This window comes from Streptomyces sp. NBC_01176 (genome assembly GCF_045039825.1).
GTDB lineage: Bacteria > Actinomycetota > Actinomycetes > Streptomycetales > Streptomycetaceae > Streptomyces.
Genome location: NZ_CP108600.1, coordinates 800,482 through 1,261,854, shown reverse-complemented (window position 1 = coordinate 1,261,854; position 461,373 = coordinate 800,482). Strand labels below are relative to the sequence as shown.

Annotated in this window: 366 protein-coding genes and 46 pseudogenes (2 of these 412 cut by a window edge); 200 read left to right on the top strand and 212 right to left on the bottom strand. The window is 68.7% G+C overall.

Annotated elements, in window-relative coordinates:
- The 7 genes from OG199_RS05215 to OG199_RS05185 form a co-directional block, all read right to left on the bottom strand.
- Nucleotides 1-1,298: the 5' portion of an ATP-binding protein gene (locus OG199_RS05215; RefSeq protein ID WP_356802317.1), read on the bottom strand. The gene continues 151 nt to the left of window position 1, outside the view; the window shows 1,298 of its 1,449 coding nt (coding positions 1-1,298); it begins with the start codon at nt 1,296-1,298; the stop codon falls past the left edge of the window.
- Nucleotides 1,295-2,971, bottom strand: coding sequence for an FAD-dependent oxidoreductase (locus tag OG199_RS05210; RefSeq protein WP_356802319.1), 1,677 nt, complete (start codon nt 2,969-2,971; stop codon nt 1,295-1,297). The genes OG199_RS05215 and OG199_RS05210 overlap by 4 nt, the downstream gene beginning before the upstream one ends.
- Nucleotides 2,972-3,089: 118 nt before the next feature.
- Nucleotides 3,090-4,379 (bottom strand): DUF4032 domain-containing protein, encoded by a 1,290-nt coding sequence (locus OG199_RS05205; RefSeq protein WP_356802321.1) that lies wholly within the window; start codon nt 4,377-4,379, stop codon nt 3,090-3,092.
- Between the two features lie 49 nt (nt 4,380-4,428).
- Nucleotides 4,429-4,590 carry an amidohydrolase family protein gene (locus OG199_RS05200; RefSeq protein ID WP_405834441.1) on the bottom strand — a complete coding sequence of 54 codons (162 nt, stop codon included), beginning with the start codon at nt 4,588-4,590 and terminating at the stop codon, nt 4,429-4,431.
- Between the two features lie 511 nt (nt 4,591-5,101).
- Complete coding sequence (locus OG199_RS05195) at nt 5,102-5,872, bottom strand: N-formylglutamate amidohydrolase (RefSeq protein WP_405834439.1); 771 nt, start codon at nt 5,870-5,872, stop codon at nt 5,102-5,104.
- A gap of 151 nt (nt 5,873-6,023) precedes the next feature.
- On the bottom strand, nt 6,024-6,482 hold the full coding sequence (locus tag OG199_RS05190) for a cyclic nucleotide-binding domain-containing protein (RefSeq protein ID WP_356802323.1): 459 nt from the start codon (nt 6,480-6,482) through the stop codon (nt 6,024-6,026).
- Between the two features lie 194 nt (nt 6,483-6,676).
- Nucleotides 6,677-9,385, bottom strand: coding sequence for a SpoIIE family protein phosphatase (locus OG199_RS05185; protein WP_405828242.1), 2,709 nt, complete (start codon nt 9,383-9,385; stop codon nt 6,677-6,679).
- A 175-nt stretch (nt 9,386-9,560) separates the two neighbouring features.
- Here OG199_RS05185 and OG199_RS05180 point away from each other — a divergent pair, with 175 nt between their 5' ends.
- Nucleotides 9,561-9,797 carry a DUF6296 family protein gene (locus tag OG199_RS05180; RefSeq protein ID WP_228120348.1) on the top strand — a complete coding sequence of 79 codons (237 nt, stop codon included), beginning with the start codon at nt 9,561-9,563 and terminating at the stop codon, nt 9,795-9,797.
- A gap of 348 nt (nt 9,798-10,145) precedes the next feature.
- Here OG199_RS05180 and OG199_RS05175 read toward each other — a convergent pair whose 3' ends face one another.
- A complete protein-coding gene (locus OG199_RS05175; RefSeq protein ID WP_351721786.1) occupies nt 10,146-10,946 on the bottom strand; it encodes a VOC family protein in 801 nt (266 codons plus the stop codon).
- Nucleotides 10,947-11,189: 243 nt separating this feature from the next.
- Nucleotides 11,190-11,405, bottom strand: a complete 216-nt coding sequence (locus OG199_RS05170; protein ID WP_356802327.1) for a DUF4177 domain-containing protein — start codon at nt 11,403-11,405, stop codon at nt 11,190-11,192.
- A gap of 165 nt (nt 11,406-11,570) precedes the next feature.
- Between OG199_RS05170 and OG199_RS05165 the strand changes: the two genes are divergently transcribed.
- Nucleotides 11,571-13,076, top strand: a complete 1,506-nt coding sequence (locus tag OG199_RS05165) for an aminotransferase class V-fold PLP-dependent enzyme (RefSeq protein ID WP_405828239.1) — start codon at nt 11,571-11,573, stop codon at nt 13,074-13,076.
- Nucleotides 13,077-13,182: 106 nt separating this feature from the next.
- On the opposite strand, the gene OG199_RS05160 is transcribed toward OG199_RS05165, so the two are convergent.
- Together OG199_RS05160 and OG199_RS05155 are read right to left on the bottom strand one after the other, a co-directional pair.
- The gene (locus tag OG199_RS05160; RefSeq protein WP_405828237.1) at nt 13,183-14,907 is read right to left on the bottom strand and encodes an ATP-binding cassette domain-containing protein; all 1,725 of its coding nucleotides are present in this window, start codon (nt 14,905-14,907) and stop codon (nt 13,183-13,185) included.
- Between the two features lie 181 nt (nt 14,908-15,088).
- Nucleotides 15,089-16,027, bottom strand: a complete 939-nt coding sequence (locus OG199_RS05155; protein WP_405834437.1) for a tetratricopeptide repeat protein — start codon at nt 16,025-16,027, stop codon at nt 15,089-15,091.
- A gap of 253 nt (nt 16,028-16,280) precedes the next feature.
- Here OG199_RS05155 and OG199_RS05150 point away from each other — a divergent pair, with 253 nt between their 5' ends.
- Both OG199_RS05150 and OG199_RS05145 read left to right on the top strand, forming a co-directional pair.
- A complete protein-coding gene (locus OG199_RS05150) occupies nt 16,281-17,024 on the top strand; it encodes an aminoglycoside phosphotransferase family protein (RefSeq protein WP_356802333.1) in 744 nt (247 codons plus the stop codon).
- 187 nt (nt 17,025-17,211) lie between these two features.
- On the top strand, nt 17,212-17,841 hold the full coding sequence (locus OG199_RS05145) for a DUF6629 family protein (protein ID WP_405828235.1): 630 nt from the start codon (nt 17,212-17,214) through the stop codon (nt 17,839-17,841).
- 172 nt (nt 17,842-18,013) lie between these two features.
- Here the strand turns inward: OG199_RS05145 and OG199_RS05140 are convergent, their stop codons facing one another.
- From OG199_RS05140 to OG199_RS05125, 4 genes are all read right to left on the bottom strand, one after another.
- Nucleotides 18,014-20,074, bottom strand: coding sequence for a beta-galactosidase (locus tag OG199_RS05140; protein WP_405828233.1), 2,061 nt, complete (start codon nt 20,072-20,074; stop codon nt 18,014-18,016).
- 112 nt (nt 20,075-20,186) lie between these two features.
- Nucleotides 20,187-21,527, bottom strand: coding sequence for an ABC transporter substrate-binding protein (locus OG199_RS05135; protein WP_401809351.1), 1,341 nt, complete (start codon nt 21,525-21,527; stop codon nt 20,187-20,189).
- A gap of 106 nt (nt 21,528-21,633) precedes the next feature.
- On the bottom strand, nt 21,634-22,590 hold the full coding sequence (locus OG199_RS05130) for a carbohydrate ABC transporter permease (RefSeq protein WP_405828231.1): 957 nt from the start codon (nt 22,588-22,590) through the stop codon (nt 21,634-21,636).
- Between the two features lie 4 nt (nt 22,591-22,594).
- Nucleotides 22,595-23,521, bottom strand: coding sequence for a sugar ABC transporter permease (locus OG199_RS05125; RefSeq protein ID WP_356802343.1), 927 nt, complete (start codon nt 23,519-23,521; stop codon nt 22,595-22,597).
- Nucleotides 23,522-23,711: 190 nt separating this feature from the next.
- On the opposite strand from OG199_RS05125, the gene OG199_RS05120 reads away from it, so the two are divergent.
- Nucleotides 23,712-24,833, top strand: a complete 1,122-nt coding sequence (locus OG199_RS05120) for a LacI family DNA-binding transcriptional regulator (RefSeq protein ID WP_405828229.1) — start codon at nt 23,712-23,714, stop codon at nt 24,831-24,833.
- 237 nt (nt 24,834-25,070) lie between these two features.
- Nucleotides 25,071-25,532, top strand: a pseudogene (locus OG199_RS05115) (transposase); the annotation flags it as partial.
- A gap of 69 nt (nt 25,533-25,601) precedes the next feature.
- On the opposite strand, the gene OG199_RS05110 reads toward OG199_RS05115, so the two are convergent.
- The 4 genes and pseudogenes from OG199_RS05110 to OG199_RS05095 form a co-directional block, all read right to left on the bottom strand.
- A complete protein-coding gene (locus OG199_RS05110; RefSeq protein WP_405828228.1) occupies nt 25,602-25,919 on the bottom strand; it encodes a hypothetical protein in 318 nt (105 codons plus the stop codon).
- Nucleotides 25,907-26,194 (bottom strand): hypothetical protein, encoded by a 288-nt coding sequence (locus OG199_RS05105; protein ID WP_405828226.1) that lies wholly within the window; start codon nt 26,192-26,194, stop codon nt 25,907-25,909. Before OG199_RS05105 ends, OG199_RS05110 begins: the two co-directional genes overlap by 13 nt.
- 362 nt (nt 26,195-26,556) lie before the next feature.
- Nucleotides 26,557-26,751 carry a hypothetical protein gene (locus OG199_RS05100; protein WP_356807498.1) on the bottom strand — a complete coding sequence of 65 codons (195 nt, stop codon included), beginning with the start codon at nt 26,749-26,751 and terminating at the stop codon, nt 26,557-26,559.
- 619 nt (nt 26,752-27,370) lie between these two features.
- A pseudogene (locus tag OG199_RS05095) lies at nt 27,371-27,957 on the bottom strand (IS5 family transposase); the annotation flags it as partial.
- 272 nt (nt 27,958-28,229) lie between these two features.
- Here OG199_RS05095 and OG199_RS05090 point away from each other — a divergent pair.
- The 7 genes and pseudogenes from OG199_RS05090 to OG199_RS05060 form a co-directional block, all read left to right on the top strand.
- Entirely contained in the window at nt 28,230-31,913 is a 3,684-nt protein-coding gene (locus tag OG199_RS05090; RefSeq protein WP_405834435.1) for a LamG domain-containing protein, read from the top strand.
- 135 nt (nt 31,914-32,048) lie between these two features.
- Nucleotides 32,049-38,582 (top strand): RHS repeat-associated core domain-containing protein, encoded by a 6,534-nt coding sequence (locus OG199_RS05085; protein WP_405828224.1) that lies wholly within the window; start codon nt 32,049-32,051, stop codon nt 38,580-38,582.
- Nucleotides 38,583-38,688: 106 nt separating this feature from the next.
- Nucleotides 38,689-39,468 (top strand): tetratricopeptide repeat protein, encoded by a 780-nt coding sequence (locus OG199_RS05080; protein WP_356809752.1) that lies wholly within the window; start codon nt 38,689-38,691, stop codon nt 39,466-39,468.
- Nucleotides 39,468-40,253: a tetratricopeptide repeat protein gene (locus OG199_RS05075; protein WP_356809754.1), complete on the top strand. Its 786-nt coding sequence runs from the start codon at nt 39,468-39,470 to the stop codon at nt 40,251-40,253. Before OG199_RS05080 ends, OG199_RS05075 begins: the two co-directional genes overlap by 1 nt.
- A 455-nt stretch (nt 40,254-40,708) precedes the next feature.
- A pseudogene (locus OG199_RS05070) lies at nt 40,709-41,567 on the top strand (IS5 family transposase).
- 42 nt (nt 41,568-41,609) lie between these two features.
- Nucleotides 41,610-42,605: a hypothetical protein gene (locus tag OG199_RS05065; protein ID WP_405828221.1), complete on the top strand. Its 996-nt coding sequence runs from the start codon at nt 41,610-41,612 to the stop codon at nt 42,603-42,605.
- A 262-nt stretch (nt 42,606-42,867) separates the two neighbouring features.
- A pseudogene (locus OG199_RS05060) lies at nt 42,868-43,011 on the top strand (ATP-binding protein); the annotation flags it as partial.
- Here OG199_RS05060 and OG199_RS05055 read toward each other — a convergent pair.
- A complete protein-coding gene (locus tag OG199_RS05055) occupies nt 43,008-43,514 on the bottom strand; it encodes a hypothetical protein (RefSeq protein WP_356808550.1) in 507 nt (168 codons plus the stop codon). The pseudogene OG199_RS05060 and the gene OG199_RS05055 overlap by 4 nt on opposite strands.
- A gap of 141 nt (nt 43,515-43,655) precedes the next feature.
- Here OG199_RS05055 and OG199_RS05050 point away from each other — a divergent pair, with 141 nt between their 5' ends.
- A complete protein-coding gene (locus OG199_RS05050; protein WP_356808546.1) occupies nt 43,656-45,326 on the top strand; it encodes an ISL3 family transposase in 1,671 nt (556 codons plus the stop codon).
- A 51-nt stretch (nt 45,327-45,377) separates the two neighbouring features.
- Nucleotides 45,378-45,773 carry a hypothetical protein gene (locus tag OG199_RS05045; protein WP_405828219.1) on the top strand — a complete coding sequence of 132 codons (396 nt, stop codon included), beginning with the start codon at nt 45,378-45,380 and terminating at the stop codon, nt 45,771-45,773.
- Between the two features lie 104 nt (nt 45,774-45,877).
- On the opposite strand, the gene OG199_RS05040 is transcribed toward OG199_RS05045, so the two are convergent.
- Nucleotides 45,878-47,173, bottom strand: a complete 1,296-nt coding sequence (locus OG199_RS05040; protein ID WP_405828217.1) for an amidohydrolase family protein — start codon at nt 47,171-47,173, stop codon at nt 45,878-45,880.
- Nucleotides 47,174-47,244: 71 nt separating this feature from the next.
- The gene (locus OG199_RS05035) at nt 47,245-48,414 is read right to left on the bottom strand and encodes a trans-sulfuration enzyme family protein (RefSeq protein WP_405828215.1); all 1,170 of its coding nucleotides are present in this window, start codon (nt 48,412-48,414) and stop codon (nt 47,245-47,247) included.
- Nucleotides 48,415-48,568: 154 nt separating this feature from the next.
- Here OG199_RS05035 and OG199_RS05030 point away from each other — a divergent pair, with 154 nt between their 5' ends.
- A complete protein-coding gene (locus OG199_RS05030; protein WP_402053005.1) occupies nt 48,569-49,006 on the top strand; it encodes an Lrp/AsnC family transcriptional regulator in 438 nt (145 codons plus the stop codon).
- A gap of 96 nt (nt 49,007-49,102) precedes the next feature.
- Here OG199_RS05030 and OG199_RS05025 read toward each other — a convergent pair whose 3' ends face one another.
- The 5 genes from OG199_RS05025 to OG199_RS05005 all read right to left on the bottom strand — a co-directional run bounded on the left by OG199_RS05025 (nt 49,103) and on the right by OG199_RS05005 (nt 51,953).
- Nucleotides 49,103-49,951 carry a PhzF family phenazine biosynthesis protein gene (locus tag OG199_RS05025; protein ID WP_405828213.1) on the bottom strand — a complete coding sequence of 283 codons (849 nt, stop codon included), beginning with the start codon at nt 49,949-49,951 and terminating at the stop codon, nt 49,103-49,105.
- Nucleotides 49,952-50,367: 416 nt separating this feature from the next.
- Nucleotides 50,368-50,661 carry a DUF1330 domain-containing protein gene (locus OG199_RS05020; protein ID WP_401809330.1) on the bottom strand — a complete coding sequence of 98 codons (294 nt, stop codon included), beginning with the start codon at nt 50,659-50,661 and terminating at the stop codon, nt 50,368-50,370.
- Between the two features lie 34 nt (nt 50,662-50,695).
- Nucleotides 50,696-51,148: an MFS transporter gene (locus OG199_RS05015; RefSeq protein WP_405834433.1), complete on the bottom strand. Its 453-nt coding sequence runs from the start codon at nt 51,146-51,148 to the stop codon at nt 50,696-50,698.
- A 65-nt stretch (nt 51,149-51,213) separates the two neighbouring features.
- A complete protein-coding gene (locus OG199_RS05010) occupies nt 51,214-51,372 on the bottom strand; it encodes a hypothetical protein (RefSeq protein WP_405834858.1) in 159 nt (52 codons plus the stop codon).
- A complete protein-coding gene (locus OG199_RS05005; protein ID WP_405828211.1) occupies nt 51,369-51,953 on the bottom strand; it encodes a carboxymuconolactone decarboxylase family protein in 585 nt (194 codons plus the stop codon). The genes OG199_RS05010 and OG199_RS05005 overlap by 4 nt, the downstream gene beginning before the upstream one ends.
- Before the next feature lie 139 nt (nt 51,954-52,092).
- Between OG199_RS05005 and OG199_RS05000 the strand changes: the two genes are divergently transcribed.
- From OG199_RS05000 to OG199_RS04975, 6 genes and pseudogenes are all read left to right on the top strand, one after another.
- A complete protein-coding gene (locus OG199_RS05000; RefSeq protein WP_401809383.1) occupies nt 52,093-52,389 on the top strand; it encodes a winged helix-turn-helix transcriptional regulator in 297 nt (98 codons plus the stop codon).
- Nucleotides 52,390-52,453: 64 nt separating this feature from the next.
- Nucleotides 52,454-53,323: a PhzF family phenazine biosynthesis protein gene (locus tag OG199_RS04995; RefSeq protein ID WP_405828209.1), complete on the top strand. Its 870-nt coding sequence runs from the start codon at nt 52,454-52,456 to the stop codon at nt 53,321-53,323.
- Between the two features lie 199 nt (nt 53,324-53,522).
- Nucleotides 53,523-53,744, top strand: a pseudogene (locus tag OG199_RS04990) (response regulator transcription factor); the annotation flags it as partial.
- Nucleotides 53,745-53,931: 187 nt separating this feature from the next.
- Entirely contained in the window at nt 53,932-55,419 is a 1,488-nt protein-coding gene (locus OG199_RS04985) for a hypothetical protein (RefSeq protein WP_405834431.1), read from the top strand.
- Between the two features lie 577 nt (nt 55,420-55,996).
- Entirely contained in the window at nt 55,997-56,632 is a 636-nt protein-coding gene (locus OG199_RS04980; protein ID WP_356806456.1) for a DUF7019 family protein, read from the top strand.
- Nucleotides 56,633-56,673: 41 nt separating this feature from the next.
- The gene (locus OG199_RS04975; protein WP_405828206.1) at nt 56,674-57,378 is read left to right on the top strand and encodes a hypothetical protein; all 705 of its coding nucleotides are present in this window, start codon (nt 56,674-56,676) and stop codon (nt 57,376-57,378) included.
- 54 nt (nt 57,379-57,432) lie between these two features.
- Here the strand turns inward: OG199_RS04975 and OG199_RS04970 are convergent, their stop codons facing one another.
- Complete coding sequence (locus OG199_RS04970) at nt 57,433-58,683, bottom strand: protein kinase domain-containing protein (RefSeq protein ID WP_405828204.1); 1,251 nt, start codon at nt 58,681-58,683, stop codon at nt 57,433-57,435.
- Nucleotides 58,680-62,273 carry a WD40 repeat domain-containing serine/threonine protein kinase gene (locus OG199_RS04965; protein WP_405828202.1) on the bottom strand — a complete coding sequence of 1,198 codons (3,594 nt, stop codon included), beginning with the start codon at nt 62,271-62,273 and terminating at the stop codon, nt 58,680-58,682. Before OG199_RS04965 ends, OG199_RS04970 begins: the two co-directional genes overlap by 4 nt.
- Before the next feature lie 367 nt (nt 62,274-62,640).
- Here OG199_RS04965 and OG199_RS04960 point away from each other — a divergent pair, with 367 nt between their 5' ends.
- A complete protein-coding gene (locus OG199_RS04960; RefSeq protein ID WP_405828201.1) occupies nt 62,641-64,272 on the top strand; it encodes an alpha/beta hydrolase in 1,632 nt (543 codons plus the stop codon).
- 211 nt (nt 64,273-64,483) lie between these two features.
- Here the strand turns inward: OG199_RS04960 and OG199_RS04955 are convergent, their stop codons facing one another.
- Nucleotides 64,484-67,474, bottom strand: coding sequence for a glycosyl hydrolase (locus tag OG199_RS04955; RefSeq protein ID WP_405828199.1), 2,991 nt, complete (start codon nt 67,472-67,474; stop codon nt 64,484-64,486).
- Between the two features lie 337 nt (nt 67,475-67,811).
- Between OG199_RS04955 and OG199_RS04950 the strand changes: the two genes are divergently transcribed.
- Together OG199_RS04950 and OG199_RS04945 are read left to right on the top strand one after the other, a co-directional pair.
- On the top strand, nt 67,812-68,504 hold the full coding sequence (locus OG199_RS04950) for a response regulator transcription factor (RefSeq protein ID WP_405828197.1): 693 nt from the start codon (nt 67,812-67,814) through the stop codon (nt 68,502-68,504).
- Nucleotides 68,501-70,339 (top strand): sensor histidine kinase, encoded by a 1,839-nt coding sequence (locus tag OG199_RS04945; protein WP_405828196.1) that lies wholly within the window; start codon nt 68,501-68,503, stop codon nt 70,337-70,339. Before OG199_RS04950 ends, OG199_RS04945 begins: the two co-directional genes overlap by 4 nt.
- A 496-nt stretch (nt 70,340-70,835) precedes the next feature.
- Here OG199_RS04945 and OG199_RS04940 read toward each other — a convergent pair whose 3' ends face one another.
- A complete protein-coding gene (locus tag OG199_RS04940) occupies nt 70,836-71,039 on the bottom strand; it encodes a hypothetical protein (RefSeq protein WP_405828194.1) in 204 nt (67 codons plus the stop codon).
- 68 nt (nt 71,040-71,107) lie between these two features.
- Nucleotides 71,108-71,449: an ATP-binding protein gene (locus OG199_RS04935; protein WP_405828192.1), complete on the bottom strand. Its 342-nt coding sequence runs from the start codon at nt 71,447-71,449 to the stop codon at nt 71,108-71,110.
- Between the two features lie 581 nt (nt 71,450-72,030).
- Between OG199_RS04935 and OG199_RS04930 the strand changes: the two genes are divergently transcribed.
- Nucleotides 72,031-72,528, top strand: coding sequence for a hypothetical protein (locus tag OG199_RS04930; RefSeq protein ID WP_356808231.1), 498 nt, complete (start codon nt 72,031-72,033; stop codon nt 72,526-72,528).
- Nucleotides 72,529-72,532: 4 nt separating this feature from the next.
- Complete coding sequence (locus OG199_RS04925) at nt 72,533-73,063, top strand: hypothetical protein (RefSeq protein ID WP_405828191.1); 531 nt, start codon at nt 72,533-72,535, stop codon at nt 73,061-73,063.
- A 4-nt stretch (nt 73,064-73,067) separates the two neighbouring features.
- Here the strand turns inward: OG199_RS04925 and OG199_RS04920 are convergent.
- A pseudogene (locus OG199_RS04920) lies at nt 73,068-73,321 on the bottom strand (IS630 family transposase); the annotation flags it as partial.
- Between the two features lie 9 nt (nt 73,322-73,330).
- On the opposite strand from OG199_RS04920, the pseudogene OG199_RS04915 reads away from it, so the two are divergent.
- A pseudogene (locus OG199_RS04915) lies at nt 73,331-73,477 on the top strand (IS5/IS1182 family transposase); the annotation flags it as partial.
- A 457-nt stretch (nt 73,478-73,934) separates the two neighbouring features.
- Here the strand turns inward: OG199_RS04915 and OG199_RS04910 are convergent.
- Nucleotides 73,935-75,137, bottom strand: a complete 1,203-nt coding sequence (locus tag OG199_RS04910; RefSeq protein ID WP_405828189.1) for a PP2C family protein-serine/threonine phosphatase — start codon at nt 75,135-75,137, stop codon at nt 73,935-73,937.
- A 289-nt stretch (nt 75,138-75,426) separates the two neighbouring features.
- On the opposite strand from OG199_RS04910, the gene OG199_RS04905 reads away from it, so the two are divergent.
- The gene (locus OG199_RS04905) at nt 75,427-75,558 is read left to right on the top strand and encodes a hypothetical protein (protein ID WP_356808941.1); all 132 of its coding nucleotides are present in this window, start codon (nt 75,427-75,429) and stop codon (nt 75,556-75,558) included.
- Nucleotides 75,559-76,906: 1,348 nt separating this feature from the next.
- Nucleotides 76,907-77,884, top strand: coding sequence for an L-threonylcarbamoyladenylate synthase (locus tag OG199_RS04900; protein WP_405828187.1), 978 nt, complete (start codon nt 76,907-76,909; stop codon nt 77,882-77,884).
- Nucleotides 77,885-78,062: 178 nt separating this feature from the next.
- Here the strand turns inward: OG199_RS04900 and OG199_RS04895 are convergent, their stop codons facing one another.
- Nucleotides 78,063-78,704 (bottom strand): carbonic anhydrase, encoded by a 642-nt coding sequence (locus tag OG199_RS04895; protein WP_401810267.1) that lies wholly within the window; start codon nt 78,702-78,704, stop codon nt 78,063-78,065.
- Nucleotides 78,705-79,262: 558 nt separating this feature from the next.
- On the opposite strand from OG199_RS04895, the gene OG199_RS04890 reads away from it, so the two are divergent.
- Nucleotides 79,263-79,841, top strand: a complete 579-nt coding sequence (locus tag OG199_RS04890; protein WP_405828185.1) for a hypothetical protein — start codon at nt 79,263-79,265, stop codon at nt 79,839-79,841.
- Between the two features lie 676 nt (nt 79,842-80,517).
- Here OG199_RS04890 and OG199_RS04885 read toward each other — a convergent pair.
- Nucleotides 80,518-80,865 (bottom strand): annotated as a pseudogene (locus OG199_RS04885) (transposase); the annotation flags it as partial.
- 159 nt (nt 80,866-81,024) lie between these two features.
- A complete protein-coding gene (locus OG199_RS04880) occupies nt 81,025-81,414 on the bottom strand; it encodes a VOC family protein (RefSeq protein WP_405828183.1) in 390 nt (129 codons plus the stop codon).
- Nucleotides 81,415-81,864: 450 nt separating this feature from the next.
- Between OG199_RS04880 and OG199_RS04875 the strand changes: the two genes are divergently transcribed.
- On the top strand, nt 81,865-82,185 hold the full coding sequence (locus OG199_RS04875; RefSeq protein WP_405834429.1) for an NUDIX domain-containing protein: 321 nt from the start codon (nt 81,865-81,867) through the stop codon (nt 82,183-82,185).
- A 1,439-nt stretch (nt 82,186-83,624) separates the two neighbouring features.
- Here OG199_RS04875 and OG199_RS04870 read toward each other — a convergent pair.
- Complete coding sequence (locus OG199_RS04870; protein WP_405828182.1) at nt 83,625-83,963, bottom strand: hypothetical protein; 339 nt, start codon at nt 83,961-83,963, stop codon at nt 83,625-83,627.
- 110 nt (nt 83,964-84,073) lie between these two features.
- On the opposite strand from OG199_RS04870, the pseudogene OG199_RS04865 reads away from it, so the two are divergent.
- A pseudogene (locus OG199_RS04865) lies at nt 84,074-84,864 on the top strand (IS5 family transposase); the annotation flags it as partial.
- Nucleotides 84,783-85,716, top strand: a pseudogene (locus OG199_RS04860) (IS630 family transposase). The pseudogenes OG199_RS04865 and OG199_RS04860, both read left to right, overlap by 82 nt.
- 30 nt (nt 85,717-85,746) lie before the next feature.
- On the opposite strand, the gene OG199_RS04855 reads toward OG199_RS04860, so the two are convergent.
- Nucleotides 85,747-85,938, bottom strand: coding sequence for an Imm51 family immunity protein (locus OG199_RS04855; protein ID WP_405828180.1), 192 nt, complete (start codon nt 85,936-85,938; stop codon nt 85,747-85,749).
- Nucleotides 85,939-86,520: 582 nt separating this feature from the next.
- Here OG199_RS04855 and OG199_RS04850 point away from each other — a divergent pair.
- On the top strand, nt 86,521-87,048 hold the full coding sequence (locus tag OG199_RS04850) for a hypothetical protein (RefSeq protein ID WP_405828178.1): 528 nt from the start codon (nt 86,521-86,523) through the stop codon (nt 87,046-87,048).
- 650 nt (nt 87,049-87,698) lie between these two features.
- Here OG199_RS04850 and OG199_RS04845 read toward each other — a convergent pair.
- Nucleotides 87,699-88,640 carry an SDR family NAD(P)-dependent oxidoreductase gene (locus tag OG199_RS04845; RefSeq protein ID WP_405828177.1) on the bottom strand — a complete coding sequence of 314 codons (942 nt, stop codon included), beginning with the start codon at nt 88,638-88,640 and terminating at the stop codon, nt 87,699-87,701.
- A 170-nt stretch (nt 88,641-88,810) separates the two neighbouring features.
- On the opposite strand from OG199_RS04845, the gene OG199_RS04840 reads away from it, so the two are divergent.
- The gene (locus OG199_RS04840) at nt 88,811-89,395 is read left to right on the top strand and encodes a helix-turn-helix domain-containing protein (RefSeq protein ID WP_356807909.1); all 585 of its coding nucleotides are present in this window, start codon (nt 88,811-88,813) and stop codon (nt 89,393-89,395) included.
- Between the two features lie 693 nt (nt 89,396-90,088).
- On the opposite strand, the gene OG199_RS04835 is transcribed toward OG199_RS04840, so the two are convergent.
- Both OG199_RS04835 and OG199_RS04830 read right to left on the bottom strand, forming a co-directional pair.
- Nucleotides 90,089-90,952 carry a ribosome-inactivating family protein gene (locus tag OG199_RS04835; protein ID WP_356807908.1) on the bottom strand — a complete coding sequence of 288 codons (864 nt, stop codon included), beginning with the start codon at nt 90,950-90,952 and terminating at the stop codon, nt 90,089-90,091.
- Between the two features lie 242 nt (nt 90,953-91,194).
- A complete protein-coding gene (locus tag OG199_RS04830; RefSeq protein WP_356807907.1) occupies nt 91,195-92,073 on the bottom strand; it encodes a helix-turn-helix transcriptional regulator in 879 nt (292 codons plus the stop codon).
- Between the two features lie 188 nt (nt 92,074-92,261).
- Between OG199_RS04830 and OG199_RS04825 the strand changes: the two genes are divergently transcribed.
- From OG199_RS04825 to OG199_RS04810, 4 genes and pseudogenes are all read left to right on the top strand, one after another.
- A complete protein-coding gene (locus tag OG199_RS04825) occupies nt 92,262-93,050 on the top strand; it encodes an SDR family oxidoreductase (RefSeq protein ID WP_356807905.1) in 789 nt (262 codons plus the stop codon).
- 297 nt (nt 93,051-93,347) lie between these two features.
- Nucleotides 93,348-94,375, top strand: a pseudogene (locus OG199_RS04820) (zinc-binding dehydrogenase).
- A gap of 95 nt (nt 94,376-94,470) precedes the next feature.
- Nucleotides 94,471-95,356, top strand: a pseudogene (locus tag OG199_RS04815) (LLM class flavin-dependent oxidoreductase); the annotation flags it as partial.
- 675 nt (nt 95,357-96,031) lie between these two features.
- On the top strand, nt 96,032-96,454 hold the full coding sequence (locus OG199_RS04810; protein WP_405828174.1) for an adenylyltransferase/cytidyltransferase family protein: 423 nt from the start codon (nt 96,032-96,034) through the stop codon (nt 96,452-96,454).
- A gap of 25 nt (nt 96,455-96,479) precedes the next feature.
- On the opposite strand, the pseudogene OG199_RS04805 reads toward OG199_RS04810, so the two are convergent.
- The 6 genes and pseudogenes from OG199_RS04805 to OG199_RS04780 all read right to left on the bottom strand — a co-directional run.
- Nucleotides 96,480-97,280, bottom strand: a pseudogene (locus OG199_RS04805) (IS5 family transposase).
- Between the two features lie 156 nt (nt 97,281-97,436).
- Nucleotides 97,437-97,526: pseudogene (locus OG199_RS04800) on the bottom strand (IS5/IS1182 family transposase); the annotation flags it as partial.
- A gap of 287 nt (nt 97,527-97,813) precedes the next feature.
- Nucleotides 97,814-98,719: a S41 family peptidase gene (locus OG199_RS04795; RefSeq protein WP_405828172.1), complete on the bottom strand. Its 906-nt coding sequence runs from the start codon at nt 98,717-98,719 to the stop codon at nt 97,814-97,816.
- A gap of 162 nt (nt 98,720-98,881) precedes the next feature.
- Nucleotides 98,882-99,757 (bottom strand): DUF2690 domain-containing protein, encoded by an 876-nt coding sequence (locus OG199_RS04790; RefSeq protein ID WP_405828170.1) that lies wholly within the window; start codon nt 99,755-99,757, stop codon nt 98,882-98,884.
- Nucleotides 99,754-99,903, bottom strand: a complete 150-nt coding sequence (locus OG199_RS04785; protein ID WP_405828169.1) for a peptidoglycan-binding protein — start codon at nt 99,901-99,903, stop codon at nt 99,754-99,756. The genes OG199_RS04790 and OG199_RS04785 overlap by 4 nt, the downstream gene beginning before the upstream one ends.
- Before the next feature lie 443 nt (nt 99,904-100,346).
- Nucleotides 100,347-100,502: pseudogene (locus tag OG199_RS04780) on the bottom strand (peptidoglycan-binding protein); the annotation flags it as partial.
- Between the two features lie 331 nt (nt 100,503-100,833).
- On the opposite strand from OG199_RS04780, the gene OG199_RS04775 reads away from it, so the two are divergent.
- On the top strand, nt 100,834-101,277 hold the full coding sequence (locus OG199_RS04775) for a DUF4279 domain-containing protein (protein WP_405828167.1): 444 nt from the start codon (nt 100,834-100,836) through the stop codon (nt 101,275-101,277).
- A 24-nt stretch (nt 101,278-101,301) separates the two neighbouring features.
- Here the strand turns inward: OG199_RS04775 and OG199_RS04770 are convergent, their stop codons facing one another.
- Both OG199_RS04770 and OG199_RS04765 read right to left on the bottom strand, forming a co-directional pair.
- Nucleotides 101,302-101,913, bottom strand: a complete 612-nt coding sequence (locus OG199_RS04770; RefSeq protein WP_405828166.1) for a transposase — start codon at nt 101,911-101,913, stop codon at nt 101,302-101,304.
- Nucleotides 101,823-102,359 (bottom strand): winged helix-turn-helix domain-containing protein, encoded by a 537-nt coding sequence (locus OG199_RS04765; RefSeq protein ID WP_405828164.1) that lies wholly within the window; start codon nt 102,357-102,359, stop codon nt 101,823-101,825. The genes OG199_RS04770 and OG199_RS04765 overlap by 91 nt, the downstream gene beginning before the upstream one ends.
- Nucleotides 102,360-102,539: 180 nt before the next feature.
- Here OG199_RS04765 and OG199_RS04760 point away from each other — a divergent pair, with 180 nt between their 5' ends.
- A complete protein-coding gene (locus OG199_RS04760; protein WP_405828162.1) occupies nt 102,540-102,833 on the top strand; it encodes a hypothetical protein in 294 nt (97 codons plus the stop codon).
- A 1,124-nt stretch (nt 102,834-103,957) separates the two neighbouring features.
- On the opposite strand, the gene OG199_RS04755 is transcribed toward OG199_RS04760, so the two are convergent.
- A complete protein-coding gene (locus tag OG199_RS04755) occupies nt 103,958-105,670 on the bottom strand; it encodes an enoyl-CoA hydratase-related protein (RefSeq protein WP_405828160.1) in 1,713 nt (570 codons plus the stop codon).
- A 594-nt stretch (nt 105,671-106,264) separates the two neighbouring features.
- Nucleotides 106,265-106,651, bottom strand: a complete 387-nt coding sequence (locus OG199_RS04750; RefSeq protein WP_356809148.1) for a fic family toxin-antitoxin system, toxin component — start codon at nt 106,649-106,651, stop codon at nt 106,265-106,267.
- Nucleotides 106,652-106,855: 204 nt separating this feature from the next.
- Between OG199_RS04750 and OG199_RS04745 the strand changes: the two are divergent.
- The 3 genes and pseudogenes from OG199_RS04745 to OG199_RS04735 form a co-directional block, all read left to right on the top strand.
- Nucleotides 106,856-106,936, top strand: a pseudogene (locus OG199_RS04745) (ISAzo13-like element transposase-related protein); the annotation flags it as partial.
- Nucleotides 106,906-107,406 (top strand): annotated as a pseudogene (locus OG199_RS04740) (transposase); the annotation flags it as partial. The pseudogenes OG199_RS04745 and OG199_RS04740, both read left to right, overlap by 31 nt.
- 247 nt (nt 107,407-107,653) lie before the next feature.
- Nucleotides 107,654-108,934, top strand: coding sequence for an MFS transporter (locus OG199_RS04735; RefSeq protein WP_405828158.1), 1,281 nt, complete (start codon nt 107,654-107,656; stop codon nt 108,932-108,934).
- A gap of 3 nt (nt 108,935-108,937) precedes the next feature.
- Here the strand turns inward: OG199_RS04735 and OG199_RS04730 are convergent.
- Nucleotides 108,938-109,085 (bottom strand): annotated as a pseudogene (locus OG199_RS04730) (IS256 family transposase); the annotation flags it as partial.
- A gap of 164 nt (nt 109,086-109,249) precedes the next feature.
- Between OG199_RS04730 and OG199_RS04725 the strand changes: the two are divergent.
- The 4 genes and pseudogenes from OG199_RS04725 to OG199_RS04710 form a co-directional block, all read left to right on the top strand.
- A complete protein-coding gene (locus OG199_RS04725; protein ID WP_405828156.1) occupies nt 109,250-109,690 on the top strand; it encodes a hypothetical protein in 441 nt (146 codons plus the stop codon).
- A 609-nt stretch (nt 109,691-110,299) separates the two neighbouring features.
- Nucleotides 110,300-111,625, top strand: coding sequence for an MFS transporter (locus tag OG199_RS04720; RefSeq protein WP_405828154.1), 1,326 nt, complete (start codon nt 110,300-110,302; stop codon nt 111,623-111,625).
- Between the two features lie 142 nt (nt 111,626-111,767).
- Nucleotides 111,768-111,938 carry a hypothetical protein gene (locus tag OG199_RS04715; protein ID WP_405828153.1) on the top strand — a complete coding sequence of 57 codons (171 nt, stop codon included), beginning with the start codon at nt 111,768-111,770 and terminating at the stop codon, nt 111,936-111,938.
- A 47-nt stretch (nt 111,939-111,985) separates the two neighbouring features.
- Nucleotides 111,986-112,353: pseudogene (locus OG199_RS04710) on the top strand (transposase); the annotation flags it as partial.
- A 300-nt stretch (nt 112,354-112,653) separates the two neighbouring features.
- On the opposite strand, the gene OG199_RS04705 reads toward OG199_RS04710, so the two are convergent.
- On the bottom strand, nt 112,654-112,791 hold the full coding sequence (locus OG199_RS04705) for a hypothetical protein (RefSeq protein ID WP_405828151.1): 138 nt from the start codon (nt 112,789-112,791) through the stop codon (nt 112,654-112,656).
- A gap of 154 nt (nt 112,792-112,945) precedes the next feature.
- Nucleotides 112,946-113,602 (bottom strand): hypothetical protein, encoded by a 657-nt coding sequence (locus OG199_RS04700; protein ID WP_405828150.1) that lies wholly within the window; start codon nt 113,600-113,602, stop codon nt 112,946-112,948.
- 368 nt (nt 113,603-113,970) lie between these two features.
- Here OG199_RS04700 and OG199_RS04695 point away from each other — a divergent pair.
- Nucleotides 113,971-114,706: pseudogene (locus OG199_RS04695) on the top strand (IS3 family transposase); the annotation flags it as partial.
- Between the two features lie 310 nt (nt 114,707-115,016).
- On the top strand, nt 115,017-115,205 hold the full coding sequence (locus OG199_RS04690; protein ID WP_405828148.1) for a hypothetical protein: 189 nt from the start codon (nt 115,017-115,019) through the stop codon (nt 115,203-115,205).
- 525 nt (nt 115,206-115,730) lie between these two features.
- On the opposite strand, the gene OG199_RS04685 is transcribed toward OG199_RS04690, so the two are convergent.
- Nucleotides 115,731-116,195, bottom strand: a complete 465-nt coding sequence (locus OG199_RS04685) for a hypothetical protein (protein WP_405828146.1) — start codon at nt 116,193-116,195, stop codon at nt 115,731-115,733.
- Between the two features lie 353 nt (nt 116,196-116,548).
- On the opposite strand from OG199_RS04685, the gene OG199_RS04680 reads away from it, so the two are divergent.
- A complete protein-coding gene (locus OG199_RS04680; RefSeq protein ID WP_405828145.1) occupies nt 116,549-116,911 on the top strand; it encodes a peptidoglycan-binding protein in 363 nt (120 codons plus the stop codon).
- A gap of 624 nt (nt 116,912-117,535) precedes the next feature.
- On the top strand, nt 117,536-117,982 hold the full coding sequence (locus tag OG199_RS04675; protein ID WP_405828143.1) for a hypothetical protein: 447 nt from the start codon (nt 117,536-117,538) through the stop codon (nt 117,980-117,982).
- A gap of 404 nt (nt 117,983-118,386) precedes the next feature.
- Here OG199_RS04675 and OG199_RS04670 read toward each other — a convergent pair whose 3' ends face one another.
- Nucleotides 118,387-118,830, bottom strand: a complete 444-nt coding sequence (locus OG199_RS04670) for an SRPBCC domain-containing protein (protein WP_405828142.1) — start codon at nt 118,828-118,830, stop codon at nt 118,387-118,389.
- Between the two features lie 998 nt (nt 118,831-119,828).
- Here OG199_RS04670 and OG199_RS04665 point away from each other — a divergent pair.
- Both OG199_RS04665 and OG199_RS04660 read left to right on the top strand, forming a co-directional pair.
- On the top strand, nt 119,829-120,131 hold the full coding sequence (locus OG199_RS04665; RefSeq protein WP_405828140.1) for a hypothetical protein: 303 nt from the start codon (nt 119,829-119,831) through the stop codon (nt 120,129-120,131).
- A 935-nt stretch (nt 120,132-121,066) separates the two neighbouring features.
- Nucleotides 121,067-122,122, top strand: a complete 1,056-nt coding sequence (locus OG199_RS04660) for an LLM class oxidoreductase (RefSeq protein ID WP_401810524.1) — start codon at nt 121,067-121,069, stop codon at nt 122,120-122,122.
- 40 nt (nt 122,123-122,162) lie between these two features.
- On the opposite strand, the gene OG199_RS04655 is transcribed toward OG199_RS04660, so the two are convergent.
- The 4 genes from OG199_RS04655 to OG199_RS04640 form a co-directional block, all read right to left on the bottom strand.
- Nucleotides 122,163-122,774 carry an NADPH-dependent FMN reductase gene (locus OG199_RS04655; protein WP_401810525.1) on the bottom strand — a complete coding sequence of 204 codons (612 nt, stop codon included), beginning with the start codon at nt 122,772-122,774 and terminating at the stop codon, nt 122,163-122,165.
- A 13-nt stretch (nt 122,775-122,787) separates the two neighbouring features.
- Nucleotides 122,788-123,372: an aldo/keto reductase gene (locus OG199_RS04650; protein WP_405834428.1), complete on the bottom strand. Its 585-nt coding sequence runs from the start codon at nt 123,370-123,372 to the stop codon at nt 122,788-122,790.
- 127 nt (nt 123,373-123,499) lie between these two features.
- Nucleotides 123,500-123,886 (bottom strand): TraR/DksA family transcriptional regulator, encoded by a 387-nt coding sequence (locus tag OG199_RS04645; RefSeq protein WP_405834426.1) that lies wholly within the window; start codon nt 123,884-123,886, stop codon nt 123,500-123,502.
- A 58-nt stretch (nt 123,887-123,944) separates the two neighbouring features.
- Nucleotides 123,945-125,015 carry an NADH:flavin oxidoreductase/NADH oxidase gene (locus tag OG199_RS04640; protein ID WP_401810526.1) on the bottom strand — a complete coding sequence of 357 codons (1,071 nt, stop codon included), beginning with the start codon at nt 125,013-125,015 and terminating at the stop codon, nt 123,945-123,947.
- Nucleotides 125,016-125,701: 686 nt separating this feature from the next.
- On the opposite strand from OG199_RS04640, the gene OG199_RS04635 reads away from it, so the two are divergent.
- From OG199_RS04635 to OG199_RS04620, 4 genes and pseudogenes are all read left to right on the top strand, one after another.
- Nucleotides 125,702-126,154 carry a hypothetical protein gene (locus OG199_RS04635; protein ID WP_405828137.1) on the top strand — a complete coding sequence of 151 codons (453 nt, stop codon included), beginning with the start codon at nt 125,702-125,704 and terminating at the stop codon, nt 126,152-126,154.
- Nucleotides 126,155-126,374: 220 nt separating this feature from the next.
- Entirely contained in the window at nt 126,375-126,617 is a 243-nt protein-coding gene (locus OG199_RS04630; RefSeq protein ID WP_405834424.1) for a transposase family protein, read from the top strand.
- A 144-nt stretch (nt 126,618-126,761) separates the two neighbouring features.
- A pseudogene (locus tag OG199_RS04625) lies at nt 126,762-126,851 on the top strand (hypothetical protein); the annotation flags it as partial.
- Nucleotides 126,852-127,338: 487 nt separating this feature from the next.
- A complete protein-coding gene (locus tag OG199_RS04620; protein ID WP_405828135.1) occupies nt 127,339-128,883 on the top strand; it encodes an SMI1/KNR4 family protein in 1,545 nt (514 codons plus the stop codon).
- Between the two features lie 306 nt (nt 128,884-129,189).
- Here OG199_RS04620 and OG199_RS04615 read toward each other — a convergent pair.
- From OG199_RS04615 to OG199_RS04605, 3 genes and pseudogenes are all read right to left on the bottom strand, one after another.
- Nucleotides 129,190-129,375: pseudogene (locus tag OG199_RS04615) on the bottom strand (transposase); the annotation flags it as partial.
- A gap of 491 nt (nt 129,376-129,866) precedes the next feature.
- Nucleotides 129,867-130,282 (bottom strand): annotated as a pseudogene (locus tag OG199_RS04610) (winged helix-turn-helix domain-containing protein).
- Between the two features lie 334 nt (nt 130,283-130,616).
- The gene (locus OG199_RS04605; protein ID WP_405828133.1) at nt 130,617-134,471 is read right to left on the bottom strand and encodes a hypothetical protein; all 3,855 of its coding nucleotides are present in this window, start codon (nt 134,469-134,471) and stop codon (nt 130,617-130,619) included.
- Between the two features lie 529 nt (nt 134,472-135,000).
- Here OG199_RS04605 and OG199_RS04600 point away from each other — a divergent pair.
- From OG199_RS04600 to OG199_RS04590, 3 genes are all read left to right on the top strand, one after another.
- On the top strand, nt 135,001-135,414 hold the full coding sequence (locus OG199_RS04600) for a peptidase inhibitor family I36 protein (protein ID WP_356808621.1): 414 nt from the start codon (nt 135,001-135,003) through the stop codon (nt 135,412-135,414).
- Nucleotides 135,415-135,425: 11 nt separating this feature from the next.
- Nucleotides 135,426-136,415, top strand: a complete 990-nt coding sequence (locus tag OG199_RS04595; protein ID WP_405828131.1) for a hypothetical protein — start codon at nt 135,426-135,428, stop codon at nt 136,413-136,415.
- Nucleotides 136,416-136,937: 522 nt separating this feature from the next.
- Complete coding sequence (locus tag OG199_RS04590; protein WP_401808576.1) at nt 136,938-137,159, top strand: hypothetical protein; 222 nt, start codon at nt 136,938-136,940, stop codon at nt 137,157-137,159.
- Nucleotides 137,160-137,498: 339 nt separating this feature from the next.
- Here the strand turns inward: OG199_RS04590 and OG199_RS04585 are convergent, their stop codons facing one another.
- Complete coding sequence (locus OG199_RS04585; protein ID WP_405828129.1) at nt 137,499-137,996, bottom strand: hypothetical protein; 498 nt, start codon at nt 137,994-137,996, stop codon at nt 137,499-137,501.
- Between the two features lie 433 nt (nt 137,997-138,429).
- Here OG199_RS04585 and OG199_RS04580 point away from each other — a divergent pair, with 433 nt between their 5' ends.
- The 6 genes from OG199_RS04580 to OG199_RS04555 all read left to right on the top strand — a co-directional run bounded on the left by OG199_RS04580 (nt 138,430) and on the right by OG199_RS04555 (nt 142,967).
- On the top strand, nt 138,430-139,788 hold the full coding sequence (locus OG199_RS04580) for an SMI1/KNR4 family protein (protein ID WP_405828127.1): 1,359 nt from the start codon (nt 138,430-138,432) through the stop codon (nt 139,786-139,788).
- Nucleotides 139,789-139,837: 49 nt separating this feature from the next.
- Nucleotides 139,838-140,110, top strand: a complete 273-nt coding sequence (locus tag OG199_RS04575; protein ID WP_405828125.1) for a glutaredoxin domain-containing protein — start codon at nt 139,838-139,840, stop codon at nt 140,108-140,110.
- A 650-nt stretch (nt 140,111-140,760) separates the two neighbouring features.
- On the top strand, nt 140,761-141,069 hold the full coding sequence (locus OG199_RS04570; RefSeq protein ID WP_401808569.1) for a hypothetical protein: 309 nt from the start codon (nt 140,761-140,763) through the stop codon (nt 141,067-141,069).
- Between the two features lie 661 nt (nt 141,070-141,730).
- Nucleotides 141,731-142,153, top strand: a complete 423-nt coding sequence (locus OG199_RS04565) for a hypothetical protein (protein ID WP_356808609.1) — start codon at nt 141,731-141,733, stop codon at nt 142,151-142,153.
- Between the two features lie 125 nt (nt 142,154-142,278).
- Nucleotides 142,279-142,560: an HU family DNA-binding protein gene (locus OG199_RS04560; protein ID WP_054230207.1), complete on the top strand. Its 282-nt coding sequence runs from the start codon at nt 142,279-142,281 to the stop codon at nt 142,558-142,560.
- A 203-nt stretch (nt 142,561-142,763) separates the two neighbouring features.
- The gene (locus OG199_RS04555) at nt 142,764-142,967 is read left to right on the top strand and encodes a cold-shock protein (protein ID WP_405828122.1); all 204 of its coding nucleotides are present in this window, start codon (nt 142,764-142,766) and stop codon (nt 142,965-142,967) included.
- Nucleotides 142,968-143,209: 242 nt separating this feature from the next.
- On the opposite strand, the gene OG199_RS04550 is transcribed toward OG199_RS04555, so the two are convergent.
- Both OG199_RS04550 and OG199_RS04545 read right to left on the bottom strand, forming a co-directional pair.
- Complete coding sequence (locus OG199_RS04550) at nt 143,210-143,350, bottom strand: hypothetical protein (RefSeq protein ID WP_405834856.1); 141 nt, start codon at nt 143,348-143,350, stop codon at nt 143,210-143,212.
- A 94-nt stretch (nt 143,351-143,444) separates the two neighbouring features.
- Nucleotides 143,445-143,771 (bottom strand): annotated as a pseudogene (locus OG199_RS04545) (recombinase family protein); the annotation flags it as partial.
- On the opposite strand from OG199_RS04545, the pseudogene OG199_RS04540 reads away from it, so the two are divergent.
- A pseudogene (locus tag OG199_RS04540) lies at nt 143,752-144,002 on the top strand (hypothetical protein); the annotation flags it as partial. The pseudogenes OG199_RS04545 and OG199_RS04540 overlap by 20 nt on opposite strands.
- 317 nt (nt 144,003-144,319) lie before the next feature.
- Here OG199_RS04540 and OG199_RS04535 read toward each other — a convergent pair.
- Complete coding sequence (locus OG199_RS04535; RefSeq protein WP_405828120.1) at nt 144,320-145,549, bottom strand: hypothetical protein; 1,230 nt, start codon at nt 145,547-145,549, stop codon at nt 144,320-144,322.
- A gap of 215 nt (nt 145,550-145,764) precedes the next feature.
- Here OG199_RS04535 and OG199_RS04530 point away from each other — a divergent pair, with 215 nt between their 5' ends.
- Nucleotides 145,765-145,965, top strand: a complete 201-nt coding sequence (locus OG199_RS04530) for a hypothetical protein (protein WP_356809069.1) — start codon at nt 145,765-145,767, stop codon at nt 145,963-145,965.
- Nucleotides 145,966-145,978: 13 nt separating this feature from the next.
- On the opposite strand, the gene OG199_RS04525 is transcribed toward OG199_RS04530, so the two are convergent.
- Together OG199_RS04525 and OG199_RS04520 are read right to left on the bottom strand one after the other, a co-directional pair.
- Complete coding sequence (locus OG199_RS04525) at nt 145,979-146,458, bottom strand: hypothetical protein (RefSeq protein ID WP_356809070.1); 480 nt, start codon at nt 146,456-146,458, stop codon at nt 145,979-145,981.
- 741 nt (nt 146,459-147,199) lie between these two features.
- Nucleotides 147,200-147,502: a hypothetical protein gene (locus tag OG199_RS04520; protein ID WP_405828118.1), complete on the bottom strand. Its 303-nt coding sequence runs from the start codon at nt 147,500-147,502 to the stop codon at nt 147,200-147,202.
- 553 nt (nt 147,503-148,055) lie between these two features.
- On the opposite strand from OG199_RS04520, the pseudogene OG199_RS04515 reads away from it, so the two are divergent.
- Nucleotides 148,056-148,154: pseudogene (locus OG199_RS04515) on the top strand (SpoIIE family protein phosphatase); the annotation flags it as partial.
- A 765-nt stretch (nt 148,155-148,919) separates the two neighbouring features.
- Here the strand turns inward: OG199_RS04515 and OG199_RS04510 are convergent.
- The gene (locus OG199_RS04510) at nt 148,920-149,789 is read right to left on the bottom strand and encodes a helix-turn-helix transcriptional regulator (RefSeq protein ID WP_405828116.1); all 870 of its coding nucleotides are present in this window, start codon (nt 149,787-149,789) and stop codon (nt 148,920-148,922) included.
- 302 nt (nt 149,790-150,091) lie between these two features.
- Here OG199_RS04510 and OG199_RS04505 point away from each other — a divergent pair, with 302 nt between their 5' ends.
- The 4 genes and pseudogenes from OG199_RS04505 to OG199_RS04490 all read left to right on the top strand — a co-directional run bounded on the left by OG199_RS04505 (nt 150,092) and on the right by OG199_RS04490 (nt 153,550).
- Nucleotides 150,092-151,021 carry an SDR family NAD(P)-dependent oxidoreductase gene (locus OG199_RS04505; RefSeq protein ID WP_405828114.1) on the top strand — a complete coding sequence of 310 codons (930 nt, stop codon included), beginning with the start codon at nt 150,092-150,094 and terminating at the stop codon, nt 151,019-151,021.
- 259 nt (nt 151,022-151,280) lie between these two features.
- A pseudogene (locus OG199_RS04500) lies at nt 151,281-151,805 on the top strand (NAD(P)-dependent oxidoreductase); the annotation flags it as partial.
- A 6-nt stretch (nt 151,806-151,811) separates the two neighbouring features.
- Complete coding sequence (locus tag OG199_RS04495; RefSeq protein WP_405834422.1) at nt 151,812-152,189, top strand: NAD-binding protein; 378 nt, start codon at nt 151,812-151,814, stop codon at nt 152,187-152,189.
- A 527-nt stretch (nt 152,190-152,716) separates the two neighbouring features.
- Nucleotides 152,717-153,550 carry a helix-turn-helix transcriptional regulator gene (locus tag OG199_RS04490; RefSeq protein WP_405828112.1) on the top strand — a complete coding sequence of 278 codons (834 nt, stop codon included), beginning with the start codon at nt 152,717-152,719 and terminating at the stop codon, nt 153,548-153,550.
- 143 nt (nt 153,551-153,693) lie between these two features.
- Here OG199_RS04490 and OG199_RS04485 read toward each other — a convergent pair whose 3' ends face one another.
- From OG199_RS04485 to OG199_RS04475, 3 genes and pseudogenes are all read right to left on the bottom strand, one after another.
- Nucleotides 153,694-154,560, bottom strand: coding sequence for an alpha/beta fold hydrolase (locus OG199_RS04485; protein WP_405828110.1), 867 nt, complete (start codon nt 154,558-154,560; stop codon nt 153,694-153,696).
- Nucleotides 154,561-154,854: 294 nt separating this feature from the next.
- Nucleotides 154,855-155,078, bottom strand: a pseudogene (locus OG199_RS04480) (IS630 family transposase); the annotation flags it as partial.
- A 130-nt stretch (nt 155,079-155,208) separates the two neighbouring features.
- Nucleotides 155,209-155,265: pseudogene (locus OG199_RS04475) on the bottom strand (hypothetical protein); the annotation flags it as partial.
- Nucleotides 155,266-155,674: 409 nt separating this feature from the next.
- Here OG199_RS04475 and OG199_RS04470 point away from each other — a divergent pair.
- Nucleotides 155,675-156,377, top strand: a pseudogene (locus tag OG199_RS04470) (transposase); the annotation flags it as partial.
- Between the two features lie 21 nt (nt 156,378-156,398).
- Entirely contained in the window at nt 156,399-156,812 is a 414-nt protein-coding gene (locus OG199_RS04465) for a cytidine deaminase (protein WP_356803954.1), read from the top strand.
- Nucleotides 156,813-157,048: 236 nt separating this feature from the next.
- On the opposite strand, the gene OG199_RS04460 is transcribed toward OG199_RS04465, so the two are convergent.
- Together OG199_RS04460 and OG199_RS04455 are read right to left on the bottom strand one after the other, a co-directional pair.
- Nucleotides 157,049-158,005 (bottom strand): IS481 family transposase, encoded by a 957-nt coding sequence (locus tag OG199_RS04460; protein ID WP_405828108.1) that lies wholly within the window; start codon nt 158,003-158,005, stop codon nt 157,049-157,051.
- Between the two features lie 101 nt (nt 158,006-158,106).
- Nucleotides 158,107-158,775, bottom strand: coding sequence for an HSP18 transcriptional regulator (locus OG199_RS04455; RefSeq protein WP_401808537.1), 669 nt, complete (start codon nt 158,773-158,775; stop codon nt 158,107-158,109).
- Nucleotides 158,776-158,903: 128 nt separating this feature from the next.
- On the opposite strand from OG199_RS04455, the gene OG199_RS04450 reads away from it, so the two are divergent.
- From OG199_RS04450 to OG199_RS04435, 4 genes are all read left to right on the top strand, one after another.
- Nucleotides 158,904-159,338 (top strand): Hsp20/alpha crystallin family protein, encoded by a 435-nt coding sequence (locus tag OG199_RS04450; protein WP_356804355.1) that lies wholly within the window; start codon nt 158,904-158,906, stop codon nt 159,336-159,338.
- 104 nt (nt 159,339-159,442) lie between these two features.
- Entirely contained in the window at nt 159,443-159,838 is a 396-nt protein-coding gene (locus tag OG199_RS04445) for a DUF2267 domain-containing protein (RefSeq protein WP_401808534.1), read from the top strand.
- 51 nt (nt 159,839-159,889) lie between these two features.
- Nucleotides 159,890-160,336: a DUF2267 domain-containing protein gene (locus OG199_RS04440; RefSeq protein WP_405828106.1), complete on the top strand. Its 447-nt coding sequence runs from the start codon at nt 159,890-159,892 to the stop codon at nt 160,334-160,336.
- A 109-nt stretch (nt 160,337-160,445) separates the two neighbouring features.
- Nucleotides 160,446-160,805, top strand: coding sequence for a hypothetical protein (locus OG199_RS04435; protein ID WP_401808530.1), 360 nt, complete (start codon nt 160,446-160,448; stop codon nt 160,803-160,805).
- Between the two features lie 28 nt (nt 160,806-160,833).
- Here OG199_RS04435 and OG199_RS04430 read toward each other — a convergent pair.
- A pseudogene (locus tag OG199_RS04430) lies at nt 160,834-161,300 on the bottom strand (transposase); the annotation flags it as partial.
- 290 nt (nt 161,301-161,590) lie between these two features.
- On the opposite strand from OG199_RS04430, the gene OG199_RS04425 reads away from it, so the two are divergent.
- Both OG199_RS04425 and OG199_RS04420 read left to right on the top strand, forming a co-directional pair.
- Entirely contained in the window at nt 161,591-161,752 is a 162-nt protein-coding gene (locus OG199_RS04425; RefSeq protein ID WP_405828104.1) for a hypothetical protein, read from the top strand.
- A gap of 12 nt (nt 161,753-161,764) precedes the next feature.
- Complete coding sequence (locus OG199_RS04420; protein ID WP_405828102.1) at nt 161,765-162,661, top strand: alpha/beta hydrolase; 897 nt, start codon at nt 161,765-161,767, stop codon at nt 162,659-162,661.
- A 619-nt stretch (nt 162,662-163,280) separates the two neighbouring features.
- On the opposite strand, the gene OG199_RS04415 is transcribed toward OG199_RS04420, so the two are convergent.
- The 7 genes from OG199_RS04415 to OG199_RS04385 form a co-directional block, all read right to left on the bottom strand.
- A complete protein-coding gene (locus OG199_RS04415) occupies nt 163,281-163,631 on the bottom strand; it encodes an STAS domain-containing protein (RefSeq protein ID WP_405828100.1) in 351 nt (116 codons plus the stop codon).
- Nucleotides 163,628-164,926 (bottom strand): PP2C family protein-serine/threonine phosphatase, encoded by a 1,299-nt coding sequence (locus OG199_RS04410; RefSeq protein WP_405828098.1) that lies wholly within the window; start codon nt 164,924-164,926, stop codon nt 163,628-163,630. The genes OG199_RS04415 and OG199_RS04410 overlap by 4 nt, the downstream gene beginning before the upstream one ends.
- Nucleotides 164,926-165,729, bottom strand: coding sequence for an alpha/beta hydrolase (locus tag OG199_RS04405; protein WP_356804342.1), 804 nt, complete (start codon nt 165,727-165,729; stop codon nt 164,926-164,928). Before OG199_RS04405 ends, OG199_RS04410 begins: the two co-directional genes overlap by 1 nt.
- Before the next feature lie 235 nt (nt 165,730-165,964).
- A complete protein-coding gene (locus OG199_RS04400) occupies nt 165,965-166,984 on the bottom strand; it encodes a DUF5914 domain-containing protein (RefSeq protein ID WP_405828095.1) in 1,020 nt (339 codons plus the stop codon).
- Nucleotides 166,981-168,009: a phytoene/squalene synthase family protein gene (locus tag OG199_RS04395; RefSeq protein WP_405828094.1), complete on the bottom strand. Its 1,029-nt coding sequence runs from the start codon at nt 168,007-168,009 to the stop codon at nt 166,981-166,983. The genes OG199_RS04400 and OG199_RS04395 overlap by 4 nt, the downstream gene beginning before the upstream one ends.
- Complete coding sequence (locus OG199_RS04390) at nt 168,006-169,547, bottom strand: phytoene desaturase (protein WP_405828092.1); 1,542 nt, start codon at nt 169,545-169,547, stop codon at nt 168,006-168,008. The genes OG199_RS04395 and OG199_RS04390 overlap by 4 nt, the downstream gene beginning before the upstream one ends.
- Nucleotides 169,544-170,671: a polyprenyl synthetase family protein gene (locus OG199_RS04385; RefSeq protein ID WP_405828090.1), complete on the bottom strand. Its 1,128-nt coding sequence runs from the start codon at nt 170,669-170,671 to the stop codon at nt 169,544-169,546. The genes OG199_RS04390 and OG199_RS04385 overlap by 4 nt, the downstream gene beginning before the upstream one ends.
- Nucleotides 170,672-171,421: 750 nt before the next feature.
- Here OG199_RS04385 and OG199_RS04380 point away from each other — a divergent pair.
- From OG199_RS04380 to OG199_RS04370, 3 genes are read left to right on the top strand one after another with little or no spacing between them, the layout of a single operon-like run.
- A complete protein-coding gene (locus OG199_RS04380) occupies nt 171,422-172,615 on the top strand; it encodes a lycopene cyclase family protein (protein WP_405828088.1) in 1,194 nt (397 codons plus the stop codon).
- A gap of 44 nt (nt 172,616-172,659) precedes the next feature.
- Nucleotides 172,660-173,391, top strand: coding sequence for a class I SAM-dependent methyltransferase (locus tag OG199_RS04375; protein ID WP_356804333.1), 732 nt, complete (start codon nt 172,660-172,662; stop codon nt 173,389-173,391).
- A 53-nt stretch (nt 173,392-173,444) separates the two neighbouring features.
- The gene (locus tag OG199_RS04370) at nt 173,445-174,986 is read left to right on the top strand and encodes an FAD-dependent oxidoreductase (protein ID WP_405828086.1); all 1,542 of its coding nucleotides are present in this window, start codon (nt 173,445-173,447) and stop codon (nt 174,984-174,986) included.
- Between the two features lie 1,781 nt (nt 174,987-176,767).
- On the opposite strand, the gene OG199_RS04365 is transcribed toward OG199_RS04370, so the two are convergent.
- The 3 genes from OG199_RS04365 to OG199_RS04355 all read right to left on the bottom strand — a co-directional run bounded on the left by OG199_RS04365 (nt 176,768) and on the right by OG199_RS04355 (nt 181,696).
- Nucleotides 176,768-178,912, bottom strand: a complete 2,145-nt coding sequence (locus OG199_RS04365; protein WP_405828084.1) for a DPP IV N-terminal domain-containing protein — start codon at nt 178,910-178,912, stop codon at nt 176,768-176,770.
- Nucleotides 178,913-179,444: 532 nt separating this feature from the next.
- On the bottom strand, nt 179,445-180,170 hold the full coding sequence (locus OG199_RS04360) for a class I SAM-dependent methyltransferase (RefSeq protein WP_405828082.1): 726 nt from the start codon (nt 180,168-180,170) through the stop codon (nt 179,445-179,447).
- Between the two features lie 827 nt (nt 180,171-180,997).
- Nucleotides 180,998-181,696 (bottom strand): TetR/AcrR family transcriptional regulator, encoded by a 699-nt coding sequence (locus OG199_RS04355; RefSeq protein WP_401808496.1) that lies wholly within the window; start codon nt 181,694-181,696, stop codon nt 180,998-181,000.
- A 261-nt stretch (nt 181,697-181,957) separates the two neighbouring features.
- On the opposite strand from OG199_RS04355, the gene OG199_RS04350 reads away from it, so the two are divergent.
- Nucleotides 181,958-182,404, top strand: a complete 447-nt coding sequence (locus OG199_RS04350; protein ID WP_405828080.1) for a hypothetical protein — start codon at nt 181,958-181,960, stop codon at nt 182,402-182,404.
- Nucleotides 182,405-182,608: 204 nt separating this feature from the next.
- On the opposite strand, the gene OG199_RS04345 is transcribed toward OG199_RS04350, so the two are convergent.
- Both OG199_RS04345 and OG199_RS04340 read right to left on the bottom strand, forming a co-directional pair.
- Nucleotides 182,609-183,013: an ATP-binding protein gene (locus OG199_RS04345; RefSeq protein ID WP_405828078.1), complete on the bottom strand. Its 405-nt coding sequence runs from the start codon at nt 183,011-183,013 to the stop codon at nt 182,609-182,611.
- Between the two features lie 261 nt (nt 183,014-183,274).
- Nucleotides 183,275-185,002 carry a SpoIIE family protein phosphatase gene (locus OG199_RS04340; protein WP_405828076.1) on the bottom strand — a complete coding sequence of 576 codons (1,728 nt, stop codon included), beginning with the start codon at nt 185,000-185,002 and terminating at the stop codon, nt 183,275-183,277.
- A gap of 414 nt (nt 185,003-185,416) precedes the next feature.
- Here OG199_RS04340 and OG199_RS04335 point away from each other — a divergent pair, with 414 nt between their 5' ends.
- Nucleotides 185,417-185,671 (top strand): DUF6479 family protein, encoded by a 255-nt coding sequence (locus OG199_RS04335; protein ID WP_356803015.1) that lies wholly within the window; start codon nt 185,417-185,419, stop codon nt 185,669-185,671.
- A gap of 521 nt (nt 185,672-186,192) precedes the next feature.
- Here the strand turns inward: OG199_RS04335 and OG199_RS04330 are convergent.
- The 8 genes from OG199_RS04330 to OG199_RS04295 form a co-directional block, all read right to left on the bottom strand.
- Complete coding sequence (locus tag OG199_RS04330) at nt 186,193-186,549, bottom strand: hypothetical protein (RefSeq protein WP_356803013.1); 357 nt, start codon at nt 186,547-186,549, stop codon at nt 186,193-186,195.
- Between the two features lie 478 nt (nt 186,550-187,027).
- Entirely contained in the window at nt 187,028-188,290 is a 1,263-nt protein-coding gene (locus OG199_RS04325; protein ID WP_405828073.1) for a M20 family metallopeptidase, read from the bottom strand.
- The gene (locus OG199_RS04320; RefSeq protein WP_405828071.1) at nt 188,287-189,042 is read right to left on the bottom strand and encodes a trimeric intracellular cation channel family protein; all 756 of its coding nucleotides are present in this window, start codon (nt 189,040-189,042) and stop codon (nt 188,287-188,289) included. The genes OG199_RS04325 and OG199_RS04320 overlap by 4 nt, the downstream gene beginning before the upstream one ends.
- Nucleotides 189,043-189,649: 607 nt before the next feature.
- Nucleotides 189,650-190,651: a hypothetical protein gene (locus OG199_RS04315; protein WP_405828069.1), complete on the bottom strand. Its 1,002-nt coding sequence runs from the start codon at nt 190,649-190,651 to the stop codon at nt 189,650-189,652.
- A gap of 635 nt (nt 190,652-191,286) precedes the next feature.
- Nucleotides 191,287-192,153 carry a hypothetical protein gene (locus OG199_RS04310; RefSeq protein WP_405828067.1) on the bottom strand — a complete coding sequence of 289 codons (867 nt, stop codon included), beginning with the start codon at nt 192,151-192,153 and terminating at the stop codon, nt 191,287-191,289.
- 839 nt (nt 192,154-192,992) lie between these two features.
- Entirely contained in the window at nt 192,993-194,081 is a 1,089-nt protein-coding gene (locus tag OG199_RS04305; protein ID WP_356803001.1) for an alkene reductase, read from the bottom strand.
- A 61-nt stretch (nt 194,082-194,142) separates the two neighbouring features.
- Complete coding sequence (locus OG199_RS04300; protein ID WP_405828065.1) at nt 194,143-194,745, bottom strand: NADPH-dependent F420 reductase; 603 nt, start codon at nt 194,743-194,745, stop codon at nt 194,143-194,145.
- A 20-nt stretch (nt 194,746-194,765) separates the two neighbouring features.
- On the bottom strand, nt 194,766-195,776 hold the full coding sequence (locus tag OG199_RS04295; protein ID WP_405828063.1) for an alcohol dehydrogenase catalytic domain-containing protein: 1,011 nt from the start codon (nt 195,774-195,776) through the stop codon (nt 194,766-194,768).
- 106 nt (nt 195,777-195,882) lie between these two features.
- On the opposite strand from OG199_RS04295, the gene OG199_RS04290 reads away from it, so the two are divergent.
- On the top strand, nt 195,883-196,491 hold the full coding sequence (locus tag OG199_RS04290) for a TetR/AcrR family transcriptional regulator (protein ID WP_405828061.1): 609 nt from the start codon (nt 195,883-195,885) through the stop codon (nt 196,489-196,491).
- A gap of 339 nt (nt 196,492-196,830) precedes the next feature.
- On the opposite strand, the gene OG199_RS04285 is transcribed toward OG199_RS04290, so the two are convergent.
- Nucleotides 196,831-197,034: a hypothetical protein gene (locus OG199_RS04285; protein WP_405828059.1), complete on the bottom strand. Its 204-nt coding sequence runs from the start codon at nt 197,032-197,034 to the stop codon at nt 196,831-196,833.
- Here OG199_RS04285 and OG199_RS04280 point away from each other — a divergent pair.
- A complete protein-coding gene (locus OG199_RS04280; protein WP_405834420.1) occupies nt 196,960-197,595 on the top strand; it encodes a hypothetical protein in 636 nt (211 codons plus the stop codon). The two genes, OG199_RS04285 and OG199_RS04280, sit on opposite strands and share 75 nt — an antisense overlap.
- Before the next feature lie 1,435 nt (nt 197,596-199,030).
- On the opposite strand, the pseudogene OG199_RS04275 reads toward OG199_RS04280, so the two are convergent.
- Nucleotides 199,031-199,780, bottom strand: a pseudogene (locus OG199_RS04275) (NACHT domain-containing protein); the annotation flags it as partial.
- 396 nt (nt 199,781-200,176) lie between these two features.
- Here OG199_RS04275 and OG199_RS04270 point away from each other — a divergent pair.
- Nucleotides 200,177-200,593 carry a hypothetical protein gene (locus tag OG199_RS04270; protein WP_405828057.1) on the top strand — a complete coding sequence of 139 codons (417 nt, stop codon included), beginning with the start codon at nt 200,177-200,179 and terminating at the stop codon, nt 200,591-200,593.
- A 365-nt stretch (nt 200,594-200,958) separates the two neighbouring features.
- Here the strand turns inward: OG199_RS04270 and OG199_RS04265 are convergent, their stop codons facing one another.
- The gene (locus OG199_RS04265; RefSeq protein WP_405828055.1) at nt 200,959-201,270 is read right to left on the bottom strand and encodes a hypothetical protein; all 312 of its coding nucleotides are present in this window, start codon (nt 201,268-201,270) and stop codon (nt 200,959-200,961) included.
- Nucleotides 201,271-201,532: 262 nt separating this feature from the next.
- Nucleotides 201,533-201,706, bottom strand: a complete 174-nt coding sequence (locus OG199_RS04260; protein WP_405828053.1) for a hypothetical protein — start codon at nt 201,704-201,706, stop codon at nt 201,533-201,535.
- A gap of 30 nt (nt 201,707-201,736) precedes the next feature.
- Between OG199_RS04260 and OG199_RS04255 the strand changes: the two genes are divergently transcribed.
- Complete coding sequence (locus OG199_RS04255) at nt 201,737-203,422, top strand: ribonuclease J (RefSeq protein WP_356798706.1); 1,686 nt, start codon at nt 201,737-201,739, stop codon at nt 203,420-203,422.
- 680 nt (nt 203,423-204,102) lie between these two features.
- Here OG199_RS04255 and OG199_RS04250 read toward each other — a convergent pair.
- Nucleotides 204,103-204,540: a winged helix-turn-helix transcriptional regulator gene (locus OG199_RS04250; RefSeq protein WP_405828050.1), complete on the bottom strand. Its 438-nt coding sequence runs from the start codon at nt 204,538-204,540 to the stop codon at nt 204,103-204,105.
- A gap of 256 nt (nt 204,541-204,796) precedes the next feature.
- Here OG199_RS04250 and OG199_RS04245 point away from each other — a divergent pair, with 256 nt between their 5' ends.
- The gene (locus OG199_RS04245; protein ID WP_356798710.1) at nt 204,797-205,777 is read left to right on the top strand and encodes a nitrilase-related carbon-nitrogen hydrolase; all 981 of its coding nucleotides are present in this window, start codon (nt 204,797-204,799) and stop codon (nt 205,775-205,777) included.
- A 162-nt stretch (nt 205,778-205,939) separates the two neighbouring features.
- Here the strand turns inward: OG199_RS04245 and OG199_RS04240 are convergent, their stop codons facing one another.
- Nucleotides 205,940-206,821 (bottom strand): PIG-L deacetylase family protein, encoded by an 882-nt coding sequence (locus OG199_RS04240; RefSeq protein ID WP_405828048.1) that lies wholly within the window; start codon nt 206,819-206,821, stop codon nt 205,940-205,942.
- Nucleotides 206,822-207,139: 318 nt separating this feature from the next.
- Between OG199_RS04240 and OG199_RS04235 the strand changes: the two genes are divergently transcribed.
- A complete protein-coding gene (locus OG199_RS04235; protein ID WP_405828047.1) occupies nt 207,140-208,594 on the top strand; it encodes an MFS transporter in 1,455 nt (484 codons plus the stop codon).
- 104 nt (nt 208,595-208,698) lie between these two features.
- On the opposite strand, the gene OG199_RS04230 is transcribed toward OG199_RS04235, so the two are convergent.
- Entirely contained in the window at nt 208,699-209,115 is a 417-nt protein-coding gene (locus tag OG199_RS04230) for a VOC family protein (protein ID WP_356798714.1), read from the bottom strand.
- 186 nt (nt 209,116-209,301) lie between these two features.
- On the opposite strand from OG199_RS04230, the gene OG199_RS04225 reads away from it, so the two are divergent.
- Nucleotides 209,302-209,760, top strand: a complete 459-nt coding sequence (locus OG199_RS04225) for a helix-turn-helix domain-containing protein (RefSeq protein WP_356798716.1) — start codon at nt 209,302-209,304, stop codon at nt 209,758-209,760.
- A gap of 254 nt (nt 209,761-210,014) precedes the next feature.
- Here the strand turns inward: OG199_RS04225 and OG199_RS04220 are convergent, their stop codons facing one another.
- The 4 genes from OG199_RS04220 to OG199_RS04205 form a co-directional block, all read right to left on the bottom strand.
- A complete protein-coding gene (locus OG199_RS04220) occupies nt 210,015-210,887 on the bottom strand; it encodes an NAD(P)H-binding protein (RefSeq protein ID WP_405828044.1) in 873 nt (290 codons plus the stop codon).
- A gap of 64 nt (nt 210,888-210,951) precedes the next feature.
- Nucleotides 210,952-211,620 carry a winged helix-turn-helix transcriptional regulator gene (locus OG199_RS04215; protein ID WP_405828042.1) on the bottom strand — a complete coding sequence of 223 codons (669 nt, stop codon included), beginning with the start codon at nt 211,618-211,620 and terminating at the stop codon, nt 210,952-210,954.
- On the bottom strand, nt 211,617-211,913 hold the full coding sequence (locus OG199_RS04210; RefSeq protein WP_405828041.1) for a hypothetical protein: 297 nt from the start codon (nt 211,911-211,913) through the stop codon (nt 211,617-211,619). Before OG199_RS04210 ends, OG199_RS04215 begins: the two co-directional genes overlap by 4 nt.
- Nucleotides 211,914-212,669: 756 nt before the next feature.
- Entirely contained in the window at nt 212,670-213,332 is a 663-nt protein-coding gene (locus OG199_RS04205) for a TetR/AcrR family transcriptional regulator (RefSeq protein ID WP_405828040.1), read from the bottom strand.
- A gap of 201 nt (nt 213,333-213,533) precedes the next feature.
- On the opposite strand from OG199_RS04205, the gene OG199_RS04200 reads away from it, so the two are divergent.
- A complete protein-coding gene (locus OG199_RS04200) occupies nt 213,534-216,755 on the top strand; it encodes a cytochrome P450 (RefSeq protein WP_405828038.1) in 3,222 nt (1,073 codons plus the stop codon).
- 132 nt (nt 216,756-216,887) lie between these two features.
- Complete coding sequence (locus OG199_RS04195; RefSeq protein ID WP_405828036.1) at nt 216,888-217,934, top strand: zinc-binding dehydrogenase; 1,047 nt, start codon at nt 216,888-216,890, stop codon at nt 217,932-217,934.
- 261 nt (nt 217,935-218,195) lie between these two features.
- Here the strand turns inward: OG199_RS04195 and OG199_RS04190 are convergent, their stop codons facing one another.
- Nucleotides 218,196-220,382 (bottom strand): SpoIIE family protein phosphatase, encoded by a 2,187-nt coding sequence (locus OG199_RS04190; protein ID WP_405828034.1) that lies wholly within the window; start codon nt 220,380-220,382, stop codon nt 218,196-218,198.
- Nucleotides 220,383-220,563: 181 nt separating this feature from the next.
- A complete protein-coding gene (locus tag OG199_RS04185; protein WP_356798732.1) occupies nt 220,564-221,199 on the bottom strand; it encodes a TetR/AcrR family transcriptional regulator in 636 nt (211 codons plus the stop codon).
- A gap of 136 nt (nt 221,200-221,335) precedes the next feature.
- Here OG199_RS04185 and OG199_RS04180 point away from each other — a divergent pair, with 136 nt between their 5' ends.
- The 7 genes from OG199_RS04180 to OG199_RS04150 all read left to right on the top strand — a co-directional run bounded on the left by OG199_RS04180 (nt 221,336) and on the right by OG199_RS04150 (nt 229,836).
- The gene (locus OG199_RS04180) at nt 221,336-222,481 is read left to right on the top strand and encodes a VOC family protein (protein ID WP_405828032.1); all 1,146 of its coding nucleotides are present in this window, start codon (nt 221,336-221,338) and stop codon (nt 222,479-222,481) included.
- Nucleotides 222,478-223,452 (top strand): fumarylacetoacetate hydrolase family protein, encoded by a 975-nt coding sequence (locus OG199_RS04175; RefSeq protein ID WP_405828030.1) that lies wholly within the window; start codon nt 222,478-222,480, stop codon nt 223,450-223,452. Before OG199_RS04180 ends, OG199_RS04175 begins: the two co-directional genes overlap by 4 nt.
- On the top strand, nt 223,449-225,059 hold the full coding sequence (locus OG199_RS04170; protein WP_405828028.1) for a bifunctional 3-(3-hydroxy-phenyl)propionate/3-hydroxycinnamic acid hydroxylase: 1,611 nt from the start codon (nt 223,449-223,451) through the stop codon (nt 225,057-225,059). The genes OG199_RS04175 and OG199_RS04170 overlap by 4 nt, the downstream gene beginning before the upstream one ends.
- Nucleotides 225,060-225,075: 16 nt before the next feature.
- The gene (locus OG199_RS04165; protein WP_405828026.1) at nt 225,076-227,082 is read left to right on the top strand and encodes an acetoacetate--CoA ligase; all 2,007 of its coding nucleotides are present in this window, start codon (nt 225,076-225,078) and stop codon (nt 227,080-227,082) included.
- Nucleotides 227,083-227,257: 175 nt separating this feature from the next.
- Nucleotides 227,258-227,875, top strand: coding sequence for a malonic semialdehyde reductase (locus tag OG199_RS04160; protein WP_405834418.1), 618 nt, complete (start codon nt 227,258-227,260; stop codon nt 227,873-227,875).
- 458 nt (nt 227,876-228,333) lie between these two features.
- On the top strand, nt 228,334-229,038 hold the full coding sequence (locus OG199_RS04155; RefSeq protein WP_405828025.1) for a hypothetical protein: 705 nt from the start codon (nt 228,334-228,336) through the stop codon (nt 229,036-229,038).
- Nucleotides 229,039-229,206: 168 nt separating this feature from the next.
- Entirely contained in the window at nt 229,207-229,836 is a 630-nt protein-coding gene (locus OG199_RS04150; protein WP_405828023.1) for a TetR/AcrR family transcriptional regulator, read from the top strand.
- Between the two features lie 174 nt (nt 229,837-230,010).
- Here OG199_RS04150 and OG199_RS04145 read toward each other — a convergent pair whose 3' ends face one another.
- Together OG199_RS04145 and OG199_RS04140 are read right to left on the bottom strand one after the other, a co-directional pair.
- On the bottom strand, nt 230,011-230,430 hold the full coding sequence (locus OG199_RS04145; RefSeq protein WP_356798748.1) for an SRPBCC family protein: 420 nt from the start codon (nt 230,428-230,430) through the stop codon (nt 230,011-230,013).
- A 67-nt stretch (nt 230,431-230,497) separates the two neighbouring features.
- Nucleotides 230,498-231,148 carry a hypothetical protein gene (locus tag OG199_RS04140; RefSeq protein ID WP_405828020.1) on the bottom strand — a complete coding sequence of 217 codons (651 nt, stop codon included), beginning with the start codon at nt 231,146-231,148 and terminating at the stop codon, nt 230,498-230,500.
- 445 nt (nt 231,149-231,593) lie between these two features.
- Here OG199_RS04140 and OG199_RS04135 point away from each other — a divergent pair, with 445 nt between their 5' ends.
- Nucleotides 231,594-232,190 (top strand): DUF4352 domain-containing protein, encoded by a 597-nt coding sequence (locus OG199_RS04135; RefSeq protein ID WP_356798752.1) that lies wholly within the window; start codon nt 231,594-231,596, stop codon nt 232,188-232,190.
- Between the two features lie 467 nt (nt 232,191-232,657).
- Nucleotides 232,658-233,617, top strand: a complete 960-nt coding sequence (locus OG199_RS04130) for a DUF1152 domain-containing protein (RefSeq protein ID WP_405828018.1) — start codon at nt 232,658-232,660, stop codon at nt 233,615-233,617.
- A 15-nt stretch (nt 233,618-233,632) separates the two neighbouring features.
- Here the strand turns inward: OG199_RS04130 and OG199_RS04125 are convergent.
- The 3 genes from OG199_RS04125 to OG199_RS04115 form a co-directional block, all read right to left on the bottom strand.
- Nucleotides 233,633-234,564, bottom strand: a protein-coding gene (locus OG199_RS04125) for an IS5 family transposase (protein ID WP_405828016.1) whose coding sequence is annotated in 2 segments (ribosomal slippage) — nt 233,633-234,163 and nt 234,166-234,564 — 930 coding nt in all. Because the reading frame shifts where the segments join, the coding sequence is not laid out codon by codon here.
- Nucleotides 234,565-234,940: 376 nt separating this feature from the next.
- Nucleotides 234,941-235,342, bottom strand: a complete 402-nt coding sequence (locus tag OG199_RS04120) for a PPOX class F420-dependent oxidoreductase (RefSeq protein WP_405828014.1) — start codon at nt 235,340-235,342, stop codon at nt 234,941-234,943.
- A complete protein-coding gene (locus OG199_RS04115; RefSeq protein WP_405828012.1) occupies nt 235,323-235,964 on the bottom strand; it encodes a TetR/AcrR family transcriptional regulator in 642 nt (213 codons plus the stop codon). The genes OG199_RS04120 and OG199_RS04115 overlap by 20 nt, the downstream gene beginning before the upstream one ends.
- Nucleotides 235,965-236,061: 97 nt before the next feature.
- Between OG199_RS04115 and OG199_RS04110 the strand changes: the two genes are divergently transcribed.
- Nucleotides 236,062-237,003, top strand: a complete 942-nt coding sequence (locus OG199_RS04110) for an oxidoreductase (protein WP_405828010.1) — start codon at nt 236,062-236,064, stop codon at nt 237,001-237,003.
- Between the two features lie 83 nt (nt 237,004-237,086).
- On the opposite strand, the gene OG199_RS04105 is transcribed toward OG199_RS04110, so the two are convergent.
- The 3 genes and pseudogenes from OG199_RS04105 to OG199_RS04095 all read right to left on the bottom strand — a co-directional run.
- Nucleotides 237,087-238,112 carry a zinc-binding alcohol dehydrogenase family protein gene (locus OG199_RS04105; protein WP_405834417.1) on the bottom strand — a complete coding sequence of 342 codons (1,026 nt, stop codon included), beginning with the start codon at nt 238,110-238,112 and terminating at the stop codon, nt 237,087-237,089.
- 104 nt (nt 238,113-238,216) lie between these two features.
- Entirely contained in the window at nt 238,217-238,345 is a 129-nt protein-coding gene (locus OG199_RS04100) for a hypothetical protein (RefSeq protein ID WP_405834855.1), read from the bottom strand.
- Nucleotides 238,346-238,451: 106 nt separating this feature from the next.
- Nucleotides 238,452-238,496 (bottom strand): annotated as a pseudogene (locus OG199_RS04095) (hypothetical protein); the annotation flags it as partial.
- Between the two features lie 316 nt (nt 238,497-238,812).
- On the opposite strand from OG199_RS04095, the gene OG199_RS04090 reads away from it, so the two are divergent.
- From OG199_RS04090 to OG199_RS04080, 3 genes and pseudogenes are all read left to right on the top strand, one after another.
- A complete protein-coding gene (locus OG199_RS04090) occupies nt 238,813-239,304 on the top strand; it encodes a LysR family transcriptional regulator (RefSeq protein WP_405828009.1) in 492 nt (163 codons plus the stop codon).
- A gap of 41 nt (nt 239,305-239,345) precedes the next feature.
- Nucleotides 239,346-240,608: an L-dopachrome tautomerase-related protein gene (locus tag OG199_RS04085; RefSeq protein WP_405828008.1), complete on the top strand. Its 1,263-nt coding sequence runs from the start codon at nt 239,346-239,348 to the stop codon at nt 240,606-240,608.
- 313 nt (nt 240,609-240,921) lie between these two features.
- Nucleotides 240,922-241,412: pseudogene (locus OG199_RS04080) on the top strand (hypothetical protein).
- Between the two features lie 258 nt (nt 241,413-241,670).
- Here OG199_RS04080 and OG199_RS04075 read toward each other — a convergent pair.
- Nucleotides 241,671-242,606: a helix-turn-helix domain-containing protein gene (locus OG199_RS04075; protein WP_405828006.1), complete on the bottom strand. Its 936-nt coding sequence runs from the start codon at nt 242,604-242,606 to the stop codon at nt 241,671-241,673.
- A gap of 128 nt (nt 242,607-242,734) precedes the next feature.
- Here OG199_RS04075 and OG199_RS04070 point away from each other — a divergent pair, with 128 nt between their 5' ends.
- The 3 genes from OG199_RS04070 (at nt 242,735) to OG199_RS04060 (ending at nt 245,049) form a co-directional block, all read left to right on the top strand.
- Nucleotides 242,735-243,778, top strand: a complete 1,044-nt coding sequence (locus OG199_RS04070) for a saccharopine dehydrogenase family protein (protein WP_405828004.1) — start codon at nt 242,735-242,737, stop codon at nt 243,776-243,778.
- 419 nt (nt 243,779-244,197) lie between these two features.
- Nucleotides 244,198-244,776 carry a hypothetical protein gene (locus tag OG199_RS04065; protein ID WP_405828002.1) on the top strand — a complete coding sequence of 193 codons (579 nt, stop codon included), beginning with the start codon at nt 244,198-244,200 and terminating at the stop codon, nt 244,774-244,776.
- A gap of 123 nt (nt 244,777-244,899) precedes the next feature.
- The gene (locus OG199_RS04060; RefSeq protein ID WP_405828000.1) at nt 244,900-245,049 is read left to right on the top strand and encodes a hypothetical protein; all 150 of its coding nucleotides are present in this window, start codon (nt 244,900-244,902) and stop codon (nt 245,047-245,049) included.
- Nucleotides 245,050-245,585: 536 nt separating this feature from the next.
- On the opposite strand, the gene OG199_RS04055 is transcribed toward OG199_RS04060, so the two are convergent.
- Both OG199_RS04055 and OG199_RS04050 read right to left on the bottom strand, forming a co-directional pair.
- Nucleotides 245,586-246,185, bottom strand: a complete 600-nt coding sequence (locus OG199_RS04055; protein ID WP_405827998.1) for a hypothetical protein — start codon at nt 246,183-246,185, stop codon at nt 245,586-245,588.
- Nucleotides 246,186-246,634: 449 nt separating this feature from the next.
- Entirely contained in the window at nt 246,635-247,099 is a 465-nt protein-coding gene (locus OG199_RS04050; RefSeq protein WP_405827996.1) for a DUF4259 domain-containing protein, read from the bottom strand.
- Nucleotides 247,100-247,731: 632 nt separating this feature from the next.
- On the opposite strand from OG199_RS04050, the gene OG199_RS04045 reads away from it, so the two are divergent.
- The 7 genes from OG199_RS04045 to OG199_RS04015 all read left to right on the top strand — a co-directional run bounded on the left by OG199_RS04045 (nt 247,732) and on the right by OG199_RS04015 (nt 252,432).
- Entirely contained in the window at nt 247,732-248,001 is a 270-nt protein-coding gene (locus tag OG199_RS04045; protein WP_405827994.1) for a transposase family protein, read from the top strand.
- Nucleotides 248,002-248,265: 264 nt separating this feature from the next.
- Nucleotides 248,266-248,682, top strand: coding sequence for a transposase (locus tag OG199_RS04040; protein WP_405827993.1), 417 nt, complete (start codon nt 248,266-248,268; stop codon nt 248,680-248,682).
- A gap of 372 nt (nt 248,683-249,054) precedes the next feature.
- A complete protein-coding gene (locus tag OG199_RS04035; RefSeq protein WP_405827991.1) occupies nt 249,055-249,372 on the top strand; it encodes a hypothetical protein in 318 nt (105 codons plus the stop codon).
- 187 nt (nt 249,373-249,559) lie between these two features.
- Nucleotides 249,560-249,841: a hypothetical protein gene (locus OG199_RS04030; RefSeq protein WP_405827989.1), complete on the top strand. Its 282-nt coding sequence runs from the start codon at nt 249,560-249,562 to the stop codon at nt 249,839-249,841.
- A 194-nt stretch (nt 249,842-250,035) separates the two neighbouring features.
- Nucleotides 250,036-250,350: a discoidin domain-containing protein gene (locus tag OG199_RS04025; RefSeq protein WP_405827987.1), complete on the top strand. Its 315-nt coding sequence runs from the start codon at nt 250,036-250,038 to the stop codon at nt 250,348-250,350.
- 135 nt (nt 250,351-250,485) lie between these two features.
- The gene (locus OG199_RS04020) at nt 250,486-250,905 is read left to right on the top strand and encodes a PPOX class F420-dependent oxidoreductase (RefSeq protein ID WP_266708683.1); all 420 of its coding nucleotides are present in this window, start codon (nt 250,486-250,488) and stop codon (nt 250,903-250,905) included.
- 756 nt (nt 250,906-251,661) lie between these two features.
- A complete protein-coding gene (locus tag OG199_RS04015; protein WP_356798789.1) occupies nt 251,662-252,432 on the top strand; it encodes a HEAT repeat domain-containing protein in 771 nt (256 codons plus the stop codon).
- A 317-nt stretch (nt 252,433-252,749) separates the two neighbouring features.
- Here OG199_RS04015 and OG199_RS04010 read toward each other — a convergent pair whose 3' ends face one another.
- Nucleotides 252,750-252,932 (bottom strand): hypothetical protein, encoded by a 183-nt coding sequence (locus tag OG199_RS04010; protein ID WP_405827984.1) that lies wholly within the window; start codon nt 252,930-252,932, stop codon nt 252,750-252,752.
- Nucleotides 252,933-253,465: 533 nt separating this feature from the next.
- Between OG199_RS04010 and OG199_RS04005 the strand changes: the two genes are divergently transcribed.
- A complete protein-coding gene (locus tag OG199_RS04005; protein WP_405827982.1) occupies nt 253,466-254,476 on the top strand; it encodes a YdcF family protein in 1,011 nt (336 codons plus the stop codon).
- A 165-nt stretch (nt 254,477-254,641) separates the two neighbouring features.
- On the opposite strand, the gene OG199_RS04000 is transcribed toward OG199_RS04005, so the two are convergent.
- The 3 genes from OG199_RS04000 to OG199_RS03990 form a co-directional block, all read right to left on the bottom strand.
- Nucleotides 254,642-255,004 carry a hypothetical protein gene (locus tag OG199_RS04000; protein ID WP_405827980.1) on the bottom strand — a complete coding sequence of 121 codons (363 nt, stop codon included), beginning with the start codon at nt 255,002-255,004 and terminating at the stop codon, nt 254,642-254,644.
- A gap of 39 nt (nt 255,005-255,043) precedes the next feature.
- Nucleotides 255,044-255,328, bottom strand: a complete 285-nt coding sequence (locus OG199_RS03995; RefSeq protein ID WP_405827978.1) for a hypothetical protein — start codon at nt 255,326-255,328, stop codon at nt 255,044-255,046.
- A 188-nt stretch (nt 255,329-255,516) separates the two neighbouring features.
- On the bottom strand, nt 255,517-256,425 hold the full coding sequence (locus OG199_RS03990; RefSeq protein ID WP_405827976.1) for a hypothetical protein: 909 nt from the start codon (nt 256,423-256,425) through the stop codon (nt 255,517-255,519).
- Nucleotides 256,426-257,102: 677 nt separating this feature from the next.
- Here OG199_RS03990 and OG199_RS03985 point away from each other — a divergent pair.
- A complete protein-coding gene (locus OG199_RS03985) occupies nt 257,103-258,656 on the top strand; it encodes an alpha/beta hydrolase (RefSeq protein WP_356798801.1) in 1,554 nt (517 codons plus the stop codon).
- Between the two features lie 620 nt (nt 258,657-259,276).
- Here OG199_RS03985 and OG199_RS03980 read toward each other — a convergent pair.
- Nucleotides 259,277-259,840 carry a dihydrofolate reductase family protein gene (locus OG199_RS03980; protein WP_405827974.1) on the bottom strand — a complete coding sequence of 188 codons (564 nt, stop codon included), beginning with the start codon at nt 259,838-259,840 and terminating at the stop codon, nt 259,277-259,279.
- A gap of 70 nt (nt 259,841-259,910) precedes the next feature.
- On the opposite strand from OG199_RS03980, the pseudogene OG199_RS03975 reads away from it, so the two are divergent.
- From OG199_RS03975 to OG199_RS03960, 4 genes and pseudogenes are all read left to right on the top strand, one after another.
- Nucleotides 259,911-260,439 (top strand): annotated as a pseudogene (locus OG199_RS03975) (LysR substrate-binding domain-containing protein); the annotation flags it as partial.
- Nucleotides 260,440-260,899: 460 nt separating this feature from the next.
- Nucleotides 260,900-262,966, top strand: coding sequence for a SpoIIE family protein phosphatase (locus tag OG199_RS03970; protein WP_405827972.1), 2,067 nt, complete (start codon nt 260,900-260,902; stop codon nt 262,964-262,966).
- Nucleotides 262,967-263,410: 444 nt separating this feature from the next.
- Nucleotides 263,411-263,602, top strand: coding sequence for a hypothetical protein (locus tag OG199_RS03965; RefSeq protein ID WP_405827970.1), 192 nt, complete (start codon nt 263,411-263,413; stop codon nt 263,600-263,602).
- 370 nt (nt 263,603-263,972) lie between these two features.
- A complete protein-coding gene (locus tag OG199_RS03960; RefSeq protein ID WP_405827968.1) occupies nt 263,973-264,710 on the top strand; it encodes a hypothetical protein in 738 nt (245 codons plus the stop codon).
- Nucleotides 264,711-264,796: 86 nt separating this feature from the next.
- On the opposite strand, the pseudogene OG199_RS03955 reads toward OG199_RS03960, so the two are convergent.
- Nucleotides 264,797-264,950 (bottom strand): annotated as a pseudogene (locus tag OG199_RS03955) (IS5/IS1182 family transposase); the annotation flags it as partial.
- Nucleotides 264,951-264,990: 40 nt separating this feature from the next.
- A complete protein-coding gene (locus tag OG199_RS03950) occupies nt 264,991-266,370 on the bottom strand; it encodes a HEAT repeat domain-containing protein (RefSeq protein WP_405827967.1) in 1,380 nt (459 codons plus the stop codon).
- A gap of 260 nt (nt 266,371-266,630) precedes the next feature.
- Between OG199_RS03950 and OG199_RS03945 the strand changes: the two genes are divergently transcribed.
- Nucleotides 266,631-267,140: a hypothetical protein gene (locus OG199_RS03945; protein WP_405827965.1), complete on the top strand. Its 510-nt coding sequence runs from the start codon at nt 266,631-266,633 to the stop codon at nt 267,138-267,140.
- Nucleotides 267,141-267,781: 641 nt separating this feature from the next.
- Nucleotides 267,782-268,899 (top strand): annotated as a pseudogene (locus OG199_RS03940) (SpoIIE family protein phosphatase); the annotation flags it as partial.
- A 124-nt stretch (nt 268,900-269,023) separates the two neighbouring features.
- Here OG199_RS03940 and OG199_RS03935 read toward each other — a convergent pair.
- The 3 genes from OG199_RS03935 to OG199_RS03925 form a co-directional block, all read right to left on the bottom strand.
- Complete coding sequence (locus OG199_RS03935) at nt 269,024-269,686, bottom strand: Type 1 glutamine amidotransferase-like domain-containing protein (protein ID WP_356808589.1); 663 nt, start codon at nt 269,684-269,686, stop codon at nt 269,024-269,026.
- Nucleotides 269,687-269,809: 123 nt separating this feature from the next.
- Nucleotides 269,810-269,992, bottom strand: coding sequence for a hypothetical protein (locus OG199_RS03930; RefSeq protein WP_405827963.1), 183 nt, complete (start codon nt 269,990-269,992; stop codon nt 269,810-269,812).
- A 144-nt stretch (nt 269,993-270,136) separates the two neighbouring features.
- Nucleotides 270,137-272,128: a heavy metal translocating P-type ATPase gene (locus OG199_RS03925; RefSeq protein ID WP_405827961.1), complete on the bottom strand. Its 1,992-nt coding sequence runs from the start codon at nt 272,126-272,128 to the stop codon at nt 270,137-270,139.
- 95 nt (nt 272,129-272,223) lie between these two features.
- On the opposite strand from OG199_RS03925, the gene OG199_RS03920 reads away from it, so the two are divergent.
- Together OG199_RS03920 and OG199_RS03915 are read left to right on the top strand one after the other, a co-directional pair.
- Nucleotides 272,224-272,613 (top strand): metalloregulator ArsR/SmtB family transcription factor, encoded by a 390-nt coding sequence (locus OG199_RS03920; RefSeq protein ID WP_356808593.1) that lies wholly within the window; start codon nt 272,224-272,226, stop codon nt 272,611-272,613.
- A gap of 514 nt (nt 272,614-273,127) precedes the next feature.
- Nucleotides 273,128-275,041, top strand: a complete 1,914-nt coding sequence (locus OG199_RS03915) for a hypothetical protein (protein ID WP_405827959.1) — start codon at nt 273,128-273,130, stop codon at nt 275,039-275,041.
- A gap of 115 nt (nt 275,042-275,156) precedes the next feature.
- On the opposite strand, the gene OG199_RS03910 is transcribed toward OG199_RS03915, so the two are convergent.
- A complete protein-coding gene (locus OG199_RS03910) occupies nt 275,157-276,389 on the bottom strand; it encodes a Cmx/CmrA family chloramphenicol efflux MFS transporter (protein ID WP_405827957.1) in 1,233 nt (410 codons plus the stop codon).
- Between the two features lie 245 nt (nt 276,390-276,634).
- On the opposite strand from OG199_RS03910, the gene OG199_RS03905 reads away from it, so the two are divergent.
- A complete protein-coding gene (locus OG199_RS03905; protein WP_405827955.1) occupies nt 276,635-277,636 on the top strand; it encodes a helix-turn-helix transcriptional regulator in 1,002 nt (333 codons plus the stop codon).
- Nucleotides 277,637-277,876: 240 nt separating this feature from the next.
- Here the strand turns inward: OG199_RS03905 and OG199_RS03900 are convergent, their stop codons facing one another.
- Nucleotides 277,877-278,764, bottom strand: coding sequence for a helix-turn-helix transcriptional regulator (locus tag OG199_RS03900; protein ID WP_405827953.1), 888 nt, complete (start codon nt 278,762-278,764; stop codon nt 277,877-277,879).
- A gap of 342 nt (nt 278,765-279,106) precedes the next feature.
- Between OG199_RS03900 and OG199_RS03895 the strand changes: the two genes are divergently transcribed.
- Both OG199_RS03895 and OG199_RS03890 read left to right on the top strand, forming a co-directional pair.
- Entirely contained in the window at nt 279,107-280,015 is a 909-nt protein-coding gene (locus OG199_RS03895) for an MBL fold metallo-hydrolase (protein ID WP_405827951.1), read from the top strand.
- A 75-nt stretch (nt 280,016-280,090) separates the two neighbouring features.
- Entirely contained in the window at nt 280,091-280,699 is a 609-nt protein-coding gene (locus tag OG199_RS03890) for a TIGR03086 family metal-binding protein (RefSeq protein WP_405827950.1), read from the top strand.
- A gap of 168 nt (nt 280,700-280,867) precedes the next feature.
- On the opposite strand, the gene OG199_RS03885 is transcribed toward OG199_RS03890, so the two are convergent.
- Nucleotides 280,868-281,275, bottom strand: coding sequence for an FKBP-type peptidyl-prolyl cis-trans isomerase (locus tag OG199_RS03885; RefSeq protein WP_405827948.1), 408 nt, complete (start codon nt 281,273-281,275; stop codon nt 280,868-280,870).
- Nucleotides 281,276-282,602: 1,327 nt separating this feature from the next.
- On the bottom strand, nt 282,603-283,160 hold the full coding sequence (locus OG199_RS03880) for a hypothetical protein (protein WP_356807836.1): 558 nt from the start codon (nt 283,158-283,160) through the stop codon (nt 282,603-282,605).
- Nucleotides 283,161-283,261: 101 nt separating this feature from the next.
- On the opposite strand from OG199_RS03880, the gene OG199_RS03875 reads away from it, so the two are divergent.
- Entirely contained in the window at nt 283,262-283,960 is a 699-nt protein-coding gene (locus OG199_RS03875; protein ID WP_356807838.1) for a TetR/AcrR family transcriptional regulator, read from the top strand.
- Between the two features lie 679 nt (nt 283,961-284,639).
- Here the strand turns inward: OG199_RS03875 and OG199_RS03870 are convergent.
- Entirely contained in the window at nt 284,640-285,608 is a 969-nt protein-coding gene (locus OG199_RS03870; RefSeq protein ID WP_405827946.1) for a winged helix-turn-helix transcriptional regulator, read from the bottom strand.
- A gap of 246 nt (nt 285,609-285,854) precedes the next feature.
- Here OG199_RS03870 and OG199_RS03865 point away from each other — a divergent pair, with 246 nt between their 5' ends.
- On the top strand, nt 285,855-289,604 hold the full coding sequence (locus tag OG199_RS03865) for a S8 family serine peptidase (RefSeq protein ID WP_405827944.1): 3,750 nt from the start codon (nt 285,855-285,857) through the stop codon (nt 289,602-289,604).
- A 353-nt stretch (nt 289,605-289,957) separates the two neighbouring features.
- Here OG199_RS03865 and OG199_RS03860 read toward each other — a convergent pair.
- Nucleotides 289,958-291,450 (bottom strand): annotated as a pseudogene (locus OG199_RS03860) (metallophosphoesterase family protein); the annotation flags it as partial.
- Between the two features lie 697 nt (nt 291,451-292,147).
- On the opposite strand from OG199_RS03860, the gene OG199_RS03855 reads away from it, so the two are divergent.
- Entirely contained in the window at nt 292,148-292,993 is an 846-nt protein-coding gene (locus OG199_RS03855) for an inositol monophosphatase family protein (protein WP_405827942.1), read from the top strand.
- 328 nt (nt 292,994-293,321) lie between these two features.
- Here OG199_RS03855 and OG199_RS03850 read toward each other — a convergent pair whose 3' ends face one another.
- Entirely contained in the window at nt 293,322-293,723 is a 402-nt protein-coding gene (locus tag OG199_RS03850; protein ID WP_356805518.1) for a PPOX class F420-dependent oxidoreductase, read from the bottom strand.
- Between the two features lie 722 nt (nt 293,724-294,445).
- Between OG199_RS03850 and OG199_RS03845 the strand changes: the two genes are divergently transcribed.
- On the top strand, nt 294,446-295,420 hold the full coding sequence (locus OG199_RS03845; protein WP_405834415.1) for a phosphotransferase family protein: 975 nt from the start codon (nt 294,446-294,448) through the stop codon (nt 295,418-295,420).
- Between the two features lie 120 nt (nt 295,421-295,540).
- Here the strand turns inward: OG199_RS03845 and OG199_RS03840 are convergent, their stop codons facing one another.
- Nucleotides 295,541-296,209 carry a Type 1 glutamine amidotransferase-like domain-containing protein gene (locus OG199_RS03840; protein WP_405827940.1) on the bottom strand — a complete coding sequence of 223 codons (669 nt, stop codon included), beginning with the start codon at nt 296,207-296,209 and terminating at the stop codon, nt 295,541-295,543.
- Between the two features lie 655 nt (nt 296,210-296,864).
- On the opposite strand from OG199_RS03840, the gene OG199_RS03835 reads away from it, so the two are divergent.
- Together OG199_RS03835 and OG199_RS03830 are read left to right on the top strand one after the other, a co-directional pair.
- Nucleotides 296,865-297,308, top strand: coding sequence for a hypothetical protein (locus OG199_RS03835; RefSeq protein WP_405827938.1), 444 nt, complete (start codon nt 296,865-296,867; stop codon nt 297,306-297,308).
- 675 nt (nt 297,309-297,983) lie between these two features.
- On the top strand, nt 297,984-298,262 hold the full coding sequence (locus tag OG199_RS03830) for a GlsB/YeaQ/YmgE family stress response membrane protein (protein WP_405827936.1): 279 nt from the start codon (nt 297,984-297,986) through the stop codon (nt 298,260-298,262).
- Between the two features lie 380 nt (nt 298,263-298,642).
- On the opposite strand, the gene OG199_RS03825 is transcribed toward OG199_RS03830, so the two are convergent.
- The 3 genes from OG199_RS03825 to OG199_RS03815 all read right to left on the bottom strand — a co-directional run bounded on the left by OG199_RS03825 (nt 298,643) and on the right by OG199_RS03815 (nt 302,273).
- Nucleotides 298,643-299,521: a geranyl diphosphate 2-C-methyltransferase gene (locus OG199_RS03825; protein ID WP_405827934.1), complete on the bottom strand. Its 879-nt coding sequence runs from the start codon at nt 299,519-299,521 to the stop codon at nt 298,643-298,645.
- A gap of 15 nt (nt 299,522-299,536) precedes the next feature.
- Nucleotides 299,537-300,790: a family 2 encapsulin nanocompartment cargo protein terpene cyclase gene (locus tag OG199_RS03820; RefSeq protein ID WP_401809826.1), complete on the bottom strand. Its 1,254-nt coding sequence runs from the start codon at nt 300,788-300,790 to the stop codon at nt 299,537-299,539.
- A gap of 70 nt (nt 300,791-300,860) precedes the next feature.
- Nucleotides 300,861-302,273, bottom strand: coding sequence for a family 2B encapsulin nanocompartment shell protein (locus tag OG199_RS03815; RefSeq protein WP_356805507.1), 1,413 nt, complete (start codon nt 302,271-302,273; stop codon nt 300,861-300,863).
- A 289-nt stretch (nt 302,274-302,562) separates the two neighbouring features.
- Here OG199_RS03815 and OG199_RS03810 point away from each other — a divergent pair, with 289 nt between their 5' ends.
- The 3 genes from OG199_RS03810 to OG199_RS03800 all read left to right on the top strand — a co-directional run bounded on the left by OG199_RS03810 (nt 302,563) and on the right by OG199_RS03800 (nt 305,229).
- Nucleotides 302,563-302,784: a hypothetical protein gene (locus OG199_RS03810; RefSeq protein ID WP_356805506.1), complete on the top strand. Its 222-nt coding sequence runs from the start codon at nt 302,563-302,565 to the stop codon at nt 302,782-302,784.
- 56 nt (nt 302,785-302,840) lie between these two features.
- Nucleotides 302,841-303,209, top strand: coding sequence for a VOC family protein (locus OG199_RS03805; RefSeq protein ID WP_356805504.1), 369 nt, complete (start codon nt 302,841-302,843; stop codon nt 303,207-303,209).
- Nucleotides 303,210-303,678: 469 nt separating this feature from the next.
- Nucleotides 303,679-305,229 (top strand): M1 family metallopeptidase, encoded by a 1,551-nt coding sequence (locus OG199_RS03800; RefSeq protein WP_405827931.1) that lies wholly within the window; start codon nt 303,679-303,681, stop codon nt 305,227-305,229.
- Between the two features lie 116 nt (nt 305,230-305,345).
- Here OG199_RS03800 and OG199_RS03795 read toward each other — a convergent pair whose 3' ends face one another.
- Nucleotides 305,346-305,588 carry a hypothetical protein gene (locus OG199_RS03795; RefSeq protein WP_356805500.1) on the bottom strand — a complete coding sequence of 81 codons (243 nt, stop codon included), beginning with the start codon at nt 305,586-305,588 and terminating at the stop codon, nt 305,346-305,348.
- A 1,161-nt stretch (nt 305,589-306,749) separates the two neighbouring features.
- On the opposite strand from OG199_RS03795, the gene OG199_RS03790 reads away from it, so the two are divergent.
- Nucleotides 306,750-307,991: an aldehyde dehydrogenase family protein gene (locus OG199_RS03790; RefSeq protein ID WP_405827929.1), complete on the top strand. Its 1,242-nt coding sequence runs from the start codon at nt 306,750-306,752 to the stop codon at nt 307,989-307,991.
- 73 nt (nt 307,992-308,064) lie between these two features.
- Here OG199_RS03790 and OG199_RS03785 read toward each other — a convergent pair.
- Nucleotides 308,065-308,233, bottom strand: a pseudogene (locus OG199_RS03785) (IS5/IS1182 family transposase); the annotation flags it as partial.
- Nucleotides 308,234-308,466: 233 nt separating this feature from the next.
- Here OG199_RS03785 and OG199_RS03780 point away from each other — a divergent pair.
- Together OG199_RS03780 and OG199_RS03775 are read left to right on the top strand one after the other, a co-directional pair.
- Nucleotides 308,467-308,561: pseudogene (locus OG199_RS03780) on the top strand (IS5/IS1182 family transposase); the annotation flags it as partial.
- A gap of 540 nt (nt 308,562-309,101) precedes the next feature.
- A pseudogene (locus OG199_RS03775) lies at nt 309,102-310,353 on the top strand (IS256 family transposase).
- Nucleotides 310,354-310,359: 6 nt separating this feature from the next.
- On the opposite strand, the gene OG199_RS03770 reads toward OG199_RS03775, so the two are convergent.
- The 3 genes and pseudogenes from OG199_RS03770 to OG199_RS03760 form a co-directional block, all read right to left on the bottom strand.
- The gene (locus OG199_RS03770; RefSeq protein ID WP_405827927.1) at nt 310,360-310,818 is read right to left on the bottom strand and encodes a hypothetical protein; all 459 of its coding nucleotides are present in this window, start codon (nt 310,816-310,818) and stop codon (nt 310,360-310,362) included.
- Between the two features lie 281 nt (nt 310,819-311,099).
- Nucleotides 311,100-311,453 carry an ANTAR domain-containing protein gene (locus OG199_RS03765; protein WP_405827925.1) on the bottom strand — a complete coding sequence of 118 codons (354 nt, stop codon included), beginning with the start codon at nt 311,451-311,453 and terminating at the stop codon, nt 311,100-311,102.
- 383 nt (nt 311,454-311,836) lie between these two features.
- Nucleotides 311,837-311,979, bottom strand: a pseudogene (locus tag OG199_RS03760) (aminoglycoside phosphotransferase family protein); the annotation flags it as partial.
- 223 nt (nt 311,980-312,202) lie between these two features.
- Between OG199_RS03760 and OG199_RS03755 the strand changes: the two are divergent.
- Nucleotides 312,203-312,469 (top strand): GlsB/YeaQ/YmgE family stress response membrane protein, encoded by a 267-nt coding sequence (locus OG199_RS03755; RefSeq protein WP_356809456.1) that lies wholly within the window; start codon nt 312,203-312,205, stop codon nt 312,467-312,469.
- Nucleotides 312,470-312,542: 73 nt separating this feature from the next.
- On the opposite strand, the gene OG199_RS03750 is transcribed toward OG199_RS03755, so the two are convergent.
- Nucleotides 312,543-312,767: a hypothetical protein gene (locus OG199_RS03750; protein ID WP_405827923.1), complete on the bottom strand. Its 225-nt coding sequence runs from the start codon at nt 312,765-312,767 to the stop codon at nt 312,543-312,545.
- Between the two features lie 433 nt (nt 312,768-313,200).
- Nucleotides 313,201-313,863 carry a nitroreductase gene (locus tag OG199_RS03745; protein WP_405827921.1) on the bottom strand — a complete coding sequence of 221 codons (663 nt, stop codon included), beginning with the start codon at nt 313,861-313,863 and terminating at the stop codon, nt 313,201-313,203.
- Nucleotides 313,864-314,199: 336 nt separating this feature from the next.
- Between OG199_RS03745 and OG199_RS03740 the strand changes: the two genes are divergently transcribed.
- Nucleotides 314,200-314,802: a TetR/AcrR family transcriptional regulator gene (locus OG199_RS03740; RefSeq protein ID WP_356809455.1), complete on the top strand. Its 603-nt coding sequence runs from the start codon at nt 314,200-314,202 to the stop codon at nt 314,800-314,802.
- A gap of 428 nt (nt 314,803-315,230) precedes the next feature.
- On the opposite strand, the gene OG199_RS03735 is transcribed toward OG199_RS03740, so the two are convergent.
- The 5 genes from OG199_RS03735 to OG199_RS03715 all read right to left on the bottom strand — a co-directional run bounded on the left by OG199_RS03735 (nt 315,231) and on the right by OG199_RS03715 (nt 320,064).
- Nucleotides 315,231-316,427, bottom strand: a complete 1,197-nt coding sequence (locus OG199_RS03735; protein ID WP_405827919.1) for an ABC transporter permease — start codon at nt 316,425-316,427, stop codon at nt 315,231-315,233.
- 155 nt (nt 316,428-316,582) lie between these two features.
- On the bottom strand, nt 316,583-317,626 hold the full coding sequence (locus tag OG199_RS03730; RefSeq protein WP_405827917.1) for a YbhN family protein: 1,044 nt from the start codon (nt 317,624-317,626) through the stop codon (nt 316,583-316,585).
- A 131-nt stretch (nt 317,627-317,757) separates the two neighbouring features.
- The gene (locus tag OG199_RS03725) at nt 317,758-318,195 is read right to left on the bottom strand and encodes a hypothetical protein (protein ID WP_401809804.1); all 438 of its coding nucleotides are present in this window, start codon (nt 318,193-318,195) and stop codon (nt 317,758-317,760) included.
- 146 nt (nt 318,196-318,341) lie between these two features.
- A complete protein-coding gene (locus OG199_RS03720) occupies nt 318,342-318,839 on the bottom strand; it encodes a patatin-like phospholipase family protein (protein WP_405827915.1) in 498 nt (165 codons plus the stop codon).
- Nucleotides 318,840-319,230: 391 nt separating this feature from the next.
- Nucleotides 319,231-320,064 (bottom strand): alpha/beta fold hydrolase, encoded by an 834-nt coding sequence (locus OG199_RS03715; RefSeq protein ID WP_405827913.1) that lies wholly within the window; start codon nt 320,062-320,064, stop codon nt 319,231-319,233.
- Between the two features lie 112 nt (nt 320,065-320,176).
- Here OG199_RS03715 and OG199_RS03710 point away from each other — a divergent pair, with 112 nt between their 5' ends.
- The 3 genes from OG199_RS03710 (at nt 320,177) to OG199_RS03700 (ending at nt 321,951) form a co-directional block, all read left to right on the top strand.
- Nucleotides 320,177-320,617, top strand: a complete 441-nt coding sequence (locus OG199_RS03710) for a MarR family transcriptional regulator (protein WP_356801412.1) — start codon at nt 320,177-320,179, stop codon at nt 320,615-320,617.
- Nucleotides 320,618-320,956: 339 nt separating this feature from the next.
- On the top strand, nt 320,957-321,541 hold the full coding sequence (locus OG199_RS03705) for a dihydrofolate reductase family protein (RefSeq protein WP_401809798.1): 585 nt from the start codon (nt 320,957-320,959) through the stop codon (nt 321,539-321,541).
- Nucleotides 321,538-321,951: a VOC family protein gene (locus OG199_RS03700; RefSeq protein WP_401809795.1), complete on the top strand. Its 414-nt coding sequence runs from the start codon at nt 321,538-321,540 to the stop codon at nt 321,949-321,951. The genes OG199_RS03705 and OG199_RS03700 overlap by 4 nt, the downstream gene beginning before the upstream one ends.
- A 303-nt stretch (nt 321,952-322,254) precedes the next feature.
- Here the strand turns inward: OG199_RS03700 and OG199_RS03695 are convergent, their stop codons facing one another.
- Both OG199_RS03695 and OG199_RS03690 read right to left on the bottom strand, forming a co-directional pair.
- Nucleotides 322,255-323,187, bottom strand: coding sequence for an aldo/keto reductase family oxidoreductase (locus tag OG199_RS03695; protein WP_405827910.1), 933 nt, complete (start codon nt 323,185-323,187; stop codon nt 322,255-322,257).
- A 48-nt stretch (nt 323,188-323,235) separates the two neighbouring features.
- Nucleotides 323,236-324,096 carry an aldo/keto reductase gene (locus OG199_RS03690; RefSeq protein ID WP_356801406.1) on the bottom strand — a complete coding sequence of 287 codons (861 nt, stop codon included), beginning with the start codon at nt 324,094-324,096 and terminating at the stop codon, nt 323,236-323,238.
- A gap of 422 nt (nt 324,097-324,518) precedes the next feature.
- Between OG199_RS03690 and OG199_RS03685 the strand changes: the two genes are divergently transcribed.
- Together OG199_RS03685 and OG199_RS03680 are read left to right on the top strand one after the other, a co-directional pair.
- Entirely contained in the window at nt 324,519-325,769 is a 1,251-nt protein-coding gene (locus OG199_RS03685; RefSeq protein ID WP_405827908.1) for a hypothetical protein, read from the top strand.
- 572 nt (nt 325,770-326,341) lie between these two features.
- Nucleotides 326,342-326,632 carry a WhiB family transcriptional regulator gene (locus OG199_RS03680; protein ID WP_402178215.1) on the top strand — a complete coding sequence of 97 codons (291 nt, stop codon included), beginning with the start codon at nt 326,342-326,344 and terminating at the stop codon, nt 326,630-326,632.
- Nucleotides 326,633-326,890: 258 nt separating this feature from the next.
- Here the strand turns inward: OG199_RS03680 and OG199_RS03675 are convergent, their stop codons facing one another.
- A complete protein-coding gene (locus tag OG199_RS03675) occupies nt 326,891-327,559 on the bottom strand; it encodes a hypothetical protein (RefSeq protein ID WP_405827906.1) in 669 nt (222 codons plus the stop codon).
- A gap of 189 nt (nt 327,560-327,748) precedes the next feature.
- A complete protein-coding gene (locus OG199_RS03670) occupies nt 327,749-328,225 on the bottom strand; it encodes a hypothetical protein (protein ID WP_356801399.1) in 477 nt (158 codons plus the stop codon).
- A gap of 424 nt (nt 328,226-328,649) precedes the next feature.
- Between OG199_RS03670 and OG199_RS03665 the strand changes: the two genes are divergently transcribed.
- Entirely contained in the window at nt 328,650-329,465 is an 816-nt protein-coding gene (locus tag OG199_RS03665; RefSeq protein ID WP_405827904.1) for a hypothetical protein, read from the top strand.
- A gap of 57 nt (nt 329,466-329,522) precedes the next feature.
- A pseudogene (locus tag OG199_RS03660) lies at nt 329,523-330,184 on the top strand (IS701 family transposase); the annotation flags it as partial.
- Between the two features lie 334 nt (nt 330,185-330,518).
- On the opposite strand, the gene OG199_RS03655 reads toward OG199_RS03660, so the two are convergent.
- Entirely contained in the window at nt 330,519-331,757 is a 1,239-nt protein-coding gene (locus OG199_RS03655) for an Ig-like domain-containing protein (protein WP_405827902.1), read from the bottom strand.
- 555 nt (nt 331,758-332,312) lie between these two features.
- Here OG199_RS03655 and OG199_RS03650 point away from each other — a divergent pair.
- Entirely contained in the window at nt 332,313-332,588 is a 276-nt protein-coding gene (locus OG199_RS03650) for a hypothetical protein (protein WP_405827900.1), read from the top strand.
- A 53-nt stretch (nt 332,589-332,641) separates the two neighbouring features.
- Here OG199_RS03650 and OG199_RS03645 read toward each other — a convergent pair whose 3' ends face one another.
- Nucleotides 332,642-332,851, bottom strand: a complete 210-nt coding sequence (locus OG199_RS03645) for a hypothetical protein (RefSeq protein WP_356801393.1) — start codon at nt 332,849-332,851, stop codon at nt 332,642-332,644.
- A 404-nt stretch (nt 332,852-333,255) separates the two neighbouring features.
- On the opposite strand from OG199_RS03645, the gene OG199_RS03640 reads away from it, so the two are divergent.
- Nucleotides 333,256-333,828: an SMI1/KNR4 family protein gene (locus tag OG199_RS03640; protein ID WP_405827898.1), complete on the top strand. Its 573-nt coding sequence runs from the start codon at nt 333,256-333,258 to the stop codon at nt 333,826-333,828.
- 186 nt (nt 333,829-334,014) lie between these two features.
- Nucleotides 334,015-334,965 (top strand): RNA-binding protein, encoded by a 951-nt coding sequence (locus OG199_RS03635; protein ID WP_405827896.1) that lies wholly within the window; start codon nt 334,015-334,017, stop codon nt 334,963-334,965.
- Between the two features lie 143 nt (nt 334,966-335,108).
- Here OG199_RS03635 and OG199_RS03630 read toward each other — a convergent pair whose 3' ends face one another.
- Nucleotides 335,109-335,387 carry a hypothetical protein gene (locus OG199_RS03630; RefSeq protein ID WP_405827894.1) on the bottom strand — a complete coding sequence of 93 codons (279 nt, stop codon included), beginning with the start codon at nt 335,385-335,387 and terminating at the stop codon, nt 335,109-335,111.
- Between the two features lie 218 nt (nt 335,388-335,605).
- Nucleotides 335,606-335,932, bottom strand: a complete 327-nt coding sequence (locus OG199_RS03625; RefSeq protein ID WP_356801387.1) for a hypothetical protein — start codon at nt 335,930-335,932, stop codon at nt 335,606-335,608.
- 303 nt (nt 335,933-336,235) lie between these two features.
- Here OG199_RS03625 and OG199_RS03620 point away from each other — a divergent pair, with 303 nt between their 5' ends.
- Nucleotides 336,236-336,751 carry a hypothetical protein gene (locus tag OG199_RS03620; RefSeq protein ID WP_356801386.1) on the top strand — a complete coding sequence of 172 codons (516 nt, stop codon included), beginning with the start codon at nt 336,236-336,238 and terminating at the stop codon, nt 336,749-336,751.
- 482 nt (nt 336,752-337,233) lie between these two features.
- Here OG199_RS03620 and OG199_RS03615 read toward each other — a convergent pair whose 3' ends face one another.
- Nucleotides 337,234-337,833 carry a TetR/AcrR family transcriptional regulator gene (locus OG199_RS03615; protein ID WP_405834414.1) on the bottom strand — a complete coding sequence of 200 codons (600 nt, stop codon included), beginning with the start codon at nt 337,831-337,833 and terminating at the stop codon, nt 337,234-337,236.
- Nucleotides 337,834-337,888: 55 nt separating this feature from the next.
- On the opposite strand from OG199_RS03615, the gene OG199_RS03610 reads away from it, so the two are divergent.
- Nucleotides 337,889-338,353, top strand: coding sequence for an SRPBCC family protein (locus OG199_RS03610; RefSeq protein WP_405827891.1), 465 nt, complete (start codon nt 337,889-337,891; stop codon nt 338,351-338,353).
- Between the two features lie 342 nt (nt 338,354-338,695).
- Entirely contained in the window at nt 338,696-339,052 is a 357-nt protein-coding gene (locus tag OG199_RS03605) for a hypothetical protein (protein WP_405827889.1), read from the top strand.
- A gap of 196 nt (nt 339,053-339,248) precedes the next feature.
- Here OG199_RS03605 and OG199_RS03600 read toward each other — a convergent pair whose 3' ends face one another.
- The gene (locus OG199_RS03600) at nt 339,249-340,952 is read right to left on the bottom strand and encodes a hypothetical protein (protein ID WP_405827887.1); all 1,704 of its coding nucleotides are present in this window, start codon (nt 340,950-340,952) and stop codon (nt 339,249-339,251) included.
- Nucleotides 340,953-341,153: 201 nt separating this feature from the next.
- On the opposite strand from OG199_RS03600, the gene OG199_RS03595 reads away from it, so the two are divergent.
- Nucleotides 341,154-341,531, top strand: a complete 378-nt coding sequence (locus tag OG199_RS03595) for a hypothetical protein (RefSeq protein WP_401809766.1) — start codon at nt 341,154-341,156, stop codon at nt 341,529-341,531.
- Between the two features lie 290 nt (nt 341,532-341,821).
- On the opposite strand, the gene OG199_RS03590 is transcribed toward OG199_RS03595, so the two are convergent.
- The 4 genes from OG199_RS03590 to OG199_RS03575 form a co-directional block, all read right to left on the bottom strand.
- Nucleotides 341,822-344,062 (bottom strand): PQQ-binding-like beta-propeller repeat protein, encoded by a 2,241-nt coding sequence (locus tag OG199_RS03590; RefSeq protein WP_405827884.1) that lies wholly within the window; start codon nt 344,060-344,062, stop codon nt 341,822-341,824.
- A gap of 291 nt (nt 344,063-344,353) precedes the next feature.
- Nucleotides 344,354-347,950, bottom strand: a complete 3,597-nt coding sequence (locus OG199_RS03585) for a phosphodiester glycosidase family protein (protein ID WP_405827882.1) — start codon at nt 347,948-347,950, stop codon at nt 344,354-344,356.
- Nucleotides 347,951-348,171: 221 nt separating this feature from the next.
- Nucleotides 348,172-349,071 (bottom strand): MBL fold metallo-hydrolase, encoded by a 900-nt coding sequence (locus OG199_RS03580; RefSeq protein ID WP_405827880.1) that lies wholly within the window; start codon nt 349,069-349,071, stop codon nt 348,172-348,174.
- Between the two features lie 171 nt (nt 349,072-349,242).
- Nucleotides 349,243-350,142 (bottom strand): LysR family transcriptional regulator, encoded by a 900-nt coding sequence (locus tag OG199_RS03575; protein ID WP_356801374.1) that lies wholly within the window; start codon nt 350,140-350,142, stop codon nt 349,243-349,245.
- A 136-nt stretch (nt 350,143-350,278) separates the two neighbouring features.
- Between OG199_RS03575 and OG199_RS03570 the strand changes: the two genes are divergently transcribed.
- The 3 genes from OG199_RS03570 (at nt 350,279) to OG199_RS03560 (ending at nt 352,341) form a co-directional block, all read left to right on the top strand.
- Nucleotides 350,279-351,097, top strand: coding sequence for a 3'(2'),5'-bisphosphate nucleotidase CysQ (locus OG199_RS03570; RefSeq protein ID WP_401809758.1), 819 nt, complete (start codon nt 350,279-350,281; stop codon nt 351,095-351,097).
- Between the two features lie 41 nt (nt 351,098-351,138).
- The gene (locus OG199_RS03565) at nt 351,139-351,735 is read left to right on the top strand and encodes an NADPH-dependent F420 reductase (RefSeq protein ID WP_401809756.1); all 597 of its coding nucleotides are present in this window, start codon (nt 351,139-351,141) and stop codon (nt 351,733-351,735) included.
- Nucleotides 351,736-351,969: 234 nt separating this feature from the next.
- Complete coding sequence (locus OG199_RS03560; protein ID WP_356801370.1) at nt 351,970-352,341, top strand: hypothetical protein; 372 nt, start codon at nt 351,970-351,972, stop codon at nt 352,339-352,341.
- Nucleotides 352,342-352,422: 81 nt separating this feature from the next.
- Here the strand turns inward: OG199_RS03560 and OG199_RS03555 are convergent.
- Both OG199_RS03555 and OG199_RS03550 read right to left on the bottom strand, forming a co-directional pair.
- Nucleotides 352,423-353,650 (bottom strand): annotated as a pseudogene (locus tag OG199_RS03555) (IS701 family transposase).
- Nucleotides 353,651-353,941: 291 nt separating this feature from the next.
- Nucleotides 353,942-355,891, bottom strand: a complete 1,950-nt coding sequence (locus OG199_RS03550) for an N-acetylmuramoyl-L-alanine amidase (protein ID WP_405827877.1) — start codon at nt 355,889-355,891, stop codon at nt 353,942-353,944.
- 386 nt (nt 355,892-356,277) lie between these two features.
- Here OG199_RS03550 and OG199_RS03545 point away from each other — a divergent pair, with 386 nt between their 5' ends.
- The 3 genes from OG199_RS03545 (at nt 356,278) to OG199_RS03535 (ending at nt 357,524) form a co-directional block, all read left to right on the top strand.
- Nucleotides 356,278-356,472: a 2'-5' RNA ligase family protein gene (locus OG199_RS03545; protein WP_405834412.1), complete on the top strand. Its 195-nt coding sequence runs from the start codon at nt 356,278-356,280 to the stop codon at nt 356,470-356,472.
- A 273-nt stretch (nt 356,473-356,745) separates the two neighbouring features.
- Nucleotides 356,746-357,210, top strand: coding sequence for a hypothetical protein (locus OG199_RS03540; RefSeq protein ID WP_356809899.1), 465 nt, complete (start codon nt 356,746-356,748; stop codon nt 357,208-357,210).
- Nucleotides 357,207-357,524: a transcriptional regulator gene (locus OG199_RS03535; protein WP_356809901.1), complete on the top strand. Its 318-nt coding sequence runs from the start codon at nt 357,207-357,209 to the stop codon at nt 357,522-357,524. The genes OG199_RS03540 and OG199_RS03535 overlap by 4 nt, the downstream gene beginning before the upstream one ends.
- Before the next feature lie 427 nt (nt 357,525-357,951).
- Here OG199_RS03535 and OG199_RS03530 read toward each other — a convergent pair whose 3' ends face one another.
- Entirely contained in the window at nt 357,952-359,613 is a 1,662-nt protein-coding gene (locus OG199_RS03530; RefSeq protein ID WP_356807722.1) for an MDR family MFS transporter, read from the bottom strand.
- Nucleotides 359,610-360,215 carry a MarR family winged helix-turn-helix transcriptional regulator gene (locus OG199_RS03525; protein ID WP_405827874.1) on the bottom strand — a complete coding sequence of 202 codons (606 nt, stop codon included), beginning with the start codon at nt 360,213-360,215 and terminating at the stop codon, nt 359,610-359,612. The genes OG199_RS03530 and OG199_RS03525 overlap by 4 nt, the downstream gene beginning before the upstream one ends.
- 498 nt (nt 360,216-360,713) lie before the next feature.
- Here OG199_RS03525 and OG199_RS03520 point away from each other — a divergent pair, with 498 nt between their 5' ends.
- Nucleotides 360,714-361,382 carry a hypothetical protein gene (locus tag OG199_RS03520; protein WP_356807726.1) on the top strand — a complete coding sequence of 223 codons (669 nt, stop codon included), beginning with the start codon at nt 360,714-360,716 and terminating at the stop codon, nt 361,380-361,382.
- A 162-nt stretch (nt 361,383-361,544) separates the two neighbouring features.
- On the opposite strand, the gene OG199_RS03515 is transcribed toward OG199_RS03520, so the two are convergent.
- From OG199_RS03515 to OG199_RS03495, 5 genes are all read right to left on the bottom strand, one after another.
- Nucleotides 361,545-361,976 carry a hypothetical protein gene (locus tag OG199_RS03515; protein ID WP_405827872.1) on the bottom strand — a complete coding sequence of 144 codons (432 nt, stop codon included), beginning with the start codon at nt 361,974-361,976 and terminating at the stop codon, nt 361,545-361,547.
- Nucleotides 361,977-362,584: 608 nt separating this feature from the next.
- The gene (locus OG199_RS03510; protein ID WP_405827870.1) at nt 362,585-363,520 is read right to left on the bottom strand and encodes a GNAT family N-acetyltransferase; all 936 of its coding nucleotides are present in this window, start codon (nt 363,518-363,520) and stop codon (nt 362,585-362,587) included.
- 113 nt (nt 363,521-363,633) lie between these two features.
- A complete protein-coding gene (locus OG199_RS03505) occupies nt 363,634-363,981 on the bottom strand; it encodes a YciI family protein (RefSeq protein WP_405827868.1) in 348 nt (115 codons plus the stop codon).
- Nucleotides 363,978-364,946: a virginiamycin B lyase gene (locus OG199_RS03500; protein ID WP_405827867.1), complete on the bottom strand. Its 969-nt coding sequence runs from the start codon at nt 364,944-364,946 to the stop codon at nt 363,978-363,980. Before OG199_RS03500 ends, OG199_RS03505 begins: the two co-directional genes overlap by 4 nt.
- Nucleotides 364,943-365,620, bottom strand: a complete 678-nt coding sequence (locus OG199_RS03495; RefSeq protein ID WP_405827865.1) for a CatB-related O-acetyltransferase — start codon at nt 365,618-365,620, stop codon at nt 364,943-364,945. The genes OG199_RS03500 and OG199_RS03495 overlap by 4 nt, the downstream gene beginning before the upstream one ends.
- A gap of 290 nt (nt 365,621-365,910) precedes the next feature.
- Here OG199_RS03495 and OG199_RS03490 point away from each other — a divergent pair, with 290 nt between their 5' ends.
- A complete protein-coding gene (locus tag OG199_RS03490; RefSeq protein ID WP_401809099.1) occupies nt 365,911-366,804 on the top strand; it encodes a LysR family transcriptional regulator in 894 nt (297 codons plus the stop codon).
- Between the two features lie 47 nt (nt 366,805-366,851).
- Here OG199_RS03490 and OG199_RS03485 read toward each other — a convergent pair whose 3' ends face one another.
- Together OG199_RS03485 and OG199_RS03480 are read right to left on the bottom strand one after the other, a co-directional pair.
- Nucleotides 366,852-366,980 (bottom strand): hypothetical protein, encoded by a 129-nt coding sequence (locus OG199_RS03485; RefSeq protein WP_405827863.1) that lies wholly within the window; start codon nt 366,978-366,980, stop codon nt 366,852-366,854.
- Between the two features lie 122 nt (nt 366,981-367,102).
- On the bottom strand, nt 367,103-368,272 hold the full coding sequence (locus OG199_RS03480; protein ID WP_356807736.1) for an epoxide hydrolase family protein: 1,170 nt from the start codon (nt 368,270-368,272) through the stop codon (nt 367,103-367,105).
- 192 nt (nt 368,273-368,464) lie between these two features.
- Here OG199_RS03480 and OG199_RS03475 point away from each other — a divergent pair, with 192 nt between their 5' ends.
- Complete coding sequence (locus tag OG199_RS03475) at nt 368,465-369,040, top strand: CGNR zinc finger domain-containing protein (protein ID WP_405827861.1); 576 nt, start codon at nt 368,465-368,467, stop codon at nt 369,038-369,040.
- Nucleotides 369,041-369,242: 202 nt separating this feature from the next.
- Here OG199_RS03475 and OG199_RS03470 read toward each other — a convergent pair.
- Nucleotides 369,243-369,870 (bottom strand): annotated as a pseudogene (locus OG199_RS03470) (DUF6461 domain-containing protein).
- 382 nt (nt 369,871-370,252) lie between these two features.
- On the opposite strand from OG199_RS03470, the gene OG199_RS03465 reads away from it, so the two are divergent.
- The gene (locus tag OG199_RS03465; protein ID WP_405827859.1) at nt 370,253-370,516 is read left to right on the top strand and encodes a hypothetical protein; all 264 of its coding nucleotides are present in this window, start codon (nt 370,253-370,255) and stop codon (nt 370,514-370,516) included.
- Between the two features lie 287 nt (nt 370,517-370,803).
- Here the strand turns inward: OG199_RS03465 and OG199_RS03460 are convergent, their stop codons facing one another.
- Nucleotides 370,804-371,562, bottom strand: a complete 759-nt coding sequence (locus OG199_RS03460; protein ID WP_356808793.1) for an IclR family transcriptional regulator — start codon at nt 371,560-371,562, stop codon at nt 370,804-370,806.
- Between the two features lie 443 nt (nt 371,563-372,005).
- Here OG199_RS03460 and OG199_RS03455 point away from each other — a divergent pair, with 443 nt between their 5' ends.
- From OG199_RS03455 to OG199_RS03445, 3 genes are all read left to right on the top strand, one after another.
- A complete protein-coding gene (locus OG199_RS03455) occupies nt 372,006-372,866 on the top strand; it encodes an alpha/beta fold hydrolase (protein ID WP_405827857.1) in 861 nt (286 codons plus the stop codon).
- Complete coding sequence (locus OG199_RS03450) at nt 372,863-373,627, top strand: SDR family oxidoreductase (protein ID WP_356808795.1); 765 nt, start codon at nt 372,863-372,865, stop codon at nt 373,625-373,627. The genes OG199_RS03455 and OG199_RS03450 overlap by 4 nt, the downstream gene beginning before the upstream one ends.
- A 182-nt stretch (nt 373,628-373,809) precedes the next feature.
- Entirely contained in the window at nt 373,810-375,273 is a 1,464-nt protein-coding gene (locus tag OG199_RS03445) for a CoA transferase (RefSeq protein ID WP_405827855.1), read from the top strand.
- Between the two features lie 364 nt (nt 375,274-375,637).
- On the opposite strand, the gene OG199_RS03440 is transcribed toward OG199_RS03445, so the two are convergent.
- Entirely contained in the window at nt 375,638-376,660 is a 1,023-nt protein-coding gene (locus OG199_RS03440) for an NADP-dependent oxidoreductase (RefSeq protein ID WP_405827853.1), read from the bottom strand.
- A gap of 101 nt (nt 376,661-376,761) precedes the next feature.
- On the opposite strand from OG199_RS03440, the gene OG199_RS03435 reads away from it, so the two are divergent.
- A complete protein-coding gene (locus tag OG199_RS03435) occupies nt 376,762-377,676 on the top strand; it encodes a LysR family transcriptional regulator (protein ID WP_405827851.1) in 915 nt (304 codons plus the stop codon).
- Nucleotides 377,677-377,708: 32 nt separating this feature from the next.
- Here the strand turns inward: OG199_RS03435 and OG199_RS03430 are convergent, their stop codons facing one another.
- From OG199_RS03430 to OG199_RS03410, 5 genes are all read right to left on the bottom strand, one after another.
- The gene (locus OG199_RS03430; RefSeq protein WP_356804516.1) at nt 377,709-378,071 is read right to left on the bottom strand and encodes a hypothetical protein; all 363 of its coding nucleotides are present in this window, start codon (nt 378,069-378,071) and stop codon (nt 377,709-377,711) included.
- Nucleotides 378,072-378,346: 275 nt separating this feature from the next.
- Nucleotides 378,347-381,619, bottom strand: a complete 3,273-nt coding sequence (locus OG199_RS03425) for a family 78 glycoside hydrolase catalytic domain (protein WP_405827849.1) — start codon at nt 381,617-381,619, stop codon at nt 378,347-378,349.
- 27 nt (nt 381,620-381,646) lie between these two features.
- Nucleotides 381,647-385,063: a glycosyl hydrolase gene (locus tag OG199_RS03420; protein ID WP_405827847.1), complete on the bottom strand. Its 3,417-nt coding sequence runs from the start codon at nt 385,061-385,063 to the stop codon at nt 381,647-381,649.
- A gap of 51 nt (nt 385,064-385,114) precedes the next feature.
- On the bottom strand, nt 385,115-387,679 hold the full coding sequence (locus OG199_RS03415; protein ID WP_405827845.1) for a beta-L-arabinofuranosidase domain-containing protein: 2,565 nt from the start codon (nt 387,677-387,679) through the stop codon (nt 385,115-385,117).
- A 610-nt stretch (nt 387,680-388,289) separates the two neighbouring features.
- The gene (locus OG199_RS03410) at nt 388,290-391,640 is read right to left on the bottom strand and encodes a lectin (RefSeq protein ID WP_405827844.1); all 3,351 of its coding nucleotides are present in this window, start codon (nt 391,638-391,640) and stop codon (nt 388,290-388,292) included.
- Between the two features lie 1,215 nt (nt 391,641-392,855).
- Between OG199_RS03410 and OG199_RS03405 the strand changes: the two genes are divergently transcribed.
- The 3 genes from OG199_RS03405 (at nt 392,856) to OG199_RS03395 (ending at nt 395,361) form a co-directional block, all read left to right on the top strand.
- Nucleotides 392,856-393,419: a YdeI family protein gene (locus tag OG199_RS03405; RefSeq protein ID WP_405827842.1), complete on the top strand. Its 564-nt coding sequence runs from the start codon at nt 392,856-392,858 to the stop codon at nt 393,417-393,419.
- A gap of 397 nt (nt 393,420-393,816) precedes the next feature.
- On the top strand, nt 393,817-394,104 hold the full coding sequence (locus OG199_RS03400; protein WP_401809133.1) for a lysine transporter LysE: 288 nt from the start codon (nt 393,817-393,819) through the stop codon (nt 394,102-394,104).
- A gap of 354 nt (nt 394,105-394,458) precedes the next feature.
- The gene (locus OG199_RS03395; protein ID WP_401809135.1) at nt 394,459-395,361 is read left to right on the top strand and encodes a neutral zinc metallopeptidase; all 903 of its coding nucleotides are present in this window, start codon (nt 394,459-394,461) and stop codon (nt 395,359-395,361) included.
- Between the two features lie 109 nt (nt 395,362-395,470).
- Here OG199_RS03395 and OG199_RS03390 read toward each other — a convergent pair whose 3' ends face one another.
- A complete protein-coding gene (locus OG199_RS03390; protein ID WP_405827839.1) occupies nt 395,471-395,995 on the bottom strand; it encodes a hypothetical protein in 525 nt (174 codons plus the stop codon).
- 131 nt (nt 395,996-396,126) lie between these two features.
- On the bottom strand, nt 396,127-396,495 hold the full coding sequence (locus tag OG199_RS03385; RefSeq protein WP_401809140.1) for a hypothetical protein: 369 nt from the start codon (nt 396,493-396,495) through the stop codon (nt 396,127-396,129).
- 326 nt (nt 396,496-396,821) lie between these two features.
- Here OG199_RS03385 and OG199_RS03380 point away from each other — a divergent pair, with 326 nt between their 5' ends.
- On the top strand, nt 396,822-398,216 hold the full coding sequence (locus OG199_RS03380; protein WP_405827837.1) for a helix-turn-helix domain-containing protein: 1,395 nt from the start codon (nt 396,822-396,824) through the stop codon (nt 398,214-398,216).
- 262 nt (nt 398,217-398,478) lie between these two features.
- On the opposite strand, the gene OG199_RS03375 is transcribed toward OG199_RS03380, so the two are convergent.
- From OG199_RS03375 to OG199_RS03360, 4 genes are all read right to left on the bottom strand, one after another.
- Nucleotides 398,479-402,357 carry a S8 family serine peptidase gene (locus OG199_RS03375; RefSeq protein ID WP_405827835.1) on the bottom strand — a complete coding sequence of 1,293 codons (3,879 nt, stop codon included), beginning with the start codon at nt 402,355-402,357 and terminating at the stop codon, nt 398,479-398,481.
- Nucleotides 402,358-402,434: 77 nt separating this feature from the next.
- Nucleotides 402,435-404,693 carry a M4 family metallopeptidase gene (locus OG199_RS03370; RefSeq protein WP_405827833.1) on the bottom strand — a complete coding sequence of 753 codons (2,259 nt, stop codon included), beginning with the start codon at nt 404,691-404,693 and terminating at the stop codon, nt 402,435-402,437.
- Nucleotides 404,694-405,481: 788 nt separating this feature from the next.
- A complete protein-coding gene (locus tag OG199_RS03365; RefSeq protein WP_405827832.1) occupies nt 405,482-406,015 on the bottom strand; it encodes an NUDIX domain-containing protein in 534 nt (177 codons plus the stop codon).
- Nucleotides 405,961-406,986 carry a methyltransferase domain-containing protein gene (locus tag OG199_RS03360; protein ID WP_405827830.1) on the bottom strand — a complete coding sequence of 342 codons (1,026 nt, stop codon included), beginning with the start codon at nt 406,984-406,986 and terminating at the stop codon, nt 405,961-405,963. Before OG199_RS03360 ends, OG199_RS03365 begins: the two co-directional genes overlap by 55 nt.
- 711 nt (nt 406,987-407,697) lie before the next feature.
- On the opposite strand from OG199_RS03360, the gene OG199_RS03355 reads away from it, so the two are divergent.
- Both OG199_RS03355 and OG199_RS03350 read left to right on the top strand, forming a co-directional pair.
- Entirely contained in the window at nt 407,698-409,812 is a 2,115-nt protein-coding gene (locus OG199_RS03355) for a discoidin domain-containing protein (RefSeq protein WP_405827828.1), read from the top strand.
- Between the two features lie 235 nt (nt 409,813-410,047).
- Complete coding sequence (locus tag OG199_RS03350; RefSeq protein ID WP_405827826.1) at nt 410,048-410,794, top strand: ALF repeat-containing protein; 747 nt, start codon at nt 410,048-410,050, stop codon at nt 410,792-410,794.
- 9 nt (nt 410,795-410,803) lie between these two features.
- Here OG199_RS03350 and OG199_RS03345 read toward each other — a convergent pair.
- A pseudogene (locus tag OG199_RS03345) lies at nt 410,804-411,130 on the bottom strand (transposase); the annotation flags it as partial.
- Between the two features lie 214 nt (nt 411,131-411,344).
- Here OG199_RS03345 and OG199_RS03340 point away from each other — a divergent pair.
- Nucleotides 411,345-411,683, top strand: a complete 339-nt coding sequence (locus OG199_RS03340; protein WP_405827824.1) for a hypothetical protein — start codon at nt 411,345-411,347, stop codon at nt 411,681-411,683.
- A gap of 221 nt (nt 411,684-411,904) precedes the next feature.
- Nucleotides 411,905-412,234 (top strand): hypothetical protein, encoded by a 330-nt coding sequence (locus OG199_RS03335; protein WP_405827822.1) that lies wholly within the window; start codon nt 411,905-411,907, stop codon nt 412,232-412,234.
- A gap of 40 nt (nt 412,235-412,274) precedes the next feature.
- On the opposite strand, the gene OG199_RS03330 is transcribed toward OG199_RS03335, so the two are convergent.
- Together OG199_RS03330 and OG199_RS03325 are read right to left on the bottom strand one after the other, a co-directional pair.
- Nucleotides 412,275-412,802, bottom strand: a complete 528-nt coding sequence (locus tag OG199_RS03330) for a hypothetical protein (protein WP_405827820.1) — start codon at nt 412,800-412,802, stop codon at nt 412,275-412,277.
- 374 nt (nt 412,803-413,176) lie between these two features.
- Complete coding sequence (locus tag OG199_RS03325) at nt 413,177-413,824, bottom strand: TetR family transcriptional regulator (RefSeq protein ID WP_356804958.1); 648 nt, start codon at nt 413,822-413,824, stop codon at nt 413,177-413,179.
- A gap of 156 nt (nt 413,825-413,980) precedes the next feature.
- Between OG199_RS03325 and OG199_RS03320 the strand changes: the two genes are divergently transcribed.
- Complete coding sequence (locus tag OG199_RS03320; RefSeq protein ID WP_405827817.1) at nt 413,981-415,468, top strand: MFS transporter; 1,488 nt, start codon at nt 413,981-413,983, stop codon at nt 415,466-415,468.
- Between the two features lie 196 nt (nt 415,469-415,664).
- Complete coding sequence (ltaE, locus tag OG199_RS03315; RefSeq protein ID WP_405827815.1) at nt 415,665-416,804, top strand: low-specificity L-threonine aldolase; 1,140 nt, start codon at nt 415,665-415,667, stop codon at nt 416,802-416,804.
- A 280-nt stretch (nt 416,805-417,084) separates the two neighbouring features.
- Here the strand turns inward: ltaE and OG199_RS03310 are convergent, their stop codons facing one another.
- Together OG199_RS03310 and OG199_RS03305 are read right to left on the bottom strand one after the other, a co-directional pair.
- Nucleotides 417,085-418,092, bottom strand: a complete 1,008-nt coding sequence (locus OG199_RS03310) for an NAD(P)H-dependent glycerol-3-phosphate dehydrogenase (protein ID WP_405827813.1) — start codon at nt 418,090-418,092, stop codon at nt 417,085-417,087.
- A gap of 134 nt (nt 418,093-418,226) precedes the next feature.
- Nucleotides 418,227-418,622, bottom strand: a complete 396-nt coding sequence (locus OG199_RS03305) for a MerR family transcriptional regulator (protein ID WP_356804966.1) — start codon at nt 418,620-418,622, stop codon at nt 418,227-418,229.
- Nucleotides 418,623-418,701: 79 nt separating this feature from the next.
- Between OG199_RS03305 and OG199_RS03300 the strand changes: the two genes are divergently transcribed.
- On the top strand, nt 418,702-419,916 hold the full coding sequence (locus OG199_RS03300) for an MFS transporter (protein WP_401809168.1): 1,215 nt from the start codon (nt 418,702-418,704) through the stop codon (nt 419,914-419,916).
- A gap of 249 nt (nt 419,917-420,165) precedes the next feature.
- Here the strand turns inward: OG199_RS03300 and OG199_RS03295 are convergent, their stop codons facing one another.
- The 5 genes from OG199_RS03295 to OG199_RS03275 all read right to left on the bottom strand — a co-directional run bounded on the left by OG199_RS03295 (nt 420,166) and on the right by OG199_RS03275 (nt 426,755).
- The gene (locus OG199_RS03295) at nt 420,166-421,107 is read right to left on the bottom strand and encodes an ROK family protein (RefSeq protein ID WP_356804968.1); all 942 of its coding nucleotides are present in this window, start codon (nt 421,105-421,107) and stop codon (nt 420,166-420,168) included.
- A gap of 41 nt (nt 421,108-421,148) precedes the next feature.
- Complete coding sequence (locus OG199_RS03290; RefSeq protein ID WP_405827811.1) at nt 421,149-422,921, bottom strand: dipeptide ABC transporter ATP-binding protein; 1,773 nt, start codon at nt 422,919-422,921, stop codon at nt 421,149-421,151.
- On the bottom strand, nt 422,918-423,817 hold the full coding sequence (locus OG199_RS03285; RefSeq protein ID WP_356804971.1) for an ABC transporter permease: 900 nt from the start codon (nt 423,815-423,817) through the stop codon (nt 422,918-422,920). Before OG199_RS03285 ends, OG199_RS03290 begins: the two co-directional genes overlap by 4 nt.
- On the bottom strand, nt 423,814-424,773 hold the full coding sequence (locus tag OG199_RS03280; RefSeq protein WP_356804972.1) for an ABC transporter permease: 960 nt from the start codon (nt 424,771-424,773) through the stop codon (nt 423,814-423,816). The genes OG199_RS03285 and OG199_RS03280 overlap by 4 nt, the downstream gene beginning before the upstream one ends.
- 167 nt (nt 424,774-424,940) lie before the next feature.
- Nucleotides 424,941-426,755: a peptide ABC transporter substrate-binding protein gene (locus OG199_RS03275; protein WP_401809172.1), complete on the bottom strand. Its 1,815-nt coding sequence runs from the start codon at nt 426,753-426,755 to the stop codon at nt 424,941-424,943.
- A gap of 320 nt (nt 426,756-427,075) precedes the next feature.
- Here OG199_RS03275 and OG199_RS03270 point away from each other — a divergent pair, with 320 nt between their 5' ends.
- The 3 genes from OG199_RS03270 (at nt 427,076) to OG199_RS03260 (ending at nt 430,990) form a co-directional block, all read left to right on the top strand.
- A complete protein-coding gene (locus OG199_RS03270) occupies nt 427,076-428,332 on the top strand; it encodes an ROK family protein (RefSeq protein ID WP_405827809.1) in 1,257 nt (418 codons plus the stop codon).
- Nucleotides 428,333-428,591: 259 nt separating this feature from the next.
- Nucleotides 428,592-430,115, top strand: coding sequence for a M81 family metallopeptidase (locus tag OG199_RS03265; RefSeq protein ID WP_405827807.1), 1,524 nt, complete (start codon nt 428,592-428,594; stop codon nt 430,113-430,115).
- Between the two features lie 80 nt (nt 430,116-430,195).
- Nucleotides 430,196-430,990 carry a copper homeostasis protein CutC gene (locus OG199_RS03260; RefSeq protein ID WP_401809227.1) on the top strand — a complete coding sequence of 265 codons (795 nt, stop codon included), beginning with the start codon at nt 430,196-430,198 and terminating at the stop codon, nt 430,988-430,990.
- Nucleotides 430,991-431,192: 202 nt separating this feature from the next.
- Here OG199_RS03260 and OG199_RS03255 read toward each other — a convergent pair whose 3' ends face one another.
- Nucleotides 431,193-432,104 (bottom strand): CU044_5270 family protein, encoded by a 912-nt coding sequence (locus OG199_RS03255; protein ID WP_405827805.1) that lies wholly within the window; start codon nt 432,102-432,104, stop codon nt 431,193-431,195.
- 90 nt (nt 432,105-432,194) lie between these two features.
- Between OG199_RS03255 and OG199_RS03250 the strand changes: the two genes are divergently transcribed.
- Complete coding sequence (locus OG199_RS03250) at nt 432,195-435,026, top strand: fascin domain-containing protein (protein WP_405827803.1); 2,832 nt, start codon at nt 432,195-432,197, stop codon at nt 435,024-435,026.
- A 275-nt stretch (nt 435,027-435,301) separates the two neighbouring features.
- Here the strand turns inward: OG199_RS03250 and OG199_RS03245 are convergent, their stop codons facing one another.
- Entirely contained in the window at nt 435,302-436,411 is a 1,110-nt protein-coding gene (locus OG199_RS03245) for an FAD-dependent oxidoreductase (protein WP_401809179.1), read from the bottom strand.
- A 70-nt stretch (nt 436,412-436,481) separates the two neighbouring features.
- On the opposite strand from OG199_RS03245, the gene OG199_RS03240 reads away from it, so the two are divergent.
- Both OG199_RS03240 and OG199_RS03235 read left to right on the top strand, forming a co-directional pair.
- The gene (locus tag OG199_RS03240) at nt 436,482-437,162 is read left to right on the top strand and encodes a TetR/AcrR family transcriptional regulator C-terminal domain-containing protein (protein WP_356803325.1); all 681 of its coding nucleotides are present in this window, start codon (nt 436,482-436,484) and stop codon (nt 437,160-437,162) included.
- A gap of 177 nt (nt 437,163-437,339) precedes the next feature.
- On the top strand, nt 437,340-438,173 hold the full coding sequence (locus OG199_RS03235; RefSeq protein ID WP_405827800.1) for a PIG-L family deacetylase: 834 nt from the start codon (nt 437,340-437,342) through the stop codon (nt 438,171-438,173).
- Between the two features lie 350 nt (nt 438,174-438,523).
- Here OG199_RS03235 and OG199_RS03230 read toward each other — a convergent pair whose 3' ends face one another.
- Complete coding sequence (locus OG199_RS03230) at nt 438,524-439,516, bottom strand: helix-turn-helix domain-containing protein (RefSeq protein ID WP_356803322.1); 993 nt, start codon at nt 439,514-439,516, stop codon at nt 438,524-438,526.
- A 137-nt stretch (nt 439,517-439,653) separates the two neighbouring features.
- On the bottom strand, nt 439,654-443,388 hold the full coding sequence (locus OG199_RS03225) for a S8 family serine peptidase (protein WP_405827798.1): 3,735 nt from the start codon (nt 443,386-443,388) through the stop codon (nt 439,654-439,656).
- A 310-nt stretch (nt 443,389-443,698) separates the two neighbouring features.
- Here OG199_RS03225 and OG199_RS03220 point away from each other — a divergent pair, with 310 nt between their 5' ends.
- A complete protein-coding gene (locus OG199_RS03220; RefSeq protein ID WP_405827796.1) occupies nt 443,699-444,127 on the top strand; it encodes a pyridoxamine 5'-phosphate oxidase family protein in 429 nt (142 codons plus the stop codon).
- Between the two features lie 592 nt (nt 444,128-444,719).
- Nucleotides 444,720-445,712, top strand: a complete 993-nt coding sequence (gene galE / locus OG199_RS03215; protein WP_405827794.1) for a UDP-glucose 4-epimerase GalE — start codon at nt 444,720-444,722, stop codon at nt 445,710-445,712.
- A 609-nt stretch (nt 445,713-446,321) separates the two neighbouring features.
- Here the strand turns inward: galE and OG199_RS03210 are convergent.
- A complete protein-coding gene (locus OG199_RS03210) occupies nt 446,322-446,861 on the bottom strand; it encodes a GNAT family N-acetyltransferase (protein WP_401809190.1) in 540 nt (179 codons plus the stop codon).
- Nucleotides 446,862-448,115: 1,254 nt separating this feature from the next.
- On the opposite strand from OG199_RS03210, the gene OG199_RS03205 reads away from it, so the two are divergent.
- From OG199_RS03205 to OG199_RS03195, 3 genes are all read left to right on the top strand, one after another.
- Entirely contained in the window at nt 448,116-448,535 is a 420-nt protein-coding gene (locus OG199_RS03205; protein WP_401809191.1) for a DUF3761 domain-containing protein, read from the top strand.
- A 498-nt stretch (nt 448,536-449,033) separates the two neighbouring features.
- Nucleotides 449,034-449,402: a hypothetical protein gene (locus OG199_RS03200; protein ID WP_401809230.1), complete on the top strand. Its 369-nt coding sequence runs from the start codon at nt 449,034-449,036 to the stop codon at nt 449,400-449,402.
- A gap of 321 nt (nt 449,403-449,723) precedes the next feature.
- Complete coding sequence (locus OG199_RS03195; protein WP_405827791.1) at nt 449,724-452,849, top strand: discoidin domain-containing protein; 3,126 nt, start codon at nt 449,724-449,726, stop codon at nt 452,847-452,849.
- A gap of 369 nt (nt 452,850-453,218) precedes the next feature.
- Here the strand turns inward: OG199_RS03195 and OG199_RS03190 are convergent, their stop codons facing one another.
- The 4 genes from OG199_RS03190 to OG199_RS03175 form a co-directional block, all read right to left on the bottom strand.
- A complete protein-coding gene (locus OG199_RS03190; protein ID WP_356803313.1) occupies nt 453,219-454,085 on the bottom strand; it encodes a carbohydrate ABC transporter permease in 867 nt (288 codons plus the stop codon).
- An 11-nt stretch (nt 454,086-454,096) separates the two neighbouring features.
- On the bottom strand, nt 454,097-455,044 hold the full coding sequence (locus OG199_RS03185) for a sugar ABC transporter permease (protein ID WP_356803312.1): 948 nt from the start codon (nt 455,042-455,044) through the stop codon (nt 454,097-454,099).
- A 12-nt stretch (nt 455,045-455,056) separates the two neighbouring features.
- Complete coding sequence (locus tag OG199_RS03180) at nt 455,057-456,400, bottom strand: extracellular solute-binding protein (protein WP_356803311.1); 1,344 nt, start codon at nt 456,398-456,400, stop codon at nt 455,057-455,059.
- Between the two features lie 396 nt (nt 456,401-456,796).
- Nucleotides 456,797-457,846, bottom strand: a complete 1,050-nt coding sequence (locus tag OG199_RS03175) for a LacI family DNA-binding transcriptional regulator (RefSeq protein ID WP_401809232.1) — start codon at nt 457,844-457,846, stop codon at nt 456,797-456,799.
- Nucleotides 457,847-458,078: 232 nt separating this feature from the next.
- Here OG199_RS03175 and OG199_RS03170 point away from each other — a divergent pair, with 232 nt between their 5' ends.
- The 3 genes from OG199_RS03170 to OG199_RS03160 form a co-directional block, all read left to right on the top strand.
- On the top strand, nt 458,079-459,929 hold the full coding sequence (locus OG199_RS03170; RefSeq protein ID WP_405827788.1) for a glycoside hydrolase family 2 protein: 1,851 nt from the start codon (nt 458,079-458,081) through the stop codon (nt 459,927-459,929).
- Between the two features lie 251 nt (nt 459,930-460,180).
- Nucleotides 460,181-460,669: a DUF4265 domain-containing protein gene (locus OG199_RS03165; protein ID WP_331727750.1), complete on the top strand. Its 489-nt coding sequence runs from the start codon at nt 460,181-460,183 to the stop codon at nt 460,667-460,669.
- A gap of 162 nt (nt 460,670-460,831) precedes the next feature.
- Nucleotides 460,832-461,373, top strand: partial view of an NF041680 family putative transposase gene (locus OG199_RS03160; RefSeq protein WP_331727747.1) — the 5' portion only. The gene runs 901 nt beyond the window's last position; the window shows 542 of its 1,443 coding nt (coding positions 1-542); it begins with the start codon at nt 460,832-460,834; its stop codon lies off the right edge, out of view.

Below are 461,373 nucleotides of genomic sequence, written 5' to 3'. Positions count from 1 at the left end.
CCCTCACCCACCGGTTTGGTGGTGAAGAACGGGTCGAAGATGCGGTCGCGGATCTCGGCCGGCACCCCGGGCCCGGTGTCCCGGAACTCGACGAGCAACTGGTCGTGATCGTGCGCGGTGCGCACCGTCAGCGTGCCCTCGCCCTCCATCGCCGAGGCGGCGTTGTCGATGAGGTTCGTCCACACCTGGTTCAACTCGCCCGGATAGGCGGGGATCCTGGGCGCCGAGCGGTCGTAGTCCTTGGTCACCTTGATGCCGGAACCCATCTTTCCGGCGAGCATCAGCAGTGTGCTGTCCAGGAGTTCGTGCACGTCGACGACCTGGTACGGCGCGCGGTCGATCTGCGAGTACTGCTTGGCCGCGTCCACCAGGTGCGAGATCCGGGTGGTGGAGTCCTCGATCTCGTTCATGAGGAGCTCGGTCTCCACGGTGTAGTTCAGCCACCGCACGGCGCCTTCGAGGGTCTCCTCGTCCACGGTCGCCGCGACCTGGTCCAGCCAGTCCGTGTCGAGCCCGGCCTGCACGAACGCCGGCGCGAGCTGCCACCCGCCGGCGATGTCGTGGTCCTCGAGCCAGTCACCGAGCGCGTCCTCCCGGTCGGAGGCCTCGAGGGGACTCAACGGTGTGGCCTTGGCGACCCGTTCGGCGGTGCGCTCCTGGATCTCGATGAGCGTCTCCAGGGTGTCGCGGGCGTACGGGCCCGAGGCGATGGCGCCGAGCTTGTGCCGCATGTGGGCCACGCGGTCCCGCAGGGTGGAAGTGGCCCGTACCGCCGCCGCGGCCGGATTGTTCAGCTCGTGCGTCAGTCCGGCCGACAGCGAGCCGAGCGCGAGCAGCCGTTCGCGCTGGCCGATGGTCCGCTGGGTGTTCTGGCTGCCGAAGAACAGCCCTTCGAGCAGGTGGACGGCCATCGGGAACCAGTCCCGCAGGACCGCGGCGAAGGTCTCGGCGGGCAGGACGAAGAAACGGGAGGGCTCGGTGACCCTCATCGACCCCTTGTAGAACGTCTGGTCCGGTCCGTTCAGATAGGCCTGCATGGCCCCGGCGTACACCCCGCGCTGGGAGCTGCGGCTGATCTCCACGTCGTCGCCGCCGACCCGGCGCGACATCACGACGGTCCCTTCGAGCAGCACGTAGAAGCAGGTGGCCGCGTCACCCTCGGTGTAGACCGGGCCGGCGTCGAACTGCTCCACCCGGCCTTCGCGGCACAGTCGCTCCAACTGGTCCTGGTCCAGCTTCTCGAAGAGGAACAGCGTGCCGAGCTCGCTCTTGTCGCACGGCAACGGCCGCCCGCTCACGACTGCTCCAGATAACGGTGGACGAGCATGACGGCCATGGCTCCCTCTCCGACCGCGGAAGCGACCCGCTTCGCGGACTCGGCACGCGCGTCCCCGGCCACGAACACGCCGGGCACATTGGTCTCCAGGTGGTACGGCGGCCGGTCCAGCTCCCAGCCCTTGGGCGGCTGCCCGTCGACGGTCATGTCGGGCCCCGCCATGATGAATCCGCGTGTGTCCCTCTGCACCGTACCCTCGAGCCAGTCGGTGAGGGGGGCCGCGCCGATGAACACGAACATCCACTGGGCGTCGACGAGTTCGGTGTGCCCGCTCGTCACGTCCCGCACGGTGAGCTGCTCCAGATGGTCCGTGCCGTGCGCGGCCTCGACGACCGTGCCGGTACGCACCGAGATGTTGGGGGCCTCCTCGATCTGCTGGACCAGGTAGTGCGACATCGACGCGATCAGCGAAGGGCCCCGGACGAGCAGGGTGACCGACTTGGCGCCACGCGACAGGTACATCGCGGCCTGTCCGGCCGAGTTCGCCCCGCCCACGATGTACACGTCGTGGCCCTGGCAGGAGGCCGCCTCGGTCAGCGCCGAGCCGTAGAAGACCCCGCAGCCCGTCAGGTCCGCCAGACCGGGCGCCTCCAACTGCCGGTACGTGACGCCGGTCGCCAGGATCACCGCGTGCGCGGCGATCGCGGAGCCGTCGGAGAACCGGATGATTCGCGAGGCGCCGGTGACCTCGAGGCCCGTCACCTCCCGCGCGGTCAGGATCTCGGCGCCGAACTTCGCCGCCTGCCGGCGCGCCCGCCCGGTGAGCTGGGAGCCGGACACCCCGTCGGGGAAGCCGAGATAGTTCTCGATGCGCGAGCTCTGCCCGGCCTGGCCGCCGGTCGCCGACCGTTCCACGAGGACGGTCCGCAGCCCCTCGGACGCGCCGTACACGGCGGCCCCCAGGCCGGCCGGACCACCGCCGATGACGACCAGGTCGTAGAACTCCTCCGTCGGGGTCGTGGCCAGCCCGACCTGCGCCGCGAGGTCCGTGTCCTCCGGTTCCACGAGCGGTGTGCCGTCCGGCGTGATCACCAGCGGCAGGCGCTCCCCGTCCTGGCCGGCCGCGGACAGCAACCGCTGCCCCTCCGGCGTGTCCGACGAGTACCAGCGGTACGGCACCTGGTTGCGGGCCAGGAACTCCCGTACGTCCGAGGAACGCGCCGACCAACGGTGCCCGACCACCTTGCAGGTCGGCACGGGCCGGAAGTCGCTGGCCCGCCACGCGTCCAGCAGATCGTCCAGCACCGGATAGAGCTTCTCCTCCGGTGGGTCCCACGGTTTGAGGAGATAGTGGTCGAGATCGATCACGTTGATCGCGTCGATCGCCGCGTTGGTGTCCGCGTAGGCGGTCAGCAGCACCCGGCGCGCACCGGGGTACACGTCGAGCGCCTGCTCCAGGAACTCGATGCCGTTCATCTGCGGCATCCGGTAGTCGGCCAGGATCACCGCCACCTGGTCGCCGCGCAGCTTCAGCTCCCGAAGCGCCTCCAGGGCGGTGTCCCCGGACTCCGCCCGCACGATCCGGTGCGACTCGCCGTAGCGGCGCCTGAGGTCGCGCGCCACGGCGCGCGAGACCCCGGGATCGTCATCCACGGTCAGAATGACGGTCCGCGCTGTACCGGCGGCCTGTGCCATACGTCTCCCACCCCGAGCAGGTCGATGTCGTCCCGGCCGCGCGCACGCGGTACGAGCCCGAACGGCCGGTCCTTGCTCAATCGTATGTATGAACGGTCGCCTTCGCTCTGCAACCGCCTCACGCGGACCCGGTGGAGCCCTCCGGCGGTGGCAGCAGGGACTCCCGGACCTTGGGGAGGATGCTGGTGACGTAGTCCTCGACGGCCGTGTCCAGGCCGATGTCGTGCTGGGCGCGCTCGGACAGGTACCAACGGTGTTCGAGCAGCTCGTGGTAGATCTCCGCGGGGTCCATGGAGCCGCGCAGGTCCGGCGGAACGGCGCGGACGGTGGGCCGGAAGACGTCGCGCACCCAGCGGTGGGCGAGGACCTCGGGGCGGGCCGCCCGCGGGTACCCATCGCCCGGGCGGGGCGACGAGCTCGCGGAATTGTCACCGGGGGCGTAGTCGTCCTGGGTGGCCATCCAGCTCTCCAGGTCGTTCAGCAGCCGGCGCGCCTGGTTCTCCTCCGCGTCGAGCCCGGTCAGCCGCAGCAGCTGGCGCTGGTGGTGGCCCGCGTCGACGACCTTGGGGACGAAGGTGACCGTGTCCCCGTTCGAGGAGTGCGCTATCTGCATCTCGGCGACGTCGAAACCGAGGTCGTTCAGGCGTCGGATGCGGCGGTCGATGTAGTGGTGCTTGCCCGCCGGGTACACGGACGTCCGGGTCAGCTCCTCCCACAGGCTCCGGTAGCGCGCGCAGATCTCCCTGCCGAAGTCGATCGGGTCGACGGAGGGGTGCAGCGCCCCGGCCGCCTCCAGGTCCAGCAGCTCACCGCTGATGTTGACGCGGGCGAGATCGAGGTCGTACTCCCGCTGTCCGTCGCTCAGCCGGGGGTGCAGCTCGCCGGTCTCGGCGTCCACCAGATAGGCCGCGTACGCTCCGGCGTCACGGCGGAAGAGCGTGTTGGACAGCGAGCAGTCGCCCCACGCGAACCCGGCCAGATGCAGCCGCACCAGGAGAACCGCCAGCGCGTCCATCAGCCGGTGCATGGTCGCGGGCCGCATGGTCGTCTCGAACATCGACCGGTAGGGCATCGAGCCGCCCAGGTGCCGGGTGATGAGGACGGACTCCAGCGGCCCGCCGTCGGCGTCGGTGCGCCCCGTGACCACGGCGAGCGGGTCCACCGCCGGTATGGAGAGCCGGTCCAGGCCGCGCAGCATCTCGTACTCGCGCAGGGCGGGCCGCTCCGCGAGCTCCTTGACCGCCACCACCTCGCTCCCGGCGCGCGCGTAGCGCACCACGTGCCGCGAGATGCCGCGCGGCAGCGGCACCAGGTGGTGCTCGGGCCATTCCTCCAGCGGCAGGTCCCAGGGCAGTTCGAGCAGGAGCGCGGGGTGCTCCGGGTTGGTGGCGCTGATCTGCAAAGCCATCGGCGGACTGCCCTCACCTCGGAGTCGAACGTGCACCTGCTTCCAGCATCTACGAATGATCGCCGAGGCGGAAGACGCGCCGGGCGTTGCCCGAGAGGAACAGCTCGGTGGTCTCCTCGTCGAGGCCCGGTTCGGAGAGGTGCTCCAGCGCCCGACTCGGCGTGATCATGGGGTAGTTGCTGCCGAAGAGGACCTTCCGCCGCCCCCGCAGGTAGCCGACAGGGTGAGGGCTTCGCTCGAGGTCAGCGGCAGTCGTGGTCGGTGTCGAGGTTCGCGATGTGCCCCATTTGGCCGTATTGACGTGTCGGACGGCGCGGTGCGGCGTTAGTCGTGCATGAGCAGAAGTCGCAGGTTGCGGGATCTGTCAGGGCCTCAGGCGTTCGACCAGTTGCGTTCGCAGTTGGCTCGTGCCGCTGCCGGGGTGGCCAGGGAGAAGGTGCCTCGGCCGATGGCAGTCGAGCCGGCGGTTCGTCCGACGGGTGCGGAGCCGGATGACATTGGCGGTGAGGCGGCTCCGCCATGTTCGAGCTGAGGCCATCACGTCGTCCGCCGGGTGGGCGAGCCGCCTGTCGCGGAGGTTTTGGACGCGGGTGATGGCGGCTGCGGTGCGCTCGGCCCGCTCCGGTTCACGGATGCCGCGTTCGCGGCCGCAGCCGCCTTCAGCAGGAGTCCAGGCTAAGCGATCGCTTATCGCGGCCCTGGTGGGGTGGCCCGCCGCACGGCTACCTCGATACGGCGTCGACCAGGGCCGCGAGCGCGGCGGCGAGGCGCCCGAGCCCCGGGCCGGCCGGGCCGCCGGGCTCGCTCATGTACGCGTCCCGCCGGATCTCCACCATCAGGGAGGTGACCCGCGGATCCTCGCCGTGGAAGCGCAACGGCACGTAGGCGCCGGAGAACGGGCTGTCGATCCCCACGGTCCCGACGCCCTTGAACGCCTTCCTGGCGTGCTCCACCAGCCCGGCGGGTGTGTGGAAGCCGTCGGTGCCCAGGCAGACCGGTGGACGCGGTCCCTCGCCGTGCAGTTCGTACGGCAGCCGGGCCGTCGGATACGAATGGACGTCGATCACCACGGCCCGCCCGGTGACGGCCAGCCGGTCGGCCACGGCGGCGGTCATCGCCTCCGCGTACGGCCGGAAGTAGCGCTCGATCAGCGGCGCCGGGTCGACGTCGGCGGGGCGCAGCGGAGCGCCGTGTGTCGTGCGGGTGTAGACCGCGCCCATGCCGACGGCCCGCATCTCCTCGCGCTCGTCGGGAAAACGCTCGGGGTCGACCACCAGACGGGACAGGCGGTTCACGAACCGCCACGGAGTGACGCCGGCCGCCCGCGCCGCCTCCTCGGCGAGTTCCGCGGTGTGCGCGTCCGTGATGTGGTCCAACTCGCCTTCCAGCGCCGGGTCGTCGAGGGTGATGCCGGCGCGCACCGGCAACGGTATGCGCCGTGACGAGTGCGGGACGTGCAGGACGACGGGGGAGGTGCCGGCGCCGGGCAGCAGCTCGAAGGAGTCGGCGTTCGCGGCAGGGGCGTCCCCGGAAGTGGCGTTCGCGGCAACGGCGTTCGTGGCGGAAGGGTTCGCGGGGGCGCGGTTGGTGGAGGCGGGGTTCTCGTTCACCCCTGATTCCTATCGCAGCCCGGGGGATCCCGTCTCAGCGCAGTCCGCCGCCTCCGTGGCGCGCGTAGTGCTCGATCAGGGCCGCCCGCGTCGTTTCGAGTCGGTGGGCGAGGATCGCCGCGATCGTCCGGGTCAGCGACAGTTCCAGCGCCGGATCCTTCGCGCAGAGTCCGCGTACCTCCCCGGCGTCGAACTCGTAGGCGCGCACCGGGCTGAACGCCTCGGCGCCGAAGTCCCAGTGGTGCGGTGGGAACAGCCAGGACCAGCCGAGCAGGTCGCCCGGTCCCAGCGTGGCCACGGAGATGCGCCGCTCCCCGACGACCTGTTGGTACAGCGAGACGGTTCCCGAGCGGACCACCCAGAAACGGTCCGCGGTTCCCCCCGCCTCGAAGATCTTTCCGTCCGCGGGGAAGGAGACTTCCTCGGCCACGGTCATCAGCCGTTCACGGTGTTCGGCGGAGAGGGCGGGCAGCAGCCGCAGAGCAGTGGGCATCGCGGACCTCCATCGCACCGCCCCAGGACCACGCGGGCTCGGCGGCGCTGTCGTGCCGGTGGTATGCCGTCACCCTCCATTGGAGCCGGATCCGCCGCATTCGTCTCGTCGGGGGACTCCGGTGACCGACAGGCGGCGCCGCGGCACCCGGAGCAGGGGCCGTCCTCCGGCCCGTCCGCCCACTCGTCGCGAGGTCAGGGCAGGGGTTGCTCGGCCCAGATCACCTTGCCGGCGAGCGTATAGCGCGTTCCCCAGCGCTCGGCGAGCTGGGCCACCAGGAACAGGCCGCGCCCGCCCTCGTCCGTGCCCGCCGCGTAGCGCAGCCGGGGCGAGGTGCTGCTGCCGTCGAAGACCTCGCAGATCAGGCTGTGGTCGCGCAGCACGCGGACCTGGATGGGGCCGCTGCCGTAGCGGAGCGCGTTGGTGACCAGCTCGCTCAGGATCAGCTCCGTGCTGAACGCCAGCTCGTCGAGATCCCACTCCGCGAGCTGACGGGTGACCGCGGCGCGCACCTCTCCGACGGCCACCGGATCGGACGGGACCTGCCATTCGGCGATGTGGTCGGCGTCGAGCACCCGTGTGTCGGCGACGATCAGGGCGATGTCGTCGCTGGGCCGGGCGGGCAGCAGGGCGTCGAGCACGGCCCGGCAGGTGTCCTCCGGGGAGCGGCGGCCCGTCGCGGTGAGGGCGGTGCGCAGCAGTTCCAGGCCGGCGTCGATGTCCCGGTCGCGGTCCTCGACGAGCCCGTCCGTGTAGAGCACCAGACGGCTGCCCTCCTCCAGCTTGAGCTCGGCCGTGTCGAACGGCAGGCCGCCCACCCCCAGCGGGGGACCGGCCGGCACCTCGGGGAACTCGACGCTGCCGTCGGGCCGGACCAGCGCGGGCGGCGGATGCCCGGCCCGGGCCACGGTGCAGAGCCGGGAGGACGGGTCGTAGATGGCGTACAGGCAGGTGGCGCCCGTGATCGCGGCGCTGCTCTCCTCCGTCGCCTCGTCCAGGTCGATGCGGGCGACCAGCTCGTCGAGGAGACCGAGGATCTCGTCGGGCGGCAGGTCCAGGGAGGAGAAGTTGTGGACCGCGGTACGCAGCCGGCCCATCGTGGCCGCGGCGTGCAGCCCGTGGCCCACGACGTCACCCACGACCACGGCGACACGGGCGCCGGACAGCGGCAGGACGTCGAACCAGTCGCCGCCCACCCCGGCCTGCGCCGGGAGGTAGCGGTAGGCGATGTCCAGGGCGCTCTGCGCGGGCAGGCTGCGCGGCAGCAGGCTGCGCTGGAGTGTCACGGCCATGTTGTGCTCGCGGGTGTAGCGGCGCGCGTTGTCGATGGAGACGGCGGCGCGCGCGACCAGTTCCTCGGCGAGGGCGAGCTCCTCCTCGTCGAACGGTTCCGGCTTCTCGGAGCGCCAGAAGTTGACCACGCCCATCGCCAGCGGGCCCACCCGCAGCGGAACGGTGATCAGCGAGTGGATGCCGTACTCCACGACCTGGGTGGTGCGCCGGAGGTCCTGGGCGAGCCAGCCGGGAGCCTCGTCCAGCTCGGGCTCGACGACGGCCTCACCGGTGCGCAGACTGTGGGCCTGTGGCGAGGTGGCGACGAACCGGATGTGCTCGCCCACCGGGTACAGGGGGGCGTTGTCGCGGATGCCGCAGAACGCCGTACGGCGCACGTCGGTGCCCGCTTCCGGATCCTCACCGTTCAGCACCGAGTCGGCCAGGTCCACCGTGACGAAGTCCGCGAACCGCGGCACGGCCACCTCGGCCAGCGCCTCGGCGGTGCGGGTCACGTCCAGGCTCGTACCGATGCCCACCCCGATGTCGTACAGCAGCTTCAGCCGCTCCCGTGCCACCTCGGCCCTGCCGGACAGCGCGCTCAGCTCGGTCGAGTCGCGCAGTGTCGCGACGCTGCCGGGCGGGCCGCCCTGGAGGTCCGTGGGCCGCTGGTTGATGGCCAGCAGCCGGTCCCCGACCAGGTGCACCTCGTCCGTGACGACGCGTCCCGACGACAGCAGCGCGGCGGTGTCCGGGTCGAGACCGAGCTCGAGGACGTGCCGTCCCTCGGCGTCGTGGGGCAGATCCAGCAGCCGTTGTGCCTCGTCGTTGGCGAGCAGCAGCCGGCCCTCTCCGCCGGCGATGATCACTCCCTCCCGGACGGCGTGCAGCACTGCGTCGTGGTGCTCGTACATCCGGGTCATCTCGTACGGGCCGAGGCCACGCGTCTGGCGCAGGAGCCGTCTGCTCACGAGGGCCGTCCCCGCCGTGGCCAGGGCGAGCGCGGCGGCCGCGGCGGCCAGGACGAGGGGCAGCTGCCGGTTGGCGACACCGCCCACGTTCGCCGTCGTGATGCCGGCCGACACCAGCCCCACGACCTTGCCGCCGGGTTCCTTGATGGGAACCACGGCCTGCACCAGCTGTCCGATGGTGCCGTTGATCTCCTCGACGCTGGTGCGGCCCTGCTGGGCGGGGGCGAGGTTCCCGACGAAGTTCTTGCCGATCCGGTCCGGCTTGGGGTGCGTGTAGCGGATCCCCTCGGTGTTCATCACGACGATGAAGTCCACGCCGGACGCCCTGCGGGCGGCCTCGGCCCGCGTCTGCAGCGCCGCCGTGGGGTCGGCGCTGTTCAGTGCCTCGCGGGTACCGGGCGAGTTGGCGAAGGTCTCGGCGACGGCCAGTGAACGGTTGCGGGCCTCCTGCGTGCTGTCGTGCCGTACCTGCAGCACCAGCGCGACCACCGCGGAGACGACCAGCAGCAGCACGATCACCACTTGCAGGAGGAACACCTGGCCCGCGACGCTGCGTCCGCCCAGCGCCGACCGCAGCATCGCCACACGCCCGGTCCGCTTGCGCGGCCCTTCGGGGCGAGGGGTCGACCGAGACCGGGATCGACCCAATAGTCGGACCATGTGCCTATGTCTACACTGCCCGGCGCCCTGAGGCGAGAGACGTCGCACGGTGCGCGGGTGCTGATACGGGCCGCACGGCCGGGACCTTTGGCGCGTGGTGCCGGGGGGAGCATCTGGCCGCATCATGGAGGGAAGTCATTTGCCCGCATTTGTATCTCGGGCGCGGGAGGCCACGATGCATACCCCGGACCGCTACCGGTTGAGCTTCACCCACCAGGAATCAGGTGTCGGCGTCATCACGGACGAGGTGGTCGTCGAACGCACCGCCACCCTCGGGCCGGGCGGAAACCCGGTGTACTCCGATCCCACCGGCATACTCCGCGCCGAGATCAGCTCGGCGGGAGAAGTGCGGATGCTGGCCAGTGGCGGCTACCAGTCGCCGGTGTCACCCACCGCCGAACCGCTTCCCTGAGCGACGCTCCCGGACCGCCCGCCCCGCCCCGGCCCACGGGCGCGGGGCGCGAGCGCGCCGGTCAGTGAGCTGACCCCGTGGGCACACCGCCGCGCGCCGGGCTGACGGCCTGACGGGGCTGACGGGGCTGACGGGGCTGACGGCTGACCGTGGTGCCCCCGCACGCGGTCTGACGGCTGACTGTGTGCGCGCCCCACGCCGCTCGCGGCACCGGGTGCCGGCCATGTCACGGTGCAGGTTGCTACCGAGGCGCCCGCGGCCCCCGCCGCCCTCCGCCGCCCCGAATCGTGAACACCGGCGACGGACGGGCGGCCCCACGGCCCCGCGTCCATCCGGGCGTTCGGGTGTCTATTCGGCGTCCTGGGAGCTCACGCTGAAGTGCGCCCCGTCGGGGTCGCTGAGGATCGCCTCCGTGGAGCCGGCCCCTTGCTGGTGGGCCGTGCCCCCGTGGGCGCGCGCGGCGCGGGCGCAGGCCTCCACGTCGTCGACCGTGAAATGGATCCGCCAGTGGGGCCTGATCGTGGGGTCGGGCGCCGCCCCGACCGCTCCCGAGTGGATCCGGGCCACGACGTCGCCCTGGCTGCGCAGGACGACCTCGTTGTCCTCGTAGTCGACCTGGCAGGAGGCGGGGTCCGAGGTAGCCCACTGCAGGACCTCCGCGTAGAAGATGGCGGCGTCGAAGGCGTCGCGGGTGTGCAGTCGCACGAAGACGGGTGCCGCCCGGCGCCACGCCTCCCACCCGGCCACCAGCCGGCCCTCCCAGATGCCGAAGACCGCTCCGTCCCGGTCGGCCAGCAGCGCGGCCCGCCCCGGGGGGAAGGAGATGGGGCCCACCGCGGTCGTACCACCGCGTTCCTGGCTGCGTGCCACGGTCTCGTCCGCCGAGGCGACGGCGAAGTAGGCCGTCCAGGTGGCCATCTTCGCCCCGATCCCGGACATCCCCGAGACGCCGGCGACCGGCACCCCGTTGACCCGGGCGAACCGGTACTGGTCACCCAGCGTGCCCGAATGCCACTCCCAGCCCAGAACGGCGTGGTAGAAATCCTCGGCGGCGCGCAGATCACGTGTGGTCAGACTGACCCAGCACGGCGCGCCGAACACCGTGTGACTGGAGACGACCCCACGGTCGAGTGTCCTGTCGCTCATCATCGCCGCACCGTCCTGACATCACTGGCCGGGCTGCGGTCGGGCACATGTGCCCGTGGGGGTGTCCGCGGCCTGCAGCTCGCCTCCGGTATCCGCACAGCCGACAGGGGCCTTCCGGTCCGGAAGGCCTCCGGCGGCGTCAGTGCACTCGCGGATCCGCTGTCCCATCAGTAACAGCATCCCCCGGTGCGGCGTCCCGCGCACTCCAACGAGGTCATAAGCGGGCATAAAAAGACGTAAACGGACTTATCCGCGAGGCCGCTCGAGGGTCAGGAGAAGCCCCTCGACGGCGCCCGGCCCGATGCGGCCCTTGACGTCCGCGGAGGTGATCGCCTTCAGCGCCCAGCCGTCCTCGGCGTGCTTGTTCAGCACCTTCTCCAGCTTGTCGCTGTCCAGCGCGTCGCCGATGAGCGACTCGCGGAAGGTGACGACCTTGTATTCGTACGTGTAGGCGCTGCTCATGGTGGTGAGGTTCTCCTGTGGATCGGTAGGTCTGGCCGGGCCCACCCAATCACCCTTCGTCGCTGCGGCACAGGGGGGAACACACCTGTAGCGATACCTTTGTTGAAGCTTCATGAAGGGCCGGTCCCGGGGCTCGGGAGAGGACCGGCCGTGCGGAGGGGACTCATGGACAGGGCACGGATCGACGGACGCGTGGGCGAGGGCGCCGAGGACGACGGCTTCGCCGACGAGGGCTTCGCGGACGAGGGCTTCGCGGACGACGGCTTCGCGGAACTGCGGACACGCGAGTTCGGCTACCTCGACGAGGGCGGCCACACCTACCTCGACCACACGGGCGCGGGGCTGCCGCCCAGGTCGCTGGTCACCGCGAGCGCGGAGCGCATCACCGGCGGGGTGTTCGGCAACCCGCACTCCGAGAGCCCGGCCTCCCGCGCTTCGGGGCTGCTGCTGGCCGAGGCCCGCACGGCCGTCCTCGCACACTTCAACGCCGATCCCGCCGAGTACGCCGTGATCTTCACGCCCAACGCGACGGGCGCCCTGCGCCTGGTCGGAGAGGCCTATCCGTTCCGGCGCGGCAGCAGGCTCGTCATGTCGCTCGACAACCACAACTCCGTGAACGGACTGCGGGAGTACGCGCGGGCGGCCGGCGCCGCCACGGCCTACGTACCGGTGAGCGGGCCCGGTCTGCGGATCGACGAGGAGCGGTTGAGCCAAGCCCTCTCCGTACGGCGCCGACGGCCCGGTCCGGCGCGCGGGCGGGGCGCGCCGGGCGGGCGCGGGCTGCTGGCCTACCCGGCGCAGAGCAACTTCACCGGCGTCCGGCATCCGCTCGAATGGATCGCACGGGCCCAGGAACACGGTTACGACGTCCTGCTGGACGCGGCCGCGTTCGTGCCGGCCAGTCCCCTCGACCTCAGCCAATTCCACCCCGACTTCACCGTGGTCAGCTGGTACAAGGTCTTCGGCCACCCCACCGGTATAGGCAGTCTGATAGCCCGCCGGTCGGCCCTCGCCAAGCTGCGCCGCCCCTGGTTCTCCGGCGGCACCATCTTCGCGGTCAGCGCCCAGGCCCAGTGGCACGTCCTCGCGGACGACGAGGCGGCCTTCGAGGACGGCACGGTGAACTTCCTGTCCATCCCGGACGTCACCGCGGGTCTCCGGTGGATCGACCGCCTGGGCATGGACCGGGTGCACGCCCACGTCGCCGACCTGACCGGCCGACTGCTCGACGGGCTGCGCACGTTACGCCACAGCGACGGCTCCCCGATGGTCAGGATCTACGGTCCCGAACAGGCCGGGGCGGCCCGTGGCGGCACGGTCGCGCTGAACCTGCTCGGAGCCGACGGCCGGATCGTCGACGAACGGATCGTCACCCGTGACAGCGCCGCCCACGGCATCTCGCTGCGCACCGGATGCTTCTGCAACCCGGGCGCCGGCGAAGCGGCGTTCTCCCTCCCGCTGCGCCGGCTGCGCTCGGCGGCGCGCCGGCGGGTCGGTTCGCTGGAGGACTACCTGGAACTGCTGCGGCTACCCTCGGCGGGCGCCGTGCGCATCTCGCTGGGCGTCTCGTCGCAACCCAGGGACATCGAGACGTTCCTGACGTTCGTGACCCGGACCTACCGCGACCGGATACCCGGAGCGGCGGGACTGGCGGCCCGGGTGGGCTGCTGAGCGACGGCGCGTGGGGCGGGGGAGCCGGGCACGCGCCTTCCCGGTGACGAGCGACCGATCTCATCCCGGTGCCGAGCGACCCATCATCCCGGTGCCGAGCGACCGATCACCGCCCCGCCCGGCTCCGCACCACGCCTTCCCGGCACTTGCGTACCAGGATCACCCACGTCACCGCCAGGAACAGCACCGCGAACCCCGCCAGGACCAGCCAGCCCCGGCCCGCCGGATGACCGAACGAGTCCCCGTACGACGCCAGCAGCGGGCGGCCCAGCGGCGAGGCGCCCGCGCGCCACAACGACTCCAGGCCGACCCCGCTGCCCAGCGCCTCGAACGCCCACCGGTTGGTCATCGCCCAGCTGATCGCCTCCCCGGCCCCGGTCATCCGCGGCACCGGCACGAACGCCCCCGAGAACAGCACCTGTGGGAAACAGAGCAGCGGCAGCATCAGAGTCGCCTGCGCCGGCTCCGTCACCGCGGCCGAGGCCAGCAGCCCCAGCGCCAGCGCGGCGGCCGAGGCCAGCACGCTCGACACGAACAGGGACCCGTACGTCGTCCACCCCGCCGCCGGTAGCCGGTCCAGCGCCCGCAGCACCACCAGCAGCAGCGCGTCCGCGACCGCGAGCACCGGCAGCATGGTGGTCAGCTTCGACGCGAGGTACGGACCGATCCGCAGGCCGGCCAGCCACTCGCGACGCAACACGGGCAACTCCGTGCAGATCTGGAGCAGTCCGTAGGTCAGCCCGAAGAAGAACGCGCCGAAGGCGATCCAGAACATGATCATCGCTGTCGACCCGGGATCCGGCGCCGCGGGGTCGAACGCGCCCGCGCGGAACAGCACCGCGAACATCGCCACGATCATCACCGGCGAACCGGCCAGAACCGCGGCCGAGAGACGGTTGTGCAGGAGCAGCGCGGTACCGCGGCGGGTGAGCAGTGACCACTGCCGCACGGCGCCAACGCGCCGCGCAGGTACGGGAGACGGTGCGCCGGTCCGCTCGACGTCCGGCGGAGCGGTCTCCTTGACGTCTGCCGGGACGGCCCGCTCGACGCGCGCCCCACCCGCCACCGCCTCGTAGACCTCCTCGACCGTGCCGACACCGAACGCACCGCACAGCGCGCCCGGTTCACCGGCGTACGCCACCTCGCCGCCGGGCGCGAGGAACACGACCTGGTCACCGCGGAGCAGATCGGCGAGGGTGTGCGTGGTGAGTACGACGGTGGTGCCCTCCTCGGCCAGCGCGCTCAGGGTCCGCAGCAGAGCGGCCCCGGTCACCGGGTCGAGTCCGGAGGTGGGCTCGTCGAGGAACAGAACTCGCGGCCGGGTGAGCAACTCCACGGCGATACAGGCTCGTTTGCGCTCCCCACCACTGAGCGCGCGCACGGGCGTCGAGGCCCGAGCGGAGAGGCCGAGCGTCTCCAGGACCCCGTCCACGCGCACGGTGACCGCCTCGGCGGGCGTGCCGGCGGGCATCCGCAGCCCCGCCGCGTACACCAGCGTCCGGTGCAGCGGCAGCTCGTGGTGGATGATGTCCTCCTGCGGCACGAACGCGAACTCAGGGCCGGGCGGCCCGGGTCGGGCCCCGTCGTGCAGGACCGCCCCCTCCGTCGGGGCGCGCAGCCCGGCCAGCGTCTGCAACAGGACGGTCTTGCCCGCCCCGCTGCTGCCGGCGATCACGGTGACCTGCCCGGGGGCGAGGTCGAGGGACACGTCGTCCAGGACACGCCCCGCGCCGCGCACCCGCTGACTCACCGAACGCGCCTGTATGTGCGTGCCGTTGAGCGGGACCACGGGGACTTCGGCGGACGGGCGTGGCTGCATGGGCGTCGGCATGGATGCAGCATGCCAGGGGCGACCCCGACACGCGGCCCACCCGGGTGTCGCGAACCCCACCGGTCGGGCCGGTTCCGGACGAAGGACCCCTGCCCGGCCGGTACTCGGACCGGCCGGGCGTCCCCGCCTGCTCCCGCCGTGCGGTGGCGGCGGGCCGAGCGTCTCGCGAGAGGGCGCGTGTTCAGATCTCGCAAGTACGGCGGGCCTCGGCCACGAGTTCCCGGGGCAGCCCCGGTCCTGCGCATGCGTAGCCGACCAGCAGCTTCCGGTAGGAGACGTTCGCGAGCTCCGGCGCCAGGACGACGAGGGCCCGCAGGTCGTCGGACGAGCCGGACAGGCGGGTGCGGTAGGCGACACCTGCCGCACGCAGGGAGACTTCGTGCGGTGCGTACGCCAGGCCCCGTTCGACGAGGCTCACGGCCGTGGCGAAGTCGCCCTGTTCGGCACGCACGTCGGCGAGGTCCAGGTGGAGGGACCAGTTGTCAGGGTCCAGGAGGAGGGCGTCCTCGAAGGCTGCCACGGCCTGGTCCAGGTCGCCCACCACGCGCCAGGTGGCCGCTCGGGCGACCGCGGTCCACATGACCCGGTCAGTGGCATCGGCGCGGTCGCACAGGGCGAAGGACAGCTCGTATCGGCCGCACGCCCGAGGCAGCCGGGCCATGGCGGCCAGCGACTCCGGCGCGGGACTCCGTTCGGACACCACGTCGATGGCGTGGAACCAGGGCGCGAATCGCTCACGCATGTCGTCGGTGTCCAGGTCGTGGCCGTGGTCCAGCGTCCGCAGACACGCCTCGGCCAGGGCCTCGGGGCTCACCGCGTGGAGAAAGCGCGCATCGCCGAACCAGGGGGCAGCGCCCCACGCCACGTCGGGCCGTACCCCCGTCACCGAACCCAGGGTCATCACCGCGTCGTCCATGTTTCCTTCGAGGAACAGGAAGTACGCCTGCGCCAACACAGCGCGCAAGGAGCCGTTCCCTTCGAGCCCCTCCTCCAGTTCCGCGCGCCGGTCTCGCCACAACTCGGCGAGGTTCGAATAGGGCTCCGGGGCCGCCGGTGCTGAGGCTATCGCCCCTACCAGAAGCTCCACGGCGCGGATCGGGCTTCCGCCGCAGTGCGCCATCACACGAGCGAGACCGACTCCCGCCGCAACTGACCGGTTCGACATTGCTGAAGAATATCGTGAGCCATGCTCATGACCGGTGGGTCGGCCTCTGGTTGAACGCCGAGGACTCCTCACAGAAGTGGTGGGCCCGACCTGGTCAGCGGTCGGTGCCGGGCACGAGGCCGCCGGGTGGCAGTACGCGGGTCGGCCGCGCCGTCGCACGCGATAAACCCGGCGACGCGGACGGTCGTTCCCGGGATACTGGTCGCCCATGGATGAGGTCGAAGTTGTCGTCGCCCATTCCGAGCGCGCGACCCTGCGCGTCGGCGATGTGTTCCTGAAGGTCGACGCCGATCAGTCGCGCATCGACGTCGAGGTCGAGGCGATGGCCCTGGTGCCGGTCCCGACCCCGAAGGTCCTGTGGCGCAAGCCGCCCGTGCTCGCGATCGCCGCGGTCCCGGGGACGGCACTGGGCCGCCTCGGCGAGCCGTCGACCGCGTCCCCGGCGGCGTGGGCCGCGACGGGCGCCGCCATCCGGAAGTTGCACGACGCGCCGTTGCCGCCCTGGTCCGGCCGGGGAAGGGGCCTCGACGAGCTGGCGGCGGATCTCGACGGCGAGTGCGAGTGGCTCGTGTCGAACGGCGTGCTGCCCGCCGACCTGGTCACCCGCAACCGCCAGGTCGCCGAGGCCGCGCTCCGTCCGTGGACTCCGATGTTCACGCACGGCGACCTGCAGATCACCCACGTGTTCGTCGACGATGACGAGGTCACCGGCATCATCGACTGGTCCGAGGCGGGCCAGGGTGATCCCCTTTTCGACCTCGCCATCTTGACGCTCGGACACGAGGAGCACCTCGGTGACGTCGTCGCCGGCTATGGCACCGACGTCGACCTCGACGTGATCCGCGCGTGGTGGTCGTTGCGCAGCCTGCTGGTGATTCGCTGGCTGACCGAGCACGGCTTCGACCCGTTCATGGCGGGCTGTGAGGTCGACGTGCTGAGATCCCGGATGTGAGGCTGCGCGGGCCCACTGCCATGAGCGCGTTCTGGCACGCCGAGCAGGGCCGTCTCCTGGGATGCTGACATGCTGCAGCAACGACCTGACATGCTGCGGCAAGGGGATCCGAAAGGAGCGCCCTGGTCCCGGTAGCGTGGGGCGGCGTGAGCTGGAAAACCGTGACGGCCGACCCCCTGGTGACGCGATGTGTTGGAGTGCGACGGCCGACCTGGCAGCCGGTGCCGGTATCGCCGCTGTCGGAGTGGCCTGTGTGACGCGTGCGCGGCGGGCCCGGGATCTTCCGCTGGCCGCGCTGCCGCTGCTGCTGGGCGCCCATCAGATCGTCGAGTCCCTGGTCTGGCACTCCGGCGGGGGAACGGGCCCCGCCACCGTCGCCTGGGCCGCCATCGCCCTTCCGCTGCTGCCCGTGTGGGTGTCGGCGGGCGTGCTGTGCGCGGCGCCCCGGCACGCCCGTCGCCGGCTCGCGGTCCCTCTCGTGATCGGCGTCGCCACCGCCGCAGCCCTCGTGTTCGCTCTCGTGACCCGTCCGGTCCGGGCCGAGATCCGCGGCCACACGCTCGGCTACGTGGTCGATCTGACCCACCCGGAACTGCTCGTCGGTGGCTACCTCCTGGCCACCGTCGGCTCGCTGCTGCTCTCCGGCGACCGGCTGCTCCGACTGCTCGGGCTGCTCGTCGGCGCGGGTGCGCTGATCTGCTGGGCGCTGTGGGAGCTGGAGTTCGTGTCCACCTGGTGCGCGTTCGCCGCGGTGTGTTCGGTGGCGCTGTACGGGTGGGTGCGGCGCCGGCCGGACACCCCGGGCCAGGGAGGCTGACGCCGCTCGCGGTACCCGCCCGGCGCAACCGGAACCGGGCGTCCCCACGCGTGTGCGCGATTTGCGCGGACCGCCGTGCCCCCACGCGGGAGACACGGCGGTGGGACCCTCGAACCGCCGCGGTGCACGGCGTTCGTGGATGCCAGGGGGCGTCGGTGGGTGTCGGGCGGCGTCAGGTGGCGGGCCGGCGCAGCACGGCGACGTCCCGGGGAGGGAGGACGACGGTGCCGTCGTCGTCCGTCCGGCCGATCAGCAGTTCTCCGGTGACCCCGGGCAGCGGCACCGTCTCGTCCGTCCGGTTGACCAGGAAGAGATAGCGGCCGCCGTCGCCGCGGCGCACGATCAGCTCGACGCTCCCGCGTGCCGCGTCCGGCAGTTCACTGCCGACACCGGCGGTCGCGAGCAGGTGCGGAAGCAGACCGGTGAGGCCGTCGGCGCCGAGCCTGGTGGAGACGTACGCGGCCGAACCCTGGCCCACCGTACGGCGGGTGACCGCGGGCCGGTCGGCGTACGTGCCGCTGCGGTAGTGGGCCAGCACCTCCACCGCCGGGTCGGTGACGGTGATCCGGTCGGTCCACACGACACCGGTCGCCCCACCGGTCACGCCGGTCACGTCGACGTCGACCGTCTCCGTGCCGAGCAGCGGGCCGAACTCCTCGATGCGGATGCCGAGCAGTTCACGCAGGGCTCCCGGGTGACCGCCGAGCCAGATGTGGTCGTTCTCGTCGACGACGCCGGAGAAGTACGTCGTGACCAGGTGGCCGCCGTTCTCCACGTACCGGGTGAGTTCCTTGGCCAGGGGAGCCGGGACGACGTGCAGCACCGGCGCGATCAGGACCTGGTACCGGTCGAGTTCGCCGTGCGGGGTGACGACGTCGGCGCGGACACCGAGGGAAAGGAGGGCGGAGTACCAGTTCAGCGCCTCCTTCCGGTAGTCGAGGAGGGAGGTCGGGTGGGAGTCCTGCTCGCTCGCCCACCAGGAGTCCCAGTCGAAGACGATGCCGACCCGGGCCGGCTCACGCTCGGTCCCGGCGACCGGGGCCAGCGCCCTGAGAGTCCGCCCGAGGTCGGTCACCGCACGGAAGACCTCGCTGTCGGCACCGGCGTGCGGGAGCATCGCCGAGTGGTACTTCTCGGCACCGGCCGCCGACTGGCGCCACTGGAAGAAGCACACCGCGTCCGCGCCGTGCGCCACATGGACCAGCGAGTCGCGGGCGAGGTCGCCCGGCCGCTTGGCCACGTTCACGGGCTGCCAGTTGACGGCACTGGTGGAGTGCTCCATGAGGAACCACGGACGGCCGCCGGAGATCCCGCTGACGAGGTTGGCGGAGAAGGACAGCTCGTCCCGGTCCTGCGGACCCGGCACCACGTAGTGGTCATTGGAGACGAAGTCGATCTCGGCGGCCCAGTCCGTGTAGTTCATGCCCTTGGTGCCGCCCATCACCATGAAGTTCGTGGTGACCGGCACGGCGGGCGTGAGCTCGCGCAGCACGTCGCGCTCCGCGCGCAGGTAGTCCTTGAGCGCGTCGGAGGAGAAGCGCTTGAAGTCCAGCTGCTGGGTGGGGTTCGGGTGGGAGGCGGCCAGCCGGGGCGGCAGGATCTGCTCCCAGTCGCTGTAGCGCTGCGACCAGAACGCGGTGCCCCAGGCGTGGTTGAGGGCGTCGAGTGTCGTGTAGCGCACGCGCAGCCAGTCGCGGAACGCGCGGGCGGCGTCGTCGGAGTAGTCGTAGACGTTGTGGCAGCCCAGCTCGTTGGAGACGTGCCAGGCCACCAGCGCGGGGTGGTTCGCGTACCGTTCGGCCATCGCCCGTACCAGGCGCAGCGCGTGCGCGCGGAAGACGGGTGAGGTGGGACGCCAGTGCTGCCGTGCCCCGGGCCACAGCGTCTCGCCGGAGGCGGTCACGGGGAGGATCTCCGGGTGCGCGGTGGTGAGCCAGGGCGGCGGGGACGCGGTGGCGGTGGCCAGGTCGACGCCGATGCCGCCCGCGTGCAGCAGGTCCATGATCTCGTCGAGCCAGGCGAAGTCCCAGTCGCTCTCGGCCGGCTGGATGCGGGCCCAGGAGAAGATCCCGACGGAGACGATGTTGACGCCGGCCTCCCGCATCAGCCGTACGTCCTCCTCCCACACCTCGCGCGGCCACTGCTCCGGGTTGTAGTCGGCGCCGTAGGCGAGTCGGGGAGTGGGGTCACCGTCCGGCCCGTGCCGCAACTGGGACAGGAGGGTGGAGATCATGGTGGTCCTTCCGGTGTGCCGCACGGGGTGGTGCGAGGTGCGTGATTGCTTCCGGGCGGCCGCCGCCGAGCAACTGCTGCTGCTCAGCGGCGGATCCGGAGAGGAATGCCGGTCACTTCGAGACGGTGAAGCCCTGCTCGTTGCCGTACTTGACGGAGGCGTCCTGCCAGGACTTCAGACCATCGGCCAGCTTGGTGCCGGAGATGTAGGCCTTGCCGACGGTGTCGTTGAAGATCGAGTTGGCGTACTGCTGGAAGGGCAGGTACGACCAGTCGCTGCCGACGTTGGCGGCGGACTCGGCGAAGATCTTGTTGGCCTGCTGGCCGCCGAAGTAGTCGAACTTGATGTTCTGGAAGTCGGTGGACTGGAGTTCGGCCTTGGTCGCCGGGAACGCGCCCTCCTTGATGCGGCTCTGCACGCCGGCTCCGGAGTTGGCGTACTCGACGAACGCGTACGCGAGTTCCTTGTTCTTGCCCAGCGCGGGCAGGGCGAGGGAGCTGCCGCCGTTCTCCGCGGTCGTCTTGTCGCCCTTGGCCCACTGCGGCATCGGGGCCGCGCGCCAGTCACCCGAGGCGTTCGGCACACCGGAGACGAAGTTGGCGGGCATCCAGGCGCCGGTGGTCAGAGTGGCTATGGTGCCGTCGCCGAGGCCCTTGTACCAGTCGTCGGTCCAGCCGTTGATGGGCGCGAGGAGCTTCTCGTCGATGAGCTTCTGCCAGGTGTCGGTGTACTTCTGGGCGCCCGCGTCCTCGAAGTTGACCGTCACCTTGGTGCCGTCGACCTTGTAGGGGCGCGAACCGGCCTGCCACAGCATGCTGGTGGTGAAGCCCGCGTCACCGGCGTCGTTGGCGATGTACGCCTTGGGGTCGGCCTTGTGCAGCTTGCGAGCCGCGTCGACGTACTCGTCCCAGGTGGTCGGGACAGCGATCTTGTACTTGTCGAAGACCTTCTTGTTGTAGAACATCGCCATGGGGCCGGAGTCCATCGGCAGGCCGTAGACCTTGTCACCCTCGCTGACGGCGTTCCACGGACCCGGGGTGTACTTGGCGGCGAGCTTGTCGGCGCCGTAGGGGGCCAGGTCGCTGAGGCCCTTGGTGAGGGAGTACTGACTCAGCGCGAAGTACTCGACCTGGGCGACGTCGGGGACGCCCTTCCCGGCCGCGATGGCGTTCGACAGAGCGGTGTAGTGCTTGTCACCGGACCGGTCACCGACGAGGTTGACCTTGACCTTGGGGTACTTCTTCTCGAAGTCGGCGACGACCGTCTTCAGCGTGGGCTCCCAGGCCCAGACCGTGACCGAGCCGCCCTTCTTGAGGGCCGCCTGGATGTCCGTGGCGGAGACCGCCTTCTGTCCTGAGCTGCTGTCGTCGGAGCCTCCGCAGGCGGTCGCCCCGAGGGCGAGGACGGACAGGAGGGTGAAGCCGCGCAGCAGGCGGCCGGTGGTTCTGCGCATGGAGGTGCTTCCACTTCTTCGTGGGCGGGACTTCTTCATGGGTGGGACAGGGAGAGAAGGAAGAGGTGAGGCTGCGGGAGGTGGGGGCCTGAGGCCGGGCTATTCCTTATTCCTTGACGCTTCCGGCGGCGAGCCCGGACTGCCAGTACTTCTGCAGCAGGAGGAACGCGGCGATCAGCGGCACGATGGTGAGCAGCGAACCGGTGATCACCAGATTGAAGATCACGTCCCCACCGATCGTCTGGGCCTGGGAGTTCCACGCGTCCAGGCCCAGCGTCAGGGGGTACCAGTTCGGGTCCTTGAGCATGATCAGCGGCAGGAAGTAGTTGTTCCAGGTCGCGACCGTGGTGAACAGCAGGACCGTCACGGTGCCGGGGGCGAGCAGCGGCAGGACCACCTGGAAGAAGGTGCGGATCTCGCCGGCTCCGTCGATGCGGGCGGCCTCCATCAGCTCGGTGGGGATGGCCTCACTGGCGAAGACCCACATCAGATACAGACCGAAGGGCGACACGAGCGAGGGGATGATCACCGCCCAGGGCGTGTCGGTCAGCCCCATCTTGCTGAACATCAGGAAGGTCGGTACCGCCAGGGCGGTGCCGGGGACGGCGACGGCCCCGATGACCACCGCGAACACGGCGCGCTTTCCGGGGAACGTGAACTTCGCCAGCGCGTAGCCGCCCAGGATCGCCAGGAGGGTGGCGCCGCCGGCGCCGAGCACGACGTACAGCAGGGTGTTCAGCAGCCATCGGACGAAGATGCCGTCGTGGTACGTGAACGTGTCGTGGATGTTGCTCCACAGGGCGAACTTGTGGCTGAACCACAGCCCGGACGAGTGGGCGAGTCCGTCCTGGGTCTTGGTGGCGCTGATGACCAGCCACAGCAGGGGCACCACCGTGTAGACCAGGATCAAGCCGGTGAGCACGGTCAGGAGAATGCTGCGCTTGGGGCGCCTGGGCGCCTTCTCGCGGAGGGTGCGCAGTCGGGGTGTGCCCTTGGAGGCGCCGCCGACCTCGGCGGGTGCGGGATGGGACCCGGCGGTGACGGGGCTGCTCGTGCTGCTCATCGGGTCACGCTCCCTTGCGCATGCCGCGGAGCTGCACGACATAGGCGATGACCATGGTGATCAGCCCCATGATGATGGCGACCGCCGCGGAGTAGTTGTGCTGCTGCCCGTTGAAGGACAGCGAGTACGTGTAGAAGTTCGGGGTGTAGTCCGTCGTGATGGCGTTGCGCGCCAGCGGCCGCAGGATGCTCGGCTCGTTGAACAGCTGGAAGCTGCCGATGATCGAGAAGATCGTCGCGATGACCAGGGCGCCGCGGATCGCGGGGAGCTTGATGGCCGTGATGACGCGGATCTGCCCGGCGCCGTCGATCTCCGCCGCCTCGTACAGGGATTGCGGGATGACCCGCAGCGCCGAGTAGAAGATCAGCATGTTGTAGCCGACGAACTCCCAGGTGACGATGTTGCCGATCGACGCCAGGATCAGGTTCGAGGAGAGCGGGTCGGGCAGGGTGACGTCGAAGGCGCTGTTGATGTCGCCGACCAGGCCGAACCGGGTTCCGTACATGAAGCCCCACATCAGGGTGGCGACCACGGCGGGCACCGCGTACGGCAGGAAGATCGATATCCGGAAGAAGTCCCGGCCGTACAGGCGGCCGCTGTCCAGCGTGAGCGCCACGAACAGGGCGATGCCGAGCATGATCGGCACCTGGATCGCCAGGAACAGCGCGACGCGGGCCAGGGAGTCCCAGAACTGCTGGTCCTGGAGGGCCTGTTGGTAGTTGTCGAGGCCGACGAAGGACGTGCCGCCGATGAGCTTGTCGCGGAAGAGGCTGAGATAGATCGAATAGGCGATCGGAGCCAGGAAGACGAAGGCGAAGACCACCGCGAACGGGCCGATGAACCCCCAGCCTGTCCAGGAGCGGCGGTCCCGTTTCCCCGGAGGCCTCTCCGGACGCCGTGTCACGGCCGCGGGGGGTTGAAGCGTCGTCATGTCGTTCCTCGCTCGTCCATCTCGGAACCGGCGGAGCACGCCGTCGCGATGTTTGCGTAAACATCAGCCGCGGAAAGCGCCGTGGCCTGTTATGTTTACGTAAACATCTGATGGCGGCATGTCTACACTGCGCCAATGTCGGTGGTCAAGAGTCGCCGGAGGAACGGTGACTTGGGAGCAGGGGAGACGGGTGGACACTGCGGACAGCGGGTCGACGGACCTGGATCGGGCCCCTTCGCCCAGGGGAAAGCGGGCGGGGCGTCGTGCGCAGGGCGCGTCCATGGCGGACGTCGCGCGGCTGGCCGGCGTGTCCTCGCAGACGGTCTCGCGCGTGTCCAATGGATACGACGGTGTCAACGAGGAGACCCGGCAGCAGGTACTGGCGGCCATGAAGGAGCTGGGATACCGGCCCAACAGCGCGGCCCGGGCCCTGAAGCGCGGTGAGTTCCGCACCATCGGCGTCATCACCTTCAACCTCTCCACCACGGGCAACATGCGCACGCTGGAGGCGATCGCCACGTCCGCGGCGCAGGAGGGCTACGCCGTCACGCTCCTGCCCGTCGCCGTGCCCACCCAGGACGAGGTGCGGGGCGCCTTCTCCCGGCTGGGCGAGCTCGCCGTCGACGCCGTCATCGCCATCATGGAAGTGCACCTGCTCGACGCGGCGACCATCTCCCTGCCTCCCCATGTCCAGGTCGTCGTCGCCGACTCCGACGCCGGTGACCGCTACGCCGTGGTCGACACCGACCAGGCGGGAGGAGCCCGCGCCGCCGTACGGCACCTGCTGGACCTCGGCCATCGCACCGTCTGGCACCTCGCGGGTCCGGAGGAGTCGTTCGCGGCACAGCGCCGCGCCGACGCCTGGAACGCCGCGCTGACCGAGGAGGGGCGCGTCGCACCGCCCCTCGTGCGGGGCGACTGGTCGGCGGAGTCCGGCTACCGCGCGGGTCTGCGGCTCGCGGACGAGCGGGACTGCACGGCGGTGTTCGCCGCGAACGACCAGATGGCCCTGGGGCTCCTGCGGGCCCTGCACGAGCGGGGCCGGAGGATTCCCGAGGACGTCAGTGTCATCGGCTTCGACGACATCCCGGAGGCCGGCTCCTTCCTGCCGCCCCTGACCACGGTGCACCAGGACTTCGCCGAGGTGGGACGCCTCTGCGTGGAGGGTGTCCTGCGGCGGATGCATCTGGACGGGACGGAACACGGCACCACCCTCGTCCCCACGAAGCTCGTGGTGCGCGCCAGCACCGGGCCGCCTGCGAGCGGGCAGCGGCGTGACGGCGGCGCGAGGGTGGCACTCGACGCCGGGTGAGACCTGTCGTGGGGAGGGGGCCGCGCCGCGGGGGTCCCCGCGGCGTGTGCGGGCGGGTGCGTGCGCGGCGGGTACGCGTGCGTGCAGGGCGGGTGCCGAGCGCGTCACCCGGCCCCACTGATGCTGGGGGCTCCCCCAAGGTGAAGGTCAACCCAGGGTTCTTGGCGCCGTCCGATGGTCTCCCACTCAGCTGGCCTGGACTTGCTCGGACCAGTCCAACGCCCGCGAGGTCCCCGACGCTGCCGGCCGGGTTCCAAGATGCACATCCTGTCGGACGCGCACGGACTGCCCCTGGTCGTCGGCATCTCGGCCGCCAACGTCCACGACAGCGAAGGCCTGAAGCCCATGGTGGAGGGTCACCAAACGAAACACGACCCCTACCGCGGCCGCCACTTCAAACCCTGGCGCCTCTACGCCGACAAGGCCTACGACATCCCCCACCTGCGAAAATGGCTTCGCGGCAAGCGGATCGGAGTACGTATCGCCCGCAAGGGCATCGAGTCCAGCGAACGATTGGGCCGTCGCCGACGGGTCATGGACCGGACCATGTCCTGGCTGTCCGGCTACAGCAGACTCAGCCCCCGCTACGAACGGCATCCCCGCAACTACCTGGCTTTCCTCGGACTCGCCGCTGCCCTCTGCTGCTACATACGACTCCTTAAACTGACCATGTCGGAAAGGGACTTAGTGCGTCGTTAGGTCTTTTCGTCTGCGCTGATCAAGAGCCTCACTCGCCCGCTTCTGCCAACGGATCTCGGACGCGAGACACTAGCGTGCGGCCGGGCATCCTGGATCGTCGACGACGACGGCGTTCGACGGGATGACCACCGTTTCGTCGTCCTCCTGGTGCACTGACTTGGTGGTGACGTAGCCGCGCCGACCGGGGCCGATGCACTTGGTCGCGAGATTGCCGAACCCGTCCGGGAAGTTGTAGACCTCGGCCGGAGTGTCCTCGCCCGCTCGCCCGGTCACGGGCGCGTCCGCCTTGCCCCGCTTGTCCTGGTACTCCCGTGAGCATCCGGCGACCATGGCAAGGAGCAGTACCGCGAGCAGAGCGGCCATCGCCCCCCGTCTCAACTCGCGCATGCCTTGTCCGGCACGATCTCGACATTGGACGGCCCGCTGGCGTTGGTCGTCACGTAGGCGCGGAACCCGTGGCCCACGCACTTCGTGGCCAAGTTGCCGAATCCGTCCGGCATGTTGAAAACCTCGGCGGCTGTGTTGTCCCCCATGCGCCCCCGCACGGGTGCGTCGCCCTTACCCCGCTTGTCCTTGTACTCCTTGGAGCACCCGCCCATGAGCCCCCCGACTATCAGCACGGCGATCAGTGACGCGACCGCGCGTCCCTTTCTTCCCGCCATTGAGACACCCTTCACAGCAACAGATGGACGTCGGGGAGGACTGCAGGACTGCCGTCGCCGGTTCCACGCTCTGCGCCCCAGCGCGGATGTTCTCGAACAGGTCCGCCCGCTCGGCATACATCGGCAGCAGGGCAGGCGTTCCCGACACCGTGCCGCCCAACACCGCTTCCTGTACCTGACGTTGATCCCGCGCACCACCTTCCGCGCGGGATGGCCTGTGGCGCCGATCCTCTCTCCGCGCGAGCGGAGGTGCCCCGCGATGAACCGGAACGGCTCCCGACGCTGCTGGACCCTCTCCGCTCGAGCGGAGGTATCCCGGAGTATCCGGTTTCATCGAGAGGGGTGCGGAGCGTGTGCTCCGCTCACGTGGCTGTTGCGCTCAGGAACTGCGTCTGGATCTGGGCGGACAGGTCGGTCATGGGCAGTTCGAAGTGGTTGACCGCCACCACCTCGGCCGCGTCGTGCACCTGCCAGCCGTGCTGGTCGAGCAGGTTCAGCCAGGCGTCGCGGGACTTGATGGTGTGCAGGGGGCTGGCTCCGGCGAACATATCGTCCACCGCCGAGATCACCGTGGCCGAGTCGAGGCCCTCGATAGGGCAAGTGGCCCTTTTCGTACATGCCTTATGGGTATTCGAGGGATCGTCAGGCACGTATGGCGTACGGCACGTGCGTAAGAGTCGTGGGTGCGCCGCCCTGCGCCGGATCAACGAATCCCTGAGCGATCCTTCTGCCGAGTGGTTGTCGGCGGAGGGTGCCCCTCCCGGCCCGTCGTGCTCACCGCGCCTGGGTCCGGTCGCCCGCCTCCGTGCCCCGGATCCGCCGGTTCGGTCGCGGCACAGGACCGGGTGCGGTCTCGGTGGGGCACACGACCGTCCAGGCGACCGCCCCGGTCCATAGCCGGGGCGGTCGCGCGTTTCCGCCGTACCGAATTATTGTCAACTGTCATAATGTGCCCGATTATGTCAGCCTGATCGAGAGAATTGCTGTGACTATCTGTCAAACCGTGAGGGGGTGGGCGCGTCGGAGACCCTCCCGTCGTCGGTGCCGCCTGATCTTCGAGTGCGTCGCTCGCGGTGGGACAGGTTGCTGCGCGCGCCGATGACACGGTGTCCGTGATCACCATGAACACCAACACCGTCGTGGCCACCGTCCTCGTCGCGGGCCTCCCGTTCAGACGGAGTAGGCGAGATCCGCAAGGACCGCCGCAGGGCGTGTTCTGGGCCTTCCCGGTCCGTCTCGCACAAGCCGAATCCTGGCCATGACCGCTTCGAAGGCAAGTGCGTCACCGGCTTGGCCCGCAGTGACATAGAGGGCCAGAGGCCGTGCCTGGCTGTCACCGGCCAGATGGACTTTCGTACTCCGGCCACCGCGGGAGCGTCCGAGTGTGTGATCTTCAGGTCAGGGCCGACCGGGCTCCCCCTTTTCCTGGCTCCGGCAGATGCTGGTGAGCCCGGCAGGCGGTGGAGTCCACCGACACGGTCCAACCCACATCGTCACCTGCGTCATCGGCGACCAGAACAGCCGCGAAGATCCGTTCCTAAGTGCCGTCCACGTCCCACCTGATCAAGTGCTTGTGCGCGGTCTGGAAACGACCCGAGCTCGCTGGGCATGTCCCGGCAGGACGAGCAGGTGCGGTACTTCCAGGCGATGGCCTCAAGCGTCCGGCGGTGCTCGGCCCACCGTCGTCCACGGACCGGATGGGCCGGCATCAGGGGCTCGATCCGATCCCACATCGCATCAGTGATCACCAACCGGACAGACACATCCGATCAACTGGCCTACCGACCAAAGAGACACGCTCCAGCTCGTTCCAGTAGGGGCTTTTCGGGCAGGTCAGGGCGCATGTGGCGCAACTTATGTGAGCTGCGTCACGACTCATTGACGATAGAAAGTGACGGCACGTTAACTCGGCTCATCCTGTGGGAATCTTGTGAGTGGAGTGAACGGCGTGAAGTTGATACGGGGGACCGTGGCGCCTATGCGGGGGCCACGAAGAGGTCGTTGTCTGTTTCTGGGGGGTGTGATCGCGTCGTTGATGTGGTCGGCGCTGCCCGTGTTGCCGGCGGCGTCGGCGATTGCAGCAGCAGCCGAGACGGATGTGGTGTCTGAGTCCACGGCGCTGGCTCAGGCACAGTCATCGGGTGATTCGGTGGAGGTGACGGAGGATCGCACGGAGTACTCGACCACGCGCGCCAATCCCGATGGCTCTTTCACGCTCACACAGTCGACCACGCCGCAGCGTGTGAAGCGTGATGACGGCAGTTGGGGTTCCGTCGATGCCGCACTGGAGCGAAGGCCTGATGGACGGATTGCCCCCAAGGGGGCGGTCGTTGACCTGTCCTTCTCTGGAGGCGGTTCGGGCGCGGGCCTGCTTCGCTTGGCCAAGGACGGCCGCTCGGTCACGTTGGGGTGGCCCAACTCGTTGCCCGAGCCGACTGTGGACGGCGCAACCGCCATCTATGCGAATGTGTTCGACGGGGTGGACCTGCAGCTGACTGCCCTGGCTGAGGGGTATCGAGAAGTGCTGGTCGTCAAGACGCCTGAGGCAGCCCAGAATCCAGAGCTGGAGCAGGTCAGACTCACGGCTATGGGTGAGGGGCTGACCGTTCAGTCGGGTATCGGTGGTGGCCTGCGCGCGGTCGACGAAGATGGCAACGCGGTCTTTCGGGGACCTGCGGGACAGATGTGGGACTCGGCTGGCGACTCTGAGGCCGACCCGCAAACCCAGCTGCTGACAACCAAACTTGATGTGTCGGTTCAAGGTGAACCTCAGGACGATCTCGCTCAGCCTGGTACAGGCGACGCGAGTGCGATGCTGCCGGTCACGGTAAACGGCGGCACCGTGGCCGTACATCCTGATCTGGGTCTGCTTCGTGGCAAGGACACGGTCTATCCGGTCTACATCGACCCGTCGATCGGGCTCGGCGTGTCGGAGCGCACGAAGATCTCATCCGATGGTGACAAGTTCTGGATGTTCGACGGCGACAAAGGCGTCGGCAAGTGCGGCAACGCGGACGGCTACTACTGCGGTGGCGGCTATGTCGACCGTATGTACTTCGAGTTCGCGCCGACCAAACTTGCCGGCAAGTACGTGTTGGATGCCACCTTCAGGGCGCACGAGACATGGTCCTTCAACTGTGATCCGCACTGGGTGGACCTGGAGCGCACCGACAATATTTCTGAAGGCACAACCTGGCCAGGGCCCAAGCAGCTTGACCAGATGGGCGATCGGTATGTCTCGGCAGGCCGCGGAGGGCTGTGCAGCCCTGACCAGCCGGATCAATGGGTCGAGTTCAACGACAACCCTGACGAGTCGGACGAGAACCTGAAGAGCACGGTCCGTTCCTTCGCTGACGGTAAGATCAGTCGGCTTACCCTGATGCTGAGGGCAAAGGACGAGTCGGACACGCGCGCCTGGAAGCGGTTCGACGACAACGCCGAGCTGCAGGTCACCTTCGCTTACAAGCCCGGTGTCCCAACGGATGTGGGCCTCATCCCGGGCGATGGCACCACTGCGTATTGCAAGAAGTCCTCGTCCGACCCGCTCATCATTACGCGCACCGACCCCATGGTGCAGGCCCGGGTTCAGACGCAAGTCGAGTCACACAAGGGAGACGAAGAAGGGTCCCTGCAGGCTGAGTACGTCGTGGAGCGCGGTGACGACGACCCTTGGCATCAGGTGTGGACTGGGCACATGCCCGACACTGGCTGGCATCCGGACGGCTCGCTGGAGAAGATGCGCACCAGCAATCGTGCCGATGGAGGCCTTTACCGCTACAAGGCCCGGACTCAGTCGCACTGGTCCTACAGCGGCAAAATGGGTGATCTGTGGTCGTCGTACACCTCTTGGTGTTACTTTAAGATCGACTCTTCGGCGCCGAAGGCACCCCGCATCACCGCTGGCGCTCCGTATTCCGAATGCACGGCGACGGTCTGCGAAGGAAAGGGCGGGCCGGGCATACCCGGCAGCTTCACCTTCCAGCCGAACACCGCAGACGTCGACAGCAGCGGCCACACCGACGTCACGGGCTATGAATGGCAGCTGCTGTCCACTCCCGCCAAATCAGTCGCCGGAAGCACCAAAGCCACCGTCACGGATGTGACCCCGCCCCTGTCCGGCACCCAGGTTTTGTCGGTCAGGGCCAAGGACGTCTACAAGCGGTGGGGTGCCTACAAGGAATTCACCTTCAAGGTGGAACCCGCCCAGGGGGAGGTGGGCCGCTGGCACCTGAACGACGGTGCGCCCGGCTCCGGGGTAATGACCGCCAAGGACACCGCCAGTGTCGGGACGCGACACGATGCGGCCCTGGTTGGCGCGGAGGGAACCGGCTGGTCGACTCGGGCTCGACGGGGTGACGCCGATTACTCGCTGCGTCTCAACGACGACACCACGGTGCCTGCCCAGCAGACCGGGTACGCCGCGACCGCTACTCCTGCGGTCAACACACAAAGCTCCTTCACTGTCTCTGCCTGGGTGCAGTTGTCCGATGCCTCGGCGAACAGGGTTGTGTTGTCCGAACCAGGAGCCAATGGCAGCTCGTTCGCCCTGTACTACTCGGCCTCCTACCACAAGTGGGTCTTCAACCGCACCGACAAGGACCAGGCCAGCCCCGTCTACATCCGTTCCCTGGCAGACAGCGAGAACCCAGCCCTGAACGTGTGGACACACCTGGCAGGCGTGTTCAAGACGGAGGGCGACGACAACCTCCCAGACTCCGATCCGGCCAACGACACCATCCAGTTGTTCGTCAACGGCCGACCCCAAGGACAGCCAGTCATCCTGTCGAAAGCAGCGTCGACGTACACGCCATGGGCCGCGAGCGGTGGACTACAGTTCGGCCGTTCTAAGGCTGGCGGCACATACGGCGACTACCACTTCGGTCTGCTTGATGAAGTCGCGGTGTGGGGTCGATTCCTGGGGCCGTCAGAGGTAGCTGATGAGGCCAGCTTGAGAGAGAACGACGTTCCGGGCAACGAACTTGTGGCGCAATGGGATGCCAGTTCCGCCAAGGGGACCGAAATCTCCGAGAGCACTGCCTACCCCCTTCCCGCGATGAAACTGTCGGCCGCTGGCGCCACGCTGAACGCGGAAGACAACGCTCTGTTCCTCGACGGTGCCGCCGGCTATGCCGCTGCCACAGGTCCCGTCATCGATGAGAGCGGGTCGTTCACAGTGTCGGCCAGTGTTCGTATTGATTCGCAGGCGCTAGCGACCAAGCCTGTGGGCTATCAAGCTCAGGTCGCAGCGCAGCGCCTGGGAGGGGAGTCCTCTTGGGCTCTGTGGGTGATGAAGCCCGCGGAAGGCATTTACCAGTGGAAATTCACCCGCACCGCGGTGGGTTCTGACGGGAAGGTGACCCAGAGTGCACAGGTCCCGGCGGCAGAAGCGGCTGCGACCGATACGTGGGTGCAGATCACTGGCACCTTCGACGCTCAGGAGTCCTGGGAGTGGACGGATCCCGCCGATGGATCCAAGACCGAATCGCGTTACGGCAAGCTCCACTTGTACGTCGGAGAATACGATCAGCCGTCCGAGGGTGCTGCGGGCTTCACGAACCCTCAGCAGGGGAGCGGTGAACTAAGCCTGGGGCGCGGAACCACATCTGGCAGCCCGGCCAACTACCTGCTCGGCGGTCTACAGGACCTAAGGATCTGGACCGGGGCTATGACCTCTGACCAAGTACGCTCGCAGGTCTTGGCCACCCCCGACAACATTTGACGCCACGTCATGACTGGTGGGCGGCCCGCTCTATGAGTGAGGCCGCCCACGCCTGATGCGTCCGTGCACGTTCCTTCATTCACGATGACATGCACCTGACTGGGCATGACCCAGCACAGTGCAGGAAGCAGCCCCATGAATCCCTTTGGCATACGACGGTCCCGAGCGGCCCGCGGAGGCAGGACCAAGAGACGCTGGTCTCGCCACATAGCCGCTGCCACCGGCCTTGTGCTGATCCCCAGCCTTGTCAGCCCCGTCACCTTCGCTGCGGACACACAGCCGCTTGGCCGACCAACGTTGAGGGCTCCGCACGCCGCGAAGGTCAGTCTGTTCACTGCCGGAGCGAACGCGCAGGCTGCCGCCATGGTGACAAAGTCGGGCAAGGTGGATCGGGCTGCAGCCGCGAGGGCCCGCCATGATCAACAGAGGTCGACCACCTGGCCCAAAGCCGGCAGCGCATCCCTGACGATTCCGCCGAAGGGCACGGCAAAGGCAACCGCGGGCTCCCTGCCGGTGTCGGCCGCCGCTTCAGACAAGGGCAAGACGGCGAAGGCCGTGGTTGTTCAGGTCCTGGATCAATCAACGGCCGCCAAGCTCGGCGTCAAGGGCGTGGTCCTGAAAATCACCAGCCCAACAGGCGGCGGTAGAACCCAACTTGGCGTCAATTACTCGGCTTTCGCATCGGCCTACGGTGGCGACTGGGCGGGCCGTCTGCGGCTGTTCCAGCTCCCGTCCTGCGCCCGAACGCACCCCACTGAGGCGAAGTGCCGCACCCGCCACAACCTTGCCTCAGTCAATGACCGTGCAAAGGACCGCATCTCCGCGCCTCTCAGTCTGGCGTCGACCGGTACGCCGATGATGGTGGCGCTCGCGGCCGGTACGAGCTCGGGTTCCGGTGAATACAAGGCGACCCCGCTGTCGTCGTCCTCGACGTGGGAAGCCGGAGGTTCGTCAGGGTCGTTCACGTGGTCCTACCCCTTGCGTGTGCCGCTGTCCGCCGGCGGAACCCAGCCTGACCTGTCGATAACCTACGACTCCAGTGCTGTGGACGGCCGCACCTCCACCACCAACAATCAGGGCACCCAAATCGGTGAAGGTTTCGACCTCACCTCGTCGTATATCGAGCGCAAATACGGGTCCTGCGACGACGACGGCCAGGACGAGAAGTACGACCTGTGCTGGAAGTACGACAACGCCTCGCTCGTTCTCAACGGCAGTGCCACCGAACTGGTCAAGGACGACACCAGCGGCACATGGCGGCTGAAGAACGACAATGGCTCCACCGTGACGCACTCCACGGGTGCCGAGAACGACGACGACAACGGTGAGTACTGGACCGTCACAACCGGCAACGGCACCAAATACGTCTTCGGCCTCGACAAGCTCGAGGGCGCAGGCGTCGACGACCGCACCAACTCGGTCTGGACCGCACCTGTCTTCGGTGACGACGCGGGCGAGCCGGGTTACGCAGACGGCAGCTCCTTCTCCGGCCGCGACAAGAAGCAGGCTTGGCGATGGAACCTCGACTACGTCCAGGACACCCACGGCAATGCGATGTCGTACTGGTACACCGCTGAACACAACAACTACGACAAGCTCGGCGACGACACGACCGGCACCGACTATGTACGCGGCGGGTATCTGAAGGAGATCCGCTATGGCCAGCGCGCTGGGTCCCTCTTCTCAGGTTCCCCAGCAGCCTCGGACAAGGTCGCGTTCAGCTACGACGAGCGGTGTTTGGCCTCCGGTGCCGGCTGTGACTCGCTGACTGAAGACACGCGTGACAACTGGCCGGACGTTCCGTTCGACGCTGTGTGCAAGGACGGCGACAAGTGCACAGGCAACGTCGGTCCGACGTTCTTCTCTCGTAAGCGGCTCACCACCGTTACCACCTATGCCTGGAATGCGGCAGCGTCGACCCCGGCCTTCGAAGCGGTGGATGCCTGGGCGCTCAAGCAGCTCTACCTCGACCCGGGCGACACGGGAGACTCCAGCGACCAGACCCTGTGGCTGGATCAGATCAAGCACACGGGTAAACACGGCACCGACCTGTCGCTAGACCCGGTCACGTTCACGCCTGAATTTCGGCCCAACCGCGTCGATGGCGCAGCCGACGACATCCTGCCGCTGAACAGACCACGCGTTAAGAGCATCACGTCCGAAACTGGCGCGCAGACGATCGTCACCTATCTGGATGCCGACTGCACTGCTGGCGGCACCAAGCCAAAGTTGGATCAGAACACCAAGCGCTGCTACCCGGTGTACTGGTCGCCCAACGGCGAGAAGACTCCGATCCTCGACTGGTTCCAGAAGTACCCGGTCAGTTCGGTCTCCACCATTGACACACGCGGTGGCTCGGAAGCGGTCCAGCACAGCTACCAGTACACCGGCGGCGGTGCCTGGCACTACAACGACGATCCGATGACCGCGGCCAAGGAGCGTACGTGGTCCAACTGGCGAGGCTATGAGAAGGTCACCCACCTTGTAGGCATATCAACGGGCACTCAATCCAAGACCGTCACTGTGTACCTGCGGGGCATGGACGGTGACCGAGTGCTGGGCTCGGACGGTAAGACCCCTGATGCGGATGCCCGTAAGGCGGTGAAGGTATCTGGCATCAAGGCACCCGAGGTCACCGACTCAGACCCCTACGCAGGCTTCACCCGCGAGAGCGTCACGTACGACGGTGACACCGAGATTGGGGGTGCGGTCAACGACCCCTGGAAACAGAAGACAGCCACCCAGCACAAGTCGTACGCGGACACTGAGGCGTACTACGTCCGCACCGCCGCCACCCATAGCCGGACTCGCATTACGACGGGAATCACCCCAACCGATCGAGTCCACACCGTCACGACCACCTATGACGACTACGGAATGCCCTCCAAGGTCGACGACCAGGGCGACGACGCAGTCACCAAGGACGAGAAGTGCACCCGTAACACCTATGCACGCAACGACTCGGTCGGCATCAACTCTTTGATCTCCCGCGTGCGCGTAGTGGCCAAACCATGCGCGACGTTGAACGCCGACCTCGACCTGCCTGCTGACGCAACCAAGCCTGGCGACGTCATCTCCGACACTGCCGTCGCCTACGACTCCAAGACCTACACCAGCACCCAGACCCCCACCAAGGGCGAGGTTCAGTGGAGAGGCCGGGCCAAGAGCTACGCTGTCGACGGGACCCCCAGCTGGCAGAAGATCTCCACCACTGACTACGACACTCTGGGCCGGCCCACACTCGTCAAGGACGCCAATGGCTTGACCACCGCCTCGACCACCTACACCCCGGCAGCAGCTGGCCCCCTCACCTCGACGACGGTGAGCAACGCCAAGGCCTACAAGACCAGCACGACGCTGGACTTCGCAACCGGTGCCGCACTCAAGGTCATCGACCCCAACAACAAGGTCGGTGAAAGCGAGTACGACAGCCTCGGCCGCGTCACCAAGGTGTGGTTGCCCAACCGGTCCAAAGCGCTGAACAAAACGCCCAACACCGTCTACGACTACAACGTCACCAATGCGGGCATGTCGTGGGTCTCTACCGGGGCTCTCAAGGGTGACGGCTCCGGCTACAACACCACCTACGTCTTCTACGACTCACTGCTACGTACCCGGCAGACCCAAGCCCCGACCCCGCGAGGCGGCCGGCTCATCTCATTGAGCCAATACGACGCCAGGGGCCATGCAGTCAGCGAGCAATCCAACATCTGGGACAGCACCGCAACTCCCACCACAACACCCGTAGAGGTCTCCGGGAGCCAGGCGCCTTTCCAGACGGACACGACCTACGACGGCGCGGACCGCGCAACCACGGTCGTGACCAAGGTCCACGGCGTCACACAGTGGACCACCAACACCACCTACACCGGCGACACGGTCGCGACCACCGCACCGGCCGGAGGCCAGGCGACCGCCGTCGTCACCAATGCTCTGGGACAAACGACCCAGCGCCGCGAATACGCCGGCCCGACGCCGACGGGCACCAACTACACCACGACCGACTACACCTACACCCCCGCTGGCCAGCAGGAGACAGTCAAGGGCCCAGACCAGACCCAGTGGTCTTACACCTACGACCTCTTCGGCCACCAGGTCACCGCGAGCGACCCTGACAAGGGCAAGAGCACCACCGAGTACAACGCCCTCGACCAGATCATCAGCACCACTTCTAACGACGACCCGACCAAAAAGCTGCTCTACGAGTACGACGACCTCGGCCGCAAGACGGGCATGTGGCAAGCCAACAAGACCGATGCCAACAAGCTCACCGCATGGACCTTCGACACCCTCGCCAAGGGACAGCTGGACACGGCCGTGCGCTACGACGGCGGACTGACCGGCAAGGCCTACACCCAGAAGGTCACTACCTACGACAGCCTCTACCGTGCCACCGCCAACCAGCTGATTCTCCCCGATACCGACCCGCTGGTCGTCGCCGGCGTACCCAAGATCCTGTCCTTCACCACCGGCTACAACGTGGACGGCACGGTCGACCAGGCCAGTGCACCCGCAGTGGCCGGACTTGCCAGCGAGACCGTCTCCTACACCTACAACGCACTCGGGCAGCAGGTCACATCTAAGGGCACCACGGGCTACCTACAGGGCGCCGCCTTCTCCCCGCAGGGTGACCTACGCCAACTCGCACTGGGCACGGACAGCACCAGCTCAGCGAAAAAGGCGTACCTGAACTGGGACTATGAGGAGGGCACCCGCCGTCTCACCCGCTCCTATGTCACCGACGATGTCCACGGCTACATGCCGCAAGATCTGAAGTTCACTCAGGACGACGCCGGCAATGTCACCTCGATCTTGGACGCCACCACCCTGGGCGGCACCACCAAGACCGACAACCAGTGCTTCGCCTACGACGGCTACAGCCGCCTGACGGAGGCATGGACTCCGAAGACCGAAGACTGCGCTACCTCAGGCCGCACCACTGCCAACATCGACGGAGCTGCGCCCTACTGGACGTCCTACACCTACACCGACGCCGGGCAACGTAAAACGGAGACCCAGCACGCAACATCGGGTGACAAGACGACCACCTACACGTACAACGACACCGCCGACACCAAGCCGCACACTCTGGACAAGACCACCGGCTCCCGCGCCGCAACCTACGGCTACGACGCGAGCGGCAACACCACCTCTCGCCCCGGTCCCACAGCGCAGCAGACACTGGCCTGGAGCACCGAAGGCGACCTCGCCACACTCACCGAAGGCACCAAGGAAACCAACTACCTCTACGGCGCCGACGGCGACCTGATGATCCGCCGTGCCAAGGGCGACGGCGACACCGTTCTCTACCTGGGCGGCGGGACAGAGGTCCGTCTGACCGTCAAGGGGACGACGAAGACCCTGACCGGCACCCGCTACTACTCCGTGAACGGCCTGACCGTCGCTATCCGCACGGCAACGCTCGGAGTATCTGGAACGAAGCTCAACTTCCTGGCCGCTGACCATCACGGAACGTCGAGCATCTTGCTTGACGCGTCGACGTACGCCATCACCAAGCGCTACAGCACTCCATTTGGTGCCTCCCGGGGAAGCAAGCCCACCAGTTGGCCCGACGATAAGGGCTTCCTCGGCAAGCCGGCCGACGACACCACCGGCCTGACGCACATTGGGGCGCGCGAATACGACCCGGTCACCGGCCAGTTCATCAGCGTCGACCCAGTCCTCTCCGTCGACCAGCACCAATCCCTCAACGGCTATAGCTACGGGGGCAACAGCCCCATCACCAACGCTGACCCGACCGGTAAGCAGTACCCGGGAGAGGCAGAGGGCAGCCGGGGCACTCCAACGAACAACGGCACATCGACGAGCTGTTCGGGAAAGGGTTGTAGCAATAAGGACAGGTGGGTCGACGCCTACGCCGCCCCAGACTTCTCCTCCGGGGATACCTGGGAAGACACCTACCCAATCGCGGCAGCCACGAACTGGGACCCAGTCGGTTTCAGCCTCAAGGTCCTCGCCGATGACGAGAAACTACCACCGGTCCATGACGCGGCCTGTGACTTTATAGCCTGCGGCCCGGACGGCAAGCTCCCGGAATGGACTCAGTCCTGCGGATCTACTACCGGCGGGAGCACGTGCCCTGACGAGCCCACAGCCGACCGGTTGCGCGCCCAGCAAACCCTGGCGGGTCTCGACCCCTCCGGCGTTCTGTCTGTGCTGCTGTGCATGCAAAGTGATGGCGCGTCCGGATGCGGGCAGGCGCTCGCCACCGCCGTGCCAATTGTAGGACTTAAGGGATTCAAGGGCGGGAAGATTCTCCTCGAAGGAATCGAGGGACTCCCGAAGGGGACTCCCTCGGCTATAGATGTCCCGAATTTCGCCAAGACCAAGACGGGCAGCTATTCCAACGGTGACTTCTTCATAAGCGGCTACTCCACGAAATTCCCCAAGAAGTTCGAGCGCGAGTTCCCCGCCTCGGTCCGTAACGAGTTCCCCAACATCGTCCCCCATCACTGGGATAATAATGGCGGAATTGGGGCCTATTACCTGAGCCACGCCGAAAAGCAAGCCTATACGCACAATCCTGGGGAGCTGATCGTGGTGACAAGACCCATGTGTCAAATATGCTACCAAGACTTCATGGATAAACAATTTAATACACCCCAATTGGTTATAGATCCGAACGGCCTGCATGTATTCGGCCAGTAGAGGTAGCGTGTAATCGGAAGGTGTGCTCGTGGTACAATCCACGAGCACACCTTCTGTTTTTCCGGCGAAATCTTACGCAGTACTAATGAGATGGGATGGGGCGGCGATGATTGATGCCGAGCTGCAAGAACTTCTCGAAAGGGCTCATTCGGCCATCCAGGAGGAGGAGGCTGATCTGTTGAATGTGATGCTCCCTCAGATTCAGGAGCTTGCGGATTCCGGAAACCCTTATTTTCAGGAAGTGATCGGGGCTGCAGCTCTTGAAATTGAAAAGGATTATGCGAAAGCGTATCGGTACCTCAAACTCGCGGCAGATGCCAGAATCTCATCCGCTCAGCGAGGTCTGGGGCACATGTTGGCCCTAGGCCTGGGGGTCGCGAAGGATCTTGAGATGGCTGCAGGGCTTTTCCGCAAGGCCGCGGACGCCGGTGACCCATTCGCGAAATATAATCTGGCTAACATGTATCTGCAAGGCATGGGGGTTCCAAAGTCTGAAGAAAAAGGAACTCGGTTGCTGGAAGAAGCATCGGCTGTCGGCCTGCCGGCTGCATCGGCGCAGCTGGCAGACATGAAAGGTGCGATCGACGACTACGAGGGCGCCCGGGGAATCCTCGAAAAGATTGTGCCCGATGGGGAAATTCCCCCCTTGTCGGCAAAGAATTTCTCCGCCATGTGCTATCACGGGATTGGCGGTCCAGTTGACAAAATCAAGGCTCTGGGGGGCGCCTTGAAAACTGCAGAACTCGGTGATCGTGGAGGGCTTGACAGCAGTCGCACCATCGCGGGTGAACTGACCATGGCCGAGATCAAGGAATCTATTGCCTGGTCGAAGGTTGACGATTGGGCTGAAGCATTTCTTGGTTACGCCCGCGATCGGGGCAATTGATGATCGACGAGGCTGGCAGGTCCGAGCTTCTCGAAGTGGCGAATCTGGCTCTCAGGGATGGATTGCGCGGAATTCCTGAAGGTGTCAATCGGATAAATTTGATAATCTCTCAGGTCCAAAAGGTGGCAGACTCGGGAGATCCACATTTTCAGGAAATAGTAGGCGCCGTTGCCCTTGAATTTCAGAGGGACTACGAGAAGGCCCATAAATACCTCGGCCTAGCTGCCGAGGCTGGTATTCCATCTGCTCAGCGCCGTCTCGGATTCATGTTCTCCCTGAGCTTGGGCATCGATAAAGACCTTGAGGCGGCAGCGGAATTCTATCGCCGGGCCGCCGAAGCGGGCGACGCCGTCGCAAAGCACAACCTGGGGTGCATGTACCTACTTGGCGACGGAGTCCCAAAATCTCCAGAGCAGGCGATCAAGCTGCTTGAACTAGCAATGGGGGAGGGCCTCAGTCAGTCAGCCAACTGCCTCGCCGACGTTAAAAGACAGATGAAAGACTATGCCGGAGCGAGGGAGATCCTTGAAAGGATCGTTCCTGAAGGTGACGCGACCGTAGCTTCATTGCAGAGCCTTGCGACCATGCACTACTACGGTCTGGGAGGGCCCTCGGACAAGGTCAAGGAACTGGGCTGCTACATGAAACTGCTTGATCTTGGCGACGGCGACGCTATGCACTACGGACACACCACCGCAAGCGAGATGACCATCGACGAAATAAGGGAAGCTGCCGCCTGGGCCAGGTCGAACGCATGGGTCGAAATATTCGCCATCCGTGACTGACGCACATGAACCGGTCCTTGAGTCAGTGGTAGCCACTACTCACAAGTGCCCTTCGGGAGGCCGCTCCACGTGCGCGACGACGTAACGAGGCCCCCGAAGTTGGCACGGTCAAATCTTGATATGTCGTTCGGCTACCCATCGCATGGGGCCTGGCAGCCGTCGCAGCAGCCGAACGCTCAGCTCTGACCTCCAACGCCTCCCACCTACAGGATGTGTCCCGCAGACAGAACGGGTTCACCCACCAAGACAGCCTCGCCCAGGCAGACGATTACGATGGCAATGTCCTCGCGGACGTCAGCCCAGCGCATCAGCTCCTCGACCTCGTGGACGCAGCCGGGAAGTAGATCCCCTTCTCGCAGCACCGTTCGATGATGGTCCCCTCTCGCGTTCAGGGAGCGCAGTGCGAATTAGGGTCCGTCTTCAAAGATCATCGGATGGTGGATCATGGTGGGGTGATACGTCGCCATGAACTCACCGATCAGGAGTGGGAGTTACTCGCTCCGTTGATACCGCGGGCCGCGACGGGCCGTCCGCGTGTGGAGGATCGACAGGTCATCAACGGGATGGTCCACAAGATCCGGACCGGGATCTCCTGGCGTGACCTGCCGGATCGCTACGGGCCATGGAAGACGGTCTACACCCGCTTCCGCCGCTATGCGCTGGACGGCGTATTCACCCGGGTCCTCCAGCAGATCCAGGCACACGCGGACGCGGCCGGCGACATCGACTGGCTCGTCCAGATCGACTCCACCATCGTCCGCGCCCACCAGCACGCCGCCGCCACCGGCCGAAAAGGGGGAACCACCCACCGGACGAACCGGACGATCACGCCCTCGGCCGATCGCAGGAGGCCTGACCACCAAAATCCATCTCGCCTGCGACGGCAAGGGCCGCCCGCTCGCGATCCTGCTGACACCCGGCCAACGCCACGACAGCATCTGCGCGCGTCCCCTCCTGGAACGCATCCGCGTCCCGCGGACCGGCCTTGGCCGGCCCCGCTCCAAACCCGACCAGGTCATCGCCGACAAGGCCTACAGCTCCCGAGGATTCCGCGCCTACCTGCGCAAACGCGGCATCGCGTGCACCATCCCGGAGAAAGCCGACCAGCAGCGACACCGGCTGGGCCGCGGCCGTCGCGGCGGCCGGCCACCGGCATTCGACCGACAGATCTATCGCCGTCGCAACGTAGTTGAGCGCTGCTTCAACCGTCTCAAAGGCTTCCGCGGCATCGCTACCAGATACGACAAGACCGCCACCTCCTACGAGGCAGCGGTCAGTCTCGCGTCATTCCTGCTCTGGGCAAGATCAGTTTGAAGACGGACCCTGGTGCTGGTGCTGTGTGAGAAGAGGAGAAGAGTGACGTCCGAGGAGCTTGTGTTCGATCACGAGCAGGTACGTGTCCACGGGTTCGAGTTGTACGAGGGAACTCCTCTCGACGTGCGCACGGTCGTCGCGGGGATGTCGCAGGACGTCAAGGACAAGTTCCGTTTCGAGGAGGTGCCCTGGAGTCGCTTCGGGCACGCATATGGCTCCGGACACGACGTACCCGGCCTCCTGACCGAACTGCGTTCCCCGGATGCCGAGTCGGTCGGGCAGGCGCTGAGCCGGCTGTGGGGCAGCGTCGTCCACCAGGGAACGGTCGGCTCCGTGGCGCCTTTGACCGTGCCGTTCCTCCTTCGCGTCGCCGCCGACGCGACCGCGCATCACCGTGCGGGCGTACTCGGCCTGGCCGCCGCGGCGGCCCGACGAGCGCACTGGGGATTCGGGACACGCGACACCTTCCTCAATGTGTCCACGCAGGAGCTGCTCTGCGACTGCGGCGGCTACGCGATGAACTGGTCGATCGAAGCGTCACGCGACGCCGTCGCCGCCGACGCCGACCTGCTCCTCCACCTTCTCCACGACTCGGACACCGAGGTCCGCGCCTCCGCCTGCTACACACTGGCCACGGCCTCAGGAGAGGCCGACCGCATCACCCGAGCCCTCCGTGCTCGACTGACAACCGAGCAGATCCCCGTCGTCCGCGCCAGCCTCGTGCTGGCCGTCGCGGAACTCGGCCGCGAACATGCTGACCCCCGCACCGCCTCCTGGACTCACAGCCTCTGGTCAGACCACACGCAGCCCGCCGAGGTCCGCATTGCCGCCGCGCTCTCCTGGCTCTGCCTCGTGGACGACTCCGTCCCGGACGATCTGCGCACGGCACTCGGTGCTTTGGCCACAGCCGACCTGACCGACATCCTCGACAGCGTGCCGTGGATCGCGCACGTCGACGAGAAAGGCCTCGCTCGCACCCTCGACCAGATGCTGAACAACACGCAACCGGGCGCAGCCTGGGAGGACCCCTGGTCCTGACCCGGATGTTGCAGGTGCAGGCCGAGGCCCTGACGTGGTCGGCCGGCACGACCGGTCGTCGGCAGTGCCGCCCGCTGGGCGGTGCGAGTCCACTGTCGGTGTTCGAGGCGGTGGAGGCCAAGGCCCTGCTGCCGTTGCCGGACAAGCCGTTCGTGCTGGCCCGCTGGTCCACCGCGAGACGGTCGCCTTCCAACGGCGCTTGTAGAAGGCGTAGTTCGAGCAGCAGGTCACTCTGGAGGAGTTCGACTTCGCCGCTGACTGATATCCCCTCTTTCCCAACCCCGTCGTCGCCGAGTCGCTGCTGGACCGGCTGATCAACACCAGCCATCAGGTGATCATGAACGGTCCCAGTTACCGGCCGAACAAGCGGCCCAAGAGCCCTGTCGACAAGCCGCCGATGACCTAGCGATCCAGCTCGGCGACGTTCCACTCCCGAGGCAGGTCCTCGCCGCAGAAGACACAGACGAAGTCCTCCTCCCGCACGATGTTGAGCTCCCGGCAGGGTCGGCAGCGGCGGAAGACCACCTCATGCGTGAAGCCGGACGGGTGACGGATCCCGATCCGGTCCAGGGCCTCGGCCACGGCTGGCCATGAGATGACGTCCGGGCAGTAGCCGGTCGACTGGTTGCTGACCTCCTCGACCGCCCACCGCCCGGACTCCTCGCGGAAGCTCATCTCACCGGCGCTCAGGACCTCTTCGCCGCCGGCGCACACCACGTGCTCACTGCGGCGCGGGGCCAGTCGCAGCAGCCCGGCGGAATCGACGACGAACGTGAACGGCTCGGCCAACTCACCCGGGGTCAGCGCTGAGGCCCACTCGCTGAAGTCCATCGACGAGCGCATGCTCCGGCCCTCACCACCCGCCCGGACGAGCTTCTTCAACTCAACCGGACCCACATACCGATACATCCGCCCCCGCGTCTTCACGCCTACCAACCTAGCCCCTTACACGGCCAGGACCTGGGGAATTGCGTGACCACAGTCGTTGGGGAATTACGGGCTCTGTCGACGATCTTGTGATGGCGCCCGGCTGAGCTGGGCAGTCTTCGGGTGTGCGGTTCAGGAGATTTGGGGCGGTTGCTGCCGCATTTGGCTGGTGTAGTCGTAGAGTCGATCGAGCGGGCAGCCGGGGGGATCACGTTTCGTACGTCGTGCCGGACGCTCCCGGCGAGATGCCCGGCGTGCATGATGCCGTCGTGGCGAGTGCACGGCCGGTACTTGAGGCGACTTGCTGACGCTCCCGTCGGCGGTGCCCCGGTCGCGATCGAGCTGACGGTGCGCCGTTTCAAATGCTTCACCGCCCGTTGTTCTGCGGTGACGTTCGCCGAGCAGATCCCCGGGCTGACCAGACCGCACGCCCGCTACACGCCCTTGCTTCGCGCCGTGCTCACCTCGATCGCGTTGACGCTGGCGGGACGACCAGGGGCACGGTTGGCGGCCGCGCTGAGCATCCGCGTTGCGAAGGACACCCTCCTGCAGCTCCTGCGTGCCGTTCCCGAACCGTCTCCGGCCCTGGTCAGAGTGCTTGGAGTGGATGATTTTGCGCTCCGCAAAGGCGATTCGTACGCCACCATCCTGGTCGACCTGGAGGCCCGGAGGCCGCTCGACGTGTTGCCCGGGCGGGACGCCGCGCCGCTGGCGGCCTGGCTGCGCGGCCACCCCGAAGTGGAGGTCATCTGCCGGGACCGGGCCGGCGCCTACGCGGAGGGCGCTCGGGCCGGAGCCCCACAGGCCATGCAGGTCGCGGACGGGTGGCATCTGTGGCGGAACCTCGCCGAGGCAGTGGAGAAGACGGTCGGCGCCCATCACGGCTGCATCCGGGCCGCGTTCGCAATACCCCCAGTCGCGAGGGAGCCCGCCGCGGGGGACCCGGTCACGAAGGAGCCGTCCTCCTTCGAGACCGCCCCGTTCGTTCCTCCGGACGGGACACTCGACGTCGGTGGGCGCCCACGGCGCCTGGTGGCTCGCACCATCGAGCGTTACGAGGCAGTGCAGCAGCGGCTGGCCGAGGGGATGACGCTGGCCGCGATACGCCGTGAGCTACGGCTCGACCACTCCACCGTGCGCCGCTTCGCCCGCGCCCGCAGCCTCGACGAACTCTTGGTCAAGGCCACCAACCGGGCGACCATCCTGGACGAGTACAAGTCCTACCTGCACCAGCGGTGGAACGCCGGCTGTCACGACATTCCCCAGCTCCACCGTGAACTGCGCGAACAGGGCTTCACCGGAGATGTCCAGTGCGTCCGTCGCTACTTCCGCCCTTTCAAGAACCCCCACAGCCCTCGGCCAAATCAGCCGCCCGCGCCCCTTCCCGAGCCCCGGCCGGCACCGAAGCCCCGCCGTGTCGTCCGCTGGATCATGACGAACCCAGGGCATCTCACCGAGACCGATGCGGCTGAACTCAAGGAGATCCGGACCGCCTGCTCCGAACTTGACGCCGTCGCACGGCACGTCCGCGACTTCGCCGACATGATGCGTGACCTCCGCGGCGAGCTACTGCCTTCCTGGATGGAACGCGTCCTCGCGGATGACCTGCCCGCCCTTCATAGCCTGGTCAACGGCCTGCGCCGCGACCACGACGCCGTCACCGCCGCCCTGACCACCGCATGGAGCTCAGGCCAGGTCGAAGGCCACGTCACACGCGTCAAGCTCCTCAAACGCATGGGCTTCGGAGGAGCCAACCTCGGCCTCCTCCGACAACGGGTACTCCATAGTCCGTGATCCTTCCGAGGCCACTCTCAGCCGCCTGGAGGAACCGTGGATGATGGAGCAATGTTGGTCCGCACGGAGAGGACGCCGCAGATTCCGCAGCGGCCCATGGCAGTTCGGGTTCACACACCCATTGGATCCGCCGTGGTCCTCTGGCGTGGTGATCCGCAAAAAGCAGACGGCCACCACCTCGTCGAATGGACCATCGACGACGACATTCACTGGGGGCAGAACACGCGTTCAGCCTCTTGCGCCGAGCCAGTGATCCGGCAGGACGGGGACCGGCTGGTCCTGCGCGGTCGCCTCCAGTTCACGGAAGATGGTGCGGCCTATCTACAGATGGGCTACTGGCCAGTCCTGTTCGATGTCGCATCACCGATTCCCGACAGCGCCGATGGCAGCTGGGTGGAGATCAGCGTCGACGCGGGCAGCATCGCCCTCTATCCCTATCAGACCTGACATCACAAGATCGTCGACAGAGCCGAATTACGTGACCGTCGACACCTCATGCCGTGGTCGAGCAGGGCGGCGGGCGATCTCTTGCTGCGGCCGCTCGGATGCGGCTACTTCGCGGGCTGCGGGCGCCAAGTGCCGTCGACCGGTACGCCGGCGGCGGCGGCGATGCGGTCGCGGGACGCGATCAGCCGGGTCTTGAGCGTGGGCAGGTCGACGTCCAGCAGGGTCCCGTCTCGTTTGACCACGCGGCCGGCGACGAGCACGGTGTCGACCAGTCCGGGGTGCCCGGCGGAGACGATGGTGCCGGCCGGGTCGGTGACCGGGAAAACGGTGATGTCGTCGGTGCGCAGCAGGATGATGTCGGCGTCCTTGCCGGGGGTGAGGCTGCCGGTGCGGGCGTCGAGTCCGCATGAGGCGGCGGCGTCGATGGTGGTGAACTCCAGCAGGTCGCGGGAGTTCAGGCCGCCGTCCAGGCCGCGCTGCACCGCGAAGGCGGTGCGCATGGTGGAGAACATGTCGCCGCCGACCGAGGGGACGTCGTCGACGGACAGCGTCGGGCGCAGGCCGGCGGCGCGTGCCCGGCCGGTCAGCGGGTTGCCGAAGCCCATCTTCAGTTCGACGTCCGGGCTGATGGAGAGCCAGCTGCCCGCGTCGGCGAGCATGAGCAGTTCTGCGTCGCTGATGCCGTTGCCGTGCACGAACGTGGTGGTATCCCGCAGCAGGCCGTGCTCGTGCAGGTCGGCGATGGGGCGTTGGGTGCCGTCGGAGCCCGTGTGCAGGCTGGTGCGCAGGCCGAGTTCTTCGGCCAGCTTCAGCTCCCGGGCGAGAGTGTCCGTGCCGGTGTCCTCGGGGCCGCGCAGTCCCCACACCGGGCTGACCAGTTGGTCTCCGGCCAGGTCGGCGTGGACGCGGCGGATCGCGTCGTCCACGGAGTCGGCGGAGCCCCAGCCGGCGCCCAGGCAGAAGATGGACCGGGCCGGTACGTCGCGCACTGCGGCGATGGCGGCGTCCTCGTGCTCCGGGCCCTGCGCGACGTGGTACCAGTCCAGCATCGTGGTCACGCCGGAGTGCAGGGCCTCAAGGCGGCCGAGCAGGGTGCCCAGGTAGACGTCTTCGGGCTGGTAGTGCGGCTTGACGGTGCTGTGCATGGCCACCGTCCACTCAGGGAACGTCCAGTCCGCGCCGGCGCCACGGAACGCGGTCTGCCAGCCGTGGCGGTGGTTGTCGACGAAGCCGGGCATGACGATCCGGTCGGACGCGTCGATCACCTCGGCGTCCGGCGCGTCGATCCGCTCGGCCACATGGCTGATCTTTCCGTTCTCGATGAGCACGTCGCCGCGCTCAAGGTCCCCGATGGCCGGGTCCATGCTGACGACGGCGCCGCCAGAGAGCAGGGTCTTCATGACAGGAGTCCTTTGCTTCGGTGGTTCACGTCGACCCGCGGCAGGCGGGCGGAGGCCGGGGGCAGGGGCGCTCAGTGGTGCAGGGCGTCGGCTGCGGCGAGGGCGTCGGCGACCAGGTCGGCGGTGTCCTCGGTGCCGGCCGCCAGCCGCACCAGGCCCGCCGGGACGGCGTCGGTGATCTGGTCGTCGCTGAGCATTCCGGCCCACATGGAGGCCGGTTGCACGGCGAGGGACTCGACACCGCCCAGGCTGGCCGAGCGGCGTGGATAGCGCAGGTGGGACAGGAAGGCGTCGGCCATCTCGTATCCGCCGGTGAATTCGACGCTCAGCACCCCGCCGAATCCCTTCATCTGGTCGGCGGCCAGCTCGTGCTGCGGGTGGGTCGCCAGGCCGGGGTAGTGCACGCGCGCCACTGCCGGGTGGCTGTTCAGTGCCTCGGCGAGGGCGAGGCCGTTGTCGTTGTGCCGCGGCACGCGCAGCGGCAGGGTGCGTATGCCCCGCAGCAGCAGCCAGGCGTCGATGGGGCCGAGGGTGGCGCCGGTGAGCAGGCTGGTGTCCCAGATCCGGTCCAGGATCTCCGCCGGACCGGCCAGCACCCCGGCGGAGACGTCGGAGTGGCCGTTGAGGTACTTCGTCGCACTGTGCCAGACCACGTCGATGCCGACGTCAGTCGGACGCTGGTTCAGCGGGGTGGCGAAGGTGTTGTCCGCCAGGGTCAGCACACCGTGGGCATGGGCCAGGTCGGCGACGGCGCGCAGATCGGTGATCTGCAGCAGCGGGTTGCTCGGTGTCTCCACCAGGATCAGCCGCGTCTTGGGAGTGAGGGCCTTCTCGAACTCCTCGGCACTCGTCTGGTCGACCAGCGTGGTGGACACGCCCAGGCGCGGCAGCAGATTGAGCAGGACCGACGCAGTGCCGCCGTAGGTGGACTTCTGCCCGATGACATGGTCACCGGCGGACACCAGAGCGAGTACCGCCGTGGTGATCGCAGCCATGCCGGACGCGGTGACCATCGCGGCCTCGGTGCGCTCCAGCTCCGCGACCACGGCCGCGACCTGGGCATGGTTGGGGTTGCCGAAGCGGGTATAGAAGTCGGCGCCCCGCGGCTCGACAGCGCCGGCGGCGAAGGTGGCGGCGTCCTCGGCCGAGAACGCCGCCGTCTGGTAGATGGGCGGCGCAACAGCGCGGCTGGAGTGGATCCCACGGTCGGCGTGAACGGTGACGGTGCTCTTGCCCGGCATGGCTGCCCTTCCGGAATTCGACGCTATGTCCATATCCAGCATGGCCGCCGGAAAAGCTGACGTGACCCGGTTGTCGGCAATCTTGGCAAGATCTTGCGCTCAAGCACGGTATTCATTTGTGCTAGGTAAGCCTTTCAAGCAATATCCTGCTGTCATGGATGAAGTGGACCGGTCGATCCTGGCCGTACTCGAACGGGACGGCCGTATCAGCAACAACGAGCTCGCCGCCCGCGTCGGACTGACGCCCTCACCGTGCCTGCGGCGCGTACGGCAGCTGGAGGAGACCGGCGTCATCCGCGGCTACCGGGCGCTGATCGACCCGGCGGCGGTCGGCCGAGGGCTGCGCGTCTTCGCTGGGGTGCGGCTGATGCGGCACACCCGCGCGGCCGTGGTCGCCTTCGAACAGCAGGTGATGGAGCTGCCGGAGGTGACCGCCTGCCACCACATCACCGGCAACTTCGACTACCTGCTGCAGGTGGAAGTCGCCGATCTGCCCGCCTACGAGGATTTCCACGCCAACCAGCTCGCTGCCCTGCCCGGCGTTGGCACGGTCAACAGCTTCGTCATCATGAAGACACTCGACACCCCATGACAACCAGCTGCCCGCGGCCCGGGCGGCCCACGGGGACGGTCGGGCGTCCCATGACCGGAGCCGGCGGGTGCCGCGCGGGCGCGGGCAGCGGGAATGTCACGCGGTGATGGAGCCGCGGATGCACACCGTCGTGGCGCCACTGACCCAGACGGTGCCGTCCGGATCGGCGGTGATTTCGATGCTGGCGGCCCGCCCCAGCCGGGTGCCCTGGGAGACCCGGTAGGCGGAGGGTGCCCCGCCGATGGCGGTGAGCCACTGCCCGACACCGGCATTCATGCTGCCACACGCCGGGTCCTCGGGAACGCCTGCCCCCGGGGCGAAGGTGCGCATCTCGAAGTGGTGCGAGGATCCCTCGGGGTGGGCCCCGATCGCGCCGACCATCGCGGTCGGGATGAGAGACAGGTCGGGCTCGAGGGCGAGGACGTCCTGGGCGGTGGCCAGCTGGACCACCGCCCAGCCGGGCCCGTTGTCAACCCACTGGTGGGCAAGCACCCGCTCCCGGGTGATACCGAACGCGGCGACGATCTGATCCAGATAGGCGTCGTCGAGGGCGCCTTCGCGCACCCTGGGCGGGCCCGCGAAGGACAGCGAGCCGTCCCCGCGACGCACGGTGACCAGGCCCGCCGCGCACTCCTGCACGATCCGGTCGGCGTGCTGCGGCGTGCCGCCGCCCTCCAGCCAGGCCCGCGCAGAACCCAGGGTGGGATGCCCCGCGAACGGCAACTCGCCCCCGGGCGTGTAGATCCGCAGCCGGTAGTCCGCCTCCGCGGCAGTGGGGGGCAGCACGAATGTGGTCTCGGACAGATTCGTCCAGCGCGCCAGACGCTGCATCTCCTCATCCGCCAGGTCCGTGCCGTCCAGCACGACCGCGACCGGATTGCCACCGTAGGGCTGTGCGGAGAACACATCGACCTGCATGAACGAACGGGTTCGCGGCATGGTCATCGAGCCTTTCGCATGGTGCCGGCGGGGTCGGTGTCCATCCGAGCTGGCGCCCGCGGGTTGGTACAGGGCCACTCGCACTGCAGTGGACTGCATACTGACCCGGCATGGGAAGTAGGCAGTCACTCTCCACCGGCCGACGCCCCCGTACCCTCCTGGTAGGCAGTGGCCCGCTCCGCGTCTTCGGTACCAACATCCACTACCCAGCCCGCTCACCGTGTGCAGCCGGCTGACCCGAGTCGACTGGGGCGGATGTCAACGAATCTGCTGGTGCGCCGCCGTACGGGGTCGTGTGTATCTGATGTAGTGACGAATGCTGTCGTAGGTGACCAAGTAGTCGTGGTGGTCCAGGAGCGCCGTCCAGTCGGGCGCAGGATGCTGACCTGCGGCGACTAAGTTGAGTGTCCGACTGGACCTCGTCAGTCGATGCCTTCGACGATGCGGAAGTCGCGCTCGACGCCGTCGGAGAGGGCGACCAGCGCCTCCTGGTAGGCCGCACTCTCGTGCGCCGCGACGGCCTGCTCGAAGCTGTCGAACTCGATCAGGACGGTGCGCTCGGCGATTCCGGCGTCATGTGCGACGACCCGACCGCCACGGGCGAGGGTTCGACCGCCCCCGGCCTTGACGGCCGGACCGGCCAGCTTGTTGTAAGCAGCCAGCTTCTCAGGGTCTGAAATGGTGCGGTACGCGCTGACCCAGTAGCCCTTGGGCATGGAACCTCCAGTGTTGGGATGAAGTGCATCTGACTTACGGGGTGGTCTCGGACGAGCGTCGGCGGGCGAGAGCGAGGCTTGTCAGCGTCGTGATCGCCATGGCGCCGATGCCGGCCGGCGCCGCGGTGGTGGAGGCGCTGTCGTCGGGGAAGGGGTGGCCGGGGCGAGTGCCCGCGGTGAGGATCAGGCCGCCGATGGCGCTGCCCAGGGAGTACCCGACGCTGCGGACGACGTAGTTGAAGCTCATGGCGCTCGACGTCTGGCTCTTGGGGGTGACGGCCAGGATGACGCCGGGCATCGCGGCCGAGAAGCCGCCGACGCCGAAGCCGAGCACGCCCATCGCCGCGAACAGTTCGGCCAGGTCCGACCGGGCCGCCGCGAACAGGGCGAATCCGCCGCCGACCACGACGGCGCTGCCGGCCAGGAGCAGGGGGTCGGCGATCCGCGTCCGGACCCGCGGCGTGAGCTTGCCGGCGACGAACCCCAGCAGCGAGAACGGCTCCGAGCCGGCCCAGGACCGGCGTGGCGACGGCGCCGCTGAGCACGCGACGGTCAGCGTCCATTGCGCGTGCCGAGCGAGACGTGGAACGAGGTCGCCACGCTGGTGATGAGCGGCGTCCCGGGGCTGGCGACCGCCGCCACGACCAGAGCGGTGAACATCAGGGCGGGGACCAGCAGCCGCGCCCTGGAACGCTCCCGGGTAGTGGTCACCGGTTGGTCGCGGTCGTGGTGGGGAGGAAGTCGGCGAAGCGAGGCGCGCCGGGCTCGTGCGGCATGCGCGTGGCGCGCGCGGCGAAGCTGACGGCGTGGTACCACCCGCACAGCAGAAGCAGATCGAGCAGCTGGAGCTCGTCGAAGACCGACACGAGTCGTCTCCACAGCGCGTCATCGATGTCGGAACGCTCGTGGAGCGCGTCGACGGCGAGGATGAGCAGCCTTTCCCGCTCGGACGTCCAGCACGTATCAGCGGGGCCGCCGTGCACCAGGGATGCCGCCTGCTCGCGGGTGAGCTCGACCCGCTCGGCGAACGCCATCATGTGCACGCCCCATTCGTACTCGCAGCCGCACTGCGCGCATGTCCGGTCGATGGCGATCTCGCGCTCCCTCATGGTCAGGGTCAGCTGTCGGCCCAGCTCATAGCGCCCCCATCCGTGCATGGCGCCGGCCATCGGGAGGTTTCTGGCGAACATCCGGAACAGCCCGATCGGCGGCACGTCCCCGGGCATCATGCGCGCGAGCAGCGCGTCGGCCTCGTCGGTGTACGGCGGTTCCAGCAGGGCTATTCGCGACATCGGCGCTCCCGTTGAGGTTGTTTCGAAATCCGAAACACGGCACGGATGCTAGTGTTTCGAATAACGAAACACAAGGAGGGTCATGCCGACACCGCGCCCAGGAACACCGGTTCGTGGATCGACGACCGGCCGTCCGATCATGGCCGCGATGGACCTCTTCGGCCGTCGGTGGGCGCTGCGCATTCTCTGGGAGTTGCGTGCGGGTCCGCTCGGCGCCCGCACGCTGCTGGCACGGTGCGAAGGACTGTCATCCAGCGTCCTCTACCAGCGGCTTCGCGAACTCACGTCAAGCGGGATCATCGCCCCCTCGGCCGACGGCTACGAGCTCACTCGCCTGGGGGCAGCGCTCGGTCACGCCCTACAACCGCTCAACGAATGGGCGATCACCTGGATGCAGGTGCAAGAGCAGAACGATCAGAATCCTGCGGAGGCATGAAGGTGGAGCCGGCGGTGGGCGAGGGAAGCGGACGCCGGTCCGGCACAAGGGTCACGGCACTGCGGTGAGCAGGCACGGTCTGCCCGTCACGATCGTCCGCGCGTGTCTGCGCGAAGGCCAAGGCGGTAGTCCCACCGCGGTGCTGGACGAGGCGCGGTTGAGTAACGATGAGCGCCGTCGTGTGCCGGTTCGGATGGGAACGTCGCACGCCGTTTTCGTGTCGGTGCATGACAGCCGACGAGGCGGTCCGGTCGTATCCCTCCGCTTCTTCACCGCCGAGGGAGAACTGCCCGCGTGCGGTCATGGGACGGTTGCCGCTCTGGCCTTCCTGGCCGAGCGCGCCGGGGGTCAGGAATACCGAGCCACCATCCATGCGGCAGGGCGCGTCTTCCCTGGTTGGTCCGTACGGGAGAACAGACAGGTCAATGCCGCCTTCGATCCCGGTCCCGTAGATCTCCGCAGGCCCACGGCGACCGAGTGCGACCTCGTCCTGCCCGCACTCGGTGTCACCTCGGGCACACTCGCTCCTGGTATCCGCGTCGCCTCAGTGGGGCGGTCGCGGTTGCTGGTTCCCCTTACTACCCGGTCCGCTCTCACCGCCCTCAGCCCGGACTTCGAACGGCTCCGTGCCGCCTGTGACCGTCTCGGTTTCCTGGGCTGCTACGCCTACTCGGTGCCGACGTCCACCGGCCGCGTCGCGGCCCGCATGTTCGCCCCGTCGATCGGTGTCGCGGAAGACATCGCCAACGCCAACAGCACCGCCTGCCTTGCTGCACACCTGGCCGGCCAGGGCATCAGCGACATCGCCGTCGACATGGGCGACTCCCTCGGCAGTCCCTCCACGATCACCGCCACCGCACAGCACGACGCGCCGGGGCTGCTGGTCCACTTGGGCGGCGCCGCGGAAGTCACACGCAGCACCCGCATGCCATAACCGGTCCGTAGCTCATCAGCGGCCGGCACGATAGGCGATCGTCGCCCGCCCTGTCCTCCCGCAGCAACGAGCGACGAAAGCGGCTCCTGCCACCAAGTCCCCTGCTCCGCAGCCCCCTTCGTCGCCCGCCGCTTCCACAGCTCGTCTCCGCGCCCGGCCGCCGACCTGAAGGTGAGCCTGTCGCACGCCGGCCAAGGGCGAGGACCCGCGACTGGCCTCCCTCACCGAACGCGAGCGCGAGATCCTCGTCGCCGTCGGCAAGGGCTGGACCAACGGCGAGATCGCTGCCCGCTTCGTCGTGACCGAGTCCACCGTGAAGACACACGTCGGCCGCGTCCTGGCCAAGAACGGCGCCCGCGACCGCATCCAAGCGGTGATCTTCGCCTACGACCAGGGACTCGCCTACCCCGGTGCCGGCTGAACCGAAGGCCGAGGTGAGATCGCCTGCTCCGACGCCTTGCAGCGGCATGACCGCCGTGCCGGGCGCTCTGCGGAGAAGCGCGGAGGCGTCTTCTCACTCGCCTCTAACCCTACAAGCCGTAGTGTGGGGTTTCTCCTACGGGCTAGGAGGATCCGGCTCCGTGGCGTGCGACGACGAGAGGTGCAAGATGGCCGACGGCTCGAATGCCACGAAGTCCAGTGCTCCACACACCAGTCTTCCGGCGCAGTCCGCCGAGCCTCGTCGCCTGCGCGGGGACCATTGGCTCGGGGCGGTCGCGATCGTCTTCACGCTCGCCCAACTCTTCCTCGTAGGACCGGGTTTCGGTCTCGGCTGGGACGAGACCGTCTACGTCAGCCAGGTCAGCGGTCACGTTCCCGCCGCCTACTTCAGCGCGCCCCGCTCCCGCGGCATCTCGCTCCTCGCCGCCCCGATCGCGTCGTGGTCCGACTCCACCGTCCTGCTCCGGATCTACCTGGCCGTCCTGTCCGGCCTGGCCCTCTACTTGGCCCTGCGGGTCTGGCGAGGCCACCTTGGGCCCGCCGTCCTGGCCTTGGCCGGCGGCCTGTTCGCCTCGTTGTGGGTGACGCTGTTCTACGGCCCCCAGGCCATGCCCAATTACTGGGTCGCCATCGGCGCCCTGGCCTGCGTCGGCTGCTTCCTGCGCGCCCGCGCGAACGCACGCGACCGGGCGGCATGGTGGGGTGTGTTCGCGGGCGCGGCGCTGATGGCGTGGATGCGCCCCATGGACGCGGTCTACGTCGCGCTGCCCCTGCTCGCTCTCTCCCTGCGCCGCCCGCGGATTCTCGCCGTGCTGGTCGTGGGGCTGGTGGCGGGTGCCGGCGAGTGGATTGTCGAGGCGTATACGAGCTATGGCGGCCTCGCGCAGCGCCTGTCCGCCGCCTCCGCCATTCAGGGCGGCCTCGGCTGGCACCTCGCTGCGGTCGACCAGTTGCGCAGTCTCGGCGGACGTACCCTGTGCCGGCCCTGCACCGGATCGGCCCCCAGCCCGGTGGTGACCCTGTGGTGGTTCGCGCTGCCGCTCCTCGCCGTCCTGGGAGCTGTGGTCGCCGTCCGAGCCCGGCGCGCGCTGCCCCTCCTGCTTCCGCTGGCCTGCGCCGTCACGGCCGCAGTCCCCTACCTGTTCCTCATCGGCTACGCGGCCCCTCGCTTCCTGCTGCCCGCCTACGCCCTGCTCGCCCTCCCTGTCGCCCATGGCCTCGTCCACCTGGTCACCGCCCCGGCCCACAGGGCCAGCCGCACCCTGGCCGTCAGCCTGGCGGCGCTCGGCCTGGCAGGCCATCTGGGCGTGCAGTACGTCGTCCTGGAGCACACCGTGCACAGCTCCGCCGTCTCCCGCGCCGACTGGGCCCGCACCGCCGCAGCCCTCCACACCCTCGGTGTACGGCCGCCGTGCCTGCTCAGCGGCTACGAAGCCGTCCCCGTCGCCTTCTATACCGGCTGTGACTCCGCCCAGACGTCGGGGCACGACGCCAGCATGACCGTGGCTGAACTGACGCGCGCCGCACACCGCACCCCCTTCGCGGTGCTCGCTCCGCCGGGGGGTCGTCCGCCCGCGTACGCACGCGCCTGGCCCGAGGAGCAGGTGGGCGTTCTTCGGGCGTACCTGGCACCCGAGGTACGGCAGGGGAGGTGACCGTCGTGGCCGCGGCCGATCGCCGTCGGCAGGCGCCTGCACATCCAGCTGGGAATCACCCCGATGGTGCTCGCCGCCGCCGGCGGGATGCTTGCGGCGCACCGGGCCACGCTGGACAGCGGCTGGCCGCCGCCGACGGGGAGTGGCGCGAGACGGCGCGTCAAGGAGGGCAAGACCCGTTGCGAAATCGGCCGTTGCCTCAAACGCTGTTCGGCCCGAGAGGTCTTCCACCTCGTCAGACAGTTGCAGTCAGGACCCCACCCATAGGGGCTGCGACATGTGACGCAGCATGAGCAGCCATCCTCTCGTCGTCGGTCGGCGCCGGCGGTGTCCGCGCCGTCGACCCGCTGCGCGTCCATGACCGCGGCCGTCGGTTCCGCCTCCCGGCCCTGCCGCTTGTGTTCGAGGCGTCCCAGCCGCTGGTAGAGCTCGCGCGCACGCAGCCGTGGCGGCACCAGCTCCGGAAGAAGTCGTACACCGCCCGCCACCAGGGGAAGTCCAACTCGGTGCTTCCCTGGAACCGTGCCGATGCCGGGGAGTAGAGTCGGAGGCCTGTGACTTGGGGGAAGGGGCGCGGGTGCCGTTCCGCTATTACCTGTACATCAGTGACGCCAAGGTCGACATGATGCTGGCCCAGATCGACCCGGGGTGGGGGCGCAAGCGGGTCACCGAGTTCAGTTTCGGGCTGAAGATGCTGGGTGCCCGGCACAGTGTCGAGAGCGCGGGCACGGAGCGTGTGGCCCGTCTCGAGCGGGTGGTGCGCCATCTGGAGGACCACGGCGATCTGGGGGACGTGGACGAAGCCAGGCAGTACGTGTACGGGGTGCTGCCGATGCAGTGGGGCCCCGTCGGCAACAGCGGCACCGTGTACTTCGGAGGGCGCAGCGACCGGACAATCGTGGGCCTCGGCGGCTCGACGGGGCACGTGCTGGGCGCCCAGCAGGCCGAGAACCCCGCGTGGCACCCGATGAGCGGTTCCATGACGCCGATGATGCTGGCCCAGCTGGCCGCCCTGGCAGTCGGGGACACCGTGCTGCCCGACGCCCTGACCACCGTCGTCCAGGCCAATGCCGTCCTCCGAGGGCCCGTCCAGAACGTCGAGTTCGTGGCCAAGCGGCTGGTGTGCGGACCCTGCCCCTACCCGGAGCTGTACCCGGCGGGGGACATGGCGGTCCTGCTCGGCAGCCCCCTGTACGTGGCATTGGCCGAATGAGGTGGCGGGGCGAGCGCGCACCGGATCCCCGGGGGGCGGTCGTGTCGTCGCGGATCGATGCGGCACAGGGCATCATGCTGACGTTCGGCATCCATCCGCTGGGCCTCGACATCGACGCCGGCGGTGCGCGGATGTCGGCCACGATGAACGACAGCGCCCTGCTGACCCGCAGCCGGGGGCCGTACAGCCCGGACAACCTGCCGCCCGAGGCCCTGGAGATGGTGGATCTCGTGCTGCTGCGCTGGTCGCCTCGGCCGCAGCCCGAGTTCACCGTCGAGGGCGGTGGAAGATGGCCGGGACTGCTGGTGCAGTTCCACGCCGAGCAGGTCGCCGTGCGCTATGTGGTGCCGGAGGCCGTGCCACCGGAGCTGTTCGTGCCGCCGCGCGGCCAGGTGACGCTCAGCAGCGACATCCGCCTGGCCCTGCAGCAGCTGTCGGAGTCGCTGCGCACCGCGGGTCGGCGCCTCGGCGCGGAGCCGCCCGTCACCCTGTCACTGAGCTACCCCGACGACCCGGACTACGACGAGGCACGCGCGGATTCCCTTCCCGAGGAGTTCCGGGCCGCCGTCCCACCGGTCGTCGCCACCCTCGACATCGACCGGAGCGGATGCACCCGTAAGCAGCGGGCGGTGCACGACGAGGCCCTGCGCCAGGCCCTGTACGGCGGACAGCACTGGGAGCAGACGGGCCGAACGGGGTTTCACGTCCGCACCGGGTATGCCTGTCTGCGTGACGGCGGAACCTGAGCAGACCGTTCTCCCGTCCGGCAGGCACGGCCACCGGCACGGCCTGCGCGATCGTCAGAAGTCCGCCAGCGCCGCGGTCAGTTCGTCCGCCGTACGGACCGTGATGGCCGGGTTGTCGTTCAGCGCCTCGTCGATGACCTTCGCCAGCCGGGGCGGCAGGGACGGATCGCGCTCCCTGACCGGGACCACGGGCTCGCGCAGCGCCACCGCGACGGGGTCCTTGTACTGCGGGAAGTCGCGCGGCGTGGCGCCGGTGAGCATCCAGTACAGACAGGCAGCGCTCGCCCACACGTCCACCTCCGGCCCGGCGTACTTGTAGCCGATCAGCTGGGTGCGCGCCATGAACGGGATCGTGCCGCCCATCGCCCCCGTCCTGGTGTGGCCGGACAGACCCGCCCGCTCGAAGGCCTTGGCCAGACCGAAGTCGGCGAGCTTGACCACGGGCCGGCCCTCCGATCCGGAACCGGACAGCAGGATGTTGGCGGGCTTCACATCGCGGTGCACCAGACCGTGCACCAAGGTGGCCGCACCGTCCTGCTGCCGCAGCGCGGGCAGCTCCGCCCGGTGGGCATGGGACAGCCCCGCCAGCACCTGCCGGACGACGCAAAGCGCCTCGGCCACCGGCACCCTCCCCCCGTGCCGCTCGGAGAACTCTTCGAGGCTGCCGCCGGGACAGTACTCGCTTGCGAAGTAGAAGGCGCGGTGGTCGTCGCCGCTGTCGCGGAACTCCACGATGTTCCGGTGGCGCAGCGCGCGAACGCTCTCCAGCTCGCGCCGCAGGGCGAAGCGGGCATGGTCGTCGGCGTGGCGGGTGACCGGCACCTGTTTGAGCGCGACGAGATCGCCCGTCGCCAGACTGCGGGCCAGCTGGACGACCCCCTGGGATCCGCGGCCCAGTTCGCGCACGAGGCGGTAACCGGGCACCTCCGGAGGCACGAAGGAAGCGAGGGGGTCGAACGGTGCGCGGCCCCGGTCCGGTTCCCGATCGGGCGACAGGGTCACCGTGATCCGCAGCCGTACGTCGCCGATGCGGATCTCGTCCCCGTCGGCCAGGGGCTGCTCGGTGAGCCGGCCAAGACGGCCGTCGTTGACGAAAGTGCCGTAACTGCTGCCCAGGTCCCGCACCCGCAGCCGCGGCGGGTCGATGTCCAGTCGGCAGTGCCGCCTGGACACGCTGCGGTGCCGTTCGGGGATGCGGATGCCGCAGGCGTCCGACCGGCCCACCTCGCAGGTCACGGGTGCCTCGAAGACGTGGTCGCCGACCTCGTCGCCGGTGTGCACCGAAACAGTCACCTGCGCCGTCACGTGTCGTCCGTCCTCTCGGCGGTGAAGTCGTAGTCGTAGTCGAGCTCCCACAGCCGCAGGCCGGGCCGGTGGTCGGCCGAGATGAGGTGCCGGCCGTCGGCGGCGAACCTCACCAGGCACACGGCCTCGGGGTGGCCCTCCAGCGTGTGCACACGCTGCCCCGTGCGCACGTCCCACACGTGGAGCGCCCGGTCGGAAGCCGAGACCACGTGGCGCCCGTCGGGGCTCACCTCGAACAGATGGCTGAACCAGGGCACCTCGCACAGGGTCCGGCCGCTGCCCGTCTCCCACACCTCAAGGGTGCCGTCGGTGCCCGCGGTTGCCGCCGTGCCGCCGTCGGCGCTCAGCGCGAAGGACTCGGAGTGCCCGTCCCGCTCGTACAGCAGGCGACGCCCGCGCACGTCCCACACCGACATCCGGAAGCCGGTGTAGACGAAGAGGCGCCTGCTGTCCGGTGCGAATCGCAGATCTGGATTGCCGAACGCGACGGGGAAGGCGAGCAACGGGCGGCCGGTGCCGGTGTCCCACAGCCTGCCCGTGCCGTCCTCCCGGCCGACCGACGCGGCATAGCGCCCGTCGGGCGACAAGCGCACCAGGTGCACGGCGCCGTCGTGCCCCACCATCGTGCGCTGCAAGTAGGCCGGGCGCAGCCGCCACAGGCACAGGGCCCCGTCCTCGTCGCCGACCAGCGCGTACCGGCCGGCCCGGTCCATGGCGAGTGCCCTCACCAGGCCGTGGTCGCCGTGCAGCTCGCAGCTCCTGGTGCCGGCGTCGAGGTCCCACAGGTGTGCGGTGCCCGCCCAGTCGGCGGTGACGGCAAGGAGGCCGTCGTCGGCGACCGCGACGGTGTGCGTGTTGCCCTGAAGAAGTTCGGGAAAGGTGTACTGGACCCGGCCCGTCGCCAGGTCGCACACATGGACTCGGCCGAAGGCGCCGGGGATCACCATCCGTGTGCCGTCGGGCGTTGGGGCCACCAGGACGTTCTGGGCGAGCACCGTGCCGCTGAAGCTGTAGCAGTCCCAGATGCCGAGCAGACCGGTACGTCTGCCCGCGGCCCTTCCCAGCTCCTCCCACTGCCGCCGCAGTTCGGGATGGCGCTCGAAGCCGGGGACGGCTCGGGCTGCCCGGAGCTGTTCCGCAGCCGCCGCCGGATCACCCTGCTCCGCCAGTGCCGTGGCCCGCGCAGCGAAGCGTGCCCTGTCCACCTCGCGCCGGGCCAGGGCGAGTGCGGCGGCGGGCCGACCATAGTGCCATCCGGCGCGGAACCCGGCCGGGGCCAGACGGTGGATCTGGATGCCGCCTTCCCTGTCGCCGAGGACGGCGAGACGGCCGTCGCCGCTGAGGGCCAGAGAGGTCAGACTCAGCGGAACGGGCAGATCGGGCCGGGTGCTCGGGACGATCTGCGTACTGATCGTGTGCAGGCAGCGTCCGGAGGACAGTTCCCAGATCCGCAGCGGCTCCGTTCCGCTCAGGGAAGCCGAAGCGGCGATCGTGGCGTCGTCGCTGAGCACGACCCGATCGTGGCGGCCGATCCGGTCGGGCACGGTGGCGCGGATCCGGTCGGTGGCGCACTCCCATATGCGGGCCGTGGTCGACCGGTGGCCCAACAGCAGGGCTGCCGTGCCGCCGGGGCTCAACGCCACCTCGTCGATGCCGGTGGTGTGCCGGTCCTCGGACATGACCAACAGGTGCAGCGGGCGGCCCTGAGCGATGTCCCAGGTCACCACGCTGCCGCTGCGTGGGGCCGCGGACACCGCCGTGCTGCCGTCCTCGGTGAGGGCGACGAGGGAGACCACGGCCGGCTCGTAGTGGATCCGAGGCAGTACCTGCCAGGTGTCGGGGTCCATCTTCTGGTGCGATGCGGGCGGGTGCTCCAGCGTTCGCCGCAGCCGCCCGGCCCGCGCGTCCCACACCTCCACCTGCCCCGTGCGGTAGGTCACCGCGGCGCCGCCCGAGCCGTTCAGCGCCAGCGCGACGACCTCCGGGCCCCGCTGACCGATCGTGCCCAGCAGGGTGCCGGCGGTCAGGTTCCACAGCTCGACGGGCCCGTAGCGGTGGCCCACCAGACCGGCCCTGCCGTCGGGGGCGACGGCGACGGCGGTCACCGGGACCGGATCGTCATGGAGGGCGCCGGCTGCCCCGGGCGGCAGTTCGTACCGGCAGCGGCCGGTGACTGTGTCCCACACCCGGGCCCGGCCGTCCGCACCGCCGGTGAGCACCACCGTTCCCGCCGCGTTCACCGCGACGGCCCGTACCTCGCCTTGGTGGCCGGTGAGCCGCTCGGGTCCGCGTGCGGGGCCGCGGCGGCTCAACTCCGCCCGCGCGGCTTGAACCTCGGGACCATCCGGCGCGTCCGCGAGGAGCGCGCGGGCAGCGGTGTCGTCCCCGCGTTCCACGTGCACCAGGCCCAGCAGCCGGTCGGCCTCCTGGCCGGACTCGCCCAGGGCCTTCGCCGTCCGCAGGCCGGACAGCACGTCCTCGTCCGAGAACGAGGCCCGCCGCCACCGGTAGAGGGACTGGTTGTAGACGGTGGGCAGGTGGTGCGGGTCGATGTCCCTGGCCTCGCCCCAGAGGCCCTCCGCCTCCTGAGCGCGGTCCAGGTCGAGCAGCGACAGCGCCTGGTTGGAGAGCGAGTCGGCGAGCAGTCGCACGGCCTGTGCAGGCACCCGCGGATACGGCCTGCCGACGGCGTCCTGGTAGATCTCCGCCACGGTCGCCGCGATCTCGTCCATCCGGCGCGGGCGCCGGTCCCGGTCGACCTCGAAGCACCGCATCAGCAGATCGGCCAGGGCCGTCGGCAAGGCGGGTGCGCCCGGTGCCGGGCGCCCCGAGGCCACGAAGGCGGCCAACACCTCGGGTGCCGACTGCCCGTACTCGCAGGGCGGCCCGCCGGTGAACATCTCCAGCACGCTCAGTGCCCAGGACCAGATGTCGGTGGCGCGAGTGAGCGTGACGGGGGCGCCGTACACCGCGTCCGCCTGCTCCGGGGAGCAGTACGCGGGCGTCATTCCGCCGTAGCTGGCCAGCAGGCTTGCCTGAGGCGGTGCCAGTGCGCTCTCCCCGGCTGCGGTGCGGGCACCGGCAAGACCGAAATCGGTCACCTTCGCTGTCCAGCCGTCGGCCGGGTCGACCATGATGTTCGCAGGCTTGACGTCCTGGTGGATCAGCCCCTGGTCGTGTGCGTGGCCGATGCCCCGGGCCATCTGCACAGCCAGGTCGAGCAGCCGTGCGAGCAGGCCATCGCCGCCCGGGGCGTACAGCCGCCCGTCCCTCACCAGTTCGGCGAGCGAGCCCCCCGGCACCCACTCGGCGAACACGCAGGGCACGGCGTCCACTTGGCGGACGTACAGACAGGCGACGACGTGCGGGTGCAGGCCCAGGCCGACCCAGGTGCCCGCCTCCCGCTCGAACCCGCCCCGTCCCGCGGCCGTGGCGACCAGCTCGGGTCGGGGCACCTTGACGGCGAGGTCCGTGTTCCAGGAGCGGTGGCGGACCCTGTACACCAGGCCCATGCCTCCGCCTTCCAGCACCTCGCGCACCTCGTAGAGACCGAGGACGAGGTCCCCGCGCCGCCACCTCCCCGTCGCCATGCCCATCAATCTTTCGCAGAACGAGGCAGGTTGGCAACGCACGCCGCCCGCTTCACGCACCCAGGTGCGGCATGCCCGCCGCGTGACCCTCGCCCGCTGCGGTCCAGTCCCCGGCGAGCGGAGCGGAAGACCCTCGACTTGGCGGCACGAAGCTCCGTTGACATCCCTGCCGGTGGGCGATGGCATCACGTTGTGGCCGGGTGCCACGGCGGGGACGCGTCGCGGGCGGGCGACCGGGACTCGGTGAGGCCGTCCCGGTCCCCGCCCGAGCAGATCACTCTTTCGGCCCAGCTGTGGATGCTCCGCCGGTGTCGGTGGAGTCGACTGGGGGGACCGTCGAGGCGACTTCCGTCGAAAGGGACACAGCGTGCCCATATCCGGTTCCATAGTGGGCCGTCGGCGTGGGGCCGTGGTCTTCGCGTCGGCGGTGTTCTGTTCCACGGCCCTCTCGGTGGCGTACCCCGCTCCGGCCGACGTGCCGTTCCCCTCGGCACCCGCCCCGCCGCTCGACTGGCAGCCCTGCGCCGAGGGACCGGAGTTCGACTGCGCGGTCGCCAAGGTACCGCTGGACTATCTCGACCCCGGTCGTCGCACCATCGAGCTGGCCGTCGTCAGACGAAAGGCGACCGGCCCCGGACGTCGCGCAGGCACCCTGTTCTTCAATCCCGGCGGCCCGGGCGGCCCCGGAACGGTGCAGATGCCGCAGAACTACGAGTCCTTCCCGCGCGAGGTCCGGGAGCGGTTCGACATCGTCAGCTGGGATCCACGCGGGGTCGGCAACAGCACCGCGGTGAACTGCTTCACGAGTACCAAGGAAGCCGCCGCCTGGCGCGCCGGCAAGCCGGCCGGTCTCCCGGTGGGCGAACAGCAGCGGTCGGCCTGGATCGCCGCGTACGCGGATCTGGGCCGGCGCTGTGAGCAGCGTGACCCCGAGCTCCTGCGCCATGTGTCGACCGCCGACACCGCTCGTGACCTCGACCAGCTCCGTCAGGCGGTGGGCGACCCGCAGCTGACCTACCTCGGGATCTCCTACGGCACGTTCCTCGGCGCCACCTACGCCAACCTCTTTCCCGGCAAGGTCCGTGCCATGGTCCTGGACAGCAACGTCGACCCGCAGGCCTGGACGAACCACGACTCCGACGCGGAACCCCGGCTGACGCCGTTCCTGCGCCTGGGCTCGGACCTCGGCGCCGCGGCGACCCTGGACCAGTTCCTCACCCTGTGCGGGTCCGCCCCCACGGCCCGCTGTGCCTTCTCCGCCGGCGGCGCGAAAGCCACCCGGGACAAGTTCGACGAGTTGATGCGGCGCCTGCGGCAGCATCCGGTGGGCGACTGGACCTACGGCCGGACGGTCGGCGACGTGGTGAGCGCCCTCTACGTCGTCCACCCCGGCTGGACGGACCTCGCGGGCAGGCTGCAGGACCTGTGGCAGGGGCGCCTTCCGGAGCCGGCCGCTCCGTCGCCCGCGCCGCCGGTCCCGGTCCCGGTCCCGGTCCCGTACACGGGGGACGAGCAGGCCGGTGCCATCCTCTGCTCCGACAGTCCCACGCCGCGTGACCCCGGTGTGTACCACGCGCTGGAGGAAGCCGCCGCCCTCCATGCGGGTGACGCCGGACGTTTCTGGGCCTGGGCCGCGGAGCCGTGCGCCACCTGGCCGGTCGTCGCCGCGAACCGCTACCGCGGGCCGTGGAACGAGCCGACGGCACACCCCGTCCTGGTCGTCGGCACCACCTACGACCCCGCCACTCCGTACGCGGGCGCGCAGGCCATGGTCAAGGAACTGGCCTCCGCCCGTCTGCTCACCAACCACGGCTACGGACACACGGCGCTGCTCAACCCCAGCGCCTGCGTCAGGGAGTACGAGAGCCGCTACTTCCTGGACGGCACCCTCCCGCCCGCCGGAATGACGTGCCAACCGGATGTACCTCCCTTCCCCGCCGCCAAACCGCGGGGCGGCATCGCCACCGGAGGCGGCGGGACGGCCGGCACCATCTCCTGAACCGACACCGGGGAACGGGCCCGAGCGCCTCCCGGGCTTCACCGGCGCGATGCCGCCGAGGCCGAGGCCGAGATCGAGATCGAGATCGAGGCTGAGCTCAGGCCGGGACCGGGGTCAGGTCCGGGACCGGGTCCGCCACGGGGGCGGGTGCGCGCGCACGCGTCGCGCGCACCCGCCCACCGCGTCGAGTACGGCCCCGGGCAACGAACGGTCAGGCGATCCGCGCCTCGCCGTAGGGAACCAGCCGTACGGGTCCGGTCAGCCCGTACGCCTGGCGGGCCGTACCGCCGTAGACCCCCGGGTCGCTGACCCGAAGCCGGTTGGCCAGGGGAGTGGCGACCTCGACCTCGATGACGTTGGCGCCCCGCACGAGGAGGCCGCCCAGGTCCACCACCGGATGGATCTGGTCGACCGGGTCGAGGCGGTGACCGTTCACGGTGACCCGGCAGGTGTCGGTCACGCCGCCCAGTTCCAGGCGGGCCCCGCGGCCGCCGCTCCAGCCGTCGTCGAGGGTGACGGTGGTCCGGTAGCGGCCGATGCCCCCCACGTCGGCGAGCTCGGTGATCTGCGACCAGGGCAGCAACGCGTCGAGGGTGAGGTCGTGGCGGACGACGGTGGTCTGCGAAGCCGTGTCGCCCGGTCGCCAGTCCTCGACGCGCAGCTGCCAGGAGGTGAGCTCCCTCGGCTCCGGGACGGCCTTCAACGTCGTCCGCACGGTGCGGCCGGAGGACAGGACGGTGGTGTACGTGCCCGCCGCGGCCGCCCGGACGGTCAGTCCGGCGGCGGCGAGGCGCACCTCGTCCGCGTCGCTGCTCACCGCGTGGGCACGGCCGCCCGTGCGGTCGCCGAAGAGGCTGGGGCGGCCCAGGGCCACGATCAGGGTCTCGGCGGGCTGGAGGGTGACCCGCACGGTGACGGTGTCCTTGGCCTCGGTGTAGCGGGCGAGCCGTTCGGCCCGTCCCGACCACGGGTCGAGGAGGTAGGGAACGGCGTCGGCCGTCGTGCGGCGCAGTGTGACCTCGTGGTCGATGGCGGCCACCGGAGGTTTCACGGTCTCGGCGTGCTTGCCGTTGCACAGGTAGTAGTAGTCGACGCCGTCGGCCACCCGGCGGGCGTTCAGCAGGGTGGAGGACGTCGCGTACCGGACGTCCGGCTCCACTCCGAGGTCGGCGAGCGCGGTGGGGACGGCCGTCTTGTCGGCGACCTGACGGACCCGCGGCTGGGCCAGCAACTCGGCCACCAGGGAGCGCAGTTCCTCGCTCTCACCGGGGCCCGGGACACCGGGCGGGACGACGGTGTCCCAGGCGCCCAGCAGGACGACGGGCAGTCCGGCACGGGTGAGGCGCAGCAGGGCGCGGGCATCCGACAGCGCGAGGGTCACCGTGGAGCCGTAGAAGAAGTCGCCTTCGACGAAGAGGGCCTTGTACGCCGGGCCGTCGGGTGCCAGCCGTCCCCGGCGCACGGTGGCGCTCGGCAGATCGAGCAGGGGGCCGCTGAGGAACTGGTGGGTCCAGCCGAGCGGGATGCCGGTCGCGGTGAACCAGGAGGCGCCGATGCCGGTGGCGGTGTAGCCGGTCTGCCGGAAGACCGCGACGTCGGCGCGCGGCCGGCCGGTCTGCAGCACCTGGTGGACACGGCCCAGATACCCGGACACGTCCTGGACGTGCCGCCAGGTCGGGTGCCGCGGCCCCCAGGACTCGCCGTAGCCGACCGTTCCCTTGTACGGGGTGAAGGCCGCGTACCCCGGCCAGTTCACGCCGGGCAGCTCGGCGTACGAGAAGCCGTGCACGACCGTCTGGTTGACACCGGCCGCGTAGGCGCCGCCCATGGTGCGCAGGAACTTCTGCCAGGTGGTGTTGTACGCGCCGCCGGCGTACGCGCCCGCCTCGCAGGACAGCACCGTACGGCCGGCCATGTCGCGTCCGCCGGCCAGGCAGCGGTAGTCGTCGAGGTTCTTGAAGCCGAGGGACTCGCCCTCGGGGATGTCGAGGATCGCGGCCGAGGCGATCGCGTCGGTCTGCAGACCGTAGGGCTGGGAGCGCAGCCGCAGGCCGAGGGAGTGGGCCCAGGTGCGCAGCGCCGTGACGTGGTGCCGGTTGTAGAGGCCGGAGACGGTCTCCCAGAAGTCGTGCCGGATCTGCCGGGTGACGGCGGCCTCGAACGCGTAGACCTGGTTGCCGTGGTTGAGGACCACGGCGGGCAGCAGCGGCAGCAGGGAGCGGCCGGTGTGGGCGAGGAAGGCGTCGGGGAGTGCGGGTGTCCACTGCAGTCCGTCGGTCTCCAGCTCGAGGGAGTCCTCGAACAGCGCCCCGCCGGACACCTTCAGCAGCCGGCGTACGGCGGGGGTGAGAAGGCGATCGTCCCAGAAGTCGGTCACCGCGCGTGTGCCGGCCGCGCTGAAGTGGTCGACCACGTAGGCGGCGGGGGCGGTGTGCGGACCGCCCTCCGGGGTCTGCCCGGAGCCGCGCACCCAGTACGAGAGGATCACCCAGGTGCCGTCGTCGGGCGCGGTCCAGGTGAGGGTGCCGGCGGTGACGGCGTCGCTGAGGTCGGTCACCGAGTCCAGGTCGAGTCCGGTCTCCTTGCGGGTGGAGTTCGCGGTGTTCACCCGGGCCGCCTGTACCAGCAGCAGGTCCTGGCGGGTCACCCCGGACGCGGCGGCGTACACGGGCGCCGGGACGGCTCCGGAGTAGGCGGTTCCGGCGGCCAAGGTGACGGTTCCGTAGGCGAGTTCCTTGACCGCCGCGTCGCTGTCCGGCGTGATGCCGGGGACCGCCGCGGGCCAGCTCGGACCGATGGTGAGGTCCACCGTGATCCCGCGCCGGGCGGCCTGGGCGAGCGCCGCCTCCACTCCGGCGACCCAGGAGGCGCTGCCCCAGCCGTGGTGCGCGGTGTCCAGCACCGCGGTGTCCGTGACGCTGTGGTGGACGGCCGCTATCTCGGCTCCGCCGAAACCGGCGTCGGCGATCTGGTCGATCTCGCGTCTGATCTCGTCCGGCCGCACGAGCCCGTCCGGCCACCACCAGCGGAACTTCGGCCGTACCTCCCGAGCGGGCTCGGCGAAGGGCAGGGACGGAGCGGACGCGGCGGCCGGTACGGGAAGACGCCAGTCCAGCGCGCCGGCCGCGGCGGTGGCGACGGCGGCTCCGAGGAGGGCGCGGCGGGGGAGTCCCGTACGAGGCGTCGGGGCGTGGTTGCTCATGGATCTCGTCCACTCTCTCGGAGGGCAGCACAAAGAAGACCCCTGCGGGCCCACGGCTTTGAAACGTTTTAATCCTTGGGGAAGCTAAGGCGCCCGATCCGGGAGCGTCAAGATCCGTGCGTGGGGCAACTTCCGTCCGGCCAGGGCGCGAAGACACCGGCCAGGGCTCGCGGGACGGGCCGGACGGACCTGCGCCAGGGGCTCCACCAGGTGGGTGCGGCGGGGGCCGGCGAAGCCGCCCGGCCTGCCCGGCACGCGGATATCAGGAAGTTGTCAGCGTGTGGGAAGCGTCTCCCACCTGCACCGTTCCCCTCCGCCGACGCCTACCATCGGCCGGGTGTGCGCACATGTGCTGGTCGCTGAGGACGACGAGAAGCAGGCGGAGCTGATACGCCGCTCCCTGCTGCAGGAGGGACACACCGCGACCGTGGTCCACGACGGCGGTGCGGCCCTCGAAGAAGTCCGGCGCCGCAAACCGGACCTCGTCGTCCTGGACCTGATGCTCCCGGTGATCGACGGCTTCGGGGTGTGCAGGGTGCTGCGCAGGGACGGTGACATCCCGGTCCTCATGCTCACCGCCCGCTCCACCGAGGACGACGTCCTGCTCGGCCTGGAACTCGGCGCGGACGACTACATGACCAAGCCCTACAGCCCGCGCGAACTGATGGCCCGGATCCGCACGGTGCTGCGGCGCAGCGGGCGCGCGGCCACCGAACAGGACCGGGTCGTACGCGCCGCCGGTATCGCCGTGGACCCCGTACGGCACGAGGTGCACTGCGACGGCTCACGCGTGGAGTGCACGCCGGGCGAGTACGAGATCCTGCGCGCCATGACCGCCGAACCCGAACGGGTCTTCTCCCGGCGGCAGTTGCTGGACTGCACCCGCGGCAGCGACCGGGCCTCCACCGAGCGGGCCATCGACGTGCACATCATGAACCTGCGCAGGAAGATCGAACCGGATCCGCGCCGGCCCGTGCGGCTGCTGACGGTGTTCGGCGTCGGGTACAAACTCAGCGGTGACCGCGGATGAGGTCCGGCATACCGCTGCGCAAGAGCCTGCTCGTACGCCTGATGATCACCTCGGTGCTGATCGCCCTGTGCTCGGTGGCGGCGACCGCGTGGCTCGCGGTGCAGACCACCACGCGCGCCATCCAGGAGGAACAGGGGCAGGCACTCGCCGACGACACGGAGATCCTCCGGCAGCTCAGCGGATACGCCGCGACGCACGCCGACTGGTCAGGAGTCGGGGGCACCCTGCGCGAACTGTCGGACAGAACCGGACGGCGGGTCGCGCTGACGGCGCCGGACCGCACACCGATCGCCGACTCCGCGCCCCCCGGCACCGCACTGCCGCCCGGAGCCGCGGCCACGGTCGACCCCCTGCACACCGACACCTACTCCGAACCCGGGGCGCAGCTCAGCGGGATCGACCCCCGCGCGGTGGGCCCGTACCGGCTGACCTCCCCGGAACGCACGCGGCTGCGGGCCCTGGCGACGACGCGGCAGAAGTGCTTCCTGCGCAACGGCATCGAGACCACCGTCAGGGGGACGCCGAGCGGCCGTCCCGTCCTGATCGACGCGAACGGAGTGAACGGCAACGCCAACGTGCCGAACGAATGCGCCGACGGACGGCTCAACACGCCCACGGCCACCGAGCGGCGGGCGCTGGACCAGCTGACGAGGATCGCCCGGCCGTGCCTGGACCGGGAACACGTGGGCTCGGCCGCGTTCATCGCGTTCGGATCCACCGACCGGATCATGGAACCGGCCTTCGTCTTCACCAAGACGGCATCCGGCGGGCACGACGCGGAGCGCGAGCGCAAGGGGAAGGCCTGCGTCACCGAGGCGCACCGCGAACAGCTCGACCCCACGGTGGCCCCGGTCGCCGAACTGTTCCTCGGCACGGGCGACACGGCCGTACCGCACTTCGACATGTCACCCGCCAACAAGGCCAAGGTCGTCGCCGTCACCGGTCTCGTCCTCGCCCTCACCGTGGCCGTGACCGCGCTGGTCGCCACCCGACTCGTACGTCCGCTGCGCGCACTGACCCAGGCCGCCCAGCAACCGCCCGAGGCACACGCACGGGTTCCCGTCACCACCCGGGACGAGACCGGCATCCTGGCCATGGCGTTCAACGAGCTGACCGAGCGCCGCGAACGGCTCGAGGCCCAGCGCAAGGCGATGGTCAGCGACATCGCCCACGAACTGCGCACCCCGCTCACCAACATCCGGGGCTGGCTCGAAGTGACCCGGGACGGCATCGTCGCCCCCGACCCGGAGCTGCTCGCCTCCCTGCACGAGGAGGCGATGCTCCTCCAGCGGGTCATCGACGACCTCCAGGACCTCGCGGCGGCCGACGCGGGCGCCCTCACGCTGCACCCCGAGGCGGTCCGCGCCGACGAACTGGTCGAACAGGTCGCCGCCGCGCACCGGGTCGGGGCCGAGGCGGCGGGTATCGCTCTGCGGACGACGGTGAACGGGACACCGTGGTTCGACGCCGACCCGGTGCGGATGCGGCAGGCGCTCGGGAACCTGGTGTCCAACGCGGTACGCCACACCCCGCCGGGCGGCACGGTCACCCTCTCGGCCCGCCGCGCGGACGACGAGGTGCTCCTCGACGTGACCGACACCGGCAGCGGCATCGCGCCCGAGGATCTCCCCAGCGTCTTCGACCGGTTCTGGAGAGCCGAGAAGTCGCGCAGCCGGCGCACCGGCGGCAGCGGGCTCGGCCTCTCCATCGTCCGCCAGCTCGTCGCCGCGCACGGGGGTACCGTCACCGTGACGAGTGAGATCGGGGCAGGCTCGGTGTTCACCCTCCGCCTTCCCGGCAGCGTCCCTCCGACCGACTCGGAGAACGACCGCTGACCTGCGCAGGGTGGTGGTGCCGGTACCAGGATCCGCGTTCCTCCTCACAGCAGGGATCTGGTTGCCCCACCTCCCCGGGAGCACTGTGGTCCCATGAACACCATCAGGATGTCGGGGGCCGGAATCCGGGTCACGCCCCTGCGGTCGCTCGCGGGCCGCACCTACGTCCCCCGCGGGGGACACGGCGGACACGGCGGACACGGCGTGAGGATCGGAAGCGCGAGCGCCGGAAGTGTCGGCATCGGAAGCGCGAGCGTCGGAGGCATGGGGATCGGAAGACGGGGAGAAGGGGCGGAGGGCCAGGCTCCGGCGGTCGAGGCAACCGGGGCCGACGGTGAGGATGCCGGGGGTGCTGTCCGTGACACGGAGCCTCCAGACGCTGTCGGCAGGGAGTGCCGAGGCGTCTACGGTGCGGGTCGCGTGCGGCTCCACCCCGGTGTCCCCGACGAAGTCCTTCACCGTGCCACGACAGGCGACGTCCTGGTCGGCTCGGCGGTCAGAGACTGTCAGGGCGGACCAGAACGGTCCTTTTGACTTTGGTGAGACTGAGGGTGACCTCCATGGAGGTGATGTGTGCGAGGGTGCCGACGGCCTCGAGGAGATCGGCCGGACCTGCGGTGGCCAAGGCGAAGGGGGTCCAGGTGAGTGCCCGCGCGTACACCTCGCGAAGGATGAAGGTGCCGCCCCTCACGTCAGTCACGACGCCTTCCTTATCCGCGTCCTCGTCCCACACTTGGTCGCCCAGCCACGCTTTCCGCAGCTCATCGTTCATGAGGCCGGCTCGACCTTCAGTTCGACCCAGACGGTCTTGCCCCACGGGTGGATGTCGGTGCCCCAACGGTCCGCGAGGGCGTCCACCACGACGAGGGCGCGTCCGTGGATTTGGTCGCCGTTGGCGTCGGACCGCAGCTGGGGGACGGTCCGGGAGCGGTCAACGACCCCAAGGCGGACCCGGTTCTCTCTGGGTCGGGCGACGATGATGCGGATCGAGGGGAGGCGCGCGTAAGCGACCGCGTGGGAGACCAGCTCGGTGATGACGTTCAACGCGTCGTCGACCAGCTCCTCCTGGTGCCATGCCGCGAGGGCGATGCGGACCAGGGTGCGGGCCACGCCCGCGCAGCCGACCAGCCGACGCCGGCATCTTCGGCAAAGGCAATCACTGCCTCCAGGTGAGCGGCTTCGACGGGCCCCTGGTCACTGACCGCGGACTCGGTGCCGGTGTAGCTCCCCCGCTGGTCCCGGTCGGCCGGGTCGTACTTGGTGACCCGATTGACGTAAGGCAGCACGTCGTCGCCCTGCCCAAGCCGAGCGTGCCACCGCTGAAGGCTGACGGCGTTAGCCCGAAGGCGACGGCGCGGCCTGCGCAAAAGAGCGATGCGTGGCGGTGCAGCATGCCGGGGGCGAGGTCACGGTCGAAGGGCATGCGGCTGAAGCCGTAGTGGGCCTGGAGTGTCTCAATCACGCCGGTTCCTCCGTGTATTTGCCAGTGTGGGTCATCCGCCGGTGAGGTCTACGAGCGGTGCCGGCGCCGGCTCGCCAGAGTCAGGGTGAGCCGGTGCAGTTTGGTCCTCCGGCGCGGACAGGTCCCGACGCCCTCTGGCGAACGCGCGTAGACCTCGGGCATCATCTCCGTGCACCGCCTGCACAACCGCCCCCATAGGAAGCACGGTCGTCCGCAGGAAGGGTCCCTCATGAAGCTCCGCTCCGTCCTGACCGCTCTCACCTTGGTCGTCGCCCCGGGCGTGGCCGTCATCGGCACCTCCACCGACGCCTTCGCCGTCACCAAGATCAGCCACGCCACGGCGACTTCGATGTTCCGCTCGTCCGGCATCACCTGGTCCTCGTCGGGCGGCTGCTCCGACCGGAACAACTCCACCTGTACGTCCTTCGAGCAGCTCAACCTCGCCACCGCGCAGGGCGCCCAGACACTCAAGGGGGCCAGCGGCTGCGCGCTGAATATCACCGGCGGCACCGAGACCGGCCACGCGAGCGGCACGTACTCGCACTGGAACGGCTACAAGCTCGACTTCGGCAAAAACAGCTGCGCCACCGCGTACATCAAGAACAACTTCACCTACATCGGACTGCGCGGTGACGGGGCTCCGCAATACAAGTCCGGCTCCGGCAACATCTACGCCGACGAGGGCAACCACTGGGACGTCCTCTACTACAACTGCGGCGGCTGCTAGGGCTGTGACCGAGAAGGTTCGCCGGGTTGAGTACGCTGAGTCGCTGCGGCGGACGAGGAGGGCGTGCATGACGCGGAGATCGTCGGCGGACGAGGCCGTGGGACTGCTTGAGGGCGAACTGGGGGTCGGGCGGCGGGCGCTTGCTGACCTGGACACGGAAGACGCCTGGCGTGCTTTCCTCCGCTTCGGCCGACGGCTGTTCGACGTTTCGGACACACCCGATACCGACGGCCTTCTGTTCCAGTACGGGACCTACTCATTTGACGGTCCTCCGACGTTCACGCTGGACCTCACCCGACAGTTCGAGATTGCCGACAGCGACGGCGATCACGACCACTACGTGCAGGTCCACTGCGAGCTTCGATACAGACCCGTACCAGCCCTGCAGGCCCTGGGGATTTTCGACTCGTGGTTCTTCCATGGTGGCGAAGACGATCTCGATGAGTGGGCCGAGGGGCTGAGCGAGCGGACGAGCTGGGCAAGGATCCGCACATTCAAGCCCGGCGAGATCAGGGTGTATCAGGAGCAGGTGTAGTAGCTCAGGCAGCCATCGTGGTGGGGTGCCCGCCCCAGCGGACGGCTTTCTCGCTGCGGATGCGGGCACGCTCGCGTCGTTGGGCGGCCAGGACATCGGGGTGGCGGGCGTTGCGGTTGCGTCAGCGCAGATAGGCGTGCAGGGCCCGGGTCTGGATGGGGTGGTTGAGATGGTGGGAGTTGGTGAGGGTGAACTGCCGCAACGGTCCGAAGCGCGCTTTGATGGGTTGGCCCAGGAGGCGTAGGTCGGCGTGAAGCAGGGTCCACGCTGTGGCGCCGCCGCAACGTAGTTGAGCGCTGCGTCAACCGCCTCAAAGGCTTCCGCGGCATCGCCACCAGATACGACGAGACCGCCACCTCCTACGAGGCAGCGGTCAGTCTCGCGTCATTCCTGCTCTGGGCAAGATCAGTTTGAAGACGGACTTCAGCTAAGGCCTGGTCCACTGTCGCGTGGGCGCCGACAGCATGCTGCAACTGTGCGTTCTCCTGCTCCAGGCCGGCGATGGTGGCAGCGTCACGTCTTGCGTCGTGCGAGGGACGCTGCGCGCCGGAGGTCGTCATGACTGGTCCCCATACGGGGCGAGGTCTCCGGTACACCTACCCACGACCGCGGCAGCAAGGCGCGCTCGCTGTGGCGTGAAGATCACACAGGTCGGATAGCTCTTCGCCGCCCCGTGAGACGGCGAAGAGCCTGAGCGGCTGGTTCCACAACCCCCTGCCGCCGACTCGCCCTCCCGTCGACGCTCACACTCGCTTCGTACGGCCAACGGCCGCGTTCAAGATGCTCTCCGGGGTACGTCACCTGGCGCCGCTCTCAGCAGGGGTCACCTGGCGCCGCTCTCAGCAGGGACTCAGGAGCAGGCCGTTGCGGCTCATCGCCCGGGTCGGGTCGGCTCGGGTCTGGTCTCGGCTTTCCTGCTGCGATTGCCGTGCCAGTCCAGTATCAGGACCGTAGCGTCGTCCTTGAGGCTGCCGTGGCAAGCGTCAAGCACCGCGGCCGTCAGGGTCCGGACGGCTTCTCGCGGGTGCAGCGCGCGGGTGTCGCGAACGACCGAGGCCAGGTCGACGGCCGCGGCACCGCGCTCCTGCATTCCGTCGGTGAGCAGGACCAGGCGGTCCCCCGGACGCAAGTGCAGTTCCTGTAGACGGTAGGTGGTGGGTGCCGCCACACCGAAGGGCAGGTTGACGCCGAGTTTCACCTCTTCGACGGCGTTGTCACGCAGCAGCAGCGGCCGGGGGTGGCCGGCGTTGACCAGTTCGCACAAACCCGTTTCGAGGTCGACGCACAGCAGCTGCCCGGTGGCCAGGCCGCGGCTGTGAGTCAGCAGGGTCTCGTGGGCGTGGAGGGCCTGCTTGAGGGCGTCACAGCCGCTGCGACGTGCCCGCCGCAGCGCGCCGACCAGCAAGGTGGCCAGCAGAGCGGAGTTGGTGTCGTGGCCCATGGCATCGGTGATGGACAGGTGCAGGGTGTCGCGGCCGAGGGTGTAGTCGTAGGTGTCGCCGCCGATGTCGTCGGCCGGGACCAGCCCGGCGGCGAGGGTGAACTGGGCCGCCTCGCAGCAGGGGGCCGAGGGAAGCAGCTGGTGCTGGATCTCCGCGGCCAGGCTGGTCCTGGTGGTGCGCCGGCCCAGGTGGTACAGATCGGTGAAGCGGCGGTCCGTGACGATGATGTAGGCCAGTGCGTGGGCCGCGTCGCGGACCTGTCGGAGCACGGTGTCGTCTGCGGACTGCAGGGTCACCTCCAGGACGCCGATGCAGTCGCCGCGGTTGGTGACCGGCGTGATGACGCGCCGCCCGCCCTGTCCGTCCGGTTCCACATGCTGGCGCTGGCTCTGCAGAACGCTGTCGTAGACGCTGCCCTGCAGGGCGATCGGCTCGCCAGGGTCGGCGGCCTCATCGCCGGCCGCGGCGAGGCGTACCAGTCGCTGGCCGATGAGGTCGACGAACAGGAAGGACACGTGCTCGGCACCGAAACGCTTTTGCAGGTCGTGTGCCACGACGTCGACGGACTCACCGGGCGGGGCCGCTTCCGCGGCGGCCAGCAATTCGCCCAGTTCCAGATCTCCACCCTTCACAGCAACCTCCTGTCGGTTGCCGCTCCTTCTTCCCCGAGTCCGCGCAACCTCACCTGATCTGCTTATTTCTCCTGGTCAGGACAGTGGGCCAGAGCGGTACGAGCACGTCCCGGGTCCGTCAGGCGGCGCGCGTCGGCGGACGTGCGGCCAGTGCGTCGGCGGCCCTGGATACAGAGGAAACAGCATGTCGACTGCATGGCGAGCGATCCGGCAACGGGCCGATGCCGCTCCGGTGCACGGTGGTTGCTGGGCCGCCGCTGCCCACCATTGACAACAGGAGCGGACGACGATGACCTGGCAGTGGATCGCCCCGGCGATCTTCTCCCTCACCCTGCAGCCTGCTGCCGGACTGGTCATGGCCAGCGGCTGGGCCCCACGCCGCCTACGAAGCCGGTTCACCCCCTACGGGCCCTCCGGTTGAATCCCTCTCCCGGATGTCGCCAACTCGATCCGCCCTGACGTGTCGTGAGTACTTCGCCCAGTCAAAATGGTGAACGTGGCCCCTGGGGCGCCACCGTCACAGCCAGTTTGTCGTCTGATGCGCGGTCAGAGCCGTCCAGGACAGACGGGAAGCCGGCGGAGGTGGCGGCCTTCTCCTCCGCGTGGATCTTGTTGTAGGCGTGGCGCCGGCACTCGGATGACGGCCGTGCCCACCGGGTCAGTAACCCGGTGGACGCGGCTGCTGGCCGGCGGCATCGCTTCTACGACCTGCGGGGTCGCACGGACTACCGGCCCGCTCGGTTGAACGAGAAGTAGTCGATGTTGCCGAATCCGGGCTGTCCGCCAGACGCCACGAGGAAGACGCGATGGTGCCCACTGGTGGGGGGTGACCGACGTTGACTGGACGGAGAGGGTGTCGAAACCGCCGGTGCCCGCGACGGAGAGCACACCGATCTGCGGCCCTGTGACGGAGTCGAGGAGCCGGGAGAGCCGCAGGCCCTGACGGAAGCGGCGGTCGTCGCGGACGGCGAGTTCCTGCATGCCAGCGGTGTGCCTGCACGGATCCTCGCCGAGGAAGCCGCCGACGTTGTCGAACAGGTGTCGTCTGGGCGCACGGGCGGGCAGGCCCTGGCGGCTGTCCTCAAAGAATGGACGGAGCGCAGCTGACCACCGGTCCCGTCACAATGCTCGGCGGTTCCGTCGTGTACCGGCCTGCTGACCCTGGTCGGTGAGGCCTCCGCTTGAAACGGCCGGAGCGGCCCGCCGATGACCAGCGCTGGTGACTCGGTGCGGATCTTGTCGAGGAACTGCCCGGCCCGCTGTCGAGGGCCTCACTCAGGGCGATCCAGCGTTCCGGCCGGTTTCCGCACTGCGCGAGCAGGTGCTGCAGCGCATCGCTGGTGTTGTTGTGCGTGAGGACGTCGTTCGCGGGGAGTCGGCGCAGGTGGCACAGCGTGCTGTGGCGGGAGTTGAGTTCTAGCGCTCAGAAGATGATCTTAGTTGCACTCCAGATAGAGATCGGAGTACTCGGAACGCTGGAGCTGCTGGGTCGTTGGGTAGGTGGGGCCCTGATCGCCCGGCAGCGTCGTCCCGGCGATGCTGGCGGTAACCGACCAGCCGGGGTAGGGCCTCGGGTTCCACGCTGAACCGGGCCGACCTGGCAGTGCTCACCGGTGCTGCCGTGACGGCTTTGGTACGTCCGGGCTCGCGGTGCCGACCCCCGGCGCGGCGCCAGGACCCGGCATGGGCAAGGCTCCCTCGGTGGAGCCGGACGGCGGGACGACGCTGCTCGTCCGCCGTGGAGAGCGGAGCAGTGAGAGGATTCGAGGGTGACAGCAAGAGCCAGTGACATCGAGAAGGCGGCTGGTGTGCTGCGCACCGGAGGGCTCGTGGCCTTCCCGACCGAGACCGTCTACGGTCTCGGCGCGAACGCCGACGATCCCGCCGCAGTCGCGCGTATCTTCCAGGCCAAGGGGCGTCCGACCTCCCACCCGCTGATCGTCCACCTTGGCGGCGCGGAGCTGCTGGACGACTGGGTCGAGGACGTGTCGGCGACCGCGCGCCTGTTGGCCGAACGCTTCTGGCCGGGGCCACTCACGCTGGTCCTGCGGCGCGGTCGCCGGGTACCCCTCGAAGCGACGGGCGGCCTTGAAACGGTGGCTGTGCGTGTGCCCGACCACCCCGTCGCGCTCGCGCTGCTGGCGGCGTTCGGCGGTGGTGTCACGGCCCCGTCCGCCAACCGCTTCGGACAGGTCAGCCCCACAACCGCGTACCACGTCGGTGCCGAGCTCGGTGATGCCGTCGACTTCGTCCTGGACGGCGGACCTTGCGGGGTCGGCGTCGAGTCCACGATCGTCGACGTCACGGGCGAGATCCCGAGCATCCTGCGGCCCGGCGGGGTGACGCGCGAGGACCTCGAAGCGGTGCTGGGGTGCCCGCTCGCGGTCCACTCGACAAGCGGCGTTCGAGTGCCGGGGCAGCATCCGTCCCACTATGCGCCGCGTGCGCGCCTCGTCCTCGTCGAGCCCGAGAAGGTCGTCGCCGAAGCGGAGCTTGCGCAAGAGCTGGGACACCAGGTGGGCGTCTTGCTCCCTCCTGCCTTCACCGACGCTCCGGTGAAGGCGCACGCCGTGGTGACGTTGCCCGGGTCGCCGGCCGCCTACGCGCGCGGCCTGTACGGGTTTCTGCGCGAACTCGACCAGCAAGGGTGCGAGCTCATCGTCGCGTCCTTGCCCGCGGAGGAGGGGCTGGGCCTGGCGATCGCCAACCGGCTCCGCCGCGCCGCAGGGCCCCGTCTCACCGCGTGACCAGCATCGACCCGACGACCGTCCCCCATCCCCGCCACGCCTCGCAGCCCGCGGCCCGAGCCGGTCGGCCGCGGAGGACGATGCTGCACGCCTGGTCGGCGCGGCGGTCACGCGGTGTCCGCGTATACGGATGTCCTCCGACGGCCGCCAATCACGCTGGGCAGCCACGCCGGGGCGGTCACGACGTGGTGGGCACCGCCGCATCGAGACCGCGGGACGCGACGAGCTGCGCACTGCCGTCAGCCAAGCGGTAGCACAGCCCCGCCACGGCCGCCTGCCCGGCAGCGACCTTGTCGGCAAGCACCCGGGAACGGTCCAGCATCAGGTCGACGGTGTGCCTTATGTGCTCGGCGAGGATCTCCTCCGGTTCAACCCGTCCGGCGGCCCGCGCCGCCAGCACGCTGGGAGTCACCCGCTCCACAACGTCCCGGATGTACCCCGCCGGCGCGATGCCATCCTCCAACGCGGCGCACGCCGCGCCGACCGCGCCGCACGAATCGTGCCCGAGCACGACGACCAGCGGGCAGCCCAGCACGTCCACGCCGTACTCGATGCTGCCCAACACTTCCGCACCCATGACGTGGCCTGCGGTGCGCACCACGAAGAGGTCGCCCAGGCCGCGGTCGAAGATGATCTCGGCGGCCAGCCGGGAGTCGGAGCACCCGAACAGCACGGCGAAGGGCTGCTGGGCCGGTGCGATCTCGGCGCGGCGGGTGGCGTCCTGGTTCGGGTGCTCAGGAGCACCCGCGACGAAGCGCTGGTTACCTGCCAGCAGTAGCCTGAAGGCGTCCTGGGGCGTCGTATGGTTGATCTCGGTCATGACCGCAGCCTACGATCCAGAACCAGCAGTCACACCGTCTGGCTCTCGCACTCAGGCGCAACTTCTCCAGGCCGAGGCCGAGGCCGAACTCCGAAAGGTGCAGGAGCCCCTTGTGGGCGGCGTGGTGCGGGACAGACCCGGCCAGTACGACCATGTAGGACACGGTCCAAGGCACCCTGGGACTGATGCGCAGGGCCGGTCAGGCAATCGTGACGGGGATCTGAAGAATCGCACCAGCATGTCCGCTCTTCCGTCTCACGGATAGACAGTCACGTGCCCGTCCAACCCGATACCGGTGACAGCCAGGCCGCCGCCAGGAACGTCGCGAACTATCCCCGTTCCAATATGCGTGTCCAGGTTCCAACTACCGTGTCGCGGCTCATCACAAGATCTCCGACAGAGCCCGTATTTCCCCCAGGAGCGACTTCACCTTTCCCGCCCACACGTTCGAACGCGGCGGGATTCTCCTGCGCCTGGTGATCCGCATGTGGTCTGCTCCGGTCTGCTCAGCTGATAAATGCTGGTTTGCGTCCCGTCTCGTGCGTGATGATTCTCGGTGTGGCAGACACGGAACCTACCGAAGAAGAGACGCCGGACGGACTGCTGGGCTGGTGCCTGGTGGCCAACGTGGCGCAGGAAATCGTGCGCGGCGAGAGTGGTCTCAACATCCAGCGCGGCACGAAGCACTTCCCGGTAGGCGCCCTGCTGTGGATCCCGCCCGTGCGCTGGGACCCTGGCTGGGGTCGCTGGCATGCGGTCGGGCGGCACAGAGGCAACGGCCGCCGGTACGTCAACATGGTCGTGCGCGCGGACGACCTGGAGAACTTCCGGGTCAAGGGCGTCTACAGCGAAGGTCTCGTCCGCGGCCTCAACGGCTACGACCACGACCCGGCCGCCCCGCGCACCCTCCAGAACCCGTGGACTCGCGAGCGGGCCCAGAGCTGGGCGGACGGCCGGAACCACGTCCGGGAGAGCATCGTCATCGACGGCCAGCGCCACACGCGGATCACCGTTCCCAACCCTCCGCCGGCAGAACTCCAGGTCGGCGGCGAAATCCTGCACCTCGCCCAGTACGGCACCAGGGGACCCCACTACAGTCGCATGCCCCCTCCCGTGGAATGGGTCCCCGAGACCTGAGTGACGGCATTCGAACGTGTGGGCGGGGAAGTTGACGCCACTGGTGGGGAATTACGGGCTCTGTCGGGGATCTTGTGATGCCAGTCCACTGCGAGCTTTGGGGCTGACGGTCACACCAGGGCGAGTGCCGTCGTCGTGATCGCCGACTTCGAATCGCGCAGTCAGATCCAGTCAGCGCCAGGCGGGATTACGGCTCGGCAGCAGGTTCGCCGATCTTGCCTGCAGCATGGAAGAGGGCATGCAGTTGGCGTAACGGCCAAACCGTGGCGCCGCGGCTCGATTCCGCAGCCGGCTGTGATCCGCTGGTCGGAACGTCTCAACCAAGCTGGGCGCGTTGGGTACCGCGAGGTCCACCGCAGCCTCGCCCTTCGCAGCCGGCCTCCGGCACAGTAGAGAGGGAGATCTGCGGCGCCAGCCACCTTCGACACAATGACGGGCGAGTACAGCGGGCGTCGCGGGGACGCCCTGACGGTCAACGAGCCTGGCCGGATGGAGGGTTTCCGGGAACGGGGCTGAATAGGTCTGGCCCTTTCGGATCGCTTCAGGCGGCGTTGCGCGACGGCGGACGGCCCCTCCGGCACCCAGCCCCGGCCGGGGTCGTCCGCCGCAGGGTGTCGGTGCGGAACAGTTCCCGGGCGATCGCCGCGTGTCCACGCCGGGTGGAGTAGGCGAGTTAGACGGCGACCCGGCTGTTCTCGATGCGTCCTGCGGTCCCGGTGAATTGGCGCTGCACACCGACCGTGGCGGCGCCCTTCTTGAGGTCACCAGTCTCGTCGACGACCAGCACCGCCGCAGTGTCGTGCAGTTGCTTGACGACGAAGCCGCGGATGTCGTCGCGTACCGCGTCGGCGTCCCACTTGGCCCTCGACAGCAGGTGCTGCAAGCCGTACGGGTTCGCGTCCCCGACGTGCTCGGCGAGCGGCCAGCAGTTCTTGCGTGGCAGGTCAGACAGCAATCCGAGCACGAACGCCCCTGCCCGGCGCCGTGGTTCCACCCGGACGAACCTTCCCGCGATACGGCCCATCAGGACCTCGAACGTCTCCTGCCAGCGGCCGGGATCCATGCTGTGGCCCGCTGCCGCCGTCTGATCTTCTGTCTTCACACACCGATGATCAACGGCGGCCGTACCCGTTCACAGAGTGGGCCCGACCAGCAAGTGTCCTGTGCCATCGAAGTTTGACCATCAGCCGAGGTAGTTCGCGCGTCCCTCGTCGTCGAGCTCGAAGGGGCCCTCAGGGATGATGCAGAACTCATTGCCCTCGGGGTCTGCCATCACCAGGAACCCACCGCCGGCGTACTGCTCCAGCCTATGCCCGCCGAGTATCTCGATCCGTTGCTGCTCGGCGCCGGGATCGGGAGACGTGATGTCGAAGTGCATCCGGTTCTTGCTGGACTTGGGTTCGGCAGTTCGCTGAAAGCCCAGCCCCAGGCCGTTCTCCCGCCGCAGCCAGACGTATGGGCCCATACGTCCCACGACCGGCCTACCGAGCAGTTCGGACCAGAACGCAGCGAGTCGCTCGGGGTCTGTGGCATCGACGATGAGGGCATTGATCTGCATGGATGAGTCCACCATGCCCCGATCCTTTCAAACGCGCGCTCAGCAGCGGCTGTGACCAGCGGAAATCATGATTCGAGGAAACGAGCCGCCCTATAGTCAGACTTCGGCAGCATCCGCTCATGGCGCGATGGCACAGGACAGCGAGATCGCGATCTACAGCTGGAGTACTACGAGCGCCTTCCGCAACACGCAGAAGCACACCTGACCTGGGCGCTCATCACTCTCATGACCCCAAGGCTAACCCGTCGCGGTCCTCGCACCGACTGGTCGAAGCACTGACTGGCTTGCCCTGCCACCGAGTGAGAGTCGGATGGACAATGCCTGGATGATCCCTCCAAGAATCCGCGTTGCCGCCTACGTGATTCGTCATCGCGCCGATCCTGAGCTCCTCGTGTTCGATCACGTCGATGACCCCGATGCCGGAACCCGCAGGTCCCTGCGGGAGGGGTCCGTCCGGGCGAGCGGCTGGAAGAGGCCGCTCGACGAGAGATTCGTGAAGAGACAGGGCTACGGATAGCGAGTTTGCTCCGGAAGCTCGCTGTCGAGGAAAAGCCCCACCCTGAGACCGGGCAGCCTAGACGCACTACGTTGTTTCACCTCGAAGTCCCCAGCAATACCCCGGACACATGGCTTCACCGCGTCCAAGGGGACGACTCTGATGCTGGCTTGACCTTTGCCTGCCGCTTCCTGACGGTCCCCCTGGCACAGCGTTTGGCCGACGACCAAGGCATCTGGCTGGACCGCATCGACAGCACTTGGCGAACCCAAACTGAGCCGCAACGTTAGACCGTCAGTGTCCGTCTGTCAGGAACGTCCTCGACGCAGGAATCCAACACGCACTCAGGTGCCTCGTGAGCGTCGTACGCTGTCGAGCCACCGTGAGAACCTCGTTCGCCGGTCTGCCGCGTCCGGTACGCCGGACTCCTGACGCCCGGCACCGAGGTAGAGAGGGTGGCAGAGGGCTCCGGAGGCATCGGTAGCGGCTCCGGGCCCGGCCAGGAGAGGGAGCGACGATTTCGTCCGACACGTGGAGGTCACGGGCGGTGATCTCTACGGTGTTGTTCTCCACCGCTCAAGGAGGGCCTGGGCCGTTTCCTTGACTCCTTCGTCGTCGGCATAGACCGAGTGTGTCCGACTTGGAGGACTGGCCGTATCGCGCGTGCTGCACGTGCCCCAGCAGCGGGACGCCCAAGGCTGCCATGTTGGCCTGCACCGCTCGCAGGAAGGCGGGTTCGGGCTGGGTCGGCGGCCTGCGGTATGACCGGTATGGGGGCGCCAGTCGCAGACGTGCGGCGTGCGCTTGTTGCCGCAGCTGCAAACTGGCGCATCACACCGCGGGTGAACTTTCGGCATGCCGGGACGGGAGCCGATCGCCCAGCTTCATATCGCGTTGTCGGGCGTTCGTGGTCGATGGCTACTCTTCGGTCGGCTGCTCTCCGAGAGCGGCCTGCCGCTCCTTGTGCCGGGCCCATGTGCCATGGCCCTTCCGGGCCTCCTGCGCCGCCCGGTCGGGTTCGTCTGCAGGGTCGGGGTCGTCGCGGAACTTCTTCACGGTCAGGCCCGCGAACCGGCCTCGCGTTGCTTGCCCCGTGGCGCCACCGCGACACCGTATGCATCTGAGACCACTTCGTCGCGGCAGCCCGATGGGCGGCCACGACCGCCGAGACGGCGTTCGCCAGCGGAGTCCCGGACGGATTCGGCATCACCGGGTCGTCGGCGAGCGCGACCAGGGCGACGGGTGAAGTACCGGCGAAAGTCCTCGGACCGTCCCTTGAAGCGGGGGATCCAGCCGCGGACCGTGCCCTCGGCCCGTCCCAGATACGCGGCCACCTGCCGGTGCTCCATCCCCAGGGCCGCTATCTCCAGCCCCGCCCCGATAACCTCGGCCGCGTCCGACAGACGCGGCTAGATCGCATTCGGCAGCAGCACGTGAGTGACTGGCAGTCTGCACGCCGCGACCGGCGAGGACGCACGGACAAACGGGTCCCGAAATCACCGCGTACTTCCCGGGGCCGGCCGTGTTCCCACGGTGCGAGGACCCCCTTGCCCGACGGGCACTTCAACTTGCTTTCCCGCAACTGCTGTTCGACCAGCGTCGGTGTCCACGATCAGCACCCGGTGTCCTCCGCGACGTGGAGCGTACTCACCTCCCGAGCACCGACAAAGCACGGTCAGCCTGCCCAAACACCTAAGGGATCATGTGGAGTTCGGGCGATCACGGAGGATCACTCAGCTTCCGGCCACCCGTCCAGGGCGGCAGCCAGGCGGTGGCGAGGAGCCGGATCCTTCGACTCGCCAGCCAGACGGTAAGCGATCGGCCCCACCTGCCAGCCTTCGTGATAATCGAAAGGCGAAGGCGGACCAGCCGCAGTGTGCGCAAGCTTCGCTACCAGCTCTGCGAGCCGGAAGCACAGGTCCTCCGCAGCCGTCAGGGGCTTGTCCTTGTCGAGCCCGGGCTGACGGACCGGATCGAAGACCACCCGACCCTCCGGCCATCGCGTGATGTCTACGGCAAGGGCCAACGCAGCTTGGATGTCCAGGGGCTTCCACTCATTTGGGATCATGCCAAGAGCGTCAGCCACCGACAACCACGTTCCCAAGGCTCCTTCGTGTTCACCGCGTCGTCGCGCACTAAGGCATCGTTTCCTTTGGCGTGATGTTCGTTGGTCCGTGCATGACTGTTCTGGTTGAACGGTTGGTGCCGGACGAGTTATGGGTGCTGTTCCGACGTGTGGTGCCGCCAACCGAAGTGAAGCGTCCGCAGGGCGGAGGCCGACGTCGGGCCGGTGACCGCGAAACTCTGGCGGCCATCGCCTTCGTGGCCACCTCGGGCTGCACGTGGCGGCAGCTGCCGCCGGTGTTCGGGCCGGCTTGGACCACGGTCTACCGACGCTTTGCCCAGTGGAGCCGAGACCGGGGGTGGGCCCGCCTCCACCGGGCCGTCGTCCTCGACGAACTCGGCGCCCAAGGAGAGCTGGACTGGTCGCGGTGCGCGATCGACTCCGTCAGTGTGCGGGCGGCAAAAGGGGGCCTCTGACGGGACCGAATCCGACCGACCGAGGCAAGCCGGGATCGAAAATCCACCTGATCACCGACCGAAACGGACTGCCCCTGTCACTGTGCATCTCCGGCGCCAACATGCACGACAGCCTCGGCCTTCAGCCGCTGGTGCGCGGCATCCCGCCCATCCGTTCCTGGCGCGGCCCGCGGCGCCGACGGCCCGCCAAACTCCACGCGGACAAAGGCTATGACTACGACCACCTGCGACGATGGCTGCGCAAGCGTGGCATCCGCCATCGCATCGCCCGCAAAGGCATCGAGTCCTCGCAACGGCTGGGCCGTCACCACTGGGTGGTCGAGAGGACCGTGTCCTGGCTCGCCGGATGCCGGCGCCTGCACCACCGCTACGAACGCAAGGCCGAACACTTCCTCGGGCGGGGGGCCGTCCCCGCCTGCTCAGTCCTGACGACGAGGACTTCGTCGTCCAGACGGCCACCACAAGACCGACCAAGCTCGGCCAGCCCTTCACCCGCTGGTCCATCCGCAAACTCGCCGCCTACCTGCGGAAAGTCCACGGCCGCGTCATCCGGATCGGCCGCGAGGCGTTACGGTCCCTGCTCTCCCGCCACGGCATCACCTTCCAGCGCACCAAGACCTGGAAGGAATCGCCCGACCCGGAGCGCGATGCCAAGCTCGACCGAATCGAGCACGTCCTGGACCGCTTCCCTGACCGCGTCTTCGCGTTCGACGAGTTCGGGCCCCTCGGCATCCGCCCCACCGCAGGCTCTGGCTGGGCCCGCGCCGGTCACCCCGAGCGGCACCCCGCGACCTACCACCGCACCCACGGCGTCCCGTCCTTCCACGGCTGCTACTCCATCGGCGACGACACCATCTGGGGCATCAATCGCCGCAAGAAGGGCGCCATGAACACGCTGGCGGCCCTCAGGTCCATCCGCGCGGCCCGCCCGGACGGCGCCCCGATCTACGCCATCCTGGACAACGTGTCCGCCCACACGGGCGAGACGATCCGGCGCTGGGCGAAGAAGAACCGGGTCGGGCTGTGCTTCACGCCGACCTATGCGTCCTGGGCCAACCCGATCGAGGCCCACTTCGCGCCGCTGCGGCAGTTCACGATCGCAAACTCGAACCACCGCAACCACACCGTCCAGACCGGGGCGCTGCACGCCTACCTGCGCTGGCACAAAACCAACGCCCGCCACTCCCGACGTTCTGGACGCCCAACGCCGCGAGCGTGCACGCGTCCGCAGCGAGAAGGGCATCCGCTGGGGCGGGCGCCCACTCAGCACAGCAGCCTGAACGAACTGGTATTCCTGTCCAGTGGAGCTGCTAGTCGTCGAAGTCGAAGCCCGAAGTCTCTGCCCGGGCGATGATGTCGCGGACCGCGTCGGGGCTCGTGATGACTGACTCAAGGGCCGTCTTGAGTTGCGCAAGGTCACTCGGAGTCCCGACAGCGCAGAACATGCCGGCCTCGCTGTCGAAGTCGAGCGGCTCGGCAATGTCCGGCCAGGCAAACCGCACGAGACCTTCCCAGAATTACCCGTTCGGTTCGTGCCCTGCGTCGGCTACTGCCACGTCAGCGGCCAGGCCGCCGACAACCAACGTGAGCGAGGGTTCGCCGTCGGAGTCATGAAGCTTGATAGTCACGGCCGCGATCTTCTCACGCCCGGCACGAGCCGCCGGATCCGCTCCAGCGGCCCATCCGCTCCCTCGCCGCTCTCGACCCCGGTGAGCCTTTCCGGCCACGGCACTAGCCCATGTAAGGGCCCACGGAACCAATTCCCAGAGCCCGGCGTCGTGTCTGGTACTCGTGATTCCTTAGGGGTGCACTGTGGAAGGTGATCCGCCGTGGTGGACCATCATCGTGATTTCAGCCGGAGCAACCGTGATCTTTGGAGCGATCCTTCTGTCTGTGATTGTCGCGGTTGCTTTCGGAGCGGGTTGGATGCGTAGGAGGTATCGCCGCTAGCCCGGCGCCACAACTTCATTGAGGTCTCGGGTGACCTCGGTGGGCACCGGCCCGTCCTCCTGGGGGTACACGACGCCTTCGGCGACGGCATCGCCTACCGGGCGGAGCTGTCGGTCCGCACCGAGCATCCGGTTATGTCCGACGACCCGATCCCGCGCCAGGACCTGGGCCTTCCCGCCTCCTGGTGGGAAGAGCTGACGGGAGCGCTGGAGAAGCTCTCCGGGGCCGGCACCGGCCGTGTTGCCGTGCGCGAGACGTACATGGCCCGGGCCATCCCCGACTTCGTGGGCATCACGGCCCCGCCCTCGGTCTCCTGGACCACCACGCACGGTGATCTGTACTGGGCGAATCTGACCGCGCAGCAGCAGATACCCGACTGGGAGGCACGGGGCTGGGCCGCGCAAGGATTCGACGCCGCCACGCTCTACCCGTACACGCTGCTGCATCCGGGCGTCGCGGACCGCGTCCGTGCTGCCTTCCCTGTCCTGGGCAGCGTGGAAGGCCTCGCCGCCGAAGCGGTGGTATGCGCGATGCTGTTGCAGACCGCGGAACGCGGAGACAACCTGGCCCTCACGGACCAACTACGAGTATGGGCGGCCGAACTTCGGCACCGACCTGGAAGACAGAGGCCGGGCGGTCCACCGGGACGCCGACCTGGCTGACCGCCGCCTCACAAGGCGGACTGGACTTGTCCGCCAGGCCAGTAGCCTCTACCGCTCTCAACCCAGCCCTACACGCCGCAAGACGGGCGGGCGCGGGGCGTCTGTGCACCGTAGACACAGGCCTGGTCCGGCACTCTCCCCGGGTGGCGGACCAGGCATCGTCAGGTCCAGCCTCTCCGTTCCACAGCGTGCTCGACGCGGTGCACTCCACTCGGAAGCCCGATATCCGTATTGTCATATACGCCCGGCTCGCTGACAGGACGGCAGGGCACGCGGTCCCGCGCTCCGTTCGCACGCCGCGCGGGACCGCCCATACCGGCGGCCGAACCAGCAGATTCGACCAGCCCATGAACGCCGAAGGTATCGGCGTGTGCGGAGCCTGAGCACCGGGTCCTTTGCGTCTTGCAGGCCATCCGGAGATCTACGACCTGAGTGCGCTTCTCGCGCATGAAGAACACCGTATCGAATGACCGTTCAGTGACGATTGGCGTTCCGGTTGAGGACTCGCCATGGACACCTGGTGGCTGGACGCCCTCGCCTGCTAGCCGTTGTCGCGCCGGGGCGTACGCGAAGTGCCGCGGCCGTGTGCGACGGGGCGGTGGGCATGCTGTCGCCCCTGGCGGGGCGACAGCCTCAGATCCGGGTGAGGTTCACCGGCCAGCGGTGGTGAGCTGCACGGACAGGTCCCAGAGTTTGCGCGCGTTGTTGGGGTCGAGGGCGTAGTCGGCGACGCCGCGGCGGACGCCGGCGGTGAAGGGGCCGGCTTCCTGGCAGTCCTCGAAGTAGGTGCCGGTGACGCCCTCGACCAGAGGGGATGCCGCCAGGAGGACGGATGTCGCGGCGCCCTGGGCGATGGTCTTCTCGGTGACGCCGGTCTTGCCTGACGGGTCGAACGAGGCGGGCGGGGCGTCCATGTGGCGGCCGAGCCCCGTTCCCCAGATCCGTCCGGGGTTGAGCGCGTTGATTGCGATGCTGTCGGCTGCCCAGCGTTTGGCGGCCTCCACGGCGAAGAGAATGTTCGCAGTTTTGGACTGGGCGTATGCCAGCCAAGGGTCGTAGGGCTCCGCCGTGAAGTCGGGGTCGTCGAAGCGGACCGGGCCGTTGACGTGCCCGACGGAGCTGAGCACGGCCACGCGGGCGCCGCGGGCGGTGGCGAGGGCGTCGTGGAGACCGACGGTCAGGGCGAAATGGCCCAGGTGGTTGGTGGCGAACTGCAGTTCCCGGCCGGTCGGGGTGCGCAGTTCGGGGGTGGCCATGATGCCGGCGTTGTTGACCAGGATGTGCAGCGGTCCGGTCCAGTCGGACACGAAGGCCGCGACGGAGGCCGGGTCCGCAAGGTCGAGCTGGGCGCCGCGGGTGCGGGCGTTGCCGGTCTCCTCGGCGATTTCCCGCGCGACCGCGGTGCCGGCCTCGAGGGTCCGAGCCGCGATGGTGACCTCGGCGCCGGCCGAGGCGAGCGCACGGGCGGTCTCGCGGCCGAGACCCCCCGCACCGCCGGTCACGATGGCGCTGCGGCCGGTGAGGTCGACGCCGGCGACAACTTCGGACGCGGTCGACTGCGGACCGAAGGGTGTGGTGACGAGCTGTGTCATGTTCCTGTTCCTGTTTCTACCGCCGGACCGTGCCGGGGACGGGTGTCATGAGGCGACGGCCTAAACTGTCCGTAAGCGGATGCAAGTCCGGGTTCCGGTCCCATAAGCGGAGTCGAGTCCGCTTCTCTCTTCACCGTAAGCGGACCCGGCTCCGTATGCAAGGAGATGTGATGCCCCGCTCAATGCGCGCGGACGCCCGGGCGAACCACGAACGCCTCCTGGAGGTCGCTGCCCAGGTCTTTGCTGAGGAGGGCACCGAGGCGTCGATGAAAGCGATCGCGGCCAAGGCCGGCGTCGGAATCGGGACCCTCTACCGCCGGTTCCCGACGCGCGAGGACCTCATCGAGGCGACCTACCGCAACGAGACCGACCGGCTGTGCGCGTCGGCACAACGGCTCTTGGACGAGAAAACCCCGTCGGCCGCACTGCGCGCATGGATGGAGGCCTTCGTCGACTACATGCTCACCAAGCGGGGCATGGCGGACGCCCTGCCCGTGATCCTGGCCACCCGCGAAGGACTGCGTCTGCACAGCCGCGATGCCCTGAAGACGGCTGTGACGACGCTCCTGGAGGCCGGTATTGCCGCCGGACAGGTGCGCCGGGACGTGGCGCCGAACGACATCCTGATGGCGCTGGGTGGCATCACGCTCATCAGCGGACACGAACAGGAGCGTGATCTCGCCTCTCGGCTCGTCACCCTTCTCCTCGACGGTCTCGCGCCCAACCGTCGCGTCGACCCGGCGGCCACCGCATAGCCACGCGAGCCGCCAGTCGTTGTCGGCCCTCCTGTCGCATCGGGGCAGCCATACTCTGACCAGCCCTTGGCCGGACTTCGCGCCGGGGCCGGCTCTCGTGTGGGCGGGATGTCGACGGGGGTGAACCGGTGCGGGGGTGATGCCAGTCTTTCGGGGCGCCGCCACGGGCTGGCGGCGTGACGGGCGACATCGGCGTCGGCTTTCGCCACCAGCCGACGTCCCGCCAGCGTGACGTCCAGGATCTCCCGGCCGCCCCTGCCGGTGGAGCGCGAGCAATGCGCCGGAGCAGCAGTCTGCGGGGAGCCCCCGGGAGCCTGCGTTGGCAACGGCGGTCACCCCGGTCTCTCACGGGCCGTGTACTTGGATCAATCTCTACAGCGGCCTGGCAGGGAGCGTCCACCCGTTGCTGGCGACGCATTCGGTACCCCGGACGCTCAGGTCAACCATTCGCGTGGGGTGCCCGTGCTGGTGGCCGACGAGCGCAGTGTCCGTAACGCGGTCAGCGGAAGGGGGCTTGCGCTGTGCCCCCAGAGAGGGCATGCCGCGGAGAACGGCGTCGGGCCGGGCAGGATGTCCTGCCCGGCCCGACCGAACGGCGGTTCAGCACCATTCAGGCCTGCGCCCGGAAAGCGGTGGGGGCCAGCCTCGAAGCCTGATCCCTAGGGCGGCCGATGGCGGTCGCTTCCTGGTGGCTCAGCCGGAGTTACCGCGGGCGAGCAACGTGGAGAGGTACCGGGCGATGCCGGACCAGTCCGTGATGGTCAGCTGGCTGTTGACGGTGACGGGCCGCGGGTTCTCGTTGTTGTTGACGCCGATCCCGAAGTTGGAGAGCGGCCCCCAGTTGTTCTCGAGGGAACGGTGCAGCCAGGGCATGCCGTTGTAGCGGGCGTTCTGGCTCGACACGATGTCGTTCATGATGCCGAAGACATCGTTGAACCGGGCAGACTCGGAGAGGAATTGGGTCATGAACAGGAAGGACTCAGCCGTGGGGCCGGCTTCTGCCCCGGTCCTTGCGTCCTGGACGAAAGCGAGCTGCCAGAGATGATTCCAAAGTCGGTTGTATGAGACGTCCAGGGTGTCCCTGGCGTGCGGTGAGGCCGCCTCCAGGGATCCGTAGGAGCCGCCGTGCCGCAGCACTCGGTACTCCGCGTTGGCCGGGGGCAGCAGCCCTCCGCCTTGGGAATTGCGCAGGCTGTTCATCGTCTGCTGAAGGTTGAACGTGCCGCGGTCGGCGGTCTCGTAGGTCACGCCGGTCGCGGTCGTGAAGCCCCGCAGGTACAGGTTGCCCGGGGAGACCCAGAGCCGCAGAAGGCCCGCAGGGCCGGAGCCGTTGGGGCGCATGTTGATGTCGACTCGGATCAGGCCGACGTCGGCGCCGCCGGTCTGGGTGATGTCGACGTTCCCGCGGTACCCGTGGCCTGCCGAGAGGCGAAGGCTGTTGATGAAAGACCTGTATCGGGCCTGAGCCGAGTACTGGGGTGTCTCGAGCGCGTCGAACCACACATGCGAAACGTTCCCCGAGGCACTCTGCCACTCCTTGATTTCGGGGACCGACACGGCTTCGGCTTCATTCCCTCTTGCACAGAGGGGGGCGACGAAGACTTAGACGGTCGGTCGTCTTACGGCGCAAATGAGCTTACAGACAATTTGACTAGTCAAGTAGATCTGTCTGGGGACCCTCGGGAGCGGTGGGCAGCCCGAGGGTGGCCCCTGGGTGCTGTCTGGCGCACGGGGCTGCCGGGGGACCACTCCGGCCTGACGTCACCCAGGAGTCGAAATGTCTGAGGACCCCGGACTACTCAGCTCCCGGGACTGGTCGGGCGGGGGTCCGGTGCGGTGCCAGCGGCGGGTGCGTTCCAGCTGCTGAGTATGCGAAGGGATCCGGCTGTGGCGGAGTCCGGCTCTGGCATGTAGACACACAGCGTCTGGTTGTCGTCGCCGGGCAGTTGCATGGACTCGTACGAGAATTCCAGCTCGCCGACGAGCGGATGCCAGTAGTGCACAGCCCCGTGGGTATGGCGCAGCACACGGTGGTCGTTCCACCAGGCGCTGAACTCCGGTGAAGCGAGCGTCAGTTCGCCGATCAGCTCGGCGAGCCGTCGATCTCCCGGGCAGCGGCCCGCCTCCAGGCGCAGCATGGCGACGGTCTCGCACGCGACTTGCTCCCAGTTGCCGGTTCGCTCGCGAGCCTCGGGGTCGAGGAGGTAATAGCGGGCGAGGTTGCGGCGCGGGGCAGGCAGTGTGTCGAAGTCGGTCAGGACGGCGCGCGCTAGGCGGTTGGAAGCCAGGACGTCGGTGCGCCGGCCGATGACGAAGGCGGGCACATGGTCCAGCGTCTGCAGCATCAGATGCAGACCCTGGCGGACCCGCTGCGGATTGACCGGCGCCCGCCGCCTGCCCGGGCGGGCGAGGAGGTCGGTGAGGTGCTCGCGCTCGGCTCCGTCCAGGCGCAGGGCCCGGGCCAGCGCGTCCACCACCTCGGGCGAGGGGTGTGAGGCCCTGCCCTGCTCGAGGCGGGTGTAGTACTCGGTGCTCACCCCTGCGAGCCGGGCCGCCTCCTCGCGGCGCAGGCCTGGGACGCGGCGGGCGCGCCCGTCGGCGGGCAGTCCCGCCGACTCGGGGCTGATCCGCGCGCGGCGGGTGCGCAGGAAGTTGGCGATCTCGCTGCTGCGGTCCATGCATCCAGTCTGGACCGGCCGCACACCGCCGGCCTCCTGCTGGGTGGTACTGGCGGTACCTGTCTGACCAGGACCATCTCCGGGCGGTTCTAGCCCTTCCTCCGGTGGTCAGCTTGAAGCCGAGGAGCCGCCGCAGACGTCGGAGGCCCCGCTTCGAAATGAACTCATCTTCCGGAAGGTGTCATCCCATGACCACCGAGACCTCTGCCCAGGCCCCCACCGAGTCCCTCGATGGCCGGGTGGCTGTTGTCACCGGCGCGTCCAGCGGTATCGGCGAGGCGTCGGCCGAGCACCTGGCATCGCTGGGCGCCAAGGTCGCCGTGCTGGCCAGGCGCACGGACCGCCTCGACGACCTCGTCGTCCGCATCGTCAAGAACGGCGGCACCGCCGTGGCGATCACCGTCGACGTCACCGACGCCGCCGCAGTCCAGGCCGCCGCGGACCGCGTGGAGGCGGAGCTGGGCGGCGCGGACCTGCTCTTCAACAACGCCGGCGTCATGCTGCCCGCACCCGTCGAGGAACTGCGCGCCGACCAGTGGCAGCGCCAGATCGACCTCAACATCTCCGGCCTGATGAACGTCATCGGCGCCTTCACCCCGCAACTGGTGCGGGCCGCCGACCAGCGCGGCGTCGCCGACCTGATCAACACGTCGTCGAGTGCTGCGCAGAACCTCTACCCCACCTTCGCCGTCTACGCGGCCACCAAGGCGTTCGTCTCGCACCTGTCGAAGCACCTGCGGGTTGAGCTGGGCCCGAAGAGGGTGCGGGTCTCGGCGATCGAGCCGGGCATCGTGGGCACGGAGCTGCAATCGCATGTCACCGACGAGGGCGCGAGCGCGTGGCTCGAGGGGTCGAAGGAGACCATCGACTGGCTCCAGTCGGAGGACATCGCGCAGACGGTCGGCTTCATCGCCTCCCTGCCGCTGCGGGTCAACCTCCCGCAGGTCTTCATCATGCCCACCGCCCAGCCCAGCTGACCGGGCAGGTCGACGCCGCACAAGACACAGAAGCGGCAAATCCTTACAAATGCTCGTAAGTGCTCTCAGGAGGGGTGAGGGTGGTCGCGACTGTCCCTCACCCCTCACAGCAAATCACCTCACACGAATCCATGGGACGGCCTCGGCAGTGCCGTCGAGGCCGTCCCGAGGAGCACGGCCCGTCACAAGACCGGAAGACCATCGGCAAGGCCCCGCCCTCGAAAGGCAGTTGATCCGCACCACTCGCCCGCCCACGGACCACTTGGAATGGAGCATCACCCATGCGCGCAGCTCCTCATGTACGGAGCTGGCGACGTCCGCGTCGGGAACGTCCCCGACTCCGTCATCAAGTACCCGACCGACGCCCTGGTCAGGATCACCGCATCCTGCGTCTGCGGCACCGATCTGTGGCCGTACGCCTCGATGAAGCCCGAGGGCGGCCCCGCCCGGATGGGACACGAGTTCATCGGTATCGTCGAGGACACCGGCTCGGAGGTGACCACCGTCAATCGCGGCGACCTGGTCGTCTCCCCCTGGGCGATCTCCGACAACACCTGCGCATTCTGCCGCGAGGGCCTGCACCCTCTTGTTCTCACCCGCAGGCAAACTTCTGGGACGGCGAGGCGGAGGAGGGCGGCCGGGCCGAAGCCATCCGCGTCCCGCTGGCCGACGGCACCCTCGTCAAGCTCCCCGTCGCCTCAGACTCGGCCCTCATCCCCTCCCTGCTGACGCTCTCCGACGTCTTCGCTACCGGTTACCACGGTGCCGTGTCAGGCGGCGTCAACGAGCGCACCCGCGTCACCGTGATCGGCGACGGAGCCGTCGGCCTCATGGCGGTCCTGTCCGCCAAGCGGCTGGGGGCCGAACAGATCATCCTCACGGGCCGCCATCAGGCCCGCACTGACCTGGGCCGCGAGTTCGGCGCCACCGACATTGTCTCCGCCCGCGGCGCGAACGGCGTCGAAGCCGTCCGCGAGCTCACCGGCGGCGAGGGCGCGCATGTGGTCGTGGAGGCCGTCGGCACCAAGCCCGCTTACGAGCAGGCCCTCGGCATCATCCGGCCAGGCGGAACTATCAGTCGGCTCGGTGCGCCGCAGTACGAGGAGGCCCCCATCGGCTTCGGCAGTCTCTTCCGCCACAACATTCGCCTGGCCGACGGCCCGTCACCAGTCCGCGCCTACATCGAGGAACTGATGCCCGAAATCCTCAACGGCGCGATCGAGCCCGGAAAGGTCTTCGACGTCACCACCGACCTCGCCGGGGTCCCGGCCGGCTACCAGGACATGGCCGACCGCAAGAGCCTGAAGGTCCTCGTCAAGCCCTAACCGGAGAACTCAGGTGGGGGTGCGGCATAGGCCGCCGCACCCCCAACCTGACAGCCGACCTCGGGGAAATACTGCCTCCCACCACAGGACACAACGTGAAGAACATCGGATTCCTCTCCTTCGGCCACTGGTCCCCCAACGCGCATTCCCGGGCCCGGTCGACCGCAGATGTGCTGCACCAGTCCATCGACCTCGCCGTCGCAGCCGAGGAACTCGGCGTGGACGGCGCGTACTTCCGGGTGCACCATTTCGCCCGGCAGGCGGCCAGCCCGTTTCCCCTGCTTGCAGCCGTCGCTGCGCGGACCTCGGAGATCGAGATTCGGCACCGGTGTGATCGACATGCGACACGAGAACCCGCTCTACATGGCCGAGAACGCGGGCGTCGCGGACCTGCTATCGGCTGGCCGCCTGCAGTTGGGCGTCAGTCGCGGCTCACCGGACCAGGTGATCGACGGCTGGCGCCTGTTCGGCTACCACCCCGCACCGGGCGAGACGGACGCCGACATGGCCCGCCGACACACAGAGGCGTTCCTGACGGTCCTCGCCGGCAAGGGCTTCGCCCGCCCCAACCCACGCCCGATGTTCCCCAACCCGCCCGGACTGCTGCGCCTCGAACCGCACTCCGAAGGGCTGCGGGAGAGGATCTGGTGGGGCTCCGCGTCGAAAGTCAACGAGAGCGGCGAGCCGCTCCACGTCCAGCAGCGCAAACAGATCGAGGCCTACCGCGAGGCCTACAACAAGGCGGGCCACACCCGCGAGCCGCGGGTCTCGGTCGCCCGCAGCATCTTCGCCCTGACCAACGACCTCGACCGCGCCTACTTCGGCCAAGACCGCAACTCCCGCGACCAGGTCGGCACGCACGACGATGTCACCCAGTCCGTCTTCGGGCGCTTCTACGCTGCCGAGCCGGACAAGCTGGTTAAGCTGCTCCTGGACGACGAGGCGATCCAGGCCGCGGATACGCTGCTACTCACCCCGCCTTGAGGGGAGGATCGCGCCCCCTTCTCGTGCGCGCAGCGAGGCAGACTTCGGGCCCGTTGTGCCGGTGCGGGCTCGGGAGCTTCCCCGGGGGAAAGGCCAAGGGGTAACTCGGCGCGAGGGAGCGCCTGCCTGTTGCACCCCATCCGATCATGGCATAGCTTCTTTTATGGATGAATCAAATCACCTCAAGGGATTTCACCCTGATCTTGCTGCATCCGGAATGCTGGGGCGACGCGGGTCTCACCCCATCCAGATCCGACGGGATCCGGCAAGTTCACCGCTGATCGCTGCGAATCTCCGCATACCCCCGCCGCTCTGCGCGGTGCCGCTGTCCAGCTCACCAGCCCTCACATGGCGAAGACCGGGACGCGTCACCGCCCCAACCTCCCCCCTATGATGCACATTCGCACCGTGCCTACAGTCGCTGCGTGCTCTCTGCAGAATTTCTCTGCGCCACGATGGAGCTGATGGCCTGAAGCGCTCCGCCGTGTTTGTATGGATCGGGCGTCCCTACTGTGTCCGGCATCCGGGAACAGCAGGCAAGGCAAAGAGCTCGCAACAAGATCATGAGCGAGCCTTCGTGAACCACTTCGGGCGTCGATCGGCAGATGGTTGACGGCGGAGGTCGGTTGGCCCAGTCTTGGTCGGCTTGGGACCGTCGAGAGGGCGACAGGCATGGCTGAGCGCGAGAACGTCTACGTTGACATGGTTGGAGACCTGTTCCACCCAGGGCATGTCGCGCTGCTGAGGGCCGCGCGGGACTTCGGGGAGCAGCTGATTGTCGGAGTGCTCTCAGATGAGGTCGTGGCCGGGTACAAACGCAGGCCCATCATGACCCTGGCGGAGCGGGTTGCGGTGATCGAAGCGTGCCGGTACGTCGATGTAGTGCTCCCGGACGCGCCCTACCGTGTCACGAACGAGTTCCTGGACCGGCACGGCATCGACGTGGTCGTGCACGGTGACGACCTCACGGCGGATGCGGTCCAAGAGGTCTTCGGGCCTGTGGCTGCTGCGGGAAAGTTGCAGCTTGTGCGGTACACGGCCGGCGTCTCCACGACCGACCTCATCCAACGGTGTCGCGCGGCGGACGCTTCGTGAGGGAACACGGCGACCTCGCAAGCTCCTAACGCGGATGTGATCCGGCCTTCTTGAGGCGTCTCCAGCAGATGAGGCTGCAGCCCAACGTAACCAAGGCATCGTGGAGTTCGAGGCGTCGTTCCCATCGGATGGCAAGGCGTTTGAACTGGTGGAGCAGGGCAAAGGTCTGCTCCACGACGTAGCGGAGCTTGCCCAGGCCCTTGATGTTCGGGGCGCCCTTGCGGGAGATCACGGGCAGGATCCTGCGGTGCCGCAGCTCACGGCGCACGGCTTTCGAGTCGTACGCCTTGTCGCCCAGGACGGACTCGGGTCGCCGTCGCGGTCGGCCGGGGCGTCCGGCGACGGGCAGGATGCCGTCGACCAGGTCGAGGGTCTGGGTGATGTCGTTGACGTTGGCGGCGGTCGTTGATGACGTGCAGCGGAGTGCCCTTGCCGTCGCAGATCAAGTGGTGCTTGCTGCCCGTCTTCCGCCGGTCGACCGGTGACGGACCAGTCGCAGCTCCCCCTTTTTCGCGCGGACGTGCGAGCCGTCCACGCACGCGCGGGACCAGTCGAGTTCGCCGGCCGCGTTCAGCTCGGCGAGCAGAACGCGATGCAGTTTCTCGAAGACTCCGGCTTGCTGCCAGCGGTTCAGACGCCGCCAGCGGGTCTGTCCGGATCCGAACCCCAGCTCCAGGGGCAGGAGTTGCCTGGCGATGTCCTGGTGCAGGACGTACAAGATGCCCTGCAAGCACAGCCGGTCATCCACCGGCTTCGGCCCCGGCGACCGCTCGGGCCAGGGCGGGAGGAGCGGTTCGATCAGGGCCCACAAGCCGTCGTCCACCATCCAAGGCCGAGTCGTCACACGACACGAACGGCGGAATCATCCCATCGGTCACGCCCGACCAGGGCCCCTCGACAAGATCCTGTTACGAGCTCTTAGTGCTGTAGCTGCGATCAGGGGTGAACTAGGTCTTCTCGTAGATTGAGTGACTGAGCGTTTTCAGCGTTGGCGCTCCAGGGTGAGGACGGCTGCGGCAATGACGCTCATGCGGTTGGGGCTGCAGTGGGACCGGCGGAAGATCCGGCCGGACCCCTACCGCTCCGCAACCTGGTTACCCCGCATGATGTGAACAACAGCGGGGCAAGCTGACGTACTTGCAGGCTGGCAGGGAGTGGCCTGCCAGCACGCGGCCACTCAGGCGCAAGGAAGACTGCCGGACTCAATCGAGTCGTTTTTTCAACGAACCGAGTCGTTCGGGCCTCTGTCTCAGCGAACCTCGTCGTGCGGGGTGAGCGCGCCCGGCCTCCGCCGGCGAAGTCAGTCGCGGGGTGGGTGGGAGGCGCCGCGCGCAGTGCCGTTGCGCGAGCTGGACCGGGTCAGCCTGCCAGCCGGGCGAGGGCCAGGGCGTGAGCGCGGTCGAGGGAGTCGGCAGCGGCACACGGAATGTCCGGCTGCACACCGATGCCCTCCCAATTCGTGCTCGAGACGGGGTTGATGGCGCGGCCGACGGGGACGGTGGCTTCCAAATAAGGGTGCAGGGTCCAGCCCTGGCACGGGTGCGCGCCGCCGCGGGTGGGCTCACCGACGACTACGGCGCGGCCGAGCTGCTGGAGGTCGTACGCCAGCTCCTCGGCGGCAGAGAAGGTGCTGTCGCTGGACAGCACATACAACGGCTTGGTGCCGCCGAAGCGCGCGCCTGGAACGTGCGGCAGGCTCCAGGACTGCTCGCTGCGCTCGCCGTCGCGCCAGTACATGGTGTTGAGGTGGGTGCGCTCGTCGAGCAGGTAGCTGCAGACAAAGGCGACCGTGTCCGGGTCGCCGCCCCGGTTGGTACGCAGGTCCACGATCAGCGCCTGGGCGCGGGAGGCAAGGGTGAGCGCGGCGCTCAGCGGTTCGGCGGCCCACTCCAGCGGAAACAGCATCGGTGCCAGCTCCACCACGGCGACCCCTCCGTCGAGCAACTGCGCCCGGGGCGCACCGCCCAGAGAGGAGTCGAAGTCCCGGCGCATGGCGTCCAGGGTGGCCGCTCCCTGCTTCGGGGGAATGGGGGTGGCGTGGTGCTTCAGTCTCAGGTGCCGGTCGCGGTTGACGGACTGCAGGTCCGTGGTGACCAGGCGGGCGAGCTCCTCGGCCTCGTCGACGTCGTACGCTCCCTCGGCGAGGCGTCGTTGCAGCAGGCCGGCCAGCTGTTCAGCTATCTCGGGGAAAACGTAGTGCTCGGTCAGCAGCCGGGTCGTCTCGTCGATGACAGGGGCTGGCGCAAGCTTCGTCGAAGTCGTCATAGCAGGGAGTAGAGCAGTCGCGTTGCGAAAGCTCAAAGGGGTTGGACTCTTTCGGTAAGGCTGGTCAGCCTCCCTGTCCGCCGCCTCCCGAGGACGTCGTGGAGATCGATGCGCCCGAGCTGTTTGCGCGCTCTCTCACCCCTTGCGCTAGCGGGTGCTTCATCACCTGCGTCTGAGCCCCGCGACGGCAGGTCTCAGCCGGAAGCACTCCGGGTGCCGGTCCAACGTTTTGTAGCAGGCTTCAAGATCGTCGAGTTTGCTGCCGTTGATCATGGGAGTCGTGACGGAGCCTTCATCCATGTCGTGGACCTGAACTTGTTGAGAGCTGCCACTCTGACCTGAGATCTCGATGATGTCTCCGACGTTCGCCCGCCACAACATCGCCCACACTGCGTGGCACTGCCCGCTGTACCTGAAGCCCAGCAACGCACCCCCAGACGTCCGATACGGCTCCTTAGAGCCGATGTCCTCGACCTCTCCAGAAGCCGCGCAGCCCGTCATCAACGGATCCCACCCTGCACATGTCTGGCCTTCGCAGCTCTGAGCCGGCGGCAGGGAGCGTGCAGACTGCTGGATTGGCTCCTTCGAGCCCGTGCCGTGCACAGCCGTCACCCATGTCGCCGCAGCAGCAAGCCCCAGCACGGCCGCCGCGACAAATGCCCACCGGCGCCAACCAAGGTTCCGCTTCTTCTCCTCGTCGGCAGCAGCGTGTCCCGCGGAAACGCTCTGAGTGTCTGGCCGCCTGTCCCCCTCCCCCGGCTTGACCGTGGGCGCCGTCGCCCGCGCGCGTCCGCTCCACTCCTGGTCGGCCAGCTCCCGCAGCGCCAGTAACCGTCCTGGGGGTTCCCCCGCCATGGCACACAGGGCCACGACAGCTTTGCGTGGGACGAGTTGATTGCCGTTGAGATAGCGCTGCCAGGACGACTTGCTGTATGCGGAGCGCTCTGCCAGCATCGTCATACTCAACCCGGTGCGAGCCTTGAGTCCCTGCAGAGCCTGCGCCAGCCGGTCACAGGCCGGTCGCGTGGAGTCTGTCACTTCCGCAGGACCTGCCACGTGTGCTTTCCCACCACACCATCGGTGTACAGGCCGGCCTTCTTCTGCAGGAGCTTGACGGCTCGCGCGGTGTTCGCGCCGTAGACCCCGTCCGCGCCGCCGGCATCAAACCCGTCGTGCTGCAGCAAGCACTGCACCTCCACGACGTCCCAGCCCTGCGAACCCTGCCCGAGCACCTTGTACGCGCGGTGCTGTGGCCCGCGTACAGCTGCCCCTTGTGCGGCTCGAGCGGGCACGGACAGGTCTTGCCCGGGTGGTAGATGAACGCCGCGGCCGACGAGGGGGCGTTACCCGACCCCTTCGGGCTTTCGCCCGACGCGCAGCCGTCCTCCCAAGGAGCGATGACCAGCAGCCCAGCGAGTAGCGCGCCGACAACTACAGCAGTGCCAACGCCGATCAGCACTCTGGGCTCAGACACGGTGGGCCCAACCGCTGCTCCGGCTACCGGTGCAGGCGATGGCAGCCATGCCTCTGCGGCCATCTCATGCACAACCACGATTTTCGTCGCGTCGACGCCACTCACGCGGGCCAAAAAGGCTTCCACCGCCTCCCGCGGCAGTAGCGCCGTTCCGTTGAGATAGCGCTCCCATGAGGAGCGGCTGTACCCCGTCTTGGACTGGTGCGACAGCAGGCTCAGCCCGCTTCGGTCCTTCAGCCAGCGCAGCTGAATGACCAGCTTCTGTGCCTGTTCGTCGAGCGATGTCGGTAACGTTTTCCAACGCGACATGTTCCACCCATACGCGTTGAGCCCGTTGCAGGCTCGTGGCTGTGTCGTAGGGCTTTCTGGGCCCGTCGGAATCATCGTTTCCCAACGGCTCGTTGGCAGCAGGCCTTTCGGTTAGCTCACCCAGTGGCTCCACTTCGGCCCAGAACCCCTTCACACACAGCTATGTCCTAGCAGGTCAGCGCAGCGGACGGCTCACGAACGCCCCAACTACTGAATCTGAACTCGTGATGTCGGTCCCGTCTGCCTCCGCCCTCGCATGAGACCTGGGAAAAATGTACTCGCGTCCCGTCCGGTGTCCTGCGATCGTGAGGACGTGCCAGAGGACCTAAGGATGCAGTCGGCCGGGCCGGTCACGACGTGGTCGGCCGGGTCGATCCGGATCACAAGCCGAACGGTCAGCGTCCACGAGATCTCAGGGCGCCTGGGGATCACGGCGGACCAGCAGTTCGAGGGGGACAGCCTGATGAGTCCCCGCAATCCAACCAGTGCTCGGCGGGAGACCAGCGTCTGGATCAGGCGGAGCGGACTGCCTGAGGACACCGACCTCACGGACCATGTACGAGCGCTAGTCGAACTTCTTGACGGGCGTCGCGAGGAGCTGGCCGGCCTGTCCGTCGAATGCGTCCTGGAGCTGCTTCTCGGATTCGGCAGCGAAAGCGGTCAGGGAGGCTGTGTTCTGCCCGCTCACCTGCTCGCCGAGGTCGGTGCACTGGGACTGGACATCGTGCTCGACCTCTATCCGCCCGAACCAGCCGCGATTGTCGTTTCCCCGTAAGGACGAGAAAACCATCTCGGGCCGTCAGGCGAGGGTGAGCCCCGTTCCGGTAAGGCAGCCGTCAACGAGTTCTGGGCGGTACTGGATCCTCTTGAGGCGGCGCTTCACGGCTCGGGTGATCTGGCCGAGATAGGCCGCAGCAAGGTTGCCGATGTCGCGCTTGACCAACGACCACACACCCTCCTGCGGGTTGAGGTCAGGGGCATAGGTGGGCAGCTGGAACACGGTGAGCCACTCGGCGTTCGCGTCGATGAACTCCCGCATGCCCGCCGTCAGGTGCAGGCGGACGTTGTCCCAGACCAGCACGATCGGTCCGCCGAGCTGGATGCGGGCGCGGACGATCAGGTCGCGGAAGTCGCGCCAGCCGAAGCCCTTCGGCTCGTCCTTGCGACCGCGGTACTCGCGGATCGCGTAGAGAAGCCGGGACTGCTCGCCCGGCTTGGAGCAGGACATCCCCGCCTTCGACATCCGCCCGGAGCCCCGGCCCCGCACCCGCACAACCAGGGTCTGGCCGATCCGACCCCAGGTCCTGGCCCGCGGCGGAGTCATCGACTGCCCGGCCTCGTCCTCGAAGACGGTCCAGGCGCCGCGCTCCGCCGCGATGCTCTTACCCGCGGCCAGGTCTCCTTCTTCCACACCTCGACCGCGTCGTCATCACGCTCGATGGCCCGCCGAGTGGGTTGCTGCCGGCTCCAGCCATGCCGCTTCAGTCGCCAAGTGCCCTCGACCGTGCAGGAGACATGGAACAGCCGCCCGATCACGGTCTTGATCCGGGCCAGCGTCCACCGCTGGTCCGCCCACCCATGGGCCAGCGGACCGCGCTGCAACTCCCGTTCCAGCCTGGCCATCTGGGCCTCACTGAGCCGAGGTCTTCCCGGCGACCCCTTCGACAGGACCCCCGCCTCACCGCCCCCGCGCCAGGCCCGGCGCCACCGCTCGACCGACCGAACGCTGATCCGCAGGGCAGCGGCAATCTCTGCGGTCTTCTGCCCGACCTCAAAACGCTCCACGGCCTGGAGCCGTAACCGCTCCCGCGTGGTTCTCTCGGCGTCGGTCAGCCCACCACCCTGCGCGTACCTCACGCCCCAGTGCTACCGATGCCGACACCCACCTGTTCGGCGAACGGCACCGACATCACTCAATCAAGTTCAGTAGCCGTAGATACCGGCAGCCGACCGTGACCGGCGGCCAATCTCGATGGTGCAAGCCGGGCGGCGCGGTCCACCCCGCGCCGCCCTCAACCATCGAAGGAGAGATCATCCATGGGAATGCGTAGGAATCTGGCGGCGACGGCGGCACTGGTCGGATCCGCCGCGGCCATGGCCCCTGCCGCGAGTGCGGCTTCTGGGGGCACCGCGCCGGCCTGCACCAGCCGGACGGTATACAGCCAGCCCGACGTCCAGCAGGTCTCCCTCTACAACACGTGCGGCAAGACGATGCACGTCAACATCGTCGTGAAGGCCGGCGGCGACATGGGCTGCAAGACCCTCACGCACAAGCACGGCCTCATCCACACGATCAACTGGGACCGCTACCAGAAGACCGTCGTCTGCTGACGGAAAGCCGTCTCGTGAAGGGGAAGCCCCACTGTCCTCTGGCCTCTGCGTGAGACCAGTTTGTTGTCCGCGGACAACAAATGGGTGCCCGTGTCGTGTGCAGCGGCAGCGCTGACGACTACGGCTGGACGGTCAAGAAGACGGACACTGGTAACAGCCGCACGACCAGGGCCCCTGAGCAGCTACGGCCGAACCGCGCACCCCCCAGCGTCTGGCAGCAACTCGCCGCCGGTGTCTACGGCACCGCCCGCCAGATGAGTACGGTGGTTACCTGGATGCCAACGGCCTGTCCCGCCAGCCCGGCGCCAAGTACGACGTCAGCACCAACCGGACCCCCAACAGTCGCGGCCCCAGGACCTCGGTCTGGAAGGTTGTCTCTGCGACCGGCAAGGTAGATGGAAGCCGCGTAACCAGCTGCGAAGTCATCTACCTCGTCAACCAGTACTCGACCGGCAGCCACCTGGACGCCAACGGCCGCTCCGCGCGCTCCGGGGCCAAGTACGATGTGTCGACCACCGCTCACAGGACCCGCGGCCGCGACACGGGCACCACCAAGTGGCACGTCTTCGGCAAGACGTCCTCTCCCACCGACGGCCGCGAGACGGGTGGCCGGGGCTGTCCGGGATGTCGTGCTGGCAGCGCGGGATCCCTGGAGATCGTCGTGTGGGGCCGGGGCCGGCCCGCAGGCGGACGAGGGCAGGCTTTCGCGGTGCCGAGCGCAGAGAACGGACGTGTTGCGCGCCCGCAGAATCCCTTGGACGGGCAGCACACACGTGCAGTAGCTGCCCTACACGGCCGGTGCTGAGCCGAGATGGGGCGGTCTGGAAGGCGGCTGGAGAACCGCTGTACTGGTTCGTGCTCTCCGTTCACCTCGGTTTCGCCTGCTTCGACGGTGGCGTCGCAGAAGACGACGCTGCGGGGCGCCGGGATGACGGCGCGGAGTGTGACAGCTCTATTCGGATTTGCTGAGCGAACGACGGGCGATCGAGGCTCGTTCTGCGACGGAGACGAACGAGTCCAACACTGACGTCGAGGCGGGCGGTCTCCCTCTGCTCCTTTTGACGTCGCGCGGATGAGGACGTTGCCGAGAGGTTTTCCGGCCGTGGTAGTCGGCGTATGAGGTGTCATCCGGGGTCGGCGGTACCGGCGAGTGGGAAGGGCGAATGGCTTGGGGTCTTGCGAACGAAGGCGGAGCGCAAGTCATGGTAGGGCGCGTGGGGGTTGAAGAAAATGGCGCGCATACGGGCAAGTTCGGCATTTCGATGATCTGAGAGGGAACGTGTGCGTTCCTTCGCGCAGTGGGCGTTGGCCTTGGCGGCGATACGCCGGTCCAGGCCAGGATCGGCGGCGATTTCGCCGGCGAGTCGCTCGATCTCGGCGGTGAAGTCCTGCGGTGCGGCTGGTACAAGTCGGTCCACAAGGCCGAGTCGTTCGCCGTCGACCGCGCTGACCGGGAGGGCCTCGGCGGTGAGTCGCTCTGCTTGTTCGGGGCCGACGCGCCGGGGCAGTGTGTACGTCCAGTACTCGGAGCCGTACAGGCCCATGCGTCGATAGTGCGGGTTCAGGACGATGCCGGTGCGGCACCAGACCTCGTCCGCGGCGAGGGCGAGCATGGCGCCGCCGGCGGCAGCGTTCCCGCCGAGGGCGGCAACCACGAGCCGGTCGGTGGTGAGCAGGATCTCTTCGACGAGGTCGTCCATGGCGTTGAGGTTGGCCCACGATTCCCGGCCTGGATCGGGGGCTGCTTCGATGACATTCAGATGGATGCCGTTGGAGAAGAAGTCTCGCTTGCCGCCGAGGACGAGGACGCGGGTGGGGCAGGAGAGCGCAAACCGGTAAGCGGCGAGAAGTCGCCGGCATTGCTGGGTGCTCATTGCGCCGCCGGGAAAGGAGAAAATCAGGAAGCCGACATCGTCGTGCTGGCTGTAACGGATGTCGCTCCAGGTGCGCCGGCTGGCCGGCACGTCGAAGGGAAGGACAGACTGCGGCAGTGCGGTCCGGGTACCTGCGGTGAAGCCGGCCAGAACAGACGTGGCCGGACGCCGAAAGGGAGCGGGATCTCCCGAGTTCTTGCGAGGCCGAAGCTCGGGGATCCAGACCGCGCCGTCCCTGGTGGCCCGGCAGATGGCACCGGCGCGCTGGGCGAGAAGTGCGCCGGGGCGACCGCTCAGCTGGTCTTCTGGATAACCTCCGTGGAGGAACACCTCCCGACCGAGCAGTTCATCCAACACGCCCGGCTGCGAATCGGCGGCGCGAAGCTTGTGCACCACCGTCTCCGTGTCATCACTGTGCCAGTCGACACGGCGCCGCTCCTGCCGGAAGGCATCGCGCCAGACAACGTTCACCGACGCGTCTGTCTGCGGCAGGGGCTTGTAAGTGCCTTCCGTGAAGCGTCGTACCGCCACAAGGACGGCTCTCACCGCAGCGTCAGCGACCTCGCCCCGGTACAGGTCGCTCTTGCCGACGGGTGACACACGAAACGGCTCGGCCGCCCAGATCGCGCCCGCATCCATCGCCGCTCCCGCCTGCAGCACAGTCACACCCGAGTGCGGCGTCCGCGCGTCCACGGCCCAGTCCAGAGCAGACGGCCCTCGGTCACCAGGCGGACCCGGGTGGACGATCAAACACGTGTGCTCCCGCCATACGTCCTCGGGAAGCGCCGTCTTCAGCATCGGCGCGACGACCAACCCGGGCCGCATGGCGTGCACAGCAGCGCGGACAGGGTCAGGGCCATGAGTGGCGAGCACGACCTCCACCCGGTGTCCGTGCCCTGACATTTCGGCGTACAGACGCTGGGAAAGGCTGTTGAACGCGCTAGCTACGAGCAAGATGTCCACGGCACCGCATCTTCGCGGGCTTTGGCGTGAACAGCGAAGAAGCACGGCCGTCTTTTGTCCGCCAGGCCAGCTCGCTAGCTTGATTCTGTCGAGGATCTTGGAGTTTCCCGGTGCGGCAGCATGGTCAACGGGCACCTCGGGTGGTTCCGCCGACCGATGCAGCTGTCGAGGTGCCCGTGTCCCTTCGCCCCCGTTCCGGTGAGCAAGTCCCGCCTCGGACTGCGCAGATCGCGCGGTCTACCTTCCGGCCGGCGGCGACAGGCGCCGTTCTGGGCGGATAGCGGGGCTGGGTTTGCTCGCCCCCTCGCGGTGCTGGGAATCGGTCAACTCAAGGCCGTCCGCGGAGCCCGGCTCGCACGCCACCGCACCTGAATCGCGCCGTGAGCCAGCGGACTGAGTGCTGAGGCATGCGCAGTCAAGCGGAGTCGGGCAGGTTGTGCGTGGCCCCGCATAGCGACGTTCGGTCACGCGCGGCTGTGCAGCTCCACGGGGCGGTGGTGGGAAGCCTTTCGGAACGCGGAACGGTTTGAGGTAGCCGGCCGGGATCTCATCCGGTACCCGGCTTTGTGGCAAACGGATCCCGCACCAGAGCGGTCAGAGAACACCCCATGCACGAAGCTGACGGCCGATCAGCCCCACGCCCATGGTCCCGGAGGAGGCATCCCTCACCAGAGAGACCGCCTCTTTGGGCAGGTGGTCGGGGTGACACCCGTTCAGGGCCAGATAGGCCTCTGTGGAATGCCAGGCGAAGGCCTCGTTGGAGCGCTCCAGACACGGCAATCTCACCAGCGTCTGGAGCAGCGCGGCCGTCTTGAGATAGAGCGAGCCGTAGATGTCACGCTCCATCGCCCGCGCGTTCACCCGGGCAACTGCTGCATAGAGCGGACCGTAGTCGTCAACCTGCGGATCACCAGCCAGCAACTGCGCGGCGTGCAGCAAGAACGTCACCTCAAGAGGCTGGAGCGGCTCGTTCAACGTCACGCGGCGTGGCCCCGCTTCTGCTGCTCCTCAAGATCCCGCCGCGCCTCCAACTCCGCACCGCGCTGATCCGCGCCGGGTGCGGCCGCGCCAGCCTCCTCGGCAACGCATCGCCGCTGAGTGACATCGACCCCCGGAACGCGTCGAGGAAGCGCTCTTCTACGGCGGTGGCGCGAGCGTAGGCAGCGGACAGGATGTACTCCTGCAGGCTTCAGCTTGCAGGCGGGCGCCAAGACCGTCTCGGGCGAGCAGCACCCCGACCGCGACGCCCAGTTCCACTACATCAGCGAGTGGACCAGACATCTTCACCGCTCTGGACGAGCAGACCGTCGTCGTCCGGGGCACAGACGCGGCCGCATTGATTGTTCCCAGCCTCGCCAACTCTCCAGGCAGTGGTTGAGCAGCAAAAACCCCTCGCCACTCGGATCGAGAAACTGCTGGAGGACCACCCTCTTTCCAAGATGCTGACGTCCATGCCGGGATCGGCGTCACGACCAGAGCCCGCAATCCTCATCGACGTCGGCGACGGATCCAGCTTCCCTTCCGCCGCCTACGCCGGCCTCGCCCCAACGACCCGCAGCTCCGGCTCCCGCATCCGCGGCAAACAACCCTCCCGGAGGGGAAACAAGCAGCTCAAACGGGCCTTCTTCCTCTCCGCTTTCGCCGCCCTCGCCCACCTACGATCCCGGGCCTACTACGACGAGAAGATCAGCCAGGGCAAGCACCACAACAAAGCCCGCCTCTGTGTCGCCCGACGATGAGCCGACGTCCTCTTCGCCATGCTCCGAGACGACACCTTCTACGAACCACAACCCGCCCCATCCCCTTGACCGATCCCAAAGGGGCACCCCCACATCTATCTTGACGTCAAGATAGATGTGGGGCAGGCTTCCCCGCAGTATCTCGACATCAAGATACTGTCGCGTGGGGCACGGAGGATTCAGGATGCTGGGCGTCGCAGGGGCCGGGAAGGTTAGACCGGGGGAGACGGGTCTCCTGGCCCAATTGCGGCGTCCGCCCGGCGGCCGGGCCGCGCGGATCATGCTGCTCGCCCAGCTCCTGGACCGCACCGGAACCGGTGTGTGGGCCGCCTCCTCGGTGCTCTACTTCACCTTCGTCGCCGGACTCGACGCCGGGCAGCTGGGCCTGCTGCTCAGCGTGGCCGGAGTCGCCGGCATCGCCGGATCCCCCCTCGCCGGCCACCTCGCCGACCGGTTCCAGGTCCGCACGCTTCTCATCGTCAGCCACCTGCTGCGGCTGGTCACGCTCTGCGGACTGCTCTTCGCGCACGGCCTCGGCCCGCTGCTGGCCGTCGTCGCCCTCACCTCGCTCGGCGACCGGGCCGCCAAGACGCTGGAGATGCTCTTCGCCACCCGCGTGGCCGGCGAGCGCCGCACAACCTACCAGGCACTGTTCCGCAGCGTGGCGAACGCCGGATACGCCGTCGGCGCCGGGATCGCCGCGCTCGGGCTCGCCGTCGCGACCCGCTCCGCCTACCAGGCGCTGATCATCGCCAACGCCCTGTCCTTCCTCGCGGCCGCCGTACTGGTGGCCCGGACCCGCGAGCCGCACGGCCACGGCCGGGTGGTGCAGCGCACCGACGGCGCCGGCGGCGCGGAACCGGCCGTGGTCGCGGCGAGCCCGTGGCGCGACCGCGGCTACCTCCGGTTCGTCCTGCTCGACACCGTGATGAGCCTCGACGACTCGATCCTGAACGTCGGACTGCCGCTGTGGCTGGTGCACCACACCGCGGCCCCGCACGCCGTGGTCCCGGCCTTCCTCGTGATCAACACTGGGCTCGTGGTCGCCCTGCAGCTACGGGTCTCGGCCCGCGTCGAGGAACCGCGTCAGGCTGCGCGCGCGGTGGGCCTGTACGGACTCGCGCTGCTCGCCTGCTGCGCGGTCCTGGCCGCCGCCGGGGGCGGGGCCTGGACCGCCTCGGCCGCCCTGCTCGTCGCCGCGATGCTGGTCACCGGAGCCGAGCTGATCCGGTCGGTGAGCTCCTGGGAGCTGGCCGTCTCCCTCGCGCCCCCGCACGCCCGTGCCTCGTACCTCGGCGCGGCCGGGATGGCCCAGTCCGTGCAGAAGTCTGCCGGCCCGCTGCTGCTGACCGGCGCCGTGATGACCGCCGGCCCGGCCGGCTGGCTGGTGCTCGGCGCCGCGGTCGCCGGCCTGTCGGTGGTGCAGCGGCGCACCGCCCTGCGCCGGCTGAACCTCCTGCACCCGGAACCCGTACCGGCCGACCGGACTGGGCGTGTCAATCTATCGGCTGATCTTGGTTGTTGATGGTCAGTTGTTGCTCGGGGGCAGGCGTCCCTCGAAGGCGATCTGGAACGCGTTGAGGGGTGCTTTCCAGCGCATGGTCCACCGCTTGCGGCCCTTTCCCGGCCGGGTCCAGGCTCATCAGCGCCACGTAGATGCACTTGAGGGCGGCGACCGCGGCCCGGTCGGGCGGCTGCCGTCGACGTCGATGACCTGGATATCGATTATTGATTTTCGCTGCACTGCGCACGGCTCTTCCCGACTGCTCCGGAGTCGTCGCCGGTGAGCCGAAGCACGGTGGTAGTCACCAAGGCACGCCCCGACGGGCAGACTACGCACATGCAGCTCCCCGCCGAAGCCGTTACTACCACCGCGCTGATCGAGGTCGTACGGATCTCCGCTCTTCCCACCAGACGGGACGACCCATACCCCGGCACGGTGGTTGCCCACTGGGCCGGGGACGAAGCTGCCGACGCCCTGGCCTTGATCGAGAGCCTGCCCGGTAGTGAACAGCACCGCTGCGGCTTCTCGCCTGGTTGGAGCGTCCGGGCGTACGACAACTTTCTCGATCTGGCGCTGTTCGAGGCGGCGTTCTGCTTCACCTGCCATGAGGTCCGCTTGCAGGGACCGGCAGTGCTGCCCGATCTGGCCACGCAGTTCTTCAACCCGGGAGCCTTGCCGGCCCAGTCCCTGCTGTCTCTCTTCTGCAAGGCAGGTCCGGAGCCGACCGACTGGAAGAGCGTCACGCCTCGACCAGGTGACATGGAGGCTGCCAATTGACCTGTTCACGGGGCCAGGGATCAGCGTTTGTTAAAGCGATCCCATAACGGCTTTGATGGCGGATATGACTGGTGCTCCCACTTCTCCGACGACCGCGGCAATGCCCGCGACTTGCTGCAGCAGGATCCGCATGCGTCCAGGGGGTGGATTCGAAGCGAGTTTCTGGGGCCTGCCATTCCGCGTCTTCGCCCCCAGCGAGATCACCGCGCTCGACGTGGTCGTGCAGCAGGAGATCATGGCGCAGAGGCACGGCGGTTCGTTCCGGGCGGTAGGCGACGCGAACCTCATGCGCTCCTCGGCAGTCTCGCAGGATCGCCGGGACCCTCGCATCCGGCGGAGATCCCTGGCTATCGCGTACCGAGCCAGCACATCGTGCGCCGTGGCAGCACCAGCTCGGTGCGGTTCCGGCGCCGATGATGCTGTTGGCCTCGACTATCGCTACCAATCCCGTACGGGGGTACAGGTCAGATCAACCTGATCGAGCGGGCCCGCGTTGGGGATTTGATCGGGAGCGGCCTGGCAGTGTCCGGCGGTGCTAGTGTCGATCTGTTTCTCACCCGCCGTCCGGGCATCCTCGGATCACGGGGGGAGCGTGACGGAGCGCGCACGATGACTGCCGAGGAACAAGCCGCGGCGCATGCGACACCAACGGCTGGAGACCCGGTCCGGGACGGCTCGACCACATCAGAGGATCCGGGCAACTCGGGGAACTCCGGACGGTGGCCGGCCACAGCGGTCTTCTTTCTCAATGGGCTCACGCTGTCGACGTATGTCGTCCGGCTGGCATCGCTGAAGAGCAAGCACCATTTGAGCGACGGGCAACTCGGGCTCATCGGCATGGTTTTTGCCGTGGCGGCCATCGGCTGCATGCAGGGTGTGGGCCCTGTGACGGCGCGGCTCGGGACGCGGCCGGTGCTGCGCACCTCGCTCGTCGTCATGCCCGTGCTGCTGGCGCTGGTCGGCCTGGTGGGCGGAGTTGTCGAACTTGTGGTGGTCGTCATGGCGCTCGGTGCCATGCACGGCACTACCGACGCAGCCATGAACACTCACGCCGTCACTGTCCAACAGCGCATCGGACGTCCCATACTCAACGGCTGCCACGCCGCCTGGAGCATCAGCGCGGTCGTGGCCTCACTCACCACAGCCGCCCTGGAGCGTGCGGGTGTCTCGTTCGCCATGCACCTCGCCGTAGCGGCCGCCGTGCTCATGGCGGGGGGCCTGCTGCTGGGGCGACTGTTGGTGGAGACCGGCACGCGCGACCGCGCCCCCACACCCTCGCCCGCACAGCGCCACCGAGGCCAACGCGGAGGCTGGAGTCGCCAGGCCGTGGCACTCGGCCTGACCGGCACCGCGCTGATGGTCTGTGAAGGCGCCGCCCTCGGCTGGAGCGCGATCTTCCTCCACGACTCCCGGGGCGCGTCACTCGGTCTCGCGGCGACGGCCGTTACCGCCTACACCGGCGCTCAGGCGGTTGGCCGAGTGATCGGCGACCGCTTGACCCTCCACTTCAGCGCCCCTGCCCTTTTCCGCACCGGCGGCCTCGTCGCGGCATGCGGCCTGGCGATGGCGCTGCTTTCGCCGAACCCGGTCGCGGCCATCGGCGGGTTCGCAGTCGCGGGCGCGGGTGCCTCAGTACTGATCCCGCTGGCCTACAGCGCGGCCGGGCAGGCAAAGGCGGACAGCCCGGAAGCCGCGGCGCTGATCTCCCGATTCACTACTTTCACCTACGCGGGGACCCTGTTCGGCCCCGCCATGATCGGCTGGGCCGCCGAGTTCGCCGGCCTGACCTGGACGCTCGCCGCGCTAATCCCCGTGCTGTGCGGTGTCGCACTCCTGAGCCCGCTGCCCAGTGCTGTACCGCATCGGTTCACCGGGTGTGATCCGGCAAGATCTCGCTCATGTTCCAAGAGAAGCTCGACGCGCTCTCGCAGATGATGGCCGAGCACATCGCCATGCCGTTCCCACCAGGCCTCCGTGGCCTGGACATTGAGGACCAGGACATGGTGATGCTGGGTGCCGACACCTACGGCTACTGCCTGGGCGTTCTCAAGGGCCCGCTCGACGAACAGCGCGACAGATGCTTGATCCGGCTGACGCAGTCTTCGAAGAGGTACTCGCAGCGATCGACGACGAGTACGCGACCAGGTACTACACGCACGTGCGCGACATGGCTGTGTTGGCGGCCGAAATCGAGACCCTGCGCGAGAAGCAGCCCTCCGATCAGGAAGGTTCGCCCGGCTCGCGTTAACAGCGATTGGGATGTGCGGTGACGTCCGTCCGATCGTTGGGGGTGTGGTGGCTGAGCCTGTTCGTGTGCGCAGGTTGACCGACCAGGAGGGCAGAAGCTGCAGCAGATCGTGCGCCGGGGCAGTGCCTGTTCGGTGCGGTTCCGGCGTGCGATGATGGTGCTGGCCTCGGCCGGTGGGAACCGAATCTCGGTGATCGCCCAACTGGTGCAGGCCGACGAGGGCACCGTTCGCGACGTGATCCACCGATTCAACGAGATCGGCCTGGCCTGTCTCGACCCTCAGTGGGCGGGAGGCCGTCCCCGCCTTCTCAGTACTAACGACGAGGACTTCGTCGTCCAGACGGCGACCACCCGCCCGACCAAGCTCGGCGTGCCCTTCACCCGCTGGTCCATCCGCAAACTCGCCGCCTACCTGCCAGGGGATGCCACCGGGCTGTACTGCCTACTCACCGTGGAGAGTTCGCATCGCAACGGCTTCGGCCTCCAGGTCGAGCCGACCGTGCGGATCCATGCGGTCCGGTTACGCCTCGGTGCAGTTGTCCTCGGGCTCGCTGTCCGGTCCGCCGAAGGGAGGAGTCGTGGCCAGAGCAGGGGTCAGGCTGCCCGCGCGGCGCCGAACGTCCGAACGGCGCGCGTGTAGTGCTCGGATGTGGACCAACGACAGCCGACCGGCGGCGTCGGCCGTCCGTCGCCGGGGTCGGCTGTCGTCGTGGGATCACGTCAAGGGCGGCAGGGGCTTCTCGTCCAGCGGCTGGTCGATGTCGGGCTGAACGGGATTCCACCGGTACTGCAGGTCGTCGTTCTTCTCCAGGAACCCCGCCTTCACCATGCTCTCCAGCATTTCGTCCAGCATGATGCCGAGCGGAACCCGTCGATCCAGAAGGAGCCCTTCACGGAGCCGAAACTTCGCTCCGGCGGGATCACCCCGAGGAATTCGCCGAGCCGGTACCCCGCTACATCGAAGTCGGTCCAGTCGCCAAGGCTGTCGCGCAGCAGCACACTCGTCATCACCAGCCATGCTGGGGTTCGCCCAGGGAGAGTCCGGACTCGTGGATCCAGTTCTGGCCCTCGGGCGTCCGGGCGACGCGGGGGCCGAGGGAGATCCAGACGCCGAACTCGCCGGGGGACGGCTCGGCGATCTGCTCCGTCCAGACGCCGTTCAGGCAGAGTTGCACGCCGCAGTCCTTGAACTCGGGCAGGCCGCGCCAGGCACAGTCCCATCTGACGTCCAAGGTCAGCGGCCCGAGCACCGAGACCATCCGGTCCAGTTCCTCCTCGGTGCAGTTCTCGTCGGGCTCGCTGTGGGGATCGCCGAAGGGCAGGGCCGAGTCCAGCGTGAGGGTCAGCCCCTCTGGCAGCGGCCAGAGTCCGGCCAGGTCGGGGCGGAGCCCCAGATACCCCGCGAACCAGGACTTCGGTTCTTCGTTGTCGAACGTGACGACCCTGCGGCGCCGCAGTTCGTCCAGGGCAGCACCGACGCCGGGCTGTCCCTGGTTACCGTAGATGCGGGCGGTGTCGAAAGCTCGGAGGGCGTGTGCGTACTGCTCGGCCGTGGTGACCGGCTTCAGTCGAGGCCAGGGGAGGGCGGTCCAGTCAGCCAGGTCGTGCATGATCGCCCGCGCCCGCGTCAGGGCGCTCCGGGCGTCGGGGAAAGGTTCGCGCACTCGGCAGAGCGTCGAGGACAAGGAACGTGCCTTTCGGACAGGGACAGGGGCGGACGCGCCCTCACGGTACGCGTCCGCCCCCGTTCCTCGCCGGGTGAACAGCAGTGACACCAGGCATCCTCATCACCTGAACGCTGGGGGCACACGGGTGGGCCGACTGCACCCTTGAGGATCATCATGCGAAGGCCGAGCTCAGCGCGTCCTACATCACCAGTGCGGCCGAGGAGTTCCTGACTGCGGTGGCCCGGCTCGTCGCGGGCGAGACTGAGACCCGTGACCAGTTCGAGGCCGAGCCGACCGCCTGAGGCTGATCCTTTGGAGCGGACGCCCTGACAATGGATCTTGATGGTCCAAGGAGGGACGTCCAGGTGGGACGCCAGTCTCCGTATCCGGAGGAGTTCAGGAAGGACGCCGTCGCGCTCTATCGTGCCGCGGGCGGCAAGCGCACGTACGCGGCGGTGGCGCGGATCTCGGCATCACCGCCGAGTCGCTGCGGACGTGGGTCCGCAAGGAAGAGTCCCGGGCGACGCCCGAGCGCCGCGACGCCAGCGGGAGCGCGGCCGAGGAGCTGGCCCAGCTGCGGGCCGAGAACGCCCGGCTGCGACACGCGGAGAAGGAGTGGCAACTGGAGCGTGAGATCCTGCACCGGGCAGCCGCCTATTTCGCTCGGAAGGTGAAGTGAGCCCCGCCGCTGGGACTTCATCTCAGACAACCGCGCCGACTTCGGCGTTAAGCGGATCTGCCGAGTCCTGGGCGTCTCCCGTTCCGGCTACTCCCGGCACCTGGCCACCGAAGAGGCCCGCGCTGAACGCCAGGCCGAGGAGAAGCGGACAGTCACCGACATCCGCGCCATCCACGCCGAACGCCGTTGTGCTTACGGTGCCCCGCGTGTCCATGCCGAGCTGAGGGCCCGGGGACGGAAAATCAACCGCAAGGGGGTAACGCGGCTGATGCGGATCAACCACATCGTCGGCCCGGCATCTGCGGCACACGAAGCGAATGACCATCGCGGACAGGACGGTTCCGCCCTCGCCGGACCTGGTGATGCGGGACTTCACCGCGAACACTCTGAACGCCAGGTGGTGCGGGGACATTACCTGCGTTGGTGAGGCGCGTGCTGTACGTGACGTAATGCCCGTTTCGGTCTCGGGGTTGGGTAAGGGGCCCTGGTCGGAGGGGCGGGTTGGTGGTCAGCTGCGGGGCTGAGTGAACAGGCCGGGTTCGGGTTCGGTGAGGATGCCCCATGTGACCAGGGTTTCAGCTTGCACCGGATGCCTTCGGTGTTCTTCGGGAGTGGCCGGCCTGGTCTCCGACCGCGTCGCCGAGAGGTGATCACCCATCAGCCGAACCGCCAGGCCGGCACTCCGAGCTCTCAATCGCGCACCATGTCGTAAGGTTCGATCGGGGAGGGTCCATGAACGAGTTGGACGAGCGCAGGGCAGTCGGGTTTTACGTCGTTGCCGGCATGGCGGTCGTGGTGATAGGAAGAATCGCTCTGTTCAGTCCGAGCGTCATCAACCGTGCTGGATCGATCGCCCTATTGATCTTTATAGCGTTGCTCACGCGACACATGATCACGCTCCACAAGGGCAGAAAGAAGTAGGCCCTCCATCGGGTTACCGGTTGAGTCCGGGGAACTGGGCGCTGGGCTGGCTTTGCTGGTCACAGCAGCTAGAGGTTGGCTAGGCCTTGTCGGACTGGTCGTGTGGCATGGGGGAGAGCCCTCTGGGTGTGGAGCAGGCGACCTACCCGGCCTCTGGGGCTTACTTGGACCAGTACTTGACGCCGTGGTGGTGGGAGTAGGTCCCCTGTGAGTGCCAAGAGTGGGACGGGGAGGCGTCCTTGCTTCGCCGTCTCGGTTTTGTTCTTGGTCTTCTGAGGGTGGGTCCAGCCGCACAGTCCGGTCGTGTGATGGACGCAGTGGTGTGCGGTGTTGGTGGACGGCAGCGGGGCCGCTGCCGAGGCGGCCGGTGCGCTGAAAACGAGGCCGGCGACAGCGACCGCGACGGCCGAGACGGCAAGACGTGCGTACAGAGGAATCCCCCTATAACGCTACGAGTTACGGCGCTACTTTATCGGCGTTTATTGAGACTTCTGGCCAGTATCAGGAATTCCCCACCCAGCTGAGCTAGCGGCCGGGGGCCACCGGCTCATGTTGTGGCCCGACAGGGATCGACCATACGACCAGGGCGGTTCTGGCCTGGCGGCAGACGGGGCCCCGGTGAGGGGCTGAGCGGTTGGCGCACGTCGAGATAGCAGCGCAGCCGCACGCCACGCTGGAGGCCAGGTCGTCGCGGACAACGAAGTCGAGGGAGTCCATGCCGATATGGACGGCGCTGCGGAAGCGGCGCTCGCCGTTGAACAGGATGTGGGCGGCTTCGCCGATCCGCTCGGCGTGGTCCGGCCACAGAGCGAGATATGCGGTGCGGGACACAGCGACGCACACGGCGAGCTGAGCCTTGCGCAGTTCCTCGCCGAAGCGCGTCTTGTCCTCGTCGGTGCCGAAATTGCGGCGCGGGTTGAGAGGAGTGGGGGAGACCTCGTCCAGCCGCCGCCGGGCCAACTCGTAGGCGGGTACGTCTCCCTGAGTCACCGCCTTCGCGCGACCGCGGGCCGGGTATGCCGCGCCTCACTGAACGAAGATCCGGTTCCCAGCCGGTCTGCGACGCTCATCTCGACATCGCGCTTAAAGCTCACGAAGCCCAGGGCCGTCCCAGAATTGCTTCATCGTGGACGCGTTGCCGCAGTTCAATAGGCATGGCGTCCCGTCATTGCCTCAGATGCTGGCCAGGCGTGGCCGGCCGCCTGGGCGGGCGGGCACAGTTCGAGAGGCGACCCGCGGGCACCGGGCCCCGGGTCGCTTTGGGCACTTCCTCGCCTCTGGAGGCACGCATGCGCACGTTTCGACTGCCCCGTTCCCTCGCGGTTGGCCTAGCGACCGCGGCTGTGGCCGGTGGGGCACTGTTCGCGGCCCCTGCCGCGTCGGCCTCGCAGCTTCCCAACATCGCCGAGGGCTACGACAACAACCCGCATGCCGTGTGGTGCGTTCAGCACCTCATCAATGACTGGGTGATCCATGAGCACGTCTCCGGCAACACCACCCGACCCATGGACGAGGACGGCGTCTTCGGCAACGAGACCGCTTCCTGGGTCAAGAAGGCGCAGGTGTGGTGGATGGGCCTGCCGGGTGACGGGATCGTCGGCCCGCACACGGGGCAACACCTGATCCACGACACCTCGCTCACCGGGGACAACTACTACGGGGGCTCGGGACACTACTGCGACGGTTTCATCCCTACCGACTGGTGACCCCACCAAGCCTGCGTCGGCCGCGGCATCCGTCCGTGATGTCGCAGGCCGACTCCGGATCACGAGCGGAAGCGCCGCCCGCCGACGAGAAGCGCGTCCTGAGCCGGTCAGTTGTAGCCCGGCATGGGCGGGCGCGACAAGGGCACGCGCCGCCTCGTAGTCGTCGGAGACGTACGGCCGTCGCCCGACGTCGCACGTTCCGCACATCCCCGACGGGCGCAGCTCACTGAGATCGGGATACGGCGTAGGCGGCAGCCGCCGTCATTGAGTGTCGGATGAGCGCTTCCCATTTCCATGCGCATCGGCATTTCTGCTTGGTGGGCCCTGCGCCGCGCCTGGGAGCCAGCAGGGCCCACCAGCCGTATTCGTCACGGGCCCCTCCTGGCACTGCCCGGCCGTGGCGGGGGCGGTTTCCCCTGGCATGTGGCCGAACCAGGGGGACCTGGACCGGGGCGGGCCTTCGCGGGGAGCCTTGCCATACCTCGCGATCGCCTACCAGGCCGACTCCACCTTGCCGCCATCCTCATCTGGGCACGCCGACGTTGCCACCGAGAACCCTGCCCCGTTGGGTGAGATCGTCCGCAGCTCACCGAAGGGCTCACCGAACGTGGCTGGCAGCCTCAGGTGATCGAAGTCGCTCCACTCTCCGCGCGCCTCAACGTCACCGACCCCCGCGCCGGAACCCAGGAGGCGTGCGAGGTGGATGTGCTGGAGGAAGTATTCACCCGGCCGGCCGTCTCCTGTGCGTATGGGCCCGTGCTCGCGGAGGAAGACGTGATCGGCGCCAGGGTCCGAGCGCTGGCCGAACGCGGCGTGGCTCGTGATGCTTTGGATGTTTTCGCCGCCTCGCGCCGATGGCCTACGACCGACCTTGAGGAATTCGGCCGTCGCCATGCCCGCGAGCGATTCGACCTGGAATCTCTCCAGACCCGGCTGACCGCTGTCGCCTATGACGCGGAACTCGAGGCTTACGGCGCGACTCCCGAACTGATCGACGATCTGATGGCCTGGGCCCAGGAGTGGGCCGACGACCTCGGCTGCCGACTACTTCGCGACCAAAACCTGGATTAGACGCAGCAGTCGCGTGTCGTGCCTCGCCGGGCGCGGAGTCAGCCACCGATGATCAACACGGGCGCTCTATCGACGGCCCTCAGTCGCCTGCCATCGTGTCCAACCCGTACGCCCAGCCAATCCTTAGCGCGGCAGACCTCTCGGAGGGGCACACCTGTTTTCGGCGCGTCGGCCCAGGTCGCGTGCGTGTCCAGGTACAGCCGCCCGAACTAACCGACCTTGTCTGCTCGTCCGACGGCATCATCCATGGGGACTTGCCGGCGAAAGGGATCCCTGCGACCCCTCGGTCCCGTCCCCTTTGGTGCCCGCAGCCGGTTGGCTGCGGGCACCCACCCGTCGTCGCGCTACTGGCGCGTGAGTGAGCGGTCCCTGCCCGCCGATCACAGCGCGGGCGGCGCGGTGCGTCAGGCCGCGGTCTTCAGGAAGGCAGTCAAGCTGTCCAGGAGCATGGTGGTGCCCTGCTCGGCGAGGTCGCGTTCGTCGGGGGTGTCGGAGGTCTGGCTCACCACGACGCGTGTCTGCTGAGCACTCTGCTCGACGAGTTCGACGGTCATGACTGCCGGCTCGTTCTTCCCCGGTACGTCCATGCCAATCACTAGACGCTGATTCTCATCGACCTCGGAGTAGGAGCCGGTCAGCGGGAACTGGCCGCCGTCCGGGGTGACAATCGTTGCCTTCCATGCCCCGCCCGGCCGCACGTCCATCTCGACGGACCCGGGAGCGGCATAGGCCCACTGCGCGTAGGACTCCGCGGTCGTCCAGGCACTCCAGACCCTCGCCACAGGAGCTTCCAACATCCGTTCCACTGTGTAGGAGAAACGCTCGGCCGTCGTCTGTTCTGCGGTCACTTTGTGCTCCCTGGCTCGCTCGTGCGGGTCGTCGTACTGCAGACAAGGACAGATGCAAAAAGTCATCGGTCATCCGCGCCCCTTCTGAGCAGGGACAGAAGAAGAGGGACCGGCCCGAAGCCAAACGATGTCGGGTACCGGCACACATCCGCTTGGCGAGGTTGCGGTGGGCTGAGACCTCCACGGCGCCGAGGACGGCGGTTCTCGTAGGCGGCGGTGGTGGCGGGGTTCCATCGGTAGATGCGGAAGCCCAGCGTGGGTGCGGACGAGCCTTCCTCGCCCACACCGGGTCCGGACCACGTCAGACGGCAGTACGCCTGCTTCACCGAACACGTCGGCGCCTGACCGAGCGCCTCCTCCGCCATCCCGCTCGCGACCACACTGCCCCGCCCCCCGAGGCCTGGGCCTCAGACACGTCGGCGCGGTTGCGGTGAAGCGGGAGGCCTACCCCAACGACCTCGGGGACGACCGGGCGCTGACCTGTGCCGCACCGTCGCCCTGCGGATGATCTGGAACGAAGCCGCCTTCCCCGGTCGACAGCGTCGTACACACCAGCGGTTTCCGCAGCGGAGCCCGGGGCCCAGTTCACCTCTTCAGGGATTTCCCCATGCGGCCTGTTGGTGCTGCGGCATGGTCGGTGTCGGCGCCCCGCTCAGGGAGCGCGTCCGCACGACTGGAGGGGCGGGCTATGGGGGATGGCGAGCGGGAGACCTGGACGGCGGACGAGTTCGGCACCTCCCACACGGGAGCCGTTGGCGTGCTCCTGGCCGACGGCACAGTCCCGCCTCCCGTTTACCTCGACATGAGTTCGGGTGGCGGCGGCCATCGGGTGTCCCAACGGGACGTCTACGACGGCCACACCGGAGGGACGCCGCGTGCGGTCGCCCTGCGCGCGGTGTGCTCGTGCGGCTGGAACGGCCCGGAGCAGCGCCTGGACTGGGAGCAGATCGACGACCAGGACCTGCAAGGACGGGGGAGCGGGGGCGACGGACACCTGTATGCGGGACTGGGATGCGCACACCGCCGAGGTGGAACGGTCGGCCGTCCCTCTTCCGGAGTCCATCATGGCTCTGCCGTCCCAGCTGGAGGCGGAGATCGAGACGCTGGCCAAGTCGCCGCCGCCGGCGGCCGTTCGGGCGGCCCGCCGTCTTGAGGTGGTCGCGACGCAGACCGCATACTGGCCGGCCCACGAAGCCCGCAAGGACGCCGACCCCGAGCAGGCTGCCGCCGCGCTGGGCCTGGACGAGAGTGGGGCACGGCAGTTGCTAGCCCGCTTCGCCCGCTGGAGCACCTACAGCTGAGCGTGCACCCGCGCCGTAGGGACACGAGTTGTGTCCTCGTGGGCCTCGCGTCCGGTCCGTCACTCCCCCCGTGGTGACGGACCAGATGTCCATACTGCAGGTCACCGGCGATGGTGCGGCTGCGGGCACGGATCCTAGGACTTGCACCGAAGGTGAGACGACGCGGTGCTCCCACCTCAGGACGTGGCACCTTTTTGCTATCCCCGATGACCCAGGCAAGAACCGCCCAGCACGCTGCGCCGACGCGGAGCCAACACACCCGAAGGCGCGTTGAACGGTCCGGAAAGGCCATTGACCTCATGGTCCACCGGCGAGGACTTCCGCCTCATTCTTGTTGCGATGGGGAGATCGCTCTGAGCTGCAAGACTGCAGGCGGATGAGAGATGTCTTGAGGTGTTCCTTCCGCGCCTAAAAGGCTTTGACCTGTAGTGCTGCAGGTTGGGATGAGAATTCCGCAGATTTATTGAGAATTCTTTTATGCGCCGTGCAGTGCCGGCTCGAGCCACAGGGGCCTCCACCCCTTGATCCGGATGTTGGGCGATGAGCGGCACCACATCGCCCGCCTTGGTCGCCGCGGACGGCAACACCGTGTGGCAGCGCGTCTCGTCGGCGACCGGCGTCCGTCCCCGACTAACCTTTCACTGTGCGCCAGGTTGCTGCTCGTTCGGATCGGCTCACAGGCAGCCTGCCCCGAGGGAGTGGACGCGCCGCTGCCACGTGTCGCAGGGAAGCGGACAGCTCAGGTCAGCGCACCGCCTGCACGCCTCGCGCGCGACCTGCTCTGCCTCTCCACTGCTCGGTGGCGTAGACGACTTCACCAACGACACACTGAAGGAAGGCAGCAACAGAGGTCGGAAAGGCGGCAGCAGGCGTGGTGTGGTCACACTGCGCATGGATGGGGACCCGGCCACTGCATGAAATTGCCGGAGGATCGCATGACACAACCGACAGTTCCCTCAGGCGGCGCACCCGTGGACGTCGAAGGCGGGGCGCAGCGGCCGTTCTCTGAGCACGCGGCCATGGCCAGGGCGTATCCCGGCGGCAGGATGACCGTGGGCGCCATCACGCCCCTGGAGGGTTTCGACGGGCCCGTGCCGTCCCTGGCCGGGCACATCGAGCGGATCCAGCAGGCCGAGCGGGCCGGCTTCGCCTCGGTGTGGGTCCGTGACGTGCCGCTGCTGGACCCGAGCTTCGGGGACGCCGGGCAGGTCTTCGACCCATGGGTGTACCTGGGACAGCTCACCGCCTGCACCACCTCGATCACGCTGGGGACCGCCAGCATCGTCATGCCGCTGCGGCATCCATTGCACACCGCCAAGGCGGCCGCCTCGGTGGACCAGCTGTCAGGCGGACGGCTCCTGCTCGGGGTGGCCACCGGTGACCGGCCCGTGGAGTTCCCGGCCTTCGGTCAGGACCTGGGCGGCCGGGCCGAGAGGTTCCGGCAGTCGCTGGAGTACTTCCGTGTCGTCCTCGAGCACCGTTTCCCGCACGTGGAGTCGCCGCTCGGCCAGATGCGCGACACCGATCTGCTGCCCAAGCCGGTGTACCGGCGGATCCCCGTACTGATGACGGGACACGGCAGGCAGGACGTCCGGTGGATCGCCGGCAACACGGACGGCTGGCTGTACTACACCCCGCCGCTCCAGCAGCAGGCCGAGAACATCGAGCGGTGGCGGGAGCTGACCCGCAGTGACGGCGATGGGTTCAAGCCGTACGCCCAGGCCACCTATCTGGACCTGGCCGAGGACCCGATGGCCCTGCCGCGGCGCATCCACCAGGGCTTCTCGGTGGGCCGGGTGTCGTTCCTCGCGATGATGCGGGCCTGGCAGGACATCGGCATCGACCAGCTGATGATCAACTTCAAGCACAGCCGCCGCCCGGTCGCCGAAGTGATCGACGAACTGGCCGAGCACGTGCTGCCGCACTTCCCGCCCGGGCGCTCCGGAGCGCGCGGCGAGCCCCGGCGGTCCGCGGAGCGGACCGGGCCCTGAGGGAGTGCGACCTCCGGCGCCCCTGTGTGGCAGGGCCGGTTCACTCCAGGCCGGCCCCGGACGGCCGCTCCTGGGCGTAGTCACACGTGCCCTCCGCCTGGAACTGCAGGGCCGCCCTGGTCACCTCCGCGCCGAGGCCGCGCAATTGGTCCGCGACCGCCTGGTCGGTGAGGCGTCCGTCGCCATCGAAGACCCGGGAGGACCGCGGGACCGCGAACACCAGCGGCACAGCCCAGCCGCGCAGCGACCGGACGATGAACTCCATCGCATTGATCGCCTGCAGGCCCTGCACTCCACCGGCGGTCGCCAGCATCCCCACGGGTGTGTTGCTCAGGTAGGGCGGGTCGTGGTCGGCCAAGAGGGCGAGCCAGTCCACCGCGTTCTTGAAGGCGCCGCTGACCGAACCGTGGTACGTCGGGCTGCTCCACAGTAGGGCGTCGGCGGCATGCACGGTGTCCGCAAACCAGCGAGCGGACGCTGGGATCCCGTGCTCGGAGGTGTAGAACGGAAGATCCAGCCGCTTGAGGTCGATCACCTGGGTTTCGGCGCCCGCCTCGGCAGCCCCCTCGACCGCCACACACAGTGCGGTGAGGCTGGTCGACGGGGTGCGCAGCGAACCCCCCATTCCGACGACGAGCGGGGGGCGCGCCATCCTGTCCACTCCTTCAGAGTATCTCCAGGGGTGTGGGGCCGCCGGGCGGCGGGAACGCCTCGTCGAGGGCGTCGAGCGCCTCGGTGGGAAGGTGGAGGTCCACCGCGCCGCGGATCTCCCGAATGTGGTCGGGTGATCCGGAACGCGGGATCGCGGCCGTCCCCTGTGTCAGCACCCAGGCGAGTGCCACCTGGGCCGGCGTGGCTCCGAGGGCCCGGGCCACGGCACCCAGAGCCTCGACCTTCAGCAGCCGCCCCTGCTCGATCGGGGAGTAGGCCATGACCGTCACCCCGGCCTCGCGGCACCAGGGGAGCAGATCCCACTCGACGCCGCGCCGGGAGAGGTTGTACAGCACCTGGTCGACGGCCACCGCGTCGCCGCCGGGAAGGGCGGTCAGCTCGACCATGTCGGCGACGTCCAGATTGCTCACGCCCCAGTAACGGATCTTCTCCGCCTCCATCAGGTCGGTGAATCCCGCAAGGGTCTCCTCGAGTGGCCACCGTCCCCGCCAGTGCAGCAGGTAGAGGTCCAGCCGTTCCGCACGGAGCCGCCGCAGGCTGCCCTCGCAGGCGGCGACGGTGCCCTTCCGGTGAGCCAGGCCGTGTCTTCTCCTGATCGAGCCGGGTGAAGGTCAGATGGTGGATGGCCGCCGGCGCAGGAACTCGGCATCTACCCGCACGCCGAGTTGGGGCAGGACGACACGTCGCGCCCTCAACTGTGGCCCTTCAACGAGCTACGGACGCGCAGTGCACGCAGGTTTTCGCCGCCGGGCGAACTTCGAGGCGCTCCGTCGGGATCGGCTCACCGCATTGCTCGCAGCGCCCGTAGTCGCCTCTCTCCAACCGTTCCAGGGCGCGATCGAGATCGTTCAGATGCTCGCGCGACAGGGAAAGCAGAGCGGTGACGTGAGCCCGCTCGAAGGCCGTGCTCGCCCCCTCCGGGTCGTGTTCGTCGTCAATGGCCACCAGCGCGTTCGCCTCGACGATCCCTTCGAACTCACGGCTAAGGGCGGATATCTGCTGCAGCGTGGCGACACGGTCGGCCGCGAGCAGAGCCCGCATCGACTCGCCCTGGGACACGGGAAAAGCGGCATTGGTGCATTGATGGCCCATATCGGAGGAAACCTCATTGTCTTGTGCCGAATTCCCGGCTGCTCGGGCGACGGCGGCCTCAGCGACGACGTGGGCGGCCACGCTGGTACTGCTTGGGCCACGGGACGTCGTCACCGAGCACCTGGGCCGCGCGGAGCGGCCAGGTCGGGTTGCGCAGCAGTTCGCGCGCGAGCATGATCGCGTCGGCCGAGCGGTCCACGAGGATCTGGTCGGCCTGCTCCGGTGCGGTGATCAGGCCGACCGCGGAGACGGGCAGGGCCGCGCCCTCGCGGACGGTTCGGGCGAAGGGCACCTGGTAGCCGGGCTCCACTTCGATACGGGCGTTGTGGACGAGCCCGCCGCTGGTGACGTCCACCAGATCGACGCCGTGGGCCACCAGGTGCCGCGACAGCTCGACCGTCTCCTCCGGGGTCCAGCCGCCGTCGGCCCAGTCCGTGGCCGAGAAGCGTACGAACAGCGGGCGGTCCTGCGGCCACTGCGCCCGTACGGCGTCGGTGACCTGGACCAGGAAACGGCTGCGCCCGTCGAGATCGCCTCCGTACTCGTCGCTGCGGTGGTTGGACAGCGGTGACAGGAACTGGTGCAGCAGATAGCCGTGCGCGGCGTGGATCTCCAGGACCTCGAAGCCGGCGGACAGCGCCCGCCCGGCGGCCTCGCCGAAGGCCCGGACCAAAGCCCGGATGTCGTCCGCGCCGAGCTCCCGCGGGGCCGGCCAGTCGCCGAATGGCAGCGGTGACGGTGCGACCGTCTGCCATCCTCCGGCCTCCGGTTCGACGTACACGTCACCCTCCCACGGCGGTGCCGTCGACGCCTTGCGGCCAGCATGGGAGATCTGGATGCCGGCAATGGCTCCCTGCCCGTGGACGAAGTCGGTAATCCGCTTGTACGCGGCGGCCTGCCCGTCATCCCAGATGCCGGCGTCGGAAGGGGTGATCCGGCCCTCAGGTTCCACTGCCGTGGCCTCCTGCATGACCAGGCCGGACCCGCCGCGTGCCAGGGAGCCGAGATGGACCAGATGCCAGTCCTGCGGATAGCCGTCGACCGAGCTGTACTGGCACATGGGGGCCACCCAGGCCCGGTTTGGGAAGGTCGTGCCGCGGAGGGTCAGCGGCGAGAAGAGACGGCTCATCGCAGGCCTCGCAGGAGGAAGTGGGACGCCGGGTGCCCCGCAGCCGTCGAGCCGTGACGGCCTGGGTTCCTGCGGGGCGCCCCGCACGGTGGCTACATCCGAGTACCCCTGGCCGCCCGTGGCACACACCACCGGCCAGGCGTGCTCACCCGCGCGGATGTCCGGGCACGTGGCGGTCCCGAGCCGTGGTCACGTGCGCACGTGGGTCGTCGTCCTGATCCACAAGTAGGTGTTTTCCAACCTGATGCCGCGTCGGCGAGCAGCTCGTCGAGCGATGCCGCGTGGGGCTCTGGTTGCCCTACCTGGCTTCCTGCGGCAGGGTCCACGTCACTCCGGGATCTCTTCCATCCGGTGCTGCGGAGCGTCCCGCCGCCGAACGAGGGGAGAGCCCTCTGAGTGGGTGGTGTGGGCGCTGGTGTGACCTCGCCACCCACCCCAACCGATGAGGGCGCACCGTCCCAAACTGGTCGCTGCGCAGACGCCTGGGCTGATCGCGGACGGCCGTGCGTCGTGCCGCGCTGGGTGTGACATCCCGGCCACCACATGTCGAAGACACCCCCGCTCGATCGCGAGGGCGAAGCGACGCCTGGTGCACGAGTGCTTGAGGCGGCCGCTGGAACTGGTGGCGAGGCGGGTCAGAGGAAATGCAGGTGCCGACTCATGGGCCGTGCGGGCAGCATGCCCGCATGTCTACCGAAGTCAGCGGGATGATCGAGTGCCGCCCTGGTGCCCGCCTCTGGGGCCCCGACGACGAGGACTCCGTGTGGCACGCTGCCATCGACCTCTTCCTGCTCAACAACGGCAACGCCTACGACGCCCTCGCCTGCATCTTCGGTATCCGGAACTCCTTCGGCTTCCGCCCTCTGACCGAAGGCCGCGGCTTTCCGAGCGACGCGTCTGAGGATCTGCAGACCGGATACGCCGCGTACGGCCCACCTCCTGACGTCCACGGCACAACATGGATCACGTGGGCCGAGCTTGCCTCCACCGACTGGCAGGAGACAGACAGCTCCGGCACGCGAAGCCGAGAATCGGTCGCCGGAGACAAAACCCACTGGGGGCCGGTCTGGAGCGTGATGCGGACACTCAGCGAACTCCACGGAGCAGACAACGTGCGACTCGTTGCCTGGTTCCACTGACCCGTGGCTTTGCTCACGGGTAGCGGCTCTGGCTCAGGTTGCGTGATCCGTTCACTGTGGGTGACCTCCGAACTCTCGTCTCCGCCATGGGAAGTTGCCTCAAAACGAGCACTGGCAGGAGTGACTGGGCCAAGAGGTTGGGGCTGTGAATGAGATCTTGCTCCGGCTGGAGAAGTTTCTGTTCGCGTCGATCGCGGACGTCGCGGTGCTGTCGGTTGACATGAATATCGCGAAAGTGCGTGTTGGTGTGCGGTGCACCGCCGCGGGTGCCTCGTGTCCGAGGTGCGGGGCTTGGTCGGCCCAGGTTCATGGCTCTTACCCGCGGTTTCCCGCTGATGTTCCGAGTGCAGGACGAAGCGTCGTGCTCCAGCTACGGGTTCGCCGATTTACCTGCCGGAACGCCGAGTGTGGACGCCGCACGTTCGTCGAGCAGATACGCGGTCTGACCCGAAGGCATGGCTAGCGGACCGAGCGCCTCCGCTCGACCCTGGCCGCGATCGGTCTCGCTCCCGCGGGTCGGGCCGGCGCCCGTCTGGCCGACATCGGGGGTGCACCGGTCAGCCACAGCACCGTTCTGCGGCTGGTCGACGCGCTTCCCGAGCTGGAGGTGCCCGCTCCGCTGGTGATCGGCGTCGATGAGTACGCCACCCGCAAGAGCCGCCACTACGGCACGGTCCTCGTCGACGTGGAAACCCGCCGACCGATTGACCTGCTGCCCGACCGGGAGTCGTCGAGCCTGGCTGCATGGTCTCAACTGCCCACAAGGCCAAGGGACGGGAAGCCAAGGGACGGGAATGGGTGCGGGGGAGGATCGCGGACGACCTTACTCCGCCGAAGGATCCGCGTTCCTGTACCACGTAGCGCGCCAGGCCTGGGGTGGGGCTCGCCTCCCAACTCACCGCGAAACCGTATTCGGTCGGGACGACAGTGACTCCGGTGACGGCGGAAGGCGGGGCGAGGTCCCCGCGTGAGCCGCTTGATATCGAACATGTCGAAGGTACAACCCGAGATATTGAGAGCATTCGTGGAGCGCCTGGGTGGTGCCGGCGAGCGCTGCTGGGGTGTCGAGGGCGGTGCCGTGGATGTTCGGGGACGGCAGCAGTGGCTCGTCGGTGCAGGCGGCCGGTCGCTCTGTCACAGTCTGCTGACATGATCGTCCGAACAGCGCGGACGAGAGGGCGGGAATGGACCTGGCGGTGGAACAGGCGGCGCGGGAGATCACGGCGGAGGTCGTGGCCCAGGCACCGGAGGGCTGGACGGAGTGTGTGCTGCGGGGGCACGGAAGCCGGACGAGCGTCGGCCTGTCCGGCGGTGGGTACGTGGTGCCCAGCCGTCCGGGCTTCTTCTCCGGGACGCCGTTCCCGCACGAGAGCCTCACCTCACTAGTGTCCTGGTTCCGTGACAGCCACGGCTGGGAGGCCATCGTCCTGGAGTTGACCTGCCGCCCGGCGGGCGCCTTCGAGCTGGTGGTGTTCCGGGACGATCTGCGGCCCGGCGCCGGCCCTCAGGACGGTTGGACGCTGACCGTCGACCCCGCCTTCCAACCGTCCGAACCGGGAGCGGCCGACGGCCCAGAACCGTCCGAGTTGCGCCAGGCCGGAGACCCGGCGGAGGCGGTCGAGCGGCTGCAGGCCGTGCTCAGGCAGCACGCAGAAGACGTCGGCACGACACCGGAGATGCCGGCGCCTGTCACAGAGGCTCAGCTCGCCGCCGCCGAACGCCACCTCGGCCGGCCGCTGCCCCCGGACCTGCGAGCGCTCTACCTGGAGGCAGACGGGGACGGCGGTAGCGAGGCGCTGGCCGGGTACTGCTGGCTTCCGCTCGACGGGGCCCTGGCCGAGCACGACGACTACATCCAAGTCCCGACCTGGTTCGGCTGGGAGCTCGGCTGGCGCCAGGTAATCTTCGACGCCGACCCGCCGAACACGGTGCGCCGTTGCTCAGGGCATCCAGGCTGGCTTCCCTTCGCCACCTGGTTCGACGGCAACTACTTCGCCGTGGACCTCGCGCCCGCCGCGCACGGCCGCCCCGGCCAGGTGATCGAGGTCGGCCGCGACTTCAACGACGGCCCCCGCTACGTCGCTTCCTCCGTCACCGCCTGGCTCGGCCAGGCCCTGGGCCAGCCCGATCCGCACGCCCCACAGCAGACCGGAGACAACACGCGCCAGCTGGTGATCTCAGCCCTGGAAGAACCGCTCTCACCGAGCGTCCAGGCGATCCACCTCAACGACGCCCCCTCAGCCGTCGACCTCACCCCGCTCTCCGCCACCCCGCACCTGCGGCGCCTGCACCTCAACCGCTGCGCCACCACCGACCTGTCCCCAATCGCCGCACTCCCCGTCGAGGACCTGGCCATCGACCTCACCCCCGAGGCCGACCTCACCCCACTCGCCCGCCACCCGCACCTCGCCTCACTCGCCGTCGGCTCCGAGACACTGATCGACCTCGCCCCGCTGCGCACCCTCCCCGCGCTGCGTGCCCTCGACCTGTCCCGTTGCCCCGCGCCGGACTTGGCGTTGCTGGCCGACCTCACCGGCCTTCGCTACCTCGCCCTCTCCGCCACCCAGTGGACAGCCCTGATCGCCGCTGACCGCCTCCCCACCCACCTTGCCGCCGCGCGCCTGGCCGGAGCCCCGCCCCTCGCCGCCGCCCTCGACCTTCTCGCTGCCCTCGGTGCCGACACCTCCACGGCCTACCGCCTCTCCGGCCGGGTCGAGGACGCCTCCTGACGCTGTGCCCGAGAGGCCGTTGCGACCACTTGCGCGGGCTCTGTCCAGGGCCCAGCAGGCGGCGACTGCCGGCCCCACGCTGCACGGTCATGGCGGGGCCTTCCGGGGACCATCCCCGCACATGCGGGGATGGTCCCCGCCTGCTCTGCCTCGCCGGACGCCGAGCCGACATCCTCTTCGCCGTGCTCCGCGACGGCACCTTCTACGAACCGCGGCCGTCAGCCCCAGTCACCTGACCTGCGGGTCTGCAAGGAGAACGACTCGATCAGCTGCGGCTCTGGTCGACTTTGGTTGCTCTTACTGTTCCTAACAAAGCCGTTGGACGTGGCGATGGGTGATCAGGCAGACGGCGAGTCCGAGGAGCGCTTCGTGGATGTCGTCGCGTCGTTCCCAGCGGATGCGCAAGCGGCGAAAGCCGTGAAGCCAGTCGATCGTGCGCTCGACGACGTAGCGGAAGATGCCCAGGCCGGTGCCGTGGGGCTCGCCCTGCTTGAGCCTGTTTGACGGCGCGAGTGATCTGGCCGAGGTCGGCGGCGAGGTTGCCGATGTCGCGCTTGACCAGGGACCAGATGTCCTCTTGCGGGTTCAAGTTCGGTGAGTGCTGGGAAGCTGGAAACGGTGAGCCAGTCCGCGTGGTCGGCGATGAACTGGCGCATCGGTTCGACCAGGTGCACGCGCAGGTTGTCCCACACACGCACGATCGGGCCGCCGAGCTGGATGCGCGCTCTGACCAGCAGGTCGCGCCAGCCGATGCCCTTCGGCTCACACTTGCGGCCCCGGTACTCGCGGACCGAGTAGCACATCCGGGACCGCTTCCCCCGCCTGTAGCAGGTCAGCTCGGCCATGGACACCCGGCCCGAGCCCCGGCCACGGACCCGAACCACCGGCGTTGAGCCCTTGCGCCCCCATCGCACGCGGCGGCGTCATCGACTGTCCGGCTTCGTCCTCGAAGACGATCCAGCCGTCACACGCCCCCGCGGTGCTTATACCCGCGGCCAGGTCCCCTTCTTCCACACCTCGACCGACACGTCGTCGCGCTCGATCGCCCGCCGGGCCGGCTGCTGCCAGGACCAGCCGTGCCGCTTCAGCGGCAGCCACCTTCCCTCCACCGTGTAGCTCACGTGGAACAGCGGCTGATCAACGTCTTGTTCCGTGCAAGTGTCCACCGCTGGTCGGCCCAGCCGTGGGCCGGCGGCCCGCGCTCCAACTCCCGCTCCAGTCTCGCGATCTGCGCCTCGCTGAGCCTCGGCCGCCCTGGCGATCCCTTCGACAGGACGCCCGCTTCGCCACGCTCGCGCCACTGGCGGCGCCACCGCTCCACGGACCGCTCGCTGACCCGCAGCGCGGCAGCGATTTCCCTGTTCTTCTGCCAGCCATCGAAACGTTCCACGGCCTGCAGCCGGACCCACTCCCTCCCGGCGTCGGTCAACCCGCCGCCCTACGCGTATCTCACGGTCCTGGGCTACCGAAGCGGACCCGCCGCCGTCAGGCGAACGGCTCCGACATCACCCAGTCAAGTTCAGTGGCTGCGCTGTCTCCGCCGGCCCGCCCGTTGTCCGACTTCGTCGCCCGCCACGAGTCCGATTCCGCTGGCTACTCCTCGGCGCATGCCAAGAGAGAACGTCGCCCGAGACGGCCCGCTGCGCCACGTCCCGCACCAGCGGCTGGGTCGACGACCTCGCGGGTGGCCAGGTCCAGCCAGTAGGCGAGGTAGAGCCAGTCTTCGGGGCGCGTCAGCACAGGGGCCGGAACGGCAGATCGGGTAGATATTGCTGCCATTGCTGCGGTGGAAGGGCGTTGTAGGTGGTGGCGCAGACCCGTTGGACGGCAACGTCGACGCTGACGCGGGTCAGTTGGAGGGTGCGGTCGTCGGCGACGGTTGCCAGCACACGCCCGTCTGGGCTGAACGCGGTGTCGTTGACGGGTCCGCTGTGATCGGTCAAGGCTGTGCCGATGGCTTTGGCGTGTTCCGGATGAGATACGTCCCAGAGGCGCACGGTCCGGTCGTCGCCACCGGTGGCCAGGACACGCCCGTCCGGGCTGAAGGTGAGGGAGTCCACGAAGCTGGAATGGCCGGTGAGCGGCTGGCTCGCCCGTGTGACGTGGGCGGGGTTGGTGACGTTCCACAGCCGTACGGTGTGGTCGGCGCTCGCGGTGGCTAGGGTATGACCGTCCGGGCTGAAGGCTGCGGCGCGAATGCCGCCGCTGTCGGTCTGTACAGCCCGCTGGAACAGCCGGGGCTGTGCCGGATTCGACGTGTTCCACAGACGTAGCGTGTCATCGGAGCTCGCGCTGGCCAGAACGCGTCCGTTCGGGCTGAACGCCAGCGCCTCGACGCTGTCGGTGTGACCGTGCAGGACGCTCAGAGCACGACCACGCCCCGGGTCGGTTACCTTCCACAGCCATACGGTGCGGTCGGCGCTTGCGGTGGCCAGTGTGCGACCGTTTGGGCTGAATACGACGCGTATGACCGGGCCTTTGTGGCCGTCGAGCACCGTCAGGCGTCTGGGCCGACGGGGCGACGCGACGTCCCACACGCGTGTGGCACTGTCGGTTCCGGACGTGGCAAGCAGCCGTCCGTCGGGGCTGAAGGCCAGGCTGTTGACGGTGCCCCTGGTGCCCGTCAGTACGGCCAGTGCTCGGGGAAAGGCGGGATCCGTGACGTCCCACAGCTCCGTGCTGTGGTCGCTGCCTCCGGTGGCCAGAGGATGACCGCTGGGGCTGAAGGCGACGGCGTCGAGGCGACCTGGTGTAGCCAGACGAGTATCGGGGAGATGCCACAGTCGTACCGTGTGATCGCGGGAGGCGCTGGCGAGCGTACGGCCGTCCGGGCTGAAGGCCAGCCAGTAGATGTAGTCGGTGTGACCGGTCAGCGGTTCGCCGAGAGCCGATGGATGCTGCGGGTCGGTGACGTTCCACAGTCGTACGGTGTGGTCGGCTCCTGCGGTGGCGAGGGTGTGTCCGTCGGGGCTGAACGCCACGGCATACACGGAGTCGGTATGGGCGGTCAGCGCAGAACCCAAAGGGGTGGCGTGCGTGGGGCGGGAGACGTCCCAAAGGCGCACGGTGTGGTCATTGCTGACACTGGCGAGCGTGCGTCCGTCAGGGCTGAAGGCGACCGCGTAGACCGTGTCCTTGTGGCCTTTCATCGGGGAGCCGAGAGGCTTGGGTTCGGCCGGGTCTGCGATGTCCCACAGGTGGATGGTGTGGTCGTGGCCGGCGCTGGCGAGGAGCCTTCCTCTCGGGCTGAACGTCGCCGAGGCGACCGCCCCCACATGGCCGGTCAGAGCGTGACCGATGGGTGTGGCGTGCGCGGGGTCGGACACGTTCCACAGCCGCAGCGTGTGGTCGTAGCTGGCGGTGGCGAGAATCCGGCCGTCGGCGCTGAACGACACGGAGAAGACGTAACTGGTGTGCCCCCTCAGGGGCGGGCCCCATACCGCGGGATGGGCAGGATCGGTGACGTTCCACAGCCGTACGGCCCGGTCGCGGCCCGCGGCCGCCAGAGTGCGGCCGTCGGGGCTGAAGGCCAGCCAGTACACCCAGCCGATGTGGTCCCTGAGGGGTTTGCCGAGTGCTCTGGGGCGGGTGGAGTCGGTGACGTCCCACAGGCGCACGGTGCCCTCGGCGCCCGCGGTGGCCAGGGTGCGCCGGTCAGGGCTGTAGGCCACGGCGAAAACGGTGTCGGCGTGGCCGGTCAGTCTGGTTGCGAGGGGCGTGTTCTCGGTGTTGAGGAGCCTGGTGTAGAGCTCGGGTGAGGGCCGAAGCCGGTAGGCGGCCAGGCTGAGGCGAGCGGCCACCGAGGTGTCGTTGCTTTCCACCTGCTCGGACCGGGCCGTGATCTCGCGGGATATGGCGACATCACGTTCCGCCCGAGCGGCGGCGCGCTGCTGGAACGCGACGACGGCGGCCGTCGAGGCCAGTACCGCCAGTACGGCCAGTACGGCGATTGCTGCTCGGCGGAGGTGACCGGTGCGGCGTTGCTGCTGGAGGGAGGCCGTCAGGAATTCCTGGGCCCGTTCGTTGAGGAGCAGGTCGCCGCGGTGATGTTTGGCCCATTCGGCAGCCGTGGCCAGGCGGTTGCCACGGAAGAGCAGGCCGGGATCCTTGTGCTTGCGCTCCCAGGCGGTCGCGGTTTCCGTCAACGCCTGATGAGTGAGTAGTCCTGCTCTGTCCTCGTTCAGCCAGCCGGCCAGCCGCGGCCACGCTTGGAGCAGTGCCTCGTGGGTGATCTCGACGGTATCGGTGTCCAGTGTGACGAGGCGGGCCTGGGCCAGCGCGTCCAGAACAGCCTGGCTGTCGGGGTGAGCGAGGGTGTCCAATTCGGCGCGCGCAACACGTCGTTTGGTGTCGTCGGCTCCCTCGCCCAGGACGACGAGCCGAAGGAAGATGGCGCGTGCCAGGTGCTGTTGCGAAGGTGTCAGGCCGGTGAAGACGGACTCGGCTGTCTGTGCGAGAGCATGTCGGATGCCGCCGGCGGCTTCGTAGCCGGCCAATGTCAGGGTGTTGCCGCGTCGGCGCCGCCAGGTCTCGCGCAGGGCGTGCGAGACCAGCGGCAGGGCGTTCGGCTGGCCGGTGGCATCGGCGACGACGCGGGCCAGCAGCGCGGTTTCGACGGTGCAGTCGGCCTGCAGGGCGGGTTGGCTGATGGCTCGGCGTAGTTCGTCGGTGGTCATCGGGCCGACGAGCAACTGGGAGTCGTGCAGCGCCTCGACAAGCTCCGGGTGTTCGGAGCAGCGGGCGTAGAAGTCGGCCCGGACGCCGATCACGACGCGGGTGCGACTGTTGGCGGCTTGGGCTGCGGTGGTCAACGCCTGGATGTATGCGGCCCGTTCCCGTGTGCTGGTGCAGAGAGTGAAGATCTCCTCGAACTGGTCGACGATCAGGAGGAGTTCGCTGTCCTCGGGCCGGTTGGCGAGGATCTGCAGAGCGGTCATGTGCAGGGCGCGGGGCTTTTCCTGTAGTTCCTCGGACAGCGCGGTGGCTGATCCGCCGCTCAGCGCGGTCAGTCGTGCGGCGCACTCCTCCAGCGGGTGAGGGCCTGGGACGAGCAGAATCGCGTGCCATTCGCCTTTTGTTGCTGTGATGGCATCGGATCTGGGAAGCAGGCCGGCCCGCAGGAGGGACGACTTGCCTGAGCCGGAGGCTCCGAAGACCGCGAGGAAGCGATGGTCACGGACGCGGGTGACCAGGTCGTCGGTCAGTCGTTCGCGTCCGAAGAACCGCTTGGCGTCATGAGGCTGAAACGCCGCGAGGCCCGTGTAGGGGCTCGGGAGTTCGTCGTCGGAGGGATCGAGCGACGCCTCGGCAGGTTCTTCGGCCGCCAATTGCGCGGCGGTCGACCGCCAACGCGTCTCCCAGTCAGCCGGATCACCGTCACAGGCCTGTACGTATGCGAGGGTGACCGCCAGACTCGGCAGTTTGCGCCCCGCTGCGGCGTCCGCGAGGCTCGTGGACGAGTAGTGCGCCCGACGGGCCAGCTCACGGTAGGGCGGACTTCCCGCCTCTGCCCGTAATCGCCGCAGGTCGGCCGCAAAGGCGGTCAGCACGCCATCGTCGTCCGCCAGCGGACTCTCGGTTCGTGGCACCCGTACCTCCCGAGATCAACGGGTCCGGCTCATTGTCCGGAGCTTGTTGTCCGGCGTCCATCCCCCGATTCCGGACAACAGAACGGCAGTACAAACAAGGGCAGCCGCTGACCGCGGTGTTCGCTGTGCCAACGCATCTCGGTCCGTCGGTCGACCGGACGTCAGCAGGATCCGCAACAGGATCTGGGCCGAGGAGAGGGGTGAACGATGAAGAAGCACGCCGCTGTCACGTCTGGCGTGCTGATTACGGCGCCGGCAGTCGCGACGTCGGGCACGGGCGCAGCCGGCGTGAACACGAGTGATGCAGCGGGTGCGAGCGTCGGTTCATTGCCTCCTGGCTGGTCCGAAGGCAGGGGACGCCCTTCGATGCGACTGGCACCCTCGCCGTGGTCCGACTCGGCCTGTGCCGCACAGGCCTGGGGGAGCAGCACTGGGTGCACGACGACGTCTGGGGCCGCAAGGGCTCGCGCGAGGGGCTGCTGGACGTGCGCAGAGAGCCACGGCGGACTGATCGACGGAAGGATGACTCATGGGAAACACGCAGAGGGCGAGGCCGACGCCCAGGAAGCTCGCCATCGGTTCCGTCCTGGGCACCGCAGCGCTCGTCCTGACCACTCTGGCGGGGGCGGATACCGCCGAAGCCGCAGATTGCCCCTCCGGGGCGCTGTGTGCGTACACCTCAACATACGAGTCCGGATCACGCGGGGCGGTCTACGAGGACAACACGGACCTCACCGGCTATTCCCAGTTCCGTGGGGCCGAGTCTCTGTGGAACGCCGGTACCTCCTGCAATGTGCGGGTCTACAGCGAGCGCAATTTCACGGGTCATTACTGGACATTGGCCCGCGGTACGGGCATGTACTCGCTCAACGACGCTGCCAACAATCCGGAATGGGGAACGGCTCTGTACCACCACGTGTACTCGAACAACTGGTGCGTATGAGGCGAGCCCCCGTGCGGCTCGCGGGGATCGTCGCCACCGCCGCCGCGTTCACGGCCGGCTGTTCGTTCTCGGGCAGCGGCGACCGAGGGCAAGTCGTGTTCGACCCGCGACCGCTGTCCGCCGCCCTCGTCACCTCCGTGGCGGACACCGTTCGTCTGCGAGGGCAAGAGGAGTCCGCCGTCGTCGATTGCATGGCACGCCGCGGATTCAGGTACGAGCCGGAGCGGATCACGGTGAGCGCACGTGCGGTGACCACCAATCCGTACGGTCTGCTACGCGAAGAACAGGCACGCCAGGACGGTTACGGCGTAGTAGGCGAGATCCTCAGCGGGACGGGCACCCGCGCCCCCGCGACCGCTCACCACCCCACCGGCTGGACGAAGGCGCTGGAAGGCGCACGCGGGGAGAAGTTCACCCTTTCGAACGGAGTGGTCTTGACCTACCGGCCCGACGGGTGCGCTTACCAGGGCCGGGAAGCAGCGTACGGGCCGGGCTGGAACCGGCTTGAGAACGAACTCGAGGGCGTGCAGGCGGCTGTGATGGACCAGGTCGAGAACGACGGCCGATACATGGGCGCGCTGGCCAAATGGTCCTCATGCATGCGGAAATCAGGGTACTCGTACGACGATCTGCAGGCGCCGAGAGAAGAGCTTGCCCACGACGTAGATGTGACCGACGGCACCGACCGCGCACTGAAAAGCCTCGGCCTTAAAGAGTTACGCATCGCGTCCGACGATTACGTGTGCGAGCGCAGGGTACGGCTTCACGACGCGGTGTACGAATCCCAACGGGACGCGGAAAAATCCATACTCACTGACTCGACCCGAACCGACCTCCAGCGCTACCAACGCCTGAAGCAGAGGGCATTGGAGTCGGCGAAGAGAAATACTTCCGGCAGCCCAAAGCCGGAACTGCCTCAAGTTTCCACCACAGCACGTCACGCGGAAAGGACTCCTGCTCCCGAGGATCCGGCGCAGGGGCGGCACATCCAGCGGAGCTGATCTACAACACAGGCGTACGTGCCGGGCCTCCCGGTGCAACTGGCCTTCCCGTGCACGACGCATGACGAACCCCAAGATCAGCGCTATGTGACCACGGGCGCAGTCCCCTCAAGAGCCCGTCGGGAGACTTCCGCTGGAAGCCCCCGCCGTCCGCGGACCCGGTGGCGCTTGGCCCTCGGGCAGGGCGTCGACCGGGTGATGCGCGACGGGCCCCAACACCAGTCAGCACGCGCGTACACCCTTGGCCGGCTGACAAGAAACTGTCACTCCATCATTCACGGTAGGCGATCCCGCTTTTCGGGTCTGCCTGAGACATCGAACAGATCTGACCAGAGGAGAGAGATGCTGATCCGCTCACGCCTGGCACGGTTTACCGCAACAGCGGTCGTAGCCGTCGGGGCAATGACCGCCTCGACCGTAGTCCCGGCGTCGGCAGCGCCGGCTGCCTTCCCCATCGATAAAACCGAATGCCCCAGCCAGTACTTCTGCGCGTGGCACGTACAGGACAATTCCTACTCGGAGATGTGCAAGTGGAAGGACCCGGTTCCCTCCTGGTTCAACTGCTCATGGGTGGCGGACGGGAAGTTCACGTACGCCGTCTACAACAACGGCATCTCGGGGGCGGGAGTGACGATGTATCGAGAGGTCGGCTACGTCAGCGCCATCGGCGGCTGTGTGTCGAGGCACGAGTTCGTCCGTCTCGCCAACAACTACAGCCCCCATTCGTCCAAGTGGGACTGCTGACCCGTTCGAGTGGTTCCAGCGGACCTTCCGCAGTGGCCAGTCCATCGTCGCACTGAATGCACGGCGGGCCGGTATTTGGGCAGCCTCTGCCGTCGCCGGGCATACGGCGTCGGTGGAGGACTCCCGGCCAAGGGTCTGTCAACGAGCGGTGTAACCGGGTTACTGACCTCGAGCGGTGCCGTGACCAATCCTCACAGTCGTTCTTACGGTGGCGCGTTCCACCTGGACGCCATGAATCACCCCCGCTCCACAGTGCGTGGGTCGACGGCGGACGGGATGAGAGCAGGGGACGGTGGTGGCGTGGCTAGGTTACCGAACTGCGGCGGAACGCCGACTGCTTTATCCGAGGACTGACGCGAAGCCGCCCAGCAGGAAGCATGCAAGGGAAGCGACAGGCCCCAACCACTCCGGGAGTCCGAGCGTGCTGCCCTTTTCGAAGCCATGTCCGGCCCTTGGGACGGCGGCGTCGCGGCGGCGCAGCAACTCCTGCGCGACGGCGTCCCGCTTGGCCTTGCCCGTCAGAGGAGCGGCGTCGAGTGCGGCTACCGGCAGGCGACCGTATCCCGATACGACAAGGGTGAGGGCAGTCCGTCCCTCCAGCGCCGTGATCGAGTGGTAGGGGACGAGGTAGTGCGTGAACAGGTTGTTCACGCGGAACCGGTCCTGCCCGAACGATACGTAAGGGTTCAGGAACAGTCGCCACGTCACGTACAGGCCGAGCAACGTGGGAGACAGCAGCATCAGGCGCATCAGCCACGAGCCGGGCACGGTCGTGCCTTCCTGGAGCAAAACCTGCAGCGCCAACAGCCCTGCCTGCGCTGTGACGGCCAGCACCACTTTGGGGATTCTTCTGATCCTTGCCACAGAGCCTGCTCTTCCGTCGTGTCCGTTCGGACAGTCCTGCCTCCGGGAATCGGGCGGGTCAGGAAACCTACTACGCACCGTCCGACGGGTCACCTTCGCGGCCACAGCTGGATCATTGAGCGGGGGACCGCGTCGTGAAATGGCACAACTTCGCCAGCGCCTACCGAGCTGCCCAGCCTGTAGCTAGTGCGGTCGTTCCGTCTGACACCAACGGCTGACACCAAGCGACCGTCGACCCCGTGGGCAACCGGGACCTCTGGCTCTCTCGAAGCCCGGGGCCGGGGCGCGGTCACGGGTCTTGATCTCTTCCCGCGCAGGCGGGCGCAGCCGAGTCGGCCGCAACCCGTTGTCGTACCCCTGTGGTGAGGTGAAGTCGGACGACGGAGGGCGAGAGGCGGAGGGGACGATGGGTGAGCGTAAGACGTGGCGGCCGTTTCTGGAGCAGTGGAGCGCGGAGTGGATCGCGGGGCACGACCCGGACAAGGACGCACCGCTCGCGCAGGAGGTCGTGCGGGACTCCTGGCTCGGGTTCGCGCCGGCCAGTGAGGCCGAGGTCGCTGCGGCCGAGGCCCGGCTGGGGCGCCGACTGCCGCCTTCGCTGCGGGAGTTCCTGCTGGTCACCAACGGGTGGCGGGACGCGGGCAACTTCATCTACCGGCTGGCGGGCGCCACGGAGCTGGAATGGCTGCGGGACACCGACGACCGCACCTGGATCGAGGTCTGGGAAGACTTCGCGGAGGACGATGTCGAAGAGGACGAGGACGGTGAGGAGGCGTTCGGCGTTCAGGAGGCGAAGGTCCTAACGCGCTGCCTGCGCCTGTCCCTTGAGGGTGACGCGGCGGTCATGCTGCTCGACCCCGACGACGTGGACGTAGACGGCGAGTGGGCGGCGTACTGGCTCGCCTCCTGGTCCGGCGAGGGACCGGAGCGGTACGGCTCCTTCCACGGCCTCATGCGCCGACAGTGGGTGTCCTTCCACGCCCTGCGCAAGCCGCCGGGCGCCACCCGGGACCACTGGGACGCGGAGGTCGAGCGGGCCCGATGCGATGCGCTGGCCGGGGCGGTCGACGGACCGCTGTCGGTGTTCGCCCAGGCGCACGAGTACGGGCGGGAGCGAGCAGACGTGCTGAGCATGCAGATGAAGGCGATGCTCGGCGACTGGCGCGGCCACATCGCGAGCCTGATGTGGTATCGCCCGGGGAACGAGGACCTCCTGCTCAGTCCGCTCTTCGCCGCGGAACTCCTACCGCTCCTGGTCCGGCAGGACCAGCTCGCGCACCCCCACGACCTGCGGCCCCTGCCGCGGCTCAAGGAGCACGCGCCCGCACCGGTGCGGGCGCTCGTCGCCGACTACGAGGCCCGGGCGGCCGAGCCGGGCTTCCGGCTCACCTTCGGCGGACCCGAGTTCGACGCGGCCGTGCACGCCGTCGCCGACCACCTCGCCAGGCAGCCGGCCTTTCAGGCTCCCGACGAGCCGCCGATCCGTACGGGACCGATCGTCGCCACCCTGTACGCGGGCGGCGGCCCGCGGCCCGAACCCGACCCAATGTCCGACCCCGCCAAGGTCCGCACGGTCCGCGCGGGCCTGTGTGACGAAGCCTGGCCCGAACTCCGTGCAGCGCTACGCCTGTGGCACCCGGTGTGCGAGGACCATATTGCCCCGATATCCCTGTTCGCCGACCCGGTCCTGGCCCAGCTGATCACCCCGGACCGTGGACGCGAGATCCTGGCCACGACCCGAGGTACGGGCCCCGGTGTCCCGTAGGCTGGAAGTTGCGGTTGCCAGGGACAGCAACTCCGTACGGGGGAAGTGCATGACCGAGGAAAGCGACGGCGTCGTGATGTACTGGCGGCCCGGCTGCGTGTTCTGCATGAACCTGCGGCTGAGCCTGCTCTTCACGCGGCTGCGTTTCACCAAGCGGAACATCTGGCGGGACAAGGACGCGGCGGCGTTCGTCCGCTCCGTCGCGGACGGCAACGAGACGGTGCCCACCGTCACCGTCGCCGGGCACGCGATGGTCAACCCGTCGAGGCGACAACTGCTGGATGCGGTCCGCGAGTACGCGCCGCACCGACTCTCGTCCTGACCTGGCGCCGAGAGTAGAGGGCCGAGGCCGACGGCCTGTGGTCGGCCTGGTCGCGGTCGAGGACCGTCTGACGCCACTCCAACGCGAGACCGCTCTGTTTCGCCTCGCACAGCACCTGGACCATGTCGTCGTAGAACCCGGAACACGACGGTCGAGCAGGAGGGAAGCCATGTCCAGCCGCAACACCCACTCCTCGGTATCGGCCTGCGCCGCGCGCCCCCGTCGTGCAGAGGCAGTCGATCACGCAGACCTGCCACTACAGGGCCGGCGACGGTGTCATAAATAGCTCACCTGACTTCCTACCGGGTCCGCACCCTCGCGGATCCCCTCCACCTGCGCCAGATGGACAGCGGACACCGGCGCACGGTATGCACGCGTATCGCCCTATTCATCATCCCGGAACTCGAGGACAAGCCGTGCGTCAAACTCAACTCATATCCGGAGTGGCCGTCGTGCTACTCGCAGCCGCTCTCGCGACCGGCTGCTCTGGTGGACACAGCGCTGAGGCCGGGTCCGGGCCCGCGGATTCCTCCGTCACGGCGACGCCGACGCCGGGGAGCACTGCGGCAAGAACGGTCGAGAGTTCGTCAACGCCGAGCACCGCCACATCGAATGGCTACCCGACCACCCCGGCTGCTCCTGGCGCGGCCGTGCCGCAGGTACGAGACGCCTTCTCGGTACTGCAAGCAACGTACAACGACAGCTGTGGGACCCCCGGAAACTGCCAGTACTTCCTCAACCGCCTCCTGACCAACCTCGACGACCTCGGCAAGTCCATGAAGGCCAGCCCGAAGGGCGCAGCACACTTCAGGCAGCCGCTCGCCTGGATCGGGCAGATGCAGACCGCGCTGGACGGCGACTTCACGTTCGACAACCTCCACAAGCACCAGAGCCTGCTGGTCACCACCCGCGACAAGATCAACACTTGGATGCAGTCGCACCCGGACGACTACCGTTAGTCAACGAACGTGTCACCCGCCGCAAATAGGCGAGAAGTTGCAGGTGAGCGCCATGGGCAGAAGGTGGCCGCCGTGGACGGCTGAGGTCAGTGGCCTCCGATGGGTGGGTCACAGCCGGGAGAGCGGGATAGCTGGCCAAGGTGTCGGTCTGGGCGAAGGCGCGATTCATCGTGCCCTCCACACACGGCGGGAAGGCGTCGATGAGGGAGCCAACCCCGGTGGGGGCCGTTCTAGCTAAGTCGGCCGTTCCTCTGCTGGTCCTACAGGTGCGGCCCCTACCAGGACGAGTGCGGCAGGACCCGCCGGATGATCGTGGGGTGGTCGTCGCAGTGAAAGGGTTCCTACTGTGCCGCCCGACGTACACGGTCCGGCGGGAATGAGATCCCAGGCGTTCGCAACAGGTCGCCCTCAGCGTCGTCGAAGCACCTGCCGCAGCCGGCCTCGTTCGGTCTGTCTGTCATACCGCCGGAGGCTTTTCGCGGCCCTTGCCACCGCGATGGCAAGGGCACCACCATCTGGAGAAAACCACCGTAAACCACATCAGAAGTGAGGGCATCACGGTCATCTTCTGACGCGGCCCAGCGTGAACGCCCCCCGGATGTCTACCTGTTGACTGTGGGACACACCTGGGCGGACAACTCGGTACAGGGAGAGACCTTTTGTGAGTTACGGCCCGTCGATCTACAAGTTCCTCGAAGCCAGTGATACGCCCGTTCCCTTGGGTATGGATGTCGTCCGGGCGGTTCTCAGTCCTTACGACGTCGGTGACCCGAAACTCACGGTGATGGAGGACGGACACCTGCAGTACTGGGTCCGGGCCGCGGACGGTAGTGAGGCCGAGATCTTCGCCGGCGAGACCGGCATCTCGGTGGAGCGTCCGCATTCCGGTTCCGGCGTATTCGCGATCGTGGCCGAACTCGCCTCACGGCTGGAAGCGGTGATCTTCGAACCGCGCGAGGGCGTATTCCTCTGCAGCACCGAAGCGCATGCGCACCTTCCTGCGAACATGCAGGAGGAGGTCGTACTGATCGAGATGACGGGCGAGGCCGTGGAGGCGGCCCTGATCGGACCACGGCTTTCCTGACCGTGCAGGGGTCCGCATGCCAGACCGCGCCGAGGGTCGCACTGTCAGTGCCCGATGGCAGCATGGTTGGCTCGTCCCGCCTGCACGCCGCAGACCGGGACCATTCAGGAAAATGGAGCAAAGCAATGAACCGGAGCGAACTGGTGACTGCGCTGGCAGAGCGCGCCCAGGTGACCCGCAAGGACGCGGATGCGGTGCTGACGGCCCTCGCCGAGAGCGTCGGCGACGTCGTCGCCAAGGGCGACGAGAAGGTGACGATCCCGGGCTTCCTCAGCTTCGAGCGCACGCACCGCGCCGCGCGCACCGCGCGCAACCCGCAGACCGGCGAGCCGCTGGAGATCCCGGCCGGATACAGCGTCAAGGTGTCCGCGGGCTCCAAGCTCAAGGAAGCCGCCAAGGGCAAGTGATTCCCTGCTCCGGGTGCCCTGCCAGGGCACCCGGAGCACGGATCGGCACAGATGCCAGGCGGGGACGCGGCACGCTGCACCGCGTGCAAAGCCGGGTACTTGAGCCGCCGGCGGGGTAGAACGGACGCCGGGCACCGTCCGCTCGCGGACGGCCCTGCACCCAGACGAGCCGGGAATTCCGGCAGGATTTGAAGGACACCAGTATGGCCAGCGGCACCGTGAAGTGGTTCAACGCCGAAAAGGGCTTCGGCTTCATTGAGCAGGACGGCGGCGGACCGGACGTCTTCGCCCACTACTCCAACATCTCCGGCAACGGCTACCGGGAACTCGTGGAGGGAGAGACGGTCTCCTTCGACGTGGGCCAGGGCCAGAGGGGCCCCCAGGCCGAGAACATCGTCCGCGGCTGACAACGACATCGCGGAGCGGATGTCCCAGGCCGTCGAAAACCCTGGGCTGAATCCCACCGTGCGAAGAGGGGTCCGGCGCCGTCGGGCCCCTCCTCGGTTCTCCCGCCTCGGCCCTGTTCTCGTATAGCTACCGCCAGGCGGCGTGTAGCGCTGAGTAACTACACGGGGCTGCGGTCCCACTGCTGAAGGGCGGCGAAGTCGACGTGTGCCGTTTCAACGGCCTCCGGGTACGCATGGGTTTCCTACTGCTCGGCGAGCGCCCGGTAGACGCTGGCGACGGACAGATTCTGTCCCTTACGCTCGCCGACGGGGATGATCAGGGCGGACTGGATCTGCTCGACGGACTCGCCGAGCGCCTTGCGCCGCAGCACGGTGTGCAGCATGTGTCGGTGATGACCGGGGGCCGGCCGCATACTTGCTGCCCTTGCGGGCCGCGGTCTCCAGCTCCTCCAGCGTCGACTCCCGAATGTTCTCCCGCTGCGTCGCCGCCATGGCGGCGCAGAAGCCGAACAGCGGTTTGCCGGGTCCGGTGGGGTCGTAGATGCCGGGCAACGGCCCGGCGAGCATCTCCAGCACCAGGTCGTGCTCGGTCGGATGATCCGCGAGGGCGGTGAGCTCCGCCGCGTCCCACCCCAGCCTCTTCATCTCGAACACGGTGAAGATGACCCGGCAGTGCGGGGCGTGCGCCGTGATCTCCCGGGGGGTCTTCAGTACCTCCTCGAACTGCGGGCGGACCTTGATCCGGGTGCTGATCTTCTCGCTGAAGATCTTGTCTCTGTCGATGCCGAGGTCGGCGATTTTCAACCTCGCCCGCGTACTCGAGGATCGCCTGCCCTGATCCAAGGGCGCCTCCACAAGAAGGACGAAGGCGCCCTGTTCCAGATCGCCAACGGTTTCGACCTGCGCCACCGCAACGCCCGTCAGCAAGGCGAGTACGACGGAGAGTTTCTCGACTGGATCCTCTGGTGGTACCTCGCCACGGTGGAACTGACCAACCGCCTGATCGCATCCCGCATCCCCGACACAGGAAGCTGAATATTCGACCAGTGAGGAAGCCGGGGTTCCCCCGGCCTCACCCACTGGCGCCAGGTGCACGGCAAGCACCTGGTCCCGGTGGAGTTGTTGCTGATGGACACCCGGACCTGCAGGCCGTACTTCAGCGACCGATCGGCGAGGCCGACAAGTTGGTCTCCCGCCCCGTGTCGATCCGCCGTGTCGCCATCCGCCCGACCGTCCGAGCACGCCATCTCACCCCCCTCGATGAGGGCCCGCCGCGAGGCGGTCCTCACTGACTTCGCGGACCAGGTGGGAGGGGCTGTGCCAGCGCTGAAGCGTTCGCGGGCGTACCCAGGTCAGGGAACAGCGAGCGTCTGGGAGTCGCCGTTGTAGGTGGAGGGGTCGGCCGGGACGAACCCGGCGCCGACCGGGGCGGCCACGCCCCCCACGTACATGGCCCGATAGCGGTTGTAGGGGTGCCCTTCCTCGCCACCCGCGGGAGCGGTCAGCCGGAACGGCTTTCCGCCGTCGCTGATCTCCTGTTTCACCGGCTCACGGCCCGGGACGACGACGGTGAAGCGGAAGGTGAAACCGCAGGAACGCTCGTTGGCGCTGACGAAAGCCGCGATCGTCTCGCTCTCTCCGTTCTTCAGGGTGATGCTCTTCCGTGCGAAATAAGGTTCGCCATTTTCGTCAGTGGGCTCGGGAAGCCGATCGTCCAGGTTGAAGAACAAGGGCTTCGTCTTTGATTCGCCGCCATTGGTGCCGCCGTTGAGGAAGAGCGTGCCCGTGAGCGGAGCAGTGCAGTTCTCCTTGAGTAGATCAATGTTCGTAATGCGGAGCTGTTTATCGCTGCGTCCGCTGACGGTGAGGGAGATGGTTCTGAAATGAGACGGGACTCCGCTGTTTTTATGGAACCACTCTTCGAATTTCAGACCGTGTCCGTAGTCCTCGTTCTTTAGCTTATCCACCTGGGAGGACGACAACTTCACGGTGGATGGGAAGACGTAGTCCCCCGTGCTCAATCCAAGAAAGGACACGTCGTCCACTGACAAGGGCGGTTTCGGGTCCGGTTCCCAGAAGAAGTACGCCGAACTCGCCGCCAGCGCCACCACCGTGGCTGCCGCGCCCAAGATGTACGAGACACGCTTGCGCCGCGCCGCCGGAGTCGCCACGGCCGGGGTTGCGGTCGAACGCCGGTACTGCGGCCGCGGCCGGCCGCCGCAGACGGTGTAGCCGTCCGCCCAGCGGATGACCAAGGCGTCCCGCGTCTCCCCGCCCAGGTCGTGGTGCTTGCAGTACGCCACGACCAAGAGCTCCACGTACTTCCAGTCGGGCAGCTGGCTTGCCTTCCGGCCTTTCGTTGTCAGGGCGTTCAGCCACGTGCCCTTGGAGGGGCCGTTCCCCATGCCCTCGAAGCCGGGAACCTCCTTGCCTCCGACGATCCCGTTGGCAATGACCACCAGACGGTCGTACGAGAGTCCGTCGTCGCGCAGACCGTTCAGTGCCGCGCGGAACGCCGGCGGCGTCCGCTCTTCGACGGCGGTGTCCAGGAGTTCCTGCCACGTCGGTGTCTGATCGGTCATGTCCCGCCCCCCGGTCTCGTGGTGCAGCAGTATCCCGGAAGCGTCGGCCCGGGGGAGGTGCTCGCGCATATCCGGTGCAGTTGCGGTCAGTTCGGCGCGCTAGCCTGCGTAAACGCCGATGCCCGCAATTGGCATGATCTTGTACTGGAGGTGTCCGGGCGTCCTGTCGCACGGTGTGGAGCACTCCGCACAACGACCACGAAGGACGGACTCCCATGCCTACGCCGAGCCCCGCTGTCCGGGTCATGGCCCTCGCCATCGCGGCACTGAGCGCCCTAGTCGTCGCCTTGGTCGCCTTCATCGTCCTGCCGCACCTCGGCGCGAACATCTTGACCGCGACGCTGAGTTCCTGTGGTGCCTTTGTGACCGTGAGCGCGGGCACACTGCACGTGCTGCGGGAATTCAACCTCTTTTGACCCGCGGCACGATTTAGCGCGCCACGAGACGACCCTTCCGGTGGACCCAGGACTCCGTGGCATCCCCGGAAGGGCAGCAGTTGGAGTCGCCCGCAAGATAGAAGCTGTCCTTGACCGTGATCCCGCCCTGTTTCATCTGTTCGACCCTCAGGAGATTCGGCGGCTCACCGAGCCGTGGCCTACGGCTTGTCAGAGTTCCGAGTAGGGACAGTCGTTGAGCGCCGCCGTCGAAGACAAGGATTCCCATCGCCCTCTGTCCTGCCGCGGTGGAGTCGTGATTGGCGCACAGCACGGGCAGCGCGGCCTCGTCACGGTCGTCGCCCGTGATGTCGCCGTAGAAGATCTCATCAGTGCGCGCCGACACATCCTGCGGCATGTTCGGCTTCGGCCCGTTGAAATCCGAAGGCACGTTGATTGCCGTTCCGCTATGCAGGCGGATCGCCTTCCGGGACCTGCACAACGTTCCCGGTATCTCGACGCTCAGCCAGTCCACGGCACGAAGGTCGATCGGATCGGTGTGCGTCTCACCGCGGGGAGACAGCCTATACCCCACAAGACAAACTGCTGCTAGAAGTACACACACCAACAGGGTCAGCATCCCTGTCCGCCACATCGAACGGTCCATGGCCTCCGCCCCCGTTCCGGCCCGCAGAAGATGCTGACAGTGTGCCCTTGCGACCGGCGTCGTGGAGGCGAATCGCTCTATCCTCGTGCGACAGGTGCGCTGGCACATACCAGCCCACGCCCACGCAACCGGGCGAAGGAACATCCCCGCACGCGTGGGGAGCAGTTGCACCAGAAACGGCGCGACCGGGACGGCGGAGGACCATCCCCGCATGCGCGGGGAGCAGGCTTCCTGACCTGCCGCGTCCCCCGCGCGTCTGCAGGGAGGGCTGTCAGGTCCACCTGGGGATCCCGCTCCGCCGCCATAAGCCCTGCGATCCGGAGGCTCATGACCACGGCGCCGAGGAGCGCGACCTGCCGGAAGAGGGGACGACGGGAGATGGTCTCATACAGCACATGCACGAACAGGTGGAGCATGCTCGGCCGCCTCCGCACACCACATCGCGTGAGGGCATGACGCACTCCACCGCGCCGACCAAATGCATATCGCACGCCACGAGGCAGCCTTCACAGCGGTGCCCTGTTGAACGGTCAACAGGATGGACCGGCCGCCACGGGAGCGTTACAGCCAGACGCCGGTAGCGGGCGGGCGAGGGGTATGGCGGCGCACTCAGCTGAAGGTGAGGATCAGCTCGCCGGCCCTGGCCCCCATGTTGGTGATTTCCTTGCGCGCGTGCCAACCGACGCGCACCGTGTACGACTTGGAGTTGTCCGGCACATCGCGCACCAGAATGGGAAACACACACGCAGCCGAGTCGTTGTAGGCGCCCGAGCCGACCGAACCGGTCGCCACGACCAGGCCTTGGGCGTCGTAGACCGTGACGAGCGCCCCCTTGTCGATGTCGCTCAGAGCGCCGCTGCCTCTGCATGTCCCCGCTTCGCCGCCTTGGGCCGCGATACGCGCCTGCCCCACCAGAGTGAACGTCCCCGTCCCACCGCCCTCTGACCGGGACAGTTCCCATGCCAGCGCGACAGCACCGGAGCCGGCCACTAGCCCGATGACGGACGCGACCACCAAAGCCCCCCGGAATCCGGGAACTCCACGCTTCCGCCGAGCCCCGGACTCCTCCGACACCTCGGACGTCCGAACTGCTCCCTCACCGGATTCCACGAGCATCTCATCAGACATGACCGAAGCATGCCAGCGGACCGAACCGTTCCTGCTCGCTGTTCGCCACAGTCACGTCACAGCGACCGCGCCCAGTGGTCGTCCGACCGTGAGCGATTCTTCAAGGGCCAGGAACAACCAGGTCCCGGCCCTTCGCGGAGGATGTCAGCGCACGTCGACGTAGCCGGCCGCCGCGCGTGCGGGGAGCAGACGGCCGGCACCTAAAAGTCGACCTGGAGTGGGGACCATTCGGCGCGTGTGGGGAGCAGTGCGTCAGGGCCACGACGCGCTTGCCGTTGACGGGGATAGGGCCGTCCGATGGGTTGTGTGAGGCTCCTGCTGGGAGCTCGTTCCGTACAGATTCGCCATCGTGGCTGGCGACCCGGTCGGCCACGGCCTGGACGCCGCCGCCGTTATGGGCATGCTCCGCAGCGCGTTGTCCGCCTCAGAACGGGCGAGTTTGGCGGTGAACTCGTCTACTAGAGTTTCTTCATGCTGTACAGGTGACCAACTCCGCAGCGGCGCAGTCAGGTTTGAGGAGGCATACTGCGACAAGCAGCCTGACGTTGCTTCTGTGACCTCAACGGTGCGCGTCAAGTGGCAGGCTCTGCTTGGAGCCCCGGCGTAGTCCTGTGTGGCGCCCGTTGTCCCTATGTGCGTCCGAAGATGGAGGTGGCCCGCGTATGCGCATATGTCGAGAGGTCCGATGGATCCTGTGGGCGCTGTGGCTTGCGTGTTTGGTGTTCTCCATCTGGTTCTTCACTGAGGTGATCATGCTCTTTGTGCAGGCCGAGTCTTGGTGACTTGGGCGGGGTGCTGGGGTGTCCAGCAGCCCTTGCGCGGCAGGTCCGACAATGCCCGAGCGCCGGTGCCCGTGCCCGGCGCCGTGGTTCTACCCGACCGAATGACCATGTGATCACGCGGGAAGCGGCGAGCCGTGACGCGCACATCAGGCCGGAAGCCGCACTCGTTGCCTCCACCGACCCCCGATACATCGATGAGTTGGTCCGGCGCGCCTTGCGGGCCCGACTGGAAGACGCTCTCTTCCGCGGCCTGGTACGGCGTGGCTCTGTACGTGACCCGGCCGCGGCACGGTCCGGCTGCGCAGCCTCGTCGGGCCCCCGTACCGAGTGAGTGGACAAGGCCGAGGGCGACCCGCGGATGCCGGACGTCTGTGACAGCTGACGTCCGGCCTTATCGCCTGAGACACCCGCAGTAACCCCTAATCCGGATAGCGATCATTGGATGAGCGGATCGGGACGGGAGCCAGCTGCTCGGTGGTGGCCGCGATGTTGGCCAGCAGCGCCAGGCGTTCGGCGGCATCACTGCCCGGCGGGACGTGGTAGATGACGACGATCTGCCGGTCGGTTCCCGTGATCTCCAGTTTCTGGAAATTCAAGCTAACCGGGCCTATCTGCGGATGCAGCAAATGCGCAGTCCCACTAGTTCGCGCACGTACATCGTGCCGCGCCCACAGACGGCGAAAGTCCTCGCTCCTGATCGACAGGTCACCCACCAATTCGGCAAGCTGTGGATCGTCCAGGTCAGGACTTGCCAACGCGCGCACCGAAGCCACCAGACTGTGAGCGGTGCGCTCCCAATCCTCATACAATTCCCGGACCTCCGGATTGAGAAACGTCATGCGCAAAACGTTGGTGCCGACCCGATAACAAGGAGAGAGCGCCTCCGCCAGAGGGTTTGCAGAAATCACGTTCATGTACCGGTCGTGCACGAAAGAAGGCATATCAAGGTGCAGCCGTACGAGCTCGTCGATACCCACAGGCACACGGCCGGGCCGCCTGCGCACCCGCCGTCGCGGCGGCACCGCGAGAGCCCGCAGATACGCCGCTGCCTCGTCGTCGAGCATCAGCGCGCGGGCCAAGGAATTGATGATCGGGTCCGACGGATTGCGGTCGCGTCCCTGCTCCAGGCGCAGGTAGTAGTCCGTGCTGATGCCGGCGAGCATCGCGAGCTCTTCCCGGCGCAGGCCCGGCACGCGCCGTCGCCCACCACTGGCGATCCCCACGTCCTCCGGCTTGATCAGCTCGCGACGAGCACGCAGAAAACCGCCGAGGGCGTTCTCAGAAGTCATACCGGGAGGCTAGGCGATGCGCATCGAAATATGGTTGGCCCTGTCACTACCAGGCTTCGCGGTACCCGTCTCCCGCGGCCCGTAGAGCACATCACGAGGCTGCACGTAGCCCTGCCAGTCCCAGGGTTCGCAGGGTTCTGGCTGCGCCCCGAACCCGGGCCCAGGATTGCCGTATCGGCCTGAGAAAGCCGCGCTGTTCACAGCAATGACTCCAATCGGGGCCAATCAGGCTGAGCGCCGGAAAAACCGCGACGGCGATCACTCGGCGTTCGGAACCTCACGATAGGCAGGGTTTAAACACCATGACTCGTATCACCACTTCCTTTGGATTCTCTTCCACGGCCGCGGAGGTCGCGGAAGGCATCGACCTGACCGGCCGCCGAGCGGTGGTCACCGGCGCATCATCGGGGATCGGCATCGAGACGGTACGCGTCCTCGCCTCCCTCGGTGCCGAGGTCACACTGGCTGTACGCAACACCGACGCCGGAAAGAAGATCGCTGCCGAGATCACCGCATCGACCGGCAACAAGAACGTGCACGTCGGCCGCCTCGACGTATCCGACCAGGAATCGGTCGCGGCCTTTGTCGAGTCCTGGAACGGCCCGCTGCACCTCCTGGTCAACAACGCCGGCGTCATGGCGATCCCGGAGCTCCAGCGCACGCCGGAGGGCTGGGAAATGCAGTTCGCCACCAACCACATGGGTCATTTCGCCCTGGCCAATGGCCTGCGCGGCGCCCTTGCCGCCGACGGCGACGCCCGCGTCGTCGTCGTCAGCTCCCAGGGCCACCTCATTTCTCCGGTGGTCTTCGACGACATCAACTATCGCTACCGCGCATACGACGCGATCGGCGCCTACGGCCAGTCCAAGACCGCGACAGTGCTGTTCGCCGTCGCAGCGAACCAGCACTGGGCCGCCGACGGCATCACCGTCAACGCCCTGATGCCCGGCGCCATCGCCACCAACCTGCAGAAGCACACAGGCGGTCTGCGGACCCCGATGGAACTGCGCAAGACCATTGAGCAGGGTGCCGCCACCACCATCCTCGTCGCCACCTCCCCGCAGCTCGCCGGCGTCGGAGGCCGCTACTTCGAGGACTGCAACGAAGCCGTTCAGGTACCCGACGGCAACGGGTGGACCAGCGGCGTCGCCCCCTACGCTCTGGACCCCGCCAACGCCGAGCGCATCTGGGAGATCTCCCACCGCTTCCTGAGCGAGAGCGGCCGCGGCTGACGCCCCCTCCCCGCCTTGGCCAGGCGGGGACCCGCAGCTCACCCGCGGAAACCACCTCCACGAACGGGTAACCCCACGAGCGCCGCGCCGGTCTCGGCACGCGGACGTAGAGCACCCACGAACGGAACCGGCGCGGCCTCAGCCCCCAGCGGTTGCTGAGGCCGCGGGCGCCGCATCCGGCTCCCACCGCTCCAACCCGGGTGGTAGCCGGAACCGGACTCCTACAAGCCGTGCACAAACACCCAGGCACCGGCAACACAGAGGCAGCACCAAGATCACCTCGAGAGAGACCTACATGACGAACAACCACGCGTTGCAGAACATCGGTTGGATCGGCCTGGGCGACCAGGGCGCTCCCATGGCCCGCGCGATCGCCGACTCCGGCTACCCCCTCCAGGTCTGGGCCCGTCGCAGCACCTCGCTCGACGCACTCGACGGCCTGCGCTACACCGTCCACAACACCGTCGCCGAACTCGGCGCGGCGAGCGTCATCGTCGAGCTGTGCCTGCGTGAGGACTCCGACATCCGGGAGGTCCTCACCGACGGCGGCCTGCTTGCCGCCATGAAGCCCGGTTCCGTGATCGTCAATCACGGCACGGGCCTGCCCCAGTTCGCCAACGAGATGACCGACATGGCCGCAGCCAGGGGCATTCACGTCCTCGACGCACCGGTCAGCGGCGGAAACGCCGGCGCAGTCGCCCGCCGGTTGACCACGATGGTCGGCGGCGACACGCAGACCGTCGAACGGTGTCGTCCCGTCTTCGAGACCTTCTCCAAGAAGGTCACCCACATGGGTCCCGGCGGCGCCGGCCAGCTGGGCAAGCTCATCAACAACACCCTGCTGATGATGAACCAGCGCAGCGTCCAGGAGATCCTCGGACTCGCACACGACCTGGGACTGGACATCGCGGCGCTCGTCGACCTCCTGCGCTCCGGCACCGGATCGAGCTTTGCCCTGCAGGCTCTCGGCGAGGCGGTCACCACCGACAACGCCGAGCACCTGACCGCACTGCAGCTCATCGACATGGACCTCTTCGATGACGCTGTCCGGGCCCTGGGGCACAGCGTCCCCGACATCACCGCCCGGGCGGCCGAAGGAGCCCGCGGTCTTCCGGGCGCGGCACACATGGTCGCCGCCAGCTCATTGGGACACGCTCCGTCCGCCTGACGCCAGCGCACGCCGAACGACGAGCGGCCAGAAGGCGCACGCATGGCGGCCCCGGTGATACAACGCCATCTGGCACGCACCGCGGACCCCGTGACGCCCGCGTCATGGCCTGCAGGCCATGACGCGGACCACGGACCACTACGTAACCACCCACCGATGCAGTGAAGGGCCCGCGCACCCAAGTCGTCCGGGCCGCGGCGGCTCGGAGGGCGACACTCTGAGCGCGTTCCTCATGGTGTGTGGCGGCTGGTGACAGTGGGTTTTGGCGCTGGCCGCCGCGGGCCCGCGTCCTGGGGCTTCCCCGCCCCTCCGGAGAGATCAGACCAGGGTGGCCCAGCGGGCCATATCGCGGCCCGCGGACGAGCCAAAACGCAGAGTGAGCGCCACAATGAGTAGTTGATCGCGGGCATCGCAGACCATAAGTTTTAGCTTCCTTCTATGCTATTAATGCCACTTTCGGCAGCGTATTTGCCCACGCGCCCCGGTGCATGGAGCCCCCTACGCGGCCCGCAACGTACCTTGGAACCATGGGTGGCAAGCGACTAGGCGACTACCTGCGGGCACGCCGTGAAATCGTCCGGCCTGAAGATGTCGGCCTGCCCCCGGGAGGCCGCCGCCGGGTACCGGGTCTGCGCCGAGAAGAACTCGCGCTCCTCGCCGGCATCAGCACGGACTACTACCTGCGCCTGGAACAGGGGAGGGACCAGAACCCCTCACCCCAGGTCCTTGACGCTCTGGCACGCGTTCTACAGCTCGACGTACCCGCCACCGCTCACTTGCACGCACTGGCCGGCCCGCCACAGCGAAACCAAAGGCCCGCCGAACCGGACCATGTCAGCCCTGGCCTTCAGCAGCTCATCGTGACGTGGTGGTCACGGACGCCCGTGGCCGTTCTCAACCGGTACATGGATGTCCTCGCCTCCAACGCGATGGCTGCCTCCATTTCACCGATCTTCCAACCTGGCGTGAACGTCATCCGTGCCGCCTTCCTCGACAGAGACCTGCGCCGCCTGTACCTCAACTGGGACGAGATGAGCAGCCGCGCGGTGGCAGCGCTGCGAGCTCTGGTCGGAACAGAACTGGAAGACGTGAGGGTGGTGGAACTCGTCGGTGAACTGGCCACCACCAGCCCGGAGTTCAAGCGCCTATGGGTCCGCCACGACGTCAGCCCGAGCGGTACCGGCGTAGCGCGGCTGAACCATCCTGACGTCGGGGAGTTGACCCTGCAGTACGAGCGACTCACCGTCGCCGGAACACACGGCCAGCTCATCGTCGTCTTCCACGCCGAACCAGGCAGCCCGACCGCAGAGAGACTTGCCTTGCTCCAGGCCGAGACGACCGGCTCCGAGCTTCCCCAATGAGCCTTCGCCGAGGCACTCATCGCCAGGCTGCCCCATTCCCGGCCGGATGCGCGCTGCTCCTGGACCGCCGCCCGGCCGGCCCTGGCGCCGCAGGACATTCTGGGGGCTTCAGCACGGATGGTGTGTGGCCAGGCGGCTGCAGCTCAGTCCAGGACGCGGCCGAGGAACCCGTGGATGTAGCCGCTGATGGCGTCGAGGTGTGTCTCCAGGGCGAAGTGTCCAGCCGGCAGCAAGTGAACTTCCGCGTCCGGTAGATCGCGGGTGAAAGCCCGGGCCCCGTCCGGTCCGAAGATCTCGTCTCCCGCACCCCAGACCGCCAGCAGCGGGACCTGACTGGTACGGAAGTACTCCTGGAGCTGGGGGTAGCCGTCGATGTTGGTCGGGTAGTCGCGGAAGAGCGCCAGCTGCACCTCGTCGTTGCCGGGCCGGTCCAGCAGGGCCTGATCGTGCAGCCAGGTGTCCGGGCTGACGAGGCTCTTGTCGGAGGCTCCGTTCTCGTACTGCCAACGGGTTGTCTCGGCGTTGAACTTGGCCCGCGCTCCCGGTTCGGTATCTGCTCCCGGGGCCGTGGCGTACGCGAACAGGTCCTCCCAGAAGGGCTGGGCGAATCCCTCCATGTAGGCGTTGCCGCTCTGCGAGATGATCGCGGTCACGTCGTACGACGGGTCGAGAGCAAGCCGCCATCCGATGGGGGCACCGTAATCATGCACGTAAATAGAGAAACGGCTGATGCCCAGGCTGTCGAGCAATCCGCCGGTGATTTCCGCGAGATTGTCAAAGGTGTATTCGAACTCGTCGGCTTCCGGCATCGCGGACTGACCGAACCCTATGTGGTCGGGCGCGATCACATGGTAGCGGTCGGCGAGCGCCGGGATGAGGTGCCGGAACATGTGGGAGCTGGTCGGAAACCCGTGGAGGAGCAAAACGACTGGCGCCTCCGCCGGACCTGCCTCGCGGTAGAAGACGCGTTGCCCCTGGATGGTTGACGTGCGGTGGTAGGTAGGGAGCATGCTGGCCCTCCGAGGACGCACCGAGTGGCAAAGCGGGTTTCGCGGCATTAGGTGCCGTCGACAATCGGCGGCACCAGAGACTCTGATGGATTTCATGGTCGGAAAATGGACCAGAACGCTCCATACCCCTCTCCACCTAAAATGCTAAGCCCAACCAGGTGCAAGGGCCACTGACGCTCGCCGCGATGCGCTCGGAGGTGGTGACCTGTCGGTCGATCGAGGGGCACCCAGGTCAGCACATGGACGGCGATCGCCATCCTGCTGTTCGCACGCACCCTTTCCCTCCTCCCCGTCCTGGTGGGCGGCGGTCAGCGGATCGCGGTAGTCGGTCCAGGTGAAACTGCGTCTGCCACCGCGGTTGGGATCGACGTGCCGCTTGGGCCGGTAGATCAGCCGTGAGCGCTCGCCCTCCTTGAAGCAAGCCGGAGCGGCAATGGAAAGCGGCGCTGAGAGCGTCCCCGCAACCGGATGACGGGTTGTCCGAGCCTGGTCCAGGTGCGGACGGTGGGCGGCGCCATCGAGAACCCGGCTCTGTCTTCGAAGCAGAGCCAGACCCGAGCGCCGCCACGGGGTTTCCACCTGCGGCCCGGTCTCTTTCGCCCAGCCGGTGCCGGCTACCTCGTGGCGCTTCACCGCGCGGCGGACCAGCACCTGGTGGCTGGAGCCGTGCCGGTGCAGCGTCTGTGCGACGGCCGACAGTGTCATGCTCTCGTGGAAGCGACGCCCGAGGAGTGTCTTGATCCGCGCCAGCGTCCAGGTCTGGTCCGGCCAGTTGTTGCGCCACCAGCCCCTTGGCCAACTCCTGCTCGAGCACCTCAAACAGTGCCTCGCTCAGCTTGGGCCTGGACACCGACCCTGTCGACTCCAGGGCTGACGTCCCGCCCTGCTTCCAAGCGTGGCGTCATCGATGCGCCGACCGCGCGCTGACACGTAACCGCTCGACAACCACGGCATTGTCGTGTCCCACAGCGAACAACTCGGCCGCCTGCAGCCGGATGCGCTCGCGAAAGACCCGTCACTCCGCGGTCAGCCCGCCCCGTTGCGGATACCTCAAACAACCGGCCTACCGCGACGCCCACCGCTTGTCAGCCCCCGCGACATCACGCCGGCACACTCAGGTCAACGCACAAAGACCTGGAAGACCTCCCGCGACCCGGACCACGCCGCCAAGAAGGCCCGTGTCGAGCACCTCTACGCCATCGCCTACGGCGTGGTCATACCCGAGGAAGGCGAACCCGAAGTCATCTTCGGCATGGACGAGTTCGGCCCGCTCAACCTCCAGCCCCACCCCGGGCAACAGTGGACCGAGCGTGGCGGCCGACACAAGGACCCCGACCGGGAGCCCCGGCCCCGCCGACGGGTGACCTACACCCGGACCACCCGCCCATACGGGGTCCGGCACCTGTTCGCCGCCTACGACCTGGGCGAGGACAAGCTCTACGGCCACATCGAGCCGAGGAAGAACCGCACGAGGTTCCTGGAGTTCTGCCGCTACCTGCGCAGCCTCTACTCGCCCAAGATCCGCATCGCGATCGTGCTGGCCAACTTCTCCCCGCACCTGACCACCCAGAAGGACACCCGGGTAGGCGACTGGGCCAAGGCCGACGTCGAATTCGCCTACACGCCGACCAACCGCTCGTGGCTGAACCGGATCGAGGCCCAGTCCACCGCCCTGCGCCACTTCACGCTGGACGGCACAGACCACAGCAGCCACAAGGAACAGGGGCAACATGATCCGCCGCTACACCATCTGGCGGAACAAGCACACCGCCGATATTCGCTTGCACACCATCGTCACTCGGGTCAACGTCGCCTGACACCTGACGAAGGCAGAGAAGATGACCACGCAGACCCACTCCGTCGACCACGAACTCATCCAGGCCGCGGCCCACGTCGCGCGCACTCGCTGCCGCGGCGACAACCACACCATGGCGGCCGCGGCCCGCGCCCGGGACGGCCGGATCGTCACGGCGGTGAACGCCTACCACTTCACGGGAGGCCCCTGCGCCGAGTTGGTCGTCATTGGCGCAGCAGCAGCCCAGGGCGCCTACGAGCTGGACACGATTGTCGCCGTGGGCGACCGCGACCGGGGGGTTGTCGCCCCGTGCGGCCGGTGCCGTCAGGTCCTTCTCGACTACTTTCCAGCCCTCAAGGTCATCGTCGGCGAAGATGACCGCGTCCGAACCGTCCTTGTCACCGACTTGCTACCCGAAAGCTACGTCTGGGCCGACCACCAGCTCGACACCGAGTAGAACCACTCAGCACGAACTGGCACCGTCGGCCGACAACGGACGAACGTTGCTTGATGCGGCTAGGGCGTGTTGCGAAAGTCCCGCCTGCCTCGCGACGTCTGGCACGCCCTCTCGCCGCACCGGGCGAAAACCCGAGTACGTCCAGTACGCGGGCTTCCGCCCGGCACCCCGAGAGCACGCACCAGACGCCGCGAGGGCCGCCCTCCGGGCGGACGACGGGACTTTCGCAACACGCCCTAGGTGTATTGACCCGAAGCGTTGTTCACACGGCTGATCGGTTGGTGGCCGCCGAGTGCGGTGTGGCAGCGGTGGTGGTTGTAGGTGTGCAGAAAGTCTGCCAGGGCCGCGGTCCGCTCGTCGTTGCTCGTGTAGGGCCGCAGGTAGGCCCACTCGTCGAGCAGGGTGCGGTTGAAGCGTTCGACCTTGCCGTTGGTCTGCGGCCGGTAGGCGCGGGTGAGCTTGCCGGCCGCGCCGAGGTCGGCCAGTGCCCCTCGCCAGGCGAAGCTCTTGCGGTAGGGCCAGGCGTTGTCGGTCAGAACCCGCTCGATGCGGTCAATGCCCGATGCGGCGAAGAATGCTGCGGCCCGGCGCAGGAAGCCGGCGCAGGTGTCGGCCTTCTCGTCGCCGTGGATCTCGCTGTAGGCCAGGCGGCTGTGGTCGTCGACGGCGGAGTGGACGTAGTCGAAGCCCATGGAGCTGCGGGTGGCGCGGCCGGCCTGGCGGCCCAGCACCTTGTGGCCGCCGCCGTCGGGGATCCGGCCGAGCTTCTTGACGTCCACGTGGACCAGTTCACCGGGGCGGTCGCGTTCGTAGCGGCGGATGACCTGGCCGGTGGGCCGGTCCAGTAAGGCCAGGCGGTTCAGGCCGTGCCGGGTGAGGATGCGGTGCACGGTGGAGGCGGGCAGGCCCAGGATGGGGCCGATGCGTGCCGGGCCGAGTTTGCGGTCCTGTCGCAGCCTGCAGACGTGCGCCTCGGTGGCGGCTGCGGTCCGGTGCGGTGTCCTGCGGGGGCGGCTGGAACGGTCGATGAGTCCGCTCTCGCCCTCGGACCGCCAGCGCCGGATCCACTTGTGGGCGGTGGGACGGGAGATGCCCATCTCGGCGGCGACATGGGCGACGGGACGGCCGGAGCGGACACGCTCGACGAGCAGGCGCCTGCCGTGAACGGTCAGCCGGGCATTACGGTGGGACACGAAGGCCTCCGTGCGGTGAAGATTCGACACCTCCACCACACACGGGGGCCTTCGCCACGATCAAGTCCGACCCGCGTTAACAACGCTCGTGATCAATACACCTAGGTGCTGCGCTGGTCGTGAGTGTCCTGGCGGAGCTCTTGGGCGCGCCGGGTGAGGGCGTCGATGCGTTCGGCGAGGTCGCCGGTCTCGGGCTCCAGGTGGGCCCGGGTCGCGGTCAGGGGACGTACGAGGCGAGCGGGGTCACTGTGGGCGAGGGCCTGGTTCAGTTCGCCGAGTGCGTGGTTGGCGCTGGCGGGCAGGTCGGTGAGGGCGGTGATCTGTCCGGCGAGGCGGCGCAGGTCCGCGGCGTTGTCGCGGGCCCAGGCGGTAACGGTGCGTTCGGCGGCGCGGGTGTCGCGGGTGGCCTGGACGCGCTCTTCTCCAGTGGAGCCGGGGGTGCCGGGGCGAAGCCGCAGGTAGCGACGTTCAGCGGCCTGACGACTGGCGACCCCGAGGGGGCCGGCGAGATCGGCCCAGCTCGCGCCCTGTCCGCGGGCAGTTTCGATCAGCCCGCTCTCCCAGCCGGCGAGCTGCTCGCGGATCTCACGCAGCATCAGTAGCGCCGAAAGGGCGTTGGCCGGCTCGGCGTCCGCGGCGGGTGGCTCTGCGGTGATCGGCGTCCGGGCAGCGGATCGCTGCGCATCCTTCACTGACTGGTTGATGGCCTCCAGTGCCGCGGCGGCAGCGTGGAAGGGGACGGGTGCGGCCGGGGTGGCAGCTTCGTTCATAGGTCTCTCCGCGATCTGTCATCCTCCAGATGACTTCCTGCTTGTCATCGTTTCGATGACATGTTACAACGGATGCACGTTGAAGCGCATTGGCAGTTTCTGCCTGAACCAACTGGAGGTGTTTCGCGATGTTGATGCGCACCGACCCGTTCCGCGAGGTGGACCGCATCGTCCAGCAGCTGTCGGGTACGTCCGGGACCTGGTCAAAGCCGTCGGTGATGCCGATGGACGCCTACCGTGAGGGCGACGAGTACGTGATCGCTTTCGATCTGCCCGGTGTGAGCCCCGAGGCGATCGACATCGACGTCGAGCGGAACATGCTGACCGTGAAGGCAGAGCGCCGCCCGGTCGCCAAGGCCGACGCCGTAAAGGTGGAGCTGTCCGAGAGGCCCCTGGGTGTTTTCTCCCGCCAGATCGTCCTCGCGGACACCCTCGACACCGAGCGCATTCATGCCGACTACGACGCGGGTGTCCTGACCCTGCGCATCCCGATCGCCGAGCGCGCCAAGCCCCGCAAGGTCAGCATCACCGTCGGATCCAGCACCAAGCAGATCTCCGGCTGAACCCTTCTCAGCCGCAGGCGGGGGGCGGGAGAGCTGATTCCCCCTCCGGCACCCGCCCTCCGCCGCACCCCTTCACCCCTCACCCCTTCATCGGAGGTGACGTGATGCCGATCCGCAGGGATTCGTTCCTGGCCGATGTCCAGGAACGCGGCGAGTACGTGACCACGGAGGAAGCCGACCGGGTCGCCCGCGTCATCCTGGCGCTGCTTGGCGCACACGTGGTGGGAACCGTGCGCGCCGAGCTCGCTGCCCGCCTCCCGGAGACGTACGCCCTGATCCTCCTCAACCCGCTGCAGGCCGCAGAACCCCTCTCGCCTGAACGATTCGTCCGCGCAACCGCCGCCTGGATCGAGGGCGCCACCGAGAAGACGGCCCTGTGGGACATCGGCGCCGTCCTGTCCACAGCAGCTTCTGCCGCGGGCGATGACCTCACCCGCGAGATCCTCCTCCAGCTACCACCCGGCTACGACCTCCTCTTCGGCCTCACCAAGCCCATCTGACCCCCGTCCCCAGCACCTGGCCGGACCCTACACAGAAAGGCACGCGCAGCCATGTACGACCAGCCTCGAGCGAACTCCTACCAGGCGTCCATGACGTTCGAGGAGATGCTGGAACGCGTACGCTACGAAGGCGCCTATCCCACCCGCGAACGCGCCGCGGAAGCTGTCCAGCAAGTCCTCAGCGCACTGGGACGCCAGCTGACCGGCGATGAACGTGTCGACCTGGCGCAGTGCCTGCCGGTTGAGGCCGCCCTCGCTCTCGCCGCCTCGGTGCCGGACATTGAGCCGCTCACGGGCTGGGGCTTTGTCAAGGACCTGGCCGCCCGCACCGGCGCCACTCCGGCGACAGTCCGCTGGGACGCCGGCGCCGTCCTCGTCACTGTCGCCCGTCTCACCGGACCTGACCTGCTCGCCCGCATCCTGCACCAGCTTCCCGGCGGCTACGCTCTCCTCTTCGGGCAGGCAGAACTGCGCCGCCCTGAGCCTGCCGCCGCCTGAACGACCGCCGACGCGTGGGTGGGGAGGAGGGCCGCGCCGCGAGACGGCCCCAGCCCTCCCCGATGCAGCATGATGGAAGGGACGCGTGCGCAGGAAATATAATCTCGTCATGTCCAAGCCTGACGAGCTGCTCGTTGACGTCGCTGCCCTGGTGGAGTCCGGGCAGAGCAACCAGATGTCCCTGACCGTGGTCACCAGTGGCGCGGTCATCACCGGCAGGTTGGCGCCCGAGCAGGTATGGCGGCGGCGGGTGTCTGACGTACTGAACGATTCCGCCCGCCTGCGGGAGTTCTCCGCCGTCTTCGACACACCCTCCAAAGCCGCAGAGGTTCCTACGCATCTGCACTTCCATGTCGCCAGAATCCTGCAGGGCACGGTCGGTATCCCAGAGACGGGCGGGATGTACCGGGTGGCGATAGCCGACGTCACTGCCTGGACCATGGGCGACTTCAGCTATTTCGACCACTGAGCGACACCTGCGGCATCAGCCCCCTCCACAGCAGGACCTGGTTCTTGAAGCCCTGGTCGACGAGGTTTCCTCCACGGTGCCACTGGTGTGTTCGGCGACCTGGTCGAGCAGGGCGATTCCCGCGGCGTTGTCGTGGGTTCGCGGAGAGGACGGTGACGGCGATGGCCAGGCCCAGTACGTCCACGGCCGGGCCCCGCTTGCGGCCTGGCCTCCGCTTTCCAGGGGCCAGGCCGGTCGTGGAGGCGGGAACCCCGGCAGCTACGTGGACACTCTGTGTGTCCAGCACCACCAGGGTCGTCCCGTCGTCCCGCCATTCGGCGAAGTAGGAGTACGTCGCGCTCTTCGGCGGTGGGGCGTTGGGGAGGTAGGCCCACTGGCAGCCGGTCCGGCCCTGTAAAGGATCGCGTTCACGATCTCCCGCATCGCAGAGGCGCCCTGGTGGCCGCTGACCGATCGGTGCCGGTTCTTCCACGCCGTGATCACCGGCTCAATCAACGACCATTGGCCATCCGATAAGCCGCTCGGGTACGGCTTGCGTCACTCACCCCGCCACCCCAACAGACCACCGCCCGTGGGCCGGCGGATTCCGCTCGCACCCACACCATCAGGCGACGACAGAACCTCAAAGACTCACGAACCGCCCTCTGAGAAACATCTGTGTCAGATCGTGTGCCAAGGGTTCTCCGGGTGGTTTGGTGTTTCCCCGGAGGTATGGGCCTCGCAGCGGCGGATTGTTAGCACGATCAAGGCGTCGGGGAAGCCTGAGCAAGGACTGGCCAGGCCATGTGACGGGAGTCGACTGCGGCGAGTGGACAGCCACCGTCGCCGACATCAGCCGCGACCTGGACTTACTCAAGGTCCCGCACGCCATCGTGACGGCCTTCCGTTTTCCGCTCGCCTCCTCCTACAGCGAGGCCATGCGCAAAGGCGAGGAGGCATACGTCTGAAGGAGTACAGCTATGAGCAAGGCACAACGCGCGACGGTCGACGCGATGGTGCGGCGGGGCCAGCAGGGCTTCAAACCACTGCCCGTCGAGCAGATGCGCAGCAACTTCGCGGCGCTGATGGCGCCGTTCCTGGTCCCGAAGGTACGCGCGTCCGACATCGTGCTTGGCGAGCGGCCTGCCGTCCTGGTCGAAACGGAAGGCGAGACACGTTCGGGCACCATCCTGTACTTCCACGGCGGCGCGTTCTCCCTCGGATCACCCCAGACAGCGATGGGACTGACCGCCAGCCTGGTCACCCGTACCGGGTTCCGTGCGCTGTCGCTCGATTACCGGCTCGCGCCGGAGCACCCGTTCCCCGCCGCAATCGACGACTGCCTCGCCGCGTACCGGGTACTGCTCGACGACGGGACCAACCCGGAATCCGTCGCTTTCGCCGGCGATTCGGCCGGTGGTGGCCTGACCGTGACGACCACGCTCGCCGCCAAGAAGGCCGGGCTGCCCATGCCCGGCGCCATCGTCGCGTTCTCACCCAGCCTCGACCACACCCGTTCGGGCGCAAGCATGGACACCAAAGCCGGAATCGACCCCTTCTTCACGCGCGAGGGCATGGCCCACACCGGCGACTTGTACCTCGGCGGACAGGACCCGAACCAGGAACTGCTCGCGCCCGCCATCCTGGCCGACCTGACCGGCTTCCCGCCGCTGCTGTTGCAGGTCGGCACGAACGAACTGCTGCTCGACGACTCGGTGCGGCTCGCCGAACGAGCCCGGGACGCTGAGGTCGACGTCATCCTGGACGTCACGGCCGGAGTACCGCACGTGTTCCAGTCCTTCATCGGCCAACTCGACGAAGCCGACCACGCGCTCGGCCGCGCCGCCCTGTTCCTCACCCAGCACCTCAGTGCCTGAAGGAGAACTCCAGACAACGTGTTGGCGCCCACCAGGGCCGACAGATGCTGAGCTCCGGTTTTCGTCCCGGTGTTCCTCAACCCCCTACAAGGAGACGCCGAGCGAGCAGGAGCCGCCCGGGCGTGGCTGAGTCTGCGCGAGAGGGATGCGTTCGTCTGGAGAGGCGGTGAGTCAGGCCCGGGCGAATTGACGGCACCGGTGCGGGGAGGCGGCAGGCCCGCAGGGCAGGCGGGGCGACCGGAAAGCAGTACGAGCTGAGCCGTGGCCTGAGGTGCCGTAACGCGGAGCGGCTGCGGCAAGGCCCGTGCCGTTATGCGGCGGCGGGGGTGAGGAGGACGTCGGCTGTGATGCGCTTGCCGACGGGGGTCTGCTCCACGGTGATGGTGTGGGCGAAGGCCGCGACGATCTCCAGGCCGTGCTGCCCGACACGTGTCGGATCCGGGACTGTGACGGCCGGCGCATGACAGGCGAGGACGGCGTGACTGCGGAGTCACTGGCCTGAACGCCATGAGGCGGGGCCACCCGTAGGCACTGGTCGCCCCCCTCCTCGGCTCACCGAAGTGTGATCACCGGATCGGGAACACGTGCGTCCGCGCTCGACGCACTCTTCGCGACCAGGTCATCGCGCGTCAGGACCCCGGGTTGCGGAGTCGCTGTCGGGGTGGAGGGGGAAGACCTGGTCGAGGCCGACGATGCGCAGTACGCGCAGGGTGTTGGCGGGGACGGCGGCGAGTGCGATGTCGGCTTGCGCGGCATGGGCGTGGTTGCGAGCCGCGATCAGCGCAGTGAGGCCGCTGGAGTCGCAGAAGTCCATGCGCGCCAGGTCGAGGACGAGGCGCTGACCTGGTTGGAGGGTGATCGTGGTGAGTAGTTCACGCAGCACGGAGGCGTTGCCGTAGTCGAGTTCGCCGATGATCTGCAGTACGGGACCGGTGGCGACGTCTCGGGTCGTGATGTCAAGCGGGCTCATGGTGTGTTCTTCGTCGCAGGGGCTGGGGACGGGGCCGGGGCTGGGACGCCAAGGGCGAGCAGGGCTGTGTCGTCGTCGAGGCCGTCGCCGAAGTCGTCCAGCAGACCGGTCAGGGTCTGGACGACGGCGTGTGGGGACTTGCCCGCGTGGCGGGCGGCGAAGGCGCGCAGGGCCTCGTCTCCGTACAGGGTGGTGCGGTCTTCGCCGGTGCGGGCTTCGGTGAGACCGTCGGTGTAGAGCAGGAGGGTATCGCCGGGGGCGAGGACGGTGGTGGCGGTGGCGAAGGGCGGGTCGGGCAAGACGCCGACGAGCAGGCCGCCGGGGGTGGGCAGGAAGTCGGCTGTGCCGTCGGCCCGCAGGACGAGGGCAGGGGGGTGGCCGCCTGCGGCAAGGCGGATGGCGACCTGTCCGGTCGCGGAGTCGCGTTCGAGGGTTCCGAAGACGGCGGTGCAGAAGCGCGGGTCGCCGCCGGTGTAGTGCTCGAGGAGCACCTTGTTGAGGGTGGACAGAGCGGAGACGGGGTCGGGGTCGTGCAGGGCGGCTGCGCGCAGGGTGTAGCGGGTCAGTGAGGTGACCGCGGCTGCCTGGGGCCCCTTGCCGCACACGTCGCCGAGGAAGAAGGCGAAGCGTTTGCCGTCGATGGGGAAGACGTCGTAGAAGTCGCCGCCGAGCCGGTCGGGGGAGGCGGTGTGGTAGTGGGCAGCCGTCTCGACTCCGGGCACCGGCGGGAGGGTGGTGGGCAACAGCGACTGCTGGAGTACGGCGAGGGCGTCCTGGAGCCGGGATCGGTCGGTCTCCGCCTGTTTGCGTGCTTCTTCGGCCGCTTTCCGGCCGCGCAGGAGTTCTTCTTCGTAGGCGCGGCGGTCCCGGGCGTCGAAGAGGGTGGTGCGGATCAGCAGGGACTCGCCGGTGCTGCCGTGCTTGATCGCGGAGGAGACCAGCACCGGCATCCGGGCGCCGCCGGCCTGTTTGATCTCCAGGGCTATGCCACCGATCTCTCCTCGCATCCGCAGCAACGGCGCGAAGTGCGTCTCGTGGTACAGCTTGCCGCCCACGGTCAGCAGATCGGCGAACCGCATCCGGCCCACCACCGACTGCCGTTCCAAACCGAGCCAGCCCAGCAGCGTGTTGTTGATCTTTGCGATGGTGCCGTCCATCAGTGTGGACAGGTAACCGCACGGCGCGCTCTCGTAGAGGTCTTCGGCGCTGTCCTCCAGCAGCGAGGCGAACGCCGCATCCGAAGTCCTCTCGTCGCCGGCATCGTGCGGGTCGCGCTGCTTCCCGGTGCGGCACATCAGCGCAGGCCCGCGAGGAAGCCGGTGATTGCCTCGTTGGTGGCCTCTGGCGAGGACAGGTGGGGGCAGTGCCCGGTCGCATCGAGAGTGACCAGCGTCGAGCCGGGGATCGCCTGGTGAACGAAGGCGCCGACCTCCCGGGGGGCGATGACGTCCTGGGTGCACTCCAGCACCAGTGTCGGCACCTTCACGCCCTTCAGATCGTCTCTCGCATCCGACAGAAACGTGGTCCGGGCAAAGACTCGCGCCATGTCCGGATCGGTGGCGCAGAAACTGCTGTTCAGCTCCTCGCCGAGCTCGGGCCGCTCAGCATTCCCCATGATCACCGGCGCCATTGCCGCTGACCAGCCCAAGTAGTTTGCCTCCAGAGACGCCAGCAGCTCGTCGATGTCCTGTGCGCTGAACCCGCCTCGGTAGCCTTCGTCGTCGATATACCGCGGAGACGGCGCGACCATGACCAGCGCCCCGATACGCTCGGGAGCCAAGTCGGCGGCCAGCACCCCGATCATCGCGCTGACCGAGTGCCCCACGAACACCGCATCGCGGAGGTCGAGCGCCTCACACACCTCGACCGCATCCCGGGCATATCCGTCCAGAGAGGCGTAACGGTCTTCCGAGAACGCGGACGGATCCGAGCGCCCCGAACCCACGTAGTCGAAGAGCACCACGCGGTAGTCGTCGACCAAGGCAGGCACCGTGAGCCGCCACATGTTTTGATCGCAGCCGAACCCGTGAGCCAGCACCACCGCCGGCCCCTGCGGGTTGCCGACGACGGTGACGTTGTTCCTGCGAGCGATGTCCATGCCCCCATCCTCCCAGCATCAGCTCACCCTCCTGCCCCGGCGTCCGAAGCACTCCACGTCCCGCCCGGGGTCTCAATGGATTTCCTCGCCGGCCGAAGGACCCGCCGGACTGCAGCAAGGCCACTCCGCGCTTCGCCAGTCGCTGAGGACGCCCCAGTGCCGTGTGACGTACTCGGCCCGGCCCATCAAGTTTTGACGAGGCCACGTGGCCCGCACGGAGCGGCACAGAGGCGCTTCAGCCGGGGAAACGTCCCGTGGAGCGCAATTGCCAACGCCGCTCGGCATACGCCAGGTCGTCGCGCCACAGGCGTCCGGCCGCCGCCCGCACAAGAGGCCGCAGAACGGGTGCCACCAAGCGGGCCGCGGCGAACCCTCGGCGGTTCGAGGTTGTCACGATCGCCTCAGTGACGGCCGTTTTCGGCCTGCCGTGCTCGTCATGGCCCAGCGGCGTCGCATGCGTCTCGACGACAGAGCCCTGCCCCTCGCCCTCTGTGATGGTCATGACGACCGTTCGCGGCTCGGGGGCGGTGAACACGGCTCGCACGGGGACGACGAGCCGTCCGGCGAGCTTGAAGGAGACGTCGACGGTGAAACCGTCCTCGGCATTCCCCCGCCCCCTGCCATACGGTGCGTCGACGACGGTCAGATCCACGAAAGAGTAGGGGTGGAACCAGCCGCCGTGCCATGGATCCAGCCGGTTGGCCATGATGTCCTGCGGTTCGCAGATTCCGACCCTCACATGCACGGCTGACACCGCGTCCAGAAGCTTTGGCCTGATCGGCACCACCGGTGCGTCACGGGGCGGCTCGCCGCCCACGCCGTCCAGCCGCACCCACGTCAGGACCCCGTCGTCGTGTACGGGCAGTGGTTCCCATCCCGCAATCGGTTTGCCCTTGAGGGCGAGTCCGTGCCAGTGGCACACGAGCGTGCCGCAGTGGACGGGGCTCTGTCGGAGGGGTGCGCCTAGATGAGGGCAGACGCCGGGCCCAGCGACGAGCCGGCCCTCCGCATCGCGCCATGCGACCACCTCCTGGCCTGCGATGGTCCTTGCCAACGGGCGGTCGTCACGGACGTCACGGGTGGCCCCCACGACGTACCAGTTGCCCGAGGGACGGGCTTGTGCTCGCTTCAGCGCCTCGGCGATGACGGAGGGCCGGGCTTCGTGCCAGGTCGGACGCTGGTGCTCCCAGGGCACCGAGCCGCGGCGGAGGGACAGCGGAAAGCGCCCGTGAGTGGTGAATCGGTCGGATGTCACGCGACCCCCTCATGCACCGGCTTGGGTGACGGCGCGGCCGTCTCGACGTGCAACTGCTTCCGATCTGGGTGCGTGCCCCGCCGGGCTCCGGCACGGGACACCGCTCGCGCAGCCGCCACGCGCACCAGCCCGTCCAGGGCCATCGTGGCACGGCGCCGTCGGGGGACTACTGCGCGGCGGTGGACTACCGTGTAGCCGCCTTCGGCGATGGTGTCCAGGATTCCGCTGTACAGAACGAACGCAGTGCGGATGCACGGGCGGGACACGGGGTCGAGCATCGCGAGTCCCGGCGCGGCCTCGCGGTAGACACCGCGGGTGAGGTCCTCTGCGGCCTTCAGCGCCTGAGTGATGCGCCGGTCACGGCGGCCGGTTCTCCTGCTCCAGTACAGCAGTTCCCGGTCGGCGCCGTGCGCTTGGAGCAGATCTGCGGGCAGGTAGACCCGGCCCCGGTCGAGGTCCTCGCCCACGTCTCGCAGGAAGTTGGTCAGCTGGAAGGCAATGCCGAGGGCGGCCGCCTGTGGCGCTGCCTCCTCGCACGGGACCACCGTGCCAAGGACCGGCAGCATCTGCAGCCCGATGACCGCGGCGGAGCCGTGCATGTAATTTCGCAGGTCTTCGTATGTCGGATAGTTGGTGACTTCCAAGTCGCTGCGCATGGAGGACATGAAGTCACTGAAGTGCTGGTGATCGATGCTGTACCGGCGGGCCGTGTCGGCGAGCGCGAGGATGACCCGTTCGGTGCTGTCGGCGTTCCGCAGGCCCCGCTCCAAGTCCGCCTGGAGGCGGGCGAGGTCCGCGGAGCGCCTGTCCGTGGTGACGGTGGTGTCGAGGGAGTCGACGATGTCGTCGGCCCAGCGGGCGAAGCCGTACAGAGCGTGGACGGCGGGCCGGCGCGCGGCCGGCAGGAGTCGGGTGGCGAGGAAGTACGTCTTGCCGTTCTGGGCGTTGAGCTGTCGACAGTGAGAGTAGGCGTTGCGCAGTGTCGGGTCGGTGATGCCCGCCGCGTCGAGTTCGCGGGCGGTCATGAGGGCATCGATTCCGGTGTGGGCTGCCGGCTGCGTCTGCTGCCGGACGTGCGGTTCGTCGATCCGGTGACACGGGCCGCGGCCAGCTTGCCGGACAGAAGTACGGTCGGCACTCCGACACCGGGCGTGGTCCCGCAGCCCGCAAGTACGGCGTTCTCGGTGCCGCGGACCAAGTTGCGCGGGCGGAACGGTCCGGTCTGCGCGAAGGTGTGGGCCGCCGAGAAAGGCGTACCCGCCGCGTGCCCTTGGGCATGCCAGTCGGCCGGCGTGACGAGGCACCGTTCCTTGATGGCCGAGCCGATACCGTCCAAGCCGCGCTGTTCCAGTTCCTTCAGAATGCTGTCGCGATAGCGCGGCGCCAGCGCACCCCACTCGGTGGCGGCCGGCCCGATGTCCGTATTCGGGCAGGGGGCGAGGATGTAGTGCAGATGGTGGCCGGGCGGGGCGAGGCCTGGGTCCGTGGTGGTCGGGCACGTGATGAGAAAGGACGGATCGCTCATCAGCTCTCCGGTCCTGGTCAGTTCCTCGAAGGTACGGCTCCAGGCCCCACCGAACGAGAGCGTGTGGTGGGCCAGTCCGGGCCAGGTCCGGTCGGTGCCCGCGTGCAGGACCACGGCTGACGGCGAGTTCCTGATCCGCTGGGGGCGGCGCGGCCGGCGGCCGAGGAGGCGGTAGGCGACGGGCAGGTCCGGAGTGATGACGACGGCGTCGCACGGGATGCGGTCCTCGGTGGTTACCACGGCGGTGACACGGTCGCCGGAGCGTTCCAGCCGCGTGACGTCTTGTCCAAAGCGTAGGTCGGCGCCGGCTTCGGCGGCGGCGTCTGCCATGGCCTGCGGTACGGCGTGCATGCCGCCACGGGGGAAGTACACACCTGCGACGGTGTCCATGTAGGCGATGACGGCGTAGGCGGCAAGGGCTCGTGCGGGTGGTACGCCCGCGTACAGGGCCTGGAAGGTGAAGACGCGGCGCAGGCGCTCGTCGTGGAGGTAGCGGCCGATGCGCGCGTCCAGCCGGCCGAAACCGCCGAGGGCCGCGAGCCGGGCCAGGTCGGATGTCAGCAGCTGGAAAGGGGAGTCGAAGTTGGCGTCGATGAACTGGCGCATCTGGATCCGGTACAACCGTTCGAGCCAGTCGCGCAGGCGCCGATAGCCCGCGGCCTCGCCGGCGCCGGCGAAGCGCTCGATCTCAGCTTCCATGGCGTCGGGACGAGTGTGCACGTCGATGCTGCTGCCGTCGGCGAAGTGTGCCCGGTAGGCCGGGTGGAGGGGGATGAGATCGACGCGCTTGTGAAGGCTGTCGCCGACCGCGGCGAACGCCTCATCGGCCAGGTCGGGCATGGTCAGCACCGTGGGACCGGTGTCGATGCGGTAACCACCGCGCACCAGGCGTCCGGCGCGGCCGCCGGGCAGTGGGTCGCGCTCGACGACGGTGACCCGGCGTCCGGAGCCGAGCAGGTGTAGGGCGGCTGAGAGCCCGGAGAGACCGGCGCCGATGACCACGATGTGGTCGGTGCGCCCTGGGAGCGTCTTGGTCATCGGGGGGCCCTCTCGGATCCGGCGGTGAGCAGGCGTGACTCAGGCACGACGTCCTCCTCGACGCCGGATGACCCGGACGGCGTAGGCGCCGCAGTGGAATGCAGCAGCTCGCGCAGGCGACGGCGGCCGTCCGGCTGGAGTGCCGCGGTGTCCAGGTGGCGTATGCCCAAAGCGATCAACCGGTCGATCTTCGCCTCGACCCTCTCGCGTGCGCCGGTGAGGACCAAGACCTCGCGCACCCTGGCGAGGCCGGACTCGGACAGGTCGGTGCGGCCGAGGGAGTGCCGCAGCACCGCGAGCGCGCGGCGGTCGCCTTCGGCCTCAGCCCGGGCCTGGGCGACGGCGACGAGGTAGGTGGGTTTACCCAAGCGGATGTCGCCGCCCGAGTGCTTGCCGGTCCGCTGCGCAGTGCCGAAGACGTCCTGTAGGTCGTCGCGGAGCTGGAAGGCGATGCCCACGCACCGGCCGGCCGCGCACAGCGTTGCGGTCGTGGCGGCGTCCGCGCCGGCGAGGGCGCCACCGAGCGCCAGCGGTCGCTCCACTGAGTACAGGGCGCTTTTGAGGCAGGCGGCGCGGATCGCCCGCGCCTGGGAGCGCGACGAGGTGGTCTGGCCCTGGATGTCCATGTACTGCCCGGCCACCATCTCCATGCGCATCGAGCTCCACAGACCGCGCACCCGGCGCCCGGTATCAGCCGTGAACTCGGTGTCGGCGAGCACGTCGTCCGCCCAGGCCAGCGCCAGGTCCCCGGCGAGGATCGCTGCCGCCTCGCCGAAGCGTGTCCCCTGCGGGGGCGGGATCGCGTCGGCGTACTGCGCTTCAACGTCCGCGTGCAGGGCGAGCTCGCCGCGGCGCAGCCGGGAGCCGTCCATCACGTCGTCGTGGACCAGCGCGCACGTCTGGATCAGCTCCAGCGCGGCGCCGATCCGCAAGGCGGACTCCGCGTCACGGATCCCTCCGCCGCAGGCGCGCAGCGCCCACCACACGAACTGGGACCGGATGCGCTTACCGCCGCTCAGGGTGAAGCGTGCGACACGGTCGGCCAGATCGCGGGCGAAGACGGGTTCCAGGACAGTGGCCTGTGCGATGCGCTGCGCCAAGAGGTGTTCGAGAAGGCCTCCCACGGCCGCAGGGACGTCGCCATCGATGACGCGGACGTCATGCACGTACGTAGGAGCGGGAGCGCGCATATCGCCCTCGAGTCGGCTGTCGGGTGATTCTGCGGCACTCGCGGCGTTCGTATGTCCCGTGGGGAGTGCGGCAGGCCGGGACGCGCTGGACAGGCCGCGTGGCGACTCCGCCGCATGCTGCTCCTCCGCCGTCCTCGAGCGCATCCCGGTTCCTCTCGACGTGATCGGATCTGGCCTGTGTTTGAACGCATTCCGCGTCCGGGGCGCACTCTGATGCGCCATACGAGGGAAAGTGGGCGACCGGCAGATCGTTTCGGCAGGTCGTGTCGGGACCGGACAGCCGCTGCGCACCCGTCGTCGCGGACCCACCAACCCGAACGAACGCTTCATGGCCCGCGCCCGCCTGCGGGACACGGTCCGGACGACACCCACTGCCTCGCGCCGCTGACCGGCTTGGTCGTGTCCCCGGGATCGCGCCGTCTCGGCGGTGGTCCTCGTGCGGCATCTCGGGAATCTCCTGTGCCCCGTTGCTGATGCCTGAGCTGGCGGCACCGATCGGGGACAGGACCCCCTTTCACGAGACCCTGTGAGGGTTCGTCACACGATCACCTCGGGTCGCCGCCGTGCCTGGCGCAGGAGTCCGCCGCACGGTCTACTTCCCAGCGTGGCCTGCGTCCGACGGGACACACGACCAGGAATGCTTCCAGCAGCGCCAAGAGGGACGCGCAGAAGGAGGGAGCGCCGGTGCTCGAGGCGGACGTCGCCATTGTGGGCGCGGGAGCCGCAGGTCTGTCTCTGGCCCACCGGCTGTCGTGTCCCGCGCCCGGAGCACGTCGGCTGTCGGTGCTCCTGCTCAACGCCCCGCCGGGGCCACTGCGGCCTCCGAGCCGTACGTGGTGCTTCTGGGAGCCGGGCCGTGGACCGTACGACGCGGCCGTGACCGCGTCGTGGCAGCAGCTGCGGGTACACACGTCGAGCGGCCAGGCGATCGAGGACGCCATCGCGCCCCAGCGGTACAAGATGATCCGCTCGGACGACTTCGAGAGCCTGATCGCACGTGACCTCGCGGAGAGCGAGGATGTCCACCGCATCGAGGCGTCCGTGGAGACGGTGGAGGGCATCACCGACGGCGCCCACGTCCACGCCCGCACCGTCGACGGACGTCCGCTCACCGTGCGCGCCAGCTGGGTCTTCGACTCCCGGCCACTCGGCAGCCTCCCGGCCGCCCGCACCACGCTGCTGCAGCACTTTCATGGTTGCTTCGTCCGCTCCGACCGGCCGATCTTCGACCTGGACACGGTGGAGCTCATGGACTTCCGGACGCCGCAGCCCCCGCGAGGCCTGTCGTTCGGCTATGTCCTGCCCATCTGCCGCCGCGAGGCCCTCGTGGAATACACGGAGTTCTCGTCCGCTGTCCTATCCCAGCCTGGTTACCAATCCGCCCTGCGGCACTACACCGAGGTGGTCCTCGGTCTGACCGGACTCGAAGTCGTCTCGGCTGAGACGGGCGTCATCCCCATGACCGATGCGCCGTTCGCCCGGCAGACCGCGTCGACCGTCTTCCGCATCGGGGCCGCCGGAGGCGCGACCCGGCCGTCGACCGGCTACACCTTTGCCGCCGTGCAACGCCAGACCCAGGCCGTCGCGAGCGCACTGCGGGCGGGGCGTCGTCCGTTGCCACCGCCCGCCCACTCCGCTCGCTCCCGTGCCATGGACGCCGTCATGCTGCGCGCCCTGGCGAGCGGCCGGGTCGAGGGCGCCGCCTTCTTCTCGGGCCTGTTCTCGCAGGTACCGATGGAGCGGCTGCTGCGCTTCCTCGACGGCCGCACCCGCCTCTACGAGGACCTCTTGGTAGGAATGCACACCCCTGTATTGCCCATGCTGCGCTCCGCGGTTGAACTTCCCTACCTGCCCCGTCGCCCCTTTCCCGAGCAGTGACCGCACCGCCGGGCCCGATCGCACCCCCTGTTCAAGGAGACCGCATGACCTTGCTGCACGACGAGGACTTGGCCTCCGCGTTCAACCACGCTTCTCGTAGCTACGACACGCTGGTGGCCTTCAACCCGGGATACCACCGTGACCTGCGCCGCTCCGCGCGCCGGCTCGGCCTGCCGGAAGGCGGCCGCGGCATGCGCGTGCTGGACCTCGGCTGCGGCACGGGTGCCTCGACCGCAGCACTCGCCGCCGCGCTCCCCGCTGCGGAGATCACGGCGGTCGACGCCTCCGCCGGCATGCTGAAGCGCGCGGCCGCGAAGCCCTGGAACGACAGTGTCACCTTCGTGCACACCCCGGCGGAACGCCTGGCGGAGGCAGGCGTCGAGGGACCGTTCGACGCGGTGTTCGCCGCCTACCTCATCCGCAACGCCGCCAACCCGGACGGTGTCCTTGCGACCGTGCGCGATGTCCTGGCACCGCACGGGCGGCTAGCGGTGCACGAGTACACCCTCAGTGGCCGGGCCACCCATCGGGGGGTGTGGACCATGGTGTGCGGCGGCATCGTGCTACCCGTGGCCACCGCTCTCGGAGACGGACAGCTGTACCGGCATCTCTGGCGCAGCGTGGTCGACTTCGACACGTCGGACGAGTTCGCCGCCCGCGTCAGCTCGGCCGGGTTCGACCACGTCCGTGTGCTGCCCCTGCCGGGCTGGCAGACCGGCATCACCCACACCATCGTCGCCAGGCGCGCGCTCGATGCCGCAGCCGGTGACCGGTGAGGACCCCACAGCCGCAGGAAGCGCGGTGTCCCGGCAGGGACCGACGAGCCCGAATGCTGACACCCCGGCCCGGAGCGCCGCGGGTCGACAGCGAATGGCCGCCGACGACCGCCGTCGTAGGCGGCGGCATCGCCGGCCTGGCGGCCGCGACCGTCCTGGCCGAACGCGGAGTGCGCGTCACGCTCTACGAGCGCGAACCGGCCCTCGGCGGACGCCTCGCCGGCTGGCCGGTCCACCTCCGCGACGGCACCACGGTGACGATGAGCCGTGGCTTTCACGCCTTCTTCCGCCAGTACTACAACCTGCGCGAACTGCTCCGGCGAACCGACCCGGGGCTGGAGCGCCTGACAGGCCTCGCCGACTATCCGCTGCGCCACAGTGGGGGACTGCGGGACAGCTTTCGCCGCGTGCCGCGGACCCCGCCGTGGAGCGCGCTCGGATTCGTTGCCCTCAGCCCCACCTTCGGTATCCGCGACCTGGCGCGCATGAACCCGGTCGCAGCACTTCCCCTGCTCGACGTCCGCGTCCCCGACGTGTACGAGCGCCTCGACGCCGTCAGCGCCCGGGACTTCCTGGAGTCGGTCCGTTTCCCGGAAGCCGCGTACCACCTCGCGTTCGAAGTGTTCTCCCGCAGCTTCTTCGCCGACCCCCGGGAGCTGTCGGCGGCGGAGATGGTGCTGATGTTCCACATCTACTTCCTCGGTTCCGCCGAGGGCCTCCTCTTCGACGTACCCAACGAGCCCTTCCCCGACGCCCTTTGGGAACCCCTCGCCGGCTATCTGCGGGACCATGGCGCCGATGTTCGCACCTCCACGGCCGTCGAGAACATCGAGCCCACAGCGGACGGCTGCTTCGACGTCGCCACCGGCGGCGAGGAGCGACGACACGACACGGTCGTGCTGGCCATGGACACGGCCGGACTGCAGTCCGTCGTCAGCCGCTCCCCGCACCTTGCCGACGCCCCGTGGCGCGACCGAGTGGCCCGGCTGCGCAACGCGCCTCCGTTCCTGGTCTCCCGGCTCTGGCTGGACCGGCCGGTGGCACGTGACCGGCCCGGCTTTCTGGGCACCAGCGGCTACGGAACCCTGGACAACGTCAGCGTCCTGGAGCGATGGGAGGGCGAGGCACATCGCTGGGCCGCCCGCACCGGCGGATCAGTAGTGGAGCTGCACGCCTACGCCCAGTCCGAGGACGCGGCCCGAGAAGTGGAGCAGAAGCGCCTGCTCGCGCAGTTGCACGCCGTGTATCCGGAGACCCTCGCGGCAACTGTCGTCGACGAGCAGCACGAGTGGCGAGCCGACTGCCCACTGTTTCCAGTCGGGGCATACATGGACCGTCCGACCGTCCGAACTTCCGACCCAGGCCTGATGGTCGCTGGCGACCTGGTCCGAACGGAACTGCCGGTCGCGCTGATGGAACGGGCGGCGACGAGCGGATTCATGGCCGCCAACGCCCTGTTGGACCGCTGGGGGGTCGCGGGCCAGACCCTGTGGACCGTCCCCGACCGAGGAATTAACGCGGCCCTGCGCGGCCTTGCTCGATGGGGGAGGAACCGGCAAACCCCGGCGCCACGGCCTTCGAATCAAGTGCCTTGACGACCGACCCGTCGCGCTGCGGAATCTGCGCACGGAGGGGGCTGTTGAGTAAGGGGGAGGTTACTGGCCTTGCGTAGGACAAGAGTTGTCGCGCCGACGCCCGGTCCACACCTGACCAGATCGATATCGCCCCCGGCCGACCAGTGCACATTGGCCTGCCCGCGCGGGAGAAGTGCCAGAAGCGAAGCCCACCGTCGTGGTGCGGCGGTGGGGCAGTGGGCGGACTGGGTTCTGCACGGGCGGCCCCTTTGGAGCGGGTGGGGCAGCGTGCCCGAAGAACAGGCTGCCCGGGACGTCCGGGTCGTTGGACCTGGCGGGCGGCAATGCGCGGCCGCCGCCCGAACTTCGACCGCAACGCTGTCAGGACTGCGAACTCAATGGCCGGCGCCCAGCTTGCCGTCCCCGTCTGCGAGCCGCTTTCCAGGCCCGTGATGATCGTGTCCAACGCCAGGCGGAAGACGTCGACTTCGTCGTGGCTCGGCCGGGCGAGTCCGTATTCGTCGGGAGCAGGGGGATTGAGGATCGACCACTGGCGGAGCGCCACGTTGAGCTCGGCGCTGAGGACTCCGGAGCGATCGCGGCCGCCGGTGCTGCACCCACACTCGGAGCGTCGGAGGTAGGCGAGCAGGCTCTGTGCTACGTGGCCGTTTGGGGGGCCGGCGCGGGTCCGGAACGGGAGCGCTTGCACAATCGCTCGGCTAGGGATGGAGGCTGTGGCACTGCTGGGTGAGGCGGATCGCGTTTGTGTACAGAACAGCGCAGGCCCGCCCTGTCTTCCACAGCTGCGGGCCGGTTGCGAAGTCGACGCGTACGTTGCCGTTGACCATGCAGCGGCCACCGTGAGCCTGCCCCTGGATGTGCTTGTACCTGCTGCCGGCTGAGTCGTAATAGTCGAAATCTACCCACCAGTTACAGATGGGCCACAGGGTTGTGAACTGGGCGCGGTCGTAGGTTAGGGCTACACCGTGCCCGTCCATGACGTGCAGCAGAGTGCCTTTCGGCACGCACCTGCCGTGGAAGCAGACCCTTCCCCACGTAGAGTTCCCCGCCGCGTACGCGGCCGCTGGATGAGCTGATGCCAGGCCCAGCACCATCGAAGCACCGAACGCGGCCGCAGCAAGCCACCCATGCCGTCGATTCCGCACAGAATCCCCCTTTGTCGTCACTGTAGAAGTAGGCATTGAACCGGGGGCAAGGGAGAGAAAGCGAGGGCGCGCCCGGCGGCGCGCGGTGTACGCGCTGACCACCATCCAGCTTCGTGCGCCTTATCCGTGAGAGTGGCGCTGTCGGAGTGGCCACGATCGAGATACGCAACCATGCAACTGAAAGCGCGGCCTGATTTGAGCGTCCGGCCCAGGACATCGGCAGGGAGTCGAGTCGAGCACCCGCCACGCCCCGCCTGACGGATTTCCGTGTGCGGGACGCAGCACTGTCGGTTATCCACCCTGCCGGAGGAAGCACCGCGCTCATGCTCCGCCCGCGCCCTCGGATCGGCTGGCCCCGCTACCCGCAGAGCCCCGTCGCCTGGAGTCGGTGCCTGGACTGCCTCGCCATTGCGCAGCCTGCTGCTGGAGGCGCACGACCAGAGCACCGTCCCGGACGGACTGGCTTCACGCCGCCGGTCAAAAGGTGCGAACGCACGGCACAGTACTGCCAACCCGGCGAACCTCCCCGGTCACAGCACTTGAGTCAGTTGTACTTGCGTCACTCACGACGGCCTGCCGGTGCGGGACCCACCACGAGGGCGGATCCCGCAGATTGATCACGACTCGGTATGCGCCCTAGCAGGGCACCGTGCCGGGGGAGCCGACCAAGTGCCGCTGGAGGAATTCCAGTTGGTGCCCCAGCAGCCGGGCGAACGTGTCGTTGGTCGGTGTGGCATGTGTCATCCCGCTCAGTGGCAGCACCTCATGCGGCTTCCCAGCGGCCAGCAGAGCGTTGGAGAGCCGCAGCGTACTGGCCACGAAGACGTTGTCGTCTGCCAGCCCGTGCATCAGCAGCAGCGGACGGCTGAGCTTCGGAGCGTCGGCAAGCAGCGACGAGAGCTCGTAATGCTCCGGGTATCGGTCGGGCAGACCGAGGAAGCGCTCTTTCCAGCAGGCGTCGTAGAGCCGCTGGTCGGTGAGCGGGGCGCCGGCCACCGCGGCGTGGAAGGCGTCGGGCCGGCGCAGCACCGCGGCGGCGGCCAGCATCCCGCTGAACGACCAGCCACGGATGCCGACCCGGCCGAGGTCCAGCTCCGAGTGGCGCTCGGCCGTCGCGTGCAGCGCGGCGACCTGGTCGTCCAGGGTCGGGCCGATCAGGTCACCGAAGATCTCCTTCTCCCAGCGCGGCCCGCGTCCGGGCGTGCCGGCGCCGTCCGTCACCAGCACTGCGAAGCCCTGTTCGGCGAACCACTGAGAGACGAGGGTGTGAGCGGTCTGGTCGGCCATCACCTTCTGCATCGCGGGGCCGCCGTAGGGGTCGAGCAGCACCGGCAGCGGGGCATCGCCGGCCCGATGCCAGGACGGCAGGAAGAGGTGTGTGCGCAGTTCACGTGGCCCGACCGCGGCGGATTCGACACGCAGTTGCAGCAGCGGTCGTTGGGCGTGCGAACCGATCTCGACGGGCGCGGCGCCCTCCGGTTCCGGTCGGCCGTCTTCGGTCAGGTGGTGCACGGTGGTGTATGGGCCCGGCAGATCCAGCGTGCGCGTGGTGCGTACGAACGTGCCGCCGCGGAATGCGCCGGAGTGCACGCCCGGCTGATCGGTCAACCGGCTTATTCCCTGGCCCGGACGGTACCTCCACACATGGCGCTCGGTGGGCTCTGCGGCCGCGGTGAAAAGCACCGTCTCGCCGTCCACCGCGAGTACCTCGTGCAGTTGCAGGCCGTCCGGCGTGACCGGCGTGCCGTCAATGCTCAGGTGCCGGGTCTCGTCCCGGTCGAGGTAGTCGACGAGCAGGCCGGTACCTGTCCGCGCGGGTACTCCGGGCACCAACAGCTCCACCCAGCACTGGTCGTGCCGCTCGGCCAGGAGGCTGGTCGTACCGTCTGCCGGGTCGACGGCCAGTACCTGGAGTGTGCGCTGGTCGCGGCTGAGCACGGCGGCGAACGGACCGTGCCCGTCCCAACCGGCCGCGGGGAGGTACTCGAAGCCGGCCCGGTCCCATTGGACCTCGGTGCGGTTGCCCGCCAGGTCGGAGATCCAGAGCGTGACCTCGGCGTTGGCGGTACCGACCTGTGGGTAGCGCATCGTGCGCGGCGGCTTCGCGGGATCGGCCGGATCGGCGATGTACCACAGCCTTACATCCCGGTTGTCCACCCGGGTGGTCAGCAGCCGCTCCCCGTCCGGTGCCCACCAGTACGCCCTGTAACGTCCCATCGACTCGCTCGCCACATGCTCCGGCAGGCCGAAGAAGACGTCTGGACCTTCCGCTGGCTCGGGCGCGGCCACCGCTCGGTCGCCACTGCCGTCGGCGCCGATCACCCGGAGCGCGCCGCCGGAGACGTAGGCGATGTACCGGCTGTCCGGGGACGGACGCGGGTCCACCACCGGCTGCTGGGCAGGCAGTTGCCGGACGGCGTCGGAGCCTGTATCCGCCACCCACAGCTGCCCGGAGAGCGCGAACGCGGCCACCTGAGCGGCCGTGTCGGTAGCGTAGTCGGTGATCCCGGCGGCCTGCTGGCGGGCGCGCTCTCGGCGAATGCGCTCCTCCTCCGGCACCTCATCGGCCGCATCGCCGAGCAGCACGGCGGGGTCAGCCAGCAGCCGCTCCGCGCCGGTTGCCAGGTCCAGCCTCCACAGGCACCCGACCGGATCGTCCCCGGCCCGGCTCCGCAGGAACAGGACACAGGCACCGTCCGGTGCCACGGTGAAACGGCCGGGTGCGCCGAGGGTGAAGCGGCGAGTGCGGGCGAGCTGTCGCAGAAGTGGGGAAGTCACCATGCCCGGCACTGTGCCATTCGTTCGGTACAGCAGCATTGGAATATCGAGAACCGCACAGTGGTCGTCGATCGCGATGATCTCGGCGATCATGCCACGGTCAGGTCCGGACGCCTCGCCACCTTTCCGCGGCCCCGCCGCCATGCGAACAGTCGCCGGATCATGGATTCCGGCAAGGCAGAATTTATCGCTAACCCGTCCATCACCATGTCGAGGTGGATCGGAGCCAGGGCGTCAGCGTCCATGTGGCCAGGATGCCAGGCGGGCTTCGAGCCGAGGCTTCCGGCCTCCGGCTCACACCGGTCAAGCCTCACCCAACGGGCGAGACACAACTTGGTGACCACGTAGAGCTACAGCACCATCAGGCCGGATCACCCGAGACGACGAATGGATCGGAACAGAACACCTGAGACAGGGACCAGGTCGACTGAGACGGGACACCCGCCGCTGATCGGAGGAACCATGGGCTGTTGTCCTGTGCCACCGAACTTTGAGCGTGTGGCATCGAAGTTTGAGTGGCGTGGATCATTGGAGATCAGGGGTGCCGTGCGAGGAAGACAAACTCCTTGCCTGGGCGGTCAGGCGCATCCCGGACGTCTTGCACCACGTAGCCGTGGGCGACCAGGTCCGTCTCGATCTCTTCACGCTCTCGGAAGCGCAGAGTCGAATCCGAGGTCAGCACCTGTCCGTCAGCTGCGAAGACGTAGGTCCACCGGAAGGTGACCAGGGGCAGGCTCACCTCGATCAGCTGGACCCAGCTCTCGACGGAGCCGACGCCCGCGATCTCCGTTACGCGGCAGGATTTCTCGCGGGTCCACTCTTCCCAAGCGCGTCTGGCCGGATCGCGGGTCTCGAAGACCAGGTGCCCGCCAGGTCGTAGTGCCTCGTAGGCTCCGCGCAGCGTCTTCTGCCAGGTGGCAGGATCAACAATGGCCTGGGCGACATTTGCTGTCATCGTCGCGAGGTCGACCCGCAGTGGCGGGAGGGCTGTCGCGTCGCCGCTGATCCAGCGCACTCGCCCACTGCCCGGTTTGCCCCTGGCTACGTCGATGGATGCCTGGGCGGGATCGATGCCGACGACGTCGATGCCGCGGTCCGCCAGGAGGAGAGCGAACACGCCTGTGCCGCAGCCGATATCCAGAACTTGGTGTGCCTTGAACTCTTCCGCCATGCGGAGGTAGGCATCGAGGTCGCTGCGGTCGGGGTCGAGGGGATCGTAGATCGCGGCGAGTCGTGGATGCCCGAAGCAGTCGTCAGCCATGCGGCCGAACGTATGCAGAGCCGGGCCCGAAGAGCTACTGAGTTTCCCAGGACTCGGCTGGCTGGGATTCTTGCCCTGGCCATCAGTACCCCGTGCCGATCAAACTTCGCTGACACAGGAGAGCTGTATGAGGCTGAGGTGCGGGACGGCCGGCCTGGCTTACGTGCGGCGGCACCGTTGTCTGCGGCAAGGCCGTTGGTGCCGGTTCTCGGTCCGATGTACCGACCCCCGCAATTCACTCACCGGGCTGAAGCAGCATCAAAAGCACCACAGAACGCGCAGTGGCGGAAAATGATCACCCAGCGGTATTCGCTGCGGTTTCTGGCGGTACCGCTGACGCATTTCCCTCGCCTCCATGGAGCCCGCCATGCGCACGTTCACACGCACTGTTGCAGTAGCCGCCACGATGACCGCCGCAGCCCCGCCGCGACCGGACCCCTTCCGGTCGCGGCGGGGCTGCGCCCCAGCCGCGCGGCGTGGCAGTCTCAGTGCAGTCCGAGCCGGGCGCTCTGACCTAAGCGGTCTGTCCCGCTGGCACCCAGCTGGCCGGCGGCGGCCACGGCTCCCTCCCGGATTCGTACGAAGACATCGAGTACTTCGCCGTCCCCCCCGGTGGTGCGGCCGATGTACTGCAGGCGTTCCTGGTCGGCGTATCCGCCGAGCAGCAGTGTGCGGGGCGCGGCCGGGGCGAACTGCCGGCCGGCTCATGACCCGTGTGACCCGTGGTGAACACGCGGGGTCCGGCGAGGGAGCTCGGCGATGCGGAAGACGTGCTCGCGGGGGACGGGCTCGCGCTGTGAGGTGTGGGTGGTGTGTGGCGGCACGGGTCAGGGCCGTTGCTCGCGGCAGTCCTCTTGGTTGCACTCAAGGGTGGTGAGGGTCTGGTCGGCCTGCTCGCTGGTCAGAGGCGGTTCGGGCAGTTCGTGGGCGCCCTGGGCGCGGAATCCGTCGAGCATCAGGTAGAGGTGGCGGCGCCAGGCCCGGGGGGCGACGGTGCGGGTGGCCTGGATGATCCCGGCCTGGGACCAGATCACGAAGGCGATGTCCTGCGGGGTGACGTCGTCGCGCAGGCCGCCCTGTTCCTGGGCGCTGCGCATGACCTGGGTGCAGATTTCCTTGGCGCGTTCGTGCATTTCGCGGCCGGCTGCGTGCAAGGGCAGCCGTGCGGAGACCAGGTCATTGAAGGCGCGGTCGCAGGCCTGCAGCTGGCAGAGTTTCTCCATGTAGCGGCAGAACCCTTCCCAGGCGTCGTCCATGACCGCGGCCTCTTCCGCGGTGGCGAGCAGTTCCGTGTACTTCGCGTCGAAGAGCGTCTCGACCAGGGCGAGGCGGGTGGGGAAGTGGCGGTAGAGCGTGCCGATCGCGACGCCGGCGTCGCGGGCGACGCCCTCCAGGGACGCTCCGAGGCCCTGCTCGGCGAAGGCGGTGCGGGCGGCGGCCACGATCGCGTCCCTGTTGCGCTGTGCGTCACGGCGCAGGGGTTTCGCCGGTGACTCGCTCAGGGACGGGGCGTGGTGGTGGCTCATGGCTCGACAGTAACATGAGGCACCCCTCCCGTTGGAGGGATTTCGTGTTCCCGATCGCAATTTCATGCCCGTGAAGTGCTGTGATGATGCTCACTGCAAACATGAGGCATCCCTCGGGTACGGTGGCGGAGTCAACGTGAGGCACCCCTCCGGATGACCTTGAAGCCAGCCGACTGACCCGGGATTTCCGGATCTCGGTTCACATGGAAGCGGCGCCCGCCGGATCGGCGAAGCCGCGGCAGTTCTGTAAGGGAAATGACCATGAGCAGCATGACGAAGCGCCTCTCGATCGCACTCGCCTCCACGGCACTGGCCGGCGGAGCGCTTCTCGGGACCGGTGGCTCAGCGTCGGCGGCCACGACTTCGGTACCCGTGCAGCACACGCAGCACGTGTCCGCCACCTCCGTGACCGGCAGCCAGCAGGTCGGCCGCTACGCGGACCACGAGGCCGAGGCGGCGTCGTGGCACGGTGTCAGTGTCGCTCGTTGGTACCAGGACCAGGTCGAGGAAGCGGCGTCGTCGCACAGTGTGATCACTCCTGCTCGTTGGTACCAGGACCAGGTCGAGGAAGCGGCGTCGTCGCACAGCGTGATCACTCCTGCTCGTTGGTACCAGGACCAGGTCGAGGAAGCGGCGTCGTCGCACAGTGTCATCACTCCCGCCCGCTGGTACCAGGACCAGGTCGAGTGGTCCCTGAACCACAGCTGACGCGGCCGGACCGCCCCACTCCGGAACGGCGGCAGCTGTCGGGACAGTCGACGGACGAGCCCTTGCTGCCCTGTCAGACGACGCTGTCTCCACTCATGCCAGGCCCGGTTGGCGCCGGGCTGAACACTCTGACCCTCAGATGACCAGGGAGACAGGACCCAGGTGCCGCCGTGACGTGGAGCGGCTGCGGCACGGTCCGTGCCGTTATGCGGTCGCGGGGATGAGGAGGACGTCGGCTGTGATGCGCTTGCCGACGGGGGTCTGCTCCACGGTGACGATGCGGGCGAAGGCCGCGACGATCTCCAGGCCGTGCTGCCCGACACGGGTCGGATCCGGGGCGTTGGCGGCCGGCGCCACGGGGTTGCTGTCCCAGAGCTCGACCCGCAGGACGGGCCCGGTGATGCGCAGCTGCAGCAGGGCCGGTCCGGGAGCGTACTTGCGGGCGTTGGTGACCAGTTCGCTGACGATCAGCTGAACGATCTCCACCGTGGCCGCCGCCACCGGGATGCCGTAACGGTCCTTCACGTTCGCGAGGAACGCGGCGGCAAGATGGCGGGCCTGGGCGATGCGGGACCCGTCGCTGTCCAAGGCGAGGGAGGTCTCCAGCACCGGGGCAGTGCCGGGCCGTCCAATGCCCGGGTCTCCGGTTGTTCCGTCCATTCGTGCCCGCTTCCGTCTCCCCGCCGGTCACCCCTACCGGCACCGCGTACGCCTGCCCTGCACGTTACCTGTGGCACAGCCGCCCACAGGCAGCACCCATAGAATGATGCGCTTCGGCCTTCCCTCCCAAAGGAGTTGGCCTGGACCGCAGTGGTTCGTTGAAGGGCGTACGTGGCAGGCAAGCAGGACACAGCCGAACAGCCCACCCCTCTACGCACGGTCGGGCGTGCGCAGGGCGAGCATGGCGACGTCGTCGTCGTTGTCGCCGGGCCGGGTCTGCTCCAGCAGCAGGTCGCAAAAGGCATCTAGGGGGCGGTGGGCAAGAGAGGCGGCGTGTCGACGCAGCCGTTCCAGTCCGTGATCGAGGGAGTGGTGTGGTGACTCGACCAGGCCGTCGGTGTAGAGCAGGACGGTGGTGCGGGGCGGCAGGACGGTGAAGACATCCGGGCGAGGCCGGATGATTCCGGTGCCGAGCAGAATGCCGTGGGCGTCGGTGAGGTAGCGGGCACGACCGTCGTGGCTGACCAGCAGCGGAGGGGGGTGGCCGGCGTTCGTCCAGCACAGTCGCCACAGCTCGTCGTCGCCGGGAGAGAGGGTGGCCAGGATCATGGTCGCCATGGGGACCTCGGCTACGTGTTTCACGGCGTTGTCGAGCTGGGTGACGACGGCGCTGGGCATGGCCTCGGGCTGTGACCAGGTGAAGGCGCGGAGCATATTGCGGACCTGCGCCATGCCGGCTGCGGCGTCGAGGTCGTGTCCGACGACGTCGCCGATGGCCAAGGCGTGGGATCTGTCGGTCAGGGCGAAGGCGTCGTACCAGTCACCGCCGACGGAGGAGGCGTGCGGAGCGGGTACGTAGCGTGCCGTCATCTCCACCCCGGGCACGGTGGGGAGCTGGGGCAGCAGGTGGCGCTGCATGGTTTCGGCGACCTTGCGCTGGCGCTGGTACAGACGCGCGTTGTCCAGCGCCAGGCCCGCCCGGCGGGTGATGTCCTCCAACAGCGGCAGATCGGCGCCGGTGAAGGCGCGTGGAAGTTTGGAGCGTCCCAGGGTCAGCGCTCCGAGCACGTCGCGCAGACCTCGGATGGGCGCGATGACAGCGGAGTGCATACCCGTCTCGACGAACAAGCGCCCCTGCTCGACAGCGATTCCCGAATCGGGCGGCCCCTGATAGGTGGCAGGGCCCGCAAGGGAGGACGCGGCGCCGCGCAGAGCCCGTGACAGGGGCATCGGGGACTCCTCCGGAACGGGGGGCATGGGCCCTTGCAGGTCCTCCCGCTCGACCAGGATTCCGTCCCTGTACTCCGTCACCAAGGCGCGTCGCACCTCGTCTTGTTCGGTGAGCAGATCGATCACCGCCCAGTCCGCAAGCCGGGGCACCGTCAGGGCCGCCAGCCGGCGCAGTGCCTCCTCCACATCCAAGGTGGACGTCAGCTGAGTGGTCGTCTCCGCCAGCAGCGCCAGGCGGTCCAGCTCCGTCAGCGGTGCTGGGACCTCAGTGCCGCCGCCCTCAGGTACGCCCCGTTTCGGTTCATACAAGAACACCAGCGCACCCGTCCTGTCCGATCCGCAGGAGTAGGGCGCGACGAGCCAGGACATCTGGACGAGCGTGCCGTCCCCGCGGGCGAACCACTCCGAGTCGCCGTGCTCGGTTGTCCCGGCGAGAATCGCGTTTCTCAGCTGAGAGCGCGTGCGGGGCGTGGCGTGCCCGTGACTGTCGCGATGCAGCAGCTCGTGAAAATCCTCCCCGCCGAGTTCCTCGAACCTGTGGCCCAGCCCACTCTTGGCCGCGTGGTTGGCCGAGACGATGAGTCCGCCGTTGTCGACGACAATGACAGCCGTCTGCATGTCCTCCAGCGTTGGGCCAAGCAGGGCGCCAGACCCCGTCTGGGGACCGGAAACGTGCGAATCTCCGGTGCCCGTGCCGGTTATGTCCATGACTCTCCTCGCCGGATGCAGATCTACCCGAAGGTACCCCCAACGCCGACAGCGACGGACAGGATCAGCCGCTTGGCATCCCAGGCCGCCCGAGACACGCCGCGCACGCACTGCCAGCAGAAAGACGACCGTAGCGCCCTTGGTATCGGAGCCCCATCCCAGCACGATGCATTGCCCCGGCAGCCTAGATCGGTGTGCGGGGTGACAGCGGCAAACTTGGCGGTACGGGCCCGGAGGCCTTCCGCTTTCTCTGGCTTCAAGAGCACTCGCGGCTAGCGTTCTGGCCGATGCGAGCGGCCGCGAATAGGGCATACACATACATCACGCGTCCTGCCCTCTGACGGCCTGCGGCACTGCACGGTCCGTCCGGAGGCCGAAAGTGAATTTTCCTCTCCTATGGGGTACACGGCGCGTATGAACGCCGAAACGCTGAACGTGCAAGCCGCTTCGTATGGCGGCGCGCTGTGGCTGATGCTGGCGGGTGTCGCCGTCGTCGTCGTCCTGGTCGCCGGATTTTTCCTCGGTACCCGACACTCCGCCCGGCGCCGCGTGTCAACGTCTCCGCCGCAGGCCGCACAAGCACGCCGCGACCTGGCGGACCCCGCACACCGCGGCGACGGGTGGAGCACCCCCGAGGATGACCCTGAACAAGGGCATCCTCACCGCTGACGAATGGCATCCGTGCTGTATCGCACGGCCCAGCCGTCCCGCCACCACGTGCTCGGCGCCGCGCCGTATCGGAGGTGGGGGAGTCGGGGGCCAGCATTCTGCTCTTTCGACGGCGTTCTTGATGCCGCGACGGATTTCGCATAGACCGTCGTCGATCGGCTCGGCGTACCCGGCGTGCAACTCGACGGCGAGGCGGCGCCGGAGGCACACTCGTCGTCTCCGGCAGACGCGCGCGGCCGGTCGGGGTGGTCGTGGGACCCGGGTGCGCCCCTCTCGCGAGCCTGCTGGTGCTCCGACACCCGGATCGGATCCAGGCTTCGTTCGTTGACGTCATGTTCGGGGCGGTCAGGGGAGTCGACGTCGGCGGTGACCCGCCGGCCCATCCTCGTCGACCTCGAACGCGGAGACGTACAATTCGGTTCCCTGGAATAGCGACATCTATGGAAGAACCCAGGCACCTGACGGGGCTGCGGCTGTCCGCAACAGCCCTTGGGGAAGCACCGAACACGCGCGAGATCACCTCAGTCCTGTGCGTCACCCTCCTCGAAATGCAGCGCCAGCGCGCGCAGGATGTCAGCAGTCGACACATCCGCTGCGCCGTCGTCATGCGCCTCAGCGAGAGTGACGAACGCCAGGGCGAATGCGGCTGCCATCTGCTCAATGGCCGGTGACCACTCGCGCTTGACGGCCATGGTCACGTCGCGGGTGGTCGCGTCGGGAGCGAACGCCAGCTTCGGCATCAGATCCGTCAGCAGCGAGGAGATCATCCCGGAGGCCGGTTCGTCGCCCTGCTCCTGGCCTTCGCGGACCAGTCGCCGTCTCTCGAGGGCTTCCGTCAGTACGGCAACGACTCCCTGCATTACTTCGCGGTGCTCCATGCGCGGCAGCCTACGACTCCACTGCGAAGCCACGATTCAGATGCGCGTGGGCTGTTCGTGTGCAGAGGTGAGCGCTTCGGCCCTCTCGCGCTGAACTTCCAGGACGACCGCTGCCTGGCGGCCACCGAGGCAGTGACACCGGGCAGCCTGCCCCGATCACGGATCCTGGGTCCAGAAGGCCTACCGGCTGACGTGCGGTCCGCCCAGAGACCGAGAAGCAGGCCTGCGTGCCGCGCCGCGCAGGCTGGGCGGGGACGCGGTGTTGCCAGCAGTTGTGCGGGCTGGTGACCATGGTCAGGCGGCGAGCGATATGGGCGCAACGATGGAATCGATGAAAGTCCTAGAAGCCCGCTATGCGTGCGGGTAAAGTCGCAGGTCATTCAGCCTGCTCCCCCCGCGCCCGCAGAGATGGTCCCCTCGGCTGCAACCTCGCCTGTCGACGGCGATGGGGCCGGTTCGTGCCGTGATCGCCATTGGGTCAGTTGCCGAGCCACGCGAGGGCGGCCACGGTCATGGCTCTGACGCCGGTGTCCAGGGTGGGCTGGATGACGGGGGTGAAGGTGGGGCTGTGGTTGACGGGGATGTCTTGGGCGACGGTGCCGTTCTTGGCGGCCTGGGCGTACAGGTCGGGATCGATGCCACCGATGCCCCAGTAGGTGAACGGCGCACCGAACGCTTCCGGGATGGCGCTCATGTCCTCGCTGGCGGTCTGCAGGTCGATGGTGTGGGCGTCGTCGCCGAAGTGGGCGGCGAAGGCCTCGGCGACGCGCCGGGTCGGCGCCTCGTAATTGACGGTGGGCGGGAAGGAAGCGGTCCGCTCGATCTCGGGCGCCTTCGGTGAACGGGACGCGTCGCACTCGGCTTTGACGATCCGCTCGATCGCCTGAAGGACCTGGTTGCGTGTGACGACGTCGTAGGTGCGGACGTTGAGCTGGATGACGGCGCTGTCGGGGATGACGTTGGCGCCGGCGCCGGTGTTGATGCTGGATACGGTGACGACGGCGGGGGTGGTGGCGGCCAGTTCGCGGGAGACGATGGTCTGGAGGCGTACGACAATCATCGCGGCCATCACCACGGGGTCGACCGCGGCCTGGGGCATGGAGCCGTGTCCCCCGCGGCCGTGGACGGTGATACGCAGATTGTCCGCGGCCGCCAGGAACGGCCCGGAGCGGGTGCCTACGTAGCCGGCCGGATAGGGCAGGACGTGCTGGGCGAGTACTACGTCGGGTCGGGGCGCCTTTGCTGTGAGGCCGTCGTCGATCATGGCGTCGGCGCCGTCGCCGTTCTCCTCCGAGGGCTGGAAGACGGCCACGAAGGTGCCCCGCCAGGCGCCCTTCGCCAGGGCCATGAGCCGTGCGCAGCCGATCAGGCAGGCCACGTGTACGTCGTGGCCACATGCGTGCATGACCGGTTGCTCGTTGCCGTCCGGGCCGGTGACGGTCACGGTGGATGCGTAGGGCAGGCCGGTCTGCTCGCGTACGGGAAGGGCGTCCATTTCTGCGCGCGCCATGACTGTCGGGCCGTCGCCGTCGCCGTTGGCCAGGACAGCGATCACTCCGGTACCACCGATGCCCTCGGTGACCTCGTAGCCGCAGGCCCGCAGAGCCTGGGACGCCTGCTTCGCCGTGCGGTGCTCCCGGAGGCCGAGTTCCGGGTGTCGGTGCAGATCCTTGTACAGGTCCTCGGTTTCGGAGCGGATACGGTCGAGGCCGGACAGCACGGTGCGGACGCGGTCGGTCATGGTGACTCCTCGGGCGGGCGGGGTTGCTCGCCCTCCCCGGTTCGGGAGGCGGGACCGGAACGTCGCCGCATCATGGAGGCCAGCTTGGAGTGGGGCTGCCAGTCCAGGCTGTTGGGCAGGTTCCAGCCGTAGTGCACGGCGGTGAGCCGAAAGGTCAGCGCCAGCGCGATGCCCAGGCCGATACCGAGCCGGGGAGCGCCGAGGTACGAGCAGACCACGGTGACTCCGGCTACCGAGACGGCGACGGTGGCGTAGAGGCCGTTGCGTCCGAAGACAGCGGGCACCCGGCCGAGGGTGATGTCGCGCAGGGCGCCTCCGCCGACGGCGGTGAGGGTGCCCAGCAGGACGGCGGGGAGCCAGCCCAGACCGACCTCCAACGTCTTGTTGGCACCGGTGACCGCCCAGAACCCGATCACCGCGGCGTCGAGCACGGTGAACAACCGGTTCCACGACTCCTCGCTGATCTTGATGAGGAACACCACCACAGAACCGGCGACAGCGGTCAGAAGGTAGGCGTAATCGGTCAGTGCGATCGGTGTTCCGTGCTGCAGCAGCACGTCCCTGATGAGGCCGCCGCCAAGGCCCGAGATGATGCCGACGATCACGAACCCGAACAGGTCCAGCCCGGTGGTACGGGCCACCGCGCCGCCGAGGAGAGCGCACGAAAAGACACCCGCGAGGTCGAGGTAACGAGTCACGACCGTCAGACCAGCCGGGATCAGAGAAGCGGACATCAGGGACGTAGCGGGCACGTGGCGAGTGTAGTCGTGGACGGCCTCAGAGGTGGCGGCCGCCACCTTCACGCTCTCCGACAGCCGGACCCACAGTGCTCCTGGAAGGCAGCAGGTCAAGGACGCTGCTCCCCGCACGCGCATGGGGGCCTGGCTCCGGGAGGTGCACCGGGTGGCGGGCTCGCCCAGCGCCGCGGAGCTGGAGTGGGCGATCGCCCGGAACCTGACGGTCGGCGCCCGGGTCGTCAGCAGGTCTGGCGTGCACCAACTTTTGCAGGGCGAGTTCGTCAGGCCCCGGACTGGGACGCCGTGACGGCGCTCCTCGACGTGTGTCCGCTGCGCGCCGCCCTCCGATCCGGTCAGCACTTCCCTGGTGGACCGGGAGCTGTGGCGGACTCGCCACCGGCAGCTCGTCACGCTCTGCGAAGCGGCCAAGGGCGACGGCCAGGACGACGTCACCGAGGACGAGCAGGACGCCCCCGAGCGGGCGCTCGTAACCAATGCGCGGCGCGTCAGGGAGACGTATGGACGTCCGACCTGCAGGTCCTCACCCCCGACAACGACCAGCCGCGTGATGAAAGCGGCGCCACCCACGCAGTCGCAGGCCGGCCCGAACCGCGAGCCGACTCTACGGAGCAGTCCGGTTGCAGTGACCGGGACGCGGCGGGCGTTCCGTGTGAGTGTCCCCGGGCCGCGTCAGCTGGGTCAGCAAGTGTCTGTACGCGACAGGGTCTCCGGCGAAGTCCGTCGCGGCCGCGAGGGCGGCCAGGTCGGCGTCCTGTCCCCGAAGCAGGTCGACGGAAGTCTGTGCGAAACGCTCGGGCAGGCCGTTGCGCTCTGCGACGGACAAGTGCAGGCGCAATTCGGCAACCGCCTGGGCTGCTTTGAGGCGGGCTACCGGGCCGGCCTGCAGCATGCTCCGCAATCCGGCGGCGGGGGCCGCGTCGTTCAGCAGTTGGTGAAGCTGGTCCGTGAGGTTCCGGCCGAAAGCCGCCGTCTTCCGTGCTTGCGGTCCAGCCTCCCGTAGTACCCAGAGTGCCGTGATCAGCTGCGAGTTGGAGCCGCTGTCGGTCCCGTGGGGGAGGACGTCGTGGCGTCCCGCTTCCTCTACGGCCGCGACAGCCCGTTCGTAGTCCTCGACGGCCGACGTCGCGGTTGCCGCGAGCTTGTTCGCACGGTGGATGAGCCGTTTCTGCACCCCGAGGATCCGGGGGAGGGCTCGGAGGTTCCCACCGAGCAGCCCGAGGGCCATGAGCGGTGTCCCGAGCAGCAGGAGGAAGTCCGCGGAGACGGGGTCGTGTTCGGTGGCGAGGTCCTCGAGATTCCCTCGCTGCGGCCCTTCGGTGAGCATGAACGCTGTCTCCCAGCCGTGGCCGCGGCTGTCGTACTGCGGTGCCTTGAGGAGGTCGGACCGGCCGGGATCGCAGTGGTAGGACGCTTCCCTCGTCCGCTTCTCATAGGGGTCGATCCAGCGAACCCTGCAGGACCCGTCGGGCTTCTCGTCGAGCACTGTCAAGTCGATCTGCCGCGCTTCGGGCAGGGCCGAATCAGCGGCGTACAGCCCCACCGCACACGCGAAGAGGACGAACCCCAGTGTCAACACCCAACGGAAGAAAGGCACATGTCTCATCCCGCTACCCCCCCAGTGAAGGCTTGCCAGTATCCCGTGGAATCGGCGGGGGCGCGAGAGGCTACGCCGGTAGCCCTCGGGCGTGGGGTGCTGCCGAATTCGGCAGGTAGCGCACTTCGGACCATCCTGCCGCCTCGGTCGGGACGTTGAAGTCGACGGTGCAGTGACCTCAAGGACGGCTGGTGAGGACTTACCGCGGCCGCGGCCGCGGCCGCGGCCACGGTTACGGCGACGGTCACGGCTACGGACAAGCCCTGTGGAGCGTGGCGAATGCAGTGGGGTGACGAACCCTGCGTGGCCTACCGGATCCTGGACCCAGGTAGGCCACGCAGCTGGACGAGTTCACGTGGACGAACCGCTCCACCCCGAAGCGACGTGCCGCGTCCAGGAGCCGTTGCGCCTCGACGAGGCCGTCGTCCAGGTCCGGGTCGAGGATGCCTCGGCGTAAGCCTGTTCTGCCCAGTTGTCCGGTAGCTGGTCCCCGTCGCCTTCGACGCCCAAGCTCTGGCCCGCGGCCGTGAAGGATCTCCTCCCTGCGCGGAGTCCTACTCGCCTACCAGGCCCTGCCCGTGCGCGAGTCCGCTGGCAGCCCCCTGCACCGGCCCCTTGGCGCCTGGACCTGCCGCGCGATGTGGTCAGTAACGGTCCAGGATCACCTGGGTCTTGAGGATGTCGCCGTGGTACAGCCAGCCGTGGCTTTCCGCGACGTTCACGGCGTCGGTGTGAAGCTTCGTGGCGTCGCTGTAGCTGTCTGTCTTGAACGACACCTCGACGATGTACTCGGTGCCCGAACCGCTCGCGCCGACGACCGGCAGCACCTCGATGCTCGCATCGTCCGAGGCCTCCCACGCACCGCCCCACGCCTGCGAGGTGACCGGGCCGTGCACCTGGGACGCCTGCAGCGTGGTCTTGCCCCAGTTCGAGGAGTTCCAGTCCTCCAGCTTGCCGGGGATGTCGCCGACGACCCAGCCCAGGCCGGTACTCACGCTCGGCATGGCTGTGCCGGAGTAGCCCGAGGCACTGTGCGACTTCTCGTTGCTGAAGCTCAGGGTCTGCTTGGAGTAGCCCCAGTCGACCTCCGCATCGTAGTTGGTGTCGTTGCTGCTGAAGCCGGCGGTGTTGGCGGTGCTCAGGGCCGCGTTGATGTCGCCGCCGGTGACCGGGAAGCGCTTCTTGTAGCTCTCCTCGAACGACGAGCCGCTCTTGTGACGGAGTCGCACGTCCCAGCCCTGGCCGTTCAGTCCCAGCGCGCTGGTGTCGAAGTACTCGTAGGAACGGGCCTTGGCGGAACCGCTGATGCCGAAGGCGGACTTCACGGCGGCGAGCGGGTTGTGCGAGGAGTCCAGCGCCGCGGTCGTGAGGTTGATCTTCACTTCGTACGTGGGAACCGCATTGGAGGCGGCCTGCGCGGGGGTCGTAGTGGCGAACAGCGACGCGGAGGCGGCCAGGGCGATCGCGGCGGCGGTGGGGTGGAGCCGCGCGATGCGGGAAGTGATCGTCATAGGGAGGAGGATTGCCAGCGAGAGTGATCTCCGCCCGACCGGCGGATGCGTTCCGGGTGAACGGCTAAGTGCGCGCCGACCGTTTCGTGGATCACCTGTGAAATATCCCAGTTGCGGGTTTGGAACGGCCAAGTTCTCTATTGGAGCGTCGACTTGGAGCGGGCGGTTGCAGGCCGAGCGTTGGTCACGTCCTGCCACTGTTGTCACGAACGATCCTTCTGGACTGCAGCGGCCCCCAGGGTCAAGGTCTCGATGCCATATGGAGGCAGTGACTGCACGGAGGCAGTGACTGTGCTGGGCGCTAGACCGGGGCGCCGCGGGGGCCGGAGGAGGTACGCAGGAACCCCCGCTGTGGACGGGGGTTCCTGAACGGTGGGTGGGCGAATTCGCTACCTATGGTGCTTGTCCCAGGCGCGGGCCGCTTCCTGCATTGGTGTTGCCCAGTCGTCCGCGCTTTCGTCGACGATGGAGTCCCACAGGCGACGTTGACGTGAGCGAGGGCCCGGAGGCCTTCGGCCGACGTGCGGCGCCATGCCGAGTGCGCGGCGGCCGCCTGCTCCTCCTGGTCCGCAGGCTCGTCCACGTATGGGCGGAACCGACGGGTCATCGATTTCGGTTCGAGGGTCGGCGTGTGCTACGACGGCGCCCTGTTCTGCGAGACCGGGGTCAGCGGAACGTTCGACCTCGCTGACTGATCCCTGGCGAGGAAGATCATCCGCCAGCAGGTCAGATCCCGCGGGCATGGCATCTGCGTAGAGACGAACCGCGTCTTCGAGGTTCTCTGCTTCGACGTCTGCGATCATTGCTCGGATGCTGCTGCCCACGGAGATCTTGATTGCTCAGTTGGCGGTGAAGGCGGGGTAGTCGGTGTAGCCCTCGCTGTGACCGGCGTAGTAGGTGCCCCGGTCGCCGTCGGCCAGCGGGTGGCCCTGCGCGAAGCGCTCGACCAGATCGGGGTTGGCGATGAAGGGCTCGGCGAAGGAGACCGCGTTGACGATCCCGTGGTCGAGGATCTCGTTGCCGAGGGCCTGGGTGAAGCCGAGGTTGGCGACGATGTTGCCCTGGTAGTGGGCGCGGTAGCGGGAGAAGAGGTCGATGCGCTCCTCGATGGTGCCGGGGGTGCCCAGGAGGTGCAGATAGGCCAGGTTGCTGTCGTTGAGCTTCTTGAACAGCTGGTCGTAGTCGGCGAGTGTCTCCTCGTCCGCGGTGAACGTGGTTCCGTTGGCCCAGCCCGGCGACATCTTCACGCTGATGCGGTCGCTGCCCCACACGTCACTGACGGCGTCGAGGATGTCGAGGAGGAACCGGGCCCGCTTCTCGCTGCTGCCTCCATAGGCGTCGGTGCGCTGGTTGAGACGTGGGTTGAGGAACTGCGGGATCAAGTGGGACTGCTGGGCGTGGATTTCCACGCCGTCGAAGCCGGCGCGGCGGGCGTTCTCGGCCGCAAGGCGGTAGTCGGCGATGGTGGCGGCGATCTCAGCGGCGGTGTAGGCGCGCGGGGTCACGGTGTCCTTCGGGCCGGAGGGGGTGAAGGACTTCTCACCGGGGTTGATGGCCGAGGGTCCGGCGGGCAGGCGGCCGCCGAGGTGGTCGGGGTGGGAGGCCGCGCCGAGGTGGCCGAACTGGGAGACGATCCGCCCGCCGGCCTCGTGGACGGCTTCGGTGACCTTCACCCAGCCGGCGGTCTGCGTGTCGGTGTAGATGCCGGGCGCGTGGATGAAGCCGATCGCGTCGCGGTTGACCCAGGTTCCCTCGGTGACGATCAGGCCGGCGCCGGCGCGCTGCGCGTAGTAGGTCGCGTGCAGGTCGGTGGGGGCCAGCTCGGCGTTCTGAGCGCGGGCGCGGGTCATGGGGGCCATGACGACGCTGTTGGGGAGCTCCAGTGCGCCGAGGCGGACGGGCTGGAGCAGGGGCTGGGTGGTGGTCATGAGCAACTTCCTTGTGCTGAGGGGGATGAGGAGGAGAGCGAGGAGCGGGCGAGGGCCCGGCTCAGTCCTGTTTGAGGGCGTGGAGGGCGGAGAGTGGGCCGCCGAGCTGCATGAGGCGTCCGCCCTCGCGCAAGGAGCCGAGGTCGACGGGGGCGAAGCCGAAGGCGCCGGTGAGGTTCTTGACGGTGGTCTTGGCGTCGGCGTCGTCACCGGCGAGGAACAGCACCTGGCGCCCGGCCGGGTGGCGCGGGTCGGCGGCGATGTACTGGCCGTAGAGGGTGTTGAACGCCTTCACGACGCGGGCTCCGGGCAGCAGTGAGGCGACGTGTTCGCTGCCGGTCAGCTCGCCCAGGTCGACGATCTTCATGGGCGGCGGCGGTGAGGCGAACTGGTTGGTGGCGTCGATGACGACGCGCCCGTCGAAGGGCGGCAGGCCGGCCACCGCGTCCCGGATCTGGGGCCAGCCGACCGCGAGCACGACGAGTTCCGCCGCGGCGGCTTCCTCCGGGGTGCCGGCGTGGGCGAGCGGTCCGAGTTCGTCGGCGAGGCCGGCCAGGGAGGCGGGGCCGCGGCTGTTGCTCAGTACGACCTGGTGGCCGTGGGCCACGGCGTGGCGGGCGATGGCCTGGGCGACGGTTCCGGCGCCGAGGGTTCCGATCTTCATGGCGGTGCCCTTCGTGGGGTTCAGGGTGCGGGGCTGGTGAGCAGGACGGTTCCGCTCTTGCCGGGGCGGCGGACGTGGTCGATGGCCTTCGCGAAGTCGGCGAGGTCGTAGCCGGCGGCGACCTCGAAGAGTTCCGGGGCGGTAGCGGCCAGGCGGGCGGCGAAGGCGACGTCCTCGGCCCGTTCCTCAGGCGTGCGGGCGGCCAGCCACTGGAGGATGGACGTGCCCCGCACGGTCAGGGCCCGCGGGGTCAGCGCGAGCGACTCCAGCGGCGTGCTGCCGGAACCGAGCCCTCCGTACGCGATCAGCGTGCCGCCGTCGGCGAGCAGCCCGGCCAGTTCACCGGTCAGGGATCCGCCCACCGCGTCCAGGACGACCTGGGCACCCCGGCCGCCGGTCGCGTCCTGGACCTGAGTGCGCCAGTCCGCGTCGGCCGTCGAGATGGTCGGCAGTCCGGGGAACCGCCGCCGCAAGGTCTGCGCCCCCGTGGCGCTGCGTACCAGGTTGACCAGCGGGATGCCGTGCTTGAGTGCTGCGGCGCTGACCAGCTTTCCCACCGATGAACCGGCGGCCGTCTGCACCACCGGACCGGCCTGGCCCTGCTGGGCGTCCTCGACCGCCCGTAGCAAGGAGAGCAGGGTCAGCGGGTTGACCAGCATCAAAGCCGCGGTCTCGTCGCTGAGGTCCTCGGGCACCGGCACCACAAGATCGGCCGGCGCCGTGACGAGTTCGCTCCACGCGCCCGGCACCGGGAAGAACGCCACCCGCTGACCGGGCCGCAGATCCTGCACACCCTCGCCGACGGTCTCGATGACGCCCATTCCCTCCACGCCGGGAATCCGTGGCGTGGCGAACCGCTGCCGCGGTCCGCCCGGAAGGCCCTCCACTCCCGCCAGGTCGCCGGGGTGGATCGGCCGGGACAGCACCCGCACCTGCACCTGCCCGGCCGCGGGCGCAGCAGGGGCCGGCTGCTCGCTCAGGCGTAGTACCTGCCCGGCTTCTCCGTGCTGGTCGTAGGCGATGGCGCGCATGACGCTCCCTTCCACGAATTATTGATGATGGGCATCATTGGAACTCCTGCTATGATGAGAGGCATCATTAAAAGTGTCAAATCGAGAGCGATGCGAGAGGACGGCCATGCCGCGGATCACCAAGCAGGACAAGGCCCGCAACCGGCAGAACATCCTCGAAGCGGCGAGCCGCATGTTTCGCTCGCAGGGCATCGACGCGGTCGGCATCGCCGAGTTGATGAAGGAAGCCGGACTCACCCATGGCGGCTTCTACAACCACTTCGCCTCCAAGAACGACCTGGTCGTGGAGGTGTGCGGCGCCGCCTACGCCGCCTCGCTCGGGGGCCTGGCCCGGACGATCGAGGACGGTCCGGGCCAGGCCGGCTCTCCGCTGGAGCGGGTCGTTGCCGGGTATCTGTCCACCGCGCACCGTGACGCCCCGGACGGCGGCTGTCCCTCCGCCTCCCTGGTCACCGACGCCGGACGGCACAGCGAAGCCGTGCAGAGCGCGTACGCCGAAGGCGTCGAGGGTTACCTCACCGGCTTCGCCGCCGAGTTCCTGCGCGAAGCCGAGGAGAAGGGCCACGCGCTCGACCCGGCCGAGGCCCGCCACCGGGCCATTCGCCTGCTCAGCGAAATGGTCGGCGCGCTGATGCTTGCCCGCGCCGTATGCCACGTCGAGCCCGAGCTCTCCGACGAGATCCTGCAGACCGGCCGCAGCCACGCCCTCGACTGATGCGGCTCAGGGCCGCTGCGGGACGTGGAGCTGAGGCGTTCGCGACAGACGGCCCGGCCCCGCAGGCGCGGGAACGGGCACGCTCCCTGCGAGGCTGATCGGCCTGACCTGGTTGAGGGCTCTGCTCCTCCGCGCCGTGTTCGTCGAGCTCGATCGCGGCCGGGTCACGCGGCGGGCGTGGGCCCTCGCACGGCACGGAGACGTTGAAGCTGTAGCGGCCCCGGACGACGAGGATTCTTGCCAACGGCTGCAACGATGTTCCCCACGGCCTAGCTGGGTCCCTGAGCGCGGTTCACAACTGGTCTCCGTGAGCGGGCTGACGGCCGAGACCATCCGCTTCTACGAGCAGGCCGGACCGCTGCCCGACCCGCCGCGCACGCCCTCCGGCTGCCGCGACTGCCCGGCGCAGACCAGCAGCCGTCGGCCTTCGTCCGCCAGGCCCCGTCGGCCGGCCCCACCCTCGCCGGGATCCGCTCGATCCTCGCCCTGCGCGACTCCGGCGAGGTGCCGTGCGCCCACGTCACGGACGTGATCCAGCGGCATCTGACGGGTATCGAGGCGCGCATGGCAGCTTGCTGTTGCCCCGTGACACTCCGCGACCGCTCCCCAAGATCTGTGCCCGAACCGAGAAATGACGTCAGACCCCATCTTCCGGGCGAAGCGCTTTGCGTACGGCGAGACGGAGCAGTCGTTGCAGCACGGCGGTGCCGTCGGCGGGGCCACCTGCTGGGACATCGGCGTGGTAGTCGGCCTGGAACACGACGTTGCGGCAGAGCAGGAAGGCGTGCACGAAGACGCCGGGCTCTCGGTCGTCGCTCCCCGACCAGATGGACTCGTGGTCCCAGTCGCAGGGAGTGGCCGCGGGATCGGGCTGGGCCGGGGCGACCGGCCTCGTCATCCCGACGAATATGCGCCGCGCGATCTGCGCGCCACTCCTGTCAGGGGTCGGCGTCTCCGTGTCGGTGGCCAGTGCCAGTGTCGAGGTGCTGGCCTCGGTGTGCCAACTGCACCACACGCCATCACCCCTGGGCCAGGGCTCGTACAGCCCGCCCATCCGTTGCGCCTCACGGTCGCGCACCGGATCCCCGTGGAGGGCCGAGGTGACCGTGTGTCTGTCGAGGAGAGCGCAGGCCGGCGGAGGAGCGGCATAGGGACCGGCCTGTCGGTTGATCCGGCTGATGGACTGCGTGACGTAGGCGCTGCCGAAGAACAGCACGATTCCCGTCAGGAGGAGGGCGGGCCAGCGACCCAGCAGCCAGAGCGCCCGCGGCCACAGGCGGAGACGGACCCTACCGTCCCGCGTCGGCGGCGCTTGGCTGATCAGGTGCTCCTGCAGCCGTGCGTGGCGGAACAGGAACACCCCACCGGTCTGGCGCAGTACACCGCGCGCGTGGGCGTCCTCCAGGAAGGCCATGGTCCGCCAGGGCAGCCGGCCGGTGGCCGCCAGGACGACGCGCGCCGCGGCGTGGCGCCCCCAGGCCGTGTTGGTGATCCCGTGCAGGACGGTGATGGCGAGGGTGCCCGCGACCACGGTGGCCCACGTCCCCGCGCCCGTCACCCCCGCCCCCGCGTGGTCGCTCCAGGTGTTGACGCACAAGACGGGCAGCAGCACCACCGCTTCCAGGCACCACCGGCGCGGCCCCGTGACCGAGAAATTGACCGCCAGGGTCAGCGCCGACACCCGGTCGGCCCGCAGCAGCGAACGAGGGGTGACTGACGCCACGTCGGTGGCCATGCTCGGTGCGGCGCGGACGACGAAGAGCACGCCCAACGCGACGGCCGCGGGAATCGGGAAGCCAGAGGGATAGGGATGGTCCTTGGTGGGGATGTTCGTCCCCCAGGCGAACCCGATCCCGGCGGCGCTTCCTGCGGCGCGCCAGAGAATCGTGGGCGTGCGCTGGCGCAGTTGCAGACGCGCGGGCACCGGCACGGTGGCGTAGACGTCGGCGACGGCGACGAGCAGGGGAAGCACGCCGATCAGTGCCAGCGCGCCCCAGGGCGGCAGCGTCATGCCCCACCAGCGGATCGTGCCGTGCGGCGGCAGGGCCGCGGTGAGGGCCACGGCAGCGGCGTAGACCAGGATGACGGCCACCGCCGTAGCGGCCTTCGCCTGCCCGGGATACCAGCGCCACCAAGCGAGTTCGCCACCGGGCGCACCGTGCCGGGCGGCGTCCCGGGCCAGTCGGCTGAGATGGCGTTCGGCGACCTCCGCGCGCCATCGCCGCGGTTTTCCCACGTCGGGCGGCGCCGTGTAGGCCGCCGGCACGAGCCGTGCGATGAGGTGCTGCTCGATCCGCGCTCCGGTGGAGAACACGGCTGTGTCCAGGAGTTCGGCCGGGTCGGCGGATGTCTCGCCATAGACGACCAGGGCCAGCCCGAGCATCAGCGGCGACGACAGTGCGTCGCGCAGCCGCCGGGCGTGCGGATCGTCGCCGTCGCGCATGCGGGCGAGGACGGGCTGCCACAGCGGGCTGCCGTCCGTCCGGGTCCGCCGGGTACTGGTTCTCAGGTGCTCGCTCAGCTCCCGCACGGTCAGTGGCTGGAGCGTCACGGCCGCCGCGCCGCTGAGCACATCCGCCTGGCGCACCACGTCCCGGTACTGCTCGGTGCGGCTGGTGAGGATCAGGTGAGTGTCCTCGTCCAGACTGTCGTTGAGAGTCCGCAGGGCCAAGGCCCGTCGATCGGCGGGCATTTCGTCGAAGCCGTCGAGAATCAGCAGGAGCCGCTCGGGTGCGGCCACCTCCTCGGCCAGTACGGTGCCGAAGCCGGTCGGCGCCGCCAGTTCGGGGTGTTCGGTGGCGAGCCGCTGCGCGGCCCACCGCCACAGACCCGTCTCGCCCGGGTTCCAGGAAGCGAGGGGGAGGATCACGGGGACCCGGCCGTCCGCCCGTCGTCCCTCCAGCAGCCGCAGCCCGAGCCGGAGCGCCGCCACACTCTTGCCCGCCCCTGGTTCGCCCAGGATCACCAGCCGTCCGGAGGGCACCCGGCCGTAGATCCGGTCGATCTCCGTGACATCACCGTCGAGGGACAGGGGCTGGTCGCTCCGTTCCCCGGCACGGATGTTGGACCAATGGTCGAACAGGTCGCGCCCGGACGCCCGGCACAGTACGGGCAGCAGGCGCGGTCCTTGGACGCGGCGCGCGATCGCCTCGTCGCGCCACTGCCTGGTCTGCTCCCGAGCCAGTCCGGCCAGCACGCCGTTCACCGTGGCACGCAGCACGTTCTCGTGGCGGCCGCGGGCCAGTTGCCGACACTGCCAGGTCACCCAACCCACCGTGTAAGCCGTCATCAGCAGCGCGAGCCCGGCGACGACCAGCCACGGCGCCATTCGACCGGTGGAGGCGCTGAGTCCGGCCTCCAGCAGGAAGCCGCCCAGAGCCACCAGGACCGCCGTGACGACACAGCGCCGGACGATCGACCAGCGGGACAGGGGCGTCAGCTGGAACGGGATGCCGTAGAGGTGGACACGGCCGATGGAGCCGGCCTGGATGACAGTCTCCGCGTCCCCGTGGAAGGTGTTGCGCACGTCGTGGAACCTGCTCCCCCCGGCTCTCCCCACGTCTCGCGCACCTCCGCCGTCTCCCGGCCAAGCACGATAGCCCGCGTCACGCACGTGGTCCAAGTACGCTGGAGAGGAACGGAGTTCGGGGAACCGGCGACAGACTGCGGAACCGGAGGAGGCCGTGTGGAGGCTGAACTGACCGCCTTGGCCGTGTCCGGGGCGACGACCCTGGTGCAGCTGATGGCGGGTGAGGCATGGGCTGCGGTCAAGAGCCGGGCGAGCGCGCTGTTCGGGCGCGGGCGGTCCCGCGAGGAGCAGGCGGCCGACACCGAGCTGGAGCAGGCCCGCACCGCGGTCGTCGCCGCCGCACACAGCGGTGACCGGGCCGCCCTCGCCGGGATCGAGTCCCAATGGCAGGCGCGGTTGCTGCTCCTGCTCCGCGAGGACCCGGCGGCGGAAGGCGAGCTGCGTGCCCTGATCTCGGCGGCCGGGCACGCTCCGGAACGGGGCTCCACCGTGCACAACACCATCAGCGGCGGCGACATCCGCGGTCCTGTCATCCAGACCGGTACCATCGAGGGCGACCTCCACTTCGGCTGACGCGTCCGCCGCCGCTGTCCTCGCCGATGAGACGCGCCCCGGCCCTCAGAACGGCTCCCCACGCCCGCTACGACTCCCGCATCGTCATGCGGGCGCGGGCGCGGGCTCCGTGGTCCCGCCGGATCGCCGCGCACAGCTCGACCTTCGACATCTGCGGCATGGCCAGGGACCTTCACCGGGAACACCCCGATGCTGTCCTGGCGAGCCCCCACCGCTTTCAACACGGCTCGTGAACAAGGGAGCGAGGTCGGGCGATCATGCACGCGAGGGGCAGGCCCTGCCGAACTCACCCCTGTGGGCCGCGAGTTCCCGTGAGTACCTGTCCGTTCCGGCATGAGAGTGGCACGGCCCGGAGACTGTTGCCGTCATCCGAGGGTGCGGGGATCACGATCCCGAAGCATCCAGAAGGTCAGGACCGCCAGCGTGCATATCAGCACCAAGTTGAGAGTGTCCACGATCATGGCGACGGCGTGTGGCGCGTGAAGCAGGCGCGGCACCTTGGCGCCCATCAGCTCCACTCCCATGAGCAGGGGGAGCCAGGTCGCGAAGAAGCGCCTGCTCCGATCGGGACCTGCTCCCTTTTGGACCCTGGTCCGCTCCCACCGCCAGCCGCCGAGGCTCACGAGGACCAGCGCGCACCCCAGCGCTAATACGGACCCATCCATAAAGCCGAGCATCACATCTCCTCTTGATCGGAGCGGATTCTCCTCTCGCGGGCGATCGCAGGCAATGGTCCAACTCGGACCGCTGGCGGACGCGCAAGGATCTCCCGAACGGTCACACGCTGAGGGTGTTCTCCCGCAGCATCGAGCCCTGCCGAGGGCAGACAGCGACGAGCCGGTCTCTACCGCGATAGGCGGCCGCGGCCCCGTCGCCACGGAAACCCTGGCCGCAGCAGCGGCCGGGCCCCGGGGCAGGCGCCAGGGACGGTAGCGCGGCTCAGCCGTCGTGGTGCCCGTAGGCCGCCAGGATCCGCTGCTCGCTCTCACCGCGGTGGCAGACGTGCCAGTGCATGTGCTTCGACTCCTGGTACAGGCCCTCGTTCGTGGTGACCGAGGCCGAGTCATTGCCGGCGTCCGTCGGGACGAAGAGATCACACAGACAATGGATCATCCCGTCCCGCTCTCCGGGTACCGTCAGGGTATGAGTCATCCGCACCCCGACCTCAAAGCCGCCCCGCCCCTTGCCGCAGGAGGGCTGCGGGTCGTCGCCCTGGGCGGTCTGGGGGAGATCGGCCGCAACATGACGGTCTTCGAACACGCCGGCAAACTGCTCATCGTCGACTGCGGCGTGCTGTTCCCCGAGGAGACCCAGCCCGGCGTGGACGTGATCCTGCCGGACTTCACCTCGATCCGGGACCGGCTGGACGACATCGTGGCCGTGGTCCTCACCCACGGCCACGAGGACCACATCGGCGGCGTGCCGTACCTGCTGCGCGAGCGGTCCGACATTCCCGTCGTCGGCTCCAAGCTGACGCTGGCGTTCCTGGAGGCCAAGCTCAAGGAACACGGCATCCGGCCGCGCACGGTGCGGGTGCGGGAGGGCGACCGGCGCGGCTTCGGGCCCTTCGACTGCGAGTTCGTGGCGGTCAACCACTCCATCCCGGACGGTCTCGCGGTCGCGATCCGCACGGGCGCCGGGACGGTGCTGCACACCGGCGACTTCAAGATGGACCAGTTCCCTCTCGACGATCGCATCACCGATCTGCGCGCCTTCGCCCGTCTGGGCGAGGAGGGCGTGGACCTGTTCCTCACCGACTCCACCAACGCCGAAGTGCCCGGCTTCACCACCTCCGAGCGTGAGCTGAATCCAGCGATCGAGCAGGTGATGCGCACCGCGCCGCGCCGGGTCATCGTCTCCAGTTTCGCCAGCCATGTGCACCGCATCCAGCAGGTCCTGGACGCCGCCCACCAGCACGGCCGCAAGGTCGCCTTCGTCGGCCGGTCGATGGTCCGCAACATGGGCATCGCGCGTGACCTGGGCTATCTGAAGGTCCCGTCCGGACTGGTCGTGAGCACGAAGGAGCTGGAGAAGCTCCCGGACCACAAGATCACTCTGGTGTGCACCGGCTCCCAGGGCGAACCGATGGCCGCGCTGTCACGGATGGCCAACCGCGACCACGTGATCCGCATCGGCAAGGGCGACACCGTCCTGCTCGCCAGCTCCCTCATCCCCGGCAACGAGAACGCCATCTACCGGGTGATCAACGGACTCACCCGGTGGGGCGCCCACGTGGTCCACAAGGGCAACGCCAAGGTGCACGTCTCCGGGCACGCCAGCGCCGGTGAGCTCGTCTACTGCTACAACATCGTCAAACCCCGCAACGTCATGCCTGTGCACGGCGAATGGCGCCACCTGCGGGCCAACGGCGACCTGGCCATCCGTACCGGCGTCGATCCCGACCGGGTCGTCATCGCCGAGGACGGCGTCGTCGTCGACCTCGTCGACGGGCGCGCGTCCATCACCGGCAAAGTCCCCGCCGGCAACGTCTACGTGGACGGCATGGAAGTCGGCGGCGCCACCGAAGCGTCCCTCAAGGACCGCCTCACCCTCGCCGCCGAAGGCGTGGTCACGGTGGTGGCGATCGTCGACGCGGACACCGGCGCCCTCGCCGAGGCCCCCGACTTCCTGGCACGCGGTTTCGTCCACGACGACACCACGTTCGAGCCGGTCATCCCCGTCATCGAGAAGACCCTGGCCACCGCGGCCGAGGAGGGTGTCGGGGACGCGCACCAACTCGAACAACTCCTCGCCCGCGCCGTGGCGAACTGGGCGTTCCGCACCCACCGTCGCAAGCCCCTCATCATCCCCGTCATCATCGACGCCTGAGCCGCCGCCCGGCCGCACGGTCCCCGGTTCCGCTCGCGACCCGGCGTGCATCGAGGCCGGGCCCGGGAGTCAGCAGCCACCGACGGTGCCGCTCTGTGCGTAGGTGCGCGGGAGTACCTCCCGGTTACGGCTGGTGACCTCCGTGTCGTGGCGTCGGAGGTCGCCGTGTTCGCGGCGTCGGGGTACACCGGAAGCAACCGCATCGGCATCTCGCGCGGGGTTCTGCCACCGGGCGGCACGGAAGGTGACTTGCATGGCAGACCGTGGTCGGGCCGGCGTTGCGAGTGATACCGAGGTGGCGATGATGGATGCCTTGTTCACCCGGTCACCGGTCGGCCTGGCGGTGCTGGACGCCGAGCTGCGGTGGTGCGGGTCAGCACGCCACGCCCGCCGTGCGGGGCACACGGGAAGCAGACGTCGTCGGGCGCGGCTTTCCCGGCTCGCATGGCGTCGTTGAGGCGGAGGCGGGGTCGTCGCCGAGCCGCCACAGTTGTTTTCCCCAGCCGCGCGCCGAGCCTAAAGGGATGATCGGCCAGGTCGGGATCATGGTCGTGCGCCAGATCCCGGACCAGCTCCGCGGGGCTCTCGATCTCGGCGTGGGCCATGCGGAGCCACGGGGGGTCGGGCGGTGATCCACCGGTCGGGGAGTCAGCCGCAGGGTTCGCGTCGGCTCCGGGGCGTCAGCAGCCCTGGGACGCGCGGTGCACGGAGATCTCACCCGACCGGATCGGACTCCCGCAGGCCCGGCAGCGGACCTCGGCGACGAACACCTCGCCGCAGACGTCGTGGATGAAGTCCACCGGAGGTACGTCGTCCGCGCCGTGGGCGTCGCCCCAGCGTTTGAGCACCAGGACGACCTGTCCGAGGTCGCGACCCTTCTGAGTCAGCTCGTACCCGGCCAGCCGGCCCTTCTCCGGCGAGCGGGGTCGCAGGATCCCGGACGCGGTGAGCTTTCGAAGCCGGGAGGACAGGACATCTCTCGGTGCCCCCACCGCCCGCAGGATGTCCGTGTAACGCGACGCGCCGAAGGCCACGGCGCGCACGATGTGCAGGGACCACCGGTCGCTGACCGCGTCGAGCGCGACTGCCAGGGAATCCCGCTTCGGTTTGTTTTCCAAACCAGGATGTGTATGCTGTGATCGGTTTGACATTCAAACCATAATAGTCGGAGAGGTCGTCGAATCACCGCCGGCCGGTCCGGGAGCCCCGCCTCGTGCCACGCAGGACCGGTTCGTCGGGGCCGTGATCGCCGCCATGCCCGCGCACGACACGTCCCCGCGATCGACAGGTCCGGCGCTGTGCGGGCTCGTCTGCCTGAACGGGCCCATGCAGAACTCCCATTGATGACCCCTCATATCGAGAAGGAACCGCACCATGACCGTTGTGAAGGCCGCCGCAGTCCAGATCAGCCCCGTGCTCTACAGCCGCGCGGGTACCGTCGAAAAGGTCGTCGAGAAGATCCGCGAGCTGGGCACGAAGGGAGTTCAGTACGCGGTCTTCCCCGAGACCGTCATCCCCTACTACCCGTACTTCTCCTTCGTGCAGGCGCCCTACGCCATGGCCAGGGAGCCGCTGCGCCTGCTCGAGGAGTCGGTGACCGTGCCGTCCGCCGAGACCGACGCCATCGCCCAGGCCGCGCGAGAGGCGCACATGGTCGTCTCGATCGGCGTCAACGAGCGCGACGGCGGGACCATCTACAACACGCAGCTATTGTTCGACGCCGACGGCACACTGATCCAGCGCCGCCGCAAGATCACGCCGACCTATCACGAGAGGCTCGTCTGGGGGCAGGGCGACGCCTCCGGCCTGCGTGCGGTGGACAGCGCCGTCGGCCGCGTCGGCCAGCTCGCCTGCTGGGAGCACTACCAGCCCCTGGCCCGCTACGCGCTGATCGCCGACGGCGAGCAGATCCACGCCGCGATGTACCCCGGCTCCTTCGGCGGCGCGCTGTTCGCGGAGCAGATCGAGGTCAACATTCGTCAGCATGCCCTGGAAGCTGCCTGCTTCGTCGTCTGCGCAACCGCATGGCTCGACCGGGACCAGGTGGGTCGCATCGCCGAGGACACCGGTGGTCCCGCGCTGTCCGGGGGCTTCTTCACCGCGATCGTCGATCCTGAAGGACGCGTTCTCGGGGAGCCGCTTACTTCCGGCGAGGGCGAGGTCATCGCCGACCTGGACTTCGGACTGATCGACCAGCGCAAGCGCCTGATGGACGCGCGCGGCCACTACAGCCGTCCCGAACTCCTCAGCCTGCAGATCGACCGCACACCGACGGCCCACCTCCACGAGCGCGGTGCTCAGGCTCCGGCCGGTGGCGCTCGTGTGGCGGAGGAGGGCTCCTCCACCGCGGAGTGAGCCGTTCCCGGCCGTGCTGCTTCCGTCCCCGCCGTGGGAACGGAAAGCAGCACGGTCGGCCATCGCGGGAGGGGGCGGCCCGGGCGAGGTCGGCCGCGACCACATAACTGCACGGGCGCCCTCGGTATCCGTAGCAGGCCCGGGGCGGGCGGGAGACGGCGGTCAGCCGCCCTCGACGACGCCCTGGAAGAGGTCGATCTCCCGCTCTCCGCCAGTCCACGGTGGGGCGACTCGTACGTACTCCTCGACAGGGTTCTCACGACCGGTCAGTCTCAACATCCCCAGCAGGGCCTGAGCGTCCGACTGGCTGGCGTGTGCCGCCAGGGCCCGAAGCTTCTGGTCCCAGAACCCGGAGATGTCCACGACGGTGGTGACGTCGTCGTCCTCAACGCCCATGTCCAGCGGGGGAGTCCAGGCGTCAGGACCGAGGGAAGCCCGTGCCAGGGTTCGTACCGCCGCGAGGCGGGACACGGAGAGGGCGATGTGGTAGAGCTTCGGCAGGCGCCGGCCGGGACGCGTGCCGACGCCTCCCTGGGCAGGAAAGCCGCTGGCCGTCCGAATGCGCTCGAACGCGGCGGTCGTGAGGTCGTGCGTACGGACGTGATCCGGGTGGTTCGACAGCCCGTTGGGGGGATAGGTCACCAGGACATCCGGCCGGTACTCGTGCATGAGGGCTTCGAGCTGCCGGACGATCGGCTCGCCGTCGAGTCTGCTGAACGCACGAGGGTCGATGTCGTCGGGGGAGTCGGGCAGCCCGGAGTCCGGATGGTCCAGTCGAATCAGGTGACTCACACCCAGTGCGGCACCGGATAGGGCGAGCTCGTGGGCGCGCCGTGTGGCGATCTCCTCGGGCCGGTGGCCGTGGTGGCCGGGTTTGCGGCCGTCGACTCCGTCGCCCTGTCCGCCATCGGTGCATGTGACAAGGACCGTTCGGACGCCGGCAGCGGCGTATCGCGCGAGTGTGCCGCCTGTCTGGCTGGCCTCGTCGTCCGGGTGCGCGTGCACGACCATCAGCGTCGGTCGGCGGGTTTCCGAAGTATTCAATGTGAGCGCTTCTCTCTGGTGCGACGGAACTTTATCGATACGTGTCGTATCGATAGGTGTCGCCGCTTCGCTTGACAGCCGTTCATGGACCTGTGTGTGACGTACCGACGGATTCGGCGGAGCCGGAGCGCGGGCAGACGTCACATCGGCCGATGCCGGGCGGTGAAATGGGCTGCCTGATCGGTCTCTTCGAGTCGATCATTCACCGCTCCTCCACGGCACTGTGACTCGGATTGCATGGTTTGAATTTCAAACCGTGCACTGTTACCGTACCTGAGCAAGTTGCAGCTCACAACAAGACATGAGGAGTTGTGCACGGTGAAGAATGCACAGCGCGCCCCCTTGGGGGAGAGCCGGACCACTGTCGACGACAGTCCCCGGGATGAGGTGCCCGCGAACAATCGTCGGGCTGGGTGGGTGTTGGCCCTGGGCAGCCTCGGCGCCTTCGTGGTTTTTCTCGACACCACGATTGTGAACATCGCCTTCCAGACCATCAGCCACAGTTTCAACACCACAGCCGGGCATTTGGCGTGGGTTCTCAATGCGTACAGCCTGGTGTTCGCGGCCATGCTCATCCCGGCGGGCCGGGTGGCCGACGGCTACGGGCGCAAGAACATATTCATGGTGGGCATCACCGGATTCGCGCTCATGAGTGCTCTGTGCGGGCTGGCGCCGAGCGCGGGAGTACTGATCACCGCCCGCGCGCTACAAGCGGTCTTCGCCGCCCTTGTCGTGCCGTCCTCGCTCGCGCTCGTCCTTCATGAGTTCCACGCCGCCCGTCGGCATGTCGCGATCGGCGTCTGGGGTGCGATGGCCGCCGCGGCGGCAGCGGTCGGCCCCACGCTCGGAGCGCTGCTCACCGAGTACGCGTCATGGCGATGGATCTTCCTGGTCAACGTGCCGATCGCGGCAGTGATCGTGGCGCTCGGCAGACATCTGCTCCACGAGTCCCGTGACCCGCAGGCGTCCGGCCTTCCCGATCCTCTCGGGGCGCTCCTCGTGGCGGCAATTCCCGCGCTTCTCAGCTTCTCCATCATCGAGGGACCTTCTCGTGGATGGTCCGACTCTTGGGTGGTGATCGGATTCGTTGCGGCGGCCCTTGCGCTTCCCGTCTTCCTGTGGCGTACATCGAAGGCCGCACGGCCGGTGATGGATCTCGCCCTCTTCAAGGAGCGCCAGTTCTCGGAGATCAACGCCGCGACGCTCCTGTTCTCAACAGCGTTCTTCGGCCTCCTGCTGGCCAATCTGATCTTCCTTCAGGCGGAATGGCACTACTCGGTACTGCGCGCAGCACTCGCCAGTTCCGCCGGACCGATCGTCGTCACCATCATCGCGCGCTCCACGACCAAGCTGGCCACCGTTGTCGGACATCGACGTGTCCTTTTCGCAGGCGCCGTCACCTGGACCCTCGGCTGCCTCGGCTTCGCCCTTTTCGTGGACTCCTCACCGCACTGGGTGGCCCACTGGCTTCCGTGGACTCTGCTCACCGGACTGGGAATCGGTCTCACCCTGCCTGTGCAGTCCGGCGCCGCCGTCGCGAAACTTCCCCCGGCGCAGTTCGCCGTCGGATCCGCCATCAACTCCAGTTTCAGGCAGCTCGGGGCAGTTCTGGGAGTCAGCATCTTCGTCGCTCTCCTGGGAACTTCGAAAATGGGTCCTGGAGTGGACAATTTCCAGCACATCTGGTGGGTCTTCGCGGCTCTCGGCCTTGCCGCCGGCGTTGTCCAGGCCCTGCCGCGTCTGAAGTCGGCATCCGCGCCCTCAGCGCGCTGAGGATCCCGCCGTTCGCGGCAGAAGGAACTCCTGCCCGAGACCTCGAATTCCGATCTCGGGCAGGAGGGCCGATGACGCCATGGTGAGCGTGAGGTGACGGGCCCTCAGGTTGTAGAACCCGCCGTCACGTTCACCAGCCAGGAGGTCCCGAACCTGTCGACGCACTGTCCGTGCAGCGCGCCCCACGCGGACTTGGCGAAGGGCACTGTCACGGTTCCGCCGTCGGAGAGCCGGTGCCAGTAGGCGGTGAGGTGCGTCTCGTCGCCGCCGAGGGCCACGGAGAAGGAGCCGCCGGGTCCATGTGCCTCCGGGGTCGTGGTGTCGGATCCCATGAGGATGACGCCCACGGCGCCTTTCAGCATCGAGTGGGCGACCAGGTTCTCCTGGCCGGCGTCCTCCGCTCGGTGCAGATCCGCGTACGTGGTGATGTCCAGCGTGCCGCCGAAGACCGAATGGTAGAACTCCATCGCTTCTCGCGCGTTGCCGTCGAAGTTGAGGTAGGGAGTGACTCGAGCAGTCATGGACCGTCCTTCAGTATGGTTTGAGTTTCAAACCATACTAGCGTGGTCTGACCGCCTCCGGGATGGCCCGCGGGGCGCTTCGCCTAAGCTCGCCTTGGCGTGAAGGCGAGGTCATCCCGGTTCACCCGGGGTCGCGGTCCGCAATGAACGGTTTGATACACAAACCGCAAGTTGATATGCTGAAACATGCCTGAATTTCCCGTAGTCCCCGGAAGGCCCTGCGCGGTCGCAGCCACGCTGGAGCTTGTCGGCGACCGTTGGTCGTTGCTCATCGCCCGCGAGATCATGTTCGGCAACCGGCGCTTCAGCCAGATCGCCCGCAACACCGGAGCACCGCGCGACCGGCTCGCAGCGCGACTCAAATCCCTCGTGGCCGAAGGCATCCTCGAAAAGCACGAGTATCAGGCGACGCGATTCGAGTACCACCTCACAGAGTCGGGCAGGGAGCTCCTGCCCTTGCTCGTCAGTCTCCTGGCCTGGGGTGACCGCTGGGCCGTCGCCGAGCCGCCCATGATCCTGGAACACCACGGCCACCGCGTCCGGCCGACCACTGTGTGTGGCGAGTGCGGAGAAGCGATCGACAGCGGGGGGCTTCACTGGACGCCCAACACGCCGGGGTGGTCGATGGCGGGCCCCGAGGCCTGACGGGCCGGACGCCGCGGGATGTCCGCTCGTGGTCTTCTTCGGCTCGCCCCAGGCATCTCATGCACCTCGGCGTCACGGCCGTCCTCACCGTGCGCGGTCCCCGCCCTGCGGCCGCTCTCCTGCAGCCACCTTCAGGTCAACGATCCTGCCGATTTCCGTCGGCCCCGCGGCAGCCAGGGCCGCTCGGGCAATCTTCCAGGCCGAATCCGCGGGACGATGCCATGACCAACCGCACGCGCGTTGGTCACGCCTCCTCAGGCGGTGTGGTCGTCGTAGAAGGCCCGGTTCTGGGCGACGAAGGTCTGGACATCGAGCGGGTCGGCGCCGCCGATCTTCTTGACCAGGTCGTTCATCCCGGAGAAGACACCGTTTCGGTAGTCGACCGCGACGGCGAGAAGGTGCTGGATGAGATGCTCCGGCGCGCCGCGCTTCTCCAGAATCGCCCTGAATTCGTCGAGGTCGATGGGCACGTAGGTGACCTCGCGGCCCAGGCCCTGCGACATGGCCTCGGCGATCTCGTAGTGGTTGAGCTCCACCGCCCCGTAGAGCGGGTAGATCTGGGCAGCGTGCGGGGCCGGGTCTTCGAGGATGGCAGCGATCACCCTCGCCTGGTCGATGGCGGCGATCGGGGCGTGCCGACCGTCCGCGAAAGGCAGACGGAGTTGACCCGTCCCGTCCCACATATTGATGAGCCACTCGGCGAAGAAGGTCGGCCGGATGTGGGTGACGGCCACCGGGGAGCGGTCGAGTACGCGTTCCCCGACCCAGTGCTGCCGTGCCGCGTTGCTGGCGGTCTCGCGGCGGGCGGAGATCTGCGACATGTTCACAATCGCCTCCACACCGGTCTCCTCCGCTGCCTGGGACACGTTCGCCGTCGCATCCATCAGGCCGGAACTGATCGGATAGGTGAAGTACAGGGCGTTGACCCCTCTCATGGCCCCGGCCAGCGAGTCGAGGTCGAGGACGTCGCCTCTCACGATCTCCGCCCCGAGGCCGGCGAGCCTCTCGGAGCGCTCGTCGGCGCGGTGGACGAGCGCGCGGACGTGGTGTCCGCGTTCGAGTAGCAGTTCGGTGGTGTGACTGCCGGTCTTACCGGTCGCCCCGATCACCAGAAGATTGCGTTTCACGATGGTTCTTCCTTTCGAGACAAGTGCCGGTGTGGGGGGAGCCCTTCGGAGGGGCCGCACGGGATCATTGGGAGTTCGTGCGATGACCGTCCGGCAGGCGGAACAGCTCGAAGAACAACCGGGCGGTCTCATACTCTCCATCGATGACGAGCTGTCCTGAGGCCACCGCGCCATCGACGGCGACCTGCCCTCTCGCGAGGGCGTAGAACGTCTCCCTGTCGCAGGTCAGACGCAGGCCGGGCGTGACCGGTGCCCTGCCGGCCTCCAGCCGCACCCGCTCGCCGTCGCCCCGCAGCCACAGCGTCTCCCCGCCCACCACCAGCTCCGTGAGCGTGTCGAAGCGGGCCGCTTCTTCTGCCGGGGCAATGAGGCGCATCGCGGCCATGATCCAGGCGGCACGGCCCGTGTAGCCGGGCGGCGGGTCCTCCAGACCTGTGCCCCACTCGGCGAGGCCGGCCAAGGCCGGCATCAGCGCTTCCCCCCGGTCGGTCAGCTCATAGGCGACGGCGCGGCCGGGACCGGGCAGCGCGGTACGGCGCAGCACGTCGTGTTGTTCGAGGTGCTTGAGACGTGCGGCCAAAAGACTCGTTCCCAGGCCCGGCAGGGCCGACAGGAAGTCACCGTAGCGGCGGGGCCCCAGGGTGAGCTCCCGCACGATCAGCAGCGTCCATCTCTCCCCCAACACGTCCAGCGCGCGGGCGATGAAACAGGTCTGTTCGTAGGAGCGGGTCACCGTGCCACCTCGATCGGCGACATCAGCGAGCCCGCGGCGGGCATCGCCCCCACGCCGGGTACCGGGGCGGACAGGCCGACATGGCCCAGCAGGTCAGTGACGACTCGCTGTATCTGCACCCGCTGCACCTCGAGCCGGCCCGCACGCTCGAACGCGGGGACGGCCATCCGGGCAGCAGCGCGGTGGGCTCCGGCGCTGCCCGCTGTTCCGTCCACGAGATAGAAGTGCTCGACGACCCCTCGCACCTCACTGCGAAATCGGAACCCCACCATCCACTTATTGGGGCTGCTCACTGACCTCTCCTTCCGGACACGGTCACCTGCCTGGGTACGCCCGGTAGCTGCGATGGTTCGAAATCAAGTAGTTACTACTACTAATTTTAGAACCACGGTACGGACGGGAATCTTCCCGGCCGGGCCGACATTCGTGGTCCTGACTCCTGACAACCCCGGCTGGCTGGGTCGGCCGGGCCGAATGAGCCGTGCAACATCGCGATTGGCACCGGCCTGACGCCCTTGATCTGCGCGGCGTCCACGGCGACGGGAAGAGGCGGCCCGGTTGAGGCCGAGGAGCTTTTCGGTGACGGCTCCGCCGAAGGAGTGCCGGATGGGCTGCCCCTCCAGGCCGTCGATCAACTGCTCGTAGTGGGCGACGATCGCGCCGAAGCTGTGGCCGGCGAGGGCTTTGGGGTGACGTCCGTGTCCTCTCTTTCGGTGTGAAGGTGGCAGGTCCGGGTGAGGCGGTACGTGATGCCGCTGCTGCGGGCGACCCACGCGTCGGACAGGGCTGCGGCCAGGGCGTGCTGCGCCCGCATCCGGTGCAATGCCCGGTGCGATGAGACGCGGGGCGATGTCGCTCAGCGCGGCGATCGTGGGAGCGATGACGGGTTCGAAGGCGGCCCCGCTCAGGTGAAGGCCGCCGAGCAGGGCGTGGAGTGCCGTGACGCCGGTCAGCCGCTGGGCGTGGTGCGTCCGGTTCGTTGGACCTGGCGGGCGGCATGGCGCGGCGGCCGCCCGAACTTCGACCGCAATGCTTTCACGGCTGCGAACTCAGAGGCCTGCGTCCAGACTGCCGTCACCGTCTGCGAGCCGGCTTTCCAGGCCCGTGATGATCGTGTCCAGGGCCAGGCGGAAGACCTCGACTTCGTCGTGACCGGGCCGGGCGAGTCCGCCTTCGTCGGGAGTGGAGGGATTGAGGCTCGACCACTGGCGGAGCGCCCCGTTGAGCTCGGCGCTGAGGACTCCGGTGATGACGGCGCACACGAGGGCGGCGATCTGCGGGAACTCGGAATGTGGCACCCCGGCGGCATCCAGGATCGCGGCGAGCGAAACCCAGAACGGGTCTTCGGGTTGGATGAAGTCAGCTTGGTGGCTGAACGAGTACGCCATGAGCTTGGGGTGGCGGTGTGCCAGTGTCCGGAAGTCCGTGGCGAGCAGGCGCAAGCGCTCCTGCCAGGGAGCGTCCTCCAGTGTCACGGTGCGGAATTGGGTGCCGACCATTCTGGCCACGCCGCGCAGTAGGGCGTCCTTGTTCGGTACGTGGTGGTACAGCGACATCGGGTTCGCATCAAGGACGGTCGCGAGTTTGCGCATGGTGAGCGCCTCGACCCCATCCGTATCGATGAGCTGCACGGCGGCAGCGTAGATACCTGCCTCGGTCAGAGGTACCTCTCTCTTCCTTGTTCCTCGCGGGGGACGCTTCGCCTTTTCCATACCGCGTACGGTACCAGTTTCATACGGCGTACGGGAGCGGGTGTGATCGCGTAACGGTGCAGGTGGTGGAGCCATCGCTCAGCTCGGGGTCGACTTTCCATACGCCGTATGGTACCAATTCCATACGGCGTATGTTTCCGTCGTTCGCCCCGGTTTCCGCCGGCGCCCCCTGCCCCCCTCCCTGCACAAAAGGAGCAAGCCATGTCCACACAGCCCGAGACCGGCCTGCGACCCATCCGGTCTCCGCGCGGGGTCCCGTTCTTCGGACACACGCCGCAGATCCCCAGCACCAACCCGGTGGAGTACTTCGGCGAGCTGTCCAAGCAGTTTCCCGAGGGTCTCTATGGCATGGAGATCGCCGGCATCGAACAGGTCTTCGTCTGGGACCCGGATCTGGTGGCCGAGGTCTGCGACGAGACGCGGTTCTACAAGCAGATCGAGAAGACGCCGCTGAACCATGTCCGGGACTTCACGGGTGCGGGGCTGTTCACGGCCCACCAGCACGAGGAGGAATGGGGGATGGCGCACCGGATCCTCCTGCCGGCGTTCAGCCAGCGGGCCATGAAGGCCTACTACGGACAGATGCTGGAGATCGCCCAGAACCTGGCGGGCAAGTGGGAGAGCAAGGAGGGCCAGCCGGTCAACATCACCGACGACTACACCCGGCTCACCCTGGACACGATCGCCCTGTCAGGGTTCGGCTACCGGTTCGACTCCTTCGCCAAGGAGGATCTGCACCCCTTCCTCAACGCGCTGCTGCAGGCGCTCGTGGAGTCGCTGCGGCGCTCGCAGGAACTGCCGATGATGACCAGGCTCCGCAAGGCGGACGACAAGAAGTACCGCGAGAACGTCCAGCTGATGCGGGACCTGGTCGGAAATGTGATCAAGGAGCGCCGCGAGGGCAGGGGCACGGGCGAGGACGACCTGCTGGGGCTGATGCTGCAGGCCACGGACCCCGAGACCGGCAAGGGGCTGGACGACGACAACGTCCGTGACCAGGTGGTCACCTTCCTGATCGCCGGTCACGAGACCACCAGCGGCCTGCTCTCGTTCGCCACGTACTCGCTGATGCGTAACCCGCACGTCCTGGCCCAGGCCTACGCCGAGGTGGACCGCCTGATGCCGGGCAACACGGTCCCGGACTACGACACGATCATGCAGATGGACGTGATCCCGCGGATCCTGGAGGAGACACTCCGCCTGTGGGCCCCCATCCCCCTGATCGGCAAGTCCCCGCTGGAAGACACCGTCATCGGCGGCTGCTACGGGCTGAAGAAGGGAACAAGGGTCAACATCCTCGAAGGCCCGCTGCACACTCACCCCAAGGCGTGGGAGCGGCCGCAGGAGTTCGACATCAACCGGTGGCTGCCGGAGAACCGGGTCAACCACCACCCGCACGCCTACAAGCCGTTCGGCAACGGCGTACGGGCCTGCATCGGCCGGCAGTTCGCGCTCACCGAGGCTCGCCTGGCCCTCGCGCTGGTGCTGCAGAAATTCAAGTTCTCCGACCCCGGCGACTACAAGATGGACGTTCGGGAGGCGCTGACGCGCAAGCCCGGCGACTTCAAACTGGTCGTGCGCGCCCGTCAGGAGCACGAGCGCACCGTCTTCGGCGCCGCGGACCTGCAGACCAACGACACGCAGCAGCAGACTGCGGTCAGTGGCGTCGGGGTGAACCTGACCGTCGCCTACGGCTCCAGCCTCGGCTCGTGCGAGGACCTGGCGCGCACCATCGCCGACCGCGGCGAGCGCTCGGGGTTCGGCACCACCCTGGTCGGCCTGGACGAACTGGGCGACAACCTTCCCACCGAGGGCCTGCTCGTCGTCGTGGCCTCCAGCTACAACGGCAAGGCCCCGGACAACGCGCAGCGTTTCGACGACCTGCTCGCCGTCGGCCTCCCGGAGGGCTCACTGTCGAACGTGCGGTTCGCACTGCTGGGTGCCGGCAACACCCAGTGGGTGGCCACCTACCAGGGTTTTCCCAAGCGGATCGAGGCAGGCCTGCTGGCTGCCGGCGCCACCCGCGTCATTGAGCGCGGCATCGCGGATGCCGCCGGCGACTTCGACGGCATGGCCAGCCGATGGATGAACACCCTCTGGACAACCCTGGCCGAGGAGTACGCGGCCGACACCTCCGAAACCACCGGGCCGCGCTTCCAGGTCCAGCTGCTCACCGAGGCCGACGTGCGCCTCGCGATCGTCTCCGAACAGGCCTACCCGCTCACTGTCGTGGCCAACGACGAACTCGTCGGCGACGCGACCGGGCTGTGGGACTTCAGCATCGAGCCCCCGCGCCCGGCCGCGAAGTCCATCACCGTCGAACTCCCCGACGGTGTCACCTACGACACCGGCAACCACCTGGCCGTCTTCGCCAAGAACGAGCCGCAGCTGGTCAACCGCGCCCTCGCACGGCTCGGCGTCGACCGCGACCAGGTCCTGCGCCTGGACCAGCCCGCCGGCGGCCGCACCCACCTCCCGGTGGGCACCCCCGTCACCGCGGGGCTGCTGTTCACCGAGTTCGTGGAGCTGCAGGACGTGGCCACCCGCTCCCAGATACAGGCGTTGGCCGAACACACCCAGTGCCCATGGACCCGGCCCCAGCTGCAGGCCTACACGGCCGACACGGCCGAAGCCGAGGAGCGCTACCAGACCGAGATCCTCGGCAAGCGAGTCTCCGTGCTCAACCTGCTGGAGCGCTTCCCCGCGGTCGAGCTGCCACTGGCTGTCGCTCTGGAAATGATGGGCCCGATCCGCCCCCGCTTCTACTCCATCTCCTCCTCCCCGCTGGCCGACCCCCGGCACGTGCGCCTGACCGTCGGCCTCCTCGAAGGACCCGCCCTGTCGGGCGACGGCCGATACCGCGGCACCTGCTCCTCCTACATCGCAGGCCTCAATCCCGGCGACGTCGTCTACGGCTATGTGCGCGTGCCCTCCCCGACCTTCGCCCCGCCTGCCGACCCCGCCACACCGCTGATCCTCATCGGCCCCGGAACGGGCATCGCGCCGCTGCGCGGCTTCCTGGAGGAGCGAGCCCACCAGCACGAGAACGGCACCCAGGTGGGCCTGTCCCAGGTCTTCGTCGGCTGCCGCCACCCCGAACACGACTACTTCTACCGGCAGGAGATGCAGGACTGGGAGCAGGCCGGGATCGCCCAGGTGCACACCGCCTTCTCCGCGGTGACCGGCCACCCGGCCCGCTTCGTACAGGACGCCATCGCAGGCGCCGCAGACACCGTGTGGCAGGCCATTCAGAACGGCGCATACGTCTACGTCTGCGGGGACGGCCGCCGCATGGCACCCGCTGTGCGCGAGGCGCTCGCGGCCATCTACCGCCGGCACACCGGCAGCGACGACGAGACCGCCCAGCAGTGGCTCGCCCTGCTCGAAGCCGACGAGCGCTACCAGCAGGACGTCTTCGCCTAGGCCCTCGGACGCCGGGAGGCCTGCGGTCCTCCTGACACCCGCACCCCTCCCGGCCACCACTCACCCGCGAGGCACCACATGGCACCCCCCGGCCCGAACCGCCGGAGTGCCGCTCACAGAAAGCAGAGACCCATGGACACCATGCTCGCCGGACGCTTCCACCTGGACAGCAAGAAGTTCGCCGTGGAGGAAGTGCCCATCCCCGTTCCCGGCCCGGGCGAGGTCCTCATCGAGGTCAAGGCCGCAGGCGTCTGCCTCTCGGACGTCCACCTCATCGACGGCTCCCTCGTCCCCCTCTTCGCCACTTCCGACACGGTCACCGTCGGGCACGAGGTCGCCGGAGTGATCCACACCCTGGGCCCCGACCTCAAGCGCGGCCTGACCACCGGCACGCGCGTCACCCTGGAGGCGGGCAAGACCTGCGGCCGGTGCGCCGGCTGCGTGCGCCGTCGCCCCTGCACCCAGATGCTCACCGCCGGCATCGACTACGACGGTGGCTGGGCCCAGTACACCGTCGCCCGCGAGGACACCCTCATCCCCATTGCCGACAGCCTCCCCTTCGACCAGGCCGCGATCATCCCCGACGCGGTCTCCACCCCCTACGCCGCCGTCGTCGCCACCGCGGGGGTGCGACCCGCACAGTCCGTCGGCATCTGGGGCGTGGGCGGTGTCGGCGCCCACAACGTCCGCGTCGCCCGCCTGGCCGGCGCGGCGCCGATCATCGCCGTCGATCCGCTGCCCGGCGCCCGGGAGCGTGCCCTGGCCTTCGGTGCGGATTTCGCCCTGGACCCGGCCGCCCCCGACTTCGCCGACCAGGTCCACGCGGCCACCGGCGGACGGGGCCTGGACTTCGCCTTCGACTGCGCCGGCGTGCCGACGGTCCGTGAGCAGGCCGCCGCCGCGCTGGGCCTGAACGGGGTCCTCATCCTGGTCGGCATCAGCCCCAGGCCGATCACCATCAGCGAGGGCCTGACCTTCAACTACCTGGGCAAGCAGGTCCGCGGTCACTACGGCGGTACTCCCGAATCTGTCACGGAGCTGGTCCGCCTTGCGGAGGTCGGCCGTCTCGACCTGGCCCCCTCCATCACCGACCACATCCCGCTCGCCGAGGCCGCCGACGCGGTCAACCGGCTGGAGAACAAGATCGGCGATCCGATCCGCCTCATCCTCGTCCCCTGATACCTGAACAGAAAGTTCGCCAAGACCACCTCGGGCAGGGGTGAGCGGGCGCCGGTGCTTGAGGGAGCACCGGCACCCGCGCCTTTTGACGTCCGGGTCTGGCGCACACCGTCTCAGAGAGGCGGGTGAAATCGAGTGCAAAAACGAGCCGCCAGGTCCCCCCTGTGCGTCTACGGGCATACGCCGTCTGCTGCATCGTCAGCCAGGCGAAGCCTCCGAAGAACCCTCGCGATCGATTCGCCGTGCCGAGCCGGACCGCGCTCACAGGGCCCCCGGAACACTGTCCAACCCCAGCGCCGCCGCTTCCGAGAAGAGCTCCGGCGCGCCCGGGCCGCACTCCGCCCAGACCGTCTTGCCGCGTCGGGCATGACGCGTGCCCCAGCGCTCGGCGAGTTGGGCGACGAGGAACAGGCCTCGCCCGCCCTCGTCGAAGACACGGGCCCGGCGCAGGTGCGGAGTCGTGCTGCCGGCGTCCGCGACCTCGCACATGAGCGTGCGGTCGCGGAGGAGACGCAGCTGGATGGGGGGCCGACCATAACGGATGGCGTTGGTGACCAGTTCGCTGACGACGAGTTCCGCGGTGGAGGCGAGTTCCTGAAGTCCCCAAGTGCTGAGCTGCTCGCGGACGCACGCTCTGGCCCGGGCGACCTCGGCAGGGTCGGCATCCACGTCCCACGTGGCGACCTGACCGTCTCCGAGGACGTGCGTGCGGGCCAGGAGGAGTGCCACGTCGTCGTGCGGTCGCACTGCGGGCAGCAGCGTTTCGAGGAGGGCGTCGCAGCTCGCCTCCAGGGAGGTGGAGGACTGCGCGAGGGCGTGACACAGCCGGGTGATGCCTGCCTCGACGTCGTGGTCGAGGCCTTCGACCAGGCCGTCCGTGTAGAGGGCGATCAGGCTGCCCTCGGGCAGATCGATCTCCACCGTCTCGAACGGCAGGCCGCCTACTCCGAGAGGTGGGCCGGCCGGCAGCTCGAGGATGCCGGCGGTTCCGTCCCGGGCCATCACGACGGGCGGCACATGGCCTGCTCGGGCGAGGGCACAGCAGCCGGTGACAGGATCGTATACGGCGTACAGACAGGTGGCCCCTAGACCTCCCGCGGCTTCGGTGTCCGTCTCGGTGGTGGCTTCGGAAGAGACTTCGGCGGACAGACGGATGACGACGTCGTCCAGGTGGGTGAGGAGTTCGTCGGGTGGCAGATCGATGTCGGCGAGGGTTCGTACGGCGGTCCGCAGCCTGCCCATGGTGGCGGCGGCCTGAATGCCGTGGCCGACCACGTCGCCGACCACGAGTGCGACCCTGGCCCCGGAGAGCGGGATGACGTCGTACCAGTCGCCGCCCACGCCGAGCTGGGCGGCAGCAGGCTGGTAGCGCGAGGCGACGTCGACGGCAGACTGCTCGGGTGTACCGCGTGGAAGCAGGCTGCGCTGGAGGGCGAGAGCCGTGGCACGTGCGTGCGTGTATCGGCGGGCGTTGTCGACGGCCACCGCAGCCCTGGCGGCGATCTCCTGGGCGAGAAGCAGGTCCTCGTCCCCGTACGCCTCGGGCCTGTGCCGGAGAAACTGCGCCACGCCCAGCGTGGTGCCACGAGCGCACAGCGGTATCAGCAGCATGGATGTGGACGGGGCGGGGTGGAGCCGTGAGGGCTGCCCGGTGACCAGGGCCTGAGCCTGTGGGGAGCCGTCCGGATACCTGTGGAGCTGCTGCTCTGGCGGAACCAACGGTTCGTCGGCGTCCGCTTCCAGGTAGATCGTCCCGGGGAGCCCGTCCGTCACCGACCGCTGGACGACCCGGCGGACCATCCGGGTGCCCAGCGTAGAAGGCTCGTCCCCGGAGAACGTGTCGAGGAGGTCGACGGTGACGGCATCGGCGAGACACTCCGTGGCCAGGTCCGCCAGCTCCTGAACGGTGCGGGCGGTGTCCAGGGTCGTCCCGACGCGCATGCTTGCCTCGTTCACCACCGCCAGGCGCCACTGCACCTGGCGGTCCCGCTCGTCCTGGAAGGCCAGGACACCCGTCTCCGATGTGCGGTCCGTGTACTCGGTCGCCAGTGTGATCAGTTTGCGTGCCGCGCCGCTGATCGTCTGAGCATCGGTGGTGAGCCGGGGCAGCTCCTCGAGCACCTGGTCGAGGATGACGCCCTGCGCCAGCCGGACGGCGCGCAGCAACGTTGTGACCGGCTTCCCGTGTTGAGCCAGCCGGCGCGCGCGCTTGGCGTCGGCAGCCGGCGGATCGATCCGCCGCAGGTCGACGTCGTGCTCGATCCCGAGAAGCAGGGCGTGAACGTGTTCGGCGACATTGTCGCCCGTCATCCGGGCGATGTCCGGTTCGTCCCACAGCTCGGGGACCTCGCGCCGCAGGCATTGCTCTACTTCGTGGATCAGCTCGTCCGCTCGCGGGCTGAGTTCATGCGCGGCACGCGACAGAAGACTCTCCGCGGTGAAGTCCACTCTGACGACGTTACGCCGCCCTACGGAAGCGCGAACCCTCAGCTGGCCCCATCCGGCGGCGTGATGGCAGCGGAGACCGTGTCACGGGCTGGTCGGGTCGAGGATCCGCGCGGCCGCAATCGGGCGGATGGAAGCCGACGGCCATTTCGGTGGTCACAGGGCTGGCGCAGCCGGTGCTCGGTCAACCGAGGCCGGGCAGCGGCCGCCGGGTCACCCGGTGGGCGTCATCAGGCGGGACGCCCAGCATGCGCAGGACCATCTCGGCCAGGTCCGAGGCGGCCTCGTCGCCGTCGAGGTCGGGGCGGGCCAGCCTCAGCGCCACGAGCGACATCAGGGTGCCGCCCAGGGCGGACAGGGCGGTGGTCGCGTTGGGGCAGGTGAAGCGGCCCGAGGCGATGCCGTTCTCCAGGTCGCGCAGGGCTCGAGGGGCGAGTCCGCGGTCGGAGTGGATGTAGGCCAGGCCGCGGTCGCGCAGGATCCGCAGGAGCTCAGGGTGGGAGTCGGCCATGCGGGCGGTGAGCCGGAAGCCCGCGGCGACGAGCTCGGCCGGGTCGTCGATGCCCTGTACCCGCTCGTCGATGACCTGCCCGAACTCGTCCAGGGCGTCTGTCACCGCGGCGTCGAACAGCTCCGTCTTGGACTCGAAATGGTTGTAGAAGGAGCCGAAGCCGACATCCGCTCGCTCGGCGATGGCCTGGATGCTGGCGCTGGTGTCCCCGGTCTCCGCGAGGATCTGCCGGGCCGCACGGACGAGCGCGTGACGGGTCTCGGCACGGCGCCGCTCGAAGCGGTTCTTGGGCGGGGCTGACGTCGGCATACGGCGAGTCTAACAACCGTCGCGATGAGGCTCCCATTAGTGATGAGATCATCAACTATCTAGCCTCATGCTATTGACGATGAGAGCGCCAAAGTTGATGATTTCCTCATTACGGCAATGTTGCTTGGAGGACACCATGTCCCACACCCCCGTTAACGGGGCCGCTCCTCAGACGCCCCACCAAGACCTCCACAGCGCGCAGGGCGCGCTACGCGGAGAGCACCCAGGACGTTCCCGGAACCCCGTGATCAAGGTGGCGGATCTGGCGTGGCTCGAGTTCGAGAAGCCGGACCTGGACCGGGCCGAGGTCTTCGCGCGTGACTTCGGGTTCGCGATCGCCGCCCGCACGGAGCGGGAACTGTGGCTTCGCGGCACCTTCGCGGGCTCACCCTGCATGGTCATCCGGCGTGGCCGTACGTCCCGGTTCATCGGGCCGGCGTTCCGCGCGGCCGAGCGCGCCGACCTCGACCGGCTGGCCCGCGCGACCGGCGGTAGCGTCCGGGACATCGGCGTGCCGGGCGGTGGGCAGTCGGTCGCCCTGCTCGACCCGTCGGGTCTGCCGGTCCGGGTCGTGCACTGCGCCGAGCAGCTGCCCGCGCTTTCCGAGCAGGAGCCGCTGATCCTCAACTTCGGTACCGACCATCGCCGTACGAACACCACCCAGCGGCCGCCCCGTGAGCCGTCCCGTATCCAGCGGCTGGGCCATGTCGTGCTCGAAACACGGGTGTTCGCCCGGACCCTGGACTGGTACCTGGACACCCTCGGGATGATCGTGTCCGACTTCCTGTTCCTCGACGGACAGCGCGGGCGCGGGCCGACGATGACGTTCATCCGGTGCGACCAGGGCAGCGTGGCCGTCGATCACCACACGCTGGCCCTGCATCTCGGGCCCGGAACCGGCTACGTCCACTCGGCCTACCAGGTCACTGACCTGGACTCGATCGCCGCCGGCGGGGAGTACCTGGCCGAACGCGGCTACCAGCGCAGCTGGGGCATCGGCCGGCACATCCAGGGCAGCCAGCTGTTCGACTACTGGCGCGACCCCGACCACTTCATGCTGGAGCACTTCGCCGACGGCGACCTGTTCTCCTGCGACCTGGAGCCCGGATGGGCACCGATGTCGGCGAGCGGCCTGGCCCAGTGGGGCCCGCCGGTCACCCGCGACTTCCTGGGCGCCACCCCTTCCCCCGCCAGGCTGCGCGAGGTCATGACGGCCCTGCGCGGTGACAACGAACTCGACCCCGCACGCCTGCTGGGCCTGATGAAAGCGATGAGCTCATGAGCACCAACGTTCTGCGCACCACTGGGGGCGCCTCCCGCTCGAGCGAAGCCGAGAGTGGGGGAGGCTGGTGGGTCGTCCGGAACGAACGCGCCGTCCGCATCCAGACCAAGGCCGTCACCACCGCCGAACTGCTCGCCGACCGGGAGGCGGTCCGCGAAGCCGCCGCCTCCGCCGAGAGCGGCACGCCCGTCGCCGACCTGGTGGCACTGCCACCGGTCACCACCCCGTGCCGGGTGGTCGCGCAGATGGTCAACTACCGCAGCCACGCCAAGGATTCAGGATTCACCGGCGACATCCCGCCCACCTTCTTCCGCAAGGCCTCCGGTTCGGTCAGCGGCCCCCACGATAAGATCATCCGTCCCGCACATGTGAAGTTCCTCGACTACGAGGTGGAGCTCGGCCTCGTCATGGGCGCCACCCTGCCGGTGGGCACCGTCGTCGAGGAGCAGGACCTGCCGCGTTACGTCGCCGGCCTCGTCCTGACCAACGACGTCAGCGCCCGCGACGTCCAGCTGACCAAGACCCAGTTCTACGAGAGCAAGTCCTATCCGACCTTCACTCCGACGGGTCCGTACCTGACCCTGCTGGAACCCGAGGACTTCGCCCATCTGCTGAACCTGCGGCTGCGGCTGTCGGTCAACGGCGTGTCCCGCCAGGACCGCACGCTGGCCGACATGATCGTGCGGCCCGCGCAGGCGCTCACCCTGCTCGCCCGCTTCCAAACCCTCGACCCGGGCGACCTGCTGCTGACGGGGACTCCCGGCGGCACGGCCCTGAAGGCACCACCCAAGGCGGCCGAGAAGATCGCCGCGCTGCTGCCGCCCGCACTGAAGTGGAAGGCGTTCTTCAAGGGCCAGGCCAAGAACCCCAAGTACCTGCGCAGCGGTGACCTCATCACCGCCACGATCGCCACCCCGGACGGCCACATCGACCTCGGCGAGCAGCGGACCCCCGTCACGGACACACCATGACAGCCGCAGCCCGCAGAGCGGTGGTGATCATCGGTGCCGGACCCGTCGGCGTCACGGCCGCCCTGCTGCTCGCCCGGCACGGAGTGCGCAGCGTCGTTCTCGAACGCCACCGGGACGTCTACCCGCTGCCGCGCGCCGTCGTCGTGGACGACGAGATCCGCAGGATCCTGCAGAGCGTAGGTGTGCACGAGGAGTTCGCCTCCCTCACCCGTCCGGCGGCCGGACTGCGGCTGCTGGACGCCCGGCGCCGCGTGATCAGCGAGTTCCCGCGCTCCCTGCGCGGGCACCACGGCTTCCCGCAGACCAGCATGTTCGACCAGCCCGATCTGGAACGCCTGCTGCGCGAAGCCCTGGCGCGCCGCCCCGAGTGCGAGCTGTGGGGCGGGGTCGAGGTCGTCTCCGTCACCCAGGACACCGCAGGACCGAACGATCCCACGAGTCCGGTCCGGGTCACCTTCCGGCGCGACGGCAGCGACAAGGAGGAGCACCTGTGGGCCGATGCCGTCCTCGGCTGCGACGGTGCGGGCAGCCTCACCCGCGACGCCATCGGCGCCGTTTGGGAGGACCTGCGTTTCGAGGAGAGCTGGCGGGTCATCGACGTGCGCACCAGTCGTCCGGTACGCACCTGGGAAGGCGTCGAACAGATCTGCTGCCCCGACCAGCCGGCCACCTTCATGCGTGTGGGCGAGGACCGCTACCGCTGGGAGTTCCGGATGGCCGACGACCAGAACCTGGACGGCCCGGACGGATGGGAGCGCCTGCGCGACCTGGTCGCCCCCTGGGTGGACCTGCCGTCCGACGCCTCCCAGGGCGACGACTTCGAGGTGATACGGCAGGCGCAGTACACCTTCAGGGCCCGCCTGGCCGACCGGTGGCGCAAGGGACGTGTCTTCCTGCTTGGCGACGCCGCCCACCTCACCCCGCCCTTCGTCGGGCAAGGTCTGTGCACCGGCCTGCGTGACGCCTACAACCTCACCTGGAAGCTCGCCCGCGTCCTCCAACAAGGCGCGCCTGAAGGGCTGTTGGACACTTACGAACGCGAACGCAAGCCGCACGCCCGTCATGTGATCCGCGTAGCGGTCGCTATGGGCTGGGCCATGACCGGCGGGCAGGACCGCAGTGCGGCGCTCCGCCGGGCCGTCGTGGGCACGGCCTGCCGGATCCCCGGTGTGACCGCTGTGGTGAGCCGTGACCTCAGTCCCGCCCTGACCGCCGGCCCACTCGTACGCCGCCGCCCCAGGCTGACCGGCCGCAAGCTGGCCGGCACCTTCTGCCCGCAGCCTTGGGTACTGCATGACGGCAGGCGAGTGCGCCTCGATGACGTCCTCGGGGACTCCTTCGCCGTCCTGACCGCAGGGCCGGCCACGGCACAGATGGCGGCCGTGGCCACGGCACTGGGCGCCTCGACGATCCGCGCCGACGACCTGGGCGACGACGGCACCCTGGCCGGCTGGCTGGCACGCGCCCGAGTCGACGCCGTCCTGCTGCGCCCCGACCACATTGTGATGGACACCGTCCCAGCCGGCACCGGCGACTTCACGGACACCGCCGCCTGGGCCCCCCTGCTGCACACGGCCCGCCATACCGCTGACGCCCGGCTTGCCTGACGAGGAGCACCACCTCATGAACGCCCCGCACCCCCCGCCGTACAGGGAACCCTTCTTCACGCCCGACCCGGAGTCGGCCGCCCGCAGTCGCATCGCGGACTTCGCCCGATGGGTGGTCCAACACCGAGCCGCCGAAGGGATTCAGGACCCCACGGACTACCGAGCCCTGCACCACTGGTCCGTCACCGACCTCGAAGAGTTCTGGGCCGCGGTGTGGGACTACTTCGGCGTCGACGCGACGACTCCGTACGAGCGGGTCCTGGCCGGGGAGACCATGCCCGGCGCCCGCTGGTTCCCCGGAGCCACCCTCAACTACGCCCATCACGCGCTGCGCAATCTGCAGCCGGATGCTCCCGCGATCACCGCCCTGGACGAAACCGGAGTGGGCTACGAGATCACGGGACGGGAGCTTCGCGCCCGTGTCGCTTCCGTCGCTGCCGGCCTGCGCGACCTCGGCGTCGGACAGGGCGACCGAGTGGTGGGCTATCTACCCAACACCCCCCACGCCATCGTCGCCTTCCTCGCCACCGCAAGCCTGGGCGCGGTGTGGTCGGTGTGCGGGCAGGACTATGCGCCCAAGGCCGCCGCCGACCGCTTCGCCCAGCTCGAACCCACGGTGCTCATCACCGCTGACGGCTACCTCTTCAACGGCACCACACACGACCGCCGCGCCGCCTCGGTCGAACTCGCCGCCGCCCTGCCGACGCTGAAGGCCACGGTGCTCGTCAACCACGTGGGCCTCGCCTGGCCCAAGGGCGGCGGCTCGGGGCTGATGCTCCCCTGGGAAGACCTGGCCACCCGCGCCGAGTACCTCACCATCGCCCCGGTACCGTTCAACCACCCGCTGTGGGTGGTCTTCTCCTCCGGCACCACCGGACTGCCCAAGGGCATCGTCCACGGGCACGGCGGAGTCCTGCTCGAACACCTCAAGACCCTCGGCCTGCACACCGATCTCGGCACCGGGGACCGTCTGCTGTGGTACACGACCACCCACTGGATGATGTGGAACCTGGTCGTCTCCACCCTGCTGACCGGCGCCACCACCTGCACTTACGACGGCAGCCCCGCGCCGCAGGCGCGTCCGGACGTCCTTTGGGAGCTGGCGGCCCGTCACAAAGTCACCGTCTTCGGGACCAGTCCCCAATATCTGCTGACCATGGCCAAGATGGGCGTCGAGCCCTCCGTGCACGACCTCTCGGCCATCCGCGTCGTCGGCTGCACCGGCTCCGCTCTGCCCGCATCCGCCTACCCCTGGGTCCGCGACCACGTGGGTGCCGACGTCCAACTGGCCTCGACCAGCGGTGGCACGGACGTCGTCTCCGGCTTCGCCGGCAGCGCATCCACGACCGCCGTCTGGGCGGGGGAACTGTCCGCCCCCTGCCTCGGCGTGGCACTGGCTGCCTATGACACGACAGGCGCCCCCGTCCTCGACCAACTCGGCGAACTGGTCGTCACCCGGCCCATGCCGTCCATGCCGCTCTACTTCTGGAACGATCCCGACGGCAGCCGCTACCACGACGCCTACTTCGGCGCCTTCCCCACTGTGTGGCGGCATGGCGACTGGATCACGCTCACCTCGTACGGCTCGGTGATCGTCCACGGCCGCTCCGACGCCACCCTCAACCGCAACGGCGTGCGCCTGGGCAGCGCCGACATCCACGACGCTGTCGAACGCCTCTCCGAGATCACCGAGGCTCTCGTCGTCGGCGCGGAGGAACCCGACGGCGGCTACTGGATGCCGCTCTTCGTGGTCCTCGCCGCCGGGGCCCATCTGGACGATTCCCTGCGCGAGCGGATCCGCGAAGCGATACGCGCCGACGCCTCACCCCGCCACGTCCCCGACGAGATCATCGCTGTACCGGCGATCCCGCACACGAAGACAGGCAAGAAACTCGAGGTTCCCGTCAAACGCCTGCTCCAGGGTGCCCCCGCCGACCAGGTCCTGAATCCCGCCGCGGTCGACAACCCCGAGCTGATCGCGTACTTCGCCTGCTTGGGCGAGGAACGCAACAGCCGCCCATAAGCCGGTACATCGCCGGTCGGGCATCACAAGCCCACCTGGCAGCACCAGGGTCCCTTGTGCCCGCGCCAAGCCCTGCTCGCCGCGTAGTGCGGGGCGGTCAAGGTGCCCCGATACCGCACCATCCGCACATCCCAAGCACCATCCCTGCAACCGAAGCAAGAGAGAAAACATGAGCATGACCGAACGCGAACCGCAGGCCCTCGACGTCCTCGACGACGCCGGACGAAAGGTGCTGTTCACCGAGGCCCGTACCGCGAACACCTTCACCGACGTGGCTGTGGGCGACGACGAACTCGCCACGATCTGGGAACTCGCCCGCTGGTCGCCGAGCGCCGCCAACGGTCAGCCTCTTCGCGTGCTCTTCGTGCGCACCCGCGAGGGCAAGGAACGACTCGTCCGGCATCTCGATGAGGGCAACAGGGCTAAAACGCTCAGTGCGCCTGCCGTGGCGATCCTCGCCTACGATCTTGACTTTCACGAGCAGATGCCGACCGTCTTCCCCGCCCGTGGCGACATACTGCGAGCGGCGTTCGCCGACCAGATCGACACGCGCGCAAGCATCGCGGCTTACAACTCGGCGCTGCAAACCGGTGTCTTCCTGCTCGCGGTACGTGCGGCAGGGCTTGCAGCCGGTCCCATGGCGGGCTTCGACAAGGCCGGCGTGGACGGGGAGTTCTTCGTCGGCAGCAGCTGGCACTCGCATCTGGTGGTCAACATCGGTCACCCCGGTGCCGACCCGTGGTTTCCGCGGCTGCCTCGCGTCCCTGTCGAAGTCGCCGTCGCCTACGCCTGAGAGCACTCGCGCCGCTTGGTAGGGGAGAGGCGCCATGCCGTAGGCAGCGGCGCCCTTCCGATTAGCGGGCAGCCGTTTATCCCAAAAGGGCCGTGATAGCGGCTGACCGCCGCTCTTCGGTATCAAAATCGTGGTGCCGCGGCCGCCGAAGGTCACCCCAGGAAAATGGCCGCAAGGAAAGACCGCAAGACAGAGCATTTCTTGATGACCGAGTGGCTGCGACGACGGCGCCCGAACGGGTTGAAGGGCCGAATACCGCCGGGCCCTGAACGGGCACCGCTGGGACCATGGCACCTGCGTCAGCCGGTTGTCGCCACTGCCGGCGACAGGAACCGTGCCGAAGGAGGCCCCCGGTGCAGCAACGACGCGGCCGCACCGCTGTCGCTGCGAGGCCACTGACGGACCCCGCGACACCAGTTCTGTTAGCGTCCGCACCCTGTGGATGGCACACTGAATTTGTGGTTCCGCTGACGGCTGCTGTAATGCAGGGTGCGTCCCCATCGATTCCAGGTGCCGGGGTCATCTCGGTTTGCGCGCTGCTCTTTACGGTTGCATCTTTCTGGTGGATCAACGCTAGACAGGGTCACCTCAAGTCCTGGGAGCCTCGCTCCTTCGCTGCGGTTGTCCACAGCTCCATGGCTCGCCTGAGACTTCCACTCGTCCTCCATAACACCGGTGCCAAGCCGATAGTTGTGCAGGATCTCAGATTGAGCTTCCCTGATGAGCCGGCCTCTCATCTGCCGCTTCTGTGGATGTCGTCGCCCTCCAGTCTCCAACCCGGACCGGAGGACGATACGAAATTGCCAGCCGGATTCGCCGTAGCCGGAAGGGAAGCGCAACAACTCCTTATCGAGTTTGAGGCGCCGTTCTCCGGATTTGTGCCGGAGCCCCGTGATTACAGAGTTCGCCTTGAGGCGAGAGTCGGCCATCGCAAAGGATGGCGCACCCTTTTGACGTTCACCCTGAGAGCCGCCAACATTGTCGACCCCGACCGATACACCGTCTACAGCAATGCGACCCTCGAACTGACAAAGGAAGACAAACAGAAAGCGGACGCGGCGATCGTGGAGCTACTAGATGATCAAGGGGACCGCTCTGCTCGGCGCGACAGAGAGCAGAGGGACTCCCGGGGCAGTGACGGTGACAACGACATGAACCCCTGAACAGCACCCCTACGACGCGACTGATCTGCCGGCTCGGCGGGGCCTGCCTCTTTCGCTTTTGGCGGAGACATCCTCCCGCAAACAGGCCGCAGGTTTGGGGTCGATCGGTGAAACACGGCAGCTCATCAACCATCAGCCATTTGGAAGTACTTGAGGAACTGGTTAGCCTTGCACGCAAATTTCGAGCGGAAAAATAGTGACCGTGAAAGCAGGCCAAGTAGAACCAATAAGATCACGCTGGAGCGTGAGGGCGAGCTGTACGATGCCATACTTGATCTGCTTCGGGAGGTCGGCTATCACGCCCTGACCATGGATGCCATTGCTGAGCGTACCCACTCCAGCAAAGCCACTCTGTATCGACGCGGTAGCAAGAGTGAGCTGATCATCAACGCCCTTCGGCGCCAGAAATCATTCAACATGACCGAAATCAATACTGGTTCTCTGCGTGGCGACCTCCAGGCTATCGTCCTCCGCCAAGACGACTCCCAAATGGAGCGAACCTCACAACTGATGCGGGGTCTCGCGGTAGCAGCCCATGCAAATATGGAACTCCTGCGCTCTTTCCGAGAGTATCAACTCATGCTGGAACTCAAGGAAATGAGCCGAGCGCTACAGCGGGCCGTTGACCGAGGTGAAATCATGGCGGACAACCTCGCGATCGACTACATCCCACACCTGTTGATCGGTTGCTTCGTGGCCCGGACATTGATCGACCACCTGCCGCCCACCCAGGAATTTCTCATACCATTCATCGATGCCGCGATCCTGCCTGCCCTCCATACACATCCTCCCACCTGAAGTGACTGGCACGGCTACACCCATACTGGCTGTTGAGGAGCTCATTGATGTGCTGTTCGGTGTAACGCGTTGCCGGCCGCAAGGGGACTCGACGGGCCTTCTTTCCAGCACTGACGAACCCGGCGCGCGGACCGCCACGCAGAAGACAGCCTCACGCGGGGAACGTGGCGGTGGCTACCGGTTTGACTCGGCCGCCTCCACAGCGGACTTGATGCCTTGCAGTGCCTCCGTAAGACGCCGGTCGACCTGAGTGCCTTCAACCCGCTCGGTGTGCAGTTCCACGGACAACTGTGAGTGGTTCTCGTCGTCTCCGGCAGCGACGTGCAACTGGCCACGGTAGTCGTGCGGGCCTGGTGCACCCCATTCCAGCGACTTGCCCTCTTCCGCAACACGGATCCAGGCCTCGCTCTTGACGTCCTGTTCTGGTTCGGAGGCCGGTTCGATGTGGGCTGTAACCGTGACCCGGTCTCCGTCGTGCGGCTTGGCGGAGGTCATCCCGGGCATGTAGGCGGGAAGGTTCTGCACATCGGCGAGATAGCTGAACAGCCTGGCTGGAGCCACCGCCACGCTGATCGAAGTGTCGTAGTCACCCATGAGGTGCGGCTACCCGGACAAATTAGGTCAAAACCTCAGGTAACCGGGCTGGTCGCGGGTAGCCGACCTAGGAGACGTCCTGGGCCAGGCCGGCCAGGCTGACCGCAGGGTTCAACGACGACACGAGCTGCCGGCTCAGCGGTCGCAGGGCGTGCACGTGTCTCACGGCCGCCAGGCCCGCGGGGACGTCGTAGCAGTCCTCGGTGAAGGGCTGGAACGCTTCTGGCGAACGGTCGGTCAGAAGCCCGAACAGGCCTGTCGCTCCGTCAGGGTCGACGGCGCGAGGGGGAAATCGATCGTCCCGTGGTGCCACCGGTCGTCCGTGGCCCACTGCCACAAGCAGACCGTCACGACAGGGACGCCGTCCTCGTCGGTGAAGGACGGCTCCTCGACGAAAGGCTTGAGCGATCAGGGACTTCGTCGACCACTCCCGGCCAGGGCAAGCCGCCGTGCCGTATGGGCTCATCGGCGATTCGTGGTCGAAGCCACGCACGTAGACCTCGGCAGCCGAGAACACGATGGAGTACTCGGCTCCCGACTCGTTGCGCATCGAGGTCATCTCCTCGCCGTCTGCCCAACCGGCGCTCATGCAGTAGTACCGGCCCTCCCAGTCCGGGCTGAGGATCACGTCGAGTATCGCCAGGGGACGGCAGTTGCCGATACCGGTGACAGTCAGGGTCTTCGCCAGGAGCATGACGCCCCCGGTCCCGATCGGCATGGCAGCGTTCACCGGGGCTCACAGAAGCCGAGCAGGCTCGGGGCACGGGAAACGGATCAGACTCGGTGGCGAAGCGCTCCGACATCAGCCAAAACCGTTCCCCACTCGTCTCGTGGTCGGCGGTCCCGTCACGGAGGACCCTGGGCCGCCCGTGCCTGTCTTTCACGACGAGCGGGACGTGAGTGTGCGGCCGCCGCGCGGTGTCACTCCCGCGGTACACGATGCCGTTCATCGGTGATCGCACCGGCGCCATGGGCGGTGACCACCGCGGGTGGCGCGGCATCTCCAGGGCTGAAGTGGTGCTGCCGGGTGCGGTGTTGTGTCCAGTGGAGGGAGAAACGGGTGTTCGAGTTGCATGGCGATGACAACTTCTTCCGTTAAACGTGCAACCATACGAGCTCTTTGCAAGTCCTTCACCTGTACGACACAAATCCCTGGGGGGACCATGAACCACAACGCGCGTATCAGACTCTCCGCCACCACCGTCATTGCGGCATGTGCGCTCAGCCTCACCGGCTGCAACACCGGCAGCACCGTCACCGACAAGCCCAAGGCCAAGGCTTCCACTCCCGCCGCCAAGGGCGGCGGCCAGAAGCCGGCCGCGAAGAAGTCCGCGACCCCTGACGTCGCCAAGGTCGGAGACACCATCGCCCTCAAGGGCATGGACGACGGCAGCAAGCTCGACGTCACCGTCGTCAAGGTCGTCGACCCCGCGAAGGGCGCCGACGAGTTCACCACGCCCGCCTCCGGAAAGCGGTTCGTCGGCGTCCAGTTCCGCCTCGTCAACACCGGCAGCGCGGCCTACAGCGACAGCCCGTCCAACGGCGCGCAGCTTGCCGACAAGGACGGCCAGCAGTTCGCCTCCACCTTCGGCGACATCTCAGCCGGGCCGTCCATGGCCTCGGAGGTCAAGCTCAAGCCCGGCGCGAAAGCCCTGGGATGGATCGTATTCGAGGTGCCGAAGGCGTCGAAGGTGTCAGTCGTGCAGTTCAGCATGGACTCGGGATTCGCTGACCAGACCGGCGAGTGGAAACTGTCCTGACCTGACGACCTCCCGGCCGCCCGCCCCATGCGGCGGGCGGCCGGGCGCGCCCGGCACATCGGAATGAACATGGCCGCAGCGGCTTCGCGCGGGATGGCCTGTGCCCTACATGCGAGCCGGCACTCGACCGCATGACACTCTCGGCAATCGGCCAGGTCGAAATGCGGCAGCCGACCACCACGGGAGCCGAACTTCTGGCGGTTAAGCACCTGGTCGCCGCTGTCAGGGATGGTGGCGCGGATTCTGCGGCGACGCAGCTAGGCCCGGTTCTTGCAGGAGACGTAAGCCTTGTCAGCCCACACACGACTGGGGCGGAAGCCCAACCGGCCCGGCGGGCCTGCCCGATGCAGGGCACGCGACTGTGGGCGGTCGAGGGTCGAAGGTCTTGATTCCGGTCACTCCGTGGCTCCGCCGTCGCGTCGAGAACTCGGGAGCGTCCGGGGCCTGGTACCCGGACAATGATCGTCATGACGTCCCTCCACTCCAACCCACTCTTCGCCCGGCTCGCCGATGCCGAACGGATCCTCGTCGCGGGCGCGGGTGGCGGCTTCGACATCTACTCCGGCCTGCCGTTGGCTCTCTCCCTCCTGCACCAGGGCAAGCAGGTATATCTCGCGAACCTCTCCTTCAGCGCACTCGCCGGTCTCCCGATCGATGACTGGGTCGCCCCCGACCTGGCCGCCGTCACTCCCGACTCCGCTTTGCACCAGGGCTACTTCCCGGAGCGGACCCTCGCTCAGTGGCTGCGCCAGCACGGCTACCCGTCCACGGTGTACGCCTTCCCCCAGACCGGGGTTCGCCCGCTGCGCGCCGCCTACCAAGCGCTGGTCGAGCTGCACCGCCTAGACGCTGTGGTGTTGGTCGACGGCGGTACGGACATTTTGATGCGCGGCGATGAAGCCGGACTCGGCACTCCGGAGGAGGACCTGACGAGCGTCGCGGCGCTAGCCGCACTGGACGACATTCCGACCCGGCTCGTCGTGTCAGTCGGCTTCGGTGTAGACGCCCACCACGGCGTAAACCACTCGCAGGTACTGGAGAACATCGCCGCGCTGGAGCGCGACGGCGCGTACCTCGGTGCGTTCTCGATACCGCGCGCCACCCGTGAGGGAGCTCTCTACCTCGACGCGGTGACGCACGCTCAGCACCACACCCCGGAGCACCCCAGCATCGTGAACGGTTCGATCGCGGCAGCCGTGCGCGGCTCGTTCGGCGATGTCCGGTTCACTGACCGCACCCGGGGCAGCGAGTTGTTCGTGAACCCGCTGATGTCCCTGTACTTCGCCTTCGACCTCCCGGGCCTGGCAGCCCGCTGCCTCTACCTTGATCGGATCGAGGACACCCATCTGATGCGGCAAGTCCACTCGCGGATCGCCGAGTTCCGCGAATCCATAGTCACCCGCCCACCCCGCGGCTTCCCGCACTAGGCGCTGTTTCTCGGATCATGTGCGGAGCCAGATGATGAGTGCTGCGACGGTGACGGTGCCGAGGTAGGTGTAGGCCCGTTTCTCGTAGCGTGTGGCGACCGCGCGGAAGCCCTTGAGACGGTTGATGACTCGCTCAACGGTGTTGCGTTTCTTGTAGTGTTCGCGGTCGAATCCGGTGGGCCGACCGCCTTGGGAACCGCGGTTGCGTCGGTGTCTGCGCTGGTCGAGTCGTTCGGGGATGGTGTGCGAGATGCCGCGTCGTCGCAGGTAGCGGCGGTTCTCGCGGGATGTGTAGGCCTTGTCGGCCAGGACATGGTGGGGCCGGCTGCGAGGCCGGCCGACCCTGCTGCGGGGTACCGACACCTGCTCCAGGACGGGCTGCAGTTGGGGGCCGTCACCGAAGTGTCCAGGTGTCAGGAGAACGGTGAGCGGTCGGCATCGCCCGTCCGCTGCGAGGTGGATCTTGGTGGTGAAGCCGCCCCGGGAACGTCCCAGGCACTCGCCGACCTGACCACCTCCTCCAGCCGGACGGCCAGTTTCCGAAGCACCGGATCGCCCTGATTCGTCCGCGGAAGGGCCCCCTTTTGAGCAGCCGCGGTGGGCGGTGCCTTCCGCGCGCCGGCGGCGTGCTGGTGAGCTCGCACCGCCGTGGAGTCGACGGACACGTCCCAGTCGATGTGGCCCGCGGCGTCCTCTGCGGCCTGCACCTTCGACAGCAGCATGTGCCAGGTCCCGTCCGCCGACCAGCGGCGATGACGTTTGTAGACCGTCTCCCACGGTCCGAACCGCTCGGGCAGATCCCGCCACTGCACCCCCGTGCGGACCCGGTACAGCACCCCGTTGATCACCCGCCGGTGATCACTCCACCGGCCCCCACGCGCACCACCGCGAGGTAAGAACGACTCCAGCCGGTCCCACTCCGCATTCGTCAGGTCTCCGCGTCCCATGGAGCCAGCCTGCCCCCAACACCCCGTTCACGGAGGGAGATCCGAGAAACAGCGCCTAGTGACGAGTGTGCCCTGCCCGGTGCCATAAACGCATGGGCTTCGAAGCCAACCTCGACCTCCTCCAGCACCGCCTACGACGCCATCGGCAAGGTCGTCGAAGGAAATCTTCGCGTCCAGCGGCATCGGCCGCGAGTTTGGATCCGTCGGCCTCAGCCGGTACGTCGAGCACAAGTCGATTGCCGTGTAAGCGATTGGTGCGGGACTCGCGTCCACCTGGGCCGCGCCCGCCCACGTGATCCCGCACCTCGAGGGAGCGACCCTGATCACGCAGCAAACGGGCTCCCCACCCCGCCTTTCGTCACGCCGGGAGCCCGTTTCACGCGGAGACGGCGATGGCCACCAGCGGACGTTCGCGGCGCAGGACATGGTCGGTCAGCAGCACCAGGCGGTACATGAGGAAACGTTGGCGCATCAGGTCGCGTACACGGGCGGCCCCCGTCCCGTCGAGCAGCCGGGCGGTGCCCGCGGTGATGGGCGCGCCGGCGGGGATCGTGCCGTTCATGCCGCAGGGCGCGAGCGTGACGCGGGGGTTGTTGCGGATCCGCTTGACCTTGCCGGAGTCCGGCGGTGTCAGGACGTACAGGATGCCGTGCCGGACGACACAGCCGACGGGCGTGGCGACCGTGCGCCCGTCCCTGCGGAACGTGGTCAGGCTGACGTACTTGCCCCGGCCGATGCGGTCCAGAGCGAGGGCGAAGTCATCGGCCGTGGTGGACATGGTGGCCCTCCGAGCTGGTGGCGTGCGCCAGGTGGTCGATGAGGGCGTGGGCCGTGAGTGCCGCCTGGGCCTCGACCGTTGCCAGGGTGTTCCAGGGGCCGGGCAGCATGTCCTGCTGGAGGAACAGGGCGAGTCCGTGGGCGGCGGCGGAGACGCGGACGAGCAGGTCGAACGCCGCCTCCGGGTCGCCGGTCAGCCGACGGGTGACGGGCATCAGGTCGTCGTGCAGGGCGCCACCCGCCTGCGCCAGTTCAGGGTGCCGGCCCTTGTCCAGGCCGGCCAGGAACGTGATGTCGAAGAGCGCGCGCTCCTCGGCGGCGAAGCGTACGTAGGCGGCCGCGAACGCGGCGAGCTGTTGGGCGGGATCCGTACTGGAGGTCAGCGCGGCTGCGTAGCGGCGCCGTTGCTCCTGGTAGCCCTTCAGTGCCAGCGAGACCAGCAGGGCCTCCCGGTCGGCGAAGTGCTTGTAGGGGGCCGACACGCTCACCCCGGCTCGCCGGCACGCCTCGGCGAGGGTGAACCCGTGCGGGCCGCGCTCCGCCACCAGGGCGAGTGCGGCCCCCTCGAGCGCGTTGCGCAGATCTCCGTGATGGGTGCCACTGGGGCGCCGGTTGACTGTCACATCTCTGAGGTTAACACTATTAACCACGAGGTGAATAGCATTTACCTCGTGGCGGGCCCGAACCAGGACCGCCCCCGCCACGACACCTGGAGACGACATGCCCCGACCGGCACCCGCACGCTGGACCGCAGGCCACATGCCGGACCAGCAAGGCCGCACCGCGGTCGTCACCGGTGCCAACACCGGCATCGGGTTCCAGACCGCGATGGCGCTCGCGCGGCGCGGCGCGTCCGTGGTCCTCGCGGTCCGCGACCCGGACAAGGGCAAGCGGGCAGCGGCCGGGATCGCCTCCGCCGTGCCCGCGGCGGAGGTGCGTGTGCTGCGCCTGGATCTGAGCTCTCTGGCCTCGGTCCGCGCCGCCGCCGACGAGTTGCACGGCAGCTGCTCCCGGATCGATCTGCTGGTCAACAACGCCGGCGTGATGTACACCCCGTACGGAACGACCACCGACGGCTTCGAGCTTCAGTTCGGGACCAACCACTTGGGGCATTTCGCGTTCACCGGGCTGCTGCTCGACCTGCTGCCCCCCTCCACCGCTTCGCGCGTCGTCACCGTCAGCAGCGCCGGGCACCGCATGGGAGGTCCGATCGACCTGACCGATCTCGGATGGCGGATGCGCCCTTACAACCGGACCGCCGCGTACGGGCACTCCAAGCTGGCCAATCTGCTGTTCACCTACGAGCTCCAGCGCAGGCTGCCCGCGGGTGGACCGCTGGCCGTCGCCGCGCATCCCGGCGGCGCCGACACCACGGGCTCCAAGGACGCGATGACACATGCGTCCGCTCTGACCCGTACGGCGTTCGCGGCCGTCAGGCCGCTCCTCCTCCAGTCCCCGGCGATGGGGGCGCTCACCGTCCTCCGTGCCGCGACGGACCCGGGCGTCCGGGGTGGGGAGTTCTACGGCCCGCGCGGATTCCAGCAGAGCAGGGGTTACCCGAAGGCCGTCCGGTCGAGCGGTCCGTCCTACGATCCGTCGCTCCAGCGCCGGTTGTGGACGATTTCCGAGGAACTGACCGGGGTCTCGTTCCCCGCACGGTGAATGGAGGGAACCGTGCGCCCCCGGAACCGAGCCGAACTCGGTCCAGGGGTACGCCGTCACCGCGAGAGGACCTGGCCGAAGGTTCAGAAGCCGGTGAGAGTGATCTTCCCGATGGCGGAGCCGGACTCGAGGATGCCGTGTGCCTCGCGGAGGTTGGCCGCGTTGACCGGCCCCAGATCCTTGGTCGCCGTGGTCCGTAGGATGCCGGCGTCCGCGAGGCGGGCGACCTGGGTCAGGATGTGGTGCTGCCTGTCCTGGTCGGGAGTCTGGAAGAGGGACCGGGTGAACATGAACTCCCAGTGGAACGCGATGCACTTCGGCTTGAGCAGACCGAGGGGCAGGCTCTCGTGGTCGTCGATGGCGACGATGCGGCCGAACGGACGCAGGGCCTCGGCGTAGTCGGGCAGGTTGCGGTCGGTGTTGGTGGTGCTGAACACATGGGTCACCCCCTCCGGGGCCACCTCGGCGAGCTGAGGCGCCAGCGGCTTGTGATGGTTCACGACGTGCTGGACACCCATGCGCGTGGCGAAGTCGATCGTCTCCTGGCGCGAGGCCGTGCCGATCACCGTCAGACTGGTCAGGGCGCGGGCGAGCTGGGCGACCATCGCCCCGACACCACCGGCCGCCGCGGTGATCAGCAGGGCACCCTGCTGATTCATGCCGCCGTTCTCCAGACCCAGCCGCTCGAACAGGCCTTCCCAGGCGGTCAGCGAGGTCAGCGGCAGCGCGGCGGACTCGGTGAAGGACAGGGTGCTCGGCTTGCGCGCCGCGATGCGCTCGTCGACCGTGTGGTACTCGGAGTTGGCCCCGGGCCGGCCGATGGCGCCCGCGTAGTAGACGTCGTCGCCGACCGCGAATCGCCGCACCTTCTCGCCGACGGCGACGACGCTGCCCGCCGCGTCCCACCCGAGGACCTTCGTCTCTCCGGCCGGATCGGTGTTCTGGCGGACCTTGTAGTCGACGGGGTTGAGGGCGACGGCCTCCACCTTGACCAGCAGGTCGTACGGTCCGGGCTCGGGAACCGGCAGTTCCAGGTCGATCAGGCTCTCCTGGTCACTGACCGGCAGGCTCCTGCGGTAGCCGACAGCGCGCATGGACGTTGCGTTCATAGGGTGATTCCTTTTCGGTGTGGGCGGTGGGCGGTGGGCGGTGGGCGGTGGGCGGTGGGCGGTGGGCGACGGGCACGCGCTGCGCTCGAGTGCCGTGGCCCGAGTCAAGGAAGGACCCCGGAGTGGTGGGCGGCGAGGTAGCGGTCGGCGGCCCGTTGCGGGCTCAGCCCGCTGACGTTGGTGAGCGGGTCGATCTCCTCGACACCGTCGTTGCCCAGGCGGAGAGCGTCCAATGGGGAGACCGCCTCCGGGCGGATGCGTTCCCGATACCCGGACAGATACTCGCCGTTGGCTCGACGGGAGCCAGGCCGACACCAGCACATCGACATCGCCGTTCCTGAGCAGGTCGAAGACCTCCTCGTGCTTGGCTTCGACGCTCTTCACCCGGTGACCGTGGGCTTCGAGAACCCGGCGAGTAACGCCGGCGGCGGCGCGGGGAAAGGACAGAGCGATTTTCCTACGATGATCGGATCGGAAGCGTCGACGGACATGGCCCCCTGAAAATAGCAGTGCCAATTTCGTTTCAGCGGCTACGACCGCGGCGCAACCGCAAACTCGATCCCGTCGAATCGTTGTACGGGAACGACCCTCTCCCAGTGCCAACCGTAAGTCCAAGAAATAATGGGCATGGTTTCTATATTCCGATATTCCGAGTTCATGGCAACGCTGAGACAGCTGGAATACTTTGTGGCCATCGTGGATGAGAGAGTCGTTCGCGCGTTCGCGCGGGCCGTCGGAAATCCTCAACGTCACCCAGTCCGGGCTCTCGCATCAGCTCCAGGCGCGGGAACGTGAGGTCGGTGATCTCCTGCTGGAACGGCCGCCCCGCGGCGTCCGCCTCACTCCGGCCGGACGGTCGATGCAGCCGCACGCCTGCGTCCGGCTCGCCGATCTCGCGGAACGGGACTGGGTCCACTTCACCCCCCGACGGCGGGCTCTCCGAAATCCTCCAGGCCTCCTGATGCCCGCGTACGTGGCAGAGCGAGAGCGCCTGCGCGAAACGGACCGCATCACGCGCGCGGCACCGCATAAGCACGAGTGTAGCTTTTGCCCCGGATGCGACTGCGCGTTATCATCCGATTCTGCGAATTTCCGGAGAGTGCCGGAGCGGACGCCGAGCGTGTTTGCATGCCCGTCTCCGTCGGCCGGCACGAGAATATTCCCGGTTGCGATCCCCGTTCGTCGGCCATAGGTTCGTATGGGTTCTCATGACCGTCCTCGTGACCGCAAAAAATGAAAAGACGGGTCAATTGCCCGGAAATTCTCGTTCCTAGAATTTCGGAACAGGAGCAGGACGTGACTGGGAGAAAGATACCGAGCCGCGGCGTCGTCGCACTGCTGGCGGCCCTCTGCATCGGAGGCAGCGCTACCCAGACCTCCCTGGTGAGCTCGCCGGCCGATTCCAGGGAACCGGCCGGCGCACCCGCGCAGAACAAGCAACGCCTGCAGCCGGTCGCGGAATTCAACGGGGCAATGCCCACAGGAGTGAGCGTCTCACGTACCGGCCGGGTGTTCGTGAACTTCCCCCACTGGGGCGATGAGGTGCAGTACTCGGTCGCCGAAGTGCGCAAGGGGAAAACCGTCCCCTACCCGAACCGCGAGATCAACACCGCCGACACACGCGACCCCGCGCATCACTTCCTGGGGGTGCAGAGCGTCGTCGTCGACGCCGCCGACCGGCTGTGGGTCGTGGACACCGGGCGCATCAAGTTCGGCAACGCACCAGTGGGCGGCCCCAAAATCGTCGCCATAGACCTGCGGACCAACAAGGTCATCCGGACCATCCTGCTGCCCCGTCAGGTCGCCGGCCCCCGTAGCTTCGTGAACGATGTGCGACTCGACCTCACCCGTGGAAAGGCGGGCACCGCCTATCTCACGGACGCCTCCTCGGACGGCCCCAACGGGCTGATCGTCGTGGATCTGGCGTCCGGGACATCCTGGCGCCGACTGAACAACGTGCCCTCGGTACGCCCGGTGCCCGACTTCGTTCCCGTCATCGACGGGAAGCGGATGCTCAACCGGCCGGTGCACGGTCCCACCAGCCCCATCAACATCGGGTCGGACGGCATCGCCCTGAGCCCGGACGGCAAGACCCTCTACTACTGCCCCCTGTCCAGCCGCACCCTGTACTCCGTGCCGACGAGCGGTCTGACCGACCGCCGGGTAGCGGATTCCAAGATCGCGAAGACCGTTCGCAATCTCGGTACGAAAGGGATGTCCGACGGGCTGGAGACGGACAACGCGGGCCGCGTGTACGGAGGCGACATCGAGCACAACGCGCTCGTCTTCCGCGACACCCACGGGCGATTCCGCACCCTGGTCCACGACAACCGGCTGATCTGGCCGGACACCTTGTCGATCGGCTACGACCGGAACCTGTACGTGATGGCCAATCAGCTGAACCGGCAGGCCGCATACAACGCCGGCGTCGATCTTCGGCGCAAGCCCTACGTGCTCTACCGGATCCCGGTCGACGGCGGCCCCGCCCGTCGGTAGAGCCTCAGGAGACTTCCGCGAACAGCAGGACGGCCCAGGGCGGCGTCGTCCTCGAACAGGAAGCGGCCCGCGCTGTCGATGTGCCGGACCTCGCGGATGCCGGTGGTGGGGCGGGGCTTCCCGGCCCGGCGACAGCCCGTAGGCGGTGCGGGCCGTGCGGTGCCAGAAGTCGTCCTGCTCGGTGCCGGCGGGGTCCGGCAGGTGCTCCCCGAGCGTGTCGCTGTTCTCCGTCGGCACGCGGCCGGGGGCCCCTATGGGTTTGGTCGAGGAAATCCGGGTGCGTTTGGGTTCGGGGTGAGGTCAGCATTGCCTGGTGTCTGAGCTGCTGTGGGACGACGTGAAGGGCTTCTTCGACCCTGAGTTGGAGGGGTATCTTCCGGATGTGTGGGTGACAGGGACTGGGGTCGAGGATTGGCAGGCTGTCATCGATCTGATCGTTGCGAGTGGCTGGCCGCGTGAATACTCCGAGGGCGGTGTTGTCATGCCGCTGCCGCGTGCTGGGGAGGTGCTGTCGCGGCCTGCTGATGCCGAGTGCGCGGATCTGCGGGTCTGGCCGGCGCCGGATGTGCTGGCGATCTTTCGGCTGGAGTCGGCTGAGGAGATCGGTTTCGACGTGGACCTGCGGGAGTTGCGGGGGCAGGGGCGGCTGGACGTGCTGTGCGGATTTCTTCGTGCGATCGGGCACCGACTGGGCAAGCCGGTGGTGTTGACGCCCGAGGGCGACTGGGACCAGAGCCATCGGTGCTGGGGTTCGACGTCGAGTCCGACCGGGTGGTGCTGCCGGCAGAACCGCCGATCAGCTGACCGTAGCCGTCGGACGTGATTCGTTGAAGGTGCCGTCTCGGAGCATCGCGAAGAGAAAGTCGGCCCTGCCGGGGGCGAGGCAGAGCAGGGCCCGGGTGTGGTGCTGCCCCACGACACGATCCTGGTACGAGTGCACTGCGATTACTGACGCCCCACAAAAGCTGTGCCAGAGCCCGAGTTTGGGCAGCGTATGTTCACCACTTCGGACGGCACCTGCCTTGGCGCTGTTCGATTGGCCGCCAGGGCCTTGGTACTCCCTCAGGGACGGAAGGTGCGCCGGTAGGTGTCGGGTGGGACGCCGACGCTGCGGTGGAAGTGGCGGCGCAGGGTGGTGGCGGTGCCCATGCCGGTGGCCGCGGCGATGGTGTCCACGGTGGCGTCGGTGGTCTCCAGCAGTTCCTGGGCGTGGCGAATGCGCTGGGTGTGGAGCCATTGCAGTGGCGTGGTGCCGGTGAGGTGCTTGAAGTGGCGGCCGAGGTGACGTGAGCTCATGCGGGCCTGGCGGGCCAGATCCTCCACGGTCAGCGGCTGGTTCAACCGCTCCAGCGCCCATGGGAAGAGCTCGCCCAGGGGGTGGTTGCCCGGGGCTGGGAGGGGGGTGGCGATGAACTGGGCCTGGCCGCCGTCGCGGTGGGGTGGGACGACCAGGCGTCGGGCGATCTTGTTGGCGTTGGCCGAGCCGTGGTCGAGACGGACCAGGTGCAGGCACAGGTCCATGGCGGCGGCTTTGCCCGCGGAGGTGAGGACGTCGCCGTTGTCGACGTAGAGGACGTCCGGATCGACTGTGGCCGCCGGGTGGCGCCGGGCTAGTTCCCGCGTGTGGGCCCAGTGCGTGGTGGCGCGCCTCCCGTCGAGCAGTCCTGCCGCGCCCAGGATGAAGGCGCCCGTGCACAGTGAGGCCACGCGGGCACCGGCCGCGTGGGCCGCACGCACCGCCTCGACCAGCTCCGCGGGCGGTTCGCGGTCGGTGTCGGCCCAGCTGGGGACGATCACTGTGTCTGCGTGCGCGAGGTGGTCGAGTCCGTGGTCGGGGTCCAGGCGGAAGCGACCGACGTGCACCGGCCCGCTTCCGCAGAGGGAGAAGTCGTACCAGGGATCCACGATGTGGGTCAGGTCGGCTCCGAAGACCTCGACGGCCACGGACATTTCGTAGTGGAGCATGCCGTCGGTGGCCGCCAGTGCAACAGTAGGCATGTCCGAAACTGTACGCGGCATGTCGTTTCCGACGCTCGTGCGGGGCGCTGCCGGAGGGACAGGATGTGGATGTCAGGCCGCGGCGGATCGGCTTCGCAGCGGGCGTTCGAGTACGTGGGGGGAGTCTCATGGGGTCAGGTCAGCTGGTGATGGTGTTCGGCGCCTACGGTCACACTGGGCGGTTCGTGGTCGCGGAACTGGCCGCGCGCGGGTTCGTCCCGGTGCTGTCCGGGCGCAACGCACAGACCTTGGAGGAGATGGCCCACGAACACGGGCTGGAGGCCCGGGTGGCGTCGGTCGAGGACCCGGCTTCGCTGGACCGGGCCCTGACGGGCACGGCGGCGGTCATCAACTGCGCCGGCCCCTTCGCATCAACCACCGGCCCCGTCATCGAGGCCGCGCTCCGCGCGAAGATCCCCTACCTGGACGTGGCCGCCGAGCTCGAGGCCAACCTCGACACATTCGCCCACTACCGGGAGCGGGCCCGGGACGCGGGAGCGGTGATCGTCCCGGCCATGGCCTTCTTCGGCGGCCTCGGCGACCTCCTGGCCACCGCGGCGATGGGCGACTGGACCGAAGCCGACGAGGCACACATCGCCTACGCGCTCAGCAACTGGCACCCCACTGCCGGTACCCGGCTCTCAGGCGCTGTCTCCCGCGAGCGACGCGGCGACCACCGCCTGCGCTACAGCGGCGGACAGTGGGAGCGCCGCACCGACGCCGCGCCCACCCTGGAGTGGACCTTCCCGGAACCGATGGGACCCCGGCTGGTGATCGGGGAGTTCACGATGGCGGACTCCGTCACCGTCCCCCAGCACCTGTCCATCCCCGATGTGACCACCTACATGAGCGCCGAGGCGGCCCGAGACGTCGCTGCCCCTCACACGCCGGCCCCGACCGCCGCCGACGAGAGCGGGCGCTCGAACCAGACCTTTCTCGTCGACGTCGTCGTCCGCTTCGGCGGTACCGAGCGCCGGGCCACGGCCGGCGGTCAGGACATCTACGCCGTCACCGCGCCCCTCGTCACCGAGGCACTCGAGCGCGTCATGACCAGCCGCACCAAGACCGTCGGCGTCGTCTCCGCCGGCGAGATCTTCGACGCCCCCGACTTCCTGCAGGCGCTCGACCCGCACATCACACTCGAGTTGCACCCGCAGAAGCAGAACGCGTGACCCGAGCCATTCGCCCGGCCGTCGGCCGCATGCCCTCAGCGAGCCGTGGCGACGTGGGCGTCCTCGTTCGGTTCCCTCACCTGTGGCCCGTTCTTTGGGGCTTGGCCGTCCTGGCCGTCCGCAACCGCGTCAAACACTGACCCAGCGCTCGCACGGCCAGGAGCGACCGCAGCTACCGAACACTGAATCAACCGGCACGCCCCGAACCGACCATGAGCCGCCGCACGGAAGATCTGAGTACCCAGGTCACCGCCTCGACCAGCGAAGTCTTCCGTGCTGCCCGGCATTGATTGCTGTAGGACCAGACCCACTGCCGGCGCCAGGTCCCAGGAGGCTGCCGATGGACCAGACGCAGCCGCCGTCCTGATAGATGCAGTGTGATCGTGTTTCAGCGGGGTCGGGGAGCAAGATCCGAGGTCATGGCCGTACTATCCCCGCTCACAGATGTGATCCAGGGGTGGGTAGTGAAGAACGTCGTCATACGAAGATGGGCCGTCGGCGCCGCCGGCATGGTCCTGGGCCTCGGGGCGGTCGGCTGCGGTGCCGAGAGGGGCGAGGGCTCCACCGCGGGCCACACGCCGGGCGCGGAGATCATCGCCGCGCGAACAGCATCCGCCGCGACGCCGGCGCCGACGCCGAAAAGCCCGACACAGCGCCCCCTGACGCAGAATCAGCTCGAACGTGCGGTGGTCGACGAGCGAGACCTACCGGGGCTGAGCATCACCAGGCTGGGCTCCGGCAGGGACGGCTTCGGCGACGGCACCGTCAGTGCCCTGCACGAGGAGGCCACGCGCCCCGTGTCCTGCGCGCCGGTCAGCTCCGCCGTGGCGGGCGGCGCCAGCAGATACGCCCCGCTCGGCAGCGTGACGAGCATGGCCCAGAGCGAGGACGGAACGTCCACCTTCCACCTCGTGTCCGATCGCGCGGCCGACGCCGTGCGGGTGATGGACGAACTGCGGGTGGCCCTGGCGACCTGCACTACCTACACGATGAAGTGACCGGCGGAGACGACCTTCGAGGACCTGCGTCCCATCGGCGATCCTCATCAGGGCGACGAGGGAGTCTCCTTCCGGCTCGACGTCGTGTCGTCCTCTGCCGGCGGGGACAGCGATCCCGTCCGGATGCTTCAGAGTTTTCAGGTCATCCGCTCGGGTTCCACCGTGGCGGTCTTCTCCGCCGTCGATACCGAGGCCCGCAGGGTCAAGACGGTTCCCGCCGACCTCGTGATCGCCCAGATGAAGGTGCTGGGAACCGGCGGCCATCGGCCGTAGCGCCGGGACCCGTCCCGCGTACGCCGGCCTCCGGGGCGGATCGATGAGTTCCCGGCCTGCACAGGGCCCTTTTCGTTCCCGTTGTCGTCGCCGACGTCGGAGTTCGGGGTGAGCTCGTGCGTCCTGTCCTCGAGGCAGTCGTCGTTCAGGCGGAGAACGCGGATGAGGTCTTTGGCCGTCTCGCCAAGGCCGTCGTCTTCGTCATCGCCGAGAAGGTCGTCCTTGGGGGAGGACCGCCAGGGATTATCCCCGCGCCTGCGGGGAGCAGGCCCCCAAGGTCTGCGCCGCGTACACGATGGGACCATCCCCGGCATGAGATCTAGGCAGTTGGCGCGCCCTGCTCCCGCACGAGGCCGGCGCGCCTGATCGGCGCATACGCGAAAAAGCTCCGCAACCTGTGCGGGTCGCGCGGGGCGGGGCGCCGGCACCAGCGCCCCGCCTCGTCTCGTCCCGTCCCGATCGGGTCAGGCTGTGTGCTGAAATCGGGCGGTGAGAGATAGAAGCCGTCGGCGTGCGTTCTGCGGGCTGCTGTCGACTCAGATCGTAGGTGTGTCGTCGATGGGCTCGTGGTGCGGTTCGACGATGAACTTCCAGCCGGTGCTGGGCTCCATGAACCGTACTCGGGTGGGGTAGATGTCCAGGGCGCGGCGGTCGCGGTTCTGGCCGCTCGTGCTCTTCCGACCGCGGGCCGGCTCTTCGAACAGGTCGACCTTGACGTCCGGCACCGCCGCGACTTCCTCGTTCCAGCGCTGGACGATTCCCGCGCCGAACGCTTCCCTCGCGGCGGTGTAGAGCGACTCCAGGGATTCCTTGTTCCCGTTGGGCACGAAGAGCGCGAGGTTCAGGAGGACGCCGGCACTCTGGAGAACCTCGATTTCTTCCCCGGCTTCGTCAGCAACCCAGATGCCGCGCTCTTCGGCATTGTTCGGAAGAACATGAATTTCCTTGCCGAATATTGTCCTTGCGGTGAAGGATCCTCCATCGAAATATTTTCCCGGCTTCGTGAGGAAAGCCGGAGCGAAGCAGTCGAGAGAAAGGTCGTCCAGCTCTGCCGAGACGAAAATCTCCTCCTGGAGGCCCAATTCTGAAACCTCCTCGCTCGTAAGGCGCCGAGCTGTGAATTTTTCGGTGTGCACGCTATTTCTCCTTCTTCGTATGGCCACGGACAGTCCGAAAGTCCGCTAGATCCGATGCCCCGGGCTCAGCCACGGCTCCACCAGCAGGCCTGAGTTGGGGCCGGGGCGAGTGGTGCCGGCGGCCGAGCGCGTTGCTCGAGATCGCCGCCCCGGACAAGATCCCAGACACGGGACCCGGGCGGCAAATCTTCGTGGGAAAGGCGAAGGCGACAGCATCGCCTCCGGACACCGCGGGCTTCCCGACCCGCCCCTCTCTTCGGGACACCCGCCCGCGTAGCCCTGTTGAGCTGTATCGGTTGGTCAGTATTGATATTTCGACGTGGATGTGTCAGTACCTGTAGTTTTGATATCGGCCGATTGGTTCGCGTGAGCAGTAGGGAGGCTCCGCCGCGGCTGACTGAACGCCTCTCGAAGTCGTGAACATATGAAGTCCGTTCTCGGGCTCTGGCTCAACTTCCGTGTGGAGTGAGCTTCGTTATGACTGGACGCCGAAGAGAGTGATGGAAGGGGGAGGCGCGACAAGCACTACGTGAAGGTGCGTGAGAAGGGCCTGCCACTGCTTCCAGTCCTCCGGGTCGACCCACTTCGAGGTCGGCCGCCCCAGCTTTGTCGCTGGAGATGCGGGCGAGGGCTTCGTCAGCGAGCGCCCGAGGGCCGGAAGGGAACACGGGCATGGGCGTTTCCGGGCCGTAGGGCGTGTCGACGACAGCTTGGCCTCCCGGACATTGCGCCGCGACGAGTGCGGCGGCGGCCACCACCTCGTCCGCTTCCCTGAGAAAGCCCGTGGCGACGACCGTCCGGACGAGGACGCCTCGGATCAGAGCCTCACACGCCTCGGACCCGGCGTCATCGCGAGCGTTGGCGAAGTCCGCAGCTGTGTCGTTGCCGAAGGGACCGATGTCCCAGGTGCCCATGCTGATCTCCTTGCGTAGGGTCGTCCAGATCCTCGCATCAGGCACTGACAACGTGACTACGGAGCGAGCAGGACCCGTTTGCGTACCTGTTCCACCTGTCGGTGTTGCGGGAAGCAGCCTGGGGCGGGGAAAGCGCCCATGGACGAACAGATGCTGTCCTCGAGTCCTGCTCTCCCGGCACGTGGCCCGGCCCACTTTGTGGTGGCGGGGCTGGGCTACGTGTGGAATTCGGTGCCGGTGTCCTGTCAGACGGCACAGGGGGTAGATCCGATGCGCGTCCGCCGATCGAGACCCCGCGGTACGCGACCGCTACCTGGGCTGGATGGCCCGGTGGTGGCCCGACCGCCCGGAATACGTCGCTCTCTTCGTCACGGACCCGCGAGCGGGGGACGCGCCCAACCCCGAGCGGCGCGCCGCGATGCTTCTGGCACTTGCCGTCGGCGGACACGAGGCGGAGTTCGAGCGCCGGTTCGCCCGGGAGGAAGTGCCTTAACTGCCGCTAAAACACGGTTCTGGCACAGATCTTGGGGAGTCGTCGCGGAGCGTCACCTCGACGTTCGATTGCGAGGGGGCGGGTTCGTGTGAGACGGCGTACGCCTGGTCGCCCACGGGCGGAATTGACGCTCCCTCAGGTGTCTGCCGATCGCTGCTGCGGTCGGTTGTGGATGGTGATGGTGCTGGTCATGCAGACCGATGCACCGTGCTGGGGCTCGCGGGTGTTCGAGGGGATCGATGATGTGGATGTCGAGGCGGTTACGGCCGCGTTCGGCACGGTCGAGGTGGTGGCGAAAGGCCGCGGGGCCGGGGCTGCGTGTCCGGACTGTGGCCGGTTCTCGGGACGGGTCCACGACCGATACCAGCGCAGGCTGAAGGACCTTCCACTCGCTGAGCAGGCTTCGTGATCCGGCTGACGGTCCGGCGCTTCATCTGCGGAGCGGCGGACTGCCCGCGCCGGACGTTCGCCGAGCGGTTCTCCCGACTGGCCGCCCCGCACGCACGGTTCACCACGCGGCTCAACCGTGCCCTGGAGCGGGTGGGGCTCGAGCTGGCCGGGCGGGCCGGCGCCCGGCTGGCTGCCCAGCTGGGCTTCGGAGCTGGCCGGATGACCTTGTTGCGCAGGGTCATTGCAGTACCCGATTCCGTTCAGCACGCCGCGTGTGCTGGGCATGGACGACTTCGCGATCCGTCGCGGCCAGACGTACTCCACGGTCTTGACCAGCGTCGAAGACCATCGCGTGGTCGATGTGCTCCCGACGCGTGAAGCCGGACCGCTGGCCGCGTGGCTTGTCCGTCACCCCGGCGTGGAGATCATCTGCCGGGACCGGGCGGGCGCCTATGCCGAGGGTGCCCGCCGCGGCGCCCCTGATGCTCTGCAGGTCGCTGATCGGTTCCATCTGTGGCAGGGCCTCGGCCGAGCCGTGGAGACCTGCGTCACCGCCCATCGCGACTGCTTGAGCAATCCTTCGCCCAGTGGCATCCTGCCGGAGGCCACCCGGCTGGCTTCCGGTCTGCCGCAGGACGACTCGGTGCCCGTCGGCCGGCGGGGCCGAGCGGAAGCAGACGGCACATGCCCTGGTCCATGAGCTTCTTGCTCAAGGTCACTCACGCCGGGCGATTGCACGGTACCTGAGCTGGGGCCTCAACACCGTGCTCAGATACGCGAACGCCGCGAACTGGCAGAACACCATCCGCGAAAACCGGGCCCGCCCCAGCAGACTGGACCCCTACAAGCTCTACCTGGAGCGACGCTTCGCCGCGGGATACACCAGCGTCACCCAGCTCCACAGCGAGTCGTCGCCGACAACGCGCCAGTCACGTACCAGATGGTCCGCGCCCACATCGCCACCCCCCGCGGGACTCCCGCTGGCACGCCACCCCTACCTCCGACGGTGCGTCAGGTGACCGGCTGGCTCCCCCGACACCCCACTGCGCTGAGCGAGGAAGACCGGGTCGGCTTGAAGGATGTCCTTGCACGCTGCCCTGAACTGGACACAGCCGCCGGACACCTCCACGACTTCGGCGAGATACTCACCGACTGCCTCGGCTCCCCACTCCCCACCTGGATCGGCGCAGTTGATGACAGCCAGCTCCCCGGTCTCACCGGCTTCGCGCTCCACCTTCTGCGGGACCTTGACGCCGTGATAGCCGGGCTCACTCTCGACGGGAACTCCGGCAGCATCGAGGGCGCGGTCAACCGCATCGAGAAGATCAAGCGCCAGCTCTATGGCCGAGCCGGATTTGAACTCCTCCGCAAGATGATCCTGCTCCAGTAACACTCGCGAGCGGCCGCCCCCCCGTGGCACGATGGCCCCATGTTGATCCGAAAGGGCGATGCCGCGTAGGCGTCCTAAGGCCGTCCGCGCAGAGCGGTGGCGGCCACGATGGCAGTGTTCGGTCCTGAGAGTCCGCGGTGTCTCCGCGCAGACTCGTGCAGCGATCCGCCGGGTCGAAGACCAGGAGATGTGGCCCAACGCGGTCGCCAAGTCGCTCTCGTGTTTCGAGCGAGCTTTTAACCAGCCGGGACGCTATTTGGACGCCTCCGAGTTCGAATCGCCCGGCGTGGGAGATGCCCGTGATGACCTTGAGTGGGCGATGCGGCACCTTCCTCCCGGAGCGCAACGGGACTTGGGCCGACTGATCACACGCATCGACGAGGAATTCGAGCGCCGCACCCTGCCCGACCCCAACAATATTGAGTTGGCGGTGTTCGGCTGGTGGTGGACCAGAATGCGAGAACGCTGACGGGCCCCGGACCCGCGCCCTTCTTCGAACGCAAATTTCACGCTCCGCGACCGCTCCCCAAGATCTGTACCAGAACCGAGGTTGGACAGCAGATGTTCATGACTTGGGAGGCAGCACAGCACACCGAGCATTCGAACGCTGACTGAGCCACCTGCCGCCGTCAGAGACGACGGTCAGCACACGCGTGCGCTGCGTTGCTCCTCCACGGCGGTGGCCGGTGCTGTTCCCACGAGGATGAGAAAACACGTTGGCCTGCCGGGGTGGACCTCGGGGCCGCGCGAAGCGTCTCCCGCGTGGTGCTCCGGCTCCCCGCCGGCTGGGGCGTCCGCACCCAGACGCTGTCCCTGCGGGCCGGCGCGGAGGGCTCCACCTTCACCACCGTGAAGGCCGCAGCCGCCTACGCCTTCGGCCCGGCGGCGGACAACACCGTCACCCTCACCTTGCCCGCCACCGTCCAGCGCTGGTTCCGGCTGACGGTCACGGCCAACAGCGGCCGGCCGGCCGGTTAGCTTTCGGAGTTCGAGGTCCGGAGTTCGTAGCACCAGACCCGGCTGCGCGCGGGGCGGTGCGTGCGCGCGGCGCTGCTCCGGGCAATCATGCTGGTGATCGAGAAGCGTCCCGCCTTACGCCGTGGAGGATGACCCGTGTCGAAGCCGCCCCTGCCCGAAGCCGCCGTCGCCATGCTGGAGAAAGCCAACCCCGCCGTCATCTGCACGCTGCGCCGGGACGGCCAGCCGGTGTCCGCGGCCACCTGGTACCTGTGGGACGACGGGCGTGTGCTCATCAACATGGACGAGGGGCGCGTCCGGCTCCAGCACGTGCGCAACGACCCCAGGGTCTCGCTCACCGTGCTCGACGAGGGCGGCTGGTACACCCATGTGACCATCATCGGCCGCGTCGTCGACCTGCAGGAGGACACCGACCTGTCCGGCATCGACCGGCTGTCCCGCCAGTACCTGGGCAAGGACTACGGGCAGCGCGACCGGCGCCGCTACAGCGCGTGGATCGAGATCGACCGCTGGCACGGATGGGGTGCGCTGAAGGACAATGAGCAGCCCGGCTGACGCGGCCACGGATCCATACCCGGATCTGTGCGCCCTGACCGCCGTACGACATACGGCGGTCAGGGCGCACGCGGTGCTCCCCGCCGCCGGCGTGCAGCCCTGGTTGTCGATTCCCGCCTCGGGCGGCATGTCTCAAGGCGTCCTCGCCGACGACCCGCTCCCGCCGCACCCCCATTGCCCGTTCCGGGCCGACCGGGGAACCCTTCAGCACACCTTGGTCCGGCTGCCACCGTTCGCAGCTCGTGGATGCGCACGATCCTCAAGAAGCTCGCCCAGGGCGGATCGGCCAGCCTGTTCTGATCGCCTGGCAATCGAACAGCGCCAGACTCTCCTGGCTCCGCAACCGGTTACTCAGCGTGCTCTCACCACACAACCTGAGCCAGAACCGAAACTCGCGAACAGAGCCACTCCGACCGAGTCGGCCATCGCAGAGCGGGAGGTGGCAGCTTCCAGGCTGTAGACCCGCGTAAGCCCGCAAGCCAGGGACGTTGTCAGTAGTGCCCTCTACCGTCAGGACATGACCAGCTGCTGTGACGGATGGCGACCCTCTGACCGGCCTGGACGATGTGCCCTGGGCCCAGCTGCAGCACTCCTACGGCATGGCCGACGACGTCCCCGGACACGAACGGCTATGACCCTCGGCCGGACCGCGCCTCCCTGACGGATATACGCGGCGAAGCCGACGACTGGGCTCAGTGGATCGACGAAGCGGCGGACGATGATCAGCGCAAACAGCGCGAGGGGAGCTGCGCGCAAGTGCTCATTGACGCCGAAGCGGTGGTGCGTTCGTATGACGCCGTCCGCGAAGCACTTCCCGCACTCGCCGTCCTGCTGACCTCGGACAGCCGTGAACTGCGGGCCAAAACGGCGAACCTGCTGGCGTGGTTCCCCGAGTCCGCGGCGACGTCGATTCCGCTCTTGAAGGCTTTCATCGCCGATGAAGACTCACCCGGCGCGGCGGCGACGGGAGTCGTCGCCCTCGGCCTGCTCGGCGAACCGGCGACCGTCCCCTTCATCCGGCGCTACCTGGACAGCCCGATCTTCGAGCTGCGTTGGGCCTCCGCCTTCGCATTGACGCGAATCGGCATCGCCGACCCGGCCGTCGTCCACGTGCTGACACAGGTCGTCGCCCGGCCGCCTGAGAAGACCGGGACCATGTCGTTCCTGAGCGGCTCCTACATGCGTCTCGCGGCGATGGTCCTGGCCGATACATCCGAAGCCACGATGCTCCGGGCGGTCGATGCCATGCTGGTCGGCCTGGCTGACTGTAGGGGCGTCGAGGCGTTCGACGACAGGTACTACACGGCGGAGACGCTGTTCAGGCTGGTTTTCCCGGACGATCCCGCCGAACCCCCGCAGTCCTCCGGCGACCTGAGCGACGTGCAGCAGCGTGTGGTGCGCTTCGTCGCCGACCAGGACGAGGCTGGCTGGCCATCCAGGGGGCTGGACGCTTTCCGTCGGTGGAAGGCGCCGACCAGGCACTTTGACCTTCGCGTCTACGCCGGGATTGTCCAGGCCGGCCAATAGGCCGGCGCCCGACGCGTCGCCATGCTCGCGCTGGCCTTCCTCGCCCGCCCCGTAGACCCAACCCGGGCCGCCCACAACCGCACCCCGATCGACCTGACCCTCTCCCAGATCCGCCGACTCATCGGCATGCTGCTCGTGCCTGGCGCAGGCACCACCCGGGCGTCGCCAGACGCAACCACTACCAGCGACGACTCGCCACCGAGACCACCACCTGATCACGAAGTGCGGCTGGAGTACTAGGGCCAAGCCGCGCACGCTCTCCGCGCGTGAGGCACTGGCACCGTGGCGAGAGGGAGCCGCAGGACGGAAGACGACGCTTAGGAAGGCCAGTGCGGATTCAGCGGGCCCATCCGGCACTTTCCGGTACGACGTCGCTGCTCGGCGGCGAGTCGCTCGGCCTTGCGGCGGACCCGTTCGCCGAACGTCTCAGGGTCGGTGGCGCTGTCGCCGGCCGTGGCCTCGGTCCAGGTGGTGCCCTCGCTCTCGACGTATGCGAACACGACCGCGCGCTCCGCGCGGGGGCGAGCCCGCGCAGTACGGTGTCGAGCCGTTCGTCTCGGGACACCCCACCCGCCTTGTGTGAGAGCAGGTCGATGTGGGTTGCGACCAGGTCGTACAGCGACATCCCGTCGCCGAGGTTCGCCTTGAGGGACAGCATCCGGCCGTGCCGGGTCAGGCGCCGCCACAAGGGCACCAGTTCGCCGGGGTGTCAGATGCGGCTCGGGGCGGGGGATTGGAGTGCGTGGCAGCTGACGCGGCGCTGACGGCCCGTGAGGGGCCGTCAGAGGTTGTGTGGGTGCCCGGAGGGTACCGACAACCCCTCACACACGCTCTGACAGTCCCTGACTCCCGTGTCGGTCCGGTCGGGTTGCGCCCGGAGGGCTCAACCCTTCCCGGATTCCGTGGGCTCCCGCCGACGGGTCTGCGAGGATGTCCGGCGGCGTCCGCACCGGGCCCCGCAGCGCTGCGCGGGTCCGGAAATGCGCAGGCGGCGACGGGCGGACGGGGTCGGGCCCGGCGGCGGGAGAGCGGAGTGGTGGGCGACGTGGCGGAGTACCCGGAGTACGTTGCCGCGGCGGTGTTCGCCGTGGGCGGCGTCGTCCATGCGGTGCTGGCGGCGCACCGGTTCTCCACCGCTGTCCTGTTCTGCCTCGCGGTGACGTCGGCCGGGCTCGGCGAGGCCGCCCGCAGTGCGGAGACTCACCCCACCGTCGTGACCGTACTCGTCGTCGCCGCCCTGCTCATGACCCTCACGCTGGGCCTGCTCCTGCTGGTCGACAGCATCGTCCTGGTCCGGCGCTACGGACCGCAGGCGTCCCTGCTGGCCACCGGCGCCGCCGGCTGCGCCCTGCTGGCGGTGCTCGCCCTCGACGCGGTCGTCCAGACTGCCGGGGGCGAGGTGGCGGGTGCCCTCATGGTGGCGGTGAACGCGGCCGCCGGATACCTCAGCCTGCTCTTCCTCGCCTTCACCGTCTACGTGTTCGTCCGGGGCCGCAGCACCCCGCCGCCGGAGACCACCCATGTCGTCGTCCTGGGCGCCGGGCTCAATGGCGACCGGCCCGGTCCGCTGCTCCGCCGCAGGCTGGAGCGGGCCCTCGCGGTCGACGACGCCGGCGCACCGGACGCAGACGGTGTGGTGTTCGTCGTCTCGGGCGGCCAGGGCGACGACGAGGTGCGCTCCGAGGCGGACGCCATGGCCGACTACCTGCGCGCACACGGGGTGGCTGCCGACCGGATCGTGCGGGAGGACCGCTCCGTGAACACCGGGCAGAACCTCCGCTTCAGCGCGGCTCTCATGGACCGCACCGCTTCCGGGCACCGTGCCACGGTGGTCACCAGCGGCTTCCACGTCTACCGCACGGCCCTGCTGGCCCGTCGCGCCGGCGTCCTTGTCCACGTCGTGGGGGCGCCGACCTCTCCCGCGTACTGGCTCTCCGCGACCCTGCGTGAGTTCGCCGCCGTCCTGTGGCTGGACCGGCTGCCCCTGATCGGGCTCAGCCTGCTGCTGGCGGTGCCTGTGGCGACAGCGGTCTTCCAGCGCTGAGCACCCGTCGCGCGTGCCGCCCCGGGCAGCAGGGTCGGCGTGGCTTCGCCAGCAACCCGCGCCCGCGCCGAACAGCGGGGGTAGCCGCTGGCTGGCGGAGCTTGCAGCGTTGAACGGACCGATGCGGGGTACCCTCGGGTACCCTGCGGCCTGCCCGTCCTCCGGTTAGTTGGCGGTGAGCTGCTTGAGGTCGACGGTGTCGCCGGCCGGCGGCTGTTCGGGCTCGATGGGCTTGCCGTAGTCGCTGAAGGTCGTCGACTCGGGCGCGGAGCCGCCGGTGGTGGTCACTTTGAGGATGTAGGGCTTGCCCTCGGAGGCCACGTACATCGTCAGGGTCTTGCCGCCCGCCTTCTTGGTGAGCTTCACCGCCGGGGTGCCGTCCACCGGCGTGGTGCCGTCCTTGGACATGCCCTTGCGCTCGGACTTGTCCTCGTCCAGGGCGGCCAGCAGGCCCTGCTTGTCGCACAGTCCGCTCAACTGGTCGTCCCCGGCGGGCATCTTCACCCGCTTGTCGGCCGTCTTGGACACCAGCTTGTCCGCGCCGGCCCGCTGCTTGAGGCTGTTCTGTCAGTACTTCTCGTCGCCCTTGAGGTATAGCGTCGCGCTCTTGTGCCGCACCTGCGCGGTCGCGCCCTGCTGCTTGACCGTGCCCTCGCAGTTCTTCTCGCTGTCGACCGCGATGTCGAGGGCCAGCGGCTCTCCCGCTTCCTGCCGGGGGCTGCCCCTGAGGTGCATCGAGTCGGCCTGCCGCGTGGCCTTGACCGCCCGAGCGGCCACCTCGTCCGCGGACTTCCCCTTGAACGCGTCGTCGTCCCCACCGGAACCGCCACAGGCAGTCAGGCCCCCCGGCACGACTGGCAGGGCGTCTCGGACGAAGCCGAGATGGAGGCCATCCGCAGGCGCGTCCCCGGAATGGCTCTCGCATGAACCCCATCGTCCGCTCCGGCGCCACTGCCCGCGCCGGAGCCCTCCTCGGCAGGCCGGTCACGGGTGAGTCCGCCCGGACATGTCTCTCGCGCCGGATCTCCTTCCAGTAGGGATCAGCGGTCGACCGCAGCCCACAGCGCCGTGTCTGTGCGGTTCAGGCGTCCGGGCATCTGCTTGGCGCTGTCGGGGACGACAGCCCGCACGAGCGCCAGGTCCCCGCTCTTGTCCACCGTCACCTTCGTACCGTCGTACGTCGGCGCCTCCTTCGCGACGATCGCTCTCAGCCGGCCTGCGGTCTTCGCCGCGGTCGCTGCGTCCTTGACCACGATGCACATCGCCTCGGTGTTCTTCGCCGCGGTGGCGGCCCGTTGGCCGAGGACCAAGAGCCGCACCGGTCCGGACGGGCGCAGTGCGGAGAAGTCGACGCGGTAGGCGTCGCCCACGCAGTCGGCGGCCCGCCGGTACTCCTTGATGTCGGCCAGCGTCTTGCCGTCCTCGGGATGGAGGGCCGACAGGTCGATGCCGCTCCTGGTGGAGTACGAGACCGAGTTCTTCGCGATCTCGTATGCCTGGTGGGGGTGTTGGGAGCTCGTCCAGGTCTCCCTGCCGTCCTTCTTGCTCTTCGTGTATCCGTTGGACTTCAGGGACGCGGTGACGGCCGACTGGTCGAACTTGCCCTCCCAGTGCCCCGCTCCCTGGAAGTCGATGGCGGTGTCGATCTGTTGCGCCGCCAGACTGTGGCCCCACGGGGGCGGAGTGTACGAGGTGAGCAGCGGGCTGGCCGGTCCCCGCACGAACGCGAAACGATCGGTGGCGCCCCGTGAGAGGCGGCGTGCCTCGGCGGCGTCCACGTAATTGACCATGTCCGTACGCGCGCTGCCGGCCACACTGCCCAGCCCCTGCAGGACTCCGGAGCCGTCGTCCGTCTTGTCCGCACTGGACGAGCAGCCGGTGAGGGCGAGCAGGAGGGCGGTGCTGAGCGCGAGGGCGGCTGATCTGGATCCGCGTCCGGTTGTGTACATGACGGATGAGCCTATAGGTCGCAATGGCGTGGTTCAGCGTGCCTACATCTTCGACCGCCGATCCGGAAGTGCCTTCTGCGGCGGGTGTGACGCCCGCGGTACTCCGGCGGTGACGAGCGCGTCCAGGAGGGCGTCTTGGCGTCAGGATTCGTTGCCGAACCGGGGAGAGGCGGTGTCAGCTCCTGGTGTTGTCCGCTGCTCGCACGTGAGTTGGGTCCGACGGGTGACGGACGGGCGTTGGCAGCTTCCAGCGGTACATGAGGGCCTGCGAGGCGCATCTGGCCGTGCGGCGGTCGTATCCCGTCGCTTCACTGATCTCATCGATCGCCTCGTTGAATCTCCGCTGCTGGATGAGCTCATGAGCTCGGTCCTGCGCAGATTTCGGGACGGTCAGCCCGAGACCACGAATGATGTCGCGATCCCAGTTCTGTCTGCGCGCACGCCTGATCCGCACCCACGCCGCCACGGACCAGATCATCGCATCTCCGAGAGCTCCCACGGGCTGCTCCACTCCCCGCGCGTGAGGATACGCGGAGCCGCGGTGGCTGGAAGAGGGCTCGTCCGGCCGTGCTGTCGGAGGCGGCTTGTATCCTGCACGCATTCGACGATCGGACGATCACGGGTACGGGCATGCGGGCACGGGGTGGGCGTCCAGGGGTGGGAGCGCGGGGATCTCGATGAGTGACGCACATCCGATACGAAGCCGCAGACCGGGCCTCTCGGTCGGCGCGCGCATCATCGCCGGGGTCGTCCTCGCCGTGATCGGGGCCCTCGGCGCCTGGCTCCAGTACGACGCCCCCGGCCGGAGTGCGCAGCCGCGTACGGAGTTCACCGCGAACAACCCGCCCGCCGGTCTGCCCACCGCGCTCACCACCGGCCAGCACCTCCACTGGTCCGGCTGCACCTCGCCGTCCACCGCGCGCACAGGCTACGACTGCGCCACCATGAAGGCCCCCCTCGACTACCGGAAAGCGGAGGGCAGGACGATCGACGTCGCCCTGATCCGCCGCAAGGCCACCGGCCCGAACGCCCGGCGCATCGGCTCGCTGGTCCTCAACTTCGGCGGCCCCGGCGTGTCCGGCGTGAGCGGACTGCCCGAACTCATCAACCAGTACGAGCCGCTCCTCGACCGCTACGACCTGGTCTCCTTCGACCCGCGCGGCGTCGGCGCGACCATCCCCGTGCGATGCGGGAAGACCGCGGACGACACCGGGTACGACGGGGCCGACGCCTGCGCCAAGCACTCCGGGGCGCTCCTCCCGTACATCGGCACCTCGCACACCGCGCGCGACCTCGACCTGATGCGCTACCTCCTCGGCGACGAGCGGCTGCACTACTTCGGCGTCTCGTACGGAACGGCGCTCGGCGCGGTCTACGCCCACCTGTACCCGTCGCACGTCGGACGGCTCGTCCTCGAAGCGTCCGTCGATCCGACCGAGGACAACGACGAGGAACAGGTATCGCAGGTCAAGGCGGTCCAAGCGGCGTTCGACCGGTTCGCCGCATACTGCGCGGCCCATATCCGCCACTGCCCGACCGGCGACGGGCCCGAGGAGGCCGCGCGGCGCATGGCGCGGCTGGCCGACCGCCTGGCGAAGAAGCCCGCCCCGGCCGGCGCCGGAAGGAACCTCGACGCCGACGACCTCGCGTACGCCGTCAGCGACCATCTCGACCTCGGCACGGACGGCTGGGCGCCGCTCGCCAAGGCCCTCACCGCGCTGATCGACCACAACGACGGCCGTCCGCTGAGCAAGGGCGCGGACGACATCGGCTCCGCCGACCGCGCGGCGACCCCGCGCGACAACAGCCGCGCCGCCCAGACCGCGATCATCTGCGCGGACTCCAGCCTGCGCCCCGGCTTCGAGCAACTCGACCGGGACGAGGCCCGCATCAAAGCCGCCTCACCCGTCTTCGGCGCGGCCTGGTCCACCGGCGTCTACCTCTGCTACGACTGGCCGTTCGACGGCGAGCGCGCCACGCTCCAGGTGAACGCCGACGGCGCGGCCCCCGTCCTGGTGGTCGGCGGCACCGGCGACCCGACCACTCCCTACTCCGGCGCCCGCCACATGGCCCGCGCCCTGGGCGACGGCGTCGGCGTCCTCCTGACGGCGGAGGAGGAGGGCCACGGCACCTACCCGCAGAACCGCTGCGTCGCGGGGACGGTCGACCACTACCTTCGCACGGGCCGCACCCCGGCCCCGGGGACGGTGTGCCGGGGCAGCATGTCCTGAGGCTCGTACGGATAGCGAGCCCTGACGCCGCTGTGACCCAGCTCCCACACGGGTGTGCTCTATGGCGTCCTTTGTCGGGAAGTCCGCGAGGTCAGCGGGGGAGAGGCCCAGAGGGGTCGGGTGCCGAGTTCGGCGATGTCCAAAGCGAGTTCGGCGCGTACATCGCATTGGCCCAGGAAAACCATGGCGGGTGAATCGGCGTGGGTCGTCCTTGTGGAACTACTTGGGCCTGACCCCGCGCGATATCAGCCCGGAAACGGACCGCGCCATCCCGGTCGACGTCCCAGCGCTCGGCACGGCAGCCGTCGCCCTCCATCTGCACTCCTCCACGACCGGAAGCGCGGTGGCGCAGGGGAGCTTGGGCGACGACTGACCTGCAGGCATCAGTACGGGGTCACCGAGGCCCGCCGCTGTACGGGTCGTTGCCCGTGGGGCGGGGGTACGTGATGGACGGTGTCCGTGGTGGAGAGACAGGCCGTGAGCACATCCCGGAATGCATCTTGACCACTGAGCAGGGTCCGACGTTGGTGGATGTGAAGCCGCATTGCCGGCCGTCGACCCCAGCGGTGGCGTTCACGTTCGCGTGGACCCGGCAGGCGGTCGAGTCGCGTGACGGACCCTCAGCGCCTCGTCTCGTACCTGGTCAGGATCACGCCGCCGGGAAGCGTTCGCGTCTCCACCAGGTTCAGGTTCACCCAGTTGTCCAGCGCGGTGAAGAACGGCGTGCCGCCGCCCACCAGGACCGGCGCGGTGGCCAGCACGTACTCGTCGATCAGCCCGGCCCGCATGGCCGCCCCGGCGAGCGTCGCGCCGCCGATGTCCACCGAGCCGCCGTCTTCGGCCTTGAGCCGGGTGATCTCGGCGACCGCGTCGCCGGTGACCAGGCGGGTGTTCCAGTCGACCTTGTCGACCGTCGAGGAGAACACCACCTTCGACATGTCCCGCCAGCGGCGCGCGAACTCGATCTCCGCCGGGGTGGCGTCGGGCTGCTGGTCGCCGGTCGGCCAGTAGGAGCTCATCGTCTGCCACAGCTTGCCCCCGTACAGCGACAGATCGGTCGCCTGCAACTGGTCGGACCAGAACTGGAACAGCTCGTCGCTCGGCACGCTCCAGCCGATGTCGTCGCCGGGCGCGGCGATGTAGCCGTCCAGAGTCAGGTTCATGCCGTAGATCAGTTTCCGCATGGCGCCGGCCTTCCGTGAGTCGGTCTCACGCGTACAGACCGGCGCGGCGCGGGAAACTCATCGGTGCGCGCCGAAGGGCGTCGGAGCCGAGGAGTTGGTATCGGTCCCGATCGGACCCGACCACCTGGTCGCGGTCGTGAGCAGCACGCACCCGTACGCGGGTCAGTCGTCGGTGGACGTGGATCGGCTGCGGCGACAACCGCTGATCGTGGCGCCGGGGGACGAAGAGCCTGCCGTAGTCACCGGGCTACGGACCCTCCTGGGCAAGGACTTCCCGGCGCTCTCCGGCGCGACCGTCGCGAGGGACATCCACATCAGATCGGCCTCGTCGCCTGCGGGGTGGGCGTCGGCCTGGGACCCTCTCGCGTGCTGACGGCCCGACGACGGGGCTCGTGGTTCTGCGAGGTGACCCCGCGCACGCCTCTGCCCGATCTGGCCTGTCCTTCAGCGCCCGGGACCGTTCCCCGCCACTGAACGCCATCGAAGACATCTACGTGACGGACACCGGGTTGACCTTGGGATCGCCTCCCGCCCCTGCGGAGGCCGTCCAGGAGACTGAGCTTTTTGACGTCCTTACGTCCTCAAACGGCGTCTCCTGACCCCCGTCGTCACCTGGGAGTCATGTACGCCGTTGCCCATGCATGGGAGTCCTGCGGTCACAGGGCGTGAACGGCCGTCGTTTTCCGGAACCGAGGCGATCAAGATGCTGTGACTATCCGCCACGGGTCGGGGCCGCAACATCCACCACCTCGGTACCGACGCTCGGGACTGGCTCCATCTGATCGACGGCATCTGCGTCGGCGACAGAACCATCCGGAGATGGCCGGTCCCGGGAGCTGCCTGGGGGTGGGGTGGCCGGAGAACGCCCTTTTGCAAGGCTTTCTTCCCTTTAGATGACTATTGTCGGTGTATATCTTGCGCACGGGAGGCCCCTCGGCCGACTCCGGCACAGGCTGGAGCCCGCCGGGTGCGTGGTAACTGAGGGTGTGGCCGGTGTCCAGGAAGGGCGGTGACGTTGTGGTGTCTCCTGCGTCGGGCTCCGCACGGGACTGGAAGGAGATGGCCGCCCTCTTCCGGCAGCTGGTGACGGACACCGACGCCTCGAGCGCCATGCTGTTCCTCCTCCTCCCCAAGGAGCCTGTCCTGCAGTTGTCGATGCTGTACGGCACGTCCTGGACCGTTCTCTCCTCCTGGGCACGGATCCACGTGGAAGAGGCGATCCCGGCTGCCGAGGCGACGCGCGAGAGGCGCCTGGTCTGGGTCGGCGACTCCGAGGAGCTTGCCCTGCACTATCCCCGGCTCGCTCTCATGGTTCCCGAGCACGCCGTGGCGGCCGCCCCGATCTTCTCCGGTGAGGTCGTACAGGGTGCGGTCTGCCTGCTGTGGCCGCCCTCGCACCCCGTGCACCTCAGCCCGGCGGAGGAGGCGGCGATCGAGACGTACTGCGGCCGAGCAGGCCCGTTGCTGGAGCGCTCGACGCGACGCGGACATCCGTTGCTGTCCGGGAAGCGCCCCATGGTATTGGCAGCGCAACGGTCCCGCACCCCGGATCGGGCCGAAGCGCTGGCCGCTCATGACTACGCCATGCGCCTGCCGGGGGCGATGTCCCTGGATCTGGAAGGCCGGATCACCTTCGTCAGCGATGCGGCGAGCGATCTGCTCGGAGTGGGCACCGCCGACCTGCTGGGTGCGCGACCGTGGGAGCGTCTGTGGTGGCTCGGTGGTCCCGACTTCGAGGAACGGTTCCGTGCCACGGTCATCGGCCACCGGCCCGCTCACTTCACCGTCAGACCCGCACCCGATGTGTGCCTGTCCTTCGAGCTCTACCCCGACCCCTCAGGTGTCAGCATCCACATGGCGGCCCTTCCCCAGACGTCACCGGCCGGTCAGCGCAGGCACATCCTGCCTTTCGTGGAGCCGACCGAGATCAAGCCGTTCCACCAGTTGATGCACCTGGCGGCAAGCCTCACGGAGACGGTGCGGGTGAGCGATGTCGCCGACACCATCGCCAACCAGTTCCTGCCGGCCTTCGGTGCCACGGGCCTGGTGCTGATGACCGCGTCCGAAGGACGACTGCGGATCGTCGGTCACCGCGGCTACAGCACGGCCTTCCTGTCCCTCTTCGACGGCCGCTCCCTGACCTCCGACAATCCGCCCGCGAAGGCTCTGACCGGCAACAGCCCCCTGTTCTTCGCCAGTTTCGCCGAGTTCCAGCAGAAATACCCGGAGGCTGTCCGGTACGGCAGCAAGAACGCGTGGGCGTTTCTGCCGCTGGTCATCCGCGGTCGACCGGTGGGAATTCTCGTCCTGTCCTTCGACCGGCCCCGTCGGTTTCCGTCGACGGAGCGCAATCTCCTGATCTCGGTGGCCGGACTGGTCGCGCAGGCCCTGGACAGGGCCTGCCTGCACGAGGCCAGGGACGATCTCGCCCGCACCCTGCAGACCGGTCTGCTGCCGCAACGACTCCCCGCCGTTCCCGGCCTTCGGGCCGCCGCCCGCTACCTGCCCGCGGCTCACGGCATGGACATCGGAGGCGACTTCTACGATCTCATCCGCTGCGGCACCGCCTCTGCCACAGCGGTCATCGGCGACGTCCAGGGCCACAACGTCGGGGCCGCGGCCGTGATGGGCCAGCTGCGCACCGCCGTTCACACCCACGCCGCGTTGGGGCTGCGTCCGGACGACCTCCTGGCGCGTACCAATCAGGTGATGTGCGACTTCGATCCCGGTCTCTTCGCCAGCTGTCTCTGCGTCCAGCTCGATCTGGTCCGGCGCCGGGCCCTCCTGGCCACGGCCGGACACCTTCCCCCTCTCCTGCGCCATCCTGACGGCCGTACGGAGGCCCTCGCACTGCCGCCGGGACTGCTGCTCGGTATCGTCGCGGACGCCGACTACCCGGCAGTGGACATTCCGTTGTCCTCGGGCCTCACTCTGGCGCTCTACACCGACGGGCTCGTCGAAGCACCGGGCATCGACATCGACGATGCCATCGGCGCCCTCGCCGACCGAATGGCTCATGCTCCGAACGATGACGTCGAAGGTCTCACCGAAACCCTCCTCGGCGACGCCTCGCACAACCCGCGTACTGACGACATCGCCATGCTGCTGGTCCGCGTCACGAACTGATCCACGACCGCCGACGAGCCCCTCCGTCGTGGTACCCACTGAGACTCGTCGCGTGGCCGGGCAGAGCCCATGCTTCTGCCTGAAGCGGACGGGCTCGCTTCGCAGCCCTGGCACCCCCACGCTTCTACCGCAGGGCAGCCGCAAGCACAGGAAAATCATGGCCGGATGAATGCTTTTGGTGGCGAAACCGCACTTCTCGTTGCGGCACCAACGGGATGGCGCACCATTGAAGTAGACGCCGCCCACGGCGTCGCACCTTCCGATCCGGAAGGCCGCGTTACGCTTCATCATGGCTGCAAAGAGGGCGGAACAGGCAGGGTTCGATGGCGTTTCGGTGCACGGTGCTTCGGATGGATGTCTCGGAATTCATGTCCCCCTTGCTGAACGACCGCACAGACAAGTACGGCGGCATCACGGAGAACCGGGGCCCGTCTCGGCATAGAGGTGATCGAAGGAATTCGCCGGGCGTGTGGCCGCGATTTCCGGATCGGCCGGCGCTTGTCGGTCGAGCGCTACGGGCTGCTCCTGGAGGAACTACGTGACATCACGGCCGAGGTTCTCGATCGAGAGCTGATCGACTACCTCGACCTGGCCCTGTGGGAGTCTGCCCAGATCGTTCAAGATGGAGCGATTTAGGGGCAGACCGTGCGCAACTGCTGGAAGAGGGGTGAGACTTTGTCGCGATCGGCCGGGCAGGCATTCTTCAGCGAGACTTTCCGTGGCAAGTACAGGAAAACCCCCTGCACGAGAGCCCGAAGCTTCCGGTGACGGCGCAGTACCTGCGCTCGGGCGGATTGAGCGAGCGCTTTATCAACCACCTGCAGAGATGGCAGACCTTCATCTACTGAACCGGCGTGGGGACCAACCCCTCTGGCGACCTGTTTCACGGTCCCTGACCAAGGAGCCGTCGTCACGAGGCCAGTGACGAGCGTGGCAGGACGCCGATGAATGCACACCGCTCCAGCAGTTACCGCATCGAAGACCGGTCGACGCAAGGATCGTGGACATGAGCATGGATCCAGCAAAGAACGCTGACATCAACTTCTATTTCGACCCCGTCTGTCCGTTCGCGTGGATGACGAGCAAGTGGATCCGGATCGTCCAGGCGCAGCGCGACTACACCGTCGACTGGCGATTCATCTCACTGCGGCTCATCAACTCGCACATCGACTACGACACCCACTTCCCCGAGGAGTACCACGCCCAGCACACCGCGGGCCTGCGACTGCTGCGGGTGGCGTCGGCGGCGCGGGAGAGGCACGGCCGCGAGTCGATCGGTCCGCTCTACGCGGCCTTCGGCGCGCGCATCATGGAGATCGGACCCGACGAGGGCCGGGTTCCCGGCTGGCAAGGCGCCCCCGACCTCGTCGTCGAGGCCCTCGCCGAGGCCGACCTGCCGATCTCGCTCGTCGACGCACTGGACGACACGACCCGCGACGTCGGGATCCAGGCCGAGTCCGACGAGGCGCTGTCGCTGACGGGCAGGGACGTCGGCACGCCGATCGTGCACTTCGAACCGCCCGAGGGCGTCGCCTTCTTCGGGCCGGTGATCAGCCGGCTGCCCGGCGAGGAACAGGCGGGGGTGTTGTGGGATCACGTCATCGGCCTTGCCCGGTTCCCCGGCTTCGCCGAGCTCAAGCGCAGCCTGCGCGAGCGTCCTCAGCTGCCGTCGTTCGCCGTCACAGCACAGGAGACCGGCAGGACCGATGACTGGCACGCACGAAGCCGAAGGCTCAAGAAGTAGCTCAGCCGGGGCGCACCTTCGTCGGCTGAAGGGCGTTGCTCAGGGCCCTGTTCGGGCAGGCCGGAGGGGGTGAGCGGCTCGTGTGTTCACGAGGCGAGGGCGAGGTTGTGCAGGTGGGCGACGGCCTGGACGGCGTGTTGGAGGCCGTCCCCGCGCTGTCGGCAGTCGCTCGCGCAGGACCATGTGGTTCTTCATCCGGCCGATGACGGGTTCCGCACGCTGTACACCGCGGTGGCCGGCAGGCGTCGCCGGCCGCCGCACGTCGACCGCTCCCTGCGGCTCAGCCCGTTGGGCTGTCGGGTTCGGTCGGACGGTTACGGGTTTGGTAATTCCAGTAGGCGAGGATGCGGTGGTCCTCTTGCTGTGGCATCTCGCCGAAGCCAGGAGGAAGCTCGCCGACGCGTTCCCAGGCGTACTCCGTGCGCGGATCGTCACGGCGCGCGAGGGCGTAGACGATCTCCAGGCGCAGGAGCTGGTCTTCTTCGTCGAGCAGGGCGACGAGGGCGTCCGTGACAGCGTCCGTCCGGTCGTCGGAGTAGCCGAGGGACATGGCGGCACGGGCCCGGACATGGAAGTCGGTGTCCCGGATGAGGGCCAGCAGGGCCTCGCGGAACTCTGGGGTGAGGGTGCGGCCGCCCATGGTGGCGGCGATGGAACGCCGAACGTCGGGGTCGGGATCCCGCGACAGGGCGAGCAGGGTGGCGGTGGCAGCTTCGGTGAGCGGGGGCTCTTGCAGCATCAAGCTGGACACCTGGCTGCGCACGCGCGGGTCGGGGTGATCGGCGTGTCGGAGACCGATGGCCTCCTGGTCGGGGTGGTCCTCGTCGGCGTAGACATCCAGGACCCTGGCGAGCACCATGCTGTCCGGTTCGTCTCGCACCCAGGCGGCGAGGAAGTCGGCGTCCTGGGCGACGTCCTGGCGGTGGGTGAACCACGTCCTGGAATTCCGGGACGACACGACGTCGGCGAGGAAGAGGCGGTGGACGGGATCGGGGTGGTGCTGCAGGGTTTTCAGCTCGGACCAGACCTGCGGGCCTCGGCGTTCGCCGAGGACGAAGCGGGCCGTGGACCAGTTGTTGTGCAGCCCGTCCGAGTACGGGACGGCTCGTGCCACAAGCTCCGCCACGGGCGGGAGGATGCCGAATCTCCACTCCAGCCAGGTGAGGATGCCGTTGTGGCCGGCCCGGACGGTGAGCCCGCCGAGGGAGACCTCCTCGACCTCGGTGTGCTGTTCCGTGACGAGACGCCGGACGACCGGGCCTGACGCTTCCGTGCGCCGGCGGAGTTCCTTCTCCTCGCCTGTGTCGATCCAGTACCGGGCGAGGTCGAGCAGCCGCTTACGGGCGCCCTCGGTCAGCCGCACCTGTGGGTCGTCGCCCAGTACAGCGTCGACCAGTGCGGGAGAGCCGAGATCGACGGCCCGCAGGAGTGGAGTCGTGCCGTCCGGCAGATCGTGGTCGGGATCGGCGCCGCCGTCTGTCAGTGCCTTGGCGGTCTCGTAGTCGAATCCGGCCACGGCGGCGCAGAGCAACGGGAGACCATCCGGGCCCGGCGTCCGCGGATCGGCGCCCTGATCGAGAAGAGCTTTGACCGCGTCGGTGTCCTTCGCGAGTACGGCTGCCATGAGCCGGTCGGTCAGCTCGTGTTGTGGTGCCGACATCTGCCCCCCAGGTGATCCTCAGTCGGCACGGTATCCGAGTTGGCGGCGCCGATCGTCAGCGCCCTGCCACCTACTGTTCCGCCACCGGTAGCTGTCCATTCTCCGGAGCGGGCGCTGCCGGAGAGGCTGAGACGACGGCGACCGTCGGCTGTGAACCCGCGGCCGTGTGTCACGCTCGGGGGGTGCCCCTATTGTCTTTGGTCAAGGTGGATGGGTGCTGGTTCGGGCGTCTGGAACGATGTGCCTGTGGATGCCTGTGGATGCCTGTGGATGCCGGTGATCAGGTGGGCGAGGGTGTCTCTGCGGAGCTCGCGGCGTTTCTCCGGAACGCTGCCGACGGCCGTCCGTTGGCGATCGTTCCTTCTGTCTGCGGCGGGTGTGGCGGGCGCGTTTTTTGCGTGCTCGTCGACGATGTCGAGGGCGGAGCCGAGCGAGTGTGCGTTGGTTGCGGTGGCCGAGCGTTCATCGCTGATACCGAGGAGTTCTGGGAGGACGCGGATCCTGGCGAGGCGGTTTGTCCGTGCGGGGGCGAGGAGTTTGAGACGGCAGTCGCGTTCTCGCTCACCGGCGACGGGTCGGTCCGCTGGGTGACCGTTGGGCTTCGGTGCCAGAAGGACGGCGCCGCAGGGATCTATGCCGACTGGAAGATCGATTACGGGCCCACGGATCACCTCCTGACCATGGGGGGGACATTTACTGGCTCCTGCGGAGTTGGCCGGCGGGCGGGGGCGTGTCGCCAGTCGCCGGATTGCCAGGATGTCGACTGTTGATGGCGCGTAGTGGCTTCCGAGTCCTTGGGGCCGGAGTCGTACATGCCGGTACAGGAGAGCCGCCAGATCGTGTGACCAGCCCATTCGCCGCCACGGAGCTCTTCCCGCCTGCTTCTGTTCGGGTTTCGTTGGTGGGAAAGTGCGCGGGCAGAGGTGAAGCTCCTGGCAGATGAGTTGTCGACCAAGATCAACCTATCGGCACGGAGCTTCATGTGCTTGTCCGCGCATCACGCGTCCGGTTTAGTCCGAGGAGGCCTCGATATTCAGGCTCCAGGTCTGAAGCCATTCACGTACCTGTGAACATATTTCGTCCAGGCCCGCTGCGGCCGAGTACTCGGCGGGGACCTGATCGGGGCTGTCGACGACCAGCAGGCGTGCTCGTAGGGCCGGTGTACGTCCGGGCTCGTACCACACGCGAAGGACGAGGACTCCCGTGTGAGCGTCTGAGACAGCCATGAGCTCAGTGTTCCGGACTGACGCCACCGTGCCGTCACGGCCGAGTGCGCATGGCGTGGACCGCGCTTTCCATGCGACGGCGTAGCGGGGGTGAGGTGAGGGCTCCAGTCCGAGTTCGGTGCGGAGGAGGTGTCGCAGTTCGTCGAAATGCCGGATGGCTTCGCCGGTGTTCCCCTCGGCGAGGGATCACGAGACGGGCGGCCGTGTGCTTGGACAATGCCCGTAGGTACAGCCGTGAAAGCGAAACCGCACTCGTCCTGCAGCGCAGTCTCCTGCCCAGACACATGCCCGAGCTGGCTGCGGCGCAGGTAGCGAGCCGATACATTCCGGCGGGCCACGGCGCTGGCGTGGGCGGCGACTGGTTCGACGTGATATCGCTGTCCGGGGCCCACGTGTCTCTGGTTGTGGGTGATGTGGTCGGGCACGGGCTGCATGCCTCCGCCACCATGGCCCGACTCCGTGGGGCTGTGCGCACGCTCGCCGACATCGACCTGCAACCCGATGAACTCCTCACGCACGTTGACGACGTCGTTCTTCGGCTCAATACCGACGGCGAACCCGCAGACGAGGACAAGGGTGGTCTCGATACGGAGGAGGACGCCAGAGGGGAGGTGGGAGCAACTTGTCTGTGCGCCATCTATGACCCCGTCACGGGCCGCTGCGCGCTCGCGAGCGCGGGTCATCTTCCGCCGGCCAGCGTCACACCGGCTCATCATGCCGAGATCATCGACGTTCCCCGTCCACCGCTTCGAAGGGCAGACTTCCCAGACCAAGGGGAGGCCCCGGGCCGCTGAGTATTCCGGAGGCTTCATTGGAAGCGCGGTGCCGGAACGTTCTCAGCGCGCTGGGCGACGGTCAGCCCACCGACGACGTGGCCCTGCTCATCGCACGCACTCGGGTCCTGGACACCGACCACGTTGTCACCTGGGACCTGCCCAAGGACCCCGCCACCGTCGCCGGCACCCGTGAATACGTGTCCAGCCAGCTCGCCGCTTGGGGACTTGACGACGCGATCTTCACGACCGAACTCATAGTCAGCGAGCTGGTGACCAACGCCATCCGCTATGCACAGTCTCCGATCCAACTCCGCCTCATCCTTGAGGAGAGCAATCTGATCTGCGAGGTTCTGGACGGCAGTACCACGACCCCGCACCTGCGACGGGCTCGCACCTTCGACGAAGGCGGTCGTGGCCTGTTCATCGTCGCGCAGCTCGCCAACCGCTGGGGCACGCGACACAGCCGTCACGGCAAGACCATCTGGGCGGAACTGCCCACGGGAGCTGACCTGAGCCTTTCCGCCTAGAAGAGCGTCTTGTATCGCCGCGATTGTTGGGTCCGAGGTTCAGGTGTCGCGCCGGTTCTCAGCGGGGCTCAGGAGAACTCGCGGATGTCGCGCGTACGGTGCCGAGTCGGCAGACGGCCGGCGACTATGTCCCGAACTTTGTCCAATGCCCTTCGGAGACGACCTCGACAGCGCCGTCGACGACCTTGATGGCCGTCTGTTCGTCGATGGCGTAGGCCGGGACGCCAATGTCAGCTGCCCACCGCTGCGCATCAGCCAGCATGTTCTTCGGCCACGCGTCCAGGTGCGGGAAGATCGAGAAGTCGACGACTCCCAGGGTGCGGTCGTCCGGTGCCGACGGCCACTCGGCGAAGTATTCTCCGATCCGCGGCGTCATCACCATGCTTCCGGCACTCACCCCCACCCAGACCATGTCGGACAGCGAAGGCAGCAGATCGGCCAGCCCGGACTCCCGCATCCAATGGCACAGGTAGGTGGCGTCGCCGCCATCGACCAGAAGCACGTCGGCGGCCCGGATCCAGGGGATCCACCGCTCCGGTCCAATGGTGGGCAGTGCGGTGAGCTCGATGACACCGAGCGATGCCCAGCCCAGGCCGGACATGTGCTGCCACGTGGGCTCGGCGGCTACGAAGCCCCGCACCGACGCCGGACCGCACATCGGGTGTCCCCACTGCGCTGTCGGGATGCAGAGAGCGTGGCACTCGGAGACCGGTTTGCCGAGAAGCTGCACGAGCGCCGAGTGGATGCTTGGGTTCGTGACGCCACCTGACGTGAGCAAGAGCTTCAAAGTGCCTCCAGATTCGCGAGCGGGAGATGCCTGTGGTGGTGAAGACCCGGGACAGTGCTCGAACTCATCGTCGTTGGGGCCACCTTCTACGAAGGCCCGACGAACAGCGGGCTTCGGCGCGTGTCATCCGCCAGCCAATCCCCGGGCAGGAAGGCGGTGTCGTCGGCCGCGCGCACGCTGACCGCGGCTTGGCAGTTCTCGCCCTCTTGCCCCACGCGCCGCAGTAGTGCCGGTAGCCCTGGCCGACACCGTTCCGCACTTGGGAAACGGCACATCGTCAACTACCCACACCTCAGGGCGGGTCACCTCGCACCACCGCTCGGCTAGGCGCCGCCGCACCAACAGCCGGTCCCAGAGCCCTCGTACGCAACCCGCTTCAGCAGCCCTGGCGCACGGTGACGATCGGCCGGGCCGTGCCGGGAGCGGGGGTGGACTTCCTGGCGTGCCGGCTCACCGCATGGCACGTTCGCAGCGGTTCCAAGTGGCGTCGCGCAGCAGGCGCAGCCCGTTGAGGCCGACGATGACGGTCGAGCCCTCGTGGCCGAGCACACCGAGCGGCAGCGGCAGGTGGCCTGCCAGATCCCAGATGACCAGGCCGGAGATGAAGACGCCGGCGATGACCAGGTTCTGCACCACCAGGCGGCGGGCCGCCCGCGACAGAGCGATGACCTTGGGGACGGTGGAAAGCTCGTCACGGACGATGACGGCGTCGGCGGTCTCCAGGGCCAGGTCGGAGCCGGCCCGACCCATCGCGATGCCGGTGTGGGCGGCGGCCAGGGCGGGGGCGTCGTTGACGCCATCGCCGAGAACCAGCACCTTGCGCCCCCGGGCCTCGAGGCGCCGTACGGCTTCGACCTTGTCCTGGGGCAGGAGGCCGGCGTGGACCTCGTTGCCGGTGATGCCGACCTCGGCGGCCAGGCGGGCGGCGGCGCGTGGGTTGTCACCCGTCACCAGTATCGGGGCGCTACCGGAGAGCGTGGTCAGCGCGACGACAGTCACGGCAGCGTCGGGCCGTAGCCGGTCGGCGATATCCAGCACCCCGACGGGGATGCTGTCGCGCAGGACCAGGACGGCCGTGCGGCCACCGTTCTCCAGGCCGGCCACCACCTCGGCGGCGCGGGCCGCGCCGGTACCGCCGATGCCCTCGAGCAGGCGGGTGGGGGCGCCGACCACGACCGTGCAGCCGCCGACGGTGGCGGTGACACCGACGCCGGGAGCGGAGGTGAAGTCCTGCGTGTCGGCGATGGCCAGGTTGCGGGAGCGGGCGGCGTCGACGACGGAGCGGGCCAGCGGGTGTTCGCTGGGGTGCTCGGCGGCGGCTGCCAGTGCCAGCACGGCGTCCTCGGTCAGCCCGGAGCCGTCCAGGGGGTGGATGTCGGTGACGCGAGGGGTGCCCTCGGTCAGGGTGCCGGTCTTGTCCAGGGCGACCGCGTCGACCTGCCCGAGGCGCTCCATCACCACGGCGGACTTCACCAGGACGCCGTGACGTCCGGCAGTGGCGATCGCGGAGAGCAGCGGCGGCATCGTCGCCAGGACCACCGCGCACGGCGAGGCCACGATCATGAAGGTCATCGCCCGCAGCAGCGAACCGGTCAGGTCCGCGCCGAACGCGAGGGGCACCACGAAGACCGCCAGGGTCGCGAAGACCATGCCCAGGCTGTACCGCTGCTCGACCTTCTCGATGAACAGCTGGGTGGGCGCCTTGGTCCCGGAAGCCTCCTCGACCATGGCCACGATCCGGGCGATCACCGAGTCCGAGGCGTCCCGCTCGACCTTCACCCGCAGCGCGCCCGTGCCGTTGAGGGTGCCGGCAAAGACCTCGTCCCCGGCCTCCTTCGCGACCGGCAGCGGCTCCCCGGTGATGGTGGCCTGATCCACCTCGCTCGCCCCGGTAAGAACGCGGCCGTCCGCGCCGACCCGCTCGCCGGGCCGGACCAGGACGGTGTCCCCGACCACCAGATCCGCGGTCGGGACCGTCGCCTCGCTCCCGTCGTCGGCCAGCCGTGTCGCCGTCGCGGGCGCGAGGTCGAGCAGACCGCGCACCGCGTCCTGGGTACGGGCGGTGGCCAGAGCCTCCAGCGCGCCGGAGGTGGCGAAGATGACGATCAGCAGTGCACCGTCCATCACCTGCCCGATCGCAGCCGCGCCGATCGCTGCCACGATCATCAGCAGGTCCACATCCAGGGTCTTCTCCCGCAGCGTCCTCAGCCCCGCCCAGGCCGGTTCCCAGCCGCCGGTGATGTAGGCGGCGGCGTAGAGAGCGCCCCACGACCAGGCTGGTGCGCCGGTCAGCTGGAGCGACAGCGCGAGCAGGAACAGCACCAGCGCCGCGCCAGCCCAGCGCGCCTCCGCCAGGGCGAACACCCGCGTACGGCGCTTCGGCGCCGTACGCGAGGCGGCCGGAGCCGCCCGTTCGGGCCGCTGGATCAGGTCGGAAGGCATGACAAAACAACCCCTTCAGGGCGGAAGACGGCGACACGTCCACCGTACAGGAACATCTGAACAGGTCTTCATATGTGACCGGTAGGATGGGCGGCATGGGTCACGGAGCCGACGACAAGCACCACGCCACCCCCCGCGAGCGCCTGGACGCGGCGGGGGCCACCGACGTCGCTGCCACCCTCCAAGCCCTGGCCACCCCTTCGCGGCTGTACATCCTCGCCCGCCTCCAGGAAGGCCCTTGCGCGGTAGGCGACCTCGCCGATGCTGTGGGCATGGAAGCCTCCGCCTGCTCCCACCAGCTCCGCCTGCTGCGCAATCTCGGGCTCGTCACCGGGGAACGCCGTGGCCGCTCCATCGTCTACGCCCTCTACGACAGCCACGTCGCCGAGCTTTTGGAACAGGCCCTCTTCCACGTCGAGCACCTGCGGCTCGGCCTCCGCGACGCCCCCGCAGCGGAAGCGGCCCCGGCCGCGGCCCGGCGGTAGTTTCCGGACACAAGTCGGGTCTGCCGTCTCACGGGCTTCATCGAGAACACGGTCGGCCCCCCGGCCGACGGGGCGGAAAGCCGATCTGCTCGAAGGCGGAGCGTATGCCGGAGTGGCTGATCTGCGGTGATGCAGGGTGTCGGTGGGTCTGGGGGGCGGGTTGGAGGCGTGGGCCCAACAGTGCGTTCGCGCAGTCAGTCGGCCACCGGCCTCGGTGAGCGCGGCCGGTTTGACCGGGCGGTCCGGAACGCGTCCGTCGTCAAACGGCCCCGGCAGGACGACTCGAAGCGGCCCCGTTCCGTGAAGATCCATGACGGCTCGCAGCGGCCTCGTGCCGCCATGGCCCGATCTCTGCCGGAGCCGGCGAAAGCCTCTGCCGCACCAGTGGGGCCAACTCGAGCCGCCCGGGCGGGACCGAGCGACATCGCGGCCAATGGCCGGTACGCGGGTAAGGGCCGGTTGCGCCTGTGTTGAGGGCCTTGTCCCACCGTGAGCCGATGGGGATCATGACCGGGTGCAGCACGAACAGAAACTCCACGGACTCCTCGCACGCGCCGGACTCGCGGTCGTCGAGGACATGCGCCCGGGCAGCCTGCTCCCGCCGGACGCCGGCTGGCGGATCGCGCGGGGGATCGCGGCACCGGACGGCGCGGCCCGGGAAGCGCTCGACGCCACGTGGTGGCGGCGCCTTGCAGATGCCGACGGCGAGTTCCTGGTGGCCGTCCTCGGACATCGGATCGGCGGCAACGACTCCCTCTGGACCCGGGTCCGCTACGCCGGCGAGGGTGTGCCGGGGCTGACCGGCGACCCCGGGTTCGTGGCGCTCTCCCTCGACGGGCAGGTGCTGCTGGCGGAGGTGCCCGGCGCGGACGGGTCTCGGGTGACGGCCTTCGACCGACTGCCGGAGCGGCTGGAGGAGGCCGCCGCGGCCGCCGGGCGCGAGACGGAGGTCGAGCGTGCCGAGGTGTGGGCGGCGGTGCCGGGCCGGCCGGCATGGCCTTTGCACTGGGCGGAGGGGATCGGGTCCAATCCGGCCGCGCCGGACGAGCTGCTGATCCGGCTACTGGATGTGGAGGCCGGCTTCCTGTACGGCTGCGACCGGCCCGCCGTACTCGACGCCGCCGTGGCGCATCCCGATCCGCATGTGCGGTCGAGGCCCGCGGACACCTTCCGGCCCAAGCTCACGTCCGATCAATGGGTACGCCTGGTCCGCGCCGAACCGTCGCCGAGCCGACGCGTGCACCAGGCCGAGCGTGCCTGCGCCTGGGGCGTCGAACTCCCCGGAGACCTGTACGCCGACCTCCTCGCCGGCCCGTCCCGCGCTCAGGCCGCCGAGCTCCCGGGGCTCCCTGCATCCCACCTCCCCAGCCTCGCGGCCGACGCCGATCCCCGGGTGCGGGCGACTGCCTGCGCCCGGTGGGAAGACCTCGCCGCGTCGATGCGGGCGCGACTCCTTGCCGACACCGACGACGCGGTGCGTACGGCTGCGCTGCTCGCCCACCACACCGACGTCCCCATGCCTCGCGAGGTCTTTGCCGCGCTGCCCCCGCCCCGGAGGGCGCTCGAACAGTGCCGTCTCTCACCCGAGCTGGAGGCGGAGCTGGTCCGGGACGGGGACGCGGAGGTACGCCGAGCGCTGGCCGCCAACCCGCGGCTCAGTGCGCACAGCGTCGCCGTCCTGGCGGAGGACCCGCACGACGACATCCGCTCGGCGGTGGCACTGCGGCCCGACCTCGACGAGGAGCAGCGTGCCGCTGTGCGCTACGACTTCGACCCGACGTCGATGTCGCGCACTCTGCCCTGGGTCCAGGACCTGCACGGCGACGCCGACGCGATGCGCCGCCTCGCCGTATCGTCCCATCCGCTCATCCGCCGAAGCGTGGCCCGTGCCCGGCGTCTGCCACCGGACGTCGTGGAGCGTCTGGCGCGGGACGAGGACCGGACGGTCCACCTGTTCCTCGCCGAATCGTGCGATGACGCGCCGGCCGAGGTGCTGCTGGAGGTCTGGCGCTGGTGGGACGGCAGCTTCAGTCACCCCGACCGCCCCCGCAGCCACCCCAACTTCCCCCGTACGGGCCTGCTGCGCTACGCCGACGACCCCGCTGGGCGGATGCGGCGCCTGACCCTGGACGATCCGGAGTCCACGCCTGCCGACGTCGCACGTCTCGCCCGCGACCCGGAAGCCGAGGTGCGCCACCGCGCGGCCGAGGACCCCCGGCTGTCACCGGCCGACGCGGTGCGGCTGCTGAACGACCCGGTGGCCCACGTCCGCGGGACCGCGATGCGCAACCTGCGACTGCCGGCCTGCGTCCTTGCCGGGCTGCTGCACGACCGCGACACGGCATGGGTGGCGGTCACCAATCCGGCGATCCCGGTCCCCGTCCTGCACCGCATCCTGGCCGCGGCCTCGGCAGCCGTGGCGGTCTGACCCTGAACTCCGACCCCCGCCCGGGCGGGGCGAGTTGGCCCCACTAGGGCGTGCCAGGCGTCGCGAGGCAGGCGGGACTTTCGCAGCACGCCCTGCGCAGCAGAGGCTTTCGTGACTACGGCAGAAAACCGGGCCGTGCTGGCTCGGGGCCGCTTCGAGTCGTCATGCCGGGGTCGTCTGACGACGCGGTTCCCGCTGCGTGGCGTCGGGTGAGATGGCGGTCCAGCAGAACGCTGCCCATGTGGGCGACCCCGAAAGCCGCGCCGATCCAGGCCGTACCCGCCAGCCCCAGTCCCGTGTTGATCACGAGGCCGGATGCCAGGGGCGCGACGGCGATGCCGACGTTGAAGGCGGCGATGTTCACGGCGCCGCCGAGCGTCCTGGTCTCGCCGAGAATGGCGAAGACTCTGGCGTTGACCGCGGGCGTGACTCCGAAGTTGGCGGCGCCCAGGAGCACCACCAGCGTGATCGTGACCCAGGCGACCTGTGCGGTCACCGCCAGTGCTGACGCGGCGACGATGAAGGCGGCCATGCCCACCAGCAGGAGCGTGAAGGGGGAGCGGTCGGCCACGCGTCCTCCGATGGTCAGGCCGAGGAACGCGCCGACGCCGTACAGTCCGAGCACGAGAGGTACCAGGCCGGTGCTGAGGCCGGTGACGTCCTCCAGCAGGGCTCCGAGGTAGGAGAAGACCGCGAATTGGGCGGCCACGGTCAGCGCGGTGGTGGCGTAGGCGACCCAGAGCCGTGGCTGCGTCAACGAGCGCAGTTCCGTCGCCACACGCGGCTGTGCGGTTGTCGTGTCCTGGCCGCCGGGCAGGGCGATGAGCAGTGCCATCGTGGACAGAGCGGTCATCGCGGCCACGGCCCAGAAGGCCGCCTCCCAGCCGGCGTGCTGGGCGAGCAGGGTGCCGCCCGGGACACCGATGATCGTGGCCACGCTCAGTCCCGAGACGACCACTCCCATGGCCCGGCCCTGCTGGTCGGCGTCCACCAGCGAGATGGCCGAGACCGAGGCCATGGCCCAGAATCCGGCGCACGCCATGGCCGACAGCACTCGCATGACCAGGAGGAATCCGAAGTGCGGGACGAGGGCGGCGCCGACGTGGGCGGCGATGAAGACGAGCTGGAAGCCGACCAGCGCGACACGGCGCGGCATCTTCAGGGTGACCAGGCTCATCAGAGGTGCTCCGACGAGCATGCCGATGGCGAAGGCGGACACCAGCATCCCGGCGGAGGCCAGGGGGATGTCGAGGTCCTGGGCGATGGAGGGCATCACGCCGGCGAGCATGAATTCCGAGGTGCCCTGGGCGAAGATGCCCAGCCCAAGGACGTAGATCACAAAGGGCATGATTCATCTGCTTCGTGTGAGGAACGAGGGGTGGCCAGGTGTTCCGTTCGGCCGTGCGCGGCCCTTTCCCAGAGAGAGCCCGTTGTCGGCGAGGGCCACCTGTGGAGGCGGAGTTGCCTCCTGGTTCGCGTCCAGCATTCCGCCGCGGACACGCGTACGGAGGTCCCGCGTGCGCCCTGCTGGACCTAGGTCCGGCTGGTCCACTCACCGGCCCGGCAGGCCGCTGTAGTGGTATCACTGGATGCATGGATCAAAGCGACGAGCTCGGTGATTTCCTGCGCTCGCGCCGGGCCCGGCTGCGTCCCGAGGACGCGGGGACGGCCTTCAGCGGCGGCGCGCGCCGGGTCCCGGGACTGCGCCGTGAAGAGGTCGCGCACCTGGCCGGGGTGAGCACCGACTACTACGCCCGCCTCGAACAGGGCCGGCACCCCCACGTCTCGGAGTCGGTTCTGGAGGCGGTCGCCCGCGCCCTGCGCCTGGACGACACCGAACGCGGCTACCTTCTCGAACTCGCCCGACCCAAGTCCGCCAGCCCGCAACGGCGCCGTCCGGTCCCGCTACCGCGCGTGCGTCCGGCGATCCACCAGATGCTGGACGTCCTCAACGATGTCTCGCCGGCCCTGGTCCTCAACCACCGCAGTGACGTCCTGGCAGTCAACCATCTTGGCAAGGCGCTGATCACGGACTTCGACGCACTGCCGCACCGTGACCGCAACCTCGCCCGATTCGTACTGCTCCACCCCGCCGCCCGTGACCTCTATCAGGACTGGGACCGGGTCGCGGAGGCGTTCGTCGCCAGTCTTCGGCTGGCTGCCGGACGCCATCCCGACGACCGCCTGCTCAACGAACTCGTCGGGGAGCTGTCCATCAAGGTTCCCGAGTTCTCCACCTGGTGGGCCGGCCACCGCGTGGACCAGTGCGCCCACGGCACCCGGCGCCTCGTTCACGCTGTGGTCGGCGAACTCACCCTCTCCTACGAGATTCTGGCCTTGCCCGCCGACCCCGACCTGAGTCTCTGCCTCTACACCGCGGAACCTGGTTCGGCCTCTGCGGAGACGCTCAGCATGCTCGCCGGCTGGCGTGCCCCGACGGGCCTCCGAGGGCGCAGTCCTGGGAGTGCGCAGAAGAGCCGACCATCGTCCGGGACAGCGCAGACGAGGGCACAACACACCGCAGCAGCGGCAGGACGGCTGCCGCAGGTCACGCGGAAGCGGAAATTGCCGGACGACCTTTGGGAGTCCACTTGAGAGTGTGTCGGAGCGGACCGCGAGAGTGACCGAGGCTCCGGCGCTCGCGAGGGCGCGGACGGTCTGGGCGCCAAGACCCGAGGCGGCGCCGATGCCGACCGCGTGCTTGCCGGAAAGTTCCCGGAAAGTTCGATGCCTCCGATGACCTCGGCGGCCGTCGACTCTTCTCCGAAGGGAGTCCGGACGAGCGTGGACGTCATGACCTCAAGTCCTCGTCACTGACAGGCTGCCTGCTCCGCATCAGCCGTACGGTGCCTGGGAGGGGGCGGCCTCGTTTGTGTCCGTCGGTGTGGTCCAGCTGGCGAGCAGCCGGAGGGTTTCCATGGAGGCGGAGCCGGGTTCGGTGGTGTAGAGCACGACGCTCTGGTCAGGGTCGGCGGGCAGAGCCAGCGTTTCGTAGGAGAGGGTGAGCTCGCCGACCACGGGGTGAAGAAGGCGTTGGGTGCCGTGGGCGCACTGGTCCACGCGGTGGCCGGCCCACCAGGTGGAGAACTCGGAAACCTTGATGGACAGCTCCCCGACGAGTTCGTTGAGCAGTCGGTCGTCGGGATGGCGTCCGGAGGCGAGGCGCAGACTGGCGACGAACGCCTCCGCGACCCGGTCCCAGTCCTGGTACAGGTCACGGGCGGCGGGGTGGAGCAGTACGAATCGGGCGAGGTTGCGGTCACGGTGCGGCAGTGCGTCGAAGTCCGTGATCAGCTGTCTGGCCAGGTGGTTGACTGCCAGGACGTCGCTGCGGTGGTTGAGGACGACGGCCGGTGAAACGTCGTTGAGGACATCCAGCATCTGGCGGATCGGCTGCCGTACGCGTGGTGCGCGGGCGGGAATGCTCCGGTGGCGTCCGGGTGTCCTGGGTCGGGCGAGTTCGAGGAGGTAGCCGCGTTCGGTGTCGTCCAGGCGCAGGGCGCGGGCGACCGCCTCCAGTACCGACTCCGAGACGTGGGGGTGCCGGCCCTGTTCGAGGCGGGCGTAGTAGTCGGTGCTCACTCCGGCCAGGTGCGCGACCTCTTCACGGCGCAGTCCCGGGACCCGGCGCGCGCCGCCGCTGAAGGCCGTCCCCGCGTCCTCGGGACGCAGCCGGGCCCGGCGCGAGCGCAGGAAATCACCCAGTTCGCCGTTGTCGTTCATGCGGCCAGTGTGCTGCCCATAGCGGCCTGACGGGCCGGTGAAGGTGGACCAGCCGGACCTAGGTCCAGCAGGGCGCCCATGGAGCGTCCACGCGCACGCGAAGCGGGCCATGCTGACTGAAAAGCGACGACCTTCCGCGCGAGGAAGCCAGAGAACCTCCCTGCACCGGGCTGGTGAAAGGAGCGGCTGTCCTGCACAGGCCCGCTGTCGCCTCGAGGACCGCGCTGCCGGAGGCCAGGCCCGAGCCAGTCCTCACGCCAGCCCTCACGCGGCCCCTTGGAACCCCATCACAAGACACCCCTCCGCCCCAGCCCTGGGGCGGGCCACCCAGAGGAGATCACCATGACCGAGTTCGGGCTGGTACCCGACTTCGCCCTGGGCCCGGACATCCCGGAGTCCGGGTATGTCGTCCAGGACCTGGGCGGCGGTGCCCACTTCGTCACCCAGGGGATGATCAACACGATGTTCGTGGAGACGCAGAACGGTGTCGTCCTCGTGGACGCCTCACCGTTCCTGGGGGACAAACTGCTGGAGGCGATCGAGTCGGTCACCCCCAAGCCGGTCACCCACCTGATCTACAGCCATGCGCACGCCGACCACATCGGGGCAGCTCACCTGCTGAAGCGGGACGGCATGAAGATCATCTCTCATGAGATCACCGGCGAGTTCATCAAGGAGGTCAAGAACGACGACCGGCGTCCCCTGCCCACCGAGACCTTCAGTGGCCGGCGCAGGGAGATGGACATCGACGGGGTGCGGTTCGTCCTCGACTACACGGGAGACTGGCATCAGGCCGGCAACCTGTTCATCCACCTGCCGGAGTTGAAGCTCATGGGAGCGATGGACAGTTTTACTCCCAAGAGCGCGCCGTTCTTCCGCCTGTACTTCTCCGCGCACGTGCCCGCGTACTTCGACGCCATGGACCAGTTGCTGGAGTACGACTACGAGACCATCGTCACCGGCCACATGGCCCTGCCCGGCACCCCCGAGGACGTGGCGACGAACCGGGAGTACATCCGAGACCTGCGCGCCGCTGCTTCCGAAGCACTGCGCACGGTCGACATGAAGGAAGCCGCGGCCGCCGCCAAGGTGCCGGCCAACAACAAGCAGGCGGAAATCAAGGTCTGGATGGATGCGGTCACCGCCCGCGCGGCCGAACTCATGCCGTCCTGGGAAAAGCGCCTGGGAGGAACCGACATCTTCCTCTCCGACAACCTCAACGCCACCGCGTGGAGCGCCTTCATCGACTAGGACGACTCCTTACGAATGAGGGGCGAACCGCGGTGATTGTGTTCGTCGCAGTCGACTCCGCAGGAGGGATGCCGCATGCTGCCGGCGACGAAGGTGGAGCAGTTGGCGCAGAGCATCGATCTGGTCGTGGACGCCGTGCGCGGTGCACCGGTCGACCAATATCACAATCCGACGCCGTGTTCGGCGTGGACGGTGAGAGACCTGGTCAATCACATCGCCATGATGCTGCTGATGACGAGAGACACGGGCACCCGCACGACATTGGATCCGGCCCTGCTGACCGCGAACCCGGTGCCCCTCCTCGCTGGGCGGCCGGAGTCCGAGTGGGCGTTGCTCCTGGCCGGCAGAGCGGAACCGGCGACCAGGGCCTGGTCCGAGCCGGCAGCGTGGGAGGGCGAGGCCGACCTCGGCGGACCGCCCATGCCCGCGACCGCGCTCGGCGGGATCCTGATCGCCGACTTCACCGTCCACGCCTGGGACATGGCAGCAGCCACCGGACAACGACGCACCGTCCCCGCGGTCTTGGCCGAAGCCACGTTCGCGACGTACTCGCGTGAGGCACCCCGCATGCGCAGTCTCGGCCTTCTGGGTGACGGAGTACCCCAAGACACAGACGCACCCGTGCTCGACCGCGCGCTGGCCCTCAGTGGCAGAAATCCCCGATGGACACCAGCGGCGCATTAGGGTGTGCCGGACGGCCAACGGGTTTTCCTGCTCCTTGCGTGGAGAGTTGGCTTCGAAAATTGAGGTTAACCGTCTTCTCGGACCGGCGCTGTGATCGGCAGTGCGACGAGCTGGCGGCGCCCACCCCGGGGGACGACGCGGCACGTCGTGGGGGAGGAGCGGCCAGGGTCACCCGGCGTTGCTCCACCCGGTTGTGTTGGAATACGAGTCCAGCAGGTCCACCACGAAGACCAGGGTCGAGCCCCCCGGGATCAACGGCGAGGGTGACTGATTGCCGTAGCCGAGACGTGGGGGAACGATGATCTCGCGCCGACCGCCGACCTTCATCCCCCTGACCCCCCGGTCCCAGCCCTTGATGACCTTGCCACTGCCCAGGGTGAACTTGAACGGCTGCCCCCGGTCCCAGGAGGCATCGAACTCCTTCCCGGACTCGAAGGTCACCCCGACGTAGTGGACCCTGACCGCCATACCCGACTTCACCTCGGCCCCGTCCCCGACGACCAGGTCCCGGATGGTCAGCTCGGTCGGAGCGTCACCCTCCGGAACGTCGACCTCGGGCTTCGTCAGTTCACTCATTGCAGCCTCATCACTCTCCGTCGGAAGCCGGCGCGGCGCACGGACCAGCCGGACACATGGACACTCCATGCGGCAGATGGTCCACGCTACCGAGAATGCCGGTCCCCGGAGCGCACCAGATCCAGCGGTCCCGCGTGCTGATCTTTCGCACAGTCGGACGCGACCGGCGCGAACAGGTCACGCAGCAATCGTCAGAACGAGACGAGGTGCAGACGGCTGTCGCCACATTGCGCGACACGTCGACCGTCCTCGACACCACGCGCGTGCGGCCAACCTTTCCGTGCGGTAGGAAGACAGTGCAAGGGGGTGAGGGTGTCACCCCTGCGCACCTCTGGACGGTTCTTGGTGTCAACTCCACACGGCAGGGCCTTACGAGTCCGCCAGGGCGGCGGCTTGTTCGGGCGCTCTACGGGCGGGATTTCCCCTGCGCAGGCGAATGCCTTCCGCAGCCTCCTGGAACAGCTCGGCACGGGCGACTACGAAGGCGTCGTGGCCAGGGCACAGACTCTCGCGGGCCGCCCCCGACGCGTCTGGGACCGACGCCCGGAGCCAGTGTGGCCGGCGAGGACCTTCGCCCTCACCGCCGCGGTGCCGCACGGGCGCAGAGAGCACGTATTGCCCGAACTGGAAGCACTCACAGCGGAGTTGCAGCATACGACCGGCGGCGATCGGACCATGCTGCTGGTGGCGCGGACAAATCGCGCGGTCGTGCTCCTCGGCGAGGAGCGGTACGCGGAGGCCGAGGCCTCGGACCACGCCGGCCGCGTCCCGCGCCGGGAGCGGGCAGTCGGCCATGGCCGTCGCCGCGGCCCTGCACGGGTTGCACCGTCGGGGGGAGGCCGAGGCGAGCGCTCGCCAGGCGCTGGAGGAGTGCCAGCGGTTCCTTCATCCCACCCATCCACGCACAGGCGAAGCGCGGGAACTGCTGGCCGGCCTCGCCGCCGGGGACCAACCGCCGGAGACCCCGGACGCGGGCGCGGACCCTCCTGAGAGCTTTCCCGAAACGGCGTCCGACAACGACGCACGCTCGCTGACCGAACTCATCGAGGGCCCTGCGGGGGCCGGTTGGGAGCGGCGATCCGTCCGATACCGAGGGACCGGCCTGATCAGCAGGCCGGTGACACTGATCCCCCCGAGTGGCCCCAGCCCACCTGCGGCCCCCAGCTCCCCGGCCCGGCCGGCCTCATAGCGCCGGACGCAACCGTCGCACCGGCCTGTCGCCGAGCCGGACCTGTCGCCGAGCCGGACCTGTCGCCGAGCCGGACCTTGCCGGGCGCATCCGGACTCGTGCGCCGCGTCTGGTCGCCGCGATCCTTGGTTGACAGGGTCAGCCCCTACGGGCCGCGCGGGACAAGCGGATCGCCGAGACGAGAAAGAAGATCCCTCCGAGCGTGGCGTAGCCGGCGAGGGCGGTCAGCGAGGGGTCATTCTGTGAGGCGCTTCGGATGAAGGAGGCGCCGGCCAGTACCGAGATGCCGCCGCTGACGATCATGGCCCACTGGCCGCCCATCGGTCGGCGCGCGACGCCCACGAGGAGCTGGATCAGGCCGGAGACGACCGCCCACGCACCCCAGACGCGCAGCACGTCGGCGATGTTCGAGGTGCTGGCGACCGCGACGCCGACGGCGGCGAGCGCGCTGACGGCCATGTTTGCGTACAGGCCCTTGACCGGTCCGGCGGCGCGCACCGACCTCGCGTCGACGACGGCCGCAGCCACGTCGAAGGCGGGATAGAGGAACAGCAGCAGCTTGGCGCCGGTGGTGAGGTCGGAGCCGGACACCAGGAGGAGCACCGCCCACACGGCGGCGAAGACGAAGCGGATGACGTACAGCCGGTGCAGGGAGGGCGTGGCGCCGACGTGCTTGTCGGAGGCGACGGATGCCATGGGGTTCTCCAGTGGATGCGAAGTAGAGAGAACGTTCTCTCTTGTGTGTAGCTTGGCACACCCCTTCCGCGATAACAAGAGAGAGCGTTCTACCCGCTAGGATGGCTGATATGACGAGGACGGAAGCTGCCACAGGAACCGGCCGGCGAGTCTCCGAGGCTCGGGAGCGGCTTCTGAGGACTGCCGGACAGCTCTTCTACGCCGAGGGCATCCACACGGTGGGCGTCGACCGCCTGGTCGCCGAGTCGAAGGTCACCAACGCCACCTTCTACCGCCACTTCCGCAGCAAAGAGGACCTGGCCGTCGCCTACATCGGAAGCGTCGACCAGGCGATCCGCGCCCAGATCGACACCCTGTTGGCAGCGGACACGCCGCCCGACGGAATCCTGAGGGGCATCGGTACGTCCCTGGTCGAGCAGATCCGCTCGCCCGGTTACCGCGGATGCGCCTTCCTCAACGCGGCAGCGGAATTCCCCTCCCCCGACCACCCGGTCCACCGGGCCGTCGTGCAACACCGCGAGTGGTTCCTGCAGACGGTCACCGGACTGTTCGCCGAGATCACGGACGAGTCCGCCGACCACGCCGGGCGGCACTTCGTCATGCTCCGCGACGGTGCGATGAGCGCCGGCTACCTCGGCGACCCCGTCCTGGCCGGCGAGACCCTGCTCCGTGGCATCGAGGGGCTGCTGCGGATCCACTCCGCCCGTCGGCCCGACGAGCCGGCCGCGCCCACGCCCGACCAGGCACCTTCGACCGTCACGCCGGTGCCCGACATCGACTGCTCGCCACCCGGCGCCTAACCTGCGACCGGGGCGCGGTCGGCCGCATTCAGCTCGTAATCGCCGTGGTGGTGTCTGTCGGGCTTATGGTCGTCTGACTGATCGTAGACGGGCATCTATGGCCTCGGTCGGCAGAGGTCTCGCGGGGAGTGCCCCTTGTCTTTGATCAAGCTGACGGGGTCCCTGTCGCCCGTGCGGTGTCGGCTGGTGTATGCCTAGATCCAGGTGAGCGAAGCCATCGGGACATGGCGAGGAGTGCACTGCGGTGGATAGTTGGCGCCTCCGCGGGCGAACTGGGCTGCTAACCGCAGGGGTAAGAGTGGAACGGATCACTGAGGATCAGGTCGCACGGCTGGTCGGTTTCGTGTGGCACGCATCCCCGAAACGGCTCCGCTTCAAGGCGAAGCCCGCCGCACGGCCGCAGCCCTGCGTCTGGCCGCGGACAGGCAGATCGCGGCGGTGATCTTCCACCGAAACTTGCCGGCTGAGCACGCGGGGGAGACTGAGATGCATGCAGCCGCCTCATGGAACCTGCTGGTCGCCTTGGCCAGAATCTGGCGTGACCACGGGAAGTTCCCCGCCGACGCCGCTGTAGAGCCCTTCGATTTCGCCTGCGAGTCGCCCCTCTCGACGACCAGGCACCGCGACTCGTGAGCGATCTCAAGCTACTGCGCGGACGACGGGACTTTCGCAGCACGCCCTAGATCCAGCCCCTCTTGGCCGCCTCGGCCCCCACCTGGAAGCGTGTCTCGAGGCCGAGACCGGAGGCGATCGCCGCGATGCGGCGGGTCACGGTGCGTGCGCTCGTCCCCAACTGCCGGGCGATCGCATGGTCCTTGTAACCCGCCTGCATCATCTTCAGCAGCAGGAGGTCCTGCGCGCTCGGCCCGTCGGGTGTCTCCGGAGCGGTCGCGACGAGGGACTGCCCACGCTGCCAGTAGGAGTCGAACAACTCGAGGAGCGCGTCGAGCAGGCCCGACCGGTGGACGACGGCGATCCTGTCGTAGCGGCCCGGGACCAGCGCGACCAGAGCGACGCGTCGGTCCATGATGCGCAGTCTGAACGGGAGAGCCGGCAGGATGCGGGCCAGCTCGCCGATCCGGGCCAGGTGGGTGATCAGCTCGAAACGCTCCGGCTGCGCCAGTGCCTCGGGGGTGTAGACCGACCGTATGTCGACGCCGCGGCCCAGCAGGTCCATCGTCAGCTCCTCCTCCAACTCGGTGCTGTAGGGCCCGAGATAGGGGGGCCGATCCAGCACCCAGAAGTGGGTACGGACCGACTGCATCAGTTCGGCGACGCGCAGGGTGATCTCCGCCTCGCCGGTGATCACCTCCACCAGTCCGGTCGGATCCTCCTGCAGCCGACGGGCGCGGTATTCGTCCGCCAGATCGTCGACGGTGCCCCACACCGCGGTGAACGCCGCCTCGGTCTCGGCTCGGCGCCTGGCGAGCAGTGCCCTCAGCGCGGTGTGCGGGCTGACCGGCCGGTACTGGCCGTGCCCTTCCCTTCTCAGCATGCCCAGCTCCACCAACCGGGAGACCGTGCGCCTGACCCGGCCGGGTGTGGTGCCCAGGCTCTCGGCGATCTCGGCAGCCGTCCGGTCCGACTTGGCCAGATAGATGCGGTAGACCCGTTCGTCGAACTCGCTGATTCCCAGGGTGCTCAGCACCGGACGTCCTCCCAGCGATCACCGCCCGGCGAACAGCCGGGACGGCCGTGACGCGAATCGCCAACTGGCGATGTACGACACGAGTTTGATCTAGACATTCCTCGTTCACAAGCATTCACTCTGAACGTTCACGCCACCTGTGGAAGGGCTCAGAGCATCCTCGATGCCGACGACCGGTCAGGCGGCGCCACTTGGACGGCAGAGGACGACCGTGCTCTGCCCGACTGCACAGCCGGGAGAGACCTTGTGAAAGCACACCACCGCAGACGCTGGAGTGTGCCGGTTGCCGCCGGTGCACTGGTACTCGTGCTGGGCGGCCCCTACGACGCGACGGCCTCGGCGCCCTCAGCAGCCCGTTCCGACGCCGCCGACTCCCCGACCACCGCATCCGCGTCCGACCGGGTGCCCGCCGGCGACCACTCCGTCACACTGATCACCGGTGACGTGGTCACCACGCGACGGAGCCCCGGCACCGACGGCAGGACCGGAGGCACCGTCAGCGTCCGCGGCGCCGACGGACGCCCGGTACAGACCCACATCCTGACGTCGGGCGACGACCTCTACGTGTTCCCCGAGTCCGTGCTGCCCTTCGTGGCCAAAGGCACCCTGGACCGGCAGCTGTTCAACATCACGGACATGATCGCCGACGGGTACGACGACGCGCACCGTGACCGGCTGCCGCTCATCGTCTCCTACACGCACTCCGCCGACTCGCGCAGCAAGGCCGCCGCTCCGCCCGACGGGGCGACCCGGGTCCGTACCCTCGACGGCATCAACGGCGCGGCCCTCACCGCGGACCGCTCGCACGCCGCGGACTTCTGGAAGTCCGTGGCCGGGACGGCGACGACCGACGGAGCCCGCAAGAAGGCCGCCGCACCGGCCTTCACCGGCGGGATCGCGCACATATGGCTGGACGGCCTCGTCCACGCCGACCTCGCCGACAGCACCACGCAGATCGGTGCCCCCCAGGTCTGGGCGGGCGGCAACACCGGGAAAGGCGTGGACGTAGCCGTCCTCGACACCGGCGTCGACGCGGGACACCCGGACCTCACCGACCGCGTCGCGGACCGGCAGAGCTTCGTACCGGACGAGAACACGGACGACCACGTCGGTCACGGCACGCATGTCGCATCCATCATCGCCGGTACCGGCGCGGCCTCCGACGGCAAGGAGAAGGGTGTCGCACCCGGCGCCCGCCTCGACATCGGCAAGGTGCTGGACGACACCGGCTCCGGACAGACCTCCTGGGTCCTGGCCGGCATGGAATGGGCCGCGGTCGACCAGCACGCCAAGGTCATCAACATGAGCCTCGGCGACGGCCAGCCGTCCGACGGAACCGATCCCCTCAGCCAGGCCGTCGACAAGCTCAGCGCCCAGACCGGTGCCCTGTTCGTCGTCGCCGCCGGTAACTCGGGCGCACCGAGCACCATCGGCGCACCAGGCGCGGCGAGCGCAGCGCTGACCGTGGGCGCCGTCGACGCCGACGACGCCGTGGCCGAGTTCTCCAGCCAGGGTCCCCGCGTGGACGGCGCTCTGAAGCCGGAGATCACCGCCCCCGGGGTCGACATCCGCGCGGCGAACTCCCAGTTCGACGGCAACGGCGAGGGCGCCTACCAGACCATGAGCGGCACCTCCATGGCCACGCCCCACGTGGCCGGAGCCGCCGCGCTGATGGCCGCCGCGCATCCGGACCTCAACGGAAGCCAGCTGAAGGACCTGCTGGCCAGCAGTTCCCTGCAGACCCCGCGGTACGACGCCTTCCAGGCGGGCAGCGGCCGCCTCGACGTCGCCGCGGCCTCGCATGCCGGCGTCTTCGCCACGGCGACCGCGTACGCCGCGCAGGTTCCGCAGAATCCCGCCGACGGCGTGCGGCGCCCGGTGACCTACACCAACACCACGGACGCGCCGGTCACCCTCGCGCTGACCGTCGAGGCGGCACACGCCCCCGCCGGCGTGTTCCGGCTCTCCGCCCCCCAGGTGGTCGTACCCGCGCACGGCACCGCCGATGCCACCGTGACGATCGACGGCTCGGGCGTCACCACCGACGGCCGGTACACCGGCCAGGTCGTCGCGAAGACCACCGACGGCAAGGTCGCGGCGCACACCGCCGTCTCCCTCGGGGACGTCGAGCACAAACTGACCATGGAGTTCAAGGACGCCCAGGGTCGGCCCATGTCCGGCGTGGTCGAACTGCTCAGGTCAGGTGACGACGTTCCGCAGTTCATCGTGATCGACGACTCCGGCACGGCGCAGATGTACCTGCCCAACGACGTGTACTCGGTGCTGTCCTTCAAGACGGTGCAGGGCGTCCACGGTCCCCACTCGTGGGGCATGGCACTGCTGGGCGACCCCGACGTCCGCCTGGACCGCGACACCACCGTCACGCTCGACGCGTCCAAGATCGACCGCATCGACATGACGCCCCCGCAGCGGACCGAGACGACCTACCAGCGACTGGACTACACCCGCCTGATGGGCGGCCAGAACTGGCGGGACTACATGGAGACCCAGACCAACTACGACAGCCTCTGGGCCCAGCCGACCACCCACAAGGTCACCCACGGCGACTTCTACCTGGCGGCCCGCTGGCGCAAGGAGCAGCCCGCACTGGCCGTCTCCACCCGGACCACCGACTTCACCGACGTGCTGCGCCAGGACGGCGTCACCCCCTTGCCCAAGGGCAGCGCCAAGCTCCCCCTGGTCTTCGCCGGCCAGGGCGCGAGCGCCGACTACGCTCACCTCGACGTGCACGGCAAGGCCGTGGTGGTACGCCGTAACGACGACGTCTCCGACAGGGACCAGGCGGCCGCCGCGATCGCCGCCGGCGCCAAGCTCATGCTGGTCGTGAACAACGTGGACGGCCGCGGCTTCCGCAGCTACAACGCGCCGTTCAGTTCGACGCCCGTCCCGCTCGACGTGGGCCTGCTCAGCACCGACGAGGGCGAGAGGCTCGTCCGGCAGGCCCAGGCCCGCGGCGCTTCGGTCACGGTCGGCTCCGCGCCCGTGAGCCCGTACGTCTACGACCTCGACCGGACCTGGCACAACGAGATCCCCAGCCACATGGTGGTGCAGGGCAGTTCCAAGAACCTCGCCCGGGTCGACGAGACCTTCGACAGCCCGGCCCCGGGAAGCACCGGCGGCGAGTTCCGGTTCGACTGGCCCGCCTACAACGACTGGGCCATCGGCGGAATGATGCCGGAGCCGGTGCGGGGGAAGCGCACCGACTGGGTCTCCACCGGCGGCTTCAACAGCTGGAGCCAGAGCGCGTACGCGGACGGCCTGGTCTTCGAAGCCGGGCCCAAGACCACCTACCGGGCGGGCAGCACACAGTCCGAGGAGTGGTTCAAGCCGATCGAACGGCCCTACCTGAACGACGTCTACAGCATGCCCACGCGCAAGGGTGACCACCTGTACATCGACGCCCCGGCCTGGGGCAGCCACGACCACGTCGGCATGAGCCAGATGGACGGCGTGGCGGAGCAGCGGCAGACCCTGTACCAGGGCACCACGGAGCTGGGCACAGGAACCTTCACGAACGTCTCGGGCGACGCACCCGGCGCCGGCAAGCTGCCGTACCGGCTGGTCGTCACCAGCAAGCGCGACGCGGCGTTCACCCCGTTCTCCTCCAGCACACGCACCGAGTGGGACTTCACCTCGAAGGCGACGGCGGACGGCTCCGACGCGGTGCTGCCGCTGGTGCAGATCGACTACGAGGTCGGCACCGACTCGGCCGGACGGGCAGGACGGCACGACACCCTGTCCGCCACCGCCGCTCAGCTGCCGGGGGCCGTCGGCGCCGGCAGGGTCGGCGCGGTCACCCTGGAGATGTCCTACGACGGCGGCACGACGTGGCACCGGGCCACGCGTGACCACGACGGGCGATACCGCCTGGACGCGCCGAAGAAGGCGTCCTACGTGTCGCTCAGGGCGAGCGCCGTGGACTCGGCGGGCAACGCGGTGCACCAGACGGTGATCCGGGCGTTCGGCCTGCGCTGACCCACAGCCGCGGATCGCGGGCGTGAAGAACGGTCCGTCCGGGGTCGTGCGACCCCGGACGGACCGCTGCCGTCCTCCACGGACCGAGGCGTTCAGCGGGTGCGGGTCCCCTCGCGCCGCACTCCGTGGACAGCCCTCACAGAATCCTCCCGACCGCCTGACGACGATCCCGCACCCGCACCCGTCGGGGGCCGGCCGGAGCCGACAACACCCCGATCGACGCCCACGCCTGACAGATCACCTCATGACGACGCGCCCCGAGCCGACGACGTGCCTCGAGCCGACGACGTGCCTCGAGCCGACGACGCGCCCCGAACCGGCGAGCGCCCCGACCGCTTCCCGGACACGCCCGGCAACGGGATGACCACCTCGTCCTCGACCGGCGGGTCGATCTCCTGCTCCCGGTTGCCGGTGGCGGCGAAGCAGCGCAACCGGACCGAGGACGGAGTGACGTCCAGACGCAGGAACGACTTGAAGAACGGCGGACTGTAGGTCGCCGAACCCGGCGAGAAGAGTTGGGTGTACGCCTTGCGCACCGGGAGACGCAAGCGCGAGGCGCGGCCGCGCCGCCCGCCCGCCCCCAGCAGCGCCGCGACCAGCCGATGCCGCCAGGTGACCCGGACCGGCGCCCCCGCGGACCGGATCGGCGGAATACCGAGCCGCTTCGCCATGACGGCCATGGACTGCTCCTCGGTCAGGGTGAAGAAGCGGCGCATCCGCAGCCGGCGCCCGTAGAGCCTGCTGTAGAAGGCCAGCGAGTCGCCACGAGCGGGTAGCAACGGAAGTCCGCTTCGGTGACCCCGGCGACGGAGACGGGCGGGATCGTGTGCGTGGCGTGCATGAACGCCCCACCGCCACCCGCGACGACGTACTGCAGAATGCGGTCGCCGACCCGTACGGGATAGCGCTGGTAGTTGTGGATGTCGCCCCCGATCGCCGCGACGTAGTGATGCGCGGGGTCGCGCACGATGTCGTCGACGGTGCCGCCGCCCTCGATCTCGCACGGGTGGTGCTCCGCGTCCACGTACAGGGGGGAACCGGTGATCAGGATCTTGGGGGTGTCGCCCGCGGACACCTCCCGCAACCAGCGCCCCTGCTCGGCGTCGACCGTGCCGAGAAGGCCGGTGTCGATGCCTATGATCCGCACCGGACCGGCGTCGACGGCCCAGTACGGCCCCGGCTGGACCGCCTGTTGGGCCGGATCCGACCGCAACTGCCGTGCCTCTTCAAGACGTTGCTCGTCCCCCTTGTGCGGCGTGTGCCACAGCAGCGAACGCAGCCGCTCCCGTACCGTACGCCGCGATTCGGCTTCCGGGGCGAGGGCCGGCGCGTCACAGAAGACCCGCATGAACCCGTGGAGATCCTCGTACCAGTCGTGGTTGCCGGGTACGGCGTAGATGGGGGCCTGGTAGTCGCGGTACGGCCGGTGGAACTTCGTTCCGTAGTCGTCGAGACTGCCGACCGGATAGATCACGTCACTGGCGAGGACCGCGAAACTCGAACCCTGGCTGGCCTTCAGGAAGCCGGGTACCACAGCGTATTGAGGTTCGTCCCCCTCGCCGGTGTCCCCGATGACCATGAAGGAGAAACGGTCGGGATCGTCGCGCCGCACCACCGCGTCGGCGGGCGCGCCCGCGTCCCTGCGCTGCTCCACCCACCGGGCACGGGTACGGCCCGTGGGGTCCCCGAACCACGAGGCCAGCACGCCGTTGCGCGCAGGCCACATCGTCCTGGGGTCGAGCCACGAGAGCTTCTCGACGCGGGCGGGCATCAGGCCTCTGTAGTCACCGGGTTCCGGGCTGCCCCAGCCGGCGCCCCGGGCGGTGTCGCGTGAAGAGTCGGACATCGGCGAACGGTAACAATGTTCTCCCCAGACGCAGGACGGGGGGCATACCCCTGGCGCTCCGCACCTACCAGGGCCTCATCCATGCCGCCCGGGGACCGCATCGCGCCGGCCACCTGCCACCCCTGCTCCTCACCTCAGGGGCCGCGCGCCGATAGCTGCGAGAACACGGCTCTTCTGGGCCTGGGACTGCCCCGACCCGCCGCCTTCAGTCACCCCATCAAGCCGGGCAGCCAACTGCTCACGGTCACCGACGGCCTCGGCCTCGTCGAGACCTGGGACAGTAACCAGTCTTCGACGAGTCCACTCGAGGCGGAAACCACCAAGGCCGACCGTCAGTGATTTTCGGAGGGCACAAAGCCGACCGCTTGGCCGGATGACAAGGCATTCTTGGCAAACCGGCCGGCAACTACGCCCTTAGCGACCCATGCGGCACAGGTGGGAGCGGTGATGGGACCGCTCACACAAGCAGCACCGGAAAAACGAGCAGAGCGGTACAACTCGTGCATGTGGTTGGGCCTCACCGAAATTTGCAGCCCAGATACCGGCCCTGTGGCCCTGGAGACACAAGTTCCAAGGCCGGCAATTACTTCAGCAGCTTGCTGCTGCCTGCGCCAACTCCGAACGTCGTTCTGAGCTGGTCGGTTAGCGGACGGAGGATGCTGCACCTTGGCGTCGGACGACATGACAGGCTCACCGGATGGATCACGCATTCGACGCGCCGCCCGCTGACCGAGAGCTCCTCGACTTCGCTGTCGGCCTGGCCACGCGTGCCGGGAAGGTGTCCGCGCAGGGCTTCTTCGGGGAGTGGGGGAGCCGTCGCAAGGAAGACGGCAGCGAGGTCACCGAGATCGACCTCGCGGTCGAGGAACTGGTGAGGAACGAGTTGGCTCGCTACGTGCCGGAGGACGGCATCTACGGCGAGGAGGGGGGAGCGACAGCCGGGGTCTCAGGGAGACGCTGGATCATTGACCCCATCAACGGCACCACGTCGTTCACCCGCCGGTGGCCACTGTTCTCGAACGACATCGCGTACGAGGACGAGTACGGCCCTGCTGTCGGGGTGATCAACATGCCCATGAGCCGGCAGATGGTCGTAGCCGGGCGAGGCCTGGGCTGTTGGGTGCTGACCGGAGAGAACCCGGACCTGATGTCTGGCCACCGCGCCAGGGTCACCGAGCGGACCAGCACACGCGGAGCGAGGACCCAGGCGCTCAACCCGGCCGGCTGGCCGGAGCAACTCCTCACCGCTCTCCACCGCCAGGTCTTCCTGATGGCATCAATGGGCTGCGTCGTGGATCTCGTCACCGGTCGGGCGGACGCTGTGGTGATCGCCGGCCCTCCGATGGGCTACGAAGACCTGGCCCCTATGCCGGTCATCGTGTCGGAAGCGGGCGGCCGGGTGACCGACCTGGGCGGTGAGGCCGTGCTGCAGGGCGACATGACAGTGCTGGCCACCAACGGCCTGCTCCACGAAGGAATCCTGGACCTGGTGAAAGGCCTGCCGTGCAGCCGCGACCTGTACGCCCTGGACGACGGTGTGTAGCGCAGCGGGGTGTCGATGAGCACTACGACGTCGTTTCACTTGGTGAGTCGGCGGTGGTTGAAGACGCTGACGGAGGTGCCGCTGCCGCGCACGGAGCGGTTCCACCGGCCCGCGAGGTGCCGTCCAAGACGGCCACCGTCGCGGCCTGGGTGTGGGCCACCACCGAGACCGTCGCCGTCATCGCCCTGGTGGTCGCCGGCTCCTGGTACTCGGGCGTCCCCACGCGCCGCCGCTCCGGCGGTCGCCGAGGCGGAGCCGGTCCAGGTGTGAGGCCGTGCGGCGCGGCGGTTCCCCGCCATGCCGCGGAACCCGGCCTCGTGACACGATGTCAGCCGCGGGGGCTCGTGATCCGTTCGGGCTGGATCACGTAGATCACCCGGACCTGGTCGCGGCCGCCGAACCATGGGTACGGTCCGCCGAGGTACTTCTGCGCGAGCGCCTCGATGTGCTCGACCGCTCCCTCGGTAGTCACCCGTACCACACGGCCGCGGATCTGGACGTAGGAGGACGGTTCCGAGGGGTCGGAGACCGCTAGGGCCACCCGCGGGTCGCGTGCGATGTTCCGGGTCTTCTGATGCGACTCCACGCTGTTGATCAGGACGTGTTCCCCGTCGGTGTCGACCCATGTCTGGGTGAGCTGGGGCGAGCCGTCGGGCATCGTCGTGGCGATGTAGCAGGTGCTGGGGCGTCGCAGCATCGCCAGCACGTTCTCACCGAGGGATACGGGCACGGGGTCTCCAGGAGTAGGGCCGGTGGATGCCGGGCCAACGGTAGCCACGCGTGCGGACCGGCCCTCGCCCAGCCCCCGGAACCGCGCACCGGCCGGGCTCAGAGCCCGCGGTACCTTGCCGTAGGCGTGACCACGTGGTTGTCCGTCATGCCTGCCGGGGTCTCGATCGGGCCTGGTTCGGGAACGAGTGCGGACGCGACTGGCGCGGCACACAAGGACCGCTGCGAGACCACACGAGCCAGCACCTGGAGAGGTCACCCAGCCGTCACACCCAGCGCGGCGCGGATGGGGCGGGCAGGCAGCAGCATTCCGCCCGCCGCACAAGGCTGGCGGCAGAGGCACATCACGTTGGGTAATCGTGGTCGTGGAGGTGTTGCTGTCGGTGCCCTCGTGGATGATGGTCGCCAACGTCGCGGTGCGGTAGGAGTTCTGTCGTCGAACTCGAGTCGCAGCTCACTGTGGCCATCGTCGAACGTGCGGGCGGCGGCCACTTGGTCTGCCTGGAACTTGCACCCGCCGTCACCCGGCCCGACCCTGAGACGTAGACCTCAAGGCCGACCTCGCCGCCACAGGTATGGGCGAACAGCGCGCACGTGATGACGTGTGCGGGCGAACGGACACCGCCTACTTCCACAAACCCTTTGGGACTGGCCCACGACGCCGAGTAAGGTGCGCGGGTTGTCGTGGCCGGAGAGGCGGTTCGGAACGTGGCACCCAGGTCAGTGACGCGGAAGCAGTTGGCGGGTGCGGCGCGGGCCGCGCTGGGCGGCGGGCGGCGGCTGGCGGCGGTCGAGCGGATCGCGGGCGGCAGTAAGAAGGGCGTGTACCGCCTGGTGATGGACGACGCGACGACGGCGATCGCCTACCTGTGGGACGACGCCGAGAACTACTGGCCGGCCGCCGAGGGCGACGACGACCTCACCGACCCGTTCTCGCCCGGCCTCGGGCTCGATCTGTTCGAGGCCGCGCACGCGCGGTTGGACGCGCTCGGCATCCGCGTTCCGGCGATCCGTCTCGTCGATCGCAACGGCGCCCACTGCCCGGCCGACCTAGCGATCGTCGAGGATCTTCCGGGCGAGAGTCTGGAGGAGTTGCTCGCGCGTGACCGGCGCGCCGCTGCGCCGGTCATGGCCCGGCTCGCGGAGTCGCTGGAGGCGATGCGGGGCTACCGGGCACCGGCGTACGGCAAGGTGGCGGTGGTCGACGGAGGAGGAACGTCGCGTGGTGCGTCGTGCGAGGGGCTGGTTCTCGCCCGTGCGCTGCGGGACCTCGCCGAGGCGGCCTCGCGCGACCGGCGGATCGCGGACGCCCGAGAACGTCTGGAGGAGCGGCTGCTGGACCTGGCGGCGGCGGTACGGCCGCGCACGGAGTACGCGGTCGTGCACGGCGAACTGGGGCCCGACCACGTGCTGGTGGACGCGGACGGGAACCCCGTGGCGATCGATATCGAGGGGTTGATGTACTTCGATGTCGAGTGGGAGCACGTGTTTCTGCGGATCCGCCTGCATGACGCCTACCGACCGCTGGGTGTGGACGGGTTGGACGAGGACAGGCTCGCCCTGTACATGCTCGCGCAGCGCCTCTCGCTCACGGCGGGGCCGCTGCGGCTGCTCGACGGGGACTTCCCCGACCGGGCGTCCATGGCGGGCATCGCCGAGTACAACCTGAAGAAGGCGCTGGAACTGGTCCACGCCTGAATTCCCCGGGTCTCTCGAGAAGCGCCCAGTAGGCGGCGAAGGGGCGGGAGCCCGTCCCGCAGCGTTCCCCTCCTTGGGTACAGGGGAGGGGCCGATGCTCGGGTGCCACTACTCGTCGGGTCAGGGATGGAACCGCCACCGGCCTTCGGAGACGACATCCACCGTGTCGTTCCTGACACGAACGGCCGTGTCGTCGTCGATGAAGTAGATCGGGAAGTCTGCCCGCTCGGCGATGCGGTCAGCCCAGGCGTCGTCCCGCTCGGGGAAATCCGGCGAGTACAGGTGGGGCTTGAGATACCAGCCGAAGAGGCCGAACGGCGGCTCCACGGTCGTCGCGCCGAGGATGCGGAGGTCCTTGGTGTCCCCGATGACGTCGGCGGAATGTCCGGTGAGATGACGGCTGAAGATCATTGATCCGGCGCTGACGCCTACGTAGACCCGGTTCTCCAGCGCGTCCAGGAAGCCGTCGGCCAGTCCGTTGCCGGTGATGCTGCGCGCGAGGTGGTAGTGGTTGCCTCCCTCGACATAGATGACGTCGGCGTGGAGCAGCCGGTCGAGCACCATCTGTCGGGGCAGGCCGTTCAGCTCCAGGATGTCGAACTCCCGCCAGCCGAGGCCGTGCAGCCGGTTCATGTCCGCGAGGACCCACCCGTGGTCGCCGGGCTCGGCGACGGATGCCGTGGGAACGTACACGACGTTCGCCGAACCGAACGGCTTTCCCAGCATGTCCCGCAGCGCATCCCGCAGCGTCTCGTTGCGCAGGCCACTCGCCGTCAACAGAAGGTTCATCGGGTGATCCAAACACGGCTGACGGCAGCGCGCAACGAACTCAGGACCCACCCATACCGTCATGGCATGGCCGCATCGGGTGCAGGCGCTCAGCCTGGCGTTCGACCTCTGTGCGGCGGTTCGCTACGGGCGGGCTGCCACCGTCAACATCACGCCGGGGAACGCTCGTAGCCTGGATCTGACACGGTCGTGGGCCTGTGTTTCCGTCGAAGGCGCCCAGGTTGATCAGGCTTGTTCGGTGGGCCCAGGCGTCCCACCTCACATGCTTCTGCGGGCCCCAGTAGTAGGCGTCGTAGCCCATGAGGTCGCCGTACGCCTCGTCTTCGCGCGCCCGGTCGGGTGTGCCGAACGCGGCCAGGAGTTCCTCGTACGAGGTCAGGTGGGCGAAGTGGGACAGGTGCGGTCCGTAGATCGCGAAGCCGACGACCGTCCCGGCTCGAACCTTGTAGGAGAGTCCCGCATCGATTTCGGGGGCGTCGTGTTCGGCCTGGCGGATCCGCGCCTTCGCCGCCCGGGCCAGCCGTACCGACCCCGCCCCGTGGGTGCTGTCGCCCTGTACCGTACGACCTTCTGCTTACGCATCTGCCGCAACTTGAAAAACCGACACCACACTCGAGGCATGATGTCCGCTCAACTCGTTACCTATGGAGGGACCTTGAAGAACCGCACCACCCTGCTCGCCGTCATCCTGCTCGCGACGGCCGCCGCCCTCACCGCCTGCGACGACGGCAACGGCAGGGCCGACAGCAAGCCCAACAAGGCCAGCACGGCGCCCAGCAAGCCGGTCACCACCGCGGCCGCGACGCCTAGCGCCGGCGCCGCCGCCCTCGCGAAGGCAACCGGCATCCCGCCGAGGCCGACCGGCGCCGCCCGGGCCCGGCTGCTCAGAGCTCTGGCCGCCGCTGCCCCGGCCGCCTCCCGCTACGAGGACGAGGCCATCGACGCCGCCCGAAACCAGTGCAGCGCCATCAACGGCGGTGCGCAGCGTCTCGACCACCTCGCCTCGCAGCGCTTCACTTACAAGGACGCCACCACCACCGAGGCCCAGGGCAAGCAGATCAACCAGGCTCTCAAGGCCACCGGTTTCTGCGTCGTGTGACTTTCAGGCACGCCAACACCGCCACGCCGAGCAGTACATGGACACCACCGCACCGTGCTGGGCACGCGCGTACGCCCGCTTCAACGACCTCGCCTGACGCCGCCCGCGTGCCGCAGCCGTCCCTCCCGATCCTTGTCCTGGGAGGCGTCGCAACCGTCATCGCCTGGGCGGACGGCAACCAGACGCGCATCCAGCTAATGCTGTGGTCGCCAGCCGCGTGCGCCTCGATCCTCGTCCGCCTCCCGCTGCCGTCGCGACCCCCGTGGACATTCCTACGCCCGACCTAGGCGTGCCCGCGACGTGGGCAGCTTGACGGCCAAACGGGCCCGGACGAGCCTGCTCTGCGACGCCCACCGCAAGTCCGGGCATTCTGCGTTCCTGCGCCGAACGCGGCCGCGCGGCGCATCCTCTTCTTCTCGCATTCTTCTCGCAGTCGGCGGTCTACGGCCTCGTCAACGGCCAGGTTGATCCAGAGGTCCTCGTGAAGGCTTCCGTCCAGGGACGCGGTCTTCAGGTGCAAGGGTGCCGTGGATGTCTGGATGCTGCGGCAGCCTGCGTGGCTGCGGTCGTGGATCCGGAGCTTCCAGGATTGCCATACAGACGAGACGTTTGTTCGCGCGTGATCGGTGCACACGAAGAGCTGACACGTTCTTTACAAGGAAGCGGAGTGGCATCATGGGCATCATCGCGTGGATCATCATCGGCTTGCTCGCAGGCGCCATCGCCAAGGCCCTGATGCCGGGCAGGGACCCGGGCGGCGTCATCATCACCATGCTCATCGGCGTCGCCGGCGGTCTGCTCGGCGGCTGGCTCGGCAAGGTGATCTTCGGCGTCGATTCCATCGACGGATTCTTCGACCTTTCGACCTGGATCGCCGCGATCGTTGGCTCCTTCATCCTGCTCGCCATCTACCGCCTCGTCACCGGTAACCGGCACTCGCACCGTCACGCGTGACCTGCTGAAGGCATACACATCGGAGACACCAGACGGCTCCCGCCCCTGCTCGCAGGACGGGAGCCGTCTGGTGTGCGGCCACGATCGAGGACGACTGCATCGAAGGCCGGCGCCCTAGCCCGGTAGGACTCCGTCAGGTCTTCCCGGTTGGTCTGTTCCCGGGCATGTTGGACGGGCGGACGCACCTGAAGTGAACGGTGTCCGGGCGGCGTTGGCGTTGTACGTGGCGGAGGGCACCGGTAGGGCCGGATCGCCTGCGCACGCGGTTCGACGCCTCCGTCGGCACCGGCACGCCGCCCCCTCTGCCCGCAGGTGGATCGGTCGGCTGCCCGACGGTCCGGGCACGTCGCGTGGTGTGCCCGGACGTGTCATGTGGTTGGTCAGACTCGGTCGGCCGCGATCAGGAGGTACTGAAAGGAGCCATCCTTGTAGGAGTTGATGAACGCCGTCTCGATTCCGGTGACCAGCGAGGACGTGGCACGCAGATCCCAGTAGGGCAGGGTCTCGGGTGTCAGGTCGATGACGGCCTGGGGTACGAGTCGGTTGTTGGCCATGGCGCGGAGGTACTCCCGGCGGGAGTGAATGTTGCACTCGAAGTGAGCGTTGATCTGGGAGACCCACTTCGACGGCTGGCCGTAACGCGGGTTCCAGCAACCGGTGATGGTCACGTATCGGCCGCCGACCGACAGGACGCGGGAGTGCTCGGCGAAGAGGTCTTCCAGGTCGACGTACATGCTCGACTCGTTGTTCCAGGAGGCGGCGACCTGCCCCCTTTCGAGCCGAGTGTCGAGCATGTTGCACACGCGAGCACGGACGTGGTCCTCGATGCCGAGTTCCAGGGCGCGGCGGTTGGCGAACTCCGCCTGCTTGGCCGACAGGGTGACGCCCTCGACGTTGCACCCGAAGCGTTGGTGGGCCATGACCATCGAACCGCCGCGACCGCAGCCGGCGTCGAGGAGGGTGTCGTCACGCTCGATGGGGCCCAGGTGGTCCAAGAGGACTTCGGCCTGCGCGGACTCCAGGCGGTGGAGCTCCGAGATCAGCCTGCTCTCGTACCCGCCGTCCCCGGTGTCCCCGAGGGCGGCGTGGTCGATGTCGCCGATGCCGTAGTGGTGGTGGTAGAGCCCGTCCACGTCGCCTAGACGCAGGTTGACGGGCCTCGCCTCGCCGTCCCAGTAGCGGGCGATGTCCCCTTGGTAGGGCGAGGCAGGGCCGGGGACGAACGTGGCGGCGCTGGTGGTGAGTTCGGTGCTGGTCATGGTGAAATCCGCTCCTTACCAAAAGTCGGGCAGGCTGTATCGGTAGGTGTTGGTCCGGTGCCAGTAGTGGTTGCCGTCGACCCACACGGCCACGCCTCGCAGGAAGCGCAGCACGCTCGGGACAGGGCAGGCGGCGGCCAAGCCGGCGGCTTCGGATTCGAATGCGTGCATGAGGTCGTTGTGGATCTCGACTGCTTTCAGATAGCCGTCACGGTCCGAGACGCCCTCACGTTCGGCGATCACCACGGGCAGGTTCAGATGTCTGCCCGGGCTCTCGAGCTCCTTGGTGTACGAGTAGAGGTCGTTCACGATGGTGGTGGCGTTCGAGGCGAGCGCGATGACCCGCTGCATGTCCGGCTGGGCATGCAGGTCCGCCGGTAGTTCGTAGCCGCCGATGGTGTCGGTGATCGTCGGGCAGGGACGGAAGTTGTTGAACTGGCGCATCGCCAGGTACTCCCAGACCTCGGGAACGTGATCCGCCTCGGACCACGCGGCCTCCGCGAGGTAGCCCAGGTGCAGACGCGCCATGTCGTGCCGGTACCGGTCGGCCTGCGAGGGAGTGGCCTGCTGGACGAAGTACGCCATGGCGGAGCGGTAGGCGCGCCGGGGCGCGTCCGACTGGAGCGACTCCGCCCACGGCTGCTCGTACTCCCGTGTCGTGAGCAAGGGGTCGAGAGCCGTGTGCGCCAGCAGAAGGCGACTGCCGAGCCCGACCGGGGAGCCGCCATGGTCCTCGCAGTAGCAGTCGTCGAGCACGTTCTCCGCGACCATCAGCCGTGTGGCGATCATCAGATCGTCGACCGTGGGAGCGTCGGGATGGCAGGCCACCATGTAGCGCCCGACGGAGAAGCCGTCGAACTGGTCCTCCCACTCCGGGGGGTAGGCCTGGACCTCGTCGACCGCCCACCTCTTGATCCTGCGGCTGATCTCCTCCACCCGAACCGGGTCCGGCTGCGAGACCGGATGGTGGTAGAGGCCGGGGACCGGCGTGCCATCCGCCGGCGTCTCGGGCTCCGCAGGCGCCGGTGGTTCCTCTCGCCGGGGCAGATACAGGCCGGCTGTGCCCAACCCGCTGGGACCCCGCAGAAGCCGTTCCAGGGCAGGGGCCGCTGGACCCGCCGGCGCATCCCCCGCCTCCCCGCGCTGTGAGGTGAAGTCGCTGGTGGCGCCGGCGTCGGGTTCGGAGTGGGTGAGGCGGGTACGGGCCCCGACGAGGGCGATGGCGTCAGACAGGCTCGACTGCACAGGGGAAGGCCCGGGCTCGGGCATCCTTAGCTCCTTGGTGAAATGGGGAGGGCCTTGCCAGGCCGGGAGACCGAGGCAGTTGAACGCGAGCCCCCTATTGGCGACTACGGGCGATCTGCACGTCCTCCAACACACCCAGCGCGTCGGGCAGAAGGACAGCGGCGGAGAAGTACGTGGTGACCAGGTACGAGAGGATCGCCTGCTCGTTGATGCCCATGAAGCGCACCGACAGCCCCGGCTCGTACTCCTCCACGAGGCCGGTCTGACGCAGGCCGATGACGCCCTGGTTGGCCTCCCCGGTCCGTAGGGCGAGGATCGAGCTGGTGTTTTCCTTGCTGATGGGGATCTTGTTGCAGGGCAGGATCGGGACCCCGCGCCACCCCGGGACCTGCTGGCCGCCGAGGTCGACGTGCTCCGGGTAGAGCCCGTAGGCGCTGAACTCGCGGCCGATCGCCGCGATCGTTCTGGGGTGGGCGAGGAAGAACTTCGTGCCGCGGCGCCGGCAGAGCAGATTGTCGAGGTCGTCCGGCGTGGGCGGGCCGGAGTGGCTCTGGATCCGCTGCTTGAAGGCGGCGTTGTGGAGCAGGCCGAACTCACGGTTGTTGATGAGTTCGTGCTCCTGGCGCTCCCGCAACGCTTCGACCGTGAGCCGGAGTTGTTCCTCCGTCTGGTTCATCGGACCGTTGTAGAGGTCGGCGACCCTGGAGTGGACCCTCAGGATCGTCTGTGCGACGGAGAGTTCGTACTCCCGCGGGTGGAGTTCGTAGTCGACGAACGTACTCGGCAGCTCGGCTTCGCCCGTGTGACCGGCCGACATGGCGATCTCGGCCTCGCCATGGTGGTTCTGCCGCCGGAGGGCGAGCTCGCCGACATGGTGCAGGTGCGTCCGCAGGCCGGGGGCGGAGGACAACACCGCGGCGAAGTCGGAGCGGGACAGGGTCAGCAGGGTACCCCCCGTCTGAGCGGTGACGGTGCAGTCCCACCTCGCGTCGGTGTCGACAAGGGCGTTCTCGCCGAAGTGGCTGCCGTCGGCGAGCACGGCGACCGTCACCTCGTCCCCGTACTTGCCGGCGGACGTCTGGCTGATCCGGCCGCGGGCGATCAGGTGGATCTGCTCGGCCGCCGTGCCACGACGGACCAGTACCTCGCCGGCCTGGAAGTCGCGTTGGACGCACCGGTCGGCGATCGCCGTCAGCACCTCGATGTCCTCGAAGCCGCGCAACAGGGCCAGCTCACCGAGCTGGCGGGGAATCACCCGGACGTCGGCACCGTCCTGGACGAACTCGACATGTCCGTCGCCGACGTTGTAGCTCAACCGGCGGTTCACCCGGTAGGTGCCGCCCTTGGTCTCCACCCAGGGGAGCATCCGCAACAGCCACCGCGAGGTGATCTCCTGCATCTGCGGGGCGGACTTGGTCGTGCTGGCAAGGTTGCGGGCGGCCGCAGTGCCTAGGCTGGTCTGCCGACGCGGCTCCAGCCCTGTTTCCGAGCTGGTCTCAACGGTCATCGAGCGAGATCTCCTTTGCGAGGGCGTCGATCGGCGGATGAGCGCCGACCACTGCGTTCGGAAACAGGTGGATGAAACGTCGGGAATCAATCCAGAACCACCGGAACCGTAACGGCCTCTGCGACCGACTTGCCCGTCGCGCCGATCGAGTTACTTCGATGCAGCGATCCTGCTCCGTATCGGGTTTATCGGATAACTGGCGATATTAGGACAGTGAGAGCCAGATCCGGCCGACGCGTGGGAGCGGCCGGCGCCGTTCTCCGGCGCGAGCATCGAGGTTCCGACGATCGTGGAGGAACTGATCAGGGACGAGCCGAACCACGAGTTCGTCGTCTCACTGCTGGAGAACATCCAGAACCTCGTGTCGCACGGTCTCGACAGGTTCTGGACGCCCGACGAGGTGTACGCCCAACTGGGCCCCCGCGGTGCAGCCAGCTGGGACACCCTGGCGGACTTTGCATCGCAGTGGCCGATTGGTGTGCCCGTACCGGCCAGGTGGTTTCGCCGATGAGTTCACCGTCCTCGTACGGTCTACCCAGCGACACGACCGTTCTCGACAGGAGTGCCATGTCCACCATCCAGCCCGTGATCCTGACTGCTGACCAGGACGCTCTGCTCGGCTTTTATAAGGAATTGTTCGGCGCTGAGGAAATCTTCCGGGTACCGGAGGAAGGCGCCGCCTTCTACCTCGGCCTGCGCATCGGCGACACCGACCTCGGGCTGGTGGCCAAGGCGGACCTGGGGACCGGGGCGGCGTCGCGGATCCTGCTCAGCATCGGTGTCGACGACGTCGACGAGACGCTCGCCCGGGTGGAGGCGCTCGGCGGCTCGGTCAGCGGAGGCCCCAACGACATGCCGTGGGGACAGCGCGTCGCCCACATCAAGGACCCCGACGGCAACCCGGTGAACCTCACTCAGCCGATCCCGGCCCGGTGACGGCCCAGCGTGCTCGATCGGGGGACCTCACAAGATCACCGCCAGACCCCGTAATACCCCACCCGCGCGGTCACGTTCCCCCAGGGGGATGGCGGCTGTGAGTGGATGCCAAAAGACAGGAGGTGCCCCAATCTCACCCCTCCGTGCCGTTCACGTGAACGGCGGGTCGACCGGCGGTCATGGGTAGCCCAGTTGCTCGGCATCATGCGAACCTCCCCAGACCTCGGCAGTGGCACGGGGATCGCCCGTAGTCAGCCGTGCTTCGAGGCGCTCGGCCTGTCTGTCGGCCAGTAGGTCCCGGCCACCGATGATCGGGCGGACCTCCACAGCGCCCGGCCGCCTCGGAGACGCTCGTGAAGTGCCGGTGCCGAGAAACCGCCGACGCCGCCCACACGTCTACAGGGTCATCATCCGTCATGATTCGGCGCCTCCGCACCAGGCTCCCGGTCGCCCCGAGCGAAAGCGAACCATGAGATATCGCACCAGAGTGACGGCCCCTGCTGCCGCACTCATCGGAACCGCCGCCACGCTTGCCACCGCTCCCACGGCCTCGGCACAGCCCCGGGCTTTACGGCCCCACGGCACCCCGGGCGCCGAGACCCTCGGTGACTCCGTGTTCCCGACCCTCGGCAATGCCGGCTACCGCGTCGAGGCCTACCACCTCGACCTCGCGTACGACGCGACAACCCGTCTGGTCGACGCCAGGGCGACCCTGATGATCCGGGCGACCCAGAACCTCTCCCGCTTCTCGCTCGACGCCCTCGGCCTGGACGTACGCTCGGTGCGGGTCGGCCGGAGCGCGGCCACCTTCGAACAGGTCGGCGAGAAGCTGAGGATCACGCCGGCGCGCACCCTGCCGGAGCGCCGCGCCATCACGGTCTGCGTCGAGTACACCGCCGACCCCGCCCGGACTCTCCCGCACACCGCCTGGATCCCCACGCCTGACGGCTTCGCCGTGTGCCCCCAGCCGAACTCGGCACACACCGTCTTTCCGTGCAACGACCACCCGGCGGACAAGGCGGATTTCAGCTTCCGCATCACCGTGCCGAGCAATCTGCGCGGTGTCGCGAACGGGAGGCTGATCCGCACCGAGAGCCTGAACGACGACCGGACGGCGTACACCTACCAATCGGCCTCGCCCATAGCCACCGAACTGGTGCAGGTCACAGTCGGCGACTACACCGTCAAGGAGCGTCAGGGGCCGCACCGGCTCAGGCTGCGGGACGTCGTCCCGACCGCGCGCGCCGCAGTGTTGGAGCCGGCGCTCGCGCTCACCCCTGGCCTTCTCGACTGGTTGGAACAGCGGCTCGGTGCCTACCCGTTCGAGACGTACGGGCTGTTGCCCTGCAACTCCGACGCTGCGAACGCCTTCGACTTCACGGGCCTGGAAACGCAGACCCTCACGCTGTACAAGCCGAATTTCCTGCTCCAGGAGGAGAGGCTGATCGGCTCGCACATGATGCACGAGCTCGTCCACTCCTGGTTCGGCAACAGTGTCAGCCCGGCCAACTGGGCGGATCTGTGGCTGAACGAGGGCCACGCGGACTTCTACGGCCTGCTGTACCGCTACGAGCGCGGCTGGGCCGACTCGCTCGGCCTGACCAGCATGGAAGCCCGGATGAAGGACACGTACGCCAAGGGCGACCAGTGGCGGCAGTCCTCGGGGCCCGTCGCCGCGCCGAACGCCGTCAACCTCTTCGACGACCAGCGCTACCTGGGCGGCGTGCTGGTCCTGTACGCCCTGCGCGAGTCCGTCGGCGAGGACGTCTTCAACCGCATCGAGCGCTCCTTCCTCGAACGACACCGCAACTCGGCGGCCACGACGGCCGACTACGTCGCGGTCGCCTCCGTGGTCTCCGGACAGGACCAGTCCGGCTTCCTCAACGACTGGTTGTACGGCACGAGGACACCGCGGATGCCGAACCACCCCGACTGGACGGTCACCCCGGTCGTGTCGAACCTGGCGCCGCCGCACCACCGCGCGCCCGGTCACTACCCGGACTCGTCCGCCACGCTCTGATCCCACCGTCGGCGAGCGGAGGGCTGGGCGGATACGCTCCGCCCAGCCCTCCACTCCCGCTCGCGTCCCGCAGAGGAACGGGGGAAGCGACGCACCCACGACGTGCGGCAGCCGAATCAGGCCACGCGCTCTGGCGGCTGCGGATCTCCCGGATCCGGCGGGCGCCGGGCCCGGGCTCGCTGTACCAGTGTGCGGGCGACGGCCAGTTCCTGGCGGGACGCCTGTTCCACCGCTTCGAGGTACGCGTAGGTGTCGTCACCGATCGGGACGCGCAAGGGGCCGGGACCGTCGCCCGAGACGATGTCGAGGACCCGCTCGGCGTACTCCTCGGGGCGTCCCGTGCCGGGGTCGTCCGCCATGCCGCACAGGCCGTCGAGAGTGCCGGTGGTCGCGTCCGCACAGGCGGACAACCGGCGGCTTGAGGGGCGGTGATGGGCAACTGCTCGGTGCTCCTCGCACTGATGCGCCCGGCCCCGTAGATCCCGCGCCCTTCGCCTCAACGTCCAACAGCAATGGGTCGAGGCGGGCTTGGGCCGGCGCACGGCCCACGTTTCGACCGAGATGGCCGGAGTCGCCTTGGTGAGCGTGGCTGGCCGATGACGTGGAGAGGGCAACTGAGGGTGCCACCCGGGGCCACCGAATGAGGACTTCGTGGAGCCACTGCCATGCGGCACGCGTCGGCAGCCGCGGTGAGGGGCGGTTGAAGGCGCCGTATGGGGCCTCTCCGTCACGCATGCGTTCAAGGGGAGGACTGCAGCAGCAGGTCTGCTCCTCGCTCGCCGATCATGATGGAGGGCAACGTCTGGTGGGGCGGGAAACGGCCTGAGATCACTCGGCAGGAGCGGGACCGCCGTTGCTGCCCGATCTTTATCCTGTCGCGCGGCCCGTCCCTGACGGCTGGCCTGCTGACGCTTGTCTCCGGTGATGTCGCCGTTGCCGCCACCGCTGCCATTAGGCGCCGATCGGGTGGCTGCCCGTCGTAATCGGCCCACAGCGGTCGCTCAGTGGGATCGCCGTGCCGGGTTCGGCTCCTACCGCTCTACTCGGCCGTACTCACCACCGACGGAGTCGAGCGGATTATTTCCGGAGCTGTTCCGCTCACCGGAATGCGCAGTTGAACGCTGGGGGTGCTTCGGCTACCTATGAGTACGGCGATGTTTTCTCAAATCCGGCGAAGGTGCCTCCGATGGAGGACGGAAGAGTGGAAGCCTCCCGAACGCGAGCCCCGAGGTTAGGGGCGAATTCTCTAGATATTACTTCATCTAAAAGAATTCTTCCAAGACTGGGAAGGAGGGGGCCGACATGGGTCTTCTCAATGACGGGCGTTGGAGTGGAAAAATATTCACCGGCAAGTGGAGAGTGGCCGGCGGCGGAGAAATCTCCGTGACCGAGCCGGCCACGGGACTTGAGATCGGAAGCGTGGGCTGTGCGGACGTTGCCGACTTGGATCGATCGGTGGCAAGGCCAGGGAAGCGCAAGTCTCCTGGGCCGTACGGCCGTTCAGCGAGCGAGCCGGCATCTTGCGAAGGGCAGCTGATCTGTGGACGCAGTATTTCGAAGACGTCCAGTACTGGCTGATACATGAAGCGGGCGGCGTTCGCCTCAAGGCCAAAACGGAGTTGACCGCCGCTATCCGGGAGTGTCACGAGGCCGCCGCGCTACCTTCGCATGCCTTGGGCGAGGTCATCCCGTCCGAGACTTCTCAGTTGAGTATGACCGTTCACCCACCTGTCGGCGTAGTCGGTGTCATCGCACCGTTCAATATGCCACTGTGGCTGTCGATCCGTTCTGTGGCGCCGGCTCTTGCTCTGGGTAACGCCGTCATCCTCAAGCCCGACCCGCGGACCCCGGTCTCCGGAGGTATCGTCCTCGCGAGGATCTTCGAGGAAGCTGGACTGCCCGCCGGACTCCTCCACGTACTCCCCGGGGGCGGGGACATTGGTTCGGCCATGGTCTCTCACGCTGGTGTGCGGGCCGTCTCGTTCACCGGCTCTACACAGGCCGGCCGTGCGGTCGGTGAGATTGCTGCGCGGCATTTCACCCGTGCACACCTTGAACTCGGCGGAAACAACGCACTGATTGTGCTTGGTGATGTCGATCTCGGCCGGGCCATGAGCGCGATCGCCTTTGGAAGCTTCTTCAACCAGGGGCAGGGGTGCGTGATCATCGGCCGGCACCTGGTTCACGAGTCGATCTACGACGAATATGCAACGAGGCTTGCTGCGTACGCGTCAGAACTAGTGGTGGGCAATCCGGAGTCTGAGAAGGTGGCACTCGGGCCAATCATCGACGCCAAGCAGCGTGACAGGATCCACTCTCTCGTGCTGAGCAGCGTTGCAGCAGGGGCTCGACTGCTTACGGGAGGGATTTACGATGGACTCTTTTATCGGCCTACCGTTCTCGCTGATGCTGGTCCTGGAATTCCAGCCTACGACAACGAGGTGTTCGGCCCAGTCGCCTGCGTCACCCCCTTCTCCACTTCAGAAGAGGCCGTCGCGTTGGCGGCGGACACCGAGTTCGGGCTCGCGCTGGGAATCTTCACGGCTGACGTCGCAGCCGGCCTTTCAATTGCCCAACGCATTCCCACAGGAATGGCTCATGTCAACAATCAGACACTTATGGACGAAGCTCACGCTCCGTTCGGTGGGATGGGCGCGTCGGGTACGTCGGCACGCTTCGGAAGTGCCGCAGAGAATATCGCGGCGTATACGGACACTCGATGGATCACTGTTAACTCACAGGTTCCGAGCTATCCATTCTGATCAAGTGAGTCAAAGGGCTGTCCCGCAAGTGATCTCGAACATGCTCGTCGTCGGCAGCCGGTTGCTTCCGCCGTTATCCGGGGAGGGCGAGGTTGTGGAGGCGGGCGATGCCGATTGGTGGCGTGATGGACGCCGTCGCCTTTCAGGCGGCAGTCGCGAAGGATCTTCCCGGACTTCTTGCGAGCGAAGGTGTGCTCGACTTGCGCGTGGGCATTGCGGAGGGAGGCGTTGTGGGCTTCCTTTCAGGACGTACTGGCCGTGGTTCTGTGGGGCCGAGATCAGTAGAGCCATCGATCCAGGAGCCCTGGCCAGAGAAACCCCTCGCAGTGGCATCGTGTGCTGCTCGCGTTACGGGCCAGCGGACACGATGCAGTGGCTGTCGACCTGCCCGGCGCCGACGAGTGCGTGTCCAACTTGGACTGAACCCGTCGGCGTCCGGTGCCCCGGAGCCGATCACCATGCCCGAGGGCAGCACGAGACGTTCCGCGCGGTCGCCACGCGCTACGACAAGCGGCCTACGTCGTCCACGGGACGGTCACGGTCGCGGCGATCCGACTGTGGCTCCGCCCGCGACCACCGCATGTACGGCTATACCTCTTCCAGGACCAAGACGCCGAGCTCGACTTCCTCGAAAACGCGTGACCACCAGGCTTCGTCATCCTCGAACACCCGCGGATCGCTCTGCCGGGCCGTTCAAGCGCGTCTTCGACGTAGTCCTCGTAGTCGTCGTCCGCATCGCTCTTTCCTGAGTAGGCGAACGCCTCCCACACCTCCAGGACGTTCTGCAGACCAGCCACCGAAGAGCTGACCAGCCCGTACTGCTGATCCCCATCGCCTTCATAGCCGCGGGCCATCCACACTTCACTGCTGTCGATCAGCAGCCAGTACGTGTTGACGCCGTCCTCGAACGCACCGAGGAACGTAGCCCGACCCGGCGGAAGGTCGCGGACATCCAGCTCCCGACCCGAGTCCCGCACGAACATGCGGGAGCAATGCTCAAGACCTGTGGATCAGCCTCGGGTTGGCGCGTGAAGGACGTACCTTCCCGAATGATCCTGTGATGGTTATCGAGTAGGCCGACGTTGGCGCGTCGGTCGGGAAGGCACGCCCGTGCTCACGGTAGTCAACGAAGACGGAACGACACCACATGGCTCCCTGATTGACGACATCGTCCGCGAGGGCGCACGGCGGATGCTGGCCGCCGCGCTGGAAGCAGAAGTCAACGCATACATAGCCGAGTTGGCCGATCAGCGGGACGAGTCCGGGCGGCGTCTGGTCGTGCGCAACGGCTTCCATCAGCCGCGGAAGGTCACGACCGCGGCCGGGGCGATCGAGGTGAAGGCTCCGCGGGTCAATGACAAGCGCGTCGACAAGTCCACCGGTGAGCGCAGGCGGTTCTCCTCGGCGACCTGCCGCCCTGGGCCCGTAAGTCCCCGAAGGTCAGCGAGGTACTGCCCCTGCTTTACCTGCACGGCCTGTCATCGGGGACTTCGTGCCCGCCCTGGAGCAGTTCCTCGGCTCCTCCGCCGGCCTCTCGCCCGCCACCATCACCCGGCTGACGACGCAGTGGCAGGCTGATCACAAGGCATTCGGCGAGCGCGACCTGTCGGCCACGGACTACGACTACGTGTGGGCCGACGGCATCCACCTGCGAATCCGCCTGGCCCAGGCGAAGTCCTGCGTGCTGGTCGTCATGGGCGTGCGCGCGGACGGCACCAAGGAGCTGATCGCGATGGCCGACGGCTACCGCGAGTCCGCCGAGTCCTGGGCCGGCCTGCTGCGTGACTGCGCACGGCGCGGGATGCGCGCTCCGGCCCTTGCGGTCGGCGACGGAGCACTGGGCTTCTGGAAGGCCCTGGCCAAGGTGTTCCCCAAGGCCCGCCACCAGCGGTGCTGGGTTCACAAAACGGCCAATGTGCTCAACGCAGTCCCGACGTCGGCCCAGTCCAGCGCGCGGAAGGCGCTGCAGGACATCTGCAACGCCGAGGACCGCGAGCACGCGGTCAAGGCCGTCACCGCATTCGAGAAGACCTACGGCGCGAAGTGGCCCAAGGCCGTCAGGAAGATCACCGGCGATGTCGACGAACTGCTGGCCTCCTACGACTTCCCGGCCGAGCAATGGGTTCACCTGCCCACAACGAACCCCATCGAATCGACCTTCGCGACAGTGCGTCTGAGGACCAAGGTCACCAAGGGCGCCGGCAGCGCGGCCGCCGCGCTCGCCATGGTCTTCAAGCTCGTCGAGTCCGCCCAGGCGCTCTGGAGGGCGGTCAACGCACCCCACCTCGTGGCCCACGTCCTCGCCGGAGCCCGCTTCGAACGCGGCCTGCTCGTGGAGCGGCCTGAAGTCACCGCGTCCTGAGCGCCATCAGCCGTCGTCCGCGCGGGACCAGTACCCGCGGATCACCACCAACTGCTCATCGAGGTCGGCATCCCACTGACTACTGGCGAAGGCACCCGGAATCGTGAGTGACCGTCCATAAACCCGGACGGCGCACAGATCCCACCACTCACCACTCCGTGCTTGGTGGCGTCGCTTCTCAATCCGGGTGATCTCGTCCCACCGGATCGATCTGTGACTGACGAAGGTGCGGAACTTCATCCCATTGGGCGTGAGGAGCGTCCGTCCGTATCCACGGTTGACCATGTAGAAGAGCGCGATCAGCCAGAACACGCCGACGCCAGCAACCCACCACCATCGTTCCGTGGCCGGCGCGGACAGTGCCGTTGCCGCCGCTGTGCCAGCGCAGATGAGGGTCAGGAAGCCGGTCCACCACCAGTTCCTACGCCGGGCATTGGCGTCGAGACCGATCCATACGTCGGGCACAGCCGCGATGCTACAGACTCCAGACGACACCCGTCATCCCCTCGGCGAGCCCAGGAGCACAAGCTACCTGGACCACAGGTCTTGACTATTGCTCAACATGCGGTTGCAGTCGGACGGCAACCTTCGCTCGACCAGCTCAGACACTGCCTCGCCGCCCACACCCAGGCGCGCGAGAGAACTCGCGTCATATGGCAGCCACAGCGCGCTCGGCAACCGGCACCCCCTACTCGATCCGTCCATCCGATCCTCTCAGACCGCGTGGACGACCCATCGGACAGGACCTAGCCGACGCCCCCCACGCCCGGACCGTCCTGATCTTGCGACCATCGCTGCACCGCCGCGTCCAGCTCCGGCCCGACGGGCGGCTCCAGCGGCTGTCCCAGTGCCCAGCCGATCATCGTCTCAGCGATGCTGCGCAGCTTGATGTTGGTGCGCTGCGAGACCTCCCGTAGCACCTCGAACCCGGCAGCCGGCGGAACGCGGCACAGCGCAGCGAGCACACCGATGGCCTGGTCGACTGTGGCGTGTGCGCCCACCGCGCGCCGCAACTGGAGGTTCTCCTCTTCTACCCGGGCAAGCATCGCCGCATCGGGCGCGCCGTCCGGTGAGGGGCATTGCCCACGGGAAGTCGTCACGGGTGGTCCTTCGTGCAAAATGGTCTCGGTATTCCCTTTCCGCCTGCCCCGGTCGGAAGGAGCAAGGCAGCGCCAGACTGAAACGAAGATCACACGCGAGCAGTGGGCCGTCCTGTGTACCCGGCCAGACGCTGGAAACCGGGAGGCGGTAGGAGCCATCCAACGGACAGCGCCGCTCACCGCGCGGCATCATCGATCCGCGCCCTGGCCACCGGCAGCGACGACGACCCGGCCGCCCCCGAGGTGACAACGACCCTCTGCGACGACTCCGATCAACGATGGGTTGTGGGCGCGCATCGAACCGCTGCTGCCGGTTTTCCTGCGTAATCGGCGGCCTCCAGGTCGTAGGCGTCCGGATAGTCGCGAGGTGTTGTGCGGGGTCGTGTTCGCGGGGCCGTCGCGAGCGCGAGCGGCTTGCACCGCAGAACCTCCGGGGGCGGGACCGGCACCAGGGCCATCGCCTCGACCTCGACGTCGATGCGTGCCTGATCGGCGTCGACCTCTAGAACACGTCGCTGACGCGCATTGTCGCGCGCTCGGAATGGGCGACGACGACCCCGGCGACGTACTTCCAGGAGGGCGGGTTCGTCGCGCGCCAACGGGATCGTATGGCTACGGGTGTTGTCGGTGACGACCGTGTGGGCCGTCGCCTCCTTCGTCTCGAAGGTCAAGGCGGCGGGACTGTCTCAGGAAAGCGGGGGCACCGTTACTTCGACAATCTTGCAGAGAAGCAGGAGGAGGCGGACGGCATGGAGATCTCAGGGGTCCCCACGGCCCTCGTGATGGGCATCGTCATCGGTCTCCTGGGCCGTCTTGTCCTCCCCGGCCGTCAGCACATCGGGGTGTTGTGGACCATCGTGGTCGGCATCGTCGCGGCCCTGCTCGGAACAGCCATCGCCGGTGTGTTCGACGTCGCGGACACCAAGGGCGTCGACTGGATCGAACTGGCCATCCAGATTGCCCTCGCTGCCGTCGGTGTGGCCGGGTTGGACCGCCTGCTGGGGGATGTCGCGTAAGTACTGGGCTAGAACGGTGCGTTGTACTGGTAGGCCAGCGTGCTGTCGCATTGCCGTCGGGGGCGACAACCGCTCAGGCGCCGCGTGCGCGTTTACGCTCGTCGCGGGCCTCACGCCAGTTTCGTCCAGCCCTCTGCGCACGGTTCGTGTACCAGTCCCGGAACTTCCACATGGCCACCAGGAACGGCGCCGCGATCACGCCGAGGAGCAAGGAGCTGCTCCAATCCTCGTCCTTGCCGAAGTGCAGATACAGCACCACTCCCACGAACGCCAGAAGGAACAGCAGCAGAAACTTCACCGGCCTCGAAAGACTCATACAGGTCCGACTACCCGCGATTCGGGTAATGCACCAACTGTCGCCGCAGGGACGGCGCGTGGCCCGCAAAGGTGCTCGCTTGCGAACCCGGCACACCACGACCGGAGGACGGACTGCGCACGGACCGGCTCCAGGGCGAGCAGTCCCGGCCGCCACGATGAGGTTACCGAGCTGGGTGTTCAACCCGGTGATGCGCAAGGTGCAGTAGGGCGGGCCCGAGGCGTACTGGGGGAGGGGGCGGCGCTTGCCACGCTTCGGCGCGGAAGGCCGCGCGGGTACCTCCGCGGCGGCCGCCGGTACGACGGGCATCCGTACACGCCCGCCCGGGTGGGCCGGGCTCGGTCTGCCGTTGTTCGACAGTCGGCAAAAGCCGGATCCGTCTGTCGGTCGTCGGGCTGTCGTGGCTTGGTCATCGTCAGCGGACGTACGTCACCGTCTCGCTGAGGGGTGCCCGGCCTGTGCGGGGGGAACGTGCCGTGATGTCCTCGAATCCGACCGACATGCCGCAGAAGAGGATGAGCTCGTCCGGGGGTGACAGGACCTCCGCGACGGTCTTGCGGTATTTCGCCCATGCCATCTGTGCGCAGCTGTGCAGTCCTTCGGCGCGGAGCAGCAGCATCACGGTCTGCAGATACATGCCGACGTCGGACCATTGGGGTCGGCCCATGTCACGGTCGATGTAGCAGAACAGCGCGACGGGCGCGCCGAAGCAGTCCCAGTTGGCGGCCGCGGCGCGCTGGCGCGCCTCCAGGTCCTCGCGGGGAATGCCGAGCGCACCGTAGCGCTGCTCACCGAAGGCGGACCGACGCTCGCGGTAGGGGGACTCCAGCACCGGTGGGTACTGCTCGTACTCCGGTTCGTCCCAGGGGTCGCCCGAGGCCACCCGTTCGCCGGCGCGGTTCTTGAGCGTGGCCAGCGGCTCGCCGGTCAGCACGTAGAGGTGCCACGGCTGAAGGTTCGATGCCGACGGCGCCCAGGCCGCCGCGAGCAGCACTCGCTCCAGCACCTCGTCGGGCACATGCCTGTCGGTGAACGCGCGCATTGCCTGTCGGCTTGCGACCGCCTCATAGACGTCCACGGCTTCCCACCTCCATCTGCTCTCACTTCATCGACCGCAAACAGGGGTGATATGTGACAGCCAGGACCACCTCCTGTGCGACAGGTGCGACAGGTGGCGCATCGTGAACCGGGGCTGGACGGGTTCGCATGCCCGCCGCGTGGATCGGGACGTGCGCCGTCGGCCCGCCGCGTCCCGCCAGGTCCGTGACCTGCTCGGCGCGCATGGCCGCAGGGGGCCGGCCACCGTGGGCGGCAGTCGGCACAGCGCCTACCGCGAACCCGGAGGAACGGGCGAGGTGTCTCCGTATGCTAAGATAACACGAAGGTTCGTTTTGTTTCCGTTGAGGATGGAACCATGCCCAAGGTCACGCAGGAGTACATGGATGCCCGCCGTGCGCAGATCTTGGACGCTGCGCGCCGCTGCTTCCTGCGCGAGGGATTCCATTCGACTTCCATGCAGGATCTCTTCGCGGAGTCGGGCCTCTCGGCCGGCGCCGTGTACCGGCACTTCGCCAGCAAGAACGAGATGATCACGGCGATCGTCGAGGAGAACATGCGTGACGTCCTCGCGATGGTCAACAGCGTCGCGAGGAACCGGCCCAGCAGCTCGATCGGGGACCTCATCGCCGATGTTCTCGAAATCGTGAAGACGAAGACCGCTGAGCAGAACATCGCCGGGCTGGCCGTTCTGGCCTGGTCCGAATCACTGCGGAACCCCTCTCTGGCCAAACAGTTCGACGACCTGATGGCGCAGATGCGCTCGGCCATGACCGGTGTCATCCGCGAGAACCAGCTGAGCGGCAACCTCACCCGCGCGGTGTCTCCGGAAGCGATCGCCGCCACATTGATGTGCATGCTGCCCGGCTACATTCTCCAGCTGGCCATGGGCGACTCCAAGGCGTTGGAGGGCGTCTCGGACGCCTTGCGGGCGCTCTGGCCGGATCCGGCGACGTCCTGAGGCGCCGCCCGCCGCACCGTGACGCCCGGCCAGATGCGCTCGGCGAACACGTGCTGGTACCTCGCCGTTGACGACGGCCGGCCACGGGGAACTGCGCGGCCTGTGCGGCGCCTCTGCCGTCGGCTTGCGAGAACCTCGTGTGCGACGAACCTCTCCAGCACGGCCATGTTTCCCGCGTGGGCGGCCCCCACGAAAGCCGTCAGGAACCGGCGGCGGTCAGCGGCGGTGACAATGGCGCGCTTCTCCGCCGCCGGCTGCCCGCGGGCCCACCTCCCAGGCCGGCGCGCGCCGGCCTGGGACTGACCGGGAATCTCGGTGATCTACTGGTCTGCGGAGCGGTCGTGGATCTGCCGGCGGATCCAGGCCTCCCGGAGGACGTCATCTGGCCGGCGCGACCGCACGGGCGACCGTGAGGATGAGCGTCTGCCTCATCCATGGGCCGTGTGCCGGGCGTGCGAGTGCGGACGGTTCGTGGGTGACGACGGCAAGGCCGTCGGCGTTTCGTCTCCGGCCGGGGAATCCGAACTCCTGTCGTCGGCAGCGACGTGCTCCGCCGCGAGCGTCTCGTTCGCGACGGCGGGGGTCCGGCGGCCGAGGGCGACGGCGGTCAGCCCCAGCGTGCTCCACAGGGCGAGGACGGCGATGTGGCCACCGGACGCGGCGCCGTCGAAGTAGGCCGTGCTGCGCAGAAGATTCGCGCCGGCGCCCGGCGGCAGCCACTGGCCGATGTCGCCCACCGCTTGGGGCAGCAACTCCGGTGCGGAGGTGATGCCGGAGAACGGGTTCCCGACGAAGACCATGAGCGCCGCACTGAGCCCGATCCCGGCGGGACCGATGAGGGTGACCAGGCCGACGCTGGTCGCGCTGATGGCGAGCATGGTGAGGGACAGGGCTCCCCAGGTGGCCAGATGCTCGTGCGGCAGGGCGCCGAGGAGGCCTTCGGCAACCAGGTAGGCGGCGAGGCCCGTAGCGGCGCACGCGGCGAGCAGGTCGATGAGCCGGCGCCACGACGGCATCTGCGTACCCGACATCGCGATGAGAGCCGCGATCAGAATGCTGCATATGGTGAGGGGGAGAAGTGCCGAGTTGAAGACCACCCCCCGCGGGTCGTCGGCAGAGGTGGACACGACATCCACCGTTCGGAAGCTGACCTTGGGCACGGGCTTGGCCAGGCTCTTCCGCGCTGTGGGCCTAGAGGAGGTGCCGGCGGCCGGCTTGGCGTGACTCGCGGGCAACTTGGCTGCGTGGGCGGCAAGTTGTTGGCCCGCCGTGGTGAGCAACTGGGCCACGGTCGTACTCGCGGCAGTGGCTTCCAGCGCCGTGACGCCGCCGGCGGTGACCACGAAGGCGCCGTAGACCTCCCGGTTCCTGATCGCGGAGCGCGCCGACGCCTGGTCGGGGTAGAGGTGGAAGTCGAATCCGCCCGGTTTGTAGTGCGTCAGACCCTCGACCGCACTCTGGCCGGCCGTGCTCGCGCCCACGACACCCACGGGCAGATGGCGGGGCGCGATGCGCGATGCGGGCCAGGCGTACGCCATCACGGCCAGCGAGATCACCAGCGGAAACGCCACGGTCATGATGACGGTCCGACGCCATGAGAGGGGTCCCGCCGACAGGTTCTTCACGATGTGTATCCCTAAAAAGACGAACGATCATTTTATTTAGTCTTCAGTCTGCCGCCGGCGCTCCCGCACGTCAATGCGAACATTCGTTTTTCTTGCGGGCGGCGGGCTTGCGGGGACAACCGGAGGCCATAGGTTCCGGGCCGGCTACGCCTGGACTACGTCCTACAGGTCACTGTGCCGGCTTCCGCCGTCGCGTCGGAGGTTGCCGAAACGGTTCGGGCGTGGCCGCAGGACTCGCGCACATGCGGAGGGCGGCCTGGTCGTCGGTGCTGTTGAAGCAGCAGGAACCATCCAGCGATGGCGACCAGTCCAGGGGTGATCGTCCGGTAGAGGAGGTCGGCGGCTGTGGCGGCGCTGACGGGTACCCCGCCGTGGTGCAGGGTGAGGATCAGGGTCGCGTCAAGTACGCCGATTCCCGCGGGCAGCAGCGGCACCGCGGATGCGGCTGTCATCCCGGCGATGTAGGCGAACAGAGCCGTGCTCAACGAGGGTGATGCTCCGACCGCATGGCATACAGCGAGCAGGCACAGGAAATCGCCGCCCCAGTTGAACAGGGCCAGGCCGAGTCCCCACGCCCAGAACCGGGCCGGGGGGTGCATGGCAGCCAGTTCGTCGAGCATCCGGTCGGCCGACGCCTGCACCCCGGCGCCGCGGCGCAGCCTGCGCAGCGGGTGAAGCAGCGCACGCACGGGCCGACGCAGTACCGCGGGATGGTGGACCAACGCGAACACGGTGCTGGTGAGGGCACAGATCGCCCCGACGCGGACGGCGACCGAGAGGAGCCGGGAGCTGTCACCCGAGAGAAGGTGACCGGCGCCGGCGAACAGGGCGAGCGCGATCGTGCTCAGAACACCGGTCGCGGCGTGCGCAAAACCGATCTGGGACGCGCTGGCTCCCCAAGAACGCATGCGGCGCGTCCGGTAGGTGATCGAGAGCAGGCTACCGCCGGGCAGGGTCGCGCCCACAGCGTTGCCGGCGAACACGGTGGCTGCGGCGGAACCGAGGCGGACGCGTAGTCCGCCGGTACCGAGCGCGTGCCGTTGCAGGCGGGCGAACATCATCATGGAGACCGTCTCGCCGACAACGGCCGGCAGGACCCACGTCAGTTGGGCATGGGCGAGCTGCCCTGCGGCCCGACGCGTGTACGGCGCGATCAGCGCCAGTTCGGCGCTCATCACCACCACGACGGCACCTGCCATCAGCGCACTGCGCCGGCGCAAGGGCGGCAGGGACATGAACCGGCCTGCCCGGTGAGCCTGCTCCGCACGGCCTGCCGTGTCCGAGTCCTGAGCGCGTTCGCTGTCGGTATCGGCTCCCTGCGACCCGCACATCATTGCAACGGCCAGTGAGGCAGGACGCGGAACGAACCCTCCAGGTGCACCTGGCATCGTGTGCGCCCCGGGAACGCCAGGTCCCACAGGCGCGCGACGAAATGCACGTCAAGGCCGGCGGGTGCGGCACGGCCTCGTTCCGTGCCCACGTCGCACGGGAAGGGGTTGGCGACGTCGAGACGCGCCAGGGACGCGACGTCGGTGATGCCGTTGATCGTGAGTATGGCGACAGGGGCCCGGGAGGTGACGCTTTGATCGACGGGGCGGTAGCGGGCCAGCCGCAGCTGCCCTGTGGATCCGGCGAGTTGACGCCCTGCATCTGTGTGGCGCGACCGAGAGCGCCAGGAACGGTGTTCTTCGACGTTGTCCGATATCCGAAAGCGCACCAGACCCTCTGCCGGTTTTCTGCCGCCACGGCTGACGAGGAAAGCTTCCACAAGGTGCAGCGGAAGAGCTGAGGATGCCTGCCCGCGACGCCGACCGCGCAGCCAGCTGTCGGCCTCGCCGCTGCCCCTGACTGGTGGCCTGCGACCGACACCCGGGTGGTCCCCGGCGCCCGGAGGCAGGGGAAGGGGAGGATAGATCATGGTGGACTGCCTAAGGGGAAGCTGCGGGTGGGGACTTGGGCGGTCTGCCCACGTCGGTTTCGGGAGTGTTCCGGGCGACCGGAAGGAGTGACCGGGCCCGGCCGGTTACTCGACCCGGTGGCGTGTCCGCCGACCTTGCGGACGAGGCCGCCGAACCCTAACCGCAGCAACTTCCCCACGCCCGCGCTCGAGACGGCCGCTTCCCCACGTCCCACCACGGCCATGACCGGAGTCCGGACGGAGATCGGCGCGCCGTGCCGGCGCTTGATGTTCAGCCACGGCGCTTCCAGCCGGTCCATGCCCTCGATGCTCGGGTCGGTGGCGAACGCGACGCCGTTGAGCGCACCACCCGAAGACCCTGCTACGAGATCAGGCGTGATCCCCGCCCGCGTGAGCGCCCGCAGCGCGCCGACCTGTGCCGCGCCCCGACTGTCACTGTCCTGCCGTACGAACGCCACGACGTCGGGCGACGCCGACTCAGCCGTGGAAGGCATGGGCGGGACCCCGTCTTCCCGGGGAACCTGAAACCGAGCGATGGCCGGTCTTCCGGTTCGCGGGGTACTCATGCCGACTCCGCCCTTCCGAGAATAATCGTTCTTTTTTAGCGGTGCCCATCCTGCGGCACGGACGAAGGACACGTCAAGACGAACATTCGTTTTCCTTTTGCGGAGGAAGTCTGCGCCGCCAAGGCCCTCGCCGCCGCCACAGGGAGCGCGAAGGAGGCCCGCAGGCACGCGGCCAACGAACGATCCCGTCCTCCCACCGCTGACCTGGGGAGTCGCGGAACTGCGGCCGGAGCCCCGAAGTTCGCCAGGGTGGCTCGCGCAACTCACCTGAGGGAACGCTCCGTCGGGCGCGTAAGTGCGCCTCCCTTGGGTCCCGAGGTCAGTCGCTGTCGGCCAGGATCTGCCGGAGCCGGGCGGCATACGCCCGCGGGTGACTGGTGTTGCCGTTGTGGCCGCCGGGGAACTCGGCTGTCCCGCGTCCCACCAGGGTGGACAGGGCGTCGGCGCATTTGCGGTCGAAGACGTGGTGCGGCGTGGTGAGTCCGGCCGCGGGGACGACGCGGGTGCGGGCGTCCTTGAGGGCGGTCGGGTCGAGGTTGTCGTGGATGACGGCGGTGAAGTCGTGCCGGATGAAGTAGTCGAAGTTGGCTCGACGGCGTTCGTTGATCGGCTGAGGTGTCAGGCCGGGTTCGGCGTTCTTGTGGGTGGGGTCGATGCCCAGGGTGCGGGCCATGTGTGGCAGGACGGCGTCCAGCCCATCTCGTCGGTAGAGGTCCTGGAGTGAGGCGAGCTCGCCTTCGTGGCGGGAGCGTTCGCCCTTGGGCAGCAGGCGGGGGGCCACCGGTTCGTGAGCGACGAGTGTGTGGATCTGGTCGGGGTGCAGCAGGGCGGCGTGCAGACCGATGACGGCGCCGAGGCTGCAGCCGAGCATGCGGGCGGGGGTGTCCGTGAGCGTGGCGAGCAGGCGATGGACGTCGTCGGCGTGCTCGTCCAGCGTGGCTCCACGCTCCGGGTCGGCCATACGGCTGCGGGAGAGGCCGCGGCGGTCGTACGTGGCCACGGTGTAGGTGCCGGCGAGCTGGTCGATGAGGTCGCGGCTGCGGTCGGCGTCGCCTTCCCCGCTTTCGGAGATCAGCAACAGCGGGCCGCTTCCGCGCAGTTGGTAGTGCAGGGAGGCGTTGGGCACCTCAAGGGTGCCGGAGAGCGTGCTCATGTCTTCCCCGTTCGCCGAGCGGCGACAGGTCCGCCGCGTCCGATCCTGAGCATATTTCATCGAAGTCGATATATCTAGCTGGATGTATCGACGTGGATGTAGTGTGGTGTACGTGAACGCAGTCGAACTCTTTCTGCTGGGACGCACCTTGATGAAGATCGGCGAGGATGCGCTTCCCGAGCCTCCCGGCGGCGCCGCGCGGTATGCCGGCAGCACTCGGACGGTGTTGGTCGTGGCCAGCGACATCGCGGCCCATCCCGACAGTGCGGTGGGCGAGATCGCCGCACGCACCGGCTTGCCGCAGAGTCAGGTGTCCACGGCTGTCGCGCGGCTGAAGGAGGCCGGCTCGGTGCAGGCCGTCACGGACCCGCAGGACAGGCGCCGTATGCTCGTCCGCCAGGCTGCCGAGCCCTCCGAACGAGTCGTCCACGTTCGCGAGACCGATGTCACCGAGGCACTGGCCGCCGCCCTCGGCACCAAGGAAGTGGCCCGTCTGCGCGAAGTCACCACAGCGCTGGAGACGCTCGCCCGTGCCCTTACCCCCGGAACGTGACCTGCCCCCTGCCGGGGCCCCGGCCGACTGTTGCTCACGACCGCTTGGGGTCGGCCTTTGTCGATCCTGCGCGTGAGGGGGGTCACAGCGCGCAGCTCTGGGGAGCGGGTGACCGTGGGGCGGGCGAGTTCAAGGTTCAGGAGAGAGATCGTCGTGGACGGCTCACGGACTGTGGACGCTCAAGCAGTCTGAATCACCGCGAGTGATCGACTGCTCCTGATGTACGCCTCGTCAGGCCGATGAATTTGCCTGCCGCCCGGAGTCTTCCCATTGGCAATCCCGCCCCGACGGGCGAGAAGCGGAGCATCCGGATGCCCTGGACGAGAGATGGAGGCCGGAATGAGCAGTCCGATTCGGCTGTACATGTCGATGTCGCTGGACGGCTACATCGCCGGTCCGGACGATCGACCGGGCCAGGAACTGGGACGCGCCGGTGGACGTCTTTTCAACTGGCTCGACGACCGGGAATCCGACGGTCCCAGCGGACAGGTTCATCGCGAGGCGCTGGCGACCGGCGCGGTGATCTCCGGCCGTCGGACCTTCGAACTCGCCGGGCGTTGGCAGGGCGACCATCACGACGGTGTGCCGATCTTCGTCCTCACCCACCAGGCGGATGACGGGGACGTGCCACCCGGCCACGCGCGATTCGTCACCGACGTCGATGACTGCGCCCGTCGGGCTCGCGCGGCCGCCGGGGACCGCCCGGTCATGGTCCATGGGGCGGGCGCGGCCCAAGCGCTCCTTCGAGCCGGGCACATCGACGAGATGGAGATCCACCTGGTGCAGGTCCTCCTCGGGGGAGGCCGACGACTCTTCGACCACCTCGGTGGTGATCACATCGAGCTCGACCTCGTCCGACGGCTCGAGGACCGAGACGTCACGCACCTCCGCTACCGGGTATGCCGTCCCCATGAGGCCGCATGAAAACGCTCTTCGTCGCCTACCGCGTCACCGACCTGGACCGCTCGCTCGCTTTCTACACCGCCTTGGGCTATGTCGTGCTGGGCAGGGTCGACGGCGGGGACGGGAGTCACCTGGTGATCCTCAAGTTCCCCGGCGAACCGGCGGCCTCACTCGAACTGGTCCACCGTCCCGCTGGCGGACGCGTCGAAGGGAACAGAGGCTTCGACCACCTCGCGATCCAGGTGGGCGCACTGGCCGCCACCCGGGAGCGGCTGACCGACGCAGGCCTGGAGCCGGGACCCGTCCAGTACCCGGGCGGCCCTCGCGGCCCGAAGACGTCGTGGCTCACCGACCCGGACGGCTACCAGATCGAGTTGGTGGAGTGGCCGCCCGGCCACCCCGACGGCATGACCGCCGCGGACTTCTCCTGAGCGGTCGGTGAGCGGAGTGGACCGTGGCGGCCCGCATCGACGCGGACTTCCTCGCCGAGGACATGGCTAAGGACAAGCGGTCCGGGCAGGTTCTTCTGCTTGGCCAGAGCACCACCCTGGAGCCGGCGCGCTCCGCGACGAGTCGCGCTTGTGCGAGCAGACGCAGGGTGACCTCCAGGGTCACCCTGCGCCGTTTACTGTCCGGCCTGCGGGAAACTGGCAGACGTCCCGGTTCGACGAGCCACCGGCCGCACGATCGCGCCAGTCGTCCTAAGGCCGATGCGGATGGCGTTGGGCCGGCGGTCAGGGCACGATGTAGGTCGCGGCGCGGAACAGTTCGTACCATTCCGCACGGGTCAGTGGTACGTCCGATCCGAGGGCAGCGTCCGCGACGCGCTGCGGTGTGGTCGTACCGATGACCACCTGCATCCGGGCGGGGTGCCGGGTGATCCAGGCTGTCGCGATGGCCAGTGGGGGCACACCGTACTTCGCCGCCAGACGGTCGATGACCGCGTTGAGCTCGGGGTGGCGCTCCGAGCCGAGGAACGGTCCGTCGAAGAAGCCGGCCTGGAACGGTGACCAGGCCTGCACGGTGATGTCGTGCAGGCGGCAGTAGTCCAGCAGCCCGTCGTCGCGGCTGACCGACTGGTCCAAGCCCTGCATGTTGGCCGCGACGCCTTGCGCGATGAGCGGGGCGTGCGTGATCGACAGCTGGAGCTGGTTCGCCACCAGCGGCTGACTGACGTGTCGCTTCAGCAGGTCGATCTGCCGGGGGGTGTGGTTCGAGACGCCGAAGGCCCGTACCTTGCCGGCCGTGGCAAGTTCATCGAACGCGCGCGCGACTTCTTCGGGCTCGACCAGGGCGTCGGGACGGTGCAGCAGCAGGATGTCGAGGTAGTCGGTGCCCAGGGCCTTGAGTGAACCGTCCACCGACTCGACGATGTGTTCGTAGGAGAAGTCGAAGTATGGGCCTTCGCGGACGATGCCCGCCTTTGACTGGATGATCAACTTTTCGCGCTGCGAGGGGCTCAGTCGCATCGCCTCGGCGAAACGGCGCTCGCAGCCGTGCAACCCGCTGCCGTACACGTCGGCGTGATCGAGGAATGTGATGCCGGCGTCCATCGCGGTGGCGAGGAGTTCTCGTACCTCTGCGTCGCTCTTGTCCTGGATGCGCATGAGGCCGAGCACGATGTTCGGGACGACCATGTCCGTGCCGGGCAGCTTGAACGTCTTCACGATCGGATCCTTGTCCATGAGTGGTATTCGGTGCCGGTGCCGGGCGTCTCAGGCCGCCGACAGACGGGACATCTGCTCGGGAGTGAGCGTCACCTCGGTCGCGGCCGCTGAGTCACGGATGCTTTCGGGGCGAGAGGATCCGGGAATCGGGATCACCACGGGCGCGAGAGCAAGCTCCCAGGCCAGGGTCACCCGGTAGACGCTGACGCCCACCTCGTCCGCGACCTCTCGGAAAGCGGCGTGTTGCGCCGAGAGTTCGGGCGCGTTCGCTATGCCGCCCAGCGGGCTCCAGGGCAGGAACGCGATCCCCAGTTCGTTGCAGCGTTCCAGCTCGGGCAGACTTGAACGGAACCTGGGCGAGAACTGGTTCTGCACCGAGTCGAGCCGACCGCCCAGGATCTCGTTCGCCTCGTCGATCTGGTCCACGGTCGCGTTCGAGATGCCCGCCTTGAGGATCACGCCCTCGTCGAGCAGATCACGGATTGCACCGATCGAATCGGCGTACGGGACGCGCGGGTCGGGGCGGTGGAACTGGTAGAGGCCGATCGCCTCGACACCCAGGCGCTTGGCCGACTCCTGGGCCGCCTGCTTGAGATGGGCCGGGTTGCCGTTGACCGTCCAACTGCCGTCGCCGGGCCGCAGGTGACCCCCCTTCGTCGCGACGAGCACGTCGTCCGCTCCCCGGCCGTACGCGCGCAGAGCCCGGGCGATGAGCTCCTCGTTGTGCCCGACCTCGCCGGCGTCGCGGTGATACGCGTCCGCCGTGTCGATGAGTGTGACACCGGCATCGAGCGCGGCGTGGATCGTCGCGATCGATCTGTGGGTGTCGGGGCGGCCCTCAATGGACATCGGCATGCCGCCGAGCCCGATCGCCGACACCGTCTTTCCGCCGATCGTGCGTTGCTTCATCGAACGTCTCCTCCGGATGTGGAAGACAGGTGGTCGAGGTCTTCTCACACGGAAGGCCTGCCTTGTCGAGCCTAGGAATCAATGATTCGCAAGTCCAACAGTTGCTGGTCATGGCATTGAGAACTGGAATGGATGAATGGATCTGCGGCAGATGTTCGGTTGCCTTGATCGCCGATCCCGGCGAACCCATGCGGTCGAAGCGCCGGCGGATCCAACAGCCGCCCGGACCACCCCGGGGTGGTCCAGGCGGTCAGGTCGGCACGTCGTCTGTGACCGTCGGAGAGCCCGCCAGATTCCATGAACAGGTCAAAAACAACTGGTCGATACAACTACGGTGGCCTTCCAGGTGTCCAGAAGGTGAACCGGCGGACGGAAAAAGCCACCGCCGTCCTGCCTTTTTTGCTGCCCCTCAAGGAGATCCCGTGGTGCGTGCACGATTCCGCCGAACGGCAACCCTGGCCACCGCCGTGCTCGGCATGACCGTCCCCGCACTGTCCGCCTCCATCGCGCACGCCGACGCCGCCGGTGTGCGCCTGGTGGTCTCGACGCTCCCGACCCCGACCCCAGAGCCGGGCGGGACGTACGACAAGAGCGTCACCATCACCAACACCGGCACGGAGGCCGCGCACGGCGTCGTCTTCCAGGTGCGGCTGACCCGGGGGCTCGGCTTCACCGACAGCACCGAAGGGTGCACCTACTCGACCGACGCCGACCAGGTGGGTCAGGCACAGTGCGCCTTGGACACCGTCGTCGAACCGGGAGCCTCCGTCACCGTGCCCGTACGGTTCAAGGTGCTCGCCAAGGGCCTCATGGAGTCCGTCGAGTACGGCACCGGTCCCACGGGAGAGGCGCCGGGCAAGGAGGGGTACGGCGACAGCTATCACCGTATGCCTCTGACCGTGGACAGTTCGGCCGACCTCGTGGCGGTCGGGGACCGGGCGAAGGGTCGGCGCGGGCACACCGTCACCGTCACGGCCGCCCTGCGCAACGACGGACCCGGCTGGATCCACAACACACAGAGCGACGACCAACCGGGCCTGATGGTCCACGTTCCGGCCGGTACCACCGCCGTCCAAGTCCCGCGGGAGTGCGCCCCCTTCGGGATCGACTCGCCGACCGGCCCGTCGGAGCCCGGACACCCCGTCTACGTGTGCTGGCACGACGACAACCTCATCGAGGTCGGCCAGACGCTCAGTTACACCTTCGTCCTCAAGATCGGCGGCAAGGCGCACGACACCGAGGGAGAGGTCCGGGCGAGTTCCGTCTACGGCACCCACCAGGACTACGACAAGAACGCGGCGAACGACACGGCGACTCTCCACGTGGACGTGGCCGAGGGCGACGGTCCAGGAACGGGCGGCTCGGGCGGCACCACCTCCGGCGGCGGGGCCGGAAACGGTGGAACGGGTACGGGTGCCGGCACGGGCGGAGGCCACAACACCCACGCCCCCTCGACAGGCGGCTCCCACACCCTGACCGGCTCGACGTCTCCCGCGCCGACCGACAGCCCCACCGGCGATCCGTCCGGCACGAGCCCGCAGGGCAACCTCGCCGCCACGGGCGGCAACGGCACTGCCGAGTTGGCCGGTTCGGCCGCGGCGACGGTCGTGGCCGGCGGCTCCCTCGTGCTGCTCGCCCGACGCCGCCGCGACGCCAGGACACGGACACGGTGACGCGGGCGCCCGCCCCATCTCAGAGCCGTCCGGATGCGCGGCACTGGCATCCGATCCTTGGAGCGCGATGAGCTGATCGGGGCGACGAGCGAGGACGATACGTCAGCGGTGCAGTTCACCACCTTGCAGCGATTCTCAGCCCGGTGTTCGAGCGCTGTACCCGGTGTGGTGCTGCCGGACGTTACCCATCGGTACGCAGCGGAGGCTGCTGCACGGTGTGACCGTCCTCCGCACGGGCAGCGACGAGACCATGTGAGGAATGCCGGTGTGTCCGTGCCACCGGGCTGCTCATCGGGGGATTCGTGCGCGGGCTCACCGGTCAGTTGGTGTACGGCAGCCTCCAACGAGCTTGAGCGGAATCGGGTTGCGTCGCGTATATCGGGCTAGACGGTGAACTAGGGGCCGATGTCCTGTGTGGCAGTGGCGCGGTTCTCCGCGAGGACGCAGGACGACGGCGCCGCGTCGGGGAGGGGTGGGATGGGGCGGGACGGTGCGTGCGGTCCGGGGGCGAACCCTGAGGGCAGCCCGCAGCAGCGTGATCAGCTTGGTCAGCCGTGGGGGAGAGGGAAGCCATGACGAGTGCGACGACCGACTGGAGAGAGAGCTCCGCCTGCGGCAGCTCCGACGCGGACGAGCTGTTCGCGGACAGCCCACGCCAGAAGCGGGCCAAGATGATCTGCATGGGGTGTCCGGTGCGTACTGAGTGTCTGGCCGAGGCGCTCGACGGCCGTATCGAGTTCGGCGTGTGGGGTGGCATGACCGAGCGTGAGCGCAGAGTGCTATTGCGGCGGAAGCCGAACGTGGCCTCCTGGCTCTCCGTACTGGAAGCGGCCCGGGGCAGCGTGGTGTCCCGGGTCGGCTGAGGACGCGAAGGGCCCGCTCGTACGGAATGGGAGCCCAAGGTGCTGAAGGGTCCGGAATTCTGGACGGCCTTCACGGTGCGGGCCCTGAACTGGCGTTCACGCTGCCCAAGTACGCATACGCAGGGCCTGCTCGACAGAGTCCGCGCTGACGAACGGGCCGGGCTGGCTGGGGACGATTCACGTGGAGCCCCTTGAGCGGCCGGGCCGCCTACCGCAGTTGGCGTCGCCCGTGTGCGGAGCCGCTCCTCCGGTGCGTTGCTAGCCTGTCTGGGGCTCGCCGAGCGGCAGTCCCGAGTCGCGCAGCCATGCCTGGCCGGCCGGGCTCCAGGCGACGCGGGAGCCGAGGGAAACCCAGACCCCGAACTCACCGGGGGCGGGCTCAGCGTACTGCTCGGCCCAGAAGCTGTTCAGACAGAGCTGCACACCACAGCCTTTGAATTCGGACAGGCCTCGCCATCCGCAGTTCCAGCTGACGTTCATGGTCAGTGGCCCGAGTGCGGAGACCATCTGGTCCAGTTCCTCCTCGGTGCAGTCATCCTCGGTTTCGGTGTCGGGGCCGCCGAAGGGCGGAGTCCTGGCCAGGGAGAGGGACAGACCTTCGGGCAGTGGCCACAGGTCGGCCAGGTCCGGGCGGAGCCGCATGTCAGTAGTGAACAGATAGTTGTGCTCTTCCCAGTCGAACGCGACGCCGCGGCGCTTCAGTTCATCCCGGACGGGTCCGAATCCAGGCAGGTCCCGGTCCCAGGCGGCCAGCGCGGCGCCGAACGTACGGACTGCGTGCGCGTACTGCTCGGCTGTGGTGACCAGCTCCAGTTGAGGCCAGGGGATGGTCTGCCAGTCGGACAGTTCGCGCATGATCGCGCGCGCCCGTGACAGCGCGCTCGGCGCATCGGGAAGAGGCTCGCGCACTCGATAGAGAATCGACATGGACAAGGGACTTTCCTCTCCTGCGACAGAGGCGGACGCGCCTGGCAGCAGACGAGTTCGGGAGTCGCTCATAGCTGTACACCGGCAACTCGCAGGGGGCCGTGGCGCCGGTGAGCGGCTCCCCTTGTGCCGAACAGGGAAGGAGCGTTGGGCATGTGGTCGCTTCAGGCGCTCTGCCGGATCGCGGTATCAGCGGTCGGTGACGGTGGTGTCGACCGCGTCCGGGTCCGCCTGATGCCAGTCACCCGAGGCGATGTCGGCGATGATGCGGCGCCAGCCATCGGTTCGGTGACCTCTGGTCGGAGCGTTGTCGTCGAGCCAGATCTCCGTGCCCACCGGGAGGACCTCCTCCGCACCTCCTCGGCCGCCGAGGGCCAGTGTGAACTCCGGGTCGGCTGGGTCACTGTGGGTGTAGACGAGACCGTCCTTCCGCCACGCCTCCAGGCCGAAGGAGGCAAGCGGGGCGATCCACCACGTGCCCGTGTCGGGGCGAAGGAGCAGGAGGCGGTCGCCGGGCATGGGAACGTCGGTGTCCTTCACCCGTGACGCCAGTTCCCTTATCCGCACGGCGGGTTCGACCTGCAACCCGAGGTTGGTCCGCCGTGAGGCCGTCACGGTGAGCAGGTAGTACGGCACGGGGCCTCCGGCAGCGCTTGCATGTGTCATGTCATGTCATGTCAGCCGTAGCCGATCACGCCGTGATGAGTCGTTCAATCCAGGACGGGTAAAGCCGCCATGGGAGCAGGTGGTTCCCCGCGGTTCCAGCGCTGGCCGAGTGCCGGCCTTCACGCAGCCTTTACCCCCAGCCTTCCGCCACGCCGTATCAGCCGGGGCCAGGCTGAGTGACTCCCGCTCCCATGAACACCGCCCACTCGCGCGAGCATACGACTCCCAGCTACGCGTCCAAACGACGTCGCGGCAACTCGCCCACTCAGCCGAGGGGGTTCAGGCATCGGCAGCCCGGTCCTGTCGCACTCTCGTGGACGGCGGCGACGGCCAGGTGTGGTCCCCGGGCTCGTGTCGACATGCCTTGACCAGCGGGTTCGTGTGGTTGAAAGTGGCCCTGTTGATCGACTGGGGGGTAGGAAGCATGACGCACGACGAATACGTCGACCGCTGCGAGGAGCTTTTTGCAGTGGGCGGATTCACGCAGGTCCGGAAGCTGGCCGAATCCGGCCTGGAGGAACTCGGGCCCGATCCCGTGCTCTACCGGTGGCTCGGCCTCGCCCACGCGGCAGAGGACGACGACGACCACGACGCCGAGGCGGAGAAGGCCTACGAGGCCGGGCTCGCACGGTGTCCCGACGACCTCGGACTGCTCGTGTCCTACCTGGAGTTGTGCCTGCGGGCCGACGAGTGGACGTACCCAGGGCGCAGCGGTCGGGCGACCTCGCTCAAGGAGCGGATCGCCGTGCTGGCTCCGGCGGGTTCGCCCGAGGCGGTACGGATGGAGGCCGCGCTCGGCTGGGCCGGGCGGGGCTACTGGCAGGACGTACGGGAGAGGACGGCCACCGCGCGGACCGAGCGGGCGGCTCTGACGTCCCACAGCGCTGATGTCGCGGAAGCGCTGGAGCAGGGCGGCCAGGCGCCCGCGCATCCCGAGGACCTGCGCGCCGCCGAGGTGGCGGCCGCGCTGGAACTGCTGACCGGTCCGTGGCGGGCCCCGCTGCGGCTCTTGGTCCGTCATCGGGTGGCCGCGTACGTCGTCACCTTCGTGCTGGTCGTCGTCACCAACAAGGCGCTGGTGCTGAGCGGGACCGTTTCCTACAGCGTGTGGGGCTGGATCTGGTACGCGCCCCTCCTGCTGGCCGACGCGAAGCTCAGGCAGGCCCGGCGGCTGGCCCGGCAGCGGGTGATCGCCGCGATGGAGGCCCGGCACGCCGATACCGCCGCGTCCGCGGGCTAGTACTGCAACCGTGCTTGTCGTGACTGTTGGCCAGGTCCTTCCCTGGTGTGGTTAGGGGCCGAGCATGCCGGCCCCGATCGCATGCATCGGCTGTTGAACAGGATCGAGTGGGACGCCGGCGAGGTCCTCGACGACGTGCGGGACTACGGCGTGGAACATCTCGGGGACCGTGAGGCCGTGCTGATCGTCGATGACACCGGATTCCTGAAGAAGGGCATTCGCTCCCCCGCGGTCCAACGGCAGTACTCCGGCACCGCGGGACGCACCGAGAACCCCCAGATCGGGGTCTTTCTCGCCTGTGCAACTGGCCGCGGACGCACGGTGATCGACCGCAGGCTATATCCGCCGACGTCCTGGACGGACGATCGCGAGCGATGCCGGCAGGCAGGCATCGACGACAGGTCCGCTTCGAGACGAAAGTGAGCATGGCCAAGGCGATGGTCCGCAGGGCCATCGCCGAGAAGATCCCGTTCGGCTGGGTGACTGCGGACGCCGCCTACGGCTTCAGCAAAGGCCGGCGGTTCGAGCTGGAGCAGGCGGACGTCTTCCACGTCATGGCCACAACGAGGCACGACACGGTCGTTACCCGCTGGTCCATCGACCACCCCGTCCGCGACCTGTTCCCCGGTCTGCCGCGGCAGAAGTGGAAACGCCGTTCCTGCGGCGCCGGCGCCCACGGACAGAGGATCTACGACTGGGCCCGTGTCGAGGTCCGTCCCCCGGCACCACGCCGTCGACGCCAACGCCAGGCCCGCATCAGTCACTGCAATCAACGAGGCCACAGACCCCGAAAAACTGCCCAGCTCACAGTGGGCGTTTAGTTGATCTTTGGGAGTAATTCCCCGACAGCGCAGCGCAGGGATGCGGGAGGGGCCGACGGACTCGACGATGCGGCGCGTGGCCTCGATGCGTCCATGCTGGGCAAGCGGACGCGGGGCCTCCCCGGGCCGAGGGCTGCTCGAGCGCCCTGACGACGCAGGCGCGGTCGACATGGAGTCGGTCGCCACCCGGCGGAAGGGATTCCGGTTCGGCTGCGTGGAGAGTGGCGTGGTGTCAGTGGGTGGTGCTGCCCGCGACCCACTCGCTCCACGGCATGGTCCAGTCGTTGAGGCCGTTGTCCGGTGCCAACGTGGTCTTGTCCTCGGAGTTCTTGACGATCACAACGTCACCGATCATCGAGTTGTCAAAGAACCAGGCGGCGGGCTGCTTGCCGTCGCCGCCGCCCTTGACGTCCTTCAGGCCCACGCAGCCGTGGCTGGTGTTGACCTTGCCGAAGACCGCGTCGGCACCCCAGTAGTTGCCGTGGATGAACGTGCCGGAGGCCGTCAGGCGCATGGCGTGCGGTACGGCCGCGATGTCGTACGCGGGCCTGCCGTCCTTGTTCATGAGGCCGACGCTCGCACCGTTCATATGGAGATTCTTGAACTTCTCGGAGATGACCATCTGACCGTTGTACGTCGGGTGGTCGGTGCTGCCGGACGAGATCGGGATGGTCTTGATCGTCTTGCCATCCCGTACGACGGTCATCTGCTTCGTCTTGGCGTCGACGGTGCTGACCTGGCTCCGACCGATCGCGAACGTGACCGTCTTCTGGATGCCGTGGAGGCTGAGCTTGACAGTGACGGTCGAGCCGGGCTTCCAGTAGCTCTCGGGGCGGAAGTCCAGGCGGTCGTCGTTGAACCAGTGACCGACGACCCGCTGCCCGCTGCTCGAGCTGACCCGGATCTCCGACTCTACGGTCGCCTTGTCACTGATCGCCTTGTCGAAGGAGACCGTCACCGGCATGCCCACGCCGACGGTCGAGCCGTCCTCGGGGGAGAGATGCCCGATGAAGTCGTTGGCCGGGGAAACCGTGGTGATCGTGGCGTTCCCGGTCGCGGAGCGGCCCTTGGTGTCCTCGGCCTCTGCGGCGATCTGATACCTGGTGGCCCTTTCCAGCCGGCCGTTCGGCTTCCAGGAGGCATGGTCCGCGGACAAGGTGCCCGGAATCTCGGCACCGCTGGCGACGGCGGTCATGGTCACCTTGGTGAGCTTGCCGTTACTGGCGGTGACGTTGACGGGATCTTCGACCCCGACGTTGAAGGCGCCTTGCCCGGGCGTGATCTTTATCCGTGCGTCGGAAGCATCGGCGGCCGCCTGATCCACCCGCGCCTGCGGTTTCGGGGGATTCCCGGCGTCGTTGCGGCTGGCCGCAGCGTTGCTGGTACCGCCGAGGGCCGTGACTGCGAGTACGCCGCCAAGTACGCAGGCCGTAGCCGCCAACCCGGTGTGTCGTTTACGTACCGTGATCAAACGCTTCTCCCATGTCACTGGTCTATGCGTACCTGCGAGCTGATCGCCGGAGGAAGTTCAACCGGCTTGTAACTACTTATAGGCATGCATCTATCCAGAAATGGGCAAATTGTGGTGAAGGCCACGCGTCGCCGAGACCACGCTCGACGGCCGGATGGCGTCCAGGCGCTGGCCGGTAACAGCCTTCGAAGAGCTGGGGTGGGATCCTGGGATCCGGTGTCAGCGACCGGGTAGCCGTAGGGGACGTTCGTTACGCGACGTGCGATCGAGGCGGCGGCGCGCGCCGGGCTGATCGGCTCGTGACAAGGCGGCCCCCGTCGTACGGTGGAAGCACCGGGAGGTGCGCCTCCGCAGCACCCTGCGGTGGTGTCCGCCCCGCCAGAGGCCGCGAATCATCCCGCGGCTGCTCTTCCCATGCGGCCGCTCCGAGGGCGGATGCCGTGGGCGATCCCTCGCCGAGCACCGCTCGGCGCGGCTGCCACACGGTTCACCGCCGGGACCGGGCCGCGTGGCTATCCCGGAAAGCGTGACGATCCCGGAAAGCAGGTACGCCCCATGCTCACGTCGCCCCGCGTCACCGCCGTCCTCACCGGCCTGACACTCGCCTTCGGCACGACGGCTTTCGTCGTTCCCGCCGCCCACGCGGACATCCCCGCCTGCACTCAGATGGCAGCACAGGCGGGTGCCGACGCCACCGGCACCGTCACGTCGGCGTGCCACCGTGGCGTCAACGGCGACCTCCAGGGCTGTGTGAACGGGCTGACAGCAGCCGGAGTACCGGGCGGCGCCGCGAACGGCGCCTGCCGACTGGCAGCCCACGAACCTCGCTGAACCGCCCATGGACACTGGCCCTCAAGTGCCGGGGCGCCCTCCGGGGAGCCCTCTCACGTTATGGGGCTGTTGCTGTACGTGCCGCCCGAGCAGTACTCGCCGGCGTACGGTCTACTGCTCACCGTTCCGCCTCCTTGCTGGCACTGTTCCGGGGTGACGTTGGTCTGGGGTGTGCTGACCTGCGCAGCGGCGGCGCCGGCGACGCTGAGTCCGGTGAGGGTCGCTGCGGCGATCGCGAGTCCGAGACTTCGGCGGATACGCATGGCGTCTCCCTTCGGGATCTTCCCCCATTCGGATTACAACCGTTGCCGGTCACGGCAGCGCCCGCGCGCGGTATTACTCCGAACGAGTGAATCCGGCTGGCTTCGATCGGAGGCCCCGGTCGTGCGGTCGCTCCCTTTCGGGTCGGGCGAGCCATGTGTCGGCATGCTGCCGGCTGCGCGCGACTCGAAGCAGTGGGAGAACAACTGCTCCGTCTCGTGGTCTCCGTCCACCGGGACCCCGCCTGCTTCGATGGTGTCGTCGAAGGTGATGTCGCCGAAGACGATGCCTCAGAGGGTCGGTACGTCGGCGCGTGCCAACGGGCGCAATCGGGGCGAAAACTCTGTCTGCAGAACGACCACGACGAAAATCCCGTATCCGTCCGGTAGGCAGGAGAATGGCAGTTATGGCGGTGCGGAGCAGCTTCGAGGCGTTGACAGAGCTGTTGCCTCCACGACCAGGCAGCGGCCTGGCCGTGGACTGGGCGGCGGTCGAAGAGGCCTGGGGAACAGGGTTTCCCTCGGACTACAAGAACCTCATCGCCCACTACGGCGATGTGCTGCTCGGGGACTACCTGCAACTCATCGCCCTTACCACCGTGACACCGGACAGGTGCGACGAACCCGGCGCACCACGCGGCGGCATGGGTCTCATCACGGCGGACACGCGCGACACATGGACGGACACCGCGCCCACCGAAATCGACGCCGAGCCCGAAGAGTTGGTTACGTGGGGAGCCGCGAGCAGCGCCGACCTTTTCTGCTGGCTTACCCGTGGTGAACCGGACAATTGGCCCGTTCTGGTCTTCAGCCACGGTGACGACACGTGGACTCAACACGACTTCGGAACAGCAGAGTTCTTGGTCCGTGTGCTGAATGCTCAACCGGGCGTGGCAGTGATGGCCGAGACGCCGCTGTGGGGCGACAGCAGTCCCTCGTACGTCAACTCGGCGGAACGTTGCCGAGCGCGGGGAAAATGAATCGGCCAGGGCTGCTGACCTTCCTGTCGACGTTCAAGGGATTAGGTCCCAGTGGGGGATTACTCGCTCACCCTGGGTTGCGGCTTCAGACCGCGCCGTCCGCAGACAGAAGTGCTAGCCCCTCCCTGCAGAACCGGGGCCGGACACTACGCTGGTATCCCTTTCGCCCTCCGCCCAGGGAGCAGCGTGCCGCCGGCCTTCGTCCACCGGATCACCAAGTACGACCCGGCCGACCGTGATGAGCGCGGCCACTACACCGGTGCCGAGGAGACGGTCAGCGACCACGGGCCGGTCGAAGCGGCGTATCTGGCGGCGGTCACCGCCTTCGCGGATGCCTCGGGCATCGACCGGCTGGAGATCCGCGAGCCCGCGGTCGCCGGCTTCGTCCACTTCGGTGCGGAGCCGCCGGTCGAGGGTCACGGCCTCGGTCTGCTGTTCCCTCCCGACCTCACCGGCTACCACGACGGGGCCGAGGTCTCCCTTCCGGTCGCCCTGGAGCTGGTCCGGGCCATGCTCCGCGACCAGGGCGTCTGGTGTCGGCTGGAGGCGGGAGGCACGTTCACCGTGCACGTCGGGTGGGACCAGTACGTGTACGTGGGCAGCGACCGCCCCTGCACGGACGCCGTGGCCCGTACGTGGGAACTGGGCCTCTTTCTGGAACCCATGGCGGCCTCCCCCTACGCAGCGGAGCTCGAGGAACCGGGAAACACCCAGACTGCCGACGAGGACTTCTGGACGCACGTACAAACGGAGCTGGCCTCACGGCAGGCGCTGCTCCTGGAGGAGACCTGCGTCCGCGGGGCGGCACGGTGGCACCGCCTTAAGGCGGAGAACCTCGACGCGGTGCGCGCCGGTCTCGGCCCGCGTGCCCTGCTGACCGTCTGGCCCGACCTGACCGCGGATGTGGACACGGTCCTCGCCGGGCTTCCCGAGGAAGGATCCGTGGAGTTGGTCTGGGAGGCACCGGACGGGACGATCGGGCACGCGATCGTCCATGACACCGACCACGAGCAACTCGCCATCCTGGTGGCCGGCGCGCGAGCGGCCTGCGCCCTGCCTGTGCACGTCGACGACCATCACCCGCTGCTGTGCGCCGTCCTGCCCGACAGCGACGGCGTACTGCGCGCCCGGTGGTGACCCCGTTCGATTCGTGCGCAGGCAGGCTCGTTGATGGCTCGTGCACACCAACTGGCAGGTGACCGCCCACGGGTCAGTCGGGACCATCCCGCGTGCGCGCGGAGCCGACTGTCTGGCCCCTGGCGTTACTGAGGCCGAACGCTTCAGGGTGACCAGGTCGCCACGAAGCAGCTGACGCTGTCCACGGTCTCGGCGTACAGGAGACGGTGAGTGGTCAGGTCCCAGTCGGCTCCGTCCAGTAGCTGCCAGGGCGATCGTCCTGACCCCTTCAGCTCTCGAGCGCGGTCCACGTCCATGGCGGGGAAGAATCCGTCCGCGTCACCGTTGGCCAGCGCGGCAGCGATGCCCGCCTCTGTCTCGCGGCCCCGCTCGTCGGGGCGCCGGCCGCCGGCCGTTCCGGCGTGGGTCGGACCGTTCCTCATGAGCGGCGGGTGCGCCCACGTCCGTGGCGAACGTGAGCAGTGGTGGATAAGGGCAGATCGCAGCGGCCACGAGCATGCTCCGCAGCGTAGCCGCCGCGTTCAGGCGGTCACGCCGCCCGGAGATGCTGGATTGCCAAGAGGTCTCACGCAGGTGATGGGCGGCCCAATACCCGAGTCGCCAAGTCCGAGCCGCACTTCGTGTCCGCTCGGGCGAACGGTCACGGCTGTGCGCTCTGACGGTGCATGGGCGGCCGATCGAGTATCTCGATGTACACGATCCGGCCGTTCACGACGTCCAGTATCAGCATGCCTTTCGAGGGCAAGAGAGGCACGCACCGATGGCCCGGGCCGTATGGCTGCCCCTGCGGATGATCTGCGGTTTGGATGCTCTGGCAAAAGTCATCGCCGCAGCCGCACTCGTCAACCAGCCGCAGATCCCACGCGCAGATGGCCAACTCCCTTTCTCCTTCTTCCTCCAGGAGGGCAGTCAGCTCGGCGACGAGATCTGGGAAGACGTCGCGAATGAGGGGGTGGTCCTGCTCCATGGGCAGAGGGTAGCCGGGGCGGTCGGCTGAGCGCGATGACGGGGGTGCCCAGCCGCAGCAGCAAGATCACGATCTACAGTTGGAGAACCTGGCCGGCTGGAATGACACTCGGCCAACTGGGGCCTCCTTTGAGCGGATCATTCTCTGACGTCGAGATCCAAGCCCTGGAGAGGAACGTCGACAAACCGCACCGCCTCACCCGATCAGGTGATGGATCGCCACGGGTCAGCGGGCCGCTTGAGATCGGTCGCCTTTTCCGGCTCAGGATTGGCCGTCGACCAGCGAGTGGAAGGACCCACGTACATGGTTTTCGTTCGCGTGCATGCCATGAAGGGCCATCTGAGTGCCGCGCAGAAGGAGGAGCTCGGCGCAAAACTCGTTCAGGCCGTGGCTGACGTCGAGGATCTCGTCAACAACCAGACCCACAAGGAGACCTCTTGGGTGCAGTTCTATGAGTTCGAGCCCGAGAACTGGTACGCACCGGCCAATGTCGCCGGTGCCGATCCCAACTCCCGAGTCCAACTCGACGTGATCGCGCCTCAGAAACTTCTCCCCACGCCCGAAGACACCCGTGCCATGCTGACCAAGACGGCCGAAGCCGTGAGATCGGTGTTCGGCTCTGGTCCGCTGCCCGCGCACGGGCCGTGGGTGCACGTCTACACCATCCCGAACGATCAGTGGGGACAGGACGGCCGCGTTCCCGACTGGGAGGGGTTCCGGGCCCTGCTGCGGGCCGGCAGCCCGGAAAAGGCCGATGAGGCACTGGCCCAGATCTACGGGCCCGGGCGGCACACAGCAGCGGTGTGGCGTACGTCGTAGCTTGATGAGGCCAGGCCCTGTGCCGCGATAGGTGCTGGAATTCCTCGCACGGGCGGAGCGGTCGGTGTTCACCCGGGCCGCGTGGAACTTCGCGAAGACTCAGGTGAATTCCCTGTCACGGGCACGAGGGACTCGGCGCTGAATATGGCGGACAGCTTGGGCCTCTCGCCCCGACCGGTGGAGTGCTACCGCGCTGAGAAGCTGACGAAGCCGCAGAAGGGTCTCCCGGCCGCCTCGGTGGAGGCGGCCGAATCCGTATGGAAACCGCAATTCAGGGCACGGGCGCGAGTGCAGACGTCTACCTCCGGAGGCATGATGGGGCACGTCGTCGCCGATTCCGGATTCACCGCCGGCGGGTCCTCCGGCGACGGCCGCGAGCGCCGCGTCACCACCGCAATGCCACCCACGGCGTCTGCCTCGGCGACCATGTTCGACCGATGGTCGCCGTCCGGCCCAGCAGCTCAGCCCGGTCGGCGACTCCGTCACTCCGAGCCGTAATACAGCCGAAGGAAGTCCTCCATCGCCGCGTTGACGCCCTCGCGGTCACCGGTGGCGAGCAGGTCGAGCAGCAGGCCGCGGACGGTGGCGAGTCCCAGCCGGGCGCGGTTCCGGGCCACGGCAGGGTCCGCCCCTGTGGCGACCTCGGCGGCCACGAGCGGCTCCAGCCAGTCGTTCACGAGCCCTTCGAGGAGCGGGGCGGCCTCGGGGCGGCCTCGTAGCGCCTGCCCGTAGATTTCGAAGAAGAGCCGCTCGTGACCGGCCAGTCGAGGGTCCGTCAGCTGCTGCCAGAGGAGACGCGCGGCATTGACGGGCGAGAGGCCGGGATCCAGCCGCAGCCGGGACAGCAGATCGCGCTGGCGCTGCTCCGACGTCCGGATGATCTCGCCGAGCAGCTGTTCCTTGGAGCCGAAATAGTGGATCAGCATGCGGTGACTGACGCCGATCGCGGCGCCGAGGCCGCGCAGGCTCAGGTCTGCGATGCCGTGGGCCGCGACGTGGTCGACGGCGGCGTTCACCAATTGGGCGCGCCGGTCCCCGTCCCTGCCGGGAGCTGCCCCGCCCTCAGGATCCGAGCCGACCATATTCACCACCTCACGAGTGTACCAATTGGTACATGCCCTGTGTACCGTGTGGTACATGAAGCCTGTCACCGTGTCGATCGACGTACCGCAGACGCCCGAGCGGGTCTACGACTTCCTCGATGTCATGGCTCACCACGAGCGATTCACCAACCACTACCTGAGCGACTGGCGCTACAGCGGTCCCGGCCGCGGCGTCGGATCGTGTGCCACGGTCACCGCCAAGCTGGGCGGCACGAAGACCGACGTCGCCATCGAGGTCGTCGAGGCGGACCCGCCGCGGCGCATCGTCGAACGGAACGTCAGCGCCGCCGGCCGACGCCTGGCCCAGGGCACCTACACCATCGAGCCGCTGCGAACCGGCGGGAGTCACGTGTCGTTCACGTACGCATGGGCCCGCACCCCGCTCGCCGACCGCCTGCTGGCACCCGTCGTCCGGGCCACGATACGACGCGCCAACCGGACGGTCATGCGACGCCTGGCCACCGAGTTGGCTCGCCACGCGTCCGCTGCCGGATCCTGACTTCGGTACATGTCGGCTCTTCCGCCCGTCGAAGCTGCGCACAGATGTCTCATCAGGTGCGGCGGGAACGGGAACCACCCGGCGCACCATCGTGTTCCCTGTCAGGTTCTTATGTTCAGCTCGTCGGAGCGTCCGGGAACGCCTGGGACCGATGTGACCGGACGCTTCGGCTGCCGATGTGGTCGCTGCGATGATGATCGTCTGCACACAGACTTCAGAGGCGGACGATTGAGTTACGAACTCAAAGCGGTCATCGCGGCGGCAGGACTCCTGGTGCCCGCCGCAGCAGCACTCCCATCGGCCCGGACTACACCTCTGCGGCATGGGCTGGCCCTGCTGCCCATGAGCGACGTCCTCTTCCGCGAACTCAGCGACGACTGCGCTGCGGGTGCTCAGGAGTTCTGGCGTCTGCCTTCCGGCTTCGACGTCCTGCTTGCCGAGTGGTCGAAAGCCGGCCCGGTGGCCTATGTCGAATCCGAATACTTCGGAGGGGTGGGCGAAGAGAACAGCGCCGTTTGGCGCGACGGATACTTGGCTCTTGGCCCCCTGCACCTTCTGGAGGGCGAGCCGGTCCCTGCCCAGGGATCACCGGTTGCGCAGGCCCTTCGCGAGCTCGGAATCCGGACGGAGGGTTCGAGCGGTGAGTTCGCCGCAGTGGGTCTCGATCGGCACCGCGCCAGCGAGGACTGGATCCGCTGATGGACAGCACCAGCGCCCGCGGGGCCGCTGGGCAGACCAGGAGCCCTCAGGCCCGTCGACCGAGCCCTCACGCTGAGTGTTTCTGTGCCGTCCTCACGGCAGGCGTACTGGTGTGTCAGGACGGAGCTTGAGGTCAGAAGCCAGTGACGCGGCTGGCGCTCCGACGGCGTGGCCCACGACGAGCACGGCCGGCCGTTCACGGCCCTGGAAGCGCAGTTTTCACCGGTGACGTCGGACGAGGCGGAAATAAGCACGGACCGCTCCGCGCGAAACGGGGTCGCGGTCCGCTGGATCGGCCCTGGTTCCAGGCGAGCAGGCTGGCCGAGAGCGCGACGAAGAGCAGGACGGACAGGGCGATGGTCAGAGAGCGCAGGCGCCTTGCGGCGCGGGCGGTCTGGCGGCTCTCGTGGTCGCGGGCAGCGGTGCCGGCGTCGAGGAAGGCCGCCTCCGGGCTGCTGAGTGCCTGACGGGCCTCGCCGGCGAAGGCATCGGCTGCGGCGGCGAGGCGGCTGCCGCGGTAGAGGGTGTCGGGGTCGCGGTCGTGTTCCACCCAGGTGCGTGCGTCATCGGTCAGGCGGCGGTGCAGGCGCAGGCGTTCCCGCTCCTGGTCGATCCAGGCCCGGTAACGCGGCCAGGCCGAGATCAGGGCTTCGTGGGCGAGATCGACTCTGCATCCGTCCAGGGTCAGCAGTCGGGCGCGGACCAGTTGTTCGAGGACGGCGGCGGTCTCGGGTGAGGCGGCGTCGAGTTCGGCGCGGTCGGTGGGGCGACGGGTGTCCTCCGTGCCCTCACCGGGGGTGATCAGCCGCAACAGGATCCGTCGGGCCGTACCGGCCTGGGACGGGGTCAGCCGCCGGAAGAGGTCCTCCGCGGTCGTGGCGACGGCACCGCGAATGCCTCCCGCGGCTTCGTACATCTCCTCCGTGAGGGCCCTGCCCCGGCGCCGCCGCCACGTCTCCAGCAGAGCGTGCGACATCAGTGGCAGGCCGCCCGGTTCCTGCACCGTTTCTTCGACGATCCGCGCGGTCAACGCCCGTTCCACGATCAGACCCGCGTTGGCGGCCGGTTTGACCACGGCCTCGCGCAGCTCGGCCGCGCTCATGGCGCCCACCACCACGGTGGCATCCCGCAACGCCGCCGCCAGCCCGGGATGCTGGGCACAGCGGCCCAGGAAGTCCGCGCGGACCGCGATCACCACGCGCAGCCGGCTGTGCTCGTCCAGCGCCGTCAGCAGGAGGTCCAGGAAGCGGTCCCGCTCAGGGCACAGAGTGAAGACCTCCTCGAACTGGTCGACCACCAGCAGGACGTCCTCGGTGCTCGCGGCGGGCACGGTCGTCAGCCGGGCGGCGTGCTCGCTCGTGTGCCGGCCGCCGGGGGTCGTGACGCGTACCGCCGCCAGCCGCGGGGCACCCTCGGGCCGCTCGCGCAGCGCCGGCAGGATCCCGGCACGCAGCAGCGAGGACTTGCCGCTACCCGACGCCCCCACCAGCGCGACGAACCGGCGCCTGCCCATCAGATCGACGACCCGGTCGACCAGATCGTCCCGGCCGAAGAACAGCTCCCGGTCGGCCTGCCCGAAACACACCAGACCCCGGTACGGCGGATCCGCGCCGTCATCGTCCCGCGGCGACCGCGCCAGCTCCCGCCCCGCCGCTTCCCAGCGGGCCTCCCACTCCTGCCGGTCGCCACCGCACGCCTCGACGTAGGCCAGCGCCAGCGGTAGTGAGGGAAGAGCCCGGCCCGATGCCGCGTGGGCCAGGGACGAGGCGGAGAACACCGAACGCCCGGCCATCGCCCGGTACGTCGGACCGCCGGCCTTCGCCCGCAACTCGCGTAGCGCGTGAGCCAGTTGCTGCACCGGTCCCGCGCTGGGATCCAGCGGAATCTCCCGACGACCCATCGAACAATCCCCCCGGATTCATCCCGTGATCGTGCCGACGCGACGCTACGGGATTGTCCGAAGTGGCAGCAGGGGGCTGCCAGACAAAGCCGCGGCCGGAAAGCTCGATGCCCGGCGGGACCTCGACCGGCCCCGCCCAGCCCGGCGGCATTCGCCGCGGGGGACCCCTAGGCCCGACGGGCCGACGAGGAGGGAAAGATCATGGCCAGGTATCGGAAGACGAGGCGCGCACTGAGCGCCGGGGCGGCTCTGCTCGGCGCACTGGCACTTTCGGGACCGGCGCACGCCGCCGACCGGACCTCCGTCGTCGCCTACGGCGCCTACATCCGCGCGCAGGCCGATTCCTACGGTGCGAACGGCGCCGTCAGGGTCTGCGACACCTATGGGGACGGCTACGGGGTCGCCGTCCGCTACTACCGCAGGACCGGAAGCCGTCAAACGCTGTCGAACTCCAAGGGCAACGGCAAGTGCAGCGAAACCACCGACATCCAGAGCAATCCGATCATCCTCTTCACGGCATGCGTTGTCATTGACAGCGTCGACTACTGCGCCTCCCCCTACCAGGACACCGGCCGGTAGCCCGCGCGCTTCCACGGGGTGCCGCACGGGCGTGACCACTCCGGACAGCAGCCGTGCGGTCAGGCGGCCACCGGGCCCGTTCGGCGCCCGCCCCCACGGGGCCGGTGGCCCCCGTCGGTCGACCGGCTGCTCCGCGCTGCGCAGCCCCGCCGTACACGCTGGCGGTGACTGCGGTGACTGCGGTGACTGTGTCCGGTGCCTCAGGTGTGATCCAGTCAGGTTGCGACCGTGCGGCATCCCGGGGTGCGGGCGGCCGGCGATGGGCCGGACACGCCCGCTGTCCCCTCCCGTTACGGCAGTTCGATGCCGGCGACGACTCCGTTCTGGTCGCCGACGACCAGGGTTCCGCCGGCGATCGCCGGAGTGCTGAACGAGTACGCCAGGCTGTGCTGCAGTCGGCCCTGCGGGGTACCGTCCGACAGCTTCACCCCCAGCAGCTTGCCGTCGACCGACTGGGCCCAGGCGACGCCGTCGGCGATCACTACTCCGGCGTTGAAGACGCGCACCGCCAGGTTGGTCTGCCAACGGGTCTTACCCGTCGCCAGGTCGACCCGGGACATGATGCCGAACTCCGTGGTGAGCAGGGCCGATCCGTCGTCGAGGACGACGGTCGGGGCGTACATCGCGCTGCCGGCCACCGTCCAGAGCAGCGCACCGGTCGTGGCGTTCAGTCCCCACGAACCGGCGACCGAGCCGACGACCACCACACCGTCGCCGACGGCGACGACGTCGTCCCAGCCGCTGTAGAGGGCCACATGGTTCGCGGTGCCGGTGGCCATCGCGAAGGCCCACAACTGCTCACCGGTGACCGCGTCGTGGGCTCGGGCGTAGCCGTCGCCCGCGGCGGTGTAGACCCGGTACCCGTCGGAAGCGGCCCTGCCCGAGGAGAAGCCGCGTCCGGGAACCGACCAGAGTTCGCCCCCGCTCGCCGCGTCGAGCGCGAACAGGTTCTGCCCGGCGGAGAAGAACACCCGCTCCCGGCCGCGGACTTCGGCCACCAGGGGCGCGCTGAGTACCGGGGCCCCGGCGTCGAAGCGCCACTTCTGCCGGCCGTCGGCGGCCTTCAGCGCGTACAGCCGGTGGTCCGCTGAGGGGATGAACAGGGTGCGCGCGCCGGCGTCGACCGCGGGCCTGCGGTACACCGGTCCGACCTGCGCGTGCCACAGGCGCTCGTGGGTGTCGCGGGCGCCGGGCCGGATCGCGACCACATCGCCGGTGGTGGAGGCGGCGACCACCACGGGCTTCGCGGCGGAGCCGACGAGGGCGATGCCGCCCTGGACCGAGCCCGGCAACTGGTACTGCCAGCGCAACCGCGGGTCGTCCGCGTCGCGTTCGACCTCGAACCGGGCGGTGTCCTCCCACCAGGACCCGTCCGCCCCGGTGACCTGCAGGCGCAGCCGCTGGGTGCCGGGCACGACCGAGGAGACGTCGACCGAGCCGGTCCACCTCTGGCCCGAACTGGCGGTGAGACTCTTCCACACCGGGGTCGCGGCGCCGCCGAAGACCGTCTGCGGGTAGAGATCGACCGCCACGGAGGTGGCCCGGGCGTCCTTGTCCAGCCGGACGGTGACCGGGAGTTGACCGCGGTCGACCTTGCCGAGGCGGACGGCGCGGGGGCGCTGCGGACGGCCCTGCCCATCGCCGGCCAGCGGCATGTCGGCCACCGGCACCTCGGTCTCGGAGCCGTCGGCGGCGATGTTGACCCGGCTGACGCGCAGTACGGGGGCGCCGACTCCCGACTCGATCCGCTCGACCCAGTAGTACAGGGCGCCGTTGCGAACCGCGTTGAGTCCGATCTGGGTGAGGCCGTTGAAACCGCTCACCACTTCCTTGTGGATGTGGCCGGCGAAGATGCCGCGCACGTTGTGGTCCGCGAGGACGTCGAGCACCTCCGGCTGGTCGTCGACGTAGAAGAAGGTGTTGCCCATCGGGAAGTGTTGGAAGAGCACCGTGGGCGTACGGGGGCGCAGCCGCTTCAGGTCCGCCTTCAGCCACTCCAGGCCGCCGGGGCCGTAGTGTCCGGGCTCCTGGAGGACCTCGGTGGGGTCGAAGCCGATGAAGTGCACACCGCCCGCGTCGAAGGAGTAGGGCGCGGGGCCGAAGTGGGTGCGGTATTCCTCCTTGGCCGACGGGTCCCACCGCACGTCGTGATTACCGGGGGAGTAGTGCATCTTGCCGTGCAGCGCGGTGGGCAGGACCTCGGCGTACCGGTCGAACTCGTCCGGCCGACCGGTGTCGGTGATGTCACCGCAGTGCAGGACCAGGTCGGGGTCGCGCGCCGCGATCGACGCCCACACCTGGGTCAGCCACACCGTGGACTGGGGCGAGTCGACGTTGACGTGGGTGTCGCTCACCAGCGCGAAGCGCAGAGGCGCGTCGGGGTGGGCGCCGCCGACCGGCGTCGCGCTCGCCGGGGCGGCTCCCAGGAGGGACGCGAGCCCGGCGGAGGCCAGTGTGCCCCCGGCGAGTCCGAGGAAGCCGCGGCGGCCGACGCCTGCGTGGCGGCACGCGTCGTGGGTGGGATCTGACATGTCGATTTCCGATCAAGTGGTCAAGAGTCGCCGAGACTTCGGGATTCGGGTGCAAGGCTCGTCAGATCGCGGAACACCGCACTGGAGGTGGATGGTCCATGCATGAAACATTGGGTGGCTGAATGGTGGCCCAAGTCACGAGTGCTCGCCGCTGTCGGTACCCCGGCGGTCAATGCGTCCCGTCTTCCGCCGGAGAGGGGTGCGTGGGCCGGACGCCGCGACGCCGCGGTACGTGGCGGCGGGGAGCCACCAGGTACCGCGACGCGTGATGACAGTCGCCGCTCGGCCTGCTCAGGACACGTGGACAGAGGCTGTCGCCGTCAGCGTTCCCGTGGAAACCGTGACGTCGGTGGTCCCGCGGTGCGCGCCGACCAGCCGCAGCGTACGCCGGTCCAGAACAGCGACCACGTCGCGGCGGCGCAGCGCGGCGGCGAGGGACCGGTCGTCGGCGACGACGGCCAGGTGGGCGCCGCTCCAGAAGACCGTCGCCGGGTAGCGCAGCGGAATGACCAGCCCGCCCATACCGTCGTCGACCGCGGTGGCCGTGATGTCCCCGGAGCCGCCCGGCGCCAGAGCACTGGGTACGGTCAGGTTCACCCGGTCCAGCAACGGCCGGACGTCCGCGCGGAACCATCCGAAGCCGCTCGGGTCCGGCCTGTCGGGCGTGACCTCGGCGTCCTTCGGGGCCATGGTGACGAGTGACCAGGCGGAGAACCCTCCGTGGCGGGCGTCACCGTAGGGCGTCTTGCCGACCACCGGGGCGTTGAACTCGAGCAGGCCGTCGACCCGGCGGATGTGCGCGGTGTGCGCGTGGCCGCTGATCAGAGCGACCTGCTTGCCGGTGTGCTGACGGAATTCGGACAGCCACTGCTCAAGGAGGGCACCCTCGTTGGGGTCGGACAGCTGGCTGGCGCCGGTCCCGGTGGGGTCGAGGACGGGGTGATGGAGGGCGACGACCACACTCTTCACGGACCGGTCGTGGGCGGCCGCGTCCAGTTCCGTGCGCAGCCAGGGAATCTGGGACCAGTCCGACTGACGGAGCGAGCCGAGGGTGGAGTTGAGCAGGATGAACCGGGTTCCACGGTGGTCGAAGGCCTGCCGGGTGGGCCGGTTGGTGGAGGCGGTGAACTGGTCGAGGGTCCCGCCGCTCACGGCGCCGGACTCATGATTGCCGACCGCCCAGTAGAAGGGGATGCTCGCCGGCAGATGCTCTTTCAGCACCTGCTGGAACAGGGCGAAGTCGGCAGGACGGTTCTGGTCGACCCCGTCGCCGGACAGCAGGACGAAGTCGGGCTTGGCGGCCGCGATCTCGTCCAGGGCGCGCGCGGTGTGCTGGTACGCGTAGGACGTGGTGCCACCGTCGGCGTTGACGTGGGTGTCGGACAGTACGGCGAACCGCCATCCCCGCTTGCCGCCGGTGGTCACCTGGTCGGCAGGTTCGACGACGGCGGGGTCGGGCTGGTCGGGAACGTCGGGCACGTCGAGGTTCACACCGACCCGCGCGTCGAGCAGAGCGAGATCGACCGAACCCGCGGTGCGCAGGGACGGGTCGGTCTGTACGAGATAGACGCGCTCGATGGTCAACGGCGCCGTGAAACCGGTGGGGATGGCGCCTTCCACCCGCCGCCATCCGGTCCAGTCGACGTTCAGGGCGAAGGTGAGGGGGACATTGGTGGTGCCCTGCGAGCGCACCTGCGCGCGGAGCCAGTGCCCCGAGCCGTCACCGCGGACCCACAGGGACAGACGCTGGGCGCCGGCCGGAACGGTCAGGGGGGTCTTGGCCACCGCGTACGCCGCGGACGTACCGAGGGGTTGGCCGGTCATGTCGTAGGACAGGCGCAGCCCCTTCTCGCCGGGCGTGGCGCCGGGACGGTCGGAGGTGTCGACGGCCGACACGGACGCCGTCGCCTTCGCCGAGGCCGCGGACCACTGACTCGCGTCGGCGAACGAGTTGATGGGGACGTCGGCCAGGCCGACCGTGGTGGGAAGCCGCAGGACATGGCCCTGCACGGTCGCCGTGACGACGGTGCCCTTGCCGTCGCCGCCGGGCTGCCCGGTCACTCTGAGGGTGCCGTCGGCCCGGGCGGTCACGGATACGGCGGAGTGGTCGTACTCCAGTTTGATGTCGCGGGGCTCGATCGGGGCGGAGAAGCCCTCGGCGTCGCGTCCGGTGACCGTCACGTCCCGGTAGTCGCCGGGTGACAGGGACAGGGCCTGGACATCGGCCTCGAGCCGGTCCAGGTCGCCCAGTACACGGACCGGGACCTGCTGGGTCACGCCGCCGCTGCGCGCGTCCAGCGTGCCGCTGCCGGGACGGCCGCCGCGCAGTATCCCGGAGTCGTCCGCACGCGCGAGGTTCCCGGGCGCGGTGTGCCAGCGAGCCTCACCGAGCGGTGCGGGGGCCATGGTCTCGTCGTAGCCGGCAGCGCCCACGTCGCGGGACAGGCCGGGGAAGAGGCGGTCGGAGCGCAGACGGACGTCGATGCCGCGCAGTCGCCCGGACCCGGTCGGCGGGACGAGACCCACCGCGTTGGGGACGACGCGCTGCGAGCCGTCGGAGGGGACGTTCGTGACCGAGGTCGCCCGGTCGCCGGGCCGACGCGCCACCACCTGCGAGGAGCCCCCGCCGTCCAGCATGACGGCGTCCACCGCGCCCAGGTCCTTCATGTGCTGGGCGAGTTCGGCCGCGGTCAGTCCGCGGGACCGGCTGGAGGAGCCGTCGGCGACGTAGAGCACGAGTTGCCGTCGCGCGGTCCACCCGAGCGCGGTGCGCGGCTTGAGGACGCTGTTGGTGGGTTCACCGGTGTCGATGGCTGCCAGTTCGCCGCCGCGGACCAGAACGAGGTGCGCGCCCAGAGCCAGCGAGTAGGGAGAAGGGGCGGAGCTGCGAGCATGATAGGAAACCTGGACAGGGGTTCCCGCCGCGGTTCCCGCCAAGGCATCGGCGATCTGGCCGGTGGCCAACAGCAGTTGCGAGCCGGCGGGCACCGGACCGGCGCCGGCGCCTTCGCGGACGGCGACGACCTTCCCGCCCCGCACCTCGATCTCGACGACGTGACCCGCGGGCACGGCGTAGTGCCGGTCGCCGCTGCCCCAGTCGGAGGTGTACAGGGCGATCGCGTCGGCCGGGACCGAGCCCGGGTTGAGACCGGCCAGGTCGCGCTGGACGCCGTCCACCGTGACGCTGCCCTCGAGCAGAAGATCGGCGATCTGCCCGACACCGTTCTTGTCGAGGCCGACAACCGAAGCCGGGCGGGCGTCGGCCTTGATCAGCTCGCCGTCCCTGACCTCCGGTCCGATGGGCGCGTTGGTGGTGTCGATGGCGAAGAAGTCGCCGTTGGTGGCGGCCACGGCTTTGGCGCGGTCGGCCAGGTTCGTGGGCGTGTCGCGGGTGCTCACGGTCGGGGCGAGCAGCCGGGGCCGGGTCGGGCCGTCGAGGTCGGCGCGCAGCACGTATCCGTCGAGGAACCCGGCGGCGTCCACCGAGCGCTGACGGGTCAATGACACTCCGGGCGCGATCCGTTCGGTGTCCGATGCCGTCTGGATCGAGTCCGAGCCACTCCGCGCCGGGCGCCGGTCGACCGTGGCCGAGGCACCGTCGTCCGGCTGCGGCGGCACGACAGGACCCGACGGTGCCCGGACGCCGTCCTCGGCCTCGTCGTCCGGATGCGTCTGAGCACGTTGGACGAGGCTGAGCGGGAGCGCGGGGTGCGCCGACGCGGAGGCGCTCGTGGCCGGCGGGATCAGCAGAGTGGTGAACAGCCCGGCGGTGGCGGCCACGACGGCGACGGGAGCGAGGGGGCGAAGCCGCGATCTGTGCGGGAGGGCGGCGGTGTCCGTGGGGTCCGCCCGGTCCACCCCGTCGGAGAGGAACTGGAGTCTTGTCACCTGCATGACACTAGGTCGGGATCTTGGGTGGTGGGTGGGGTGCATGGGAGCCGCTGATGTTCGTGGGGTGAACAGTGGGTGAGCGTCCGCGGTTTACCGCCTGGTGGAAGCCGACTCCGGGTAACGACGGTGCGGTTGCTCGGTCCGTGCGGTGCCGGGATCTCATCCGGGGACGGTCGGAGCCCCCGGGGACGTATCGGAACGGAGGCCGCGGAGCGTCCTCACCGCCATGCCGCCCAATCCTTCACCGCGAACCGGTCGCCGGCGCGGCTCACTTCGACCGCGCCCGGCCCGGGGAAATGCGCCGGGAACAGCAGGGCGCTCCGGTCCGCGGCCTCGCCCAGCACGCGGAGCCGGCTGTCCCGTGCGCGGGACTCGTCCTCATCGAAGCAGGCGCAGTCGTCCGGCTCCACGATCTGCAGCGGGCTGTGCAGCAGATCGCCGGCGAACACCGCCCGGTCCTTGCCCGACCGCAGCCACACGACGGAGGACCCGGGCGTATGGCCGGGGGCCGGCTCGATACGGAGCTGGGCGTCGATGTCGTAGCTGTCGCCCTCCCAGAGCACGGTCTGTCCGGCCTGGTGCACGGGGGCGACGCTGTCCTCGAAGACGTTGGCCATCCGAGGGCCGGAGCGGGTCCGGTGTCCGTTGGCCGGGTTCCAGTAGTCGAAGTCGGCGCGCGAGATGACGTACTGGGCGTTGGGGAAGGTCGGCCGCCACTCCCCGTCGTCCGTCAGGTGGGTGTTCCAGCCGACGTGGTCGCCGTGGACATGGGTGCAGATCACCGTGTCCACGTCCTGCGGGCGGACGCCTGCCGCGGCCAGCTCCTTGAGGTAGGGGGTGTTCAGATGGTGGAAGGACGGCATGGCCGGGCGCTCCCGGTCGTTGCCGATGCCGGTGTCGATCAGGATCGTCCGGCCCTCGCTGCGGATCAGCCAGGTCTGGATCATGACACGGATCTCGTCGGCGGCCGGGTCGAGGAAGGCGGGGGCGAGCCAGTCCTCGTGCGCCTGCCAGTGCTCGACGGGCACGTCGGGGAAGACGTAGTCGCGGGCGAGGCCTCTGGCGGGCTGCTCCACCACACGGGTGATCCCCACGTTTCCGAGCATGAAGGTGTCCATGATTCCAGCTTGCGCGCCGGACGACGCAGGCGCTATCGGGCGTGTGACCGCACCTTCGGCAGGAGCGGAATGCGGCGCGATACGGCCGGTCGGCGGCAACGGGCTGGAGTCCGACGGTGACGATGGCGGGGCGGGGGAGCGACCACAGATCGCCCCACCCATGACCAGCAGTTACGGGACAACGTTCAGCGCGGATCGCGCCAGCCCGCGCAGCCAGGCGTGGGCGTGGTCGGTGTCGTAGCGCTGATGCCACGACAGATACACCGGTGCCGCGGGTAGTTCGATCGGGAGGGGGAGCACGACCAGGCCGAGGTCGGCGACCGCGGACCGCGTAGTGGCTTCGGGGACGGTGATCAGAAGGTCGGAGCCGCGGGCGAACTCCAGCGCGGCCGCCTCCGTGGGCACGGTCGCCACCACGCGGCGGGTGAGGCCGAGCCGCACGAGGGCCTCGTCGACGGCATTGCCGAGGTTTCCACGTCGCGAGACGGTGACGTGCTCAGCGTCGGCGTACCGCTGCGCGGTGACGGTCCCGACGCGGGCGAGCGGGTGCCCCTGCCTCACGACGATGACGATTCGGGTCTCGCCCACGTGCTCGGCACGGATGTCCGGTGCACTCGGGCGGTTGGCGTTCGCCTCCAGGTCGACCTCGCCGCGCCGCAGCCCGGGGGTGTCGACGCTCGATTCCGCGACGAAGCGCAATCGGACGCCCGGCGCCTGTCCTTGCACGGCCGCGAGCAGTGCGGGGCCGCTCAAGGCGACCAGGGAATCGTGCCAGCGGAGAGTGAAAGTGCGCTCCAGCGTTGTCAGATCGAGGTCACGGCTCGGTGCCAGCACGCCTTGGACCTGATGCAGCAGCTCGTGCACCTGCTCCCGGACGGCGATCGCATACGGCGTCGGGGTCATGGTGCGGCCGGTGCGCACCAGGATCTGATCCCCGGTCGTGCGCCGGATCCGGCCCAGACTCCGGCTCATCGCGGGGGCGGTGACGTGCAGGCGCGCGGCCGCCCCGTTCACACTCCCCTCCTCCAGCAGCGCGTCGAGCGCGGCGAGCAGGTTCAAATCCAATTGCATGTGAGTAATCCTATGCGTGCCTGACATGCATTTGAAGTTAATTGAGGGGCTGGATACCGTCGAGACCAGGTCGCAGGACGGAAAGCACAGCGCGGCCCGACCGGCCTCATCCCCCTCATCGCACGGGAGCACCACCATGCCTGAAACGCTTAGGACCACTGACGTCGCCGCCTCCGACGCCGACCTGCTCGACCAGACCGCGATCGCCGTGCGCGCGGCCGGTTCGGCGCTGCGCGAGCGGTTCGGCGACGTGGTCCGCTACCGGACCCGCGAAGAGCTGATGCGCGCGCTCGCCGCCAACGACGACACGGCTCTCGACATCCTGCGCCCCCGCCTCACGAGCCTGCGCCCGGACGCCGGCTGGGTGGAGGACGAACTGGACGGCGGGGCGCTGCCGCCCGGCGAATGGTGGGTCGTGGATCCGGCCGAGGGCAATGTCAACCACCTGCACGCCCTGCCGGAGTGGGCGGTGACCGCCACCCTCGTGCGCGAGAACCAGCCGGTGCTCACCGTGGTCCACCTGCCGTTGACCGGCGAGACCTACACCGCGCTCACCGGCGCGGGCGCCCACCTCGACGGCCGGCCGCTGCACGTCTCCCAGACCGCGGACCTCGGCCTGAGCATCGTGGCCACCAGCCAGGCCCGGCCGGACGAGGACGAGAAGGTCGTGCGGCGCGTCGGCTCCTCGATCACCGCGATGCTCTTCGACGCCCTCGTCGTCCGCACCGCCGTGCCCGCGACCCTGCACCTGGTGAACGTCGCCGCCGGCAGGATCGACGCCTTCTGGCAGTTCGCCGGCGCCCGCGCGGACCTGCTGCCCGGGGCGTTGCTCGTCACCGAGGCCGGCGGACAGATCTCCGACGCCGAGGGCCGCCCGTGGACCCCGCGGAGCGAGAGCTTCCTGGCCGCCGCGCCCGGCGTCCACGCCGAGGCCGTCGCCACGCTCTCACGCTGACCGCGCACCACAACCCGCACGCACGGAAGGACCGGATCATCATGACCACGATCGCAGTTCTCGGAAACGGCCGCGTCGGCGGCAACCTGGCCACAGCCCTCACCCGGGCAGGGCATGAGGTGACCGTGGCGGACCGCGCGCCGGGCGCCGCCTCCGACGCTGCCCGGACAGCCCGGATCGTCATCAACGCCACCCCGGGCGCCGGCTCACTGGGCCGGCTCGTCGCCCTGCGCGAGGAACTGCGCGACAAGATCCTCGTCGACGTCTCCAACGCCACCATCGACGGACCGGACGGCCTGCCCGCCGACCTGATCTACCCCGGTTCGAGCCTGGCCGAGCAACTTCAGGAAGCACTCCCCGAAACGCGCGTCGTCAAGACCCTCAACACCATGCTCTTCCCGGTGATGACCGCGCCGGCCATGCTCACCCAGGCACCCGAGGCCTTCCTCTCCGGTGACGACCCGCAGGCCAAGGAGACCGTCCGTGAACTGCTCACCGACCTCGGGTGGCGCAAGGACTGGATCACTGATCTCGGCGGGATCCGCACCGCCCGCGCCACGGAAGCCGCAATCCTGTTCGTACCGCACGTGATTCGGTCAGGTGGATTCGCGCCCTTCGCGATCTCGATCGCCCGCTGATCCGCACACGGTGCGGATCGCAGCCGTCGCGCCGCCGCGCCGCCGCTTCTGCTGATGGTGGCCGCCGTGGTGACCGGTGGTCTGTCCCTGTCTCAGGGTCCCGTACGACCGGGAGGGACCGGGCCGCGCGCCTGGTGATGCTCCGTCGACCGGTGTGCGTCCGCCGGGCACACTGTCCCGGCTGCTCAACTGCCGCCAGGATGACCCCGACACCTGTTGACGAGAGGGGCGTACATGGACGGCGTGGAAGTGCCCTGGAGGACGTTCGACCACCTGCTCACAGGCTTCATCCGTAACGAGGCCGCCGACGTCGCCATCTACCGCGTCGAAGGGGAGAGCGCGAACCCGGGCGACGCGTTCGGGAACGTATTCGCCTGGCTGTGGGAGCGAGAGAAGGACTCGGCCGTAACTGCGTTCGCGGGCCTCCTGGCGGAAGCACGGAAGCAGAGCGACGAGGGTGACGAGGTCCGACTGGAAGAGCTGATCAAGGGCTTGCGCCTCGCCCTCCATCGCTCGCGGCTCGGCCAGAAGGACGAGTTCCACGAGGTGGAGCGGATACTGCGCGACCAGGTGCCCGGGCACTTCGGTGGACGCACCGACCTCTAGTAGTGCTTCGTTAGGTTCTTGGTCTGGTTCTGCTGGTTTTGAGGGGGTGGCCGCAGGTGGTGCAGGTGCCGGTCCAGCACCTCAGCAGGTCCTGGAGTGCGTCGAGCGTCTGGTACAGACTCGGGCTGGTGCCGGGACTTTTGGGTCGAGCCTGCGCAGGGTGAGGAAGGCTTGCGCGGCGGTGACGAGGGTGACGTGGTGGTGCCAGCCGCGCCAGGTGCGGCCCTCGAAGTGGTCCAGGCCCAGGCCGTGTTTGAGTTCGCGGTAGTCGTGTTCGATCCGCCAGCGCATCTTTGCCCACCGCACCAGGTCGGCGGTTGGTGAGGTGGCGGCCAGGTTCGATATCCAGTAGTTCGTCGGGGCGTCCTGGCCGTCCGGCCATTCGACCAGGAGGGTCTGGGCGGGCAGAACGCCGTCCCACCGGTTGCGGCCGCCGCCGGCTTCCTGGGCGGCGGCCAGGGACTGCGTGCCCGCGGGCCGCACGCTCAGCACCATGAACCGTGAGGTCATCGCGCCTTTACTGCCCTGCCGCCAGGTCACCTCGGTGAACCGCTGCGCACCCGCCTGCGCCACGAGGGTGGAGATCGCTCGCGGCGGGGTGCGGTAGCGGGGAAGGGTGGGCGGCCCGAGCCCGCCATAAGCGGGCCGGTGCGGCTCGGCATCCGCGGAGTGGGCGACTTCCTTCCCGTTCAGAGCCAGCACATAGGACAGGCCCCGTTCCTCGAGACCGAGCCGGAAGGGGGTGCTGACGCCGTAGCCGGCGTCGGCGACCACGACCGGCGCTGTCAGCTGCCACGTTGCGAGTGTGTCCAGGAGATCGAGTGCGAGACGCCATTTCTCCTGGTGCACCACGTTGTCGGGGACTCCTGCCCGGCGGCAGCGGTCCGGCTCGTCCGTCCATTCCCGCGGCAGATACAACTGCCACTCAAGCGGGCACGATGCGGTGTCGCCGGCGGCATGGACACTGACCGCGACCTGGCAGTTCGCCCGTTTCCCGAGTGCTCCGCAGTACTGGCGGGCCACACCGACCGACGCCTTGCCGCACTTGGGGAACGACACGTCGTCGATCACCCACACCTCGGGACTGACAACTGTGGTCAGGCGCTCGGCGATCCGCTGCCTGACCGGCAGCGGATCCCACGGCGACTGATTCACGAACTGCTGCAGGGCCTGCCCGTCCGGCAGCCAGTTCGGCCATCGGCTGGATGGACTTCCGCCGTCCATCCAACATCAGCCCCCGCAGATAGCACTCACCCCTGGCCCGCTGATCCCTACGCGGCACCGAGGCGAAGACATCCGCCACAAACATCGCCAACGCCGCCCGTAATCAGTTCAGTTCATACGCATCCACACACCCCATCTTGATCAGCACAAACGGAAAGACCTAACGAAGCACTACTAGGACCTGTCCGGTCGATCACGTACGGAGCCGGATGGTGAGGGCCGCGGCGGTTGCGGTGCCAAGGAGGTATGGGCTGCAGCGTCCAACCGCATCCGGACCGCCTCGCCCCCTACATGCCGGTGGCCCGGCCGGGGCTCACCGCCCCGGCCGGGCCACCTCGCGACAACTCGCGCATGCAGTCGTCTGTGTGACTGTGCGTCAGCGCTTCGCGCCGCTGTCCTCCCAGTGCTTGGTCACGGGAGTCGCGGTCACGTCGCCCGAGTACACCAGCGCCACGCGGTGGTTGTACTGGATCGTGTACTGCGTCTTCGCGCCGGTGACGACCGTCCCGCTGGACTTGAAGTAGTCCACCGTCGCGTTCGGCGGCTGGGTGGCGACGTACGCCTGGCCCGCGGGAAGGCTGTACCCGCTGATCGGGGCCTGCGTCGAGGCGCCCAGGCCGGCCGGGTACTCCGACGCGTCCGGGTAGCTCGAGCCGTAGACGGCCACCGGGGTGCTGCCCGCGGCGGAGATGGTCTTCACGCCGTAGGCCTGCTTGGTGTTCTGGCCGCCCGGGTTGTAGAACCACACCTTCGCACCGCTGAACCAGATCGCCGTCCAGTCGCCCTGCTGGTCGGCGACGACGAACTGCTGGCCGGTCTGCGCGGTGCTGCCCCAGTCGCTGATCTTGTCCGTGCCCGCGGCCGTGCCGTGGATCGCCTGGTCGCCGAAGAGCGGGGCGGACGCGTCAGGCGCGGTGCGCAGGAAGACGAAGTTCGATGCCTGCTGCCGGTCCGTGCACGCGGTCGTCGCACCGGTCGGGTCGTCGATCGGGCACACCTGGACGGTCTGCAGGTTGGTGTCGAAGGCGGGGTCGATGGTCACGACCGAGCCCACGGGTGCCTCGCTCCGCAGGCCGCTGAGCGGCGCGCCGAGCAGGCGCATGAAGTGGTCCCAGTCCCAGCTCGGTCCCGGGTCCCAGTGCTGCGCCTGAACACCGGTCAGGCTCGGCCCGGCGACGTCGTCGTGACCCAGGATGTGCTGGCGGTCCAGTGGTATGTCGAACCGGTGGGCCAGGTACTGCACGAGGTAGGCCGTGGACTCGTACTGCGCCTCGGTGTACCAGGTGGCGCCCTGCGCGGCGTAGCCCTCGTGCTCGATGCCGATCGAGTGGAGGTTCGAGGAGTAGTTGCCCGCGTGGAACGCGATGTCCTTCGTGGGCACCATCTGCGTCACCGCGCCGTCCGAGGACCGCATGACGTAATTGGTCGACACGGCGTTCGACGGGTTGGCGAGAGCGGCCACGCCGGAGTCGTACGTGCCCTCCAGGTCGTGGATGACGATGGTGTCGATCTTGATGCCGTTGGCGGGGCGGTTCGACACCTGTAGGCCGGCCTGGGAGCCGGGCACGAAGGTGCACGGCACGGCCGGCGGGCACTCGGTGTCGGTGGTGGCAGCGGCCTTCAGGTGCAGCCGGTCCACCTGGGCGGTGGCGGGGCTCACCGAGGGGGTGGCGTGGAGCCGGACCCGCTGGCCGTCCTTGGTGGTGACGCCGACGCCGCCGCGAAGGGTGGCGAAGACGCGGTCGGCGAAGGCCGCCGCGTCCTGCTTCCGCGTCGACTGGCTGTAGCGGGCGACCGCGCCGTACCACTGGGCGGTGTCCGACGGGACGCCGCCGGCCACCTGCTTCTCGTACGAGGCCAGCAGGGCCGCGCCACCGCGGATGTTCGCCTCGGGGTCCTTGCGCAGCGCGTCCTCGGACAGGCCGGTGAGCTTCGCGGCGGCCTGCAGGGTGTGCAGCGCCGGGTTCGCGGCCATCGACTTCAGGTCGCTGCGCCCGACGGCGCCCGCGCCGCCGGAGGCCATCATGGCCGGGGTCACGTCGGTGAGGTGCATGGGCCCGTAGCCGCCGTCGGCGCTGGCCTGCGCGCCGTGCGACTCCCAGGCCGACTCCTGGTACGCCAGGCCGAGCAGGACGCTCGACGGGACGTGGTACTCCGCCGCGGCCGAGGCGAAGTCCTGCTGCCGGGCGCTGCTCGCGGCGCCTGCGGTGCCGCTCGTCGTGTCGGCCAGCGCTGTGATCGGCAGGACGGCGAGGCCGCCTGCGGCCACCGCGCCCATCGCGATCGCGAGCGTCACACGCCGACGCCGCGTCTTCCTCTTGTGCAAGGTGCTGATCCTTACGGGAGCTCAGAAGTGGAGGGTCGTCGAGCACTCCGCTGACCACATCGCGGCCAGGGAGCACGCACGTCGGAGGCCCCGACCACCGGATACTCGACCGGTCATCTACACCTCAACCTGTTCGCATGCGTGCGCCCCGACCGGCGTCGCTGCCTCCGGAGGGCCGTCGTCGCAAGGGTGTTGGCCGCCCGCATCGGCCACGTTGCCGTGCGGGCCCCGGCCCATGGCGAAGGCACCCCGTGACGACGGACGTCACGGGTTATTTGCTTGACGACTCAATGATCTTACGTGGTCGATGCACCTGAACGCGTAGCGGTCAGGCTACGAAGGTGTGAAGGTCTTGAACGGGTCCTCGCGGCACGGGACTCGACCCGCTGCCCCCAAGGCGCGTTGCGTTTCACTCCTCCCCATCGCGGCGCTTTCTCGTCCCGCATCTGACCATCGCCCAGGGACAGGACGACGCCGTGCTGGAGGAGGTCGAGGCCGGCCTTCGCGGTCGGCTTCCCGTCACCGCCCGCGTGTCGTCGGTCGATCTGATGGGCCACGACGGAACAAGGTGGCAGCAGTGAGCGTCGTTCGCGCTGGAGTAAGGGGTCTGTTTGGCCATCGGTCGGCCGCCGCGGTGGGGCGCCGCGCCGCGTACGACCTTGGTCGGGTCCTGTACGGGGTGCCGGGCTGTCGCTCACCTCGACTGGGGGCGGCGTAGCGGGGGCCTCGTGTCCAACCACCGGCTCGCCGCCCAGCCCACAGGCTCGATACCGCGGATCCCGCATCCGGCCCTTGACTTTCCTGACGGGAAAGGGGGATCCTTTCTTTCCTGACAGGAAAGTGAGGGGGTTGTGGTGGACAAGATCGCTCCGGAGCAGGCGCGTACCGCCCTTGACGCGGCCGACCGCGCTCAGCGCCGAGTGGCTGAGGAAGTCGGCTTGCCCCGCGGTTACTGGTGGGCCATGGCGGCGGGCTGGGTCGTGCTGGGTGTGCTGAACGACCTGCTGCCGTCCTGGCAGGCCGGGATCGCGACCGTAATCTTCAGCGTGGGTCATACGGTGCTCGCCTCGCGGCTGCTTGACGGGCGGCGACGCACCGGCGGACTGCAGGTGAGTGCGGCCGTCGCCGGCCACCGCATCCCGCTGGTGGTGGTCGGCATGCTGCTCGCGCTCGTCGTCCTCACCGTCCTTGCGGCGCTCGCGCTGGACGCCGACGGTGCCGGGCATGCCGGCATCTGGGCGGCGGTGCCGGTCGCGGCCGTCGTCGGGTTCGGTGGTCCGGAGATCCTGCGGGTGCTGCGTCGTTGGGTGCGGGCATGACGAAGGCGCGGTTCGACGAGCTGATCCATCCCAGCACCCGCCTTTCGCTGGTGGCGACCCTGGCAGCCGCCGACTGGGCTGAGTTCGCCTTCCTCAAGGACCGCCTGGCCCTGTCCGACTCGGCCCTGTCCAAACAGCTGACGACACTCGAAGAGGCCGGGTACGTCGCCACGGAACGCCGCCTCAGCGGCAGCCGCCGCAAGGTGCGCGCCCGGCTCACCGAGGCCGGCCGGGAAGCCTTCAACGGCCACATCGCGGCCCTGCAGGCGATCGTCGCCGACGCCACGGCGCCGGCCGCAGGGGGTTCGGCGTGAGGCGGTGTCCGCGGTACACCGGTTGAACCAGGTGTGGTGGTGAAGGGGACGGTGTCCCCGGGCCGAACCCATGGCCCATGAGGACGATCGTTCGGCTGTAGCCGCGTGGAGCCTTTCGCCGCGCAGGCGACGGCCCTTCACGACACGACCGTACGACCCTGCACGTCGACGGCCCCGGTCAGGATCCGCACCTGGTCGGGGCTGTCTGCGTGCCGGTCGCGCGGGCCTCGCGGCGTACGGGACGCCGGTGGGGGAGGGGCTGGTGCGGGCGCGGCGCCGGCGCGCGGGACGTCGCCATCGGCCGGCGGTGTCGCGGGCGACACGGCCGGCGGTATCGCGGGCGACGTCGGCGAGGGTCGCGGGCAGAGCGGAGCGCCGCGGGAAGACAGGGACGTCCTCCCGCGGCGCTCAGCTCCGTGCGGTCTGCCTACTTCGCCTCGGACTCGGCCGGGTCCTTGGTGAAGGCCGCGGCCGTGGTGCGCAGCGGCACCTCCTTGATGAAGAAGGCCAGTATGAAGGCGCCCACCAGCACCACGGCGCCGACCAGGAACGCCACCGTGACCGCGTTCGTGAAGCCGACCTTGAAGGGGTGGGCGAGCACCGGGTCGAGGTGGCTCAGGAACGACGTGTCGTTGAGGGTGCCCACCGAACCGGAGGACGCGGATGTCAGCGTCTTGACCTGGTCGGGGTGGGCCTGGGCCGCGGCCTGGAAGGCGGCTGTGCCGCGTGCGTCGGCGAAGGCGTCGCTGATCTTGCCGCCCACCACGGAGTAGACGATCGACAGGAACACGGCGACACCCGCCGTACCGCCCATCTGCCGGAAGAAGGTGGTGGACGAGGTGGCGACGCCGATGTCGCGCGGCGGTACGGCGTTCTGCATGGCCAGCACGATGGTCTGCATGTTCAGACCCAGACCGGCGCCGACCACGAACATCGAGAGGTCGGTGTAGAAGAGGCCGCTGTCGGCCGTCAGCCGCCACAGCATGAGCATGCCGATGACGAGCAGTCCGCCACCGATGATCGGAAAGATCTTGTACCGCCCGGTGCGCGAGGTGATCTGGCCCGCGACGACCGAGAGCGCCATGATGCCCAGCACCAGCGGGAGGGTCAGCAGACCCGCCTTGGTCGGGGAGTTGCCCTTGACGAGCTGGAGGTAGAGCGGCAGCAGGGTGATTCCGCCGAACATGCCGATACCGATGATCGTCGACTGGGCGGCCCCGACGGCGAACACGCCGTTACGGAAGAGCCGCATCGGCAGCAGCGCGTCCTCTCCGGCCCGGCGCTCGGCGAACAGGAAGCCGACGATGCCGAGGGCGCCGATGACGTAGCAGACGAGCGAGGAGGTGGAACCCCAGCCCCACGTCCTGCCCTGTTCCGCGACGATCAGCAGGGGCACCAGTGCGACCATGAGCGTGATGGCGCCCGCGAAGTCGATGCGGTGCTCGCGCCGGTTGTGCTCCAGGTGGAGGACCTTGGCCACCACGATCAGCGCCACGATGCCGATCGGGACGTTGATGAGGAAGATCCAGCGCCAGCCGTCGATGCCGAGCAGGGTGTTCTGGCCGGCCAGCGCGCCACCGACAACCGGGCCGAGCACGCTGGACGTACCGAAGACGGCCATGAAGTAACCCTGGTACTTCGCCCGTTCACGTGGCGCGATGATGTCGCCGATGATCGCGAAGGCGAGGGAGAACAAACCGCCGGCGCCTATGCCCTGGAAGGCGCGGAACCCGGCCAGCATGTACATCGAGGTGGAGAGCGTGCAGAGTGCCGAGCCGGTGATGAACACCGCGATGGCGAAGAGGAAGAAGGGCTTGCGCCCGTACTGGTCGGACAGCTTGCCGTACATCGGGGTGGCGATCGTCGAGGTGATGAGGAACGCGGTGGTCACCCAGGCTTGTGCGGTCAGCCCGTTGAGGCTTTCACCGATTCGGTAGATCGCGGTCGAGACGACAGTCTGGTCCAGGGCTGCCAGGAACATCCCGAGCAGCAGGCCGGACAGGATCACCATGATCTGCCGGTGGGTGTAGCCGGTCTCCCCTGTACCGGCCGAGCCGATATCGGCGGACGCGGCGCTGGTGGAACTCATGCGGTGGTCTCCTTCTGGCTCGCCGGGGGACGGAAGTCCTTCCAGTCCTTGGCTGCGAGCGCGGTTTTGTACGTTTCGAAGTCGTCGATAAAGCGCACCAGCAGTGCGGCCAACCTCTCGCGATCGTGGTGGTCCCATCCGTGGAGCATTTCCTCGAAGTGCGCGTCGCGTGACCGTGTCCGGTCGGCGACGGAGCGCCGGGCCTTGTCGGTGGCCACCAGCTGGCAGGCGCGGCCGTCAGCCGGGTCGGAGCGTCTTTCGAGGAAGCCGTCGCGTACGAGTTGTGCCACATGACGGCTGACGGTCGAGGGATCGGACTCGACCAACTCCGCCAGCGTCTTGACGCGCATGGGCCCGTGTTTCACCAGCACGCCCATCAGGATCTGGACCGACCAGTCGATGTCGTCGCGAGCGCGGTCCAGCAACTGTGCGCGCGTGCGGATGAACATCCGCATGAGGCGGTCGACGCCCTCGGAGAGTTGCCGGATGGGCTCAAGGCCCTCGGACTCCCCGGGTGACGTGCTGTGATCCCCCTCCGGGGGCAGATTGCCCATGCCCACGCCTTCCGTGATTTTCACCAAGCAGTTGCATGTGTCGCGCAACTATATATCGCCGGCCAGGCGCCGAAGCCGGGGTGGGCGAGAGGCGCCGCTCGGAGAAGGCTGGGGGACCTGGAAGAGACCTGGAAGAGGCAGAGTGCACCACAGCACCGGTCGATGTCGGACGGGGCCTCGCACAGATCGATCAAGGTTCCCACTCGTGTCACCGTGCCAGGAAGAGGGTGTGCGGCGACGGATGGGCTGACGGCCCGGTACGAAGCTGATGCGCGTGCGGCGGCACTGTGGGAACGTAGATATATCTGGCCCGTCGCGCTCCCCCCCAGCGACGGGCCAGGTGTGTGCCCGGTCCGCGGGGGAGGGGTACGGCGACGGGGCCGTCAGGGCAGGCGGTGAGATGTTCGGCGAGCGCGGGCCGCCGAGCACGCCGAGCATGCCGAGCATGTCGCCCGCCTTCTCGGTCCTGCCGAAAGTTGCGCACAGCGGCCGCGCCACCGGCGACGGCGATACGCTGAGGGCATTGCCTGGGATATCGGGGGGATCATGAACAGGCTTCCGGCGTACACGCTGACGGGCGTTGCGCTGCTCTCGGCGGCAGCTTGTACCGGTGACGGCCAGGCGTCGCAGGCCGGGACACACAGCCCGACCGCGTCGATCGCTGCGGCCCGCACGGCTTCACCGCAGGCCACAACCGCGGCCCGGAACGCGGTGATTGAGGCCGCGAAGTCCACCCTGCTGGCAGAGGTGTCCACCAAAGACCTTCCCGGCTACGCGGGGATGGCCACCGCCAGCGTCGGCCAGGGCGCTGCGTTGTTCGTCTGGGCGACCACCGACGGCCGTTTCTGCTCGGGGACAGGTGCGGCGAACGGCGGGTCCACCGTGTCGACCTGCACCGCGTCCCCCGGCGACACCGCCTTCTCCTCCCGCCCCAAGCTCCTCCCCCTCGTCACGATGGGAGCGATCGGCACGAGCCAGAACCTCGTGATCGGCGCGGACCGGGAAACCGTCCGGTCGGTGACGTGCAACGGCAGACCCCTGACATTCCGACGGCTCGCCGGCGTGCTGGACAGCAGGCGCGCGCTCTACGCCTTCGACCTCCCCGGCCAGACCGGCGGGTCCGTCACCGTGACCGTCATCCGCGCTCACACCACTGCCACGGAACACGTGAAACTGCTCTGGGAGCGGCACAAGGGCAGCCCGGCCTGCAGCTGACGGAGAGTGGCGTGCGGCCTCGCATGATCGGTGGCGACCAGGCGTCACCGTGGTCGTGGGCATCGCACACAAGGCACCGGGCCGTCGCCGGAGGCGGCGGGATTCCTGCGCCGCCTCGGGGGCTCTCCGGGGTGCTCGGACCGGTGTGCCGCGTGTGGGTGGTCACAGATGAGCCACGGCGTCTTCCCGCAGGTAGGCGAACAAGGCCCGCACTTCCTGTGGGTCGTCCCCGACCGTGGTGAAGGAGAGGATCGCCTGCAGGATGCGGCGGGCGAGGTTGCCGGTCGCCTGGACGTCCGCACCCGCGGCGAGAGCCCAGCCGGACATCATGGTCATCGCCACCGAGGTCATGTGCGGGACGAGGCCCTTCTGCAGCTCCGCCAGTGCCTCCTGCTGGTCGGCTCCGTCCAGGTTGGCGATGCCGGTGACGATGAGCACCATGCAGTGCAGTCGGCTGGCGCCGTACTGGGCGACCAGCTCCGCGAGCGGTCGCTCGCCATGCCCGCTCTGCACCAGAACGGCCAGTGCGTCGTCGTCGCGGGCCCACGCCGCTTCCAGCGCGGCGACGGCGCGCATGACCTGATCTGCAGTCATCTCTGGTGACATGAGCCATACCGTAGCCACCGCAGCACGACCCAGGGTGCGACCAGGACCGGAAGTCCCCTGTCCGGGTGAGGAGGTGGCCCGGCGCGACCAGGGCGGCGGCTCCCGGCGGCACGAGGCAGTGCCGGGGCCACCAAGGCTGAGGACTGCTGCGGTCCGGGAGGCAAGGACCTAGGCGTACGGAGCAGTCCGGCGGCCGTGGGACTCCATGTGCCGGCACGGCGACGTCGGGGCCCTGCTGCCGCTCCCGACGAGTGCCCTCCTGGTCATGGCACCCCGACCGGGGCCGCTTGCGTCGATCACGCGGATGGCGTGGTGTGGGGGATGTCGGCGGGGGCGGTGGGGGCGGCGCCGGCGTGCATGGTGGCGCCATCGGCCGGCGGCGTCGACGCCGACGTGGCCACCGCTCGCCGCTGTCCAGGTGCCGGCGGTCGACGGGCCGCGGCAGCCGCCCCGCGCCGAGGACGCCCGCCGGCGGGTGCCGAGCGGGGTCGGCGAAGCGGAGCGTTCGTCGGCACCGCGCGCACGCCGAGCTGAGGCGCCGAGCCCACGGTGCGCGCGGCGGCCGCAGCGACCCAGGACCCGAGCGGCAGGTGGGGTCAGTCCCAGACCAGGTTGAGGGAGCGTTCGAAGTTGGCGTATCCGGCGCGGGCGAAGGCTTTCGCCATGGGGATGTTGCCGAGGTCCGTCGATGCCCTGATCCGGTCGACGCCCTCGGCAGCCAGGATGCGTGTGCCCTCGGCGAGGATGTCGTCGATGTAGCCGTTGCCGCGGTGTGCGGGCAGCACACCGATGTACGCGATGATCGGGTGGTAGCTGTTGCGGGCCGGGATCACGAAGCCCACCGGGCCGCCGCCGTCGGGCAGTTCGGCGATGCGCCACCATTCGTGCGGGCTCGTGAATCCGGCGAACTCTCCGTCGTAGTGCCGCTCTGCGGCCTCGCGGGGGCTCAGTCCGGATGTCAGGTCCGCCTGGCCGTGGGCGTCCAGGGTGCCATCCATGACCGGGGTCATCAGGGCGAGGAGGTCCTCGCGGCCGACCACCGGGCGGAAGACGAGACGCTCCTTGGCTTCCGGGAGTGGGGACGAGGGGGTCCACTGCAGCCGCAGCCGCTCGACCAGGAGCCGTGCGCCGGTGCCCTCCAGCACGCGCGTCCGGGATTCGACCACCTCGCGGGCGGCGGGGTCCTCATGCCAGTCGGGCGGGACGAAGCGGCCGTACTCCGGCAACCGGGCACCCGACGGGAAGACGGTCGCCGTCGCTGTCGTGAACAGTCGCGAGCCGATCTCGTCGCGGTCGGCCTTGGGCAGCGTGTCGTCGATGTCGAAGAAGTCGAACTGCAGTGGGATGTCACTGCCCGGGGTCGCCCACCAGGCGAGCCGGGCGAGGAGGCGGTCGCCGTCCAGGGCCACCCAGGTCCACTCAGGGCGGCGGAATCCGTTGGCGAAGTCGTCGGTCAGCTCGTGGTCCAGGACGTAGCGGAGCCGGCAGAAGAGTTCGATCTCCTCGGGGCCGGCCAGGGGTCGGTAGCTCACCGATGGCGGTATCAAGTCAACTCCTGTGAAGGGTGGGGCGCTTGGGACCCGTCCGGCGTGCCGGTCAGGCATGCCGGACGTCCGGGCTGAGGGCGGCGAGGGCCACCTGCCCCTCAGGCCGATTCGAGGACGGGGCGGATTTCGAGCGCCTCCGGGGTGGGGAAGCCGCGGGCCAGCTCGATGGCCTCGGCGTGGTCGGCCACGTCCAGGATGAACCAGCCGCCGAGGGTCTCCTCGCCGCTGTGTACGGGTCCCTCGGTCACGGCCACGGACCCGTCCGTCGTCTTGCGCACGGTGACGGGGCCCTGGTGCTCGGTGTCGAGGGCGTCGCCGCCCGCCAGCTTTCCCGCCGCCGCGAGCTCGCCGATCCACGTCTCGTACGCCTTGCGGTGGGCGTCGCGGTCGGCCTGGATCCGGGCGCGTGACGCGTGCGTCTCGAAGATCACGAGTGCGTATTTCATGGGGTGTTCCTCTGTTCGGTGTTCCTGCTGGTGATGTCGGTTCCGGTGGTGATGTCGGTTCCGGTGGTGAAGTCGGTTGTGGCGGTGGGGGAGATACGGGCCAGGGCGCCTGTCTCCAGGGCCGTCCACAGGGCGCCGTCCGGGCCCACCGTGATCCCGTGCGGTTCGGAGGCCGGGGTGGGCAGATCGTGGCCGGTGACCGTGCCGTCGGCGGTGATCGAGCCGACGCGGTTGCCGGCCCATTCGGTGAACCACGCGGTGCCGTCGGTGTCGGTGGTGACGGCGTGCGGCCGGGCCGAGCGGTCGGGCAGCGGATACTCGGTGATCCGGCCGTCGGGCGCGCGGTGACCGATCTGACCGGCGGCGATCTCGGTGAACCAGACGCCACCGTCATGGCTCGCGGCGATACCCACCGGGGCGGCGGCCTCGGTGGGCAGCTCGTGGATCGTGATGCGGCCGTCCATGCCGATGCGGCCGATGGCGTTGGCCTGGTTCATCGTGAACCACATCGCGTCCCCGGCCGCGGCGATCGCGGAGGGGAACGCGCCGGTGCACGGCAGTGGATACTCCGTGACCGACCCGTCGGTGGTGAGGCGTCCGATGCGGTCGGTGGCGGTTTCGGTGAACCACAGCGCGCCGTCCGGGCCTGCGGCGATACCGAAGGGACCGCACCGCGCGGTCGGAAGCGCGAACTCCGTCGTGTGGCCGGCCGTCGTGATCCGGCCGATCCGGTGCGCCCGGTACTGGGTGAACCACAGGGCGCCGTCCGGCCCGGCACCGATGACCGTCGGACCGCTGTCCGGGGCGATCTGATGGCTGGTCGGCTCCTGTCCCGGGACGAGTCGGCCGATCTGGCCGCTGTGCACCATGGTGAACCACAGCGCGCCGTCCGGGCCGGTGGTGATCGCGTACGGGCCGCTGTCGCGACCGGACACCGCGTACTCTTCGACGGTCCGCGTCGTCACTGCTGCTCCAGACCTTCGGCGGCGGCGATGCGCTCGATGTCCTGTGGGGAACCGGCCATGATGGTGCGCGCGTGCGTGGTCACCAGCGCGACGGGCCAGTCCCACCAGGCGGCGCGCACCAGCCGTTCGACGTCGCGGTCGTCGAAGCGCTGTCTGATCGTTCTGGCCGGGTTCCCGCCCACGACGGTGTAGGGCGGCACGTCGGCGGTGACCATCGCACCGGCCGCGATCACGGCACCGTCACCGATCCGTACCCCCGGCATCACGGTGGCGCCGTATCCGAACCACACGTCGTTGCCGACCACCGTGTCCCCGCGGCTGGGCATGCCGGTGACGATGTCGAGGGTCTGCTCGGCCCACTCCCCACCGAACATGGTGAAGGGGAAGGTGGACACCCCCATCGACGGGTGTTCGGCACCCGCCATCAGGAATCGAGTGCCCGTGCCGATCGCGCAGTACTTGCCGATGACCAGCCGTTCCGGACCGTAGGCGTAGAGCACATTGCGCTGCACGAGGTCGGTCGCGCCGTCGGGGTCGTCGTAGTAGGTGAAGTCACCTGCCACGACGTGGGATCCGGCGACCAGGGGCTTGAGGAAGGCGACCCGCTCGTGTGCAGGCAGCGGGTGGAGCGTGGCCGGGTCAGGTGTCCGGGCAGCGCTCGGGTCGAATGGCACGTGGGAATCGCTCCGTGGGGGTTCGTGCGCGGCGGCCGGGGCCCGGGGCGCGAAGCCCGGGGACGGTGAGGTACGCGGCTACCGCGCGGTCCGGGGTTTGCGGGCCGTCGGCTGGATCGAGCGAGCCGATCCCGGTGTCTCGTGCCGGTTCATGCCGTCACCTGCGGGGACGGCCGTCCGGCTCGGCACCCAGCATGCCGAGCGAGCAGCCTGGGAGCAACGGCATATCTTGTTATGATCGTTAACCCGGAGCTCATGGATTCGGGGGCCATGAGGGAACCGGGGGCGGAATGGAACTGCGGGACATAGAGATCTTCCTGATGCTCGCGGAGGAACTCCACTTCGGCCGCAGCGCCGAGCGCCTGCATGTCTCCCCGGCCCGTGTCAGTCAGGCGATCAAGAAGCAGGAACGCGCCATCGGCGCTCAGCTCTTCGAGCGGACCAGTCGCCATGTGCGGATGACCCCCGTCGGAGAGGTGCTGTTCCAGCGGCTGAAGCCGGCATACGAGGGCATCCAGGAAGCCATGGCCGAGGTGACCACCATCGCCCGCCATCCGTCCGGCACGTTGACGCTGGGGGGCATGGGTGCACAGATGCACGACATGCGCCCGGTCCTCACCCATTTCCGGGCCAAGCACCCGTCCGTCGAACTCCGGTTCAGGGAGGTGTTCTTCAGCGATCCGTTCGGAGCCTTGCGGGCCGGTGAGGTCGACGCGGTGGCCACCTGGCTGCCCGTTCGCGAACCGGACCTGACCGTCGGCGTGGTGCTGCGCGAGGAACCCCTCCACCTGATGGTGGCCACCGACCACCCGCTCGCCCGGCAGGAGTCGGTGAGCTTGGAGGTGCTCGGTGACCACCTCGTGCCGCGCCTGAACGGCCCTCCTCCCGCCTACTGGGAGAGCGCGGTCCTGCCGGCCCGCACACCGGCCGGACGCCCTGTCCGCCGCGGCCCGGCCGTCGCCACGTTCTACGAGATCCTGGCCTTCGTCGCGGCAGGTGATGTGGTATGCACGGTCCCCGACGAGGGGCGTCGCTACACCACGCAGCCGGACGTCGCCTTCCTTCCCCTCCACGACGCCCCGCCCGTCCGGTGGGCCCTGATCTGGCGCACCGACCGCGCGACCCCGCTGGTACGCGCACTCGCCGAGGCGGCGACGGAGTGCGGGGACGCCATGGAACCCTAGATACGGGAGGTGACGGCGTCGGTGCTGTCGTTCGTGACACCACCCCGTCACCGCCCCAGCGAAGGCGAGCGCGACCATCGACCCCTGCTCGGCGTCATCGCCTGCCGCACGTCCACCAGGCAGACGGTCGACCCGAGCAGCACCGTCAGCAGGGCGTCGAGGGGCCGGTCGCGCAACGCGTGCCTCCTCCGACCGCCCTCGGCGTCGCACGGCCTGCGCAGTCAGCCCCCGGCCTCACGCCTCCACGTCGGCGTCGACGACGTCATGCCCAATGTCGTCGACGACGTCATGCCCCATGTCAGTGAGCGGCCAGCACTGCCGCGAGGCCCTCTTGCAGGTCCCTGACGAAATACTCGGGAACCTCCAACGACGGGAAATGTCCGCCGGTTTCGGCCGACCTCCATCGGACGATCTGGCGGAACCGCTTCTGTGCCCAGGCGCGCGGACACTTCTCGATGTCGCGGGGATACATACTGATTGCTGACGGGACGTCGACCCGAAGTTCGGGGTCGAGCGAGTTGTGGCTTTCGTAGTAGATGCGGGCCGACGACGCGCCGGTTCGCGTCAGCCAATACAGGGTGATGTCGTCAAGGACGCTGTCCCTGGAAATCGTCTCGAACGGGCTGTCTTCGGTATCCGTCCACTCGGCGAACTTGTCGAGGATCCAGGCGAGAAGCCCGACTGGTGAGTCGACGAGCGAGTATCCGATGGTCTGCGGTCGGGTCGCCTGCTGCTTCGCGTACGCCGCGCGGTGGCGCCAGAAATCGCGGGTTTCCTCGGTCCATTCGCGTTCGGCCGCCGTCAGCCCGTCCGTTGTCAACCCGGGCGGTGCCTGCGCGGTCGTCGTGTGGATGCCGAGAACGTGCTCGGGGAACCTGCCGCCGAGGACCGTGGTGATCACACCTCCCCAGTCGCCGCCGTGGGCTACGAACTTGCCGTAGCCGAGCCGTGCCATCAGTTCCACCCATGCGGCCGCGATCTTCTCGATTCCCCACCCGGTGGTGGTCGGCTTGTCGCTGTAACCAAAACCTGGCAGCGACGGGACTACGACGTGGAACGCCGGCGTGTCCGCGTTTTTCGGATCTGCCAGTTCGTCTATCACGTGGGTGAACTCGGCAATGCTGCCTGGCCAGCCGTGTGTCAAGATCAGAGGGGTGGCGTCCGCGCGGCTGGACCGGCGGTGCAGGAAGTGGATTCCCAGATCGTCAATGGTCGTACGGAACTGGCCGATCTGGTTGAGGCGCGTTTCGAACGACCGCCAGTTGTACCCGGTGCGCCAGTAGTTCACGACGTCCACGAGGTCGGCGAGAGGAACGCCCTGTTCCCATCGGTGAGGATCGGGCGCGGCGCGGTACACCGTCTCGGCCTCCGGCAGCCGTGCCGCGGCCAGTCGCGCGCGCAGGTCGTCGAGGTCGGTGTCGGTCGCGTGGGCTTCGAATGCTTGCACGTCGCGCGTTTGACGGTTCATGAGATGCCCCCGCCGAGGTGAGCCGCCGTGGAGACAACGCGGCGATCAATGGCGGCCGCAGCGTCGGTGACGCACCAGCGCGTGGACATGAGACCTCCTGGTGATCGGGGAACCGAGGTGGCGCCCATCGGAACCGGCTAAGCCGGTTCTAGCAGCTCTCGATGCCGGCGTGCAACCAGCTAAGGTGGTTCCATGAGTGCTCGGTTCCCCGACTTCCGTCTCGGCAAGGTGCTGGCGACCAGCTTCACGGGGACCCTGTCGGAGCGTCATGGCGACCCTGTGGAGCGCATCCCCACGCCGCACCGACTCGTCGACTGGCTGGCGGTGAGTGGCCTCGCCGTGGAGTCCTGCACCACCACCCAGCTCGAACGGGCTTGGGAGCTGAGGGAATCAATTCACGCCGCTGCGACAGCGGCCGCGCGCCGAGACCCTCTTCCTGTGTCTGCTGTCCAGATCATCAATGACTGCAGCACTCAGGGTCGGGCCGCGGCCGTCTTGACGCCTGAGAGCAATCGGCAGTGGCGACTTGGCTCGACCTCCTCCGTGGAGGACGCCCTGAGCGTTGTCGCCGCCGACGCGATCAGCATCATCGCAGGTGAACGAGACGGGAAGTTGGCCTTGTGCGCATCGCCAACCTGCCGAGCCGCCTTCTTCGACACCAGTCAGAGCCGCACCCGCAAATGGTGCGACATGAACACCTGCGGGAATCGTCAGAAGAAGGCGCGCTTCAATGCCGGCAGTGCCAAAAGCGTCAGATCGGCCAAGTAATCGTTACTCTCGGTACATTCAGCGCCTCACGTCGGCGACACAGCTGACGAAAAAGGCGGTACCGCGTCCGAGTCCGTCGCCGGTCGACCGGCGAAATACAGGCAGCGAACACCAGTTGATGCGCGACGGGTGCGGCATCCCCACTCCGGGCCCCCCGCCGAGGGCGGCAAGTACGCCGGGTCACCCTCTACGTGCTCGCTCGCTACTCACCTGTCTCGTGCTCCGAACGACCCCTGGCCGGCGCATCGTTGTAGGTGATCACCACCGGCGCGTTTGCCCCCGCCCGTACGCGGTCCGACGCCGTCACGATCTCCTCGTAGCTCCACTCCTTGTGCAGGCGCTCCCCGTGGGCGTCGGTGATGTCGACGACCACGCTCGTCCACTCCTCGGCGGGCTGCTCGGGAACGAGTCCCAGCTCGTACGTAGCGTCCTGGAGCAGGGCTTCGGTGACGCGTACGCCGGTGAGTCTCTCGGCCAGAGCGAGGACCGCCGCCTTCCGGTCGACGTCGGGGGCGCTCTCGTCGTGCTCTCCCTCGGAGGTCAGAGGGAGGCGGACTTCCCGCAGCAGGGGGACCAATTCATCGGGGGTGCTGCCGTCGCGCGACGAGGGGACCTCGAACGTCGTACGGAGCTCACCGTCCTCGAACCAGTGGAAGAGGTGGATGGGCTTGCCGCCGTTGGTCGAGTGCGCCACGACCCGGCCGCCCTTCGACAGCATCTCCGCGCACGGCGCCGCGATCCCCAGACCGCCGTCGAAGCCGCTCCATCGCGCGCAGCACCTCGCGCGGGGTCCGCCCCGATATCAGTGTCAGGGTGTATCCGCTCTCCATCATGGGGCGAAAGAGCGGCGAGGTGCGGATCCAGGCGTAGTCGTGCGCGGTCACCAAGGTCATACGGCGCAGTGTGCCTGATGCCTCTGACAACGCCCGGGACAGAAGATCCGGCACGCGGAAACCGTCGCCCCCGACGTCGTCGTCTCCCACCGGACCGGCCACGCGTCCCGCGCCCCGCCCGTACAACTTCCCGACGACGCGTCACACGCGCCCAGAGACTCGCTGTGCCGCTTGCCGCTTGCCGCTTGCCGCGCGGACGGCAGGACGCTGAGTCACGCGTCGACAACCTGCGCAGGCGACGGACTTCGCTGACGGTCGCTGAGCCGGTACTCATGACGCATGACAACTTCTGACGGCGTGGACGGAGTTGGCGACGTGCGTGAGTCCGGCGCCGAGAAGGTCGCGGTACCTGAGACGGGTCCCGAACCAGAACACGGGCACAGGATTCGCCAGGGTCGTCGCCGATGACCTGGACGTCCTGAACAGCCGTGAGCAGATGGGCCTCGCCTGGACCTCCTACCCCGCTGCTACCGGCATGGCCACGAAGGACATCGGCTCGTTGGCGTCGATCAGGTCGCACTATGTCGCCGCCGACTCCTTCCTCCAGGGCGCGATCGGCCGAGCAAGGGGCAGGCGACCGTGACGGCTACGCACTCGATGTCGGCCTGTATCGGCAGGCCAACGCCGCCTACCTGAAGGAAGCCGGCGACTTCGGCTTCACCGCTTGTGGCCCGGTTGGCCGACCCGGCCGGCTGACCGGGCCAGAGCGGCTGTGCCGAACGGGCCGGTGGCAGAGCGATGGTTCGCCGTGGTCACCGACCAGCAGCGAAGCCACTGGCAAGGACCCGGACGCGACAGAAGTTGATCAGCGGAGGTCGAACGACATGCTCAGTGGGATCAGGAAGCCCGCGCCGCGTGTGTTGCGGCGCTCTACCAAGCTGACCAGTCAGGCGAACGCAACCGCTCCGACACCTTGGCCGCGGCCCCCCGCACCGCCGTGACGAATTCCCTCTCGTGAGTGGAGAAGCGGCGCAAGGGCGCACTGATGCTGAGCGACGCTACGACATCTCCCTGGGGTCCTCTGATCCCCGTGGCCACACACCCCACATCCGGCACAGCCTCGCCGTGGTCGAACGCGACTCCAGTGCGACGGATCGTCTCCAGCTCGCGCAGCAGTTCGTCGGGGTCGACGAGCGAGTCGCTGGTGGGGGTACGGAGTTCGCGTCCGCGCAACTGTTCTTCCACCGTCTGCTGAGGTAGCGCGGCAAGCAGCGCGCGGCCCGAAGCGAAGCCATGAGCCTCTTTCCGGGCGCCGACGCGCGGTCCCATCACCGACAGCGGGGTGTCCCCGACCACCTTGTGGATGAAGAGCACGGACTCCCGCAGGAACACGCCGAGGCAGACTGTCTCGCTGAACCGCCGGACGACGGTCTCCATGACGGGCCTTGCCGCGGGGGCGAGGGTCGATGCTGAGCGCTGGACCTCGCCGAGTTCGAACACGCGCCAGCCGAGCTCGTAGCGGCCTCGTCGCCGCACCTGCAGGAGCCCCGTCTCGGTGAGGCTGGTGAGCAAGAAGTGTGCAGTGGAGCGAGGGATGCCGAGTGAAGCGGCGACCTCGCTGACTCCCCACTCCGGCGTCGCGGCAGTGAAGAGGTCCAGAAGCCGACCTGCTTTCCCGATCGTCGACATCAGCACGCTCCCGGTTCGCTTGAGCTGACATTCCGGCGTTCCGGCTCCAGGCGCCACACCTGCGCGTCCCTGCTGGGTCGGCGTGCCCGATCCGAGATGACACGGGAGCGAGCGCACTCCGGTCGCACCACTGCGACCGCGATCACCCAGGGCTTGGCGCCGTTGTCGGACGCTGTGCCCCGCCAGGGACGACCTTCACACCAACCGGACATCCCTACCGGAACCACATCATACATCAGTGGATTTGAATTCCAAACTTACCTCGAAAGTGACGCTACCCGGAGTCACTCGGCGTATACGTACCGGCAGCGGTTCCGAATATCCGAATTCGATCACCTTTTTTGAATGGGCGATACAAAACTGTCGAACGGAGCCGACTCGCACGGTCGGGCATGCAGGACAGTGCAGCTACCACTTACCAGCTCCTCGGACAGGAAACCGCCATGACACCTTTCTCCCTCGACGCCCCGGACTCGTTCGTGGAGGTGGACGGCATCCGCTTCGCCTACCGCGGCTTCGGCGCGGCCACCGGAACTCCGCTCGTCTTCCTGAACCGGTTCCGCGGCACGATGGACGACTGGGACCCACTGCTCGTCGATGCCCTCGCCGCAGAGCGGCCGGTGATCCTGTTCGACAACGCGGGCATCGGGCGGTCCGGTGGCAGGACTCAGGGCACCGTCACCGAGATGGCACAGGCTGCCGCAGCCTTCATCACGGCCGTTGCTCGGGGGCCGGTGGACGTGATCGGGTTCTCGCTGGGCGGCTATGTCGCTCAGCGTCTGGCCCTGGGCTTCCCCGAGGTGGTGCGCCGCGTGGTTCTCGCGGGAACGGGGCCGGGTGCGGGAGAGGGCGTTCTGCCCTCGAAGCCCCAGGTGGGCCCGCTGCGATCGGCACCGCAGATGGATCTGGCGGCGCTGCGCGTCCTGTTCTTCACCGAGTCCGGCGCGGGGATACGCGCCGGCGACGGTCTGTGGGAGCGGACGCACCGCCGCGCGGACCGGGAGCCGGAAGTCGGCCCGGATTCGTACGGGCAGCAGATCGAGGCCATCAAGCACTTCTCCACGGGCGGCGACACTGCCTACCCGGAGCTGGGTCGGCTGCACCACCCTGTCCTGGTTGCCAACGGCCACGACGACGTGATGGTCCCCACGATCAACTCGTTCATCATGGCGCAGCGTCTGCCCAACGCCGAGCTGGCCGTCTACCCGGACTCCGGGCACGGCTTTCTCTTCCAGTACGCGGAGATGTTCGCCGCACGTGTCAACGAGTTCCTCGACCGGGCCGATGAGGGAGCGCCGGCGTGAAGGGCCCCTTCGGCATGACGGGGCAGACCGCGCTGGTCACCGGATCGACGGCCGGCATGGGGCTGGAGATCGCACGTGGACTCGCGCACGTGGGTGCGCGAACGGTGATCTCCAGCCATGACGATGCGGACCTCGAAACCGCTCGCGCGCGGCTGGGTTCGGAGGGCGTCGACGTCGGGGGCATCGTGTGCGACATCAGCGATGCCGCCAGTGCCCGCTCTCTGGCCGAGCGTGCCTTTCAGCGGTTCGGCAGGATCGACAGTCTGATCGTGCATGCGGGCGGCTTCACCCCGAACGGCCCGCTTGCGGAAGCCGGCCGACAGGACGTCGAACGGGCCTTCTCCACCACGGTCTTCAACAATCTGGAACTCATCCAGAACTTCCTGCCCCGCCTAGCCGGCGCCGGAGGCGGAAGTGTCGTCGTCACCTCCAGTATCGCCTCCGTGCGGGCCTCACCGATTCTGGGCGTCTACGGTGCGGCCAAGGCAGCCCTGAACTCACTCGTCAGAAACATCGCCGCCGAGTGGGGCGACCGCGGCGTGCGAGCGAATCTGATCGCTCCGGCCACGGTGCGAACCCGCTTCTCCGAGGTCCTGTGGTCCGACCCCCTTCGCGAAGAAGCCGCCGGCCACAAGACAGCGCTGGGCCGCATCGCCGAGCCGGCCGAAGTCGTGGGCGCCGTACTGCTCTTCGCCTCCCCCGCGGGTTCCTACATCACAGGCCAGACTCTCCTGATCGACGGCGGCCGATCCGTTCTCTGAGTCGGAGGTCGGACGGAAGAGCGGTACTGGCCTTGCTCCATTCAACGGAGCGCTCGGTCACTCCTCTACGTGCTGGACCATGAATTCCGTGCGCGTAGTTGCTCGCCGTTTGATCACCCATTACTCATCGCTTGAGTAGTCGATCCATCTACATGTCCACGAGAGCAAGGGATGTTCAGCTGATGCGTTCAGAGAGTGGGAATGCGACGGACTTCGTCAGTGAAACGCTGACTGTGGCGCCGAGTGATGTTCTTGATGGTCTGTACCGGGAACTGGGAATCGATGAGGCCGACACGGGCGGCAAAGTATCGATCCAAGGTGCCGATCCGGTGGCTCCTTCGGTGCACCGCATCGGTGACGCGGCCGCGGCCGCCCTCGCGGCGCTCGGTACGGAGGCGGCTGTCGTGTGGCGAGAGCGCGGGGGACAGGGACAGGACGTGGCGGTGTCAGTGGACTCCGCTCTGCATCAGCTCATGGCGATTCACCTGACCAGAGCCAGGGGTGTCGGTGTTTTCGAGATCCTGGAAGACCGAAATCTGCTCGGGAACAGCGACTTCTACCGAGCCGGGGACGGCCGGTATATCCATGTGATGATGCCCTATCCCCAGTTGCGGGACATCGTCTGCGCAGTGCTCGACTGCCCGCCGGATCGCCGGCGAATGGCCGACGCGATCGCACGCTGGGACGCTCTCGATCTCGAAGAGGCGATCTGTGCTCGCGGTGGCACCGCGACCGCAGTGCGGACCCGAGGAGAGTGGCGCTCCCACCCACAAGGCCGACAACTCGCGGACGGTCCGTTGATCCGGATCGAGAAGATCGCAGACGGCGCGCCTGAGCCGTTCCCGCCCTTGGACGTGACGCGCAGCGACGCATTGCCGCTCAGCGGGTTGCGTGTGCTGGACAACACGCATGTCATCTCCGGTCCCATGGCGACCCGGATAACCGGGGAACTGGGCGCCGAGGTACTGCATATGTCCCACCCGGCGCATGCCGACCCGAACTGCATGATCGTCGAGACCGGGATCGGAAAGCGTGCGGCCTTCTGCGACCTGACCAAATCCGCGCAAGCGCAAGAGTTCTGGCGAGTGCTCGCCGAGGCCGACGTGTACGCGAGCAACTACATCGGCCTCGACGAGAAGGGCTTCGGTCCGCTCGCGCTGGTCGAGCGCCGGCCCGGCCTGGTCGTGCTCGAGATCCATGGCTGGGGCACGACCGGGCCGTGGTCACAACGCGGCGGCTTTGACCAACTCGCCTGCGCGGCGACCGGTTTCGCCGCTGAGGAAGGGTCCTTCGACGGACCTCGCATGCCGCCGACCGGTCTGCTCAACGACTACATAGCGGCCATTCTTGGGGCTGCCGGAACGCTCGAAGCACTGCGCCGTCGGGCCAGGGAAGGCGGCAGCTACCGGGTTCATGTCGACCTGGCCAGAATCCCCATGTGGATTCAGGATCTCGGTCTCTTTCCGCGCCACCTGGTGGCGGACCTACCGGTTCCCGACCTGACTGCGGCACAAGCCGAACTGGAAACTGTCGACGGCCCGTTCGGTGAAGTGGCCTACTTGCCGACGAGGATCACCTACTCGACACTGCGCCCCCGCCTGACGCGTTCGGCCGAGCCGTTGGGTGCCTCCCCGCTCACCTGGTAGCCCGACCGTAGGCAGGGCGCACTGCGCAAACTCCCTCAGGGTCCTGGTCGCTGGGTGCGACGGACGAGGGCAGGAGGTCGTTGTCCGTCTCAAAGTGTGGCTGCTTTCGAGTGGACTGCTTCCGCATTCACTCGCCGACAGCGAGCCGGGCGTCATCGCCCGGTCGGACCTGGACGACGGCCAGGCCCACGCGAAGCAGACCGAGACCGAGCCGGAGGTCATGCCCTTTCGCGTCCCGGTCGGCAGCGTCGGAGCCTCACACCGACCGGTTGTGCCCGTAGTCGTAGCCCTTGCCGGCGTGCAGCATCGCAGGGCGACGACGGGGCCTGGACGGGGCGGGAAGAGCGCGCGGGTCCCGGCGGTGTCAGTTCGCCGGTGGGACCTGTGTGCGGTCTCGCACGATGATCTTGCCGGTGTTCTCGCCGCGCAGCATTCCCAGGAATGCGTCCACGATGTGCTCGAAACCGTCGACGAGGGTCTCGTCCAGGGCGAGCCGGCCGCTCTGCAGACGCGGTACCGCGAACTCGTACAACTCCTCCTGCACGTCGCGGTAGTTGCTGACCAGGAAGCCCTCCATGCGGATGCTCTTCTCGACGATGTCCGCATAGTCGAAGCGGGGCGACGGCGCGTCGGGGGTGTTGTACTGGCTGATCGTGCCGACCCGGACGATGCGCCCGAACTCGCGCAGCGCTCCCACCGCCGCGGACAGCTGCTCGCCGCCGACGTTGTCGACGAACACGTCGATGCCGCCGGGTGCGGCCTTGCCGAGCAGGTCGGCCACGGGCCCGTCGTGGTAGTCGAAAGCGGCGTCATAACCCACCTCCCGCACGAGGTGGGCCGCCTTGGCCGTCGAACCCGCGCTGCCCACGAGCCGTCCGGCTTGGAGCAGTCTGGCGAACCGCCCGGTCGCTGTGCCGACCCCGCCCGCGGCGGCCGACACGAACAGGTCCTCCCCCTCCTGGAGTCGGGCGATCCGGGTCAGGCCCACATAGGCGGTCAGACCGGTGCCGCCGAGCGTGCTCAGGAAAGCGGTCAGGGGCACCCCGTCGAAGCGGGGCAGCTGCCGGACGTTCTCGGGTCCGACCACCGCGTGAGTGCGCCAGCCCTGCCGGTGCATCACCACATCGCCCTCGGCGAGCCGAGGTGTGCGCGAGGCGATCACCCGCCCGATGGTGCGGCCCTCCAGCGGAGTGCCGAGCGCGAAGCCGCCGGGCACGTCGTCCATCATCTCGCGGTGGTAGGGGTCGACGGACCAGTAGAGGTTCTCCACGAGCGCGCTGCCGGCGACGGGGGCGGGAAGAGCCGACTCGACGAAGGCGAAGTGCTCGACGGTGGGGAATCCGTGGGGGCGGGCGGTCTGGTGCACGGTGAGCGCGGTCTCGTTCATGCCTGGGACCGTAGAGCGGGAATGCGCCTCCTGGGCAGCCGGTTGGGCTCATGCGACGCACCGTCCCATGAGCAGTTCTCATACGTTGAGGTGAGCGCCCCATGGCCCGCACGACCGACTCCGATCTCGTCCCGCAGGAACTGCGCGTCCTGGTGGCGATCGCGGACACCGGCGGCTTCTCGACCGCGGCCGGCACACTCGGCCTGACCCAGTCCGCGGTCTCCCACTCGGTTCGGGGCAGCGAGCGCAAGGTCGGTGCCGTCCTCTTCGAACGGGGCCGCACAGGCGCCCGCCCCACCCTTGCCGGAGAGAGGGCCGTCGCGCACGCCCGCCGCGTCCTGCGCCTGCTGGACGTCCTGACCGCCGAGGCGCGTGCCGCGGCCCGGCCCGATGCCGCGGAGGGGCTGCTGCGGATTGCGGCTTTCCGCAGCGCGGCTCTCCACCTGCTGCCGCCCGTACTGCGGCGCCTAAGCGCCCGGCACCCCGGGATCGAGCCGCGGGTGCGGATCGTACGCGAGGTGGGGCGCGGCACAGCGGGCGAAGTAGCCGACGGCAAAGCCGACGTGGCCATCGCCACGCTGGGTGGCTCTCTGCCGCTTCCACCGGGCCTTGTCGCGACCGAACTCTTCGAAGAGCCGTATGCCCTGGTGCACACGACGGGTCACGAGGCCCCGCGCTCGCTGCCACTGGTCGACTGGGCCGAGAACTGTGGTTCGTACACCCGCGGTTGGTGGGCCGCACAGGACTGGATCCCGAAGGCGACCGTCGAGGCCGAGGACGACGGAGCGGTGCTCTCCTTGGTGAGCGGAGGGCACGGAATGGCGATCATGCCCACGCTCTCCCTGGTCGGAGCACCGAACTCGGTCGAGATCACTGATCTCGGCCCCGAACGCCCGACACGCCAGGTCGGCGATGTCACCGCCTCCGAACTGGCCGGGTCCGCCGTCGTGCGCGCCTTGGTGAGAGAACTACGGGCCACGGTCGTCCCGGGGTGTGAGCGTTCTCCAGCATGTTGATTCCCTGTGAGCCCCGACGAGTTCGTGCGGGGTCAGCCCAGTGGATTCCAGTTGAACCAGCCCCGGGAAGTGTCATAGACGTTCGTGGGTTCGTCGCAGGTCTGGGAGGTCGAGATCCGCAGGGCGACGGCATCCGCGCGCGCCGCATGGCCGTCCGCGAGAACCACGGAGATCAGAACCGAAACCAGCATGAGCACGGGAAGAACTCGTCCGCGGCGTACGCGTGGGATGACCAGGGCTGCCACGGACAGCACGAGGCCGGCCAGCAGGAGCCACCGGTTCACGCTCGCTTCCCGGTCGAGTCGTCGGGACAGTTCTCCGAGGTCATCGCAGAGTACGTACGTCTCCGGTCCACCGAGCAGCGACAGACAGCGTTCGAGCACTGCGGCCAGCACGATGAACATCCCGAGGGCCGGCAGCGGACTCGGATCTCTCTCCGGCCCCGACCCCGACTCGGACCTCGCTCCCGTCCCGACCTGCCGCGCAACCCCCATTGCCCCCACCCTTCGACTGCCCGGCGGAACATCCGGTCGAGCGCAGAGATTACCGCCCCGTGCGGGTCGGGGTGCGGTGACCCAAGTCGCCAAAGCTGTGTGGTCAGCACACGCGATAGTCCCTGGTGCGGGTGGTGCCGATCCCGCTGCACGGGGTCGGCACCACCCGCGGCCCGTCAGGACGTGGCCGCCGAGTCGCCGGACGGCGGCGTCGACCGGAACGTCCAGCTGCCGGAGCCGATCTCGTACACGGCTTCGGTGGCCGTGGTACGCAGCAGCCTCGCCTTGCCGGGGGCGGTCGCGTGGCCGCCGTCGGCCGGGACGTGGACCTCGGCCGTACTCCCCGCGGGGACGTCCACCGTGAGGCGGAAGGCCTCGGCCGTACGAGTCCAGTCCGTGCGGGCGAGTCCGTACGGGGTGCGGTAGGAGCCCGACGCGGAGGTCAGACCGCCCACCGCCGCGGGACGGACGAGGAGTTCGCGGTAGCCCACGGAGCCGGCCGTCTGCTCGATGCCCGCGACCCGCCCGGTGAACCAGGAGTCGACGGCGCCGAGCATGAAGTGGTTCTGCGACTGACCGGGACCGCCGTCCCAGGACTCGCCGAGCGTGGTGTTGCCGGCGAGCACCTGGTAGCCGTAGCTGGGGCTCGTCGTCCGGGTGGCGATGCGGTACACGACGTCGTCGCGTCCCGCGGCGGACAGCACACGGAACGCGGCGGGCAGGGAGATCTCGCCGAGCAGCAGGTGGTCACCGGCGGCGGCGACGGACGAGGTGAAGTGGGTCAGCAGCCGGTTCTCCTCGCCCGCCGGATAGGCGCCCATGTCGAGAGCGAGCGCCTCCGCGCCCTGGCCGCCGCCCCCGAACGTACCGGTGGCCGTGTCGTAGTACTTCGAGGTGAGGGCCCGGGCCGATGCGTCGGCCTCGGACCGGTAGCCGGCGCCGGCCGTGTCGTCGCCGAGGACCGTGGCGATCCGGGACAGGGCGTCGACGACGCGCCAGTAGCCGTAGGTACCGGCGACCGCGCGCGGGAAGGTGCGGTCCGGAGTGAACCAGTCGCCCAGACCGTAGTCGAGGATGCCGTCGGACACCTGGGTCTTGAGGAAGGCCGCGTACTGCTTCATACGCGGGTAGTAGGTGCGCAGGGTGTCCCGGTCGCCGTAGGTCGTGTAGAGCTGCCACGGCACCAGGACGAAGGCGCCGCCCCAGTTGGAGTCGTTGCGGTAGGCGCCGGGCAGGCTCGTGTACTCGGGGACGGTGCTCGGGATCAGACCCTCGGTGGTCTGCGCGTCGGCCATGTCACGGACGATCTTGCGGAGATACGCCTCCATGTCGAAGTTGGCGGCGAGGGCCGGGAAGACCAACTGGTCCTGCTCCAGCCAGCCGAGCTTCTCCCGGCTCGGGCAGTCGGTGAGGACACTCATCATGTTGCCCTCGACGGCCCGGCGGATGATGCCGTGGATGCCGTTGATGAGAGGGTCGGAGCTGGTGAAGTCACCGGCGGAGGCGTTGTCGGTGCGCAGGACCTTGCCGCGCACCGAGACCGTCGCGCCCTCGGGCACGCCCTTCAACTCCAGGTAGCGGAAACCGTGGTAGCCGAACGTGGGATGCCAGGTGGCGGTCCGGCTGTCGCGGGTGGTGTAGCTGTCCCACAGGGGCGCGCCGACGTTGCTGATCGACTGGAAGGCGTGGCCGTCCTTGAGGCTCTCGGCCGGGTAGACGCGGATCTCGGTGCCGGCGGGTGCGCTGACGGTGATCTCCGGCCAGCCCGCGATGTTGCGGCCGAGGTCGAAGACGCGGCTGCCGGCGGCGCCGTCTACCTCCTCGCCGGTGAGGGTCTGCACGACCCGGATCGGTTCGGTCTCACGGGCGCTGAGCGCGGCCGGGGCGCCGGGGGATCCCGGAGCGGCGACGGTCACGGCGTTCTCCCAGGAGCGGTGGTCGCCCGCCGGCTCGTCCCAGTGCGGGATCTCCCGGCGGGCGTCGTAGTCCTCGCCGCCGTACCAGTTGCTGGAGGTGGTGGGGCCGAGCGTGGTGCGCCAGTCGTCGCCGCTGGTCACGGTGCGGCGGGTGCCGTCGGCGAGGGTGACCTCCAACTGGGCGATGACCTTGGGGTCGCTGATGTTCCCGTACAGCTTGCGGTAGCGGTCGGCGGTACTGATGACGTTGGACATGCCGTTGCCGAGGGCCACACCGAGCGTGTTGGCGCCGGTGCGCAGCCGGTCGGTGACGTCGTAGGTGGCGTACTGGACGCGTTCGCGGTAGTCGGTGTTGGCGGGCTCCAGCACCGCGTCCCCGACGGGCTCGCCGTTGACGGTGGCGTCGTAGATGCCGAGTCCGGCAATGTGGAGCCGCGCGCTGCGGATGCCATGCGGGAGCGTGAAGTCGTCGGCCAGCAGCGGAAGTCCGGCCGGTAGGTAGGGCTTCGGGGGCTGTTGGCCCGCCACTTGGGCGAGCGGGGCGAAGGGTCCGGCCGGGGCGTCGGACGCCGAAAGGACGTAGTCCACGGGGAAGTCGGGGACGTTGCCGTCGGCGGTGAGGACGTCGGCGCGCGGGTAGAGCGCCACCTGGTCGAAGGTCTTGGCCGACTTCAGGTCCAGGGTGAGGGTGACGGGAGCGGCCGAGGTGTCGGCGGAGGTGTGGGCGCCGCTCGAGTACCCGGCGGCCGTCTGCAGGGCGCTGTTCGTCAAACCGTCGACGGCGAGGGCGGGTTCGTAGGTCTTGCGGATCGTGTAGGTCTCGGAGGCGGTGACCGCGGCGCCCACGGCGAGCCCGGCCGTCCCGGTCCCGGAGTCCCGTACGTCGATCTCGCCCAGCTGGAGACGCCACGTGCGGGCGTCGACGCTCTCCTTGAGCGGCAGACCGAGACGGGTGACGTCGAGTCGCAGGTAGCGGGCCGTCGTGCGGGGCAGGTGGACCACGACGGGCTCGATCTTCCGGTCGCTGAGCCGCCATTCGGGGTGGGTGATCCACTGGGCGTGCCAGTCACCGGCTTTCGTCAGACCCGTCTCGAAGGCGGCCGGCGCGCTCCAGCCAGAGGCCCGGCGGCTGTCGGACCAGAGCCGTACACGCCAGTACACACGGGTGCGGGAGCCGAGCGCGCGGCCCGCGTAGGTGGTGTCCGGTACCGCGGAGGCGACCTTCCCCGAGTCCCACAGGTCGGGTCGGCCGGAGCGCAGCCGCTCCGCCGAGGTGGCGGCCTGGACGTGGTAGGCGCTCTGGAGTACGTCGGCGGTGCGGGCGTCGGTCTGCCAGCTGAGGTCGGGGGTGGTGTCGTCGATGCCGAGCGCCTCGTCGAGGTGTTGGGTGCGCAGATGGACGGGGGTGAGTGAGCTGGTGGTCGTGGCGGCGGCCGGGACGGTGGCGGACACGACGGTGACGAGGACGGTCAGCGTGGCGGACAGCAGGGCGGCGAGGCGCCGGCGTCCGAGGCGTGGTCCGGATCTGAGCATCAGGGTCCTTCGTGACGGAGCGGCTCGTTACACACGGTTCAGGTCGGCGTCGGCCCGGCGCCTGAAGCGCAGGGTGACCGGGCCGAGCAGACCGGAGGGAAGGGGCTTGTTGCGTTCGTTGGAGAGGGTGTTGGCGACCCGTACGGCGATCCGGTTGCGGCCGGGCATCAGCAGCGCGGTGACGTCGGTGACGAAGGGCGCCCACAGCAGCGGGGGGAGAGCGGTGCCGTTGACGGTCACGCCCGCGACGTCGCGTACGTCTCCGAGGTCGAGCAGCACCCTGCGCCCGTCGAGGAGCGCGCCGGACACGTCGACCTCCTTGGTGTAGGTGCCGCTGCCGGAGAACAGCGGCGCGTACGTGGTCCAGCTGCCGAGCGGGCCGGTGACGGGCGTGTCGTTCTCGCGTTCCAGGGCGAGCGTCCAGTCGCCGGTGACGGGGACCGGGGTCAGCGGGTCGTCGACGTGGACCGTGCCGCGGTAGGTGCGACCCGCGTCGGTGCCGGTGAGCGTGTGGGTCCCGGGCTCGGCCACCTCGATGGTGGCCCGCAGGCCGAGACCGTGGCGTTTGACGGCGAGGACGTCGACCGGGGCGTCCGTGAGGTGCGGGCCCGCTGTGCCGTGGGCGCGGACGACGACGACACGGGTCTCGTACGGTGCGAAGCCGAGCGGGACGTGCAGGCCGCGCTTGCTCACCCGGTACACGGGCGCGGTTCCGGCCGAGCCGGTCACCGGGTCCCACAGCTCGGGGACCCCCTCGGCGGGCAGGACGGCGGTGGTCGCCACCGCTGCCGAGCCCTCGTTGTTGAAGAGGAAAGCGGTGTCGTCGCCCCGGGTGACGCGAAGGACGCGGACCGTCTCCCGGGCGGGTTCGAGGACGGCCGCGGCGGCCCCGGCGTCCTGGGCGGCGGTGCCCAGACCTCCGACATCGGCGACGCGCACCGCGCGTCCCCGGCCGAGGATCCGGCTGCCGGGGGCCGTGCCGGTGAACAGGTCGTTCAGGGCGCGGGTGAGGGAACGGTCGTGGGCGTCGGCCTCGTCGGCGGGCAGCGGGCCGACGGCGACGACGGTACCGCCGGCCCGCGCGAAGTCGTTCAGGGCCCGGACCGTGGCGGTGTCCAGGGTCGGCGTCTCGGGCAGGACGACCAGGTCATAGCGGGCGGCTCCCACGGCCAGGCGTCCGGAGCGCACCCGGGCGTGGGCCAGCAGTTCGGGATCGCCGGTGAGGGCGCCCTCGTGGAGGAGGTCGAAGTCGACCTGGGCGCGTTCCAACGCGTAGGCGGCGTCGCTGAGCGCGCTGTCGAGTGCGCTCTGCCGGTCGGTGCCTGTCCACTGTTCGGCGGCCCGCTGGGGCTGGAGCAGTGCGGTGCGCGCGGCGGAGGTGCCGCGCACGGCCTCCATGACCCGGCCGATCCATTCGGCCAGCGGACGCATGGACCACCACCAGGGGGCGCGCGGCCCGAAGGGCGGCGGGAAGTAGACCACGGCCTCGTCGGTCCACAGGGCGTGCAGCACGGTCAGGTTGACGCCACGAGCGGCCTGGGCGCCGACGGTCGCGTGCACGAAACCGGGGGTGACCTGCCAGCCCATGTTGCCGAACATCTCCATCAGGGTCCGCTCCCGGCCCATCTGGTGAGCGACCGAGACCGGGTTGCGGGGCAGCATGGTCTGCTCTCCCGCCACGTATTCGGCGGTGATGATGTCGCCGCCGGGCACCTGCGCCCACTGGTTGACCTTGTGCAGGTCGCCGGTGCTGGGGATGCGTTTCGCGGGCGCCGTCTCGTCGTAGAGCGGGTTGGTGATGAGGGCGACTCCCCGGTCCTCGCACCAGGAGGCCTGGGCCCGGAAGTAGCGGGCGAACCGGTTGGAGACTGCCTGCCAGTACAGGCCGCGGGTGATGCGGCCGGTGCGACCGAGGTCGTCGAAGGCGCTGGCGTAGGCGACGCCGGGTTCGGCTCCCACGTCGCGCAGGGCCCGATCGAGCGTGGGTGACCAGGGAAGTCGCTTGAAATGGGCCTCGGCGGAGGCGAAGTAGGGTTCGTCGTCCCAGAAGCCGGGCACGACGGTCCCGAACCAGCGGTGGAAGCGGCGGTGGTACTCGCCGGGCACGATGTCGAGGAAGAGCTCTACGGGTTCGTCGTCGAGGAGGTCGACGTAACTGCGGCTGTAGCCCTGGGAGTCGTCGATCAGCGGGACCCCGCCGAACAGGTCGATCTGCCAACGGCCCTCCGGGACCTGCCAGGTGCCGTCCTTGGCGAGACGGCCCGTCAGGTCGACGACGTCAGCCGCGTCCGTGGATCCCACCGGGCGGGCGGCCGCGGCGGCGGCCCGGACGCCGAGTGACGCCCGTTCGGGGAAGTCGCCGGCGACGGCCGCGTTGTCGAAGGCCGTGGAGTACACCGTGCCGCCGTCGGGCGTGGTCACGGTGAGGTCCTCCCACAGACCGCGTTCGTCGCCGACCGCGCGCACCCCCACCCCACCGGTCGCGTACCGGTCGTCGTCGACGGTGCCCTTGGCACGGCCGTCGAGGGTGACGGTGAGGGAACTCCCGCTCATGGTCACGACGAGCGTGTGGTATTTCGTCTTGTTGAAGCCGTCGGTGCGGGTACTGGTCAGCAGCGTGACGGGGCCCGCGTCGCGGGTCAGGCGCAGCACGGTGACCACGCCGGTCTGGTCGAAGGTGACGGCGTAGCCGTCGAGGCCGTCGGTGGAGGCGCGCACGACCAGCCCGGCGGCGGTATGGTCCGCCTTGGCGTTCGCGGTGACGGCGAGGTCGCTCCAGCGCTCGCTGCCGCGCAGCACGGTCGTACCGCCCAGTACGGCGGAATCGGCGACCAGGTGACCGGTCTCCACGCCCACGCCGGTGCTGCGGCGCAGGTCGGCACGGGCCGGGCCCTCGACCACGGTGGTGGAGCGCCACAGGGCCTTCAGCCGGAGGTCGGGGCGGGGTTGGTAGGTACGGGAGCCGACGGTGCCGCCCTTGACGATGAACTCGCCGGCCCTGCCGCTCGGGAAGTGGTCGTCGTTGAAGAGCCAGACCCGCATACCGGTGCGTTGGGCCGTGCGCAGCACGTGCTCGACGACGTCGAACCATTCCTCGGTGAAGAAGACGGGCCGCATGGCGTCGTTGTCGAAGGAGAAGAGGATGACCTCGTACATGCCCTTGTCGCGCAGGTCGGCCAGCTGCCGGTCGACCAGCTCCGGGGTGACAGGGCCGTTCCAGTACCAGTAGACGGTAGGGCGGCTGTCCCGGGGCGGGTCGGTGAAGCGGCGGGTGGAGAAGGCGGCGACGGTGTCCGGTGACGGCGCGGACGCGGCGGCAGCCGGAACGGCGAGGCCGAGACCGGTCAACCCGGTCGCGACGGCGGTGCCGGCGCCCGCCGCGGCGACGAAGCCGCGTCTGGACAGGTGGCCTTCGGGGCGGGCGGCGGGGGTGGAGTCGGACATGCGTGTACTCCTGCGGAGTGCGGGTGTGGGAAGGAAGGGCGGCGGGGCCGGTCAGCCGGCGGCGAGGCGGGCCACCTCGGCCCCCGTGAGGGCGCGGTTGTGCACACGCAGGTCGCGTACGGCGCCGTTCAGGTAGGGGTGGCTGGTGTTCTGCGAGCGCCCGAGGTACGAGCGGGTGGTCACGCCGAGCAGCAGGGGCCCGGACACCATGGCGGAGTTGCGGCCGGCCTCGGTGCCGTCGAGGTAGAGCACACCGGTGCCGCCGCCCAGGGTGAGCGCGACATGGGTCCACCTCCCGACCGGAAGCGGTCCGTCGGCGTCGATGAAGTCCTCGCGCTCCATGCCCGCGATCTTCAGCGCGGCCCGGGCGCGGCCGGCGCCGGTGGTGACGGCCAGGAACAGATACGTGTCCTTGTGATAGCCGAAGTCGAAGACGCGCGCCGAGGCGGCGAGGGCGTCAGCACGGACCCGCACGCTGATCGTCACCTCGTCCAGACCGCTCAACAGGCCCGGGGGCAGGGCGACGTGACCGCCGGTTCCGTCCAGCTGGACGGACGGTCCCGTGCCGTCGTCGGCCCACCGCGCTCCGGCGGCGAGGGTCGCGTCGGCGAAGCGGCCCGTGGTGTCGGCCGGGTTGCCGGTCGCCTCGTCCAACGGGTAGCGGGCGACATCCCGTTCGCGCCCTCGGGGCGGGGCCACGGCCCAGTAGACGTTGTAGCGCTGGTGCTGGATCTCGTGGAACGGCCGCAGGCTCACGGAACCGGCTTCGGAGAGTGCGGTGAAGCGGGTGGAGGTGCCTTCGACCGGGCGCAGCGATGCGGGACGGATGGCCGGGACGGTGGCGAGTTCGGTGTCGCCGTACTCGCCCGCCAGGACGAGGGGGCCGTACGACAGCGCTGTCACCTGTGGGTTGTCGGGCGCCGCGGTCCACACGGGCCGTCGGGGCAGGGTGAGTTCGACGGTGTCGCCCGTGCGCCAGGACCGCTCGACCGCCGCGTACGCGCCGGGGCGGACGCGGCCTGGGACCGGCCGACCGTTGACCTTGAGTACGGCGTCGCGTCCGGTGTCGGCCACCCAGGCGGGGATCCTGAGGTGCAGCGCGAAGCGTCCCCGGCCCGCCTTGACGGTCAGGCGTGTGCTGCCTTCGTCCGGATACCGCGTTTCTTGACGCAGCGTCACACCCGTCTGCCGCCAGCGGACTTCGGAGGGGATGAAGAGGCTGACGTAGAGGGCGGGTGAGCGGATGTCACGGGAGCGGAAGTAGACGGAGTCGGCGAACTTGGTGTGCGTCTCCAGTCCGGTGCCGTGGTCGCACGAGAAGTTGTCGTAGTCGCCGCTGTAGCTTCCCGACGCGGCACCCAGTCCGCCCTTGGGCTCACGCTGCGAGCCCGCCCACAGGCCGGTGTAGTAGGTCACGAACCCGTGCGCGGAGTCGGGATCCTGCTCACCCAGCATCTGGTTGTAGAGGGTCCACTCGTAGTGGTCCATGTACTCCGACCGCTCGGGGCGGTGCAGGAAGAGACTCCGGCCGAGCTTGAGCATGTTGTAGCTGTTGCAGTTCTCGCAGGTGACCGCGGAGAGTCTGCTGACGATCTCGTCCGGCGGCCCGAAGAGCTCCTGGTTGGAGTTGCCGCCGATGGCGTACGAGTGATGGCGGACGACGGTCGTCCAGAAGGTTTCCGCGATGTCCAGGTAGCGGTTCTCGCCCGTGGCTTCGTAGGAGGGAACCGTTCCGACGATCTTGGCTATCTCCGTGTTGGCGTGGTGCCCGGCGAGTTCGTCACGGCCGGCGGCCAGCGGCGCGTACAGCTCCTCGTGGTCGAAGCGGCGCGCGGTGCGCAGGTGCGCCGGGTCGCCCGTCTCCAGGTACAGCCTCGTCAGCACCTCGTTCATGCCGCCGAACTCCACCTTGAGCAGGTTCTGCATCTGCTCGTACGGCAGCGGAGCGGTGCGCGCGTCGGCCCAGGCGGCCATCTCCCGCAGTACGTCGAGGGCTTGGCCGTTCCCGCAGAGCCGGTACTGGTCGAGCAGCCCCGCCATGATCTTGTGCAGCGTGTAGTACGGCGCCCAGGGCTTGCCGCCCGCCTCCAACTGGGCGAAGACCTGCTCGGGGAAGGCAGAGAGGTAGCCCGGGGTGAAACCGGCCGCGGGCGCGGCGCGTTGGCATGCGGCGAGTGCGTCGACCAGGAGGCGCCCCTTGTCGGCGTACGCCGACACGCCGGTGTTGGCGTGGGCCTGGGCGAGGGCGCTGAGCAGGTGGCCCGTCGTGTGGCCGCGCAGTTGGACATCGGGGGCTTCCCAGCCGCCGCAGGGTTCGGCCGCGGAGGGCAGGCCCGCGTTCAGACGGAAGCTGTGCAGGAGCCGGTCCGGGTCCACGAAGAGCAGATAGGCGCTGGTGCGCCGCATGTTGGCGAGGAACGGGCTTTCCAGGAGCCGGACGTCCGACAGGTCGAAGGCGGCGAGGGCGGGACGGGTGCCCCTTGGCGGCGCATAGGGGCCATGGTCGGCCGCGCGAGCGGACGGGACGGATCCGAGGGTGGTGACGGCGGCCGCGGCAGAGGCGGTGAACAGCACCTGGCGGCGGGGCGGGCCGGCGATGTCGCGTGATGCGGGCAACGTACGGAACTCCCTTCGGCGGTACGGGCAGGCACGCACGCGCGGCCGGCGCCGACCCCCTTGGAGAGGAAGTGCCTGGCCGCGCTTGCGGGTTGAATCGTTTTACATCGCAGGCGCAGACGCTAGGCTCGGGCATTGCGGACGTCAAGACTTCTCGCAAGTATTGAGCGGGCTGCCTGAGAGCAGGGGAATGAACAACCTGTTTGACCAGGCACGTTGAACTGATCAGGGCTCAACCGCTCGCACAGGGCGACGTCTTGAGATATGAGGATCTGCGGATTGAATCGTTCAATTCTCTCGAGTCGAGCCTCTGAGCCGGTAGACGCTGACCACCGGCATGTTCGACTCGGCGGTGTGGGGGAGAGAGCTGTCTTCGCAGCTTGACACCACCGGGACGCAGCCCAGCCGGCCCAGGACACCGCCACGGTGGCCGAGGCGGCGATGACGGCTGCCTCACGTACGCGACGTACCAGCTCGCGGCCTGAGCCCCCGGCCTGACGCAGTGCGCGACGGCGGGCGGGCGGCGCCGACAAGTCCCGCCCACGCGCGAAGGGCTGGTTCCGGAGGTCGTGACCGGAACCAGCCCTGTGTCGTCAGCGCGTGCCGTGCCTCACTGCCCGAAGCCGTAGCCGAACAGGTGGACGGTGCCGGTGGAGCCCGTCACCGGAAGGGTGATCGACGCCACCTGCTTGGACCCATCGAGGGGGACCTTCGTCGCGAAGACGTACGTCTTCACGCTGTCCCGACCTCCGCTCGCCGTGTTCCGGTAGGCCGTCGCGACGGCCGTGGTGTCACCCGGAATCGGTTGGGCGCCGCCTCCGTTGAGCGTCCAGTCCGAGAAGCCGACTGTCGCCCGGGAAGTGGTGCCGTCGGTGTAGGTGACGGTCAGCGTGCCCGAGACCCCGCTGCCGTCGACCGGCGCGTTGGTCGCGGCGCCCAGCAGGCCGAGGGACGCACCTGAGGTGCCGGCCGGCATGGGGATGGTCTGGCCGGCCATCTCCAGGTTGTCCGGCTGACCGGACGTCACCGTCGGCCAGGTGTAGGAGATGCCGTCGGCCGTGACGGCGGAGCCGTTGGAGACCCCGGCCGCCGACAGCGCGTTCTGCGAGAACGCCCAGCCACCGCCGTCGAACCCGGCCGAGAAAGTGGCCCCGTCGGGGAAGACGCCCTCATTGGTGTCGTAGGGCCACAGCGCACCCGCCTTCGCGACGGCCACGCGCAGGACGGCACTGCCCACTGCCGTACCGGTGGTGTGGTCGGTCAGCGCGAAGGTGACCGGGAACGTGCCTTCGTTCGAGCCCGCCGTCACATGGACCTTGGCCTCGGCGCTGCCGGACGCGGCCAGCGGCAGTGAGCCGGATGCCGTGTCCAGCGTGACTCCCGAGGGTGCCGTGGCCTTCCAGTCGACCGTGACGGCCTTGCCGCCGAGGTTGGTCAGGTTCAGCGTTCCGTCACCGGACGCCCCCGGCTGGAGGACGAGGCCGTCGCTGGTGGGTCCGGTCGCGGCCAGCACCCGGTCGCCGCCCGTGGTGTCCGAGGGCGGCGCCGCGGACGGGTCGGACGCCCACGACTTGTCGGGCTGGGTGCCGAGCGTGAAGTCGAGCGTGCCGGCTCCCGTGAACTGCTGGTAGGTCAACCAGGAGGTCTTCCACGGCTTGCCCTTGACGTCGAGCGACTGCACGTACGGCGCGTCGGGCGCGGCCTGGGGCGCCTTGATCTGTACCGCCTTGCCGCTTCCGAGGGTCACCTTGGCCACCGGGAAGGACGGACTGCCGAGCACCAGGGTGTCCGTGCCCGGGGTCTCGGGATACATGCCGAGCGCGGACCAGACGTACCAGGAACTCATCGCGCCGAGGTCGTCGTTGCCGAAGGAACCGACCGGGGCGTTGAAGTACAGCTTCTGCTGGGCGTCGCGGACGGCCGCCTGCGTCTTCCACGGCTCGCCCGTGTAGGCGTACTCCCACGGGATCTCGACGCTGGGCTCATTGCTCAGGTCGGCGTCGGTGCCGCCGGGGTGGGCAACGTTGTCCAGCAGACTGTCCAGATAGGACGAGTACGCCTGGGTGCCGCCCCGCGCCTGGATGAGCTGCCGCAGGTTGAACGGGACCATCGGCGTGTACTGCGCCGACGTACCCTCGACGAAGCCGTTGGACGTGCCCGGCGTGAATCCGCCCGCGAACTGACCGTCCTTGTTCTTGCCCTGCATGTACCCGGTCTGCGGGTTGAAGACGTTCATCCAGTCCTGTGCACGGGTGGCGAACTTCGTGTAGACGGACGTCTTGCCCAGTGCCTTCGCGAAGGCGGCGACAGCGTAGTCCGCGGAGTCGTACTCCAACTGCGTGGAGACCGGCCCGTAGAAGTTGCAGCAGCTGTAGTCGTTCTCGTCCAGGGGGAGGTAGCCCTTCGCGTCCCGCACTGATTCGCCGGGACGGTCGTTGTTCGGGGCCGTGCCCTCGTGCTGCAGGGCGGCGAGCGCCTTGTCCGTGTCGAAGCTCCGGGCCCCGAAGGCGTACGCGTCGGCGATGATGCCGGCGGCCGGGTCGCCGACCATGACGTAGCTCTCGCCGTTGTTCGACGCCCACTTGGGGAGCAGGCCCGTCTGGTCGTACCCGTTGAGCATCGAGGTGACGACATCGCTGGTGACCTTGGGCTCGACCATCGCCATCAGCTGGGTCTGGGAGCGGTAGGTGTCCCAGCCCGAGTAGTTGGCGTACTGGGCCTGTTGTCCCCTGGCCAGTTTGTGGACCTGATTGTCCATGCCCATGTACTGCCCGTCGGCGTCCGAGAAGACGTTCGGGTGCAGCAGCGCGTGGTAGAGCGCGGTGTAGAACTGCGCTTGCTGGTCCGCGGACCCGCCGCCGATCTGGACCTTGTCCAGCACCGTGTTCCAGGCGTCGTGGTTGGCCTGCTGGACGGTGCCGAGGTTCCAGTCCTTGATCTCGCGGGAGAGGTTGCCCGCCGCACCGGCGTCACTCGTGTAGGAGATGCCGACCTTCGCGCGCACCGTGGGGTTGGCGGAGGTGTCGAAGGTCAGGTACATCCCGTTCGCACCCGTCGTCGGCGGCTCGGCGCTCGACTTGGCCTTGCCCGTGGCCGACCTGCCGGGTGCGCTGCCGGCGCTCGCCGCTGGGGACGGGACGCCGGATCGTGTGCCACCGCCGGTGGCGTGCACCGTCGGGGACGGGGCGGCCGGAACGGTGAAGTGCTTCTCCTTCAGCGGCTTCGACGGGTGCGTGGACAGGCTCTGCTGGACCTTGCCCGCCTTCAGCGAGGTCGCGCTCGGGTTGATCGTGCTGCCGACCCAGGTGCCGCTCGCGGTGAACGGTTGGTCGAACTTGATGTCGAAGTGCAGCGTGTACCTGTTGTTCGCGCCACAGAAGTGACCGCTGTCGATCGAGCCGCTGATCTCCTTCTTGCTCACCACCTGGACACGGGTCCCGTCCACCTGCGTGGCGCCACCACTGAGCTTGAAGAGGAGGTTGGCCTGCTGGCCCTTGGGGAAGGTGAAGGCGCCCAGGCCGGCGCGGGTGGTGTCGGTCAGCTGGGTCGTGACCCCGTTCGCGTCGCTCACCTTGTAGGAACCGATGCCGGTCTTCTCGTCGTCGTGGCTGAAGCCCACGGACGTGCCGCCGAGGCTGCCGGACAGCGCTCCGGTGACCGGCAGGACGGGCAGGTCACCGGCGACGCCGCAGCCGGGCCCGGAGACGTGGGTGAGGCTGAAGCCGGAGATCTTGCTGTCGTTGTACTCGTAGCCGCCGCCCGAGGGCCGGTCGGGCGTCGTGTCGGGACCCCACTGCACCATGCCGGCAGGCATGTCGGGGCCGGGGAAGGTGTCCACCGCACCGGAGGTGCCGATGAGGGGGTTGACCAGGGACGCGGGGTCCTTGACGAAGGCCGGGGTCGCGGCGCTCGCTGCTTGGGCGTTCCCGATCGTGGGGAGCGGAAGCACGGCGATGCCCATGATCGACACCACGGCCAGGCGTTGACGGAATCTTTTGCGGTTACGTGGAGCGGGGGAACGTAGGGGTCTTGCCATCTGTTGCCTCCACAGCGGGTCCCACTTCGCACATCAGGTGTCGGCGTGCCGAAGAGCGCACGCCGGCGAGAGGCAACGGTGCCGGTCGCTCCGACGGCCTGACAACGTTGCCATGCACGAGAGACGAGTGAACGCGCGCGCCTGCGACGTGTCAACGAGGCCAACAGGACTTTCTGGTGCGCCAGTTCACGGTGAGTAACCTTGGGGACATTCGTCGTGCCGGCTGATTGAGCAGTCCAGAACGACAGACAGCTTCGAATGCGGGCCCTACCTGCCCTACTTCGGCCGATAGGACGCCCGGACAGGTCCAACTGCATGGCCTCACCGGGCAGGTGGACTCACGCGCAGTCACTGGATGGTGCGTCAAAGGTTCTGCAAAGTGACCGCTGCAACGTGCTTCATGTGAAGGCCGTGGCCGACACCGGGGTGCAGGAGTGTGGAGGGGCTCGGCGTCGTACCGGCCGCCCCGTGAGGCGGCGGCGTGTTCGACCGGGCCGGCGTCCCGTAAGGGTCGTTGGGTACTCAAAAGGGACACATTCTCGTCGATGCCCGGGGAACCCTCCTCGTCCCTGCGTCACCAGGGCGGGTGTCGGCGCCGTGGTGCTTTTCGTCCGAGCTGCTGAAGCCTTCCCGCATCTGAGGCACGTGTGGGTGGACCGGGGATGTCGCGGCTCCGGCCTCCACGCCGGGGATCCGGCTCGACCTGGGGCCGGATCGGCAGAGCTGCCTCCAGCGGTACCCCATTTCACCGTGGCCCCGCTTTGGTGGAGGGGAGAGCGGGCCTTCTCGGCCTTCGCCCGGCCGGGACGATGCCGTGTCACGGGGCGCCACCACTGCGCGGCAGATGAGCATCTGCTCTGCGAAGCCGGGACCCGCGGCTCATCAGGTTCGTTGAGGCGCTCGCCGTAGGTGGTGCGCTCGGCCCGAGAGTGGACGGCACCGCCGGCCCGTGCCCCGCCGGGCGGGAAACCAAGCCGAGCCCGTGGCTCCCGCATGATGGTTCTGCGTAGTGAGCAGAGATGATCACGCGGGCTCACCGGCATCCCGCATCCGGGCCCACGGGCATCCCGCATCCGGGGCCGTGCCGAATGCCTCATGACCATGGGCCGAGTGTGGTTCGCTGCTGGGGTGACTCAGGACATGGAGACCGTCGCATTCGAATCCGCCGAGGCATTCCAGACATGGCTCGGCGAGAACCACGCCGTCTCGCCCGGCATCTGGCTCAAGCTTCGCAAGAAGGGCCCCGGAATCGCCGCGCTGGACTACGCCCAGGCGCTCGACGTGGCACTCTGCTACGGCTGGATCGACGGCCAGAAGGCAAAGTTCGACGACCAGTGGTGGCTCCAGCGGTTCACCCCGCGCAAGCCGCGCAGCAAGTGGTCCAAGGCCAACCGGGACAAGGTGGCCGCCCTGATCGAGCAGGGGCGGATGCATCCGGCGGGACAGGCCGAGGTCGACCGCGCCAAGGCAGACGGTCGCTGGGAAGCGGCCTACGACGGCGCGAAGACCGCCACGGTGCCGGACGACCTCACGGCGGCCCTGACCGCCGACCCGGCCGCGGCGGAGTTCTTCGAGACACTGGACCGGCAGAACCGGTACGCGATCCTGTACCGGATCCAAGACGCCAAGAAGGCCGAGACCCGGGCGCGCCGGATCGAAAAGTACGTAGCGATGCTGGCGAAGGGCGAGAAGCCGCACCCGTAGTCACGGAGAGGGCCGTGGCCGTGTGCTGCCCTGGGTCCCCGGCGCGCCTGCGACCCCAGCAGCAGCCACCGACCGCCATCGCTGAGCGTGACGAGACGTCAGAGGCCCCGCGTAGGCGCACCGCTCACGATCGAAGCCCCATCGAGCCGGTTGCCTCATCTTCGGTTCCACCGAGCGGCACACCACATGACGGACGAATATCCGGGGGTGCCGCTATGCCCTTCGTCAAGGTGTGACCGTGTGCCGTAGCCGGCAGCTCCTGAGCACCTCGGCAACCTTTTCGGCTCGGCGGGGGTCCTCCGTACCGGGCCCCGCTCGGGGCCATCGGACGGGAGGGTGGAGGAGCGCCGTGTGGGTCCGCAGGGCAGCGAAAGGCGTTGGCGACTTCCTGATCGAGATGGTGGGAGAAGCCGTCGCCGAGGTGCTCCTCAGCCTGCTCGCGTGCGCCCTGCTCGGCTGCCTGGCTCTGATCGCCTACCTGAGCTGGTCCTTCAGCCCACGCTTCACCATCGCGGGGGCCGGGCTGCTCAGCTTCTTCCTCGCCCACGGTGCCTGGCAGACCTTCCGCACTCCCAAGAAGGGTCGCCGTCGGGGCCTCGCCGCCCTGACCGCTGTCGGCTTCACTGCGGCCGCCATGACGGCCCTCTTCCTGCTGCTCTACGCCACAGGCTGCGACTGCCTGTGAGGCCGTTTGGCTCCATGCGCTCAGCCGGCCGGAGTCAGCCCGTGCCCGTGGTGAGAGCTCTTGCCGACGTCCAGGCCGAGGGACACGCCCACGTCTTCGGTGTCGAACATCGCGCCCCTCCAGGAGAGTTGCACGTGCCGGCCCCGGCAGTGGTGTCGTGCGTGCGCATCCACGTTGTGCAGACCTGGGCCGGCGGCCCTCTTGCGGGACCGCGGAAAACATGACGAGGGCCTCCTCACCGCCTGCTGACGGTGGCGACTCGCCGCGGGGGACGGATGTGAATCCACTCGCACGGGGTACGCGAGCGTCACGACGCGGGGCGGGCCGACGCGCTGCTTGAGGGAAAGTCAGCGAATGGAATTCGACGACAACGCTGCTCTGGACACGTCCGAGGTGCAGGACAATCGCGGTGGAGCGCTGGGCGGCATCCCGGGCGGTGGAAAGACCGTCGGCGGTGGAGTGGTCGGACTCCTGGTGCTGGTCGCGTCGGTGCTCCTCGGCGTGGATCCGGGCCTGTTCGGCTCGGACAGCACCACCAACTCGCCGGGCACCGGTACGGGATCGGGCACGTCCGCCGCCGACCTGGCGGCCGACTGCCGGACCGGGGCCGACGCCAACCGCAAGGGAGAGTGCCGGATCGTCGCCGTGGTCGACAGCGTCCAGGCGTTCTGGAAACAGACGGAGACCGCCGCCGGCAAGTCCTACGAGCAGGCCCCGACGTTCCTGTTCACCAGCAGCGTGAACACCGGCTGCGGGAACGCCACCTCCGACGTCGGCCCCTTCTACTGCTCCGCCGATGACAAGGTCTACCTCGACCTCGGCTTCTTCAACGACCTGAGCAGCAAGTTCGGTGCCCAGGGCGGGCCTTTCGCCGAGGCCTACGTCGTCGCGCACGAGTACGGGCACCACATCCAGGATCTCAGCGGCACCATCTCCCGGGGCGGCGGCCAGGGCCGGAACAGCGGCTCGGTGAAACTGGAGCTCCAGGCGGACTGCTACGCCGGGGTGTGGGCCCATCACGCCACCACCACGCGTGACCCCAAGAGCGGAAAACCGCTGATCACCAAGCTGACCCAGGACGACATCAACCGCGGGCTGGACGCGGCCGCCGCCGTCGGCGACGACCGCATCCAGCAGCGGTACCAGGGCAAGGTCACGCCCGACACCTGGACCCACGGCTCCGCGAGCCAGCGCCGCCAGTGGTTCTCCACCGGCTACAGCTCCGGTAGCGTCGCCCGGTGCGACACCTTCGGCTGAGGACCGTACCGAGACGGCGAGCGACGCGGGAGCCGCCCCCTTTTGCGGGCCCCGGCGCCGTTCTGGTGGACTCGCACGATCGGACGGACCGGGCGGAGCGGCTCCGCGGTCAGCGGGCGCTCGTGGTCTCGATGTCGGCGATGCGGTTGTACCGCTCCAGCAGCACGTAGAGCTTGGGCTTCTGCGTCGTCTCCCCGCTGCCGAAGGTCAGGGTGACGATGACCTCATGGCCGTTACCGACAGGGCCGTTGTCGGTCACCGTCCACCGACCCGGGATGTTTTGGGCACGCGGGACGCCGTCCGCGCTGTTCTTCTTCTCCCAGGCCTCCAGCCGCTCGGTGAAGTCGGGCGTCAGGTAGTGCTTGCGGAGCGCCGTGGCCAGCGTGCCGTCCGGGTCCGTGTAGTCGCCCTTCGCGTCGATGTAAGCGCCGTAGAAGTCGGCGATCCGGGTCACCGCTTGGCCGGGCGTGCCGCTGACCGACTGCGGCGCGGCGGTGGATGCCTTCGCGGGAGCATCGACGGAGGCCTGCGCCGACACTGTTGTCGACACACCCAGCCCGACGGCAAGGACAAGGCCGGCGGCCACGGCCGCGCGGCGGCCCGGACGACGGTGTGCGGGGAACTTCCTGTTCATGTGTGTCTTCCTTCTCTGGTCCGTAGGTGGTCACTCCCGGCCGTTTCCGGGTCTCGTGCCGAGGGCGCCTGCCGACTTGTCGCCGTCCGGGTCCGATGCGAGGACATGACGGCCCGACTGTCCGAGCGGATTCAGCAGGTGGAACTGCTGGAGATCTTTATTCCGGTGACGCTGTAGGCGTTCGTAAACCACGTCTCGGAATTCGGCACCAGGCAGATGGAGTTCCCGTCCTGGAGCCGTAGATACGCCACGTCGTCGTTCCGGGTGTTGACGACGTGGTAGTGCGGGCGGGGCCTGACCGTCTGGTAGGAGGTGGTGACATCGCGGTACTTCGTGATCGGAGTTCCCGCGTGCTCGTCCACGTAGAAGCAGACGTAGGGGTACGGGCAACCGTGGGTCGGGGGCTCCGCCCGGGCTGCCGATGCTCCGGTCACGGACATGGCCGCGACGGCCACGCCCGTTCCCGCGAGGCCTGCCGCCTTTCGGATGACAGACTTCATCAAGGCCTCCAAGAGTTGTGCAGATCGTCTGACGCAACAGCTGTAGATGGTGATCCGTTGCGGATGCCGCTGGTCGGCACGGGCGAGCGGGTGCTGTCGACGAGCGCGACAGCCGGCAGCGTGAGTGTTTGTGACGGCGTATCAGGCGTGGTGGCCGTAAGAGCAACCGTTGACGCATGCACGCAGGACGTCGCCCAACACCGGTTGGTCACCTCGCCCGTGGTCGGTGCGACACCAAAAGCATCGTCGGTCGTCGGAGTCGGGCGCAACAGCCGCAGCCTCTTCTCGAAGGTGGAACCATCCCAGCCCATCTGACGTGCAGGGACATGAGTGCCTGGGATACGGGATCGCGGGCGGACGACGGGGGAACGGTGTTGATGCGGGACGACGTCGAGGAGTTCGCGGCGCTGCTGCGCCAACTGAAGGACCGCACAGGCCGGAGCTACGGCTCGCTGGCCCGCCGCCTCAACATGAACACCTCGACGCTGCACCGGTATTGCGCGGGGGAGGCGGTGCCCCAGGACTTCGCGCCCGTGGAACGGCTCGCGGCCTTCTGCGAGGCGGGGCCGGAGGAAAGGCTCGAGCTGCACCGGCTGTGGTTGGCGGCGGTGGCGGCTCGGCAGCGAGTGCGCATGGCCGGGTCGTCGGAGGCAGCGGTTCCGGCAGCGGCACCGGCACCGGCACCGGTACCGGCACCGGTACCGGACACGGACGAGGTCCTCGTCGAGGAGGAAGACTCCGCGGAGCAGCACGGGGACAGTCCCGACCTGGACGAACCCGCCGGCTCCCCATCCCCCCGCCCCTGGTACCGCCGCCGACGGGTCCTGGCGACCACTGCCGTCACCTGCGTACTGCTCGCGACTTTGCGGGGCACGTCCGCGCTGTCGGACAACCGCTCTTCCGAGGCGGACGCATCCCGCACCGAGGGCCCGCGGACGACCGCCCCGGGCGCACCCCACCGTTCAGCGAAACCGTCGGTCTCCGACTCTCCCTTCCCTGCCCCGAGCACCGCGGCGCCCAACCTCTGGCAGAAGACGCCCGCCCCGTCCGCCACCGGCAGCGGTGCCACGTCGGCCGCGAAGCCGGCCACCGGCCTTCCCCTCGCCTGGAGCGCCGACTCCCTGGTCTGGGACAAGGGGTGCGACCACGACTATGTGATCGACAAGCCGCCCGCACAGGTTCCTCCGCCGCCGGCGGAGCAGGACGCCGGGGCGTGGGCGGCAAGGCAGGGCGCGGTGCACGGGCGGCAGACGAAGGTGCGGATCTCGGTGCAGGGGCGGTCGTCCACGGCCGTGGTGCTGGAGGCGCTCCGCGTCCGCATCGTCAGCCGCGGAGACCCGGCCACCGGAAGCGCCTACGCCATGGGCCAGGGCTGCGGCAGCGACCTCTCGCCCCGCCGCTTCACCACGAACCTCGATGTGGACCGCCCCATCGTCCGCCCGAAGGACGGCGCCGACAGCGAACACACCATCCCCGCCGCGCACTTCCCGTACCGCGTCTCCGCCGAGGATCCGGAGGAGCTGTTGGTCGACGCGACGACACAGACCTACGACGTCCGCTGGTACCTCGAAGTCGACTGGTCCTCCCAGGGCCGCACCGGCACGATCCGCGTCGACGACCACGGCAGCCCGTTCCACACCACCAGTACCAAGGGGATGCCGCGCTACTGGTACGGCACGAACGACGCGGACCGGCGCGCCTGGGTCCCCTACGACAGCTAGTGCCGCGGCAGGCAACGTTCGCCCCGGCGCTACCTGCCGGACGAGCTCCCCGGCTCCCTCCAGACCGCTCATAAACGGCTGATCAGGGAGCCGTGGACGGCACCCGGGAACGGATTGTCACCACGGTCCGGGAAGCGCAGTCGACGGCCCACCGACCGTCCTGGGCGTCGCCGGACGACGCGGCGGGTGCCGGGGTCCGAAGACCCCGGCACCCGCCGCGCTGGAGCCGGGACGGTTCACGTCACCGGTGGTTGCCGGCGCATCACTTGGGGCCGCGCTGCAGGAACGCGCGGACCACGGTCTGCTGAACGCTGTTGCCGGCCGCGTCCGTTGCGGTCACCCGCAGCGTCACGTACGCGTCGCCGTGTATGTACGACGGACGCTGAAGGGTGGCGATGAACTGCCCGTCGCTGCCGCGCCGCGCCGAATGCACCGTTGCGAAGTTCTTCCCGTCCTCGTAGGACGCCTCGACCTTCAGCTTCACCCCGCGCGGGGCGGGCATGCCGTCCTGCATACGGACGGTGAGGCCGAGCGCGTGCACGCGCTCCCGACTCACCGCGTTCTGGGCGTCGACCGGTACGTTGTAGTCGACCTGGAGCAGCGGCAGCATGGTCGTCGATGCCGCGGTGTCCGAGTGGAACGTCCACGACGTGTGCGTGTCGGTGGCGAAGCGCCAGTCGTCCGATTCGCGGGACGTCGTCAGGGACAGGTTGTACGCGGCCTTGCCCGGGGACACCTCGAAGTTGCCCCAGGCGCCGTTGTCGGACGTGGCGATCTGCTTCCCGTTGCGGTACAGCGCCGCTGTGGCCGTGTCGGGCACCGTGTCGGGCCCGCTGTCGTTCACCGCGGCGTCACCGACACCGCCGCCGACACCGCCGCCGAAGGCCGGCATCTCGGAGAACGACCAGTGGCCGTTGCCGGAGTCGTTGAACTCCGGAACATACACCGACAGGGTGTCCCCGTTGCGCACCGACTTCATGGCGAAGCCGCGTGGGACCGACGGTCGCACCACTGCCCCGAACCACCGCTCCGTGGCGTGCTGGCCGGGCCGGTAGGTGTGCGGGGAGTCCTGCGACCCGGCCTGCAGGGCGAAGTCGGGGATCCAGACGACGTTGTGGTGCACGACGTGGTTCCACAGCGTGTCCTCGGCGCTGCTCACGTACTCGACGCGCTGCTGACCGACCGGCACGTAGCGGCTGTACTGGTTCCACGCCGTGTCCTCGTACGGCCGCCAGCCGAACCGCTGCTCGCTCGCCCAGGCCGAGGCACCGGTGCGGGTGTACGTGGCGCTGACCTGCGCGGTGTTCCGATCCGAGACGGTGTAGACCATCTGCTGGGGGATGGAGCCCTTCGAGACCGGCATCACGTCGTACAGGTAGGGGCTGTTCACCGTGCCGGAGAACTCCAGCGTCGTGGTGCCCTTCTTGATGCGGTCCAGCAGGGCACCGCCGTTCTTCCAGTTGGTCCGCATCGAGGGCAGCTCCAACCGGTCACCGTCCGGTTGCCACCGGGTCCAGGCGGCGCCCCCGGCAGGCTCCCAGGCGAAAAGCACCGCCTTGGCCCCGGCCGCCGCGGCGAGCCGTGAGAAGCCGGCGTAGTCGCCCGTGGGCCACGCGTAACGGGCCACGGCCAGCTTGCCGCGCACGTTCTTGAGTTGGGGCGCCGTCACCGACCCGGCGTCCACGGCGGTCAGACGTGCGCCCCGGTCCCCGAAGACCGGGGAGAACGGCTCGTAGTACGGGGTGAAGCCCTGTGAGGTGCCGGAGACCTTCGCGCGCAGCTGCGGGGCCACCATCTGCCAGCGCGTGTGGTACTCGAAGGCACCGTCGGTGACCGGAGCGGTGGGGCTGATGTAGAGATGATTGACGGTGTCGAAGTACAGGGCGCCCTGGAGCAGGCCGTGTCCATCGATCTCGCGGTGCAGCATGGTGCTGATGACGCCGTGCTGCTCGGCGGGGCGGGGTGTGCGGATCTTCACCTCGGTGACCTTGGCGGCGTTCAGCGTCACCGTCATGTCCTTGGTGACCTTCACTTCGGGGACGACGACGTCGCCCACCTGGTCACCGTCCGACGTCGTGTCGTAGAACCCGGAGTTGAGGTAGTACGTGCCCTCTTCCACGACGGCGACCGCCGCGTCCCTGTCCGTGTACTGCACCCAGCCGTCGGCGCCCCAGATGTTCGGCAGCGAACCGGGCACGACCTGGCCGTCGCGGTCCCGGTAGACCACGGTCAGCCGGTGCTGCGGCGCATGTACGACGAGGGAGACCGTAGTGTGCGCGAGGACTGCGCCGGCCGCGGACTTCGCGGTGACGTATCCATAGAAATTACCGCGGAAGGCCTTCGCGGCGTCGGTGCGCAGCGGCACGTCGACGGTGGCGCCGGCGGCCAGTTGCACGGTGCCGGAGCCCAGGCTGACCACTCCGGCCGGGAGCGCCTTGCCGGAGTCGGTGGCCAGGTTGGCCGCCAGGGAGAGGGTGATCGAGTGGTCACCTGTGTTGGTGTAATGGATGGTGGCCGCCTGCTGCCGTCCCGCCGCGCCGCCGATCTGGAGTGGGGCGAGGGTGACGGAGCCGGTGGCCGTGACCGGACCGATGGCCGCGGCCAGGTCGATGCGACCGCCGCCCTGCTCGGTCACCTTGGTGCCAGGCACCGTGTGAGCGGTGCTGGTCAGGGCGTCCTTGAGCTGCTGTGCCTGCCAGCCGGGGTGCTGTTGGGCCAGCAGGGCGGCCGCGCCGGCGACGTGCGGGGTGGCCATGGAGGTCCCGGACAGCGAGATGTAGTGGGCGTCGACCGGGTCGCCCAGGGTGGTACCGGCCGCGCGGGCGGCGACGATGCCGACCCCGGGGGCCGTCACGTCGGGCTTGACCGCCCCGTCGCCGAAGCGGGGGCCGCGGCTGGAGAAGGGGGCGAGCGAGTCGTCACGGTCGACGGCTCCCACGGTCAGTGCGGAGTCGGCCGCTCCCGGAGTGCCGATGGTGGACGTCCCCGGCCCGTCGTTGCCCGCCGCGACGACGAACAGCGTGCCGGTGGAGGCCGTCAGGGTGTTGACGGCCTCGCTCAGCGGGTCGGTGCCGTCGGTCTCGATGGACGCACCGAGGCTCATGTTGACGACCTTGGCGTGCTCGCCTGTCGCCCACTCCATGCCGGCGATGATGCCCGACTCGTCGCCTGAACCGCTGTCGTCCAGCACCTTGCCGATCAGCAGGTCGGCCTTGGGCGCGACACCCCTGCGGGTCCCGCCGGACGCCGCGCCGCTGCCGCCGACGATCGAGGCGACATGCGTGCCGTGCCCGAAGTGGTCACCGGTGTTCCCGCTGCCGGAGAAGTCCTTGGCCTCCGCGATGCGCCCGGCGAGGTCGGGATGGCTGGCGTCGGCACCGGTGTCCAGCACCGCCACCTTGACGCCCTGGCCCTCGTAGCCGGCATTCCACGCGGTGGGGGCGTTGATCTGTGCGGTGCTGCGGTCCAGCAGCGCCTTCACCTTGCCGTCGAGTGAGATGCGCGGAGTGACCGCCGCGCGGGCGGCGTCCGACGACGCGCCGGAGTTCAGGGTCTTCCAGAACTTGCCCAGGTCGTGGTCGGCGACACGCATCGAGTGAGCGTGGATGCTCTCCAGGTCGCGGAAGGGCGTCGCGGCCGCCTTGAGGGCCAGGAGCCGGTCGGCGGTGGCCGTGGCGGCCTTCGAGGCCTGCGCCGTGACCCTGGCTCCGGCCCGTGACGGCACCGGCTGCGAGGAGACGATCAGCGGCAGCGCGGTGGTGTGGGCCTCGTCGTAGCCATCGGCGATCAGGGCCGTCACATCGAACAGCCGCCGGTCCAGGGTGCCCGCGGACACCAGCCCTTGGGCGTCGAACGGCAGCACGGTCAGTGCCTTGTCGTCCCCCTCGAGCGTGCGGAAGGGAATGTGCTCGCGACCGGGCCCGGGCTGCACCGACGCGGTGTGCCGGCCGCCGGGCAGCGTCGTCACCGTCACCTGATCACCGGTCACCAACCGTACGGTCGCGGAGCGGGGGGTCGGCGCGGCGGCGGGCGGGGCGGCGGTGTCGGTGCGGTCCGGCTGCGCGGCGAACGCGGCCGGCACGGCCGCGGCAACCAGTATCAATGCGGTTGCTATCGCCGCCGCCGGGCGGATTGTGGACATCAGTCAGATACCTCTCGTACGGCTTGGGTGGTCGGGCCGGGATCACGAGCACTGTCCGGCTGGGGGTGGGGCACCGCTCAGAAGGTGAGCTTCCAGCTGTTGATGTGGCCGCTGTCCAGGTGGTAGGCGTCCTGGACCTTCAGCTTCCACGTGCCGCCTGCGGTCTCGCTGGAGGCGTTGACGGTGTAGGTGGCGATGACATTGGCCGCGGAGTCGAAGCCGTCGGACTTCTTCAGGTGGTAGAGGCTGCCGTCGGGGGCGACCAGGTCGACGACCAGGTCACCGCGGTAGGGGTGCACGATGTTGACTCCGACCGCCAGGGTGCTCGGCGCGTTACCCGCCCGACCGGAGACCTTGATGGCGGAGTACACGGCCGCGCCGGCGTCCGGCACCGGCACGTCGGTGGTGTTCGTGAAGACGTTGCCGCCGACGGCGGAGATCCCCCAGCCGAAGGTCGCCGAGCCGGCGACCTTGGAGGAGTCCTTGGCCTTGACCGTCACGGTGCTGAGGCCGACGGCGGTCGGCGTGCCGGAGATCAGGCCCGTGGTCGCGTTGATCGACAGGCCCGCCGGCAGGCCGGTGGCGGAGTACGTCAGCGCTCCCGGGTTGTTGCTGCCGGCCTGGACCTGCAGGCTCACGGGGGTCTTGACGACCGTGTTCTGGTCCGCCGGCCTGGTGACCGTGACGCGGGCGACGACACCGATGGCGGCCCAGGTGTTGGCGACCGTGTTGTAGGTGGCGCTGCCGGCCCCCCACAGGTCGGCAGCGGCCTGCAGGGTCTGGGTACGGGCGCCCGAGTAGTCGGTGGTGGAGGTGAAGCGCTCGGTCAGGGCCTTGTACCAGAGCTTCGCGGCGTTCTCCCGGCCGATGCCGGGTACCGCCACACCGTCGGCGGTGGGGCTGTCGTAACCGACGCCGTTGATCACCTTCGCGCCGCTTCCCTCGGACAGCAGGTAGAAGAAGTGGTTCGCCGGGCCGGACGAGTAGTGCACGTCCAAACTGCCGAGGCCGGGCGACCAGTTGTCCGGCGAAACGCCGTCCCGCGAGGGCTTGTCCTGGTAGCGCAGCGGGGTGCCGTTGCCTTGGAGGTCGATCTTCTCGCCGATGAGGTAGTCACCGACATCGCTCGCGTTGTCGGCGTAGAACTCGACCGACGTGCCGAAGATGTCCGAGGTCGCCTCGTTGAGGCCGCCGGACTCATCCCCGTACACCAGACCCGCGGTGGCGGCGGTGACGCCGTGGCTCATCTCGTGGCCTGCTACGTCGAGCGAGGTCAGCGGGTGCTTGTCGCCGTCGCCATCGCCGTACGTCATGCAGAAGCAGTCGTCGTCCCAGAAGGCGTTGTTGTAGGCGACGCCGTAGTGGGTGCGGGAATAGGCGGCGACACCGTCGTTGCGGATTCCGTTGCGGCCCATCACGTTCTTGTAGAAGTCCCAGGTGACCTGGGCGCCGTACGCGGCGTCCACACCCGCGGTCTCGGCGTTGGCCGGCGAGCCGTCGCCCCAGGTGTCGGTGGAGTTGGTGAACAGGGCGCCGGTCCCCGAATCGCCGTGGCTCAGGTCATACGTCTTGTGGCCGCCACGGGTGTTGTCGGTCATGGTGTACGTCGAGCCCGACGATGTGGTCCCCAAGGTGACCTTGCCGCTGTACTCACTGTTGCCGACGCCGGTCTCGATCCCCTGATACTCGAACAGCTTGGCGCCGGTCTTCGCGTCCGAGATGACGTGCAACCGGCTCGGGGTGCCGTCGTCCTGCAGACCGCCGACAACGGACTCCCAGGCCAGGACCGGGGCTCCGGAGGCCGCCCAGACCACCTTGCGGGAGCTGGTCACCGTCGGGCTGGTGGCCCCCGAGGCCTTGGCACGGCCGAGCGCGAGGGTCTTCGCCGAAGCGGCGGAACGGGTCGCGGTGGTGCTCGGCACGCTGATGCGCGCGTCGGTGGCCCTGTCGGTCCCTTTCGTGGTCCCGTCGGCAGCCGTGTGGACGACCAAGTCGCCGCCGAGGACCGGGAGTCCCGCGAAGGTGCGCTCGTAGCGGGTGTGCACGGAGCCGTCGGCGTCCTCGACGACCGACTTGGGGACCAACTGCTCCGCTGCTCCCAGGTGCAGCGACCGGGCGGTGGCCGCACGGCCCGCCAGAGCCGCTCCGAGGAGCTTCCTCTGCTCCGCTGCCGAGAGCTGGACGGGCAGCGCGCCCGCACGGGGCTGGACCCGGACCGCACTGGCGTGCGCCTGGGGTGTACTGGCCATCGCGGTGCCGGACGACGCGGTGACAGCGAGCACCGTGGCGCCGGCTATCAGCGCGCCTGCGACCGACTTGCGAGGGGATCGTCTCACTCGGACTCCTTCTGCGGCGGCCACTGGATGGCGGCCGGCGAACAGCCCGGGCACGGGTTTTTCGGCACTGCCCGGTTGGAACTGGCGGCGTGGGTAGGTGATTTGTGGCCGCTGTGCCCGGCGATCACTGCGCTGTAAAACACCATGCGCACAGCTGGAGGTAAAACCCTCCGAAAGGATTGGCTAATAGAGCCTGAAACGTCACTAGCGCCGGGTGTCGTAACTGCGACATGTCTCATGGGCGACACGCGTCACTCGCACGCCGCCGCGACACTGTCGGCGTGACGTGAGCCGTCAGGGATTGCGTGTGCCCGTCCCGGAGGAGCCGCCTGTCGGGTCGGCCTCGCCCCGCCGACGCGATCCGCACCGTCACCCGCTCCTGGCCGGTAGTCTCATCCGGCCTGGTCCGAGCCACGTGTGTGCTCTCCGCACAGCCGGATGCCTCGCTGACGCGGTGCTCCGGCCGACGGGGACGGCAACTCCCAGAACGACGGCAGCCATACCGGCCGCTGACGTGGCGGGCCACTCGACCCGGCCCTGCCCCCGACGCAGGATTTTGCGTTCCCGAATTTCAGCCGGATCCTGGCGGCGCCGGCCGAGGTGAATGGTCTCAACGCCACGGGTGTAGCCAGCAACTAACAAACAGCAGCGCTTAGTTGGCGTTGAGGTAATGCGGCGATTCGTCGAAGTGGGCACCCGCGCCATCGATGACGGCAACGGCGTGGCCGCCCGGCGTCGGAGCCGATGTCCAGGACCGGGCGTCTCCTGGGGAGGCGACGCGACGTGGGTCAGGTGTGCGTGAGGAGGTAGGCGGGGCCTTCGCCGAGCCGGGCCCGCTCGACGGCGTCGAGGCGGACGAAGGCCTCCGGTGCCATCAACTGCCGCCACCCGTCCAGGTCGTGGACGGCCCACATGTCGTGCTCCGAGTGATCGAGGCGGATCCGGCGGAGCTGGTCGGAGGTGAGGCGCCCTCCGTCGAAGATGAATCCGATCTTGTTCAACGCCAGGAGCGGCCCGGCGTGCAGGAAATGTGTCAGGAGCAGCCTCGGAGTTTCCAGGCCGAGGGCGAGTCCCGTTTCCTCGACGGCTTCGCGGCGGGCGGTCTGGACTGGATCCTCCCCTTGTGTGTCGAGATTGCCGCCCGGGAAATGCCAGAGCCGGGACCCGTGGACCGAGCGCAGTTGAACGGGCCGGTCGTGCTCGTCGCGGACGTACAGGCAGCCGTACACCGTGTGGTGCGGCACGGTCTGCACGTACTCCGACGCCGTCATCGGCATGGAGCGGCCGGGGAGCGCCGGGCGGTGGTCGAACTCGAAGGCCACGGGCCGAGGGCTTCCTTGTCCGGCGGGTAGATGCTGCGGAGCTTGCTGAGCAGTTCCTCGCGGGATGCGTCAGGGTCGATGCACGCCGGCTCCTCCGCGTCGAGGAGTTCCTCGAAGGAGGTGTACGGGGTGGCCCGCTTCACCACGATGTCGAGTGCACGGCCGCTGTCCCGGTCGTGGAAGACGATCGCGTCCCCGGCTTCGACGGCTGCCTTCCCAGGAGTGGCGACGCGTACCTCGACCGTCTTTCGACCGGACTCCACCTGGCGGTAATAGGGAGCGAGGAGAGAGAAGTGATGCTGCCGCGGGGAGCCGGGCGCGGTGGGCCCGACGCTCCCCGAGCCTGATGGTGTGCCCTGCGCACCGGCCGCCTCGGGGCGGCGCTGCGGCGCGGTCGTCCCGGTCCGTGTCCGGCACGGGCCGCGCAGGATCACGAAGGCCAGGCCGTCGGCGTCGTGCAGGGCCGGGCTGGCCCATTCGGTCTGCAACTGGGCGAGTTCGCCCTCGTCGAGCGCGACACGACGCCGCTCGGCCGGGATGTCGGCGGCGCGCGGCGTGATGACCACGACGGCGCCTCCGGGACGCAGGCGTCGCCCGAGGGCGCGCAGGGTCCGGTCCCGGGAGTGGAGCAACGGAACCACGAATCGCAGGGTGATGAGGTCGTAGCCGTCGGCGTCCAGTGGCGTCCCCTCGTCGCTCTCGATGTCGAGGCGTAACCACCGGACGGCCGTCCCGTGCTGCGCCGTGGCTTCGGCCAGAGCGGTTGCGGACCAGTCGACGGCGTCCACGGCGTAGCCCATTGTGGACAGGTGGACCGCGAGTTCACCGACTCCGCAGCCGATGTCGAGGGCCCGGCCGCCGACCGGGGGAGGCACGTGCGCGGCCAGCAACGACCGCTCCCGGTCACCGAGTGGGCTGAAGCGGCGACCGTCGGCGTAGCTCTGGTCCCATTCGTCTTGCGTGGGGAACATGTCCACGGCGCGTCCTTCCTGGATACGGCAGCCTTGAGTAGGCGACTTCCCACGCGCCGGACTCGGGACCCGTGGCCATGTCGACGAAGTACCCCCTCGCTCACGACGCCACCCGGCCGCCGCCGGGGGCGGACCGCTCGCTGGGCCGTGGGACCGGGTCAGCCGGCGGCCTCCTTGAACGTTCCTGTCCCAGCCCGCACCAACCGGTCCGCGTACTCCCGCCGGCATCCCCCGCTCGGCGAGCAGCACGGCGGCGTACAGATCCTTGCCTTGCGCGTGTACGTCGTTGATCAGCCACATCAGCTTCCAGGCCAGGGACAGTTGCGGCGTGGCCGCCTGTACGACCGCCCCCCCGGCAGCTCGGCCGGCTCGGGTGCGTCGGGAAGCCGCTCGTTGATTCGGTTGGGGCCCCGATCCCGCCGTCGGGGCCCGTCGGTGCGTCGCGTTCAGCGGTTCACCGGCCCGCTGGGACATAACGGGCACTCCGGGTCCGTGCAGCTCAGCCGACTTCACCTTGTGAAGGCATACCGCGACCGCGGAAAGCCCGTCGCCCTATTTCGTTCACAGCCTTGACGTGTCAGCAACAAGGCCGTAACCATCAGTCATCCGGAGAGCGCTCTCTCATTCGGCGACCAACCCACAGGAGACGCCGTGAGTGGAAGACCCCCGTACCGCTTATTCCGCCGTCCCAGCCCCCGTTCGCCCCGAACCGTGCTGTTCACCGTCGTCACCGCTCTGCTGGCGACCTGCCTGCTGGCTCTCGTGCAGGCGCCCGCCCAGGCGGCCGGAACGCTGTTGTCGCAAGGCAAGACCGTCACCGCCTCGTCCACCGAGAACGTCGGCACCCCCGCCTCCGCCGCGGTGGACGGCGACGCCGGTACGCGCTGGTCCAGCGCCGCCACCGACCCGCAGTGGCTGCAGGTCGACCTGGGCTCGACCTCCACGGTCAACCAGGTCGTCCTGAACTGGGAGAGCGCGTACGCCACGGCGTACAAGATCCAGACGTCGGCGGACGGTACTTCCTGGACCGACATCTACTCCACCACCACGGCCACCGGCGGCACTCAGACGCTGACCGTCAACGGCACCGGCCGCTACGTCCGTATGTACGGCACGGCGCGTGCCACCCAATACGGCTTCTCCCTCTGGGAGTTCCAGGTCTACGGCACCAGTGGCAGCGGCGGCACCGGATGCTCCACCACCAACGCGGCGCTGAACAAGCCCGCCACGGCCTCGTCCACCGAGAACGCCGGCACTCCCGCGTCGGCCGCCGTGGACGGCAGGAACGACACCCGCTGGTCGAGCACCGCCGCCGAACCGCAGTGGATCCAGGTCGACCTCGGCGCCACGCAGAGCATCTGCGGCGTTCAGCTCAGCTGGGAGGCCGCCTACGGGAAGGCGTACCAGATCCAGGTCTCCGACAACGGCACGACCTGGACCACCGTGTACCAGACGTCCACCGGTGTCGGCGCCACCGAGCTTCTCACCCTGACCGGCTCCGGCCGCTACGTCCGTATGAACGGGACGACCCGGGCCACCCAGTACGGCTTCTCGCTCTGGGAGTTCCAGGTGTTCACCACCGGGACCACACCGCCGCCGGGCGGCGGCAACGCGGTGCTGCTCTCCTACAAGAAGCCCGCCACCGCCTCCAGTTCGCAGGACGACGCGCAGTGCGGCGGCTGCACCCCCGCCAAGGCCTTCGACCACGATCCGGCGACCCGCTGGGCCACGGCCGCCGGCAGCGGCTGGACCGACCCGCAGTGGATCAGCGTCGACCTCGGCGCGAGCGCGCACGTCACCCAGGTCGTCCTGCAATGGGACCCGGCCTACGCCAGCGCCTACAGGGTGCAGGTCTCGGCTGACAACGCCAACTGGACCGACGTCTACTCGACGACCACCAGCACGGGCTTCAAGCAGACCCTGAACGTCGACGGCACCGGCCGGTACGTGCGGATGTACGGTACGGCGCGCGGCACGGCGTACGGCTACTCCCTGTGGACCTTCGACGTGTTCGGCACCGGAGGCAGCCCGACGGCCCCGCCGGCCAACCCGCCCGACCCGGGCAACCCCGAACACGTCGTCTTCCAGGACGACTTCAACACGGCGGCCGGTACCACGCCGGACGCCTCGAAGTGGACCCAGGACACCGGCCCCGGTGTCAACGGCGAGCTGGAGTACTACACCAACGCCAGGAACACCACGATGGACGGTGCCGGGAACCTCGTCATAGAGGCCCGCAAGGAGGTCACCCCGGGCTCCAGTTGCCCCACCGATCCGCTGACCGGCTCCACGACCTGCCAGTACACCTCGGGCCGTATCAACACCTCGGACCACTTCAACTTCACCTACGGACACGTCGAGTCGCGGATCAAGGTGACCGGCACCCAGGGACTGTGGCCCGCGTTCTGGCTGCTGGGCTCCAACTTCAAGACCGGCACGCCGTGGCCGGCCTGCGGTGAGATCGACATCATGGAGCACATCGGCAAGGTGCCCGACACCGTCTACTCGACCCTCCACGCGCCGGCCTACAACGGCGGCGGAGGCTTCGGTTCGCCGTACCAGGTCGCCGGCAGTGACTTCTCGTCCGCCTTCCACACCTACGCGCTGGACTGGGACTCCAGCCACATGACCTTCACGGTCGACAACAACGCCTTCTTCACCGTCGCCCGCTCCACGCTGGAGACGACGAAGGGACCGTGGGTCTACGACCACCCGTTCTACATGATCCTCAACAACGCGGTGGGCGGCGACTGGCCGGGCGCCCCGAACGCCACCACCGTCTTCCCGCAGAAGATGCTGGTCGACTACGTGCGCGTCTCGCAGTAGCCGAACGGTCCCGGCCCGCCCGGCCCTGTGGCGGGATGCCCCGCGCGTCCCGCCACACGGGCCGGGCTGGATTCGGCGACGCCCGTTGCCCCACACCCGCTCGTCACGCGAGGCCCGCATGACTCCCCATCCGGTCCCCAACTCTCCACGACCCCAGGAGAATTCACATTGACGCTGACGCGGTGCGGGGATGAGGATCTGATCATCGACAGTCTGATCACGGAGGCATGCATTCATGAGACCGACCCGCGCGGCTCTGCTCGTCGTGGCCACCGCCCTGACCCCAGCCCTCCTCTTCACCGCCCCGGCGTTCGCCGCCGGACCCCAGGCCCCGGCCACCACCGTGTCGACCACGTCCGACACCCCGGTGGACGAGATGTCGGAGGCCGAACTGCGCACCGCCATAACCGACATCCTGGCGGACGAGAACAGTGGAGTGGCGGTCGTCCGAGAGGCCAATGAGGCCCTCAGCGGCACCGTGGAGGACATGCGAGCCTTCCTGAAGACCGGCTACCGACTGGCCCAGGCCGAGGACGACCGGGTGGCGGTCGCCCACATCCTGTTCGTGGCGACGGCCAACGGCGACAAGCGGGTGATCCGGGAGGCCAACCAGGTCCTCGACGACGGCTCCCCGGAAGCGCTGCGCGCGTGGCTGGAGACCGGCTACGTACAGGCCCAGGCCGAGGACGACCGGGTGGCGGTCGCCCACATCCTGTACCTGGCGCGGGCCAACGGCGACAAGCGGGTGGCCCAGGAGGCCAACGAGGTTGTCGGCGGCACGCCGGAGGAGCTGCGGGCCTTCAGGCAGACGGGCTACCGCCTGGCCCAGGCCGAGGACGACGCCGTCTACATCTTCCGCCTGCTCGCGGACCCGAAGACCAGCGACGCCCTCCGCGCCGCGGCCGAGGCGGCCCTCGACGACGGCTCCCCGGAGGCCCTCCGACACTTCCGTACGATCGGTCAGTACGAGGTCGGCGACTGACTGATCATTTCAGAATGAGGTTCCGAGTCGCCTCAAGCAGATGCTGCCGCAGGCGAGTTGGAGCAGGCCGAGATGAAGGTCGGCGCGTGTCTCGTAACGGATCCGCGGGCGTTTGAACTGGTGGAGCCGGGCGAAGGTCCGCTCGACGACCCAGCGGGTTGTGCTCGGGCCGGAGCCGTGGGCCGTGCCCCTGCGTGCGATCGTCGGTGTGATGCCGCGGGCCCGGAGAAGGCGGCGGTACTTGTCGTAGTCGTAGCCGCGGTCGGCATCCAGCCGGCCCGGCCTGTGAGGCGGACGACCCCGGAATCCGCGAATGCGCGGTATCGCGTCCACCAGGCTCATTCTGAAATGCTCAGGAAGCGACAGGAAATCTGCCAGCATCCAAGGACGATGACGTCGGCTCGGAGAACGGGAAATCCTCCATGACGTCGGTCGGACTGAGGAAGCGAGGGCGGGCGGAGTGCGCCGGCGGCAGGGCGTCAGGGGGAGCCGTTTCGGTGAGAGCATCGCCGCGGAGACCAAGGGCAGTTCGAGAGGGAGAGCCGGGTCGATGAGGTCACAGCCGGACGATGTCGTCGCGGTCCAATTGCTCGCCGTCCTCAATGATGCTGATGCGCCCGAGGGGGACCAGCTCGACGCCGCCATGGACCTGGAGGACCACTCGGGAGCCTGGTTCGAACAGGAGATCTTCAAGGTCCTTCGGCGGGAGCAGTTCGAGAGCGTCCTGGCCCAGGTCTGCGCGGCGGCGCTCGCGGGCATCTGGGCCCGCGAGGGCAGGATCGACCGGGACTTCTTCCCGGAGCTTCGCAGGACGGCCCTGGACGAGGTGCTTGGCATCCTCGGAGCCCGCGCTCCGCACCTGATCCCGCGTGAGCCAGAGGGAGCCTGAGCACTCAGATGAGGGGTTGTGAGCATTGCGGGCCGCGGCATTTCAGCGTCGTCCGCTCCGGCGGCCCGAGCCGTTTCGCCGCCCTGTGTCGTTGTTGGACCGCTGGACTCGACCGTGGCCGGTAACCTCTGCCCACCGCAACCTCATCAGTGGACTGGTCAGACGATGAGACCCTCACTGTGGAACCGAAGATCGCCTATGGGGAGTGAGTTGCACTGGTGATGTCACAGCCGGACGATGTCGTCGCGGTCCAATTGCTCGCCGTCCTCAATGATGCTGATGCGCCCGAGGGGGACCAGCTCGACGCCGCCATGGACCTGGAGGACCACTCGGGAGCCTGGTTCGAACAGGAGATCTTCAAGGTCCTTCGGCGGGAGCAGTTCGAGAGCGTCCTGGCCCAGCTCTGCGCGGCGGCGCTCGCCGGCATCTGGGCCCGCGAGGGCAGGATCGACCGGGACTTCTTCCCGGAGCTTCACGGCCAGGCCTTGCGGGAGGTCCTGGCCGTCCTCGGAGACCGTGCCCCGCATCTGCACGACGGCAGCCCGACCTAGGCTTCCGGGGGGGCAGACCACCAGCGCCGTGTGCAGCGCGCTAGACGGCAGGTGCCGGGGTAGGTCCGGGATGGGGGCTGAGCGCCTCCAACCGCTTGATCTTCTTCCGTACGACGTACAGGGGGATCAGCCCGAGGAATCCGAAGGACATGTCGATGACGGTCCACCAGAAGGGAATTCCGCGGAGGGGCCCGCAGATCAGCGCGAGCGGGACGATGCCGGCGCAGGCGATCATGCCGAACTCGACGACCCAGATGTTGCGGACGGGGTCGCGGTACGGCCCGTAGAAGGCCATCGCGATCACGAGGTGGGCGAAGGCCAGCCAGTCCGTGCCGTACAGGAGGAAGGGGTACTCGGCGTCCGCGGTGTCGAGTCCGCGGCGTACGCGCTCGATCCAGTCCATCAGGGCGGGCAGGTGCTCGGGAACCGAAAGGGATCGCAACAGGTCCTCGGTCCAGTGCAGTTCGTGCACCAGGGGGAAGGCCGTGGCGCCGCTGAGCACCAGGCAGACGACGAAGAAGACCAGCCATGCGCGAATGCCCTTCAACAGGGCGGCTCTGTCGCTCATGGCAGTAGCGTACGCGCACACTTGAACATGTTCAAAAGTGAGTTCCCTGAGCGGGAGTGGCGGATTTCGGATCACCGTCAACGGGATGCCGCAGCGGCAAGTGTCATGGACCGGCGGCGCGTTTCATCTCTGGAGCTGATCGCCGCCATTGCTCGGGAAGCGCACCCATGGCAACCGGTGCGTCCCGGGCCAGGCTGGACGATCGGGTCGCCGATCTGCAGGCGATGGTGGCTCGGCACCCGCTCGTAGCGGCTTCTGGCCGTGAAGTCGGCCTGGGGGCCGCCCTGTCGGAAGACATCGATGGGGACCGTCCTGCTCGGGCGGTGTGGGTACCTCTCGGCGGTGGTGGGATGTGCCCGGAGAACCAGACCTGCTCAGCCTCCGGCTTGCAGGCGGAGGCCCGTCAGGGTCAGCTCCAGTGCGGAGCGGAACTGGTCGACGTCGTCGTGGCCGTCGAACTCGTCGACGATCTCGTGCACGAACGGGAAGTCCTCGGGGTCGAGCTCCCGCCAGGCCTCGGCGTAGCGGCCGAGGAACTCGTCGCGGTCCACGGCGCCGTCGAGGACCTCCTGAGGTGGCTCCTGCCCCATGTCGACGGCGGAGCCGACGACGACCCCTACGATCGCGGACACGGCGTGAAACCGCTGGTGCGCACTGAGATCCAGACGAAGGGTCTGCTGGCCGAGCCTCTCGTACAGGCGCAAGGAGTTGCTCTGGGTGTTGGTGTTGCGCATGAAGTAGGCGCCCAGCCAAGGCCGGTCCACGATCGCGTCGAACAGTGTCACGGCCATCCCGCGAAGGTCGTCGATCGGGTCGTCGCTGCCCGGAAGTTTCTCGACATCGGCCAGCACCGCGCCCATCACGTGGTCGGTGGCGCGGTCGAGCAGTTCGTCCTTGCTCGCGACGTACCAGTAGATGCTGGCGACGCCGCCACCGAGGCGCTGTGCGAGCGCCCGGAACGTCAGCGCCGGCGCGCCGGCCTCGTCGAGCAGGGCCACCGCCTCGGTGAGTACGGACTCCATCGAGTGCGAAGCCCGTCGACGTCCCGCGCTTGACCGGTCTTGCAGGCGTGCCATGGCTTCCATCCCATCACGTCTTGCGTCGTATCGAACGTTGTTCTATCGTAGCGCATCGTACGTTGTTCGATAGCCGAACGACGTTCGATCGAAAGGGCTGTCATGACCACCGCCACGCTTCGAAATCCGTCACGCAACACCTACCCGTCCCTACGCGCGGCGTGGATTCCCCTGGCTGCCCTCTGCCTGGCCTTCTTCGTCGAGATGGTCGACAACACGTTGCTGTCGATCGCGCTGCCCACCATCGGCCGCGACCTCGGCAGCGGGACGACCGCTCTGCAATGGGTGACCGGGGCGTACTCGCTGACGTTCGGCGGCCTGCTGCTCACCGCCGGGTCGATGGCCGACCGGCTCGGCCGCCGCCGGGTGCTGCTGATCGGGCTCGCCGTGTTCGGCTCGCTGAGTCTGTGCGTCGTCCTCGTCACCACGACAGGCGAGCTCATCGCCCTGCGGGCCGCACTCGGTGTCGCCGCCGCGGCCATGGCCCCGATCACGAACTCACTGGTCTTCCGCCTGTTCGACGACAAGGCCCTGCGGATGCGCGCCATGACGGTGATGATCGTCGTCGGCATGTCCGGCTTCGTCCTCGGGCCGCTGCTCGGTGGCACCGCGCTGGCCCACGTGCGGTGGGAGTGGCTGCTGGTCGTCAACGCCCCGATCGCAGTGATCGCGTGCGTCGGCGTCCGGCTCGGCGTACCGGCCGACCGGCCGGAGGATCTGACCAAGGACGCCCTCGACGTGCCGGGCGCCGCCCTGAGCGTCACCGCGATCGGACTCGCCTGCTACTCGCTGACCAGCGGCGTCGAGCACGGCTGGCTCTCCGCGATCACGCTCGCGTCGATCGTGGGCGCCGTCGTGGCGGCGGCGGCGTTCATCCGGCACGAGCGACGCAGCGCGGCTCCCATGCTGGATCTGGGTCTCTTCTCGAACGGCACCGTCCGGGGCGCCGCCATCGCGCAGATCGGGACGTCCATCGCGATGGCCAGCGTGATGTTCGGGCTGATCCTCCACTTCCAGTACGCCTACGGGTGGAGCCCGGTACGGGCCGGTCTGGCCAACCTGCCGATCATCGTGACGATGCTCACCGCGACTCCCCTCTCCGAGTGGCTCGGGCGCCGGTTCGGCCACCGCATCGCGTGCCTGGTGGGCGCGGCCTGCCTGGCCGGATCGCTGGCAGGTCTCTCCTGGGGGGTCGACCACGGGTATGCCGCCATCGCTGTCTGCATGGTGCTCATGACCGTGGGACTGCGCACCGTGATGACGATCTGCGCGGTCGCACTCGTCGACGCGATGCCGAGCAACCGCACCTCCATCGGTGCTGCCCTCAACGACACCGCGCAGGAGGTCGGTTCCAGCGTCGGTACGGCTGTCGTCGGCACCCTGATCGCCGCGTTGGTCACGACCCAGCTCCCCGCGGGCACCTGGAGCGGCGGCCTGGTCGCGTCGTTCTTCCACGGCGAACGGATCACCTACGCCCTTCTCGCGGTCGTCGTCGGACTGATCGCGGCCGGTGGCGCGCTGAGCCTCACCGACTCCCACACCATCGAGGAGCCTGCTGTCGAGGAGCCCGCTGTCGAGGAAGCCGCCTGACAAACGGGGTTCGCCGACGGCGTCACGGGGTCTCCGTACGGGCAGGCGGTGGAACAGGCGTCCCGCGGGGACCGGGCATCCTGCGAAGAACAGGCGCCCCGCGAGGAACCGCCGGGATGGGCGGCCAGGACGGCACTCTCCTGACCGTCGTCCCCCCGGGCGGTCGCGGCCCGTCCAGCCGTGGCAGAGTGTGCGTGTGCCGACCACCGATAGCGCCCGCGCCGCTGACCCCGTCGATGTCTCCCACGCCGAGAACGAGGCGGACGCCGCCCGCGACGAGCCCGGTCACCTCATCGATCTGCGCAGCGACACCGTCACCCGGCCCAGCGAGGCCATGCGCCGAGCCATGGCCGAGGCCGAAGTGGGGGACGACGTCTTCGGCGACGATCCCACCGTCAACGCGCTCCAGGAGCGGATCGCCGGGATCCTCGGATTCGAGTCCGCGCTGTTCGTCTCCTCGGGAACGCAGAGCAACCTGTGCGCTCTGCTGACCCACTGCGGTCGCGGGGACGAGTACATCGCCGGTCAGATGGCCCACACGTACCGGTGGGAAGGCGGCGGCGCGGCCGTGCTCGGAGGCATTCAGCCCCAGCCGCTCCCGCACCGAGCGGACGGGACGCTGGATCCGCAGGACATCGCGGCGGCCGTGAAACCGGACGACCCGCACTTCGCCCGAACCCGGTTGCTCTGCCTGGAGAACACGGTCGGCGGCCGGGCCGTGTCCATGGACTACCTCAAGACGGCCACACAGATCGCCCGGGACCACGGACTCGCCACGCATCTGGACGGGGCGCGGCTGTTCAACGCCGCGGTGGCCGGCGGGGACGACCCGTACGACCAGGCACGGCGGATCGCCGGTCACTTCGACAGCGTCTCGGTCTGCTTCAGCAAGGGACTCGGAGCGCCGGTCGGCTCGGCGCTCGTGGGGTCCCGGGAGTTCGTGGCGGGTGCGCGACGCTGGCGCAAGGTTCTCGGTGGCGGGATGCGCCAGGCGGGCGTCCTGGCGGCTGGGGCTCTCCACGCGCTCGACCACCACGTGACACGGCTCGCGGACGACCACGCCCACGCCGCGCTGTTCGCGGAGGGACTGAAGGGGCTGGAGGGCCTGACCGTGGTGCCGAGCGGGACCAACATGGTCTTCGCGAAGCCTGCGTCCGGCCTCGACGCCGACGAGGTGAGCGCCCGGCTGAAGCGTCGCGGCCTCCTGTGCGCGGCATATCCGGGCCAACTGCGCTTCGTGTTCCACCTGGACGTGACGCGCCTCGATGTGGATCGTGCGGTGCGGATCGTGCGCGAAACCGTGACCGAAGCGATCGGCGGGCCGGCCGAGAGCTGATCGCCCCCTCTCCAACCGTGATGAGCTGCTCGGGTGGTCACGAGCCCAGTGGCTCACGCGGGCGGTCTCAAGGCGCGCGGTGCACATCCTGGACCTTCACCGAACGCGCTCGGCCTCGGGTCTGCTTCCCCTGATGGGCGCAATCGGCGACCGCTGTGACAACGGCATGATCGACTCGTTGTGAGGACACCCCCTCGGTCGCTCGGACCGGAGCACCCCGACTCCACCTCAGCCGGGGCACCTCAGTCGCCTGGGCCGGAGCTCCCCGGCGGACGAGGCGTCAGACGCCGTAGCGTTCCGGTTTCGGTGTCCTGGACATCAGGGCCGCCGCGGCGTCCGGGACGGACAGGGCGCCCGCGATGACGGCGGAGACCACCTCGGTGATCGGCATCTCCACGCCGTAGGTGCCCGCGAGGTCGAGGACGGCGCGGCACGATTGCACGCCCTCCGCGGTCTGCTGCGTCGCTGCCGTGGCCTCGTCGACACTCAGCCCGCGGCCGAGGTGTTCGCCGAAGGTGCGGTTCCTGGAGAGCGGGGAGGCGCAGGTGGCGACGAGGTCCCCGGCACCGGCGAGTCCGGAGAACGTCAAGGGGTCCGCGCCCATGACCGCGCCGAGCCGGGCGGTCTCCGCGAGGCCGCGGGTGATGAGCAGTGCCCGGGCGTTGTCGCCCAGGCCCAGGCCGGTGGCGAGGTCGATCGCGAGGGCGATGACGTTCTTCACCGCGCCGCCGAGCTCGCAGCCCACCACGTCGGGGCCCGTGCAGGGGCGGAAGTAGTGCGTGTGGCACGCCCTTTGCAGGGCGGTCGCCGCGTGCTCGTCGGGGCATGCGATGACGGCCGCCGCGGGCTGCCTGGCGGCGATCTCCCGGGCGAGGTTCGGGCCGGACAGGATCGCGATCCGCTCGACGGGGATGCGGGTCACCTCGTGGACCACCTGTGTCATCCGCAGGCCGGTGCGGGTCTCGATCCCCTTCATGAGGCTGACCACCACCGCGCCTCGGCCGATGTGAGGGGCCCAGACCGTGAGGTTCGTACGGAGCGTCTGCGAGGGGATCGACAACACCACGTGCGCCGCACCATCGAGCGCTTCGGCCGCACTGACCGTGGCACGCAGTCGGTCGGGCAGGGCGATGCCCGGGAGGTAAGCGGGATTCTCGTGACGCTGATTGATCGCGTCGGCGACTTCCGGGCGCCGGGCATGGACGACGACGTCGCTGCCGGCGTCCGCGAAGACCTTGGCCATGGTCGTGCCCCACGACCCCGCGGAGAGCACCGCAACCCGAACCATCCACAACCCCGCTTCGTAAGTCGCTGTTCCGGGGACCTTGTCCGGCGCCGGACGACCCGAGCCCGCGACCAGTGCGGCCACCACGTGCACCTGGAACAACCGACGGTGGTGCAGGTCGTCTTGAGGAACTGGCGTCAGGTGCCCCGCGGCCGATCGGGCTCAACCGGGGCGCGATGCTGCTCCACCTCGGCGAAGTACTCGGTCATCGCGTCCCGGTTACGGGTGAGCACCTCGATCCGCTCGGTGAGCTTGTCCCGTTCCGAGGTCAGCAACGCCAACATTTCCGGGGTCGCGTCCGGGAAGTGTATGGACCTGGGTTTGTCCAAGCACGGCAGGATCTGCTTGATGATCCGAGTCGGCAGCCCTGCCGCCAGCAGACCGCGGATCTGCCGCACGCGGTCCACGTACCGTTCGTCGTACTCACGGTATCCGTTCGTCGACCTATCGGGGACGATCAGGCCCTGCTCCTCGTAGTAGCGCAGCAGACGCCGGGACGCGCCCGTCAACCGTGACAGTTCACCAATCCGCACAACCTCGAGCGTAGTCGAGAGCAACCGTGCGCCCGCGCCCTTGACCCTCACATCAATGTGAAGGTTTCAAGATCGGTGCATGACGACCACAACAGTCTCTCCGACAGGACGTGAACTCCTGCCGTGGTCCGCGCTCCTGGCACTGGGAAGCGCGGTCTTCCTCACCAGCCTGACCGAAACCCTCCCGGCAGGCGTCCTCCCGCAGATGACCTCTTCTCTCGGCGTCAGCTCTGGTGCGGCGGGCCAGGCCGTCACCGTGTACGCCGCCGGCACGGCCCTGACCGCCATACCGCTGGCCGCCGCCACCGCGGGAGTTCGGCGCAAGCCTCTGCTGCTGTGCGCCACGACCGTCTTCCTGATCGCGAACACGCTCACTGCTGCCGCGCCCGGCTACGCGGTCCTGCTCTGCGGGCGTTTCCTCGCCGGCGTGGCCGCCGGACTCGCGTGGGCCATCCTCGCCGGCTACGCGCGCCGCATCGCGTCTCCCGGCCTGGAAGGCCGTGCCATCGCGATCGCGATGGCCGGGATCCCCCTGGCGCTGTCGCTGGGTGTTCCCGCCGGGACGCTGATCGGGCAACAGATCGGGTGGCGGGCGTCCTTCGCCGCCGTCTCAGTGATCACCCTCGCCGTCATCGGGTGGATCGCGTTCAGTGTTCCCGCCGTAAGCCGGCCGACGACGACAGTCGAAGAGCCGAAACCGACCATCCGGGAAACGCTTCGGGTCCCCGGGGTCGGCGCCGTCATGGTCGTCGTCGTGACCTTCGTCCTCGGTCACACGATCATCTACGCGTACATCGCGCCGTACCTGCGGGACGCCGGCCTCGCCACCGCGGTGGACGCGATCCTGCTGGCTTTCGGCATCGCGTGCCTGGTCAGCATTTGGTACACCGGTCGTCACATCGACGGGCACCTTCGCGGGCTCGCGCTGACCGCCGCAACGCTGTTCACCCTCGCCACCGCCGCCTTCGCCGCCACCACGGCACAGGCCGTCGTCTGGGTCGCAGCCCTCGTGTGGGGCCTGGGATGGGGCGGTACGCCCACACTCCTGCAGACCGCAGCCGGCCACGCCGGGATGCGACGCGGCCCAGCCATCGCCGACACCGCGCAAGCGCTCCTCGTGAGCTTGTGGAACGCGGCCATGGCACTCGGCGGCATCATCGGCGGCGTCCTCCTGCAGCGCCTCGACATCACCGCCGACGCCATCGCCGCGGCGGCGCTCGGGGTCCTCAGCCTCCTCGTGATCGCACTCATGCGGAAGCATGCCTTCGCGACGGAGAACCAGGACGCACCGTGACACACGCGAAGGACTCATTCAGCCCGGCCACGCGTGAGCGCACCACGTCCAACTCTCTTCCTCGTTCGGACCCTTGGCCGTCACATCGCGGCGGCTCGGCTCGCCTGACCAGCCCGGAACGGACCACCGCATCCGGCGCGGACCGGGCGCGCGGACGGCGGGATCGCTCCGTCGCCTGCGCGCACCCGGGCCGTCAGGCCGGCGTGGCCGGTCCTGCCTCACGGGCCTCGGGGGCCGTTGGTCCTGTCCCTACGTCAACGCCCGCAGCCCCGTACCCAGTTCGCCTCGGACGCGGGCGGCGGCGCCGACCGGGACGGCGTCGGAGGCCAGGGCGGCCCGGACCAGGCGGACGGGGTGACCGCTGACGGGGGGATCGGCGGCGAGGGCGGACAGGATGAAGGGTTCGAGCAGGGGCCAGGCGCGGCTGACGCCCCCGCCGACGACCACCGTGGTGATATCGGCGACACCCGCCGTGATCACGATCGCACGGGCGATGCCCGCCCCCGCGGCGCGGTACACCGCGCGAGCGTCGTCGTCGCCTCGGGCAGCGGCCTCGGCGACTTCACGGGCGGTACGCCGCCGGCCGGTGCGGTCGGCGTAACGAGCGCCTATGGAGCGGCCGGAGGCCAGCGTCTCCAGGTGGCCGCGGCCGCCGCAGGAGCAGGGCAGGTCTCCGAAGCCGGGGATGTGCCCGATCTCGCCGGCCGCGCCGTGCGGACCCGCGTACAGGGCGCCGTTGGTCCACAGGGCGCCGCCGACACCGGTCCCGAGGGTCATGCCGAGGACGTCGGCCTCACCGCGCACCGCCCCGCCGTGGACCTCTCCGAAGAGGAAGGCGTTGACGTCGTTGTCCAGGTAGGCCGGGACGCCGAGGGCGTCCTCGACGGCGGCGGTGACACCGAAGCCGGCCCAGCCGCGGAAGGAGTCGCTGGCGACCAGGATGCGGCCGTTCGCGGAGTCCACCACCCCGGCGGCGCCTACTCCGGCGCCCACCAGGCGGCCCGGGGTACGGGCCAGCAGTGGGGCGAGCGCGTCGAGCGCGGCGCCGACCATCGCCTGGCCGCCCTCGCGCGCCGGAGTGGCGGCCTCTGCGCGGTCGAGGACCGTCAGGTCGTCGGAGCAGACCACCACCTGGGTGGTGGTGCCGCCGATGTCGATGCCGGCGAACAGCGGCCGGAGAGCGGTGGGCATGGCCGGATCCTGCGGGGTGTGGGGGGAGAGAAGGGGGCCGGTCACGCCTGGGCCTCCGTACGGCCCGCCGCGAGGGTGACCAGGCGCTCGGCCCTGCGGCCCCGCTGCACCACCGGGTCGGGCACCGGCACGGCGGCCAGCAGACGACGGGTGTAGTCGGTCTCCGGATGCAACAGGGTCGTCCCGGTGGAGCCCTGCTCCTCGATCCGGCCGGCGCGCATCACGACGACGCGCTGGGCGAAGTGCTGCACGACGGCCAGGTCGTGAGAGACGAACAGACACGCGAAGCCCAGTTCGCCCTGGAGCTCGGTGATCACCTCCAGGACCGCTTCCTGCACGCTCACGTCGAGCGCGCTGGTGGGTTCGTCCGCGACCAGCAGTCGGGGTTCCAGCACCAGGGCGCGGGCCAGGCTGACGCGCTGGCGCTGTCCCCCGGAGAGTTCGCGGGGCGTGCGCCGGGCGACTTCGCGTGGCAGCCGGACCCTGTCGAGGACGGCGGCGATCCTGGCCTGCCGCTCCTTGGCGGACAGGTCGCGGCGGTGTATCCGGAGCGGTTCGGCGATGCACTCGCCGATGGTCATCCGGGCGTCGAGCGAGGCCACCGGGTCCTGGAGGACGACACCGATACCGGCCCGCAGCGCGCGGCGGCCCCGGGCGCGGGTGCGGCCCAGGTCGGCGCCGAACAGGGAGACGGTGCCGGACGTGGGCGGGATCAGGCCGAGCGCGACCCGGGCGGCGGTCGACTTGCCGGAGCCGGACTCCCCGACCAGGCCCAGGGTCTCGGCCGGCCCGACCCGGAACGACACTCCGTCGAGGGCGTGCACGGCGCCCTTGCCGCGGCCGAACACCACACTGATGTCCCGTAGTTGGACCACGGATTGGTCCTCGGCGCCGTCGGATCCCGCGGGCGCGACCGACGGCTCGGCCGCCGGACGGCGCGTGTCGGCAGGTGAGGTCGAGGCGTGTGTTCCGTCCGCGGCCTCGGCGACGGACAGCCGGGGCACGGCGGCCAGCAGGCGCCGCGTGTAGTCGTGGGTGGGGCGCAGCAGAACGTCCTCGACCGGCCCGGTCTCCACGATCTGCCCGTGGTACATGACGGCGACCCGGTCCGCGAAGTCGGCGACGACGCCCATGTTGTGGGTGACGAGCAGCACGCCGGTGCCGGTTTCGACGGCGAGCCGACGCAGCAGGTCGAGGATCTCGGCCTGCACGGTCACGTCGAGGGCGGTGGTCGGCTCGTCGGCGATGAGCAGCCTGGGCTCGTTGGCGATGGCCATCGCGATGACGACCCGCTGGCGCTGTCCGCCGGAGAGCTGGAACGGGTAGGCGCGGGCCCGCTTCTCCGGTTCGGGGATGCCGACCCGGCGCAGCAGGTCGACGGCCTCGGCGGCAGCGTCCCTGGAGGTCACCTCGCGGTGGTTGCGGATCACTTCGGCGATCTGCTTCCCGATGCGGGTGAGCGGGTCGAGCGCGGTGGCCGGCTCCTGGAACACCATGGAGGCGGTTTTGCCGCGCAGCGCCGCGAGGCCGTTCTCCGAGGCCCCGACGATCTGGGTACCGTCGATGACGGCGCTGCCGGTGGTGCGGGCGTTCCCGGTGAGCAGACCCATCGCCGCGAGCGCGATCGTCGACTTGCCGGAGCCGGACTCGCCGACGAGGGCCAGCGTCTCGCCGGGGCTGACCTGGAGGGACACGCCCTTGACCGCGGGTACCTCGCCGGTCTCGGTGGTGAAGACGACGCCGAGGTCGTCGAGTTCGAGGATCGGACCGGGTGCTGCGGTGCGGGCGGGGGAGCCCTTGGTGGTGGCGGTCATCCGCGTCCCCTCACATCGAATGCGTCGCGGAGTCCGTCCCCGATCGCGTTGAACGCCCACACCACCAGGATGATGGCCAGGCCGGGCGGCAGGATGAGCCACCAGTAGCCGGAGTAGGCGGCGGTGAGACCGGCGGAGAGCATGCCGCCCCAGTCGGTCTGTGGCGGCCGGACTCCCATGCCCAGGTAGGAGACGTACGCGACCAGCAGGATGGCGTCGGCGACCTGGAAGGTCGCGGCGACGATGACGGTCGAGACGGAGTTCGGCAGGATGTGCCGCAGGATCGCCCGGGCGTGCGTGCCGCCGATGGCGCGCAGGGTCAGGACGTAGTCCCGGTTCTTCAGGGTCAGTGTCTCGGCGCGGACCAGGCGGGACGGCACCAGCCAGGACACCAGGCCCAGGATGAGGACGAGTCCGGTGAGGCCCGGTGTGGTGATGGCGGAGACCACCAGCAGGATGAACAGCGCGGGGATCGCGATGCCGGCGTCGACGATCCGCATCATCACGGCGTCGATCCAGCCGCCCGCGTAACCGGCGGCGGCGCCCCACAGCGTGCCGATGCAGGTGGCGAGGACGCCCGCGGCGAGGCCGACGATCAGCGACACCTTGCCGCCGTACATCAGCCGGCCCAGCTCGTCGTGTCCGACGGCGTCGGTGCCGAGCCAGTGGGATCCGCTGGGGGAGAGGTTGACCTGCTGGAGCAGGGTGTGGGTCTGGTCGGTGGAGTACACCAGCGGACCGGCGAAGCAGAACAGGAAGAAGAGGACCACGACGGCGAGTCCGACGACGGCCAGCCTGTTGCGCAGGAAGCGGCGGACGGCGAGCCGGGTGCTGGTGGCCTCGCGCGGAGCGGCGGCCTTCGCCGGGGCCGCGTCCGGCTGGATGACGGCGCTCATGCCCGGCCTGCCTTCACTCGGGGGTCGATGATCCGCTGGACGATGTCGGCGAGCAGGGTGCCGGTGACGGTGGCGACGGCGATCACCAGGACGCAGCCCAGCAGGACCGGGTAGTCGGAGGACTGCGCCGCCGTCCAGAACAGCAGCCCCATGCCGGGGTAGTTGAAGAGCTGCTCGACGACCAGGGCACCACCGAAGAGCACCGGGATGTAGTAGCCGAGCATGGCCACCACGGGCGTCAGCGAGTTGCGGAACACGTGCCGCCCCAGGATGGCGCGGGAACGGGAGCCGCCGGCCCTGGCCGTGCGGACGTAGTCCTCGGAGAGGTTCTCCAGGGTGGCCGCCCGCATGTACCGGCTGAACACCGCGACCATGGAGGCCGCGCCCGCGACGACCGGCAGCACCAGGGCCTGCGGGTCGGAGAACACCTGGCCCAGCGTCTCGCCCTGCGGAGCCTGCGAGGGGAACCACGCCAGCTGCTGGCTGAAGACCAGCACCAGGACGAGCCCGAGGAAGTACACGGGTGTGGAGTAGGCGATGAAGCTCAGCGTGGTGATGATGTAGTCCGTCGCCCTGTTGCGGCGCACGGCCTGCCACATGCCCAGCGGTATCGCGAGGACTAGACCCACCAGAGCCGACAGCAGGGTGAGGACCAGCGTCTTCGGCAGCCGTTCGCCGATGAGCTGGGAGACCGGCTCGTTGAGGGTGTACGAGGTCCCGAGGTCCCCGCGCAGCAACTGGCCGAGATAGTGGAAGTACTGCACGGGCAGGGACTTGTCCAGGCCCTGTTCGTGGTTGAAGCGGGCGATCTGCTGTGCGGTGGCCTGGGGCCCGAGGATCCCGCGCGCGGGGCCTCCGGGAAGGGCGTGCAGCAGGCCGAAGACGACGATCGTCACGATGACGATCACCACGACGGCCTGGAGGACGCGTTTGATCAGGTACGAGGAAGTACTCATGTGGTTTCCGGTCGCTTCGTCTCTGTGGCGCGTGCGGGCGTCACCTGGACAGGTGCGTCACCGCGACGGGGGGCCGGGGTGGCGCGGGTGCGCGAGGGGTGCGCGCGGGCTCCGGCCGACCGGCCGGGCGGCCGGGTGCCGTCGGCCCGCGCGGGCACCGACCGGGCTTACTTGGTCCACTTCCACATGGCGGGGTGGAAGTTGGCCAGCGAGTCCTGGGCGAAGCCGCCGAGGCCGTTCTTGACCACGGAGATCTGGTAGTCGGGCTCCGGCAGCCAGATCACGGGGAGGTCCTTGGCGAGTGCGGCGCTGTACTTCTGCACCGCCTCGTTCGAGGAGGACGTGGTGGTCTCGGTGATCAGCTTGTCGACCTCGGCGTTGGAGTAGCTGCCGAAGTTGGAGCCGCCGCCGGTGGCGAAGAGCGAGTCACCGCTCGGGTAGGCGGGGAAGTACCAGCTGCCCGCGGTGCCGAAGAAGGACAGCTGCCACGAGCAGCTCGACTTGCCGGCGGTGCACTGACCGGCCTGCGACAGGACCGAGTTGACCGGGGCGGTCTTGATACCGAACTTGATGCCCGTCTTCGCGAACGACGACTGCAGCGCGCTCATCATGTTGTCGGTCACGGTCGAGCCGGACTGCGACAGCACCTGCATCTCGAACTTGGTGCCCTTGTCGACGCCCGCGCCGCACTGGTTGCCGCCGGTGCCAGGGTCGTTGCACACCATGGTGCCGCCCTTTTCGACCCATCCGTGGTCGGTGAGCAGCTTCTTCGCCTTGACGGCGTCGAACGGGTAGGGGTTGTTCTTCTGCTCGGAGGAGACGAAGGACGACTCCTGGCCCTGCGGGATCGGACCGTAGGTGGAGACGGCGCTGCCGTTGAAGACCACCTTGGAGAGGGTGGTCTGGTCCACCGACATCTGGATCGCCTGGCGCGCGTACAGCTGCTTGAACACCGGGCCCATGGCGGGGTTGTTGAAGTTGTACGGCATGTAGGTGATCGCCCAGCCGCTCCACGGCTTCACCGAGTAGCCCTTGGCCTTGAAGGCCGATTCCTGGCCCAGGTCCGTGGCGTTGATGTAGCCGTAGTCGACGGTGCCGGCGCGGAGGGCGTTCTCCTCGGCGTCGGTGGTGGTGAACGGCAGCAGGTTGACGTTCTTGATGTTGGCCTTGCCGCCACCGTCGTACTTCGCGTTGGCGGTCAGCTCGACCCTGCCCGCGGTGGAGAACGACTTGATGGTGTACGGGCCGCTGACCGTCTTCCACAGCGGGTCGCTCGCGTAGCCGGAGATCTTCTTGGCGGCGTTGTTGAGGTACGTCCAGACCTGCTTGGCGCCGGCGGCGGTGCGGTCCAGGTCGGAGACGGCGCCCGAGTCGCTCGTCTTGTCCCAGACGTGCTGCGGGATCGGGCGGATCATGCTCAGCTCGTTGGCGAGCATCCACTCCTGGTTGTAGGCCTTGTCGAAGGTGATCGTGAAGTGCGTGTCGTCGACCGTCTTGAAGGAGGCCCAGTTGTCCGGCGCCTTGCCCGGGCTGTAGCTGGCCCAGTCCGCCTTGTCGGCCTTGACGAGGTTGAACCAGAACTCCACGTCGCGCGAGGTGATCGGCTTGCCGTCGCTCCAGTGACGCTGGTCGAGGGTGATCGTCACGCTCTTGCTGTCCGGGGCGAACTCAGCCTCTTTGGCGAGGGAGTTGTCCTTGTTCCAGCCGACCTTGCCGGTGGAGCCGTCGTACGCGATCAACGGCTCCCAGGCGGCCTGGGATATGGAGGAGTTGTTGGTGTTCAGATGCGCGGCGGTGCCGATCGGGAGGATCCAGTTCGGCGTGAAGTTCGCGGGGAGGGCGTAGTTGATCGTGTCCGACGACGCCGAACCGGAGGACGAGGTACCGCCGCCGGAACAGCCGGTGACCAGCGCGCCGGTGACGACGGCGGCACCCGCGACGAGCGCCCAGCGGCGGCTGGCGGCCGTGTGAGCAAGGAACATGACTCTCCTCAGGGTGAAAGGACCCGCAAACGTCATGGGAGGACCCAGAACCGGCGCCGCGGGATCGGCGCTGTGTATGGCGACAGTCAACGACGGACCCGCCGAACAAACAAACAAGAATTAGTAACAAATAAGTTACTGCGATCTCGACCAAAGTCCGATGAGCCCCGTGCAGGCGCCTCAATCGGTGAGTATGTTCCGTTTTGGTCGGATTCGGCTTCGCGCCGGAGCTTTCCGCTTTCTTCGCGAAGCCGTTCCCCGCCGGCCACAACGGGCGTACTGTCTCCGGCACACCCAACACCGCGGAAGTTACTTCGTACATGACTGAAATAAGTGCACGGGACCGCAAGGGCACCAAGAGCGTGTCCCCGAAGGGCACCGCGCCGAAGAGTGCGACCCTCGCCACGCGCGTCCTCGAGCTCGTCGCGTCAGGGCAGGCGTCGTCCCGCGCCGAACTCGCGCAACTCCTCGGCACGGCCCCCTCCACCATCTCCCTCACCGTGGCCGAGCTGGTCGAGCGCGGGCTCATCGCCGAGGAAGGCACCCAGTCCTCGACCGGAGGCCGTCCCCGCAGGGTGCTCAGGGCCGGCAGCACCGACGAGTACGCCGTCGCCGCCGACGTCGGCGGTCGCCATGCCCGGATCGGTGTGGTGCTCCCGGGCAACGGTGTCCGCGACGTCGCCAACGTCCCCTTCGAGATCGCCGACGGACCCGAGGCCGCTCTGCCGAGGCTCGCCGAGCACTTGGAGTCCCTCGCCCAGCAGCGGGGACGCGACCGGCTCCGAGGCGTCGGGCTCTCCCTGCCGGGCCCGGTGGACGTGGCCGCCGGCGCCGTCATCCTGCCCTCCCGGATGCCCGGCTGGAACCGCTTCCCGGTCGCCGCCTGGCTGGAGGAACGCTTCGGGGTCCCGGCCGTCGTCGACAACGACGCCAACTGCATGGCGGTCGGGGAGCAGAGCGTCAGGCCCGCCGAGCACCGGCGGACGATCACGGTGAAGATCGGCTCGGCGATCGGCGCCGGCGTCATCATCGACGGCAGCCTCTACCGGGGCGCCACCGGAGCCGCCGGCGACATCACCCACATCCGTATCGACGGCGGCGCCGACATCCCCTGCTCCTGCGGCAACACCGGCTGCCTGGAGACCGTGGCCTCCGGCGCCGCGCTCGTCCGCATCCTGCGCGAACGCGGTCTGGACGTCACCAGCACCGAGGACGTGGTCCAGCTCGCCACCGACGCCGACCCGGAAGCCACCCGAGCCGTCCGCAGGGCCGGCGACCACCTCGGCCAGGTGCTCGCCGCCAACGTCAACTTCTTCAACCCGGACGCCGTCTACCTCGGCGGCATCCTCTCCACCCTCGAACCGTTCGTCGCCGCGGTGCGCAGCCAGCTCTACGAGAGCTGCCACCCCCTGGTGACCGAACACCTCACCATCGAGCGGGCCGTCCTCGGCGCCGACGCCGGACTGGTCGGAGTCGGGCTCTTCGCCCTGCAGCGCGCCCTGGCCCGCGCTCTGGGCGATGTCGCCGGCACCGGCACGGACCGGTTCCACACCGTCACGCCGCCCAGAAGCGGCTGACGCCGCTCACCACGTCCCGCCCCGGGTGAACTCCCGCCCCGGGCCACCTCCTACGGCGCCGGAGCCGTCCGACAGCCGGCCTCCTGTCGAAAAAGAAGTCCTGTCGAAAAAGAAGTCCTGAGGGAAAAGAAGTCCTGAAGGAAACGAAGAAAGTCCGGGGCCCGGGACCCGCTCGCGGCCGGAGCCCGGGCAGCAGCCCGAGCCCCGCGGAAAGACCCTCCCGCACCGCCCAACTACGCACCGCCCCGCACGAGGAGCCATGACGCACACCCGCACCGCTCTCGCCCGCCCCGTCATCGCCGTCGCCGGCCTCGGCATCGAGTCCTCGACCTTCTCTCCCGCCCGCACCGAGGCACCCGCATTCCATCCCTCGCGCGGTGTCGGGGTGTTCGACCGGTACCCCTTCCTCGCCCCGGGCGAGGAACTGCGCGAAGCCGCCGAATGGCACGGCGCGCTGGTCGGCAAGTCGCTGCCCGGGGGCACCGTCACCGCCGCCGCCTGGACCGCGCTCACCGACGAACTCATCGAGCGCCTCGCCGCGCTGCCCCGGCTGGACGGTCTCTGGTACGACATCCACGGCGCCATGACCGTGGAGGGGATCGACGACGCCGAGGCCGTGCTGCTGGAACGCATCCGCGCCACCATCGGCCCGGACGTGATCGTCTCCACCTCGATGGACCTGCACGGCAACGTCTCCCGCGAACTCGCCCACCGCAGCGACCTGATCACCTGCTACCGGATGGCCCCGCACGAGGACCACATGGAGACCAAGGAGCGCGCCGTGCGCAACCTGGTCGAGCTGCTGGTCTCCGGCGGCCCCCGCCCGGTCAAGGCGTGGGTCCCGGTCCCGGTGCTGCTGGCCGGCGAGCAGACCTCCACCCGGATCGAACCCGCGAAGAGCGTGTACGCGGCCGTCGACGAGGTCGAGGCCGCCGACGGCGTGACGGACGCCGCCGTCTGGGTCGGCTACGCCTGGGCGGACGAACCCCGCAACCGCGCCGTCGTGGTCGTCACCGGCGACGACACGGCAGCGGTCTCGGCCGGGGCCGAACGCCTCGCCCGGGGCTTCTGGGACGCCCGCCGCGCCTTCGACTTCGTCGCCCCGACCGGCACCTACGACGCACTCCTCGACGAGGCCCTCGCCTCCGACCAGCGGCCGTACTTCATCAGCGACACCGGTGACAACCCCACCGCGGGCGGTGCCGGCGACGTCACCTGGGGCCTGACCCGGCTGCTGGAGCGCCCCGAGTTCCAGAAGGAGGACGGGCCGACCGTCGTCTACGCCTCGGTGCCCGGCCCCGCCGCGATCGACACCGCCGTCGCCGCCGGGATCGGCGCCACCGTCACCGTCACCGCCGGCGCGGAGGTCGACGACCGGCACGCCGGCCCCGTCACCCTCACCGGCGTGGTCCACGCGATCCGGCACGGCGACCGGGACGCCGAGACCGAGGTCGTCATCCGGGTCGGCAGCGTGTACGCGATCCTCACCAGGCTCCGCAAGCCGTACCACCACGAGCACGACTTCACCGACCTCGACCTCGCCCCGCGCTCCGCCGACATCGTGATCGTCAAGATCGGCTACCTGGAGCCCGAACTGTTCGACATGTCGGTCGGCTGGAAGATGGCCCTCACCCCCGGTGGCGTCGACCAGGACCTTGTGCGCCTCGGTCACCGTCGCATCCGCCGCCCGATGTTCCCCTTCGACCGCGACATGGCGGACCCGGACCTGACGGCCCGTATCATCCCGGCTTCCGACCAGCCGCTCACCGGGAACGACGAGTGAGCGGGCGCACCACCCGGTCTCTCGACCCGTCCCGGACCGGCGCCGCGGGGCCGGCCCCCGCACCGGTGGCCGAAAGCGAGATTCGCACACGCGGGCAGCACGGCCCGGCCGGACCGGTCACGCGGCCCGCACTGGAGATCGCCGTCACCTCACCGGCCGGCGCCCGTGTCGCCCTCGACCACGGAGCCGATCGCGTCGAACTCTGCACGGGTCTGGAACTGGGCGGTCTGACCCCGTCGGCCGCTCTGGTCGAGGCGGTCGCCGCCGTGGGCCTGCCGGTTCAGGTGCTGGTCCGCTGCCGCCCGGGCGACTTCGTCTACGACGCCGAGGAGACCGCCCTGATGGTCGCCGAGGTGCGATCGGTGATCGCCTCCGGAGCCTCCGGCGTGGTGGTCGGCGCACTCACCGCCGACGGCAGCCTCGACACCGCCGCCGTGACCCGTCTCGCCACGGCGGCTCAGGACGCGGGGCGCCCCGTCGAGGTGACGCTGCACCGTGCGATCGACCTGTCCGCGGACCCCGTCGCCACCGCCGCGCTGTTGCCCGCTCTGGGGCTCACCCGGGTGCTCACCTCCGGTGGCGCCCCGGTTGCCGGGCAGGGGCTGGCCCGCCTCGCCGCCATGGTCGACGTCGCGCCCGGCGTGCAGGTCATGGCGGGCGGTGGGGTACGCCCCGCCGACATCCCGGAGTTGACCGCCGCAGGCGTGGCCGCGGTCCACCTCTCGGCGAAGCGCCGCGCCGAACCCCGGCGCGGCGCCGTGTGGATTCCCCTCGGCGCCTCCGGCGCGTCCGCCGAGCAGGACACCCACTTCGTCACCGACCCGGCCGTGGTCGCGGAGGCCGGCAGAATGCTGGAGCGGCGGACCACAGGCTGAGCACCCTGCGCTCCCTGGCCGGTCTCGCCGCCCCGGGAGTCAGCGGTCCGCGTGTGACCTTCGGGTGCGGCGGTCGACCGGTGCGACAGCCGGACAGAGCCGTTGGTGTGCGGCCCCGTCCGGTGTCGTTGATGTCGGCCGTGGATGTCAGAGTCCTGTGATCCGTCTCGCTGTGTCCTCGCAGAGGCCGGTCCGCAGGGGTTCAGTGCGGTCTCTCACCGGAGTGGTCGACCACGCCGGCGGCCTTGCGGGCGTAGACGAAGGTGAAGTTCTCGGCTCCGTGCCACTGTTCCCTGTAGCCGAAGTAGGCGTAGGTCCTCGGGTCCAGGACCAGGGTTCGTCGTACGGGGATGCTGGTGCCGCTGACGATCTGGACCCCCAGTCCGTGCCGGTGGAGCGCGTCTTCCGTCCCGGTGATGAAACGCACGCCCGGAACGAGCTTCAGTGCCCGGAACAAGGAGGCGTTCACCTTGGGGGGAAGGATCGGGGCCGTTTGCAAGAGCCTGAAGATCATGCCTGCCTCGTCGTCGAGGGTGGGCGTGGCGTCGCGCGGTACACCTTCGAAGTCCAGGGCCCACCGGAGATCCGGGTCGGTTCCGAGCTGTTCGAGGAGAGCGTGGGGCTCGGCGGGCAGCGCGGAGAGGGCCTTGTAGATCGTGTCGGGTGTGCCCAGCCGGCTGAGCATCGGCCTTGTGATCAGCGGGTTGGCATGGCCGTGCACGTCCGTCCCGCCAGCGGTGGAGTTCTTGCCGTTGCCCTGCCACCACCTCTCGCTGGTGAAGCACTGGGGCATGCATGCCACTGTTGCCAGGTAGGCCCACTGCTGCGGTCCGGGCAGTTGGGCCGAACCCCTCTCGGCGTTCTTCGCCGCAGCCTCCAACACGACGGCGACCGTGTCCGTCCGTGTGCCCCGGGGACCGTCCTCCTCGCCGGAGGCGACCAACACGCCCGCGGTGACCGCGGCCGCGGTCACCGCGCCGATCGCCGCCCGGCGCAAGACACGGGCGGGCCGCCGGTCTTGCCCGGCCCTCACACACATCGGATGTATTTGAGGTTGAGTCTCTTGACATGCTCTCGCTTGAGCGTCCACTGTGTGCTTCGCCAACTCGTGCATCTCCCCGCTCACTTACCCGCATGCGGCGCGTGTTCGCGCGCATTAGGAGCGATCATGCTGCAACGGCACCACACCTCTCGGCGTCCAAGAATGATCCGATCATTAGCTGGAGCCGCTGCCGCGATTCTCACGGCCGGGCTCCTCGTCCCCGCAGCCGCCCGGCCGGCCTCGGCCGCGGCTGCCACCGCGACCACGGCCTGGCAGAACGGCAGTTTCCACGTGGACACACCGAACGTGGTCCGCCGCTCCGACATCGTGCTCGGCAAGCCGAACCCGGCGGGTGCGCAGTCGCTGCCCCTGGGCAACGGTTCGCTGGGCAGCGCGGTGTGGGCGGCGAACGGATTCACGGCGCAGCTCAACCGCTCCGACACGCTGCCGGGCCGCAAGTCGCCCGGGCAGGTGAACATTCCAGGCTTGTCCAAGCTGACCGGCGCCGCAGACTTCAAGGGCTACCTCGACCTGTACACCGGCGTGCTGAACGAGTCCGGCGGCGGCATGACGCTCAAGGCGTGGGTGTCGGCCACGAAGGACGAACTGGTGGTGGACGTCACCGGCGCCGATCCCAACACCGCCCAGTCCGCCACGGTCAGCCTGTGGTCCGGGCGCAGCCCGCAGGCAGCGGCCTCGGGGGCGATCGGCACCCTCGCCGAGACGTGGGTGGACAACCAGGAAGCCGGCAGTTCCGGGCGGACCTTCGGATCGCTGGCCGCGCTGAGTGCGGGCGGCCGGGGCGTCTCGGCACAGGTCGTCAACAGCACGCAGGTCAAGGTGAACTTCACCCCCAACGCGGACGGCTCGTTCCGGGTGATCGCAGGCGCTCCCACCTGGACCGGTGGCAACGCCGGCAGCACCGCCTCCGCGCTGCTGGGCTCGGACGCCGGCGCCGCCGAATCCTCCCTGCTGTCCACCCAGCAGTCCTGGTGGGCGAACTACTGGGCCAACAGCGGACTGCTGGAGGCGAACTCCACCGACGGCCAGGCCCAGTACATGGAGTCGCTGCGCACGATCTACCTGTTCATGGAGGCCGCGTCCATGCGGGGCGCCATCCCCGGCAGCCAGGCCGGGGTCGCCGACATGTTCAACTTCGGCCAGGACCACCAGAACTGGACGCCGTCGGCGACGTGGCTGTGGAATCTGCGCACGCAGATCTCGGCCAACATGAGCAGTGGCAACTTCTCCCTCAACATCCCGATCTTCAACCTCTACCAGAACAATCTGCCGGCCATCGAGGCCTGGACGAAGCAGCAGATGGGCGGTCTGGCGGGGGCCTGCGTACCGGAGGTCATGCGGTTCAACGGCAACGGAGGCGACCCGTCGCCCGGCGCCAACGCGGCCTGCAGCCAGCCCGGGAGCCCCAACTGGAACGCTCTCGACGTCACATCCGGCGCGGAGATCAGCCTCTACGTGTGGCAGCAGTACCAGGACACCGGCGATCTGAACTTCCTGCGCACGTACTACCCGCTGATGCGGGACTCGGCGGTCTTCCTGCTGGCCTACCAGAAGGTGGGATCCGACGGAAAGCTGCACGCGGTGGCGAACGCGCACGAGACACAGTGGGCGGTGCAGGACCCGACAACCGACCTGGCCGCCGATGCCGCGTTGTTTCCCGCCGTGGTCAGCGCCGCGAAGCTGCTGAACACCGACACCTCCCTCCAGTCGCAACTCACCACCGCACTCGGTCAGATACCACCATGGGCGCGCACCGACTACGGACACACCCAGGTCCTGCCGCCGTCGGCGGATTCCTCCAACAACGACGTCATCGCCTGGTCCTACCAGCCGACCGCGACGACCAGGAACGGCGAGAACATCGACCTGGAGCCGGTGTGGCCGTACAACCTGGTCACCGACGACCCCGGCGCGTTGCACGACCTCGCGGTGCGCACCTACAACCACCGTGTGTTCTACGCCGCGGGCAACGACTGGAACATGGACGCGATCGATGCGGCCCGCCTCGGCATGGCCAGTGAGGTCGCCTCCCGGCTGGTCGCCATCACACAGGCCCACCAGGTGTACATCAACGGCCTGGCCGACCTGGGCAGCACCGTCGGCACCGAGGGCTACATCGAGCAGGCTTCCGGCGTGGCCACCGCGCTCAATGAGGCACTGGTGCAGGACTACGACGGCACCCTCCGGATCGCCCCGGCGTGGCCGGCCGGCTGGGACGTCAGCGGCACCGTCGCGGTGCAGGGCAACACCAGGGTGAACGTGCAGGTGCAGGGCGGCACCCCCGTCACCGTGGCCATCCAGGCAGGGTCGTCGCAGACCATGAAGGTCCGCAACCCCTGGCCCGGCAAGGCGGTTCAGGTCGTCAACGGCTCCAGCAACGCGGTGGTGGTCTCCTCCACCACCGCCGGCACCTTCAACGTGCCGGTCGTCTCCGGCCAGTCCTACCTGGTCGAGCAGGTCGCGGCGCCCACCACGGCGCTGCCCTACGCACAGGTCTCCGGGTCCCCGGCGACCACCGCCAGACACCTGGGCACCGTACAGATCGGCATCGACGGGAGCGGGGGCACGCCCGGCAACGGCTCCGTGGTCTCCTTCAAAGCGCACGCCAACGGCGACTACGTCACCGCCGACAATTCCGGTGCCGCCCCGCTGATCGCCAACCGCACGGCCATCGGCCCCTGGGAGCAGTTCGACCTGATCGACCAGGGCAACGGCTCCGTCGCGCTCCGCGCTCACGCCAACAACAAGTACGTCACCGCCGACAACGCCGGCGCCTCCCCGCTGCTGGCCAAGGTGGACGCGGTCGGCACCTGGGAGCAGTTCCAGCTCATCCACAACGGCGACGGCAGTGTCAGCCTCAAGTCCATGATCAACGGCGATTACGTCACCGCCGACAACGCCGGCGCCGATCCGCTGATCGCCAACCGCACGGCGATCGGGCCCTGGGAGGAATTCGACCTCATCAACGACTGACCGCGACGCATGGCCGCCGCGCGGGCGACCTGATGAGTCCGGTCAGGCTGCCGGGGGCCGGGGTCGAGCACGGGGACGACCGTCGACCGAGCCGCGTGTTCGCCGCGCGGCTCGGTGCCGACCGGGTGCCCATCAAACGGACGCTCGCGGCGCTCGCTTCCTGCCCCGCACCGCCCCGCACCGCACCGACGAGGATCTCGCCCTTGTCGATGCCGGTTCGCGGCCAACTCTCCAGGCCGGCCCCCTGGTTGTACGTGGTTGCTAGGTGGTTGCCATCAGCCAGGTTGGAAAAACGCGAGCATTTTCCGGCCGGCGTCCGGCGACATCAGCAGTTCCTGTATATCCGCGGACATCCGGGCGGCGGCGCCGGTGCGTTCGAACATCTCGCTTTCGTATTCTTTGACGGCAGCGGGAAAGTCGTCCGGATGCGCGGCCAGCGCGAGACCGAGCAAGGCGCCGTCGAGCAACGCCATGTTGGCGCCCTCTCCCACCGGCGGCATCAGATGCGCGGCATCGCCGACCAGAGTGACGCCCGGCGTCGACGGCCAGGTCAGGCCGACCGGGAGCGTGCTGATCGACCGCGGCACGATCGTGTCGTCGCAGGCCGCGATCAGAGCGGTGAACCGTGAGTCCCAGCCGGGGAGCAGGTCGATCAGCCGCGCCCGGGCGGCGGCCGGGTCGTCGAACGGGATCCCGCTGGTGGCGAACCAGTCCTCGGCGGTGTTGTAGAAACTGAGGCCGATGCGAACGCGGCCGTCGCCGTTGCGCTGCGCCGCCAGGGACAGTCCGTTGCCGAGCACCCAGTAGTTGCCGCGCCCGACCATCAACGCGAGGTCGGGGTGCGTGCGGTCGATGTCGGGAATGCCGATCTCGACGACATTCTGGCCGATGTGCGTCGGACGGGCGTCGGTGAGCAGCGTGCGAACCCGGGACTGCGCGCCGTCCGCGCCGACGAGCAGGTCGTACGTCGCACTGCCGCCGTCGGCGAAGCGCAGCAGGCCGTTGCCGCCGGATTCGAACGCGTGCCCCCAGCGCACCGTGTCGTCGGGGAGGGCATCCAGCAGCAGGTCGCGCAGATCGGCGCGGTCGACCTCGGGTCGCTCGAGCGGGGCGTCGTCGGGCGTGTCCTCCTGGAGCAGCAGGGTGCCGTCCGGCTCGAGAAGGCGCATGTCCTGGCCTTCACCACGGGCGATCGCGTGGAACTGGTCGATCAGACCGGCCTCGCGCAGCGCCCGCTGGCCGGAGTGGATGTCGAGCATGCCGCCCTGACCGCGCGCAGTGCGTGACGATTCCCGTTCATACACGACGGAATCCATGCCCTTCACGTGCAGCACACGGGCGAGAGCCAGGCCGCCGAGGCCGGCTCCGACGATGGCGATGGTCATGGCTGTGTCCCTCCGATACGCCGTACTGGCCGATACAGTGTATCGACCGATGCGATGTATGGTGGGCGGCATGTTGGTGTGGGAGAGGCCGGAGCCACCGAATCGACCCGTTCCGGCCCCGTTGAGCCGGGAGCGGATCGTGCGGGTGGCGATCCAACTGGCCGACGCCGACGGCCTGGACGCGGTGTCCCTGCGCAAGGTCGCCACCGCGCTGGACGTCCGTCCGATGCGGTTGTACGGCTACATCGCCGGCAAGGAGGAGTTGCTCGACCTCATGGTCGACGCCGTCCATGCCGAGATCCGGCCGGTGGGAGACGGCTGGCGGGAGGTGCTCCGGTCTCTTGCCGAAGTCACTCGGCACGCCGCTCACGAGCACGAATGGCTCGCCGATCTACTCGGTGGCCGACCCCAACTCGGGCCGCACGCACTGGCCACCGGGGAGACCGTGGTGGCCGCGCTGGGCGCCGTCGACGTGGACGCCGTCATGCCGGTGGTCGCCGCGGTCAACGCGTACGCCATCGGCGCGGTGCGTCGGGAGATCGCCGAGCGGCGTGCCGAGCGGGCCACCGGGATGGACGAGAGGCGTTGGCAGGCCTCACTCGGGCCCTATCTGGAGCGAACCTTCGCCACCGGACGATTCCCCGCGCTGGCCACGGTGGTGCGCGACGCCGCCCACCTGGACGCCGACCACACTTTCCGGATCGGCCTCGACTGCCTGCTTGACGGCATCGAAGCCCGCATCTCAAGGTGACGCGCGGCAGAACGGCCGAACCCGTACCGCCCACGCACCGGTCGACGCCGGCGCGTGGGGACGGCGCACCGGTAGGGCCACAAGGCCGTCCGTCCCACCAGGATCCGGTGCCCGGGACCGCGGTACCCCCGCGGCGCCCTCGGACCAAGACGTATATCTGCAGGAGGACTGTTCTTCATGACTGACCGGCGCTTGACGCTCATGGCAGTACACGCCCACCCCGACGACGAGGCCACCGGAACCGGAGGGGTCCTCGCGCGGTACGCGGCGGAAGGCATCCGCACGGTTCTCGTGACGTGTACCGACGGCCGTTGCGGTGACGGAACGGGGGGTGTCAAGCCGGGCGAACCCGGGCACGATCCGGCGGCCGTCGCTGAGATGCGCCGTCAGGAACTCGAGGCGAGCTGTGACGTCCTGAAGATCAGTGATCTGGAGATGCTGGACTACGCCGACTCCGGGATGACGGGCTGGCCGAGCAACGACGCCCCCGGATCCTTCTGGCAGACCCCCGTGGAGGAAGGCGCCGCCCGACTCGCGGAACTCATGCGGCACTATCGGCCCGATGTGGTCGTCACCTACGACGAGAACGGCTTCTACGGCCACCCCGACCACATTCAGGCGCACCGCATCACGATGGCCGCGCTGGAGATGACGGCGCTGACACCCAAGGTGTACTGGACGACAATGCCCCGCTCGATGATGCAGCGGTTCGGGGAGGTCATGCGCGAGCTCCAGGAGGACATGCCGGAGCCGGATCCCGCCGAGGCCGCCGCGTTGGCCGAGATCGGTCTCCCCGACGATGAGATCACCACGTGGGTGGACACCACCGCGTTCAGCGGGCAGAAGTTCGATGCGCTGGCCGCGCACGCAAGTCAGGGCGAGAACATCTTCTTCCTCAAGATGGGCAAGGAGAAGTTCGGCGAGTTGATGGGCATGGAGACTTTCGTACGTGTCAAGGACGCCACCGGCGCGGCCGTCCCCGAGAACGATCTCTTCGCCGGACTGCGCTGATCCGTCAACCCGACCGGGGCCTGGGAAAGCTCACGGGCCGCACCACGTGGTGCCTCGAGCCGGCCCTGCCCCGGTCGACCCGCGACCGCTCCGGGTGCTGCCCCCTCGCGGCGCCCTGCCGTGGGAGGAGCCGACCCCACACAACGGAACAGGCCCAGCCGCCAGCCGCGTTCGACTCGGCCGTCGGCCGGCAGGACCTCGTGCAGCCGCTGCCGGACGACGGCCTCATGCCGGTCGCAAGCGTGCCGGTCCCGCAAGCGTGCCGGCGCGTCATGTCCGAGCCGAACCCCAACTCACCGAGGGCGTGATGGAGCGCGGCGCACAGTCGCACCGCTGAACAGATCGGTCCCTCACTGCGACTCCACCCAGCCGTGTCGGACGGCGTAACCGCCCAGCTGCATCCGGGTCCGAACTCCGGCTATGTCCATGAGGTGGCGCAGGCGTCGGTGCAGCGTGCGCGGTGACAGACCGAGCTGGGACGCCGCCGTCGGGTCGGTCAGGCCGGCCAGGAGGAGCGCGAGGATCCTTCGGTCGAGGTCGGTCGGACCCTCCACACCGGGCTCGACGATGGTTTCGGCTTCTCCGCCGGTGCCCGACAGTTGGAGCGGGTGGGCGGTGCGCCATACCGTCTCGAACAGCGCGTCCAACGCGTCCAACAGGCCGCTGCGGTGCAGCAGTACGGCGCCGGGCTCTCCGGCGGGTGTGACCGCGAGCGGGACAAGACCGAGATCGGAGTCCGCGAGCACGAGTTTCATCGGCAACTGGTCGGCGACACGCAGTTGCACGCCGTTGCGCAGTGAATCGATCGCGTCGGTGACAATGCCCGGCTCTGCCAGCACCGCCCGGTCCAGTACCGCCCGGAAGTGCACGCCGCGGCCGATGGCCATGGGTTCGGCCGTGTTCTCGTCGGGCGGCACGGCGAGGAACGGTGCGGTGATGAAGCTGCGGACCTGCGTGCGCGCTGCCTGCTGCACCTGAAGGAAGCGATGACGGATGGCGTCGACGCCCGTGACGACCTCGATCAGATCGTTGATGCTGCTCCCGGTCATCGCCGCCCGGTGTTCCTCGGCGAAGGTCACCAGCGCCTGCTCGGCGATACGCAGCCCGTCCCGGCGCTGGCTGATGAGAGCGCCGAGGGCCATGGCCGGCGGGGCGGCACTGAACCGCTCGTCCGCCGACCTGATCACCAGTCCCCACCCGACCAGGCGGGACAAGGCCTTGTCGACGTCGGCTCGCGCTACGACGAGCAGATCCGACAGCAGCGTCGCGGTGGAGTTCGGCCTTCCGAGCAGCACCCGGTAGACGCACTCGTCATCGGGTTCGAGGCCCAGAACGTCCAGCATCGGCGACCGACTTTCTTCCGCTTGCCGCAGCGGGGAGAGTATCCGCCACGGCGGCAGACCCTGAACAGTCCCGGTTGGGAGCGGACATGACGGGAAGGGCCCCGGGGAGTCCGCTCCCCAGGGCCCGACAGCGCGGGTCATCGCAGGCCGTACGCCCGGATGATCTCGTTCTTGACACTGAAGCCGCTGTCCGTCCCGGCGCTCGCCCGGACCGAGATGAAGCCGCCGGGCTTCTTCGCCGTCCTGAACGGACCCGTCCAGTAGCCGTGGGCGCCCTTGGCCAGGGTCACCTTCTGCCAGGTGGCGCCGTCGTCGTACGAGACGTCGAGCTTCACCGTGGTGACGGTGCCCGGCACGGTGCCGACGTTCATCGACACCGGCTTGAGCGCGATCCGCTGGGGCGCATCGGCCTTGACGTCACCGTGCAGATTCGACTCCAGCTTGTAGTCCAGATTCAGCACCGAGAAGGGCTCGAAGGAGTCCGAGTCGACGGTGTCGGACAGGAACGTCCACTCGGTGTGGGTGCGCGTCGACAGGCGGAAGACGTCACCGGGCCGCTCCGCGTCGAGGACGGTGCGATACGGCAGCTTGCCAGCCGGCACCTCCTCCCACTGCATGTCTCCGCTGTTCGGGTTGTCGTAGATCCGTCTGTCACCCTGGAAGACCTGCAGGTGGGACGGTGTCTCACCCCACGGCAGGTAGCCACCCAGCCGCATGTTGTCACTGGCGGAGGCCCACGCCTGCACATTCCAGGTCATGTAGTTCTGCCAACGGGAGTTGTACACGCCGAAGGACTCGCTCTGCCCGGGGCGGGTCGCCGGGGCGAACCAGTTCAGGCGGGTGGTACTGCCCTTCGTGTACGTGTTGTCGCCCGACACCATCGACCACGGCAGGGCTTTGTCGACACCCTGCGTGTGGAACTCTCTCCAGACCTGCCCCGGGGTCACCCACTCGGTGCGGGTGCCCGGGTGCCACTCCGTTTCGGGAATGTTGACCGACGGGCTGAGGGTGAAGTCGGATCGGTAGCCTTCCGCCAACCCGCCGTCCGTGGCCGAGTAGTAGCGGGCGTCGATCCGCGCGAGATCGCTCCTGCTCGGCTTGTAGACCAGGGCTCGGTCCGGGACCTGCCGAGGGTAGTCGCGGGTCAGGTCGTAGACGAACGGGGTGTATCGGGTCTGCTTCACTGTCAGCTTCAGGATGCCGGACCTGGCCATCGCGATGAGCGTCCTCCCGGCGTCGCGGTGCACGGTGGCGACCGGGATGGTCGACTCGCCGACGTACTCCATGAGGGCGCCGGCACCGTCGTTGACCACGATCAGCGCCTTCGCACCGGCCGCCACCGCGGCCTCGGCGCGCTCCTGCGGCGAGATCGCGTCACTGCGCTGGACAACAGCGACTTTGCCCTTGGCTCTGACCGTCTCGTAGGCGGCCGGTGTGCCGTCGCCCGCGTAGACCACGTCCCGCCTGTCGGTGGCGGTGCCCACTGTGCTGCCGGTCTGCACCAGTGCGTCGAAGCGGAGGCGACCACCCGGCGTGCTCAGGGCCAGTTGCGGCTCGCCCTTGCGCCAACGGGTGGTCAGCACGAACTCGCCTTGTTTCATCGGCTCCGTCGGCGAGACGTAGACGTCGTCGTAGGCCGGCGGCAGCACGTACGCGCTGCGATAGTCCGTGTACGGGTCCTGGCCCTTGTAGTGGACGTTGAAGTCGACCTTGCGCTGGCGGTCCTCCGTACGCTGCGGCGCCTCGGTCCGCAGCAGACGGGCCTTGCTCGCGTCCAACACCACGTTCGCGGAACCGTCCTTGAGCACGGTCTCCGGGTCGACCAGTACGGCCAGACCCGACCGGTCCGTCTCTTCGCCGGCCACGTCGATATACCCCGCGACGGTGTAGAGGCCCGGTGCCATGCGCAGGGTCGTCCCGCCGTCGACGTAGACCGACCAAGGCAGGGTGTCACCGGCCAGGTTGATGCCGACCCAGCCGGAGGCGGGCTTGCCGTCCCGGCCGACCAGTTTGATGTTCAGGTCGTAGCGCTCCTCCTCCTTGAGCAGCGCCACGGACGTGCGGGTCACCGGCTTCCCGGTGGCCGCGTCGGTCCCTATGACGTAGCCGACGTGCCGGCCCACCGAGGCGGATTGCGGGTCACCGGTCACCGGGACGGCGGCGGTGCCGCCCGCCGGGACGGTCACCTCGGTCGCTCCCACGGTGAACGGGCCGCCGTCGTCGCTCAGCGCGAGGTTCAGTGTGACGTCGGCGGCACCGGTGTTGGTGAAGGTCAGGTCCTTCGTCACGGCGACGTCGCTCGGCTCGTGCGGCCACGTGTGGTTCCCGAAGAAGAGCGATCCGGTGCCGCGGACGGTGGTCCGCACGGCGGCGGCCACGTCGACACGGCCGGTGCCGACCTCGTACGGCGAGTACCCCTCGTCCAGGCCCTTCGCGGTGCTCATCAGGTGTTCCTTGAGCTGCGCGCCGGTCCAGTCCGGGTGCTGCTGGGCCAGGATCGCCGCCGCGCCGACCACGTGCGGGGTGGCCATCGAGGTGCCGCTGAGCGTGCGGTACAGGCCTTCACCGCCGTCGGTCATCTCCTGCGAGCGGGCCGCGGTGATGTCCACGCCTGGCGCCGCGATGTCCGGCTTCATGGCGCCGGAGGAGGCCAGCGGGCCGGTGCTGGAGAAGGACGCGAGCTGGTCCTGCTTGTCCGTGGCGGCCACGGTCAGCGCCGACGCGGCCGCGCCCGGGGCGGAGATGCTCTCCGGGCCCGCATTGCCGGCAGCGATGACGAACAGAGTGCCGTACTGCGCGGACAGCGCGTCGACCGTCTGCGACATCGGGTCGCTGCCGTCGGTCGGGTAGGAGTCGCCGAGACTCATGTTCACGACGTCCGCACCGGACTCGGCGGCCCACTGCATGCCGGCCATCACCCACGAGTCCTGGCCGTAGCCCTCCGCGCCGCTGAGCACCTTGCCGACGTACAGGTCGGCCCCCGGAGCGACCCCCTTGTAGTCGCCACCGGAGGCGGCGCCCGATCCGACGATGGTGCTGGCCACATGCGTGCCGTGCCCGTTGACGTCGGTGATGGCCTCGCCCGGCACGAAGCTGGCCGTACCGTCGATCAGACCGGCGAAGTCGGGGTGGTGGACGTCGATGCCGGTGTCGAGAACCGCGACCTTGACGCCCTTGCCGGTGAACCCGGCCGCCCACGCCTCGGGAGCGCCGATCAGCGGCACGCTCTCCTTCAGGTCGGCCTTCACTCGACCGTCGAGCCACAGCTTCGCCACACCCGCGCCCAACTTCGCGCTGCCCCGCGGCGCGACGCTGGTCCAGAAGGTGCGGGCCCGCCGCTTCTCGGTGCTGAGCGCGGCGCCGTGGATGCCCTTGAGTCTGCGGATCAGCATGCTGCCGCGGGGGGCCGTCGGCTCGACGGCCGCGCGAGACGTCGGCTGGGCGTACGTCGCGATCAGCGGCACCGCGGCCGACTTCGCATCGTCGTAGCCCATCTTGATCAGGCCGGTGACGTCGAACAGCCGCCGGTCCAGCCTGTTTGTGCCCAGCAGGGGCGCCGCCTCGTCCGGGATGACGAACAGGTCGCCCTTGACCTGCTGGATCTTTACGCCGCCTACGGCGCTGTCCGGCCGGTCGACGTCGGCGGTCTGCTTCCCGTCGGCCATCGTGGTGACCGTGACGACGTCGCCGGTGACCAGGGTGACCTTGTGGGTGGCCGAGGGCTTGGCAGCAACGACGGGCTTGCTCGGAGCCGCTTGAGCGGGTGCTTGCACCACCGCGAGCCCCGACGCCAGCAGCGGAACCACGGTGGCGGCTGCGATCAACTGCCAGCGTCTGCGCCGGAAGGCGGAAAGCTGTGAGGGAGAGAACATGCCATGGGTCTATCGGCCGGTAACGCCAACGAGAAGGCCCGATGAAGGCAAGTCCTTGCCATGGCACAGACTTGTCAGCCGTGAACCGCGCGAATCCGGGCGAGGCCGCACTTTCCGTCCGTTGGTCGCTTCTCGTGAACCGACAGACGACGTCGGACAAGCGACGCTTCGACGTTCGACGGGTTTCGGCGGGCGTCTTGGCTTCGGCGATCTCGCGCAGGCAGGCCTCCCAACCGCGGCCGACGTCACGGAGTACCTGCCCGCTGCGAGTCGGGAGACGCCGTGAGTGCCCAGGCCTAGAGTCGGGTGCATGGCACTCTCACGTGAAGAACGCGAAGCCTTCCTGGCGCAGCCGCACGTCGCCGCGCTGGGCGTCACCGCCGGTCCCAGCCGCGGACCGCTCCTCGTACCGATCTGGTACGGCTACCGACCCGGCGGTATGCCGTGGATCCTCACCGGCGCGAACTCGCGCAAGCTGAACTTGATCAAAGCCAGCGGCCGTTTCAGCCTCCTCGTCGAGCGCAGCCAACCCACTCCTCGGTACGTGTCCGTCGAGGGTCCCGTAGCGGACATCGCCGAGCCCGGCCCCACCGCTCACCGCGACCTCGCCGCCCGCTACCTCCACGGGGAAGCCCTGGACCGATACGCGGTATGGGCCGAGGCGGAACTAGCCGACCATGTCGTGGTCAGGATGCGGCCGGAGCACTGGACCGGCACCGACTTGGGCACGATCGGCTGACACGGCTGACACGGCTGACACGCCTGAACGCGCGGCCGGCGAGAGGGGGGCAGGATCTGTCTCAGGCGAGGTCGGGCCTTTGGAACCGGCCATGCCTGGCGCCGCACCTTCGCGCCGTGCGCGGCCGCCAATCGACCTCGATCCCGCCCACGTCAGGGCTAGCCGATCGTTTCAGAATGTCACCGACGGAGACGCCGGAAGTCCACCAGAACAATCGCCTCGTCCACGGAACTGGGGGCGTTGTATGGGAAAGGCGCACGCGACAACAGCGCGCGACCTGGTGCTAAGTGGGAGCCGTCGGCGTCGAGGTCGTTGGCGTTTGCCTCGCGGCGGGCCGTGGTCGACGCGTTGGCGCTGGAGTCCCGGGCCCAGGAGAGCGCGACCATGTGGACGAAGTCCACGCAGCCCGGCGTGGTGTCACGGTGACGCCAACGTGGTTCGAGTTACCACTTGCCAGCCGTCACTCTGCAGTGTGCCTCGACCGCCGGCTCGATGTGAGACTCGAAGATCAACACCGTTGCTCTGGTCGGGCGTTAGGCTCACGGCACGAACCACCTGGTCAGCGAGCGGATAGAAAGGGTCGAACCCTGACATGAAGGTACTGATCTCGGGCGGCGCGGGGTACATCGGTAGCACCGTCGCCTCTGCCTGTCTGGACGCAGGGATCACCCCGGTGATCCTGGACAGTCTGGTGACCGGACGTCGGGAGTTCACCGAGGGCCGCACCTTCTACCGGGGCGACATCGAGGACGGTGTTCTGGTGGACCGGATCTTCGCCGAGCATCCGGAGATCGAGGCGGTCGTGCACTGCGCGGCGCTGATCGTGGTCCCGGATTCCGTGGGTGACCCGCTCGGCTACTACCAGGCCAACGTGGGCAAGAGCCTGGACTTCGTGGGCCACCTGATCCGCAACGACTGCCAGAAGATGATCTTCAGCTCCTCTGGCTCGATCTACCTGCCGGGCGATGACTTCAGCGTGGACGAGGAGTCCGGAATCGCCCCGCAAAGCCCCTACGCGCGCACCAAGGCGGTCTGCGAGGGCATGTTCGCCGACATCGCCGCGACCCAGCCGATCCGGGTCCTCTCTTTGCGCTACTTCAATCCGATCGGCGCCGACCCCGAGCTGCGCACCGGCCTCCAGCTGCGTCGGCCCAGCCACGCGCTCGGCAAGCTGATCGAGGCACATGACGGGGGAGTGCCGTTCCAGATCACCGGCACCGATTGGCCTACCCGGGACGGCTCCGGTATCCGTGACTACGTGCATGTCTGGGATCTGGCCGCCGCACACGTGGCCGCGCTCCAGCGGTTCGAATCCGCGCTGGCAGATGCCCGCTCTTCGGTGATCAATCTCGGGACCGGTACGGGTACCACCGTCACCGAGCTGGTCTCGTCCTTCAACAGCGTGGTCACCCCGCCGGTCGCGGTGGTCGAGGCCGCTCCGCGCCCGGGCGACGTGGCTGGTGCTTTCACTCGCAGCGACCGGGCCAAGCGCCTGCTCGGCTGGGAGCCGCAGTTCAGCATTGCCGAGGGCATCCGCGACTCGCTGCGCTGGGCTGAGATCCGCGACCAGCGACTCGCCCGGTAGAGCGTCCGACCTCGAACGGCCGGGTGGGAGATCGGGGCCCGCCCGGCCCGGTGTCGGCAACAGTAGTGAGGGCCGGTGCCGTCGTCAGCTGACAACGGCTTACTGTTCGGCGCGGGCGAGCCCGGGGTGGTGGCGAGGCGGTAGGAGTCGGTGCCGGTTGATTACTTGGGCTTCAGACGGCGAGGTGAGATCCGTCCCTGGTCTGGTGCCAGCACTCCAGCTCTACTTCCTGCCGAGGTTTCCAAAGGCGCGCATGCACCGCGTAATTACCGGCTCGGGCGGGCATGACGAGCACGAATGATCCGGGCTCGCGTCCTCGGCGCTCCGGAGATCGAGAAATTGCCAGCCACGTAGCGGGGCGGGCCGTCGGTTGTTCGACCCCGAAGTACACCCTGCCCGGGCCGGGAGGGCCTCAGCACCCGAGGCGGACACCCAGGCGCGGGCGGATGTGCCGCAACCCTCGCCGCACCCGCGCGGGAGACAGCCGCCCACGGTCGGGTGTGGGCGAAGAAGGCGCCTACGCCGTCCGCTGCCAGGGCCAACTCGCGCTCCCTGCGCGACCCTTCGGAGCAGTGACCCCATCAGAATCGCACTCGGGCGACTTTGGGCTCAAGCGGACGGCATGACAGGGGACCGCAGGCCGAGCCACTGCTCGGCGTCCCACGCCTGGAACCGCTCTACCTCCGCGAACCCCAGTTTTGCCGCGAGGCGCATCGAGCCGAGGTTGGCGGTCTGGGTGGTGAGCACCACCGGCTCGGCGGGAAGGACGCCGTCGAACCAGTCGAGTGCCGCCGCGCAGGCCTCGGCGGCGTACCCGAATCCCCACGCCCGCGGCAGGAACAGATAGCCGAGATCGACCTTCCCCGCAGCAGCTGGGCGACGGTGCTCCGGTGCTCTCCTGAGCAGGATGTGGCCGATCAGCGTCCCGTCGAGATCAACGACGAAACTCCCGGGCCACCGCTCGGGTACCCCGGGTAGTTCGCGCTCGAGCTCGCCCCGTGGGCGGGGGCCGCCGAGGTACGTGTGCACCTCTGGTGACGCCAGCAGCTCGATGAACGCCGCACGGTCCCGGGCCTCGGACTCACGGAGCATGAGCCTCTCGGTCTTGATCGGCTCAGGCGGCCAGGCGACGGGCCCCAGGTCTGACATGCGCGCAGACTAACAGCCAAGAGATTTACGGGCAGCTGGGGCCCGCACCAGGGCTGCACGCTGGAGTACAAGGACGGACAGCCCGTACTGACTGTCCGCGGTGGCCGGTTCATCCCGGACGGGATCCGTGCTGAATGAGTCTGGGAATCGCGTCGCCAGCTACGACCCCCTGGACATCCTTGACCTACAGCTGAGCATCATCGGCATGACCTACGCATCGACGTGGCAACTCCGCGGGTGAGTCGTTGTCGTCGTTCCGACCTTGAGAGGTGCGTGTCGGACGGGAGTCTCGATACGGTGATTGCGGCTGGCCGCGGGCACGAGAAGCCATCGTCGTACCGGTGGCGGTGAGCGTTGGCTCGAGTGTGCCGGTAGCTGTCGCGGGACTCGACGGCGGTCGGCAGCAGGTCGACGGCCGCGCACAGCGGCAGCGGTGCGACGTACCGGATGGAGTCCTCGGCCGCTGGGGTCGTAAGGGGCGCGACGAGGAGAGCGGCGGCGGTCAAGCCCCGCAACGCGATCTTGAGCATGCTGCGTTGATACCGGCCGCGCGGCGGGCCGCGGCAGGGAACCGCGCGAACGTCACCCGGGTGAGCGGAAGTCATACGAGCGCCGGGGCAGCCGCATGGCCTCCCGTGGGGAGCCGGGAGGTGCGGCGGGCCCCTCCTCGCAGTAGCCGGCAGGGCCCAACAAGGGTGCTCGCCCAAGGGATTGGCGCGGCGCCCGCATGGACACCATGCACCACAAACCGGCCAGGAGGATAGACGCTGGCCGAAATCAGTTGACTGCCGGTGCCACCAGCGATGATTGCTTCATGTCGACCACCGTGCGGCACCGCGAACTCGCCTGAACCGACCCCTACGACACCCCGCGTGCGTCGGGCGCCGGCTGCGACCGGGCCGGCGCCGACAACCGGGAAAGCACTCGCCGGAAGCAGCGGTACACCGGAAGCAGCGGTACAGAGGTGTGAAGATCGTGTCGGTTGAGGCGGGGCCTCCCGCAGTCGCATTGACGTGCACCGAAGCGGCCGTGCCGGACCCGTCCGCCCATCCGTGAACGGTCACAACTGTGTCACCACCACCGCAGGACACTCACATTTCCTTCACACCTCCCGTTACGGTCACCTCACTACGAGCCATCCTTGGGGGGACCATGTCGTACAACCAGCCTCCGCCGCCGCCCGGGTACGGGCCGCCCGCGCCCTTCACGCCCTCCCCGCAGCCGGCGAGACCGAAGTGGGCCCGGAAGCGGTACATGCTGCCCGCCGTCGGCGTCGCGTTCATCCTCGGCACCGGTATCGGCGCCGGCGGGAACAGTCAGGACAGCAACACCACGAAGGCCGCAGCCAGCAAGGTGCAGCCCGCCGCCACCGTCACCGCAACAGCCACAGCCACCGCGACGGAGACCGCGACACCGAAAGCCGCGCCCACGGTGACCGCCACGAAGACGGTCAAGGTGAAGGTGACCGTCACCGCGAAAGCCGCCTCCGTCAGCGGCTCCGGTAGCGGTTCGGTCGGCGGATCATCTGGGAGCGGCGGCTCAGGTTCTTCGGGCGGCTCCAGCGCTGCCGGAAACGGCGCTACCGCTCGCTGCAATGACGGCACCTATTCCTACGCCGCACACCATCAGGGCGCCTGCTCGCACCACGGAGGCGTGGCTGTCTTCTACAAGTAGGCCAGGGCGCACGGGCATCCATCGGGAACGCGCCGCCAGACATGCGGGCGCCCGCCCCAACTTGGGGCGGGCGCAAGCCTGTACGCCGAGTAGCCGGCCCGATGTGCGGCGGCCGGTCGGACGACACAGCCGATGCGTGTGTTCGGTCCTGACGGGGGAGGGAAGCCGGAGCGGGTGAGAGGGCCACGGCGGCGGCCTGGACCACCTGCGGTTCTCGTTGATCCGAACCTTGATGGTGCAGGCGGCTGCCAGAACGGAGCCGATTCCGCGCGCCTCAAACTCCTGATGATCACGCGTTGGCCGCTCTCGTACTCACTCGGGCCCAGCGCGCAATCGCGAGGGCCGGCCGGATGGGGATGGCGCGCTCTCGCCCGAGGCGGCTGATCCGCCGGTCAATTCCTTTGCGCGACCGGGCAGGTCGCCCCTAGCGTGCAAGCGCATGGGAACCGCGCGCCAGGGCAGCGCGCCACCGAACGAGGAGCAACCGCCGTGGGAACCATGGTCTCCATCAGGGGCTGGCTGGAGTGCGACGACCGACAGCTGGCCCAGATCAAGGAGATCGTGGAAGCGGACGATCCGGAGCGCACCTACAGCGGGGGCTGGGCCTTTCCCGCTCGGCAGTACAACAGCGGCAGCTGGGCCTTCTACGGGGGCGACATCCGCGCGGTGTCCCTCGACTGGTTCGAGGAGAGGCTGCGTCAGATCGCCCAGATCCCGGCCTCCTACCAGGACGACGAGTACGACGAGAGGCCTCGGGGGCTGTTTCTGGTCAGCCACGACGTCGACGGCATGAGCGAGTGGAGGGTCCACAACGGCGGCCTGGTGATCGGCCTCCCGGACGGTGACTACCGCTACCTCGACGCCTAAGGGCTGTCCCGAAATCCCCGGCGGGCGGCGCACGACGACAGCCACGGCACCTCGCCGCGTTGTCGGATCGCCCGAATACACCCGGTACGAGGACGCCCCTCCACCTTGCGACGCACCGCATCTGACGCCGCGCGCTGATCCACCGGGGATCACGGGACAGCCTGAGCCAGAGCACGAAGTCGCACTGGAGCACCAGGCTGTCCTGGCCTCGCAGTTCACAGGGCCAGCGTGCGGCCGATGAGACCGGCAGGGCGCGGGCCCAGGCGTCCTTGGTTTCGAACGGATCCGCTTGACAACGTTGTCTTACGAAAGGCGCCCAGCGTGCCCGATGCATCCCCGCAGGTCGACCGCCGCCGTTTCGTCCAGCTCCTCGGCGCCGCCGCGCTGGCCGCAACCGTCCCCGTCACCCTCGGTGGCGGCACCGCGCGCGCCCAGGGGCGCCCGGGCACTGCGCCCGACACCATCGCGGACACCTACTACCGCGTCCTGCTGAACCACACCCACTGGTCCGAGACACAGTGGGACGAGGCCCGCGGGTACTACACGGACAAGGACTTCGGTTTCGCCGTGGTGCTCGGCAACGCGGTGCTGCTCACGCACGGCAGCTACGACAGCGACCGCGCCGGGATCGACGAGAAGACGCTGAAGGACCGGACGATAGCCACGATCCAGCACTTCGCCGCGTCGAACCGGCTCACGGGCGGCACCCAGTGGGGCCGAACGCTGTTCTTCGACACCACCTTCCAGCTCTACTTCGTGCTGGCCGCACGGCTGTTGTGGGACGAGCTCGACGAGGCCACCCGCACCCACGTCGACACGATCGTCCGCGAACAGGCCGCCTACACCACGGGTTTGGGCACGGGCGACGACCCGAACTCCGGCGGCTGGACCCCGCACGGCCTGCTCGGTGGCCACGAGGGCGACACCAAGCTCGAGGAGATGGGCGTGTACGCGCAGTCCCTGGCCCCCGGGCTGGCCTGGGCCACGGACGACGCGCGGCATGCCGACTGGGACAAGGCCTTCGGCACCTGGGCACGCAACGAGACCGGTCTGCCCCAGGCGGACCTGGTCAACCCGGCCCGTGTCGACGGCGTCCCCGTGTCCGACAACACCGCCCGCAACCTGTACGACACCTTCATCGTCGAAAACCACGGATCCTTCGGTCCGCACTACCAGGAAGAGCTGTGGCGCACGTCCGGACGCAACGCCGCCCACTTCATCACTGCCGGGCGCCCGTTGCCCCAGGTGCTCACCAACCAGCCGAACGCGGACGAGTTGTGGCGCACCCTGCTCGGGGTGATGAGTGACGCCGGCGAGCCGCTGATGCCGATGGTCAACGACCGCGAGCACCTCTACGGCCGGGACGTCATCCCGCTCGCCTTCCTCGCCCAGGTGGTCGGCGACCGCGCGGCGGCCCGGGCGGAAGCGGCGCTCGCGGAGCGGCTGGAGGCGTACCAGAAGTACCCGCCGGAGTACCGACTGGCGAAGTTCTCCGGCGAGCCGAAGTACGAGCCGGAGGCACGCGCGGAGGTGGCCATCAGCTACCTCCTGCACCTGTGGGCGGCGGCCCAGGGCCGCACGGTGCGACCCCTGACCGCGCAGGAACTGTTCGAACACGCCTCGGGTGTGACCGACTTCGGCACCGTCCCCGGTCTGGTGTCCCACCAGTCGACCGGCGCCTGGGCGGGCGCCGTGACCAAGCCGGGCTTCGTGAAGTTCGCCTGGCAACCGGCCCACGACGACTGGCTGTTCAAGCTCAGTGGCGCCAACCCCATGTTCCTGCCCAGCACGGCGGCGCAGGTGACCAGCCGTCAGGTGCGGACGTACAGCAGGCTCCGCGACGGGTTCGACGGCAGCGCCACCGTGGTGCGCCTGAGCACGGGCCGGGCGGGCCTGACCACCCTGCCTTCGGGCGCCGTCGTCTACGCGACGACCGGCGTCGCAGCGGGGGAGGGGCACCTGGAGGTCCACAACCTCACCATGCCGGGCATGGCGGGCCTGACGGGTTCGCGCACCTACCGCTTCGCGGAGGGCAGCGCCACCGTGACCGCACAGGACGCCCGACCGGCCGCCGCCACACCACGCGTGGACGAGGTCACCTTCGCGAGGACGGAGGTCAGGCAGTTGCGCATGGTCGGCGTCCTGCCCGATCCGACGTACGGCTACTCGCTCTACGCCTTCGAGGCCCGCGACGGTTCGGACGGTGCCGACCTCGCCCGGAACGGGACGGCGACAGCATCCTCGTACGACCCCGGCAAGGAGCCGGCACTGGCGGTGGACGGCAACGCCACGAGCCGATGGGCGGTTTCGAAGGCGGACCGACCCCGGGCGGACAGCTGGATCGCCGTCGACCTCGGAGCGACGCACGCCGTGGACCGCGTCACGCTCCGCTGGGAGGCCGCCGCCGGACGCGCCTACACCGTGCAGGGATCGCCCGACGGCCGGCAGTGGAGCGACCTCGCCTCCTGGCCCGAACCCGACGTCTCCAGCAAGGGCGGCTGGCTCGACGTCGACGGCCGAGCCGGCCTCGTCGTGAGGGGAACCGAGCAGCCGCTCGCGGTGTACGGCGACACGGTCGTCCTGGCCGACGGTCCGGCGTCGCCCCTGCTCGCCGAGGGTTACCCCGGCATCTCCACCGACAGGCTCCGCGACCTCGCCCGCGGTGCCGCTCCACAGGCCCAGGACGACAGCGTGCGCGCGGCTCTCACCGAGGATCACCTCAGCCTGTTCAACCTGTCCGACCAGCAGGTGACGACGCGCATCGACATCCCTCAATCCGGCGTGCGCACGGTCCTGTTCGAGGGACGCCAGACCCTCACCGCCCAAGGCAGCGCCTACGAGGCCCACCTTGACGCCGTCACGGCCGAACTGCTGCCTCCGCGCATGGTGGTGAGCCCACTGTTCGGAGGAAGGCTGCCCGCCGGGCTCCAGGCGGAGGCCGTCGACGCCGCCACCGTGCGGCTCACCGGGCCGTCCTGCCGCCTCCGGGTGACCGCGCAGGGCCACAGTCAGGTGACCGAGGTCCGCGCGCACCGCACCACCACCGTCACCGTGCGGGGCGCCGACGCCTATCCACGGGACGACCTCGCCCTGGGTCGCACGGTCTTCCCGACCAACCCGCTCCCGCCCGGCATGTCGGCCCCCTCGGCCGCCGTCGACGGTGACCCGCACACGGCCTGGACACCCGGCCCCAACGGGCGAATGGTCGTCGACCTCGGCGCCGAGCGCCCCGTCCGGGAGATCCGCACCGAGTGGAGCGGGGGTCACGTCCCCGGCCTCCAGGTGGAACTCAGCGGCGACGGTCTGACGTACACGCAGGCCGGCCACCTCACGGGACGCGGCAGGAGTCGCCGGCTCACCATCAACGGCACCGCCCGTTACGTGGCACTGGCGACCGACGCGGGGCAGCGGGGCGGCGCCCGGCTGACCAGCCTCTCCGTGCGCTGACCAACCTCACCACCCGCTTGCCGCACCCTGCCAGTGGAACTCCCGCAACCGAGACGGGAGTTCCACTGTCGGAGGCTCAAGTCCCCGCGACTTGGCCGCCATCCGGCCGACGCGGCGCAACGCAGGGCGCCGCTACGCCCCGACTCGGACGCGAGCTGTACGGGACGGTGCTGCAGCCGGCGGGGATTCTCACACGACGGCGCACACCCGGCGACGTGGTTCACGGTGTCGTAGACCGGGGTCGTACGGTGAGCGAAGGGGGCGCTGAGGCCGTTGTGTTCTCCGGCCGCGAACGCCGCCGCGGCGGTGCCCCCCGTCCCGGTCTCCCGGCACGGACGTGGCACCGCCGCGAGGGCAGGGTCGGGTCCGTCACTTGATGCCCGTCGTGGCGATCCCCTGGACGATCTGCCGCTGGAAGACCAGGAAGACCGCGATGAGCGGGATGAAGCCGAGGACCGAGGAGGCCATGACCTCGGCGTACTGGGGGCTACTGGGGTCCACCAGTGAGGCGAGGCCCACAGGGATGGTCTGGGACTTGGTCTGGCTGAGGACCAGCAGCGGCCACAGGAACGCGTTCCAGGAGCTGATGAAGGTGAGAATCGCGACCGTGGACACCGCCGGGCGACAGATCGGCATGCAGACGTTGGCGTAGACGCGCCACCAGCTCGCCCCGTCGATGCGGGCCGCCTCGATCAGCGCCGTGGGGATGCCGCGGAAGAAGGAGTGGAAGACGAACACCGAGATCGGTGCCGCGACCGACGGCAGGACCAGCGCCCAGAACGTGCCGAGCAGGTGGAACGACCGGTACTCGATGAACTGGGGCAGCACCAGTGCCTCGGTCGGCAGCATCAGGCCGGCCGTGGCGACGGCCATGACCAGGCCCCGGCCGCGGAAGCGCAGGAAGGCCAGCGCGAACCCGGCCATCGAGCAGAAGGCCACCGTGAAGATCACGGCGAGCACCGAGATCACCAGGCTGTTGAGGTACCAGGTGCCGATCGGATGGTTGTCCCAGGCGGTCGAGTACGCGTCCAGCGACCAGCCGCCGGCGAAGATCGACGTGGGGCTCTGGGTGATGGACGCGTCGTCGCGCAGCGAGGTGATCAGCGCCCAGACGAAGGGCACCAGCCAGATCAGGGCGAACAGGGTCAGGCAGACGGCGCAGAGCCGGTTGAAGAGCTTGGCGCCGTTGACCGCGCCCTTCGGTTCGGCGGGCTGCGGCTGGGTGATGGTGGTCATGGGTCCTCCGCTCAGGCCGCGCTGCTGGTCGCGCGACGGCGCCGCAGCCCGTACCAGGCCGCCGAGATCGCGACGATGATGACGAAATACACCATGGTGGCGGCGGCGCCGTAGCCACCCCGGTAGGCGGTGAAGCCGGTGTCGTAGATGTACTCGATGACCGGTCGGGTGGATTGGTTGGGTCCGCCGCCGAGCAGCTGGTAGATCTGGTCGAACACCTTCAGCGAGGCGAGAATCTGAAGGATGAGCACCAGGCTGGTGGTCCGGCCGAGCAGCGGCACCGTGATGTGGCGGATCTGCTGCCAGGGGCTCGCGCCGTCGATCGCCGCCGCCTCGTAGACGTCCGCGGGGACGTCCTGGATCGCGGCGGTGTAGAGGACGAAGTTGAAGCCGAACGTCCACCACACGGTCATCAGCACGACGGCGGTCCAGCCGCCCGAGGTGCTGCCGATGAAGTCCGGCACCGGCAGTCCGACGGCGTCGAAGACCTTCGGTATGAGGCCGATCTGCGGGGTGTACATCCACAGGAAGACCAGGGTGACCACAGAGGACGGCACGACGTACGGCAGGAAGAAGGCGATGCGGTAGAAGAGCCGGCCGCGGCGTACGCGCGAGGCCAGGATGGCGACGCCCAGCGCGAGGATCACCAGCGGGGGAGTGGTCAGCAGCGTGAAGAGCACCGAGTGCCACATGCTCTCCCAGAAGAGGGAGTCGGCGAGCACCTCGCGGTAGTTCGACAGGCCGACGAAGTCCCCGAGGCCGCTCTTGACGGTGGTGGTGTTGAAGAAGCTCAGCACCACGCCGACGAGCAGCGGGCCGACCAGGAACAGCAGGTAGATCACGAGGAAGGGAGCGGTGAGCAGCCTGCCCGCCCGGCGTTCGGAACGGGTGGGCCGGTCGGCGGCGAGGCCTGTCGGGGCCGCGGCGGGTGCCGGTCGCGTCGAGACGACGGTCGTCATGGTGACTGCCTCCTACTTCATCGTGACCGGCGGTCGGGACGTGGTGTACCGCTTCAGGGCGGAGCGCATCGCGGCCGCCATGCCCTTGGGCGTGATCCGCCCGGTGAGCGCTTCGATGACCGTGCCGCCGATCACCCCCTGGAAGTCCGAGCCGGCGCCGGTGTACCAGGCCACCGGGTCGTACTGGGCGTCGAACGCGGCCTGCACGTAGTTGCGCTGCGGCGACTGGTCGAGAAAAGCCTTGCTGTGCTGCGTCGGCAGCCAGGCCGGGATGTGCCCGCCCTCGGCCCACACCGCGCTGCTGTCGAGCAGGCTCTTGACGAACTTCGCCGCGTTGCGGGTGCGGGTCTCGTCGCCGCGGTCGTTGCGCGGCAGGATCAGCGCGTGCGAGTCGGCGTAGGCCACCGGCTTCGGGCCGAGCAGCGCCGGGAACGGCACCACGTTGAACTTCAGGTTCTTGACCGCCCGGTACGACGGGATCTGCCACTCGCCGTCGAAGAGGAAGCCGGCCTTGCCCGTGCTGAAGAGGGCGTTTGCGCCGGCACCGGTGAGGTTCTTCGGCATCAGGTTCGGACCGGTCAGGCTCTGCATGAGGGCGACCGTCTCCTGCGTCGCCTCGTCGTCGATGGCGATCTTCGTGCCGGAGTCGGTGACGATCGGGCCGGCGAGGCCGGAGTAGATCATGCTGAAGAAGCGCCAGGCCGTGGACGGGTCGGCGGTGATCGACATGACCGCGCCGAACTGTGCGCCGCCCGCGTCCTTCATCGCCTTCACCGCGTCGACGAAGTCCTCCTTGCCCTTGAGGGGCACGAGACCGTCGCCGGCGGAGTTCAGCAGGCCCGCCTTGCGGGCGATGTCCACGTTGTAATAGAGGACGAAGGGGTGCGTGTCCAACGGGACCGCGTACGCCGTGCCGTCCACGGTGGCCTTCTTCCAGGCGGCCGGGGTGAACTTGTCCTGGGTGACACCCAGTTCCCCGAGGGGGGTCCGCTCGATCGGCTCCAGCAGGCCGGAGGCGGCCAGCAGCGGAAGCCGCGAGAGATGGGTGATGCCGACGTCCGGCGGGGTGCCGCTCGCGGTGGCCAGTGCCAGCTTCGTGTAGTACGGATTGCCCCAGCCCAGGATGGTCGCCTCGACCGTAGTTCCCGGGTTGGCCTTCTGGAACGCCTTCTCCATCAGCACCATGTTGGCGCCGTCGCCACCGGTGAAGAGGTTCCAGAAGATGACATCCGCCGTGTTCGGCTGCGAGCCCGTCAGGCCGGACGCGAGCGGGGAGGAGCACGCCGCGAGCCCTCCGGTCAGGGCAAGGCCACCGCTGAGGGCTAGAAACCGTCGGCGCGCCATCGCTCCGCTCATAGGGGTATTCACCTCGTTAATTCGATGTGAACTCGATGGCGCAGACCTTGGCACACGTTTTGCAACGATGCAATAGATCGATGAGAAGACGGTCGTCGGGCCGGTGTCGCGGCCCCGCCGCCCCCTCCCGCGCGACCCCGCCGCGCCCGGTCCCGTGGCTGACTCGAGGCCGGTTCCGCAGCGGCGCGGGGCGTGGTTCCGCGGCGGCGCACTCGCCTCGCCGTGTGAGTCGGGGCTCGGACCACATTGCCTCACACCCTCACAAATCGGGCATCCATAGGGCGCGCGCCCGATGCGCCCGCCTCGCCCGACCCACCCTGCCCCTACCAGCCCGTCGTTCACCGCGACGCGGGTCACACAGCGACAGGCGTCACATCGCGCGCGCCGGGTCCCGGCTCACTCCTGCGCGGGCCCGCGGCGCGAGGACTCCCGGACGACCAGCCGGTACGGCGTCGCCTCCTGGGGGGCCGCCACGAGCTCACCCACCTGCGCGTCCTCGCCCGATGCGGGCTCCTCGGACCCTCCAGGGGACTGCATCTGCTCCTCCAGCAGGACCAGCGAACGCTCGGCGATGGCGTCGAGGTCGGGGGCGATGGAGGTGAGCGGCGGGTGGGTGTAGGCCGACTCCTGGATGGCATCGATGCCGACGACGGCGACGTCCTCGGGCACCCGCACCCCGGAGGCGTCCAGGGCCCGCAGCGCGCCGACGGCGAGCGCGTCGTTGAAGGCGAAGATGGCGTCGGGCAGCGGGCCGTCGCCCTCCAGCAGCTCCCGTACGGCCTCGTAGCCCTGCTCCCTGGTCCAGTCCTCGACCGGTACGACCAGCCAGTTCACCCGCCGCACCCGGGCCGCCGACATCGCCTGCTCGTACCCCTCGGTGCGCTGGCGGCCGTTCTCGCTGCCGTTGCGGCCGAGCGCGACGATCCAGCGACAACCCTGCTCCAGCAGGTGCTCGACCGCGGTGCGGGCGGCCGCCACGTTGTCGATGCCGACCCGCGGGAACTGGTCGCCGACACTGTGCTCACCCAGCATGACCAGCGGAAAGTCCGGCCTCTTGGCCGCGATGTCGCTCGCCGGCAGGGTCAGGGCGCTCAGTAGCACTCCGTCGGCGACATTCGTCAGGCCGCCCTCGAGGATCCGCCGTTCCACCTCGCTGTCGCCCGCGGTCGACTCGACGAGCACCGTGATGTCGCGCCGGCCCGCGGCCCGGATGACGGCCTGGGCCAGCTCGGCGAAGTAGGGCTCGGCGACGAACGGCACCGCGAGGGCGATGAAGCCCGTGCGGCCCGAGCGCAGGCCGCGGGCCAGGTAGTCCATGCGATAGCCCAGCTCGTCGAGCGAGCGCTGCACCTTGGCGCGGGTGTCGGGGCTCACGTGCGAGTAGCCGTTGACCACGTTCGACACCGTCCGCACCGACACCCCGGCGTGCTCGGCCACGTCCCGCATCCGCACTCTGGCCACTGGGGCCTCCTTCCCGTCGCGCCCGGCACTCACAGCCCGCCGGGTGGCCCCGATCGGGCGCCCGCCAGGCTCTCAGAGTCTGCCGCACCGGGGAGCGCCGACTCGCCGCCGTGTCCCACTGGGTCTTGCATCGATGCAAATGATCACTCATGATGGCAGGGCTTCGACCGTAGAAACGCCTATGCCGGGAATTCCGGAAAAGGCAGGAGGAGGATCCGTGAGGGCGAGCGAGCAGGACGGGACGTATCCGAGGCCGATCCTGCAGCGGGAGCGGTGGCACAGCCTCGACGGCGTCTGGGAGTTCGGGTACGACGACGCCGGCGAGGGCGAGCGCGACGCGTGGTTCTCCGGGGAGACGACGGGTGGGTTCGACCGGGAGATCACCGTCCCGTTCCCACCCGAGGCCCCCGCCTCCGGCATCGGCGAGACCGCTCCGCACCCGGTGGTCTGGTACCGCCGCCGCATACCCCACGAGGTTCTCGCCGTCAGCGGCGGCGACCGGGCGCTGGTGCACTTCGGAGCCGTCGACCACCGGGCCAAGGTCTGGCTGGACAGCCGGCTGGTGGCCGAGCACGTGGGCGGCCAGACGCCGTTCACCGCCGACGTGACCGATGCGCTGCGCCCCGGCGCCGACGAGCACGTGCTCGTCGTCCGCTCCGAGGACGACCCGGCCGACCTGGCACAGCCGCGGGGCAAGCAGGACTGGCAGGACCGGCCGCACGCGGTCTGGTACGAGCGGACCACCGGCATCTGGCAGACCGTGTGGACCGAGACCGTCGCGGGTCTGCACGTCACCGACCTGGCCTGGATCCCCGATCCGGCGCGTGGCGTCGAGGCCGAGATCACCCTGGCCTCGGTGCCGGCCGCCCCGGTGAGCGTGGAGATCGTGCTGAGCCACGACGGCGAGGTGCTCGCCGAGTCCACCTCCGCGGTACGCACCCCGCGCAGCCGCATCGACCTCGTCGTCCCAGCCCTGCGCAACGGCATCGACCGCGAGGACCTGCTGTGGAGCCCCGAGCGGCCCACGCTGATCGACGCGCGGGTGACCGTCCGCGACGCAGCGACCTCCGAGGTGCTCGACACCGTCGACAGCTACGTCGGCCTGCGCAGCGCCGGCGTCGGCCGGGGCGCCTTCCTGCTCAACGACCGCCCCTACTACGTGCGTTCGGTGCTCAACCAGGGCTACCGCCCCGACACCCTGATCGCGAACTCCGGCACCGCGGAACTGCGCCGCGAGGTCGAGCTGATCAAGGCGATGGGCTTCAACGCGGTCCGAATCCACCAGAAGGCCGAGGACCCGCGCTTCCTGTACTGGGCCGACCGGCTCGGCCTGCTGGTGTGGGGCGAGACCGGAGCCGCGTACGAGTACGGCACCGAGGCCGTGGAACTGCTCACCCGTGAGTGGCTGGACATGGTGCGGCGCGACCGCAGCCACCCCTCGATCGTCACCTGGGTGCCGGTGAACGAGAGCTGGGGCTGCTCCGACATCGCCAACGACCCGGCGCAGCAGGCCTACACGGTCGCGCTCGCGAACCTCACCCGCGCCCTGGACCCGACCCGCCCGGTCATGTCCAACGAGGGCTGGGAGCACACCGACAGCGACATCATGGGTGTGCACGACTACTCCTCCGACCCCGAGCTGCTCACCCGCCGCTACGGCGACGCCGCCGGGTTCGAGGCGCTGCTCGCCTCGCCGGGCCCGGCCGGGCGGACCCTCTCGCTCGGCGCGCGGCAGACGGAGCGCTACCGCGCCGGTGAAGCCCCGCTGATGGTCACCGAGTTCGGCGGTCTGTCCGTGGGTGCCGAGGAGGACGAGTTCTCCTACACGCGGACCAGCTCCGACACGCAGTACGCCGCTCTGCTCGGCGACATCTTCGGGGTGCTGCACACGAGCCCGATCGTCGCGGGCTTCTGCTACACGCAGTTCATGGACACCGCCCAGGAGACCAACGGCCTCCTCTACACCGATGGTTCGCCGAAGCTGCCGCTGGAGACGATCCGCCGTATCGTCACCGGCACCGAGCCGGCGCCCGAGGAGAAGCCCGAGTCCCCGGCTGTGGCCGACTAAGGGCTGTCCCGTAATCCCCGGTGGATCAGCGCGCGGCGTCAGATGCGGTGCATCGCAAGGCGGAGGGTCGTCCTCATACCGGGTGTATTCGGGCGATCCGACAACGCGGCGAGGCGCCGTAGCTGTCGTCGTGCGCCCGCCGGGGATTACGGGACAGCCCTTAGCTTGTTCTTTAACTTCCGGCTGTCCCGTGACGGAGCGGGTTGATCTCCAGTTCAGACCTGGTGTGAGGTGTCGTTGGCACTTGGCGCATGATGACCGTCATGGAGAGCGTGGTCGAGACGATCAAGGTCTGGTTCCGGTTCGTCCCCCGCGAGGGGTGGTTCCCGCAGGACACCGAGGGTCTGTGGGCGACGAAGCTAAGCGACGGCACGGCCCGTGTCGAGAATGCCCCTTTCCTTCAAGACGGGGTGGCCGAGGGCGACGTGGTGAAGTACCAGACCGATTCCGACGGGCTCCACTGGGCCGTCGGACAGGTCAGCTCCTCCGGTAACTGCACGATCCGTGTCGTGCCCATACCCACTGGTCCCCTGGGTGACAGCCCACGGGCGGTCCATCAGCGACTTTCGCCGTTCGGGCTTGGAGGTGAGGTCTTCAGTGAGGACTTCCCCATGGTGGCTTTCACTGTGCCAGCAGGCGCGGACTTCGCCAGCATCAAGGCTCTCCTGGCACGAGGGCAGACGGAGGAATGGTGGCACTACGAAGTCGGCTGCGGCACCGGCGAGTGGTGGGGCGCCTGATTTCTGCGTGAGCCTGCCGCTCCTGCGTTTCAAGCCCTGCCTCCCACTCGAAAGCGGCCTCGAACTGGGTTCCTCACCTGGGGATTGGCCGGATGTGGGGGCGGCCTTCGTCTGATCCTGTGCTCCGACCAAGGTGCACCAATCAAGACGAAGGCCGTGAGGATGAGTCTGCTGCTTGACGTTGGCCGGAGGGAAGCGTTCGCGGAAGCGTCACGCTTCCGGGCTGAGTTCTACGAGTGCCTGGCCGCTCGACGCGATGAGTTGTTCGAGCTGGCGGACGCGGTGCTGTGTGCGGACGGTGCGGTGAAGTCCCCGGTGGACTTGACGCTGCTGCCCGAGCATCGGCGTGGGCACGGAGCGATGTATGGCGGTCTGAACCACGGCCGGATCGATGTCGGCCGGCTGCGGGCGGTACTGGCCGGGCTGCCGCTGCCGCGTTTCGACGGCGAGCGCCTGGTCTTGGCGGTCGATGTGTCGCCGTGGCTCCGCTCGGACGCGCCGTGCTCGGCGGAGCGACTGTTCTGCCACGTCTACGGCCGGGCGAAAACCGCGTCGCAGTTCATTCCTGGCTGGCCCTACTCCTTCGTGGCCGCTCTGGAACCGGGCGCCACGTCCTGGACCGCGATCCTGGACACGGTCCGGCTCGGCCCGGCGGATGACGCGACCGCGGTCACCGCCGCCCAGCTCCGCGGAGTTGTTGAACG

Bases quoted from the DNA above. Each gene is read 5' to 3' on its own strand.
- OG199_RS05210 (WP_356802319.1), bottom strand. From the start codon at position 2,971: ATGGCACAGGCCGCCGGTACAGCGCGGACCGTCATTCTGACCGTGGAT.
- OG199_RS05205 (WP_356802321.1), bottom strand. From the start codon at position 4,379: ATGGCTTTGCAGATCAGCGCCACCAACCCGGAGCACCCCGCGCTCCTG.
- OG199_RS05190 (WP_356802323.1), bottom strand. From the start codon at position 6,482: ATGCCCACTGCTCTGCGGCTGCTGCCCGCCCTCTCCGCCGAACACCGT.
- OG199_RS05185 (WP_405828242.1), bottom strand. From the start codon at position 9,385: ATGGTCCGACTATTGGGTCGATCCCGGTCTCGGTCGACCCCTCGCCCC.
- OG199_RS05180 (WP_228120348.1), top strand. From the start codon at position 9,561: ATGCATACCCCGGACCGCTACCGGTTGAGCTTCACCCACCAGGAATCA.
- OG199_RS05175 (WP_351721786.1), bottom strand. From the start codon at position 10,946: ATGATGAGCGACAGGACACTCGACCGTGGGGTCGTCTCCAGTCACACG.
- OG199_RS05170 (WP_356802327.1), bottom strand. From the start codon at position 11,405: ATGAGCAGCGCCTACACGTACGAATACAAGGTCGTCACCTTCCGCGAG.
- OG199_RS05165 (WP_405828239.1), top strand. From the start codon at position 11,571: ATGGACAGGGCACGGATCGACGGACGCGTGGGCGAGGGCGCCGAGGAC.
- OG199_RS05160 (WP_405828237.1), bottom strand. From the start codon at position 14,907: ATGCCGACGCCCATGCAGCCACGCCCGTCCGCCGAAGTCCCCGTGGTC.
- OG199_RS05155 (WP_405834437.1), bottom strand. From the start codon at position 16,027: ATGGCGCACTGCGGCGGAAGCCCGATCCGCGCCGTGGAGCTTCTGGTA.
- OG199_RS05150 (WP_356802333.1), top strand. From the start codon at position 16,281: ATGGATGAGGTCGAAGTTGTCGTCGCCCATTCCGAGCGCGCGACCCTG.
- OG199_RS05145 (WP_405828235.1), top strand. From the start codon at position 17,212: ATGTGTTGGAGTGCGACGGCCGACCTGGCAGCCGGTGCCGGTATCGCC.
- OG199_RS05140 (WP_405828233.1), bottom strand. From the start codon at position 20,074: ATGATCTCCACCCTCCTGTCCCAGTTGCGGCACGGGCCGGACGGTGAC.
- OG199_RS05135 (WP_401809351.1), bottom strand. From the start codon at position 21,527: ATGCGCAGAACCACCGGCCGCCTGCTGCGCGGCTTCACCCTCCTGTCC.
- OG199_RS05130 (WP_405828231.1), bottom strand. From the start codon at position 22,590: ATGAGCAGCACGAGCAGCCCCGTCACCGCCGGGTCCCATCCCGCACCC.
- OG199_RS05125 (WP_356802343.1), bottom strand. From the start codon at position 23,521: ATGACGACGCTTCAACCCCCCGCGGCCGTGACACGGCGTCCGGAGAGG.
- OG199_RS05110 (WP_405828228.1), bottom strand. From the start codon at position 25,919: ATGCGCGAGTTGAGACGGGGGGCGATGGCCGCTCTGCTCGCGGTACTG.
- OG199_RS05105 (WP_405828226.1), bottom strand. From the start codon at position 26,194: ATGGCGGGAAGAAAGGGACGCGCGGTCGCGTCACTGATCGCCGTGCTG.
- OG199_RS05090 (WP_405834435.1), top strand. From the start codon at position 28,230: ATGTGGTCGGCGCTGCCCGTGTTGCCGGCGGCGTCGGCGATTGCAGCA.
- OG199_RS05085 (WP_405828224.1), top strand. From the start codon at position 32,049: ATGAATCCCTTTGGCATACGACGGTCCCGAGCGGCCCGCGGAGGCAGG.
- OG199_RS05080 (WP_356809752.1), top strand. From the start codon at position 38,689: ATGATTGATGCCGAGCTGCAAGAACTTCTCGAAAGGGCTCATTCGGCC.
- OG199_RS05075 (WP_356809754.1), top strand. From the start codon at position 39,468: ATGATCGACGAGGCTGGCAGGTCCGAGCTTCTCGAAGTGGCGAATCTG.
- OG199_RS05055 (WP_356808550.1), bottom strand. From the start codon at position 43,514: ATGTATCGGTATGTGGGTCCGGTTGAGTTGAAGAAGCTCGTCCGGGCG.
- OG199_RS05045 (WP_405828219.1), top strand. From the start codon at position 45,378: ATGTTGGTCCGCACGGAGAGGACGCCGCAGATTCCGCAGCGGCCCATG.
- OG199_RS05040 (WP_405828217.1), bottom strand. From the start codon at position 47,173: ATGAAGACCCTGCTCTCTGGCGGCGCCGTCGTCAGCATGGACCCGGCC.
- OG199_RS05035 (WP_405828215.1), bottom strand. From the start codon at position 48,414: ATGCCGGGCAAGAGCACCGTCACCGTTCACGCCGACCGTGGGATCCAC.
- OG199_RS05030 (WP_402053005.1), top strand. From the start codon at position 48,569: ATGGATGAAGTGGACCGGTCGATCCTGGCCGTACTCGAACGGGACGGC.
- OG199_RS05025 (WP_405828213.1), bottom strand. From the start codon at position 49,951: ATGACCATGCCGCGAACCCGTTCGTTCATGCAGGTCGATGTGTTCTCC.
- OG199_RS05020 (WP_401809330.1), bottom strand. From the start codon at position 50,661: ATGCCCAAGGGCTACTGGGTCAGCGCGTACCGCACCATTTCAGACCCT.
- OG199_RS05005 (WP_405828211.1), bottom strand. From the start codon at position 51,953: ATGTCGCGAATAGCCCTGCTGGAACCGCCGTACACCGACGAGGCCGAC.
- OG199_RS05000 (WP_401809383.1), top strand. From the start codon at position 52,093: ATGGCCGCGATGGACCTCTTCGGCCGTCGGTGGGCGCTGCGCATTCTC.
- OG199_RS04985 (WP_405834431.1), top strand. From the start codon at position 53,932: ATGGCCGACGGCTCGAATGCCACGAAGTCCAGTGCTCCACACACCAGT.
- OG199_RS04965 (WP_405828202.1), bottom strand. From the start codon at position 62,273: ATGGCGACGGGGAGGTGGCGGCGCGGGGACCTCGTCCTCGGTCTCTAC.
- OG199_RS04955 (WP_405828199.1), bottom strand. From the start codon at position 67,474: ATGAGCAACCACGCCCCGACGCCTCGTACGGGACTCCCCCGCCGCGCC.
- OG199_RS04945 (WP_405828196.1), top strand. From the start codon at position 68,501: ATGAGGTCCGGCATACCGCTGCGCAAGAGCCTGCTCGTACGCCTGATG.
- OG199_RS04930 (WP_356808231.1), top strand. From the start codon at position 72,031: ATGAAGCTCCGCTCCGTCCTGACCGCTCTCACCTTGGTCGTCGCCCCG.
- OG199_RS04905 (WP_356808941.1), top strand. From the start codon at position 75,427: ATGACCTGGCAGTGGATCGCCCCGGCGATCTTCTCCCTCACCCTGCAG.
- OG199_RS04895 (WP_401810267.1), bottom strand. From the start codon at position 78,704: ATGACCGAGATCAACCATACGACGCCCCAGGACGCCTTCAGGCTACTG.
- OG199_RS04880 (WP_405828183.1), bottom strand. From the start codon at position 81,414: ATGGTGGACTCATCCATGCAGATCAATGCCCTCATCGTCGATGCCACA.
- OG199_RS04870 (WP_405828182.1), bottom strand. From the start codon at position 83,963: ATGATCCCAAATGAGTGGAAGCCCCTGGACATCCAAGCTGCGTTGGCC.
- OG199_RS04850 (WP_405828178.1), top strand. From the start codon at position 86,521: ATGTCCGACGACCCGATCCCGCGCCAGGACCTGGGCCTTCCCGCCTCC.
- OG199_RS04845 (WP_405828177.1), bottom strand. From the start codon at position 88,640: ATGACACAGCTCGTCACCACACCCTTCGGTCCGCAGTCGACCGCGTCC.
- OG199_RS04840 (WP_356807909.1), top strand. From the start codon at position 88,811: ATGCCCCGCTCAATGCGCGCGGACGCCCGGGCGAACCACGAACGCCTC.
- OG199_RS04830 (WP_356807907.1), bottom strand. From the start codon at position 92,073: ATGGACCGCAGCAGCGAGATCGCCAACTTCCTGCGCACCCGCCGCGCG.
- OG199_RS04825 (WP_356807905.1), top strand. From the start codon at position 92,262: ATGACCACCGAGACCTCTGCCCAGGCCCCCACCGAGTCCCTCGATGGC.
- OG199_RS04810 (WP_405828174.1), top strand. From the start codon at position 96,032: ATGGCTGAGCGCGAGAACGTCTACGTTGACATGGTTGGAGACCTGTTC.
- OG199_RS04795 (WP_405828172.1), bottom strand. From the start codon at position 98,719: ATGACGACTTCGACGAAGCTTGCGCCAGCCCCTGTCATCGACGAGACG.
- OG199_RS04775 (WP_405828167.1), top strand. From the start codon at position 100,834: ATGCAGTCGGCCGGGCCGGTCACGACGTGGTCGGCCGGGTCGATCCGG.
- OG199_RS04760 (WP_405828162.1), top strand. From the start codon at position 102,540: ATGGGAATGCGTAGGAATCTGGCGGCGACGGCGGCACTGGTCGGATCC.
- OG199_RS04725 (WP_405828156.1), top strand. From the start codon at position 109,250: ATGCAGCTCCCCGCCGAAGCCGTTACTACCACCGCGCTGATCGAGGTC.
- OG199_RS04720 (WP_405828154.1), top strand. From the start codon at position 110,300: ATGACTGCCGAGGAACAAGCCGCGGCGCATGCGACACCAACGGCTGGA.
- OG199_RS04715 (WP_405828153.1), top strand. From the start codon at position 111,768: ATGCTTGATCCGGCTGACGCAGTCTTCGAAGAGGTACTCGCAGCGATC.
- OG199_RS04705 (WP_405828151.1), bottom strand. From the start codon at position 112,791: ATGCTGGACGAAATGCTGGAGAGCATGGTGAAGGCGGGGTTCCTGGAG.
- OG199_RS04690 (WP_405828148.1), top strand. From the start codon at position 115,017: ATGAACGAGTTGGACGAGCGCAGGGCAGTCGGGTTTTACGTCGTTGCC.
- OG199_RS04665 (WP_405828140.1), top strand. From the start codon at position 119,829: ATGCGGGACTGGGATGCGCACACCGCCGAGGTGGAACGGTCGGCCGTC.
- OG199_RS04660 (WP_401810524.1), top strand. From the start codon at position 121,067: ATGACACAACCGACAGTTCCCTCAGGCGGCGCACCCGTGGACGTCGAA.
- OG199_RS04655 (WP_401810525.1), bottom strand. From the start codon at position 122,774: ATGGCGCGCCCCCCGCTCGTCGTCGGAATGGGGGGTTCGCTGCGCACC.
- OG199_RS04645 (WP_405834426.1), bottom strand. From the start codon at position 123,886: ATGGGCCATCAATGCACCAATGCCGCTTTTCCCGTGTCCCAGGGCGAG.
- OG199_RS04640 (WP_401810526.1), bottom strand. From the start codon at position 125,015: ATGAGCCGTCTCTTCTCGCCGCTGACCCTCCGCGGCACGACCTTCCCA.
- OG199_RS04635 (WP_405828137.1), top strand. From the start codon at position 125,702: ATGTCTACCGAAGTCAGCGGGATGATCGAGTGCCGCCCTGGTGCCCGC.
- OG199_RS04630 (WP_405834424.1), top strand. From the start codon at position 126,375: ATGAATATCGCGAAAGTGCGTGTTGGTGTGCGGTGCACCGCCGCGGGT.
- OG199_RS04620 (WP_405828135.1), top strand. From the start codon at position 127,339: ATGGACCTGGCGGTGGAACAGGCGGCGCGGGAGATCACGGCGGAGGTC.
- OG199_RS04600 (WP_356808621.1), top strand. From the start codon at position 135,001: ATGGGAAACACGCAGAGGGCGAGGCCGACGCCCAGGAAGCTCGCCATC.
- OG199_RS04590 (WP_401808576.1), top strand. From the start codon at position 136,938: ATGTGCAAGTGGAAGGACCCGGTTCCCTCCTGGTTCAACTGCTCATGG.
- OG199_RS04580 (WP_405828127.1), top strand. From the start codon at position 138,430: ATGGGTGAGCGTAAGACGTGGCGGCCGTTTCTGGAGCAGTGGAGCGCG.
- OG199_RS04575 (WP_405828125.1), top strand. From the start codon at position 139,838: ATGACCGAGGAAAGCGACGGCGTCGTGATGTACTGGCGGCCCGGCTGC.
- OG199_RS04560 (WP_054230207.1), top strand. From the start codon at position 142,279: ATGAACCGGAGCGAACTGGTGACTGCGCTGGCAGAGCGCGCCCAGGTG.
- OG199_RS04555 (WP_405828122.1), top strand. From the start codon at position 142,764: ATGGCCAGCGGCACCGTGAAGTGGTTCAACGCCGAAAAGGGCTTCGGC.
- OG199_RS04550 (WP_405834856.1), bottom strand. From the start codon at position 143,350: ATGCTGCACACCGTGCTGCGGCGCAAGGCGCTCGGCGAGTCCGTCGAG.
- OG199_RS04535 (WP_405828120.1), bottom strand. From the start codon at position 145,549: ATGACCGATCAGACACCGACGTGGCAGGAACTCCTGGACACCGCCGTC.
- OG199_RS04530 (WP_356809069.1), top strand. From the start codon at position 145,765: ATGCCTACGCCGAGCCCCGCTGTCCGGGTCATGGCCCTCGCCATCGCG.
- OG199_RS04510 (WP_405828116.1), bottom strand. From the start codon at position 149,789: ATGACTTCTGAGAACGCCCTCGGCGGTTTTCTGCGTGCTCGTCGCGAG.
- OG199_RS04505 (WP_405828114.1), top strand. From the start codon at position 150,092: ATGACTCGTATCACCACTTCCTTTGGATTCTCTTCCACGGCCGCGGAG.
- OG199_RS04495 (WP_405834422.1), top strand. From the start codon at position 151,812: ATGGGTCCCGGCGGCGCCGGCCAGCTGGGCAAGCTCATCAACAACACC.
- OG199_RS04490 (WP_405828112.1), top strand. From the start codon at position 152,717: ATGGGTGGCAAGCGACTAGGCGACTACCTGCGGGCACGCCGTGAAATC.
- OG199_RS04485 (WP_405828110.1), bottom strand. From the start codon at position 154,560: ATGCTCCCTACCTACCACCGCACGTCAACCATCCAGGGGCAACGCGTC.
- OG199_RS04465 (WP_356803954.1), top strand. From the start codon at position 156,399: ATGACCACGCAGACCCACTCCGTCGACCACGAACTCATCCAGGCCGCG.
- OG199_RS04455 (WP_401808537.1), bottom strand. From the start codon at position 158,775: ATGAACGAAGCTGCCACCCCGGCCGCACCCGTCCCCTTCCACGCTGCC.
- OG199_RS04450 (WP_356804355.1), top strand. From the start codon at position 158,904: ATGTTGATGCGCACCGACCCGTTCCGCGAGGTGGACCGCATCGTCCAG.
- OG199_RS04445 (WP_401808534.1), top strand. From the start codon at position 159,443: ATGCCGATCCGCAGGGATTCGTTCCTGGCCGATGTCCAGGAACGCGGC.
- OG199_RS04440 (WP_405828106.1), top strand. From the start codon at position 159,890: ATGTACGACCAGCCTCGAGCGAACTCCTACCAGGCGTCCATGACGTTC.
- OG199_RS04435 (WP_401808530.1), top strand. From the start codon at position 160,446: ATGTCCAAGCCTGACGAGCTGCTCGTTGACGTCGCTGCCCTGGTGGAG.
- OG199_RS04420 (WP_405828102.1), top strand. From the start codon at position 161,765: ATGAGCAAGGCACAACGCGCGACGGTCGACGCGATGGTGCGGCGGGGC.
- OG199_RS04415 (WP_405828100.1), bottom strand. From the start codon at position 163,631: ATGAGCCCGCTTGACATCACGACCCGAGACGTCGCCACCGGTCCCGTA.
- OG199_RS04410 (WP_405828098.1), bottom strand. From the start codon at position 164,926: ATGTGCCGCACCGGGAAGCAGCGCGACCCGCACGATGCCGGCGACGAG.
- OG199_RS04405 (WP_356804342.1), bottom strand. From the start codon at position 165,729: ATGGACATCGCTCGCAGGAACAACGTCACCGTCGTCGGCAACCCGCAG.
- OG199_RS04395 (WP_405828094.1), bottom strand. From the start codon at position 168,009: ATGACCGCCCGCGAACTCGACGCGGCGGGCATCACCGACCCGACACTG.
- OG199_RS04390 (WP_405828092.1), bottom strand. From the start codon at position 169,547: ATGACCAAGACGCTCCCAGGGCGCACCGACCACATCGTGGTCATCGGC.
- OG199_RS04375 (WP_356804333.1), top strand. From the start codon at position 172,660: ATGACCTTGCTGCACGACGAGGACTTGGCCTCCGCGTTCAACCACGCT.
- OG199_RS04370 (WP_405828086.1), top strand. From the start codon at position 173,445: ATGCTGACACCCCGGCCCGGAGCGCCGCGGGTCGACAGCGAATGGCCG.
- OG199_RS04365 (WP_405828084.1), bottom strand. From the start codon at position 178,912: ATGGTGACTTCCCCACTTCTGCGACAGCTCGCCCGCACTCGCCGCTTC.
- OG199_RS04360 (WP_405828082.1), bottom strand. From the start codon at position 180,170: ATGGCTGACGACTGCTTCGGGCATCCACGACTCGCCGCGATCTACGAT.
- OG199_RS04355 (WP_401808496.1), bottom strand. From the start codon at position 181,696: ATGAGCCACCACCACGCCCCGTCCCTGAGCGAGTCACCGGCGAAACCC.
- OG199_RS04350 (WP_405828080.1), top strand. From the start codon at position 181,958: ATGAGCAGCATGACGAAGCGCCTCTCGATCGCACTCGCCTCCACGGCA.
- OG199_RS04340 (WP_405828076.1), bottom strand. From the start codon at position 185,002: ATGGACATAACCGGCACGGGCACCGGAGATTCGCACGTTTCCGGTCCC.
- OG199_RS04335 (WP_356803015.1), top strand. From the start codon at position 185,417: ATGAACGCCGAAACGCTGAACGTGCAAGCCGCTTCGTATGGCGGCGCG.
- OG199_RS04330 (WP_356803013.1), bottom strand. From the start codon at position 186,549: ATGGAGCACCGCGAAGTAATGCAGGGAGTCGTTGCCGTACTGACGGAA.
- OG199_RS04325 (WP_405828073.1), bottom strand. From the start codon at position 188,290: ATGACCGACCGCGTCCGCACCGTGCTGTCCGGCCTCGACCGTATCCGC.
- OG199_RS04315 (WP_405828069.1), bottom strand. From the start codon at position 190,651: ATGAGACATGTGCCTTTCTTCCGTTGGGTGTTGACACTGGGGTTCGTC.
- OG199_RS04310 (WP_405828067.1), bottom strand. From the start codon at position 192,153: ATGACGATCACTTCCCGCATCGCGCGGCTCCACCCCACCGCCGCCGCG.
- OG199_RS04305 (WP_356803001.1), bottom strand. From the start codon at position 194,081: ATGACCACCACCCAGCCCCTGCTCCAGCCCGTCCGCCTCGGCGCACTG.
- OG199_RS04300 (WP_405828065.1), bottom strand. From the start codon at position 194,745: ATGAAGATCGGAACCCTCGGCGCCGGAACCGTCGCCCAGGCCATCGCC.
- OG199_RS04295 (WP_405828063.1), bottom strand. From the start codon at position 195,776: ATGCGCGCCATCGCCTACGACCAGCACGGAGAAGCCGGGCAGGTACTA.
- OG199_RS04290 (WP_405828061.1), top strand. From the start codon at position 195,883: ATGCCGCGGATCACCAAGCAGGACAAGGCCCGCAACCGGCAGAACATC.
- OG199_RS04285 (WP_405828059.1), bottom strand. From the start codon at position 197,034: ATGCCGCTGGATCACGTCCGTGACGTGGGCGCACGGCACCTCGCCGGA.
- OG199_RS04265 (WP_405828055.1), bottom strand. From the start codon at position 201,270: ATGCTCGGCTTTATGGATGGGTCCGTATTAGCGCTGGGGTGCGCGCTG.
- OG199_RS04260 (WP_405828053.1), bottom strand. From the start codon at position 201,706: ATGATCCATTGTCTGTGTGATCTCTTCGTCCCGACGGACGCCGGCAAT.
- OG199_RS04255 (WP_356798706.1), top strand. From the start codon at position 201,737: ATGAGTCATCCGCACCCCGACCTCAAAGCCGCCCCGCCCCTTGCCGCA.
- OG199_RS04245 (WP_356798710.1), top strand. From the start codon at position 204,797: ATGACCGTTGTGAAGGCCGCCGCAGTCCAGATCAGCCCCGTGCTCTAC.
- OG199_RS04230 (WP_356798714.1), bottom strand. From the start codon at position 209,115: ATGACTGCTCGAGTCACTCCCTACCTCAACTTCGACGGCAACGCGCGA.
- OG199_RS04225 (WP_356798716.1), top strand. From the start codon at position 209,302: ATGCCTGAATTTCCCGTAGTCCCCGGAAGGCCCTGCGCGGTCGCAGCC.
- OG199_RS04205 (WP_405828040.1), bottom strand. From the start codon at position 213,332: ATGGAAAAGGCGAAGCGTCCCCCGCGAGGAACAAGGAAGAGAGAGGTA.
- OG199_RS04200 (WP_405828038.1), top strand. From the start codon at position 213,534: ATGTCCACACAGCCCGAGACCGGCCTGCGACCCATCCGGTCTCCGCGC.
- OG199_RS04195 (WP_405828036.1), top strand. From the start codon at position 216,888: ATGGACACCATGCTCGCCGGACGCTTCCACCTGGACAGCAAGAAGTTC.
- OG199_RS04185 (WP_356798732.1), bottom strand. From the start codon at position 221,199: ATGCCGACGTCAGCCCCGCCCAAGAACCGCTTCGAGCGGCGCCGTGCC.
- OG199_RS04180 (WP_405828032.1), top strand. From the start codon at position 221,336: ATGTCCCACACCCCCGTTAACGGGGCCGCTCCTCAGACGCCCCACCAA.
- OG199_RS04175 (WP_405828030.1), top strand. From the start codon at position 222,478: ATGAGCACCAACGTTCTGCGCACCACTGGGGGCGCCTCCCGCTCGAGC.
- OG199_RS04170 (WP_405828028.1), top strand. From the start codon at position 223,449: ATGACAGCCGCAGCCCGCAGAGCGGTGGTGATCATCGGTGCCGGACCC.
- OG199_RS04165 (WP_405828026.1), top strand. From the start codon at position 225,076: ATGAACGCCCCGCACCCCCCGCCGTACAGGGAACCCTTCTTCACGCCC.
- OG199_RS04160 (WP_405834418.1), top strand. From the start codon at position 227,258: ATGACCGAACGCGAACCGCAGGCCCTCGACGTCCTCGACGACGCCGGA.
- OG199_RS04145 (WP_356798748.1), bottom strand. From the start codon at position 230,430: ATGGGTGACTACGACACTTCGATCAGCGTGGCGGTGGCTCCAGCCAGG.
- OG199_RS04140 (WP_405828020.1), bottom strand. From the start codon at position 231,148: ATGCCGATCGGGACCGGGGGCGTCATGCTCCTGGCGAAGACCCTGACT.
- OG199_RS04135 (WP_356798752.1), top strand. From the start codon at position 231,594: ATGAACCACAACGCGCGTATCAGACTCTCCGCCACCACCGTCATTGCG.
- OG199_RS04130 (WP_405828018.1), top strand. From the start codon at position 232,658: ATGACGTCCCTCCACTCCAACCCACTCTTCGCCCGGCTCGCCGATGCC.
- OG199_RS04120 (WP_405828014.1), bottom strand. From the start codon at position 235,342: ATGTCCACCACGGCCGATGACTTCGCCCTCGCTCTGGACCGCATCGGC.
- OG199_RS04110 (WP_405828010.1), top strand. From the start codon at position 236,062: ATGCCCCGACCGGCACCCGCACGCTGGACCGCAGGCCACATGCCGGAC.
- OG199_RS04105 (WP_405834417.1), bottom strand. From the start codon at position 238,112: ATGAACGCAACGTCCATGCGCGCTGTCGGCTACCGCAGGAGCCTGCCG.
- OG199_RS04090 (WP_405828009.1), top strand. From the start codon at position 238,813: ATGAGAGAGTCGTTCGCGCGTTCGCGCGGGCCGTCGGAAATCCTCAAC.
- OG199_RS04085 (WP_405828008.1), top strand. From the start codon at position 239,346: ATGAAAAGACGGGTCAATTGCCCGGAAATTCTCGTTCCTAGAATTTCG.
- OG199_RS04075 (WP_405828006.1), bottom strand. From the start codon at position 242,606: ATGCCTACTGTTGCACTGGCGGCCACCGACGGCATGCTCCACTACGAA.
- OG199_RS04070 (WP_405828004.1), top strand. From the start codon at position 242,735: ATGGGGTCAGGTCAGCTGGTGATGGTGTTCGGCGCCTACGGTCACACT.
- OG199_RS04065 (WP_405828002.1), top strand. From the start codon at position 244,198: ATGGCCGTACTATCCCCGCTCACAGATGTGATCCAGGGGTGGGTAGTG.
- OG199_RS04060 (WP_405828000.1), top strand. From the start codon at position 244,900: ATGCTTCAGAGTTTTCAGGTCATCCGCTCGGGTTCCACCGTGGCGGTC.
- OG199_RS04050 (WP_405827996.1), bottom strand. From the start codon at position 247,099: ATGGGCACCTGGGACATCGGTCCCTTCGGCAACGACACAGCTGCGGAC.
- OG199_RS04040 (WP_405827993.1), top strand. From the start codon at position 248,266: ATGGACGACTTCGCGATCCGTCGCGGCCAGACGTACTCCACGGTCTTG.
- OG199_RS04030 (WP_405827989.1), top strand. From the start codon at position 249,560: ATGTGGCCCAACGCGGTCGCCAAGTCGCTCTCGTGTTTCGAGCGAGCT.
- OG199_RS03990 (WP_405827976.1), bottom strand. From the start codon at position 256,425: ATGTACACAACCGGACGCGGATCCAGATCAGCCGCCCTCGCGCTCAGC.
- OG199_RS03985 (WP_356798801.1), top strand. From the start codon at position 257,103: ATGAGTGACGCACATCCGATACGAAGCCGCAGACCGGGCCTCTCGGTC.
- OG199_RS03980 (WP_405827974.1), bottom strand. From the start codon at position 259,840: ATGCGGAAACTGATCTACGGCATGAACCTGACTCTGGACGGCTACATC.
- OG199_RS03970 (WP_405827972.1), top strand. From the start codon at position 260,900: ATGGCCGCCCTCTTCCGGCAGCTGGTGACGGACACCGACGCCTCGAGC.
- OG199_RS03960 (WP_405827968.1), top strand. From the start codon at position 263,973: ATGAGCATGGATCCAGCAAAGAACGCTGACATCAACTTCTATTTCGAC.
- OG199_RS03950 (WP_405827967.1), bottom strand. From the start codon at position 266,370: ATGTCGGCACCACAACACGAGCTGACCGACCGGCTCATGGCAGCCGTA.
- OG199_RS03945 (WP_405827965.1), top strand. From the start codon at position 266,631: ATGCCTGTGGATGCCGGTGATCAGGTGGGCGAGGGTGTCTCTGCGGAG.
- OG199_RS03925 (WP_405827961.1), bottom strand. From the start codon at position 272,128: ATGCCTTCCGACCTGATCCAGCGGCCCGAACGGGCGGCTCCGGCCGCC.
- OG199_RS03920 (WP_356808593.1), top strand. From the start codon at position 272,224: ATGGGTCACGGAGCCGACGACAAGCACCACGCCACCCCCCGCGAGCGC.
- OG199_RS03910 (WP_405827957.1), bottom strand. From the start codon at position 276,389: ATGCCCTTTGTGATCTACGTCCTTGGGCTGGGCATCTTCGCCCAGGGC.
- OG199_RS03905 (WP_405827955.1), top strand. From the start codon at position 276,635: ATGGATCAAAGCGACGAGCTCGGTGATTTCCTGCGCTCGCGCCGGGCC.
- OG199_RS03900 (WP_405827953.1), bottom strand. From the start codon at position 278,764: ATGAACGACAACGGCGAACTGGGTGATTTCCTGCGCTCGCGCCGGGCC.
- OG199_RS03895 (WP_405827951.1), top strand. From the start codon at position 279,107: ATGACCGAGTTCGGGCTGGTACCCGACTTCGCCCTGGGCCCGGACATC.
- OG199_RS03890 (WP_405827950.1), top strand. From the start codon at position 280,091: ATGCTGCCGGCGACGAAGGTGGAGCAGTTGGCGCAGAGCATCGATCTG.
- OG199_RS03885 (WP_405827948.1), bottom strand. From the start codon at position 281,275: ATGAGTGAACTGACGAAGCCCGAGGTCGACGTTCCGGAGGGTGACGCT.
- OG199_RS03880 (WP_356807836.1), bottom strand. From the start codon at position 283,160: ATGGCATCCGTCGCCTCCGACAAGCACGTCGGCGCCACGCCCTCCCTG.
- OG199_RS03875 (WP_356807838.1), top strand. From the start codon at position 283,262: ATGGCTGATATGACGAGGACGGAAGCTGCCACAGGAACCGGCCGGCGA.
- OG199_RS03855 (WP_405827942.1), top strand. From the start codon at position 292,148: ATGGATCACGCATTCGACGCGCCGCCCGCTGACCGAGAGCTCCTCGAC.
- OG199_RS03840 (WP_405827940.1), bottom strand. From the start codon at position 296,209: ATGAACCTTCTGTTGACGGCGAGTGGCCTGCGCAACGAGACGCTGCGG.
- OG199_RS03830 (WP_405827936.1), top strand. From the start codon at position 297,984: ATGGGCATCATCGCGTGGATCATCATCGGCTTGCTCGCAGGCGCCATC.
- OG199_RS03825 (WP_405827934.1), bottom strand. From the start codon at position 299,521: ATGACCAGCACCGAACTCACCACCAGCGCCGCCACGTTCGTCCCCGGC.
- OG199_RS03820 (WP_401809826.1), bottom strand. From the start codon at position 300,790: ATGCCCGAGCCCGGGCCTTCCCCTGTGCAGTCGAGCCTGTCTGACGCC.
- OG199_RS03815 (WP_356805507.1), bottom strand. From the start codon at position 302,273: ATGACCGTTGAGACCAGCTCGGAAACAGGGCTGGAGCCGCGTCGGCAG.
- OG199_RS03805 (WP_356805504.1), top strand. From the start codon at position 302,841: ATGTCCACCATCCAGCCCGTGATCCTGACTGCTGACCAGGACGCTCTG.
- OG199_RS03800 (WP_405827931.1), top strand. From the start codon at position 303,679: ATGAGATATCGCACCAGAGTGACGGCCCCTGCTGCCGCACTCATCGGA.
- OG199_RS03795 (WP_356805500.1), bottom strand. From the start codon at position 305,588: ATGGCGGACGACCCCGGCACGGGACGCCCCGAGGAGTACGCCGAGCGG.
- OG199_RS03755 (WP_356809456.1), top strand. From the start codon at position 312,203: ATGGAGATCTCAGGGGTCCCCACGGCCCTCGTGATGGGCATCGTCATC.
- OG199_RS03740 (WP_356809455.1), top strand. From the start codon at position 314,200: ATGCCCAAGGTCACGCAGGAGTACATGGATGCCCGCCGTGCGCAGATC.
- OG199_RS03730 (WP_405827917.1), bottom strand. From the start codon at position 317,626: ATGGCAGGTGCCGTCGTGGTGGTGATGAGCGCCGAACTGGCGCTGATC.
- OG199_RS03720 (WP_405827915.1), bottom strand. From the start codon at position 318,839: ATGCCTTCCACGGCTGAGTCGGCGTCGCCCGACGTCGTGGCGTTCGTA.
- OG199_RS03715 (WP_405827913.1), bottom strand. From the start codon at position 320,064: ATGAGCACGCTCTCCGGCACCCTTGAGGTGCCCAACGCCTCCCTGCAC.
- OG199_RS03705 (WP_401809798.1), top strand. From the start codon at position 320,957: ATGAGCAGTCCGATTCGGCTGTACATGTCGATGTCGCTGGACGGCTAC.
- OG199_RS03700 (WP_401809795.1), top strand. From the start codon at position 321,538: ATGAAAACGCTCTTCGTCGCCTACCGCGTCACCGACCTGGACCGCTCG.
- OG199_RS03690 (WP_356801406.1), bottom strand. From the start codon at position 324,096: ATGAAGCAACGCACGATCGGCGGAAAGACGGTGTCGGCGATCGGGCTC.
- OG199_RS03680 (WP_402178215.1), top strand. From the start codon at position 326,342: ATGACGAGTGCGACGACCGACTGGAGAGAGAGCTCCGCCTGCGGCAGC.
- OG199_RS03675 (WP_405827906.1), bottom strand. From the start codon at position 327,559: ATGTCGATTCTCTATCGAGTGCGCGAGCCTCTTCCCGATGCGCCGAGC.
- OG199_RS03670 (WP_356801399.1), bottom strand. From the start codon at position 328,225: ATGACACATGCAAGCGCTGCCGGAGGCCCCGTGCCGTACTACCTGCTC.
- OG199_RS03665 (WP_405827904.1), top strand. From the start codon at position 328,650: ATGACGCACGACGAATACGTCGACCGCTGCGAGGAGCTTTTTGCAGTG.
- OG199_RS03650 (WP_405827900.1), top strand. From the start codon at position 332,313: ATGCTCACGTCGCCCCGCGTCACCGCCGTCCTCACCGGCCTGACACTC.
- OG199_RS03645 (WP_356801393.1), bottom strand. From the start codon at position 332,851: ATGCGTATCCGCCGAAGTCTCGGACTCGCGATCGCCGCAGCGACCCTC.
- OG199_RS03640 (WP_405827898.1), top strand. From the start codon at position 333,256: ATGGCGGTGCGGAGCAGCTTCGAGGCGTTGACAGAGCTGTTGCCTCCA.
- OG199_RS03630 (WP_405827894.1), bottom strand. From the start codon at position 335,387: ATGAGGAACGGTCCGACCCACGCCGGAACGGCCGGCGGCCGGCGCCCC.
- OG199_RS03625 (WP_356801387.1), bottom strand. From the start codon at position 335,932: ATGGAGCAGGACCACCCCCTCATTCGCGACGTCTTCCCAGATCTCGTC.
- OG199_RS03620 (WP_356801386.1), top strand. From the start codon at position 336,236: ATGGTTTTCGTTCGCGTGCATGCCATGAAGGGCCATCTGAGTGCCGCG.
- OG199_RS03615 (WP_405834414.1), bottom strand. From the start codon at position 337,833: ATGGTCGGCTCGGATCCTGAGGGCGGGGCAGCTCCCGGCAGGGACGGG.
- OG199_RS03610 (WP_405827891.1), top strand. From the start codon at position 337,889: ATGAAGCCTGTCACCGTGTCGATCGACGTACCGCAGACGCCCGAGCGG.
- OG199_RS03605 (WP_405827889.1), top strand. From the start codon at position 338,696: ATGAGCGACGTCCTCTTCCGCGAACTCAGCGACGACTGCGCTGCGGGT.
- OG199_RS03600 (WP_405827887.1), bottom strand. From the start codon at position 340,952: ATGGGTCGTCGGGAGATTCCGCTGGATCCCAGCGCGGGACCGGTGCAG.
- OG199_RS03595 (WP_401809766.1), top strand. From the start codon at position 341,154: ATGGCCAGGTATCGGAAGACGAGGCGCGCACTGAGCGCCGGGGCGGCT.
- OG199_RS03590 (WP_405827884.1), bottom strand. From the start codon at position 344,062: ATGTCAGATCCCACCCACGACGCGTGCCGCCACGCAGGCGTCGGCCGC.
- OG199_RS03580 (WP_405827880.1), bottom strand. From the start codon at position 349,071: ATGGACACCTTCATGCTCGGAAACGTGGGGATCACCCGTGTGGTGGAG.
- OG199_RS03575 (WP_356801374.1), bottom strand. From the start codon at position 350,142: ATGCAATTGGATTTGAACCTGCTCGCCGCGCTCGACGCGCTGCTGGAG.
- OG199_RS03570 (WP_401809758.1), top strand. From the start codon at position 350,279: ATGCCTGAAACGCTTAGGACCACTGACGTCGCCGCCTCCGACGCCGAC.
- OG199_RS03565 (WP_401809756.1), top strand. From the start codon at position 351,139: ATGACCACGATCGCAGTTCTCGGAAACGGCCGCGTCGGCGGCAACCTG.
- OG199_RS03560 (WP_356801370.1), top strand. From the start codon at position 351,970: ATGGACGGCGTGGAAGTGCCCTGGAGGACGTTCGACCACCTGCTCACA.
- OG199_RS03535 (WP_356809901.1), top strand. From the start codon at position 357,207: ATGACGAAGGCGCGGTTCGACGAGCTGATCCATCCCAGCACCCGCCTT.
- OG199_RS03530 (WP_356807722.1), bottom strand. From the start codon at position 359,613: ATGAGTTCCACCAGCGCCGCGTCCGCCGATATCGGCTCGGCCGGTACA.
- OG199_RS03520 (WP_356807726.1), top strand. From the start codon at position 360,714: ATGAACAGGCTTCCGGCGTACACGCTGACGGGCGTTGCGCTGCTCTCG.
- OG199_RS03515 (WP_405827872.1), bottom strand. From the start codon at position 361,976: ATGACTGCAGATCAGGTCATGCGCGCCGTCGCCGCGCTGGAAGCGGCG.
- OG199_RS03505 (WP_405827868.1), bottom strand. From the start codon at position 363,981: ATGAAATACGCACTCGTGATCTTCGAGACGCACGCGTCACGCGCCCGG.
- OG199_RS03490 (WP_401809099.1), top strand. From the start codon at position 365,911: ATGGAACTGCGGGACATAGAGATCTTCCTGATGCTCGCGGAGGAACTC.
- OG199_RS03480 (WP_356807736.1), bottom strand. From the start codon at position 368,272: ATGAACCGTCAAACGCGCGACGTGCAAGCATTCGAAGCCCACGCGACC.
- OG199_RS03475 (WP_405827861.1), top strand. From the start codon at position 368,465: ATGAGTGCTCGGTTCCCCGACTTCCGTCTCGGCAAGGTGCTGGCGACC.
- OG199_RS03460 (WP_356808793.1), bottom strand. From the start codon at position 371,562: ATGTCGACGATCGGGAAAGCAGGTCGGCTTCTGGACCTCTTCACTGCC.
- OG199_RS03455 (WP_405827857.1), top strand. From the start codon at position 372,006: ATGACACCTTTCTCCCTCGACGCCCCGGACTCGTTCGTGGAGGTGGAC.
- OG199_RS03445 (WP_405827855.1), top strand. From the start codon at position 373,810: ATGCGTTCAGAGAGTGGGAATGCGACGGACTTCGTCAGTGAAACGCTG.
- OG199_RS03440 (WP_405827853.1), bottom strand. From the start codon at position 376,660: ATGAACGAGACCGCGCTCACCGTGCACCAGACCGCCCGCCCCCACGGA.
- OG199_RS03435 (WP_405827851.1), top strand. From the start codon at position 376,762: ATGGCCCGCACGACCGACTCCGATCTCGTCCCGCAGGAACTGCGCGTC.
- OG199_RS03425 (WP_405827849.1), bottom strand. From the start codon at position 381,619: ATGCTCAGATCCGGACCACGCCTCGGACGCCGGCGCCTCGCCGCCCTG.
- OG199_RS03420 (WP_405827847.1), bottom strand. From the start codon at position 385,063: ATGTCCGACTCCACCCCCGCCGCCCGCCCCGAAGGCCACCTGTCCAGA.
- OG199_RS03410 (WP_405827844.1), bottom strand. From the start codon at position 391,640: ATGGGCATCGCCGTGCTTCCGCTCCCCACGATCGGGAACGCCCAAGCA.
- OG199_RS03405 (WP_405827842.1), top strand. From the start codon at position 392,856: ATGGAGACCGTCGCATTCGAATCCGCCGAGGCATTCCAGACATGGCTC.
- OG199_RS03400 (WP_401809133.1), top strand. From the start codon at position 393,817: ATGGTGGGAGAAGCCGTCGCCGAGGTGCTCCTCAGCCTGCTCGCGTGC.
- OG199_RS03395 (WP_401809135.1), top strand. From the start codon at position 394,459: ATGGAATTCGACGACAACGCTGCTCTGGACACGTCCGAGGTGCAGGAC.
- OG199_RS03390 (WP_405827839.1), bottom strand. From the start codon at position 395,995: ATGAACAGGAAGTTCCCCGCACACCGTCGTCCGGGCCGCCGCGCGGCC.
- OG199_RS03385 (WP_401809140.1), bottom strand. From the start codon at position 396,495: ATGAAGTCTGTCATCCGAAAGGCGGCAGGCCTCGCGGGAACGGGCGTG.
- OG199_RS03380 (WP_405827837.1), top strand. From the start codon at position 396,822: ATGAGTGCCTGGGATACGGGATCGCGGGCGGACGACGGGGGAACGGTG.
- OG199_RS03375 (WP_405827835.1), bottom strand. From the start codon at position 402,357: ATGTCCACAATCCGCCCGGCGGCGGCGATAGCAACCGCATTGATACTG.
- OG199_RS03360 (WP_405827830.1), bottom strand. From the start codon at position 406,986: ATGTTCCCCACGCAAGACGAATGGGACCAGAGCTACGCCGACGGTCGC.
- OG199_RS03350 (WP_405827826.1), top strand. From the start codon at position 410,048: ATGAGACCGACCCGCGCGGCTCTGCTCGTCGTGGCCACCGCCCTGACC.
- OG199_RS03340 (WP_405827824.1), top strand. From the start codon at position 411,345: ATGAGGTCACAGCCGGACGATGTCGTCGCGGTCCAATTGCTCGCCGTC.
- OG199_RS03335 (WP_405827822.1), top strand. From the start codon at position 411,905: ATGTCACAGCCGGACGATGTCGTCGCGGTCCAATTGCTCGCCGTCCTC.
- OG199_RS03330 (WP_405827820.1), bottom strand. From the start codon at position 412,802: ATGAGCGACAGAGCCGCCCTGTTGAAGGGCATTCGCGCATGGCTGGTC.
- OG199_RS03325 (WP_356804958.1), bottom strand. From the start codon at position 413,824: ATGGAGTCCGTACTCACCGAGGCGGTGGCCCTGCTCGACGAGGCCGGC.
- OG199_RS03320 (WP_405827817.1), top strand. From the start codon at position 413,981: ATGACCACCGCCACGCTTCGAAATCCGTCACGCAACACCTACCCGTCC.
- OG199_RS03310 (WP_405827813.1), bottom strand. From the start codon at position 418,092: ATGGTTCGGGTTGCGGTGCTCTCCGCGGGGTCGTGGGGCACGACCATG.
- OG199_RS03300 (WP_401809168.1), top strand. From the start codon at position 418,702: ATGACGACCACAACAGTCTCTCCGACAGGACGTGAACTCCTGCCGTGG.
- OG199_RS03295 (WP_356804968.1), bottom strand. From the start codon at position 421,107: ATGCCCACCGCTCTCCGGCCGCTGTTCGCCGGCATCGACATCGGCGGC.
- OG199_RS03290 (WP_405827811.1), bottom strand. From the start codon at position 422,921: ATGACCGCCACCACCAAGGGCTCCCCCGCCCGCACCGCAGCACCCGGT.
- OG199_RS03285 (WP_356804971.1), bottom strand. From the start codon at position 423,817: ATGAGCGCCGTCATCCAGCCGGACGCGGCCCCGGCGAAGGCCGCCGCT.
- OG199_RS03280 (WP_356804972.1), bottom strand. From the start codon at position 424,773: ATGAGTACTTCCTCGTACCTGATCAAACGCGTCCTCCAGGCCGTCGTG.
- OG199_RS03275 (WP_401809172.1), bottom strand. From the start codon at position 426,755: ATGTTCCTTGCTCACACGGCCGCCAGCCGCCGCTGGGCGCTCGTCGCG.
- OG199_RS03270 (WP_405827809.1), top strand. From the start codon at position 427,076: ATGACTGAAATAAGTGCACGGGACCGCAAGGGCACCAAGAGCGTGTCC.
- OG199_RS03265 (WP_405827807.1), top strand. From the start codon at position 428,592: ATGACGCACACCCGCACCGCTCTCGCCCGCCCCGTCATCGCCGTCGCC.
- OG199_RS03255 (WP_405827805.1), bottom strand. From the start codon at position 432,104: ATGCACGAGTTGGCGAAGCACACAGTGGACGCTCAAGCGAGAGCATGT.
- OG199_RS03250 (WP_405827803.1), top strand. From the start codon at position 432,195: ATGATCCGATCATTAGCTGGAGCCGCTGCCGCGATTCTCACGGCCGGG.
- OG199_RS03245 (WP_401809179.1), bottom strand. From the start codon at position 436,411: ATGACCATCGCCATCGTCGGAGCCGGCCTCGGCGGCCTGGCTCTCGCC.
- OG199_RS03240 (WP_356803325.1), top strand. From the start codon at position 436,482: ATGTTGGTGTGGGAGAGGCCGGAGCCACCGAATCGACCCGTTCCGGCC.
- OG199_RS03235 (WP_405827800.1), top strand. From the start codon at position 437,340: ATGACTGACCGGCGCTTGACGCTCATGGCAGTACACGCCCACCCCGAC.
- OG199_RS03230 (WP_356803322.1), bottom strand. From the start codon at position 439,516: ATGCTGGACGTTCTGGGCCTCGAACCCGATGACGAGTGCGTCTACCGG.
- OG199_RS03225 (WP_405827798.1), bottom strand. From the start codon at position 443,388: ATGTTCTCTCCCTCACAGCTTTCCGCCTTCCGGCGCAGACGCTGGCAG.
- OG199_RS03220 (WP_405827796.1), top strand. From the start codon at position 443,699: ATGGCACTCTCACGTGAAGAACGCGAAGCCTTCCTGGCGCAGCCGCAC.
- galE (WP_405827794.1), top strand. From the start codon at position 444,720: ATGAAGGTACTGATCTCGGGCGGCGCGGGGTACATCGGTAGCACCGTC.
- OG199_RS03210 (WP_401809190.1), bottom strand. From the start codon at position 446,861: ATGTCAGACCTGGGGCCCGTCGCCTGGCCGCCTGAGCCGATCAAGACC.
- OG199_RS03205 (WP_401809191.1), top strand. From the start codon at position 448,116: ATGCTGCCCGCCGTCGGCGTCGCGTTCATCCTCGGCACCGGTATCGGC.
- OG199_RS03200 (WP_401809230.1), top strand. From the start codon at position 449,034: ATGGTCTCCATCAGGGGCTGGCTGGAGTGCGACGACCGACAGCTGGCC.
- OG199_RS03190 (WP_356803313.1), bottom strand. From the start codon at position 454,085: ATGACCACCATCACCCAGCCGCAGCCCGCCGAACCGAAGGGCGCGGTC.
- OG199_RS03185 (WP_356803312.1), bottom strand. From the start codon at position 455,044: ATGACGACCGTCGTCTCGACGCGACCGGCACCCGCCGCGGCCCCGACA.
- OG199_RS03180 (WP_356803311.1), bottom strand. From the start codon at position 456,400: ATGAGCGGAGCGATGGCGCGCCGACGGTTTCTAGCCCTCAGCGGTGGC.
- OG199_RS03175 (WP_401809232.1), bottom strand. From the start codon at position 457,846: ATGCGGGACGTGGCCGAGCACGCCGGGGTGTCGGTGCGGACGGTGTCG.
- OG199_RS03165 (WP_331727750.1), top strand. From the start codon at position 460,181: ATGATGACCGTCATGGAGAGCGTGGTCGAGACGATCAAGGTCTGGTTC.